Origin of the sequence: Segniliparus rugosus ATCC BAA-974, assembly GCF_000185725.2 — a bacterium.
In the GTDB taxonomy this organism is placed as follows: domain Bacteria; phylum Actinomycetota; class Actinomycetes; order Mycobacteriales; family Mycobacteriaceae; genus Segniliparus; species Segniliparus rugosus.
Genome location: NZ_KI391953.1, coordinates 1416224 through 1867665, shown reverse-complemented (window position 1 = coordinate 1867665; position 451442 = coordinate 1416224). Strand labels below are relative to the sequence as shown.

Sequence of the window (451442 nt, the reverse complement as noted above, 5' to 3'; positions counted from 1 at the left end):
TTCCGGCAAGCTGCGGGAGGACTCTCGGCTCGTTCGCGAAAGAATCGATCAGCGGGATCCGTCGTGAGGGATGCCGTGCCCTCGGGGCTCTGCCCCACCGGACCATGGGGCCGATCGGGGACAGGGCTGGCCAGACATCCCCCCGAAGGGGGATGCTCCTCCGGACCTGATTTTCGGCGGAGCGCGCTCCGCCGAAAATCAGGTCCTCGGCTTGCGGGCACAGATGTCGGCGGGGCCTGGCGAGGCCGCGAATATCGGCGGACCGCTGTAGCGTGTGGGCATGCGAACAGTGAGAGCGGACGATTTCGAGATCAGCGACGACGAGGTGCTGATCGGCGTGTTGTCGTGGGCCGACGACGCCCGCCCGTGGGCCTCCTCCGCCTTCGCCCGCCACGCCGCGAGATTCTTGGCCGATTCCGGCGCGATATCGGACGACTGGCACGCCACACACGTTCTGCGCCGTTTCGCCGACGGCGAGGAGGTCCTCGCGTCGGACCTGCGATGGGCGACGCGCAAGACGGGCGACCAATTCGGGGCCTCGGCGTTCGTCGAATTGGAGGCCGAGCGCGAGGCCATCGGAGAAAGACTCTCGGAGACCGGCGAGCTGGAGGCCACGCTCGACCACAACCGCAAGGGCGCGCTCTTCGCGGTGATCCTCCTCGACTGGGTGGAGAACGAAGTCGGGCCGTGGTCCGACCTCGGCCCCTGGCGGGGGTGACTTCGAATCATTCTTCGTCGGCTTCGCCGGAACGCCGGAACCCCTAAAGGGGGTTTCCGGCGCGTTTTTCCGGCAGATGCGCGGTTGTGTTCCGGCGCTTCCGGCGGGTTTCCGGCATGCCTGGTCAGAGGCCCGGCGAAGTTCCGGCAATTCCGGCGGATCGTGTCGATCCTTGAGAACTCGCCGGAAACAGTTCCGGCGGATTCCGGCGCTCCACGGCTGTGCTCAGCACGTGTGCTCCTTGAGCACGAACCGGGTCTTGCCGAGCCGGACGACCTTGTCCTTTTCGACGAGCGCGGTGAGGGCCGAGCTGATCGACCCGCGGGCTTTCTTGACACGGGGCGACTCCAGCAACCAACCCTGGATCTCCACGACCGTCGCACCGTTCTCGTGGTTCGCGAACTCGCGGAGCACCTCGTAGACCAGCCCTTGATTCTCCGAGAGGTTCGCGATGTGGTCGGGCAGCGCCGGCTTCGGCTGCGCGAACGGGTCGAACGGCTCCAGCGCCAGGGACGTCACTTTGTCCCCGTCCTCGTCGACTCCCAGTTCCACGACACGCATCTTCGCTAGCGATGAGACCTCGGTGGACCCGTCTTTCTGCTTGTCGAGGCTGATCCTCACCGAAAGAGGCCCGTCCGAGCTTTTCTTGTCCCTCTCCACCCGGATCTCCGTGTCCTGCGCGCCGTCAAGCGCGGAGGAGCCACGGGCGTCGCCGCCGTTGCGCCCGACGTGGTGGATGGTGAGCACGCACGCGCTGGTGTGTTGCCGCAACTTGCGCACAGCTTCCACATATATGCCCATGTCCTTCGCGGAGTTCTCATCCAGCCCCACAGTCATTCGGGCCTGGGTGTCGATGACGATCAGGGCCGGGCTGATCTGCTCGCATGCCTTCACCAGCGCCCACCAGTCGCCAAGCTTCGCGGCCTGGACCGGCATGGGCAGAAAACTCAGCGCACCTCGCTCGGGCTTCTCGTCGTAGACCCGCTCCCAAGCCCTGATCCGGTCCATCAGGCCGTCCGAGCCCTCGCCCGCGATGTAGACGACTTTCCCCTGCTTCGTCTTCCGATCCCGCCACTTCCGCCCGCAAGCGACGTGCATCGCCATATCGAGCGCGACGAACGACTTGAAGTCGCCGGACAGCCCGATCATCCAGGCTTCGGAATTAGCTTTCAGAATCCCCTTGATCAGGGGCCTGCGGTCCGGTGCCGCGTCGACATCCTGCGAGTCGACGAACTGGTCCAGCAGCCATTTCACATGGTCGTCCAAGACATGCATGTCGTCCACCTCATCACCGCCTATCTGCTTGTCCTCCCGCTCCTCGGGCGGACGGCGGCCCTTGCCCGTGGTGGTGTTGCGCGCGGAGTCCACGGTCTTGCGGAACTCTTCCTCGGTCTGCCCGCCCCCGGCCCCGCGCCATTTGGCCCGCTCGACCCGTGCGGCCTCCAGCGCGGCGCGCACGTCCTTGCCGGTCACGGCGTTCCACGGCGAGTTCGAGATCTCGAAGCCGTTGCAGGCCGCGGTGAAGAGCGCGTCGTTGCCGCGCCCGAGCGGGGCGTTGCGGTACAAGTCCGCCTCGGAGGCCACCGCCGCCCTGGCGTACGCGTCGTAGCGCCGCTGGACCGACTCGGGCATGCCGTCGCGGTCGGGCAGGTCCTCGACGACGACCGCCTCGGCCTCCTGCTCGTTGGCCTTCGGGCGCAGGAGCTCGAGGAGCCACTCCGGGGCCGGGGCGATCGCCGTCGTCTCCGGGTCGGACTCGAACCTGTAGCCGCCCTCCCCCGAGGCCGACGGCGGGGCGACGACGAACCCGCCCTTGCCGCGCACGTCCAGGCCGTCGCCGATGTACGACTTGTTGTTGCCGACCTCGAAGTCCTCGGGGAGCTGGAAGTAGTAGTGCTGCCCGCCCGAGCCCGTGCGCACGACCACGGTCGCGGGCAGCGCCCCGTGCTCGGCCACCAGCGCGGCGAGGGTCTCGTCGCCCCCGTGGCGGGGGTCCACGTCGAGGGCGAAGAAGCCCGAGACTTTCCCGGTTCTGACCCCCACGTTGTAGCGCGGGTTCTCCTCCATGAAGAGCGAGTACACGTCGGCCTCGGTCGCGGCTGGGCCGTTCTGCCAGCCGCCCCGGATGGGGTGCTTGCCCGTCGAGTGCTTGGGGTCGGCGTTGCCGCAGGAGCACACGCCGGTGGACGGCACGACGTAGTGCACGGGGATCACGGCCCACCCCAGCTTGGCGAGGCGCAGCGCGCCCTCGTACTTCTCGTTCACGCCGCCGCCTCCTTCGCCAGCTCGCGGATAAGGTCATCACGGAAACCGGACCAACTTCTCGCCCCGGCGACGACGACGGGCAGGCTCATGTGTCCGAGCCTCCTCAAGCGATCTGCGGCGGCCTCGTCCTCCGACACGTCGACCAACACGACCGGAACGCCGTATGCGTTGAGAAGCCGCAAGGTCGCGCCGCACTGGACACAGGCCGGCCTCGTGTAGACGGTGACCGCAACGATCCCCTCGGGGCGCGTTTCATCTGCCTTCAGCTGTATCATGGAGATACCTGCCTTTCGTTTCTTAGTCGTTTCGTTTGGGCTGGTGCCCGCCCTCGCGTTCGGTGCCGCGAACACCGTGTCCACGCGGGGGTTGGCTATTTCCTGGGGTCACGCAGCGTCGGATTCTTGATCAAGCTCGAGCGCCTTCAGCAGCCCCGACGTGGGGATAACCCAGCGCTTGCCGATGCGCAGCACCCTCACTGGGAAGCTCCCGTCACGCAACGCGGCGTAGCCGGTCGCCTCACTGATCCCAAGCACGTCGAAAGCGACCTGGGGTTTTGTTACAGGTCCGAGCTCTCGGATCCTCTCAATTGTCCATCTGACTGCCATTTTTCCTCCTGCGATCGGTCGCCTATGCGACGTCTAGCTACAGACTACCATGTACAACAACGATTTGTATTGGATTTTTAATAATGATCTGTTATCATGCTTGTATTGCGATCCCACGAACAGGAGCTTGAGATGACGACCGACGATTTTGACCGAAACTTCGCACTTCAGGTCGCACAGCTGCGAGAGAACATGGACCTCAGCCAGGAGGCACTGGCGCGCCAGCTTCGCGAAGTGGGGTTGCCATTTCACCAAGCCACGGTTCAGCGCATCGAGGCGGGCGCCCGGCCCGTGAAATTGGGCGAGGCTTTCGCCATCGCGCAGGCGTTGGGCAGCACTGTGGAGGCTATGTCCTCGAGCCCCAAAACATCGGCCGAGGCGCACATCCGCGCCGCGCTGGGGAACGTGCGCCGCGTCAGCCAGCTCCTTGTGCTGACATCCCGCGGGGCGTGGGAGGAATGGCAGAAGGCCGCGCAGGCGCTCTCGGAGGCGTGGCACATCGGGAACGTCGTGCTCATCGACGAGTTCATACAGAGTTCCGTCCGCGATGCCGGCTACTCAGACCAGCTCTATGCCGACTTCATGCATATGTTCTCGGCGCAGCAAGCCTTCGGGCAGGGGTTCGCCGCGATGGAGCGCTTCGCCCGCCACCAGGTCGAACAGCAGGAACCAGCTCGACAGGCCGACGACGAGAACAAGCAGTAGCAGGCCGCAGTCACGGCTGAAGTTTGTCGGTGCCTTGGCCGATCATCTCTCGATAAGTGCCGCACGAACAAGAAGGAGGACTGAGCCATGCGCGGAAGCGTCAAGAAGACCAGGGGTGGCACCTGGTATTACGTGGTGGACCTCGGCCCGGACCCGACTTCGGGCAAGCGCCGCCAGGAACGCAAACGAGGCTTCCGAATCAAGGACGACGCCGAGGACGCGCTCACGGAGCGCCTGGCCGAGATCCGCCAGGGCGTCCACGTGGACCGTTCGGTGACAGTAGCGGCGTACTTGCGGGACTGGATCGACGCCAAAGAGGCGGCGGGGCTCCGGGCGAAAACAGTGAAGGGCTACCGCCAGCACATCGACACGCACCTTGTCCCCCACCTCGGGCACATCAAGCTGCGTGACCTCCGGGCAACGCACATCGAGAAGATGCTGCGGGAGATCGCGAAGCCGCCGAAGCAGCCCGCCCCGAACGAGAAAATCGCCACGGGCAAACACAGAAAGCTCAAGCCGCTGTCGGCGAGTTCGATCCGGCGTGTCCATGCGACGCTCAGCTCTGCGCTCGGAGCGGCAAAGCGCAAACGCCTGATCAGTTTCAACGCCGCCGCTGATTCAGATCGTCCTGCGGCGACCAGGCCGAAGGTCCGTCCGTGGGAGCCGCATGACCTCGGGCTCTTCCTCGACCATGCGGCTTCTGAGCGATTCGGTCCGATGTACGAAGTCGCTGCGCTCACCGGGCTGCGTCGTGGGGAGCTATGCGGTATGCGTTGGGATGACCTGGATTTCGAGCGGAGCGTCTTCGTGGTGCGCCAGCAGCTCGTCGTCGTGTCGAGTGCTGGGATCGCCTGCCCATACTGCCAGGGCCAGCATAAGCAGTTCCGGTTCTCGACCCCGAAGACCGCTTCGGGCGAGGCCCGGATCGTGGATTTGGACGCGGCGACTGTCGGTGTGTTGATGGCTCAACGGCTCGCCCAGGACGCGGAGCGCGAGGAGTGGGGCGACCTCTATGTGGATCACGGGTTGGTGTTCGCTCGTGAGGACGGGAATCCGACTCCACCCGACGATGTGACGGAGCGTTTCAACAAGCTGACGGATGATCTCGGGCTCAGGCGAATCAGGCTTCATGACCTCCGTCACGGGCAGGCGAGCCTCATGCTCGCGGCTGGCGTGGAAATGGCAGTCGTGTCAAAACGGCTCGGTCATTCCCGGCATGCCTTCACGAGCGACACCTACAGCCACCTCTTGGGCGGGGTGGGCGCGTCCGCCGCAGAGAAGGCTGCGGCATTGGTGCCCCGTGCGGGTCGCCCGAAGGCGGCTCCCGAAGGGGCTTCTCAAGAGGCTGGTGACCAATCCGTGATCACAGCGCTCGGAAAAGCCTCGGAAACGAAAATACCCCAGCTCAGAAATACAGTCTGAGCTGGGGTTAAAGCGCTCCCCCGGCTGGACTCGAACCAGCAACCGTCCGATTAACAGTCGGATGCTCTGCCAATTGAGCTACAGGGGATTGGCCCGGCCACTGTACCAGAAAGTTTCGCGGATTTCACCACGGGTAAGACCGAGCGTCGAATCCGCTGGCGAGCAACGCCGCGAGCTGCACTCTTGCCTGAGGAGCCCGTAGCTCTTGCGCCAGCACCGCGCCGGCTTCGACCAGACGGGCCCCGCCCGAGTAGGCTCCCGTCACGGGAGCCCCAGGCACCCGCGAGCACGCGACGACCGCCACCCCTGCGCGCGCGTGCTCCGCGACCGCTTCGACGACGAGGTCGGGCACGCCGCCGTTGCCCATCGTCTCGAGCACGAGGCCCCGCGCGCCCGCCGCCACATACGCGTCGAGGGCGGTCCTGTCCGCCCCCGGGTACATGACGACGATGTCGACTCTCGTCCCGGCGATGTCGCGGCCGGGAAGTTTGACCGCCGCAGGGGCCCCTCTGTCGGGGCGGGGCCGACCGCCGAACACGTCGAGGCCTCCGGTGTGGCGCTTGTGCGCGCCGCGCGCCGCGAGCCTCTCCCCCGCGAAGCAGACCACCACCTCGCCGCCTCGCGCCTCGCCGTCCGCGACGAACGCCAGCGCGTCGCGCAAATTGCGCGGCCCGTCCGCCTCAGGGTCCGATGCGGGGAGCGCGGCACCGGTGATGGCGACCGGCTTGTCCCCCGCCGCCATGAGGTCGAGGAGCATGGCCGTCTCCTCCATCGTGTCCGTCCCGTGCGCCACCGCGACTCCGACTGTCGCCGGGTCCGCGGCCTCCTCGGAGACGGTTCGCCGGATCTGGTCCAGATCGGCGAAGTCAAGGAGCGAGCTGTCTTTGCAGACCACTTCGCGCACTCGAACCTCGCCCCGGTGGCCCGCCGACCCCAGCAGATCCCTCGCCCCGAGGACCGGGCGGCGCACGCCCGCCTCGTCCGAGACGCTCGCGATCGTCCCTCCTGTTGTGATGAGGGTTACAATTCTCTTCATGGGTAGCGGAAACTTCCAGTCGACGAAGTCATGGGTGTGTAGATTAACGCCAATGAGCATGCAAAGCAGAAGGGCCGCCGCAGCGCTCGCCGCGTTCGCGATAGCGCCCGTCGCATTGGCCGCGTGTCACGCGGCCGGAGACCCGCCGATACGAGCGGGCGGCCCCCCCGCCGTCTCCTGCTCGCATCCGATCCCCTCGGTCGAGACGCTGCAGGGCATGCTCGACAGGGCCCGCGATCCGAACATCCCGAGCCAGGACAAGATCGACCTGCTCGAAGACGGGGGCAAAGATCCTGAGCTCTTCGACCAGCTCGTGCAGGCGAACCGGGAGAATCCCGACATCAGCTACAAGATTCTGGACGAGAGCAAGATCGACTCCAACTGCCTGCTCCACGTCTTCTTCAGCATCTCCAAAGGAGAGCAGCACCTCGACAAGGTCGAGATCTTCTTCGTGTGGCAGAACGATAAGTGGAAGCTCGCCAAGCGGTCCGTCTGCAGCCTGCTGGTGGACATCCTGCAAAAGACCAGCCCGCTGTGCGGCGGCTACGCCCCGTCCGGGCCGCTCCCGCCCGTGACGATCCCCTCGGACATCCACGTGCCGAAGTGATCGCGCCGCGTTGACCCCCGCGACGGGGATGGGGCCGCGCAGGCTTTAATCGTCATGCGGGAAGCAGATGGCGACGTGCGCCGCGTCTTGCGACCGAGCCTCCATCACCTGGCCGTTCACCCAGATCTTGCACGCATAGATGCCCATAGGGTCGACCGAGGAGCCCGAGGGCCGGTCCACATACACGCCGAGCTGGCCGGCGGGGACGTTGTAGCCGTCGGAAAGCCCGTTGACGCGGAAGCTGTAGCTCCAGGGCAAGCTGACCGACTCCGCCACAGCTTGCCCGTTTGAGGTTTGGTAGCGGATTCTCGCGATATTCGCGCCCTGCGAGCCGTCGACCTGGTACGTCACCTCGAAGCTCTGCGGATCGCCGATAGTCTTCGCGGCCGCCGGGCTGAAGCCGAGGAGCGCTGCGGCCCCGAGCGCCAACGCCGCGACCGCCGTTTTCTTCGACACACTTATCATAGAATCATTGGATGTATTCATATTCTGTTCAACGCGAATGCATCTTAAAGTATTCTCAGTTTTCCTATGGTTCGGGTCACGCGTCCAGCAGACGAGACGACAGCCTGGTCGTGAGGCTGCCGCCGCCCGCAAGGGGCATACGCGCCTCCCAAACGCCTGAGGCGCCACCCGGCAAGCCCTCGCCCGCAGCTCCCCGGACCTGCGCGCGCGGCGCCACCCGGACCGCCTCACCCACCGACACCCACGCGGGGCGGTCGTCCGGACCGTGCCCGACTGCGCGCTCCGGTCCTCCCCCACCCGACGAACCCTCGCCCACAGCTCCCCGGACCTGCGCGCGCGGCGCCACCCGGACCGCCTCACCCACCGACACCCACGCGGGGCGGTCGTCCGGGTAGCGGAACACACTTTCCAACGCCGCAGGCGCGAAGAATTCGTCCCAAGTCGCGCTGCCTTCGCCGAGGCCGACCGAATGCCGCAACAGCTCCTCGCCGTCCAAATCCACCGACAGCGAGCCGCGCCATGTCCCGTTGCGCTCCCCCGTCCTGCCGATCTGAGCCTGCTCGACCACCACAGCAGAGGCCCCGGCGGCGAGCCGCAGCACAGTCGCCCCATGGTGCGCGGCCCGGCCCGCGACGATGACGGGCTGCGGGTCGAGGAGCAATCGCCCGCCCTGAGCGATGTCGAGATCCCAGGACCATGAGGAACGGTGCGCTTCGGCTCCCGGCAGCGCGACGCTCGCCGCGACGCCGCGAACGGTCAGCGAAGCCCCCTCCCCGACCTGGATCTCGACGGCGACCTCGTCGCCGCCGAGCGGCCCCGCCGCCGAGGACACGATGTGCAGCTGGTCTGGCCCGGTGAGGCGGACGGTGAACGCCCCCTCGGAACGCCATCGCGGGACACGGCCCGCGACGGCTTCAACGCGCAGCCGAGAGCGCATCGAGCTGGGGCTTGAGCCAACCAGCCACCGGAGTCGCGGCAGGGTCTTGGGTCAACGACAAGAAGACGGTCGGACGGCCCGCGCGGACTGAAGCCGCGTCCCGGTCCATCACGGACAAATCGGCTCCGACCAGCGGCGCGAGGTCGGTCTTATTGATCACCAGCAAGTCCGCGAACGTGACTCCCGGCCCCCCTTTGCGCGGCACCTTGTCGCCGCCCGCAACGTCGAGGACGAAGATCTGCGCGTCCACGAGCCCCGTGGAGAACATCGCGGTGAGGTTGTCGCCGCCCGACTCCACGAGCACCAAGTCCAGGCCGGGGTTCGTCGCCACCAAGTCCTCCACCGCGTTGAGGTTCGCCGTGATGTCGTCGCGGATCGCGGTGTGCGGGCAACCGCCGGTCTTCACCGCCGTGATCCGCTCGTCCGGGAGCACAGCGTGGCGGCGCAGGAAATCCGCGTCCTCGGTGGTGTAGATGTCGTTGGTGAGCACCGCCAGCTCGTAGTCCTCGCGCAACACGCGGCACAGCGCGGCCACCAAAGCCGTCTTCCCCGAGCCAACCGGCCCGCCGACCCCGATCCGCAACGGCTCCCCCGGCTGGCGCTCGCGATGATGGTGGTGGTGGTGTCCGTGCGTCTCGTGCGGCATATGTCCAGAGTACAGCGCGCGGGCCCAGCGCTCCTCAGCATCTTCTGGTAGAAGCAATCCAGGACGAAGCCCACAGGAGACCGGAGCGGAAAAGAGGATCCCGTGCGACAGAGCGCGCCGAACCAGACGCCAACCGAAAAGACGGGCGGGCCGCCCGCCGCCAGGCCGAAGACCGCACGGTCCCAGGCCGCCATGGTCTTGCGCGTGGTGAGCGGGAACTTCCTCGAAATGTACGACTTCATGGTGTTCGGCATCTTCGCGCACGACATCGGGAAGGCGTATTTCCCCGCGCACAGCCACTATGTGTCCGAGCTCGCCGCGTTCGCGACGTTCTGGCTCGGGTCGGTGATGCGCCCGGTGGGGGCGCTCGTCCTCGGCCCTTACGTCGACCGGATCGGACGGCGCAAAGGGCTCCTGCTCACCCTCCTGATCATGGCGGTCGGGACCGCCATGATCGCGTTCCTGCCCGGCTACGAAACCATCGGCTTCCTCGCGCCGGTCGGCGTGGTCGCGGGAAGGCTCCTGCAAGGCTTCTCCGCAGGCGTGGAGCTCGGCGGCGTGTCGGTGTACCTGGCCGAGATGGCTCCGCCTGGCCGCAGGGGATTCTTCGTGAGCTGGCAGTCCGGCAGCCAGCAGGTGTCCGTCATCGTCGGCAGCATCGTCGGCATCCTCATCCGCGAGACGCTCCCCGCCCAGGCCATGGCCGCGTGGGGCTGGCGGATCCCGTTCGTCGTCGGCTGCCTCATCGTGCCGCTGATCTACATCGTCCGCCGCTCGTTGGAGGAGACCGAGGGATTCTCGCGCCAGCACCACCATCCGAGCTTCGCCGAGATCCGGCGGAGCGTCGCGGCGAACCTGCCGCTGGTGCTCGCGGGCATGGGCTGGGTCGTGATGACGACCGTGTTCTTCTACTTCATCACGAACTACACCGCGACCTTCGGCAGGGAAGACCTGCACTTGTCCACGCGCAAAAGCCTCCTCGTCGTCCTATGCGTCGGGGTGTCGAACCTCTGCGTCCTGCCCCTGTCCGGGGCATTGTCGGACCGGATCGGCCGCGCCCCGATCCTGCTCGTCACCTCGTCGCTCGGCGTGCTCACCGCCTACCCCGCCCTGTTATGGCTGATCGCCCACCCGTCGTTCGAGCACATGCTCGCTGTGGAGCTGTGGCTCTCCGCGCTCTACGCCGGCTACAACGGCGCCATGGTCGTCGCCCTCGTCGAGGTCATGCCCGCAGAGGTCCGCGCCACCGGGTTCTCGCTCGCGTACAGCCTCGCCACTATGCTCGGCACCTTCACCGACCTCGGCGACAAGTGGCTGGACCGCAATTACGGCAAAAGCGCCCCCGGCCTCTGGCTGCTCTTCGCAGCGGCCTGCGGGCTGTCGGCGACGATCTGGTTCTCCCGCAAGCGGCTAGTTTCCCGGCGGTGAGCACGGCGGCGCGCCGTCCACGCCGAGGTCGCGCTGTGCCCACGCCACGTCGCGCCACGCCCCGTGTTTGAAGCCGACCTCGCGGTGCACCCCGCAGAGCCGGAAGCCCATCGCCCGGTGCAGCGACTCGCTCGCCGGGTTCGGGAGGGTGTAGCCGCCGAACGCGCGCCGGTAGCCCCGCTCGGCGAGCCTGGCCAGCAGCGCGGCGTAGAGCGCCTTGCCGCCGCCCCGGCGGACGCTGCCCTGCTCGAGGTAGACGCTCACCTCGCAGCTCCACCGGTACGCGGCGCGCGAGGCGAACGGCCCCGCGTAGGCGTAGCCGACCACGCGGCCCTCCTGCTCCAGCACCAGCCACGCGTGCCGCTCCTGCGCCTTGCCGATCCTCGCCGCCATCTCCTCCGCTGTCGGCGGCTCTTCCTCGAACGTGATGGCCGTGTCCAGGACGTATGGCGCGTAGATCGCCGCGCAGGCCGCCGCGTCGGCGGCGGTCGCGGCTCGGACGGAGTGGCTGCCCATACGCTCACTCAACCATGGCTCGATCCTTCGAGTCATCAGATCGGACGAAACAGCAATGCTATCGACACATCTAGCAACTTCGCCTTTTTCTCGCAAATATGATTCCGCTCATACAGTCAGGGAGAAATGATGGGCGCTGAGAACTCGAACGGCGAAACAGGCTCTAGCACTTCAAATATTGTGATACCTCGGGTGAGGGCGGCCAATGTCCTCAGGCTCCTCGAAGCGGCGTACCGGCACGGGCAACAGCTCGATCTTCCGCACAAAACACAGCACTGGGCCAGTCCCGAGAGCCCAACGAGACGCGCCATGCGGATTTTGGAAAGGCTGCTGGTGTCTTCAGCGGCGCGGGGCGACCCTGCCGCCCTTCCCAGACGGCTCCCCGTCCCCCGTGGTGGTCATGGCGGCAGTCTAACAGAACGAGACGCGCCCGAGCACTTTCCGTGCTCGGGCGCGTCTCGTTCTGTTTGGATCTTCGAGGGCCGAAGCGGTCAGCCCTTGTGCTTCTTGACCTCGGCCTCGAGGGTCGGGGCGACCTTGAACAGGTCGCCGACGACGCCGTAGTCCGCGATCTCGAAGATGGGGGCCTCTTCGTCCTTGTTCACCGCGACGATGGTCTTCGAGGTCTGCATGCCCGCGCGGTGCTGGATCGCGCCGGAGATGCCGAGCGCGACGTACAGTTGCGGGGAGACGGTCTTGCCGGTCTGGCCGACCTGGAACTGGCCGGGGTAGAAACCGGAGTCCACAGCGGCGCGAGAGGCGCCGACAGCCGCGCCGAACGAGTCGGCGAGGGATTCGACCACCTTGAAGTTCTCGGCGCTGCCGACCCCGCGTCCGCCGGAGACGACGATGGTCGCCTCGGTCAGCTCGGGGCGGTCGCCCTTCACCAGCGGCTCCTTGGCGACGATCTCCACGGCGCCCGAGGCGGGCTCGCCCACCTCGACCTGCTCGACGACGCCGGCGGCCTCCTGCGGAGCCGCGGCGACGGCGCCCGGACGGACCGCGATGACCGGGATCTCGCCGGTGGTCTGCGCGTCGACGGTGAACGCGCCGCCGAAGATCGAGTGAGTGGCGGAGCCGTCCTGCTTCACGTCGACCACGTCGGTGAGCAGGCCGGAGCCGAGCCGCGCGGCGACGCGGCCCGCGACCTCTTTGCCGTCGATGGACGCGGCGACGAGGATAGCGGCGGGGGAAGCCGACTCGGCGAGGGCCGAGAGCACGTCCACCTTCGGGGTGAGGAAGTACTTCGTCGCGGCCTCCGACTCGGCGACGTAGATCTTGTGCGCGCCCGCGGCCTTGAGGGCCGAGACGAGCGAATCCGCCGTGCCGGGGGCTCCGACCACGACGGCGGAAGCCTCGCCGATGGTGTTGGCGGCGGTGATGAGTTCCAGAGCGACCTTGCGCGGAGCGCCGTCCGCGTAGTCGACGAGTGCGAGCACTTCAGCCATGATTCTCTCCTAAATTAAGTCTTCTCGGTGCGTGTGCGGTCAGGTCAGATGATCTTCTGGGCGATGAGGTACTGCGCGACCTGCGGGCCGCCGCTGCCGTCCTCGTCGACGACCTTCTCGCCAGCGGTCTTCGCCGGCTTCGCGGTGACCGACTGGACCTGGGAGCCGGCGTTCGCGACGCCGACCTCGTCGGCCTCGACGCCGAGGTCCGCGAGGGAGAGCACCTCGACCGGCTTCTTCTTGGCGGCCATGATGCCCTTGAAGGACGGGAACCGTGGCTCGTTGATCTTCTCGGTGACCGAGACGATCGCGGGCAGAGCGGCCTTGAGGGTGTAGACGGCCTCGTCGGTCTCGCGCACGGCGGTGACGCTGTCGCCCTCGATGGTGAGCTTGCGCACGCTCGTGAGCTGCGGCAGGCCCAGGTACTCGGCGACGATCGCGGGAACCGCGCCGACGCGGCCGTCGGTCGACTCGTTGCCCGCGATGACCAGGCTCACGCCCTCGATGGTGCCCAGCGCCTTGGCGATCACCCACGCGGTCTGGATCGCGTCCGAGCCTCGGATCGCCTCGTCCTGCACGTGCACGGCGCGGTCCGCGCCCATCGACAGCGCTTTGCGCACCGCCTCGCCCGCGCGCTCGGGGCCGACGGTGAGGACGATGACCTCGCCGCCGTCGCGCTCTTTGATCTGCAGCGCCTCTTCGACGGAGCGCTCGTTGATCTCGTCGAGGACGGCGTCTGCCGCTCCCCGGTCCAGCGTGTAGTCACCATCAGTCAGTTTGCGCTCGGACCACGTGTCCGGAACCTGCTTGATCAGTACAACGATGTTCGGCATGGGTGTGCCTCGTGTCTCCTCGATCGACGTTTTCGTTTGGCCGGCGGCGCGAAAGCGCCGCCGTGGTGGTGTGCACCGGGTGACTCGCGGGACTGGGCGCGTAAAGTTACCCGTGAGTAACGTACCACCACGAGCGCAACGTTACCGCATCGCCTCCGAGAACCCCGAACCTGCCGCTTCTTGATAGTGTTGCTCTCTCATGTCCACACCATCTGAACTCGCTCCCCTGCCGCTCACCGGCGAGCGGACCGTGCCCGACGTGGCTCAGGAGAACTACTGGTTCCGCAGACACGAGGCGGTGTACCAGATGCTTCTGGCTTCGGGGGACGGGCCGCGCGACGGCCTCGTCGTGCTCGAGGCGGGCTCCGGGGAAGGCTACGGGGCGAACCTCCTCGCGCGGCGCGCAGGAACCGTCGTCGCCCTCGACTACGACCAGCAGGCCATCGCGCACACCAACGCCAAGTACCCGGAGGTGGCGGCGGTGCGGGGCAATCTGGCGCAGCTGCCGTTCCGCTCCGGCTCCATCGACATCGTGGTGAACTTGCAGGTCATCGAGCACCTTTGGGACCAGCTCGGCTTCCTGCGGGAATGCTGGCGCGTGCTGCGGGGCGGCGGGACGCTCGTCGTCTCGACTCCGAACCGGATCACGTTCTCCCCCGGCAGGGACACCCCGCTCAACCCGTTCCACACCAAGGAGTTCGCGCCGAAAGAGCTCTGGGACCTCATGGCCGAGGCGGGATTCCGCCAGTCTTCCCTCGTCGGCCTGTACCACGGCGGGCGCTTGGCCCGGCTCGACGCCGAGCGCCCCGGCGGGCTCATCGGCGCGCAGACCGAGCTGGCCCTGTCCGGCGGGCCGTGGCCGGACGAGCTGCTCGACGCGGTGTCGAGCGTCACAACGGACGACTTCGATTTCGAGGCCCGCGACTTCGCCCGGATCGGCGAGTTGGACGACTGCCTCGACCTGATCGCCTCCGGGGTCAAGGCATGAGCGGAGCAACGCCCCGAGGCTCCGCCCCGGCGGCGCCGGGGATGTTCTGCTTCGTCCTGCACACGCATCTGCCCTGGGTCGTCAACCACGGCAGGTGGCCGGTGGGCGAGGAATGGCTCTACCAGGCGTGGGCGCAGTCCTACCTCCCCCTGTTCGCCATGCTGCGCAGGCTCGGCGAAACCGGGCGGACCAACGCGCTGTCCCTGTCGCTCACCCCGGTGCTCGCCGCCCAGCTGGACGATCCGCACGCGCTCACCAGCATGCGCCACTGGCTCGCGAACTGGGCGCTGCGCGCCGACGAGGCCGCCGTGGTGCGTTCGACCGGGGCGCGGCCGGGGACCGCGAGCTCGCCCGAGGCGCTGCGCCGCCTCGGGAACTACGAACGCCGCCAGGCGGACGCCGCGCTCGCCGAATTCGAGTCCGCGTGGCTGCACGGCGGCTCGCCTGTGGTGCGCGGGCTGGTGGACTCCGGCGTCGTCGAGCTGCTCGGCGGCCCGCTCGCCCATTCGTTCAGCCCGCTGCTGCACCCGAGGCTGCGCGAGTTCACCCTGCGCGAGGGCCTCGCCGACGCGCGAGCCCGCGGCTTCGCCCGCCCGCGCGGCATTTGGGCCCCCGAATGCGCCTTCACCCCTGGGATGGGCGAGGAGTACGCGCGGGCCGGCGTGGAGCGGTTCCTCCTCGACGGGCCGGCCATGCACGGGGACACCTCGCTCGCGCGCCCGGTCGAGGGCACCGACGTGCTCGCGTTCGGCAGGGACCTCTCGGTCACCTATCGGGTGTGGTCGCCCAAGTCCGGGTACCCCGGCGACGGAGCCTACCGGGACTTCCACACCTACGACCACCTCGTCGGCCTCAAACCCGCCAGGGTCACCGGCCACCATGTGCCCGAAGAGGAGAAAGCCCCCTACGACCCCGCGCGGGCGCAGATCGCGGTGCGCAGGGACGTGGCGGACTTCGTGCAGACCGTGCGCGACCGGCTCGCCGCCGAATCGGCGCGGACCGGGCGCCCTGCGCTCGTGGTCGCCGCGTTCGACACCGAGCTCTTCGGCCATTGGTGGCACGAGGGGCCGGAATGGCTCGAGCAGGTGTTGACCGCGCTGCCAGAGGCGGGCGTGCGCGTCGGCACGCTCGGCGAGGCGGCGGCGTGCGGCTTCGTCGGCGAGCGCCTCGACCCGGAGGATTGCTCCTGGGGCTCGGGCAAAGACTGGCGGGTCTGGTCCGGCCCGCAGGTCGCCGACCTGGTCGAACTCAACGCCGACGTGGTGGACACCGCGTTGCGGACCGTCGACAAACGGCTCGCCCAGCCCCAGATGTTCCGCGACCGGGTTTCCGACCAGATCATCCGCGAGGCGTTGCTCACCGTTTCGAGCGACTGGGCGTTCCTGGTCAGCAAGGACACCGCCGCCCAGTACGCCAGGGGCCGCGCGCATCTGCACGCGCACGCGACGCGGGAGATCGCGGAAGCCGCCGAATCCGGCCACGAGGCCAGGGCCGCCCAGCTCGCCTCGGGCTGGCGGATCGCCGACAGTCTCTTCGGCCAGCTCGACGCGCGCCGTCTCGGGCCCCGCTGATGCGCGTCCTACTGCTCAGCTGGGAGCACCCGCCGGTGGTGGTCGGCGGGCTCGGCAGACACGTGCAAGAGCTGGCCAAGGCGTTGGCCTCGCTCGGGCACGAGGTGACGGTCCTCTCCCGAGGCCCGATGGGGGCCACCGGAGCGCAGGCCCCGGCCGCCACGACGACGCAGAACGGCGTGCGGGTCGTCTCGGTGCCCGAGGATCCGTTGAGCCTCGAATTCGGCTCCGACCTCGTCGCGTGGACGCTCTCGCTCGGGCACGCGATGCTCCGGGCGGGCCTGGCGCTCGCGGACTCTTTCCAGCCCGACGTGGTGCACGCGCACGACTGGCTGGTCGCCGCCCCCGCCATCGCGCTCGCCGAGCATTTCGCGGTTCCGCTGGTCACCACGGTGCACGCCACCGAGGCTGGCCGCCACGACGGGTGGATCGGCAATTCGACGAGCGCCCAGGTCCACTCGGCGGAGCGGTGGCTCGTGCGCGTCTCCGACGCGTTGATCTGTTGTTCGGAGTCCATGCGGCAGGAGACGACGACCCTGTTCGGCCCGCTGGACGAGCCCATCGTGGTGATCCCGAACGGGATCGACCTTTCGCTGTGGCCGTTCCAGCCGCCGGACCGGTGCGCGACGCCGCCCCGGTTGCTCTTCGTCGGCAGGCTGGAGTACGAGAAAGGCGTTCACGACCTCATCGCGGCGCTGCCCGCGATCCGCCGCGCGCATCAGGGGACGACGTTGTCGGTGGTCGGCACCGGGACCCAGGCGGAATGGCTCCGCGAAGTGGCTCGCGAGCATAAAGTGGCCAGCTCGGTCAGGTTCTTCGGGAAACTCGACCACAACGGCATCCAACGCCATATGCGCACAGCTTCCGCCCTGATCGTCCCGAGCCGCTACGAGCCGTTCGGCCTCGTCGCCCTCGAAGGAGCCGCGGCGGGGGTGCCGCTCGTCGTCGCCGAAACCGGAGGCCTCGGCGAAGCGGTGTCCGAGAACGTCAACGGCCGCACCTTCCCGCCCGGCGACGTCAAAGCGCTCGCTGACGCGGTGGCCCGCGTGCTCGCGAGCCCGACCCGTTCGGCCCGGATGGCGAAAGCCGCCCGCGACCGGATCACCGACGACTTCGACTGGCGCTCGGTGGCCGAGCAGACCGTCGAGGTGTACAGCGGCGCGAAACGCCTGGACGGCAGAGCCCCGGTCCCCCGCCCCGACCTCCGGCTTCCGGTCAAACTCCTGGGCTGAGCCGCGCGCTAGTCCCGCCCGGCATGCGCGCTACCGCGCATAATGCCGCGAACGGGATTATGCTCCGTGTGATGCGGATCATCGCGCTTGAAGAGCATTTCACCACCCTGCCCATCCGCGAGGCGAACGAAGACCACCCGCTCGAGTCCATGTACCGGCTCCTCGCGCAGGCCGGGCTCTGGAAGAGCCCGCCGGGAGCTGTCGTCCCCGTCGGCATCGACGATATCGGGGCGGGCCGGATCGCCGCGATGGACGAGGCCGGGATCGACGTCCAGGTGCTCTCCCAGACCACGCCAGGAGTGGAGATGCTCGAGGCCGGCCCTGCCGTTCGCCTCGCGAAAGAGGCCAACGACGCGATCGCGGGCGCTGTCGAGGCCCACCCCGCCAGGTTCCGGGGCTTCGCCCACCTGCCGGTCCAAGACCCGGCCGAAGCCGCTCGCGAGCTGGAGCGGGCCGTGACGCAGCTCGGTTTCGTCGGGGCGATGCTCAACGGGCATGTGCGCGGCGAGTACTTGGACGACCAAAAGTACTGGCCAATCTTCGCGAAGGCGGAGGAGCTCGGCGTGCCGGTGTACCTGCACCCGACACGCCCGCCGCAAGCCGTGGTGGACGCGCAGTACGCCGGTTTCAGCCCCGCCGTGACCGAGATGCTCGCCGCCCCGGCCTTCGGCTGGCACGTGGACGCGGGCTTGCACGCCCTGCGCCTCATCCTCGCCGGGCTCTTCGACCGCCACCCAGGCTTGCAGATGATCCTCGGCCACCAGGGCGAGACGTTGCCGTTCATGATCGACCGGGCCAGCGAGCGGCTCGCCTCGGTGGTGCGGCTGTCGACCTCCATCAAGGAAGCCTTCGCCAGCCATTTCTCCATCACCTTCGCGGGATTTTTCACCTACCCGCCGTTCGTGGCCGCCTACCACTGCCTCGGGGCGGACCGGATCCTCTTCTCCGTGGACTACCCGTACAGCCGCAACGCCGACGGCGTCGCGTACTTGGACCGCCTGCCGATCAGCGCCGACGACCGGGAGAAGATCGCGCACCGCAACGCCGAACGCCTGCTGGGGATCGCCCCAGCCTAAGGCTACGACGTCGTCGGCAGCCAGGACGGGCGTTTCGCCTCGAACTCGGCCAGCGCGTCCGCGTGCCGCAGGGTGAGCGCCACGTCGTCCAAGCCTTCCAAGAGCCGTCCCCGTACGCCGTCGTCGATGCGGAACGCGATCGTCACCGGGCCCGCCGTGACGGTCCGCTCCACCAGGTCCGCGGTCACTTCGAGGCCGGGCTGCTCTTCGAGCACCTTCCACAGCAGCTCCACGTCCGCCTGCGTCACCTGCGCGGTCAGCAACCCGGATTTCCCGGCGTTGCCCCGGAAGATGTCGCCGAACTCGGCGGCGACCACGACGCGGAAGCCGAAGTCCCACAACGCCCAGACCGCGTGCTCGCGCGACGAGCCGACGCCGAACGGGCTGCCCGCGACGAGCACCGAGCCCCGGTCGTAGGGCGGGCGGTTGAGGATGAAGTCCGGCTCCTTGCGCCATTCCGCGAACAGCCCGTCCTCAAAGCCGGTGCGGGTGATCCGCTTGAGGTAGACGGCGGGGATGATCTGGTCGGTGTCCACCTGGAAGCGCCGCAGGGGCACGCCGACTCCGGTGTGGGTGGTGAACGGTTCCATTATTTCCTCCTCACAGATCCGCAGGGGACGACAGCCTGCCGCGCACGGCGGTGGCAGCGGCGACCAGCGGCGACACCAGGTGGGTGCGTCCGCCCCGGCCCTGGCGGCCCTCGAAGTTGCGGTTGGACGTGGACGCGCAGCGCTCGCCCGGCGCGAGCTGGTCCGGGTTCATGCCCAGGCACATGGAGCAGCCCGGCTGGCGCCATTGCGCCCCGGCCTGCTCGAACACCTCGGCGAGGCCTTCGGCCTCGGCCTGCTCGCGCACCCTGCCCGAGCCGGGGACGATGAGCATCCGCACCCCGTCGGCGACTTTGCGGCCCTTCAGGACCGACGCGACGTCGCGCAGGTCCTCGATCCGCCCGTTCGTGCAGGAGCCGACGAACACCGCATCCACCGACACGTCCCGCAGCGGCGTGCCCGCGGTCAGGCCCATGTACTCCAGCGCCCGCCGGGCCGCGGCCCGTTCCTCGTCCTCGCCGAGGCTGTCGGGGTCGGGCACCGACGCGGAAAGCGGAGCGCCCTGGCCGGGGTTGGTGCCCCAGGTGACGAACGGGGCGAGCGCGGAGCCGTCGACGAACACCTCCCGGTCGAACCGCGCGCCCTCGTCGGTCGGCAACTGCCGCCAGGCGGCGACCGCGGCTTCCCAGTCGGAGCCCTTCGGAGCCCGAGCGCGGCCCTTGAGATAGGCGAAGGTCGTCTCGTCGGGGGCGACCATGCCCGCCCGGGCGCCCGCCTCGATGGACATGTTGCACATCGTCATGCGGGCCTCCATAGAGAGCTCCCGCACGGCTTGGCCCCGGTATTCGAGCACGTGGCCGAGCCCGCCGCCGGTGCCGATCTCCGCGATCACCGCGAGGATGAGATCCTTCGCGGTCACCCCTGGGGCGAGCGACCCCGAGACGTTGATCGCCATCGTCTTGAATGGCTTGAGCCAGAGCGTCTGGGTGGCCATGACGTGTTCGACCTCGGAGGTGCCGATGCCGAGGGCGAAAGCTCCGAACGCGCCGTGCGTGGAGGTGTGGCTGTCGCCGCAGACCACGGTCGTGCCCGGCTGAGTGAGGCCCAGCTGCGGGCCCATGACGTGCACGATGCCTTGCTCGGCCGCCCCCATCGGGTGCAGCGGCACGCCGAATTCGGCGGTGTTCGCGCGCAGCGCCTCGATCTGGGCGCGGGAGATCGGGTCCTTGATCGGGCCAAGGACGGTGTCGGTCGGGACGTTGTGGTCCTCGGTCGCAATGGTGAGGTCGGTCCTGCGCAGCTTGCGGCCGGCCAGGCGCAGCCCGTCGAAGGCTTGCGGGCTCGTCACCTCGTGGACGAGGTGCAAGTCGATGTAGAGCAGGTCTGCCCCGCCCGCCTCGTCGCGGGCGACGACATGGTTGTCCCATACTTTCTGGGGCAAAGTCCGTGGGGCTGTCACGGCGGGTCCTTCCTCTCGCGCTCTCGGCGGTTTCCGACCTCTCCAGTATCAGAAGCCCGAAGACCGTTATCCCATAATATGAGATGATAATATCAATATATGGACAATGATAGCAGAGGGCAGAACATCCCCGAAACCGGATCGAGCGGCATCGGGGTGCTCGACAAATCTGTCCTCGTCCTGCACGCGCTGCGCCAAGGGCCAGCGAGCCTCGCCGAGCTCACCGCCCGCACCGGGCTGCCCCGAGCCACCGCGCACCGCCTCGCCCAAGCGCTGCACACCCATCGCCTCCTCGCCAAAGACGCCGAAGGGCGTTTCGCGCTCGGGCCGGGCTTGCACGAGCTCGCCGCGCACGCCGCCGACCCGCTCGCCGAAGCCGCCGCCCGAGCCCTCCCCGCGTTGCGCGAAACGGTCGGCGAAAGCGTCCAGCTCTACCGGCGAGAAGGCGACCACCGGGTCTGCCTCGCCTCCGCAGAACCCGCCTCCGGCCTTCGGGACTCGGTCCCTGTCGGAGCCCGCCTGCCGCTCACCGCGGGATCGGGAGCCCAAGTGCTGCTCGCCTGGGAGAGCGCCGAGCTGCGCGCCCCGCTGCTGCGCTCGGCGGCGTTCGACGAGGCGACGCTCGCGCTCGTGCGCGAGCGCGGCTGGGCGCACACCACCGGGGAGCGCGAGCCGGGGGTGGCGAGCGTGTCGGTGCCCGTGTGGTCGGACGACCGGGCCAGCGTGCGCGCGGCGCTCTGCGTCTCCGGCCCTGCCGAGCGGATCTCCGCGCGCGAGCCCGAGCAGTGGGCTCGGCTGCTCGCCTCGTCCGCGCTGGCCTAGCGCCGGCTTCCGGCGGGCCGCCGCCCGCCGCCCGTGAATCTGAGGAGCCGCGACGCCGCAGCAGGCCGACAACGCACCGTCACGATGGTTTGCCGAGAGCGATAGCGGCAACGACGCAAAGCACGCCGACGCATTCCTCAAAAGAAAGCTTCTGGCCGAGCACGAAGAATCCAATCAACGCAGCAGCCACGGGGAGCATCGCGAGCAGTAACGCGAAGTACGCCTCACCGACCCTGCGGAAGATAAACTGGTCCGCAGAATACGGAATCACGTTCGACAAGAGCCCCAGGCCAAGCCCGAAAAACAAGATCTCCCCGATATGCCCCCACGCCGCCTCGTGCCCTACGCCAAAGGCGAGAGCCGGCGAGGTGATTAATGCTCCTGCTGCGAATGCCACGGCAAGCGAACTGATATCTCTATCGTTGGAAACAGCTTTGCCGAAAAAAATGTAGCCTGCCCAGAAAAATGCCGCAAGTAAGGCGAACACAACGCCCGCCACCTCCTGCGAAAAACGCGCGCCCGAAACGAGCAGCACCCCTGCCAGCGCCAAAAGCGCGGCAAGCGCCCCCTTGAGCGAGCGCGCGTAAAACGCCGCCACGGCGGTTGGGCCGAGAAATTCGATGGCGACAGCGGAGCCTAAGGGCAAGATAGATATCGCGAGATAGAAAAATATGTTCATCAGAGCGGTGGTAGTGCCGAAAACGCTAGACCGAACAAGCTTCTTCCCCCGCCACGAGGATACGCCAGGTCGAGCGATCGCAGCGAAAATAAGCGCCGAACCGCAAACCCTCAGCCACGCCACTGAGACCGGGTCAACCCATCGGAACAGCATCGTGCCAAAAGCGGCTCCCAAGTACATCGAGCAACTGCTCGCCCCCATAAGAAGCGGAGCCAACCACCCCCACCGCCCGAGCTGCCCTTGCCTCATGTCTGCGCTTCCAGCCACGAACCACGCCGAGATAGGCGCAGCACGTCTCCTCGACCCGGGTTGCACACCACCGCCAGAGCGATTGATCTCTCACTCACCGTTCGAGCCACACATGCGACAGTACCAGACCAGCTTTCCGATCCCTGCCAAAAATCTCGGGCCGCGATTTCGGCCCCATGCGCCTCTGGCCCGTCCTGTTTCCAATCGGCGTCGAGCCAGCGCCTCTGCGGACGAAGCCGTTTCGCAGACGCGAAGGACCCCCGCACTAATAAGTGGCACCTGCGCGCCGCTGAATGGACGCTACCGACAAGGGCGAGACCGTTGTTTAAGGACAGCAGACCGCGCTGGGCTGGTCCAGCATCGCGAAGCACAACCGCCTCCTCGCAATCGTCAAAAATTCAAAGGACTGAAAAATAACCAACACGCCTCTATTTCCCAGGGTTGCCGAAAAAAGCGGCCTGCGTGCAATCGGTCGGGACAGCTGGAGTCGAACCAGCACTCGCCGATTATCAAATCGGGTGGTACACCGCCTACGTGTCCCGTTTGCACATCCACTAAACACTATTCAAAAAGCACTTTCTTCACGCTTTCCCAATCGCCGATAATCGAACTCCAATGGACTCCTATCCACGCTAGCGAGGCCGACAAATCTCGGAGAAGCGAAAACCAGGTTGCCTTGGCGACAACGTCGCCTGAGCCTGCCCTGAGATAATGAAATTCATAAGGGCGGAGCTGCCGAAACTCCGACGAACCAGGAACTGCAGCGAGGATCCCGCCGACCGGCGATAGAACAAATGTGCGGCATGTCCACCGCCCTACCGGTTGAACCGGCGCGTTATGAATCTGGCCGGATTCGTAGCAGCTTCTATTGTCAGTCCGATTTGGTCTCGCCCCCATCGCTTGGCGTATCGAAAGAGAAAGAGTAAGCCTCACGCTACTCCGAATCCGGTCGACAACCGAGGCTCCAACGAAAGCTCTTATAACGTGGCGAGGAATCAGATCCAGGCTCGGAAATCTTTTCTTACGAGACTAGCTCGCCCTTCCGCGCCGCATCGAGCTCGCGCCAAAATCGCTCGAACGATGGAGTCCTCGATATTCCATCCGTCAAGAAATATCGCCGCATTCTTCGCGCCTCTGCCACAAGCTCGTCGTTACCACTGCGGTCAGCAAGATCGTCCAGCCAGTCGTAAAGTTCGGCAGGATGCGCGTCAGATGTCAGATGGATTCTAGCGAGCATCTGCACTAGGGCGGGCCACATCGCCAATGTCACGACTCGACCGCCTCGGATCAGGCTCTCCAGAGCTTCGTGGTCTAACTTGGATCGAGATATTCGCGGATCGCGAGCAATAGGACGTAATCGGTCCGCGTTTTTCAACACAGCAGCCGGGTTTTCGTTATGCTCATGGGTGAAATCTAGCACTAAATGGATCCGAGTTCCCGAATCAAGAACTCCACCCGAATGGACCTCGTTGCTGTCCAGGAACCAAAGCTCGCCTGGCAACATGCGATAGACCTCGTTATTCTCGCTATTACGGGCTCCCGGAGTCGTCACCAAAGGAAGATGGATCCGGCAAAACCCGTTGGAGTGCTCCAAATAGTCGCGATGAGGAATGATGATCGCGCCTTGCCGCGCCCGAAATAGTCGAACAGCGCGCAAAACGTCGACATTGAATTTCGCTCGCACGAATTCATTGAGCCGAGGCGTCGATCGGCCGATAGCGGTAGGCGCCGCCGCCGCGGCGTGCTCTGAGACTTCACCAGACTCGTTGCCGCGCTCATTCCATAGCGTGGCCGTGTCCCAAAGGCCGATTGAGTACTCTTGATAGGCCGAGCTGTACGCGCTGTCGGGCAGGCCGGAGGCCTCTTCGATCAAACTGTCAATACTACGGTCTTCGAACTTCCCCAGACTGTATGACTTCAATTCGCACTCTCCCTTGATCGTAGTTCAAGTTTCGGCAATTACCACGAATCGCTAGGCTGCACACCCCAGTTCCACCGGATGGACCGATCAACACGCTCTTGTCAAAAACCCGGCACCAGCTTATTCCAGCCTGGTAACACAATAGCAATACATGAGTAACCAACTGCCTTCCGCTTCATTAATTCATCCAATGCTCGCTGGTAGGTGGATTTATTTAGACGGATTCGAACTACGCCCTTCGCCAACTGGCGCGCATACACGCTGGCGCGTTTATACCCCTGAACAGCCAGTGGCTCTTAATCTGTCAAGTTTGTCAAGTTTGAGGCCGCGCCGCGAAAGACGAGAGAGCGATTCCGCCGCCCGCGCCTTCGCAAAATTGCGCTGGATCACGACGATCAGCGAGGAAACGCAGCAGACCGCCGCACGGACCCCAGAGCTACGCGCCGAGGGCCACGACGCCGCGCCGCACTCCTTCGATGGCCGCACGGGCCCGTTTCGCGAGCTCCTCGCTCGGGGCGAGGGATTCGATCTGGCCCAAAAGGTCGACCACCTGCCTGCACCAGCGGATGAAGTCGCCCGGAGAGAGGGAGAGCCCTCGGTGGCTGTCCAGCGCGTCGCCGAGGCTCGCGCCGTCTGCCCAGGCCCACATCGCGTGGGCGATGCCGGCGTTGGGCTCCCGCGTCGTCGGCAGGCCCCGCGCCTGTTCCGCCGAACGGACTTCGCTCCACAGCCGGGAGGTCTCGACAAAGGCGGTCTGCGCGGCCCTGGTCGGCATCCGAGACACCCGCTCGTCGTCCCCGCGCGGCTCGTAGAGGACGCAGGAGGCCACCGCCGCGAGCTCCGAGGGGGAAAGCTCCTCCCAGACCCGCCACCGCAAGCACTCGCAGATCAGCAGGTCGGACTCGCTGTAGGTGCGCCGCAGCATCCGGCCCAAGTCGGTGGTCGTCGGCCCCTCCTCCGAGCCCGGAGCCAGGTAGCCGAAATCTTCGAGCAACGCGGTGATCTGGTCGAACATCCTCGCCAGAGAGCCGGAGCGGCCGCCGATCTCCTCGCGGAGCCGCTCCACTTGCGCCGCAAGGGTCTGCTGTCTGCGCGCGATGGCCAGCACTTCTTCCCGTTGCCGCAGCCGGTGCACCGGGTGCTCGCGCAACGAGCGGTGCCCGTCGGACGCGGCTGCGCGCTCCCGCTTCGGCAACGGGGCGGGCAGGCTCTCCGTGTACGCCGTCAACCGGGCAGCGGTGTCGCGCTTGGTCCGCCCGTCGCGGGGTTCGAGGTGCTTGGGCACCGACATCGTCCCCGCCACGTGCGGGGCCTCGTGGGCGAAGTCCACCACGGAGATCTTGCCGCTCCAGCCCGCCTCTGTGAGCACGAGCGGGCGGGGGTGCGCGCCGTCGTGGTCGGGCGAGAGCACCACGGCCCACCCCTGCCGACGTCCGACCGGCACCCGGACCACGTCCCCGCGCCGCAACGCCCGCAGCCCGTCGCCGACCGAAGCCGCCTTGCCTTTGCGGTGCTGGGCGCGCGCCGGGCCGCTGCGCAGCTCGGCTTTGTTGGCCAGGTAGTCGAGCACGTCCGCCGCGCTTTGCGGCGAAGCCGCGATGTCGAGCCGCTTGGTCTCCCGTTCCAGCTCCTGCTCGCGCCTGGCGAGCACCACCGCGGCGGAGGACACCGAGCGGTCGGTCTGGAACTGGGCGAACGACTGCGCCAAAAGGCTCCGGCTCGCCGCGGGGCCGATCCGGTCGATGAGGTTGACCGACATGTTGTACGAAGGGCGGAACGAGCTGCGCAGCGGATAGGTCCGAGAGTCGGTCAGGCGCAGCATCGAAGCCGCGCGCACGCCGGGCTTCCAGCGCAGCACCGCGTGCCCGCGCGTGTCGATGCCCCGTCGGCCCGCCCGCCCGGTGAGCTGGGTGTACTCCCCAGGGGTCAGGTCCACATGCGATTCGCCGTTGAACTTCACCAAGCTCTCAAGGACGACCGAGCGAGCGGGCATGTTCACCCCGAGCGCGAGCGTCTCAGTCGCGAAGACGACCCGCACCATGCCCTTGACGAACAGCTCCTCCACGATGTGCCGCCAGAGCGTGAACATGCCGGCGTGGTGCGCCGCGATGCCGCGCTCGAGAGCCGACTTCCACGTGTCGTAGCCGAGGACCTGGAGATCGGCGGAGTCCAATTGCGCGGTGCGCTCCTCGATCAACGCGCGGACCTCGGCGCTCTGCTCCGGGGAGATCAGCCGCAACGGCGAGCGCAGGCATTGCGCCACCGCGTCGTCGCAGCCCGCGCGGGAGAAGATGAACCAGATCGCGGGCAGCAGCCGCTCCTCTTCGAGCTTGCTGATCACCCGAGTCCTCGGCAAGAGCGTCCGCCCCTGGGCGCGGCGGCGGTCGCGCGGCGGACCGCCCCGACCGCGGCCCCTTCTCGGGTCCTCGAAGCTCGCCAGCGCCTCCTGCTGCTTGATGTGGGCCTCAAGTTCGTGGCGCAGCCTGCGTTCGGCTTTCGAGAGCGCCCCGTCCGAGCCCCGCTCGCCGTGGCGCGGGTCCTCTGGTTCGAGGTCGAACATCCGGTCGCCGACCAGCACATGCTGCGAGAGCGGGATCGGGCGGCGCTCTTCGACCACCACCTCGGTGTCCCCCCGGACCGCCTGGAGCCACTCCCCGAACTCCTCCGCGTTGCCGACCGTCGCGGACAGGCTCACCACGACGACCTCGCGCGGGAGGTTCAAGATCACCTCTTCCCACACCGCGCCCCGGAACTGGTCGGCGAGGTAGTGCACCTCGTCCATCACCACGTGCGAGAGCCCGGCCAAGGTCGGCGAGTGCGCGTAGATCATATTCCGCAGCACCTCGGTCGTCATCACCACGACCGGGGCCTCCGAGTTCACCGAGACGTCCCCGGTCAACAGCCCCACCCGGTCGGCTCCGAGCAGGGCAGAGAAATCGGCGTGCTTCTGGTTCGACAGCGCCTTGATCGGCGTGGTGTAGAAGCATTTGCCCCCCTTGGCGACCGCGAGGGAGGCGGCGAACTCGCCGACGATCGTCTTGCCCGCCCCGGTCGGCGCGCACACCAGGGCTCCCCTGCCTTCCTGCACGGCCCGGCATGCCTGCTCCTGGAACGGGTCGAGCGCGAACCGCAGGCCCGCCTGGAACGTCGCGAGATGGTCCGGCCCGCCCTCGAACGCGGACGGGCGCTCTGTGCGCTCGGCGGTCATGTGATGTCCGCGTACGGTTGCTCGTCGGAGTCCTTGGACTCGGGCGACGGGATCGGCGCGGCTGGATCGATGGGGGCGGCCTCGTCGTCGGGGACTTCCGGCTCCAGCTGCCCCTTGCGGCCTTTGCGCCATTCTCTCAGGTGGGCGATCTGGGCGGCGAGCTCGAAGAGGACCGTGAGCGCCAGCGCCAGGGCGAGCATGGAGAAGGGATCCTGGCCGGGGGTGACGATCGCCGCGAAGACGAAAAGCCCGAAGATGATCCCCCGCCGCCAGGCGGAGATCTTCTCGTACGGGAGGACTCCGATGAAGTTGAGCGCCACCACCAAGAGCGGCAGCTCGAAGCTCAGCCCGAAGATGATCAAGATGTTGACCAGCACGTCGAAGTACGATTCGCCGTCCATCCCCTGGACCTGCAGCTCGCCGCCCGCCTGGAACAAGAATTGCAGCGCCTGCGCGAACATGAAGTACGCGAGGACAGTCCCGGCCACGAACAGGACGGCGGCGGGCGCCACGAAGCCGACGGCGTAGCGGCGCTCGTGCGAGTACAGGCCGGGGGTGATGAACGCCCAGATCTGGTACAGCCACATGGGGCAGGCCAGCACCACGCCCGCGAGCAACGCGATTTTAAACCTGAGCAGGATCTGGTCGAACGGCTTGATCGCCAAAAGGCGGCAGGAGCCGTCCTTTGTGAGATTGGCCCGGTACTGCTCGGGCACCGAGCAGTAGGGCTGGCGCAGCAGCTCGCCGAGGCTCGGCCCGCCGAAGAGACCGTGGCTGTACCAGAAGAATCCGACCACGCTGGTCAGCGCGATCGCGAACAGGGCGATCAACAGTCGGCGGCGCAGCTCGTAGAGATGCTCCACGAGCGACATCACGCCGTCGGGGTTCTCCGGCCGCCGACGCAGCCAGGAGGTCAGCTTGGGCCCGAGCCTGAGCCGACGCAGCACGCTCCCGGCCGACCGGGAGCCCGCACTCGCCACTAGGCGGTTGTGGCGTGCGAGGCCTGCTCGTTCGCCTGCTGCGAAGGCGCGGCGGCCAACGCCTGTTGCGCCGGCGCGGCAGGGGCCGTTCTGCCTTCTCCCCCGCTCGCAGGCCCCTGGGCCGGAGCCTGGCCCTCGGGCTTCGCCTCGTCCCCGTCCTCAGAGTTCATCTGCCGGACCTCGGACTTCAGGATCCGAAGCGAACGTCCGAGGCCACGCGCCGCGTCCGGCAGCCGCTTCGAGCCGAAGAGCAGCACGAGGACGACCAGAACGACCACCCAGTGCCATACGCTCAAACTTCCCATAGTGGGATCACCTTCCTAAGACGTCTGTCCCGTTGATTCTACCCCTCCGGGCTGAGAGTTCGCTGAAGCCGCATACCTGCGCAACGCGAGCCGGGCCGAATCTGCGGTGTCGGCCGCCAGCTCACCAGGGTCGAGCAGCCGGATCTCCGTGCCGTGGCCGAGCAGAAACCGGCGCAGCCAGTCGGGCGAGCCGTATCCGAGCTTGGCCAGCAGCCATCCGTCTTCGGTCTGGGGGCGGCTCCCGCTCGCGGACGAGTCCTCCAACACGGTCATGCCGTGGTGCTCGATCGCCCACGCCGCCTGGGGGGACACCGCCACCAGCGCCTGCGGCGACCCCTCGGTCTCCCCCCAGAACCCGGCGGGGACCGCTGGCGCGGCCTGCGGCCGCGACGGCTCGTCCAGCTCGGTCGCGTCGTCGAGCCGGTCCAGCCGGAACAGCCGGACCGCTTGCGAGGCGCGGCACCACGCCTGGATATAGGAGCCTCGGCCTTGGATCACCACTCGGATCGGGTCGATGACCCGGTCCGTCACCGCGTCGCTGGTGGCCGAGTAATACCGGATCCGCAGAGCCCGGCCCCGCGCCAGCGCGGCACGGGCGGCGCGCACGGCTGGCGACTCCGGCTCGGGCTGGGCGGGAGGGACGGCGCTCTCCCCTTGGCTCGCAGCCTCGATCTTCGCGATGGCCGAGAGCGCGGCGGTGGGGTCGACGCCGCTCGGCAGCTCGGCGAGCGCGCGCAACGCCACCACCAAGAGCGTCGCCTCGGTCCGGGTGAGGCGCAACGGGCGGTCCACCCCCGCGGAGAAGCCGACTTCGACGCCGTCCCCCGCGAACGAGATGTCGATCAGGTCGCCGGGGCTGTAGCCCGGCAGACCGCAGAGCCAGAGCTGGTTCAAATCGCGATGCAGGTCCGCGACGCTCATGCCGAGCGCCTTGGCCGCGTCGCGGACGTTCTGCCCAGGGTGGGCGCGGAAATACGGGATGATGCTGAGCATCCGCGTCAACCGGGTCGCGAGGTTCGTCGGCGGCATCAGCTGCCTCCCAGCTGGCGGTCTGCGGCGTTATTTCGCCCCTCGTGCACGCTCCGCCCGCCCAGCACACGTCGGGGCTCATGGCCTGGCATCTCATCCACCTGGGAAGCAGCTAACCCTCCCCCGGCAGGACCGGCGACCGCTTCCAGCCGAGCGACGACCTCGTCGCGCAGCCGGTCCGGCTCGAGCGCGACCGCGTGCGAGCCGAAGCCCGCGACCGCGCGGGCGAGCGTCTGGACCGAGCTCAACGCGATCTCGACCAGATCGCCGACCGCCCCGTCCAGCTCCCGCTCCCCCACGACGGAGCCGAGCCTGCGCAGCCCTTCCGCCTCGCCTCTGGCCACCCAGACCAAGGCTTTCCCCTCCGGCCTCGGCGGGTCGACAAGCTCGACGACTTTCGCCCGCAGCTGCTCGGGGGTGTAGAGCGAGTCGGTCTCCGCCCGTCCCGCGTCTTTGACCGCGCCGTGCAGCCGGGAAAGCCGGAACGTGCGCGGCGCGTCGCGGTCGATGTCCCAGCCGAGCACGTACCACCGGCCCCGGTGGGTCACCACCCCCCATGGCTCCAACGTCCGGGTCGTCAGGGGCCGGGTCGGGTCGGCCCGATAGTCGAACCGCACTCGGCGGCCGGCCTCCGCCGCGCCGACCAGGGCGGTGAACACCTCTTCCGATCCGCGCGAGCCAGGTTCGACCTGCCAGACCACGTCCACGACGGGCGCGTCGGAGGGAGAGATCGGCGACCCCGCCGCCCGCAGTTTGACCAGCGCGCGGTCCACCGTCCCGGCCAGCTCCTTGGTCTGCCACAGCGCGCCCGCCACCGCGACCGCCGCCGCCTCCTCGGGCGTGAACACGATTTCGGGCAGCTCGTACGCGTCGCGGCGGATGCGGTAGCCGACGCCGCCGTACGTGCGAGAGATCTTGCCCGTCTCGATCGGCACCCCGAGTTCGCGCAGCTCGGCTTTGTCCCGCTCAAACATCCGCTCGAAGGCCTCCTCGCTGGGGGCTTCCGAATAGCCGGAGACCGAGGAGCGGATCTGCTCTGCGGAAACATAGCCCCGAGCCGAGAGCAACGCGATCACGAGATTGATCAGCCGTTCGACCTTCGGGGTTGCCACAGCTGTTTAGGGTACCGCGCCGCGCGGCGCCTCGGGGACAAGCGCAGCGGCGCGGTCAATCGGCCTTCCCGCCTGCGCGCCGCCGCCAGATCTCGAACCCCGGAACGACCGGGACCAGGGCGCACAGCGCGAAAACCACGGTCACGAAGGCTTTCCCGCCCGTGGTCAGCTGCGACAGGGCCGTCATCACGATGCCGAGCCCGACGAGAACGAGCAGCCCGGACATCGCGCAGAGCGCGCCGACCGTCCAGCTCCCGCGAAGCACGCGCGCGAGGCTCCCGCCGACGCGCAGCAGCTCCAATCGCCGCAGCACCGAAGCCAGCGAACTCGCCGCCACCAACACGCACCCCGCGACGCACAGCGCGACGCCTGCCGCGAACGCGACGCCCGGCGGATCCGGATCGTCCCCCACACGCTCGCCGCGACGAACCAGCCGAAAGAACCGACAACGCCCGTCGCGCCGACGAAGACGGCCAGCGCGACCGCCGCCAAGGGCCAATGCGCGCGGCGCGAAAGCGATTGCTCTGCCGCGTCCCGCCCTGTCTCTGTCATCCGAGCACATCCTCCGGTGGCACGTCGCGCACCGGCTCGACTGTCGTCAACATCCCCGAACGCTCCGGCGCGCACAGCATGTCGGGACGGAGCCGACGCCCGCCGACTCCGAAACGCTCTTGCCGTTAGACAGGCTCGATGGCGCTGGCGATCACCCGGATCGCCGCAATGGTCGCGTCGACCAGAGCGCTGTCCCGCGCTTTGCCCTTCGCCTGGGAGAGCACGCTCGTCGCCGCCGCAACACCGAGTTGGAGCACCGGCTCGGTCGCCCGCTCCACCCCGGAGCCCGAGACGACCACGACTTTGCGCTCATTCGGCGAGATCGCGATCAAAACGCCCCGCTGCGCCTCGGGCACGTGCGGGAAAACCTGCTTCGCGCCTGCCAGCGCGTCCGCGCCGAGATCGCCGATCCGCACCGAGAACTGCACACCGGTGTCCCGAGTGGCGCGGACGAGCGCGTCGTCCACCGCGACACGCTGGTCGATGTCGAACGGGAGATGGGTCAACGGCTCCTCGGGGTCGAGCGCCGTCGAGACCACTGGCACGCGCTCGCCGTGCGCGACAAGATCACCACTCACCGCTGACCGCCTTTCCGACCACGTCGCCGTGGCCGTGCTCGCCGCCGTGGCCGACCTCGTCCACCGCGCTCCACAACACCGCGCCAGCCGTCCACGGCTCGCCGACCCGGTACTGCGCGGGCCGCGCGCGGCCCTTCGCAAGGAAATAGGTCAGCACCGCGACGATCGCGATCACCACCAGCGGAAGGCTATGAAGGAGTGGCACAGGCATGCGCACACTCTACCAAGCGCCCCAGGCGCGCTCGGATCACGTCCGGCTTGTCCGGATCACGCCGTCCGCTGCTCAAACGGACCGGCCTCCTCCGCCTCGCCCAAGTAGCGCCGCCATGCGCTGGGGTGCTCTCCGGAGACGAACCTCGGCACCGCCCCTTTGGGGGCCGAGGGCGCGTCGCGCAGCGTCCAGCCGAGCTCGGAGAGCAACCGGTTGCCCTTCTTGTGGTTGCACTTCTGACACGCGGCCACGACGTTGGTCCACACATGCTGCCCGCCTCGAGAGCGAGGCACGACGTGGTCGATGGTCTCCGGCTTGCCGCCGCAGTACACGCAACGGTGCTTGTCCCGCGCGACCACCGCGGTCCGGGTGAGCGGGACGGTCGCCCGGTACGGGATGCGGACATACCGCGACAGCCGGATGACGCTGGGCACTTGCAGCTCCGCGCGCTCCGAGCGCGCCAGCAGGTTCGTCGGCTCCACGAGTTCGGCGCGGTCGGAGTACACCAGCACGACGGCGCGGCGGTGCGGGATGATGTTGAGCGGCTCGAAGCCCACGTTCAGGACCAGCGTGGCGCCGCCAGCGAGTGATCGGCGGTGTGACGGCATCTTCGTGGCGCTCCTGACGCTGTTGGAGCTTGATCGGCGAAAATCCGGTCAGCGAATCGGGAAAGATATTCGCGATCGCGCGGAACCGGACTGACAGACCAATGCTCTTCCTCTCTCTATCGAGTACTCGGGTGAAACTCCCTCTTACTTCCTACCTTCCTACCACGCGCTGGCGTTTCTCGCCCGTTATTTCTTCGTTTGCGACAGCTCCGGCCCGATCCGGCGGAATCCGTCGCGTGAGCAGGAGCCTTCGGAGCCGCCAACGCGGCCGGAGGCCCGCCCGTCGCCCCTCCGCAGCGAGCGAAGCCGGCGTGGCAGAATGGTCCATGATGACTGACGCAGCGCCGCAGAGCTTTTACGAGGCAGTCGGCGGAGCCGGGACGTTCGAGACCATCACCAAAGGCTTCTACGCCGAGGTCGCCAAGGACCCGCTGCTCGCGCCCATGTACCCGGACGACCTCACCGAGTCCGAACTCCATTTCCGCCTGTTCCTCCAGCAATACTGGGGCGGCCCCCGGACGTACTCGGAGCAGCGCGGCCACCCGCGCCTGCGCATGCGCCACGTCCCCTTCGTGATCGGCCCCGCCGAGCGCGACGCGTGGTTGCGCTGCATGCGCGCGGGCGTGGACTCGGTCGGCGAGGACGTCATGGACCAAGCGCACCGCCAGGAGCTCTGGGCCTACCTGGAGATGGCGGCGGACTCGCTCATGAACGCTCCGTAAAAGCCAACGCCGACAGCGTGCGCGATCCGCCGGAGGCGGGCAGAATGGCCATATGACGCAATCCGGCCCTTGGTGGAAAGACGCTGTCCTGTACCAGGTCTACCCCCGCTCGTTCAAGGACGCGAACGGAGACGGGGTCGGCGACCTCGACGGGGTGGTCGAAGGGCTCGACCACCTTGTCAGCCTCGGCGTCGACGGCTTGTGGCTCAGCCCCATCATGCGCTCGCCGATGGCCGACCACGGCTACGACGTGAGCGACCCCCGCGACGTCGACCCGCTCTTCGGCGGCATCGAGGCGTTCGAGCGGCTGCTGGCCGCGGCGCACGGCAGAGGGCTGAAGCTCATCATGGACCTGGTGCCCAACCACTCCAGCGACCAGCACCCGTGGTTCCAGGCCGCGCTCGCGGCGGGCCCGGACAGCCCCGAGCGGGGCCGCTACATCTTCCGCGACGGCAAAGGCGAGAACGGCGACGAGCCGCCGAACAACTGGCCCAGCATCTTCGGCGGCCCGGCGTGGACCCGCGTCCCCGGGCAGGACGGCGCGCCGGGACAGTGGTACCTGCACATCTTCGCGCCGGAGCAGCCGGACCTGAACTGGGAGAACCCTGAAGTCCTCGCCGACCTTGAGACGACGCTGCGGTTCTGGCTCGACCGAGGCGCGGACGGGTTCCGCATCGACGTGGCGCACGGGATGGCCAAACCCCCGGGGCTGCCGGACATGACCACCGTCGGTTCGGGCCTCTTGGACCACAGCCCCGGCGACCTTCGGTTCAACCAGCCCGCCGTCCACGAGATCCACCGCCGCATCCGCGCCGTGTTGGACGAGTACCCCGACAAGATGGCGGTCGGGGAGATCTGGGCTCGCGACGACAAAACGTTCGCCGCCTACCTGCGGCCCGACGAGCTGCACCTCGGGTTCAACTTCAAGCTCGTGGAGGCCGAGTTCGAGGCCAAACAGATCCGCGAGGCGATCACCCGCTCCTTCGAGGCCGTGCGGTCGGTGGCCGGAACGGCGACATGGACCCTGTCCAACCACGACGTCGAGCGAGAGACGACCCGCTACGGAAGCGGGGAGATCGGCCTCGCGCGGGCTCGGGCCATGGCGCTGGTCGCGCTCGCGCTCCCCGGAGTCGTCTTCGTGTACAACGGCGCGGAGCTCGGCCTCGAATCCGTCCCGCTGCCCGACGAGGCGCTCCAAGACCCCATCTGGGAGCGCTCCGGGCACACCCTCCGGGGCAGGGACAGCTGCCGCGTCCCGCTGCCGTGGTCCGGCGACGAGCCCCCGTACGGGTTCAGCAGCGCCGACGACACCTGGCTCCCCATGCCGGAGGGCTGGGGGAACGTGACCGTCGCGCGCGAGGGGGCCGAGGACGGCTCGACGCTGGCGCTGTACCGCCGTGCCATCGAACTGCGCCGCGCCCGCCCCGAGTTCGCCGAGGCCGAGTTCGAGTGGCTGGACGTGCCGGAGGGCCAGCTCGCCTTCCGCCGAGGCGGCCTGCTCTGCGCGCTCAACGCGACAGAAGCCCCCGTCCCCCTGCCCGAAGGCGAGGTGCTGCTCGCCAGCGCCCCCATCGACGGCGGAACGCTGGCTCCGAACACGGCTGTTTGGGTGGCGCCGAACGCAGGAGCGTAGTATCCTCCGTAGGATATTCAGCCCCGGCAACGAGGTCGGGGAGATGGAGGAGGATCCTTTGACCGAGCGAGCACCGGCGCCGCCGCCGGGGTTCCCCGCAGGTTTGCCGCCTTCCCCCGGCCTGGCGAGCGGCTACCCCGCCAGGAGGACCGCCGCCAGCCAATCCGCCTCCGGCACGGCGCCCGGCCCCTCTGGGCCGGGCGGGGTCGCAGTGCTCGACCAGGCCCGTCCAGGCGGGCCGTCCTCGCCGTTCAACCGGGGCCCTGTCCAGTCCCCGTTCGCCCACCCGCAATCGGGCCAAGCCCGACCGGGCACGCCGCCCGGACCGCCGCCGCAGTCCCCGTTCACCCGGCCTTCGGAGCACGCGTCGCCGTTCACGGCCCCGCCGGGGACGACGCTTCCGCCGCCCTCCCCCTCCCCGTTCGCCCCCGCTTCCGCCGTTTCCCCCGCCGCCTTCGCGCCGCCGCCGGGCCAGACGACCGGCGCGGCGGGCCAACAGGCCGCTTTCCCGCCCGGCCCCGCGTTGCCGATCCGGGCAAGGCCCAGAGCCCAAGGCCCGCTCTACGCCGGGCGGCCCGCTGCTTCGTTGCGGCCGATGCCGTTCACCCCCTTGGTGGCCCAGCCGTCCAGCCTCACCGCCCCGCCGCCCCGCCCGCAGTCGGCCAAGGCCGATAACAAGGGCCCGCTCATCGCGGGCGCGCTCGTCGTCGTCGCGGTGGTCTCCGTGGTGGCGATGTTCGCCTTCTCCTCGAACGGGGGCGGCGGCCAAGCGCCGAAACCGCCTTCGCCGTTCGGCAGCCACACGGTGGAAGAGCTGGCCGGATACCTGCCCGTCCAAGCCCCCGACGGCTGGACGATCGTCAGCGAGCAGTCGCCAGGTCCGGGCGGGCTCGTCGACGGTTTGGGCCCGGAGAACGGCTCCAGCCCCGTCGACCCGTCGATGAGCACGAACCCCTCCGACTGCGCGCAGCCGATCAAGCCGGAATCCGTCGCCTGGGCCGCGAAAGCCCTGATCCGCAGCAAAGTCGTCAACACGATCACGAACCTGCCCGACAGCGTGGTGGTGATGATCGGCGTGCAGCGCTCTGGTTCTGACGCCATCGCCGAATACCGAAGCTCCTTGTCTTCCAAATGCTTGAACTACACCTTCACCAACCCGCAGACCTCCGCTTCCGTCGCAGTCCGGCAAGAGCTGATCGGCAATAAGTCGTTCCCCAACGCAGACGCGAGCCTCGGAGTGAAAGTCGCACAGGACGAAGAGCCCCGGCGTGGGCTGCTGAACTGGGTCACCGTCGCGCTCAAGCACGACATCGTGGTCAAGACGATGGCGAGCGAGTACAACAGCACCGACCTTGCCGACACCGACATGAGCGCCATACTGCAAAAAGTCGCGCAACCGGCGCTCTCGGCCCCGAAGTGACGCCCAGGACCGGGCGCAAACCGAATCTGCGCGTCCCCTCGTTCGCGGCGATCACGATCGTGACCGTCGTCCTGGTCATCGCGGCGGCGCTCGCGATCCTCGGGCGGATCACGCATATGGGCGACGCGCCCCCGCCGCCGGTCGTCGCCACCCAAAAGCCGAGCCTCGCCGAGAAAACCCCCGACGAGCTCCGAGCCGCGCTCATGGCCCAGACGGACGTCCCCGCGTATCTGACGATCGACACGAGGCGCAAGAGCCCGGTCACCGCGCAAAGCTCGAAACCTCCGGACTGCTCGACGCGTCTGCTCAGCGAACGGGACAAACCGCTGGTCGAAGCCAACGCGTACGCGCCCGACTTCAACGGCATGTTCTACGACGGCCGATACGCCGTCGAACTGTTCCTCCGGCCGCAAGACGGCGAGGGGAGCCTGGTGGACTTCGCCCGAGGCTGGCTGGCGCGATGCGGGTCTTTCACCGTCTCCCTCAGCGGCAGCCCCGAGGCGTACCCGGCGTACGCCGTCCCGATCCCTTTGGAAGTCCCAGGGAGCGACAGCAGCCTCGGCGTCAAAGTGACTTACGCGTTCGCCAAATCCGACCCGTTCCGCAACGAGGTCTTCTACTACGCGATCGCCCGGATCCGCGACATCGACGTCCTCGTCCTCTCCGGCCTCCCCGGCGTGGCCGAGGAGCTGGCGGGCAAGGCCGCCGCCAAACTCGTCAATTTGTGAGCTCTCAGCCGAGCAGCTGCACGGGCCGCACCGGAGCCGAAGCGCCCGGCACCGGGTGCAAGAAAGAAAGATGCGGCGTGTAATGGTCCACCACGAGGTCCGAAGGGCAGCGCCACAGCTCGCGCAACAGCCAAACCTGTGTCGCGCGGACTTGGTCGGCCGCGTCCAGATAGCACTGGTTGAGCAGTTCCACGACCCGCTCCGGCGAATGGGCCGCCCACGCCTCGGGCGGCGCTGAGACCGCAGTCGGAGCGCAGTCCGCGCCGACAGTCACCGCGAGCAGCGAATCCGGACTGCGCTCGGTGACGAGCACCCCCGCCGCTTTGGCGTACAGGCGGTCGACCCATGCCGGATCTTTCCCCTCCGCGCAACAGCGCTTGGTCGCCACGCGCAGGCCGAAGCGCTCGGCCCGCTCGTCCACCGGCGGAGCGGCCTCCGCGCCCGTCCGCCCCCACCAGGAATGCGTCCACAGCAGCGGCGCGATCACCGGGTCCGGGCGCACTTCGACGATGGGGCCGCCGTTCCAGTTCTCTGCCACCTTCGCGAAGCAGGCCTCGCGGGCGGCGTGCAGACCTGCCTCGTACCAGCGCGTGTCGACCGGCGTTCCCGCAGGCGAAACCCGCCTCGGCAGCCCCGAGGCGTCCACCGCGAGCTCCGCGCCCTCTGGCAAGGCGCACCAGCCCATGACCTCGCGCGCGGACGGCTCGCCGGGACAGAGCGCCTCGGCGACCAAGGTCGTCGAGAACGCCTCGACCGAACCGAGCATCTCGAAGCACGGCCAACTCGTCGGGCGCTCGCGCTGCACCTGCGCGGCTTCCCACAGCGCGCTCTCCGGCCTCGGCCATTGCGTCCAGCTCGCGGTGTAGGAGCGCAACAGGTGCGGAGCCCGCGTCCACGACCGCGCGGTGAGCTCGCGCAGCATCCCCCGCATATAGCCGCACGCCACCATGTGCAGCTTGCGGGTGACCGCCGCCAGCAGCCCCGCCGTGTACCGATCCGAGACGTCCGGGGAAACGAAGACCCCAGCCACCGCGCCGCACGCGTCGACCGCCACTTGGATCCGCCGATCCGGGGAACTTGCCCACGCCAGTTGCCGCAACAGCACCTCACGCAGCTCCGCCGGAGAGGACTGGCAGTCCACCAGCAACGGCCGCTCCCCTTCCGGCGGAGGGACCGGATCGGGGAACCCCCAGTTCCGGTAGGCGTCCGGGAAGATCTCCACCCCGAGGACGAGCGGCACCACGTCCGGAGTGGCCGCCGGTCCGGGGGCCGAGGCGCAACCGAGGATCTCGTGCTCGCCGAGCCCTCGCGCGGCCTCCGCCAACTGGCGGGTGCGCTTGGCGAACATCGCTTCGCGCGCCTCGCTGGCCAGGCGCGCCAACCACACCGCCTCTGCGAAGGTGCGCGCGAACCCCTCCACCCGCACCGCCCGCCCGTAGCGGTCGACGCTCACACGCGTCGCCCCGTCCGGGCTCACCGCACTCGCGCTCGTCCGCTCGGCGTAGACCGCGAGCGCTGCCACCGGGTCGACGCTCGGCGCGGAATCAGCGGCGGGCGCGGACATCGCCCCTCCGCTCCGTGGAAACCGAACACATCACTCGCACATATAGTATGACTGCCGGGGTGCCTGATTGGTTCCATACGACTTTCCAAGGAGAACTTCATGACCGATCCCCAAACCGTCCAGACAGTCGAACTCCCCGGCTCGCGGGTCAGCTGGATCTCGGTCGGCCCGATGGATAACAACGTCTACCTGGTCGAAGACCTCGCGACGAGGACCGCGCTGCTCATCGACGCCGCGAACGAGACCGAGCGGATTCTGCAGCTGGTCGAGGGCTCCGGTTCGAAGGTCGGGCTCATCCTCACCACGCACCAGCATCCCGACCATTGGCAGTCCCTCGCCGACGTCGCCAAAGAGCTCGGCGCGCCGACCGCCATCGGCAGGCTCGACGCCCCTGGCGTGCCGGTGCCCGCAGATCAGCTGCTCGCCGACGGGGACGAGCTGCGGATCGGCGAGCTGCGGCTGCCGGTGGTCGAGCTGCGCGGCCACACGCCCGGCTCGGTCGCGGTGTCCCTCGCCAGCGAAGGAGCCCCGACGCATGTCTTCACCGGCGACTCGCTCTTCCCCGGCGGGGTCGGCAAGACCACCAGCCCGGAGGACTTCGCCTCGCTCATCGGGGACGTGGGCGAGCGGATCTTCGGCCGCCTGCCCGACTCGACCGTGGTGCACCCCGGGCACGGCAACGGCACGACGCTCGGCGTCGAGCGCCCTCACCTCGAAGAATGGCGCGAGCGGGGCTGGTGAGCCCCGGCTCGGGCAAGAACGGCTCAGCGGCCCCGGAACGCCTCTTTCAACCGCGAGAACAGACCGCCGGTGTGGTTCGAGGCCGCTGAGACGACTTCCGGCTCCTCGTCGCGCAAATCGCGGAATTCGCGCAGCTTCTCGGCCTGCTTATGGTCCAGACGGGCGGGGACGACCACGTCCAGGTGCACGTGCAATGTGCCGCGCACGCCGCCGCGCACCTGCGGCATGCCCTGGCCGCGCAGCTCGACCACCGCGCCGGGCTGTGTGCCCGCCGCCACTTCGACCAACGCTTCCTCGCCAAGGATGGTCGTCATAGGGATCGTCGCGCCGAGCGCGGCGTCCACGACCGGGACGCGCACCGTGCAATGCAGGTCGTCGCCGTTGCGGAAGAACACAGGGTGCGGTCGTTCGCGCACTTCGACGTACAGGTCGCCTGCCGCGCCGCCGCCCGGTCCGACTTCGCCCTGGCCCGCGAGCCGGACCCGGACGCCCTCGCCGGCCCCTGCCGGGATGTCCACCGTGATCGAACGGCGCGCCCGCACCCGGCCCGCGCCGGAGCACTTCCCGCACGGGTCCTGCACCACCTCGCCCGCGCCGGAGCAGGTGGGGCAGGGCCGCGCCGTGACCATCTGGCCGAGGAAGGAGCGCTGCACCGACTGCACCTCGCCGGAGCCGCCGCAGGTGGCGCAGCGCGTCGGTTTGCCGCCGCTGGCGCTGCCCGAGCCGACGCAGAGGTCGCACAGGATCGCGGTGTCCACGGTCAGCTCTTTGCGCGAGCCGGTCGCGCATTCCTCAAGGTCCAACGTCACCCGGACCAGCGCGTCCGACCCGGCCTGCACGCGGCCCCTCGGCCCGCGCGACCGGCCGCCGCCCCCCGCGCCGAACCCCTGGCCGAAGAACGCCTCGAACACGTCCGAGAGGCCCCCGAAGCCGCCGAACCCGTCGAAACCCGCGCCGCCCCGAGGGTCGAGCGGGTCGCCGCCCGCGTCCACGATCTGCCGCTTCTGCGGATCGGAGAGCACTTCGTAGGCGGTCGTCACCTCTTTGAACCGCTCCTCCTCGGCGGGGTTGACGTCGGGGTGCAACTCCCGGGCCAACCTCCGGTAGGCCCGCTTGAGCTCCTGATCGTTCGCCGAACGGTCGACGCCCAAAATCGCATAGTAGTCTCGCGCCACGTTGTTCCTCATAGTCGTCATTCCAAAGCCATAGTCTCAGATTTCCAGCTGCCACGTTCCCTCGACATTATGTGAATTCTTGGAAACGTTGGCAAAATCCCAGTTCAGCGGCATCATTATGCCGTACGCATATATCGGAGGGCTGACCGGGCCCGCCGCGCCGGGATCAACGTTCGGCCAGTACCTCGCCCACGTACCTCGCCACGGCCGACACGGCGGCGATCGTGCCCGGATAGTCCATCCGAGTCGGGCCGACGACGCCGACGCCGCCGAACACCGCGCCGTCGGTCCCGTACGCCGTGGACACGACCGACGCGCCGCGCATCTGCTCGGAACGCGTCTCCTCGCCGATCTGCACCATGACCATGCCCGGGTCCTGGGCCGCCGCGAAGAGCTTGAGCACCACGACCTGCTCTTCGAGCGCTTCGAGCACGGACCACAACGAGCCCGAGAAGCCCTCGAAGTCCGCCGCGTTGCGGGTGAGGTTCGCCGCCCCGCCGACCACGAGCCGCTCCTGCGGGCGCTGGACCAGGGATTCCACCAGGCCGGTCGCGATGGTGACGATGTGCCCGCGCAAATTCGGCTCGGCCTGCTCGGCGAGCTCCATGGCCGCAGTGCTGGCCAAGTCGAGGCGCTTGCCCGAGAGCGCCCGGTTGAACAGCGTGCGCAAGGAGGCTGTGGTCTCCTCGTCCACGTCGTCTGCGAGCTCGACGGTCCGCTGGTCCACCCTGCCGGAGTCCGCGATGAGGACGAGCAGCAACCGCCGGGGGGTGAGCGAGACGATCTCAAGGTGCCGCACGCTCGCGGTGACCAGCGTCGGGTATTGGATCACCGCGACCTGCCGCGTGAGCTGGGTGAGCAGCCGAACGCTGCGCATGAGCACGTCGTCGAGGTCAACGCCGTGCTCGAGGAACTGCAGGATCGAGCGTCGCTCCGCAGACGAGAGGGGTTTGATCTCCGCGATGCGGTTGACGAACTCCCGGTAGCCGCGTTCGGTCGGCACGCGGCCCGAGCTGGTGTGGGGCTGCGCGATGTAGCCCTCCGCCTCGAGGACGGCCATATCGTTGCGGACCGTCGCGCTGGAAACCCCGAGCCCGTACCGGTCCACGAGCGCTTTCGAGCCGACCGGCTCCTGCGTCGCCACGTAGTCGGTGACAATGGCTCGCAGGATCTCGAACCGCCGCTCCTGAGGGCTCGTCATGCTCGTCATCACCTCCTAGAGATGATTATTTTACGCCCCCAGCGCCGAAACGCCACAACAACGCGCAGCGCTGGCCCCGGCTAGGCGCTGAGCAGCCGCACCGCCAGCCCGTCCGCGAGCATTCGGGACGAGGGGGCGAGCGCGATCCGGTCCGTCTGCTCCAGCAGCAGTCCTTCCGCGACGAGCTGTGCCGCGCGGTCCAGCTCCGGTCCGCGCAGCACAGCTCGGGCGACGCCCTCGCGCACCCGCAGCCGCAGCATCACGTCCTCGGTGTGCCGCTCCTCGTCGGTGAGCGCCTCGAAACCCGCGACCGGAGCGCGGCCCGAGGCGGCCAGCGCCGCGTGGCGGGCAGGATGCTTGGCGTTCCACCACCGCACCCCGTTCACATGGGAATGCGCCCCTGGCCCCGCGCCCCACCAATCGCCGCCCTGCCAGTACCCGAGGTTGTGCCTGCACCGGGCTTCCGGGCTTTTCGCCCAGTTCGAGACCTCGTACCATTCGAACCCCGCCGCCGCCAGCGCTTCGTCCACCATCGCGTGGCGTTCGGCCAGCACGTCGTCGTCCGGCGCGGCCAGCTCCCCCTTCGCGACCGCCCGCCCCATGGCGGTGCCCTGGTGGACGGTGAGCGCGTAGGCGGAGACGTGGTCCACTGGAGCCTGCACGACCGCCGCGAGGCTGCGCGCGAGGTCCGGCTCCGTCTCGCCGGGCGTCCCGTAGATGAGGTCGAGGTTGACGTGCTCGATCCCAGAGGCGCGCGCCTCCTGCGCCGCTCGCGTCGCCCGCCCCGGCGTGTGCGCCCTGTCGAGGACCGCGAGCACATGGGCCGCCTCGGACTGCATGCCGAGCGACACTCTCGTGTACCCGGCGGCCCGGATCCCTTCGAAGAAGGCCGGCGAGGTGGACTCGGGATTCGCCTCGCAAGTCGCTTCGAGGGATTCGGCCATCGGGAAGCGCGCGCCGATCGCGTCCAGCACTCGGGCGAGCCCTGCCGCGCCGAGCAGGGACGGGGTGCCGCCGCCGACGAAGACCGTGCGCACCGTGGGCGGGCCGCCCGCGCGGCCCAGCGCCGAGGCGGCCAAGTCCAGCTCTTGGCCGAGTGCTGTCAACCACTCTCCCGTCCCGCTGCGCCCGCCAAGCTCCCCCGGCGTGTAGGTGTTGAAATCGCAGTACCCGCAACGGCTCGCGCAGAACGGGACGTGCACATACACTCCGAACGGCGCATCTGGGCTCGGGCTGAGCGAATCGACGGGGAACCCGTCTTCGATCGCGGCAGCAGGCACTGGCGAGGAAGTCACAAGTCCAGTGTGCGGCAAGCGGGCTCCAAACTCAGAATCCTCCCTTACAATAGGTCCGATGTCCGAAGCGCCCAGCCCAGCACGGCCCCGTCCGCAGAAAACCCGCGACGAGGGCCAGTGGAAAGTGAGCGGGCAGACCCCGCTGAACGACAACGAGCGGATCAAGCAAGAGGCCGCCCCGCTGGGCGTTCGCGAGCGGATCGAGCAGATCTACGCGAAAGAGGGCTTCGACAGCATCCCCAAAGAGGACTTGCGCGGACGATTCCGCTGGTGGGGCCTCTACACCCAGCGCGAGCAGGGCTACGACGGCACGTACACCGGGGACGACAACACCGACCTTCTCGAGGCGAAGTTCTTCATGCTGCGCATCCGCAGCGACGGCGGGGCGCTGAGCCTTGACCAGCTGCGGACCATCGCGGCCATCTCCACCGAGTTCGGGCGGGACACGGCCGACCTCTCGGACCGGGAGAACGTGCAGCTGCACTGGATCCGCGTCGAGGACATGCCGGAGATCTGGCGGCGCCTGGCGGCTGTGGGCCTGGACACCACCGAGGCCTGCGGCGACTGCCCCCGCGTCATCCTCGGCTCCCCGCTCGCCGGCGTGGCCGAGGACGAGGTGGTCGACCCGTCCTGGGCGATCCAGGAGATCAAACGCCGCTACATCGGCAAGCCCGAGTACCAGAACCTGCCGCGCAAGTTCAAGACCGGCATCACCGGGCTGATGGACCTGCCGCACGAGGTGCAGGACGTGGCGTTCGTCGGCGTGGTCCACCCCGAGCACGGGCCGGGCTTCGACCTGTGGGTCGGCGGCGGGCTCTCCACGAACCCAATCCTCGGGCAGCGCGTCGGCGCTTGGGTGCCCGCGGCGGAGGTCCCCGACGTCTGGGAGGGCGTGGTGAGCATCTTCCGCGATTACGGCTACCGCCGACTGCGCGCGAAAGCCAGGCTGAAATTCCTGGTCAAAGACTGGGGGGTCGAGAAGTTCCGCCAGGTCCTCGAAGAGGAGTACCTCGGCCGGGCGCTCGTGGACGGGCCCGCCCCCCCGCAGGTCCCCACCCGCGACCACGTCGGGATCACCCGGCAGAAGGACGGGCGCAACGCCGTCGGCTTCGCCCCGATCGCGGGCCGGGTCTCCGGCACGATCCTCGCCAAGGCCGCCGAAGCCGCCGCCCGCGCGGGGTCGGACAGAGTCCGGTTCACCCCGTATCAGAAGTTCATCGTCCTCGACGTGGCGGACGAGCACGTCGAAGCGTTGATCGACGAGCTCGAGCCGCTCGGGCTCAAAGCCCGCCCCTCGATCTGGCGGCGCAACCTCATGGCGTGCAGCGGCATCGAGTACTGCAAGCTCTCTTTCGCCGAGACCCGCAAGCGGTCCCAGGCGCTCGTCCCCGAGCTCGAAGCCCGGCTCGGGCATCTCGACGACCAGATCGACTCCCCGATCACCATCAACATCAACGGCTGCCCGAACTCCTGCGCCCGGTCTCAGATCGCCGACATCGGCTTCAAGGGCCAGATGGTGAACGACGACGGGGAGACCCCGGTGGAGGGCTTCCAGGCCCACCTCGGCGGGAGCCTCGGCTTCGGCCCTGACTTCGGCCGCAAGCTGCGCCAGCACAAAGTCACCACGCACGAGCTGGGCGACTACATCGAGCGCGTGGTGACCAATTACGTGAAAAACCGCGCCGAGGGCGAACGCTTCGCCGACTGGGCGCGGCGGGCCGAGGAACAAGAACTTCGCTGAAAGTGTTGAGGTGGACGTGACGACTGCGACGACCGAACAGAAAGAACACGACCGGGAACTCGCCGAGCGCGGCGCGCGGGAGCTCGCGGACGCCTCTGCGGAAGAGATCGTCCGGTGGGCGTTCGAGCACGTGGACGGCAAGATCGCCGTCGCGTCGAACATGCAGGACGCGGTCCTGGTCGACGTGGTCACGAAGGTCAAGCCGGACGTGGACGTGATCTTCTTGGATACCGGGTACCATTTCGCCGAAACGCTCGGGGTCCGCGACGCGGTCCCGCTGGTCTACCCCGAAGTCCGCATCGTGAACCTCGCCCCCCGGCTTTCCGTCGCCGAGCAGGACGAGGCGCTCGGCAAAGACCTCTTCGCCCGCGACCCCGGCGAATGCTGCAGGCTGCGCAAAGTCGTGCCGCTCACCGACGGCCTCGCGAACTACCGGGCATGGATCACCGGCATTCGCCGTGTGGAGTCCCCCACCAGGGCGAACGCGCCGAAGGTGACCTACGACGACGCCTTCGGGCTGGTGAAGTTCAATCCCATCGTGATGTGGGACGACGAGGAGTTCGCCGCCTACGCGAACCAGCACGGCGTGCTCGTGAACCCGCTCGTGGAGGAGGGGTACCCGTCGATCGGCTGCGCGCCGTGCACCCACAAACCCCTTCCCGGCGCGGACCCGCGCAGCGGGCGTTGGGCGGGGTTCGCCAAGACCGAGTGCGGCCTCCACCAGGGCTGAGTTTTCCTCGGCCCGTTCGACGGCCTTGTCGTTCGCGGCTGGCGCGCGGGCAAATTGACGCAGTCGCCGCCGGTCCTGCATTTTTCGCAAACCGGCTGCTCTGTGGCGGCGTATTCGCCCCTGCGCCGCGAAGCGGCATGGGGTGATGCTGACGGCGTACGAATGGGGCCGGGCGCTCCGGCAGGAGACCATCTCGCGCGAATCTCACCTCCTGACTAGGCATGATGTGTTCTGCGCCATAGATTCAAGGATCGTTGTCAGTGATCGCGTGTAGGGTGAATTCCAGACGGAAACCTGGCGAGAAAGGCCAACGCATGTCCTTCACCGAAAGCCCGAGCGTCCGCGTCCACCCGACAGGCATGGAAGCTCCACCAGTCCAGGCGGGACTCGTCGAGCGGTATCGCACGGTGCGCGACACGACCGAACAGCTCGCCGAACCGCTCTCTCCCGAAGACCAGACCGTGCAGTCCATGCCGGACGCGAGCCCGACTAAATGGCATCGCGCGCACACCACCTGGTTCTTCGAGACCTTCGTGCTCCTGCCCCACTGTCCGGGCTACCAGGTCTATCGCGACGACTTCCAATTCCTCTTCAACTCGTACTACGAGGCGGTCGGCCCCCGGCACGAGCGCAACCACCGCGGCATGATCACCCGGCCGGGGATCGGCGAGGTCGCCGCGTACCGGCAGACGGTCGACGACGCGATGACAGCCTTCCTGGACTCCGAGGCGGGAGCCCGGCAGGAGATCGCAGAGCTCGTCGTCCTCGGGCTCAACCACGAGCAGCAGCATCAAGAGCTCCTGCTCATGGACATCAAACACGCGCTTGCCGCGAATCCGCTCAAGCCCGCCTACCGCAACCTCCCGGACGGTCCCGGCTTCCGGAACGCCTCGGGCCGGACGGGGCCCCAATGGCTGGCGCAGGAGGGCGGCCTGGTGGAGATCGGCCATGCGGGCGAGGGGTTCCACTACGACAACGAGGGCCCCCGGCACCGAGTGTGGCTCGAGCCCTACCGGATCGCCGACTCGCTCGTCGCCAATGCGGATTGGCTCGAGTTCATCGCCGACGGCGGGTACCGCCGCCCGGAGCTGTGGTTGTCGGACGGCTGGCGCGCGGTCCAGACCGACGGGTGGACGGCCCCGCTGTACTGGGAGCAGGACGCGGACGGCCAGTGGCTGCAATTCAGCCTCCACGGGCTCGCGCCGGTCCGCCCGGAGGAACCGGTGAGCCACGTGAGCCATTACGAGGCCGACGCGTTCGCCCGTTGGTCGGGCAAACGGCTGCCAACCGAGTTCGAATGGGAGCACGCGGCGCGCGCGGCGGGATTCGGACCGGATCTCCGCCGCCACGTCGGGCTGCGCCCCTCAGCCGCCTCGGACGGGCAATGGCAAGGGCAGGTGTGGCAGTGGACCGCGAGCCCGTACGTCGGCTATCGCGGCTACGCGCCGCCGGAGGGGGCCATCGGCGAATACAACGGGAAGTTCATGTCGAACCAGATGACGCTGCGCGGCGGGGCGTGCGTCACCCCGGTCGGGCACACCAGGATCACGTACCGCAATTTCTTCGGCCCCGCCTCTCGCTGGCCGTTCACCGGACTGCGGCTGGCGGAGGATATCTGATGCCTCTCTACACCGAATCGGTCATCACCCACACCCAGCTGCTGCTGCAGGACGACTTGCGCGCCGGTTTGCGGGCGGACGTGCTCGCCGGGCTTCGGGCGGAGCCGAAGCAGATACCGCCGAAGTGGTTCTACGACCAGCGCGGCAGCGAACTGTTCGACGCGATCACGGCGCTGCCCGAGTACTACCCGACCGAAGCGGAGCGCGCGGCGTTGCGCCTCGCGGCGGAGGAGATCGCGGAGCTGTCCGGCGCTCGGATGGCCATGGAGCTGGGCTCTGGCTCTTCCGATAAGACCAGGACGCTCCTCGACGCGTTGCGGCCGGGGCGCTACGTCGCGTTCGACGTGAGCGAGTCCGCGCTCGACGGCGCGGCGGGCGGCCTCACCCGACGCTATCCAGGCATGCAGGTCGACTGCGTCGTCGGGGACTTCGACCGGCATCTCGGGTTCCTGCCGGACGGCGAGGACCGCATGCTGGTCTTCCTCGGCGGGACGATCGGCAACTACGCGCCAGGACCACGGGCCGGGCTGCTCGCCGCTATGGCCGCCACACTGCGTCCTGGCGAGACGTTGCTCCTCGGCGCCGACCTCGTGAAAGACTCCGGAAGGCTCGTGCGCGCCTACGACGACAGCGCGGGCGTCACCGCCGCGTTCAACCGCAACTTGCTCTCGATCCTGAACCGAGAGCTGCGGGCGGACTTCGATATCGACGGGTTCGAACATGTCGCGCTGTGGGACGCCCGGAACGAGTGGATCGAAATGCGACTGCGCGCCCTCCGGGCGCAACGCGTGCGAGTCGAGGATCTCGACCTGACCGTGGAATTCGCCGCCGGCGAGGAGCTGCACACCGAGGTGAGCTGCAAGTTCCGGCGCGAAGGAATCGCGGGCGAACTGGACGAGGCTGGTTTCTCGACCATCGGCTGGTGGACCGACCCGGACGGCGATTTCGGCCTCACGCTCGCGCGCAAGCGCTAGGCGAACGCGTTCGGCCCCCGAGCGCCGGGAACCGTCGTTTTGTCGTTCGCGGAGAATATGACCGGGCGCTATCCAGAAACTCGGATCGAAGCTCCCCGCCGGGGAAATCACCGCGAAGGCCGCGCTGTACGCCGGCAAATCGCTGAGCATCGCTCCTGCGGGCTGGCGGGAAAGCCAGACGCGGGGATACCTCCTACGAGCCCCGCGAGTGGGAGAAACGGCTCTGCCACCACCGAGCCAAAACCCGCAGCAGATGACAAGACGCACAAAACCCGAAAGAGCCGTCACACGGACGCCCCTGCCTGCGAGGAGCACGCCACCGTCCCCGGCTGATATCGCCCGCCTGGTGTCGTGGACGGCGCTCGAGGGCCAGCTCGTTCCTTCTGGGCAGATCTCGTTGTGCGAAATCAAGTACTGAACCTCGACCACGCCCATTTCATCGGGCGCCGCCGCGCCCTGCGCAACAGGTACGGAACGCGCAAGACCAGCAGTGCGCCAACGCGCGGAGCACACCACGAGTTTGATTCCGGGATCTGCGGCTCGGCCGTCCTCACGCCTTGCCGAAGCGACGGTTGCGCCGCGCGTACTCCTCGCACGCCGCCCACAGGTCGCGCCGGTCGATGTCGGGGAAGAGCTTGTCCTGGACCACAAGCTCCGCGTAGGCGGACTGCCAAAGCAGGAAGTTCGACACCCGCATCTCGCCGGACGGGCGCAGCATGAGGTCGACGTCCGGCATGTCGGGCACGTAGAGGAACTTGCGCAGCCCTTCCTCGGTGAGCTTGTCCGGGTTGAGCTTGCCCTCCTTCGCGAGCGCCCCAATCCGCGAGGCGGCGTCGGCGAGCTCGGCCCGCGCGCCGTAGTTCACGCACATCACCAGGTTCATCTTCGTGTTGCGCTTGGTGAGCTCCATGGCCGATTCCAGTTCGGCGATGACGCTGCGCCAGAGCCTCGGCCGCCTGCCCGCCCATCGGATGCGCACGCCCAGCTCGTGCATCTCGTCGCGGCGGCGGCGGATCACGTCGCGGTTGAAGCCCATGAGGAATTTGACCTCGCTCGGGCTTCGCGACCAGTTCTCCGTCGAGAACGCGTACGCGGAAAGCCACGTGACTCCGATCTCCAACGAACCGTGGACGAGGTCCATGAGCACCGACTCGCCGCGCTTATGCCCCTCCGTGCGGGGCAGGCCGCGCTGCTGCGCCCACCGGCCGTTGCCGTCCATGATGAGCGCGACGTGCTTGGGCACGGCTCCGGACGGCAGCTGCGGCGGACGAGCGCCGGAGGGATGGGGGTCGGGACCGCGCGAGCCCGTCTGCGATGAAGAGATACGCACCTATGAAGCCTCCGCCAAGCCTTCCACGAGCGAAAGCGTGCGCAACTGGTATTCCAGATGGCACTGCAAGTGCGCGGCGGTCAGACCGCTCGCCTGGGCCCGCGCCGCCGTCGAGGCCGCCGCCGCGTCGTCCCAACGGCCTTCGGCGAGCGCCGCCATGAGATCGAACACCCCCAGTCCCGGCGTGCTCGAACCGGGCGGACGGCACAAGGGGCACACGACGCCGCCCGCGCGGGGGTGGAAAGCGCGGTGCGGGCCTTCCTTCCCGCATCGGGCGCAGTCGGCGAGCGCGGGCATCCATCCCGCGTGGCCCATCGCGCGCAGGAAGAACGCGGCGAGGATCAGATCGCGCGGCTTCTCCCCCTTGCGCAGCGCGGCCAGCGCGCCCCTGGTGAGCGTGTGCAGCTGCCCGGCGGGCGCGCCTTGGGGGCCGGCCAGCAGGGTCGCGGTCTCCAGGATCGCGCAGCCGGTGGTGTATTTCCCGTAGTCGGCGGTGATCTCCTCGCTGTTCGCGTCGAGGGTCGCGGCCTGCGTGATGACGTCGAGGCTGCGCCCCTGGTAGAGCTGCACGTCGACGCAGCTGAACGGCTCGAGACGGGCTCCGAACTTCGACCGGGTGCGCCGCACCCCTTTCGCCACCGCGCGGACCAGGCCGTGCTCGCGCGTGAGCAGGGCGACGATCCGGTCGGCCTCGCCGAGCTGGTGGTTGCGCAGCACCACGCCGACATCCCGATACGACTTCACCCGGCGATTCTCCCATCCGGCCCGCGAAAATCCGAGGAGGCGCGGGGCGGTTCCTCGAACGTTCAGTCGTCGGCCGCCACTACGAGCGCCAAACTCCCCTCGACGCGGTCGATCAGGACGAACTCGTGAAAACCTCCCACGCTGCCGACCACCCAGCCCCAGTCATGCTCCGCGGCCGGCCTCAAATCGGCCAACCGATAGCAACTCGTGGCGCTGCTGATCAGCGGGTACACCTCTCGCTCCAGCTGGCCCTCGCACACCTCGGACAACGACACGTACCGCTCGACCCATGCCCGGAGCGCCGATTCCACCGCCGAGCGGCCCAGCGGCTCGAACACCTCGACGCTCAGGGCGCTCAGCCGATACGGGCCGTGGAGCGTCTCCATGTCCAGGTTGCCGGAGCCCGCGTAGCTGTCCCGGTAGCGCACATGCCGCAGGAGCAGGCCGAGCGCCGCCCTGTCGTCCACGTCGCCGGGCAGCGCGAAGAGCTTCGCGTGGACCCAGCAGCGTCCCCGGCGGAAATTGACGAAAACCTTTTCCCGGTACACGAGCCTTTCCTCTGGCGACACCGCCGCAGCATAGCCCGCCTCGCCAACCTTTTCCGAAGTCTTTTCACAAGCACATATACCCCCATAGGGTATATGTGCTATCGTGGTCCCATGCCCAACCTCTTGCGAAAGCCGATGACCAGGCGGACATTCGCCACCACTGTCTCGGGCGGCCTCGCCGCGCTCGCCGTCGGACAGACAACCGCCTGCGGCCGCCCGCCGACGAAGCCGACGCTCGCGGAAGCGGTCGCCGCCGCCGAAGCCGCGCGTCCGCACACCGGGCGCACCGTCACCGCCTCGCTCACGGCGGGCTCCGCGAGCGTGGATCTCGGCGGCGTCGTGGTGAACACCCTCGCCTACGGCGACAGCCTGCCCGGGCCGCTCATCCGCACGAATGCGGGCGACGAGCTCGCCGTCACGCTGGCCAACCGGCTCGACCGCCCCACCTCGGCCCACTGGCACGGCCTCGCCCTGCGCAACGATATGGACGGGGCCGCCCCCGCGACCGGGAACGTGGCGCCCGGCCAATCGTTCGTCTACCGGTTCTCGACCCCGCATCCGGGCACGTACTGGGCGCATCCGCACACCGGGGTCGACGCGGACTACGGCCTGTACCTCCCGGTGGTCGTGGACGACCCCGCCGAGCCCGGCGCGTACGACGCGGAGTGGATCGTCGTCCTGGACGACTGGACCGACGGGGTCGGCAAGAGCCCGAAGCAGATCTGGGACGGGCTGCGGACGATGTCCATGCATCACATGCCGGGCATGGACATGTCCCACATGCACATGTCGGGCATGGGCGGGATGCGCAGCGACCTGCTCGGCGGCGACGCGGGCGACATCGCCTACCCGTACTACCTCGTCAACGGCAAAATCCCGGCCGCGCCGACCTCGTTCTCCGCCAAGCCTGGCCAACGCGTGCGGATCCGGCTCATCAACGCAGGCTCGGACACCGCGTTCCGGGTCGCGCTCGCGGACCACGCTATGACCGTCACCCACACCGACGGTTTCCCGGTCCGCCCTGCCGAGGTCGACGCGCTGCTCCTCGGCATGGGCGAGCGCTACGACGTGGTCGTCACCGCCAAAGACGGGGTGTTCCCGCTGGTCGCGCTCGCCGAGGGGAAGAACGCCTACGCGCGCGCCGCGCTGGCCACCGGGTCCGGGGCGCTTCCGGCCCCGGACTTCCATCCGGCGGAGCTGGACAAACGCGTGGGCACGGCCACGATGTTCGCCGCGGCGGACTCGGTCGATTTGGGGCCGGGCAAGCCCGACACGTCGCTCGCCGTCACGCTCACCGGTTCGATGACGCAGTACGACTGGGCGCTGGACGGCAAGCGCTACCCCGACGCGGCTGCGCTGCGCATCCGCCAGGGGCAGCGGGCTTCGCTCGTCTTCGACAACAGCCGGACGACGATGTGGCACCCGATGCACCTGCACGGGCACACCTTCCAAGTGATCAAGCCGGACGGCTCGCGGGGCCCGCGCAAGGACACCGTCGTCGTGCTGCCCGGCCAGAAGGTGGCGGCGGACCTCGTCGCCGACAACCCAGGCACGTGGATGCTGCACTGCCACAACACCTACCACCAGGAGGCCGGGATGATGACCACGCTGGACTACGCGCTCTAAGGGCGAAAACGGCGTAGGATTCGCCGCATGGCAAGCGCGTTGGTGGTCGTGGACGTGCAGAACGATTTCTGCGAGGGCGGAGCGCTGGCCGTCGCCGGGGGGACCGCCGTCGCCTCGGCCCTCGCAGAACTGCTGCGCTCCCCCGCCGGGTACGACTTCGTCGTCGCCACCAGGGACTGGCATATCGACCCCGGCGCGCACTTCTCCGAGGAGCCGGATTACGCGGGCTCCTGGCCGCCGCACTGCCGCGCCGAGAGCCCCGGCGCGAGGCTGCGCCCCGAACTCGACCGCGTGCGCTTCGCCGAGGTCTTCGACAAAGGGCACTACAGCGCGGCCTACTCCGGCTTCGAGGGCGTGAGCGCGGCGGGCGCGAAGCTCGGCGACTGGCTGCGGGAGCGGGACGTCGGCCCGGTGGACGTGGCCGGGATCGCCACCGACTTCTGCGTGGCGGCCACCGCCCTCGACGCGGCGCGGGCTGGATTCGAGGCCCGCGTGCTCCTCGCGTACTGCGCCTCGGTCCGACCGGACGGCGCGGCCGAGGCGCGGCGAAGGCTCGAACCTTCCGGCGTCGTCTTCGCTTGACCTGAGCGCGCACGGGTGTACGATGGCGGATGAAGGGCCTGGAGGCCAGTGTTCCAGCACCGACCCCCAGGTTGAGCGGCTAACTCCCGTTCTTCGTGATCACGCGGATTATCACCATGGTGAACACCAAGACCAGCGAAGTCGCCGCCAAGACGAAGAGTCCTTCCAGAACATCGATCATCTTGACTCCCTTCACTCAGCTCAGCCGCCTCAACGAGGCGGCTGAGCTATTTTCGGCCCGCCTTGTGACGAGCGCTTGATGAGCGTAGGCGCGGGGGCTGACAACATTCGGGCCGTATGCCGTACGCTTGTTCGGTGGCCAAGGCGGAACCGGTGAACAAGCTCCTCGACCTCGCGGTGGGGCATCTCGGCGGGGCGAAACGCGAGCCGCAAGTCGTCATGGCGAACGCGGTCGCCGAGACCCTCCTCGGCAAAAAGGTCCTCGCGGTGCAAGCTGGCCCCGGCACCGGGAAATCGCTCGCGTACCTCGTGCCAGCCATAGCGCACGCCGTGCGCGCGGGCGAGCCGGTCGTCGTCTCCACCGCGACCATCGCGCTGCAACGCCAGCTCGTGGACCGGGACCTGCCCGCGCTCAGCGCCGCGTTGGCCAAACACCTCGGCCGAGAGCCGACGTTCTCCCTGCTCAAGGGCAGGGGCAACTACCTGTGCCTGCACAAGCTCACCGCGCCGACGCTCGACGAGCCCGATGCGGAGGCTCCCCCGGCAGGCGGAGGGCTCTTCGACGCTGAGCCGCCCTCGGGCAAAAAGGCCGCGCAGCCCAAAACTTCGGCGCAGTCCAATTTGGGGGCCGAAGTCGCCCGGATCACCGCATGGTCCGATCAGACCACGACCGGCGACCGCGAGGAGCTGCGCCCAGGGGTGAGCGATCGCGCTTGGCGGCAGTTCTCAGTCACCCAGGGCGAATGCCTCGGCATGAGCCGCTGCCCCAAAGGAACGGTGTGCTGGGCGGAGAAATCGAAAGCTGCCTCCGCGAAGGTGGACGTGATCGTCACGAACCACGCGATGCTCGCCATCGACCTTTCCGGCCAGAACTCGCTCCTGCCCGAGCACACGGTCGTGGTCGTGGACGAGGCGCATGAGCTTGTGGACAACGTGACTTCGGTCGCCGCCGGGGCGACCGGCTCCGGACCGGTCGCCATCGCCGCGCGGCGCTGCGGCAAGCTCCTCCCCGACGAGCTCCGCGCCAGGCTGGAGACCGCCGGCGACGCGCTTGGCTCGTTCATCGCCGAAGCCCCCGAGGGGTTCTGGCGCCAGGCTCCGGACGGAGCGGTCGGAGCGGTGACCGTGCTGCGCGACAGCGCGGCCACCGCGCTCACCAGCCTCAGCGCCCTCCCGAAAGCGGACAACGCCGTGGAGACGGCCACCCGCCTCTCGGCCATGACCAGCCTCGAAGACATCGTCGGCGTCTGCGACCGGGTGTTGAAGGTCTTCGCCCAAGAGGATCTCGCAGCCCGGCACGAAGCGGTGTGGACCACCGCGCCGCCGAGCAAAGACTGGCGGGAGAAAGAGCCGCCCAACCTGCTCCATGTGGCCCCGGTGACAGTGGGCGGCCTGTTGCGCGAGCGCCTGTTCGGCGAAAAGACCGTGGTGCTCACCTCGGCGACGCTGACGCCGGGCGGCCAGTTCGACGACCTCGCGGGCGATTGGGGGCTCGCGGGCGCGGCTTCGGTCTCCTGGTCCTCGTTGGACGTCGGGAGCCCGTTCGCGCACAAAGAGTCCGGCATCTGCTACATCGCCAAGCATCTCGCCCCGCCCGGCCGAGACGGCGCGAGCCCGGAGCAGCAGGACGTCCTGCGCGAGCTCATCGAGGCGGCGGGCGGGCGCACCCTGGGCCTGTTCTCCTCCTTGCGGGCGGCGCAGGCCGCCACAGAGGCGATGCGCGAAGCGCTCGACACCCCGGTGCTCTGCCAGGGCGAGGACACCACCGGGGCGCTGATCGAGACCTTCGCAGGCGATCCCGCGACGTCCCTGTTCGGCACGCTCTCGCTCTGGCAGGGGGTGGACGTCCCCGGCCCGTCCCTCTCCCTCGTGGTGATCGACCGGATCCCCTTCCCCCGCCCGGACGACCCGCTCACCATCGCCCGCACCCACGCCGCGCAGGCGAAGGGGCGCAATGGCTTTCTCTCTGTGTCGGCGAGCCACGCCGCCGTGCTGCTCGCGCAGGGTTTCGGCCGGCTTTTGCGCTCGGTGTCCGACCGAGGCGTGGTCGCCGTGCTCGACTCGCGGCTGGCGACGGCGCGGTACGCCGGGTATCTCAAAGCCAGCCTCCCCCCGTTCTGGGAGACCACCGATCTCGCGGTGACCAAAGCCGCGCTCGGCCGGCTGCGCGAGCAGGCCGAGAAGGGCAACCGCTAGCGCCTGCCCCCGACCCCGCCGGAAAACCCTTCGCCAACGTCCGCGGCCGCGCCTACACTTGCGCACCGGTATCCGTGCGGAGAGGAGCGCGTCTTTATGCAATCGAGGACAATCGCGGCGGGAACATCCTCCGGTCCGGGGTTCCGCCGCCCGTTGTCGACGTTGGAGTCCTGGTTCGCCCTGAGCTCGATGACGATCTGGTACACCGTCGAGGTGGAAGGCCCGATCGACCTCGACATGCTGCGCGAGGCGCTTGGCTGTCTGCGCCGCGAGCATCCTGTGCTCGCCGGGCGGCTCGTCCCCGGCTCGGCCCGACGGGCGGACGGCCTGCCGGAACTCGACCTCCTCGTTCCGGGCGGCTCCGAAGCCGCCGTGCGCCAGGACCGTGCCGGGTCCGTCCTCGCGGACCAGGCCAAAGAGCTCGCGTTCCTCGACGTCGTCCGGAACGGAGACCGCTCGTCGGTCTCTTTCGCGGTGCACCACGCAATCGCGGACGGCAGGCTCGGCTCCTTTTGGCACGCGAGGCTCTGGTCGCATTACACCGATCTGGCCGAAGGCCGCGTCCCCGCCGCCGCGCCCCGGCCCGTGCCGCAGGCCCCCGAAGCCCTGCTGGCCGAACGGGGCTTCGACGCGGCTCCTCGGCCGGACCGGTCGCGGCGGGCCGTCCCGTCCGATCTCCCCGAGCAGACGGCATTCGTGTTCGCCCGCGAACGCGTCCGGCTCTCGACGCGTACGACCGAACTGCTCAAGGCCCGCGCGCGGGCTTTGGGCACGACGGTGCACGCCCTCGTCGCGGGAGCCTGCGTGGTCGCCGAGCGACGCAGCATGCCCTTGCCCGACGACGTGGCGGCGGATCTCTTCGTCGACACGCCCGTGGACGTCCGGCCCCGGTTGCGCCCGCCCGCCCAGCCGTGGGACGTCACGAACGCGCTCGGCAACTCGCCGGGGCTGGTCGCCGCCCGCCCGGACGACGACCCCGCCGCCGTCGGCGCGCAGCTGCTCGGACAGCTCCGGGACGACGTGGCCTCCGGGGCGGTGTACCGGGGGATCCTGCGGTTCACGGAGCTGCTGTGCGGAGATCAGCCGGAGATCCCCCGGATCACCACGACGAACATCGGCGAGGTCGAGCCGATCCGCGCTCCGAGCGGGGTCCGCGTCCACGATTTCCGGGGCTGGACGGAGTTCGACGGCTCCGCCATCGCGGCGTACCTCGCCGCCAACCAGAAGGACGGCCCGCGCGGCCGGTTCAGCTCGCTCTACCTCGTCTACACCTACGGCGGCAGGCTCAGCGTGGAGATCGGGCTGCCCAGCGGGGCCGAGGCGGCCCGCGCCCACGCCGCCGTCCTCGAAGCGCTGCTGGCCGAGGTCGCGTCGGACGAGGGCTGACAGCGGGGATTTCCGCGCATAATCGGCGCGAGCCGAGGAAAACCCATGATCGGAGCTTGCGGCGTTTCCACAGCTCTTCCATGTTGTCTTGCCAGGAATCGCCGATAGGCTGCGGCTGGCAGCTCCACCTGGACTGTCGCCCTTTCAGAGAGGAGCCATCCCATTGACTGAGCTCAACCAGCAAAGAATCGCACGCGGCTTCGTCGGCCTGCTCGGGCTCGCCTCGGCGGGAGCGATCTTCGGCTTCGGCGCGGTCGCGCAGGCCGGGCCGAGCCGAGCGTTGCCGGTCCCGCCGTGTTCGCGCCGCCGCCCCCGCCGCCGGGGCCTGGCGGCCCAGGACATCCTGGCGGCGACCACGGCCGGCCCGGCGAGGAGCACGGCCGACCCGGCGAAGAGCATGGCCGCCCCGGTGACGACCGCGACCGACCCGGCGAAGAGCACGGCCGCCCCGGCGAGGACCGCGACCGTCCTGGCGAGGACCGCGACGACCGCGACCAGCCCGGCGAAGAGCATGGCCGCCCCGGCGACGACGGCGACCGGCCCGGCGAGGACCGCGACGACCGCTGATCTTCGTCGCGTCCCGCGTCGTGTTCCGACGCGACGGCGAGTGCGGCGGGCGGAAGGCCAAAATCCTGGCCTTCCGCCCGCCATTGCGCTCTCGGAGCCGAGAGGCTTGAGGCGAACATACCGGCGAGATCCGGTAGCGTGGAGGCATGGCCGCACGATTGGTGATTGACGACATCGCTCCGGCGGTCGGCGAGGAGCCGTACCCCGCGAAGGCTGTCCAAGGAGAACTGTTCCCGATCCGCGCCGTCGTCTGGGGGGACGGGCACGACAAGCTCGGCGCGACGGTCGTCGCGATGACCTCGGGACTGCCCGACACCCTCGTCGTGCACATGGCCTCCGGAGCCGAGGAGGACACGTTCCACGCGCTCCTGCCGTTGGAGAGCCAAGGGCTCTGGCAATTCCGGGTGGACGGCTGGCGCGATCCCTACGCGACCTGGCGCGGCCGCATCGAGGCGTTCCTCTCGACCGAGCACGCGGACCTGGAATCCGCAGAGGGGCTCGCCAACGAGGTCGAGGAGGGCGCGCGCATCCTCGAACAGGCGCTCGACCTCGACCAAATCGGACCGGACGAGCGGGCGGCGCTGCGCGAAGCCGTCGCGCGACTGCGCTCCCCCGGATCGCTCCGCTCCCGCACAGACCTCGCGATCGGCGCGGAAGCCTCGGCGATCCTGCGCCGCCATCCAGTCCGCGAGCTGGTGACCCGTGGCCGAACGCATCGGATCCTCGTGGAGCGGGACCGCGCGGCGCGTGGGGCCTGGTACGAATTCTTCCCGCGCTCCACCGGAGGCTGGGCCGAGGACGGCTCCCCCGCGCACGGCACCTTCGCCACCGCCGAAGCCCAGCTCGAACGCGCCGCCGCGATGGGCTTCGACGTGGTGTACCTGCCGCCGATCCACCCGATCGGCACGACCGCGCGCAAGGGCCGCAACAACACCCTCGCCGCCGACGCGGACGACGTCGGCTCGCCGTGGGCTATCGGCTCCGCCGAAGGCGGCCACGACGCGATCCACCCGCAGCTCGGAGACGAGAAGGATTTCAAGCGGTTCGTCGCGCGGGCCGAAGAGCTCGGCCTCGAGGTCGCGCTCGACTTCGCCCTGCAATGCAGCCCCGACCACCCTTGGGTCAAAGAGCACCCGGAGTGGTTCACCACCCGCCCGGACGGCACCATCGCCTGCGCGGAGAACCCGCCGAAGAAATACCAAGACATCTACCCGCTCAACTTCGACAACGACCCAGGCGGGCTGCGCCAGGGCGTGCTCGAAGTCGTGCTCAAATGGGTCGGCCTCGGGGTGCGCGTTTTCCGGGTCGACAACCCGCACACGAAACCGCCGGACTTCTGGAGCTGGCTCATCACGCGGATCTGGCAGGAACATCCCGACGTGGTGTTCCTCTCCGAGGCGTTCACCCGGCCCGCCCGGCTCTACGGCCTCGCCAAACTGGGCTTTAGCCAGTCCTACACCTATTTCACCTGGCGCACCGCCAAACACGAGCTTGTCGAGTTCATGGCCGACCTCGTCGCCCACGCGGACGTGTGCAGGCCGAACCTGTTCGTGAACACCCCGGACATCCTCACCGACCAACTGGTCCGGGGCGGCGAGGCGACGTTCGCCTCCCGCGCGGCGCTCGCCGCGACGCTCGGCCCGTCCTGGGGCGTGTACAGCGGCTACGAGCTCTTCGAGCACCTCCCGGTCCGCCCCGGCAGCGAAGAGTACTTGGACTCGGAGAAATACGAGCTGCGGCCGAGGGACTTCGCAGGCGCGCTGCGCGCCGAGCGCTCGCTCGAACCGTGGATCGCGAAGCTCAACGCGATCCGAAGGGCGCACCCCGCGCTCGGGCAGCTGCGCACCCTGCGATTCCACTACCCCGAGGACGACGAGATCATCGCCTATTCGAAGCACGACCCGGCGACCGGCGACGCCGTGCTCGTCGTGGTGACCCTCGACCCGCACGTCCCGCGCGAGACGACGGTGTGGCTCGACCTCGAAGGGATCGGCCAGGAGCCGGGCGCGCGCTTCCCGGTCCGCGACGAGGTCACCGGCCAACAATGGGAATGGGGCCACGGCAATTACGTGCGCCTCGACCCCGCGTTCGCCGTCGCGCACATCCTCGCCCTGCCGACTATCCCGGCCCCATTCCGAGAGACGCTGGCGTACCGGCGATGAGCGCGACGATCAAGCACCTATAGGAACGAGCCGACCGATGAACACGCATTTCACCCACGTGGATCCTGCGAGGCAGAAACCCGGATCGGGTTCCGCCGAGATCCCAGCCAAGGACTTCGACCTGCTGCTCTCGGGCGCGCACTACGACCCGCATCGCGTCCTCGGCGCGCACCCGACCGGCTCCGGCTGGATCATCCGCGCCGTGCGCCCGCTCGCGAAAAGCGTGACGGCGGTCTTCGCGGACGGAGCCCAAACCCCCCTCGCTCATCTCGGGCACGGGTTTTTCGGCGCGTACATCTCGCTCTACGATCTGCCGTACTACCAGTTGCTCGCCGAGTACGACGACGGCAACGAAGTCCTCGGCGCGGACGGCTACCGGTTCGCTCCCACGCTCGGCGAGCTCGACCTGCATTTGATCGGCGAAGGCCGCCACGAGCGGCTCTGGGAGGCGCTCGGCGCGCACCCGGTCGCCGTCGACCAGGTCGTCGGCACGGCGTTCCGGGTCTGGGCCCCGAGCGCGCGCGGCGTCTCGGTGGTCGGCGAGTTCAACGGGTGGAACCCGCAGGCCGCGCCCATGCGGTCGCTCGGCTCCAGCGGCGTCTGGGAAGTCTTCCTCCCCGACGTGGCGGCAGGGGCCAAATACAAATACCGCGTCCTCGGCGCGGACGGCACGGCCCGTTTGAAGGCCGACCCGATCGCTTTCCAGACCGAGCATCCGCCGCAAACCGCCTCCGTGGTCGCCGAGAGCGGCTTCGCATGGTCCGACCAGGAATGGATCGCCCGGCGCGAGAGGGGCAAGCCCACCGAGGAGCCGATGGCCGTGTACGAGGTGCACCTCGGCTCCTTCGCCCGGTCCGAGGACGGCCAGCCCCTGGGCTACCGCGAGATCGCCGAACGGATCGCCGACCACGCCGCAGGCCTGGGCTTCACCCACGTCGAGCTCCTGCCGGTCGCCGAGCATCCCTTCGGCGGCTCCTGGGGGTACCAGGTGACCTCGTATTTCGCCCCAACCGCGCGCTACGGCTCCCCCGACGATTTCCGCGCCTTCGTCGACCACCTGCACAGCAGGGGGCTCGGGGTCATCATGGACTGGGTGCCAGCGCACTTCCCGAAAGACGACTGGGCGCTCGCCCGGTTCGACGGCAGCCCGCTCTACGAGCATCCGGACCCGAGGCGGGGCGAGCAGCCGGACTGGGGCACCTACGTCTTCGACTTCGGCCGCCACGAGGTGCGCAACTTCCTCGTCGCCAACGCGCTCTACTGGTTCGAGGAGTTCCACATCGACGGGCTGCGCGTGGACGCGGTCGCCTCCATGCTCTACCTCGACTACTCCCGCCCCGACGGGCAATGGGTCCCGAACGCCTACGGCGGGCGGGAGAACCTAGACGCGGTGCAGTTCCTCCAAGAGCTCAACGCGACGGTGCACAAACACCACCCCGGCGTGGTCACCATAGCCGAGGAGTCCACCGCCTGGCCAGGCGTGACCAGGCTGACCTCGCTCGGCGGCCTCGGCTTCACCATGAAATGGAACATGGGCTGGATGCACGACTCGTTGCGGTACTTCGGCCACGACCCGATCCACCGGATGTACCACCACAACGAGATCACCTTCTCGCTCATGTACGCGTGGAGCGAGAACTACGTCCTGCCGATCAGCCACGACGAGGTGGTCCACGGCAAAGGGACGCTGTGGTCGCGGATGCCGGGGTCGAGCTTCGACAAGGCGGCGGGCGTGCGCTCCTACCTCGCCTACATGTGGGCGCATCCGGGCAAGAAGCTGCTCTTCATGGGCCAGGAGTTCGGCCAGAGCGCCGAGTGGTCCGCCGACAAGGAGCTTGACTGGTGGCAGCTCGACGGCTGGGAGGGCGAGTTGCACCGAGGGATTCTCGCGCTCGTCCGCGACATCGGCTCGGTCTATCGCGAGCGTTCGGCGCTGTGGAGCCTGGACACCTCTCCGGCCGGTTTCGAGTGGATCGACGCGAACGACGCGCAGAACAACGTGCTCTCCTTCCTGCGGACCTCGGCAGAGGGGGAGAAGCTCGCATGCGTGGTGAACCTGTCCGGGTCCGATCTTTCGAGCTACCGGGTGGGCCTGCCCGAAGTGGGCGAATGGGCCGAAGTGCTCAACACCGACGCGGAAATATACGCCGGATCGGGCAAAGGGAACCTTGGTTCGGTGACTGCCGAAGCGAAACCATGGCATGGCAGACCCGCCTCGGCGCAGATCTCCATCGCGAAGCTCTCCGCTATCTGGCTCGCGCCCAAACACAAGCAATAGGCCCAGCGCAGATCTCCATCGCACAGAACCACCACCGCTATCTAGCCCGCGCCCAAACACAAGCAATAGACCGCAGCCCAAACACAAGCAACGACCTCACGCGCAGCTCCCCACCGCACACAACCACCACCGCCACCTGGCTCGTCTCCGAACAGCAAGGCTCTATCATCTCTCTATGCGTCACCGTGGGACTTCGTTCTTCCTTTTGCTCCTCGCGCTCTGCCTTGTGACGGCAGGCTGCGTCGAGGTCGTTCCGGGAAACGCGTCCCGCACGCCGAGGAGCTACCTCGACGTGGTGCCCGGCATGCCGGCCAGCGGAGGGCCCAACGGGCTCAAAGAAGGCGTGCCCATCCCGTCGCGCCAGGTCAAGGGGACCAAGAGCGACGAGAGCCCGGAAGCGAAGAAAACCGACCAGCTCGCCATCGCGGCGCTTGACGACATCGAAGCGTTCTGGCGGGAGAAGCTGCCGAAATACTTCAAGCAAGCGGCCTCGTTCAAGCCCGTCGGGACGCTCTACTCGTACGACGCGCGCGACCCCGAAGCCATCGCCTGCGGCCGCGATGCCTATCGCGAGCCCAACGCCATGTACTGCCCCCGCGAAGACGCCATCGCCTGGGACCGGGGGGTTCTCATGCCGCTTTTGGACAACGAGTTCCCGCCGATCGCGATCGTCGTTGTTTTCGCCCACGAGTACGGCCACCGCATCCAGCATCTCGCCAATCTCATCAAAGACTCGGACCCGAGCATCGTGTTCGAGCAACAGGCCGACTGCTTCGCGGGCTTCTTCATCCGCTACGTCGTCGACGGACGCGCGAAGCACTTCCGGCTCAACTCCTCCAACGGGCTCAACACCATCCTCGCCTCGATGCTCGCGCTGCGCGACGACCCCAAGATGGCGACGGAGTCGGATTACAAGGACCAGGAGCACGGCAGCGGCTTCGACCGGGTCAGCGCCTTCCGGATGGGGTTCGCAGACGGAGCGGACGCCTGCTCGAAGATCGACGAGAAGGAGATCGACAAGCGCCGCAACGGCTTGCCGATCGTCCCGGACCCGCAGATCGGCCAGGACAACATCCCCATCAACCGGAGCATCCTCGAGACCAAGGCCATCCCGTCCATCCAGCAGTTCTTCCAAGAGATGCTGCCCACGATGCCGAAAGTCACCTATGACGGCGTCGACAAGAACTGCCCGAACCAGAAAGTGGCTTCGGACCCGCAGAAGGCTCCCCCGGCGCTGTACTGCGAGGCGACCAACACGGTGAGCCTCGACGTGCCAGCACTCGCCAAGATCGGCGTGCCGACCGAGGAGGGCGGCGTGCCGTTGAAGATCACCGGAGACACCGCCGCGCTCGCCATCATCGCCTCCCGCTTCGGCCTCGCCTACCTCAAGCATCAGGGCCAGCCGACGACCGGCCTCGGCGCGGGGCTCGCCGGGGCCTGCCTCTCCGGGGCGTGGCTGCGCAGCATCGTGGGCCGCTACGGCGTCGACGCCGCGCACAAACCCATCATCCTCACCCCTGGCGACCTCGACAAGCCCACGAGCGAACTCCTCCAGCACGGCTATATCGCGCAGGATTTGAACGGACAGGCCGCGCCGAGCGCGCTCACCCGCTGGAACGCCTTCCGCGTCGGCGTCCTCGGACCGAGCAAGGTGTGCGCGCAGCAGTACCCGCCGCTCCCCTAGGGGAACGGCGGTTCAGTACAACGCGCTCGCGAGCTTGCGACGGGCGGCGATGACCGTCGGGTCCGCCGGGTCGAAAAGCTCGAAAAGCTCTAAAAGCCGTTTGCGAGCGGTGGTCTTCCCCGGCTCCGGGCTCGTCTTCACCACGCCGATCAACCGGTCGAAGGCCTGCCCGGCCCGGCCGGCGGCGACTTCGAGGTCCGCGACTTCCAGCTGCGCGTCGACATCGCCAGAGTTCTCTTGCGCTGCGGCAACCGCATCCGGCGAGATGGCGCTCACCCGCTCCAAGAAGGCCACCTCGCGCAGGCCGGCTTCGGCGGTGGCTTGACGCGCCGCAGCCTTCTTCGAGCCCTCCGTCTCGTCAGTCCCGCGCTCTTTGATGTCCTCGAACAACGCTCTCGCCTTGGCGAAGTCGTTGTCGGCGAGCGCCTCGGAAGCCGCGACCAGCCTCGGGTCCGTCGGCTCCTCGGCGTCTTCCTCCTGCCCGAACAGCGGAGCCACCTGCTCCAGCACGTCCGCCAGCCACTGCTTCACGACCGGCTCGGGCTGCGCGCCCTGGAAGGCGCTCACCGGCCTGCCGCCCGCGATGGCCACCACCATGGGGATCGACCGCGCCCCGAAGACCTGCGCGATCCTCTGGTTCTCGTCCACGTCCACTTTGGCCAGCACCCAGCGCCCGCCCGACTGCGCGGCCAACCCCTCCAGCACCGGCGAAAGCTGCTTGCACGGCTGGCACCAGGTCGCCCACAGGTCGACGACGACGAGCTGGCGCGTCGAGCGTTCGAGGACTTGGCTCTCGAAGTCCGCCTCGGCGACGTCGAAGACATGCTCGGAGTCCACCGGGGTCGCAGGCTCCTGCGACGGCTGCGCGGGACGAGCCGGACGGTCGGCATTGGCTTTGAGCGCGGACAAATCCACGGCTCCGTACATCGACGCGGCGCGCGGCGGTTGCGGTCTGGTCATAGAGACAGTCTTTCACAGTGCGCGAGCCAGTTGCGCAGCAGCTGATTGCCGACCTCGCCAGACTTCTCCGGATGGAACTGGGTCGCCCACAACGCTCCGTTTTCCACCGCCGCGACGAATTTGCCGGTGTGCTCCCCCCAGGTCACCTTGGGGGCTGCGAACGGCCCCTCCGCCACGAGCGCGAACTCCCGCGCCGCGTAGGAGTGCGCGAAGTACACTCGGGCCCCCGGAGCCACGCCGGCGAAAAGCTCGCTGTCGGCGGGGAAGTCCACCGTGTTCCAGCCCATATGCGGCAGCACGGGCGCGTCCAGCCGCTCCACCCGGCCCGGCCATTGGTCCAAGCCAGGCTCGGGAGTCTCGTGGTGGCGCTCCTCGCTCCCCTCGAACAGCACCTGCATCCCGACGCAGATCCCCAAGACCGGCCTGCCGCCCGCGAGGCGCTGGTCCACGAGCTTGTCCCCGCCCGCGTCCCGCAGCCCCTTCGCGCAGGCGTCGAACGCGCCGACGCCGGGCACCAGGAGCCCGTCTGCGGCGAGCGCCGCCTTCTGGTCGGCGGTCACCTGGACTTGGGCTCCGGCCTTGGCCACGGCTTTCGCCACCGAATGCACGTTGCCGTACCCGTAATCGAACACCACGACCTCGGTCACAGCACGCCCTTCGTGCTCGGCACCTTGCCAAGCGCCCTCGGGTCCAACGCCACCGCCTGGCGCAGCGCGCGCGCGACCGCCTTGTACTCCGCCTCGGTGATGTGGTGCGGATCCCTGCCGTGGACGACCCGGACGTGCAGCGCGATCTGCGCGTGGAAGCTCAGCGATTCGAAAACGTGACGGTTGATCACCGTGTGGTACGGGACCGAAGAACCGGCGATCGTGAACGTCGCCATCCCCTCCGGCTCCCCGACCTGCACGAAATACGGGCGCCCGGAGACATCGACCGCCGCGTGCGCGAGGGCCTCGTCCATGGGCACCCACGCGTCGCCGAACCGGGTGATCCCCGCCTTGTCGCCGAGCGCCTGGCGGATCGCCTGGCCGAGGCAGATCGCAACGTCCTCCACGGTGTGGTGGGCTTCGATCTCGACGTCGCCCTCGGCGTGGACGGTCAAATCGAAGCCGCCGTGCGCGCCGAACGCGGTGAGCATGTGGTCGTAGAACGGCACGCCGGTGGCGATGTCCGTGGCCCCCGAGCCGTCGAGGGCGATCTCCACGAGCACTTTGGTCTCTTTGGTGGCCCGTTCGATCCGGGCCCGCCGATCGGTCATCGGGTTGTCTTCCTCTCCAAGTCTGCGCTGATCTGCAGGAACAAATCGTTCTCGGCCTTCAGGCCCACGCTCATCCTGAGCAGGTGCGGCAAGCCCATGTCGCGGACGAGCACCCCCCGGTCCAGGTACAGCTGCCAGGCTTTTCGCTCGTCCGGGAAGAAACCGTAGAGCAAGAAGTTCGCGTCGGTGGGATAGACGTGGTAGCCCATCGCGCGCAGCTCGGCCGTGATGCGGTCGCGCTCGGCCGCCACCTCGGCCACCGACCCGAGCGTGAGGTCCGCGTGCCGCAGCGCGGCCCTTGCGGCGGCCTGGGTGAGCACCGAGAGGTGGTAGGGCAGCCGGACCAGCAGCATCGCGTCGACCATCGCGGGCGAGGCCGCGAAATAGCCGAGGCGCGCGCCCGCGAAGGCGAACGCCTTGCTCATCGTTCTGGTCACCACGAGTTTTGTCGGGAACTGGTCGATCAGCCGGATCGCGCTGGGCTGGTCGGTGAACTCGCCGTACGCCTCGTCGACGACCACCAGGCCCGGAGCCGCCTCGACGATGGCGCGGATCTGCTCGGTCGGGACGACAGCGCCGGTCGGGTTGTTCGGGGTGGTCACGAACACCACATCGGGGCGGTGCTCCGCGATGGCCGCGAGCCCGGCTTCGAGGTCGACGGCGAAATCCTCCCGCCGGGGGCAGGAGATCCACTCGGTGTGCGTGCCTCTGGCGATGATGGGGTGCATCGAGTACGAGGGCGTGAAGCCGAGCGCGGTGCGTCCTGGCCCGCCGAACGCCTGCAAGAGGTGCTGGAGAATCTCGTTGGAGCCGTTCGCCGCCCAGACGTTCGCGGCGGCGAGCGCCGTCCCGGTGCGCTTGGCGAGGTACCGGGCGAGATCCTCGCGCAGCGCCTCGGCGTCCCGGTCCGGGTAGCGGTTCATCTCGGCCGCCGCGTGCGCGACGGACTTCTCCAGATCGTCGATCAGCGCGGCCGCGGGCTGGTGCGGGTTCTCGTTCGTGTTCAGCCGCGCGAAGACCTCCAACTGCGGAGCGCCGTAGGGCTCCTTGCCCCGCAGCTCGTCGCGCAGCGGCAAGTCCCCGAGGCGCACGCGGCTCGGGGCGCCTTGGACCTCATCCCCTCGGTCGCTCTGGGCGGCTCCTGCGTTGCCGCCGCTCATGCGAACCTCGCCTTGATCGCCTCGCCGTGCGCGGGAAGCTGCTCGGCGGCCGCGAGCGCCTGGACGTGGCCCGCGACCTCCTTGAGCGCCTGCTCGGTGTACTCGACCACTTGCATGCCGCGCAAAAACACCCCGACTTCCAGACCCGAGCTGTGCCGCGCGGTGGAGGCCGTCGGCAGGACGTGGTTCGACCCCGCGCAGTAGTCGCCGAGGCTGACCGGAGCCCATGGGCCGACGAAAACCGCGCCCGCCGCTGTCACCTGGTCGGCGACCGCCGCCGCGTCCTTGGTGATCACCTCCAGGTGCTCCGGGGCGTGCGCGTTCGCCACCGCGATCCCCTGCGCCAAATCGTCCACAAGCACCACGGCCGACTGGGGCCCGGCGAGGGCGGCGCGCAGCTGCGTCTGGCGGTCGGCGGCGGGAAGCTGGCGCGCGAGCTCCGCCTCGACCGCCTCCGCCAGCCGCTCGGAGGGGGTGACTAGGACGCTCGCCGCGTTCTCGTCGTGCTCTGCCTGGCTGATCAAATCCGCCGCGACGTGCGCCGGGTTCGCGGCGTCGTCCGCGAGGACGAGGATCTCGCTGGGACCGGCCTCCGCGTCGATGCCGACCCGCGAGCGCACGAGGCGTTTCGCGGCGGCAACGAAGACGTTCCCCGGCCCGGTGATCACGTCCACCGGGGCGAGTTCGGCCCCGTCCGTGTCCGTGCCGCCGTAGGCCATGAGCGCCACCGACTGCGCGCCGCCGACCGCCCACACCTCGTCCACGCCGAGCAGCGCCGCCGCGGCGAGCACCAACGGATGCGGCAGGCCGTCATTGGAGCGCTGCGGCGGGGAGGCGACCACAATCGACCGCACGCCCGCGACCTGGGCCGGGACCACGTTCATCACCACGCTCGACGGGTACACCGCCTTGCCGCCGGGGACGTAGAGGCCGACGCGCTCCACCGGCACCCAGCGTTGCCGGACGGTCGCCCCGTCGGCGAGGACCGTGGTGCTCTCCTGGCGCAGCTGCGCCTGGTGCCCGCGCCGCGCGCGGGCGATGGCTTCGAGCAGCGCCGCCCGGACCGGCGGATCGAGCGCGGCCTCCGCCGCAGCGAGCGCCTCGGCGGGAACTCGCGCCCGAGCCGGGCGCACGCCGTCGAAGCGCTCGCCGAAGTCGAGCGCCGCCTTCGCGCCGCCCTCGGCCACCTCTCGCACAATCGCCGCGACCGTGCCCGCCACCGAGTCCACCGCCACCTCGCCCCGTGGCACGATGTCGCGCAGCTCCTTGGCGGAATACGCGCGGCCTCGCAGGTCGATTCTGCGCAGCAAAGGTGATGGATCAGGCATATACGCAAGTGTAACCTGGGCGCCAACGCCTTTTGAAATTTTCAACAGGACCGTTGCGACATGGGAGGATCGAGGGCGCAGATGTCAGAAACAGTCCGGGGGTGGGCGAGGACTCTCGCTGTCGCGGCGGGGCTCGCAGTGGTCTGCGCCTTCCTCTGGTGGGCGTGGATGGGCAGGCTCGACCGAAAAACCTACACCGAGTTCGAGGTGGTCGGCTGCGGCGTCTGCGTCGCGCTAGCCGTCGTCGCAGCCAGGCTGTTGGTCCCGCCGCGCCGCGGCTGGCTTATGACCATCGCGGCGACAGCGGGCTTCTCGTACAGCTTGGGCAAGACCGCTAGCGCCTATGACACCACCGGCCTCTGGCTAGCTGGCGAGTTTTTCCTAGTCGTCGGCATGCTCTTTGGACTGACCGTGCTTTGGAGAATCGTCGAAAGCGTTCGCGCCGTGGCCCGCTGGCGCGGGCCTACGCCTTGAACGTGTTCCCGTCGATGACGAAGCGGTAGCGGACGTCGCTCTTGAGCACGCGCTCGTACGCCTCGTTGATCTGGCCGGACTCGATCCGCTCCACGTCCGAGCCAATGCCCTTCTCGCCGCAGAAGTCCAACATCTCCTGCGTCTCGGCGATCCCGCCGATGAGCGAACCCGCCCAGCGCCGACGGCCGAAGACCAACGGCGCGGGGCTGAACGGGAACGGGTGCTCCGGCAGGCCGAGCTGCACCAGAGTGCCGTCGCGGTCCAAGAGGTTCAAGAACGCCCCGATCTCGGTGACTTCCGAGACAGTGTTGAGGATAAGGTCGAACGAGCTCTTGAGCTCCTTGAACGTGTTCTTGTCGCTGGTCGCGAAGTAGTGGTCCGCCCCGAGCCTCAGGCCGTCCTCTTTCTTGCGCAGCGACTGGCTGAGCACGGTCACCTCGGCCCCCATCGCATCGGCCAGCTTCACCGCCATATGCCCGAGGCCGCCGAGGCCGACGACGGCCACGCGCGTGCCGGGGCCCGCGTTCCAATGGCGCAGCGGGGAGTAGGTGGTGATGCCCGCGCAGAGCAGCGGCGCGACCTGGTCGAGCGGCAGGTTGTCCGGAACTTTGAGCGCGAAGCTCTCGTCGACGACGATCAGGTCGCTGTAGCCGCCATAGGTCGGCAGCCCGTCCTTGCCCACCGCGTTGTAGGTGCCGATCATCCCCGTGCCGGAGCAGTATTGCTCGTCCCCGGCCTTGCAGTTCGGGCACTCGCCGCAGGAGCCCACCATGCAGCCGACGCCCGCGTGGTCGCCGACTTTGAACTTCTCGACCTCGGAGCCGACCTGGGTGACGATCCCCGCGATCTCGTGCCCCGGCACGACGGGGAAGCTCGCCGGCCCCCAATGGTCGCGCACGGTATGGATGTCGCTGTGACAGATCCCGGCCCACACGATGTCGATGACGACATCCTTCGGGCCCGGCTCGCGGCGCTCCACCACCGTCGGGCGCAATGGCTCGGTCGGCGAGAACGCGGCGTATGCGGGAACAGACAAAGTCATAGTGATCTCCTCGGATCGAAAGTACGGGCAGCGCATTCGTCATCGCGCATACGACCACCCTAAAACCTGGAGCGCTCTCCAGGTCAAGTCTGAGGCGGCCGCCCCCTTCCGGCCCGCCCACCGCAGGGGCCTGTGAACTGCGAGTCCGGCGGACGTCACAATGCTTCGAGTGACGAAGCTGACTTCCCGTGCGCGCGCGTGGTCGGACCGCGTCCTGCTCACCCCCGTCCTGCGGGGGCTGGCAAGGCCCTTCCGGCTGCTGTGGGCGGCGGTCGTCTTCATCGCCGCGCTGATCTGGCGCTGGCTGCTCCGACCCGTCTGGCGCTTCCTGCTCCGACCGGTCTGGCAATGGGCCATCCGCCCTGTCCTCTGGCTCCCCCTGCGCTGGACCGGCCAGCAGATCTGGCGCTTCCTGCTCCGACCGGTCTGGCAATGGGCCATCCGCCCTGTCCTCTGGCTCCCCCTGCGCTGGACCGGCCAGCAGATCTGGCGCTGGCTGCTGCGGCCCATCTGGCGCTTCCTACTCCTGCCGATCTGGTCGTTGTTGCGCTGGGCGGGAGCCGTCGTGCTCGCCTCGCCGTGGATCCTCGCGCGGACGCTGCCCAACCGGGGCTGGCTCACGAGCCTGGTCGTCCTCGCGCTCACCGCCGCCGTGGTGCTCGTCCCTGGCGCGGTCAACAAAAAGACTCGTGGCCGGACATCGCAGGTGGCGGCGAGTTCCGCCGTCCAGCGGCTCGGCACGGACCGCCCGGAGATGTCGGTGAGCCTCGCCCCGTTCGCGGGCTGGAGCCTCGCGCCCTTCGACGAAGGGCATCGCGAGCTGGTCCTCAGGCAGAACGAGGCCGAGCTCCGCGTCTCGCGGACGGATGCGGGCGAGCTGACCGCGGAGGGGTACCTGCGCTGGTACGCGACCGTCAAACTCGGAGTTCGCGATCCGGGCCGCCTCTACCCCCAGCGCGTCACCGTGAAAGACGCCAACGGCAAACCGGTCCCAGTGCTCGAGATCGAGCAGGACTACCACGTGATTGACCAGCGCAATCCCGACCTCAGCCGCTATAGCCGAGTCCTGCTGTACAACTACGGCACCGCCATCCTGCTCATCGTGTTCTCCAAGAGCAGACGAGAGACGAGTCTGCCTTTGGAGCAGCTTCGCCTCCTGAAAGACAGCGTGAGGATCACCCCGTGAACGAACCAGCCCTCCTCCGTCTCCGCGACGCCACGTTCTGGGCCTACGCGACAGGCGTCGCGGCGGCGCTGTTCTGGCGCGGGCCGCACGAACTCGCCAAGGCGAACGTCGGAGCGGTCCTGGTTTGGGCGGCGCTCACCTGCGCGGGGGCGGGTGTTGTCGCGTTCTTCGGTTGGGCGCTCGACCCGCACGCGGTGTTGCCAAGAACGCTGGTCCTCGCCGGATTCGGCTGGGGCGCGTCATGCGCCGTCCTCGTCACCGGAACGGACGGGGAGATCGGCCAGCTGCTGGTCAAACTGCTCGGCGCGGCCAGAGGCGACGCGCTCGCCCGCTGGCTCGGCGTGCCGCTGGCCCACGCCGTCCTCGCGATCCTCGGCACATGGTTGCTCCTCTCGCTCGCAGACGAGCGGGCCCCCCGGCCGACAGATGGCATGAAGTTGGGAATGAGCTGCGGATTCGGCATGTGGTCGGGCATCCTCTTGATCGCGCTGGTGCGCGGGAGCTTCGACAATCCGGCCGGAGGCCTCGCGGGATCGCTCGGCGAAGGGCTGCCGCACTGGTTCGCCCTCGTCGCCGCGCCGTGGGCCGCGCCCGCTCTCGCGGGCTACGGTTTCTCCGTCGCGCGCGGAGCCCTGGGGCTGGGCAGGCTCCGCCGCCTCGGCCGATTCGCCGCCGCAGCGCTCGGCGCAATGGCATTGGCCTGCCTGTTCGACGGGGCCGCCCAGGCCGCTCTCTCCGCCGCCTCGGGCGGCTGGTCGTGGGCTTGGGCCTGCGCGGCGGGGTTCGGCTTCGCGTTCGCCGTGCTGCTGCCGGCGCGAGACCCCGCCTGGTGGGCCGCTCTCGGTCTCGGAGCTTTCGGCTCCGTCGCGTTGGCCCTCGCGTTCGGCCCCTGGCAGATCGCGCTGCTGGTGGTCTGCAGCCCGCTCGCTCTGCTCGGTTTCTGGCGGACCGCGACTCGCCCCGAAGGGGCGTGGCTCGCCGAAGCCCTCGCAACGGAGAGCGACGAGGCGCGCAGCGGCTGCGCCGAGGCCGCTGAAACGGTCGACCTGCGAACACGCCGGTCCAACGCCTCAGCGGCGCGCGCCTCGTTCGGCCCGAAGGCGCGGCCGCTCTCCGTTCGATTGCGCTTGGGGCAAATCCGGCTCGCGAACGGCAAAGCCCTGCTCGCGCACGAGCGGGCGAGCGCAGGGCCGAAGCCGAGCGGGGAGTGGCAGAACTGGCTGGCCTATCTCGCCGAGGAGGTCGAGGCGCAACGCGCCGCCGTCCGCGACACGGTCGCCGAAATGGCGAAGGAAGAAGGGGTGTACCAGTGAAGCCAACCGGCCTCACTGCTTTCGACTAGCCGCTAGGCCTTCTGCGCCGACTCCTGCATCAGTTTCTCCCGGTTGGCTTCCATCCTCTTGACCTCGTTCTTGTCGAGTTCGCCGATGACCTCGGGGGACACCACCGGCAGCGCGTGGCCGACCAGGTCGAAGCCGTGGTCGTTGTTGATGAGGTAATCCGGAGTCTTGTGCTCCCTGCCGTCGCCGCCGCCAGCCCCGTGGGCTCCGCCCATGCCGCCCATGCCGCCCATGGCTCCGCCCATGGCCTGCTGTCCCTTGAGGCCGTCGAGGTTCGGGCCGCTCACGTTGACCACCGGCTTGTTCGAGGCTTCCGCCTTCGCGGGAGCCGCGCCAAGCTTCCTGTCCTTGTCGCCGATGCCGCCACCGCCGCCACCAAGGCCGCCGATCCCGCCGCCAGCGGCGGTCGCGGCGTCCATCGGCGCGAGCTCGGACGACATGGGATCGGTCGAGGCGAAGTCCGAAGCTCCCGCGTCCGGAGCGCCCGCGCCCGCTCCGGCCGGGGAGCCGCTGCCCTCCCCCTGGCCCTTGCCGTCGCCCGAGGGCGAACCGCCTCCGGCTCCAGATCCCTGGCCCTTTTCGTCGCCTTTGCCCTCGGCCTTGCCTTTGCCGTCCTCTTTGGCCTCGCCCTTGCCGGTCCCCTCCCCGTCGCCGTCCCCGCTCTTGGTCCTCGCGTCGTCTCCCCCGCCGAAGATGTCCTCCGGTTTGGAGAACACGAGCGGCGCGACCTTCTCGAACGGCTCGGGGGTGCCGAGCGGGTCTTCGCCCTTGGCCCCGTAGAACCCGTGCAGGGCGTTGGCGAGCTCCCGCGCGACCGCCTGGCGATCCTCCGTTTTCGCGTTCTTCGCCTCGAACACCGCCCGCGCCTGCTCCGCCGCGCTCTTGACCGTCTGCGCCGCCGAGGCCAGGTGTTGCAGCTTGCTGTACATGTTGGAGACGCGCTCGATGTTGGTGTTCATGCCCTGGCAGAGCCGGTCGGCGGCGCTATTGGCCGACTCTGCGGCGGTGCCGGTCCACTCCGAGCCGAACACGCTGCTCAGGCTGTTCCGAAAGCCCTGGTACGCCTCCGGGATGTCCAACGAGAGCTGCTTCCAGGTGTTCGCGACGGCCTCGATCGCGCTGGGGTCGATCGAATCGGCGAACGCGATTAGCTGCTTGCCGCCCGAGTCGACCATGGAGTTGTAATCGATGTCTCCCACTACTCCCTACCTCCTTGGTTCTCGGACGCACGAGGATCGGACGGCTGCCCCTGCGGAGCCTCCGTCTGCGTCTGGAAGTCCTGCCCGAGCAACGAGCCGCTGGACGGGCCCGGTTGCGCGCCGCCGACGGACGAGGCGACGTTCGCCTGCTGCATGCCGGGCGACTCCGTGTCGGTCTGGAAGTCCTGCCCGAGCAACGAGCCGCCGCCGGACGGGCGCGGAGCGGCGTCGGGGCCAAGCGCGGCTCCCGCAGCGGCCTCGTTCGCGGACTGCCACTGCGCGGCGGCCTCCTGCGCCATGTCCCGCTCGTGCATGACGCCTTGCTCGCGCATGGCGGCGTGGAAGGCCTGCGAGGCTTCGCCTGGCGAGTCCTCCGAAACCGCCCCCGCCAACGTCATCGGAGTCGCAGAGGCTCCCAGCCCCGTCAGAGAGGCAGGCGGCGGCGCGGCGGGGGCAGGCGCTGCCGGAGCGGGCGGCGGCGCGTCGGGGGCAGGCGCTGCCGGAGCGGGCGCGTTCTGCGGCGAGGGTCCGTCCGACAACGACCCGCCGTTGGACGGCGCACTGTCGTGCTTCGGGCCGTCGTCGTGCAGTCCTTCCGCGATATCGCCGACCCGGCTCGGATCCGCCGCGCGATCCGAGTCCTCGCCCCGATCCCTGCCCTCGTGGTCGCCTCGGCCGCCGTGCGAATCGTCCTTGCCCCCATGCTCCCCGCCGTGGTCGCCGCCCATCCCCTGCATGCCGGACTGCACGGCCTGCTGCGCGCCTTGCATCCCGGCTTGCACGGCCTGCTGCATGCCCTGCATGCCGGACTGCATAGCCTGCTGCGCCCCCTGCATGCCCTGGCTGGCCATGCCCGACATATCGCCCATGCCGCCGCCAGAGCCGCCGCCGGAGCCAGAGCCGCCGCCGGAGCCAGAACCGGCGCCCGCTTCGCCGCCCCCGCCTGCGCTTTGGCCGCCAGTCCCCGACTGCGTCTTCGCGTCGGCCTTGCTCGCCTGGCCTTTCGCCTCGTTGACAGCGTCCCCGTCGACCGCCTTGTCGATGCCGCGACCCGACTCCTCGTCCTTCGAGGAAAGCTGCTCCGCCCCGGTCTTGAGCAGCTTCTTGTAGCTCTCAAGAGTCTTCTTCTGCTCTTCGGCGCTCTGTTTGAGCCCGTCGGAGTTGCATCCCGTCGTCGTGTACTCGTGAAGCTTCTGGCTCAGTTTCTGGCCGTCCGGGCTGCTCCCCCACCCCTGGGTTTGGCTGGCGCTCGCCAAGTTGTCGACGTCCCCGCTGATTTTGTCCAAGTGGCTGATAAGCGCGTCGCACGCTTGCTCCACCATCTGCACAGCATGGTCCGATACTGATATCTTCCCCATCGGAGCGCTCCTTTCTCCACGTGACACGGCCGCCCTCCGTAGGAATCCCACGTTGAGACTTGCGCTGTGACCGGCCTCTTCGCGAGCGACCCGCGCGGGCGCTCTCTCCTTAGACGCTTCCCACCGAAATTTGGTTCCATCCGCACCGCGATGTGCGAGCGCCGGGTTCAAGCTGTTCAGGAGACCCCAAGGCCGCGTCAGCGCAAGTGTACCGCATGCGCGCTGCTCACGGGTATTCGCGATAACGCAGCCGACCGGAGCCTGAGCGTCAAACGCCCGCCTTTTGGGAGACGACATGCGTCACTCCGTCCCCCTGCATGCTCATGCCGTAGAGGGCGTCGGCGATCTCCATCGTCGGGCGCTGGTGGGTGATGATGATGAGCTGCGCGGAACTCGCCAGCTCGCCCAGGATCACGAGCAACCGGCGCAGGTTCACCTCGTCGAGCGCCGCCTCCACCTCGTCGAGGATGTAGAACGGCGAAGGCCGGGCGCGGAAGATCGAGATCAGCACGGCCAGCGCGGTGAGCGACTGCTCCCCGCCGGAGAGCAGGGACAACCGCTGCACTTTCTTGCCCGCGGGCCTGGCCTTGACCTCGACTCCGGTGGTCAGCAAATCGCCGGGCTCGGTGAGCTCCAAGGACCCTTCGCCGCCGGGGAAGAGCGTCTGAAAGACATGGCGGAACTCGCGGGACACGTCCTCGTAGGCTTCTCGGATCACCCGCACCACCAAGTCGTCCACCTCTTTGACCACGTCGAGGAGGTCCTTGCGCGCTTTGGTGAGGTCGTCGAGCTGGGCGGTCAAGAACGCGTGCCGCTCTTCGAGCGCGGCGAACTCCTCGAGCGCGAGGGGGTTCACCTGGCCGATCGCCGCGATCTCCCGCTCCGCGAGCTTCACCTCCTCCGCCAGCTGCTCCTGGTCGAAGCTCGCCGGGTCTTCCTCGGCGAACTCCGCGATGAGGTCTGCCGGGGTCATGCCGAACCGCTCGATGACTTCGGTCTCCGCCGCCTTCGACCGCTCCGCGGCGGTGGTCGCGGCGAGTTCGGCGGCGTGCGCCGCGCGCTCCGCCTCGGCGAGGCGCTCTCGGGCCGCCTCGACCTGGGCCTGCCCTTCTCGCATGCTCTCGACTTGCTCGGCCACCCTGCGGCGCAACCGGTCGTGGCGGCCCTGCGCGGCTTCGCAGACCGCCTGGGCCCGGTCGCCGAGCCGCATCGCGACGGCGTGCGCGGCGAGCGCCCGCCGTCTGGCGCGCTCTTGGCGCGCCGCCTGCTCTTGCGCCGCTTTCAGCCGGTGCTCCCTCGCTTCGAGTTCCGCGATTCTCGCCTTCGCCGCCGCAACCCGCTCCTTGAGCGCGGCGTGCCCGGACTCCGCCGTCCCTCGCCGGGCCTGCGCCTCCTCCAGCGCGGCTCCCGCTTGCCGCCGCTGCCCCGCCGCCTCCTCCAGCCGGGCGGCGAGCTGCTCCGCCTCGTTGTGCGCCTGCCCGTGCGCCGTCTCCGCCTGCTCGATGGCCTCGGCCAGCTCCTGCGCCTGCTGCGCCAACGTTTCGGCGCGGGTCGCGGTCCGCCGGGACTCCAGCTCCAGCGTCTCCACTTGCGTGGCCGAACGGGCCAGCGACTCGCCGGCGACAGCGCGGTCCGCCGCGGCCCCGGTCAGCTCGGCCCTCGCCTGCGCGCTGGCTTGCCGCGCCGAAGCAAGCTCCGCGCGGGCGTGCTCCACGACCTGCTGGGCCTCGGCCAGTTGGCTCTGCGCAGAGGCGAGCTCTTCGCGCGCCCTGCCGATCTGCGCCCGCACGTCCAGCACTCCGGTGCTGCGGCCCACTCCCGCGACCGCCCAGCCCAGGCCGAGCAGATCGCCGGATTTCGTCACCACTTTGGCCTGCGGCAGCCGTTGCAGCACCGTCCGCGCCTCCTGCGGCGCGTCCACGACGACCACGCCTGCGAGCAGCCCGGCGAGCGCGGGTTCAAGCTCCGCGTCGCAATCAACCATGGCCAGCAGCGGGCGGGCTCCGCTCGGCAGCTCGCCCGGTTCGAAACGGGCCTGCGACTGCCCCGTCGGGAACACGAGGGCCACTTGGCCTTCCCCCGCCTCGCCGACGGCGGCCGCAGCCTCGGCAGCCGCTTGCTCCGAAGCCATGACCACAGCCTCGGCGAACATGCCGAGCGCCGAGGCGAGCGCCCGCTCGTATCCCGCATGCGGCTTGAGGCGTTCGGCCAAAACTCCGGCCGGCTTGGCCGGGGAGTGCTCGAAGAGCCACGCCGCCCCGTCCGCCGGGGCCACCGTCGATTCGAGCGCCTCGATCCTCGCGGCCAGCGCCGCCGTCCGCCCTCGCAATCCCGACTCCGCCGCCGCGCTCTGCTCGACGTGCTCGACGAGCAACGACTCGGCCCTGCTCGTCTCGTCCGCCCTCAGCTGGGCTCCTTGCCACGCGAGGTCTCGTTCGGCCTGTTCCGCCCGCAAGCCCGTCGCGTCGGCTTTCGCGCGCTCGGCGCGGCCATGCGCCTCCGCGCTCGCCTGCCTGGCGTGCTCGGCCTCCGCCAGCAACGCCTGCGCCTTCCCCGCCAGGCTCGCCGCCTGTCCCGAGGCTTTCGCCGCCTGCGCCCGCAACCGGTGCAGCTCTTGCTCTTGCGCGCGCAAACGCTGCTCGACCTGGCTCGCTTCGGCCTTCGCCGAGCGTTCGGCCTCCCGCGCGGCCTCCAGCTCGGCCGACGAAGCCGCGAACTGCGCCTCGAACTCGTCGCGGGCTTCGACCAGTTCGGCCCGCTGCTCGGTCCAATCCTCCTCGAACTGCGGCGCGACGGCTTGTTTGGCGAGCTGCCTGGCGCGCTCGTCCGCCACTCGCGCCGTGGCGCGCACCCGCTCGACCACAAGGCCGAGCTGCTCCGTCTGCTGGCGCGCCCTTCCGGTCGCGGCGCGGACCACCCGCAACACCTCCTCGTCTGCGCTGATCACAGACAGCTTCGCGTCGAGTTCGCGCTGCGCCGCCTCCCGTTTGGCGGTCGTCTCGCGGGCGGACCCTTCGGTGCTGCTCGCGGCTTCCTTGGTCTGCGCGAGCTTCGCGACAACGAGCCTTCGCCGAGCGTCGCGCAGCCGCGCCCCCGCCGCGTGCGCCTTCTTCGCCGCCTCTGCCTGCCTGCCGAGGGGCTTGAGCTGCCTGCGCAGCTCGGCGACAAGGTCGCCGACCCTGGTCATGTCCCCGCTGGTGGTCTCCAGCTTGCGCAGCGCGCGGTCTTTGCGTTTGCGGTGCTTGTGCACTCCCGCAGCCTCTTCGATGAGCTCGCGCCACTGGTGGGGCCTTGCGCTGAGCATCGTCGCGAGGCGGTGCTGCCCGACGATCACGTGCATCTGCGAGCCGATGCCGGAGTCCGACAGCAGCTCTTGCACGTCCATGAGCCGGCACGAGTCGCCGTTGATCAAATACTCCCCGCCGCCGTCCCGGTACATCCGCCGGGTGACCGCCACCTCCGTGTAGTCGATGGGGAGCGCCCCGTCCGCGTTGTCGATCACGAGGGTGACTTCCGCGCGCCCCAGCGCGGGGCGCTTGCTCGTGCCCGCGAAGATGACGTCGTCCATCTTGGCCCCGCGCAGGGACTTCGCGCCTTGCTCCCCCATCACCCAGGACAGCGCGTCCGCGATATTGGACTTCCCCGAACCGTTCGCCCCGACCACGGCGGTGATTCCGGGCTCGAACACCAGCGTCGTCGGCGAGGCGAAGGACTTGAAGCCTTTGAGGGTGAGGCTCCGCAAGTGCATGAGGACGCAGAATACCGCACCTCGCGCCTGTGTTTCGATTACTCTGGGAACGGTGAGCGTCCCGTCACGCCGCTCTGGAGCAGAGTTGCTCGAGCAAGAACTGGACCGGCTCAGGCGGGCCGCGTCTGGTCCCGGGCTGATCGGGAGCCCGATGGCGGAGGACGAGCCGCCAGAGCCGGAGGCCGCGCCCGGCCCCGCCCAGCCCGTGCCGCTCAGCTCGTGGATCGCGATGGCCTCGGCCCTGCTGTTCGGTCTGCTCCTGGTCCGGCTGGTGGGCTGGCTCTTCGACTTCCCCACGGACACGCTCGACGCGCGCGATGACTCCCCGGTGTCCGGGGACGAGTACCAGCTGCTGCTGTTCGCGCTGGCGATCAGCGTGATGCTGGTGGTGTTCGCGGATGTGGCGGCGGTGATCTGGGTCGCGCTCGGGAGCGGCATCGCGAGCGCGCGCCAGGCGCTCGGCTGCTGCGGGATCCTCGCGGCTGCGCTGGCCGCCTATCCCTGGGACGCGGCCGTATGGCTCTCGGACGTCGCGCAGCAGCGGCACACGGTGCGCGACGTCGTCGCCGTGCTCCTCGCGGGGGCCGCCGTGTTCTGGCTCTACCCCCGCGTCTCCCGAGTCCCGCACGTCCTCATCGCGACAGTCGTCGTGTGGGAGCTGGTCGCGCCGTACCGGCTCGGCTGGGTCGAAGAGCCGACGACCGCCTGGTTCGGGCCCGATCCGGCAGCCGGGGTGGCCGTGCTGCGCGTCGCCGCTCTGGTGCCGGTCTATTTCACCGTCGTCGCCGCATGCGCGCTCGTGGCCAGAGGCTCCGGGCCGCGCCGGATCTGGCACCAGGCTTTGGGCATGCTCGCGCTCGTCCTCGGCGCGCTGCTGCTCATGCCCTGGTCCCGTTTCCTGTGGGCGGATTCGCCGCCGCAGGAGCATCAGCTCGTCGGCTGGGCGCTGGCCGGGACGCTGATCGTGGCGCAGGGCGCGTTCCTTTTGACCCCGAGCAACTATGATGGAACAATCGCGAGGAATCGAGGGGGAGAAAGGGAGGGCTGATGGCCGTGCCGGTGATCGGGGCCGAGGATCCGGGGCAACCGACCGAACCGATCGTCTGGGCCCGGCCGCCCGCCCGTCCAAAGCCTATCGACCCGGACTCCCTCGACCCGGACGCGCTCGCCGCGCTGCTCGAGCGCGCCAAGCCCAAGCTGTGGCGAATCTGGCCGATCTACGGCACGGTCCTCCTGCTCATGCAGATCACAGCGATCCTCCTGGGAAGCGACACGCGGCACGGGCATAGGCCCTCCCCGGTCTCGGCGGCCGGTTTCGCGCTGTACGTCCTCGCGAGCGCGCTCTACATCCTGTTCGCCGCGCGGGGGCTCAAGGCCACCGCCCACGCCCGGCCCAAGCTGGACCGCAATCAGGCGCTGGCCATGTGCGGCACGGCGCTCTCGTTGGCGGCGGCGCTGCCCTGGTCGGTATTCCTCTGGGGCAAGGACGGGGCCGGGGACGAGCTTATCTTCGTGTTTTGGCCGATCTGCCTCAGCCTGGCCTTGAGTTTCCCGCCGCAGCGCCTCGGAGCAAACGCGCGCCGCATCCTGCGGGAAGGGGCGCTGCCCAGCCTCCCGAACGATCTGAGCAACCTCGTCGGCTACCTGCGCTTCCGCCGAGGCGATTGGCGTTTCCCCGCGCGCCTCGCCGTCCTCGCTCAGGCGGTCGTCGTGCTCGTGATCGCCTGCTCGCTGCTCGGCCCGTACGCTCTCGGCTGGGCTCGCCCGAAGCCGCACGGCGGCGCGCTGTTCGCCGCCGCCCTCCTGCTCGTCGGCCTCGCCGCGCTCGTCGCGTTGCGGCTGGCCCGACGGTTCGCCGGGGCTCCTCGCCGCTGGTGGGACGTCGCGCTCGGCTCGCTCTGGCTGGCCCTCAGCTTCATCTTGCTGTGCGCCTATATCGTCGTCATCAGCAAGCTTTCGCCTCGGCCGAACCAGTTCTCTTTGATCCGCGCGGCGGATTGGCTCATCTTCGTCCAAGCGATGTCGCTCATCGTGGTCCAAGCGCTGCCCTCGGCCAAAACTGCAGGAGACGATCAGTGACCGCGACCGGGGCCGTGGAACCAGAGGTATCGCCCGACCTGGCTTCGCTGGACGCGGACGGACTCGCCCGCCGCCTGCGGGAGCGTCCGTCGCGGATCTGGATCTGCTGGGCGCTCGCCGCCGCCGTCATGCTGGCCATGCAGCTCCATTCCTTCTTCTCTTGGCCCCCAGAACGGCAGAAGCCGCGCTGCGCCGAAGTCGGCTTGCTGTTCTACGGCGCGGCGGGCGCGGTCTTCGTCCTCCTCTCTGCCCTCGCGCTCCGAGCCGACTCCCGGTGCGAGCCGCGCTACCGGCTCAACCAGTCGCTGCTGATCGGGTGCGTGGCGTTGACCATAGCCGCCGGATTGCCCTGGCCGGTCTTCCTCTGGGGACCAGACGGAGCCGGCCGGAGCCTCTCCCTCATCTACGTTTTCTGGCCCTTTTTCCTCTGCATGCCGCTCGCCTACCCGCCAAGGCTCCCCCGTCAGGCTGTCCTCGACAAGCACGCCAGGGGCGAGCTTCCCTTCTTCCGCCAGGATCTGAGCGAACTCGTCGGCTCCGTGCGGCTCCTGCGCGGGGAGCGCGACTTCCCTGTGCGGCTCGCCGTCCTCGCTCAGGCCTCGTTCCCGCTCGGGATCGGCCTGTCGTTGTTCGGCCCGTACGCGCTTGGCTGGGCTCTGCCAATGCCGCACGCTCCGGCGCTCCTTTTCGGGGCGGCGCTCCTCGCGGCGTTCTCGACGGCGCTCGCCTGGCGTGTCGCCGGTCGGCTCCGGGGCTCGCCGCAGCGGATGTGGGCGACCGCCCTCGCGTATCTCGGCGTCGCTGTCGGCGGATGGCTCTTCTTCACGACCAGCTTTCCCGTCAGCCCCCAGCCCGATCAGCGCTCCCTCCTGCCAGTCGCGGGCTATCTCCTCATGACGCAAGCGGTTTTCCTCGCCACCTTGCGCGAAATTCCGCCGCTGCGGGCGAAGTCGGCTCAGCCTCAGTAGTCGTCAGGGGCAGGCCGCCCGGCGAAGCGGTCCCCGACCCATGCGACGGCTTCGTCCGAGTCGTCGAACTCGCCATGTTTGCCGCCCGCTGTGATCACGGCGTGGACCGCAGTTCCCCGCTGCTGCTCGTGCAGCACCGCCGCGCGCACCGTGCCCACCGGCACCACCTCGTCCTGGAGGCTGGCCGCGACGAAATACGGGACCGACGGCCCCCGCTCGCCCGCGGCGGGCAGAGTCCAGCCCCGCAGCCACGCCCGGAGCTGGTCCGCCTGCTGCCGGGTCGGCTTCGTGTCCGCCGGGGAGAGCCGCGCGGCGACCGCTGCGACCTTGTCCCAGCCCTGCGCGAAACAGCCGAAAACCGCGTCCTGGCTCGCTTGCTCCGCGAGCGGCCCGCGCACATACTCCGCGAACGACAGCTCCGGATGCGCCGCTTGCAAGCCTTTGAGCAGGCGCAGGTACGAGAGCTGGTCCGCCTTGCTCAGCGTGCCCGCAGCGGCCCCGTCCACCAACCAGGCGAAGTCAGTTGGCGGTTTCTCCGCGGCCACGCCGACCAGCGCGAGCCCGTCCCGGTCTGGCCCCGAACCGTATCCGGCGGCGAGATTGCCCGCCGCCCACGCTGCCTCGCCCCCCTGCGACTCGCCGTAAGCGGCCCACTTGCCCGAGAACGCCTTGCCCAGCTTCGCCAAGAGGGCTTTCGCCGCACGTGCCGCGTCCACCAGGTTGTAGCCCGTGGTCCTCGGCTCCCGGAAAGGGTGCGCCCCGTTCTTCTGGCCGGCAGAGCCTGCGCCGAGCCCCTGGTAGTCGGCGACCGCGACCACGTACCCGGCTGCGAGCAGCTTCGCGACACGGGGCGCGTCGCTGGGGCCGAGGCTCTTCGTCGCGGTCGGGCCGCACGATTTGTCGAACCCGACCGCGCCGTGCCCGTAGGAGACGAGCCGGTACCCGTCCGGCGGCTGCGGCCTCCCCTTCGGGACGAGCACCATGCCGCTCACTGCCACGGCCGCGCCGTCGATCCCGGAAGTGGACTCGTACCTGACGTAATGGGCTTCGGCTTTGTCGTCGAACGCCCCGCTGTCTCCGACCAGGCTGAACGGCTCGTCGGCGAGCAGCGTGCCCGGTTTCGGCTCCGACTGCCGGTCCCTCTGCTCCGAGCAGCCGAAAAGCAGCGCGCTCGCCACGGCAAGTGCCGTGGCGAGCGCGCCAGTGCTGTTTCGGGCTCGGTTAGAGCGCTTTGAGCTCGTCGATAAGCTCGCCGACCACTTTCTTCGCATCGCCGAAGAGCATAGTGGTGTTCGGAGCGTAGAACAACGGGTTGTCGATCCCGGCGAAGCCGGAGCTCATGGAACGCTTGACCACGATGACCGACTTCGCCTCGTCCACGTTGAGCACGGGCATGCCGTGGATCGGCGAGTTCGGGTCGTTGCGCGCCGCCGGGTTCGTGACGTCGTTCGCGCCCAGGACGATGGCGACGTCGGTCCGCTTGAACTCGTCGTTGATCTCGTCCATCTCTTTGAGCGCCTCGTACGGCACGTCGGCCTCGGCGAGCAGCACGTTCATGTGGCCGGGCATACGGCCCGCCACCGGGTGGATCGCGTACTTGACCTCGACGCCCTTGCTCTCGAGGATCTTGGCCATGTCCTTGACCGCGTGCTGCGCCTGCGCGACCGCGAGGCCGTAGCCGGGGACCACGATGACCTGGTTCGCGTAGGACAACAGGATCGCCGCGTCCGAGGGGTTGGTGGCTTTGACCTGCTTGTCGCCGCTGTCGCCGCCCCCGGCCGCCGCCGTGGTGCCGCCGCCGAAGCCGCCCGCCACGATGGAGGGGATGGAACGGTTCATGGCCTTGGCCATGAGGTTGGTCAGGATGGTGCCGGACGCGCCGACGATCATGCCGGCCACGACCAGCGCCAGGTTGTCCAGCGCGAGGCCAGCCGCGGCGGCCGAGAGGCCGGTGAGCGCGTTGAGCAGGGAGATCACCACGGGCATGTCCGCGCCGCCGATCGGCAGCACCACGAACACGCCGAGCGCGCCGGCCGCCACGAGCAGCACCACGATCCACCACCAGTCGGCCCCGCCGTTGCCGGACCGGACCCCGATGACCACCGCTGCCGCGATGGACACCGCGAACAGCACGAGGTTCAGCGGCTGCTGGAGCTTGCCGATGGTGATCGGACGGCCCGAAAGCAGCTCCTGGAGCTTCGCGTAGGCGATGATCGAACCCCAGAAGGAGATCGAACCGATGATCGCGCCGAAGAGCGAGCCGCCGATCTGCGCGACCCCGGAAGCCTCGTCCGAGAAGCCGCCGCTGGTGATGAACTCCGACCAGGCGATAAGCGCGACGGTGCCGCCGCCCATGCCGTTGAAGAAGGCGACCAGCTGCGGCATGGCCGTCATCTTGGTCTTCGTCGCCGACGGCACGCCGCCCGCGACGCCGATGAGCGCGCCCACCACGATCACGCCCCAGGCGAACGTCGTGGTGTGCGGAGCGATCTTGACCAGCGTGGCCACCACGGCGAGGACCATGCCCACCGCCGCGATGTAGTTGCCCCGCACCGCCGTCTTCGGGCCGGTCAGGCCCATCAAGCCGTAGATGAACAGGCCGAAGGCCACGATGTACAGGGCGTCGACCACCAGGTCGAGCGTCGTCACGTTCGTCACGGGTCAGGCCTCCTTCGAGGGGGTCTTAGTCTTGGGTTTGAACATGCCCAGCATGCGGTCGGTGACCACGAAGCCGCCGACCACGTTGAGCGTGCCGAAGATCAGGGCGACGAAGGCGATGACCCACACGTACCAGGGGGTCTGGGCGTTCAGCTCGCCCAAGACCACCAGCGCGCCGAGCACCACGATGCCGTGGATGGCGTTGGTGCCGGACATGAGCGGGGTGTGCAGGGTGTTGGGCACCTTCGAGATGACGGAGAAACCGACGAAGCCCGCGAGGACCAGCACCGCGATGCTGTCCAGCAAATGTTGCGTGTTCAACGTTGCCGCCTTATGCAGAGGTGGACGGGGTGGCGGGGGCTCCCGCCACGATGGACTTGGCCAGGACCTCGTCAGAGAAGTCCGGCTCCAGGGCGAGGGCTCCGCTCTCGGTCTTCTTCACGAGCAGTTCGAGAAGGGCCGAGATGTTGCGGGAGTACAGCTCGCTGGCGTGCTCCGGCATGGTCGCCGGGAGGTTCAGCGGCGACGCGATGGTCACCTGGTGCTTGACGACGGTCTCGCCCGGCTCGGTGAGCTCGCAGTTGCCGCCGGTCTCGCCCGCGAGGTCCACGACCACGCTGCCGGGGCGCATGCCCTTGACCGCTTCGGCGGTGACCAGGCGCGGCGCGGGACGGCCGGGCACCAGCGCCGTGGTGATCACCACGTCGAAGCCCTTGATCGCGTCTTCGAGCGCCTTCTGCTGCTGTGCCTTCTCCGCGTCGGTGAGCTCGCGGGCGTAGCCGCCCTCGCCAGCCGCCTCGATGCCGAGGTCGAGCCACTGCGCGCCAACGGAGCGGACCTGGTCGGCCACCTCCGGGCGCACGTCGTAGCCCGTGGTCCTGGCTCCGAGGCGCTTCGCGGTCGCAAGGGCCTGCAGGCCCGCCACGCCCACGCCGAGCACGAGGACCGTCGCCGGCTTGACCGTGCCGGCCGCGGTGGTGAGCATCGGGTAGAACCGGGTGAGCAGCGACGCGCCGAGCAGCACCGCCTTGTAGCCCGAGACGTTCGCCTGGGAGGAGAGCCCGTCCATCACCTGCGCGCGCGAGATACGCGGAATCGCCTCGATCGCGTAGGCCTTGACCCCGGCCGCGTCCAGCTTGGCGATGTTCTCCGTCGCGGTGCGCGGCGCGAGGAAGCCGATGAAGGTGGAGCCGCTGCGGAGCTTGGCGATCTCCTCGGGGGTCGGCGGCGCTACCTTGACGACGATGTCGGCGGACCAGGGATCGCCGATCTCGGCCCCTGCCTCGGTGTATAGCTCGTCCGGTATGAGCGAGCCGAGGCCCGCTCCGGGCTCTACGACGACCTTGAGGCCTTTCGCGGTCCAGATGCTCACGACCTTCGGCACCAAGGCCACCCGGCGCTCGTCTTGTCCGGTCTCCCGGACAACGCCGAGCGTCAGCGCGGACCCGCCTTCAGATAGAGCTTGCGCCATGCGGAAACTCACCTTCCTGTCTCTTTTGTGCCACCAAACGGGCGACGGCGTTAGAGTATGTCAGACGGGGTGATACAGGTTTAGCACCGGGGCGTGCTAGCCTTGACGCGCCCATTCGGGCGGCCCGTACTTAAAAGTGAAGGACTATGACGACAGCCAAATTCTACGACCGAGCAGGAGGCGAACATGCCTGACATCCACTTCGGCGGAGAAGGATTTCCTGTCCATATCGAGCCAGACCCCTGGGAGCAGCCGCTCGCGCCCGAATACGAGGCGCTGGTCGGCAAGCCGCTCCCCGAGCTCAGACTCGCCTCCTCCGAGACCACGGGCGTGTCGTTCCCGCTGCACCAGCTCAGCCGCGCCCGCAACATGATCGTCATCCTGCCCAAGATCGCGACGAAACGGCACCCCTTGCCCGAACACCTCGCGGACCATCCCCTCATACAGGCAGGCGTGCGGCTGCACGAGGGCGTGCACGAGCAGTACGAGAACTTGGCCAGCATCGGCTTCAGCTACATCTTCCTCGTGACCACCCAGAGCGCCGAAGAGCTGCGCGAGATCATCCGGCCCGAGCCGCGCCAGCAGTTCCCCGCCCTCTCCGACCCCGACCTCAAGCTCGCGGACCTCGTCGGCCTGCCCACGTTCGCCGTCGAGGGCGAGCGGTTCTACGAGCCGTTCGGCCTGATCCTCCGCGAATGCGTGGTGGAGAAGGTCGTCTACCCCATCGGCGACCCCGAGGGCTACGCCCGGTGGGCGTTCAACTGGGCGCGGGTCCGCCGCCCTGACCTCGACTTCCTGAACTACAACCTGGATCGGGGATCCTTCACCCGCCGGAACGGCTGACCGCAGCATGCCCGCGGACACATCGACCGAGAACTGCGTGTTCTGCGCGATCGTCGCGGGTGTCGGACCGGCCTACCGGGTCTACGAGGACGACGACGTCGTCGCCTTCCTCGACATCCGCCCGGTGAGCCGGGGCCACACCCTGGTGATACCCAAACCGCACAGCCCCTACCTCGAAGACCTCGACCCCGAGAACGGCGCGAAGATCTTCAAGGTCGGCCAGCGCATCGCCCGCGCCATCCGCCGCAGCGATCTCGGCGTCGCGGGCGCGCATCTCGTCGTCAACGACGGCCGGGCCGCGATGCAGACCGTGTTCCACACCCACCTGCACGTCATCCCCCGCCGCAAAGGCGACAAGGTCAGCCTGCCGTTCCTCTTCGGAGCCGTCTGGCGCAAACTCGTCGACCCCGAGCGCACCGCGGAAGCGATCCGCGAAGGCCTTCGCCGCCTGGGGTAGGCTCGGGTAACCAGATCCTCCCAGGCCATTGGGGCAAAGGAAGAGATTCCCTGCGCTAGAACTCATATATCGACCCGATGATGGGAAGCAGCTGGAAGGTATCAGCGTGGATAGTCGGCGGCGCACAAGCAGCTGTGGAAGCCAGTCCGGAGGAACCCGCGCCCACGATGCTTCACCAGGGCAGCGTGAATGAAAATTCTGCCGACCGGGCTTCCGGCAAAGGACGCGGGCCGGAATCCGGCCGTCTTCAATATCGATCTACGACCAAATACGGCTGACCAGGAACGCGCTCGCGCAGGTGCCGCTATCGGACCTCAGCGATTCGAACAAGCTAACGCGCGCCACGACGAACGAGCTCACGCAACGCATTGACTCCCTACGCTGATACAGCCTGGCCCTCACGCTCAATCAATCTCGACCACAGGCCGTGTTCTGGTTCAGAATATTCTCCTGCCCCATTGGCTCTCATCGAATCGCTCGTTTCATTTCGGCCGCCCGCACCACCAATCTAGGCGATAACCCGAAGGGGACCGCTATGCCCGATAGGATCGATCCTGTGAATTTCGGAATTTTAGGATCGCGCTAGCGAGCAGTCGCGCCCATCTGCGAATTGCATCGGAGCCTTCGAGCTCACCGGGCCGATCATCCGGAAGCCGCTCCCTCGTCCTTGCCGCTCACGGCGCGAGCGCAACGCACTCGCTGCGGCCAGCGCCGCCGGGACCGGCTAGGCTGGAAAGATGAGCACGCACGGCGACTACTTCGGGGAAGTCACCCATGCGCTCACCAATCTCACCGCCGACCAGTCCGCCTCTGTTCGGGACCGGCTTGTGCCGAGGGCCGCGACACCGGAGGATCTGCCGAAGCCCGAGCCTCGGAGCAAGCAGCCCTGCCACGATCAGCCCGTCGTTCCTGTCCTGGACCCAGGCATGCCGCTGTTCGTCACGCTGGAAGGGCCCGGAGTCATCGGCCTGTAGAGGCTAGTGCTCCTCGTCGAGGGCTTCTTCGCGATACGGGTTCTCGTCGCCGGCCGGGCGGGCGCCAGCGGCGACCTTGCGAGCCGCCTCGTCCGCTTCCCGCGCTTTTCTGACCAGCTCTTCCATCTGCGCCACGGTGTCCGGCACCGTGTCCAGCTCGAACTTCAGGCTCGGGGTGAATTTCACCCCGAGCCTTGCCCCGACGAGCCCGCGCAGCTGGCCCGCCACCTCGGCGAAAGCCTCAGCGGCGCCAGCGGTGTCCGGCTCGTCGGTGATGCTCGCGCCCCGGACCGTGTAGTACAAGGTCACTTCCCGCAGGTCGGCGGTCATCTTCGCGTCGGTGAAGGTGACCAGTTCCAGCCTGGGGTCGGGGATCTCAAGCTCGACTGCGCTCGCGACCAAGGTGCGGACCCGCTTCGCGAGCCGTCGAGCACGGGCCGGATCAGCCACGCGGCTTCTCCTGCAGCTCGTAGGTCTCGATCACGTCGCCGACCTTGAAGTCGGAATAGGTCAAGGTCAGACCGCACTCGTAGCCCTCGCGGACCTCGGTCGCGTCATCTTTCTCCCGACGCAACGAGGTGACTGTGAGGTTCTCGGCGATGACGGCAGAATCCCGCAGGAGCCTGGCTTTGGCGTTGCGCCGCACCACGCCCGAGGTGACCATACATCCGGCGATGAGGCCCGCCTTCGAGGACTTGAACAAAGCCCTGATCTCGACCGTGCCGAGCGAGACCTCCTCGTAGACCGGCTTGAGCATGCCGGTGAGCGCCTTGGTGATCTCCTCGATGGCCTGGTAGATGACGGTGTAGTACCGGATCTCCACGCCTTCGCGGTTCGCGAGCTCGGTGGCCTTGCCCTCGGCCCGGACGTTGAACCCGATGATGATCGCGTTCGAGGCCGCAGCGAGGTTCACGTTGGTCTCGGTGACCCCGCCGACGCCTCGGTCGATGACCCGGAGCTCCACCTCTTCGCCAACGTCGATCCCGATGAGCGCCTCTTCCAGGGCTTCCACCGTGCCGGAGTTGTCGCCCTTGAGGATGAGGTTGAGCTGGCTGGTCTCCTTGAGCACCGAATCCAGGTCCTCGAGGCTGATCCGTCGACGGCCCTTCGCCGCGAGCTCGTTGCGCCGCCGCGCCGCGCGCCGGTCGGCGATCTGCCGGGCGATGCGGTCCTCCTCGACCACGAGCAGGCTGTCGCCGGCCCTCGGCACCGAGGTGAAGCCGATGACCTGCACCGGCCTCGACGGCAGCGCCTCGGGCACGTCGTCGCCGTGCTCGTCCACCATCTTGCGGACTCGGCCGTAGGCGTCGCCCGCGACGACGGAGTCGCCGACGCGCAGCGTGCCGCGCTGGATCAAGACCGTCGCCACCGGGCCTCGGCCTCGGTCAAGGTGCGCCTCGATGGACACGCCCTGCGCCTCGCGGTCCGGGTTGGCCCGCAGGTCGAGCGACGCGTCGGCGGTGAGCAGCACCGCTTCGAGGAGCTGGTCGATATTCGTGCCGTTGCGCGCGGAGATGTCGACGAACATCGTGTCGCCGCCGTATTCCTCCGCGACCAGGCCGAACTCGGTGAGCTGGCCCCGGATCTTGGCCGGGTCGGCCCCCTCTTTGTCGATCTTGTTGACCGCCACCACGATGGGCACGTCGGCAGACTTCGCGTGGTTGATCGCCTCGACCGTTTGGGGCATGACGCCGTCGTCCGCCGCAACGACCAGGATCGCGATGTCGGTGACCTTCGCGCCTCGGGCACGCATGGCGGTGAACGCCTCGTGGCCGGGGGTGTCGATGAAGGTGATCAGCCGCTCTTCGCCGTCCAGCGTGGTCGGCACCTGGTAGGCGCCGATGTGCTGCGTGATGCCGCCGTGCTCGCCCTCGCGGACGTTCGCCTGGCGGATCGTGTCCAAAAGGCGGGTCTTACCGTGGTCGACGTGGCCCATGACGGTGACGACCGGGGGCCGGACCACGAGGTCCTCCTCCTCATCGTCGTCGTCGCCGTAGGTGAGGTCGAAGGAGTCGAGCAGCTCTCGGTCCTCGTCCTCAGGGCTGACGACCTGGACCTTGAAGTTCAGCTCGTCGCCGAGCAGCTGCAAGGTGTCGTCGCCGACCGACTGGGTCGCGGTGACCATTTCGCCGAGGTTGAACAGCGCTTGCACCAAGGACGCGGGGTTCGCGTCGATCTTCTCCGCGAAGTCCGAGAGCGACGCGCCTCTGGCGAGGCGGATGACCTCGCCATTGCCCCTCGGCAGCCGCACGCCGCCGACCACCGGGGCTTGCATGCTGTCGTACTCTTGGCGCTTTTGCCGCTTCGACTTGCGACCACGCTTGACCGGGCCGCCCGCGCGTCCGAACGCGCCAGCTGTGCCGCCGCCTCGGCCTCTGCCGCCGGGACCACCAGGGCCGCCGGGACCGCCAGGACGACCGGGGCCGCCGGGACCACCAGGGCCGCTACGGCCGGGGGCTCCCGCTCCAGCAGCGCCGCCGGGACCACCAGGACGACCGGGGCCGCCAGGACGAGGCCCCGGACCGGGACGGGGACCGCGGGGCGGCATCGAGCCCGGACTCGGAACCGGTCCGCGACCGCCAGGCCGGGGTCCGGGGGCAGCAGGCCTCGGCATACCCGGAACCGGCGGACGCGAGCCGGAAGGCCCAGGCCTCGGCCCCATCGGACGGGGAACGCCTGGCACGGACGACGGCGAAGGGGCTCCGCCGGGGCGAGGGCCAGGAGCGGGTCCCCTGCCCGGGTGCGGCGCGGGCGCGCCAGCCGCAGGAGGGGCGGGGGCGGACGAAGAGAACGGGTTGTTGCCGATCCGGGGCGGACGCGGCGCCGGGGCCTGCGGACGCGGCGCGGCGGCTCCGTCCTGCGGCGGCGCTTGCTGGGCCGGCTGCGGAACGGCCGTCTGAGGCTGCGGCTGGACGGGCTGCTGCGGCTGGGCCGGCGCTGGAGCCGCCGGACGCGGGCCGGGTCGAGGCCCTGGCACGACGGACGACTGCGCGGCGGGCGCACGGCCCTCGCTCTGCGGCTTTTGGCCCTGATCGTCGCTCACATGGCGCGTCGGCTTCGCGGACGCGCCCGCAGATGCGGCGAAATGGTCCCGCAATCGCCGCGCCACCGGCGGCTCGATCGTCGACGAAGCCGACTTAACAAATTCCCCCTGGTCTTTGAGCCGAGCAAGAAGGTCCTTGCTGCTGACTCCAAGTTCTTTGGCCAACTCGTGCACTCGAGTCTTGCCTGCCACTCGCGCTCTCCTCACTATCGAGGTCAAGCGCCCCCGTGCCAATGGCTGGCAGGCGTAGCCGACCTCGAACTATGTCCGATCAGTATTCATCGTTGGTGCTTCACAACGTGCTCATTTTTCTTGGGTGCCTTTCATACCCGGCCCAATCAATTCGTCTGCTCCGCGAGCGCAGTGACCTCGTCCAGCACTGTCGAGCAATCGACGGGGCCGGGGTGGCGCAATGCTCTCGCGAAGGCGTTTTTGCGCCCAGCCGCCGACACGCATGTCGGCTTCGGGCACACCCACGCTCCTCGCCCGCCCAAACGTCTGCTCAGGTCCAAGACGAGGACCAGGGCGTTCTCCTGCTGCAGGGCTTCCTGCCGCAGAATGGTGGTCCTCAGCAAAGCCGAGGCGGGCATCCGCTGCCGACATCCGACGCACGTGCGGGTTGGCACATGCGGCGCTGGCGGACCGGGACGGTCGAAGAACCGAGAATTCATCTTACTCCTCTTCGGCCCGATTGGAAAGTTGATTTGCCAGCCGAAGCGGTTACGGAGCGCTGTGATCTGCGGCGGCCCTCCGGGCGACTTCCGGGTCCTGCTCGCTGCGGATGTCGATCCGCCACCCGGTGAGCCGCGCCGCGAGACGGGCGTTCTGCCCCTCTTTGCCGATCGCGAGGGAGAGCTGGGAGTCCGGCACGACCACTCGGACCGCTTTCGCGACAGGATCGAGCACGCGCGTGGCGAGCGCCCGCGCGGGCGAGAGCGCGTTGCCGACGAAGGTCGCCGGATCCTCGTCGAAGTCGATGAGGTCGATTTTCTCGCCCGCCAGCTCGCTCATCACGTTGCGCACCCGCTGCCCGTTCTGCCCGATGCAGGCGCCCTTGGCGTTCAGGCCCGGCACCGTGGACTTCACCGCGATCTTCGACCGGTGGCCCGCCTCTCTGGCCACCGCCACGATCTGCACCGACCCTTCGCCGATCTCCGGGACCTCGAGGGCGAACAGCTTGCGGACCAGATTCGGATGCGTCCGCGAAAGCGTGATCTGCGGCCCGCGCCTGCCCGCCTTGACGCTCACGACGTAGCATTTGACCCGGTCGCCGTGCACGAGCGACTCCCCAGGCACCTGCTCCGCAACCGGCAGAACGCCCTCGTAGCTCTTAAGTTCCGAGCCGAGCTTGACGATTTGCAGGCCGCGCTCGTTCGCCCGCGCGTCGCGCTGCACCACGCCCGCGACGATTTCGCCCTCTTTGACCGGGAGGTCCGCGAAGCCCTGGTCCCCTTCCGCGTCGCGCAGCCGCTGGAGGATGACCTGCCGCGCGGTCATTGTGGCGATCCGCCCGAAGTCGGCGGGAGTGTCGTCGTATTCGCCGAGGATGTTTCCGTCCTCGTCCCGCTCGGCAACGAGCACCTTGACCGCGCCGTGCTTGCGGTCGATGTCGACCCTGGCGTCGGCATGGTGTCCGTCGGTGTGCTTGTAGGCGGTGAGCAGAGCTGACGCTATGGCGTCAATGATCTTCTCGCTCGAAAGGCCCTTCTCTGCCTCGATCGCGCGCAGCGTTTGAACATCAATGTGCATCGGATGTCCCGCTCCTCATGTTGACTTGTTCGCTCAGACCGCTCGCGCGCAGAGCCTTGCTCGTTGTTGGGTAGTGTAGCGCCTTTTGTTGCCGGGCGCAGCTGATGGCGCGGCCCCGCCTGACGCGGCGCATGGCAGGATAGTGGACTGTGACTGCCGTTCGACCTCTCCCCCTGAGCCGACGCGCGGCGTTGCTCGTCGGAGCCTCGGCGCTCCTCGTCTCCGCCGCCGGATGCGCCGAGGACCAGCGGCCCGATCCGAAAGCAGAACAACTGCTCGCCTCGCTGCGCGATCAAGCGGGCCGGGCGCGGCGCGAGGCGGAGCAGGCGGGGCTGCTCGCGGACCGGGACGCCGACCAGGCCAGGGCGTTGCGCGAGGCGGGCGACGTCCGACGCGCGCACGCCGACGCGCTCGACGCGCAGCTGGCCAGGCTCGCCCCGCCGAAGACCACCGCGCCTTCCCCGACCGTCGTCTCCACCGCGAACCCGCCCCCTCCAGGCTCGCTCGACCAGTTCAAAGCCTCGCTCGCCGAATCCCGTCGGCTCGCGGGCGAACTCGCCCGCGACTCCTCTGGGTACCAGGCCGGATTGGCGGCCTCGATTGCCGCCGCGCTCGGGGCGCTCCTCGCCGTCACCCTCGCCGAGGCGGACCAATGACAGGAGCGCAGCGATGACCGGGTTGCCGCAACAAGACGCCGCCGCGCTCGCCGAAGCCGTCGCCGCAGAGCACGCCGCCGTGTTCGCCTATGGCGTGGTGCAGGCGTACGTGCGCCACCCGGCCACCACCCGGCTCGCCGAGGAGATCGTCACCGAACATCGCGCCCACCGGGACGGAGCCGCCGAGCTGCTCGCCCGCTCCGGCGCGAAAACACCGGCGGCGGCTCCCGCTTACACCGTGCCGATCACCGTGACGGACGGGCCGTCCGCCGCGCGCCTCGCGGAACACGTCGAGCAGGAGACCGCCCAGGCCTGGCGCGCGCTCGTCGAGCGCGCCACCCTTCCCGAAGTGCGCGGGCACGGCGTGCGCGCGCTCGGCGACTGCGCCGTGCGCGCCGCGCAATGGCGGGAGAACTTGGACCAGAACCCGCTCGCCGCGCCATTCCCCGGCGAGGGCTAGCTCGAGCCCAGAATGCCGAGCCCGCAAGCGCTGCCCACCCCGAAAATCGTCGGCAGCACGCAAGCAATGACGCAGCTGCCCACGTACAGCCCGAGCGAGATGTACAGGGTCCACTGCCCGATCTTCTTCGTGCTTTCCGAGGCTTGCCGCGCCCCGGCGACATCCCCTCGCCGCCAACGTTCTTCAACCTTGTTCGACTCCAGCAGCGCGAAGATGCCGACCGGCCAAAACAGCAGGAACGCCGCGACGACCCAGCCGATCTGCTTGTCCGGCATCGGAGCGACCTGGCCGTAAACCGGTTGCTGGTACGGCGGCTGCTGCCCGTAGACGGGTTGCTGGCCATAAACGGGCTGTCCGTACGGCGGCTGCTGTCCGTACGGCGACTGTTGGTAAGGATCCGGGTAGGTCATGCGCTCCTCGAAAAAAGAAAAATGCCGCCGCAGGGCGCCGGCCCCTCACAGACCGAACCCGGCGCGAGAGCCTGAGCTCCCGCGCCGGGTTCGATGATAGTCAGTCGCTTGCTGGGCGAGCGCAACTCGTGCGAGTCGCGCTCAGCTCACATATTCGAGCCGCTCGCGCCGAGGATCACAGAGCCGATCCCGCACAGACAGCCGAGCACCGTCAGCCCGATGCCGACGTACACGCCGATGCTGCCCCACTTCTTCGCGTCCGCCGAAGCTTGCTGCGCGCCGGCGAAGTCGCCCTGCCGCCACAGGTTGTCGACCTTGCCGGAGGCGATGAACGCGGGGATCGCGAACGGCCAGCAGAGGAAGATCGCGGCAATGGCCCAGCCGATATTGTTCGACGGCGGGCCGCCCGCCGCGCCGCCCGGGCCGTACGGGGCCCCGCCGGGAGGCGTTCCGTACGGGGCGACAGGCGGCGTCCCGTACGGAGAGCTGCCCGGAGCCGACGGCGGCCCGGCGTACGGGGAGCTGCCCGGCTGGTTCGGGTCCGAGCCAGGGAATGGTTGATTCGGTGGATACGTCATTGCGTCTCTCCGCCTTTCTTTTCGCCCGTACTGTCGCACGGTGTCTTGTTATGGTGCCCACAACCCCATATCGAACGATGATCTTCGAGAAGATTAACGTATCGCGTACGAGACGCCGCAAGGGGCTGTCTCACACGTGCAACATCGTGAACGGCGCAAAGGGGAGGTTGCGGATGACGAACCAGACCGGCACGGCGAACGCGAGCGCCATCCCAGCCCACATCTTGTCGTGCCAGACGGGGAGCTTCGCCCCACGCCACCGGTTCATGAACCACGCGAACCACGCGTAGGCCAATGCCACCACGATCAGCAGAGCGACAGCGTTGTAGTGCAATGCCTGCGGAACATCGCCGTGCATGAGGTACCACATCATCCGAGAGCCGCCGCATCCTGGACAGTCAAGGCCGAAAAGCTGCCGGAGCGGGCACGGCGGGATCGGCCCGCCCGGGGTCTCCGGATGGGCGAACCACATCCCCGCGCACGCGGCGAGGCCGAGCGCCCCGACGCCAATCGGCGCGGCCATGCCTCGGGTGAACAACCCGGTGCAGGCGGCCCCGGCCCTCGCCAACGTCGACCGGCGAGCGGAAGTCTCCGCATACGCGCACATATCGTTTCCTCTTCACTAGCTCGAAGCCGATAAGCCGCCGAACACTGCGTCCGGGCCTCCGGCAACGGCGAAGCCGAAAACAGTCACACCGCGAGCGCCTGGCCGCAGTCCTCCTGCTTCGTCTCCGCCCTGTCCACGATACCGGCGCACATCCCCCGCCAACCGGTCAGTGGATAGAGTTGATAACCGCAACGCCAGCGATAACACTAACCACCGCGCTGCCGACGCACAGGAGGAAGAACAGGCCGCCAAGGACCGTCCCCGTGATCGCAAAGCCCTTGCCTGGCATTTTCTTCCCGAGCGCGATCCCGCCGCAAATAACGGCGGCGAGGGCCAGCAGAGCCTGGACGGCCCAGAGCGCTAACCCGACAATGCTCGATCCGCCGACCATGGCCGCCGCCGCGCTTCCGTCGCCCGTGCTGGCCGTTCTGGCCGCGCTCGCCCCGAGCACCCACTGGAACAGCACACTTCCGCAGCACAACACCCAGACGGCGATGCCGCAGATCATCGAGGCCATCGCGAGGCCAGGGCTTCCGGTCGGCGCGGGAGCCGGGAACCCAACCCCGCCGTACGTCGGCTGCGCGCCGTACGGGCTCAGCTGCGGTTGTCCCCCGTACGGACTCTGCGCCCCGTACGGGGACATGCCGCTGTGTGGATTCTGTCCTCCGTACGGCGATTGGCCGTACGGATTCTGCCCCGGCGGATACGTCATCGCCCATGCTCCTCGTCAGTCCCCCGGCGCGTCACCGGCTTCTTTCACTCTCTCACAGGCGACCCTGCGGTATCCCATCAGTCCTGAGAGGGGCTCAGTGCTGATCGGGCAGCTCGTCGAACCCTCCGGAGAGGCCGAAGGCGATCAGCGCCCCGTAGCCCAGGATGACAAGCACGCTGAGGACGGTCGCCACGACGCCCAGCCAGAACCCGACTTGGGCCAACGTCCGATTCTCCGGCAGATTCTTGTTCAGATACATCCTGCCGCAGATGATCGCGGGAATCCCTGTGAAGCAATAGCAGCTGACGAACGACAAAATCCCCAAGACCAGCGCGGCGACCGCAAGGCCGCTCGACTCTGTCTGCGCGGGCTGGTAGTACGGAGGGTACGGCCCCGGCGGCGGGCCCCCTGCCGGGGGGAACCCCGGCGCTGGCTGACCAGCGCCGGGGAACGAGTGCTGTCCCTCGGGCGTGCTGTCCGGATATGTCATGGCGCCGTCGTGCTCACGCTTCCGCTGAAGTCGAGCACTCCGCTCAGGCTCAAGATCGCGAAGAAGAGGCCCCACGCTACCGCGACGCCGATGGCGATCCAGCCGAATTTCTTCTGCTTCGCGTTGTCTTTGGCGGTCACGACCGCGACGATGCCGAGGATCAGGCCGATCCCGCAGATGTTGAACAACCCCGCGAAAATCACCGCGAGAAGGCCGAGCGTGTTCTTCTGCTCCACCGGCGGCTGCCCCTGGAAACCAGGCTGTCCGGAGAAACCGGGCTGGCCCGCGTTTCCGTAAGGATTCGGTTCCGTCGGGTAGGTCATGTCGCAAACTCCTCTTCAGTCGTCCCCCGGCGCCTCACCGGCTGCGACCACTATTGCACAACCGCGACGGCGACACCATCCCACCCCTTCGAAGAAACGAGCTGCAGGGCCGTGGCGTCGAGCCTTGGGTGCGATCCCAGCAGCTCCAGCACCTCTCGGGTGCCCCGGACGTCCTCGTCGCCGTGCTCGGGGTCCAACGCGTTCGGGTCGATGATCGCCCCGCCGCGCACCACGTTGTCCACGACGATCACCGTCCCTTTCCGGGCGAGGTCGAGGGCCAGGCGCACGTAATTCGCGTTATTGCGCTTGTCGGCGTCGATGAAGATCAAGTCGAACGGCTCCACGCCCTCCGCCTTGAACGCGAGCAGCGAGTCGATGGCCGGGCCGACCACGACCTCCACGAGGCCTGAGACCCCGGCCAAGACGTGGTTCTCCCGCGCCACCTCGGCGTGGTGGGGGTCGATCTCCAACGTGACGACCTTGCCGCCGGGCGGCAGCGCCCTGGCGAACCAGGTGGAGCTGTACCCGCCGAGCGTGCCGACCTCCAGGACGCGGCGCGCTCCGGAGATCTTGGCCAGAAGGTGCAGGAACTTCCCCGCGGTCGGCGCGACGTCGATCGGCGGCAAGCCGCCTGCCTTGTTCCGGTCGAAGATCGAGCTGGTGTCCTCCTCCTCCGAGGAGAACAACGTCTGCGCCAACCAGTCGTCGACGGCGACCCATGCTGGATCTGGGTGAAAAGCGCGTGGCATGGGCCAAGCCTACTCGCCCGCGTCCGCCTTGCCCGCCCGCTGCCCGGAGCCGTTGGCGACGAACTCCTCGGCCCTTGCCAGCGCCGCCACGGCCGAGGGGACGACCACGTCCGCATCGACCGAGCCGGATTCCCCGGCGAAGCGCTCTTTCAGCTCCACTTTGCCCTCGCTGGCCCAGTCGCGTCCGACCACGACGATGACCGGGGCGCCGAGCAGCTCCGCGTCGGCGAACTTCACCCCTGGGGACGCTTTGCGGTCGTCCAGAAGGACGCGCAGCCCGTGCGCTTCCAGCTCGGCCGCGTACTGCTCGGCGGCCTCCGCCTCGGCAGAGCCCTTCCCGGTGGAGAGCACATGGACTTGGAACGGCGCGACCTGGGGTGGCCAGCGCAGCCCCTTCTCATCGTGCCACTGCTCGGCGATGACGCCGACGAGGCGGGAGACCCCGATCCCATAGGAGCCCATGATGAGCCTGGCGGGCTTGCCGTTCTCGCCGAGGACGTCGACCGAGAACGCGTCGGTGTACTTGGTGCCGAGCGCGAAAACGTGCCCGATCTCGATGCCCCGCGCCGCGACGAGCTTGCCCGCCCCGTCCGGCGACGGGTCGCCCTCGCGCACCTCGGCGGCCTCGATGGTCCCGTCTGCGGTGAAGTCCCGCCCGTGGACGAGGCCGACGACGTGCTTGCCCTTCTCGTCCGCGCCGGTGATCCAGCTCGTCCCGATCCCGACCCTTGGGTCGAGCAGATACCGCACCCCGTTGGCCCGGATCGCCCCCGGACCGATGTACCCGCGCACGAGGAACGGGTTCGCGGCGAAGTCCTCGTCGGTCAAAAGCTCCACTTCGGCGGGCTCCAACTGGGCTTCGAGGCGTTTGAAGTCGACCTCGCGGTCGCCTGGCACGCCGACCGCGAGCAGCTCCCACTCCCCCTGTTTCCCGCCCTTTTGCGGCTGGCGGACCTTGAGGAGGACGTTCTTGAGCGTGTCCGCAGCGGTGACCTCGCGGCCGAGCGCCCCGTTCGCCCAGTCCACGAGCGTCGCGATGGTCGGGGTGTCGCCGGTGTCGTACGTCTGCGCCTCGGGGGCTCCGGAGAAGTCGACCGGCTCCGCGACAGGGGTCGTCACGGCCTCGACGTTCGCGGCGTAGCCGGACTCGAGGCAGCGCACGTAGGTGTCCTCGCCGATGGCGCTCTCCGCGAGGAACTCCTCGCTGGCCGAGCCGCCCATCGCGCCCGAGGTCGCGGCGACGATCACGTAGGAGATTCCGAGCCGGTCGAAGATCCGCTGGTAGGCCTCGCGGTGCGCGTGGTAGGCCGCCTTGTTGCCCGCCTCGTCCACGTCGAAGGAGTACGAGTCCTTCATGACGAACTCCCGCCCGCGCAGGATGCCCGCGCGCGGGCGCTCCTCGTCCCGGTACTTCGTCTGGATCTGGTAGAGGATGACCGGCAGATCCTTGTACGAGGTGTACTCCCCCTTCACGAGGAGCGCGAACAGCTCCTCGTGGGTGGGGGCGAGCAAGTAGTCGCCTCCTTTGCGGTCCTTGAGCCGGAAGAGGTTGTCCCCGTACTCCGTCCACCGGTTCGAGGTCTCGTACGGCTGGCGCGGCGCGAGCGCAGGCAGCAGGATCTCTTGGCCCCCGATGCCGTCCATCTCCTCGCGGACCACGTTCTCGATTTGCCGCAGCGCCTTCAGGCCGAGCGGCAGCCAGGCGAACACGCCGGGCGAGACCCGCCGGAAGTAGCCGCCCCGCACGAGAAGCTTGTGGTTGGGGACCTCCGCGTCGGCGGGGTCTTCCCGCAATGTGCGCAGAAACAGTTCAGAAAGTCTGGTGACCATTCCGGGAATCTTACGGGGCGGCCTTGGTAAGCACGAATTCGTCTTCGGCGAGCTTCGCGAGCATCCGCTCATGCGCCCACGGGGACCAGGGCCACAACTCGGGCACGCCGTCCTTCCCCAGGTACCAGCTGTTGCAGCCGCTGACCCAGATCGTCCCCTTCACCGCTTCTTTGATCTCGGCGTTGTACGCCTCGGTGACGTCCTTCCTCGGCTGGGCCGAGTCGAACTGGCCCGTGCGCCAACGGTCGATCCACCGCATGATGTAGTTGGCCTGCGCCTCTGCGATCCCGACCAGGGAGAAGTTCCCGACCGGGCTGTGCGGGCCCATGATGAAGAAGAAATTCGGGAACCCCGGCACCGCCACCGTCCGATACGCCCTCGGTCCGGTATCGGCCCAGGCTTCGTCGAGGCTCTGCCCGCCCTCGCCGACGATCTCGGCGGGGCGCACGAAGGCGTGGAAGTCGAAGCCGGTGGCCATGACGATCACGTCGAGCTCGTGCAGTTGGCCGTCTTTGGTGAGGATCCCGCCTTCGACGATGCGGTCGATGCTGTCGGTCACCACGTGCACGTTCGGGCGCTGCACCGCCTGGTAGAAGGTCGGATGCACGATTGTCCGCTTGCACATCGGCTTGTCCGGCGGGGTGAGTTTCGCGCGCAGCGCTTTGTCCCGCACGGTGCGCAGGTGCAACTTGCAAAACGCGTCGACCAGCTTGTACCGCAGGCCTTCCGGATGCAGCGTCGCTTGGAACAGGCCGCCGAAGCCCACCCGGATCGCCCGGTAGAAGACCTCGTTGAGGACGGGGAAGGTCCGCAGCGCCCACCGAAGGGCCGGGCCGGTCGGCGGGTTCGGGAGCGGGGCGACCCACTGGGCGGTGCGCTGGAAGAGCGTCACATCGACATTCCGCTTCGACAGCGCCGAGACGATTTGGACCCCGGTGGACCCGGTGCCGACCACGCCGACCCGTTTGCCTTCCAACGGCACGGAATGATCCCACTGCGCCGAATGGAAGAGGGCGCCCCCGAAGGAGTCGAGCCCTGGGATCGGGGCGATCTTCGGATGGTGCAGCACGCCGGAGGCGGAGACCAGGAAGTCTGCGGAGTAGACGCCTTTGGCCGTGGTGACCTCCCACCTGCCGTCCGCGAAGACCGCGCCGGTGACCGCCTCGCCGAACCGGATGCGCGGGGTCACGCCGAACCGGTCCGCGGTCTCGTCCAAATACCGCTCGATCTCCGGCTGGGTCGGGAACAGGTGCGACCATTCAGGGTTCTTCGCGAAGGTGTATTGGTACCAGTGCGAGGGCACGTCGCACGTCAAGCCCGGATAGGTGTTCTCCCGCCAGGTCCCGCCGATGCTCTGGCCCTTCTCCAGGATGACGAAATCGTCAATCCCGGCCTCTTTGAGCTTGACTCCCATGGCGACTCCGGACATGCCCGCCCCGATGACCACCACCGAAGGCTTGCGCAGACCGCCACGCCCTCGCGCCGTTCCGTTGACCGCCAACGTCATTTCCGCTCCTCAAGAATCTGGTGTGCTCTCTCTCACTTGAGGATAGCGCATCGCTATAACAACGTTGTGCGCAGATCGCGTCGGAGTCTGGCCCCAGCGCCGTCCGTCAGACGGGTTCGGGCTCGGATCCCGCGCCAGAGTCTGCGGCTGCTTTCGCCTCTTGAGCTTCGGCGATCTGCGCCGAGGTGTACCCGATGAAGAGCCCGGACGCTCCGGCCACCAACGCCGCCCCGGCGAGGATCAACAGGCCGAAGGTGTAGCCGGACGAGAGCTGCGCGAGCTGTTCGGCGGTCATCCCGTCCGAGTTGCTCCGACCGACTTCCAGCTTCGTGGAGAAGAGCATCGCGCCCATGAGCGAGAGGCCGACCGGCCCGCCGAGCTCCTGGGCGACCAGCGCGATAGCCGCGACCGGACCAAGCTCCGAATCGGGGACTCCGACCAAGACGCAGAGCGGCAGCGGCACGAGCACGACGCCGATGCCGAAGCCGATCAGCAGGATCGGCGCGAGCAGATTGTGCAGGTACTGGGCCGAAGGCGTGAGCGTGGAGCCGTAGAGGAAACCTGCCAGCACGAACGCCAGGCCCACCCCTGCGGTCCAGCGCGGCGCGATCTTCTTGAGCAGCAGCACCGCGACCTGGCTGCCGATCCCGAGCGCGATGGCGAAGGGGATGAACGAGAGGCCGGTCTTCAGCGGCGAGTAATGCAGCACGTCCTGGAAGAAGAGCACCACGTAGATGGTCAGGCACATCAGGATCGCGCCCGACAGGATGATCGTCGTGAACGTCGCGATCTTGTCCTTGGTCGCGAACAGGCGCAGCGGCACCAGGGGGTTGGACGAGCGCAGCTCGATCGCGACGAACGCGGCGAGGAGCGCCACGCCGAGGATCAGCGGGCCGACCACGAACGGGCTCGTCCAGCCCCAGATCGGCCCCTGGGTGAAGCCGAAGACGAATGAGAGCACCGCGCCCACCGAGGAGAGCGCGCCCGGCACGTCGAGTTTCGTGCTGTGCGGCGGGATGTTGGGGATGGTCAGCGCCGTCAGGACGAGGATGCCGACCCCGATCGGGACGTTCACCGCGAAGATCAGCTGCCAGTCCAGGCCGGAGATCCCGATGTGCTCGCCGATGAACCGGCCAAGCTCGGTGAGCGCCCCGCCGAAGATGAGCCCGGCGATCGAGCCGATGCCGAGCATGCCGCCGTAGATGGCCACGGCCACGTTCCGGGCGCTGCCCGGGGTGTAAAGGCTCGCGACGATCGCGAGCCCGGTCGGGGCTGCGATGGCCGCCCCCGAGCCTTGGAACGCCCGGAACGCCAAAAGCGAGATCTCGTTCCAAGACAACGAGCAGAGCAACGAGCCGAGGGTGAACACGCCGACGCCGATCAGGAACGCCCGCTTGCGCCCGATCAGATCGCCGATCCGCCCGCCGAGCAGCATGAGGCCGCCGAAGGCGAGCACGTAGGACGTGATCACCCAGGAGCGGCCCGGCCCGGAGAGGTGCAGCGCGTCGCTGATCCGGTACAGGGCGATGTTCGCGACGGTGCCGTCGAGCGTCGCCATGAACTGCATCCCGCCGAGCGCCAGGATCGCGAGGCCGAACGCGCTGGAACGCTGCGCGTGGTCGTGGCGTCCGTGCAGGAACTCGTTCCACCGGTCTTTCACGAAGGCGACCCCGAGCTGCACGAGGCTCTGCGAGGGCTTTGCCCCGGCGCTTTCGAGCCGCGCGGGCGCGGGCGCTTGTTCCTGTGGTTCGAGCAGGCTGGAAAGCTCGTCAGCAGGCTTCGGCGCCTGCTCGGCTTCTTCTGTGATGCGGGCCATGGGCATCGAGACTACCCGTTCGAAGCCCCTGCTTCGTCCAAGAGCGCCACCACAGGGCCGATCACCACGACCGCAGGCGGCCCGACCCGCTCTTTTGCCACAAGGTCGGCCACCTGGTCGAGACGGGCCTTCAGCACCCGCTGGCCCTGCCTGCTCGCGTCCTCGATCACCGCCGTCGCGGTCGCGGGGCCGCGCCCGCCCGCGATCAGCGCCGCGCTGATCGCGGGCAAGTTGGTGACCGCCATCATCAGGACGAGCGTGCCGCCCAGCCTGGCGAGCCCCTGCCAGTCGACCAGCGACGCGGGGGCTTCGGGCGCGAGATGGCCGCTCACGATCACCACCTCGTGCGTCACCCCGCGATGGGTGACCGGGATTTGCGCGAGCGCCGGGGCCGCGATGGCGCTCGACACGCCCGGCACCACCGTCACCGGGACGCCTGCCTCGACGCAGGCCAGATACTCCTCGAAGCCCCTGCCGAACACATACGGGTCGCCGCCTTTCAGGCGCACCACGAACTTTCCGGCCCGAGCGTGCTCGATCAACGTGCGGTTGATGTCCTCTTGGTCCATCGCGCGTCCGCCCGGCACCTTCGCCGCGTCCACCACAACGGCCTTCGGCCCCAGCTCCGCGAGCAGCTCCGGCGGGGCGAGCCGGTCCGCGACGACCACGTCCGCCCTGGCCAAAAGCCGCTTGCCCCGGACCGTGATGAGCTCGGGGTCCCCCGGTCCTGCTCCGACCAGCGCCACACCCGGAGTCTCGGACTCGGGCAGCGCCTCGGCTTCCACGTCGAGACTGCCGTCCTCGATGGCGGCGGTGATCGCGGTGCGCGCGGCTGCGGACCGCCGATGGTCACCGCCCGCGAGGACGCCGACGGTGAGCGAGCCGGAACGTCCGATCGCCGGGGTGACCGCAGACCCGCTGCGCGCTTGGTCCGCCCGGACGCAGAAGACCCTCAGCCGGTCCGCCTCCGCCACGACGCGCGCGTTCACCTCGGGGTCGTCGGTGCAGGCCAGCGCGTACCAGAATCCGTCGAGGTCGCCCTCGCGATACTCCCTCGCCACGACTGTGACCCCTTTGGTCGCCTCGATGGCGGTGGTCACCTCGGGCGCGACGACGGTCACCCGAGCCCCGGCCCGCACAAGGCCCGCGACCCGGCGGCGGGCCACCGCGCCGCCGCCGACGACCACGACCGGCTTATCCGCGAGGTTCAGGCCCGCGAGATACGGTTCGGCCGCGTTCTGGCTCAAGAGGCCGAAGTCAGTTCGAGCGTCTTAGCGGACTCGGCGAACAAACGCTCGTGCAACTGCGGGTTCTCGGCGAGCTTCGTGCCGTACGAGGGAACGAGCTCCTTGATCTTCCCCGTCCAGCGCTCGTGGTCCTTCGGGAAGCACCGTTCGAGCGTGGAGAGCATCGCCGACACGCAGGTGGACGCGCCGGGAGAGGCTCCGAGCAGTCCGGCGACCGTGCCGTCCGGGGTCGTCTCGACCGCCGTGCCGAGTTCGAGGGTGCCTTTCGCGCCCTTGCCTCGGATGATCTGCACCCGCTGCCCCGCGAAGTACAGCTCCCAGTCTTCGGGGTTCACTGAGGGGACGAAGTCCGCCAACGCCGCGATCCGGTCGGACGGCGACTGGAGCAACTGTCCGACCAAGTATTTGACCAGGTTGAACTCGGTGGCGGCCACCGAGAGATACGGCAGGATATTGCCGGGGCGCAACGAGGCGAAGAGGTCGGTGAGCCTGCCCTCTTTCAGGTACTTCGGGGACCAGCCCGCGTACGGGCCGAAGAGGATGCCCTTCTTGCCGTCGATCACCCTGGTGTCCAAGTGCGGGACGGACATCGGCGGGGCGGACCCGGTGGCCTTGGCGTACACCTTGGCCTGGTGCTGCGCGACGACGTCCGGGTTCGTGCAGCGCAAGAACGCGCCGGAGATCGGGAACCCGCCCATGCCCTTGACAGCGGGAACGCCCGCCGACTGCAGCAGCGGCAAGGCGTACCCGCCCGCGCCGACGAAGACGAACTTCGCCCGAGCCGTGGTCTTCTCCCCCGTCCGCAGGTTCTTCACCGAGAGCTTCCAGCGCTCCCCGTCCCGTTTGAGGCTCGTCACCTCGTGCTCGAACAAGAGCGGACCCGCGCTTGCGACGTGCGCGAGGAGCTGGCGGGACAGCTCGCCGAAGTTCACATCGGTGCCGTCCTCCTCCCAAGTGATCGCGAACGGGTCGGAGAAGTCGCGGCCCTTGGCCATCAGCGGCAGGCGCTTGGCGAACTCCTCCGGGCTCGTCGAGAAGCCCATGTTCGAGAACAGCGGGTGCTTCGAGAGCGCCTCGTAGCGCGCCTTGAGGTAGTCGGCGTCCTCCCGGCCGGTCACCCAGCTCATATGCGGGACCGGGTTGATGAACCGCTTCGGCTCGACCAAGTGCCCCGCTTGGACGAGGCTCGACCAGAACTGCCGCGTGACCTGGAACTGCTCGTTGATCGCCACGGCTTTGGTGATGTCCACGCCGCCGCCCGGCTTGGCCGGGGTGTAGTTGAGCTCGCAGAGCGCCGAATGCCCGGTGCCCGCGTTATTCCACGGGGAGCTCGACTCCTCCGCCGCGCCGGGGCGGCGCTCGAACACGGCGATGGACCAATCGGGCTGCACCTGGCGCAGGAGGGAGCCGAGCGTGGCGCTCACGACTCCCGCGCCGATCAGAGCCACATCTGTCTCCAGCACGGTGGAACCGGCTTTCTTGGTCGATGCCGCAGGGTTGGTTCGATCAGACATGTTCAGAATATTACGGCTGACCTGCTCCCGCTTGTCACTCAGGATGTCTATGATGCCCGCGTGAGCATTGCCGCAGACGCACCGCCCCTTTGGTCATCTGACGAGTTAGGGGACGATTTTCGCCAGTTGACCATACCGCTCGGAGCCGATCCTGACGGCGAAGGGGAGATTTTCGCCACCCTCGTCAAACATGTTCCTGCCGGTCTCTCCGGGGCGCCGCGCGGCGCAGTGCTGCATCTGCACGGCTACAACGATTACTTCTTCCAGCGCGGGCTCGCCGAGCATTGCTCCGCCCGAGGCTACCGGTTCTACGCCTTGGACTTGCGCAAATGCGGACGCTCCCGACGACGCGGGCTCACCCCGCATTACAGCTCGGACTTCGCGCAGTACGACGCGGACCTGCGCGCGGCGCTCGAAGTGGTCCGGGACGAGATCGGCGAGCTGCCGATCGTCCTGCACGGGCATTCCACCGGCGGGCTCATCGCGCCGCTCGCCCTCGCGCGTCTGCGGCGCGGCTCCGGCTCGACAGCCTCGCGGCTGGTCCGAGGGCTTGTGCTCAACAGCCCGTTCGTCGAGCTTCCCGCCCCCACGCCGCTGCGGCTCGTCGCGATCGGCCTCGCGACGACGCTCGGGCCGATCGCGCCCGCGCTGACGCTCCCTCAAAACAGCCTCGGCGCGTACGGCGAGAGCCTGCACAAGGACTACAGGGGCGAGTGGGACTACAACCTAGAGCGCAAACCGCTGCTCGGACCGCCATTGCGGCTCGGCTGGCTGCGCGCGGTCACCCGCGCGCAACGCGAGCTGCACAAAGGCGTGGACGTCGGGGTCCCTGCGCTTGTGCTGCACTCCGACCGGTCGTACCTCTCCGGTTCGGAGCCTGAGCGGATGGACACGTCCGACGCCGTACTGGACGTGGCGCATATCAAGCGGTGGGCGGGCTTCATCACGCCGCAGACCGATGTGGTGCAGATCCCCGAGGCGCGTCACGATGTCTTCCTCTCTCGTTTGAATGCTCGGACCCGCGCGTACGCCGCGTTGGACGAGTGGCTGGACAGGCACGAACGAACTTTCGCCTCGGCCTAGCTTTTCCAGCATTTCCCCCAAATTCCCCCTTGTGATGTAACACACTTTCCGATAGAATCGAACGTATGAGCAGCACGACGGGGATCGTGTCGGAGGAGAGAATTAGGAGCCTCCGGGAGGGGTTGCGCGCGGGGTCGAAGGCGAGGTTCGCAGCGCTCGCGGAGATCGAGCGCGCCGAAGCGATGCTGCTGTCGTTGAAGGCGGAGACCGTCGTTGCCGTCGCGGAGAATATCGCCGAGCGGAAGTTGGCGGAGGAGCGTCAGGGCGGGAAGGGGATTTTCTCCTTTTCGACTCGCGAAGCGGCGATCCTCGAACTCGCCCCGGCGCTCGGGGTCTCTTCTCGCGAGGCGAAGGGCATGTTGTCGTTCGCGGAGAACATCACCGAGCGCTATCCCAAGCTCGGCGCGAGACTCGCCACCGGGGAGGTCACCACGAAGGTCGCGAGCTACATCGGCAAGTCGCTGAATGCTGCTCCTGCGGGATGGCGGGAGAAGCTGGACACCTGGTTGGCGGAGCGGGCTCCGCGTTGGCGGTTGCACTCCCAATCGAAGATCCAGGGCTTGATCGAGGCGCAGTACGTCCGGTGGGACTCCGAATGGACCCGCGTTCGGCGCGAGCGGGCGCACGCCGAACGCGGACTCTTCTTCCAACCGGTCGGGGACGAGATGGCGAAAATCTGGGGCACCATGCCGCTGCTCGAAGCAGCGGCAGTGAAAGACAAGCTCGACGCCGCCGCCAGGACCGTCTGCCCTGGGGATCCCAGAGCGATGTGGACCCGCCGGGCCGACGCGTTATCCGCCCTCGTCGGGAACGGGGAAGACCGCCTCCGCTGCGAATGCGGCCGCGACACCTGCAAAGCCGCCCAACGCCCCGCGCCCCAAGCCAAACCCGTCGAGCTCGTCGTGGACCTCGCCGTCCTCGCCAACCTCTCCGACCTCCCCGCTGGGGGCACCGCCCACGAGCTCTGCGAGTGGGGGAGGCTCAACGGAGCCCCCATCGACCCCGAACTCGCCCAGAAACTCGCGAAAGCCGCCACCCGGATCAAATTCACCACCACACCCGAGCGCTACAAACCCGCGCCAGCGGTCGAAACCCACGTCAACGCCAGAGACCAGCACTGCACCAGCCCGCCGGCGCTTGAGGCACAACACCGCCCAGGGTGCCACCGCCGAGCGAGAACCGAACTCGACCATACGAACCCGTTCAACCACCACAACCCAGCATCAGGCGGACAAACCGTCCCTCAAAATCTCAAACGACTCTGCAAACACCACCCTCCCCCACTCGCAGAGCTCGTGGGAGGTGCCCCCAGCGCAAAAACCCACGGACGATGGCGAGACACACAAAACCCCGACGGCGCCGTCACATGGACATCCCCCACCGGCCAGCACTACACCACCGCACCTGGTTAGAACACCCAGCTACCGTCCGGCAACAGCACGAAGCCATACGCAGTGTCTTTCTGCATAGACGCTGGATCAGTCCAACCGGCCAGCACCCCATCACTGCGCCGAACTGAGGCGCGGTATCGCAGAGTCAGAACCGGCAGTGGCGCACGTCTGAAGCCAGAATAGCCTTCGCCCCAAGCTCTTCGAGCTTGTCCATCACCGCGTTGACCTCCGCCCGAGGGGTGAGCGCGCGCACGGCAACCCAATCCGGGTTCGCGAGGTCGGCGATGGTGGGCGACTCCAACCCCGGCGTGACAGAAACCGCCTCGTCGAGAACCGACTTCGGGCAGTCATAGTCGAGCATGAGGTACTTCTGGGCGAACACCACGCCTTGCAGCCTGGCCGTCAGCTGCGCTTTCGCCTTCTCCTTCGCGGAATCGCCCTCGCCGTCCCGCTCGAAGAGCACCGCCTCCGAAACGCAGATCGGCTCGCCGAACGGGGCAAGACCGTGCTGGCTGAGCGTCTGGCCCGAGTCCACCACGTCCGCCACGACGTCGGCCACGCCGAGCTGCACCGAAATCTCCACCGCGCCGTCGAGCGAGACGACCTGCGCGTCCACTCCGTGCTTGCGCAGATGCGAGCGCATCAGGTTCGGCAGCGAGGTGGCGATCCGCTTCCCGGTCAACGAGGCCAGGGTCCAGTCCTGCCCCACCGGGGCGGCCAGCCGGAACTTCGAGGTCGCGAAGCCGAGGCCAAGGCGTTCGCGCACGCTCGCGCCCGCGTCCAGCGCCAAGTCCCGGCCCGTGATGCCGAGGTCGAGATCCCCGGAGCCGACGTACACCGCGATGTCGCGCGGGCGGAGGAAGAAGAATTCGACCTCGTTCGCCGCGTCGAGCACGGAGAGATCCTTGCTGTCGCGCCGACGGCGGTATCCCGCCTCGGACAGCAGATCCGCCGCAGGACCGGAGATCATGCCCTTGTTGGGCACAGCAACCCTCAGCATCAGAGCCTCCCGTAGATGTCGTTCAAGCTGATCCCGCGCGCGAGGGCGACCACTTGCGCCCAATACAGCAGCTGGGAGAGCTCCAAAGCCAACGCGTCGTCGTCCTCGTGCTCGGCAGCCATCCACACCTCTGCGGCTTCTTCGATGAGCTTCTTGCCGATGAAATGCACGCCCTTGCCGAGCGCGGCCACGGTCGAGCTGTCGGTGTCGCCGCTTTCCGCGCGCGCCTTCAGCTCTGCGAACAGCGTGTCAAAGGTTTTCGGGGTCTCGGAAGGTGTCTGAGTGGCCATAGCCCACACAGTTTCTCATGAGCCAGGTTGCCGCCCGACCAGAGGAGGGAGCACACTAGAGCCCATGCGACCCAAAGCACGTCCAGAGGAGATCGACGAGGCGGAGCTCGCCGTCACCCATCCGGAGGACCACGCGGCGGGGGTCAAGGCCGTGCTCGTCTCGATGGGACGCGCCCTGCCGCAGATGGGAGCGGTCCGCACCGCTCAGACCTTCGCCCGGCTGAACCAAAACCACGGTTTCGACTGCCCGAGCTGCGCCTGGCCGGATCCGCATGGCCATCGGCGCGTCGCCGAGTTCTGCGAGAACGGCGCGAAGGCCGTCACCGACGAGGCGACCACAGCGCGGGCCGATCTGGATTTCTTCGCCCGGCACTCTCTCGCCGACCTTGAAGCCCACACCAATTACTGGCTCGGCCAGCAGGGCAGGCTCACCCACCCCATGGTGGCCCGGCCCGGCGCGACGCATTACGAGCCGATCTCCTGGGGCGAGGCCTATCGGCTGATCGCCGACGAGCTTGGCGCGCTCGCCAGCCCGGACGAGGCGGTGTTCTACACCTCAGGACGCACCAGCAACGAGGCGGCGTTCTGTTACCAGCTGCTCGTGCGCTCCTTCGGCACCAACAACCTCCCCGACTGCTCGAACATGTGCCACGAGTCTTCGGGCACGGCGCTGTCCGCCTCCATCGGCATCGGGAAGGGATCGGTCTCGCTCGACGACGTCCACCACGCGGACCTGATCATCATCGCGGGCCAGAACCCAGGCACCAACCACCCTCGGATGCTCACCGCGTTGGACAAGGCCAAGGCCAACGGCGCGCGGATCGTCGCGATGAACCCCCTGCCCGAGGCGGGTTTGATCCGGTTCAAAGACCCGCAGACCGTGCACGGCGTGGTCGGCAAGGGCACCAAGCTCGCCGATCATTTCCTGCGGGTGCGCCTCGGCGGCGACCAGGCCGTGTTCCAGGGGCTGGCTAAGCTGCTGCTGGAGAGCGGGCAGATCGACCGCGAGTTCATCGAGCGGCACACCCACGGCTTCGCCGAGTACGAGCAGCACATCCGGGCCGTGGACCTCGCTATCGTCGAAGAGGCCAGCGGGATCGGCCAGGCGCAGTTGCGCGAGATCGCGGAACTGGTCGCGAGTTCGCAGCGCACGATCATCTGCTGGGCCATGGGCCTCACGCAGCACGTGCATGGCGTCGCCACTATCCAGGACGCGACCAGCGTGCTGCTGCTGCGCGGCATGATCGGCAAACCGGGCGCGGGGGTCTGCCCGGTGCGCGGGCACTCGAACGTGCAGGGCGACCGGACCATGGGCGTGTGGGAGCAGATGCCGGAAAGCTTCCTCGCCGCGCTGGACCGGGAGTTCGGCATCGCCTCCCCCCGCGCGCACGGCGCGGACGTCGTGGAGTCGATCCGCCTCATGCGGGACGGGAAGGCGAAGGTCTTCGTCGGCATGGGCGGCAACTTCGTCCAGGCCGCCCCGGACACCGATCTCTTAGAGGCCGCGCTGCGCGGCTGCTCGCTGACCGTGCAGATCTCCACCAAGCTCAACCGGTCCCATGTGGTGCGCGGCAGGACCGCATTGATCCTGCCGACTCTCGGACGCACAGACCGGGACTTGCAGGCCAGCGGCAAGCAGGTGGTCTCCGTGGAAGACTCGATGTCGATGGTGCACCTCTCGCGGGGCAACCTCAAACCCGCGAGCGCGGAGCTGCGCAGCGAGGTCGCCATCGTCTGCGAGCTCGCGCAGGAGCTCCTCGGCCCCGAGCATCCCGTGCCGTGGCAGGCGTTCCGGGAGGATTACGACCGTATTCGCGATTCGATCAGCCGCGTCGTGCCGGGCTTCGCCGACTTCAACGCGCGGGTTCGCGAGAAGGACGGGTTCCCCCTCCCTCATCCGCCGAGGGATTCGCGGGAGTTCCGCACGGCGACCGGCAAGGCGAATTTCTTCGCGAACCCGCTCGAATGGGTCCCCGTCCCGTCCGGCAGGCTCGTCTTGCAGACCCTGCGCAGCCACGACCAGTTCAACACCACGATCTACGGGCTCTCCGACCGCTACCGGGGCGTGGCGGGCGGGCGGCACGTGGTGTTCGTGAACCCCGAGGACGTCGCAGAGCTCGGCCTCGCGGACGGCATGCACGTGGACATCGTCTCGGAATGGGACCAGGACGGGGTGAAAGAAGAGCGCGTCGCCGCGAATTTCCGCGTCGTCGCCTACGACACCCCGAAGGGCAACGCCGCAGCCTACTACCCCGAGACGAACCCGCTCATGCCCCTGGACCACGTGGCGAAAGGCTCGAACACTCCCGTCGCGAAAGCCATCACGGTGCGGCTGCAGCCGGTGGCGGGCTGACATGGGCCGCGTCACCGTCCGCAAGCCGGTCCTGCGGGTCAACGGCGCGACGCAGACCGACCGGCTCGACTCGCTGGCCGTTGAGGAGCCGCTGGAGATCCGGCTCGGCGGCGAGGCGCTGACCCTCACGATGCGCACCCCCGGCGAGGACGTGGATCTCGTCCACGGGTTCCTGCACGCCGAGGGGATCGTCCGCCACCGGGACGACGTGCTCTCGGCCCGCTATTGCGCGGGGACGGACCCGGAGACAGGCCTGCAGACCTACAACGTCATGGACGTGGCGCTGAGCGAGGCGGCGTACGGTCGCGCGAAAGGCTTGGGGCGCTCCTTCGCCGTCTCCTCCGCCTGCGGAGTGTGCGGGAAGACCTCGCTCGACCAAGTGGTGACCGCAAGCCCGTACCGCCTCGCCGACGACAAGACCCGGTTCTCCTCGGCCATGCTCGCCGAGGCCCCGGACGCGTTGCGCGCGGCGCAGCGCGTGTTCCAGGCCACCGGCGGGCTGCACGCAGCGGCCGTCATGGACCCGGACGGCAAAGTGCTCGCGGTGCGCGAGGACGTCGGACGGCACAACGCGGTGGACAAAGCCATCGGGCACTTCCTGCGCCAAGGGGGCCTGCCGCTGGCCGGGCACGCGCTAGTCGTCTCGGGCCGCGCCTCTTTCGAGCTGGTCCAGAAAGCGGTGCTCGCGGGGATCCCCCTGCTCGCCGCCGTGTCGGCCCCGTCCTCGTTGGCGGTGGACCTTGCGGCCTCGGCGGGGCTCACTCTGGTCGGGTTCCTGCGCGGCGCGACGATGAACGTCTACACCTGCCCCGACCGGGTCAGCGCGCCCGAGCAGGTCAGCTGACGGCGTTCGCGCGCCGCCGCTTCGAGCGCGCCGCCGCGCCGAGGGCGGCCGCCAAAGGCAGGACGAGGAAAAGCCCGCAACACAACGCGCCGCTCCACGGCCATGGCTCTCGGTCCACGACGTGCACGACGGCCCGGAACGGCGCGTCGTCCGGCGCGGCGGCGACACGGATGTCCGCAGCGTTCGCGGCCGGATGGAACTCCTGGTCGTACCGGGTCAAAAAGCGCTGGCCGGAGAACTCCGTCTGAAGAGGCGGCACATCCTCCGAGCGCACCCATCCCGCGAACGTCTCCTCCGGGGCCGCGCTGTCCGGAGTCGGGTTGGTGATGCTCGCGCGGTGGTCGGCGAGCACGTACACCCGCAGCTGCTGCTGGCTCTTCGCGTGCGCGGACAGCCGCATCGGGTAGACGACCCCGTCCGACTCGTACGTGATCCGCATCGGCGGCAGCACGCCTTGCAGACCGTCCGCCGAAGTCAGTTTCACCGCGACGATCTGCCAGCCTTTCGCCAGGTACTCGGTCAGGCCCTCGCCGAGCTCCGCCGACAGCTCGAAGCCGTGCACGTGCAGCCAGTCCCGCACCGCCGAGGCCTCCGAGCCGGTCAGGGCCACCACGTCGTAGGGGCCGAGCGTCACCCGGTTCTCGACGACCACGCCCGGAGCCGAGCCGGCGCGTGGGACCCCGCCCATCAAGAAGGGCAACGTGAGGGCGAAGTGATGCTCCACGTCGTACTGGACCTTCGGTTTCGACATCTCGTCGAGCGCCGTGAACAGCGTCGGGCCGGCCAGGCTGAACTGCGCGGGTCCGGGGACGGGCATCACGAACGCCGCGTCGGTGACGCTGGCCTCCGAGCGCAGGCCGAGATTGAGGACGACCGTCTGCGACGTGCGCCCTGGAGCCAGCGAATCGACTTCGATCAGCGCGGTCTCCTCGACGGCGGTCAGCCGGGAGTCTGCCGCGACGAACGCGCCGCACGCGCACGCCTCCGCCTGTCCCGGCGCGACAAAACCCGTCGCGAGCAGTAGCGTCGCAATCTCGAGGATCCTCCAGCCCTTCCCCATGCTTCGGACTCTACACGGCTACACTATGTGAGGAAAGAGCAACTATTTTCCAAGGAGCGACCATGCCCAGCTTCGATCTTGTCATCCGGAACGGTTTGGTGTTCGACGGGGCAGGCTCGCCCGGGGTGCGCTGCGATGTCGGGGTGAAGGACGGCAAGGTCGCGGCGTTCTCCGTCGAGCCGCTCGCCGCCGAGGGCGCGCAGATCGTCGACGCGACGGGCAAATGGGTGCTCCCCGGCTTCGTGGACGTGCACACGCACTACGACGCGGAGGTGCTCGCGGGCACCGGACTCGGCGAGTCCGTCCGCCACGGCGTGACCACCGTGCTCTACGGCAACTGCTCTATGTCCGCCGTGTACGTCGAGCCGGACGACGCAGCGGACTTGTTCGCCCGCGTGGAGGCGCTGCCGTGGGACGCGGTGCACGGGCTGCTCAAGGAGCATAAGGACTGGACGGGGCCGAAAGCCTACCGTGAGGCGATCGAACGGCTGCCGCTCGGCTGCAACGTGTCCACCTTCATCGGGCACTCCGACATCCGTGTGGCCGTGCTGGGCCTCGGCCGCGCCACCGACACGGAGTACCGGCCGACCAAAGCCGAGCTGGACCGGATGCGGACGATGGTCGCCGACGCGCTCGACGCGGGCTTCGTCGGCCTGTCCACCGACCGGCTGCGCTTCTCCAAGCTCGCGGGCACCCGGTTCGCCGGGGCGCAGTTGCCCTCCACGTATGCGACCTGGCGCGAGTACGCGCTCCTCTACGACGTGGTGCGAGAAAAGGGCGGGGTCGTGCAGTCCAACCTCGACGTGTCCAAGCGCACCGAGACGATCAAGCATTTCCTGCAGAGCGCAGGAGGCCTGCTGGGCCGTCTGCGCCGCCGCAAGCCGCTCAAGACCAGCCTTCTGGCCGCGTTCGACCTCAAATCCGACCGCAACGTCATCCGCCTGCTCAAACTCGTCACCGGCTTCGTGAACCCGGCCATCGGCTCGGACGTTTCGTTCCAACTGCTCACCGCCCCGTTCCACCTGTACTCGGACGGGGTGGATTTGGTGATCTTCGAGGAATTCGCCTCCGGCACCGCCGCGCTGGACATCCGCGACCGGGTCGAACGGGGCGAGTTCATGAAGAGCGAGGACTACCGGCGCGAGTTCCGCAAGGACATGGCCAAGAAGTTCGGCGTGAACGCGTGGAACCGGGACTTCTACGACACCGAGATCGTGAGCTGCCCGGACGAGTCCGTGGTCGGCAAGTCCTTCGGCCAGGTCGCGGACGAGCGCGCCGCGAGAGAAGGCGGCCCGGTGCAACCGGTGGACGCCTTCCTCGACCTGGTCTCGGCCTATCCCGGCGACGTGCGGTGGCACACCACCGTCGCCAACGACCGCGCGGACGAGCTCGGCAGGTCCATGGCCTACAAGTGGTTCCAGCTCGGCAACAACGACTCCGGGGCGCATCTGCGCAACTTCGGCTTCTACAACGCGCCGTTGCGCGCGCTCAAACTCGTCAAAGACGCGCAGGAGGCGGGCAAGCCGTTCATGAGCCTCCAGGCCGCCGTGCGGCGGCTGACCGGCGAGCTCGGCGAATGGTACGGGCTCGACGCGGGCCTCTTGCGCCTTGGCGGGCGCGCCGACATCGCCGTGGTGGACCCCGCAGGGCTCGACAGCTCTCTGGAGGCGTACCACGAGGAATACGCCCCGGTGTTCGGAGTGTCGCGGATCGTCAACCGCAACGACGCCGCCGTGGCGGCCACCGTCGTCGGCGGGAAAGTCGTCTATCGCTACGGCGAATTCGCCGAGGGCTTCGGGACCACGCTCAAGGCGGGGACGTTCCTCGCCGGGCAAGGCCCCCGGAAGGACGAGCGCCGCTTGCCCGGAGCTGCCTGACCGCAGAGCCTGTCCGGCACGGCCTCGCTCGTGCGCGCGAAACGCTTGAGACATTCTTACATTTATGTATCATTGAATGAGGTAACGCGCATCACAAGGAGACCTCATGACTTGTCCGGTGAGACCGGAGGCGACCCCGCCCGCACAGCCTTCGCCCAAGCGTGGATCCGGCAGGCCGGACCCGATGACGGCGGCGGCGAACAAGGCGGCGCTGGCCATCAGCGACGTCCTGCTGCGCATCGGGGCGCGCCGGGGGCTGCTGGAGTTCTACGACTCTGCCCCGAACTTCTCCCCCATCATCGAGGCGGCGCGGGCCGACCCGAAGCGCCTTTTCAAACCGCTGGACCTGCTCTTCGAGCTCTTCCGCCCGGACTACTTCAAAAAAACCCGTTTCGACGCCCCCGAGGGCGACCCCGGCTGGTTCGGCCCGGACAGCGCCATCTGGTACGTGCTCACCCACACCCCGACCATCGCGCTGGGCCTGGTGAACACCGCCATCGTCGACATCATGCACCAGGACATCCAGTACGCGGTGTTCGACCACTCCAAGCTCGTCGGGCGCGACCAAACGGGCAAAGCCATCCCCGGCACGATCTCAGGAACCGGCTGGGTCGTGCGGGCCGGCCGCACCCTCTCCTTCTTCGCCGGAGCGGCCTACGGCTCGACCGAAGCGGCCGAATCGCTCTGCCAGACCGTCAAAGCCATGCACAGCCAGGTCAAGGGGGTCCGCCCGGACGGCAAGCCCTACGACGCGGACGACCCCGAGTTCTTCCGCTGGACCTACGCCACCGTCGTGCAAGGCCTCGCCGCCGCGCACGAGCGCTACCACCCTCGGCCGCTCAGCGGCGCCGCGCTCGACCAGTTCTACCGCGAGTACGCGGTGATCGGCGAGGCCCTCGGCGGCGTCGGCCTGCCGAAGACGAAAGCGGAATGCGCCGACGTCCTCAACAACTCCCCTGCGGTCGTCGGGGTGGCCGTCAACGCGGACAACATCGACTATATCCGCATGATCCCTCGGGGATTGCGCGGCGGCTTCGTTGGCTGGCTGATCCAAGACATCCTGCCCGAGCCCATTCAGAAAGTGCTGAACTTCCGCCAGCCGAACCAACCGCTGCTGCGCGTGTACCAGGTCTTGGCACGGGGCGCAGCGATGGCGGTCAACAGCATGGGCGACATCCGCGAGGTGGACCAGGCCTTCCGCCGGGTCGGCCGGACGAAGAAGAGCGTCTACCAAGGGACTCCCCGCATCGCCGCAAGCTAGAAGACCTTGCCATGGCCCGGCCGAGCCGTCCTCTTCCGAAGGACGCGCGCGAGCAGCTGATCTCGCTGTCCGCGTCGGGCCTCGAGGTCTGGCGGCGCTCGCCGGAGCCTACCCCGTCTCGAACACCGGGACGATTTTTGTCGGGCGAATAGTGACCAACGCAAGGTCGACGCTTCCGTATTGCTCCACGAACGTGGCTGCTTCCTGCTCGCTGAGGTAGCGCCTCGCGATTTCGAGGAAAGTTTCCTTGCTCTGCGGCGGGTTCGTCTCGACCTCTGCGACGCCCTGCACCTGCACATAGGCGTACGGGATCGTGTCGACGTCCGCCGTGAGCACCACGCGGGGGTCGCGCCGCAGCGCCTTCGCCTTCGCGGAGTCCGCCGCGGTGGAGACGACCAACGCGTCGCCCCGGACGATGAACCAGATCGGCACCACGAGCGGTCTGCCGTCTTTGCCCAAATACCCGAGCTGGCCGATCTTCGGCCCGGACGAGAGGAAATCGCGAATCTGAGGATCGTGCAGCGAAGCCATGATCCGACTCTACCTGTGATCCGTCGCGCTAGGCGCTGACCTGCGAGCGCTCGAAGAGCCTGCCGAGGTGCTCGACCGCGAGGACGTAGCCCCCCGTGCCCAGCCCCGCGATCACCCCGGTCACCACGGGGGCCAGGTAGGAGTGGTGGCGGAATTCCTCGCGCTTGTGGACGTTGCTGATATGCACCTCGACCGAAGGGACCGACAGCGCCGCAATCGCGTCGCGCAAAACGACCGACGTGTGCGCGAGCCCGCCCGGATTGATCACCACGCCGACTCGGTCCGGGTCCGGCTCGTGAATCCAGTCGATGAGCTGGCCCTCGTGGTTGGACTGCTTGGCGAGGACCTCGAGCCGGTACCGGGCGGCGGTCGCGGCGCACGCGCGCTCCACGTCGGCAAGAGTCTCCCTGCCGTAAATCGACGGCTCGCGCCTGCCAAGCTCTCCGAGGTTCGGCCCGTTGAGCAGCAAAATCCGTTGTGGCATTAGTGCTGGCCAGACGCTGCGCTACGCGCTCTTCTCGCGCCGCTCGTTGCGCGGAGCCTTGCGCGGCACAATCGTCGGCAACACGTTCTCGCGGACGGTCTCCTCGGTGATGACCACCTTCGCCACGTCGTCCCGGCTCGGGATGTCGTACATGACGGGCAGCAGCACCTCTTCCATGATGGCGCGCAGCCCGCGAGCCCCGGTGCCGCGCAGCAGCGCCTGGTCGGCGACGGCCTCCACGGCCTCCTTGTTGAACTCCAATTCGACGTTGTCCATCTCGAAGAGCCGTTGGTACTGCTTGACCAGCGCGTTCTTCGGCTCCGTCAAAATCGTGACCAGCGCTTCCTTGTCCAAATTCGCGACTGAGGCGATCACCGGGAGCCGCCCGATGAACTCGGGGATGAGGCCGAATTTGATCAGATCCTCCGGCATGACCTCGGCGAAGTAGTCGCGGGTCTCCACGTCCTCGCGCGTGCGGATCTGAGCCCCGAAGCCCAAGCCGCGCCGTCCGACCCGCTCGCCGATGATCTTCTCCAGGCCCGCGAACGCCCCCGCCACGATGAACAGGACGTTCGTCGTGTCGATCTGGATGAACTCCTGGTGCGGGTGCTTGCGCCCGCCCTGCGGCGGCACAGAGGCCTGAGTGCCTTCGAGGATCTTCAAAAGCGCCTGTTGGACGCCCTCGCCCGAGACGTCCCTGGTGATCGAGGGGTTCTCCGACTTGCGGGCGATCTTGTCGACCTCGTCGATATAGATGATGCCGGTCTCGGCCCGCTTCACGTCGTAATCGGCCGCCTGGATCAGCTTCAAGAGGATGTTCTCCACGTCCTCGCCGACGTACCCAGCCTCGGTCAGCGCCGTGGCGTCCGCGATGGCGAAGGGCACGTTGAGCATCTTCGCCAGGGTCTGCGCGAGGTACGTCTTCCCGCAGCCGGTCGGCCCGAGCATGAGGATGTTCGACTTCGCGAGCTCCACGCCGCCCTTGCCGTCCCTGCCGAGCTTGTCGCCCGCCTGGATGCGCTTGTAGTGGTTGTACACGGCCACCGCGAGCGTCCGCTTCGCCGGATCCTGGCCGACCACGTAGCCCTCGAGGAACTCGCGGATCTCAGCGGGCTTGGGCAGCTCGTCGAGCTTCACCTCGCCGGCTTCGGCCAGCTCCTCTTCGATGATCTCGTTGCACAGGTCGATGCACTCGTCGCAGATGTACACGCCGGGACCAGCGATCAGCTTCTTGACCTGCTTCTGGCTCTTTCCGCAGAAAGAGCATTTCAACAGGTCCGTCCCATCTCCAATGCGTGCCATCTCGTGCCGTGCCTTCTCTCGTCGTCTAGGTGGCCCTCACGCCACATACCCGACATTACCTGCCTCGGGCAGTTTTTGGGGGCAGAACCGGATTAGTTTTTCGCCGATTTCTTCCGGTACGGGTACACGGTGTCGATGATGCCGTATTCCTTGGCCTCTTCCGCGGTCAGAATCTTGTCCCTGTCGGTGTCTTTGCGAACCTCGTCCGCAGACTTGCCGGTGTGCGTGGCGAGCGTGGTCTCCATCAGACGGCGCATGCGCTCGATCTCGGCGGCCTGGATCTCAAGGTCCGTGGCCTGGCCCCGGATCGCGCCGCCGTCGATGCGCGGCTGGTGGATGAGCACCCGCGCGTTGGGCAGAGCCGCCCGCTTGCCCGGCGTTCCGGCCGCGAGCAGCACCGCGGCGGCGGAGGCCGCCTGGCCCAAGCAGACCGTGGCGATGTCGCAGTGCACGAACTGCATCGTGTCGTAGATGGCCATGAGCGAGGTGAACGACCCGCCCGGCGAGTTGATGTACATCGTGATGTCGCGGTCCGGGTCGAGCGACTCGAGCACCAGGAGCTGCGCCATGATGTCGTTCGCGGAGGTGTCGTCCACCTGGGTGCCCAGGAAGATGATCCGCTCCTCGAAGAGCTTGGTGTACGGGTTGGTCTCCTTGACGCCGGTCGAGGTGTGCTCGATGAACGACGGGACGATGTACCGCGAAGTCGGCTGGATGTGGTTCATAATGTCAATCCGTTCTGCTCGTCGCGAAGCCTAGTTGCTGCCGATTTTGGCTGCCCGGCTGATGACGTGGTCCACGAAGCCGTAGTCCTTCGCCTCGGCAGCGGTGAACCAACGGTCGCGCTCGGAGTCCTCGTGGATCTTCTCCACCGTCTGCCCGGTGAACTCCGCGTTCAGGCGCGTCATCTCTTTCTTGGTCGCGGCGAGCTGCTCGGCCTGGATCGCGATGTCCGCAGCAGCGCCGTAGATGCCCGCAGAAGGCTGGTGCATCATGATCCGCGCGTGCGGCAGGGCGAACCGCTTGCCCTTGGCTCCAGCGGCGAGGAGGAACTGGCCCATCGACGCGGCCATGCCCATGGCGTAGGTCGCGACCTCGCACTCCGACAGCTGCATCGTGTCGTAGATGGCCATCCCCGCGCTGATCGACCCGCCAGGCGAGTTGATGTACAGCGAGATGTCCTTGGTCGGATCCTCCGCCGTGAGCAGCAGGATCTGCGCGCACAGCCGGTTGGCGATGTCGTCGTCGACCTCAGAGCCGAGGAAGATGATCCGCTCCCGCAAGAGCCGCTCGAACACGGAGTCCGTCAGGTTCAGACCCGCGAGGTCGGAACGCATGCTCGGGAAGTTCTTGCCCATCGATAAGCCTGCCTAACTTAGGTGTCGATTATTGATCGGTTGGTCGCCGTCTGAGAATGACCTTAGCGGGCCGCGCCGCCGCTGTGTGGCAGCGGCGGCGCTTCTTCGCGCAGAGCGGAACTACGCGTCCTCGTGATCGTGGTCTGCGTCGTCCTCGGACTTGGGCGCGGCCTGGGCGAACAGCTCCGCGACGTCGACGACCGTGCCGTCCGTCTCGGTGACCTTCGCGGCGTCGATCACCTGGCGCAACGCCTGGTTGCGACGGACCTCTTCCAGCATCGCCGCGTACTGCTCGATCTGGTTGCGCTGCTCGTCGGCCTTCTTGCCCGAGTAACGCGCGGCGCGCAGCCGCAGGTCGTCGACCTGCTCCAGCTCGGCGGTCGCCAAGCCCTCTTTGTCCGCGATCGCGTCGAGGATCAGCTGCAGCCCGAGGTCGCGTTTGGCGGCTTCGGCGAACTGCTCCTCAAGGTCGGACAGCGTCTTGCCCTGGATCTGGAGGAACTGCGCGAACTGCTCGGGGCTCAAGCCGGTGCGCTGGGTCAGCTGGGCGATCTGGCCCCGGACCCTTGCCGCGAGCACAGCCTCGGGGATCGGCGGCTCGATCTTGGCGATCAAGGCGTCGACCACGCGCTCGCGGAGCTGGTTCAGGCGGCCGCGCAGGCGCTCCTCCTCCAGCTCCTTGCGGGTCGCCTCCTGCAGCTCGGCCACAGTGTCGTGGCTGGAGGCGGTCTGGACGAACTCCTCGTCCAGCTCCGGCAGCTTGACTTCCTTCACCGAGGTGACGGTGAGCTCCAGGCTGCGCTGCGCGTCCTCCACTGTCGTCTCGAAGTCGACCTTGCCCTTCTCCCCCTCTTTCAGGCCAAGCACGGCGTCTTTGAGGTTCTGCGGGGTATTCGCGTCGCCGAGGTCGATGGGCTGGTCGGTCTCCTTGGTCTCCTCGACCGCCTCGCCGTCCACCAGCTCGACCACGTCGACGGTCACCACGTCGCCGTCTTTGGCCTTGCGCTTGACCGGGGAAAGCTCGCGGAAGCGCTGGCGCAGCCGGTCGATCCGCTCGGCGACATCCTCGTCGCTGACCGCGAGCGGGTCGACGGTCGCCTCGATCGTGTCGAAGTCGGGGATCTCAAGCTCCGGGCGCACGTCGACCTCCGCGCTGAAGCTGATCGGCTCGCCGAATACCGGCTTCTGCTCGCCGAGGTCGAACTTCGGCTGGCCGAGCGGTTGGAGCTTCGCCTCGGCGACCGCCTCGTTGTACCGGGCGGGCACGGCCTCCTCGAGAAGCTGGGAAAGGATCGCCTCCTCGCCGAGCCGGGCGCGGATCAGCTGCGCGGGGGCCTTGCCGGGGCGGAAACCGGGAATGCGGACGTGGTGCGCGAGGACGCGCACCGCCTCGTCAAGCTCGCCCTTGAGCTCCTCGAACGGGATTTCGACATCCAGCCGCACCCGCGTCGGGCCCAACCGCTCCACCGTGCTCCGCACTACCTGTCTCCTTTAAATCGGTTATTTCACCAGGTCAAACGACCAAACGTCTTGTCGGTCGACTCCGTCGGGGCGACAGGATTTGAACCTGCGACCCTCCGCTCCCAAAGCGGATGCGCTACCAAGCTGCGCCACGCCCCGATACAGACGAAAACGCCAGCGGAGAATCTTACACCACCAGCCGCCCGCCCCAGAACCTCACGACCCTCCGCCCCCACAGAGCCAGACCGCGCGACCAAGCTGCGCCACGCCCCGGACATCGCCATAGCAAGGCTGGAAAAGCCTACTACAAACTGTTGCCAGCACGACCCTCCGCTCCCACAGAGCCAGACCGCGCCACCGGCCAAAATCCGTTGCCCCGCCTCGGATAATCAACTGCATGAGCTGGGTGACGAACATGATGGTGTCCGTGACGGGACGAGACGGGCCGAATGTGGCGGCGTTGAGCGACTGGCTGCAGCAAGCAGGAGGCAAGAACAGCGGGGGCGGCTGCGGGTCTCTTTGCGAGACGACAGGCGGCAACACGCTCTGGGGCGGCGGCAAGTATCCCGAATGCAATGTCTGGGCTGGCGCGCTTAACCATGCCGATATCCCGGCAATCCTCACGAAGATCACGCAGACAAATTGGCACTGCCCGAACGTCCTGCAAGTCTTCATGATGGACCAGGAGGAGGGATTCTTCCGAGTGTGGATGCTCCGGGACGGCGAGCTGCGCCAATACGCCCCGTTGAGCCCGAACGAGGAAGACGACGACTTCTGGGGGGTCTGATGCTAGCGCCGCCAAAATCTCGTCAAGATCGCCCATCGCCGTGTGATCGCAGCGCATACTGTGGCTGGTGAGGACACAAGCTGACCGAGGTTCCTTGACCGTCGCGACCGGGCTGGCGGGGCTCTCGCTGGACGCGCTCGCGTCCGTGGCCTACGGCCCCGAGTCGATCGTGCTCGTCCTCGCGCTGGCCGGAGCCGCCGGGCTCGGCTTCACATTGCCGGTCACCTGCGCCGTCGTCGCGCTGCTCGTGATGCTCACGATTTCCTACCGGCAGGTCATCGGCGCGTTCCCGGACGGCGGCGGCGCGTACGCGGTCGCCAACCGCCGTCTTGGCAGACGGTGGGCGCTCGTGGCGGCTAGCTCGCTGGTGGTGGACTACGTCCTTAACGTCGCGGTCTCCATCGCCGCGGGGGTCGCCGCGCTGACCTCTGCCGTCCCCGCGCTCCTCCCCTACACGCTCTGGATCTCGCTCGGCGCGCTGGCCGTGCTGTGTTCGCTCAACCTGCGCGGCCTTGCCACCTCGGCCAAAGCGATGATGGCTCCGACGGTCCTGTTCGTCCTTTCCGTCGCCGCCGTGATCCTCGCCGGGCTCGCGCGCTCAGCACCGTCGGTCGCCGAGCAGCCGCAGCAGGCCGGGGCCCAAGCCCATGCCGTGGGCGTCCTCCTCTTGCTCAAGGCGTTCTCCAGCGGCTGCTCCGCGCTTACCGGCGTGGAGGCCATCGCCAACGCCACCCCGGCGTTCCGCCGCCCCGCGATCAAACGCGCCCAGCGCACCGAAATCGCGTTGGGGGCCGCCCTCGGCGTGATGCTGCTCGGCGTCGCCGCCCTCGTGCAGAAATTCCACATCCGCCCGGTCGACGGGATCACGGTGCTCTCCCAAGTCACCGAGGCCTCCCTCGGCAGGGGCTCGGGCTACTTCCTCGTGCAGGCCTCGACCGTCGTGCTCCTCGCCCTCGCCGCGAACACCTCCTACGGCGGACTGCCGAACCTGCTCAAACTGCTGGCGAACGACGACTACCTCCCCCATCGGTTCTCCGTGCGCAACACGAACGGCGTGTACTCGTTCGGCGTGCTGTGCCTGACCGGGGCCGCCGCAGCGATCCTCGTCCTCACCGGAGCCGAGATGAACGCGCTGGTCCCGCTCTTCGCCATCGGGGTGTTCATCGGCTTCACCATCGCGCAGACCGGCATGGCCCGGCATTGGCTCGTCGTCCGGCCCCTCGGCTGGCGGCGCAAACTCGCCGTCGCCGTCCTCGGCGCGACCCTCACCGCGCTCGCCGTGGTCATCACCACCGCCGTGAAGTTCGGCGAAGGAGCCTGGCTGGTCGCGGTCACCGTGCCTGCCTGCGTTTGGCTCATGGGCCGCACCCGCCGCGAGCACCAGCGCTCGGACACCCGCCGCAAGGTCGGCGAAACCCCGGAGCAGCCCCGTCCGAAGGGCACCCTCGTCGTGGTGCCGGTGTCCGAGATCTCCAGCCTCGCCAAGGAAGCCCTCGCCACCGCGCTCTCGCTCGGACGAGGCGACGTGGTCGCCGTGCACGTGCAGGAGGAGAACGAGCAGCCGGGCAAGTTCAGCGCCGCATGGGCCCGATGGCAGCCAGAGGTCGAGCTCGTGCAGCTGGACGGCAGAAGCCAAGAGATCGGGCTCGCCCTCGCCGAGCACGTGAACACGCTCACCGCCCGCAAACAGGTGCTCGTGCTGCTCGCCGAGCCGGACCGCAAGGGAGCTTGGGAACGCGTGCTGCCCACCGGCCACGTGGACGACATGGAGCGCTGCTTGCGCAAAGAGACGAGCGCCCTGATCTGCCGGATGCGCATCCCTGTGGGCGCCTCGGCGGAGCGGCGCGAGCCGTCAGCCGCCGCGAGCCTGGTCTGAGGCCGAACGTCTTACGGCTTGATCCAGGTGGGCTTGCCCGCCTCGCCGGGGACGAGTTTGATGCCGCCCTCCTGCGCCACGGCGGCGACCAATCTTCCCGACTGGTCGAAGAGCTTGCCCTGCACCAATGCCCGTCCGCCTTGCGCCGAGGGCGAGATCTGGTCGTACAGCAGCCATTCGTCCACCCGGAACGGACGCATGATCCACACCGCGTGGTCGAGCGAGGCGACCTTCGCCTGCGTCTTCAGACCGCCGTGCGGCCCGCGCGCGGCCATCAGGAGAGTCATGTCGCTCAAGTAGGCGAGCCCGCCGATGTGCAGCGCCCGCGAGTCCGGCAGCGGCTCGCGGTGGCGGATCCACACCCGCTGTCGCGCCAGCGCGCGGTCCGCGTCCACCAAGGCTTCTCTCGGCACTCGGCGCACGTCCCAATCCGGCCACTCCTCGGCGAAGTACTGCCACGTCGGCGGCGCGGCGCACTCCTCGGGCGCGGGCACTCCAGGCATCTCGTCCTGATGCTCCACGCCGTCGGTGTGGACCTGGAAGGAGGCGGTCATCGCGAAGATGGTCTCGCCGTCCTGGATCGCGTGCACCTCGCGCGTCGTGAAGGAGCCGCCGTCGCGGACCCGCCCGACGGTGAACACCGTTGGCTCGTGCGGCCGTCCGGGGCGCAGGAAGTAGCCGTGCAGCGAATGCGGGATCCGGTCCTCGGGCACCGTGTTCACCGCGGCCATGAGCGCTTGCGCGGCCACTTGGCCGCCGAAAGTGCGCGGCAGCCTGCTCGGCACCGCGTCGCCCCGGAAGATGTCGCGGTCGATCCGCTCCAGCGAGAGGATCTGCGCGAGCTTCTGGTCCAACGCGCTGGCCTCGATGGCTTCGGTCATCCCACTGCCTCCAGTTCTTGGGTCTTGAGCACGTCGCGCAAGAATCTGCCAGTGTGGCTCCGCTCGGACCGGGCCACCTCTTCCGGGGTGCCTTCGGCGACGATCGTCCCGCCGCCGGAGCCGCCCTCGGGACCGAGGTCCACGATCCAGTCCGCGGCCTTGATCACGTCCAGGTTGTGCTCGATGACGATCACCGTGTTCCCCTTGTCCACCAGTCCGCTCACAATGGCCAAGAGCTTGCGGATGTCCTCGAAATGCAGACCGGTCGTCGGCTCGTCGAGGATGTACACCGTCTTGCCGGTCGAGCGCTTCTGCAGCTCGGAGGCCAGCTTCACCCGCTGCGCCTCGCCGCCGGAGAGCGTCGTCGCGGGCTGGCCGAGCCGCACATAGCCGAGGCCCACGTCCACCAAGGTGTCGAGGTAGCGGCTGATCGAGGAGATCGGCTTGAAGAACTCCGCAGCCTCCTCAATGGGCAGGTTCAGGATCTCGGAGATGTTCTTGCCCTTGTAGTGCACCTCCAAGGTCTCCCGGTTGTACCGGGCTCCTTTGCAGACCTCGCACGGCACGTACACGTCCGGCAGGAAGTTCATCTCGATCTTCACCGTGCCGTCGCCCTGGCACGCCTCGCAGCGCCCGCCCTTGACGTTGAACGAGAACCGGCCCGGCGCGTAGCCCCGGACTTTCGCCTCTTGCGTGGCCGCGAAGAGGCTGCGGATCTTGTCGAAGACGCCGGTGTACGTGGCCGGGTTCGACCTCGGGGTGCGTCCGATGGGGGTCTGGTCCACCTGCACCAGCTTGTCGAGCTGGTCGAGCCCGGTGACGCAGGTGTGCCGTCCCACCGGCAGGCGCGCGCCGTTGAGCTTGTTCGCGAGCACCCGCGCCAAAATATCGTTGACCAGGGTGGATTTGCCCGAGCCGGACACGCCGGTCACCGCGACCAGCACGCCGACCGGGAAGGAGGCGCTGAGGTCTTTGAGGTTGTGCTCGCGCGCCCCGACGACCGTGAGCTTGTGCTGCCACGGGCGGCGGCTGTCGGGGACGGCGATCTCCGCGCGGCCGGACAAGTAGGCCCCGGTCAAGGACTCCTTGTTCTTCAAAAGCTCCGGGTAGGTCCCGCTGTGCACGACTTTCCCGCCGTGCTCCCCCGCACCGGGGCCGATGTCCACGACCCAGTCGGACTGGCGGATCGTGTCCTCGTCGTGCTCGACCACGATGAGCGTGTTGCCGATGTCGCGCAGCCTCGTCAGCGTCTCGATCAGGCGGTGGTTGTCGCGCTGGTGCAGGCCGATGGACGGCTCGTCCAGGACGTAGAGCACGCCGGTCAAGCCCGAGCCGATCTGCGTGGCGAGCCGGATCCGCTGCGCCTCGCCGCCGGAGAGCGAGCCCGCCGCCCGGTCGAGGGACAGGTACTCCAGGCCAACGTCGAGGAGGAATTTCAGCCGGGCCTGCACCTCTTTGAGCACCCGGCCGGCGATCATCACGCCCTTCTCGTCCAAGACGAGATCGTCCAGATACTGCGAGCACTCCCGGACCGAGAGCGCGCAGACCTGCGCGATGGACTTCCCGTCCGCGCCGAGGGTGACCGACAGGATCTCCGGGCGCAGCCGGGACCCCTCGCAGTCGTGGCAGGGCACTTCGCGCATGAAGCCCTCGTACTTCTCGCGCATGAAGTCCGACTCGGTGGTGCCCAGCTTGCGGTGCAGCCACGGGACGACGCCCTCGAAGTCCACCGAGTACGAGCGCTTGCGGCCGTGGCGGTTCTTATAGCTCACCTCGACCTTCGCGTCCGAGCCCTCCAAGACCACCTTGCGCGCGGCGGGCGGCAAGTCCTGCCACGGGGAGCCGAAGTCGAACTCCATAGCGGCGGCGACCCCGGCGAGCAGCTGCAGGAAGTAGTCCGCGTTCATCCCCGTGGCCCACGGCGCGACCGCGCCCTCGGCGAGCGAGAGCTCGGGGTCCGGGATCACCAGTTCGGGATCGACCTCCTTGCGCACGCCGAGGCCGTCGCAGGTCGGGCAGGCTCCGTACGGGGAGTTGAACGAGAACGAGCGGGGCTCGAGGTCGTCCACCGCGATGGGGTGTCCGTTCGGGCAGGCCATCTTCTCCGAGAAGCGCCGCTCCCGGTTCGGGTCGTCCTCGGGCAGGTCAACGAAGTCGAGCACCACCACGCCGTCCGCGAGCCGCAGCGCCGTCTCGACCGAGTCGGTGAGCCGGACCCGTGCGGAGTCCTTCACGACGAGCCGGTCCACGACCACCTCGACGTCGTGCTTCTCCTGCTTCTTCAGCGTCGGCGGGTCGGCCAGCGAATGGACCACCCCGTCCACCCTCGCGCGCGCGTAGCCCTGGCCGTGCAGCTGCGCGAAGAGGTCGACGAACTCGCCTTTACGGGTGCGCACCACCGGCGCGAGCACCTGGAACTTCGTGCCCTCGGCCATCGCGAGCACCTGGTCCACGATCTGCTGCGGGGTCTGCCGCGCGATGACCGCGCCGCATTCGGGGCAGTGCGGGGTGCCCGCCCGCGCGTAGAGCAGACGCAGGTAGTCGTACACCTCGGTGATGGTGCCGACCGTGGAGCGGGGGTTGCGGTTGGTCGCCTTCTGGTCAATGGAGACCGCAGGCGAGAGGCCCTCGATGAAATCCACGTCGGGCTTGTCCATCTGGCCGAGGAACTGCCGCGCGTACGCCGAGAGGGACTCGACGTAGCGGCGCTGTCCCTCGGCGAAAATAGTGTCGAAGGCAAGGGAGGACTTGCCGGACCCGGAGAGCCCCGTGAAAACGATGAGGCTGTCCCGAGGCAAGTCCAAGTCCACGCCGCGCAGGTTGTGTTCTCGCGCGCCTCGGATGATGAGCCGATCTGTCACCGCACTATCGTAGACGCAGGCACCGACAAACGTCAGAGCGCGAGCTGCAAGCGCTGTCCCGCGTGGCGCCAGTAGACCGATCCGAACCGCGTGTCCAGCCGCAGCCAAGCCGAGTGCGCTCGGATCCGCACCACTTCGTCGCCCTGAATGGCGAGCCGGTCGGTTTTCGCGCGGATCGGCCGCCCGGTGCGCGTCGTGACGAAACCCATGGCCGTCAACGCGAACACGCAGCGCAGCGGCACTTGCGCTGTCAGCCCCTCCCCGTCCGGCCCTTCCCCGTCCGACGTCGCGGTCACCACGACCGAGTCGAGCAGCGAGGGCGGCGGTCCTTGCGGCCCGGCGTGCTCCTCGATCAGCGCCATGCCGCGTTGCGCGAGGTCCACGAGTTCTCGGACCGGCACGTCGTCCACCTGCGCGAACCCGTCTTCCGGGGGCAGCGACCCCTTCCACGACGAGTCGAACCCCCAGCCGAGCGGAGCCTCGCGGGATCCTTCTGCCGCGAGGGAGTCTCGCAGCTCGGCCGCGTCCACCACGATGTCCGCCGGGCGCACCTCGCCGACGGCGGAGCGCGTGGCGAGCACGTCGAAACCGGTCTGCGCCCACGCTCCGACCCGCCCGCCCGCCCGGGCTTTCAGCCGCACCACCGCCGAAGGGTCCAGGCGCACGGCGGCCGCGGCGAACCTCGAAAGATCCGCCGCGGCTGCCGCGTCCGCCAGCTGCAGAGCGCGTTCCTCGTTCACTGCTGCGATTTCCTTTCCTTGCCGCGCCGCCGCAGCACGGCAGGGGCCGTTGCGATGACGACGATAGCCGCGATGGTCCAGGCGAACGGCCAGAAGCCGAGTTCGTCGACTCGGCTTTCGAGCCAGCCCTGCGCCGAGCCCGCCGCTTCGACGATCGGGTTCCTGGGATCGCCGTCGTAGAAGAACAGCCGGATCTCGTAGTACCCGTAGTAGGCGACGTAGAGCCCGGTCAACAGGACGACCGCCCCGGCGGCCCGGTTGATGTGCGGCAGCAGGCCCCGGATCTTCGCCGAGACGGACGAGCCGAACAAAGCGACCGCGAGCGCCACCGCCCCGACCGTGACGGCCATGCCGCCCGCGTACGCGACGAAGGCTAGCACCCCGGTCAGCAGCGACCCGCGCTGGAACGTCGCGCCGACCACGGCGAGGAACGGGGCCACGGTGCAGGACAGCGAGGCGACGGCGTAGCCCAGGCCGTAGCCGTACATCGAGCCGAGCCGGGCGGTCGGCTTGCCGCTCGCCGTTTTGGGCAGCATCACCACGACGTCCCTGCCGGAAAGGAGCCAGACCCCCATCGCGATCAGCAGCGCGCCGACGACGACCGTGCCGAACGGCAGGTACTTCTGCGCCGACGCGAGCACGGGCGAGATCACCAGGCCGAAGAGGCCGAACACGGTGAGGAACCCCGCCGCCATCGCCACAGTCGCGGCTCCGGCCCGGAGCACGGCCCGCCAGCGCGAGTCGTCCTGCCCGCTCCCCGCGATGACGAGGCCGAGGTAGCCCGGCAGGAACGCGAAGCCGCATGGGTTCAGCGCGGCCACGAGCCCTGCCCCGAGGGCCAAGCTGAGCGCGGTTTCGCCGTTCATCGCCGGTCGATCGCGGCGATCCGGCGGTTCAGCTCCTCTTCGGACAGGGAGTCCTTGACGACCTCGACAGACCCGTTCGGCCCGACGAACGCGTACGCGGGCTGGCGGGTGATCCCGAACTGGGCCCACACCTTGCTGTCCGCGTCGTTGAGCTGGGTGAACGTCAGACTGTGCTTCGAGACGAAGTCCTGCAGCGCGGGCAACGAGTCCCGCGCGCCGACCCCGACGAACGCCACGCCCGGATGCGCAGCGGCGACCTTGGCGACCATCGCTGCCTCTCGCTGGCACGTCGGGCACCACGGGGCCCAGAACCACAGCACGGCGGGCTTGCCCGCGAGGGTCTCGCCGGAGAAGTCCGCCCCGTCGAGAGTCTTCGCGCTGAAGCGGAGCTGCGCGGGAGCCGCGTGCCCCGCCGCCGAGGCCGCTGCGGGGTTCGAGCCCCCGGCGGGGTCCGCGTGGGAGCACCCGGCTGAGGCGAACGCCGCGAGGACTGGCACGAGAGCGACGAATCGGTTGATCGACATAACCTGCCTTTCCGCAGAGCCAGTCTAGTCAGACGGCGCTCCCGGCGAGACCGGGGCGAGGCTTCGCGGCTACTTCCCGCTCGATCCTGGGCTCGACCCGCTGCCACTGGTGCTGTAGGAACGGGCTCCGGTGCCCGCGAGCTTGCCGCCGTCCACGATGAGGTACTCGTCGCGGATCGGCGCGCCCGCGAGCCAGGACTCGAGGATCTCCCGAGTCCCTGCGGCGTACCGGGCCTGCGCCGAGAGCGTCGTGCCCGAGACGTGCGGGGTCATCCCGCTCCACGGCATCGTGCGCCACGGGTGGTCGGGTGCGGGCGGCTGCGGGTACCAGACGTCGCCCGCGTACCCGGCGAGCTGGCCGGACTCGAGCGCGCGGACCACCGCGCCGGTGTCCATGATCGCGCCTCTGGCGGTGTTCACGATGTACGAGCCGCGCTTCATCGTGCCGATGAGCGCGTCGTCGAAGAGGTGGTGGGTCTCGGGCACGAGCGGCGCGTGGACGTCCACGATGTCCACCGCGCGCACCAGCGAGGGGATGTCCGGGTAGAACGTGAGGCCCAGCTCCTCCTCGACTTCGGCGGACAGGCGGTGCTTGTCGGTGTACGCCAGCTTCACGTCGAAGGGCTTGAGCCTGCGCAAGACGGCGAGGCCGATCCGGCCCGCCGCGATCACGCCGACGGTCATGCCTTCGAGGTCGTAGGCGCGCTCCACCGAGTCGGCGATGTTCCAGCCCCGCTTCTCGGCGACCCACGCGTGCGACGGCAGGTAGTTGCGCACCAAAGCAAGGATCTGCATGACCGCGTGTTCGGCGACGCTGATCGAGTTGCTGAAGGTGACCTCGGCGACGGTGATGCCGCGCGCGATGGCGGCGTTGAGGTCCACGTGGTCCGAGCCGATGCCCGCCGTGATCGCGAGCTTGAGGTTCGGAGCCGCCGCGATCCGCTCGGCGGTGAGGTAGGCGGGCCAGAACGGCTGCGAGATCACCACGTCCGCGTCGGCCAGCTCGCGGTCGAGCGCGGAATCCGGCCCCTCCTTGTCCGAGGTGACCACGAGCGTGTGGCCCTGGGCTTCGAGGAACTTCCGCAAGCCCAGCTCGCCGGTCACGCTGCCCAGCAGCTGGCCGGGGACGAAGTCGATCGCGGACGGGGTCGGCGCGCTCTGCCCTCCGGGGTAGCTCGCGATGACCGGGATGTCGTCGCGGGCGTACGTCGTGGGATACCCGTCCACCGGGTCCGGGTAAAGGACGGCAACGATTTTCGCCATGGTCTCCAGCTCCTCACTGTTGGTTTCTTGCTCGGAATCCAGCGTCGTCCCGCTCCGCCGCCGCGTCCAATACGATCTGTCAAGGCTCTGATAGGCAATTCCGATGAAAGGAGGCAGCAGTGCAGTTGCGCCAACTCGAATACTTCGTGACGCTGGCCGCCGAGCGGCATTTCACCAAAGCCGCCGAACTCTGCCACGTCTCACAGCCGGCGTTCTCCGAGGCGCTGGCCAAACTGGAGCGCGAGCTCGGCGTCCCGCTGGTCCGGCGCGGGCACGCCTTTGAGGGGCTCACCCCCGAGGGCGAGCGGCTGCTCGTCTGGGCGCGCAGGCTCCTGGCCGACCACGACGCGATGCGCGCGGAGGCTGTCGCATTGCGCGCGGGCGTGTCCGGGCAGGCGCGGATCGGAACCGTGCCGGGAGCCTCCGTCGCCGCGACCCGGCTCATCGCGCCGTTCTGCGCCCGCCATCCGCTCGCCACCGTGCGCCTCGAAACACATTTGGCCTCAGCCGAGCTGCTGCGACGAGTGCGCGAGTTCGAGCTGGACGCGGGGGTCACCTTCCTCGACGAGAGCACGGCGGGCCTGCCCTCGCTGCCGCTCTACGAGGAGCGCTACGTGCTGCTCGCCCCTCGTCGGCTCCTCGCGGCGGAGACCGGCTCGATCACGTGGGCCCAGGCCAGCGCGCTGCCGATGGCCGCGCTGGTCGCCGGTATGCGCGGGCGGGCGCTGGTGGACGAAGCCTGCGCGAAGGCCGGAGTCTCGATAAGCGTCCATGTCGAGACCGATTCGCTCGATTCGCTCTGCGCGCTGGCGGGCACCGGGCGCTGGTCCACAGTGGCCCCTGCTTCGTGGGCCCAGGCGTGGGAACTCGGCGGCGACACGGCCGTCATCCCGCTGGTCGAGCCTGCCGTGGTCACCCGGATGGGGCTGGTGTTCGCGGCAGGCTCGCCGACTCCCCCGCTCACCAAGGCGCTCGTGGAGGCGGCGCGGGGGCTGCGGCTCAGCTGATCCGGGCCGCCAGCGCCTCTGCGCGCCAGCGGTCCTTGTCCTCGCGGGAGGCGAAGCTTGCTTCGAACGAGTTGAGCGCCAACTGCCGCACGTCCTCGTCCGTGAGCGCCAGCGCCGCGCGCACGGCCGCGAAATTGTCGTCCACATGGCCGCCGAAGTACGCCGGATCGTCGCTGTTCACCGTGACCAGAAGCCCCGCGTCCAGCATGGCCTTGAGCGGATGCTCCGCGAGCGAGCCGACCCCTTTGAGGCAGAGATTGGAGAGCGGGCAGACCGTCAGCGGCACCCGGTCCGCGCGCAGCCGGGCCACCAGCTCCGGATCGGCGAGCGAGCGCACGCCGTGGTCGATCCGTTCCACCCCGAGGACGTCGAGCGCCTCCCACACGTAATCAGGCCCGGCCTCCTCCCCCGCGTGCGCGACTTTGCGCAGGCCTTCGCCCGAGGCGATCTCGTAGACGCGTTTGAACATGCGCGGCGGGTGGCCGACTTCCGCGGAGTCCAGACCGACCCCGATGAAGTGCTCGCGGAATTTCAACGCCGCGCGCAACGTTTCTTCGGCCGCTTCGGGGCCGAGGTCGCGCAGGAAGCACAGGATGAGGTCGGCGGAGATCGGCGCGTCGGCGACCGCGGCGGCGAAGCCCTCGATGACCGCCTCGAATCCGATCCCGTTGTTCAGATGCGTCTGCGGGTCGAAGAACACTTCGGCCCGGCGCACTCCTGCGGCTTCGGCACGACGCAGGTAGGCGGCCATGAGGTCGTAGAAATCCGTCGGCTCGCGCAGCACGGCGAGGTTCGCGTAGTACACGTCGAGGAACGACTGCAGATTCGTGAAATGGCGGTAGCGCTCGGTCAGCGCGGCGGCGTCGTACGTCGGCAGCGCCACATCGTTGCGCCGCGCGAGCGCGACGAGGAGATCGGCTTCCAATGTCCCCTCGACGTGGACGTGCAGTTCGGCGACGGGCAGCGGGGTCATCGCCCAACTGTAGCCGCCCGACCGGCGGGCCGTGCGGCGAACTCCCCTGCGCGCATATACCCCAAGGGGGTATAGTGTTGGGGTCGCGGCGCGCCGCCGCGCGGAACAGATCGAGGAGGCAGTCAGCATGGAACTATGGGGCGCGATCACGCGCGCACTGGCATTGGCGGGGTCGATGGCCTGGGAAATCCTCTGGGCGCTCATCCTTGGGTTCACGCTCTCGGCCATCGTGCAGGCAGCGGTCAGCAAAGCGACGATCGTGCGGCTCATGGGCGACGACCGCCCTCGGACCCTGGCGGTGGCCTCCGTCCTCGGAGCCGCGTCGTCGTCCTGCTCGTACGCGGCGGTCGCCCTCGCCCGCTCGCTGTTCCGCAAAGGCGCGAACTTCACCGCCGCCATGGCCTTCGAGATCGCCTCGACCAACCTGGTGGTCGAGCTTGGCGTCGTCCTCGCGCTGCTGATGGGCTGGCAGTTCGCCGCGGCCGAGTTCGTCGGCGGGCCGATCATGATCGTGCTGCTCGCCGTGCTCTTCCGGCTCTTCCTGCGCAAACGGCTGGTCGAGAAGGCCCGCGAGCAGGCGGAGCTCGGCGTCGCCGGGTCGATGGAGGGGCACGCCGCGATGGACATGTCGGTCGGCGGCGAGGTCGGGTTTTGGCGGCGGCTCGCCTCCGCCAAAGGCTTCACCGCCGTCTCGCACGTCTTCGTCATGGAGTGGGCGGCGATCCTGCGGGATCTGATCGTGGGCCTGTTGATCGCGGGCGCGGTCGCCGCGTGGGTGCCGGAATCGTTCTGGCGGGCGTTCTTCTTCACCGACCACCCCGTCGGCTCCGCGCTGTGGGGCCCCCTGGTCGGGCCGGTCGTCGCGGTGCTCGCCTTCGTCTGCTCCATCGGCAACGTGCCCTTGGCCGCGGTGCTCTGGACCGGCGGCATCAGCTTCGGCGGAATCGTGGCGTTCATCTTCGCCGACCTTTTGATCCTGCCGATCTTGAACATCTACCGCAAGTACTACGGGATGCGCATGGCGTTGGCGCTCACCGCCATGTTCTACGCCGCCGCCGTCGGGGCCGGATACCTCGTCGAGCTCATCTTCGGCTCGGCGGGCCTCATCCCCGCCGAGCGGTCGGCCATGGTGATGGAGGAAGGCGTCTCATGGAACTACACCACCTGGCTGAACATCGCCCTGCTCCTCGTCGCGGCCGCGTTGACGGCGCGGTTCTTCGCCACCGGCGGCCTGCCCATGCTGCGCATGATGGGCGGCAGCCCCGACGCGGAGCACGACCACGCCTGCCACGGCGAGCACCACTGAGCCGCTGGGCTCAGTAGGAGCCTCGGCCCATGGACCGCACCCAGCGGACCGCGACCGAGACGGCCGCGAGATCGCTCGCGCCCCCGCGGTCGTCGGAGGCCGAGGCTCCGGCGCTGTCGAAAACCGAGGCGAGCGCGTTCTGGGCGCGGCTGACCCTTGTCGAGTTCCGGGCCCGCCAATCGGCGATCTGCTCGCTGACGGGCTCGTCGGGGTCCGAGTCCGTCAGCACGTCCAGGCTGAGCGTGCGCATCGCGCTGTACAGCTCCTCTCGCAACGCCGATCGCGCCTTGACCTGCCATTGGTTCTTCACCGGCAGCAGGGCCGCGAGATTGAGCACCCGGTCCACGCCGAGTTCGGAGCCGAGCCGGAAGTACAGTTCGGCGACCTCCTCGCCCGAGCGGTCCGTCAGCTCCGCGACGTCCACAATGTCGAGCAGGCGGAACTCATAGGCCAGCCGGGCCACCCGCGCGGCGAGATCCTCGGACGCGCCGAGACGGAGCAACCCGGCCTCGTCCGCCCGATAGCCCGCCGCGTCGTCGCCGTGCAGCCAACCCGGCACGCGCTCTTTGAGCCGCGCCACCTCCGGCGCGTAACGGGCGATCTCCGAGCGCACCGCGAGCGGCTGCGGACGGTTCGCCACCAACCACCTGCCCGCCCGGTCGAGGAGCCGGCGCGCCTCGACGAGGACTTGGTCGGCCGCCGAGGCGGGCACGCCGTGCTGGCGCACCGACCCGAGCACCTCTGGCAGGGCGAAAATCTCCACCGCCGCCGAGAAAGCGCGCGCCACGTCCGGCGCGGACACCCCGGACTCCTCCGCCATGCGGAACGCGAACGTCGTCCCGCCGATGTCCACGATGTCGTTCGCGAGCTGGGTGGCGACGATCTGCCTGCGCAGCGCGTGCGAGCCCACGGCCGCCTCCGCCTGCGGGCCGATTCCGGAAGGGAAGTAGGACCGTAGCTTGGAGTCGTAGATCTCGTTGTCGGGCAGATCGCTGTCCAGCAGGTCGTGTTTCAGGCTCAGCTTCGCGTACGCCAGCAGCACCGCCAGCTCGGGAGAGGTGAGCCCCTCCCCCGCCGCCGCGCGCTCGCGCAGCTCCTCGCCGCTCGGCAAGAACTCGACCGCACGGTCCAGCCTGCCCAGGTCGACCAGCTCTTGGATCTGCCTGGCGTGCACGTCCACGTATTCCGCCGAGGTGCGCCTGCCGACGCCGAGCTCGTTGTTCTGCGCGACGTTGTCCGCGAGCACCAGCTCGCCGACCTCTTCGGTGAGGGATTCGAGCAGCAGCCGGCGCTGGTCCTCTGGCAGTTGCCCGGCGGCTGGGGTGAGCTGGCTCAGGAGGATCTTGATGTTCACCTCGTGGTCCGAGCAGTCCACGCCGGCGGAATTGTCGATGGCGTCGGTGTTGATCCGCCCGCCCGCGCGGGCGTACTCGATCCTGCCGAGCTGGGTCACCCCGAGGTTCCCGCCCTCGCCGACCACCTTGGCCCGCACGTCGCGCCCGTCCACCCGCACGTCGTCGTTGCTCTTGTCGCCGACCTCCGCCTCGGACTGGCCGCTCGACTTGATGTAGGTGCCGATCCCGCCGTTCCACAAGAGGTCGACCGGAGCCTTGAGGATCGCCTGGATGACCTCGGGGGGAGAAAGCTCGGCGACGCCGTCCGGGAGGCCGAGCGCCGCGCGGGCCTGCGGGCTCAGCGGCACCGCCTTCACGCTGCGCGGCCACACCCCGCCGCCCTCGCTGATCAGCGAGGCGTCGTAATCGGCCCACGAAGAGCGGGGCAGCCCGAAGAGGCGTTTGCGCTCCGAGAACGATCTGCGGGGGTCCGGGTCCGGGTCGAGGAACACATGGCGGTGGTCGAACGCAGCGAGCAGCTTGATGTGCGGGCTGCGCAGCATCCCGTTGCCGAACACGTCGCCCGACATGTCGCCGATCCCGACCACGGTGAAGTCGGTCTCCTGCGGGTCGATCCCCAGCTCCCAGAAGTGCCGCTTCACGCTCTCCCAGGCTCCGCGCGCCGTGATGCCCATGGCCTTGTGGTCGTAGCCGACCGAGCCGCCCGAGGCGAACGCGTCGCCCAGCCAGAACCCGTAGCCCTTGGCGATCTCGTTCGCCGTGTCGGAGAAGGTCGCGGTGCCCTTGTCCGCGGCGACGACCAGGTACGGGTCGTCGCCGTCGCGGCGCACCACGCCCGGCGGGCCGGCGACCTCCCGAGTCGTCGGGTCGATGTTGTCGGTCAGGTCCAGGAGCCCGCCGATGAACAGCTTGTAGCAGGCGACGCCCTCCTCGCGCAACGCCTCCGGGGCCACGTGCCGTTTGACCACGAACCCGCCTTTCGCCCCGACCGGGACGATGACGGCGTTCTTCGCGGTCTGCGCCTTCGCCAGGCCGAGGATCTCGGTGCGGAAATCCGAGAGCCGGTCCGACCACCGGATGCCGCCGCGCGCCACCGCGCCGAAGCGCAGATGCACCCCTTCCACCCTCGGGGAGGAGACGAACACCTCGTACTGCGGCACCGGCTTTGGCAGGTCTTTGAACGAGAGGTCGGCGAGCGTCCGGGGCGCGAGCTTCAGCGCGATCACATCCGCGGCTCGGAAGAAGTTCGTCCGCAAAGTCGCCTCGATCAAGTCGAGGTACGCCTGCAGGATCCGGTCCTCGTCCAAGGAGATCACCGAGGCCAGCGCCTCGCGCAACGCCGAGAGCGCCTGCTCCCTCGCCTCGCTGGAGGCTTCCTGGGGGCTGAACGTCGCGAGGAACAGGCGCACCAGGAGCGCGGCGGTGTCGGCGTAGCGGACGAGCACCCGGCTGATGTGGTTCGCCGGGTAGGGGAAGTCGATCTGGCGCAGGTACTGCGCGTAGGCGCGCAGCAGGGCGACCTCCCGCCAGTTGAGCCCCGCCCGCAACGTGAGCACGCCCAGCTCGTCGGCCTCGGCCTCGCCCCGCCAGAGCGCCTCGAAAGCCTCGACGAGTTTCGCGCGGACCTCGGGGTCCGCCAGGCGCACGCCCGTCTCGACGTCGTCCGGCCGCAGGCCGAACTGGTAGATCCAGCACTCCGCGCCGTCCGACCGGCGCACCTCGTACGGCTTCTCGTACAGCGTGGTGAGCCCGAGGCTCGTCGTCAACGGCAGGATCATGCTCACCGTCACCGGCCCGCCCCGGACGTACAGCGTCAGCGCCGCTTCGGCCCCGTTCCGATGGGCCACGTCGACCGGGTCAAGGCGCGCCCGGACCTCGCCCTCGGACAGCGCCTCGAGCGCCGCGACGTCCTCCGCCGCCTCCGTCGGCGTGAAGTCCTCCCGGTACGCGGCGGGCAGCGCCTTCGCGTACCACTGCGCCGCTTTCGGCGACAGCCCGGCCTCGTCCGCGAGCCGGTCCGTCCACGTCCTGGTCTCGGCGGCGAGGAGCCCTTGGATCCGCGCCTCGTTGGCCGCCGAGCAGTCCGGCCGGACGGAGAAGGGCCCCCGGACGGTGAAGAACACCCAGGCGAGCGCGGATTCGGTCACCCGCGCGGTGTAGTCGATGCTCGCTCCCCCCAGCTCGCGCACCAGGATGTCCTGCATCGCCAGGCGCACGGCGGTGGTGTAGCGGTCCTGCGGCAGCCGCGTCCACGCCAGCACGCGCTCGCCGAGCGGATCCTCGCGCAAAAAGAGCCGCAAGCTGCGCCGCGCGTCGATGGACAGCGTCGAGGACGCGATCTTGTGCAGCGTGTCGAGGTCCGCCGAGAAGAGCTCCGGGCGCGGCAGCCCGGAGATGACTTCGAGGATCTGCTGGCCGGAGTGCGAGCCGAGCGCCACCCCCGAGCGCGCCAAGATCTCCAGCGCCCGCTCCGCGACCACCGGGATGTCCAGGATGTTCTCGTAGACGGCGGACACGGGGAACATCCCGAGGAAGCGGTGCTCCCTGCGCGGCGCGCCTTGGGGGTCGATCTCCCGCACCATGACGATGTACGGGTGGCGCAGCGCGCCGACGGTGGAGGGCCGGGGGCTTTGCGCCACCGCGAGGACCTGCCCGCCAGTCGGCGCGAAGGCGGGGGCTGCGCCAGGGGCGGGCGGGGCGATCGGCTCGAGCGCGCCGCCGCGCAGCACGCCGAGGCCGCTGTCCGCGTCCGGCCACCACTGCCCGCCCATGTCCGGGTCGTAGGACCGGTAGCCGAGGAGGACGAAATGCTCCTCGGCCAGCCACCGCAACAGACGGGAGGTGCTCGAAAGCTCGGCTCCCACCCCTTGGCGCGGCAGCGCGTCCGCGAGCTGGGCCAAGTGGTCGAGCATCATCGAATGGTCGGCGCTGACCTGCCGCACGTCGCGAAGCACGCCGGGCAGTTCGGCCCCGATGGCGGCGACGGCCTCGTCCGATGTGTCCTCCCCGAGCGTGACCTGGATCCACGACTCCTTGAACGCGTACGTCGCGGCTGCCTCGTCGAGGACCACGTCCACGAGGTTCCCCGAACCGTCCCTGCGCACGGCGAGGATCGGGTGGTCCAGCCCTGTGATCCTCGCCCCGGACGACTCCACGAGGGAGGAGACCGACTGCACGAGCAGGGGCATGTCGTCGGTGACGACGAAGATCTTCGGGACCGCGCCGAACCGCGCCGCCCACGCCCGGTCGGCTCCAGTGTGACGCGCCATGCCGAGGCTGATGTGGTCGAGGACGGACTGCAGGTCGGGCTCGGCCGACTCCGTGTACGCCTTCGCGAGATCGTTGAGCCAGTACCGCTGCTCCGGGGAGAGGTCGCCGAGCGACCGGCCCAGCTGCGCGAGATCAATCCGCATCGACACCGCTCTCCCCTTCCCCCTGCCCGTGCTCATGGGCCTGGTAGAGCATGATCAAATTTCCGCCTTGATCGTCGAAAACAGCTGCGAAACCGTCGCCGACGTCCGAGGGCTCCGAGGCGAACCGGACTCCCGCTCCGCTGAGCCGAGCGTGCTCCGCTTTGAGATCGTCGACAAAGAACATCGTATATGGAATCCCCGCTTCGTACAGGGCTCGTTTGTACGTCTTCGCGGCCTCGAGCCCGGCGGGCTCGAGGAGCAGCTGCACGACGGGGCTCCCGTCCGGGAGACGAGGGGCGTCCGGGGCGGCCAGGGTCAGCCAGCGCGCGCCTCCCGCCGGGACGTCCGCATGCTTGACGAAACCGAGCACCTCGGTGTAGAAGCGCTCCGCTTGCTCCTGGTCGTCCACGATGATGTTGGTGATCCCCACGCGGATGCTCACGTGCGCGCCTCCTCAGGTTCCGCCGTTTCTTCAGTGCCTAGGCAAGTTCCGCCTGCAAGTTCTCGTCCAGCACGGAGAGGAACTCCTCCGTGGTGAGCCAGCCCTGGTCGCCGCCGACCAAAAGGGCGAGGTCCTTGGTCATCTTCCCGTCCTCGATGGTCCGCACCACCACGTCTTCGAGCTTGTGCGCGAAGCCTTCGACCTCGCGGGTGCCGTCGAGCCTGCCCCGGTGCGCCAGGCCACGGGTCCAGGCGAAGATCGAGGCCACCGGGTTGGTGGAGGTGGGCTTGCCCTGCTGGTACTGGCGGTAGTGCCGGGTCACGGTGCCGTGCGCGGCCTCGGACTCGCAGATCTTGCCGTCCGGGGTGAGCAGCACCGAGGTCATCAGGCCCAACGAGCCGAAGCCCTGCGCCACGGTGTCGGACTGCACGTCGCCGTCGTAGTTCTTGCAGGCCCAGACGTAGCCGCCCTCCCATTTGAGGGCCGAGGCCACCATGTCGTCGATGAGCCGGTGCTCGTAGGTGAGCCCCGCCGCGTCGAACTCCGCCTTGAACTCCTTCTCGTAGACCTCCTGGAAGACGTCCTTGAACAAGCCGTCGTACGCCTTGAGGATGGTGTTCTTCGTGGAGAGGTACACCGGGTAGTTCTGCTGCAGGCCGTAGTTGAGCGAGGCCCTCGCGAAGTCGACGATCGACTGGGTGAAGTTGTACATGCCCATCACCACGCCGCCTTGCTCGGGCATCTTGACGACTTCGTGCTGGATCGGCTCCCCGCCGTCGGATGGCGTGTAGGTGATGGTGACCGTGCCGGGGCCGGGGACCTTGAAGTCCGTCGCGCGGTACTGGTCGCCGAAGGCGTGGCGGCCGATGATGATCGGCTTGGTCCAGCCCGGCACCAGCCTCGGCACCGACTTGATGATGATGGGGGCGCGGAAGATCGTGCCGCCAAGGATGTTGCGGATGGTCCCGTTCGGGGACTTCCACATCTTCTTCAGGCCGAATTCCACCACGCGCGCCTCGTCCGGGGTGATGGTCGCGCATTTGACCCCGACGCCGTGGCGCTTGATCGCCTCGGCCGCTTCGACGGTCACCTGGTCGTCGGTGGCGTCCCGGTGCTCGATCCCCAAGTCGTAATATTCCAGGTCGATGTCCAAGTAGGGATAGATGAGCTTGTCTTTGATGAACTTCCAGATAATGCGTGTCATCTCGTCGCCGTCAAGTTCCACGACGACGCCCTCTACCTTGATCTTGGACATTCGGTGCCCGGCCCTCCTGGGATCGGTGTGCGTCAAATCTGCGCCGGGGTGTGGCGCCTGACGTTTTCAACTTACCCCGTCCTCACGCCACGCCCGGACAGACCCCGCGCCGCCATGGCCCCCGTCACGATGGGCTATGATGTTCCCAGGTCAAGAGTGCTAGCGAGAAGCCCCGGCTGGCTAGTCGGCAACCCCCGTACCGCGGTGGGGTGCTCCGGGTGAGGACCTGGCCCACCTGCGCAAACGCAGGCGGCAAGCGCGGGTCCCCGGACGAGGGGACTCAGGGAGGCTGGTCGCGCGAGATCGGCGGACGCAGCAAGGAGGCCGTGACATGTGGTATCCCTCTCAACGCAACACCCTCGATATTTTGGAGCGCCCGTGACCGACACCTTCACCGCAGCCGACACCTCGAACTGGAGCTTCGAGACCAAGCAGATCCACGCAGGTCAGACCCCAGATTCGCAGACTTACGCCAGGGCGTTGCCGATCTACCAGACCACCTCGTACGTCTTCCGCGACACCGACCACGCGGCGGCCCTGTTCGCGCTCTCCCCGGAAGGGCACGCCTACACCCGGCTCTCCAACCCGACGACCACGGTGGTCGAGGAGCGGATCGCGGCCCTCGAAGGCGGCGTCGCCGCGCTGCTGCTGAGCTCGGGCCAGGCCGCCGAGTCCATCGCGCTCCTCAACCTCGCCGAGGCGGGCGGCCACATCGTGTCGAGCCCCCGGCTCTACGGCGGCACGCAGAACCTCCTGCAGCACACCCTGCCCAAGCTCGGGATCGAGGTCGACTTCGTCGAGGACCCGGACAACCTTGACCACTGGCGCGCCGCGATCCGCCCGAACACCAAGGCGTTCTTCGGCGAGAGCATCTCCAACCCCCGCAACGACGTCTTCGACATCCCCGGAGTCTCCTCGGTCGCGCACGAGCACGGCATCGCGCTGGTGGTGGACAACACCGTCGCCACCCCGTACCTGCTCAACCCGCTCGCGCACGGAGCCGATGTCGTGGTGCACTCGGCGACGAAATACCTCGGCGGGCACGGCTCCGCGATTGCGGGCGTTCTGATCGACGGCGGCACGTTCGACTGGACTTCGGGCCGCTATCCCCAGTTCACCGAGCCGGACCCGAGCTACCACGGCCTCGTGTGGGCCGAGCAGGGCCCGCCCGCGTACGCGCTCAAGGCCCGCACCCAGTTCCTGCGCGACCTGGGGCCTGCGCTCTCCCCCTTCAACGCGTTCCTCATCGCCCAGGGGCTGGAGACGCTCAGCCTCCGCGTGGAGCGGCACGTCGCCAACGCGCAGCGGGTGGCCCAGTTCCTCGCGGACCACTCGCAGGTGCTGTCGGTCAACTACGCCGGGCTGCCCTCCTCGCCGTGGCACGAGCGGGCGAAGCAGCTCCTGCCGAAGGGCCAGGGCGCGGTCCTCGCCTTCGAGATCGACGGCGGCCTCGAAGCCGGGAAACGATTCGTCAACGCCCTGCAGCTGCACAGCCACGTCGCGAATATCGGCGACGTGCGCTCCTTGGTCATCCACCCGGCTTCAACCACGCACTCCCAGCTGCCTCCCCAGGCCCAGCTGCAGGCGGGGGTCACCCCTGGCCTCGTGCGGCTCGCAGTCGGCCTCGAAGGCATCGACGACATCCTCGCCGACCTGCAGCTCGGGTTCAAGGCGGCCGCCGGTTGACCATCACCGCCTCCTTCCCGCGCGACCTCCTGGACCGGACCCCCTCCTCGTGGACACACCGTCCGGACGGGGAGCCGCAGCGCGCCTTGGTCGGCTCGGTCGCGCTCGATCGTGGCGGAGCGCTGTCCGAGGTCGTGATCGCGTTCCGCCGTTGGGGCAAGCCCACGCCGAACTTGGACAACGTCGTGCTCGTGCTGCACGCGCTCACCGGCGACGACAACGTCGCCGGCGCGGACGAGCCGGACGGGCACCGCCCAGGCTGGTGGGACGGCACAGTCGGACGCGGAGCCGTCTTGGACACGAACCGTTGGTGCGTCGTCGCCGCCAACGTCCTCGGCGGGTGCAACGGGTCGACCGGGCCGTCTTCCCCTGCGGCGGACGGGCGGGCGTGGGGCTCGCGCTTCCCCCGGATCACCGTCCGCGACCAGGTCCGCGCCGAAGTCGCGCTGGCCGACGTCCTCGGGATCCAGCGGTTCGCGAGCGTCATCGGCGGCTCCATGGGCGGAGCCCGCGCGCTGGAATGGCTCGTCGGCCATCCCGAGAGGGTCGCGAGCGGGCTCGTCCTCGCGGTCGGCGCCCGGGCCTCGGCGGACCAGATCGGCACGCAAACCGCGCAGATCCAAGCCATCGAGGCCGATCCGGACTGGCACGGCGGCGACTATTACGACACCGGACGCGTCCCGCTCGTCGGCATGGGGATCGCCCGCCGCTTCGCGCATCTCACCTACCGGTCCGAGGCCGAGCTCGACGAGCGGTTCCAGAACACCCCGCAAGGCGACGAGGAGCCGCTGTGGCGGGGCCGCTACGCCATCTCCAGCTATCTGGACCATCAGGCGCGCAAGCTCGCCGTCCGGTTCGACCCAGGCAGCTACGTCGCGCTTTCCGGGTCGCTCAACCACCACGACGTTGGCCGGGGCCGGGGCGGGGTCGAGGCTGCGCTCGCGGGATGCGCCGTCCCGACCGTGGTCGCCGGAATCGACAGCGACCGGCTCTACCCGCTCCACCAGCAGGCGCAGATCGCGAAGCATTTGGCCGCCGCGTCCCCCCTGCGCGTCATCCACTCCCAATTCGGCCACGACGGGTTCCTGGTCGAAGCCGAAGCGGTGGGCAAGCTGATCGCGGAGACGCTGACGCTCGCCGAGCGGGGCTAGACGCTCATCCGGCCCTCGTGCCGAGCGGATTGATCGTCCACGACACCCAAAGGATCGCCGCCCCGACCAGCGCGAGCGCGAGCACGTCGAAGAGCCTGCCGCGCACCGCCAAAAGGCCCACCCGGTTCGTCGGCAGCGCGGCCCGGAAGACGGCCCCGGCGAGCACCGCCGCCCCGATCACCGCGCCGCCGCGCCGCCACCGGTCGAGCTCGATGAGCACCGCCGCCACCAGCAGCAAGAAGACGACCACGAGAAACGGCGCCTGGTTCAACAACAGCCGCAACCGCAGCGCCCTGCGCCGTCCGCTATCCCCTGCGCCGGGGACGGCCGGTTCCGACTTCAGCTCGGTCACGGCTGCCGCGTCCCCCGTTCGGCGAGCTCCACCACATTGGCGAGCAGCATGGCCCTGGTCAAAAGGCCCACCCCGCCCGGGTTCGGCGACACCGCTTTGGCCACCTCGCGCACATCCGGGCTCACGTCCCCGACCAGGCCGGCTTCGGTCCGGGTGAGGCCGACGTCGATGACCACCGCGCCAGGACGGACCATGTCCTTGGTGATGAACCCAGGAATACCCACTCCGGCGACCACCACGTCGGCGCGGCGCACATGCGCGGCGAGGTCGTTGGTCCTGCTGTGGCACACGGTCACCGTCGCGTTGTACGGCGGGCGGGAGAGCAGGATCGACAGCGGGCGCCCCACGGTCACCCCCCTGCCGACGATCACAACGTCGGCCCCGGCGAGCGGCACGCCCGACACGGCGAGCAGATGCACGATCCCCTTCGGCGTGCAGGCCTGCGGGGCGGGGATGCCCAGCGCCATCCTGCCGAGGCTTGTCGGGTGCAGCCCGTCCGCGTCCTTGTCGGGGTCGATGCGCTCCAACGCGGCGTTCTCGTCCAAGTGCCCGGGCAACGGCAGCTGCACGATGTAGCCGGTGCACGTCGGATCCTCGTTGAGCTCGTCGATCACCGAGGCGACTTGCTCGAACGTCGCGTCCGACGGAAGCTCGCGGGCGAGCGAGTTGATGCCGACCTGGGCGCAGTCTGCGTGCTTGCCCCGCACGTAGGAGTGGCTGCCGGGATCGTCGCCGACCAGGATGGTGCCAAGGCCGGGGACCACGCCCCGCTCGGCGAGGCCCGCGACACGTTTGGCCAGATCGTCCATGATCTGATCGCGGACAGATCGGACATCGAGCACAATCGCAGTCATGTCTCTAGTCTCTCAAACCTCCCCCGCCCGATGGACGGACAGGGGGGCCGCGTGTTCCGAGTGATGCTGTTCGAGCCTCGGATCGCAGGCAATACCGGCAGCATGATCCGTGTTTCCGCGGCCACCGGCTGCGAGCTGCATCTCGTGGAGCCGCTCGGTTTCGACCTCTCCGAGCCGAAGCTGCGGCGGGCTGGTCTGGACTACCACGACCTCGCGCACGTGGTCGTCCACCCGGACCTCGCCACGGCGCTGCGGGCGGTCCCCGGCGCTCGGGTCTTCGCCTTCACCACGTCCGGCTCGGCGCGCCACAGCGACATCGCCTACCAGGAGGGGGATGTGCTGCTGTTCGGCCCCGAGCCGACCGGCCTCCCCGAGGAGGTCGCGCGCCATCCCAGGGTCGCCGAGCGCCTGCGGATCCCCATGCTGGCGGGCAGGCGCTCGCTCAATCTCGCCAACGCCGCGACGCTCGCGGTCTACGAGGCGTGGCGCCAGCACGGCTTCGCGGGCAGCTCCTGACCGCTTCGGGCCTCCGCTAGCGGATCATCGCCCGCACCAGCGTGCGCTTGGCCTTGGTGAACGGCGGGTAGAGCAGCGGCAGGTCGGGCCAGGCCTTCACCTCGAACACCGCGCGCAAATGGCTGAACGTGCGGAACGCGAACTCGCCCTTGGCCGTCCCGTACCCGCTCGCGCCGACCCCGCCGAACGGCAGCATCGGCATGCCGAAATGGAACGCGGCGTAGTTGATCACCGCCGCCCCCGTGGTGGTCTGCGCGAGGATCTGCTGCTCCACCGCCTTGGAGGAGGTGAAGATGTTCACCGCGAGCGGATGGGGGCGTTCGCGCACGAACGCCGTCGCTTCGGCGAGGGAGCCGACTGGGACCACCGGGAGGATCGGGCCGAAGATCTCCTCTTGCATGAGCGGCGAGCCCGGATCTGGATCAACGACGACCGAGGGCTCGACCTGGAACGTCTCCAGGTCCACCTTGCCAGGAAGGACGCGGTCGCCGCCGCAGGAGTCCAAAAGGCGCGCGATGTGCTCCGCGTGCTTGCGGTTGATGACCCGCACGTCGCGCCCCGCGTCCGCCCGCTGCTTCTTGAACTCGGCGACCAGCTTGCGCACGAACTCGTCCGCCACCGGCTTCTCCACCAGCACGTAGTCCGGGGCGATGCACGTCTGGCCGACGTTGATGAGCTTGGTGGACACGATCCGTCGCACCGCCACGTCCAGGTTCGCGTCCCGCGCGACGATCGTCGGGCACTTCCCGCCGAGTTCGAGGGTCACCGGCGTGAGGTGCTCCGCCGCTGCCGCTGCGACGACTTTGCCGACCCGCCCGCTGCCGGTGAACATGATGTGGTCGAGCTTCTGCGCGATGAGCGCCTGCGTCTCGTCCGGCCCGCCTTCCACCACTCGGACCGCGTCTTTGTCGAGGTAGCGCGGGATGAGCTCCGCGAGCAGGCGCGCGGACGCGGGCGTCAGCTCGGACGGCTTGACGACCACCGCGTTGCCCGCCGCGAGCGCGCCGATGAGCGGGCCGAGCGACAGGTTGATCGGGTAGTTCCACGGGCCGACCACCATCACCACGCCAAGCGGCGAGGCCGCGTAGCGCCCCCTGCCCAGCGCCTTGAACGAAAGCGGGAGGCCGACCCTGACGGGTTTCACCCATTTGCGCAGATTCTTGCGCGCGAATTTACTCTCCATCGTGACCGCCTGGATCTCGACGAACCAGGTGTAGAACGCGTCCCTGCCCAAGTCTTTCTCGACGGCCTCCGCGATGGCCGTCTCGTTCTCCGCGAGCATCCGCTCGAGCGCTTCCAGCTGGCGCAGCCGCCAGCCGACGTCCTTGGTGCGCCCGGAGTCGAACGTGGCCCGGAGCCCGGCGACAACGCTGCGCGCCTCGGACTCGAAGATATTCGCTTGAGCCGCGTCCTCTTGGGCTTTGCCGTTCCTATGGACAGCCGCAGTAGTCATATCGTCCCTTTCACGCCGACGCACAATAAGTGATATTGCTCAATGGTTCATAACACAAATACAGCGTACGCCTCGTCCGAGGATGTGTCACGAGACGTGGGCGGGGGAAACGAAAGCGCCCGCCGAACCAAGGTTCGACGGGCGCTTTCGGCCAGAGCATGCCGGTCAGCGGTGGTGCTTGCCGCCTGCGGTGTCCAAAGTGTCGTTCAGCGTGCCGGTGCCTTTGTTCGGCCCCTGCCCCGTCACCGGGTGATCGCTGTTGTCGTGCTCCATGCCGTTGCGGCTGAAGTGCGTCTTTCCGCCCGGACGGGACGGGACCTGGTCCCCGGTCTTCGCGACCGGGGCGTCGTCATCGTCCTGATCGCTGTCCGAATTGTCGTGCGTGATGCCGTTGCGGGGCAAATGGGTGTTGCCGCCCGGACGGCCCGGAGTCTCCCCATCGTCCTCGTCCTCATCGTCCTCGTCGTCGGCGTCGTCCGCCGCGCGCTTCACGTCGGCCGTCGTCGCTTTCTGCCCGCCCTGGCCGGGGCCCACCAGCTGCTCGGCTCCGAGGTTGGAGCCCTGGCCGAGCACCTGGTCGTCGTTGCCGTAGTGGGCGGCAACCGGGGCTTCGTGCGCGGGCTCAGCCGCCGCCACGGCGGAGGAGAATCCGAGCGAGGTGGCGAAAGCGGAGGCGAACAGCGCGCTCGTGGCGATGGTCTTCATGGTTCTTGTCCTGTCGGCTCGTGTCGTCGGGTCGGTGCTTTCTCGACCTCGCGATCATTTTGTCATGCCGAAGCCCGAGAAGGGAAGGTCGCCATTAAACACCGAGGAAAACTGAGGCGCCGCCTCAAGAACCGGATCCGAGCACCCGACTTGACGCGTTCTGTACTATCGACATGTTCCGCCCTTCGGGCGGGCCGCGCGGGCGTAGCTCAATGGTAGAGCCTCAGTCTTCCAAACTGATTACGCGGGTTCGATTCCCGTCGCCCGCTCCGCAGGGCCCTCAGACGCTCGACAATCTCGCCGCTTTCCACCCGGAACGCGTCCGCCACCACCGTGGACCGCTCCTCCTCCTGTCCCAGCGAGTGGACCAGGGCCAAATCCGCGTCGGCGATCGCCCGCTTGACCACAACGTCCTCTGCGCCCCAGGTAGATCGCTATGGTGCGCGCAGGCCGCCGATCGGAGATCCTTGGAATAAAACATCGGATGATTGGGTTACATCCAGGGAAGCGAAAACCGCCGAAAGGCCGAGACTTGATCGACCGGACGACGAACCAAGAAAGGAAGACCGCCATGAAAACCCTCGCAGCCAGTGCCCTGATCGCGCTCTCCGGACTGTTCGGAGCTGCCTCCTACGCGGCGGCCGTCCCGGACAACGTGGTCCTCACCAACAACGACTCGGTCACCAACCAGGGCGCGAACCACGCGACCGGCACGATCCAGAACGTCGAAGGGACCGCGCTCGGAGGACGCTGAGCGTTCGGGCGCTAGGCCTTCTCGAACTCGCCCGTGCGCTCGTAATGCGCGAGCTGGTCGATCCGCCGCTGATGGCGCGGCTCGCCGGACCACTGGGCTCCGAGGAAGGCTTCGATGATCGCCAAAGCCTCTTCCTCGGTGTGCATGCGCCCGCCGATGCCGATGAGCTGCGCGTTGTTGTGCTCGCGGGCGAGCTGCGCGGTTTGCGTGCTCCAGGCGAGCGCGCAGCGCGCGCCTGGCACTTTGTTCGCCGCGATCTGCTCGCCGTTCCCGCTGCCGCCGAACACGATGCCGAGGCTGCCGGGGTCCGCGACCACTTGCCGGGCGGTGTCGACGCAGAAGACCGGGTAGTCGTCCTGCGGGTCGTACTCGTAGGCGCCGCAGTCGAAGACTTCGTAGCCTTTGTCGAGCAGGTGGCGTTTCACAACGCTTTTCAACTCAAAACCGGCGTGGTCGCCGCCGAGGTAAATACGCACAAGCCCAGTCTTGCAGACCGAAGAGCGCCGCCCGTGAGCGCCCCCGAAGACACACGTGAGCGCCCGCGAAGACACATCCGCCGCGAGTGGCTCGTCACAGGGAAAAATAAGCCTTCACTGCTAGGCTCCATGACGCTATGACGGACATCCCATACAGCGGCGGGGCGGGCCACCTTCCCTACCGCGCACAGCCACAGGCGTACCAGCACCCGCATGGACAGCACCAGAGCCCTCCGCAGCACGCCAAGTTCCAGATCCCCCGCCATCCCGGGGAAATCCCGTTGCTTGTCATCACCATACTGTTCGTGCTCGGCGTGGTGCTCTTGGTGCTCGCGCTCGCCGTGGCCACGTACGTGAACGTGCCCGACAAAGCGGTCGTGGTCCACGATCCGGCCCTCGGCAAAGACGTGCTCCAAATCGCCCACCCCAAGCTGATAGAACGGCTGACCGCAGTGCTGCCGTTCCTCCTCGTGATGCTCGCGCCCTTGCTCCTCCTCTTCGGCCGAGGCGTGCTCTGGGGCGTCCGCAGGGCGCAGGCCGTCGAGATCACCCCGACGCAGTTCCCCCAGGCCTATCAAATGGTGGTGGACGCGGCGCGGCACTACGGGCTCAAGAAAATCCCCGAAGCCTACGTGATGTCCGGCAGCGGCACGATCAACGCGAACGCCTCCGGCCACGGCTACCGGCGCTTTGTCACCGTCTACAGCGATCTGTTCGAGGTCGGCGGCGAGGCCCGCGACCCCGACGCGCTCGCTTTCGTGATCAGCCACGAGGTCGGGCACATCTCGGCGGGGCACACAAGCTACTGGCGGATGCTGGTCCTACAGCTCTCGCAATATTTCCCGCCGCTGCAAATGGCGCTCTCCCGGTCGCAGGAGTACACCGCCGACAACCACGGCTACTGCGTCCGCCCACAAGGCGCGATGGGGACGATGCGCCTGCTCGCCGGCGGCAAATATTTGAACCACCAGATCGACGTGGACGCGTACGCCGACCGGGCCGCGCGGGAGCGGGGGTTCTTCACGTGGTTCGTGAACTTCCTCGCCAGCCACCCGATCGGCACCTGGCGCGCCTGGGCGCTGCGGGACCGCTCCCGAGCAGGCAAGCTCTTCTTCGCGCCGAAATTCACGCCGGGGATCATCCCGCCGCGCTCGCCGCAGCCCGTGCCGCCGCCCGCCGGGGTCATCCCGTCCGTGCCGCTCGGCGGCCTGCCGTCCGCCACTGCCGCCGCGCCTTCGGAATCTGCGCCCGCGCAGCCGTCCCACGCGTTCGCCGCCCAGCCGGAGGCCGTCCAGCTCCACCGCCAATGGGCTCCCCAATCGTTCCCGACGATCGGCGGCGGCGCGACCCCGCCCGCCTAAAGGGCGAGCTGGGGGCCTTCGGTCCTGGTCCTCTTCAACTCGTAGAAATACGGGAAGCTCGCGAGCGCGACGGCTCCGTCCCACACCTTCCCCGCTTCCTCCCCTTTCGGGACGCGGGAGATGACCGGGCCGAAGAAAGCCGAGCCGTTGATGTGGATGGTCGGCGTCCCGACGTCGGGGCCGACCTTGTCCATGCCGGCGTGATGGCTGGCCCGGATGGCCTCGTCGTACGGCCCAGAGCCGAACGCCTCCGCCGTCGCCGCGTCGATCAGCTCGGCGGGCAGACCGACCTCCGCGAGCGCGGCAGGGATGAGCTCGCGCTGATCCGGGCGTTCCGCGTCCTCCGGCCGGGGCTGGTGGATGCGCGAGCCGATCGCGGTGTACAACGGGCTGACGATCTGCTCGCCGAACTTCTGCCGCGCGGCCTCGATCACTCGGACCGAAGCCAAAGTCTTCGGCATCAGCTCGCGGTAGAAGTCGGACAGCCCCTCGCGGCCCTCGTTGAGGACGTAGAGGCTCATGATGTGGAATTTCACCTCGACGTCGCGGACCTTCTCGACTTCGAGGATCCAGCGGGACGTGAGCCAACACCACGGACAGGCCGGGTCGAACCAAAACTCGATCAAATCTCTGTCGTTCTCCGCCACGGAGTCTCCTTAGTCGTTTTCTTCGGTTGCGCGGTAGCACACGGGCCGCTTTCATCCAACACCACCGCTGCCGTGCGCATTCCCGCCCGATCAGTAGTCTGTCAACCAAGGACCCGACGAACAGGAGACGACCGAACGTGGCGAAGGCGAACCTCACCCAAGCGCAGGCGCAGGAGCGCGCCGCATTGCTGGAAGTCGAGCACTACCGCATCGAGCTGGACCTGTCCGAGGGGAGCGAGACCACCTTCCTGTCGAAGACGACGGTGGTCTTCGCCGCCCGGACCCCTGGGGCCGGGACGTTCATCGAGCTGATCGCCGACGAGGTCCGGTCGGCGACGCTGAACGGGACCGCGTTGGACGTGGCCGCGTACTCGCAGGACAAAGGGCTCGCGCTGGCGAACCTCGCCGAGCGCAACGAGCTCGTCGTCGAAGCCGTGTGCCGGTACTCGCGCAGCGGGCAGGGCCTGCACCGCTTCGTCGACCCCGCCGACGACAGCGTGTACCTGTACACGCAGTTCGAGACCGCCGACGCGAAGCGCATGTTCGCCTGCTTCGACCAACCCGACCTCAAGGCCGTCTTCGAACTCGCGGTCAAAGCTCCGGCAGCCTGGGAAGTGGTCTCCAACGCCGAGATCGCGAGCGTCGCGCAAGACGGCGAGCTGCGGACCTTCGCGCCCACCAAGCGCATCTCCACCTACCTCGTCGCCCTCGTCGCCGGGCCGTACGCGAAATGGACGGACAGCTACGCGGACGAGCACGGGACGATCCCGCTGGGCCTGTACTGCCGCGCCTCGCTCGCCGAGTTCATGGACGTCGAGCGGGTCTTCGAGCAGACCAAGCAGGGCTTCGGCTTCTACCACCGCCACTTCGGCTTCCCGTATCCGTTCGGGAAATACGACCAGCTGTTCGTGCCGGAGTTCAACGCGGGCGCGATGGAGAACGCGGGCTGCGTCACCTTCACCGAGGAGTACGTGTTCCGGTCCAAGGTGACCCAGGCGACCTACGAGCGCCGCTGCGAGACGATCCTGCACGAGATGGCGCATATGTGGTTCGGCGACCTCGTCACGATGCGCTGGTGGGACGACCTGTGGCTCAACGAGTCCTTCGCCACGTTCGCCTCGGTGCTCTGCCAGGCGGAGGCCACCGAGTACACCGACGCGTGGACCACCTTCGCGTCCGCGGAGAAATCATGGGCGTACCGGCAGGACCAGCTCCCCTCGACGCACCCGATCGCCGCCGACATCCCCGACGTCGAGGCGGTGGAGGTGAACTTCGACGGGATCACCTACGCGAAGGGGGCGAGCGTGCTCAAGCAGCTCTTCGCCTACGTCGGACGCGAAGAGTTCCTCGCCGGCCTTCGCGAGTACTTCCAGACCCACGCCTACGGCAACGCCGAGTTCAAAGACCTCGTCGCCTCGTTGGAGCGCTCCAGCGGGCGCGATCTCTCCGACTGGGGCGGCCAATGGCTCAAGACCACGGGGATCAACCCGCTCGGCCCCTCGTTCGAGCTGGACGGCGAAGGCCGCTACGCCTCGTTCGCGGTCGAACAGGACGGAGCCGCCCCCGGAGCCGGCGAGACCCGCACCCACCGGCTCGCGGTCGGCGTCTACAGCGACGAGGACGGCAAGCTCGTGCGCTCCCGACGAGTCGAGCTCGACGTGGCGGGCCCGCGCACCGAGGTGGCCGAACTCGTCGGGGCCCCGGCGGGGAAGCTGGTGCTGGTGAACGACGACGACCTCACCTACTGCTCGTTGCGCCTGGACGCAGGCTCCCTCACGACGCTTCAGACGCGGATCGCGGACATCTCCGACTCGTTGCCCCGAGCGTTGGCCTGGTCGGCGGCGTGGGAGATGACGCGCGACGCCCGCATCAAGGCCCGCGACTTCCTGACCCTGGTCGAGCAGGGCGTCGCCTCGGAGACCGACGTCGGCGTGCAGTCCCGGCTGCTGATGCAGGCGCTGGTGGCGGTGAACTCCTACGCGGACCCCGCATGGGCCAAGGCCGAGGGCTACGCGCGGCTCGCGCAGTTGGCCTTGCGCTCCGCGCAAGGCGCCCCCGCCGGGTCGGACAGCCAGCTCGCTTTCGTGAACGCGCTCGCGTCCACCGTGCTGGGCGAGGAGGAGATCCGCACGGCACGCGTCCTTGTCGACCAGACCGACCCCGCCGCAGTGGGGCTGCCGGGCCTGGTCGTGGACACGGATTTGCGCTGGCGGCTGCTGATCGCGCTCGCCGCCGCGGGCGAAGTGGACGCGGACGGGACCGATTCGCCCCTGATCGACGCCGCGCAGGCGCAGGACAAGACCGCGAAGGGCGCGCAGCAGGCCGCGCAGGCGCGGGCCGCCCGGCCGCTCGCGGAGGTGAAAGCCCAGGTCTGGGATCGGATCCTGCACGAGGGCGAACTCGCCAACACCACCTTGCGCGCGTTGATCGCCGGATTCGCCTTCCCCGGCCAGCGGGAACTGCTCGAGCCGTACGCCGCGCGGTTCTTCGCCGAGATCCCCTCGGTGTGGGAGGAGCGCACCGGCGAGGTCGGGCGGACCATCGCCACGGGCCTGTACCCGTCGTGGTCGATCAGCGACGCGTCGGTCGGCCTCGCCGACGATTTCCTCGCCGCCCCGGACCTCTCCCCCGGACTGCGCCGGTTGGTCCGCGAGGGCCAGGACGGCGTGCGCCGGTCGCTTCGGGCGCGAAAATTCGACGCGCAAGCGTGAACAGGCACAGCGCCTTCCTCACGATGCGATGAGCCGGGGGCCGCTGAGGACGAGTTGGTCCTCAGCGGCCCCCGGCTTCAGTCGGCTCATTCCGATGACGAGTTCGGGGCATCCGACTATTAAATGTTACTTGGATCACTTTTTTTATTTTATTATGCTATAAATCATATACTCTCCTCACAAATCAGATTGTGCCGCACCTCACAAATATGTAGGCTCGAGACATCGGCGCTGAATATGATTCAAGCACTGAAAAGCAGATCACATTCTGGCCAATGGCTCACGGCCGCGCCGCGCGCCAGCACGTATGGAACCACCGCCCGCGGCAGCGGCCCGAGCACTTACATCGGAGCAGAGAATGACCACCCAGACAGCCCCCGGCCTCTACCCCAAAGTCCGCAGGATCAGATTTCCGTTCGGCGAGCCGCAGCCGATAAAGCGGCACTTCGCCGATGGCGGCGATATCGCGCACAGCCACCTGCTGGCGTTCTTCTCGTTCATCTTCCCGCCCGGTGAGGAATTCTTCATCCGCTCCGTGCGCCGCTACAGCGACCAGATCGCCGACCCCGTGCTGAAGAAACGCGTCGCGGGATTCATCGGCCAAGAGGCCGTCCACGGGCAGCAGCACCGGGAGCTCAACGACAAGCTGGTCGAGCTGGGCTACCGTTACCGCGAGACTATCGAGAAAGTCGGCTCCGCCGCAAAAGCCGGGGAGCAGCTCCTGGAGGCGAAATACCCGTTCAAACGCCTGCGGCTGCTGTGGCTCACGGCCCTCGCCGCGACGGCTGCGGGCGAGCACTACACGGCGGTTTTGGCCACCCGGCTTTTCACCCGGCCCGAGATCCAGGCCATGGCGACGGACACCGAAGTCTTCAACCTTCTGCACTGGCACGCGTACGAGGAGCTGGAGCACAAATCCGTCGCCTTCGACGTCTACCGCGCCGTCGGCGGCCCGGAATGGCTCCGCATCGCAGTCATGCAAGTAGTGTCGGCCGCCGCAGTCCCGATGTGCGCCTTGGCGATTTGGTTCGGCGTCCTCACCAGCGACCCTTACGGGCGGCGCCACCTGCTGCGCGTCTTCAAGGAGGGGATCGCGCTGCTTCGCGGGCCGATCGCCGGAGGTCTGCGCAAAGAGGCCAAACCCTACCTGCGCCGAGGCTTCCACCCCGACCATATCGACACCGCCCCGCTGCTCGAAGAGTGGAGCGCCAAACTCTTCGGCGACAAGGGCAAGCTCGCCGGCCATCTCTACTGATTTCCCCACAATTCCGCGAGCCGCATTAGGCTGGACGGCATGACCGAGATCAACCGTCGCAATCTGCTGCTCGGCGGCGCTGCCGCCGCAGGCGTGGCAGCCGCCGGGCTCGGCGGCTTCGAGCTGCTGCGCAAATCGTCCCCCGGCGACTCCGCCGCGCGAGGCGGGAACAAGCCCAACATCCTGGTCGTGATACTCGACCAGCTGCGCGCCCCGCAATGGTTCCCCGAGCAGGCCCAGCTTGACGTCCTCCTGCCCCATATCGCGAAGCTGCGCAAGGCCAGCGTCTCGTTCGACCGGCATTACACCGCGTCCAACATGTGCACGCCGTCCCGAGGCGTCATGACCACGGGGCTGTACTCCCACCAGACGGGCTGCTTCTATACCTTCGGCGGACCGAACCAGGGCGCCCTCGTCGGGGACTCGAACCATCCGATCACCGACGAGTCCACGCTTTCGCCGAAATTCCCGACCTGGGGCTCCCTGCTCCGCGATCAGGGCTACCGGACGTGGTGGTGGGGCAAATGGCACCTGGGGGCCGACTCCGACGCCAGACCAGGGGCGTTGGAGGAGTACGGCTTCTCCGGCGGCACGTATCCGTCGCCGAACGGAGCCCCGCACCAAGGGCTCGACCGGGACGGCTCCATCGTCGACCAATTCGCCGAATGGTTCGAAGCCGAAGCGGGCAAAGGCCCGTGGTGCACCACAGTCTCCTTGGTCAACCCGCACGACATCTGCTACTGGCCGAAATGGCAGGAGCCGAAAGGCGTGCCGCAGCGGTTCACGGCCCCGGCTCCGAACTTTGAGACTCCCGACGACCTCGAAGCCAACGGCAAACCCACGCTGCAACGCGACTACCAGCAATTCATGCAGATGATGCAAGGCCCGATGCCTGCGCGAGGAGATGAGGCGCGGCAAGCGTGGGCACGGCAGCTCGACGTCTACCTATGGCTGCAACAGCAGGTGGACGAACAAGTCGGCAGGGTCCTCGCGAAACTCGAGAGCCGCCCCGACATCGACCGGGGCACCGTCGTCGTGTTCACCGCCGACCACGGGGAGTACGGCGGATCGCACGGCCTCGGCGGCAAAGGGGCCGCCGCCTATGACGAAGCGATCCACGTCCCCCTCTACATCCGCGACCCCAGCGGGCGCCTCACGCCGAAACCCGGCGACACCCGCGACCATTTCACTAGCAGCGTCGACCTCGCTCCCCTGCTCGTGACGATCGGCGCGGGCGGGGACCAATGGCGCGGCGACCCGCGCTACGCCCACCTGAAAGACCGGGCGAATATCGCAGCCATCGCCCGCGACCCCAAGGCCAAAGGCCGCCCGTGGGTCGCCCACGCCACCGACGACCTCAATATCGAAGAACTCGGGGTCGCACTGCCGACCGCCGCGCCGGGGCACATCCTGGCCGTAAGGACCAGAGCCGCCAAACTCGCCGTGTACTCGGAATGGCGCGCGGGCACGATGGAAGCCGATCCGGACGCTCCGCACGAGCGCGAGTACTACGACTATTCGACCGACCAAGGCCGCCACGAGCTCGTCAACCACGCGGGCAAGAACATCCCGGGCGAGCACGAGCTCTACGCCCTGCTCGAACACGAAGTCACCCCGGAAGTCAACGCCCCGCTGCCCGACCCCCTCGCCGCCGCCCGCGAAGAAGGCCTGGCGAATATGCGCGCCATCCGAGCCGCCCGGAAGAAGACCGTTCAGAAGATGGCGGGCCAGGGCGGCAACTAAGCCGCCCCGGCCGAGGCCCCTTCGTCGTTAGTTGATCGTGGAGAGATGATGCCGCCGTTGACGTAGACGGTCTGCGCCGTGATCCAACGAGGTTCCGGCAGGACGAGGAAACGCGCCAAGGGCACGACGTCGTCGCCCTTGCCGATCTGGCCGTTGATGCTCATCGACTGCAGCCAGGCGATGTTGCCGTCGGTCTCTGCCGGGTAGAAGAAACTGGTCTGCAGTGGACCAGGAGCAACGAAACAGCTCACAATAGGAATTGAGGATTCCGCAAATTATATTTGTGAAACCATGGCTCGCAATCGGACGGAAACGTCCTCAACGGTCGTCGTGGGCGACGACCAGCACTTCGGCGGGCGTTTCGCCGACCGAGCGCAGCCGGTGCGGGACGGCGGCGTCGAAGTACACGCAATCGCCGACGTCTAGCGACTCGACCTTGCCGGGCAGCTCCAGCTCGACTCGTCCTTTGTGGACGAAGAGGAACTCTTGGCCGGAATGCTCCCGCATCGAGCCGTCGCCGAATTCCGCCGATGGGACCACGACGAACGGCGACATGCGCTTGCCGAGCATCGACGTGGCCAGCGCGTAGTACGTGCCCCCGTGGTCCGGCCTCGCCGTCGTCCGATCCGCCGCCCGGACGACGCAGACCAGCTCGTCGCCGCTCTCCGGGTCGAAGAGGCGGGCGACGTCGACGCCGAGCGCGCCCGCGATCTTCAGCGCCACCGCGATCGACGGCGTGCTCAGTCCGCGTTCGACTTTCGACAAGTAGCTCTTGGTGAGCCCCGTCCGCTCGGCCAGCTCCTCGAGCGTCATTCGCTGCTGATGGCGCGCGGCGCGCAACAAGACCGGCATCGCGGGTTCGGCCCCTTTCTGTCGCCCCTCATCGTAGCTGGGACACCCCCGGAGAAAAAATGACACTTTGTGTCCTATACTGTTCTCAAGTGTCATATCAATCGAAGGAGCAGCGCCATGGCCGACACGATGAACGACTCGAAAACGGACCTGATGGCGAGGGCGGAGGCCCGAATGGCCGAGACGTTCGGCGAGTCCGAACTCAGCGTCCGACAGAAAGTCGCCCTCACCTGCCGCGTGCTCTTCGACCATGGGCACGACTCCGGGCTCGCCGGTCAGATCACCGCCCGCGCCGAAGCGCCGGGGACCTACTACACCCAACGCCTCGGGCTCGGCTTCGACGAGATCACCGAGGAGAACCTGCTCCTGGTCGACGAGGACCTCAACGTCCTCGAGGGCAGCGGCATGGCCAACCCGGCCAACCGGTTCCACAGCTGGATCTACCGGGCGCGCCCCGACGCGCAGTGCATCGTGCACACCCACCCGTTCCACGTGGCGGCGCTGTCGATGCTGGAGATCCCGCTGGTCGTCTCGCAGATGGACCTCGCGCCCTTCTACGACGACTGCGCGTTCCTCCCCGACTGGCCCGGAGTGCCCGTCGGCAACGAGGAGGGTGCGATCATCTCGGCCGCGCTCGGGGACAAGAAAGCCATCCTGCTCGCCCATCACGGCCACGTGATCGCCGGGGCGAGCGTCGAGGAGGCCTGCTCGCTCGCGGTCTTGATCGAGCGCGCCGCCCGGCTCCAACTGGCCGCCATGGCCGCGGGGCCGATCGCCCCGCTCCCCGACCGGCTCGCCCGCGAGGCGCACGACTGGACGCTGACCCCCAAACGCAGCGCGGCCAACTTCGCCTATTACGCGAGGCAGGCCGCGCGCAAACACCCCGACGTCTTCCGGCGCTGAGCGCCCGAGGCCCCGCACGAGCAACACCCACCAGAACGGAGTGCAACACCATGGACAACGCCATCGAGGGAATCATCGCTTATCCCGTCACCCCTTTCCGCCCGGCAGGGGGGAGTCGATCGGGATCGGCTCGCCTCGCTCGTCGACCAGCTCGTCGGCGACGGCGCGCACGCCATCGCGCCGCTCGGCAGCACCGGCGAGGCCGCTTACCTCTCGCAGGACGAGTGGGAAGCCGTCGTGGACGTCACCGTCGCGGCGGTCGCGGGGCGGACACCGGTTGTCGTCGGAGCCTCGGACCTCACCACGGCGGGGGCAGTGCGGCGCGCCCGGCGCGCGCGCGAGGCCGGAGCCCAGGCCGTCATGGTCGTGCCAGTCTCCTATTGGAAACTGAGCGACCGCGAGGTTTTCGCCCATTTCCAAGCGATCAGCGACTCTGCGGACATCCCGATCATGGCCTACAACAACCCAGCCACCAGCGGGATCGACATGTCCCCCGAGCTGCTGGTCGCGATGGCGGAGCGGATCGAGAACGTCCGCATGGTCAAAGAGTCCACCGGCGACATCCATCGGATGCTCCGCATCAAGGAGCTCTCCGGCGGCTCGCTCCCCTTCTTCAACGGCAGTAACCCGCTGGTCCTCGACGCGCTGACCGCCGGGGCGGCCGGATGGTGCACCGCAACGCCCTGTCTGCGTCCCCGCCTCTGCCTGCAGATCTACGAGGCGGTGCGCGCGGGCGAGACCGAGCGGGCGCAGACGGCCTACCGGCTCCTCAAACCGCTCCTGGATTTCGTCGTGAGCCAAGGGCTGCCCACCACGATCAAGGCGGGGCTCGACCTGCTCGGGCAGAGCGCGGGCGTGCCGCGCCGACCGCTGCTCCCCCTCGACAAGGAGCGGACCGAGGTCTTGCGCGGCCTGCTCGAAACGGTCGTCTAGACCCCGGCGCGCCGACGGTGCCGCCGGGCGGCGGCGACCATGTTGCGCAGCGAGGGCTGCAACTGCCAATAGTGGCGGGTCTTCAAGCCGCCGTCCGGGTTCACCCACAACCGGTCGAAGTCCACGAGCTTGAGCGCCTCGGTGATCCGCTCGTCCAACTCGTCGATATCGGGGATGCGCGCCGAACGGCTCTCGTACACCCCTGGGCCAACGTCGCGGGTCAACCCCCCGTTGCGCAGCTGCTGGAGCACCCACGAGATCGAACGGGTCGCGACCAGCGCCGTGACGTCGCAGTCCATCTGCTCGAACGCCTCGACCACCAAGCCGAGGCTGGAGTACTCCAAGTGGGTGTGGATCTGCGTCGTCGGCTTCGCGCCGCCGGTGGCGAGGCGGAACGCGCACACCGCCCAGTCCAAGTACTTGCGCCGCCCTTGCGCGCGCAGCGGCAAGAGTTCGCGGATCGCGGGCTCGTCCACCTGGATGATGCCGATGCCGGCGTCCTCCAAATCGGCGATCTCGTCGCGCACCGCGAGGGCGATCTGGTCGGCGATCTGCTGGTGGGGCAGGTCCTCGCGGACGAACGAGCGGGCCAGCATCGTCACCGGACCGGTGAGGATGCCTTTGACCGGCTTCGCCGTGAACGACTGCGCGTAGGCGATCCACTCCACCGTCATCGGCTTGGGGCGGGACACGTCGCCGTGGATGATCGGCGGACGCGTCGAGCGCGTGCCGTACACCTGGACCCAGCCGTGGCGGGTGGTCGCGAAGCCCTCCATCAGCTCGGCGAAGTACTGGATCATGTCGTTGCGCTCGACTTCGCCGTGCACCAGCACGTCCAGGCCGATGTCCTCTTGCAGCCGGATGATCCGCTCGATCTCGTCGCGCACCTGCTTGAGGTAGTCCTCCCAGGACAGGCGGCCCTCGCCGAGCTCGTAGCGGGCCCGGCGGATCTCCGGGGTCTGCGGGAAGGAGCCGAGCGTGGTGGTCGGCACCTTCGGCAGGTTGAACCGCTCCTCCTGCAGCTTCCTGCGCTCCTCGTACGGCAGCCGACGGCGGTCCGCGTCGGTCACCGAGGCGACCCGGTCGCGGACCTGCTGGTTCACCTGCGGCTTCGCGGGCGTGGTCTTGCTCCAGCTCGCCGGGGCCCCTTCGCGCAGCGCCTTCGTGAGCGCGACGACCTCGCCGACCTTCTGCTTCGCGAAGGAGAGCCGCCCGTCGAGCACTTCCGGCAAATCGTACTCGGCGAGCACGTCGTAGGGCACATGCAGCAGAGTCGTCGAGGTCGAGACCACGATATCGGGGACGACGTTCTTCAGCTCGGTCAGATACCCAAGGGTGGCGAGCCGGTCGTTGCGCCAGACGTTGCGCCCCGACACCACGCCCGCGTAGAGGCGCTTTCGGCGCAATCCGGGCAGCGCGGCAAGCTCCTCCGGCGGGATCGGCGCGGCCACCAGGTCCAGGCTGATCGCCTCGATGTTCGAGGCTGCGAGGACCGGCAGCGCGTCGCCGAGGTGGCCGTACTGGCCGGTGACGAGGATCCTCGGCCGGGCCGCGAGGCTGGGGGCCGCAAGCTTGCCGTACGCCTCGCCGAGCAGTTCGAGCTCGAAATCGGCGCGCTCGGAGGTGAACGCCGGCTCGTCGAACTGCACGCACTTCGCGCCTTGTTTCGCGAGGCGCTCCAAGAGGTCGAGATAGGCGGGGACGAGGTCGGGCAGGCGGTCGACGGGACGGAAGTCGGCCGGAGCCTCCGGAGCGCGTTTGGACAAGAGCAGCAGCGACACCGGCCCGAGGACGACCGGGCGCAGCTCGACGCCTTGCGCCTTCGCCCGCGCGTGCTCCGCCAGCAGCTCGTCGGCGTAGGACGAGACCGCGAAGACGGTGTCCTCGCCGATCTCGGGCTGGCGGTAGTGGTAGTTGGTGCCGAAGAGCTTGACCAGCTCCAACGGCGGGAAGTCGGGGCGGCCCCGACACATCGCGAAATAGAAATCGAGGTCGTCGAGGTCGTCGCGCAGCGGCACGTACCTCGGGCTGACCGCCCCGAAGATCAGCGCCGAGTCCAGGATGTGGTCGTAGAAAGAGAACGTGTTGCCGGGCACCTGCTCCAGGCCCATGGCAGCGAGTTCCTGCCAGGTGCTGTCGCGCAGTTTCAGGCCGACGGCTCTGAGCTCCTCCTGCGAGACCGGCCCGTGGAAGTATCCCTCCAGTGCCCGCTTGAGCTCGCGGCGCGGCCCGATCCTCGGATATCCGAGGATGCTCGACCCGTACTCCGTCTCAACCTGCGCAGACATCATGGCGCTTCAGCGGTCGCCCGATGTGTACTGGTAGAAGCCGTGGCCGACCTTCTTGCCGAGCCTGCCCGCCTCGACCATGCGCAGCAGCAGCGGCGGCGGCGAGTACAGCGACTGCTTGAACTCCGCGTACATGGAATCCGCGATCGCCTTCGTGGTGTCGAGCCCGATCAGATCGGTCAGCTTCAGCGGTCCCATCGGGTGCGCGCAGCCGAGCACCATCGTCTTGTCGATGTCCTCCACGGTCGCGAAGCCCGACTCCACCATGCGGATCGCGGAGAGCAGGTACGGCACCAGGAGGGCGTTGGCGATGAAGCCCGCGCGGTCGGCGGAGCGGACCACCTGCTTGCCGAGCACGTCGCGGGCGAACACCTCGGCCCGCTCCGAGACCTCGGGGGAAGTCATCAGAGTGGTCACGAGCTCGACCAGAGGGAGCACCGGGACCGGGTTGAAGAAGTGCATGCCGAGCACTCGGTTGGACTGCTTGGCGGCCATGCCCAACTTCATGATCGGGATCGAGGAGGTGTTCGAGGCGATGACGGCGTTCGGATCGGTGACCACGGCGTCGAGCTCCGCGAAGATCTCCGTCTTGACCTTCTCGTCCTCGAGGACCGCTTCGACCACGAGCTGGCGGTCGGCGAAGTCGCCAAGGTCGGAGGTGAAGCGCAACCGCCATGCGGCCTGCTCCCGCTCGCGCTCGGTCACCTTGCCGCTCGACACCCCCCGGTCGAGTGAGCGCAGAATACGGGCCCGGCCAGCGGCGAGCAGCTCCCGCGTCGGCTCGTAGACCAACACGTCCGTGTGCGCCCTCGCGCACACTTCCGCGATCCCGGCTCCCATCTGCCCGGCGCCGATGATCCCAACTCGAGAGATGCTCTCGCTCGTCAAAATATGCTCCTCAAGGTCGAGGTTTTTCTGCGCTTACGAGCCTACCCCGATGCCCCTGGCAGAACGCCAGGGGCATCGGGGTAGCGGCTTAGCGCCGGTTTAGTGGAACTGGCCCTCTTCGGTGGAGCCCTTCAGGGCAGTGGTCGAAGAGGTCGGGTCGACCGTGGTCGCGACCAGGTCGAAGTAGCCCGCGCCAACCTCGCGCTGGTGCTTGGTGGAGGTGTAGCCCTGGCCTTCCGAGGCGAACTCCTGCTCCTGCAGCTCGACGTAGGCCGTCATATCGCCCTCGGTGTAGCCCTTCGCCAAGTGGAAGGCGCTGTAGTTGAGGGCGTGGAAGCCCGCGAGGGTGATGAACTGGAACTTGAAGCCCATCGCGCCGAGTTCGCGCTGGAACTTGGCGATGGTGGAGTCGTCCAGGTGCTGCTTCCAGTTGAAGGACGGGGAGCAGTTGTACGCCAGGAGCTGGTCCGGGTACTCCTTCTTGACGCCCTCGGCGAAGGTGCGGGCGAGCTCGAGGTCGGGCTTGCCGGTCTCCATCCAGATCAGGTCGGAGTACGGCGCGTAGGCGATCGCACGGGCGATGCAGGGCTCGACGCCGTTCTTCAGGTAGTAGTAGCCCTCGGCGGACCGCTCGCCGGTGACGAACGGCTGGTCGCGCTCGTCGACGTCGCTCGTGATGAGGGTCGCGGCCTCGGCGTCGGTGCGGGCGATGACGACGGTCGGGACGTTCGAGACGTCGGCGGCCAGACGCGCGGAGGTCAGGGTGCGGATGTGCTGCTGGGTCGGCAGGAGCACCTTGCCGCCGAGGTGGCCGCACTTCTTCTCCGAGGCGAGCTGGTCCTCCCAGTGGGTGCCGGCGGCTCCGGCGGCGATGAAGGCCTTCTGCAGCTCGAACACGTTGAGGGCGCCGCCGAAGCCGGCCTCGCCGTCCGCGACGATCGGCGCGAGCCAGTTCTCGACGGACTTCTTGCCCTCTTGGCGGTCGATCTGGTCGGCGCGGATCAGGGCGTTGTTGATGCGGCGCACGAGGTTCGGAGCCGAGTTGGCCGGGTAGAGGCTCTGGTCCGGGTAGGTGTGCCCGGAGAGGTTCGCGTCACCGGCGACCTGCCAGCCGGAGAGGTAGATGGCCTTCAGGCCGCCCTTGATGTACTGCACGGCCTGGTTGCCGGAGAGCGCTCCGAGCGAGTGGACGTAGTCCTCGTTGTGGATGAGGTTCCACAGGGTCTCCGCGCCTCGGCGGGCGAGGGTGTACTCCTCGATGACGCTGCCCTGCAGCGCGCTCACCTGCTCCGCAGTGTAGGTGCGAGTGATGCCCTTCCAACGAGGGTTGGTGTCCCAGTCCTTCTGAATCGCTTCAGCGGTGGGCGGCGTGCCGGTCGTGCTGATGTTGGCGCCCATGATGCCTCCTTGGCTAACGGTTGAGGGGTGGAGCCTGCCATGGCTTTGACGGAGATTTTACACCGCTTCCGCTCTGGCGGGATTCAGCATGCCACGACCATTGATGCAGGTCAAGTCACCAACTACTGCAAAGCCCAGCTACGTTTTCCGGTCAATTTTGCTAATCTTGCCAATCTGCCTATGCGAAATTTACCGGAGAATCCGTAAAAAGTACGCTTGTACTGTGATTTGTCCGCGGGAGCCGATTCCAGCCGCTCGCGGCCGCCTCCGGCCCGACGTCCGCGCGAGCGCGCGCGGGCCGAGGGCAGAGCCGAGGAAGAGTGCGTGATATCACAAACCCGTTGGCTATTTGTGCGGACGCGCCTTGTCGATTTTGGCGATCTGGCGCGTGTAGAAATCGCTGACGACCGACGTCGTCGTCTCCACGGACACCGCCGAGGGGTCCAGATCGCGGGAACCGCCCATCACCAACGCCGCCGTGGTCCCGACCGAACCGTAAAAGCCGACCACCGCGCGGGTCTGCTGGAACCCGCCGAGGGTGAACGTCACGGTCTCCTTGAACCCTCGGGCCGCTGTCGCCGTCGTCTTCGGCGGCTCCTGCTTCTCCAAAGCGGCGTCCACGATCACCGCGCCGGAGGTCACCCGGATCTTCTTGCACGTGTCGATGTGCGAGTCGAAATCCTTCAGGGGATGCCCGCCTTTGCCCACCGCGTCCGCGAGCAGCATCTGCGGGCCCCAGATCGTGATGGCCGCCGAGTCCTCCGGGATCAGGTTCGACACGAACCACGTCAGCTCCGCCGTGCACGTCGGCGGGTCGATCTGCGCACCCCCGCCGAACATCCAGTCGCGGATCGTGGTGAGCGTGCCCAACGCGTCGTCGAGGGATTGCGGCTGGGGGTTGTAGCCTTCGGGCGAGTCCTCGGCGGTGAGGAGGAGGTCCTGCGCGCCCGGATCCGCCGAAGCCGACGGAATCGAGCAGGCCCCGGCGCCAACTGCCAGCGCAAACACCGCGAGCAGTAACCTTATAGTGACCATACTGTTATTGATCATAGCAAAGTCTGCATGCGCGTCCGACGTGATTTTCCGCGCTCGTCCTATTCTGATCTCGTGGCGAAAACATACGTCGGCCCCCGCTTGCGGCAGTTGCGCGTGGAGCGCGGGCTCTCGCAGGTCGCGTTGGCCGCCGATCTCGCCATCTCGCCGAGCTACCTCAACCAGATCGAGCACGACGTGCGCCCGATCACCATGCCCCTCCTCCTGCGTCTGTCCGAGAAACTCGGCGTGGACACGGAGTTCTTCACCGCGCAGGAGGAGGCACGGCTCGTCGCGGAGATCCGCGAGGTCGCGATGGACACCGGGGTCGACATCGACACGAGCCCCGAGTCCGTCGCCGAAGTGGTCTCGGCCCACCCCAAATTCGCGCGGGCCATGCTCCAGCTGTACCACCGCTACCGGGAACTCGCCGACCAAGTCGCAGCCCTCGGGGAGCATCGGGCCGGGGAGCCGCTGCCCGCGATAGCGAGCATGCCGCACGAAGAGGTGCAGCAATATTTCTACGAGCGGCAGAACTACCTGGACTCGCTCGACCGGGCCGCCGAGGATGTGACTCGTCGCATGCGCATGAACGGCGGCGAGCTGCACTCGGAGATCCCGACGCTGCTCCGGTCCTCGCACGGGGTGCGCATCGTGGAGCGGGTGGACCTGCCCGAGGGGGTCTCCCACCAGTACGACCCCGCCGCCCGCTCGCTGTCCATCGCCGCCCGGCTCGCGCCGGGACAGCGGGTCTTCAAACTCGCCACCGAGCTCGCCTTCCTCGAACACGGGGCCTTGATCGAAGAGCTGGTCGAGGAGGGCGACTTCTCCAGCGAGGATTCGGCCAGCCTGGCCCGCATGGCCCTCGCCAAGTACTACGCGGCGGCCATCGTGCTGCCCTACCGCCAGTTCTACGAGGTCGCCGAGGAGTTCCGCTACGACATCGAACGGCTCTCCGCCTATTTCGCCGTCTCCTACGAGACGATCTGCCACCGGCTCTCCACCCTGCAGCGGGCGAACTTGCGCGGCGTGCCGTTCTCCTTCGTCCGGGTGGACCGGGCGGGCAACATGTCCAAACGCCAGTCCGCGACCGGGTTCCATTTCTCCTCGTCCGGCGGCACGTGCCCGCTGTGGAACGTGTACGAGACCTTCGGCTCCCCCGGCAAGATCCTGGTCCAGCTGGCCCAGATGCCGGAGGGGCGCAGCTACCTCTGGGTGGCCCGGACGGTCGAACGCCGGGCGGCGCACTACGGACAGCCCGGCAAGACCTTCGGCATCGGCCTTGGCTGCGAGACCCGGCACGCGCACCGGCTCGTCTACGGCGACGGGCTCGACTTGTCGAACCGGGCGAACGCCACGCCAATCGGCACCGGCTGCCGGGTCTGCGAGCGGGAGAACTGCCCGCAACGCGCCTTCCCGCCGCTCGGCCGCAAGCTCGACCTCGACGAGCACCGCTCGACGGTGTCGCCCTACCTGGTCACACCGCGCTAGCGCCCGCTACGGCAACGACTCGGCCAGTGCTTCGAACGTCGTCTTGGGGCCGGTGAAGAACGGGGTCTCCTCCCGGACGTGCATCCGTGCCTCGGTCGCGCGCAGGTCGCGCATGAGGTCGAGGATGCGGTGCAGCTCGTCGGCCTCGAACGCGAGCACCCACTCGTAGTCGCCGAGGGCGAAGCTCGACACCGTGTTGGCGCGCACGTCCTGATACACCCTGGCCGCCTGGCCGTGCTCGGCGAGCATGGCGCGGCGCTCCTCGTCCGGCAGCAAATACCACTCGTAGGAGCGCACGAACGGGTAGACGCAGACGTAGCCCCGCGCGGGCTCGCCCTTCATGAACGCGGGCACGTGCGATTTGTTGAACTCCGCGGGCCGGTGGAGCGCAGCGGCGCTCCACACCGCCTCGCTCGCCCGCCCAAGGGCGGTCTTGCGCCGGAAGCCCTGGTACGCGGCCTGCAGCGATTCGATCCGCTCCGCGTGCGTCCACAGCAGGACATCCGCGTCCGCGCGCAGCCCGGACACGTCGTACACCCCGCGCAGCTCCACGCCCGCCTGCGCCTGCTCCTCGAAGAACTCGCGCGCCTCGGCCCCCACTTTCTCGCGGTTCTCGTCGAGCTCGCCGGGACGGATCCGGAAAGCGGAGAACATGAGGTAGCGGATCGTGGCGTTGAGCGCCGCGTAATCGAGTCGTTCGGCCATAGGGCTCATCCTACGCCGGGGCCGTTGTCATCCTTCGAGGACGTTTGCGATCTGCTCGGCGGCTGCGGCGGCGGTCGCGGCGCACGCGCCGAGCCCGACGCCGCGCAGGAAGTTCCCGGCGACCGCGAGGCCGCCCGCGCTGGCCGAGGCGATGGCCGCGACTTTTCTGCTGTGCCACGGCCCGTACTGCGGCAGTGCCTCCGGGTAGCGCTGCACCGTCCAGTCCGTCACTGCCAGACGTTTCCCGAAGATCCTGGTGAAATCGGAGGCCGCCCACGCCAGCAGCTGTTCGTCCGCCGTGAAGGACAGGTCGTCGCCGTACCTGCCGAACGAGACCCGCAACACAGGGGCCGAAAGGTGCGGCCACTTGTTCGCGGTGAGCGTGAGGGCTTTCGCCGCGAGGCCCTCGCCCGAGGCGACCAAGACGCCGGACGTGCCGTCCGGAACCTCTAAACGCTCGCAGCGCAGGGCGAGCACCACGGGCGAAGCGGTCGGGATCGACGCGGCGGCCCGCCCGGCCTCTTCGTCCACGCAGGCCAGCAGCGCGCCTGCCACGTGCGAGCCGACCGCGAGCACCACGGCGTCCGCCTCGCCGACCGGATCGACCGCGTAGCCGTTCGAGGTCCGTTCGAGCCGGGTGACTTCTTCGCCGAGGCGCAGATCGAGCGGCCCCGCGGCCTGCAACAACGCGTCGAGCAACAGGCCCAGTCCGCCGTCGAAGCTGCGGAACATCCCTCCGCTCGCGGCGCGCCGGGGAGCCGTCCCCGCCCCGCCGCTCGCCGTGCCCGCGCCGGAGCGCGCGGCGGCCACCGCCCGAGTCAGGCTCACATGCTTCGCGCCAGGACCGGCCTCCTCGTCCAGCTTGGCCGCGAGCGCCGGCAGGCCCGCGCGCACCCCGATGGTGAACGAGTCCCCCGCGTACACCCCGGATAAGAGCGGGTCGACGAGCCGGGCCCGCACGGCGGGGCCGTACACCGGCTCCACCAGCTCCGCGATGCTCATGTCCGTGCTCGTGTCCCAGTCCGCGGGCCGGTCCTCCCGTATCGCCGCCAGATCCTCCGGACCGAGCAGCGCGGTCTCGGTTTCCGGCGAAGGCAGGCCGAAGTACGTCCCGGTCGGGAGCGGGTGCGTTTCTCTGGCCGCGAAGACGCTCGGGCGGGCGGGGCCCGAAGACACGATGCGCCCCGCCAGGCCCAGCTCGTCCGCGAGCCGCAGGATGTCGGGGGAATTCGCCAGGAACGACTCCGCCCCGGCTTCGAACCGCGCGCCGCCCAGCTGCACGGGGCGCACGCTGCCGCCGATCCGGTCGGACGCGTCCGCCACGACGATCTGAGCCGTCTCGCCGAGACGTTTGCGCAGTTCGTACGCGGCGACCAGGCCAGTGAAGCCCGCGCCGACCACGACGACCCTCGTCACGGGGCGACCGGCTCGCTATGGACCAAGTCGACCACGGCGGTGAGCGCGCCGGGGTCCGTTTCCGGCAGCACCCCGTGGCCGAGGTTGAACACATGCCCCGGCGTTCCCTCGGCGAGCGCCGCGTCCGCGTCGGCCAGCACCCGCCGGGTCTCTGCCTCTAGCGCGGCGCGCGGGGCCAACAGCAGCGCGGGGTCCAGATTGCCTTGCAGCGCGAGGCCGGGGCCGACTGCCTTGGCCGCTTCGGGGAGCGGGGTGCGCCAGTCCGCCCCGATCGCCTGAGCCCCCGTGCCCGCCATGGCTCCGAGGAGGTGCCCGGTGTTCACGCCGAAGTGGACCCCAGGCACGCCGAACTGCGCGATCTCGGCGAACACCCGCCTCGTGTGCGGCAGGACATGGCGCTCGTAGTCGGCCAGGGTCAGCGCGCCCACCCAGGAGTCGAAAACTTGCACCGCGTCCGCACCTGCGGCGAGCTGCGCCGTGAGGAAGGAGATCGTGTGGTCGGCGAGCTTGTCGAGCAGGGCGGCGAACACGTCGGGGGCGCCGGTCATCAACGCCTTGGTCTTCTCGTGGTGCTTGCTCGGCCCGCCCTCCACGAGATAGGAGGCCAACGTGAACGGGGCTCCGGCGAAACCGATGAGCGGGGTCTGCCCCAGTTCGGCGATGAGCGAGCCGACCGCGCTCGCGACCGGTTCGAGCCCTTCCGGCGAAGGCGGCGGCAACGCGTCCACGTCGGCCCGCGCGCGCACCGGAGCGTCCAGCACCGGCCCCACGCCAGGCTTGATGGTCACCCCCACCCCCGCCGTCTTCAACGGGACGACGATGTCGGAGAACAAGATCGCGGCGTCCACGCCGTGCCTGCGCACCGGCTGCAGCGTGATCTCGCAGACCAGCTCCGGGTCCAGGCACGTCGCCAGCATGTCCCTTCCGGCGCGCAAAGCGCGGTACTCGGGGAGCGAGCGCCCCGCTTGGCGCATGAACCAAACCGGGCGCCTGCTCGGACGGTCCCCCGCGAGCGCCACCAAGAACGGCGAGCCGGGGAGCGCGCGCCTGGGCGCGGCGGAGCTTTGAGCGGAGGCAGCAGACATCACTGACTACCTTAGCGGTGCGCCTTCCCAGACTCCAGACCCAGGTCAACTACTGTGGGGCATCGTGAATGGACCGGCCAACGGCACCGAAGATCCACTGGTTTTCCGTGCTGCCTCGGAAGCGATGCGCGAAGCCAGGCATCGGCCTGAAATCTCGCTCGGGCCGATCCGCCCGCCCGGCAGGCTCGCCCCGTACAGCTACGCCCTCGGCGCGGAGATCAGCGGCGACCCGGACTCCCCGTCTTCCGTCGGCGAAGCGTTCGGCAGGCTCATCCTGTTGTACGACCCCGAAGGCGCGGAGGTCTGGCAGTCGGTCTTCCGCCTCGTCGCGTACGTCCAGGCCGAGCTCGACGACGAGATCGCGGGCGATCCCCTGCTCCCCGAGGTGGCGTGGAGCTGGCTCACCGAAGCCCTCGCCTCGGAGGACACCGAGCACGTCGCCCTCGGCGGCACGGTGACCTCGGTGGCTTCGATCCGGTACGGGGACATCGCGGGCCCGACTCGTTCTCATCAGCTCGAGCTGCGCGCCTCGTGGACCCCGGTGGGCGAGAACTTCGCGGCGAACGTCGAGGCGTTCTGCTCCGTGCTCGAAGCGGCCTCAGGACTGCCGCCGGTCGGCGTGGCGGAACTGCGTCCCGGGCAGCGTTGAATCGGCGCGGTCTACACTCAAAGCCCTGATGACGTCCCCCACCGAGCCGACCCGCGACACGGCCCGCCGCCGAGTGCGCGAGCGGCGGCGCCCAGAAGCCGCACGACAACCGCTCTCCGACGAGGCCGAGGAGAACGGCGCAGCGGGCGTTCCGATGCTCCTCTCCCCGCCCGAAGGAGTGCCAGCTGTGACCCGCTCCCCCGCCGACATCGCATCGGCGGCCCGTCGGCTCGCGGGCGGGCGCGGGCCGTTGGCGGTGGACGCCGAGCGCGCCTCCGGTTTCCGCTATTGGCCGAAGGCGTACCTGGTGCAGCTACGACGGCAAGGCTCGGGCACGGTGCTGCTCGACCCGATCGACCACCCGGAGGCGCTGGAGCCGCTGGCAGAGGCGATCAACGGCCTGGAATGGGTGCTGCACGCGGCGGACCAAGACCTGCCCTGTCTCGCCGAGCTGGGGCTGCGCCCGGCGAAGCTCTTCGACACCGAGCTGGGCGGGCGGATCGCGGGCTTCGAGCGAGTCGGGCTCGCGGCGCTGGTGGAAACCCTGCTCGGCGTGGGCCTCGCCAAAGGGCACGGCGCGGCGGACTGGTCCCAACGGCCGCTGCCGCCGGAGTGGCTGAACTACGCCGCCCTCGACGTCGAGCTGCTGCTCCCGATGCGAGAGGCCCTGCTCGAAGCGCTCGCCGAACAAGGCAAAACCGAATGGGCGCTGGAAGAGTTCGAATACGTCCGTATGCGCCCGCCGAACGCCCAGTCCCCCGACCGCTGGCGGCGGACCGGACGGATCCACGAGGCGAAGGGCCGCCGCGCCCTCGCGGTGGTCCGGGAGCTGTGGCTCGCCCGTGAAGACCTCGCCCGAGGACGCGACATCGCCCCCGGCCGGGTGCTGCCGGATTCCGCGATCATCGCCGCGGCGAACAACGCGGCGCTGATCGAGAGCCTCCGAGAGGACGCGAGGCTCGGAGCGGCTCCGTCGGCGCGCTCGGCCGCCCTGCTCACCGCGCTGCCGATCTTCTCCGGCCCGAACCAAGGCAAACTCGCCAACCAGTGGCTCGCGGCCGTCTCCCGCGCCGCGAACCTGCCCGAGGGCGAGCTGCCCCCCGTGCACCCGAAACCCGCCCCCGGCGAGGTCTCGGCGCGCAAAGGGCGCAACCCCCTCGAAGTCGCCTCGGCGAAAGCCGCGTTGGCCGTCCTCGCCGAGCAGCACAAAACCCCGCAGGAGAACCTGCTCTCCCCGGAGACCGTCCGTAGGCTCTGCGCTTGGTACGTGGAGGACGAAGGGCGCCTCGCCGCCCTCGCCCCCGCCGAGCTCGCGGGCGAGGTGGACGCGTTCTTGGCCGAGCACAACGCGCGGCGTTGGCAGCGCAACGCGACCGCCGAGGCGCTGGCGGCCGCGTTGCTCGCCGCGAAAGACGAGGCTCCTGACGAAACCGCCGAGTGAGCCGCTCCCTCAGGCGAGCGCCCGCGCTCGCCGCGCCGCCTCGTCGCGGCCGGCGATGAAACGCCGGACCCTGCGGACCGCGTAGACGGCGAAGAGCGCTGTCACGCCAGTCCCCGCGACATTGCTGACCAGCTGCGCGACATCCACGGAGCAAGTGAAAATGACGATCAGCACGACCACCGTCTGCGCGAGGCCGAACAACCCGCAGCCCAGGCTCACCCTGCGGTGCAGAGCCGCGTAATCCCGAACGTCCTCGGCGGGCCAGCCCCGTTCCGGCAGCGATCGGACGGCGAGGCCGGGACTGTACTTCGCCGTGAGCCCTTGGGTCAACGGCTTGCCGACGAGCGCGCTGACCAGTGCGAACAAACTGATCACCGCGCCCGACAAGATATTCGCCACCTGGGAGTAATGGGGATTGTGCGTGAAGAATGTGATGGTCGCGCCAGCGGCGTAGAACAGAATGATCGCAAGGACCAAGAAATCCTTCGTGCGGCCTCGGATCAGATCGAACACCCGGTGCGCCACCGCGAAGAGGACCGCCGCGCAAAGCGCCAAATAGGCCTCCACGCCGAGAGCTCGGAAGCCGAAGTACACCGCCAGCACCGGGAGCACTTGCAGGAGCATTTGAACGAGGAACGCTCGGAAGCTCTTCGGATGCGCTGAGCTCATGCATCGATATAGTAACGAACTCATAATGGATTGGCTTGCCAACGCTGCGGAACTCTGCCGACCCGCCGCTTTGCGCTCACCGAGAATACGGCGATATCCTGGGCGTTCGCTTCGCCCCGGCAACGGCAACGCGGCTGCCCCCTACTGTTGGCGCGTGCGGCCGACAGCCGCGAGGGAGGAGCATGCGATGGCCACGACCTTTCAAGAAAACCGGGACTGGGACACGGCTGCGGGGCACTCCCTCGTCCAGGCCGTCGCCCGGCGCGCGAGCGACCTCGCGAGCCATGCCGAGGCCATGCGGGGGAACCAAACCGTTCTGACCTGTTGGGCCGGACAAGGACGCGCGGCGGCCGAAGCCGTGTTCGGCCAGAACCAGGCGTACGCCGCCGCGGCCCAAAGCTCGGCGACCGCGCTCGCCTCGGCGCTCGGGCGAGTCGTGGACGGCAGATCCCAACTGAAAGCCGAGATCTCCAACATCATCGAGGACGGGGCGCAGCTGCGCTTCACCATCGCCGACGACGGGACGCTCAACGATTTCTACGGGCAAACCGGCCTGTGGACCGAGCTTCCCGAGGCGCAGAAGGCGCTGCACGCGAAGCTCAAGTCCGAGCTTCCCGCCCGTATCGCCCAAGCGGTCGCGACCGGCGACGCGTTGGACGCCGCCGCCTCCGCAGCGCTCGCCCGCGCGGCGGAGCTAGGGGCGCTGGCCCCGCTGGGCTCCGCACAGACCCGAGCCGAGGATCTGGGCGACGGCGTCGTCATCACCTCCGACCAGGGCCAAGGCATGATCCACATCGACACCGGCGACGGGGACTCCACGATCGACGTCGCCCAGGACGAGCGCGGCTGGGTCACCATCACAGTCAACGGCGAGTCCCACCGGCTCGCCGGGCGCCAGGCGAAGAACATCGAGATCGACTCCGGCAAGGGGAACGACAAGATCACCGTCTCGCCCGGCGTCACCGTGCGGCTGCGGCTCGTCGACGCGGGCGGGAACAACACGATCCGCGAAGAAGCCGCCTCGGGCGCGTACATCCAGACCGGAGACGGCGACAACACCGTCGTGCTCGGCGGCGGCCACAACTACGTCTACCTCGGCGCGGGGAGGAACCACGTGACCGGGACGAAAGGGGCCGACTACATCAACGGCGGGACGGGCACGAGCACCATCGACACGGGCTCGGGGCCGAATACCCTCTACGGCGGAACCGGGACCAACGTCATCAACACCGGGGCCGGGGCGAACACCGTTTACACCGGCAGCGGCGACGTCACCGTGAACACCCACGGCGGGCAGGACACGATCTACGCCCAGTCGGGCAGCCACGTCAACGCCGCCGGGGCGGGAGCCTCCCCCACCGTGGTCACCGTGGCGACGACGAACATCCCCGATTCGATCACCGTCTCAGGGACGCCCGAGTTCCGCGAGCGCGTGTTGGCGGATCTGTGGCTCTTGGCCTCTTCGCCAGCGGGCCAGCACATGCTGGAGGGCATCGGCAACAGCGGGCACACCCTGGACATCAGCAACGGGGAGAGCTGGAACAGCGCGGATCACGGCAAGCCGGTGCGCAATAACTCCTTCACTTGGATGTCCGACGAGAACGGCGACCCGCTGGCGAGAGACCCGAAAACCGAGTTCGCCGACCCCAAGACCGGCGCGCACGGCCAGGGCCACAACGCGATCATCGCGTTCGACCCGACGCTCACCACGCTCAGCGACCCCGCGCAAGGGACGACTCGGGACTACCACGAGACACCGCCGACGGTCGTGCTCTTCCACGAGCTGGCGCACGCCTACGACTTCGCCAACGGCACGATGGCCCCCGGCTATTACGGCCCGAACGGGACGGACCGGATGGACGGCCAGCTGCTCAGCCCGACGTCGTATCTGCGCAACGCGGAGCGCGAGGCGGTGGGCCTTCCGTTCAACTGGGACGGCGAGAGCAGCACTCCGGAGACGCGAGTTCCGGACAGTGTGCATCCGTACGAGCTCACCGAGAACGGGCTGCGGGAGGAGATGGGGCTGCCCGACCGCGAGCATTATCTCGGCTAATCGCATTCGCGCCTTTTTCGGCTTGGCGTTCGATCAAGTCAGTGAAAAAGCATATGATTTTTCCTTGTGATGTGGGGCACTTTCTGGTAGAATCGAATGTATGAGCGGGACTGTGGGAGTCGCTGCGGTGGAATTGTTTCTCGACCTCCGGCCGGACGCGTGCGCGGATATGCGGGATGTGCATGCGGCGTTGCGGGAGTGCGAGCGTCTGGACGCGGTGCTGCTGGCCCGGAAGGCGGCGTTGGGGCGTCGTCCGGGGAGGCGAGGTCGATGCTGGTGTTCGCGGAGAATATGACGGAGCATTACCCGGAGCCTGAGGCCAAGTTCGCGAGGGGCGAGGTCACCGCGAAGACCGCTCGTTTTGTGGGGAGCCTGTTGGAGTCCGCTCCTGCGGGGTGGCGGGAGAAGCTGGACGCTGGGGGCACCTCCCGCGGCCCCCAGGGCCGTGGGGGAGGCTCGCCGAGCGCGCTCCACGTTGGCGTTTGTATTCCCGGTCCAAGATCCAGGGGTTGATCGAAGCCCAGTGCGTCCGCTGGGACTCGGAATGGACGAAAGAGCGGCGCGAGAAGGCGCACACGGAGCGGGGGTTGTTCTTCCAGCCGGTCGGGAACGGGATGGCGAAAATCTGGGGCGCCATGCCCCTGATGGAGGCCGCGTTGGTGAAAGACCGGCTCGACGCCGTCGCCAGAACCGTCTGCCCGCAGGATCCGAGAGCCATGTGGACCCGCAGGAGCAGACGCATTATCCGCGCTCGTCGGGAACGTTATCCGCGCTCGTCGGGAACAGGGAAGACAAGCTTCACTGCGAATGCGGACGCGACACTTGCAAAGCGGCGCAAAGGCCCGTGCCCCAGACCAGCCCATCACCCTGGTCGTGGTGGACCTCGCCGTCCTCGCGAACCTCTCCGACCTCCCCGCTTGGCTCGCCGGAGCACCCATCGACCCCGAACTCGCCCAGAAACTGGCGAAAGCGTCGAAAACCATCCGCTTCACCACCACACCGGACCAGTACAAGCCGACCACGGCCATCGAAGTCCACGTCAACACCAGAGACAAACACTGCCGATTCCCAGGGTGTTATCGAAAATCACGCACCGAACTCGACCACTCGCATCCGTTCGACCACGAGCATCCCAAATCGGGCGGACAGACAATCCCCGACGACACCATCACCTGGACATCCCCCACCGGCAAGGAACACGCCACCGACCCCGGCTAAGGCACCCCGCCGCGAGCACCGCGCACTGTGCTTACCCGGCGCTCCGGGCCTGCGCGCCTGCCCCACGACAAACAGCGAGACAACTCCCCCACTCGCCAGCGCCTGCGGGAAGTCCACCATCAAACCATCCGGCTGAACGACGATTCAGCGCAAAATAGGACGAACCACGTCCTCACCGGTATAGTCTCGGCGTGCCAGGGATCAAAATCTTCGCCACTAGCCTGCTCGTCCTGGCGCTCTCCTCAGCCCCAGCGTCCGCAGACCCATTGCCGGGCTGCGCGAACACTTTCAACGGGACCGACGCGGCGAGCTGCCAGCTGCGCTCCACCGACCCCGTCGGGCTTCGCTTCGAGAAACGAGTGACCGGCACAAGCGCCCAGATCCGAATCCTCGCCAAAGACGGCAGCACCGCGCAAACCATCACCGAACCGATTGACGGATACGCGGGCTCGGGCGTCGTGCTCCTGCAAGACCTCGACGGCGACGGACGCGACGACCTGCTCCTCTCGCTCACCACTGGCGGCGCGCACGGCAATCCCGACTGGGCGGTCTGGCGCGCGGCCGGGAACTCCACGCAATTCCAACGCGTCGAAGGCAAGCTTTTCGGGAGCGAATTCTGGTCGGCGGGAGACGGCTACACAGCGGCCTACGGAAGCGGCGGGGGCTGGGGCGTCAGCTTCTCGAAGATCGAGAACGGCGCGTTCGTCCAGGTCGCGAGCGTCGGAAGGCAGGCGACCGCCGGTGTGCCAGACCCCGGCTCCAAACCTTGCTCCTTGCAGAACTCCTCGAATCTGGACCGCTACGGCCTCACGAAACAAACGGCGGAGCAGAAGTTCTGCGCCCTCGCCCTGCCGCAACTGCGCGCCAGAGGCCTGAGCGACTACAGCGGCTAACTACGCTAGGCTTCTCCCGTGTTCGGGGTCAGACTCTTTCTCGCCAACTGTTGTTTCTTCGCGCTCGCAGTCGCGCCGGCCCAGGCCGATCCCCTGCCGGAATGCCCGAATGTGTTCAGTGACGCCGGGACGGCAGATTGCCAATTCACCTCGAAAGACCGCGCGGGGCTGCGCTTCGAGAAACGAATCGCGGACAAGACCGCCGAAATCCGCGTCATCGCCCCAGACGGCAGCACCGCGCAAACGCTCAGCGAACACACCAAAGGCCCCTTCGCATCTGGTGTCCTGCTCGTGCGAGACCTCGACGGGGACGGACGCGACGACCTGCTCCTCTCGCTCACCACGCCCAGTTCCCACTCCAATGTCTCTTGGGCGCTCTGGCGCGCGAGCGGCGGCACAACCCAGTTCACCAGGATCAAGCCGCCCGCAGTCAAGGTGTCCCCCTTCGTCGAGCCCTTCGGCGCTGCGTTCTGGCACGCGGGGGACGATCTCTTCGCCGCCTGGGGCGACGGGCCAACGCGCAGTTGGCTCACCCGGATCTTCCGGATCGAGAACGACCAGCTGGTGCCGATCTTGGCAGTCCAAAACGACGGCTTCTCCCCGAACGGCAGCACTGGCCCCTGCTTTCTTGAAGAGCAGTACGACCTCGCCCGCTACCATCTCACCCCGGACACCGCGCGCGACCGGTTCTGCGCCAGCACGCACGAGCACATGCCCGGCTCCCTCTAAACAGACCGGGTAGGATGCTCCCGTGTTCCGGGGTCAGGCTTTTTCTCGCCAGCTGCTGTTTCTTCGCGCTCTCCGTCGCACCGGCGCAGGCCGACCCCCTACCGCAGTGCGACTCAGACCATAAGCACACTGACGACTGCCAGATCCAGTCCGCCGACCCGGTCGGGCTCCGCTTCGAGAAACGCCGCAGCGGTGGCATCGCGGAAGTGCGCGTCCTCACGAAGGACGGCGCGCTGGCGCAAAACATCGAACAACCAGTGAACGCGCAGGAGCGCCTAACCGGTGTCCCTTCCGTGCAGGATCTCGACGGCGATGGGCGCGATGAACTGCTCATCTCAATCGAAAGCGGCGGCACACACGGCAATTCCGATTGGGCGATCTGGCGCGCCACTGGCGATTCGACGCGGTTCCAACGTGTCGACGGGGTGCTCTTCGGGGGCGAATTCTGGTCGGCGGGCGACGACCTCTTCGCGGTCTGGGGCAGCGGCCCGATGCGGAGCTGGCGCACCACGGTCTACCGGTTCGAAGGGAACCGGATCGCCGAGGTCGCGGCGGTCCAGGACGACGGCTTCACATCATTGGACAACCAGCACCACCCCTGCTACCTCCTCGAACAAGACGACCTCGCCCGCTACGGGCTCACCCCGGAGACTGCGCGCGACCGGTTCTGCGCCAGCACGCACAAGCATGTGCCCCACGCGATCTGAGCGAGTCAGCGGTACGATCACCGTGTGTTCGGGGTCAGGCTTTTTCTCGCCAACTGTTGTTTCTTCGCGCTCGCAGTCGCACCGGCGCAGGCCGATCCCCTGCCAGAATGCCCGAACACGTTCGACTCGCCGCCGAGGAGCAATGCCGAATGCCAGATCCAGTCCGGCGATCTACTCGGGCTCCGCTTCGAGAAACGAACCGTCGACGCGCGGCACGTCGAGGTCTTCGTGTTCGACCACAGCAGCACCGCCGCTGTGGTCCTCGATGAAAAGATCGACGGCTCTCCCGACTCGGGGGTCCTACTGCTGCGCGATCTCGACGGCGATGGGCTCGAAGACGTGCTCGTCTCCCTCCACGACACCGGCGCGCACGGGCTGAATTCCGACTGGGCGCTCTGGCGAGCCACCGGGGACCAACGCCTTTTTCAGCGCAGCGGCACGATCTACGGGAACACGTTCTGGTACGCCGGAGACGGATGGACCGCCGCATACGCGAGCGGCGGGGGCTGGGGCGTGTCCTTTTACCAGCTCGAAGACGGCCAGCTCTCCCCCGTCGCGGAGGTCGGCCGCTCCAACGGGGATTCCAACACGCCTCCGACGAGCTGCCACCTGCTCACCTTCCACGACCTCGCCCGTCACGGGCTCACTGCGGCAACCGCCGAGCAGAAATTCTGCGCGCTCGCCGAGCAGCAACCCCGCTAGCCCGCGATGGCGCTGTAGGCCGCGGCGAGGAGCGCGGGGTCCGGGGACTCCAGCCTGCCCGGCTTCGCGAGACCGTCGAGCACGACGAACCGGCGCACCCCGCCCCGGTTCTTCTTGTCGGTGCCCATGATCGCGTACAGCTCCTCGAACGCGTCCGCGTCGTAGGTGGTCGGCAGGCCCAACAGGTCCAGCACCCGCTTGTGCCGGTCGGCGGTCTCGTCGTCCAACCGGCCCGCGAGCCGTCCGAGCTCCGCCGCGTACACGAGGCCGACCGAGATCGCCGCGCCGTGGCGCCACTGGTAGTTCTCCCGGCGCTCGATGGCGTGGCCGAGGGTGTGCCCGTAGTTGAGGATTTCGCGCTCCCAGCTCTCCTTGAAGTCGGCCGCCACCACGTTCGCCTTCATCTGGATCGCGCGGACGACGAGCTCTTCGAACTCCGAGGTGGCGGGGTCGAGCGCCTTGTCCGGATCGGCCTCGAAGATGTCGAGGATCTTCGGGTCCGCGATGAACCCGGCCTTGACGACCTCCGCCATCCCGCAGATCAGCTCGTTGCGGCTCAGCGTCGCGAGCGTGTCGAGGTCGACCACCACGGCGCTCGGGTTGTGGAACACGCCGACCAGGTTCTTGCCCGCGTCGGTGTTGATGCCCGTCTTCCCGCCCACAGCGGCGTCCACCATGGCCTGCACGCTGGTCGGGACCTGGATCACTTTGACGCCGCGCATCCATGTGCCTGCGACGAACCCGGCGAGGTCTCCCGCCGCCCCGCCGCCGTAGCCGATCACCACGTCCGAGCGGGTGAGCCCGATTTGGCCGAACACGTCCCAGCAATACCCGGCGACCGCAAGCGATTTGCCCGACTCGGCGTCCGGCAGCTCCAACCGGTGCGCTTCTTGCCCTTGGGCTTCCAACGCTTTGCGCAGCTCCTCGGCGGTCCCGGCGAGCGAGGGCTGATGGATCAGCGCGACTGTCCCGGCGGATTTCGCCGCCGCGAGGATCTCCGGGGTCAAACCCCGCCCGACGTGGGCCGCGTATGGCTCCGCGCCGCCGACTTCGATCACTGTGTGGCTTGCGTCCGTGTGGCTCATGCTTGCTCCTGCGTTGGGTTCTGTTCTGCCTCTGTCTCCGCGACGGCCGCCGTCCCCTTCGCGGTCAGCCTGCGCTCGAGCTCTCGGACGATGCTGGACGTTGGACGGCCCTCGGCGCGCACCCGCAAAGTCGCCAGGCTCCGGTAGATCGGCGTGCGTTCGGACAGAAGCTGGCGGTAGCGCTCGTCCGGGTTCTCGCCCGCGAGGATGGGCCGGTGCGTCCGCCTGCTCGTGCGGCGCACCCCCTCCGCCGCGCTGATCTGCAGCCAGACCACAGTGTGCCCGCGCAGCGCCTCTTGCGTTCTTTCCGAGAGCACCGCGCCGCCGCCGAGCGAGAGAATGCCCTCATGCTCGGCCAGCGCGGCGGCGACGACTTCCTCCTCCAAGGCGCGGAAAGCCGGTTCGCCCTCGGTCGCGAAGATCTCGGTGATCGTCTTGCCCGCTTGCCGCTCGATCTCCGCGTCGGTGTCCAGGACTTTGACGCCGAGCGCGCGCGAGAGCCTGCGCCCGATGACCGACTTGCCGCAGCCGGGGGCTCCGATCAGCACTGCGCGAGGTGGCATGGGGTCTTCCGTCTTCATGAAGCGGAGGCTTCGTGGCGAAGCCTCTCGTTGATTTCTCGAAGATACCCCTCGGTGTTGCGTTTCGTCTCTTGCAGGCTGTCGCCGCCGAATTTCGCCAGCGTGACGCGGGCGAGCACGAGCGCCACCATCGCCTCGGCGACCACACCGGCGGCGGGGACGGCGCACACGTCGGAACGTTGGTGGATCGCGGTCGCGGCCTCGCCCGTCGCCATGTCCACCGTGCGCAACGCCTTGGGCACTGTCGAAATCGGCTTCATCGCCGCGCGGACCCGGACCGGCTCGCCGTTGGTCATCCCGCCTTCGAGGCCGCCCGCGCGGTTGCTCGCCCGGACGACCGTGCCGTCCTGGCCGAAGATCTCGTCATGCGCCTGGCTGCCGCGCCTGCGCGCGGTTTCGAAGCCATCGCCGACCTCGACGCCCTTGATCGCCTGGATGCCCATGAGGGCGGCGGCGAGCTGCGAGTCCAGCCGGTCTTCACCGCTGACGAACGACCCAACGCCGATCGGCAGTCCGTGCGCGACCACTTCGACCACGCCGCCGAGCGTGTCGCCGTCCTTCTTCGCGGCCTCGATCTCCGCGATCATCGAAGCCTCCGCCGCCGCGTCGTGCGTGCGGACCGGGCTCGCGTCGATCTTCTCCAGCAGCGCCGCCGTCGGCGGCTCGCCCGCGTAGGGCTCGCTCGCGCCGATGGAGACGACGTGCGAGAGGACTTCGACCCCGAACGCCTGGCGCAGGAACGCTTTCGCCACAGCCCCCGCCGCGACGCGGGCTGCGGTCTCGCGAGCGCTCGCGCGTTCGAGCACCGGCCGGACGTCGTCGAAGCCGTATTTCAGCATCCCGGCGAAATCCGCGTGTCCGGGTCGCGGGCGGGTGAGCGCCCCGCCCCTGGCGCTCTGGCGCACTGCTTCGAGGTCCACCGGATCCGGAGCCATGACCTGCTCCCATTTCGGCCATTCGGTGTTGCCGATCTCCACCGCGATCGGCCCGCCGAGCGTGACGCCGTGGCGGACTCCGGCGAGCAGGGTCACCTCGTCTTTCTCGAAGCTCATCCGCGCGCCCCGCCCGTAGCCGAGGCGGCGCCGGGCGAGCTGCTCGCCCACGTCCTGCGAGGTGACGGCGACGCCCGCGACCATCCCTTCGAGCAGGGCGATCAAAGCCCGACCGTGTGACTCGCCTGCAGTCGTCCATCGCAACACGCCGCCCATTCTCTCATCCGGCGCAAACGCGGAAGGAGGATGCTCCACAAATCCATCAGACGAACCGGCGCTCTGTCACACCGAGCACAGGGCGAGCACCGCGTACGCCGCCAGGCACATCGAAGCCCCGTGCGCCACGCCGACGGGCGGCGCCCTCCTGCGCCAGAGCAGCACGGCTATCGCGGCGACACCGCTGATCAGCGATGACAGCAAGGCGACGAGCAGCACGGCGGCCGGCTGCACCGCCGCGCACAACGCGCCGAGCCCGAACGCGAGTTTCACATCGCCCGCCCCCATCGACTTCGGCGAGACGAAGTGGATCACAGCGTACAACCCCGCGAAACACAGCGCGCCGAGAAAGGCGGGCCCGCCCCTGCCGACGAAAGCCGAGGCGGCCAACACGACCGCCGCCCCCGGGAGGGTGAGCACGTTCGGCAAGAGCCGGACAGAGCAGTCGGCGAGAGCGAGACAGACCAGCCACCAGACCACGACCGCGCCCGCCGCGCAGCCCTGCCCCAACGCTGGGAGCGGCGCGAAGCCCAGCGCGCACCCCGCCGCGCACCATCGGCGCGGAACTGCGGGGCCAAGCCAGCCCGATCCGGTCCAACCGGCGAAAAATCCGCAGCAGACCGCCATGACGACCTCCATCGCGAGCAAAGCCATAGCACTGATTTTCTGCTCCCCGCGCCCTCGCCCTCGTCGGTTTTCGGCATTTGTGGAATTCGTCCGAGCGCCTGTGGATAGTGTTACTTTTTGACATAAATGACCCACCGTCTACCCATGGCATAACAGCGTCTTGCTACTATGGGGCGCAACACAGACCGGAAGGCGGAGCGCGATATGACACAGGACCTCGCCCAGCAGAGCAAGAACATCGGCGCGGGCCGCCATCCGTACGACTACTACTGGCGGGCGGGGGACGAGCTTCGCCCCGCCCCGCCCCGGCTGCGATTCCTCGACCACTGGACGTACGCCCGGCGCAACCAGCTCGTGCCGTGGATCGACTTCCAGGAAAGGCCGAGGGAGACGCCCCTGGTCACGCTGCTCCTCGACCATCACTGGCAGGGGGACGAGCGCATGGACGCGGTGGTCGCCCGGTTCCGCGAGACCGGCATGGCCCAAGGCCGCAAACTCCTCGAGCAGGCGTTGGAGCGCGGGATCGGATCGCTGGACGACCCGCCCCAGGAGCTCGTGGCCCTCTTCGAGGAGCTGGACAACCCGCCGCCCTGGCACGACCCGGCCGAGGTGGAGCGCGGCAGGCAGCTGTGGCTGGACACCTCCCTGGTCGGGAAGCTCGGCATGGCGATAGGCGACGTCTTCGGCACGTTCGTCGGCGACGAGGTCGCCTACGCGACCGGCGCGACCGGGCGGTTCATGACCGATTTCGGCCGACGCGGGCTGGAGACGAACACGTGGTTCCTCCATATCACCGCCAAAGGCGGGCTCGCCCGCTCCGGGATCGGGTTCAAAGACACCGTGCGCCTGCGGCTCATGCACGCCCAGGTCCGCGCCGGGCTGCGCCGGTCCTGGGGCGACGAGCTGGAGGCCCCCGCCTCGGAGAACACGGCTGAGCGCCCCCACGCGGGGTTCGCCCGGCACGGCAACCCCATCTCCGCCGCCATGGTCATGATCGCCGCGACCACCTTCGGCCTCCAGTCGCTGCTGATCGACCGGCAGCACGGGCGCAAGCGCACCTGGGCGGACCTGGACGCCACCATGGCCTACTGGTCGTACATCGCCCATCTGCTCGGCGTCCCCGACGAGATCATCCCTCGCAACGCCGCGCAGGGCATCGAGATCATGGATTACGGCGTTGCCCACGCGGGCGGCCCCTCGGAATGGACCGACGTCCAGATCGGAGCCGCCGTGAACGGCTCGGGCTGGCGGGGGCGCGTCAAACGAGCGCTCGTCACCCCGTTCCTCGGCGTCATGGCCTACTACGGCGGCCCGGACATCGTCCGCGCCATGGTGCGCGGCACGGATATGCGCGCCGCCCGTTTCGAGCCCTGGATCCTCCCGTACCGGGTCTTCGCCCACGCGGACGTCGGGCTGCGCCGGGCTCTGGACCGGCTCCCTGGGGCCGCGCGGCGGGCGGCCGCCCGCGAAGACGACCCGTTCTGGCGGCTCGCCGTCCTGGTCGGCAAGGCCTTCGCCCGGCTCGAAGGGGTCCGAGTCGCCTCGTACGACCACCACAACGCCACGGCGGGCATCGCGCTGGGGGAGGCTGTCCCCGGCGTCGGGCGATGCCCGATGGGCCGCTGATGCCGCGCTTCCGGCTCCGTCGGCCCGAGCCAGCGCCTGCCGCCAGTTCCGAGGGGCGCTTCGAGGTGGAGCTGCGCCGGTCCGGCCGCACGGTCGCCGTGCCGCCCGGAGTCACCGTGCTCGACGCGATCCGCGCCCGAGGCGTCGAGATCGAGTCGATGTGCCGCAGCGGGATCTGCGGCTCCTGCCAAACCAGGGTGCTCGCGGGCCGGGTCGAGCACCGCGACGGCTTCCTCACCGAGGAGGAGCGCGAGCGCTTCATGACGCCGTGCGTCTCGCGGGCGCCAGCGGGCGAGCGGATCGTCCTCGACCTTTAAGGTGGACACCATGACCGACACCGCCGCCGCTCCCTTGGTGCTCACCACGATCGACGAGCAGAACATCGCCTATGTGACCATCAACCGGCCGGAGAAGCGCAACGCCTTGCTGCTCGACTCCTACTCCGCGCTCGCCAAAGCCTTCCGCGAGTTGCGCAAGAACCGCTCGGTCCGCGCCGTCGTGCTCGCCGGGGCCGGGGAGAGCTTCTGCTCCGGCATGGACACGTCGGTCTTCACCGGGTCGAGCCCGGCCACCACGCTGCGCAGGCTCCTGGCGACGGTCACCACGGCCAACTTCTTCCAGGCTCCGATGTGGGAGATGCGCAAGCTCCCCGTGCCGGTCATCGCCGTCGTGAAAGGCCACTGCTACGGCGGCGGGCTGCAGATCGCCCTCGCGGCGGACTTCCGGATCGCCGACTCCACAGCGGAGTTCTCCGTCCTGGAGACCCGCTTCGGCATCATCCCGGACCTCACCGCGTCCCTCACCCTGCCCGAGCTGGTCCGCGCCGACGTCGCCAAACGCCTCGTGATGACCGGGGAGTTCGTGAAAGCGGACCAGGCGCTGCAGCTGGGCTTGATCACCGAGCTGGTCGACGACCCGCACGCGAGCGCGCTGGAGCTGGCGCAGGTGATCGCCAGCCGCTCCCCCGACGCCGTCGCCATGGCGAAACGGCTCTACCAGGGCGTCTGGAACCACGGCGCGCGGATCTCCCTGCTCGCCGAGCGTCTGCTGCAGGTGCCGCTGCTGGCGGGCAAGAGCTTCCGGATCGCCACCAAGGCGTACGCGGAGAAGACCACCCCGAAGTTCCCGCCCCGTTCCTGGTGAACACGCGTCGGGGGCAGCTGGCCGACGCGGCTCCAGCGTCTCAATCGCCGACAGGCTGGCTGTTCGTGGCTCCGAGCCTGGTCGGCCTGGTGTCGTTCATGCTCCTGCCCGTCCTCGCGGTGCTCTGGCTGTCCACCCAGGACTGGGATCTGATCGGGCCGAGCCGGTTCGTCGGCTTGCAGAACTGGCAGGCGGTGCTGAACGATCCGCAGTTCGGCCATTCCTTGCTCGTCACGCTCGGTTTCACCGCCGTCGTGGTGCCCGCGCAGACCGCGCTCGGCCTCTGGGTGGCGACCTTGCTCACCAAGGGGCTGCGCGGCTCCTCGGCGTTCCGGACGATCCTCGCCGTCCCCTGGGTCTGCGCGCCGCTCGCCATCGCGTTGATCTGGAAATGGCTGCTCTCCCCCACGGACGGCGCGGTGAACGCGCTCGTCGGCACGCGCGTGGAATGGCTCACCGACCCGAGCCTCGCCTTCCCCGCCGTCGCGGCGGTGAGCGTGTGGTCGCAGGTGGGCTATGTGGCGCTGTTCTTCGTCGCGGGGCTCTACGCCATCCCAGAAGACCTCGGGCAGGCCGCCTACCTCGACGGAGCCACTTCGCGGCAGCGGTTCTGGCTGATCACCTTTCCCCTCTTGCGCCCCACGCTCGTCTTCGTGTCGCTGACCGGAGTGATCAACGCGGTGCAGATCTTCGACCTGGTCTACGGGCTGACCGGGGGCGGGCCGAGCGGGAGCACCGACCTCGTCGCGCACCGGCTGTACGCCGAGGCGTTCGAGGTCGCAAGGCCGGGCCGGGCCGCGGTCATGGCGATCGTGCTGGCGCTCGGGCTCGTCCTCATCACGGTGGTCACCCGCCGCGCCTCGGAGCGGAAGGAAGCCTATGCCCTCCGGTAAGCGGGACTCCGTCTCGGCGTACCTCGTCTTGTCGATTGCGGCGCTGCTCATTCTCGCCCCGTACGCGTTGTCCGTGCTGACCTCGCTCAAGACGCCGCAGCAGTACTTCACCCGGCCTCCGCTCGACTTCCCCGACCCGGCGACCACGGCGAACTACACGGCGCTCGGCCACGCCGGATTCGGGCGCGCCGCGCTGGTCACCGCGCTCGTCGTCGCATTCCTCGTGCTCGGCCAGATCGTCTTCTCTGCGATGGCGGCCTTCGCGTTCGCGCATCTGCGGTTCCGGGGCCGCGACGCCTTGTTCTGGATGTACCTCGCCACGCTCATGGTCCCCCCGGTCACCACCGTCATGCCGTGGTATCTGATCATGGGGGAACTCGGACTGCGCGGCACGTTCTGGGCGCTCGTCCTGCCCTATGTCCTCGGCTCCCCGTACGCCGTGTACTTGCTGCGGGAGAACTTCCGCCAGATCCCAGAAGAGCTCATCACCGCCGCCAGGCTGGACGGCGCGAGCGCCTTCGACGTGTTCTACCACGTGATCCTCCCCGTCTCCCGGCCGATCCTCGCCACGCTGGCGCTCATCACGGTGGTCGCGAACTGGAACGGCTTCCTCTGGCCGCTCATCGCCACCTCTGGGCCGAAATGGCAGGTCCTCTCGGTGGCCACGGCGAATCTGCAATCCCGCGAAGTGGGGAACTGGACGCTGGTGACCGCAGCGACCACCGTCGCGATCCTCCCCCTCCTCGTCTGTTTCATCCTGGCCGGACGGCACATCGTGCGGTCCATCGCGCTCACGGGGTTGAAGTAAATGCCGCTGAAATCCTCGACCAAAGGGCTCCTCGCCTTCCTCGCCGTGTTCGCGCTGCTCATCGGAGCCGTCCTCTGGCTGGGCCGGGAGCCGTCCGACGGACGCGTCACGGTCACGGTGCGCCTGTGGGATCCAGAGGTCGCCGCCGCGTACCGCGCGTCCCTCGACGAGTTCGAGCGCGAACATCCGCAGATCCACGTGGAGCTGCGACTGGTCGCCTACGCGAATTACGCGATCAAGCTGCGCACCGACGTCGCCGGGGACGGGGCGGACGACTTGTTCTGGGTGGACGGGACGTATTTCGCGAACTACGCGGATGCGGGCAAGCTCCGCCCGGTCGACGACGCGCTCGGCCCGGAGGCGAAAGCCGCATGGGCTCCCGCCGTGGTCGAGCAGTTCAGCCGGGGCGGCACGCTGTGGGCGGTGCCGCAGCTCTGGGATCCGGGGATCGTCCTGTACTACAACAAAACGCTGCTCGCCGAGGCAGGGGTCGAGCCGGAAGAGCTCGCTGCGGCCCGATGGGACCCCGCGCCCGAGCACGACACGTTCCTGCCGCTCCTTCGCAGGCTCACCACCGCCAGCACGTGGGGCTTCGGAGCCTTCGAGGACTTGCAGGGCACGATCATGCCGTTCGTCGGGTCCGCTGGCGGCCAGCTCCAAAAGGGCGACCGTTTCGCCCTGGAGGACCCTAAAACCCAAAGCGCGCTGCAGTACATCGTCGATCTGATCAATCGCTGGCACGTCGCGCCATCGGCGGGCGACACCAACATCAACCCCGGCTTCACCCTCGACCAGTTCCTGCACGGCAATCTCGCGGTCTTCGAGTCGGGGCCGTACACCCTCGCGACGATCCAACAAAACGCGAAATTCCCCTGGGGCGTCGCGGTCGCCCCGGCCGGTCCTGCCGGGCGGGTGACCGTCACCAATGGGATCTCGGTGGCGCTGAACGCGAAATCCGCCCATCCGGAGGCCGCGCGCGCCGTCCTGGCCTGGCTCGGCTCCTCGGAAGGCAACGCTGCGCTCGGCGCGAACGGCTCGGCCGTCCCCGCGGTCATCGCCGCCACCAGCAGCTGGACTGAGCACTGGCGGGCGCTCGGGGTGGACACCGCTCCGTTCTTCGCCGTCCCGGACCGGATCCCCTCCCCCCGAGGAGCCCGTTACTCGGCGGCGGCGCAGGCGGGCAAGCCCATCTTGGACGAGATGTTCCTCGGACGGCTCCCCGTGCCGGAGGCCGCCCGCCGGTACGACGAGACGGCCAATGCGGTTATGAGCCCGTAGGCCCCGGCCGGTCCTTGAGCGGCAGCCGGTCCGAATCGACCGGCAGGTTCGCCACCACGGGGAATTTCCCGGTGTAGCCCACCCGCTCCTGCGCGATCGCGTTCACCCGATCCCGCAGCAGGAACCAGCCGAGGATCAAGAGCGGCAGCAGGAAGAAGAAGAACGCGCCGACCGTGACCGTGCCCTCGTACCGCTTGATCCACACCGTCTCAGTGTCTTTCGGCAGCGCCATGAGCGCCAGCACGAGGACGAGGAAGACGAGCGTGGCGTAGCCGGTGTACGGAGCCCCGAACATCTTGAACGCGGGCCGCCTGGCCAAGCCTTGTTTGCTCAGCTTGTAGAACTTCAGCTGGCACAGGATGATCGAGCCCCAACTGGCGAGGATGCCGATCGAAGCCATCTCGGTCGCGATGCTGAACACCTCGGCCGCGTCCTCGAGCAGGTAGTTCAAAATCACCCCGACCAGCGCGACGCTGCTGGTCAAAAGGATCCCCGGATACGGAACTCCCCGGCTGGAGATCCCGGTCATGAACGACGGCGCGCTGCCGTTCATCGCCATCGAGCGGATGATCCGGCCCGTGGAGTACAGCCCCGCGTTCAAGCTGGACATCGCCGAGGTGATCACCACCGCGTTCATCACGTCCTCCGCGTGGGGCACGTGGATCAGGGCGAAGAAGGTGACGAACGGGCTCTCGCCCCCGTACCGCGCGTACGGGACCAAGAGCGCGAGCAGGACCAGCGAGCCGACGTAGAAGACCGCGACACGGGCGATGACCGAGTTGATCGCCTTCGGCATGACCTTCTGCGGGTTCTTGGCCTCCCCCGCCGCCGTGCCGACCATCTCCGAGCCCGCGTACGCGAAGACGACCGTGGAGAGCGCGAGGAGCATGGGCGTGAAGCCCTTCGGCAGCCACCCGCCGGAGTTCTCCACCATCGTGACGCCAGGCCGCCAGCCTTCCTCGCCCGCCACGCCGAGGTGGTAGCCGAAGACGAGCACGATCAGAGCGACCGTGAGGAACGTGGTCAGCGCGACGACCTTCACGAGCGCGGCCCAGAACTCCATCTCGCCGAACCACTTCACCGAGATCATGTTCACCGTGAGCACGATGGACAGCGCGGCCAGCGCCCACACCCACGACGGCACCACATCGGTTTTCACCCAGAGGGTGATGTACTTCGCGACGGCGCTGGTGTCGCCGATGCCGGTCATCGCCCAGTTCAAGAAGAACATCCAGCCGACCCCGTACGCGGCCTTCTCGCCCAAGAACTCCCGCGAGTACGAGACGAACGAGCCAGAGGACGGACGGTGCAACACCAGCTCGCCGAGCGCCCGCAGGATGAAGAAGAGGAACACGCCGCAGAGCCCGTACGCGAGGAACAGGCCGGGGCCAACGCTGTGCAGTTTCAGCCCCGCGCCCATGAAAAGCCCGGTGCCGATCGCGCCGCCGATGGCGATCATCTGGATCTGCCGATTGCCGAGCCCCTTGTGGTAGCCCTCGTCCTCCTGGGACAGATACGACGTTTCCGGCGCGCCCTGATCGGTGGATGCGGTCAAACTGTGTTCCCTACTTCCTCGCGTCTGTCTTCCCGGCCCCGTCAGGCCGGCTCGCGCTCCCTCCGAAGCCTAGTCCGCAGACTCCGCCGCGTCACCCGAGCGCCCCTTCTCGTGCTTGCCGTGGTGCGCGCCGGCGCCGAGGTGGCGGGGGTCGTCGGGATCTTTGAGCGGGAGGTTCGCCGGGTCGACCGGCAGATTCGCGATCACGGGGAATTTGCCGGTGTAGCCGATCCGCTCCTGGGCGATCGCGTTCACCCGGTCGCGCAGCAGGAACCAGCCGCCGACGAGGACCGGCACGAAGACGAAGAAGAACGCGCCGACCGTGATCGTGCCCTCGTATTTCTTGACGAAGTCGGTCTCCCCCGATTTCGGCAGGCCCATGATGACCACGACGGCGACGAGGAAGACGAGCGTTGCGTAGTTGCTGTACGGGGCCCAGGGCATCCGGAACGACGGGCGGACCGCCAAGCCCTGCTTCGCCAGCTTGTAGAACTGCAGCTGGCAGACGACGATGGAGGCCCAGCCGCCCATGACGCCGATCGAGGCCATCTCGATCGCGATGCTGAACACCTCTTTCGCGTCCTCCAGCAAATAGTTGAGGAACACGCCGACCACCGTGAAGCAGCACGTGAGGATGATGCCGGGGTACGGCACGCCGCTGCGGTTCATCTTGCCGAGCGGCGCGGGGGCGCTGCCGTTCATCGCCATCGAGCGGATGATCCGGCCCGTGGAGTACAGCCCCGCGTTCAAGCTGGACATCGCCGAGGTGATCACCACCGCGTTCATCGCGTCCCCGGCCCACGGGGCTCCGAGGCTGGAGAAGAAGGTGACGAACGGGCTGTCTCTGCCGTAGTTGAGGTACGGCACCAAAAGCGCCAGGAGGGCGACGGACCCCATGTAGAAGAAAACGATCCGGAACAACACCGCGTTGATGGCCTTCGGCATGACCTTCTCGGGTTTTCGTCCTCGCCCGCCGCCGTGCCGACCAGCTCCACCGCGGAGTACGCGAAGACCACGCTGGAGAGCACGACGAAGAGCGGGAAGAACCCGTGCGGGAACCAGCCGCCCTCGGTGTGCGAGACCATGGCGGCTCCGGTGTCCCATTCCGGCACCGCGGGCGCGGGAGCCCCTGGCGGCGCGTACGCGGTCAGGTGCATCCCCCAGACGAGCACGACGACCCCGATGACCAGGAAGGTGACCAGCGCGACGACCTTGATGAGCGCGGCCCAGAATTCCATCTCGCCGAACCACTTCACCGAGATCATGTTCACCGAGAGCACGATCACCAGCGCCAAGAGCGCCCACGCCCAGCCGGGGACGACGTCGGTCTTCACCCACCGCCCGATGTAGGTCGCGATGGCGCTGGTGTCCGCGATCGAGGTCATGGCCCAGTTCAAGAAGACCATCCAGCCGACCGCGTAAGCGGCCTTCTCGCCCAAGAACTCCCGCGAGTACGAGACGAACGAGCCAGAGGACGGACGGTGCAGCACCAGCTCGCCGAGCGCCCGCAGGATGAAGAAGACGAACAGGCCGCAGAGCCCGTACGCGAGGAACAGGCCGGGGCCCGCGCTGTGCAGTTTCAGCCCCGCGCCCATGAACAGCCCGGTGCCGATCGCTCCCCCGATGCCGATCATCTGGATCTGCCGGTTCCCGAGCCCCTTGTGGTAGCCCTCGTCCTCTTTGGTCAGAAACGAGTTTGGGGGAGCTGCGAGATGTGCCTTATCCGTCGATACGGTCAAGCTCTCTATCCTAACGATCGAAATGAAATTAGTGCTTTGACGATAGCCCGGCGTGTGACGCACACCGAACTGTGCGTGTTACCGCTGTGTGACATCTTCACGTGCGGCACGTCACAGAGTATCGCGGTACGCGAGGACTCGCACAAGTACCTCGGCGAACGCTCCGCAGCTCGGGTAGCGCGCGCCCGGCGCTTTCGCCAGCGCCTTGTACAGCACCGAGTCGACGGCGGGCGGCAGCCAGCGCGCCCGGGACCTCGCGCTGGGCGGCGGAGATTTCAACTGGGCCCCCGCAACCGCCCATGTGGTCCCTTTCGGGAACGGCGGCTTCCCGGTCAGCAGCTCCATGGCGCTCGCGGCGAGCGCGTACTGGTCCGTCGCGGGCCCCACCTGCCCGTAATCGCCCCGGCGCGCGGCGAGCAGCTCCGGAGCCGCGTACGGGAGCGAGGCGAGGCGGTTCGCGTGCTCCGCCCCGTCGCGGATCTCTTCGGCGGAGCCGAAATCGCTGAGGTAGGCCCTGCGCTCTGGGCCAGCGGCGATGAGCACGTTCGCCGGTTTCACGTCCAAATGCACGACCTGGTGCGCGTGCGCGTAGTCCAACGCCGAGGCGGCCTCCCGCAACACCGTCTCCACCTTGCCGAGTTCGGGGACCGCGCCCCGCCTGGGGACCAAGGCCGAAGCGCTGTGCTGCGCGACGACCGGGAAGCTCAGCCACAACGTCCCGCCCGCCTCGCCGAGCTCGGTCGGAGCCAGGATGTTCGGGTGCTCCAAATCGCGCGTCACCACGTACTCGTGCGCGAACTGGTCCCGCTCCGCGGGATCGTCGGCGTACGCCGGGAACAGGATCTTGAGCGCCTCGAACCGCTTGGTCAGCGGCTCGCGGACCGCGTAGACCTCGGCGCGCCCGCCTCGTCCGAGGAACGAGACGACCTGCCGGTCCGCGAACCAATCGCCCTCGGCGAGCAGCCGCCCGCCGTGCGGCGGCTCAGACAGAGGACTTCGCGGGGTCTCCCGCCGCCACGGGGCTCAGAATCTGGACGTTCGAGTCGACAACCGCGTCCGCGAACACCGCGCCGAGCTTCTTGAGCACCGGCCCGGCGAGATGCGCGTCCAACGCCTCCCGGCTCGCCCACCGCTCCACGAACACGAACGCCCCGTCGTTCTCGTTGAGGCTGTACAGCTCGCAGCCGGGCTCGTGGTGCGTGGCCTCGACGGCCTCGACCAGCGCCGCGCGGACCTCGCCGCGACGATCCGGCTTCGGAGTGAGGACGGCGACCACGACAACGCTCATGCCCCTACAGTAGCCGCCTGCCGCCGGACGCGCTCCATGCCCTGCCACGAGACGGAGATATAGCGCTGCTTGCGAGGCAGCAGGAGCCAGCCGACCCGGACCGCCCTGCGGAAGACCGCGAAGCCGGCCGCGTCCAGCCGGGTCCACCGCCAGCCGAGGATCTCGCGCGCCTCCGGCGGCATACTGCCTGAGGTGACCCATCCGCCGAGCGCCATGACCGGGTAGCGCAGCAGGGGCCAGATCCACTTGGGCAGGAAGGGCGGGGCGGGGATCTTCTTGCGGTGGATGTCCCTGGAGAAGTCCGTCGTGAAGTTGCGGCCGAGCACGTCGCGCAACATGTGCGCCCAGTACCGCTGGAAGTCCTCGTACGTCCCGAACGCGGGGCGCTCGCTCATCCCGTACAGCCGCCACCAGGACATCCCTTCGGCCACGATCTGCCGCTTCTGCTCCTCGGTGAACGGTTTGCCGAAGATCTCCTGCGTGGCGATGATCGACTCGTAGAAGGTCACGTGGGTCCACCAATAGACGTCCGGGTCCAGCGCGTGGTATCGGGCCCCGTCGTCCGCCGTGCCCTTGATCGGCTTGTGGAAGTCGCGCACGACCTCGGCCCGGCGCTCGGGGTCGGCGGCGTAGATCATCGAGAGGATCGGCTCGACGGAACGGCGGAACCGGTCCATGGGGTCGGCGAAGAAATTGGAGTGCTGGCGCAGCGCCGTGTCGAGGACCGGGTGCATGTTCTGCAGGGTTCCGGCCCTGCCGAGCAACAGGAACGAGCGAAGGTCGCCGAAATGCTCCCAGGTGAGCGACCCCGGTCCGAGCGGGGCGGACACGTCCCATTGCGCGCTCTTCTCGAATGTCGCGGCGGCGGCGCGCGCGACCGAGTTCCCTCGCGCCAAGCTCTCTTGTTCCGATATCGGGGCCATGTCTTCCTATCTCTCTTCCGGAGTCCGCCGCGCGGCGGACAAGGTCTGGCTCACACCTGGCCAGAGCAGCCCCATGGTCGTGTCGACCACATCCGCCCTCGGCACGTCCGGCCGCTTCGCCCACCAATCGGCCACCGCGATCACCGACGCGACGAGCGATGCGGCGGCGACCTCCCGCGCGACCCCGCCAATGTGCCCGAGCAGCGCGGCGGTGCCGCTTCGGGCGAGCTCGCGCATGCGCTGCGCGGCCTCGGCGACGTCCGGCTCGGTCGACGAGCCCCCCTGGAAGATCCGCGCCGCCAACGGCCGCTCGGACAAGAACGCGAAGTACGCGTCGAGCGCGCCGCGCATGCGCTCCTCCGGGGTCCCGTCGCCGCGCACCTGCTTGCCGATCCGCGCCAGCAGCAGTTCGGTCTCCTCCGTGAGCAGCGACAGCATCAGCGCTTTTTTCGAGGGGAAATGGTCGTAGAGCACCGGTCGGGCGACCCCCGCCCGCTGCGCGATGTCGTTCATCGAGACACCGTCGTAGCCCTGTTCGACGAACGCGGCACGGGCGGCCTCGACCACCAGCAGCCGACGCTGCGGACCCTTCAGTCGGGTCTGCCGCGCCGCCGGGCGGCCCTGCGTCGGGGCCGATCCGCTCGTGTTAACCGACATATGTGTAGGTTAATGCATGGCGAGAAAAGTTGCCAGCCCCGGCGCCGCTTGCGAGACTCATGGCATGAACTCCCCGCTCTTGTCCGGCCTGCGCCGCATGACAGCTCGAGACCCCGAAGAAGAACACCGCGCGGCCACCCCGCTGGAGCTGCTCTTCGACTTGTGCTTTGTGGTCGCCGTGTCCGGCGCGGCGCACTACTTGGAGCATCACATCGCCCAAGGCGATTGGCGCCACGGCCTGATCGGGTTCTTCCAGGTCTTCTTCGCCGTCTGGTGGGGCTGGCTCAACTTCAGCTGGTTCGCCTCCGCGTTCGACGCGGACGACGCGCTGTACCGGATCACGACCATGGTGCAGATCGCAGGAGCCCTCATCGTCGCGGCGGGAGCCTTCGACGCGGACCGCCTTGGCGGCCCGGTGATCGTCGCGGGTTACGGGGTGATGCGTCTGGCGCTCGTCGCGCAATGGCTCCGCGTCGCCGTCTCCGAGCCGGCGTACCGGGTCACCGCGATCCGTTACGCGGTGGGGATCGTCGCGGCCCAAGCGCTCTGGTTCATCATGCTCGAAGCACTCGGCAGCCCCATCTTCTCCTGGTACTTCTGGATCGGGGCGGCCTTCGAGATCCTTGTCCCCACCTGGGCCGAACAGACCAAACCCACCCCATGGCATCCGCACCACATCTCAGAGCGCTACGGCCTCTTCACCATCATCGTGCTCGGCGAAGCCGTCTCGGGTTCGGCCACAGCCATCCGCGAGGGCATGGCGGAGGAGCATGTGCTGAGCAACGCGCTCATCCTGTCGGCTTCCGCCATCGTGATCCTGTTCGCCATGTGGTGGCTCTACTTCGAGCGTCCGGCGCACAACCAGCTCAACAACCTCCGCACCTCCATGACATGGGGCTTCGGGCACTATTGGATCTATGCGAGCGGCGCGGCAGTCGGCGCGGCGATCGGTGTGCTGAGCGAGCATTTGGCCGCCCGCGAGCACATCCTGTTGAACAGTCTCGCGCTCACCGTCCCCGTCGCCGTCTACGTGCTCGGCGTCTGGCTGTTGCAGTTCGACCGGTCCACGACGACCGCGCTCACGTCGGCCTGCTTCCCGGTCACAGCGGCGCTGGTCCTCGCGAGCTCGTTCACCCCGTGGCCGGAGGTTCTCACCGCCGTGCTCTTGACCTCCCTCGTGTCCCTGTTGAACATCCTCTGCGAACCGCAGACCGCCACGGCGGACGAGGGCGGCAGCGAAGACGCCGCCCTCCCCTGCTGAGCAGCCCCGTCGTTTCCCCTGGGCTCTTCTTCCGGGCGAGGCCCGAGCCCGTCGGGCCCTCCCGCGCACAGGCGCGACGCGCCTGCCGTCATGCCGCGTCTTCGAGATGCGCGGAGTCTAGACGGACACCCGGCCCAGCGCGCGGTCGAGGGCGCCGAGCGCGAGCGCCAGCTCCTCCTCTGTGACCGTGAGCGTCGGGCGGAAGCGGATGCCCCGCTCCCCCGTCCCGAGGATGATGACCTGCTCCCGCTCGAAGAGGTCGGCCACCACGGCATTGCGGATCTCGGCGCTCGGCAGGTCGATCGCGCACATCAGGCCCCGCCCGCGAGGATGGGCGACGAGGTTCGGGCGCCGCTCGGCGAGGTCTTCGAGGCCTTCGAGCAGGATTTCGCCAAGCCTCGCCGCGCGGTCGACCAGATTCTCGGCCTCGATGACCTCGTAGATCCGCCGGGCGCGCACCATGTCCGCGAGGTTGCCGCCCCAGGTGGAGTTGATCCGGGAGCTCACGCGCATCGCGTTGGTCGCGAGATCTTCCACCCTTCGGCCCGCCATAATGCCGCAAACCTGGGTCTTCTTGCCGAAGGCGACGATGTCCGGCTCAAGGCCGAGGCCGAGGTGCGCCCACATCGTCCCGGTCATCCCGACCCCGGTCTGCACCTCGTCCAGGACGAAAAGCGCGTCGTGCTCGCGGCAGAGCCCCTGCACGGCGAGCAGGAACTCGGGACGCAAATGCCGGTCGCCGCCCTCGCCCTGGATCGGCTCCGCGATGAAACAGGCGATGTCGTGCAGGTGCGCGGCGAACGCCGCCCGAATCTGGTCGAGGGCGCGCTCCTCCGCCGCCTCGACGTCGGCGAGCCCGGTGTGCGGGGCCTCGATCCTTGGCCAGTCGAACTTCGGGAACCGGTCCGTTTTAGCCGGGTCAGTGTTCGTCAGCGACATCGTGTAGCCGCTGCGCCCGTGGAACGCGCCGGTCAAGTGCAGCACTTTCGTGCCGAGCGGCTTGCCGTCCGGGCCGAGGCGGCCCTCGGCCTCGTTGCGCTGGCTCTTCCAGTCGAACGCGACCTTCAGCGCGTTTTCCACCGCCAGCGCGCCGCCGTCGATGAAGAAGAGGCGCGGCAGCTCGGGAACACCGAGGATCCGGCGGAACGCTTCGACAAACCTGGCCATCGGCGTGGTGTACACGTCCGAGTTCGACGGCTTGCTGAGCGCGGCCCGGCCCAGCTCGGCGACGAAGTCCTCGTCCTCGGCGAGCGCAGGATGGTTCATCCCCAGGGCGTTCGAGGCGAAAAACCCGAACATGTCCAGGTAATTGGCCCCGTCCCGCTCGTCCACGAGCCAGCTCCCGTGGGAGCGCGCCAGATCGAGGACGAGGGGGAACCCGTCGACCAGCTGCGACTTCGCCAACGATTCGAGAACCCGGCCGGGCTCGACTTCGGAGGAAGCCGCCGCGCAGGAGACGGCGCTAGCGGAAAAGAGAGCGGTCATGCCACTATGATAACAGAATTTTTACGATATTTCTATGAAAGAGTCGGAAAAATTATCACACACTTGCCGCGATGCGCTACAGTTTCACGCTAGACGCCCTGCACGTGGTCGTAGAATGTCTGGAGGATGATGGTGCTCCTGGTGCTCACCGCGGCCGTGGAGCGGATCTGCTGCAGCAGCCGCTCCAGCTCCCTTGGCGAGCTGGTTCGGACGAAGAGGATGTAGCTCTCCTCGCCGGCCACGGAGTAGCAGGCCTGCACACCAGGGATGTCCTTGAGCAGCTCAGGGGCGGTGTCCGGAGCGGAAGGATCGAAAGGCGTGATGGCGACGAAAGCGGAGAGCGGACGGCCCAGCGCCTCGTGGTCCACCGTGGCGGTGTACCGGGCGATCACGCCCTTCGCCTCCAGCCTGCGCACCCGGGACTGGACCGCGGAGACGGACAGCCCCGTCGCCTTGGCCAGCTCGGCGAGCGTCGCCCGCCCGTCCGCGACCAGCTCGCGCACCAGGAGCCGGTCGAGCTCGTCGATGCGGACGGGTTCGGGCTGCGGGGCGGACGAGGCGCCCTCGGCGGGCGGCGGCGAAGAATCAGAAGGCATGCAGGAAGGGTAGGAGATGATCGAGCCGCACGCGCTACGAGCCCGTTTCGCCGAGCGCCTTTCCGCGCATTACGGCCGCGAAGTGCCCGCCTACACGACGCTGGTTGACGTCGCCGAGGAAGTGAACCGGAGCTGGTGGTCCGCGCGGGGAGCGTCCCCCGGAGCCGAGGCGCTGGGCGGCGCGGGAAGGATCGGGGCCGAGCGGCACGGGGCGATCCGGGTCGGCACTCCGGCCGAGCTCGCCCAGGTCTCGCGCGTCTTCGCCGGGTTCGGCATGTTCCCGGTCGGGTTCTACGACCTGCGCGACGCGAAACCCGTCCCCGTGCCGGTGGTCTCCACCGCGTTCCGTCCGGTCGACCCGGCCGAGCTCGAGCGCAACCCGTTCCGGGTGTTCACCTCCATGCTCGCCACCCGTGACCCGGCTTTCTTCGACGACGGCCTGCGACCGCGCCTGGAGGCCTTCCTCGCCCGCCGTCGGCTCTTCCCCCCGCGCCTTTTGGAGCTCGCCGACCGCGCGGCGGGCGAGGGCGGTTTGCCCGAGGAGCAGGCGCAGGAGTTCGTCGGGCTCGCCTCGGGCGCGTTCGTCCTCTCCCCCGAGCCGATCGACGGCCCGTGGTACCGCGAGCTCGAAGCGATCTCGGCGGTGGCCGCGGACATCGGCGGCGTGGCCTCCACCCACATCAACCACCTCACGCCGAGGGTCCTCGACATCGACGAGCTCTACCGCCGCCTCGCGGCGAAGGGCCTGAAGATGATCGACGAGATCCAGGGCCCGCCGCGCTGGGACGGTCCGGACGTGCTCTTGCGCCAGACCTCCTTCCGCGCCCTTGACGAGCCGAGGATGTTCCGCGAGTCCGACGGGACGGTCCGGCCCGGCAGCCTCCGGGTCCGCTTCGGCGAGGTCGAGGCGCGCGGGATCGCGCTCACCGAGGCAGGCCGTGACCGCTACGACCAAGCCGTGCTCGCGGCGGACAAGCTCCGCGCCGCCGAGTCTCTGACCGGCCAGGAGGCGGCGGCGCGGGTGTGGCCGGACTTCTTCCCGGCCACCGAGGCGGAGCTGGCCGGGGACGGGCTCGGCTTCTTCACGTACCGCGTCGAAGCCCATGGCGTCGTGCACGCGTCCCCGATCGTCTACGAGGACTTCCTGCCGCGCAGCGCGGCGGGGATCTTCCAGTCCAATCTGGACGAAGGCCAGGACGCGCCGTCGCTGCCCCCGGAAGCCGACTACGACCAGGACTGGCTCTCCGGGGCCATCGGGCGCGACATCCTCGACCCGTACCAGCTCTACCGCGAGCAAGAGCGGGCCTCCCGAGCCGCTGTGGCCGCCGCGCTCGGCCCCTTGAGCCCTTTCGACGCAGATCACAACCAGATAGGAGTCCCCCGATGACCGCCACCGCGACGCCCTCGCACAGCGCCCTGAGCGAGCTGGCCGAAGCCTCGTTCGCCGCGCTCGACGTGCGCGAGCACATTCAGCCCTGGCACTTCGGCCCCGTCGGCGCGGGCCTCGGCTCGATCCCCGTGCGCACGCCGATCACCGGGGAGCTGATCGGGTCGCTCGGAGCCGACCACTTCGGAGCCCTCGTCGACTACGGGGCCGCCATCGAGGCCGCGCACCGCGTCTTCCCGCAGTGGCGCGACGTGCCCGCCCCGGCCCGAGGCCATGTCGTGCGCAGGCTCGGCGAGCTGCTCAAGGAGCATAAAGACGCGCTCGGCAGGCTCGTCACGCTTGAAGCGGGCAAGATCGCCGCCGAAGCGCTCGGCGAAGTGCAGGAGATGATCGACGTCTGCGAGTTCGCGGTGGGGCTCTCCCGCCAGCTCTACGGCAAGACCATCGCCTCTGAACGGCCCGGCCACGCGCTGCGCGAAAGCTGGCATCCGCTCGGGGTGGTCGGAGTCATCTCGGCGTTCAACTTCCCGGTGGCGGTGTGGGCCTGGAACACCGCTCTCGCCTTGGTCTGCGGGGACACCGTGGTGTGGAAGCCTTCGGAGCTGACCCCGCTCACCGCTGTGGCCTGCCACGGCTTGCTGCGCAAGGCGTTGGCCGACACCGGCCACGACCCCGAGGCGCACCAGCTGATCCTCGGCAAGCGCGAGGCGGGCGAGGCGCTGGTGGACGACCCGCGCGTCGCGCTCGTCTCCGCCACCGGATCGACCCGGATGGGCCGGGAGGTCGGGCCGAGGGTGGCCGCCCGGTTCGGCCGCAGCCTCCTCGAACTCGGCGGGAACAACGCGGTCATCGTCGCGCCGAGCGCGGATCTGGACCTGGCGCTGCGCGGGATCGTCTTCGCTGCGGCAGGGACCGCCGGGCAGCGCTGCACCACGCTGCGCAGGCTGATCGTCCACGAGAGCGTCGTGGACGAGCTCCTGCCCCGGCTGGTCGCCGCGTACCAGGGGCTGCGCGTCGGCAACCCGCTGGAGGAGGGCGTGCTCGTCGGTCCGCTCATCCATCAGGGCGCGTACGAGGGCATGGCGGCTGCGCTCGAACAGGCGCAGGCCGAGGGCGGCAAGGTGCTCGTCGGCGGAGAGCGCGTCGGAGAGGGGGACTCCTATTACGTCTCCCCCGCCGTCGTGCGGATGCCCGCCCAGACCGGCGTGGTCGCGAACGAGACCTTCGCGCCGATCCTGTACGTGCTCGCCTACGCGGACCTGGACGAGGCCATCGCGCTCAACAACGCCGTGCCGCAAGGGCTCTCGTCCGCGATCTTCACCAACGACGTCCGCGAGGCGGAGCGTTTCGTGTCGGCGGCGGGCTCGGACTGCGGCATCGCGAACGTCAACATCGGCACTTCGGGGGCCGAGATCGGCGGCGCGTTCGGCGGCGAGAAGGAGACCGGGGGCGGGCGCGAGTCCGGCTCGGACTCCTGGAAGGCGTACATGCGCCGGTCCACCGCCACGGTGAACTACTCGACCGAGCTGCCTTTGGCGCAAGGCGTGAGCTTCGGCTAGCCGATCCCGCTACAGGGCGACGGTCGCGATGACGCCCGCGTGGTCGGAGCCGACGAGGCGGAAAGACTCGAAATCCGTCGCCACCGCGTTGCGGGCGAGCACATGGTCCGAGGCCAAGAGCTGCCAGGGTTCGCCCTGCTCCCAGGTCGGCACGAAGCCAGCCCCGGACTGGATCCCCGCGTCCGCGAAGCCGGCGGCGAGGATCGCCCGATAGTCCGCCACGTCGTAGGTGGCGTTGAAGTCTCCGGCCACCACGACGCGCTCATCGCGCGGCAGCGCGGCGAGGGCTTCGCGGAACGGCCGGATCTCGAATCCCCACGTGGGGTTGCGCACGTATCCGGGGTTGGTCATGTACGCGGGCCATGGCACCATGACGTGCGCCGCGACCACGGCCACCGGGCCCCACGGGGTCCGCGCGACGGACCGAAGCGGATGGTGCAGGAAGTTCCACCCGCCCGGCCCCACAAGCTCTGCGGAGTCCACGAGCGGGTACCGGCTGAAGATCACGGTGTCGCAGGGCGTGGCGAGCTGCGAGTCTCCGACCCGGATGAGCCCCGGCAGGGTGAACGAGTACGGCAACGCGTCGGACATCCCCGCCGAGCGCAACGCGGCCAGCTCCTCGGGGGTCACCTCTTCGACCGCGAGCACGTCAACGTGGCGCGACCGCACCACGTTGAGGAGCGCTTTCGGATCGGCTTTGCCCCAGAACAGGTTGCCCTGGGCCACCACCAGACGACCCGGACCGGCGGGCTCGGACCCCTCGCCCCAGAAGAGCGGCAGGTCGAACGAGGCCGCCGCGACGAGCAGGACCAGCGCCGACGCGGCGGTCCGCCACCACCGGGCGAAGGCGACGAGCGCCGCGCCGAACAGCCCCGCCAACAGCCACACCGGCCAGAGCATGGCGGCCATGACGCTCGGGGCCCAGTCCCACGTGGTCTCGCGGAAGAAGAAACCGAGCCCGGCGGCGGCCGCAAGGGCGAGGCCCGCAGCGCCCGACAGCCTCCGTAGCGCGCTCATGAGAACGCGACCGTCGCGACCACCCCGAGGTGGTCCGAGCCTTGGATCGGGAAGGAGCGGAAACCCGTCCCCGTGCCGTTGCGGGTGAGGACGTGGTCGATCTCGAAAAGCTGCTTCGCCGTGCCCTGCTCCCACGTCGGCACGATCCCGGCCCCGGCTTGCGCGCCCGCGTCCGCGTAGCCGTCTGCGAGCAGGGCACGGAAGGCGGCGTGGTCGTAGGTCGCGTTGAGGTCCCCGGCCACCACGACGCGCTCATCGCGCGGCAGCAGCGGCAACAGCGCCGCCAAAAGTTTCAGCTCGTACGCCCAACCCGTATTGCGCAGCACCGTGGTCCAGACCGCCAACGTGTGCACCGCGACCACTCTGACCTGCCCCCATGGGGTCTGCGCGAGCGCCGTCAGCGCGTGGTTGACAAAACCGCCCCCGCCCGGCTGCTTGAACTCGCCCTGCCCGCTGAGCGGGTGGCGGCTGAAAATCGCGGTCTCGCAGGCGGTGTACAGCTCGGTCGTCCCGACCCGGACCAGCCCCGGCAGCGTGTACGAGTAGGGCAGGATCTCGTCCAGCCCGGCTGCGCGCAGCGCCGCGAGCTCGTCCGGGTTCAGCTCGTTGAGCGTGAGGACGTCAGGGCGCAGATCGCGGACTTGCCGCACGAACGCGGCGGGGTCGGCCTTCCCCATATAGAGGTTGGCCTGCGCGACGGCGAGCCGATGCCCGCCCGGGTCCGCCGAGCCGAACCATATCGGGGCCTCGGCGCAGGACGCGGCCAGCACGAGCGCCGCTGCCGCCGCCGTTGTGCGCCACCATCGGGCGGCGGCGGCAAGGGCGAGGCCGAGCGCGCCGACGAGGACTACGACCGGCCAGAGCGCCGCGAGCACGACCAACGGCGTCCAATCGGTGTCGAACCAGCGGCAGGCGAATCCGACGAGCAGGACCGACAACAGGGCAAAAGCAGCCTGCCCCACGAACCGACGCTCCCTCATGGCGAGGATCTTAGCTGGCCGCGCTCGATGCGGGAGGGAAGCCGGGCTCCGTCACCAGTCGTCTGCGGGCACGAGCTGGTCGAGGTAGTCGTCGAAGGAGGCGGCGACGAAGGATTCGCATGACTCGTGCGGACCGCATTCGGAGTCGACCACGACGGTGGCGGGGCACGTTCGCAGACCGGTCGGATCAGTCGGCGAACGCCGATAGTCAAGGCAGAGATCCCAGTGCCCGCCCCCGTCGAACGGAATCAGCCACTCTGCTTGCATCGGCCGAGGGGAAAAATCCGGGTTTTCATGCCACCAGGCCTGCTTCTCGATCCGAGGATCATTCGGGCCGACGCCCCGGATGACGTAATGCGTGACGTTGTGGCCTCGCTCTTTCGAGAACTCGACCTGGAGCAGGCCGCCATTCTGGAAACGAAGCAGCTCGACCAGTGATTCCGGCAACCGCACGCCGAGCTGTCGCCCCACCGCCTCCAGCGACTCATCGGTCAGCGGCGGCTGCGCGTACGCCGGAGCGGGCGGCGCGCGCCACACTTGCGTCGGATGTAGCCTCGTAGACCGGATTCTAGCTGGTTACACTCGACCGATGAGGCGAAGCGCGACAACCCGGTCTGTCCTCGCCCTCCTCAGCCTCCTCGCGGCGGGTTGCGGGAAAGAGGAAAACCAGACCCCCGTCGGCGCGGACCCCCTGAACTGGCGGCTGGCGGATGTGTGCGCGGGCGTCCGCGCGCAGGACTTGTCCGAGCTCGCCTCGGGCCCGCTGAGCCAGGAACGTCTCGACGACCCGGACCGCACCGGCTGCGTCTTCACGGACAGCTCGGGCGCGGACCGGTTCTCCGCCGCGCTCGTCTACGTGGGCTACGACCCGCGCGATCTCGCGCTGCTCTCCCCGCAACAGGGGCGTCCGGCTCCCGCCAAGGCGTGGCAGCGCCAGATCGACCTGGACGGGCGACCGGCGCTCGTGGTCGGCGAATCCGCCGACGATTGCCAAGTCCTCCTGCCGCTTTCCGGCGAACAAGACGGTTGGAGCGTGCGCTTCGAGTTCCAACCGACCAAGCCCGCCCCCGAGGCGAGCGCCTGCGGGGCGCATCTGCCCTTGCTCCAGAAAGCCGCCGAGAAACTGCCCGATCTGCTGCGCGATCCTGCCGGTCCGGCCAGCGCGCCGCCCAGCGCCGATCCCGCCTCGCAGACCCTCGCCGACTCGTGCGCGCAATTCCGCGCGGCGAAAACCCGCGCGAGCGCGATGACGCTGCCGCTCCTCGACGCGGCGGGCCAACCGCTCAGCTCCGAATCCGCCAAAGCGATGGAGATCAGCAAACCCGCAGCCGTCGAAGGGCTTCTCGACTCGTCCGCGACCGCGCGCCGTCTCGCCGCGCGACCGCTTCCCGCCCAGCTGCGCGCCGAGCTGAAGCTGTACGCGCGCAACGTCGACCTGTTCCGGGCGAAGCTCAAAGGCCCGCTCCAAACCGGCGAAGTCTACCTCCGGCTCGCCCTCGCGATCCAGGTGAACGAGGCGAAAGCGCTCACGTTCTGCCCGGCGGAATAGCCCCGTCGGGGCGAGCCTGAGAACCCCTCGGCGCTTTTCGACAGGCTGGTCGCGAAGACCTCGGCGACGATGACGGCGAGCAGGCGCAGGGAGGACAGGATTGTTTCTCCGCTGCCGTGAGCGAGCGCGCCGATGCCGATGTGCGCTACCCGGCCGTCTGTGGATGGCGGAAGAACTTATCCACAATCTCCGCCCGTCCGCGAAATCCCCCGCGATTCCGTCGGGCGGCCCCGGTTCCCTGATGGCACGAGATCCCTCTCGCGCAGAAAGGAAACCGACATGACGCAACCGCTCGACCCCACCAGGCGGATCACCCGCCGCAGGGCCTGCCCAGTCCCGCCGAGACCCCCGCTCGCCGATCCGGCGTTGGCGTTGTCCTGCGCGTTGCTGCGCGCGAACGGGGCCGCCGTCCTCGAGGAGGACTGGCGCTTCCATGGCCATCGGCTCGGCGTCGTCGCGCGGGACGGCGGAGCCCTCTGCTTCGTCGCGGTCGTCACGCACGACGCGCACGAATGGCCCATGTCCGGACCCGGCCGGGTCCGGCTCCGGGCGGCGGCGGGCCAGTGGCTGCGCCTCGCGGGAGCCTGCGAGGCGGCCTGCGCGTTGCGCTTCGACGTGATCTCGGCGGTCCTCGGCCCATGCGGCTCGTTCGACCTGCGCCACCACAAGGGGGTGGCATGATGCCGATGGGCAGATCGCATTCGGTCGGCGTGATCGGCGTCGACGGCCTTGTCATCGAGGTCGAGGCCTATCTCGGTTCCGGAGCCTCGGGCGTGTGCCTGGTGGGGCTCCCCGACGCCGCGCTGCAGGAGTCCCGCGACCGGATCCGCGCGGCGGTGCACAACAGCGGAGCCGCCTGGCCCCAGGGCAGGGTCACGCTCGCCCTCTCCCCCGCCACGATCCGCAAGGTGGGGTCGATGCACGACGCCGCGCTGGCCGTGGCCGTGCTGGTGGCTTCCGGATCGCTGCCCGCCGCCTCTGCGAAACGCGCCGTCATCCTCGGCGAGCTGGCGCTGGACGGCAGACTGCGCCCGGTGCGCGGGGTCTTGCCCGCCATGCTCGCGGCGCGGAAAGCAGGCTGGACCGACGTGGTGGTCCCCGAGGCGAATTTGCCCGAAGCCGGTCTTGTGACCGGCCTGCGCGCGCATGGCGCGGCTTCGCTGCGCTCCCTCTGCGCGTGGCTGCGCGGCGAGCGCGAGCTGCCCGGCCCCGAGGAGCGGCCGCCCGTCCCTTCGGACCCTTGCCCCGACCTCGCCGACGTCGTCGGGCACGAGGAAGCCCGCTTCGCGCTGGAGGTCGCCGCGGCAGGAGCCCACCACCTCATGCTCACCGGCCCTCCCGGAGTCGGCAAGACCCTGCTCGCAGCCCGGCTGGTCGGCCTCCTGCCGGAGCTCACAGAGGAGGAATCGTTAGAAGTGACCGCCATTCACTCCTTGGCGGGCTCGCTCTCCGAAACCCAGCCCGTCGTGCTCCGTCCGCCGTTCATCGCGCCGCATCACACCACGTCGGTCTCCGCGCTAGTCGGCGGCGGGGTCGGCATGGCGACCCCTGGGGCGGTGTCGAAAGCCCATTGCGGAGTGCTGTTCCTCGACGAATGCGCGGAGATGGGCGCGAAAGCGCTGGAATCCCTCCGGACGCCGCTCGAAGAAGGGGAGGTCCGAATCGCGCGGCGCGACGGCGTTGCCAGCTATCCGGCCCGGTTCCAGCTCGTGCTGGCCTGCAATCCTTGCCCGTGCGCGCCGTCCCGCGAACGTGACTGCGTGTGCCCCCTCAATTGCGGCGGCGCTATCTCGGCAGGCTTTCCGGCCCGCTCATGGACCGGGTGGACCTGCGGGTCCGGCTGCACCAGGTGTCCAAGGGGATGTTCGAGGGAGAGCGGGCCGAGTCGTCCGAGACGGTCCGATCCCGAGTCGTCGCGGCCCGTGCCGCCGCGCGGGAACGCTGGCGGCAGCACGGCTGGCGCACCAACGCCGAAGTGCCCGGCCCCGCGCTGCGGCAAGAGTTCCCGCTGGCGAAAGCCTCGCTGCAGCCGTTGGAGTTCGCGCTGCGCAGAGGCATGGTCAGCGCGCGAGGGGCGGACCGGTGCTTGCGGGTCGCCTGGACGCTGAGCGACCTCGCGGGCAAGGAAAGCCCCACGGTCGCCGAAGTCGCGCAGGCGCTCTCGTTCCGCGACCGGAGCGCGGCATGAGCCCCGACGAACGCGAACTGGCCTGGGCGTACCTGTCCCGAGTCGTCGAGCCGCCCTGCCCTCCGTTAGTCGACTTCCTCGCGGAGCGAGACGTGGTCGAGGCGGCTCGGCTGATCGCGAAGGACCAGCTCCCCGCCGATCAGGCCGAGCTCAGAAGCCTGACGTGCGCTCGGCGCGACTGCGATTTCGCCCGCCGCGATCTCGCGGCCGTCGCCGAACTCGGCGGCAGGCTCATCACCGAAGACTCGCCGGACTGGCCGGGTTGGCGCTTGCTGGCCTTCGCGCGGGCGCGAGCCGATTCCTCGGGGCAAAGCGCCGCGCTCGCTCCCCCGTTCGCGCTCTGGACGCTCGGCGAGGTCGATCTCTCGGCGGCGGTCGGGTTCAGCTGCGCGGTCGTGGGAGCGAGGGCCGCGTCCGGATACGGCGAGCGAGTGGCTTCGGAATGGTCGTCCGACATCGCCGAGGCGGGGGGCACGGTGATCTCCGGAGGCGCGCACGGCGTCGACGCGGCGAGCCACCGAGGGGCGCTCGCTTCCGGCGGCACGACGCTCGCCGTGCTCGCGTGCGGGGTGGACGTGGCCTACCCCGCAGGCCACGTCCAGCTCTTCCGGCGGATCGCGGCGAACGGAGCCGTGCTCAGCGAGTATCCCCCCGGCACCAGGCCCGCGCGGCACCGGTTCCTCGCGCGCAATCGGCTCGTCGCCGGCCTGTCGGGCGGGGTCCTTGTCGTGGAGGCGGGCAGTCGCAGCGGCGCTTTGAACACAGCGAGCTGGGCGCGACGGCTGGGGCTCCCGCTGTTCGCGGTGCCCGGTTCGGTGTTCGCCTTCTCGTCGGTCGGCTGCCATGCGCTGATCGAGTCCGGCGAAGCCGAACTCGCGCGCGAAGCCGGGACGCTCATCGAGCGCGTGGGCCCGATCGGACTGCTCGCCCCGGAGAGGCCGGACAACAGCAGAGCGCTCGACAGCCTCTCGCCCGAACAGAACCGGCTCCACGGCGCGCTGGACCCTCGCAAAGCCAAATCGGTCGCGGAGATCTCCCGATCCAGCGCCCTCGCCATCGGGACAGTTCGCGCCGAGCTTTCCTTGCTCGAACTGCGCGGCTTCGCGAAAGAAGCGGCCGAGGGCGGCTGGATCAGGACTTCTTGACGCGCTCAGTTCGGGCAGCGGCATCCGCCCTTCTCGCCCGCAGCCGGAAGTTCGGCGGCGGTCTTCGCGCCGGGGCTCCAGTCGAACGGGAAGTGCTTGCTCGAGCCGCCTCGGCGCTCATGCGACCAGTCGAACCCGACCGCGTGGTCTTTCTTGACCACGCCCCAGGTGGCGACCTGCCCGGGGCCGACCTCCGCCCCCGGCGCGTTCGTCGTGGTGACTCGGCGATTCGGGTCGGCGGTCGGACCGGTCAGCGCCTCGACGCGCAGATCCACCTTGCCGGGAATCGCCGCGCTCCAGTGCGCGAGGTCGCCCGCCTTGTCGAAAACGATCGGGGCGTACTCGAAGCCGCGCAGCTCTTCGATGAGGCTGGCGAACTCGGCGGGCCAGCCGCCCTCCTTGCCGGTGAAGATCCGTTCGAGCGCGACGCGCTGGCGGGCGTCGGCGGCCTGGTCGATGTAGAACATCAGCTTCATCGTCGCGTCCGGGTCGCCGACCCACATATTGCCTTGGAACTCTCCGAGCGCGATCACGCTGAGCCCGCTCAAATCCACATCGCCCCAATGGCCTTCGCCGACATGCCACACCAGGACGAACAAGCAGTCGCCATGCGTGGGCTCCTGCGCGAAACTGCACGGGCAGGGCAGCTTGCAGCTGCACACATCGAACCAATCGCCGCGCAAACGCCAGTCCGAAACTTCGACATCCGCCATTATCATCCTCATCTTTCCTATACCCCCTACGGGTATATCGAGAGCCAAGGTACCCGTTTCCCGATGTCTTCGCAAATACCCCACTGGGGTATTTGCGAAGACATCGGGAAACGACGCTCAGGAAGATTTCGGGCCAGGACTTCTCGATGCGATAAATCTTGCGCATGTCGTCTTGCCTCGCCGACCAGGACGGCACAAGCTGGGCGCATGACCACGAAGCCGGAGCCCTCCATCTCGGAGGTGTTCGCCCAGTACGAACGGCACCTTCGTTTTGAGCGGGGCAGGTCGCCGAACACGGTGCGGGCGTATTTGGGCGATCTGCGCGCCTATTTCGGCCCCGCGCGGGACGAGACCGCGCCCGCGCGCGACGTCTTGGGCGCGGTCACCATCGCCGACCTGCGGGGCTGGCTGTCCGAGATGACGGCGGAAGGCGCCAGCAGGGCGACTTTGGCCCGGAGAGCTTCGGGCATGAAGACCTTTTTCGAGTGGGCGGTGCGGGGCGGCCTCGCCGCGCACGACCCGACCGTGCGGCTCACCACGCCGAAGCTGCGCAAAGCGCTGCCGCACGTGCTGCGCAAGGACCAGGCCGAGCAAGCCCTGACATCGGCCCCGGCGCCGTCAGACGGCGCGCTGCTGCTGCGCGACCAGCTCGTCCTCGAACTGCTCTACGGGACCGGGATGCGCGTCGGGGAGCTCTGCGGCCTCGACGTCGACGATGTGGACCAGGGCCGACGGCTGGCGACGGTGCTGGGCAAAGGCGACAAGCAGCGCGTGGTCCCGTTCGGGGCGAAGGCCTCGGACGCGATCTCGGCGTGGCTGCGCGACGGCAGGCCAAAGCTCGCCGGGCCGAGGTCCGGTGCGGCGCTGCTGCTCGGGGCGCGCGGAGGGCGGCTGGACCAGCGGACCGCCCGGCGCGTGGTGCACGAGAGAGTCGCGCGGGAGCCTGGACTGCCGGACCTTGGTCCGCACGGACTGCGCCACAGCGCGGCGACGCACCTGCTCGAAGGCGGAGCGGACCTGCGGGTGGTGCAGGAAATCCTGGGCCATTCGAGCCTCGCCACCACGCAGATCTACACCCATGTCAGCGTGGAGCGGATCCGGGCCGTCCACTCCCAAGCCCATCCGAGGGGCTAACCCGCCATAGGTTTCAGCCGGATCGGCAACGCGGCCACCAGCACGAGCGGATTGTAGTAGCGGTCGCTGTGGCCATGGCCGAGCTTGAGCCCCCAGTGCAAACAGGCCCGAACCGGACAGCCCGGATGCCCCGCGACGAGCCTGCCGATCGGATCGCCAGCCGCGACCAGCTCGCCGGGCCGTACCGACGGCTCCACCGGCTCATACGTCGTCCTCAGACCGCTCGGATGCTCGACCGAGACGGAGCCGACTCCGTTGATCGAGTTCGCGAACACCACCCTCCCCCGCCCCGCCGAGCGCACCACAGCCCCTTCCGACGCGACGAGGTCGACTCCCCGATGGCCGGAGCCCCATCGCTCGCGCGGCGGATCGAATTTCTGCGCCACACGCGGTTTCGGCGCGAGCGGCCAGACGAACCCGGTGGTCGGGGCGTGCCCTGAGTGCGCTCGGGCGGGGCACAGGCTGCCGGAGAGGCACGCGCACAGCGCGAGCAACACACGCAAGACCTTCATCCCTCTAGCGTGCCGCGCGACAGGGGCGGCACGCTCGGTTCCGGGCGATTTGTGGATGAAAAGCCGGCCCGTCCACAGGACGGGACAGCGTCAGCCGACCAGCGCGCTACGCCGGGTTGTCGGGCAGCCGCAGGTCCGGCTGCTCAAGCTCCTCGATGTTCACGTCCTTGAACGTGATCACCCTGACCTGTTTCAAGAAACGGAACGGCCGGTAGCGGTCCCACACCCACGCGTCGGTCATCCGCACGTCGAAATAGACTTCGCCGTCCGCGTTCCTCGGCACCACCTCGACGGAGTTCGCGAGATAGAACCGACGCTCGGTCTCCACCACGTAGCTGAACTGTCCGACGATGTCTTTGTACTCGCGGTACAGGGACAGCTCGAGCTCGGTCTCGTAGTTCTCCAGGTCTTCTGTGCTCATCGAAGTGTTCCGGCTCCTTCAGTTCGTTCAATTCTATGCTCACGGACGGCTGCTGCGACGGGGGCGTAGGAGTATCGGTGTTGGTCGCAGGGGCCGAGCTCCGCCAGCGCCGCCATGTGCGCCGCCGTGCAATACCCCTTGTGCGTCGCGAAACCGTACCCCGGATGCGCCTCGTCCAGCTCTGCCATGATGCGGTCTCGGGCGACCTTGGCGAGCACGCTCGCCGCCGCGATGCACGCGACGAGCCGGTCCCCGCCGACCACCCGCCGCGCGGGCGCGCCAAGGCGCGGCACTTCGAACCCGTCGAGCAGCACATAGTCGGGAACCTCGGCCAGGCCTGCCACCGCGCGGCGCATCCCTTCGAGATTGGCCTGATGCACGCCCATCGCGTCCACTTCGCCCGGCGGCATCACCACCACATGCCAGCTCGCGGCCTGCTGGAAGATGCGCGGCTCAAGCCATTCCCGTTTCTGCGCGGTGAGTCGTTTCGAGTCGTCCAGCCCTGGCAGCGCACGCGCGGAACGGGGCTTCAAGACGCAGCTGGCCACCACGAGGGGGCCCGCGCAAGCGCCCCGCCCCGCTTCGTCCACGCCCGCCACAGCTGCGAGCCCGGCCCGCCGCAACACCGACTCGAAGGCGTGCAAGCCTTTGCTTGGAGCCGGTAAAGAAGCAGGTAGAGCTAATTCTACCGAACTCGGAGACATCTTCTCACAGTAACAGAAAGCCTGCGAACGGGCCGCTCAGCGCAGAATCTCCGGCGCGTGCACCACGCCCCATCGAGAAGCCGGATAGATGATGACGCGGACTTTGCCGACGACGTTGCCGACCGGCACGGTCCCCATCTCGATGTTCGGAGAGCCGCCCGAGCCGGGGAAGTGATAGGTGTGGGAGCGGGAGTCCGTCGAGTTGATCCGGTTGTCCCCCATCACCCACAACCGGCCAGGGGGCACTTTGAACGGGCCGAACGAGCGGAACTCGTCCTCTGCCGGGTTGTACTCCGGGCCGGGGAAATAGTCCGGGCTCAAGCACGGGTTCTTCGCCCGGTCGCCCTTCGGGTTCTGGCCGAGGACGTCGTTGTCGAGGTACGGCTCGTCCAAAGGCCTGCCGTCGACGGTGAGACCGTGCTCCGGGTCGCACGCGACCGTCTGCCCTCCGGTCGCGATCACCCGTTTGACGATATAGTTCTCGTCCGGGGGCAGCAGTCGCACCAGCCTGCCCAGCCATTTGAGCCCGTCCACCACGCTGCCGAGCGTCGACTCGTCCCGTTTGGGGCGGCGAAGGTCGCGCGAATTGTGCACCCAGCTCTGCGGGGAGACGAACACCACGACGTCCCCCGGCCTTGGGTCCTCGAACCGGTACACCATCCGGTCCACGAGCACCCGGTCGCCGGTGCAGCCGAAGCAGCCGTGCAGCGTGGGCTCCATCGATTCCGACGGGATCACGAACGGACGGGCGACGAACGTCTGCACGACAAAGTTGATCGCAAGAACCAGAACGACGAGAATGATCGTCTCTTGCCAGAAGGGCCGTTCAGCCTTCTTCCCGCCTTTTTTCCGCCGAACGTCCTTTTTAGAGGAGGACCGCTCCCCTTTCAGGGGTCCTTTTTCCTCCGCGCCAGACCCGTTTTCCGGGTCTGGCGCGAGACGGCGATCCTCTTCGGACGCGCCAGAGGAAGCTTCTGTCATCGGGCGGCGACGCGCTTCTCCTTGATCTTCGCGGCTTTCCCACGCAGATCTCGCAAGTAGTAGAGCTTGGCCCGGCGGACATCGCCGCGAGTCACCACGTTGATCTTGGCGATGTTGCCGCTGTGCACCGGGAAGGTGCGCTCGACGCCGACGCCGAAGGAGACCTTGCGCACGGTGAAGGTCTCACGGATCCCGCCGCCCTGGCGGCGGATGATGGCCCCCTTGAAGACCTGGATACGCTCTTTCGAGCCTTCGATGACCTTCACGTGCACCTCGACCGTGTCGCCCGGGCCAAAGTCCGGGATGTCGTCGCGCAGCAGCGGTTTCTCGACGAAATCAAGCCTGTTCATGGTGTTCTCGCAGTCCTTAACATACTTTTCCGGTCGCGCGCTCCGTCGCCTGAATCTGATTGCGCAGATTGACTCCAGACGCGCGCCAGCCCGGTTGGGCAACTGCTCTATTGTGCCAGACTCGGGCGGGAATGCGAAATCGACGTCCGGACCGGTCCAGCGTGATCGCTGCGCTACACTCCCAATTATGTTTCTGGGTCGAAGCGCCCGCCGCGTCGGGCGCGTTTTCGGGGCGGGGTCCCTCGTGTGCGCGACGGTCGCGGGCTGCACCATTCAGCTGCCCGTGAGCTCTTCCGCCGACCACAACCTCGCTTCGCCGTACTCCGAGCTCGTCCCCAAACCGGACCCGTTCCTCTCGCCGAAATCCGTCAACGATTCGGTGAACGGCAAGACCAAGCTCGAAGACCGGCTGGCCGTCGCGACCTTCGCCGCCGCGTCGCGCGGGGCCTCCCTCGCCGTCGCCTACCGCGACCGCTCGAAGAGCCCGGCGGTCACCGTCTCCAACGGCGAGGCGGCGCTGCAGATCCAAGCTCCGATCGCCTCGCTGACCAAGCTCTGGATCGCGGACCACCTTCTCTACGAGGACTCGCTGTGGGCGAACAAGCCGAAAGCCGATCCGCCGGACCCGAACAGGGTGGAGCTCAGCGCCGACGACCGCAACGACATCGAGGCGATCCTCAAGAACTCCGACGACGCCGCCGCGTGGCGGCTGTGGGCCAAACACGGCAGAGCGGGCATCGTCGACGAGATCAAAGACCGGTACAAGCTCGGCGACAGCACCGTCCCCCCGCCGGACGGCACCTGGTGGAACGTGCTGAGCACCCCGGGCGACATCGTCGCCTACTACGACCAGCTCCTCGCGCAGCAGAACGCCTCCGCCCCGGACGACGCGTCCCAGGACGACAAGAACGCGCTGGCGGCGTGGAAGAACGCCGCGAGCCAGGTGGTCCAGAACCTGGAGCATTACGACGCGACGCAGACCGGCTCCTGCTACGAGACGGAGAAGAAGGAGAAGCGGCAATGCGGAGCCGCCCAGTCCTTCGGATTCCCGCAGGCGCTGCCCTCGGAGCACCCGGAGGGCACGAACCTCTTCGGGGTCAAGCAGTCCCGTATGTGCTGCGTCGAGGACCACTGGGTCTACTGGAGCACCGCGATCGACCTGAGCAACAACCGCAACGCGGTCCTCGTCGCCCTCTCCGTCGAGCGGGTCGACCCGACGGGGTCCTCGGTGAACGAGCAGCGCTACGCCAGCACCCAAGTGACGGACGACGACTCCGCCAAGCACGCCGCCGTCACGTTGACCGGCGCGTTGATGCGGGCCTTCCCCGAGGGCAAACTCCCCTAATCGCCCGTCCGCGCATCGCCGAGCAGGTCGGGACGGCGCTCCATGGTGCGCGACAAGGCTTGCTCGTGCCGCCACGCCGCGACTTTGGCGTGGTCCCCGGACAGCAGCACCTTGGGGACGTCGAGCCCCCGCCATGACTCCGGACGGGTATAACAAGGCGCTTCGAGCAATCCCTCCGAGAACGAGTCCTCTTGATGGGATTGCGGGTTGCCGAGCACGCCCGGCATGAGCCGGACCACGGCCTCGACCATCGCGAGCACCGCCACCTCTCCCCCGACGAGCACGTAGTCGCCGATGCTGACCTCGGCGACCCGGCATCGGCGCGCCGCGTCCTCGACCACACGCTGGTCGATGCCCTCGTAACGGCCGCACGCGAAGACGAGGTGCCGCTCTTGCGCCCACTGCTCCGCCGTCGCCTGGGTGAACCGCCTGCCCGCCGGGGTGGGCACCACCAGAAGCGCATCGTCCGGGCAGACCGCGTCGAGCGCGGGGCCCCAGATGTCCGCGCGCATCACCATGCCCGGCCCGCCGCCGTACGGCGCGTCGTCCACGCTCCGATGGTTGTCCGTCGTCCATTGGCGCAGATCGTGCAGGCCCAGCCCGACGATCCCCCGGTCGATCGCCTTGCCGATCAGGCCTTCCCGCAACGGGCTGAAGCATTCGGGAAAGATCGTGACGACGTCGAGCCTCATGATTCGGCGTTCAATTCCAACAAGCCCTCGGGCAGCGCGACCCGCGCGACCCTGTCGGACCGCGAGATCTCCACCACGATGGCGGCGACGAACGGGATGAGCACTTCGCGCCCGTCCTTGACGCGGGCGACCAACCAGTCCCCGCCGGCGGAATGGGCCACATCGGCGATCTCGCCGAGTTCCGCCCCAGTGCCGTGGTCTTCGATCCGCAAACCGACCAGTTCATGGTCGTAGAATTCGTCGGGGTCCTCGTTCGGCGGCAAATCCTCGCTGCGCACGACTAGCAAAGCGCCCCGGAGGGAGTCCGCGGCCGTTCGGTCCACGACCCCCTCGAACGAGACGAGCAGACGGTTCGCGTGCTCCCGCACAGACACCACGCGGAGCGTCTTCCCCGCAGCTTTTGCTTTCGGCATCCGCACCGCCAGCGCCGAGCCCGGCGCGAAACGCAGCTCGGGCTCGTCCGTGCGGATCTCGACCGCTACTTCGCCGACGAGCCCGTGCGACTTGGCTATCCTGCCGACGACCAGCTCTGCCAACCCAGAGCCCCTCCGTCAGCGGTCCAGGTCGACGAAGTCCACGCGAACGCCTCGGCCGCCGATCGAATTGACCACGGTGCGCAGCGCGCTGGCCGTGCGACCGCCCCGACCGATCGCTTTGCCGAGGTCCTCGGGATGCACGTGCACTTCGAGGACCCGGCCGCGACGACCGCCCACCAGGCGGACCTGGACGTCGTCCGGGTTCGCGACGATGCCCCGGATGAGGTGCTCGGTGGCCTCCACCAACGTGTCGGTCACTGCTCCTGCGCGTCCTCAGCCTCAGCCTCGGCTTCGGCGACCGGCGCGGCCTCTTCGACGGACTCTTCCTTCGCCTCGTCGGCCTTGGCCTCGTCAGCCTTCTTGCGCGACTTCTTCGGCGTGGTGGCGGCTCCAGACCCGGACTCGCCCACCTTGGCGAGTTCCGCGTTGAACACCTCGAGCTTGGACGGCTTGGGCGCGGCCACCTTGAGCGTGCCCTCGGCGCCCGGAAGGCCCTTGAACTTCTGCCAGTCGCCGGTGATCTTCAGCAGCACTTCGACCGGCTCGGTCGGCTGCGCGCCGACGCCCAGCCAGTACTGAGCCCGCTCGGACTCGATCTGGATGAAGCTCGGCTCCTCTTTCGGGTGGTACTTGCCGATGGTCTCGATCACCCGGCCGTCCCGACGGGAACGGGAGTCGGCGACGACGACGCGGTAGTGCGGGGTGCGGATCTTGCCGAGCCGCTGAAGCTTGATCTTAACTGCCACCAGGTTCCTCTACAGAGTGTTTCGTTCGTTGCTGTCGGCGCGCAATGGACACGACTGACCCGCGCGCTCATCCGGCTTGCTATCTTGCCAGAAATCTTTTGTTCAGACAAATGCCCCGCTCTGGTGGCCCGTCACCGCCCCGGAAACCCCGGGAAATTCGGCATCGGCGGAAGCTTGAGCGACGAGAGGTCGATGTCTTCCAGCCCCGGAGGGAGGTCGTAGAGGCCGTCCGGAGCGCTCGGCAGACCGCCAGAGGGCTGGCGCTGCTGCCCCTTGCCGCCGCCCTTCTTGCCTTTGCCCTTTTTCGCGGCCTTCGCCTTCGCCTTGCTCGGCCGGGAGCCGAAGCCGCCGCCGAACATCCCGCCCGCGAGCTGGCCCATGACTTTCTTCATCTGGAAGAACTGGTCCACGAGCTGGTTGACCTGGTTCACCGTCACGCCGGACCCGTTCGCGATCCGAAGCCGCCGCGAGGCGTTGATCAGCTTCGGGTCGGCGCGCTCCTGCGGGGTCATGCCGCAGATGATGGCTTCGAGCCGGTCCAGCTCTCGCTCGTCCACCTGCGCGAGCGCGTCTTTCATCTGCCCAGCGCCCGGCAGCATCCCGATGATGTTCGCGAGCGGCCCGAGCTGGCGCATCTGCTTGAGCTGCTGCAGGAAGTCTTCCAGCGTCAGCTCCCCAGAGGCGATCTTCTGCGCGGCCTCTTCGGCCTGGCGCTCGTCGAAGACGCGCTGCGCCTGCTCGATCAGGGACAACAGGTCGCCCATGTCGAGGATGCGGCTCGACATCCGGTCGGGGTGGAAGACGTCGAAGTCTTCGAGCTTCTCCCCGACAGAGGCGAAGAGGATCGGTTTGCCGGTCACCTGTCGGACCGACAAGGCGGCTCCGCCTCGGGCGTCGCCGTCGAGCTTGGTGAGCACGACTCCGGTGAACCCGACTCCCTGGTCGAACGCCGTCGCCGCGTGCAGCGCGTCTTGGCCGATCATCGCGTCGACGGTGAACAGCACCTCGTCCGGCGACACCGCGTCGCGGATCGCGGCAGCCTGCGCCATAAGCTCCTGGTCCACGCCGAGCCGGCCGGCGGTGTCCACCACGACCACGTCGTGGTGCTGCCCTCGGGCGAACTCCACGCCGGCGCGGGCGACCGCGACCGGGTCGCCGACCGTGATCCCGTCGTTGTCCAGGCTCGCGCCCGGCTCCGGCGCGAACACACCCACCCCGGCCCGCTCGCCGACCACTTGCAGCTGCTTGACCGCCCCTGGGCGCTGCAAGTCGCAGGCGACAAGGAGCGGGGCGTGCCCCTGGTGCTTCAGCCATTTGGCGAGCTTGCCCGCGAGCGTGGTCTTGCCCGCGCCCTGCAAGCCGACAAGCATGATGACCGTTGGCGGGGTCTTGGCGAACTGCAGCCTGCGGGACTCGCCGCCGAGGATCTCGGTGAGCTCCTCGTCGACGATCTTCACCACCTGCTGGGCAGGGTTCAGCGCCCCGGAGAGCGCCACCCCCTTGGCCCGCTCTTTGACCCGCCCGATGAACTCGCGGACCACCGGCAGCGCGACGTCCGCTTCCAAGAGCGCGATGCGGATGTGCTTGCAGGTGACGTCGATGTCCTCCTCGGACAGCTTGCCCTTGCCCCGCAGTTGGGACAGCGCTCCGACCAGCCGGTCTGACAGCGAACTGAACACGAATGAAACTCCTTGATGAGTAAAGCCCTAAAGCATCAGTGTATCGGGCCGCGCGGGGCTCCGAGAACGCAGCAGACCCTCGGCCAGGCTCCGTCAGACCCCGAAACGCCGGTGCCGGGCGGCGTAGTCCCGCATCGCCCGCAGGAAGTCCACCCGGCGGAATTCCGGCCAGAACGCCTCGGTGAACCAGATCTCGGAGTGCACGCTCTGCCAGAGCAGGAAGCCGGAGAGGCGCTGCTCTCCCGACGTGCGGATCACCAAATCCGGATCGGGCTGGCCGGAGGTGTACAGATGCTCCCCGATGGCCGCCACGTCGATCGAGTCCACCAGCTCCTGCCCCGCCAGACCCGAGGCGAGCCGGTCCGCGACGAGCGAGCGCACCGCGTCGGAGATCTCCTGCCTGCCGCCGTAGCCCACCGCGACGTTGACGTGGCCGCCGGTGCGGCCAACGGTCTTCTTCGCGGAGCTCACCAGATTGGCGGCGAACTCCTCGGGGAGGAACTCCAACGCCCCGACGATCCGCACCTGCCAGTTTTTGTCCGGCGCGCACAGCTCCGCGACGACTTCGTGGATGATGTCGAGCAGGGCCGAGAGCTCCTCCGGATCGCGCCGCAGGTTCTCCGTGGACAACAGCCACACCGTGACGTGGCCGATGCCCTCCGCGTCGCACCACGAAAGGAACTCCGCGATCTTCAGGGCTCCGACCCGGTGCCCGTGGCTCACGTCCGAAAAACCGTTGGCCCGCGCCCATCTGCGATTGCCGTCGCACAGGACCGCGATGTGCTCCGGCAGCCTCGCGCCCCGCAACTGCCGCTCCACCTGCCGCTCGTAGAGGCCGTACACCACTCGGGCCGCCGCCCGCCGCACGGGGTTGCTGCGCTTTAGCATGCGCTCGCCAGCCTCGACATGGCCACGAACCCCCGCGCGCGCAAAGAAGCGGAGCCGTGCCGCCCCGACAGCCGGTCGAAGATGACCGTGAGGCTCACGCCCAACCGCGCCGGGTCGTGCCATCGGCGGAAGCCCCGTTCCTCGAACTCGGCTCCGCGCACGATCGCCGTCGCGGCGGCGAGCGCGCTCTGCCCCGCCCGATGCCGCTCGGAGCCCTCCCGCAAGACGAACTCCCAGTACGCCCGCAGCGCCGTCACATCGGCTGCCGAGCCCACCGGGCCGTGCCCCGGCACCACGACCTCCGGCTCGAACGCGAGGACTCGGTCCAGCGCCGCGATCCAGTTCTCCGCGGGCCCCGCCCACATGATCGGCGTGACCTTGGAGAACAGGATGTCGCCCGCGAAGACCACGTCCACGTCGGGCACATGGACGAGCAGGTCGCCCCTAGTGTGCGCCGGGCCGACCTTGACCAGTTCCACCCGGCGGCCGCCCACCTGGAGCGAGAGCGACCCGGCGAACGACTCGGTCGGCGGCGTGGGCCGCACGCCCCGGAAGTCGTACTGCCCCATGGACCGCAAGAAGCTCGTGAAGAAGATCGCGGGCCGCAGGCCGGGGATCTTCTCCCGCAACGGCAGCCGTTCAAGCACCGGGACCGCGAGCGAGCCGAACCGGCCCGCCGCGGCGAGCACGCGCGGGTCGAATTCGGCCATGTCCTCTCGCGCCCCCTCGGCCGCGATGATCCGCCTGCCCGACACCAGCTGGTTCCCCCAGCAGTGGTCGCCGTCGCCGTGGGTGTTCACCACGACGGTGATCGTTTCGGCGGGCACTGGCGCGGTGTCGAGCATCCGGGCGGCGAGAGTCGGATCCCACAGCGTGTCGACGAGCAACGCTTCACCGTCGCCGCAGATCAGGCCCGCATTGGATTCGCCGAGCTTGCCGTTCGGCTGTAGCCAGGCCCACGTGCCCTCGGCCACTTCGTGCCAGCCGCCCTGGTACTCGGCGGGCTCGCCGAGCACTGTCGGCATGGTGAAAGGTGTCACCACGACAGCTTATCCCGTGGCCGAGGGCGGGGCCGTGCGCGAGCCGCATGCCCCCCCTCATGGACGAGGACGGGGCATGCGGCTCGCGCGCCGATCACGCCGTTGTGGGCGGCTCCGGCGAGGGCGAAGTCGTCGGCGGCGGCGGAGGAGGCGGCGCGGTCGGGGCCGTCGGAGCAGGGGCTTGCTGCGGCGGCGGGGCCGACGGCCTCGGCGGCTGCTGGACCGCCGGAGCCCCAGGGGCCTGGACCGTCGGCATATGGACGACGCCGGTGGCCTCCGAGTTGTGCGCCGCTCCCGTCGTCACGATCGACTCGGACGGGTCGATCGTGGTGTTGGGGTCGTTGTTCGCCGCCTCTTGTTTGTCGGCGCTCTGCCGGATGGCTCCGGTCAGCGTGCCGAGCCAGTCGAACACGCTCTGCGCCTCAGGCAGAGTCTCCCGCACGATCTTGGGGTCGCGCAGTCCGTTGTCCGCGAACGGCTCCGACGGGTCGTGCGGCGGAACGCTGATAGGCTCCGCCGGTTGCGTCGCGAGGTAGCCAGATATGCCGTTCTCCGCAGCTGCGGTGGCTTCGGAACTGCTCCGAGAAAAATCGAAGATATTGTGGAAAACCATAATTGCTCACCATCCTGAGTCGTTGTCGTGATCGGTTGTTTCGAGATAATGCTTTCGTGGGTAGCTGAACGTCTGGCCGCTGTCCGGAATTTCCTCCTCGTCGAAGACAATGTGCTCCACGCCCAGTGTGGACACCAGCTCCGCGACGCCTTTCGGCCGATACGCAATGCCCGAAGGCGTGGAAACGTCCGCCAATCCGAGCGCCGAGATGTCCCGCGCGATCACTGTGGCGGTATTCGTCGCGGGGTCCTGCGGAGAGCCTCTCTCCACGCTCACCGGCTGAGGGTAATGCAGAGCGACGAATCCGCCGAAAGTGATCGGCAGCTCGTACGTGTATTGCTTGACTTGTCTTCGTTGCGTGGCCATCGTCTGAACGGCGCTGGCCGCCGGAATATCGCCCGAAACCTCGGATGTCGAAGTCCAGGAAGTCGTCACCGACCCGCCGACCGAACCGGTGAGGCCGAGGAGCAGCGAAGCAAGCGCCGTCGCGCTCCCTGTCGCGGTGCCGGTCCCGGTCTCCGTCTCGGTGTTCGTGATGGTCTCCGAGAAAGTCGTCGACTCGGTCTCCTCGACTGTCACGGAGTCGGTCGCCGAGGCCAGAGTTTCGTTCTGAAAGCCGGTGTTGTCTGGATGGGCGTGGATGATAGCGGTGTTCGACGCCGTGGCCGAAGACGTGCCCGAGGCCATGTCCGAGATCGTGTACGAGATCATCTCCGCATTTCTTTGCGCCATGCTCACCTGCAGCTGAGCGGCTAATTCGCCGGTGGCGCTGCCTTCGAGCGTGAGCTGGGCCGTGCCTTCGAGTGACCAAGAGAGCGTGTTCGAGATGGTGAACTGAACAGAGTCCGTGAAGCTCCGGGACCTCCTGCTCGACCGATTCTCGTACAAACGGGAGGACAAGACGTCCGGCGGGGGCTGGATGATGTCGGCGCGCTCCTCGACAAGCGGCGCGCCGATATGGAAATAAGAAATCCAGCCCTGTTCCGCCGCTGTCGGACCAGGGTAATTGCCGAAGTTCCTCTCGTTGATCGAGAGTCCGTCCGGCGAGATGTACACCCGGTTCCCATTGTTTCGGACTTCCTTTTTCAGACCGTCTGAAGCCAAGATCGCTTGCACTGCGTCCTCGGTGATGTTGAGTTCGATCAGATTCACCGACGTCAGCATGCGCCGCTTCACCGGATCAATATCCAAGTTCGGAATTTCTGGCATGACTCATGCCCCTTTCGCTCAAGAAGGGTGATCGCTTACTGCGAGTGTTTTCCGCATGATCGCCATCTTTCGGCGAGCCCGAGAAGTCGGGGAGCCAAGAAAGCTCATGCTAGGTTGCGATATGCCGGCGTCGTCGCGCTTCTGATACGAGATGATACAAATGTCAACGCCGCGAAAACCGGAAGGAAGAGTGGTGCTGTGCGAATATTTCGAAGATCGTCGCCGGGCCGTCATGCCATCGTGCGCTCGCGAAAATCTCGCTACATCTCAAGGCTAACACCCGTTCTTCGTACCGTCAAGAGATGTTCCTGGAGTCGTTCACGCGTCGGGCTCGACGAGCTTGAACCTCAGCAAGACGGAATTCCTGACCGTGTTCGACGACACGCCGAATTCCGCGTACGCCATATCGAGCGGGGCAAGGTCCGCTTCGACTTCGGCCTCGAGCCACTCGCCGCCCGCCCCCATCAAGCGCAGCACGGCCCTGTTCCGCCCCGAGCCGGGGTCGGCCCGGCCTCGTAGGCCTGCGAGCAGGGACAAGAGGACGGGCCGGTCCTCTGGGTGCAGCTGGGGCTGGTAGGCGTCCCCCAGCCACAGCGGCGGGTCGTTCCACCAGCGCCACAACGTGAACGCCTCTGGGTCGAGCATCAGGGCGCAGTGCTCGCCTTTCCTGCGGGTGGCGAGGCTGACCACTCGCGCGATCATCGTGGGGCGGGGATGCTGCCACGAGCGCGGGTCGATGTCGACGTTCGTGTCCACTCCGCGCACGTGCCGGCCGCCGTCGGCGTCGACGCTGATGTGCGCGGAGAACCGAATGCGGACGTACTCCGCGTCCGCGCTCTGGTGGGTCCAGATGGAGTCGTACGCCTCGCCCGGCTTGCCCGAGAGGACGAAGCCGAGCCCGGTGGACTCGTCCAGCGGGTCGACCAACATCCGCAGATCCGCCGCGATGGCCTTGTGGCGGCGGTAGCCGCCGGGGAAAGCGCGGGTCCTGAACGACTCCTCGTCCTCGACGCTCTCGGCCTTCGCGACATCCCACCACCATGCGCCCGCAAGCGGACGAGGCGGCGGCTGTTCGCCCTGCTTGCCGATCCAAACCTGCGCCCCGTGGACCTGGCCGTCGGGCAGGGCGACCGGGCGGATGTGGAGCTGTTGCCCCTTCCTGCCCCGGACAAGCCGCACCTCCCCGACGTGGTCGCCGATCCCCCCCAACGCGGCGAGAAGATCGCGCAGGCTCGCGTTCCTGCTGAGCACAGTGGTCAGTTCCGGGAGGCCCGCCATCTGCCTTCTCCCGACGCAGACGACGGAGGGCGCGCTGCCTAATGTGTCTACGAGGAGCCATTCCCGCTCACCCGCCATTCGGGCCTCCTGCGTTCAGGCCATGTGCGCCGATCGACGCCGCGAGCGGCGCGGTCAGCGTCAAAGCTCGCGGCGGACGATCATGTGCGCATACGTCCTGGGTTCCACCATTCACGCTGGGCATCGGCTTCAGCTGCCAAGGCCAACGGGCAGACGGAGCCCGCATTCCGAATATAGCCGAACGCTCTTGCAGGCAAAGGAAATACATGTTAGATTCGAAATGGTTGCACCCGGAATGGGTTAAAGCGCGTGAGTTAACTTGTTCTCCCGCGCCCGCGCGGTACAGAGTGAACACAGGATCACCGAGCGCGTGGACGCTCAGTCATTCCGTATGGAGCACAGATGCACCTCCCGGTTTCGACGTCGCCTCAAGACCAGTTCGCCCCGCAGACGCGGCGGCCCGCACTCCTTCCCGGCCCGAGCGGGGAGCAATCAGAGCGGATCGCCGCGCGCAAGCGCGTGCGCGCGTTCAACCCGAACCGGACGCTCTGGAACAGAAGGCTCCCCGTCTCGGCCCAGAAAGCCGCCCTTCGGCTCGCGAACAGGCGGCGTTGCCTCGTGGTCGACATCCTGCGCCAGGGCATCACGCTCGGCCTCACCTCGCGGGAGATGCGAGACTTCGCCGCCCTCATCACCGGCGAGCGCGACACTCGCATGGGCCCGCTCTACGGCTAGTCGAACCCCCCGCCCGACTCTTCCACGTAGTTGTCGAACACACGCTGGACCAGGCGCGGCAGGTCGAGCCCCAACGCGCGGGACAGCCGTGTCATCTGTTCGACGTTGGGGTCCGACTTCCCGTTCTCTATCCGCCAGATCGTGGAACGTGACACGCCGGAGGCGAGTTCGAGCTCGTCCAAGGTGAAGCCTCGGCGCGAGCGCAGAGCCTTCAGCTCTTCGGCGATGAGGCGCGCGAGCCCGTCCGGGGGCGGCACCCGATTTCTGCTCATCTGGCCAAACGTATCCGAGAGGGCAGAACAAGGCGAACCCGCCTGCGCGCCCGCCGAGAGAGCTATCTCGATTCTGACACTTTTGTAGTCATATTCGAAACAACGCAACTGTGAGAGTCGTCACTGCATATTCAAAATATACTCGGAGCTTAATTGGCGTTATGCCGTGATTTTTGACCAATCCCTGGTCAAAAATCAGCTCGGCAATGCGTGAGAGATTGAGAAAATACTGCCGTTTCGTGGAAGCCTTGAGTTCGTCGCCCACGCGACGCGACGGCGCGGAAACGAAAGGACGACGATGTGCGACCCCTGGATGACAAGCGAAGAGCTCGCGGAGGAACTGAAGATCACCGTCCGGGAGGTGCGGCAGATGCGGGCCAGGGGCACCGGCCCTCCTGGCCGGCGGCTCGGCAAAGAGGTCCGATACCACCGAGCGGTCGTCGAGGCTTGGAGAAAATGCGCGGCCCGATGACCTTTGTTCCTCTGCGAGACGGCTGAAGGAGAAACGAAAGGCAGGACACGATGAGCACAAACGACGACTGGCAGAGCGCGGAGGTGGACTACCAGGAGAGCGCGCCCCCCGCCGCGAAATTCCCTCAAGTGGGCAGCTCGTTCGAAGGCACCATTCTCGCCGGGTGGCGCCAGCAGGCCACCGTCTACGGGACCGGGGAGCCTCGATTTCACCGGGACGGACAGCCGATCATGCAGCTCGTCCTGCTCACCGCCCCTGACGAGCCCGACTGCGCCGACGACTGGCAGGGCGTGCGCAGGCTCTATATCGACAAGCTCGGGTTGCGCGAAGGCTTGAAGTCCGCGCTGCGCCAGACGGGCGCGGTCAAGCCGCAGCCCGGCGGGAGGATCGCCGTCGAACGGGGCCCCGCCGACTCGAAGACCAACGCGCACACGTTCGCCATCGTCTACCTGCCGCGCGAGGAGAACCCCCGCATCCCGACGAACGCGAGGGAGGTCCTTGACCGATGGCAGCATCTGATCCCCGCCAAGAGCGACGAGCGGACAGCGCTGTCGGCGCGCGCGCCGCGACCCGTCAATCAGCCCGAGACCGCGGCGGCTTCGCCCGGTCTTCTCTACCTGCGCAGAATGCGAGAAGCGCTATGATCCGCGGACTCGACTACGCCAGGGGCCGGCCTGGCGGCAAAGCCATCAAAGAAGCCGGTTACCAATTCGCCGTCCGCTACCTCACCGACGGCGGGCCCTCGCTCCCCGGCAAGCAGCTCACTGCCGACGAGGCCGCCGACCTGCGCGCGCACGGGATCGAAATCGTCACCTGCTGGGAGACGACCGCCGATCGCATGCTCGGGGGCTACCAGGCCGGAGTGCTCGACGCGCAGGCCGCGAAACAGCACATCGCCAGGCTCAACGGCCCTCAGGACCGGCCCGTCTACTTCTGCTGCGACTTCGACGCCACACCCGAGCAGCAAGAAGCCATCAACGACTACCTCCGGGGCGCGGCGAGCGTGGTCGGCTTCGACCGAGTCGGCATCTACGGCGGGTACTGGCCGCTCTCGCGGGCGAAGCAGGCGGGGCTCGCCAACTGGTTCTGGCAGACCGAAGCGTGGTCGGGGACGAACCGGCTCGTCGGACGGCAGCTCCACCAACGGATCGGGTTCGTCGACGTCGGCGGCGTGCAATGCGGCGTCGACGAAGCCCTCGCCGACGACTACGGGCAGTGGGGGGCTCCCGCCGAGGTCGCGCCCCTCCCGCCGGAGCAGCCGCCGGACTACCCGAGGCTCGCGTGGGAACAGCTCGTGGGGCCGGACGGCGGCGGCTGGCCCCAGCTCGGCCACAAATCCGTCGTGGCCTTCCTTGCCGAGCTGAGGGCAGACCACGACCGGGCCGTCGAAGCGATCAGCGCCGCGCTGACCCAGCTCCTTCAGGAGGACGAGCCATGAACATCCACGTCGTGAACATCAAGCTGCATCCGCTCAGTTACAACGTCCGCGTCACGATCTACCACCTCTGGCAGGCGGGCAGCGCCCTGATCATCGCCTACGGCATCGCCATCCCGCACGCCAAACTATGGGAGCAGCTGATCATCGTCCTGCTCGGCCTCGGTTACGGCAGCGCGGCCCACGTCGCCCTCCGGCACACCAACCCCGCGCCCGGCGCGGATCCCGGGCTGCCAGCGCCGGGCCCGGTCGTCGACGAAGCCCCGGCCGAGCTGGAGGCCGGCCGGCCCGCCGACCTGCCCCCTTCCGCGCTCCAAGCGTTGGAGCGCGCGGTCCGGGAGGCCCAACAGTGACGCATTCCCCGCATCCGGGCTCGCGGCGTTACCATGATGTTCTGATACCGACGCTGCCATGGCGTATGGCGGAAGGAACGACATGACGACGAGCACGCTGACCGAGTGGGACTTCTGCGCACCGTCGGAACCGCCTGCCCCGCTCAAACCCCGGATGCGCGGCTGGATCCACGCGTGGGCCTGCCTGATCTCGGTGGTCTGCGGCATCACCCTGGTGAGTTTCGCGGGCGGCTACGCAGGGCCGAGGGCCGTTGGGGCCACCGCCGTGTACTCGCTCACCGTGTGCGCGATGTTCGGCGTGAGCGCCTTCTACCACCGGACGCAGTGGCAGAACGCCCAGTCCCGAGGCTTGATGAAACGGCTCGACCACTCGATGATCTTCCTGTTCATCGCGGGCACCTACACGCCGTTCTGTTATCTGCTCCTCAAACCCGAGACCTACCGCTGGATCTTGTCCGTGGTGTGGATCGGGGCGCTCGCCGGAGTGGTGCTCAAGGTCTGCTTCCCGCACTCCACGCGATGGCTCGGCGTCGTCCTGTACCTCGTCCTGGGCTGGATCTCGCTGTTCATGCTGCCGGAGATCCTCGCCGGGGGCGGGGTGACCCCGGTCGTGCTCCTCGCGGTCGGCGGGGCGCTCTACAGCGTCGGCGCGGTCCTCTACGCGACGAAATGGCCGAACCCGTGGCCGAGGACGTTCGGCCATCACGAGTTCTTCCACGCCGCGACAGTGGTCGCGGCGGTCTGCCACCACATCGCCATCTGGTTCGCCGTCGTCGCGAGCGCTTGACGCTCAACGGCCAGGTTTTTGGCCCTCTTCGGCCTCGTCTTGCTCCCCCGCCTCCGGATCGTCGAAGCTCTTCGGGAGTTTCTTCAGATGCTTCTGCATCGACCAGCCGAGGAGGAACACGGCGATCACCAGGAACAGCGTGATCACCACGCCCCACGGGGAGCCCTTGCCCTGCTCCGGGCCCGGCGGGCCCACTGCCAGCAGCTGGAACACCAAATCTGTCGTCATACTTGCCTCAATCCTGCGAAAAGGTCGTTCTCGGGCTGGTTCGTCGGCACACGGGAGCGCGCCAGCTCGAACTCTTCCGTCGGCCAGTGCTGCTGCTGCAGCGCGACCGGCACGGCGAAAAAGTACCCGTTCGGGTCGACCTGCGAGCGGTGCGCCAAAAGAGCTGCCTCGCGCTGGGGGAAGTACGCCGCGCACTCCACGCTCGTGGTGACCCGGTGCGACTTGTCCTCACCCGCCGGGAAGTTCTCCAAGAGCTTCGTGTACGGGCTCTCCCCGTCCCGCTCGAGGAGCAACTCGTGGAACTGCACCAGCCGTTTGCGGATAAACGCGTGGTCGTAATAGATCTTGCTGACCGTCCAAGCCGCCCCGGCTTCGGGGAAGCGCTCCGGGTCGGCGGCGGCCTCGAACGCCGCCATGGCCACCTCGTGGCAGCGGATATGGTCCGGGTGCGGGTAGCCGCCCTTCTCGTCGTACGTGGTCATGACGTGCGGGCGGAACTCGCGGACCACCGAGACCAGGTCGCGCAGCGGCTCTTCGACCGGCACCGCCGCGAACGACCCTTCGGGCAACGGGGGCGGGGGATCGCCCTCCGGGAAGCCCGAGTCCACATAGCCGAGCCATCGGTGGGACACGCCGAGAATGCGCGCCGCCTCGGCCATCTCCTCGCGGCGGATCGCGGGCAGGTTCGCCTTCACGGCGGGAGTGTCCAGCGCGGGATTGAGCACGTCCCCGCGCTCCCCGCCGGTCAGCGTCACCACCAGCACTTCGTTGCCCTCCGCCGCGTACCGCGCCGTGGTGGCCGCCCCTTTGCTCGATTCGTCGTCGGGATGCGCGTGAACCGCCATCAACCGGAATCCGCTCATGCGGTCCAACCCGATCTGATCTGGCTCACAGTCGTCGTCTTTGTGTTAGCGAACGGCACAACGTGGTATTCTAGACCGACGCGCGCCGTGGAGTCCACGGCGCGTAATGCTTGGTGAAGGCAAGACACCCGTTACGCCGAGCAGCTGGCGACTGGACGAACATCCGAACCCGCCGGCGAACGCGGCACTGACGCGGTGAGCGGACGGCAGCCCTCTCCCACAGCAGCGAACGCTGAGGGAAGCGTCCCGCCAGTGGCAGCCAGCCCTGGTCCGGCTTGCGGCCCGTTGCGGCCGTGCAGCGCTCCGAGCAGCGGCTCTTCCGCCCGGTGCGAGCGGACAAGAAGCCCCAATCGAAGAAGTAGAGGACGAAAGACGATGACTGAGAACGTGACCTGGCTGACCCAGGAGGCGCACGACCGGTTGAAGGTCGAGCTCGACACGCTGATCGCGAACCGGCCCGCTTTGGCCGCCGAGATCAACGAGCGGCGCGAAGAGGGCGACCTGAAGGAGAACGGCGGCTACCACGCCGCTCGCGAGGAGCAGGGCCAGCAGGAAGCTCGCATCCGGCAGCTGCAGGACCTCTTGGCGACCGCCAAGGTCGGAGCCGCGCCGACGCAGTCCGGCGTCGCCCTTCCCGGCTCCGTGGTGACGGTGTACTACGACGGGGACAAGAACGACACCGAGACCTTCCTCATCGCCACCCGCGAAGAAGGGGCCCAGAGCGGCAAGCTCGAGGTCTACTCCCCCAATTCCCCGCTCGGCGGCGCGCTGCTCGACGCGAAGGTCGGCGAGACCAGGGAATACACCGTGCCCAACGGCGCGGTGGTGAAGGTGACCCTCGTGTCCGCCGAGCCCTACCACGGCTAAGCCACGCCGCAGCCCGAGCGCCGGGACGCGCTTTCCCCCTCGGCCGCTCTAAACTGCTCGCATGCCTGAGGAACAGCCGCTGCGCCTCCTGCGCGTCTACGACGACCACAGCCTGCGGCGGGGCACGTCCGTCCTCGCCGACCGGCTCTGGCCGCGCGGGGTGAAAAAAGACCAAGCGGGCTTCGACCGGTGGGCGAAAGAAATCACCCCGACCCAAGAACTCCGCCAGTGGTACCACAGCAACCCCGGATCGTTCGCCGAATTCGCCGCGCGGTACCGCGCCGAGCTTGCGCTGCCGGACCGCACCGCCGCGCTGGACGAAATCCGAGGGCTGCTCCAGCACGGCCCTGTCACCCTGCTCACTGCGGCGAAGCAGATCGAGACCAGCCACCTCGCGGTGCTTCGGGACGTGCTCGAAGCGGATTAGCCGAGCGCTTGGCCCCAATCCTCGACATCCCCAAGACCGACCGAAAGCCGCACCAGATCAGACGGCACCTCAAGATCAGACCCAACCACCGAAGCGTGCGTCATACGGCCAGAAACACCGCCTCGATGAGCGACTCCACCCATCAACCGAGCGCTTGGCCCAAATCCGCGACCAGATCCTCGACATCCTCAAGACCGACCGAAAGCCGCACCAAATCAGACGGCACCTCAAGATCAGACCCGACCACCGAAGCGTGCGTCATACGGCCTGGATGCTCGATGAGCGACTCCACCCATCAACCGAGCGCTTGGCCCAAATCCGCGATCAAATCCTCGACATCCTCAAGACCGACCGAAAGCCGCACCAAATCAGACGGCACCTCGAGATCGGACCCGACCACCGAAGCGTGCGTCATACGGCCTGGATGCTCGATGAGCGACTCCACGCCGCCGAGCGATTCGCCGAGCGTGAACACCTTGGTGCGGGCGCATAGGTCCAGCGCGGCCTGCTCTCCCCCGCGCAGCCGCACCGACAGCATCCCGCCGAACCCGCCCCGCATCTGCTTGCTCGCAACGGCGTGGCCAGGATCGTCCGGAAGGCCCGGATAGAGCACCTTGGCGACTTTGGGATGGTCCGCGAGGAACTGGGCTATCGTCAGGGCGCTCTCGCTTTGACGGCGCACACGGACGCCGAGGGTGAGCATGCCGCGCCGGATCAAGAACGCGTCGAACGGGCTCGGCACCGCGCCGGAACCGTTCTGCAGGAAACCCACCGCCGCGTCGAGCTCCGAGTCGTTCGTGACCACGGCTCCGCCGATGACGTCGGAATGCCCGCCGAGGTACTTCGTCGCCGAGTGCACCACGGCGCGCGCTCCGAGCTCCAACGGGCGCTGCAGGTACGGCGACGCGAATGTGTTGTCCACGAGGAGCGCGACCTGCGCGGCGCGCGCGGCCTCGGCGAGCGCGCCGATGTCGGTGACCGACAGCAGCGGATTGCTCGGAGTCTCCACCCACACCGCTTTGGTCCGAGGGGTGATCTGGTCGACGAAGGCTTGCGGCTCGTGCGACTTGGCGATGGAGTACGCGACTCCCCAGGGCCGCAAGATCTTGTCCACCAGGCGGAAGGTGCCGCCGTACGCGTCGTGCGGGATGACCAGGTGGTCGCCCGGCTTCACCAACGCGCGCAGCACGGCGTCGGTGGCCGCCAGCCCCGAGCTGAACGCCCTGGCGTATTGCGCCGTCTCGCTCGCCGCGATGGTCTTCTCCAGCGCCGTGCGGGTCGGGTTGGCGCTGCGCGAGTACTCGTAGCCGCCCTTCAGCCCGCCCACGCCGTCCTGCGCGAATGTGGAGGTCGCGTAGATCGGCGCGTTCACCGCGCCGAACGCGGGGTCCAGCTCGTGGTCGGGGTGGATCACTCGGGTGGAAAAGCCTTGCTTGGAGAAATCCTGTGCGCTCACCCCGAAGAGTCTAGCCGGGCCGGCTTCCCGCCAAATTCGTAATAGAATTAGTTACATGAAACCGAACGGGCAACTGCCTCGGGCATTGCACACCCTGCTGCACCTTGCCAGCAAGGAAGAGCCGATGACCTCGGAGCGGATCGCCGCCCACCTCGGCACCAACGCCGTGGTGGTGCGGCGCACGATGGCGGGCTTGCGCGAGCACGGGCTCGTCGCGTCGGCCAAGGGCCACGGCGGCGGCTGGACGCTCGCCCGGAGCCTTGAGAAGCTGACCCTCTTCGACGTCTACCGGGCAGTCGGCTCGCCAAATATGTTCACGATGATCCGCGACGAGCCCGACCACCCCTGCATGGCGGCCAGGGCCGTCCAAACCAAGCTCGCGGAGTCCTTCGACAGCGCGGAAGCGCTCCTCCTCGCGGCGTTCGGCAACATCACGCTGGCAGCCCTGCGCGCCGACCTCGCCCACGACCCTCAGTCCGACGAAGGAGTCGGGCCATGACCACCGCGAAGACCGCCGAAAGCGCCGACGAGGACATCTCATCGGCGGCAGCTACGCCGGGATCGCGGCGGCCCTCCAGCTCGTCCCCGCGACCGGCGTGGCCGACGAACTCCCCGCCATTCCCGGGCTTGCAGAGCCCTGGGGCTCGAGCGGGAGCCGGGGCGCGCCGCTCGCTCATCTTCGGCTGAGCCGCCGACCACGCGGCGAGCGGACCCAGGGGAAATTATTTCGCGGTGCGGAGGAAGTTCAGGAGGTCTTGGCGGGTGATGACCCCGACTGGCTTGCCGTCTTCGACGACCATGAGGGCGTTGGACTCCCCCAATGCCTTGATCGCCTGCGAGAACGGCTCGCCGATGCCGATGAAGGGGAACGGCGCGCTCATATGCTTGCTCACAGGGTCCGCAAGCGACGCTCTGCCGCTGAACACCGCCGAGAGCAGTTCGCGCTCGTCCACCGAGCCCGCGACCTCGCCGAGCATGATCGGCGGCTCGGCCCCGACCACCGGCATCTGCGACACCTCGTATTCCGCAAGGATGTCGATGGCGTCGCGGATCGTCTCCTGCGGATGGGTGTGCACGAAACTCGGCAGCTCGCCGGACTTGCCGCGCAAGATCTCCCCGACGGCGTGCTCGTCCGCCGAGCCGTCGAGACGGGTGCGCAAAAATCCGTACGAGCGCATCCAGGAATCGTTGAAGATCTTCGACAAATATCCACGCCCGCCGTCCGGCAAAAGCGCGACCACCAGCCCGCCCGGCCCGACCCGCTGCGCCACCCGGATCGCCGCCACCACCGCGAGCCCGCTCCGAACCCCCGAGCAAAAGACCTTCCTCCCGCGCCAGCCGACGGGTCATATTGAACGAGTCCGCGTCCGAGACCGCGATAATCTCATCGGTCACCGTCCGGTCGTACGCGTCGGGCCAGAAGTCCTCGCCCACGCCCTCGACCAGGTACGGCCGTCCGGTCCCGCCGGAGTACACCGAGCCCTCGGGGTCCGCGCCGATGATTTTCACCGCGCCGTCCGAGACCTCCTTGAGGTAGCGCCCGGTCCCGCTGATCGTGCCGCCGGTGCCGACGCCCGCGACGAAATGGGTGATCGTCCCGTCGGTGTCCCGCCAGATCTCCGGGCCCGTGGTCTCGTAGTGGCTCGCCGGGCCAGCAGGGTTGACGTACTGGTTCGGCTTCCAGGCTCCCTCGATCTCCTTGGCCAGCCGGTCCGAGACGCTGTAATAGCTGTTCGGATGCTCCGGCGGCACGGCGGTCGGGCACACCACGACCTGCGCGCCATACGCCTTGAGCACGTTCTGCTTGTCCTCGCTGACCTTGTCCGGGCAGATGAAGACGCACTTGTAGCCCTTCTTCTGCGCGACGAGGGCCAGCCCCACCCCCGTGTTGCCCGACGTGGGCTCGACAATCGTGCCGCCCGGTTTGAGCAGCCCGGCCCGCTCCGCCTCCTCGACCATTTTGGCGGCGATGCGGTCCTTCGAGCTCGCGCCGGGGTTCAAGTACTCCAGCTTCACCGCGACCGCCGCCGCGCCGTCCGGCACGACCGAGTTCAATCGGACGAGCGGGGTGTTCCCGATGAGCTCTGTGACGTGGGCTGCGATGCGCATCGTCCCTATCATTTCACAGACTCCCCCGCCCCCGGCCAGCTAGGCGGATCGCCGCCTACGCGGCAGGCGAGGTGACCGAACGGATGAACGCGCTCAGCTCCTGCACCGAAGCCCTCGCCTCTGGCGTGAATTCGACGATGGCCTGGAAGACGTGCAGCTGGCCCGCCCAGACCTTCAGCGTGGTCGGCACCCCTGCCGCGCCGAGGGCCGAAGCCAGCTTCTCCGCGTCCGGATACAGCATCTCGATGTCGGACACGTGGATCAGCGACGGCGGCAGCCCCTCGAGCGAACGCGTGAAGAGGTCAGGGATCGGACGCACCTGATGGCCCCGGCTCTTCGCCCGTTCCTGCGCCCGGTTCACCACGATCTCGAGGCTCTTCACCGTGCCCTTGGCGAAAAGGCTGTCGCGCCCGATGTTCGGGTGGCCGATCTTGGTGGCGATGTCCCAGTCCGTGAAGGGGGCGATGGCGGCAAGGCCGGCGGGGAGCGGCAGGCCCTCCTCGCGCGCCCGCAACGCGGTGGCGAAGATCAAAAACCCGCCCGCGGAGTCGCCCGCGAAAGCGATCTGCTCCGGGGCCCATCCTTGCGCCAAGAGCCACCGGTAGCCGTCCAGGCAATGGCGCACCGACTCGTCGACCGGGTAGAAGGGCAACTGTCCGTACTCCACGAAGAGCACCCCGGCCCCGGACCGCGAACCGAGGCTGTTCGCGAGGCGCTTGTGGGTGTGCGCGCTGCAGGCGATGAAGCCACCGCCGTGCAAGTACAGGATCGCCCGTTCCGGCTGCTGCGGCACGCGCGGCGGCAGGTACCAGCGCGCGGCGCAACCGGGCAGCTGGACCTCTTCGAAGCGGGAGCCCGCCGGGCTGGGCATCAGCCTCGCCGCCACGTCGATCAGCCGGACGCAGCGCGCGACCAACACGTCGGGCCAGGGCAGCCTGCCCAGCAAAGCGACCAAGAAAATCATGGGGCGAGCGGTGAGCCAGAGCAGGGCCACGGCGACACGGGCGACGAAACTGGCCGTCGTGTGGTGGAGGACTCGAAGGCTTTGTCCGCCCGCCGAGCCGGTCGCCGCCCGCCCGTCGATATTCGATGTGGTAGTCATCACCACAGAATACTGAGCGCTCCGGTTCGCGCGACAGCGGGTATCGGTTACTCGTCTTCCTCTGCCCCGCGCTCAGTTTCGCACGGAGCCTCCGTCGTCTGATAGATGAATCTGCCGATCTGGGCTATGGAGGCCCTCGCTTCGGGGATCAGGAAATCAACGGCCTGGAAGACATGCGGCTGGCCCCGCCAGAGTTTGGCTTTCACCGGCACGCCCGCCCGCGTCAACGACTCGGCGAGCCGCTCCGCGTCCGGAAGCAGGACCTCGTGCGCGGAGGCGTGGAGCAGCACCGGGGGGAAGCCCTCCAGCGATCGCTCGAAAAGGTCGATCTTCGGCGGCTCGACGCCGCGCACGGTCGCGCGGGCCTGCGACTCTTCCACCTTGCGCTCTAAATAGTAGAAAACAGGGCGCGGCAAGAGGCTGTCGATCCGCTCGTTCGGATGGGTGACTTTCGTGCGGACGGTCCAGTCGGCGAACGGGCTGATCCCCACCAGCGCGGCGGGCAAGGGCAGGCCTTCCTCCTGGAGCCGGACGACGGTCGCGAACACGAGATAGCCGCCCGCGGAGTCGCCGGCGAAAGCGATCTGCTCCGGCCGATAGCCTCGGTCGAGCAGCCAGCGGTAGCCGAGGACGCAGTCTTTGACCGATTCGTCCACGCAGTACTCGGGCAGCTTGCGGTAGTCAACGGCGAGCACCGAGGCCTGCGCCGAGGCCGCGATCTGCGTGGCCAGCCTGCGGTGGGTGTTGATGCCGCAAGCGATGAAGCCGCCGCCGTGCAGGTACAGGATGGCGCGCGGCGCGTCTTCCCTGTTTTTGGTGAACCACCGGCCGTCGCAGTGCGGCAGCCTGACCAGCTCTCCCTGGAAGTCACGCGCGGGGAAGATGACCAACGGGGCGAGCATGTCCACGAGCGCCCACGGGTACAGAACGCGCGGCATGTAGGAGAAGAGGGCGAGCACCTTGCGGACTGTCAACCACAAGAAGACCCCGACGACCCTGGCGATCAGGCTCGTCTTGCCATACTTCTCCCAGGCGAACGCGTCTTTCTCCCCGACCGCCGGGTCGTCGCCGACCGCGCCGGAGACATCCGGGTCTGGGGAGTCTTCTCGCTCCGTCGAGCCCATAGCCGCCTTTCCGGGTCAAACCCGCGTCAATCTACGGGTATAGATGTGGTCCGTAACACTACAGGAAGTCCCGCCTGTGGCACAGGCGGGACTTCCGTGGCGTCCAGTCGGACGGAGTCTAGTCGCTCGAGTTCAAGTAGCCCAAGAGGCGCAGGATCTCGATGTAGAGCCACACCACCGTGATCGTCAGGCCGAGCGCGATGCCCCAAGCCGCCTTCTGCGGGGCTCCGGCGCGGATCAGCTGGTCCGCGCTGTCGAAGTCCATGAGGAAGTTGTACGCGGCCAGGCCGATGCACACCAGCGAGAAGATGATCGCGAGAGGCCCGCCGCTGCGCAGGCCGAGCCCGCCGGGGATGAAGAACGAGGCGATGAGGTTCACGACGATCAGGCCCAGCACGCCGAACATCAGGCCGACGACGATCCTCGTGGAGCGGGGCGTCACCCGCACCGCTCCCATCTTGTAGACCGCGAGCATTCCGGCGAACACGCCGAAGGTGCCGATGAGCGCCTCTGTGATGAGCAAGCCTGCGTTCACGCCGAACGGCGCGGTGAACACATGCGTCAGCGCGCCGACGAACAGGCCCTCGGCCACGCTGTAGCTGAGCACGACGGCGGGATTGTCCTGCTGGCGGCCGAACGTCGCGAACAGGACCAGGCCCAGCCCGACCAGGCCGCTGATCATGGCGATGGCTCCGCCGAGCGCCGGGGACGAGATCGTCAGGAAGTAGGACAGCACCGCGGTGATGGTGAGGACCCCGAAGCTGGTCGCGGTCTTGGCCACCACGTCGTCGACGGAGAGCGTCCGCGTCGCCGAGGGAGCCTGGTACTGGTAGTTGTACGGAGCCTGCTGCTGGCCGTACTGGTACGCGCCAGCCTGCGCACCGCCTTGCGCCCCGAGCCTTGTGAGGCTTCGGAAAACTGGATTGCTGCTCTGACGCACCGTTGGTCCTTTCGTCTTCTCCTGCTGCCAGGTTCTCTGCGCTTCCAGACTACCCGGAAATCGCCTGGCGCGGGCGCTTCTCCGCGCCCTTACCCAAGTGAACGTATCACGCGGAGTTTTCGTTCCCCGGATTCGATCCCCGCTTCCCTCGAAAGCCGAGCGCTCTCGCCGAAGCCCTTGTCGCAGAACTATTCGGGAATGCGGCGGCGGGGAAAGCGGAGACCAGACGCACCGGAACCGGCATCTGCGGGAGGCGGCATCTATTGCTTGCAAAGCCCCGGATTGCTACTTTCATCCAATGACAAATCCGAGCGAGGGCTCTGCGTCCGATCGGAAAGCGCCCCGGATTGTCGGTCCAGAACATCTTGGCGAAACGCATGCCGCCGGAGGCTCCTCCCGATGGTCGCGCTGGCCCATCCTGCTCATCGGCGGAGCGACTCAGTTCGTGCTCGCGCTCGACGGCACAATCATGAGCGTCGCCCTGCCCCAAGTGCAATCCGATCTGGGGCTGAACGACAACGAGCGGTCGGCGGTGGTCACGCTCTACGTCTTCTTCCACGGCCTCCTGCTGCTCCTGGGCGGGCGCGCCGTCGACTCATGGGGCCATCGGCGCGCCTTCCTCCTCGGCATGGCGGGCTTCGGAGCCGCTTCCCTGCTGGGCGGGACCGCGTACCACGGCCCCCAGTTGCTCCTCGCCAGAGCTGCCCAAGGCGGTTTCGCCGCGCTGCTCGCCCCTGCCGTGCTCGCCCTGGTCAGCACCTCCTTCGCCGGCGCGCGCGAGCGGGCGAACGCGTTTGTGATCATCGGCACAGTCGCGGTCGGCGGCACCGCCTCCGGCCTCGCGCTCGGCGGCGTGCTCACGCAATACGCGAACTGGCGTTGGTGCCTCCTGCTCAACGTGCCGTTGGCGGTGCTGGTCTTTTGCCTGGTCCTGATGCTGTTCCGCGCGCAAGACGAGCGCCGCCGCGCGGGCTACGACCTGCCGGGCGCGGCGCTCTCGACAGCCGCGTTCATCAGCCTCGGCCTTGCGGTCTACCAGGTGGAGGCCACTCATTCCATCGTGCTGTTCGTCGGGTGCAGCGCGCTCTTCGCGGCGTTCGCGGCGGGGTTCGTCCTCGTCGAGCGACGCGCGTCGGCTCCGCTCGCGCCGCCGAGCGTCCTGCTCGACCGCACCTGCGGCCTTGCCTCGTTCGGCAACGCCATCACCCTTTCCGGAGTGCTCGGCGGCACGCTGTTCCTTGCGACGTACATGGAGAAACTGCGCGGGTACGACCCCTCGGAGACCGGTTTGCGGCTGCTCCCCGTCCTGGTCGGCATCCTCGTCGGCGGCCTCTCCATCACCAGGCTCTCCGAACGGGTCGGAGTCCGCGCCCTCAGCATGGTCGGCGCGCTCATCGCCGCTTCCGGGATGCTCCTGTTCTCCCGGCTCAGCCTCGACGACGACTACACGACCCGAATGCTGCCGACCATCGTCCTGCTCGGCGTGGGGCTCGGCATGCTCTCGGTCTGCCTGCCCGACCTCGCGCTGGTCGGCGTGCGCAAAGGGGAGGCCGGGTCGGCGAGCGCGATCTTCACCGCGTACGGGCAGATCGGCGGAGCGCTCGGCACCGCCTTCTTCAGCCAGGTCTACGCCGAGGCGAAACACCTCGTCGCCGGGGGCGGCAAGGCCGCCGAGCTGGCGGGCTGCACCGCCGCGTTCTCCGTCGCGGGCGTCACCCTGGCTTTTGTCGCCCCCGTCATCCTGTTCGCGCGGCCGAAAGCCGCGCAAGCAGGCTGACTGAACTCTGGAAGGACGATCGCCTCAGGAAACAGCGAGGAACGCCCGGTGCGCGAGGAGCGGAGCAACGCGGCGAGGCGCCCGCTTAGGCCCCGGGAAATCAGAAGTTGATCATATGCCCGGCCAGCCCGTGCAGTGCCTCCTGCAACGCCTCCGACAGGGTCGGGTGGGTGTGCACGTTGCGGATCAGCTCCTGGACGGTCAGATCCCATTTCTGCGCGAGCGTCAGCTCGGGCAGAAGCTCGGAGGCATCCGGGCCGATCAGGTGCCCGCCGAGGAGTTCGCCGTATTCCGTGTCCGCGATGAGCTTCACGAAACCGACGGAGTCGCCGAGGCCCGCGGCCTTGCCGTTCGCGGAGAACGGGAAACTCGCCACCTTGATGTCGTGCCCTTCCGCCTTGGCCTGTTCCTCGGTGAGGCCGAAGGAGGCGACCTGCGGATTGCAGAACGTCGCGCGCGGCATGTAGCGGTAGTCGCCCAGCTCCAAAGTCGGGACTCCGGCGATGGTCTCGGCCGCGACCACGCCCTGCGCCTCCGCGACGTGCGCGAGCTGGAGCTTCGCGGTGACGTCGCCGATGGAGTAGACGCCGGGGACGTTGGTGCGCATCCGCTCGTCGATGGCGATGGCTCCCCGGTCGGTGAGCGCCACCCCGGTCTTCTCCAGGCCGTAGCCCTGCACCCGGGGGGCGAAGCCGATCGCGAGGAGCACCCGGTCCACGTCGATGGAGCCAACCTTGCCGTCGCGGCTCTCGTACTCGACGTGCACCGAGGAGCCGTTGTCCACGACGGATTTCACCGCGGTGGAGGTGAGCAGTTTGATCCCGAGCTTGCGGTACTGCTTGTGGAGCTCGGCAGAGACGGCCGCGTCCTCGTTCGGGAGCACCCGGTCGAGGAATTCGATGATGGTCACCTCGACGCCGAAGCTGCGCAGCACGTAAGCGAACTCGATGCCGATGGCTCCCGCGCCGACGATGACGATGCTCCCCGGCAGCTCGCGGGAGAGGATCTGCTCCTCGAAGCTCACCACGTTCTTCGAGAGCGACGTCCCCGGCGGGAGCTTGACCGTCGAGCCGGTCGCGATGATGATGTTCTTGCCGCGCACCTGCCTCGTGGAGCCGTCCTCGGCCTTCACCTCGATGGTGTGCGCGTCGAGGAAGGTCCCCCAGCCGTTGATCTCGGTGATCTTGTTCTTCTTCATCAGGAAGTGGACGCCGCGCACCCGGCCGTCGGCGACCTTGCGGCTGCGGTCGAACGCCGCCCCGAAGTCCATGCTCGCCTCGCCGGAGATGCCGAACTCCCTGGTCTCTTTGGTGAGGATATGGTTCAGCTCGGCGTTGCGCAGCAGAGCTTTCGAGGGGATGCAGCCCACGTTCAGGCAGACGCCGCCCCACCATTTCTCTTCGATCACCGCCACCGAAAGCCCGAGCTGAGCCGCCCGGATCGCCGCGACATAACCTCCCGGTCCCGCGCCGAGCAGGACAACATCGTATTCATCAGCCACGAGAGAAACCCTACTTGACACGTCCCCCGCTCCGCTAGGGTGGCGGGATGACTCGTGACCAACAGTCCCCCGCAAACGAGAGGCTCGCCCACCCCGAAGACCCCTTCTTGTGGCTGGAGGAAGTGTCCGGCGACCAGGCGCTGGCCTGGGTCGCCGAGCGCAACGCGACAGCGGTCGCCGAGCTTGGCGGGGCGCAGTTCGACGTGCTGAGGGGGAAGATCCTCGCGGCGCTCGACAGCGACGAGCGCATCCCCTACCCCGCAAGGCGGGGCGAATGGCTGTACAACTTCTGGCGTGACGAAAGTCATCCGAAAGGGCTGTGGCGACGGACCGCCCCGGAGTCGTATCTGACCGAGGAGCCGGAGTGGGACGTGGTCCTCGACCTCGACGCCCTCGCCGAAGCCGAGGGCGAGAACTGGGTGTGGGGCGGGGCGAAAGTGCTCTACCCCGACCGCGACCTCGCCCTCATCACCCTTTCTCGGGGCGGCAGCGACGCCGCAGTGGTGCGCGAGTTCGACATCACGCGCAGAACCTTCGTCCAGGGCGGCTTCGAGCTGCCCGAGGGCAAGAACTTCGTCTCCTGGGCGTATCGGGACGCCCTGCTCGTCGGCGCGGACTTCGGACCGGACGGGGACGGGGCCTCGACGCTCACCGCCTCCGGGTACCCGCGCACCGTGCGGCGGTGGGAGCGCGGCCAGGCGCTCGCCGAGGCTCCGACCGTCTTCGCCGGGGAGCCCCAGGACGTGCTCGTGCACGCGTGGGCGGACCGCACGCAGGGCTTCGAGCGGGAGTTCGTGGCCCAGATGCTGGACTTCCACCACAAGGTCCAGTACGAGATCTTGCGCGACGAGCTGGTCGAAATACCCGTCCCGCGCGACGCCGACTCCGTCGTGCACGAGGACTGGCTCTTCGTCCGTCCCCGCTCGCCATGGACGCTCGGCGGCGCGACCCACCCAGAGGGCTCGCTCCTCGTGTTCGACTACGAGCAACTGAAAAAGGGCGAGGCCGAGCCGCGCGTGCTGTTCACGCCGGACGGCTCCACCAGCCTCACTAGCTTCGGCTTCACCTTGAGCTACCTCGTCCTGGAGACGCTGAAAGACGTGCGCTCCGAGCTGCGCCTCTACTCCCTCGGCGACTGGGAGCCCGCCGAGCTGCCCGGTGCGCCCCAGTTCGCGGAGATCTCCGTCCTCACCACCGATCCGGACGAGGACGACGACCTGTATCTGACGGCGACGTCGTTCACCACGCCCACGAGCCTCTTGGTCGGCTCGCCGGAGAGCGGCTTGGCCGTCGCGAAGCAGTCCCCTGCTTTCTGGAACGCGGACGGGGTCGAGGTGCGCCAGCGCTTCGCCGTGTCCTCGGACGGGACGAAAATCCCGTACTTCCTGGTCGGGAAGCACCTAGACGAGCCGCGCCCGACGATCCAATACGGCTACGGCGGATTCGAGCACTCCATGACCCCGGTCTACAACTCCGCCCTCGGCCTCGGCTGGCTCGAACGGGGCGGGACGTACGCACTCGCGAACATCCGGGGCGGCGGAGAGTACGGGCCCGCGTGGCACACCTCCGTCCTGCGGGAGAACCGCCATCTCGCCTTCGCCGATTTCGCGTCCGTGGCGAGCGACCTCGTCGCGAACGGGGTCTGCGCGAGGGACCAGCTCGGCGCGGTGGGCGGCAGCAACGGCGGACTGCTCATGGGCGTGATGGCGACCCGCTACCCGGACCGGTTCGGAGCGATCGTCTGCCAAGTGCCGCTCGCCGACATGCTGCGCTACCACCTGCTGCTCGCCGGAGCCTCGTGGGTCGCCGAGTACGGCGACCCAGAAGTGCCCGCCGACCGGGCGTTCCTCGCGGCCTACTCCCCGTACCAGAACGTCCCCGGCCCAGAGGTCCGCACTCCGCCGATCCTCATCACCACCTCGACCAAGGACGACCGCGTGCACCCCGGCCACGCGCGCAAGCTCGCCGCGAGGTTCGAGGAACTCGGCCACCCAGTCCTCTACTACGAGAACGTCGAAGGCGGCCACGGCATGGCAGCGGACAACAAACAAACCGCCTTCATGTCCGCCCTCTCCTACCAATTCCTCGCCACCCGACTAGGACTACACAACTAACCAACCCCGGCCACACGCGACAACACCACCAAACCCGTCGCCGCCAGGCCCGAGGAACTCGAACCCCCACCCCCTACCACGAGAACGTCGAAGGCGGCCACGGCATGGCAGCGGACAACCAACAAACCGCCTTCATGTCCGCCCTCACCTACCAATTCCTCGCCACCCGACTAGAACTACACAACTCACCAACCCCGGCCACACGCGACAACACCACCAAACCCGTCGCCCGGATCAGGCTGGCTCGCTGAAGCCGCGCCGTGAATTGGCGGCTGCTACTGGCCGCTCAGGCCCCAGCCTTGCGCGATGAGCTCGAAACTGCGGGCGCGCTCGGCGTAGCCGTGGGTGATCGTGGTGATCATCAGCTCGTCCGCGCCGGTCGCGGCGGCCAGCTCCTTGAGCTCGCCGATCACCCGGTCCCGCGCGCCGATGATCCGGCCCTTGCGCACTTCATCGACCCAATGCCGGTCCGGATCCGCCAGCGCGCTCGCCACGCTCGGCGTCGGGCGCAACCGGTTCGTCCGGATGCCGAGCGTGGCGAGCAGGCCCGGCAGCGACAGCCGCTCGGCCTCGTCCTCGGCGGCGAACGCGGAGGCCCCGATAATCAAGTACGGCTCGGGATGCCGCTCTGTGGGCCGGAAGCTCTCTTGGTACGTCGCCACGCCGAGCTTGGTGTGTTCCGGGGCGAAGTGGTGCGCGAACGCGAACGGCAACCCCAACGTGCCAGCCAAATGCGCCGAGTAACCGCTCGAACCGAGCAGCACCACTTCGGGGGCCGAGCTGGCTGAAGGAGTCGCCGTCAGACCCTCGGCGACTTCTGGCCGCACCCTGCCGTCGCCTAAGAGCGCCATGGTCTGTACCACGTCGTGGGGGAAGTTCGCGACCGCCTCGTCCGAGCGGCCCCCGCGCAGCGCCGCCGAAGTGCGACGGTCCGTGCCCGGCGCGCGGCCGATCCCGAGGTCGATCCGGCCCGGATGCAACGCTTCGAGGAGCGCGAACTGCTCGGCAACGACCAGCGGGGCGTGGTTGGGGAGCATGACCCCGCCCGAACCGAGCCGGATCCGCTCGGTCGCCGAGCCGAGATGGGCGATGAGCACAGGCGGGCTCGTCGCCGCGACCATGGGCATGTTGTGGTGCTCCGCCACCCAGAACCGGTGATAGCCGAGACGGTCGGCCAACTGGGCAAGGCGCGTCGTCGCCGCCACGGCTTCGGCGGTGCTCTGCCCTTCGCCAACGGTCGACAGGTCGAGCACAGAAAGCTTTGTCATGGCTGATCCAACCCGGCAGGCTCGCGTTCTATTCCGGGAAAGCCCTGGCAGGGGCATACAGTTGCCAGACAGCAACAAGTTGTATCGTCATCATTGCAACGACAAGCCAGGAGAGCGCGCATGCCCCTTGACCCGATCCTCGAACTCGCCTTCGCGGCAGATGCCTTCCCGCCGCTCGACGGCAGCCTCGCAACGCTGGTCGCGGCGCGCAAAGCTGCTCGGGAATTCGCGCTCGCGCACCCGTCCCGCGTCAAGGTGGGCGGCGTCGACGACCGCCGCGTCCCCGGTCGAGACGGCGCGGTCGACGTCCGGGTCTATTGGCCCGCCGACGAAGGGACCGGCCGATTGCCGCTCGTCGTCTTCTACCACGGCGGCGGCTTCGCCCGAGGCGATCTGGAGACCCACGACCCCTTGGCGCGGACAATCTGCGCCTCAGTCGGAGCCGTTGTCGTCTCCGTCGACTACCGGCTCGCGCCCGAGCATCCGCACCCCGCCGCCGTGCGCGACGCGTTCGACGCGCTCCTCTGGGCGCATCAGCGCGCGGTCGACCTCGGAGCCGACCCCGAGCGCATCGCCGTGGCGGGCGACTCCGCTGGCGGCAATCTCGCCGCCGTCGTCGCGCAGCTCGCCCGCGACGCGGGGGAGCCGAGGCTGAAGTTCCAGCTCCTCTGGTATCCCGCAACGACATTCGACCTCTCCCTCCCCTCCGTCGCCGAGAACGCCGACGGGCCGCTGCTCACCCGCGCGAGCATGAAGCTCTACGCCACCTACTACCTCGGCAGCGCCGACGGCTCCCCCGAGAGCATCCCGGCGACGGCGGCCCCGGCCAACGGCGACCTCGAAGGGGTCGCCCCTGCCTATATCGCGACGGCGCAGTACGACCCGATCCGCGACGACGGGACTGTGTACGCCAAGCTCCTCGCGGACGCGGGCGTCCCGGTCGAACTGCACAACGCCGAGACGCTGGCGCACGGATACGCCAGCTTCGCCTCGGCCGTCCCCGCCGCCAGAGAAGCCCTCGACCTGTCCCTCGCCGCCCTCAAAGCCGCGCTTTAGACTAGGCCGCATGATCACCACGTCGCGTCCGTCGCGGATCTGAAGAGACGGCTTTGCGCGCTCTCGTCCGTTTTGTGTGCCTGGCCAACGCCTGCGTCTGGGCGTATCTGATCGTCCGAGGCTCCGCGCTTCCGCCGGACGAGTTCCGTTGGGGCGGGCTGGCCCTGTTCGCCGCCTCGCTGATCGCGGCGGTCGCGTCGGACGGCTCCAAACGCGGGGCCGAGCAAAGCTCCGAGCCCTACCGCATCGCCCCGCCGCTCCCCGCGAGCCCGCCCCCGACCGTCCGAGCCGTGCCGCCCGCCCACGACATGTCGAAGTACCGGGCGGTCCTCGCCGACGGCAAAAAGATCCTCGCCATCAAGCTGCTGCGCGACGACTTCCCCCACCTCAGCCTGAAGGACGCGAAGGACATCATCGAATCGCTCTGAGTAGGCTGGCCCTGTGTTCGACGCGCAGCGGGACCGGAGCCGGGAAGAAGTCCGTGATTTCCTCCTCGCCCAAGCCGAGGCCGACCCGCTGATCCGGGGCGCGGCCGTCACCGGCTCGGCAGCGGAAGGACGCGAGGACCGCTGGTCGGACATCGACCTCTTCTTCGGCGCGACCGACGTCGAAGCCGCGCTGTCCGGCTTCAGCGCCCTCGTCTACGCGGAGCTGGGCGCGCTGCACCATTTCGACCTCGCCGCAGGCTCCGCGCGCTACCGCGCGTTCTTACTGCCGGGCCTTCTGGAGGTCGATCTCGGCTTCGCGCCCGCCGAGGAGTGGGGGCCGCTCGGGGACGGCGGGTTCCGCGTCGTCTTCGGCGAGCCCGCGCCGCGCTGTCCGGCTTCGGCGGACCCCGACCACCTCGTCGGCCTCGCGTGGCATCACGCCGTCCACACCAGGACCGCGCTGGCGCGCGAGAAGCTCTTCGAGGCGCTGCATTGGGTCAACGCGCTCAGGGACCACGTGCTCAGGGACCACGTGCTCGCCTGCTTGCGCCACGGCCTGCCCTCCGCGTACGGGAAGGGCGGGCACCTGCTGCCGGAAGCGGTCGCCGCGCGGCTCCGAGCCGCGATACCAGCGCAGTTGACGGGCGAGGAGATCGCCCGAGCGCTCTTCGCCTCGGTGGACGCTTTCGCCCAGGCGCTGCGCGCGAGGGACCCCGAACTCGCCGACCGCCTCGCCCCGGCTCTGACCCAGAGCCTTCACTGATGGGAGTGGATATGTCCGAACTGCGCAAACGCAACGTGTACGGCGAATGGAGCCGCGATCTGTTCGCCGACGCCTCGGTGGTGGAGGGCGACGGGCGGACTGTGTACATCGCGGGCATGGCGGCGGAAGACCCCGCAGACGGGCACATCCACCATCCAGGCGACTGCGCCGCCCAAACCCGCATGGCCTACGACAAGATCAAGAAGATCCTCGCAGCCGAGGGCGGGGACTTCCGCCACCTGGTCCGCGTGGTGGCGTATCTGACCGATATGCGGGACAAGGACGCGTACGAGACCGAGCAGCGCCGCGCGCTGGGCGGGCTCAAGCCGCCGCCGCACACCCTCCTCGGCGTGAGCAGCCTGGCCTGGCCTGGCATGGTCGTCGAAGTCGAGGCCACCGCCGTCGTGCCGCGCTGAGCGCTACTCCGAGCTGGCGAGGCCCGTTTCCACAGCCGTCACGGTCGGGACGATCATGGGCCTGCGCCGGTAAGTCTCCGAGACCCAGCGCCCGACCGTCCGACGGACCGCTTGGGCGATCTGATGGGTGTCCACCGTTGTGGACTTCGCATTGGGTCCTCGGTCCCCCGCGAGCCGCACGAGCTCGGCCACCACCAGCTCCTCGGCCTCCGCGAGCGCCTTCGGGTCGTCGGAGAAGCCCTTGCCCAACAGGGCGGGCGGGCTCACCGCCACGCCGGTGGCCGAGTCGACCACGACATTGATCGCGATGAAGCCGCCTTCGCCCAGGATCAGCCGCTCCGAGAGCGTCGACTCCCCCACGTCGCCGACGGACAAGCCGTCCACGTACACATGGCCGACCGGCACCCGGCCGACCACTTTGGCGACGGAGTCCTTCAAGTCCACCGCGACACCGTTTTCCACCAGCACCACCCGCTCCTGCGGCACCCCGGTCGATTGCGCCAGCGCGCCGTTCGCCCGCAAGTGGCGCCATTCCCCGTGCACCGGCATCGCGTTCTTCGGCCGCACCGCGTTGTACAGGAACAGCAGCTCGCCCGCCGAGGCGTGCCCCGAGACGTGGACTTTCGCGGTCTGCTGGGTCACCACTTTCGCGCCGAGCCGGGTCAGGCCGTTCACCACCGCGAACACCGAGTTCTCGTTGCCGGGGATGAGCGAGGAGGCCAGGACGACGAGATCCCCGGACCGGATGCTGATGCTCTGGTGGTCGCCGCGCGCCATGCGGGACAGCGCAGAGAGCGGCTCGCCCTGCGAGCCGGTGGAGATGAAGACGACTTTCGAGTCCGGCAGCTCCGCCGCCGTGTCCAGGTTCACGACCACGCCCTGCGGCACGGTGAGATATCCAAGGTCTTGGGCTATTTTCATGTTCCGGACCATGGAGCGGCCCACGTACGCCACCTTGCGCCCGTTCGCGACGGCAACGTCGATCACTTGCTGGATCCGGTGCACGTGGCTCGCGAAGGAGGCGACGATGACCCGCTGGCCCGCCTTGCCGATCACCCGGTCGAGCACTTCGCCGATCTCCCGCTCCGGGGTGACGAAGCCGGGAACCTCGGCGTTGGTGGAGTCCACGAGGAACAGGTCCACTCCCTCGTCCCCGAGCCGGGACAGGCCCGCGAGGTCGGTGAGCTTGCCGTCGAGCGGAAGCTGGTCGAGCTTGATGTCTCCGGTGTGCACCACGACCCCGGCCGGGGTGCGGATCGCGACCGCGAGCGCGTCGGGGATGGAGTGGTTGACCGTCAAGAACTCCAGGCCGAACTCGCCGACTCCGCGCGTCTCGCCGCCGGTCACCTGGACGAACGTCGGCTTCTGCCGGTGTTCGCGGCATTTCGCGGCGACCAGCGCGAGAGTGAACTTCGAGCCGATGACCGGCACGTCCGGGCAGATGCGCAGGAGGAACGGCACCGCGCCGATATGGTCCTCGTGGCCGTGGGTGAGGACGAGCCCGACGATGTCCTCGGCCCGGTCCTCGATGGAGGAGAAGTCCGGCAGGATGAGGTCAACGCCCGGCTGGCGGTCCTCCGGGAAAAGCACGCCGCAGTCCACGATGAGTAGCTTCCCGCCGTACTCGAAGACGGTCATGTTCCGGCCGATCTCGCTGAGGCCGCCGAGCGCGACCACGCGCAAAGCTCCTTGGGCCAGCGGCGGCGGGGCGGGCAAAGCGTCCAAGACGCTCGCGTCCGTCACAGTCCGACACCGGCGAGTTCAAGGTCCCGGGCCAGGGCCTTGGTCTGTTCGCCGTCCAGGCCGAGGATCGGGAGCCTCGGCTCCCCGACCGGGAAGCCTTGCAGCGCGAGGCCGGCTTTCGCCAGCGCGACCCCGCCGTAGCGGGCTTGGGCCCGCACCAGCGGGAGCGTCGACGCGTGCAGCTCGCGGGCCCGGACGAGATCGCCTTTGGCGAACGCGGCGTGCAGCTCCCTCAGGCGCTCGGGGATCAGGTGCCCGATGACGCTCACGAAACCGACCGCCCCCACGGACAGCCACGGCAGATTGACCACATCGTCGCCGGAGTACCAAGCCAGGTCGGTCGTGGCGATGAGGTCGGCCCCCGAGCCGAAGTCGCCTTTCGCGTCTTTCAGCGCGACGATGTTCGGGTGCTCGGCGAGCGTCCGGATCGTGGCGGGCTCGATCGGGATCCCCGAGCGCGGGGGGATGTCGTAGAGCATCACCGGCTTCGCGGCCGCGTCGGCGACCGCGCGGAAGTGCGCCAACAGACCGGCCTGGGACGGCTTGGAGTAGTACGGCGTGACCACGAGCAGCCCGTGCGCGCCAGCCGCCGCCGCGTCGCGAGCGGCCTGGACCGATTTCGCCGTGTCGTAGCTGCCGACCCCCTGGGTGACCGCCGCCCGGTCGCCGACCGCGTCGAGCACCGCCGTGAGCAGCTCCAGTTTCTCCTTGGGCGAGGTGGTCGGCGATTCGCCGGTCGTGCCCGCGAGGACCAGGCCGTCGACGCCCCGGGAGACGAGGTGCTCGGCGAGCGCGACACCGGCCCGGACGTCGAGGGAGCCGTCCGCCGCGAAAGGCGTCGCCATCGCCACGGCGACCGTGCCGAACAGGGGCTCTGCTGCGCTCTGTGTCATGGGGTGAGAGATTACCCGCGCGATCTGAAGATCTGTTGAAGGGCTGGCGCGAGATCCCCTTTCCCACCGATCCGCACCGCTTCGAGCCCGAGCCAACCCGCTAATTCGCCGAGGCTCGCCGCAAGCGGCTCAGCGGTTTCCAGCGCGGTGGCGTGATCCTCCAAAAATGCGCCATGCGCGAGCAAAACGCCAGCTTTGCGGTCTGCTTTCAGGTCGACGCGGGCGACCAGCCGGTCGCCCAGGAGGAACGGGAAGACGTAGTAGCCGTGCTCTCGTTTGTGCTGCGGGGTGTAGATCTCGATGCGGTAGCGGAACTCGAAAAGCCGCTCCAGCCTGGGCCGGAAGAAAACAAGCGGATCGAAGGGGCACAGCAGCGCCCGCGCGTCGGCGGCCCTGGGGACGCTCGCGCCCGCCACGAGGTACGCGGGCTGGCTCCAGCCCCGCACCTGCGCCTCTTCCAGCTCGCCGCTGGCGAGGAGGCTGACGACGGCGGCCTTCGTGTCTTTCGCGTCGAGGCGGTAGTAGTCGCGCAGGTCCTGCTCGGTGGCGATCCCGAGCGCGTCGGCTGCGTTCGCCACCAAACGCAGCACCGATTCCTCCCGAGTGAGCTGGACCTCACGGAACTCGCGCGGCACCACGTTCTCGACAAGATCGTAATGCCGGTTGAAGTTGACCCGCTTGCCCGCGGTGAGGACTCCCGCCGCGAACAGCGCCTCGCAGACGATCTTCGTCTCGCCCCGGTCCCACCACGGCCCCTTCGCCCCTTGCGGGTCAAGGCCGAGACGGCGTTCCAACTCGCCCGCAGTCGCGGGCCCCGACTCGTCGAGCAGCGCGCAGATCTTCTGCCCCAGCGCGGCGCGCTCGGCGATCAGCTCCTCTTGGATGTGCCAGCGTCCGTGCTGGTACTCCTCCATGCGCCAGCGGAACGCGGGCCAGTCCTCGAAGGGGATCAACGCGGCCTCATGCGCCCAGTACTCGACCAGCCCCCGGCGGCCCGGACCTTTCTTCGAGCGCGGCGACCAGGCGATCTCGTCCAATGCCGCTTTGTCGTACGCGCCGATCCGGCTGAAGATCGGGAAGTAGTGCGCCCGCTCCACGACGTTCACCGAGTCGAGCTGGAGCAACTTCGTGCGAGCAAGCGCTTTCCGGATCGTGGCCGCCCCGCCGGTGAGGCCTTGCGCCCGCAACGCGAGCCTTCGGGCCTGGCCGAGCGTCAGCGCTTTGCCGCCAGCGGGCGAGGTCTTCACGTCAGGCCCGCTGGAAGGTGGTGAACCGGTAGCGCAGCCCGGACTCGGAATACTGCCACGGGCCCTCCTTGACGACCCGCCATCCGACGGCGAGCTGCGGCGCGTACGCGTCGCCCTCGACTTCGAAGTCCACCTCGGTGATCTCGGCGACCGAGGCGAGGTGCACCGCCTTGGCGTAGACCTCGCCCCCGCCGATCACCCAGACCGTCTCCCCCGCCCGCCCCGGCGCGGTCGCGGAGACGATGTCGTGTTCGACCTGCGCGCCTTCCGCCGAGAACGCCCGGTCGCGGGAGAGCACCACGTTCGTCCGCTTCGGCAGCGGGCGGAACTGCTCGGGCAGCGAGTCCCAGGTGCGCCTGCCCATGACCACGGTGTGCCCGACGGTGAGCTGGCGGAATCGCCTCATGTCCTCGGGGATCGACCACGGCAGCTCGCCGTCGATCCCGATCACCCCGTTGCGCCCCTGCGCCCAGACAACCCCCACCGTCATAGTGTCTCTCCTTCCGAATCCCCGCAAATCAACACGGCCGCCGTCATACGGCCACCGGAGCCTTGATGGCGGGGTGCGATTGATAGCCGAGGATCCGCACGTCCTCGTACTCGTGCTCGAAGACCGAAGGGCGCTCTGCGAGTTCGAGCCTCGGATACGGGAACGGGTCGCGGGCCAGCTGCTCTCGCGCCTGGTCGACGTGGTTGAGGTACAGATGGCAGTCGCCGCCGGTCCAGACGAAATCCCCCGCCTCAAGCCCCGCCTGTTGCGCCATCATGTGGGTGAGCAGGGCGTAGCTCGCGATGTTGAACGGCACGCCGAGGAACAGGTCCGCGCTGCGCTGGTACAGCTGGCAGGAGAGCTTGCCGTCCGCGACGTAGAACTGGAAGAGGATGTGGCACGGCGCGAGCGCCATCTTCGGCAGCTCCCCGACGTTCCACGCCGAGACGAGGATCCGGCGGGAATGCGGGTCCGTGCGCAGCAGGTGCAGCGCTTGGGCGATCTGGTCGACGACCGCGCCGTCCGGGGCGGGCCAGCTGCGCCACTGCGCGCCGTAGACCGGGCCGAGGCCGCCGTCCTCGCGCGCCCACTCGTCCCAGATCGTCACGCCGCGCTCCTGCAGCCAGCGGACGTTCGTGTCGCCGCGCAGGAACCACAAAAGCTCGTAGACGATGGACTTCAGATGCACTTTCTTCGTCGTGATGAGCGGGAAGCCCTTGGCCAGGTCGTAGCGCAACTGGTGCCCGAACACGCTGAGCGTGCCCGTCCCCGTGCGGTCGGAGCGCTCCACGCCCTGCTCCAGCACGAGCCGCAGCAAGTCCTCGTACGGCGTGGGGACCCCGGATGTCTCTGTCATAGCTCCAATGTAAACGAGGGCACCGACAACAACGGCCAGCCCACGAGGCTACGCGCGGGCGGCCTCGCTCATGCCTTCGTCGGCGAAGGAGCGCGAATAGGTGCGCTGGAGGCTCGCCAAAGGGCCGCCGCCCAACGCGGCGATGTCGGAGCCCGGCTCTCCCGCTGGCCTTCGAGCAGGAGGCGGTAGGACATAGCCTCGCGCAGCGTGTCGATGGTCTTCGCCCGCGCCGATACGTCGAACGCGCCGCGATAGCCGTGCCACTGCCCGCGCATTCCGATCTGCGTGGCAATCTCCCCGCGCAGATCGGAGTGCCACTCCATCACCTCGGAATACGATGGGCAGCCGCTCGGAGAATCCTCGTCCGCACGATCGCTCCCCCCAGCTTCGCGACTTCTTGCCCGATCATCGGGGCTGCTGCTCGATGTCCATCCGCTCACCCTGCCGACGCGCGCGGCGCATTTCCTGTGGAACGGGTTGTTGCTCACCCCATCAGGCTCGCGGCGACGGTGGCCCCGAGTTCGTAGCATGCCTCGCGGGCCTTCGCGTCGGGCGCTCCGGCCAGCTCCAACGGGGCCGCCGCCTGGGCCAGGCCCATGCCGCCCGCGAGTTTGAGCACGGAGGCCGCGGCCCCCGCCGTGTCATTGTTGCCGTGCGCCCAGAGCCCGAACGGCCGTCCCGCCACCGCGTCGAGGCAAGGGTAGTACACGGTGTCGAAGAAATGTTTGAGCGCTCCGGACATGTAGCCGAAGTTGGCCGTGGTGCCGAAGAGGTAGCCGTCCGAGGCCAACGCGTCCGAGACGCTGGCCGAGAGCGCCGGGACGGCCCGGACCTCGACGCCTTCGATCTCGGGGTCGTTCGCCCCGGCCAGCACCCGCTCGAAGATCTCCCGCGTGGCGGGCGAAGGGGTGTGGTGGACGATCAACAGCGTCCGGGCTCGGTCAGGCACGGGCCCGCTCCGCGCGTTCGAGGTCGACTGCGCGGCGCATCGAGGCGCGCGCGGCGCTGCGGTTCCCCGCCGCGTCCTGCCCACGGGCGAGCCGGTACCACGCCTGCCATTCTCCGGGCCGCTGGTCGACGCCGTTCTGCAGCTGCGCGACGAGCTCCTCCCCCGCCTCGGCGGCCAGTTTGCCGGAGGGCAGCCGGGGCAGGCCGCCCAAGTCAAGCTCCTGGCCAGCCTCGCGCATGATCGAGACCAGGCGCTGGTGGGTCAGCGCCTCGCGCAGGGTCGCGATGATGACCCACAGCCCCACCAGCGGCAGCAGCAGCACGCCGAAGGCGAGCAGGCCCGCGAGGGCGCCGCCGTTGCGCAAGAGCAAGACCGACCGCCATGCCATGACACCGAGATAGCCGAAGAGGAAGACGGTGACGACAGCGGTCGCCCAGAAGGTCTTCGTCTGGCGGGCGCCGCTCATCTCACAGCCCGAGCAGCGGCGCGAGGCCGAGAGTGAGCCCTGGCCTCGCGACGATGGCTTTGGCCGCCGCGAGCACGCCGGGGCCGTACGCCGCACGGTCCACGCAGTCGGCCCGGATGACCAGCGTCTCCCCCGGGTTGCCCAACAGGATCTCCTCATGCGCGAGGTATCCGGACATCCGCACCGAATGCACCGGCACGCCGTCCACGTCGGCCCCGCGCGAACCCGGCAGAGCGTGCGTCGTGGCGTCCGGCGCGGGCGGGACGCCCGCTTCGGCCCGGCGCTGCGCGATCACTTGCGCGGTGTGCATGGCGGTGCCGGACGGGGCGTCCACCTTCTTCGGGTGGTGCATCTCGATCACTTCGACCGACTCGAAGAACTTGGCGGCCTGCTCCGCGAGATGGACGGCGAGCACCGTGCCCAGCGCGAAGTTCGGCACGACCGCGACGCCGATGCCGGGCTGGCGCGCCAGCGCGTCCCGGATCTCGTCGTGGTGGTCGGTGGTGAGACCGGAGGTGCCCACCACCGAGTGCAGCCCGTGCGTCACGCCGAACAAGGTGTTGCCGAGCGCCGCGTCGGGATGGGTGAAATCGACGACCACCTGCGCCCGCGCTTCGAGCAGGCTCTCCAGCGAGTCGTCTTTGTCCAATGCCGCGACGAGCTCGACGCCGGGGGCGGAGCCCAGGAACGGGACCAATGTGCTGCCGACCCTGCCGAGGGCTCCGAGCAGCCCCACTCGCAGCGTCTCCGATTGCGTGCTATGTGTCATCGGCACCAACCTTAGTCCTCCGCCCGCGCTGCCTTGCGCTAGGCTCAGGCGTCGGTGTTAGTTGGATAACAGCGCCCAGGAAGGGAGACTCATGCGTCGCAGATTGGCCGGTGCCTTCATCGCTTTGCTGGCCTTGTGGCCGACGCTCGCGCCGGGCGCGCGGGCGGACACCCCTGAGTTCCCCGACCTCGACGGCTACGCGTGGACCTCGCCGGACTGGTTCTTCCGCCACGGCACGCGCCCGATGACCGCAGAGTTCTCCACGCCAGACGGCCTGTACTGCTGGGTGACCTGGTACCTCGAGATGCGCTACGGCTGCGACGGCCAGCTGCCCGGAGCGCCAGCCGGGGTGAACAGCGTGCGGGTGCAGCACGGCAAGCCGGGGCAGTTCCTCAACGCCTCCTCGCACGACATCCCTGGAGCCCCTGCCATGGCGCTGGAGCCGAACCACTACTTCAACGACGCGGGCGTGGTGTGCCTGGTGGACGACGACGGCATGACCGCCTGCGGCTACGGCGACCACGGGTTCATCCTCAAGCCCTCGGGCTCCGTCGCCTGGTGAGCGAAGCGGCCTAGCCTCGGAGCATGGCGACTGCGGCCCCAGCGACGTTGTCCGAGCTGCTCCGGACCCCTGGCTTAGTCGAGAGCAGCTGTTTGCGCTCGCGGTTCGGCTTCATGGCGATCCACGGCGGCGGCTTGGAGCGGATGACGGACGTCATCGCCGATCGGGCGGCGGCGGCCTGCGGAGCCTCCTTGTACGTCGTGCGGCATCCGCCGGGCTATCGGCACCATCTCACTTCGAGGCTGTTCCGCGCGGAGGAGTCCGCCCTCCTCGCAGCTTTCCTCCAACATGTCGAGGTGGTCGTCTCGTTGCACGGCTACGGCCGGCCCGCCCGACGCAGGCAGCTGCTGGTCGGCGGGCGCAACAGATCGCTCGCCGAGCATGTCGCGTCGTGCGTCGGTCTGCCCGGCTACCGGGCGGTCACCGATCTCGCGTCCATCCCCCGCGAACTGCGCGGCCTGCACCCCGACAACCCGGTGAATCTGCCCCGGCTCGCAGGCGCGCAGTTGGAGCTCCCGCCCAGGGTCCGAGGCCTCGGCTTGTTCCGCCCGGAGCCTGGCCCCGACCGCATCCCGCCGACCGTCCGCGCGCTCATCGACGGGTTAGCCGACGCGGCCCGTCGTTGGCCCGCGCGACGCGAGGGGCTGCGGGAAGGCCGACAGCAGGGCGCGTGACCGCTCGCGGCGCGTCAGAACCCCGGCCGGGTGGTCACCACAGCCGCCCACGCGGCCACATGGCTGTCCGGCACGAGTCGGCGCCATTCGGTGAGCTGGATGAAGTCCTTGTCCTTGTTCAGGGCGACGACGGCGGGCACAAGGCCGAAGCCTTCGACCTTGATCGCGTATTTCGCCCTGCTCGCGACGCGGACGGCCCCGGAGCTTGTGAGGGTCGGCAAATAGAGGACCGGGAGGAACAGCACCCACGCCCCGAAGTCGTCGAAAAGCTCGTCCTCGAACACGACCGCGTACAGAAGTTCTTCGCCGAGAGGGGGTATGCCGTCCTGAATCACCGAACGATGGTACCTGTGCCTCGAGGCTGCGCACGGCCAGAAACCGGGCCGAAACGGCCGCCCTTCGACAACGTCCGTGCGCCCGCGCGTGAGCGCGCATCCTTCGCGCGGCAACAGCGCGATATCCCCAGGACGGACCCGTCGACGATTTTCGGGCACGTTGATCTGTTTCCCCGCCGGGATCCGCGCTCTCGTCGCAGCAGGCAGGGACAGTGCCCGGCCGCTGGCGGCCTGCGGGCAGGAGACGTGGGGCAACAGCAGGTAACGTACTGTGAGTCGAGCAGGCAGTGGCGCCACCGGGCCGCGGGAAGGGTCAGCGATGAGCAACATTTACGAGAACGTCAGCGATTTGGTCGGGCGAACGCCGCTCGTCCGGCTCAACCGGCTGACTGCGGGGCTGGACGCGCAGGTCGTGGTGAAACTTGAGTTCTACAATCCCGCCAACAGCGTCAAAGACCGCATCGGCGTGGCGATCGTCGACGCCGCCGAACGCTCGGGCGAGCTTCGTCCGGGCGGCACCATCGTCGAGGCTACCAGCGGCAACACCGGGATCGCGCTGGCGATGGTCGGAGCCGCCCGAGGGTACAAGGTGATCCTCACGATGCCGGACACGATGTCCGTGGAGCGCCGGGTGATCCTGCGCGCGTTCGGGGCCGAGATCGTGCTGACCCCTGGCGCTGAGGGCATGGCCGGAGCCGTCGCGAAAGCCAAGCAGATCATCGCGGACACCCATAACGCCGTGGCCGCCGACCAATTCGCCAACCCCGCCAATCCGGCGATCCACCGCGCTACCACCGCCGAGGAGGTCTGGGCCGACACCGACGGGGCCGTCGACGTCTTCGTGGCGGGCATCGGGACCGGCGGGACGCTGACCGGCGTCGGGCAGGCGCTCAAGGCGCGCAAGCCCGACGTGCGGATCGTCGGGGTCGAGCCCAAAGACTCCCCTATCCTCAACGGCGGCGAGGCCGGGCCCCACAAGATCCAAGGGATCGGCGCGAACTTCATCCCCGAAGTGCTCGACCGCGACGTCTACGACGAGATCGTCGACGTCGAATTCGACGACGCGATCCGCGTCGCCCGCGCGCTCGGCACCGAAGAGGGCATTCTCGGCGGCATCTCGGCGGGCGCGAACGTCTGGGCCGGGATCGAGCTGGCGAAACGCCCGGAGAACGCAGGCAAGCTCATTGTCGTCGTCGTCCCCGACTTCGGCGAGCGGTACATCTCCACCCCGCTCTTCGAACACCTCCGGGACTGACCGGCCATGTCCATCTTGTCCGCGTTCCGCGAAGACATGCAGAACGCGCGGAGCCACGACCCGGCCGCGCGCGGCGACTGGGAGAACGCCCTCGTCTACTCGGGACTGCACGCGATCTGGTGCTACCGGCTCGCCCACCGGTTGTGGGCCAGACCGGCCTTGCGCGGGCCCGCAAGGGTGCTGTCCCAGCTCGCCCGGTTCTTCACCGGTGTCGAGATCCATCCGGGGGCGACCATCGGACGCAGGTTCTTCATCGACCACGGCATGGGCGTGGTCATCGGGGAGACCACTGAGATCGGCGACGACGTCATGGTGTACCACGGCGTCACGCTCGGCGGGCGGTCCCTGCACACCGGCAAACGCCACCCGACGATCGGCAACCGGGTCACCGTCGGAGCCGGGGCGAAAGTCCTCGGCCCGCTGCAGATCGGCGACGACAGCGCCATCGGGGCCAACGCCGTGGTCACTCGCGACGTGCCGCCGGAGTCCATCGCGACGGGCATCCCCGCCGTCGTGCGCCGCCGCACTGAGAAACAGCGCGAACCGGGAGTCGACCCGACGACCTACATCGACCCCGCGATGTACATCTGACTCCGCTGACACGCGGACGGGCTGGCTTGCCCCTCACGCGACGTGAGGCGGCCGAGTGGGCGCTGTGGACGAAGTACACAATTGGCGAGAAACGGCTCGGCTGGCGCGCGTCTGCATCCAGAGCCTGGCCCGCCTCTATGTCCCAGATCCGCGCTCTGGGACCGAAGGCGGCTGAAACCTGCTGCGCGGATCCGGCGCGCTTGGCAACGATTGCCGACGTCGGGCCGCAGGCCCAAGAGGCGCTGCGGCTTAGCTACGAAGGCCATTCTGTCCTCCGGGCCGAACCGGACTACAGCTGCTCCTACTCGGCCATCACCGCGTTGTAGCCCGCCCAGGTGGCGCGGGTGGCCAGCACCTCGGCGGCGACAGGCGCGGCCGCCCAGAGCGAGGGGATCCAGAACTGCGGCAGTTCTACCGCGAGGCGGCAGGCCGAGGGCTCGCCTCGGTCATGTGGTGGAACGAGCCCCTTCGCCATTGGTCGAGAACGTGGCAGGCCCCGGTCGAAATCGACCGGGGCCTGCCACGTTCGTGCGGGCGCTTACACCTGCGCCGGAACCTCCTCCTGCGCCACGATCAGGCTGATCTTGCCCCGGTCGTCGATGTCGGCGATCTCGACGCGCAGCTTCGAGCCGATCTGCACCACGTCCTCGACGCTCGCGATCCGCTTGCCGTTGCCGAGCTTCGAAATGTGCACGAGGCCGTCCTTGCCCGGTGTGAGCGAGACGAACGCGCCGAACGCGGTGGTCTTCACGACCGTGCCGAGGTAGCGCTCGCCGACCTTCGGGAGCTGCGGGTTCGCGATGGCGTTGATCTTGTCGATCGCAGCCTGCGCGGAGTCCCCGCTGGTGGCGGCGACGTACACGGTGCCGTCGTCCTCGATGGAGATGTTCGCGCCGGTCTCCTCGGTGATCGAGTTGATCATCTTGCCCTTGGGGCCGATGACCTCGCCGATCTTGTCCACCGGGATCTTGATGGTGGTGATCCGAGGCGCGTGCGGCGAAAGCTCGCCCGGCTCGTCGATGGCGTCGGCGATCACGTCGAGGATGGTGTCGCGAGCCTCCTTGGCCTGCGCGAGCGCGCCCGCGAGGACCTGCGAGGGGATGCCGTCGAGCTTGGTGTCCAGCTGCAGCGCGGTCACGAAGTCGCGGGTGCCCGCCACCTTGAAGTCCATGTCGCCGAACGCGTCCTCGGCTCCGAGGATGTCGGTCAAGGTGACGTACTTGGTCTCGCCGTTCACCTCGCCGGACACCAGGCCCATCGCGATGCCCGCGACCGGGGCCTTGATCGGCACGCCCGCCGCGAGCAGGGACATCGTGGAGGCGCAGACCGAGCCCATGGAGGTGGAGCCGTTCGAGCCCAGCGCCTCGGAGACCTGCCGGATGGCGTACGGGAAGTCCGCCTGGTCGGGCAGCACCGGCACCAGCGCGCGCTCGGCGAGCGCGCCGTGGCCGATCTCGCGGCGCTTCGGGGAGCCGACGCGGCCGGTCTCGCCGGTGGAGTACGGCGGGAAGTTGTAGTGGTGCATGTAGTGCCGCTTGGTGACCGGGCCGAGCGCGTCGACCTCCTGGGCCATCTTCAAAAGGTCCAGGGTGGTGACGCCGAGGATCTGGGTCTCGCCGCGCTGGAACAGCGCGCTGCCGTGCACCCTGGGGATCGGGCTGATCTCGACGGAGAGCGGGCGGATCTCCCGCAGGCCCCGGCCGTCGATGCGGAAGCCGTCGGAGAGGATCCGCTCGCGCACGAGCTTCTTGTTCAGCGAACGGAAGGCGGCGGAAATCTCGCCCTCGCGGCCCTCGAACTGCGGCTCCAACTGCTCCTTCGCGGCGGACTTGATCTCTTCGATCCGAGCCTCGCGCTCCAGCTTGCCCGGCAGGCTCAGCGCCTCGGACAGGACCGCGCGGGCGTTGAAGTCAACTGCCTCGTAGACGTCCTGCTGGTACGCGTGGAACTGCTGGAGCTCGAAGGCCTCCTTGCCCGCGACGGCGGCGAGGGCCTCCTGCGCGATGGCGAGCTGCTTGAGGAAGGGCTTGGCCGCCTCGAGGCCCTCGGCGACGACCTCTTCGGTCGGCTTGGTCGCGCCGCCCTCGATGAGCTTGATCGCGTGGTCGGTGGCCTCGGCCTCGACCATCATGACCGCCACGTCGCCGTCGTCGAGCACGCGGCCCGCGACGACCATGTCGAAGACCGCCCCTTCAAGCTGCTCGACAGTCGGGAAAGCGACCCACTGGCTGCCGATGAGGGCGACCCGGACGCCGGCGATGGGGCCGGAGAAGGGCAGGCCCGAGAGCCGGGTGGACGCGGAGGCCGCGTTGATCGCGAGCACGTCGTACAGGGCGTTCGGGTTCAGCGAGAGCACGGTGACGACGATCTGCACCTCGTTGCGCAGGCCGTCGACGAAGGACGGGCGCAGCGGGCGGTCGATGAGCCGGCAGGCGAGGATTGCCTCGGTGGAGGGACGGCCCTCGCGGCGGAAGAAGGAGCCGGGGATGCGGCCTGCGGCGTACATCCGCTCTTCCACGTCCACGGTGAGCGGGAAGAAGTCGAACTGGCTCTTCGGCTGCGAGGAGTACGTGGTGGCGGACAGGACGGTGGTGTCCTCGTCGAGGGAGGCGAAGACCGAGCCGGCCGCCTGCTGGGCGAGCTTGCCGGTCTGGAATTTCACGGTGCGGACGCCGTACGCGCCGTTGTCGAGCTCACAAGTGACCTCGTGCACCTCAGGTTTATTGGTCGACATGGGGAAGGTTCCTCTCATTGCACAGGATGTCTTGGCATGGCAGAACGCAGCAGCCAGCCCATCCGTCTCCCACACGCACGGCCGTCGATCGAAGCCACCGCAAGCTGCCGCTTGCGGAAGCCACCACCGAAGACCGTCAGAAGAACGAGGGCACGCCGAAGCTTCTGCCGAGAGAAAGGGTAGCACTGGCCCCGGATAAAGCGGAAAAGGCAGACCAATTTGGTCTGCCTTTTCCGCGGTGGAGCCGAAGCTCAGCGGCGAATGCCCAGCTTCGCGATGATCGTGCGGTAGCGGTTGATGTCCACGCGGGTCAGGTATTTGAGCAGGCGGCGACGCTGGCCGACCAGGAGCAGAAGGCCCCGGCGGGAGTGGTGGTCGTGCTTGTGCTCCTTGAGGTGCTCGGTGAGGTCCGAGATACGACGGCTCAACAGGGCGATCTGCGCCTCAGGGGAACCGGTGTCGGTGTCGTGCAGGCCGTACTCGGCCAGGATTGCTTTCTTCGCCTCAGCGGTCAACGCCATGAGGGTGCTCCTTTGTTTCAGCTCCGCATGTCAGAGAGAGCGGCGCACCGCTGCGGGCCGCAGAAACGCCGAGGAGGGATTTTAGCAGCTCCAAGGCCGAACGCGAAATCCCTACCGCAAGACCTCGCGAGTCTCCGCCACATCTTGCGCGATAGCCTCCACCAGCTCCTCACGGGACTTGAACGCCCGCATGTCCCGCAACCGCCGCACGAAAACGACCACGACGCACTGGCCGCACAAGCTCCGTGACGTTCTTGTCGAGGACGAACCTTGTCCGAAACGAACCGCTACCGCAAGACCTCGCGAGTCTCCGCCACATCTTGCGCGATAGCCTCCACCAGCTCCTCACGGGACTTGAACGCCCGCATGTCCCGCAACCGCCGCACGAAATCGACCGCGACGTACTGGCCGTAGAGGTCGACGTTCTTGTCGAGGACATACGCCTCCACCGTCCGCTCCCTGCCCGAGAAGGTGGGATTGGTCCCCACCGACACCGCGGCGGGGACACGCCCCAGCGCCGACCGTCCGCCGGGGCTCAGGATCGAGAACCACGCCGCGTACACGCCGTCGGCGGGAATCGCCGAGTACATCGGCGGGGCCACGTTCGCGGTCGGAAAACCGAGTTCGCGGCCCCTGCCGTCCCCGTGCACGACCACGCCCTCGACCCGGTGCGGGCGGCCGAGCGCCTCGGTGGCGGCGGAAACGTCGCCCGCCGCGACGACGGAGCGGATGTACGTCGAGGAGACGGTGACCGCGTGCTCGGTGAACAGCCGGACCGCCTCCGCCTCGAAACCGAAGCGGCGGCCGAGGTCGACAAGCATGTCGATCTTGCCCGTCGCCTTGTAGCCGAACGTGAAGTTCTCCCCCACCAGCACTTTCGCCACATGCAGCTTGCTCACGAGGAACTCGTGGACGAACTCCTCCGCCGACTGCTTGGCAAGTTCCCTGGTGAACGGGATGACGCAGAAGACGTCGATGCCCAGCTGCCCCACAAGCTCCGCCCTCCTGGTGAGCGTGGTCAGCTGCGCCGGATGGTCCCCGGCGCGGATCACCTGCGCCGGGTGCGGGTCGAACGTGACCAGCGCCGAGGGCAGGCGGCGCTTGCGCGCCTCGTTCACCGTGCGTCGGACGAGTTCGGCGTGGCCTCGGTGCACGCCGTCGAAAGTTCCAATAGTCGCCACGCATCGCCCCCAGTCCGGGGAGATGTCTTCGGTCCCGCGCCAATGCCGCACCGCGTCAGCTTACCGCGCGCGCTCGGAGCAGCATCGTGTCGTGGGGCGCAACGAGCACGCGCAGCATGACGCTCTGCGCCCTGCTCGTCCCCGCGAAAACGTCGGCCACCTCGTAGCGGCGCGAGAGCGGCAGTCCGAGGCCCGTGAGCCCCGTAGAGAAGAGGCGAGGCGCGTCGTCCCGGTTGACCAGGGCTATCGCCGTGGACCCGTCGGACAGCGGACGGGTCCACAGCGACCCGTCGCCGCCGCGAACGGGGGCTGCGGGGCGCACGAGCGGGTCTTGGTCGATGGCGAGCAGCGCCCGGTTGGTCAACAGGCCCAGCGTCCGGGCCGACACGCCGTCCGGCTCGTTGCCGAGCATCAGCGGCGCAGCCCACATGGCCCACATGGCCAGCTGGGTGCGCTCCTCCTCCGAGGTGAGCGCAGGGATTTCAGCCCCGTCCACGACCATCGGAGCCGCGCCGATGGCGAGCATGTCGTAGTCGCAGAAGTACCCGGGTCTCGTCGCGCAGGAGAACTTCCCCTCAGCGGCGCGGTCCACGGCGTCGCGCACGCCGATCATGCCCGCTTCTCCGCCGAGGGCGTGCCAGACCGGAACGACGTCACTGCTGATCCGGGTCATCGTCGCCACCCCGGCGAAGCGGTTCAGATCGCCAGGGGCCACCCCGCTGCCGCTGTTGGGGTTGATGCTGTAGAGGATCGGCCTGCCGGTGGCGCGCAACGCGTCGCGCATCTCGGCGAACACGTCGACCGTCTCGGCCGCGTCGGCAGAGGAGCCGCACCAGTCGTATTTCAGGAAGTCCACGCCCCAATCGGCGAACGTCCTGGCGTCTTGCCGCTCGTGTCCCCTGCTGCCTGTCGACCCCGGATAGGAGCCCGCCATCTGGGCGCAGGTTTGGGGGCTGGCGCTGGAGTAGATCCCGAATCCGAGCCCCCTGGCATGCGCGTAGTCCGCGAGCGCGCGCATGCCGCCGGGGAATCTGGCGGGGTCGGCGCGCAACTGCCCCGTGGGGTCCCGCTCCGGGGAGAACCAGCAGTCGTCGACGACGACGTAGCGGTACCCCGCGTCGCGCATCCCCGACGACACGAGAGCGTCCGCCGCGTGGCGGATTTTGGCCTCGTCGATGTCGCAGCCGTACGCGTTCCACGAGTTCCACCCGAGCGGCGCAGTCGCGGGCAGTCCTGGGATCGCCGGCCCGGCGGCGCTGCGCGCCGTGCTCCTGGAGAGCCGTATCACGTTCCAAGCAAGGACCGCCGCGACGACGAGGACGAGCGTTGCCGCTGCCACCGCGCCAGTTCGGCGACCGTGCCACTTCACCTCTCTATTCTGCCCTGCCGCTCATCTGCGCGCAGGATCTGCGCCCAAGCAGGAGGGAGGGCTTTTGGCGCGCATCCTTGCCAGCGTTGGCCCCGGCCCGGCGGTTCGACTGGTTCGCGACGACCTGCAGCCTGCGGCCGTATCCGACGGGAAGCGTGTCGGGCCTGCTGGCCTCGGGCACGGGTTCTTCACCCGCCGTGCAGCTCCGCCGCCGAGAACGGGACGCCGTCGCCCATCGGGGGGGAGTTCACGAAGATCCTGCCGCTCTTCGAGACGGTCACGCCGGTCGGAGCCGACCCGTGGAACTCGGACGCGCGCGGACCTCGCGGCAATCACCCGACCGCCACGCCCAGGGCGTGCGCCCGGCGCTCGCGCAGCGCGTCCCGACGGGCCGCCTCCTCGGCGTACCGTTGCCATTCGCGCCGGTGGCGCTCGGCGAGCACCGCGATGATCAACGTTCCTCTCGGCATGTCCGCCGGGGGCGGCGGCGAGATCGAGGCCGCGATCTCGTCCGCGATCCGGTGTTCGAGCGCCTGGGCGACCTCTGGGCGCAGCTCGCGGACCCGCCGCACGTACTGCCCCGCGAGCAACGCCAGCTCAGGGGTGAGCCGCGCAAGGGAGAGCGTGCTCGCCCAGGGCGCGAGCCCCCACGGCATGGGCAGCGGCGGCCGGACGCCCTCCGCCCGCTCGTTGATCACGACCGTCCCCGCGAAGACGTCGCCGATCCGTTTGCCCTTCGCCGAGACCAAGGAGCTGATCACGGCGGGGGCAGCGCCGAGCGTGTAGATCTCGAACACGGCCATGAGCCCTCGGATCAGCGCTTGGCGGAAACGGATCGGGCCGCCGTCCTCGGCCACCACCCGCAGCCCCATCGCCATCTTGCCAAGGGTCCGGCCCCGGCTCAACGTCTCGTAGAGCACCGGGTAGCCCACGACGATCATGAAGACCAAGAAAAGGTTCATCGCGAAGACCCACGCGGTGTCCAGGCTTTTGGACGCGATGACGGCGAACGCGGCGAGGCAGAGCACGAACAACAGCAGCACGACAAAAACGATCTGCACGACCGCGTCGATGAGTTTGGCGACCGCGCGCATCGGCAACTGCGCGAGCTGCACGTCAAGCACAACGGCGTCCCCAGTCACCAGTTCCGGCATAAGGTCGCACTCTACCCGAGCGGGCGGGCTATGCTCAGCGTGTGGACTCTAATGCGTTCGCCAGCGTGCACGGGGGGAGCTGGCGCAGGCTCGAAACTTTGCTGAGCCGTCGACGGCAGCTCGAAGGGGAGGAGGTGGACGAGCTCGTCCACCTCTACCAACGCACCGCCACCCACCTGTCGATGCTCCGCTCCGCCGCAGAAGACCCCGCCCTGATCAGCAAGCTCTCCGTGCTGACCGCCCGCGCCCGCGCCGCCGTCACCGGCGCGCACGCGCCCGCGTGGCGCGAGTTCGGCCGGTTCTGGACGGTCACCTTCCCCGTCGCCGCGTACCGCGCCCGGTGGTGGTGGCTGGGAGCCGCCGTGTTCACCGCCGTGGTCGCCTTCGCGATGGGCTGGTGGGTGGACCACAGCGCGCTGGCCCGGGCGGCGGTCGCCCCGCCCGAGCACATCCGCCAGCTCGTGGAGCACGACTTCGAGGACTACTACAGCGAGCACCAGGCGAGCGCGTTCGCCGCCAAGGTGTGGCTGAACAACAGCTGGGTGGCCGCGCAATGCCTCGGCATGGCCGCGCTGCTCGGCCTTCCGATCCCCTACGTGCTCTTCATGAACGCGGTCAACGTCGGGGTCAGCGGCGGCCTGATGGTCCACGCCGGCAAAGGCGGCCTCTTCTTCGGCTTGATCCTCCCCCACGGGCTCTTGGAGCTGACCGCCATCTTCCTCGCGGCGGCCGGCGGCATGCGGCTCGGCTGGCAAGTCGTCGCGCCGGGGCAACGACAACGGGTGCAGGCGCTCGCCGAGGAAGGCCGGTCCATGATCGCCATCGCGATGGGCACAGCCCTCGTCCTCCTGGTCTCCGGGGGGATCGAAGCGTTCGTCACGCCCTCTCCGTTGCCGGTCTGGGCGAAAGTCGGCATCGGCTTCGTCGCCGAGGCGGTGTTCCTCGGGTACGTGATCAGCCTCGGCAGGCCAGCTGCGGCGGCGGGCGAGACCGGAGACCTCGAAGCAGCCCCCGACTACGCCCCCGCCGCCTGATCCCACCGCGCTGGCGACGGTCTCCAACGCCGTGCGAGGCCCCAGCAGGAGGTCTCGGGAGGCCACATGGACGCATCGCGAGGAACCGCCGGAGGCACAGAGCGCTCGCCCTTGCGGAGCGGGCGAGGCGACAATCGCGGCGACGTCGCGCGGGCAAACGCGGGGAACGAGCGAATGGTGCTCGAGGAGCCGACAGCGCAGAGACCGCGATCTGGGCGGTGGCTACAGCTTGCCGGTGGCTTTCATGGCGATGTATTTGTCCGCGAGCGCGGGGGCGAACCGTTCGGGCAGCTCGTCGATCACTTCCACGCCCATAGCCCGCAGCTCCTGCGCCACGAAGCCCCGGTCGGCCCGCATCCGCTCGGCGGCTCCCGCCCGGTAGACGCGCTCGGCGTCCCCGCGCCCCTCGGCAAGCTCCGCGAGCCGGGGGTCCGCGACGGCCGCCAGAAGCACATGGTGGTGCAGTGTGAGATGCCCAAGCACGGGCAGCCAGCTCTCCTCGAACGCGGAGCGGGACAAATCGGTGAGCAGCACCACCAGGCTGCGCCGACGGGATCTGGCGAGAACGGTCTCCACGAGCCCCTCGGCGTCGACCTCGACCAACGAGGGCTCGAGCGGAGCCATGGCCTGGACCATCGCGGGCAGCAGCCCCGCGGCGGTCGAGGAGCCGATCCAGCCTCGGGTTTCCCGGTCGTACGCGAGAAAGCCCACCTTGTCCCCCGCCTTGCTGGCCAGCGCGGCGAGCAGGAGCGCGGCGTCCATCGACCAGTCCAGCCGGGGCCAGCCCGAGGGGTCCGCGGACAACGGGTCGACCCCGATCCGGCCCGCGCTCGTGCGCCCGCAGTCCAAGACGATGAGGATCTGTTGGTCCCGCTCTGGCCGCCACGTCCGCACTAGGACGTCGCCGCGCCGCGCCGAAGCCCGCCAGTCGATGGAGCGGACGTCGTCCCCGTCCACGTACTCCCGCAACGAGTCGAACTCGGTGCCTTGGCCTCGCAGCAGCGAGAGCGTCTGGCCTTCGAGCTCTCGCAGCCGGGAGAGCCGGGACGGCAGGTGCTTGCGGGCGAGGAACGGCGGCAGCGCCCGCAACCGCCACGGGACTTCGACAGAACGCTGTCGGCCCGCGAAACCGAGCGGGCCGAACGAGCGGACGGTCACCTTCGCCGCGTGCTGCTCGCCGCGCCGGATCGGGCGCAGCAGCGTCTCGACAGACAGGCGCTCGCCCGCGCGCAGGTGGGCGCGGTGCCGCCACGGGCTCGCCGCCGCGCTCGGGGCCCACGCGTCGCGCACGAAGCCCCGCACCGCGCGGCCGCCGAGGTTCTCCACCTCCAGCCGCACCCGCGCCGTTTCGCCGAGCCGGGCCACCTCGTCCCCCGAACGCGCGAAGGCGAGCTTCTTCGGACTGCCCGCGAGCGCCACGTCCACGAGCGCGAGGAGCGCGACAAGGCCGACGACCGCGTAGGACACGAGTTCTGGGCGCGGGAGCAACAACACCGCCAAGGCCCCGCACGCCACCGCGAGCCCGGCCCGCCAGGTCAGCACCATGGCGGCCTCGCCGCGTTGTCGGCCGCCGAGATCATCTGGGCACCGGCACAGCGGCGAGGAGCCCGTCGAGCAGCACGTCGGCGTTCATCCCTTCCAGCTCGGCCTCGGGGCGCAGCCCGATCCGGTGCCGGAGCGCGGGGCGGGCCATGACCTTCACGTCGTCCGGCGTGACGAACGTCCGGTCCGACAGCCATGCCCAGGCCCTGGCCGACGCGAGCAGGGCCGTCGCGCCGCGCGGCGAAACGCCCAGCCGCAGCGCCGGGGACTGCCGCGTAGCCCGCACGATGTCCACGATGTACCCCAAGACCTCCGGGGCGACGTGCACCTGCTGGACCGCGGCCTGTCCTGCCGCGAGGTCGGCGGCCGAGGCCACCGGTTTGATCGCCGAGATGTCCCTCGCGTCGGCTGCGGCCGCGAAGCGCGCGAGGATTCCGATTTCATCCTCGCGCTGCGGCAACGGCACGATGAGTTTGAGCAGGAAGCGGTCGAGCTGCGCCTCGGGCAGCTGATAGGTGCCCTCGTGCTCGACCGGGTTCTGGGTGGCGGCCACGATGAAGGGGTCCGGCAGCGGCCGGGGATGGCCGTCGACGCTCACCTGCCGCTCCTCCATCGCCTCCAAAAGCGCGGCTTGCGTCTTCGGCGGTGTCCGGTTCACCTCGTCCGCGAGCAGCAGGTTCGTGAACACAGGCCCTTCGCGGAAGACGAACTCGGCGCTGCGGGCGTCGAAGATCTGCGACCCTGTGACGTCCCCCGGCATGAGGTCGGGGGTGAACTGCAACCGCTTGAACTCGAGGTCGAGCGCCCGCGCGAGGCTGCGGACCAGCAGGGTCTTGGCGACGCCCGGCACCCCCTCTAAGAGCACATGCCCCTTCACCAGCAGCCCGATCAGCAGCCCTGTGACCACCGATTCCTGTCCGACCACAACTTTCGCGACCTCTTGCCGCAAAACGGCGAACGCCGCCCTCGGATTTGCCACTGTGGGATCTGCGGCTGTGCTCATACCCCGCGCACCTTCCCTTCAAATACACTGCGTTCCAATATGTCGAGTTGTTCCGCCAACGCCACCAATTCCGAATCGTCGGCGGGATCTCGCCCGTACAATACCGACTTGATCTCCTCCGGGCTCCGGCCCGCCCGAGCCGCGAGCGCCGCTGCCATCACGTCCTGCGCGCGGGCCGGGATCGCGAGCCGTTTCGAAAGGCGCGCCAACGCCGCGCCGCGCAGCGCCGAGGCCGCCCTGTCCTTCGCGCGCCTGGCCTGGTACAGCTTGCCCAAGCCTTCCGAGGTCTCCGAGGCGCGGACGACGACCGGCAGCCGCTCGACAACGATCGGGCCCAGCCTGCGCGCCTGCCACAGCGCGGTCAAGACCACGGCGACAGCCAGCGTGCGAGTCGCCCACCAGATCCGATCGGGCACCAGGGACATGAGGTCCGGGCCGACTTTCGCCCCGGTGGTCTGCGGGAATTGCGGGGCGAGCCAGATCACGGTGTGCCGTGTGCCCAAGAGGTTGAGCGCGAGCGCGGCGGCTCCGGGCTCCGCGATCCCCGCGTTGGCCATGAAGCCGCCGGAGCCGACGACCGTGATGAGCCTGCCGTCCTGCCGGTAGCGCAGCACGACTCCGTCGTAGCAAGAGTCCACGACGTCCTGGACCTGGTACACCTGGCCGCCGATCGCCACAGCGCCCGCGCGGTTGGCCCCGCTCCAGGCGCAGCCCGGTTCGCGAGGCTGCTGCATGGCGGTTTTGGAGCCGTACTCGATGCCAGGGGCGAGCACGCGCAGTTGCGAGTAGTAGGAGGAGTCCAGCACCACCCGGTCGCCGGGGAGCGCCGCGACCTGGCGCAAGGACTCTTCGCCCACGAGGTATCGGGAGTTGCTGACGAAAAGCAGCGTGTCGTTCGTCGTCTCGGCCTGCGCCTCTTGCGCGGTGCGGACCACGCGCAGGTCCACCCCTTGCTGCCGGAGCAGCTCCGCGAGCGCGTGCCCCCCGTCTTTGCGCCAGCTCTTCGGGTCGAGCGGCTCGTCGGAGCTGGACTCCTGGTCGCTGAAAAACGCGGTGAGCCCGACGAGCACAGCCACGACGAGCACGAGGAACACCGCGCCCTTCGCGCCTCGCTTGCCTCGGACCGCAGTCCCTGCGCTCACCACGCCTGTCCTTCCCGGCCCGCTTGCGCCAACTCCTCCTGATCGGCCTTGCGCAGCTTGCGAACGGCTCCGGGGATCGCCTCGTCGAGCCTTGCCACGTCGAGGTATGTTCGCTCCGAGCCCGCCCTGCCGCCGTAGACCACCTCGTCGAACGCGCCCGACGCGTTGGCGAGGTCGCCTTCGAGTTCGGGGAGGAGGCCGCCCGCGAGGAACGCGAACTCGTCCGCGGTGCGGCCGGGGGTGAGGGCGAGCACGGTCCGCTCGTCGAGCTCTTTGACCGCCGCCCGCATCCGCTCGGCGATCGCGGTCGCCCAATCGCCCGCCAAGGCCGAAGCCTTGGCGCGCTGCCGGTGTTCCTCGGAGGAGGACAGCTCCTCCGCTTCGTCCTCGAAAAGCGCCCCCTTCTTCGGCGCGCCCCGCGTCGCCCGGCGGGCGTAGTAGCCGATGAGCGCCCCGAGGACCAAAATGACCAACAGGACCAAGAGCGGCATGAGGTTCCCGTCCCAGAAGCCGCTGTGGCGGTGTCCGTTCAAAACCCGGTCGGACGTCCGCCTGCCCAGCCAGTCGATGAAATCGTCCCACCAAGTCCGGTGCTCGTAGCGGGGGTCGGTGAGCTCGCGCTGCGCGGCTTCCTTTGCCGGGTCTCGGTCGACTTCCACCGTCACGCCTCCCGTCCGATTTCGCCGCCTTCGCGGCCGACCGTGCTGAGCAGCACCAAGTCGTAGGCTTCTTGCCGCATCCGTTGGTCCACGTACAGCAACGCGGTCACGCTCGCGGTGAACGGCATGAGGATGCTCTGCGCGAGGAGCTGGCCCAACGTCAACAGCACCATGCTCCACAGCGCAGCGTGCCCCGCCTGCGTTTTGTCTGAGGCGAGCATCTCGCCGACGACCGTGAACGGCAACGACAGCGACAGGCCGACCACCGAGGTGACGAGCCTGGTGAGCAGACCGAAGCCGAGAAGCTTCCAAAAGCCCCGGCGCGCCAGGCGGACCGACCTTCGGCACGCGGCGAACACCCCGAGCCGCTCGCTCATCATCGCCGGGGCGGACAACGAGAGCAGAACGCCCAGAACATATGCGACCAGCAGGAAGACCGGCTCCGCGAAGATGAGGAGCACCACGGCTCCTGGCGTGGGGAAACCGGCGGCGACGACGAGGAAGAGCGCGATCAGAATCGGGAGCAGAACGATCAGCGCCTGCACGAACAGCACAAGGAACGCGAGCCCCGCCAAAGGGAGCGCCCGAGCGCGCGTCTCCCGCCAAACCGCCCGCGCGGACGAGCGCCGCCCCGGAACTGGATCCCCGGCCAATGCCCTGGCCAGCACCGGCATCACGCATCCGGCGATCAAGGTCGCCGTGATCGCCGTGACGGGCGCGTTGGCCAACGCGCCGACGAACGAAATCGTCGACCGGCTGTCCGGCGAGTCCGGCGTCACGGCGGAGCCGAAGGCCCCCGCGATCCGCAACGCCCACCGCAACGCCGGAGCCAGCGCAGCCACCTGGAGCAACGCGCCGAAGCCGAGCACGACGACCGAGAACCCGAGCACCGCCTTTGGGTTGGACCGCAGGACCGCGACGGCTCCGTTGTAGATCTCGGACAGGCTGAGCGGACGCAACGGGATCGCTCCGGGCTGGAACATCGACCTCCCGCTGCCAGAAGGCTTTCGCGCCAGCGCGGCGCGGACGAGCGCGTCGGCGGCACTCACCGCCTCGTCGCTCGGCGCGGGCCGGGACGGGGCGGGAGCGAACACGAGCGGCTGCGGCGACTGCGGCTGCGCCTCCCCGAAGCCCGCGTCGCCCAGCGCGGGATAGGTGTACTGCGCCGTTGGCGCCGCCCCCGAAGGCTGGTTCACGCGGGCCAACCCGGCGCATCCGACGCGAGGAGGCGGCAGATCGCGAAGAAACCTCCCGGAGCTGTCATGCGTCCATTTTTGCAGAAATGCTCAGCGCGGGCCGAGGCAGTCCTCGTTAGTACACATCCCGGACGTAACGCTTCTCCCCGGCGAGCCGTTTTTTGTACGCTTTCGCCTCGTCCTGGGACATCCTGCCGTGCGTCTGGACGATCCGCAGCAGCGTCTCGTCCACGTCTTTCGCCATCCGGCTCGCGTCGCCGCAGACGTAGATCCGGGCCCCGTCCTGGATCCATTGCCACAACCGCGCCCCGTGCTCGACCATCCGGTCTTGCACATAGACCCGCTGGCGCTGGTCGCGGGAGAACGCGAGGTCGAGACGGGTCAAGAACCCGTCGGAGAACATCTCCTCAAGCTCCGCCTGGTAGTAGAAGTTCTCCGCCGCGTGCTGGTCGCCGAAGAAAAGCCAGTTCTGGCCGGTGTGGCCGAGTTCGCGCCGCTCGTGCAAGAAGCCCCGGAACGGGGCCACCCCGGTGCCCGGGCCGATCATGATCGCCGGGGCTTCCGGGTCGGCGGGGACGCGGAAATGCGGGGAGCTCTGGAGGAACACCGGGATGAGCCGGTCCTCGGCCCGGTCGGCGAGGAAGCTGGAGCACACTCCGCCCCTTGTCCGCCCGTCCACGCCGGGGAAGCGCACCACCGACACGGTCAGCTGCACCTCGTCGGGGTTCGCGCGGGGGCTGGACGAGATGGAGTACTGCCTGGGGGCGAGCCTGGGGAGCACTTGCTGCCATTCCGCGAAATCGGCCTGCACCGGGAATTCGCGCATCAGGTCCGCGCCTTGTCTGCCGAAGAGCCAATTGTCCAGCTCGACTTTGTTGTCTCGGCGAAGGAGCTTCGCGAGAGCTTGATCATTGTTGCGCGCGGCGACGAAACGCAGCAGCTGCGGGGTGATCTTGCAGATGTCGTACTGCGTGGCCAGGGCGTCGGCCAACAGCTGCGACGCGTCGTCCACAGCAATGGTCCGCGTGCCGTCGAGCCCGGTCGCCCGCAGCCAGGCCGCCACGTCCTCCGGCGCGTTCGCCGGATAGATCCCCAGCGCGTCCCCGGCCTCGTAGGCCAGATCGTGGCCGGAGATGTCGAACCCGAACTGGCGCACCTCTTTGGTCGAGTTCGCGCCGGAGATGACCCGGTTCAGGCACATCGGCACCGCGATCCGGCGTTTGCCCGCCGGGGCCTCCGCCCGCTCCTCGGCGGTCTCCACCTGGACGGGCGCGGGCTCGGAGACGACGACCGAGGCAGGCCGTGGCCCCGAGGCTTCCTTCGTGCCACGGAGCGCGGCGACCACGTCGCGCAGCCACCCCTCCGCGAGCTGGTCCTCGTCCGACTCGGAGACGACCAGCGGCAAGACCCTCGCGGCCCCCAGCTCCGCCAGCCGGGCGTCGAGCGCTTTCGCGTGCCCGCAGAAGTCGTCGTACGCGCGGTCCCCGACTCCGAACACGGCGTACTTGAGGTCGGCGAGCCGCAATTCCGCGTCCGAGTCGAGCCTTGCCCAGAAGTCGGAGCCGTTGTCCGGCGGGCCGCCGACCCCGAACGTGCTCGTGACCACAAGGACTTGCGGCGTCTGCGCGAGCTCGGCCAAGTCCAGTTCGTCCATGTTCGCGCCTCGGGCGGGCAGCCCCGCCTCGACCAGCGCGCTCACGCACCGCTCGGCGAACTCTTCCGCGTTGCCCGTCTGGCTCGCCCACACGACCAGGACCGGAGCCGTCGTCTGCGGTTCTTCCGCCGAGGGAGCCCGCTCCGACGCGGCCCTGGAGTGCATCCCCGCGAGCATGCCGTCCAGCCACAGCCGCACCGGCTCGCGCACCGGGGCCGAGATCGGGAGCGCGGGGACGCCCGGCTGGCCGAGGCCGATCCCCGCCAAGAACCCCGAGACGTAGAGGCTTTCCGCCTCAGTGAGCTGCGGAGCCGGGACCAGCTGGAAAGGCAGCCCGGACACCGGGCCCGAAGGCCCTGCGGGCGCGGGAGCAAGGGGCAGCGAAGACATCGGGGCGCTCGGCAGAGCGGGAACCTCCTCAGATTTCGGAATCGGTTCGAGCGAGACCGCGCACACCTTCAGCTCCGGCTGCAGCGACTCCGGGTCCACCGCATCGCTCGTCACCGCGTTGACCGTGAGGTTCTCGCCGTGCGCGTCGTTCCAGTGGAAAGGCGCGAAACAGGAGCCCTCCCTGGTCCGGTCGGTGATCACCGCAGGGAGCACCACCGACCCTCTGCGCGAGCGCACCCGGACCTCTTGCCCCTCCTCGACGCCGAACTGCTTCGCGTCGGCCGGATGGACTTCGAGGAACGGGCCGGGGTTGAGCTTGTTCAGCTTCGCGACCTTCCCCGTCTTGGTCATCGTGTGCCATTGGTGCTGCAAGCGCCCGGTGTTCAGGACGAGCGGGAACTCGTCGTCCGGCAGCTCGTTCGCCTCCAGGTGCGGACGGGGCAGGAAGGCCGCCCGCCGAGACGGGGTCGGGAAGGCGAGCCGGGGGACGCTCCCGTCCTCGCGGACGTGCGGACGCTGGCTCACCCCGTCGTTGAGGTAGCGGATGGGGTGGCGGTCCGCCTGGTCCTGCTCCTCCGGGGGGCACGGCCATTGCAGCGGCGTCCGGCGGAGCCGCTCGTAGCTCGCGCCGCGCAGATCCCAGCCGGTCAGCGGGTTCCAGAACGCGCGCAGCTCGTCGAAGACATCCTCGCTGGACTGGTGCGCGAACGCCTCGCCGAAGCCCAGCTCGGCCGCGACCAGGCAGATCAGCTTCCAATCCGGCAGCGCGTCGCCAGCCGGGGGGACCGACTGCTGCAGCAGGGTGAGGTTGCGCTCTGAGTTGATCATCACCCCGTCGCTCTCGGCCCAGAGCGCGGCGGGGAGCAGCACGTCGGCGTACTTGTTCGTGGCGGTGTCGAAGAAGGCGTCCTGCGCGATGACCAGCTCCGCGGCCTCCAGCCCGTCGATCACGCTCTGGCGGTTCGCGACGGTCGCGACCGGGTTGGTGCAGATGATCCAGCACGCCTTGATCTGCCCGGTCTGCAGCTGTCGGAAGAGCTCGACGGTCCCCGGCCCCACTGCCGCCCGGATCGTTCCGGGCTCAAGGCCCCACGCGCGCTCGACGTACTCGCGGTCTTGAGGGTTCACGACGGACCGTTGCCCCGGCAGCCCCGGACCCATGTAGCCCATCTCGCGCCCGCCCATGGCGTTGGGCTGGCCGGTGAGGGAGAACGGCCCCGAGCCGGGGCGGCAGATCGCGCCGGTCGCGAGATGCAGGTTGCAGATCGCGTTCGTGCTCCAGACCCCGTGGGTGGACTGGTTCAGGCCCATCGTCCAACACGTCATCCATTCCCCCGCCGCCGCGATCATCGCCGCCGCGCGGCGGATGTCCGCCTCCGCGAGCCCGGTGATCTCGGCGACCTTGTCCGGCGGGTAGTCGAGGAGGAAATCCTCCATCCCCTCCCAGCCCTGCGTGTGCTCCGCGATGAACTCCCGGTCGACATGCCCGCCCGCCACGAGCACGTGCAAGAGCCCGTTGAGCAGCGCCACGTCGGTTCCCGGACGGATCTGCAGGTACAGGTCCGCCCGCTCCGCCGTCGCGGTGCGCCGGGGGTCAACGACGATGAGCTTCGCCCCCGCCTTGAGCCGGTCCGCCATCCGCAGGAACAGGATGGGGTGGCAGTCGGCCATGTTCGAGCCGATGACGAAGAACAGATCCGTCTGGTCGAAGTCCTGGTACGAACCGGGCGGCCCATCCGCGCCGAGCGACTGTTTGTACCCGGTCCCCGCGCTGGCCATGCAGAGCCGGGAGTTGGACTCGATATGGCTGGTCCGCAGATAGCCTTTGGCGAGCTTGTTCGCGAGGTACTGCGCCTCGATGGACATCTGGCCGGAGACATAGAGCGAGATCGCGTCAGGGCCGTGCTCGTCGAGAATCTTCTTAAGGCGCGCGCCCGCCTCTTTCACCGCCGCCTCGACGGCGACCGGCAACGCTTCCCCGCCCCGCTCCGGGCGCAGATAGGCCGAGGCCATCCGGCCGTCCCCGCGCATCATGTCGGCGTGGGTCTGGCCTTTGGTGCACAGCCTGCCGAAGTTCGTCGGATGCTCTTTGTCCCCGGAGACCTTCGCGATGACCGGGAGGCCGTCCACCTCGTTCGTCTCGACCACGATCCCGCAGCCCACACCGCAATACGAGCACGCGGTTCTCGTGAGGGTCACCTGCCCATTGTGAGAACTTCCCCGAACCCGCCGGTTCCAGCCGCGTTAGCTTTTCGTCAAACCCATCTCACAACCCGCCGGATCGCTGCTGTGCGGGCAATGCCCGGACCCGGCTCCGGCTCCTCAACGGCTTCCGGCCTCCCGAGCGGCACCGCCTAAGATGGCCGTATGACGCGAGCTGGCACCAAACTGTGGGCGTTGCTGTGGACGGCGCAGCTCCAATTCTTCATCGTGTACGAGGTCGTGGCCTCGGCGTGGCAGGTTCCCTTCGACTGGAAGCGCAACGCGATCAGCGACCTGGCCGCCGCCGAGTGCTACACGAGCCAAGGCGACGGGCATCCGGTCTGCTCCCCCTGGCATTTGGCCATGGGGGGCTCCTTCCTCCTGACCGGGGCGCTCATGGCGGCCGGGGCGCTCCTCGCGCCGGGAGCGCTGTTCGGCAAGGCCGCGAAGAGCCTGCTGGCCGTCGGCGGGATCGGCTTCTTGATCGTCGGGCTCACCCCGCGCCTGAGCGACTCCGGCCTGCATATGACCGGAGCCCTGCTCACCATGGTGTTCGGCAACATCGGGCTCCTGCTCGCAGGCTGGTCGGCCCGCCGGAGCTTTCGCGCCGCCGGGCTCGCCGCCGCCCTGTGCGGGCTGGTCGCGCTGATCGCCACGGCCACCATGGTCGTCACCCAGCTCATCTGGGTGATCCCGCCTGGTCCGGACACCGCGTGGGCGCTGTCTTGGTTCGGCCTGATCGAGCGGATCGTCGTGTACCCGACCATTGTCGGCATGATCGTCCTCGGGGCTGGCGCGCTGGTCCCGGAGCGGCGAACGGGGCGCTAACCGCGCGAGCGCACGACGACCAGCGTGTTCACGATCAACCGCCAGCCGAGCAGGAACAGCGCCGTGACGGCGCTCGCGACGAGCAGGAAGCTCCACGCGACGGCTTGTCCGGTGAGCGCGCGCAGGAGCATGCCGATCCAGACCGCGCCCAACCACACGGACACTCCGGTCGGCGTGATGGCGCGCGGCGCGCGCCATCCCCGCACGACCGCCCAGCCCGCGGCCGCGCCGATCAGGAAGGGCAAAGCCGTCGCCAGGACGCCGAAGACGCTGTCGTGCTCGTGATGGCTGCGCCTGCCGACCGCCGCGAAGACCAAAAGGAAGATCGCGTCCACCGCCATCGCGGTCCGGGGCCGCATCGTCGCCAAAGCTGTCACCATCTTGCCCACTGTAGACTCGTCCCGTTATGAGGGATCAGACGACCGGAGTCGTGCGGACTCCCCCGCCTCGCGGCGACGAGCGCGCGACTGCTCCGGCGGCCCGGCGAGCGGCGCTGCACGAGAAACGCCAGCGCCTCGCCCGATCCCGCCCCGGCAAAGACCGCAGGACGCTGCTCGACCGGGTCACCAGCTGGCGGACGCTCGGCATCCTCGCCGCGATCTGCGCCGTCGCGGCCGCCGGATCGTGGTTCTGGCCGAAGCCGCGCGAGCACAGCGTGAATCCCGCCGCAATGCGGATCACGACGGAGGAGTTCCCCGCCGGATACATCACCAAAGAGGGCTTGAGCCTGAGCTCGGTCGCGTTCCCGCAGCAGAACCTGCCGAACACGAAGTACGAGCCGCCCCGATGCGCGGAGTTCACGGCGCAAAACCCCCTCGCCGAGGTCGGGGACGGCAAAGCGTCGTACGGGGTGCAACGCGGGTCCAACGAGCTGCGGACGATGGCGCTCGGAGTCGTCGGCCGCGTGGTCTCCTGGGACCAGTTCGTCCAGTTCGCGCAGTCCTGCCCGACGTTCTCGATGACCAACAGCTTCGGCGGCGGGGATCTGAGCATCCAGAAGCAGCAGCCTCCGGGCTCTTCGGCGGACGAGGCGGTGAGCTACTTCCTGACCACCCATAGCGCGAAAGACCGGGCCGCCAAGGACAGCTCCATGCTCGTCATCCTCGCCCATGTCTCCGACCGCACCGTCTTCGCCGGGCTCACGCTGCAGTCGCTCAAAGCGACCACGCCCGACCAATTGCCGGACCGCGACGCGTTCACGAAGCTCTACGCGACGCTGGTCCAACGGGTCAAAGACAATAGCTAGCGGGCCGCTGCCCCCGTCGCGGTCAGAAATTGAACTGCCCGCCGCCATCGGAGCCGTGCGCGGAGCCCTCGCCGACTTCGGGGGTCCCGCCCGGCTCGACCGGCCGCGCGGCCGCGCCGCTCTCTTCCCTCAGCCGCGCCCGCCAGTACGTCAACGCCCGCTCCGCGTGCGAGGTCATCGAGTCGCCAGGAACGAGCACTCGCCGCAAGTCCGCGACGAACCGCTCGAAATCCGCGACCGCCTCCCTCGCCTCGCCGCCCATGGCGGGCGACCACTTCCAGTGCAGGAAGCTGTGCCGGGCGGCCAAGACCACAATGTTGTCCGGGCCGAAGACCCGCTCCAGCTCGGGCAGCAGATCGCGAAGGCTGGCCACGGCTCCCGCCACATCGCCGCCCTCTCCGCGATATTGCGCGATGTCCACGCGGCACTGCAGCATCAGCGTGTAGTCGGACCCAGCGAGGTCTCTGATGAGCCGTTCCGCCGCCGCTGCGGCTCCCGCGAAATCGCCGGCCCCCGCGAGCTGGATCGCGGCTTCCCTGCGGCGGACCATGACGTCCCCCGGAGCGCGCGCGGCAGAGCCGCCGGATTCCGCCTCCTGCCGCTGCGCGAGGCGGGCTCGCCAGTGCGCAAGCATTTCTTCGGAATGCTTGGTCTGCGCGTCCCCCGGAACGTACACCCTTCGCTCGTCCGCGAGGAGCCGCTCCCACTCGTCGACCGCGGCCGCCAGATCGGCTTCGTCCTCCAGCGACCTTCGCCGCCACACCGCGGAGCTGTGGCGGGCGCGCAGCACGAAGGGGCTGTCCGCCCCGAACTCCCGCTCCAGCTCGGGCAGCAAGGCCTCGGTTTCGGCGAGCGCGCCCTCCTGGTCCCCGCTCTGCCCGCGCAATTCGACGATGTCGCTGCGCACATGCAGGCCCAACGGATAGTCCGGGCTCCCTTCGAAGTCCGCGAGGAGACGCTCCATCGCCGCGATGGCCCCCGTGAAATCGCCCGAGTCCGCGAGCTCATAGGCAGCCGCGCGACGAGTCGCCAGGACGTCGGCGTCCACCCGCCGAGCGGGGCCGCCGCTTTCCGCCCGTTGCTCCTGCGCGAGACGCGTCCGCCAGTACGCCGCCATCTGGGCCGCATGCTGTGTCAGCTGGTCGTCCGGGCCGAGCGCCGCGCGCTCGTCCCCGAGCAGCCGTTCCCACTCGTCGACCGCCTCGCGCGCGCCGGTCTCCTCCTCCGGGGACCAACGCTGTTGCGCCAGATCGTGGCGGGCGCGCAACGTGAGCGCGTGGCCGGGGCCGAAGACCCGCGCCAACTCGGGAGCCAGCCCGACCAGCTCCTCGACCGCCCCGGCGCGGTCGCCGCCCGCCCCAAGCCATTGGGCGAGGTCCTGGCGGCACTGCAGCCGCAGCGGGTGGTCGGCGGCTTCCCAGTCGCCCGCGACGAGCCGCCGCAACGTCTCGACGGCTCCCGCCGTGTCCCCCGAGGCTCCGAGCCGGTAGGCGGCGGCGCGCTGGTCTTGTTTCTCCTCGATTCCCACGAGCGGAGCATACACCCGGATCCGAGGCGCGGAGAAAAAGTCCAGGGGCTTGCCGCCCGGCGGATCCGCCGGGCGGCAAGCCCCTGGACTTCGGGAAACTCTCTCGACTAGACCGTGTCGTTGAGCGGCTGGTCCACCCAGCTCATGAGCCCGCGCAGACGCTTGCCGACCTCTTCGATCGGGTGCTCGGCGTTCTCCTTGCGCAGCCCTTCCAGCTCCTTGTTGCCGCCCTCGACGTTGGCGACCAGGCGCTTGACGAAGGTGCCGTCCTGGATGTCGGTCAAGATCTCGCGCATACGCTGCTTCGCGCTCTCGTCGACCACACGCGGACCGGAGAGGTAGCCGCCGAACTCCGCCGTGTCGGACACGGAGTAGTTCATCCTCGAGATCCCGCCCTCGTACATGAGGTCCACGATCAGCTTAAGCTCGTGCAGCACCTCGAAGTAGGCCATCTCCGGGGCGTAGCCCGCCTCGACCATGACCTCGAAGCCGGTCTGCACCAGCTTCTCCGCGCCGCCGCAGAGCACGGCCTGCTCGCCGAACAGGTCGGTCTCGACCTCTTCCTTGAAGGTCGTCGCGATGACGCCCGCGCGGTGCGCGCCGAGCCCGGCCGCGTAGGAGAGCGCCAGGTCCAGGGCTTCGCCCTTGGGGTCCTGGGCGACCGCCACGAGCGCGGGGACGCCCTTGCCGTCGACGTACTGGCGGCGCACCAGGTGGCCGGGGCCCTTCGGCGCGACCATCGCGACCGTCACGTTCGCGGGCGGCTTGATCAGCTCGAAGTGGACCGCGAGGCCGTGCGCGAAGAACAGCGCGTCGCCGTCCTTCAGATGCGGGGCGATCTCCTCGCTGAAGATCTTCGCCTGCGAGGTGTCCGGGGCGAGGACCATGATCACGTCGGCCCACTCCGCGACCTCGGCGGGCGTGCCCGCGATCAGGCCTTGCTCCTGGACCTTCGCCCGGGACGGCGAGCCCTCGCGCAGGCCGACGCGCACGTCGACCCCGGAGTCGCGCAGGTTGAGGCTGTGGGCGTGGCCCTGGCTGCCGTAGCCGATGACCGCGACCTTGCGGGTGGCGATGAGCGCCGGGTTGACGTCTTCCTCGTTGTAGACGGTGACCGACCCTTGTTTGCTGGGCATTCCAACTCCTTTGTGTGTTGTCGTGTTGGTTGTTCGTGTGCTATCGCTTGGTCACCAGCGCTGGTTCTGCGCGGTGATCGGCTTCGAGCCCCGCCCAAGCGCGATGACCCCGGACTGGACGATCTCTTTGACCCCGAGCGGGTCGAGCACGCGCAAGAGCGCCTCGATCTTCTGTTGGTTGCCGGTGGCCTCCACCACCACGGTGTCCGAGGAGATGTCCACGACTTTCGCCCGGAAGAGGTTCGCGATCTCGATCACCTGGCTGCGCACCGTGGCGTCCGCGCGGACCTTGAGCAAGATGAGCTCTCGGGCCACCGAGGAGTCCACCCGGTGCTCGACGATCTTGATGACGTTCACCAGCTTGTTGAGCTGTTTGACGATCTGCTCCAAGACCGGCTCCTCGACCGTCACGGTGACCGTCATCCGCGATATGTTGGGCTGCTCGGTCGGGCCGACCGCGAGCGAGTCGATGTTGAACCCGCGCCGGGAGAAGAGGGAGGACACCCTGGCGAGCACGCCCGGCTTGTCCTCGACGAGGATCGACAGGATCCTCGTCTCGCTCGGCGTCGCAGTCGCGGTCATTTCAGTCCTCCATGGCCCGGAAGGGGCAGGTCTTCGGTGTCGTCGAACAACGGCCGGATGCCCCGCGCCGCCATGATCTCGGAGTTGCCGGTGCCCGCGGCCACCATCGGCCACACCTGCGCGTCCTCGCCGACGATGAAGTCGATGACGACGGGCCGGTCAGTGATGGCCCGCGCCTGGGCGATCGCGTCCGCGACGTCCTCCTTGCGCTCGCATCGGATCCCGACGCAGCCCAGCGCCTCGGCGAGCTTCACGAAATCGGGGATGCGCAACGTGTGGGTGGAAAGGTCGGTGTTCGAGTAGCGCTCCTCGTAGAAGAGGGTCTGCCACTGGCGGACCATGCCGAGATTGCCGTTGTTGATGAGCGCGACCTTGATCGGGATGCCCTCCACCGCGCAGGTGGCGAGCTCCTGATTGGTCATCTGGAAGCAACCGTCGCCGTCGATGGCCCAGACCTCCCGGTCGGGCTCGCCGAGCTTCGCGCCCATCGCGGCGGGCACCGCGTAGCCCATGGTGCCAAGGCCCCCGGAGTTGAGCCAGCTGCGGGGCCGGTCGTAGCCGATGAACTGCGCCGCCCACATCTGGTGCTGGCCGACGCCCGCGCAGAAGACCCCTTCGGGGCCGACCGCCTTGCCGAGCTCCTCGATGACGTACTCGGGCGAGAGCTTGCCGTCCGAGGGCCAGTCGTAGCTGAGCGGGTAGGTGTCGCGGATCTGGTTCAGGTAGGCCCACCACTCGGCGAGGTCGGCCTCGTCCCCGGTCGCCTTGAGCGAGCGGATCGCCTCGACGAGCTCGCCGATCGTCTCTTTGCAGTCGCCGACGATCGGCACGTCCGCCGCGCGGTTCTTGCCGATCTCCGCCGGGTCGATGTCGGCGTGGACGACCTTCGCGAAGGGCGCGAAAGAGTCCAGCTGTCCGGTGACCCGGTCGTCGAACCGCGCGCCGAGCGTGATCAGCAAGTCAGCCCGCTGCAACGAGGCCACCGCGGCGACCGTGCCGTGCATGCCGGGCATGCCGAGATGCTGGCGGTGGCTGTCGGGGAACGCGCCGCGCGCCATGAGCGTGGTGACCACCGGGATGCCCGTGAGCTCGGCGAGGGTCCTCAGCTCCGCGCTCGCGTTCGCCTTGATCACGCCGCCGCCGACATACAGCACCGGGCGGCTGGAGGAGAGGATGAGCCGGGAAGCCTCGCGGATCTGCTTGGAGTGCGGCCGGGTCGTCGGCTTGTACCCCGGCAGGCGGCGCTGCGGCGGCCAGTGGAAGGGAGCCTTGGCGTTCTGCACGTCCTTCGGGATGTCCACGAGCACCGGGCCGGGGCGGCCGGTTGCCGCGAGGTGGAACGCCTCCGCGAGGATCCTCGGGATGTCCGCGATGTCGGTGACCAAGAAGTTGTGTTTCGTGACCGGCATCGTGATGCCGCAGATGTCCGCCTCTTGGAAGGCGTCGGAGCCGATCAAGCCCCTGGGCACCTGTCCGGTGATGGCGACGATCGGCACGGAGTCGAGGTACGCGTCCGCGATCGGGGTGACCAGGTTCGTCGCGCCGGGCCCGGAGGTCGCCATGCACACGCCGACCTTGCCCGTGGCCTGGGCGTACCCGGTGGCGGCGTGCCCGGCTCCCTGCTCGTGCCGGACGAGGATGTGGCGGACCCTCTTGGAGTCGAGGAGAGGGTCGTAGGTCGGCAGGATCGTCCCGCCGGGCAGGCCGAAGACGGCTTCGACGCCCAGCTCCTCGAGGCTGCGGATGATCGTTTGCGCGCCGGTCAGGATCTCGGGCGCGGATTGCTGCCTCGGAGAGTCGGCTCGCTCTTCGCCGCGCCCGGTTTCGGAAGCGGTCTTTATGGTTGAGGCGGTCACTGTTGTGCTCCTTTTTCTCTATTCCTCTTGTCGTCGGCCTCAGGATCACTGATGGCACGCGTTGTGCTGGCCACACAAAAACACCCCCGCCAGGATCGCTGGTCAGGGGTCAGGCGCGTCGTCGCTGCAAGCGGGAATCAGGCGACGACGCGCCTAGATAATTACCTCAAGTAGCTGCTCACGCATGGCGCAAGTGTAGCGCCGCCACGAGCTGTCGGGCAAATCGGCTTCTCAACTGCCCTTTCCCACCCGCATGGGTCACGGCGGCAAACTCCCCTCCAACGCGTCCGCCACGCCTTTCGCCTCCCGCGCATCCTCGCCCGCGACACAGACCATGACCTCGAGGAACGCGTTGCGGCGGGCCCGCGCGTCGTACGCGCAGCGCCGCCCGCCCGCGTCCTCCCGCTCAGATCGCCAGCGGAGCGCGTCCGCCGCCGTCGGGTCGGCGTGGAACGTCAGCGCGAACTCCGCGCCTTGCGCGGTGGTCTCCGTCGTGGACTTGCCGTCGCAGACGCGCAAAGCGGAGACCACCGCCGCGAACGCCCCGCGCGCCTTCGCTTCCGACGGATACAGCCCGACAGCGAGCACGACCTGCGTCGAATCGTCGTCCTCGGCAGGCTGGACCGTCGTCTTGCTGAAGGCCGCCCAGTCCTGCCCATAAGCGGCGCGCATGCCGACCGGATCAGCGAGCCGGCATTCCTCGACCGTTGTTTTCGAATCGGCTCCAGGGGCCGTCACTGCCCGCGACCAGCCCAGATCCACGCCGAGCAACGCGCCCGCCTGGTCGGGGGCCACAGTGACCGAGGGCAGGGCGCGGCCGGGGACCAGGCTCGCCACGTCCGGCGAGGCCAGCGGCAGCAGCCTCGGGTCCGGCGCGGCGCGGCCTGGGACGACCGTGACTCCGAGCCAGGAGCCGAACCCCATGCCGGTGAACACAGCAGCCGAAGCGAAAAAGCCGAACGCGACCGGGCTCAGCCGCCCCTGCCCGGGCCGTGCCCGCCCCAGCTGTAACCGCATCAGGCGATTATCTCACTCAACCCTGCTCGCGATTGCCCTCATCAGGCTCGCGGCCATGCCGCCCGCGTCGCCCCGCTGGCAGAACATCACCGAGAAAAACATGTTGGCGAGCGCCTGCGCCTGATAATCGCAATGCCAGTCGCGCGAATCCTGCTGCGCCGTGGTCCACACGATTCGCTTGAGCTGCACCGGAGCCGAGACGACCCGCCACACCTGCTCCTTCGCCGCGTGCTGCACAGCCTGCGAGCCGGAGCATTTCCCGAGGTCTTCGCCCAACGCGTCGAGCGCCGCCGCCGCCGCTTTACGCGTTGGGTAGATCGCGGCGGCCTCAGCGACCACCTCGACCGCCCCCTCCTCCTTCGGCGTGCGCGCGTAGTAGTAGGCGAAGCTGGACCATCGGTCCCCGAGCTGCCGCTTGAACCCGATGTCGACGGCCGTCATGCAGACGTCCGGGGTCACCCGCTGATCCGGGAACGGCGTGCTCGCCTCTTGCTCGCCGACGAGTTTCCGGCCGAGCGCCTTGGCGAGGTCTGCCTTTCCGAGCAGGACTTTCCCGATCTCCTCCGGGGCGAGCGGGTCCGGTTCCGGAGCCGAGGGCGGCGGCGCGGCCCCCCTCGGCGCGGATTGCGCGATGGCCGTCGCGACCGAGGCCGTGCCAGTGGTCCCGGCTTTGCCGCATGCGGCGAGAAGAACGCCGCACAGCAGCGCTCCCAAGGCTGTTCTCACCTCGCTGCGCATCGAAAAAATTTTATCCCCAGACGTGCTCGCGCCGCTCGCCGAACGGTGCGGTATCGTGAGCAGCATCACTGATCCGTCTGCGGCCTAGATGACCTCGGATAACGCTGGGCGCAACGCTATTGAAGAACGACAAGGGAGTGACGTGCGTATGGTCTCGTGGAGGACTGCGGCGAAAGCGGTCTTGGTCTTTGTGACCGCAATCGCCTACACGCCAATCGCGACCCCGGCCGAGGCGCTTGCGGCCCCCGCCGCCACGAGCGCCCCTGCCGCGGGGCTCGCGAGCGCGACGGCGGACGACTCCGACGGCCCCGAGGACGGCGCCGGTTCGGACGAGGACGACGGACCCCCGCCCTGCCTGCCCGGCAACGCGCCGAGCGCGGTCACAGGACGATGCGTCCCCGATTTCCCCGAGCACGAGTGCCCGGACGGCGGGATGAGCGTCTGGAACCGATGCCCGCGCAGCGCGCCCTGCGCGGGCGGCGGCGCGAGCGTGAACGGCGAGTGCCCCGGGCCGGTCCAGCGGTTCTGCGAGGGCGGCGTGAGCTTCGAGGGCTCGTGCCGAGAGGATTCGGAGGATCGGACGGACTCCGAAGACCCGCGCCTGACCGCCCACACGGCCCGATCGTCCTCGGTGTCGCCGCTATCACCAGTTTTCGGCTAGACGAACTTTTTACTTCGGCTGTACGATGACAGCCGTGAACATCCGGACCTCCTCGCCGCGTCCGCTCGTGTCGCTCCTTGGCCCGGCTTTCGTGGCGGCCATCGCGTACGTGGACCCCGGCAACGTCGCCGCCAATGTCGCCGCCGGGGCGGACTACGGCTTCCTCTTGGTCTGGGTGATCGTCGTAGCCAACCTCATGGCCTGTCTGGTGCAGTACCTTTCGGCCAAACTCGGCGTCGTCTCGGGCATGACGCTGCCCGAGGCGGTGGGGGCCCGCCTGTCCAAACCCTCCCGAATCGCCTACTGGGCGCAAGCCGAAGTCGTCGCCATGGCCACCGACCTCGCGGAAGTCGTCGGCGGCGCAATCGCGCTGCACCTGCTCTTCGGGCTGCCGCCGCTGGTCGGCGGCGTCCTCACCGGTGTGGTGAGCATGGTTCTGCTCCTCATGAAGGACCGCGAAGGCCAACGCGCCTTCGAACGGATGATCATCGGATTGCTCTCGATCATCGCCGTCGGCTTTCTCGCGGGCTTGGTCATCGCCCCGCCCGAAGCGGGCGACGTCGTCGGCGGGCTGCTCCCCCGCTTCCACGGCACGGGCAGCGTCCTGATCGCCGCCGCCATGCTCGGCGCGACCGTGATGCCGCACGCCGTCTACCTGCACTCCGGGCTCGCGAAAGACCGGCACGGGCCAGTCGACGCCCGACAGCGCGGCCAGCTGCTCCGAGCCACCCGCTGGGACGTCGGCTTCGCGATGGTGCTCGCCGGAACAGTGAACCTCGCGATGCTGCTCGTCGCGGCGCAGAACCTCCAAGGCGTCACCGGCGTGGATTCCATCGAAAGCGCGCACGCCGCCATCAGCGAGCGGGTGGGCCCGCTCGCCGGGCTCTGCCTCGCAGTCGGCCTCCTGGCCTCCGGGCTCGCTTCGAGCTCCGTCGGAGCGTACGCGGGCGCGATGATCATGCACGGGCTTCTGCGCTCGAAAATTCCGCTGCTCGCGCGCAGGCTCGTCACCCTCGCCCCCGCGCTCGTGGTCATCGCGCTCGGCGCGAACCTCTCCGAGGCACTGGTCCTCTCCCAGGTCGTGCTCTCCTTCGGGATCCCCTTCGCGCTCATCCCGCTCGTCCGGCTCACCAGCGACCCTTTGATCATGGGCGAATCCGTCAACACGAAGACCACGCTCGGCCTCGGCTGGCTGATCGCGATACTGATCAGCGGGCTGAATATTCTCTTGATCTGGCTGACTGTGAAAAGTTAGGCTCCGCTCATGGCTTTGAGCGTCCTCATCTCCGGCGGCGGGGTCGCCGGACCGGCCCTCGCCTTCTGGTTGAACCGGCACGGACACGCCACCACCATCGTCGAGCAGGCCCCGGCCCTGCGTGTCGGCGGACAAGCAGTCGATTTCCGGGGCCCCTCCATCGCAGTCCTAGAGAAGATGGGCGTCCTCGCCCATGTCCGCGCCCAAGCCACGGGCATGGGCCCGGCGACCATCGTCGACGAACAGGGCCGCCCCATCGCCGAAGAGCCCGCGGAAGTGTCCAGCGGCGAGCTCGAAATCGTCTGGGGCAGTCTGGCCCGCATCCTGCACGACGCGGTGCGGGACCAGACCGAATACCGTTTCGGAACCCGGATCACAGGTCTCGACGACCAGGGCGAGAAGGTCGCGGCGACCTTCAGCGACGGCAGCGCGGAAACCTACGACCTCGTGATCGGCGCGGACGGACTGCATTCCGGCCTGCGCGCGCTCGTCTTCGGGCCGGAGGAGCAGTTCGTCACCCAGCTCGGCCAATGCTTCTGCTATTTCGACATCGAAAACCATCTGAACATCGACCATCGCGGGATCTTCCTCGAAAGCCCCGGCAGAATGGCGGGGCTGCAAGGCGTCGAGCCGGACCAGCCCGCGCGGGCGATGCTGTACATGGCAGCGCACGACCTCGCTTTCGACTATCGGGACACCGAGGGCAACCGGCGGCTGTTCGCCGAACGGTACGCCGGGCTGGGCTGGGAGGTCCCGAACATCCTGCGCGCGCTCGCCACCGCCGACCCGGTGTATTTCGACACTATCGCCCAAGTGCACCTGGCCGAATACAGCCGGGGCAGAATCGCCCTCATCGGCGACGCCGCCTGGTGCGCCTCCCCGCGCTCGGGCATGGGCACCTCGCTCGCGGTCGTCGGCGCGTACGTGCTGGCCCATGAGCTGCGCGCGGCGCGAGGCGACCATCGCGCCGCCTTCGCCCGTTATCAGCAGCTGCTCATGCCTTACGCCGCGCGCTGCAAGAAACTCGCCATCGACAGCCTGAAGGCGGAAGCCCCGACGGGGCCCTTCGGCAGGGCGGTCCGCCGCCTCTCGCTCCACGCGCTGCGCTTGCCGTTCGTCAGCAAGATCGTCGCGGAACGAGCGCTCGCCGTCGGCCGGTCCTTCCGGCTCCCCGAGTACGAGCAGGGCTGAACGCCGAGTTCGCTCGGACGCGCATCAGGCTCGCCAGTCCCCCATGCTCGCGACATGGTTGAGGCTGGCGACGTCGAACCCGGACCAGCACGCCCGCCGGTCGGGCCAAGGATCGGACTCCAGCCTCGGCGCGGCGTCCAGGATCAGCGTCCGGCGCTCCTCCGGGCAGTACTGCGGCCAATTCTCGTCGGGGGCCGCGCCTTCGGCGAACCGGAGCCATCGGCGCTGCAGATGCTCGGTGGTCTGCCGCAGCGTCGCCCGCCCGCCGAGCGCGAGCAGCGCGGCTGCGAACGGGCCGCCCGCGTCCGGAAAGCAAGCGCCGAGTTCGATCCCGTGCGTCGCCCCGAGGCCCAAAAGCCTTGTGAGGCGGCTCGACCAGTCGAAGCGGTACATATACGTCGGCGCAAAGCCGCTGTGGGCTTGCGCCACCGCGAGCGAGGGGATCCAATAACGCACGTCCCCGATGAACGAGATCGCAGATCGCCGCTTGGCCGGCCGAGGATACACGGCCCTGATTCGTTCCGCCGCGCCCGGATCCATCGCGGCGACCACCGCCGTGAGGTCTTCGCGCTCGGCGACGAGCTTGCGACCGCCCAGCGTAGCCGCCACATCGTCTCGGTTCGTGCCGATGACGAGCGGCTTGCGATGCGCGTGGCCGAGCGAGAACGCGTCGACGATCCGGCGCGGCAGCAACACGCCGTCCACCAGCGGCGCGAGGCACCTTGCCCCTCGCCGCCGCCTGGCGACCAGCTCGCCGAGCCGCAGCGAGGCGGCGAGAAGTTCGTCCGAGGTCGCGCGGGCAAGCGCGGCCCCTGCTTCTCCCGGCTCGGCTCCGAGGGCTTCGCAGAACCATCGCGCGTAGAGCCGCGCGTCCTCCCGTTCGAGCACCGTGCCCGCCGGGGGGCTCTGCGCGATGGCCCTGGCGAACAATCCACCGGCCTCCGGAGCCGCCATCAGCGCGAGCACCGTGCCAGCCCCGGACGACTGCCCCCAGATGGTGATGTTGTCCGGATCGCCGCCGAACGCCGCGATGTTTTCTTGCGTCCAGCGCAACGCGGCGAGCGCGTCCCGCAGACCGAGGTTGTCGTCGAACGGCCTCCCCGAGCCGCCGAGTTCGCCGAAGTGCACGAACCCGAACGCGCCGAGGCGAAAGTTCACGCCGACCAGCACGACGTCGCTCCTGCGCAGAAGCGACTCGCCGCCGAAGGTCGCCCAGGAGGATTCGCCCATGAGGTTGGACCCTCCGTGGAAGAACACCATGACCGGGCGTTTCTCGCCCGGTTCGGCGCGAGTGACGATGTGCAGGCGCAGACAGTCTTCGGACGGAGGGACGTTCTTGGCCGCCGGAGCGGACAGCGTTCCTTTCGGCTGGGGACAGCGCGGGCTGTAGCCGACCGCTTCGCGCTCGCCCGCCCAGGGCTCCAGCGGCTGCGGGGCCCGGAATCGCAAGCCGCCGACGGGCGGCTGCGCGTACGGCACGCCGTTGAAACGCGCGAAGCCTCCTTCTCGGACCCCGCGCAGCACCCCTTGCGCGACTTCGACGCGGGGCCGCCCCGCGTCGTCCGCCCCGGAGCCGCTGACGGCCGCGGGGCGGACGACGCCCTTACGCGACAGGGCTGCCCGCAGCCGCGCCGACCGCAGCTCCGACCGTCGTCGGGTTCGAGACGCCGATGCTCGTGTGGAGCGTGCCGTTCGCCAAAGCGACCCCGAACTCGGCCAGGCCCACCCCTGCTCCGACAAGGCCGCCGAGCCCTATGCCGATCACTGTGCCGATCGTGCCGCCGACCACCGGGCCGATATTCGCCGCGTCCGGGCCGAGGAAGCCCAGCACTCCGCCGAGCTGCCGGCCCACCTCCTGCCCCGCCAATGCTCCCAAGCCCACACCGATGGTCGTTGCGGCCACCCCGCCCGCGATGCCGTCGATGCCGCCGTTGATGAAGCCGTGGAGGCTGATCGGAGCCCAGTTGCCGTCGTTGATGTGCGACGTGATGGTCGCGACTTGGCCGAAGCCGAACGGGTCGCTCGACTGCGTGCCGCTGCCGAAGGAAGAGCCGATCGTCGGCGTGCCGGCAGTGCCGAACAGGTTCGTGTCGATAGCTCCGTTCGCGCCGCCGATGACGGCCCCAGCCGCAGCCGCTCCAAGCCCCACAGGAACGCCCGCCACACCGCCGAGGACAGCACCAATCACTTTTCCGATGGGCGCTGTGACGGATTGGACCGCGCTGATCACCTGCTGATTCTGAACTAGCCCGCCGAGCGAGCCGATGATCCCGCCGACGTTCCAGCCAACATTGGTTCCGACCTGGGCGCCGTACGTGGCTCCAGTTGTGATCGCGTTTTGCGTCGCGGTGAAGCCTGCGGCGAGACCGCCGACAACTCCGCCTGCGATACCTCCGAGGATCCCGCTGACGTGGATCTCCACGCCGGGAATAGTCGCGCCGAGAGATTCGCCGACCGTGCGCCCGACCGCTGCGCCCGAGATACCACCGTTGATCGCGGTATTCCATGCTGCACCTATCCCCAAAGGATCGCTGCTCGTGCTCGGCGGACCCGGCGTGATTGCGGTGGTGGTGGCTGCGGTGGTGCTGGTGGGCGTGGTGGCGCTGAGGGTGGTGGCGGCTGCTGTGCCGAGTTGGTTCAGCGCGGCTGTCGTGGTTGTCGTGGTGTTCGTGGTTCCTGTTGTGGGCGTGGTGGCGGTGGTGGTCCCGGCGGTCGTGGTGGTGCTGGGTTTGGCGGCGACGGCGGCGCTGGTGTCGGCGCTTGTGTCGGCGCTTGTGTTGGTGCTGGGTTTGGCGGCGACGGTGGTCGTGCCTGTGGCGGTGGCGCCTGTGGCGGGGCTTGTCGCGGTCGTGCCTGCGGTCGAGGTGCCCGTGGCGGGGCTGGTCGCTGTCGTGCCCGCGGTGGTGGCGGTCCCAGAGGTGGCGCCGGGTTTGGCCGAGGCCGAGGCGCTGGTGGCGCCCGCGGTGGTGGCGCCGGCGTTGCTTGTGCCCGTGCCGCCCGCCGCGCGTTCGGCAGCGCTCACGCCGCCGCCCAGAGCGCCGCCCAACGCCGAACCGCCGCTAGAGCCGCCAGAAGAAGACCCAGCCGCAGAACCCGACGAAGCAGGACTGGACGAAGCAGCACTGGAAGAAGCGGGACTCGAGGAAGCAGCGCCCGCCGAAGCAGGACTGGAAGAAGCAGCACTGGAAGAAGCGGGACTGGAAGAAGCAGCGCCTGCCGAAGCAGGACTCGAGGAGGAAGAGCCCGCCGAAGTCGTCCCCGACGAAGCGGCGCCCGACGAAGCGGCGCCCGACGAGGCAGAGCCCGAGGAGGAGGAGCCGGAGGAACTAGCAGAACCGCCAGAGCTCACACCGCCCGAAGACCCGCCCGCTCCCGAGGAACCCGAACCGCCCGACGAAGACCCCCCAGCAGAACCCGAGCCCGAAGACCCGCCCGAACTCGAACCGCCCGACCCACCGCCCGAACCGCCATGCTGATCCGCGAACGCCGGAGCCACATCCGAAAACGACCCCGCCAACACCACCAACACAGCAGCAACAGCAGACTTCCGATACTGAGCCGGAGACAAACCCCGCCGCACAGGCAAACCAGACGAATCAAAAGAACGAACAAACATGATGGGGAACTCCTATTTCTATGACGGGTATGGCATTAGACGAGGTACGGGGATGAAGGCTGTGCTCGTGAGAGGGAACCCTCGGTCGGACGGTGCTCCGCTGCGCCCCTCTCCGTGAGCCCGAGCCCGCAGCCTCGCTGACATCGAGGAAAAGCCTCGGCGCGCATGGCGGCAACGGCCTTCATGAGGCGATGACCCGCGCGATCGCTCCGCGCAACGCCACAACCCACGGGATTTCCTCGTCCGGGACTGAGCTGTCGACTCCGCGCGCCTTGAAATAGAAGCTCATCCTCCCGTTGTACGAGGAGACCATGTAGCCATGGTTGTGCTGTTTGGGGTCGGGACGCGACTCCCCGTCGCCTGGCAAAGAGCTCAGGCTCCCGTTCTCGCCGAGAACGCCTTCGATGGCCAAGCCCGGAAGATTCGGGAACGTGGGGATGACCCCGACGTTGCTGAGCGAGATCATGTGCGCGGGGACCGGAGCCACTCCTTTCTCCTGCGCTTGGGCGATGCCCGTGAGCAATGTGGGAATATGCAAATGCGACTGCTGCACCAGGCCTGATTCCAGATCCTCGGTCAATTGCTCGACGATGCTCGCGCCGAGTTCGAACGGGTCGGACTCCGCCGTCACCCGCACCACGCCGATAGCGGTGCCCAGCATCACGCTCCCGTCGAGCGGCGGCAGAGGGGGAACGATCCTGTCCCGGACGTCCACCAAGGTGAGGACAGGGACGACAATCTCCTCCGGACGGCCCGCGAGCTCGTACTCGACGAGCAGCAAAGTTCCGACGATCGCGCCGTGCATGCTCAGCCCCCGCGCTTTGGCCGCAGCCCGCAGCCGCGTTGTCTCCTCGACGCTGAGCAGCACTTGGACCGGCCTCGGGGCGCCCCGCGAAGCGGGCGCGGCAGTCTGGAACGCCTCCGGCCCCAACGTCAGCAGCTTCTCCAACCCGGACAGCGGCCCCTGTTCGATCCCGCGCTCCTCGAAGACCTCCTCCAGCGGAGCAGGCGGCTGCTGGGGCGAAGCCGGCAAAGGCATCCCTGAGGAAAGCACGGCTTCGTACTGCGTCAACAGCCGCCAAACCAGGAAAACAACCCCGCACGCGTCGTACACCCCGTGGTGGATGAGCAGGCTCATCCGAAATCGTCCGCGACCATGCACGACTCGCAGCGCCACAAGCCCGGCAGTCGGGTCCAATGTGGCTTCCGGCCCGACGACCAGCGCGTCGGGGTCTCCTTCCAGCACGCGCACAATCGCGGGCGGCGGCTCTTCTGGTTGCACGAACCACGGCCCCTCCGGGCTGTCTTCGATCCTGCCCACGAGCACCGGGTATTCCTTCCGCAAGGCTTCGAAGGCCGCCGTGAGCGCAGGGATGTCGAAAGCCCCGGTGCCGACGGCCGTGGCGATCGTCGTGATCGCATTGTGCCGGTAGATAGCCTCCGTCGGCGCAAGCTTCCGACGAGCGAGGGTCTGGGTCATAAGAGCTCCTTTACGTGGTCACCGATGGAAATCTCGTCTGGGAGCTCCACTGCGGTCGAGCAGCCCGCGTTCACTTTGAAAACCTTGGTGAGCAGGAAATTTCGCACTGGCCTGTAACTCAAAAGCTTGATCATTTTGGCGTCGAGGAGGATCTTGAACCTGCTCTTGGGGAAATGCGCGCCCAGATTGACCTTCTCCTGGTTGGCGCGCACGAACGGCAACATCCTCCGGTCGTACTCGGCGAACGCGGCCTTGTGGTCCCAGTTGTGCGCTTGGAGCGCCCACGCGAGGATGTACGCCCCCACCAGCGCGAGCGAGGTCCCCTGGCCCGTGGCCGGCGAAGGGCAGTAGCCCGCGTCGCCGAGCAGGACCACCCGGCCTTTGTGGTAGCTGTCCATCACGACTTGCGCGACCTCGTCGCAGTAGAAGTCCGCAGTGGAGTCCATCTCCAGCAACAGTCGTGGATAGATCCAGCCCAGGCCGCCGAACCTGGCCTTGATCTCGTCCTTCATGAGCTGTTCGTTCCTGATGTCCAGGTCTGGCAGCTCCGATTGGAAAGCAAGGACAACCCGCGCCTCCGAGTTCTCCAACGCGCTATACACGGAGGACGCGAGCCCTTTGGTGGTGTGCCCCCAGAGCTGGTGGTGGTCGAGGTCGAGAAAGTTCGGCGTGGAGAAGATCGTCGAGTACGCGCCGAGGAAGCGAGTGCGCCACTCGTCCGGGTCGAAGGCGAGCGAGCGGGTCGCGGAGTGAATGCCGTCAGCCCCTACCACCAGGTCGAACTCTCGCTCCAGTCCGGACGCGAAGACGACCGACACCCGCTCTTCGTCTTGGCGGAGCGTCACGACATGATCGCCGAAAATCAGTTCGGCTTTCCCCTCGAGTTCTCGGTGCAGCAGGTCGACCAACGTTTTTCGCAGCACTTCGATATTGGAGTGCTCAGAGTCCTCCACGATGGGGCCGATCGCGGTGGTGCTGACGAGTTTCTTGCCCCGGTCGTCGAAGAGGCTCATCTCCTTGATGCCGGTGTTCGCGGCCCGGACGGCGGGTTCGATGCCCATCCGCTCGATCACGGTGACCGCGCTCCCCCGGATATCGATGGCCTGGCCGCCGCTGCGCACAGCCTCCGCGCGTTCGACAATAGTGGGCCGCACACCGTTTTTCGCAAGTTGGAGCGCGAAAGCAGGACCCGCTATTCCGGCTCCGCAAATCAATACTTGAGGCTGAAGCATGGCAGAAGGCTATAGCTCCATCGCGAAACCCGCAACCGCTAGGCACACATTTCTCTATTTCGCAGATGAATGCGCCGCTTCTTGCCGATCACAAGAAGCGAACCTCGTCGAAAAGCATTCGCGGCGAACCGGAGCACAGCGTCGGCCAGATCGGCCCCTCATGCCAGGAACGCATAGTATTGATGTTATTCCGCGATGCCTTCAGAGACCCTCCCCCTTCGATAGAGTGACAGATATCAAATCTCGCGTATCCAATCTCGCGAAGACGGCAGAACGACAGGCGGCGCAGCAAGCGAGAGACTCCGGATCCACAAAATTTTGCGCATCCTTGACGCAGGTGAGCCACATGTACACAAAACATGTTTCAGTCTTGTTTCCCCCTCTCGTCGGCCAAAGCGTGTTCAGTGTTTACTAGCATAGCCATTCTACGAATGTAAGCAGTTCAGACGCTATATTTGACCAATCATGAGGAGCGGTGTCGCTAGTGGCCCATCTCACATGAAACTCGAGGTATAGCCAAGTTGCACAGTCGCACGAGGCGTTGTATGATGAGCGCAGCATTGATATGTGCATGGATAGTTTGACTCTCCGAGCATAAAATTTCGGTGTAGCAATTTCCTCTATAGTCCTTCACTATGAAGGGCCGAAATCGACTTCAGGCGCAATGGAGCGGAGCGAGAAGGGTTTCGGCAAGGCACCAGTAGTATTTCATCCGAGCAGGGCGCTCTTGCTCGGGGAGCTGAAGGCTACTGTTTATCGAGATTGCCGACCGACGGCCTTGGCTGTCAAGCGTCGTATCGGCAGCACTGTTTTCGTCATGCCTAGGCCCAAAGCTGCGGCACGGTCAATTGAGAGTTTAGTTTAAGAGTGAGGAAGTTCCTGCTTATGTCTCGCACGGTTGTTCGTTCTTTTGATTCGTCTGGTTTGCCTGTGCGGCGGGGTTTGTCTCCGGCTCAGTATCGGAAGTCTGCTGTTGCTGCTGTGTTGGTGGTGTTGGCGGGGTCGTTTTCGGATGTGGCTCCGGCGTTCGCGGATCAGCATGGCGGTTCGGGCGGTGGGTCGGGCGGTTCGAGTTCGGGCGGGTCTTCGGGCTCGGGTTCTGCTGGGGGGTCTTCGTCTTCTTCTGGGGGGTCTTCGTCGGGCGGTTCGGGTTCCTCGGGAGCGGGCGGGTCTTCGGGCGGTGTGAGCTCTGGCGGTTCTGCTAGTTCCTCCGGCTCCTCCTCCTCGGGCTCTGCCTCCTCGGGCGCCGCTTCGTCGGGCGCCGCTTCCTCCAGTCCTGCATCTTCGGGCGCCGCTTCCTCCGGCTCTGCCTCCTCGGGCGCCGCTTCCTCCGGCTCTGCCTCCTCGGGCGCCGCTTCCTCCAGTCCTGCATCTTCGGGCGCCGCTTCCTCCGGCTCTGCCTCCTCGGGCTCCGCCTCCTCCAGTCCTGCGTCTTCGGGCGCTGTTTCCTCGAGTCCTGCGTCTTCGGGCGCTGCTTCCTCGAGTCCTGCTTCCTCGGGCTCGTCGGGTTCCGCGGCTGGGTCTTCTTCTGGCGGCTCTAGCGGCGGTTCGGCGTTGGGCGGCGGTCTGGGCGGCGGCGTGAGCGCTGCCGAACGCGCGGCGGGCGGCACGGGCACAAGCAACGCCGGCGCCACCACCACGGGCGCTGCCGGCACCGCGGCCTCGGCCTCGGCCAAACCCGGCGCCACCACGACCACCGGGACCACCACCACTGGGACCACGACCACCGGGACCACCACCTCCGGCACGACAGCGACCAGCCCCGCCACGGCAAGCGCCAGCCCCGCCGCGGGCACCTCGACCACAGGCACGACCACCGTCGCCGCCAAACCCAGCACCACCACGACGACCAACACAAGCGCCGACACCAGCGCCGCCAAACCCAGCACCACCACAACCGCCGGGACCACCACCGCCACCACGCCCACAACAGGAACCACGAACACCACGACAGCCGCCCTGAACCAACTCGGCACAGCAGCCGCCACCACCCTCAGCGCCACCACGCCCACCAGCACCACCGCAGCCACCACCACCGCAGCCACCACCACGGCGGCCACCACCACGGCGGCCCCCCTCCCCAACCAGCCGGGGCTGTCGATAACGCCAAGCGGATTGGGGGGATTCGTTCAATCGGGGACAGTGATCAACTATGACCCGCTGCGCGTCCCGGTCGGTCCGATGGAAGCGGCGAAGGTCGGGCAGCAGATCGGCGCCGCCACCAATGGCGGCCTTGTCGGAGCCGTCCTCGGCGGCGTCGCAGGCACCGCGATCGGGTTGCTCGGGGCCGCGAACGTCCTCATCCACGGCGAGGCAGCGGTCAGTCTCGGGGCTGCCCAGTACGGCGCAGAGGCCGGAGCCGCTATCGGCAGCGTGGCCGGAGTCGTCGGTTCCACCGTGCTCGGCGCGATCGGCGCAGGCATCGGCGCGGTCGCAGGCGCCGTCTTGGCTGTCGCTCCGGTGGCCACCGCGGCGGTGAGCAGCGTTCCTTGGTCCATCGCCGCCGGCGCGATCAACGGCGCGTACGGCACCTCGATCTCAACGAATATCGACACTACGCCTTTGAGCGATCCGACCACAGGCTATGTCCAGAACATGGCCTGGGGGCTGGACAACGCCGTCAAGCAGGGCGAAAGCGTGGGAGCCGTCGGCCGACAGCTCGGCGGCCCGATCCTCGGCGCGGTCGCAGGCGGCGTCATCGGCGCGATCGACGGAACATTCACCGGAGCGGTGAGCGGCATCAACACCGGAGTCAACTTCGCGCAGATCTTCGGCGGCGTCACCAACCAGCTCGCCACCCAGGTCGCCGGGCCGGGCCTCGGCCAGGTCGCAGGCGTGCTCGGCAGCACCTACTGGGGAGTCGTCGGAGCGACCGTGGCGAGCATCGCGCTCGTGCCGGTGGGCTTCATCGCCGGGACGATCTCCGGTGTGCTCAACGGCTCCGGGGTGTTCAACAAGCCGGATGGCACGCCGGTCGGCGCCGACCTCGGCTCGTCGATCATCGGGAATCTGACGGACCTCGGCGACGGCCTCAACTAAAAAGCAACGCCATCGCCAACAATCGCTCACAGACCGTCGGGCGCTCATCGTTCTCAACGATGAGCGCCCGACGCGCTCTGCCCACACAACGAAAAAGGAGAGTCGCATGACCGCCCTGCGCCGTGCCGCAGTCATTCTGTCCGCCATCGGAACGTTCTTGTCGGGATGCTCGGACGAGCAACACGTGGCCCCGTCCGTTCCGTCTGCGGCCAGCACGAGCCGCATGCCCGCCTCGGACATGACCATGGACCAATACCTGCAGAACCACGGTGTGACCGTCCAAGCGCAGACCGCGACGGACGACAGTCCCCTGCGCATCGGGTTGCAGCAGCCGCCCGGCTGGTTCGCCTATGACAGGCTCCAGGTCCCCAACACCTACACCGTGCTCACCGATCGACGGGCGATCGACCAGAATTTCGTCCCGAACGCCGTCGTCGTCGTCCATAAGCTCAACGGGAGCTTCGATCCGAGGTCGGCCATCCTGCGCGGCTTCGTGGACACCGAGCGGTACAAGGACTTCAAGAAGACGAGATCCTCCCTTGACGACTTCGACGGCTTCCCCTCCGCCGTCATCGAAGGCTCCTACTCCGACGACAAGGACCGGGCGCTGCACGTGCTCAACCGCTACGTCCTCGCGGGCTCCGGCGACCGCGCGTTCGCCGTCCTGCTCACCGTCACCACCACCGAGGACCAGGCGGGCAAGCTCGCGGACGATCTGAAAACGCTCGACCAAGGGTTGAAGATCACCCTGAAATGACCTCGGCCCGCCGCAAGCCGTCTCGGGTCAGCGCAGCCGGAAGATCGTGCGGTGCCATTCCTTTTTCGGCTCGCCGGTGATCTCGCTCATGACATGCTTCACCGCCAAATACTCTTCGAGCGAGTACGCCGAGAGGTCCTTGCCGAAACCCGAAGCGCCGAATCCCCCGTGCGGCATCTCGCTGACGATCGGAATATGGTCGTTGATCCAGACGCAACCCGCCCGGATCTCGCGCGAGGCCCGTTGCGCCCGGTAGACGTCCCGCGTCCACACTGAGGCCGCGAGGCCGTACTCGGTGTCGTTGGCCTGCCGGATCGCGTCGTCCTCGCCGGTGTGCGCGCGAGCGACGAGCACCGGGCCGAAGATCTCGGCGCGGTACGCCTCGGAGTCTTCCGCCACGTCGGCGAGGAGCGTGGGCCGGTAGAACGCGCCAGGCAGATCGGGCGCGCAGCCGCCCGCCGCGACCCTGGCCCCCGCAGCCTTCGCGCGCGCCACGATCCCGGCCACCCGGTCGCGGTGCGCGAAGGAGATCTGCGGCCCGATGTCGACGCCCTCGTCGAGCGGGTCGCCCTGGACGACCTTCTCCATCAGTTCCGCCACTCCGGCGATGAAATCCTCGTAGACGGATTCGGCCACGATGGCGCGCGCCGCAGCGGTGCAGTCCTGCCCGGAGTTGATGAGCGCCCCGGCCACCGCCCCGTGGATCGCCGCCTCAAGATCCGCGTCCTCGAAGACGACGAACGGGGCTTTGCCGCCCAATTCAAGCTGCACGCGCGCCCCGCGCGCCGCCGCCCGCGCCATCACGGTCCGCCCCACCGCCGTTGAGCCGGTGAAGGTCACCGCGTCCACGCCTTGGTGTCCGGAAAGCGCGTCGCCCGCCTCGGCCCCCGCGCCGACGACAACATTGAGCACGCCGCGCGGAAGGCCCGCTTCGACCGCGAGCGCGGCCAAGCGCAACGTGGTGAGCGGGGTGAGCTCGCTCGGCTTGATGACCACGGCGCATCCGGCCGCGAGCGCGGGGGCAGTTTTCCACACAGCCATCTGCAACGGGTAGTTCCACGGGGTGATCGCGCCGACCACCCCGACCGGCTCCCGCCGGATCGAGGAGGTGTGCCCGCCCGAGTACTCCCCCGACGCTTTGCCCTCCAACAGCCGCGCCGCGCCCGCGAAGAACGCGATGTTGTCGGCGCTGCCCGGAATGTCGAACTCGGCGGCCAACCGCTTTGGCTTGCCGGTCTGCGCCACCTCGTCCGCGACCAGCTCGTCGGCGCGCTCCTCGACGAGGGCCGCGAGCTTGAAGAGCACCCCGGCGCGCTCGGCGGGGGTCGCTTTCGCCCACTCGGGCTGCGCCGCGCGGGCAGAAGCGACAGCGGTTTCCACTTCCGTCGCGGTCGCCAACGCGACTTCCGCGACAGGCTCGCCGGTCGCCGGATTGACCACCATGTGCCGCGCGCCCGTTCCGGCGGAGTCCGCGCCGCCGATGAAGCAACCTGGGATATCGCGTGTCGTCATAGCAGCCAGCCTAACAATGCCTCAACCGGATCGCAAGATAAATATGAAATTCGCAACTAATTCCGTTCTTAATATTGATTTGTTCAACTGATTTCGTTACATTCTTCATATGACCACAAGCGTTCGGCAGCCTCTGGACGAGATCTCCAAAGCCATCGTGGAAGAGCTCCAGGAGGACGGCAGGCAGTCGTACGCCGCCATCGGGAAGCTCGTCGGCCTCTCCGAGGCAGCCGTGCGCCAGCGGGTGCAGAAGCTCGTGGACAGCGGCGTGCTGCAGATCGTCGGCGTGGTCGACCCGAAACAGGTCGGCTTCGCCCGCCAGGCGATGATCGGAATCCGTTGCGCGGGCGACGCCCGGGAGCTGGGCGAGCAGCTCGGGGAGATTCCGCAGGTCAAATACGTGGTGCAGACGGCGGGCTCGTTCGATGTGCTTGTCGAGGTCGTCTGCGTGGACGACGCGGAGCTTCTCGACGTTTTGGGCGGGCGCATCCGAGCATTGCCAGGCGTGGTCAGCACCGAGACCTTCGTCTACCTCAAGATCGCTAAGGAGCAGTACACATGGGGCAAGCAGTGAGCGCGCCGGCAAACCGGAACGTCCCGGCCAATCCGTCCGCTGTCGCCGCAGCCGCGAAGAAGCACGTCTGGGGCCACTTCGCCCGCCACGGCGAAGGGATCGCGCCGCCGGTCGTCGTCCGGGGCGAGGGCGCGCGGATCTGGGACGACGCGGGCAGGAGTTATCTCGACGGCCTCGCGGGCCTCTTCGCGGTCCAGGTCGGCCACGGGCGAGCCGAACTCGCCGAGGCCGCAGCCGCGCAAACCAAGGAGCTCGGCTACTTCCCGGTCTGGGGCTATGTCACCCCGCCGGTCGCCGAACTCGCCGAACGGCTCGCGGGGTACGCGCCAGGCGACCTGAACCGGGTGTTCTTCACCGTCAGCGGCTCCGAAGCCGTCGAGAGCGCGTGGAAGCTCGTCAAGCAGTACTTCAAGCTCGTCGGCAAACCCACCAAGCACAAAGTGCTCTCCCGCTCGCTCGCCTACCACGGCACCTCGCAGGGCGCGCTGTCCATCACCGGCCTGCCCGGGCTCAAAGTCCCCTTCGAACCCCTCGTCCCTGGCGGGTTCCGGATCCCGAACACGAACTTCTACCGAGCCCCCGAGGCGTACGCGTCGGACTACGCCGCCTTCGGGCTGTGGGCCGCGGACCGGATCGAGGAGGCGATCCTCTTCGAGGGCCCGGACTCCGTCGCCGCAGTCTTCCTCGAACCGGTGCAGAACACTGGCGGCTGCTTCCCTCCCCCGCCCGGTTACTTCCAGCGGGTGCGCGAGATCTGCGACCGCCACGACGTGCTGCTCGTCTCGGACGAGACGATCTGCGCCTTCGGGCGGATCGGCCCGATGTTCGCCTGCGGGCAATACGGCTACACCCCCGACATCATCACCTGCGCCAAAGGGCTCACCTCCGGCTACGCGCCGATCGGCGCGATGATCGCCAGCGAGAGGATCTTCGAGCCCTTCGCGGACGGGACCACGGTCTTCATGCACGGCTCCACCTACGGCGGGCATCCGGTGTCCGCAGCCGTGGCGCTCGCCAACCTCGACATCTTCGAGCGCGAAAGGCTGAACGAGCACGTGGCCGCGAACGCCGCCGCCTTCAAGGCGACGCTCGACCGGCTCTTGGACCTGCCAATCGTCGGCGACGTGCGCGGCGCGGGCTTCTTCTACGGGATCGAGCTCGTCAAGGACAAGGCGACCAAGGAGAGCTTCTCCCCCGAGGAGTCCGAGCGAGTGCTGCGCGGCTTCCTGTCCACAGCCCTCTTCGAGGGCGGGCTCTACTGCCGCGCTGACGACCGCGCCGAACCGGTGGTCCAGCTCGCGCCGCCGCTCATCTGCGGACAGCGAGAGTTCGACGAGATGGAGTCGATCCTGCGCTCCGCGCTGACGCAGGCCTGGTCCAAGCTCTAGCCCGACCGGCCCTCGTCCGTTCGCGCGGCGCCCGGTTCCCGTGCCGTTGGGCGATGGCGCGGACAGACAACGGCACGAAAGAGACCGCCCCGGACGGCCAGGCCCGGAAAGCGGTGTGGGGAGCGCTCGTCGGCACGGCGTTGGAGTGGTACAACTTCTTTCTTTCCGGCACCGCCGCCGCGCTCGCGGTCGGTTTCGTCGCGAGGCCGCTTGGCGGGGTCGTCTTCGGGCGCATGGGCGCGATCACCTGGCTCGGGGCGGACAAGCTGGCGAAGCCCGCCGCCCGGCGCTCGCCGAGGCCTGATCGGAGCCCTCGCACTAGGCTGGTCGGATGCTCCGCACCGCCCTTCGGACCCTGATCGCAATCAGCTCTGCCATGGCCGCGACGGCTTCGTTCGCCACCGCAGACCCCGACGACCCCACCTTGGCCCCGCAAAGCGGCGTGGTCCAGCCGTCCGGCTCGGAGCCGGTCCCCGACGGCGCGGCTCCCGCGTGGCTGGTCGCCGATCTCGACACCGGCGAGGTGCTCGCGGCCCGCAACCCCCACAGCCACTACCACCCGGCCAGCACCATCAAGACCCTTCTGGCGATTGTCGTGCTGAGCGAGCTCGACGTCGGCCAAAGCCTCACCGAAAACGCCGACGACGAGGCGGCGGACCGCGAGAGCATCGTCAGGTTCATCCGGCCCGGCGAAACGCACACCGTGCGCGAACTGCTCGAAGCCCTGCTCATGATCTCGTCGAACGGCGCGGCGAACACGCTCGCCCGCGCGCTCGGCGGGGTCGGCCCCGCCGTCGCGAAAATGAACGCCGAGGCCGCGCGCCTCGGAGCCAACGACACCAGGGCCGCCACGCCCTCCGGCCTCGAAGCGCCTGGGGTGTCCAGCTCGCCGCACGATCTCGCGCTCTTCTTCCGGGCCGCGTTGCGCAATCCCACCTTCGCCGAAATCGTGCGGCAGGAGCGCGCGACGGTCTCCGGCTCCCCAGCGATCCAGCTCGTCAACCGCGATCCGCTTTTGGGCTCCTACCCCGGCATGCTGGGCGGCAAGACGGGCTTCACGGACGAGGCGCAGTACAACTTCGTCGGAGCCGCGGCGCGGCATGGCAGACGGCTCGTGGTCGCAGTGATGCACAACCCCGGCTCCTATCCGGCCCAGCAGGCTCGCGCCCTTTTCGACTGGGGCTTCGCCTTGGAGCCCGGCCTCGAAGTCGGCACGCTCGGCTGAGCTGGGAGCCTGCCGGCTCAGCCGTGGCGGCGGACGATCGTCATCGACTTGTCCACCTTCTTCAGCTGGGCGAAGTGCTCTGCCGGCACGCCGAACACCGTCGCGAGCACGTCCGGCGGGATCGCGCTGATCGCCGAAGCCAAGCCGATGTCGTCTTTGCCCTCTTGCGTGCTCGCGTTGAAGACGATGAGCACCTTCAACGGCTCGTCATAAGGGTTCTCGAAATAATGCAAGTCGCCCTGCGGGGCGAAGATCACGTCGCCCGGACCCGCGTCGAACTGCTCGTGATGCCCTTCTGGCTCCAGAATGCTCCACTTGGCTTTGCCGGAGACCACCACATTGATCTCCCAAGCGCTCGGGTGCCAGTGCGGCTCGCGGATCCCGCCCTTTTCCAACGTCACCATGACCACGCTGGCCTTCTGGCCGGTGAGGATCGGGAAGTTCGCCTCGCTGGCCTGGCGCAGCTCCCCGCCGTCGAAGCGCGTGGGCTCCAACGCGGAGAGGTGGAACAAGTGCGGCTGCTTCGTGTCGAGCTCCGCCGGAATGCGAGGGTCGCCGAACCTCGCCGCGTCCTCGTCGGGCACGCCGCGCTCGGGCGGCGGCGGTGGCGGCGGCTCTTGACGCGGGCTCAGCACGCGGTCCGCCGTCGCTCCGCCGAACGCGGACGCTCCGACGAGCCCCGCTCCGCCGAGCACTTGTCGTCGATTCATCGTCATGCGGGCACTGTATTGGCAGCAGCTGAGAAAAGTCCATAGCCAGCAGAAGAATTCGATAAGAGCGCGGAACCGCCGACGGCCGCGCGGACCCCAAAATTACGTCACATCGGCGTTCGGGGCGCTAAAGGTATTGCAATCGGCGATTTTGTTATTCGTGCCGCGCTCCCACCAACTGAAGACGTGGGCGCTGGTCCCGTGGTCGGGAAGCTCGCCGGGCCGGTTGCCGTCGCCCCGCCCGTCTTGGCCGAGCCTGCCCTCGGCGAGCGTCGCCCTGGTGATGCTGCCGCGCCCCGCTTCGGCCCCAAGGAACATCCCGGAGAAGCACTGCGCTTGCAGCTCGACCCTCCGAGACAGCTCCAGTCCCTCGGGCGTGTTCCAGTTGCCGGAGGGCAGGAGGGCGAGCACTTGGCTCGTGATCCCCGTCAGCATCTGGACGTGGTGCCCATACTCGTGGGCCAAGAGAGCCAGGTAAACACCAGGATGGTCGCCGAACACTTCCGTCTGCAAACCGCTCGCAGGTATGTAGAGCGAGTCGTCTCCCGCGCAGTAGATAGCCGCGATGATGTCCTGGGTCACCTCGCCGCAGGAGCTGGCGAACGGCGTTTTCTCGGGAAAGATCAGCGCGGGCGAGACATTCGGCACGCCGTGCCGGGCGAGCAACGGAGTCCACGCCGCGTCCATGCAGTCGCGCGCAGTCGTGAAGAAGGCCTGCAAGCTCCCCGGATCCGTCGACCATCGCGGCAGCTCGCAATCGATTTGGTCGAGCCCCTCGTCGTCGTGCAGGAATTCCGCCGCCGCCACCTCGGGGACCGGGTCGGCCTGCGCCTGTCCGGCGCGCGTCCCTGCCCCTGCAGCGCTCAACACCAAGAGGGCGGCAAACCCCCAGCGCGCCGCCCGCCCCGCAATCCGCATCGCGATCTCCATTCTCATCAGTGCTTGATAGGGTAACCATCGCTCCCAGTCGGGCGACATCACATCCAGTTGTTGAGCTTTAGCACTCGACCATGTAGAGTGCTAGTGGCCGCGCTGAACACCCTGGACCCGCGACTCGGGGAGCGCAAGCGGGCCACGAACCACAAAGATCAACGTGAAATTGGAGGCTCATCGTGGCGAGCGTGAACATCAAGCCGCTTGAGGACAAGATCCTCGTCGAGGCGAACGAGGCCGAGACGACCACCGCTTCTGGCTTGGTCATCCCGGACACCGCAAAAGAGAAGCCCCAGGAGGGCACTGTTATCGCGGTCGGCGAAGGCCGGGTCACCGAGAAGGGCAACCGCATCCCCCTCGATGTCAAGGCGGGCGACACCGTCATCTACAGCAAGTACGGCGGCACCGAGATCAAGTACAACGGCAAGGAGTACCTGATCCTCTCGGCCCGCGACATCCTCGCTGTCATCGAGAAGTAATCCCCGAAGCTAGCCCGCCCAGCGCCGCTGGGCGGGCTAGCTTTGATTTCGCCCCTTTTTCGACTTTCTCCCCTAGGACTTCACCCATGGCAAAACTCATCGAATACGACGAGACCGCCCGCCGCGCCCTCGAGCGCGGCGTGGACCGGCTCGCCGACACCGTGAAAGTGACCCTCGGCCCCCGAGGCAGGCATGTCGTGCTCGCCAAGGCGTACGGCGGCCCCGCCGTGACCAACGACGGCGTCACCATCGCCCGCGAGATCGACCTCGAAGACCCCTTCGAGAACCTCGGGGCGCAGCTGGTGAAATCGGTCGCCACCAAGACCAACGACGTCGCGGGCGACGGCACCACCACCGCGACCGTGCTCGCGCAGGCGCTGATCCGCGAAGGCCTGCGCAATGTCGCGGCGGGCGCGAACCCGATCGCCCTCGGCTCCGGCGTCGCCAAGGCCGCCGACACCGTGAGCGAAGCGCTCCTCAAACTCGCCACCCCGGTGGACGGCGAGGAGCACATCGCCCAGATCGCCACTGTCTCCTCCCGCGACGAGCGGATCGGCCAGCTGGTCGGCGAAGCGCTGACCAAAGTCGGCAAAGACGGCGTGGTGACCATCGAGGAGTCCGGAACGCTTGAGACCGAACTCGTGGTGACCGAAGGCGTCCGTTTCGACAAGGGCTTCCTCTCCCCCTACTTCATCACCGACCAGGACGAGCAGGAAGCGGTGCTGGAGAACGCCTCTGTGCTGCTGCACCGGGACAAGATCAGCTCCCTGCCGGACCTCCTGCCGCTTTTGGAGAAGATCGCCGAGGCGGGCAAACCCGTGCTCATCATCGCCGAGGACGTGGAAGGCGAGGCGCTGTCCACCCTCGTGGTGAACTCCATCCGCAAGACACTGCACGCGGTGGCCGTGAAGGCCCCGTACTTCGGCGACCGCCGCAAAGCGTTCCTTGAGGATCTCGCAGTGGTCACCGGGGCCCAAGTGGTCAATCCCGAGGTGGGGCTGCGGCTGCGCGAGGTCGGCCTCGAGGTGCTCGGCTCCGCCCGGCGCATCGTCGTGACCAAGGACGAGACCACGATCGTCGACGGCGCGGGAGCAGGCGACAACGTGCAGGCCCGCGTCGCCCAGATCCGCCAGGAGATCGAGAACACCGACTCCGACTGGGACCGCGAGAAACTGCAGGAGCGTCTGGCCAAGCTCGCGGGCGGCGTCGCGGTCATCCGGGTCGGCGCGGCCACCGAGACCGAGGTCAAGGAGCGCAAGCATCGCGTCGAGGACGCCGTCTCCGCCGCGAAAGCCGCTGTGGAGGAGGGCGTCGTCCCCGGCGGCGGCACCGCCTTGGTGCACGCGGGCGCGGGACTCGCCCAGCTCGCGGCGAGCCTTCCCGGCGACGAGGCCATCGGCGTGACCGTTGTCGCGAACGCGATCAAGGCTCCGCTGCATTGGATCGCGTCCAACGCGGGCCAGGACGGGGCCGTGGTGGTCAGCAAGGTCGCCGAGAACCCGAACCTCGGATTCAACGCCGCGAAACTGACCTACGAGGACCTGCTCGAGGCCGGCGTCATCGACCCGGTGAAAGTGACCCGCTCGGCGGTGGTCAACGCGGCCTCGGTCGCGCGCATGGTGTTCACCACCGAGACCGCTGTCATCGACAAGCCGGTCAAGGCGGACGGCGGGCACGGCCACCACGGCCACGCCCACTGATTGCCCGCAGGTTCTCAGGCGGCGATCCGCTTCGTCGGAGCGCGTCGGGCGATCATCCGCCCGCGAACCCGCGAAATTAGGAAAGCGGCCGGTCCGAGAGGACCGGCCGCTTTCCTATTGTCTCCGCTAGCTCGCCAGCCTGCGGCGGCGCTTCTCCATCGCGGCGATGCGCTCGGACTCGGACAGCCCTCCCCAAATCCCATAGGGCTCGCCGACCCGGATCGCGTGCTCGCGGCACTGCATGATGACCGGGCACTGCCTGCAGTATTCCTTCGCCTTATTCTCCCGTTGCCTACGGGCCCGACCGCGCTCCCCTTCCGGGTGAAAGAAAATCGAGGAGTCCATCCCGCGACAGACTCCTTTCATCTGCCAATCCCATACGTCCGCATTTGGACCCGGGAGAAGTGGAATCGACATAGTGACGGTGCTCCTCATTCGTAAAGCCTCAATTATTCGCCCAAACATCCGCCTGGCGAGCATCTGCTCTCCACCGCCGACTCGGGTTGACCACCTCGTTGTGTTGGAGCTACCGTACGAGGCGACAGCAGCGCCGTCAAGACCCCAAAAAAGTGGCATTTCACATATCCCATCCCCGCTATGTGAGAAAAACTCCTCTAGGATGCTGAAATCTCCGAAAAATTTACATCTGATCAATTCGCGTTAAACTCCGTGTTAACTTCCGCCGCGTTTGGCGACCGCCCCGGGGCGCACCCCCTGCCTCCTGCGAAAACGCCCTTTGAGCAATGGTTGCGCGCGGTGGCGCTGGCGGGGCGGGGCAAATACGCCGACGCGACCGGGGAGGTCGCGCCGCTCCGCGAGTCGCGCTATTCTGCCGCGCTGCGGTCCACGGCGCTCAGCCTCGAAGCCTCGATACTCCGTCAACAAGGCTGCCACGAGCGGGCTTTGCAATTCGACACGCGCGCGCTCGCCTTTCTCTCTGAGCGGGCCCCGCGGCAAAAGGAAGACCCCGAATTCGTGCTCGCCCGATGCGACGCCTTGACCGGCGTCGCCGCCGACAATATCGGCCTGGGAAGCCTCGCCGACACTCGCCGGGCATTGGACCAAGCCGAGACGCTGCTCGACGAAGCAGAGTCCGCGCCCTTCGGCTGGCGAGCGAGGCTCCGCTGGCGGTGGGTGAGCGCCGAAGCGGCGATGGCCGAGGGGAGCCCGGACGACGCGCTGCGCGCGGCAGCCGCCGGCCAGAAGCTCGCGGACAGCTGTCCCAGCAGGCGGCACGCGTGCAAGTCGCGGCTGATCCTCGCCGCGGCGCACGCCTGCGCTGCTTCGACCGCCACAGCACGAACGCTCGCCGAAGACGTCTTCGCGAAAACCGAGGACGCGGGTCTGCTGCCGCTGGCCTGGGCCGCCGCCATGCTGCTGCACGCCACCTCGCCGGACGAGGGCTGGGACGGGAAGGCTACGGCTTTGCGCGGCCAGTGGGCCTGACTCGGGTCAGGTCGACCGGGCCCATCTGCGCAGCAGGTCGATCCGCTCCTTGAGCTGCTGCGCAGAAGCAGCCGCGACTGCGGGCCCGCCCAATTTCGCGCGCAACTCCGTGTGCACGACCCCATGCGGCTTCCCCGTGCGATGGTGGTAGGACGCGACCAGGGCGTTCAGCTCGCGGCGCAAGTCGGAAAGGCTCTTGCCGGGCTGCTCCGCCGTCGTCGGAACCACGGCGGCAGGGGCCTGCGAGCGCCGCGCCAACTGCTCCTCCTGCCGCTTGCTCAAAAGCGCGCGCATCTGCTCCGCGTCCAAGAGCCCGGGCAACCCCAAGTAGTCCGCCTCTTCGTCCGACCCGGCGAAGGTGGCGGTCCCGAACGAGTTCCCGTCGTAGATCACCTGATCCAGCTCGGCCTGCGCGCCGAGCGCCTCGAATGACTCCTGCGACAGATCCGCCGTGGACTCTTTGCGGTTCGCCTTCTCGAGAAGCCCGTCCTCCCAGCCCTCTTCTTCCTCTTGCCGCTTAGGCGCGCCCAGCACGTGGTCGCGTTGCGTCTCCAGCTCGCTCGCCAGTCCCAACAGCACCGGCACAGAAGGCAGGAAGACGCTCGCGGTCTCGCCTGGGCGGCGGGCGCGGACGAAACGGCCGACCGCCTGCGCGAAGTAGAGCGGCGTCGCGGAGTTCGTCGCGTACACCCCGACCGCGAGCCTCGGCACGTCCACGCCTTCCGACACCATGCGGACCGCCACCATCCACTTCGAGGTGCCCCGGGAGAACTCTGCGATCTTCCCCGACGCGCTCGGATCGTCGGAGACGACGACCGTCGGGGCTTCCCCCGTGATCTCGCGCAGCTTCAACGCGTACGCCCGCGCCTTGTCCTGGTCCGTGGCGATCACCAATCCGCCGGCGTCCGGCATGCCGGTCGCGCGCTTGTGCTCCAAACGCCGATGCGCGGCGGCGAACACGGCAGGGATCCAGTCGCCTTGCGGGTCCAAGGCGGTGCGCCAGGCGCGGGCGGTGTGCTCGCGGGTGAGCGGCTCGCCGAGCCGCGCGGCGTACTCGTCGCCCGCGTTGGACCGCCAGCGCGCCTCGCCGGAATACGCGAGGAACACCACGGGACGGACCACTCCGTCCGCCAACGCCTCCGCGTAGCCGTATTGGTGGTCGAAGCGGCTCATGAGCGAACCGTCCCCCACCGGCTCGTACCGGACGAACGGAATAGGGTTGTCGTCGCTGCGGAACGGCGTGCCGGTCAGCGCCACCCGCCGCTCCGCGCCTTCGAACGCCTCGCGCACGCCGTCGCCCCACGACTTCGCGTCTCCCGCGTGGTGGACCTCGTCGAGGAGCACAAGCGTGCGCTTGCGCTCGGTGCGCACCCTGTGCCGCGCCGGATGGGCCGCGATCTGGGCGTACGTCACCACCACTCCGTGGTGGTCGCTCGAAGTCATGCCCACGGCGTTCGAGAACCGCGCGTCGAGGAGCAGGCCCGACTGCGCCGCCGAGTCCGCCCACTGATGCTTGAGATGTTCGGTGGGCGTCACCACGGTGATCTGGTCGACGGTCCGGTCGGCGAGAAGCTCAGCGGCGATCCGGAGCCCGAACGTCGTTTTCCCCGAACCGGGAGTGGCCACTGCGAGAAAATCCGACGGAGAAGAGCTCAAGTACTTCGCCAACGCGCGCCGCTGCCACGTGCGCAACGGCCTCGCCTGGGCGCTCGCCTGCGTCAACCTGCTCGTCTCCTGTGCCTTGGGCCTCCCACACGCGGGGAGCGTCCCCGATTTGCCTTGCCCATGATACGGCGAACAGCCCCAGAGCCAGAAATCCAAACTTTTGCCCTGGATCACAAATCCCTTACTTTGAGAAACGCCACATAGTGGCATATGTCGTAGCAGAGGTTGGAAGAGGTGCGCAGCATAGTGTCGGGATTGCCGCAAAGATCGCGGGCCGCCCTATTCGTAGCGATGATCGGACTCGCCCTGCTCGTCCCGAGGTCTGCCGCCGATGCGGACGACCAGCGGCCCAGCGGGCCGACTCAGCGGGGCACAGATTCGTACGGCAAGCCCTCTCCGGTGAACGGCTGGAAGAACTGCGCCGAAGCCCCGGCGCACGGGGTCGCGGCCATCGTCCGGGGCGGACCCGGCTACAACCCGGCGCTCGACCCCACCAACGGCGGCGCGAGGCGCCTAGGCGCCTCGCGCCGCCGTTCCCTTGAGCGGCACGCCACGCCTCATCTATTTGATTTAGATCACATTTTTCGGTAAAGTGATTTGTACAACACATACCGAGACCGTTCGTCTGAAGCAGATTGAGGTGTACGCAATGAGGAGACCGGCACGAGGAGTTTGCCTGCTCGGGTTTGTGGGAGCGCTCTTTGCCCCTGCGGCCCCGCTCGCGGCCGCCGACGACAGCCAGCCTTCGCCGGATCCCTCGGCCGCCGCAGGCCATGCGCAGAACGCGGCTCCCCCTGGACCGCTCTGGGTGAAAGGACCGTACGGGAAGCTCTTCCCGGTCGGCGGCTGGAAAAACTGCGCCGAAGCCCGAGCCCGAGGGGAAATTCCCATCAAACGGGGCGATCTCGGCTACAACCCTGCGCTCGACCCCACCAACAGCGGCATCGAGTGCACGTAGCCGTCGCTCACCCCAACGAGTGACGGAGATCCGCGAGCAAGTCTCGTTCGTCCTCGATGCCGATCGAGAGCCGCAAGAAGCCTTCCGGCACCGCGTCGCCCCACCTCGCCCGCCGATCAGCGGTGCTGTGCACGCCGCCGAAGCTCGTCGCTTCTGCGAAAAGCGCGCTCCGGGCGAGGAACTGCTGCGCCGCCGCGATGCTTGCGAGTTCGATCGAAACCAGGCTGCCGAAGCGGGCCATCTGCCGCGCCGCGAGCCCGTGGGAGGGGTCTGCGGCTAAACCCGGGTAACGCACCGAGCGCACCTGCGGCTTTCCGCTGAGGAATTCGGCGACCGCCTGCGCGTTCGCGCACTGGCGGTCGAAGCGCAGCGCGGCGGTGGCCAAGCTGCGGTGCGCGAGCCATGCCTCGAACGGGCCGGTCGTCGCCCCGGAGACGGTCCGCTCGCGCTCGACTGCTTGGGCGAGGTCGGCGCGATTGGCCGCCACGTAGCCCAGAGTGATGTCGCTATGGCCGCACAAGCCTTTCGTCGCGGCGGCAACGACGAGATCCGCGCCGAAATCGAGCGGAACCTGCCCGAACGGAGTCGCCGCCGTGTTATCCACGACCAAGATCGCCCCGGCCTCGCGCGCGGCGGCGGCCGCCGCGCGCAGATCGAGCACGTCGAGCGTCGGATTCACCGGGGTCTCGGCGAAAACCACTCGGGGCTGCGGGGCTCCGGCCAACGCGCGGATCGCGTCCACAAAAGCCCCGCAGCGCTCCGCGCGCACCTCGACCCCGGAAGCTGCGAGCCGCTCCCCCGCGTACACCCGAGTCTGGTAGTAGCCGTCCGACGGGACTAGGAGCGTGCCGCCGACGCACAGCGCGCGCAGCGTGGCGGTGATCGCCCCCATGCCGGTCGGGAAGACCAGCGCGCGCTCTGCCCGCTCCAGTCCGGCCAGCGCCGCCTCCAATGCCCGCCATGTGGGATTCGAGTTCCGGCCGTAGAAATCCCCTGCTTCCCCGACCGGCAGCGCGTGGTACGTCGACGTGAACACCGGGCTGGGCGACAGCGGCTCGCCCGGAGCGTGGGGACTGCTCGTCGCGCGGACGCAGCGGGTGTTCGGACCAGGCTCATCGGGACGGCTCATGCCTCCTAGCGTAGAGGGGCCAGTAGGCTCGACGTGTGAGCACAAGCGAAGCGGAGCTCGGACTCCCCGAAGGGATGGAAGAGGCGGACCTTGACGAGATCCGCTCGATCGCCGTGGAGGCGCTCGCCGAAATGGGCAAGCGGACGGTGCGGATCGAGCCTTCCGCGCTCGTCCTCGACGACGGCGGGCTGTTCTTCCTCGCCGACGTCGCCCACGCCTGCGCCAGGGTCGAGCGCTCGGAATGGCCGAGCGTCGTCGCGCACTACGCCAGGGTCATGGCCGCGCCGAGCGCTTTGGAATCGGCCCAGCTCCCCGACGCGGAGTTTTTGCGGCTCACCCGCGCCCGGCTCGTCGGCCCCGACGCTCTGAACGCCCTCAACGCCCAGGACGGCTCCGCCCAGTCGTACCGATACGCCCGCGCGCTCGTCCCCGACCGCGCCGGGACCTCCCCGCTGATCGTGCTCTGCCACGACCTCCCAGAAACCGTGATCACCCTCGCGGACCTGCACCTGAAGGGTAGAGACCTCGAAGCTGTGTGGGCCTCGGCGCTGGCGAACACCGCCGCAGAGCCGACGCAGAGCCACGACGTGCTCGAACAGGACGGCGCGCAGATCGAACTCTTCCGGAGCGATTCCTTCTTCACCGCGGCGAAGGCGCTCGACTTCCCCGCGCTGCTCGACGGCAGGGCCGCCGAGCACGGCGTCGTCTTCGCCGTCCCCCTCCAGCAGATCGTGCTGCTGCACCTGCCCCGCGACGCGGGCGAGACAGCCACCTCGCTGAACATCCTGGCCCATCTCTCGCGGGAATGGCACGAGCAAGCCGCGAAACCGGTCAGCCCTGAGGTCTTTTATTGGAAAGACGGTGTCTACCAACAACTCACCACCCAAAACGAGGACGGCGACATCGCCGTCCATGTCGAGGGGGCCTTCTTCGACACCCTCAACGCGCTCGCCGACGGTCCCCGCGACCCGGACGAGCGGCCCGGGCGCGGCTGAGACCGCGAACACAGCGCTTCCGTCCGCTCCAGTAGACTCTCCGCATGCTCGAACGCCGCGCCGCCCTTCGGACGCTCGCTCTCAGCCCGCTGGCCCTGCTCGCGCTCCCCGCCGGGCGCGCCTTCGCGGATCCCGACGATGACGACGACACCGGCCAAACGGACGGCGGTTCGGAGAGCCAAAGCGACGAAGAGGACTCGGGGGAGGACAACGGGCACCGCCCATTGGGCTACGGGGTCACGTTCACCACGCAGGGGGTGAAGGTCGAAGTCGCCGCCCTCGCGTGCGCGCCGGTCCCCGGGTTCATCACCACGCCCACCGGCGGCAAGCTCTGGGAGGCGCAGATCGCCGTGCATGTGATCTCCGGCCAGAGCCCCGAGGTCTTCCTCCCCGGCACATTCAATTTCCGCGCTTTCTACGGCGACCTGCCCTTCCAGTACTACTACCCTCAGTACTCCGGCTCCGCCGACTCGCTCCCCGCCATGCTCCATTACGTCAAAGTCGGCGACCGGATCACCGGGAAAGTCCGTTTCATGGCCGACCGAGGGACGATCCTCGCCCTCGGCTTCTACGCCGGTTCCGTGGAGCGGTTCGCCCCGGTCCTCTTCTGGGACGTCCCGCAACCAGCGCCCGCCCCTTCCGCCGAGCCGGAGAACTAATCCGGGCCTGCCGCGCGCGGGACGCCGTGGCTGACGATCGGCGCGAAGCCGTAGACTGTTGCGGTGGTCGGGCACATCATCCATATGATCGTCGAAACGCTCCAGGGCCTTCCCCCGTGGGCGCTGCTTGTGATGGCCTTCCTCCTGCCTGCGCTCGAGGCGTCGGTCTTCCTCGGCGTGGTGATTCCGGGGGAGATCGTCCTGCTGCTCGCCGCCATCGGCGCGAGCAAAGGCCAGCTGCCCCTGTGGGCGGTGATCGTCGCCGGGATCCTCGGGGCGATCATCGGAGACTTCATCGGTTTCGAGGTGGGCAAACGCTGGGGCCAATCGCTCCTGGACAAACTGCCGAAACGGATCGTGAAACCCGATCACATCGAGAGGGCCCGGGCCGCGTTGCGCAAACGGGGCGCGCTCACCGTGTTCTTCGGCCGCTGGGCCGCCGCGCTGCGCGCGTTCGTCCCCGGCCTCGCGGGCATGTCGGGCATGCGTCTTCGCGTCTACGCTCCGGCCAACGCGGCGGGCGGCATCGTCTGGGCCGTGGTCGTCGCGGCGCTCGGCTATCTCATCGGCCAAAACGTCGAGAAGTACTTGAGCCGGGTGTCCAACGTGATCACCGTGGTCGTGGTCGCGCTGTTGCTGTACTTCCTGGTCCGTGAGATCGTCCGAGTCCGCGCGAAGCGCAAAGCACTCGTATCGGCGGACACGTCCTCGGAGGTCTAGCCGTGGGCGCGGTCATCGAGACGGAGGTCCGGTTCGCCTCGGGCCGAGGCTCCTGCGCGGGATCGCTCTTCCGTCCGGACGGTCCCGACTCGTTTCTCCCCTTGCGTCCGATCGTCGTGCTCGGCCATGGCCTCGGGGCGGTCCGTCAAATGCGACTGCCCGCCTATGCCCGGCGCTTCGCCCGAGCCGGGTATCTGGCGATGACCTTCGACTACCGGCATTTCGGGGAGTCCAGCGGCGAGCCGAGGCAGCTGCTCTCGGTCCGCAGGCAGCAAGAGGACTGGCAGGCCGCCGTGCGCTACGCGCGCTCGGCTCCGGGGGCCGATCCGCGCAAGATCGCCGTCTTCGGCACGTCTTTCGGCGGCGGGCACGTCATCGCGCTCGCCGCGAAAGACCCCTCGCTCGCCGCCGTGATCGCCCAATGCCCGTTCACCAGCGGACTGGCCTCGCTCTTGACGGTGCGCCCGCCCGGCGTGGTCCGGGTGGCCGCAAGCGCCGCCTTCGACCTGCTCGCCGCCGCGCGGCGCAACGCCCCGGTCCTCCGTCCCGCTCGCAGGCGAGACCGGCTCTGCCGCGCTCATGAACCGCCCCGACGCGAAGGACGGTTACCTCGGGCTCGTGCCCGAGGATTTCGCCTTCGCCAACGCTGTCTCCGCCCGGTCCGCAGCGGCCATCGCGCTCTGGTCGCCTGGCCGCGCAGCCTCGAAAGTCGCCCCGCCTGTCCTGTTCGCAGTCTGCGAGCGGGACTCGGTCGCCCCGCCCGTGCCGACTCTCCGTTTCGCCGCGCAAGCTCCTCGCGCGACCGTCAAACGGTACCCGTTCGGCCATTTCGAGATCTACAACGGAGCTGCGTTTGAACAAGCCGTCGAGGACTATGTCGCGTTCCTCCACGAGCACCTGCCCGTTCCCGAGCTCTAGCGACGTCCGCTCGACGACGGCCGACGCGCAGCGCCGCCCGGACCCGGAGTCAGCGGCTCGAGTCGCAGTGATGGACGAACGCGCCGTTCGGCACATCGGCACGGGCGTCTCGCAACGCCCTGCTGCGAGACTTGCCCGTCCCTCGGGCCGTGCCCCATCGACGGTTGTCCGCCCTGCGGTCGTCGATCCACCAGCACTGCGCCTTCCAACGGTGGGCTTCCAGCGCGGCGACATGCGAGGCGGGAGGCGATGCGATCGTCGGCGCAGCGGACGCGACCGGCGCAGCGCCCAGGCCGAGGGAGAGCGAGCCGAATCCGACAAGGCCCAACACGGCCTTGCGCACACCCCTGTTCATAGGCCCTTCCCATCTACTTAGCTAGTGAATCCTAACTACTTCGAGCCCTCGAACGCCCCGGTTTCAGAATTCTTTGGCTTCTCTGAAGAGAACGATCTTGCCCGCAGGAAACTTCCCGATGAGAAGGACCGTGATCAAATCGCGATCAAAAACGTCTGCTGCTCGCTCATCCCCAGTGCGGAGGGCGTTCCCGCCTCAGGTCGCCGTCCCGCGACGCCCCCTGCTCCGCCCGCCAGTCCTCCGGGTCCACGGCGGACCGCTCCCCCGCCCGCGCCGCCGGTTGGCCCGCCGGGCGGAGCTGAGGACGCAGATAGTCGAGCAAAGCCTGGCCGTCGGGCACGCCGAGCCCTGTGCACGCGTCCCAGCCGGGTCCTGCCGAATACGCTCCGTTGTTGCCCTCTGTGATATCCCGGAAGCCAGGGAACTGCTCCGTTCCCGCCGCCTGCGGATAGACGAGCGGCTGCAAGAGGCCGAGCGGACGCCCGAGCGCTTGCGCGAGACGGCAGGCCAACGCCGCCCACAGCGGAGCGACCGCGCTGGTCCCGCCCACCACCATGGGCCGCCCGTCCACCACGACCTCGTACCCTGTCGCCGGGTCCGCCACCGCCGCGACGTCAGGGACGCCCCGGCCTTCGCCCGGCACCTGCACATGTGTCTGCCACTGCGGCTCCGCGAAAACGCGGCTCACTCCGCCGCCTGTCGCCCCGCCTGCCGGGCCCGCGTTCCACACAGTCTCGGAAATGACCGAACCCGTGTCGGCTTCGGCCACCAGCCGCGTGCCGCCGCAGGCCAGCACATACGGGCTCGACGCAGGAAAGTCGGTCTCCGGCCGATTGCGCGGGCCGCCGTCCGAACTCCCCGCGTCCCCCGCGGCCGCGGTCACCGTCACCCCGAGCGCGGCGGCGTCGGCGAACGCCTGGTTCATCGCCTCGCGGGCTTGGGGAGTCCATGCGCTCTCGGGCGAGCCCCAGCTGATGCTCATCGCGGTCGGAGCCGGATTCGCATGCGCCGCCTCGCTCACCGCGTCGAGGAAGCCCCGGTCGGAGTTCGGCGCGAAATAGACAAGGATCTCGGCTCCGTTCGCCATGGCCCCAGCGATTTCCACGTCGAGGACCACCTCCCCGTCCGCGCCGTTCGGGTCGCCCTCAGGAGCGTTCCTCGCTCCGTCCACCGACACCGCCGTGACGTGCGGCGCGCTGACGCCGAGCCCGGCGAAATACCGGCGCAGCTCCTCGTCGGAGTAGCCCCCGCCGAGTTCGACGATCGCCAGCCGTTGGCCAGCGCCGGTCGCCTGAGCTGGAAAGTTATAAGTCTTGACGAGCTGCAACGGCGTGTAGGAAGTCGAGCGCGCCTGGGCAGGGACGAACCGCAGCCGAGCCTCTGCCTGCGGGCGGTTGTCCAGGCCCAGCACAGCGGTCACGATCCCGTCGAGCTCCGCAGGCACCTGGAGCTGCCCCGTCCGGTACCGATGCCTCGGCCCGGCCGCAGCGCCTTGGGCCGATTGCGCGGAGACGAACAACGCGCAGCCGAACGCCTCGCGCATCGCACGGGCATTCCCCTCAACCCGGATTCTGCGCGAACGAGCGTCGACGCTGGAAACGTCGACTCCGAAACGGCCGAGCACGTCGGCGACTCGAGCGACATCGGCGGGATCTGCGCCATAGCGCTCGGCCAGCTCAGCGCCGGTCAAGGTCTGCGTGCCCCGGACGAAACTCTCGGGCAGCTCCGCCCGACGACGAAGCACGACGGTCGCGTCGACCCGCTCGTCGTCGGGAACCGGCGCGGCCGCGATCAGACTGTGTAGCTCGGGACGCTCGCTACCGCGAAGCGGGACGTGGCTCTTTGCGGACATGTCTCCAGGCTAGCGAAATCCTCTGACACATGCCGTCGACCCCGAGCGGTCTCACATCTTGTAGGCGTCCGGGATGCCGCTGCCGAGCGCCACATTGCCAGGGTTCGGCGTGTGCCCGTAGCGCTGGCGGGCCACTTCGCCCGGCAAGCCGAGCAGGCCGCCGATCTGCCCCCAGGTGATGCCGCTGCCGACAGCCTTCTCCGCCGCGCTGCGCACCATCTTCTCCCCGGCCTTCATCATCCTGATGCCCTCTTTGAGGTCGGCGACGAAGTTGCCGGTCTCCTTGAACTCCTGCTCCTGCGGCTCGTCGTCCTCCGCGATCTCCGCGTTGCGCGCGTCGATGTCCTCGAGGTATTTCTCAAATCTCGTTGCCATGTTCTGAGGGTACCCGAGAAGAGCAGCGCCCGTCGGATGAGATCTGCGACACTATCGGGATCGGGCGTTCTCCGCTTCCCGCGCCTCGCCCTAAGCTTTGCCCATGGTTCTCTCCGACCTCTTCCAGCAGCTCGTCGAGCTCAAACACTGGCTCGACAGCTCCGCGTTCCGGGTGTTCGGCGACCAGCCCACCTCCTGGGCCGAGGTGATCGGCTTCGTCCTTGGCGTCGCGAGCACCGGGTACGCGGCGGTCGAGTCGCCGTGGTGCTGGCCGTACTCCATCGCCAACAACGTGGTCTGGATCCCCCTCTTCTTCACCGCCCACCTGTACGCCGACATGTCGTTGCAGATCGGCTACGCCGTGCTCGGCGCGATCGGCCTGTGGCATTGGATCAAAGGCGACAGCGCCAGGAAGACCGACCACCCGGTGACCCGCACGCCGCAGTGGGAATGGCATCTGCAAGCGCTCGCGCTGGCCTTCGGCACCTGGTGGCTCTGGGCCGTCCTGGTCCGTCTGCACGACTCCGCGCCATTCCTCGACGCGTTCACCTCGGTCTTCTCGATCATCGCCATGTGGGCGCAGGTGCGCAAGTACATCGAGACCTGGCCTTTGTGGGTGGCCGTCGACTTCGTCTACATCCCTTTGTATATCTACAAGGGCCTGCACCTCACCGCCATGCTCACGGTCGTCTTCCTCGTCTTCGCGATCTGGGGGTGGCTGGTCTGGCAGCGTTCGCTGCGCCGGAGCAGGCTCGCCCTCGCGGCTCCCGCGTTCGCCTGACGGGAAGTGGCGAGGAACGAGCCCTGCCGCACGAGAGGCCGATAACGCCGAGATCGCTCAGCCCTGGAAGCCCGGCGCCTTAAGGGCCGAATGCGATCAGCGAGAGCGCATGGATCACCACGCCCGCGAGCGAGCCCACCACAGTGCCGTTGATCCTGATGAACTGGAGGTCTTTGCCCACGTTGAGCTCGATCTTGCGGCTCGCGTCGTCCACGTCCCAGCGTTTGACCGTCTCCCCGATGATGGCCACCGCTTCGACCGAGAACCGCTCGGCGAGGTAGCGGGCGGAGCCGACCAGCCAGTCGTCCAGGCGACGGCGCAGCTCGGGAGACTCCTGCAGCCGGACTCCGATGCGCAACGTCGCCTCGACGAGCCGTTCCTGCATCGCGCCGCTCGGGTCTTGAAGGGTCTGTTTCGTCTTCGTCCAGAGCAGCATCGCCACATGCTCGACCGACTCCGGGGAGATGAGCTGCGCTTTGATCTTCTCCACCCGCTCGATCATGGCGGGGTCGTTCGAGAGGTCCTCGGCCAGCTCGACCAGCCATCGGTCCATCGCCCGGCGCAGGCCGTGGTCCTGCTCGTAGCGGACCCTGGCGGTGAACTCCACCAGCTCGCGGTGGATCTTGTCGCCGACGAGCCCGCGCACGAACCGAGGGGTCCAGCCCGGCGAGTCGTCGCTCACCACTTTCTGGATGATCGGCTCGCTGGTGAGCGCCCATTCGTGCGCCCGCTCGAAGACAAGATCCATGAGCGGGCGGTGCCTACCCTCCTCCAGCACGTCGGAAAGGAGCTTGCCCGCGATAGGAGCCCAGTCCGGCTCGCTGATCCGGTCGACGACCCAGGTCTGCATAACGCGCGCCACGTCTTCGTCTTTCGGCAAGTTCGCCAATTTGCCCAAGGCCGCGCCCGCTTCGGTCGCGACGCGCTCCGCGTGCGAAGGAACCGCGAGCCAGTCCCCCAGCCTACGCGGCACGCCGACCTCCCGGATCTGGCGCTCCACCAGGTCCGGGGTCAAGAAGTTCTCCCTGATGAAGTCGCCGAGCTGAGCGCCCACCTGGTCCTTCTTCTTCTTGATGAGCGAGGTGTGCGGGATCGGCAAACCCAACGGATGCCGGAAGAGCGCGGTCACCGCGAACCAGTCCGCGAGCGCGCCCACCATGCCCGCCTCCGAGCCCGCTCGCACGAACCCTCGGAACGCCGGAAAAGAACCGGGCCACGCCGCTTGGTGCCAGAGCGTCGCGATATACACCAGGGTCACCACGAGGAAGAAGCCGGTCGCCACTGCCTTCATCCGGCGTAGCTCAACTCGTTTCGCCTCGTCTGAGGACCACAGCTCGCCGGGCGGGATGACGCTCACCGCATCAGTCTAAAGCGTCTCGGACGAACCGCGCTGGCTACGGAAGCCTCGCATCGTTCACTTGGCCGAACACCTCGTTCAAAAAGCTGATGATCGCCGGGGTGACCCGCTTCGGCCGCAGCCGGAGCGTCAAGATCGTTCCGACGTGCAGCAGCTGCCCCGCGCCGAGTTCGGAGCAGAGCCGCCTGGCGTCGGAGGCGGGGTGGAAGGGGTCGGCCTTGAGGACCAGGATGAGCGCGGGAGCCGTCACCGACGTCCGGGCTTGTTTCGACGGAGCCATCCGGCCGAAGGCGAGCCCGTGCACCACTGCGCGGCTTCGCTCGGCCGGCGCGGCGAGCAGGTCCAAGAGCAGATCCGTTGCCGCCCAGCGGCCCTGCGGGATGAACTGCGTGGCTTTCTTGGCGCACCACAGCAAGGGGCGGCCCGCCGAAAGGAGCAGCAGCAAGGCCGAGGAAACGTACCCGTAGGCCGCGACCCCGTCTTCGAGGATGGGGCCCTCAAGCAACAGGCCCGCCACCCGCTCGGGCGCGACGGCCGCCACTTCCAGCGCCACATTCGCCCCGAGCGAGGTGCCGCCGAGCACGGCGCGCTCGACGCCGAGCCGGTCGAGCACGGCGAGCAACTGTTTGCTGAGCGCTTCGGTGTCGTAGTGCTCGATGGAGAGGGGGAAACCGTTCACGCTGTCGGCGACCAGGTCCACGGCGATGACCCGGAAACCTCTCTCGGCGAGCGCTCGGGCCCAGAGCTCCTGCGTCCGGTGGGACGCGAGCAGGAACGGGGCCAGCACGACGACCCGGCTTCCCGAGCCGAACTCCGCGTACCTCAGACGCTGCCCACCAGCGTGGATTTCCCCGGCGCTCACGATGTTCGCAGACTCGCGTAGTGATAGTCGTCAAGCGAGAACGTCTTGCTCGCGTGAGTGGCCTGGTACGAGGTCGTCGGGCGGAGGTAGGAGAAGTAGCCGAACCGGTCGATGTAGTAGGTGTTCGAGTTGGCGCAGCTCGACCGGTGCATCAAAGAGTTCGAGGCCCTCGGCCGGATGAACGCGTCGAACCGCTCCAGCGCCGCGGGCGTGACCTCGACTGCCGTCGCCCCCCTTCGGTACGCCTCCTGGATCACCCGGATCGCGTGCCGCGCGGTGTTCTCCACGAGCACATGCCACGAACTCCCCGTCCAGCCGAACGGCCCGAACACGGTGAACGTGTTCGGCATGCCGGGCATGCTCACGCCCTCATACGATTTGGCCGGGTTGTGCTCGTAGTAGTCGCCCAAGTTGAACCCGTCTTTGCCGACGACCGGCCGCTCCCGGTAGGACTCCGGATCCTGCGCCATGTCGAAACCGGTGGCCAGGACGAGGACGTCGATCTCCCGCAGCGTCCCGTCTTTGGTCTCGATCCCGGTGGGGGTGATCCGCTTGATCGGGGTGGTGATCAGGTCGACGTTGGGCTGGGTGAACGACTTGTAGTACACGTTGGAGACGCTCGGGCGTTTGCAGCCGTAGCCGTAGTCCGGGGTGAGCTTCTTGCGCAGCTCCTTGTCCCGCACCTGCGCGAACAGCTGCGCTCGGCACGGCCATTCGGCGAGTTTGGTGACCGGGCCGAGGTTCTTGCCGAAAGCCACGAAGGCCACCAGCCCCACTTCCACGACGCCGACCCCAACCGCGCGCAGCACGCGCTGGGTGATGGGGAAGCGCCGGAACGCCCACCGCACGGCTGCGGGGATCTTGAAGTCGGGCTTCGGCGCGACCCAGATTGCCCTGCGCTGGTACACGTCGAGCTGGCCCGCCACCTTGGCCACTTGCGGAACGGCCTGCACGGCGGTGGCTCCGGTGCCGATGAACCCGACCCGCTTGCCGGTGAAGTCGTAGTCCTCGTCCCACTCTTGGGTCTGGATCACTTTGCCCTGGAACGAGTCCAGCCCCTCGATGTTCGGCACTCTCGGCTCGACGAAGGCCCCGATGGCCGAGACGACATAGCGGGCCGTGATGACGTCGCCGCTCTTGAGCGTGATCCGCCAAAGGTGGTTCGCCTCGTCCCAAACCCGAGAGATCACCTCATGCCCGAGCCGAATATGCGGCATGAGCTGGTATTTTTCCACCAGTCGCTTGATATACGCCTTGACCTCTTCGCCTTTGGGGAAGATCCGAGACCAGTCGGGGTTGAGCTCGAAGGAGAACTGGTACGCGATACCCGGAACGTCGACAGCCACATCCGGGTAGTGGTTGATGTTCCACGTCCCGCCGATGTCGCCCCGGCGCTCAAGAATGACGAAGTCGGAAATACCAGCTTTGTCCAGTTGAATGCCGACTCCGATGCCGCCGATGCCGCCACCGATGATGACGACCTCGTGGTCCGGTTTCTGGGTCATACACGCTCCTTGATGCTTCACACTACGATGCCGATACCCATGGTCTCATACATCGCGAGAGCTCCTTCAGCATAGCTCGGTTAGACGCGGTGGCGCAGGCCGCTCAAAGCGATTTTGAGGAACGGGCGGATGAACGGCGAGAGCCATCGGACCGGCAGCCACCACACCAGAACCGGGCTAAAGCCCGTCGTCCACTTGAGCAACGTGCCGCCCCCCTTGGTCGGCTCGAGCACGAACCGCTCCGTCGCATCCCGCAGGCCGGGCAGCGAAGCGCCGATGACGCTGTAGACGAGCGTCTTCTCCTGCTCGACGACGATGAACTGCTCCTCTAAGGCGCAAAAGACCGACAAGAGCGTGCGTCGCGCGCCGACGGCGCGCACATCGGTCCGATACTGATGGCCTCGCACGGTCGGGAGCCAGGAAAGAAACTCTTCGTCGCAGAGCGCTTTCCAGACCTTCTCCGGGCCGAGCGGCAGCTCCAAGCGCACCGTGGTCGAGAACGTCGCTCTTTTCGCGAAGTACTGGTCCAGGTCCAATCCGTCCACCCGCTGCACCAGAAAACGTCCGGAGGAGGCAGGCCCGCTGCGCGCCGCCAACGCGGCAATCGCTGCCAGAATCACGACCACCAGCACCGAGACTCCGATGAAAAACAGCACCGCAGCCAAAATGACCTGGGGGTCTATGTTCTGGAAGAACGTGAAGCTCCGGAAATCGGGGATATCTTTCATCGTGCGAAAGCCCTCAGCGCGGACGCGCTACTGGCCCTGTTGCGGGGCTTGCCCCGCTTTCGGAGCCTGCCCCTGCTGCCCGGCCTTGGGCTGCGGAGCTTGCGGCCCAGCTTGACCGGATTTCGGAGCCGACCCGTCTTTCGGGAGCGGGAACAGGGGCGGCCCCTGGTCCTCTGGGTTCTTCCTGCCGTCGTCCAAAGACTCAAGCGCCGAGATCGACTGGTCCTTCTTCTGCACCGTCACTTTGATGATCGTGCTCATCGACCTCGGAGTCTTGTCTCCTTTCAGGCTCAACGTCTGATGGCCCGCAACCGCGATCACGGAGAAGTCCGGCTTGTCCTCGATCAGGTCGCTCGCCACGATCTGGAACGAGGAAGCAGCCTCGAGCGTGGTGAAGAGCTGCTTGATCGCGTTCAACTGGTCCGGTCCGGTGGTTTTCTTCAGGTCTCCCGAGATACCGGTGCTCATGGCGGCGTTGAACGAGTCCAGATGATGGAAGTCGAAGTTCATCATGTTCGACACGTAGTCGCGCGCGGTCTGCTCCTCCTTCGTCCGGACTTTCGACCTCGTGTCGGCGAGCTTGAACCCGACGATCGAACCGTCTTTGCCCGGCAGGGATTTCGCGTACACGAACCATCCGATCACGCTCAGCGCGATGACGTTCCCGAGCAGGGAGAGCGCGATCAACGCCGTCTTGGCCCCCGAGGAGCCGCCCGGACGTTTCTGTTTGCGGTCGCCTGCCCCGAGCATCAATTTGCTGCGCAGCGTCGTGGCGCGAGACGCGGGCTTGTCCTTCGCCGGTTTCCCGGCCTTGGCCCCTTTCGCGGAACTCCCCGCCTTGCTGCTCTTCGCAGGCCGGGACGGCGGCACGTTGGGCCACGCAGAGCCGCTGGCCGTGTCGTCGCCCTTCGAGCCTCGTTCTGTCTCAGTCGCCATAGCTCACTTGTCCTTGCACTGTGCTCGTCCTCACGCTGTGTCAGTCGTCCATTATCCAGCCATGTTGAGCACGATGCGAGGCACCCCGTCTTGCGGCAGCATCTTCAGCAACGCGTTCATGGTCGAACCCGGGTCGAAATACGTGGTGCGGAAATACGCGGAGATCGGTTTGAGCGCCATGAGCAACGGATGCGAGTCCGCGATGGCTTCGCTGAGGTACCGGTCGATGATCGTCACAAGCCGCTCAAGCGCCTGCCACTTGTCCGGGGTCATTTCCTCGCCGTACGCTTTGAAGGCGTCCAGCTGCGCTTTCGTCGGATTGATCAAGGCTTCGAATTTCCGCGCGAGCACCGGCAGCTGCGGGCCGAAGCCCTTCATCAATTCAATGGTCGCCTGGATATTCGAGAAAACACGTCCGATCTCGTCCCCGTGTTGGTCGTTGAGCCGCACGTTCTGGTTCATAAGCTCGCGCAGCTCCTCGAACTCGGGATCGAGCCCCTGGAAGATCTGATCCGCCGTGGTCGCCACGTCGTTGAGCACCTCGGGGTCGAGCTGACTGCTCACAGAGCTGGCTTTGGACAGCGCGTCGCCGACCGTCGGAAAGACGTGGATCTGCCGAGGGTCGCTGATGACCACGCCGTCGGTCAGATACGGAGCTTCGTTGCCCGGGGGCTGCACGAAGTTGAGGTACTGCTCGCCCGCCATGGACAGGTTCGCGATCACCACTTTGCTCTTCGCGGAGACCGAGTACTTCGCGTCGTAGTTGCCCTCCACCCTCAAGCCCTCGGGTATCACGGTGATGGCGTGGATTTTGCCTGCCAGTCTGCCGTTGATCAGCACCGGCGAATCGTCCAGCAGCCCGCCAGAGGCCGGAATGATCACCTGGAACCTGACGAACTTCTGCGTCGGGTCCACGCCGAGCACCACCCGGCCCAGGTACAGCACGCCGACCAACGAGAGCACGACGAGCAGGATGAGCGAGAATCTACTGCCGAACTTCATCTGCCAAGCTCCTTCACCGCAGAACTCCCAACAGCCGCAACGAGTTGATGATGTTGTCCGCAATAGGCCCCGTCGCGCCCTCCTGGTCGCCGTCGGGGACATAGCGTTCGATCTCGACGTTCTCCTCGCCGCCCATCCAGTACGGCAGCAGGTAGTAGGCGAAGAAGCCTTTGAGCCGATCGAGGTTGTACGGGAAGGTCAGGTCGAAACGGGCGAGCTCGCGCACGAAGATCTTGCCCGCGCCGAGCATATCGTGCAGATCTCTGGCGTACGGCAGGAACAGGTCGCCGAAACCTTCCGCCGGGAGCCCCAGGGCGATGAAGAATTTCGCGACCTCGTTGATCACGACTCCGACGCCGGCGAATCGTTGGGGGCCGTTGATCGCAAGCTTGTCCACGTCCTCGCGATTGTCCGCCAGCTGAGTGAGAATGTCCAACAGCCTGTGCAAAAGGTTGTCGAGCACGGGAGTGTTATGCGCAAGATCGCCAATCGTGTTCAACAGCACGTCGCGCAGCCGAACGAGTTCTTGCGGGTCCTGCGGGAACTGCTGGACAGCATTCACCTGGAGCCGGTTGATGTCTTGGATGGAGCCGCCGGTCACCAGATCGGAGAGGCCCTGCAAGACATCCTCAACCTGATCGCTGGACAGCGTGTGCTCGATGTCGATGACGCTGCCGTCGTGCAGGAAATCGCTCGCGTCGCCCGGAGGAGAGATGACCGAAAGGAACGTGTCGCCGAACAAGGTGGACTGACGCAGCTGGATCGAAGCGTTCTGCGGGATCTGCGCGCCCTCGCTCAGATGCATCGTGACCGTCACATGGCCGGTCTCTGGATCGAGGGAGACCCCTTCCAGGATGCCGACCCGCACGCCGTTGGACACCACTTTGGCCCGATCCGGCAAGTTCAGCACGCTTTTGAACACGGCCTTGACGTAATAGCCGCCCTCAATATGGTTCCCCCTGACGGGAATCTTCGCCGGATCGAGCGCCTCGAGCGCCGAGCACGCCCCGAGGGACAGCGCGAGAACCACGACCAGGATTGATCGCACAACACGCGTCATCAACGCCACCCTCCTTCGCCGAGCACCAGCCGGACCAGGCCCCAGTCGATCGTGGTGCCCATGCCCATGTCGAACGGGCAGACCGGCGCGATCCGGGGCGAGAAGGTGTTGACCCACTCGCAGGTGCCTTTCGCCGCGGTGACCGCGAGGTCCAGCGTGACGGGGCCGAAGCTCTGCGCGCCAGGGTCGATACGCGGGTCGAGCACCGCCTGCCAGTTGTTGAGCAAGGTCGGAATCTGCTCCAGGATGTCGATGCTGTCGTTGAGCGCCGAGAGCGTTCGGTGCAACGCGGGCATCAAAAGCTGGAGCAACCTTCCGAGCATCGGCTCAAGCCGAATCACCGAGTAGCTCAAGCTGGTGATGAGCTGGGCGTCCGCGTAAATGGCCTTCGAGAACGTGATCTGGAAATCGGTCAGAAAGTCGACGAGCCCTTGGATATTGTCCTGGACGGTGAGCAAATCCATCTTGCTCGTGGTGTTGAGCTCGCGCAAGAGCAAGTCTGTGTTCTCGATCAGATCCACAAGCAGCGGCTCGGGGAACACATCCGTGTTGAACAGCCGCATCGATTTGCGGAACACCTCGTTGATCTCCGGGCCCTTCCCGGAGATGGACTCCTGCACTCGGCGCAGCAGCGTCGCGATCTGGCCGACAGGCTGGTTCGGGTCGGCGTTGCCGGTCAGCCCGTCGGCGAAGTTCGTGAGCGTCTCGAGTGTCTCGCTCGGCGGCACCGGCGTCTTCGTGTCGCCGTTCTTCGCCTCGAGGCAGTGCTCGCCCGTGAACTTCGGACCGTCCTTGTACCCCTTTGTCAGCTCCACCCGCATATCGGTGACCACCGAGGCTCCATTCGTGATCGCCTTGACATCCGCGGGCAGATCGAGGTCCTTGGGCACCTCGAAGAGCACTTTCACGACATCGTCCTGCGGCTCGACCGAAACGACCTTCCCGACGTCCACGCCAAGGAGCGAGACGTTGTTGCCAGGGTAGAGGCCGAAGCCGTCGCGGAAGGTCGCGCAGATCGTCCGGGTGGGGAAGAGCTTCTTGTGGTAGAGCCAGTTGCCGCCGAAGCCGAGGCTCAGGACGACAGCGACCGCCAGCACCATGATGAAAGCATTGCGAAAAGATCTCATCAGCAATCCTCCCGACCGGCCCGAATGCAGGCGTTCCGGTTCTCCGGGCCGACCCGGCGCGGCTCGTGGTCGTAGAGCACGCCGACACCTCGGAAAATCGAGTCGATGATCTGGTTGATCGTGTCGATTGGGTTGTCCGGATGGCGGAACAAGTTCTCCAGCAGATCCTCGATATCGCCGATCGGGGTGGCCAAGCGGTTCTCCACCGCGAACGTCGGCCGCTGGAGGAATTTGATCAGCCAGCTGAACTGGTCGAGGAGCTCTGGGAAATCAGCCTTCCATTTGTTGAACGCCACAGACAGACGTGCGAGCCGGTTCAAAGTCTCGCGCAGCATGTCCTTTTCCATCCCGAACTCTTTGAGGTACTCGTGGACCACGCCGACGGCCTGCCTGAGCTGGTCTTCGCGCGAGACAAGCGTGTCGATGACCTTCGCGAACGCGTCGAGCGTGACACGGATAACATCCGGCTGGCTGTCCAGAGCTTTCGTCAAGATGTCGAGGATCTTGCGCAGATTGCCCACGTTGACCTGTTTGAACTGTTCAGTTGCCGCGCCGACCGTGTCGAGGATCTCCCACGGCTTGCGCTCCGCGAACGGGTCCTGCGGCTTGTGGTCGCCGAACTCGTCGAACGGGCTGTGGCTGCGCTCGACCGGGATCGGCTTGTCGCCGAGCGGCTCTTTGCCTTTGAGCTTGAGCTCGAGGAAGTGCCCGCCCACTGGGGTGAGGAGTTTGACCTCCGTGCCGGACTGGTCGCCCACCCGGATGTCGTCGCGGATGTTGAACTTCACCAGCACATGGTCGCCTTCAAGGCCCACGCTTTTCACTTGGCCGATGTCGATGCCCGCCAAGCGCACCGAGTCGCCCGGTTTGAGCCCGCCGGTGACGTATTGCCGCACGCTGTACGGCTTCTCGCCGAATGGGAAGAAGTAGATGATCGCAGTGCCCGCCAGAATGACGGAGACGATGAACGCGGAGAAGACGCCGAAAAGAAGCTGCAGCCTGCGTTCGGCCTCTTCGCTGCGGACCCTGCCAATAATGCTCACGCGCAATCCTCCACATTGCCCGAGAAGACCATCGTGCCCAACGGGCTCACGATCGTCTTTGGCTTGCAAATCGCCGTCTTGTTCTCAGCGGGATTGTCCTGGTACTTGCCGACGAGCAAGCTCACGAGCCTCGCCTGGTGGTCGGTGCCGACTTGCGAGGACTCGTACGGCGCAGGGATCAGCTCCGGCGCGATCGCGAACATGTTCGCGATCGGTCCGAGCTGCGGCAGCACTCGGAATAGGAAGGCGTCCACCGGGCCGTAAAGCTCGTCGTAGGAGGCCTCAAGCTCAGAGAGCAGCGGCAGCAGCGTATGCTCCGCGCGCAGTGTCATGTCGATCGTTTTGTCGAGCACGTCGCTCTGTTCGGCGAACCCGAGGAACAAGCCGCTGAACTGCTTCAAAAGGTCGAGGATCATATGCGCCTTGCCGGGCAGCACTTCGGAGATTTTTCCGACCTGGTCGAAGATGGCCTTGAACAGCTCGTCCCGGCTCTCCGCGAAGAGCGAGAGCGTCTTGATCTCGCCGAGGACTTCGCCGAGATTCGTGGTGTCGCCCTGCATGAGGACCAGGATGTCTTCGGTGAATTTGTTGAGGTTCGCCGGGTCGACCTCGTCGAAAATAGGCTTCAACCCGTTGAACAGCGTCGAGACGTCGAACGAGGAAACTGTCTGGTCCAACCGGATGACCGATCCGGGCGACAGCCTCTGCGATCCCGGCTGCTCGGGCGGGATGATCTCCAAATAGCGGACGCCGAGGAGGTTCTCATAACGGACCGCGAGCCTCGTGTTGCGGTAGATCGAGTACTTCTTCTCCAACGTGAACACGACATGCGCGTGCGCCGCGTCGCGGTTGTCCGGGTCCGCCCCGTCCACCACCGGCTCCACTTGCTGCACCTTGCCGACGAGCACTCCGGACATTCGGACGTCGCTGTTCTCCCGCAGGCTCGACACATCATTGAAAACGGCTGTGTATCGGTCCGTCTCCCCTTTGATCGGGCTGGTGAGGACGCGGAAAATGATCGAACCGCAGACGAAGACGACCAGTCCGAAGGCTATGAATTTCAGGAGATCCAGCCCTACTTTCATCGCGGGCCTCCTTCTTGTCGCTGAGTCGGGATCGTGGCGAAGTCGCTTCCTGCTTGTTGTTGCGGAGCCTGCTGCTCCTGCTGCTGCTGCGGAGCCTGCGCCGCCTGCTGCTGCGGCGCTCTGCCCAGGATCTGCGCCTGCAATGCCTGGACCTGCTGCTGCTGCTCCGGCGTGAGCTGTTTCTGGCTCTGACCCCGCGCCTCCGGCTCCTCGTCCTGTGGCAGCGCGCGAGAAGCGGGAAGGAGGACTTCCAGACGGAGCTTGACTTTCCCGTCGATCGTCGGCATGGTGTCTTCGACCCGGTTGAGGAACGTCTCCAAGTTCCCCCACGCCGAGGCTGCCGAACCCGCCGACATCAGCAGCGGATGCCCGATGTCGAGCAAGAAACCAATGCTGTCCACGCCTTGGCTCTTCGTCCGGTCGAGCACCTCTCCGAGTTCGTCGAAGACCATCACCCTGTGGTTGAGCAGCGCCTCGACGGTGGCGTCCCGGCTCTCCGGATGGGCCAAGAATTCCGAGTGGTCGTACAGCGTCTCAAGCTCCCGGATGGCCGGGCCGAGCACCGCGCCGAACCCGTTGGCGATCGGCGTGATGTCTTGGATCTGGTTGATGATGCGCTTGCGCAGGTTGTCCGCGTAGAGCTTGCCAAGGCTGAAGCTCGCTTTCAGCGTGCTGGCGAGGATATCGCCGTTCTGCGTCACCAGGCGCAGCAGACGCTGCACTTTCTCGGTGCCCAGCAATGTGGTCAGCGACGCGATTTGCCGCAACGAGCTGGTGATCGAGGCGACCCTGCCCTCGGAGGCGATCTTGACCGTGTCGCCCTCTTTCAGGGGCGTGTTGTCGTTGCCCGACAACAGCTCGATGGCGGGAGCGCCGAAGACGTTGCTCGCCTGGTATTTCGCGCTCGTGATCCCTCGCAATCCGCGCGCCTGGTTCGCGTCGAGCGAAAGCCGGATGATCTGGTGGTTCACATCTTTCGTGTCGATGCCTTCCACCTTGCCGATCTGCAGGCCTCGGTACTTCACGTCCGCGCCGACGGACAAGCCCTCGCCGACGCTGGCCGACTCGACCTGGAGTTTGAAGGACGGGGTGAACGCGCCGTTGCCGTACAAGTACAAGACGATGCCCACGAGCGAGAGGACCAGCGTGATCGCGACGCCGCGCAACTGGAGCGCGGACCGTCCCGCCGCTCGTCCGGAGAGATCTTGAAAGACTGCCATAGCGCTATCCCGATATCCTCACACCAGTGTTCCGACCCCAGAACAACAGGGTCAGCAGCATATTCAAAATGACGACGATGACAATGCTGGACCGGATCGCCCGGCCCGACGCGAGGCCGACGCCCTCCGGCCCGCCCGAGGCGTAGTAGCCCTGGTAGCCGTGGACGATGACCACGACGACGATGAAGATCGCGGTCTTGATCAGGGAGAGCACCACGTCTTGGGGGACGAGGAAGCGCATGAAGTAGTAGTTGTAGGTGCCAGCGGACTGGTTGTTCAGCAGGTTCACGACCAGGGAGCACGCCTCGTAGCCGAGGATCAGGGTCAAGAGGTACACCGGGAGGATGACGGCGATGCCGGCGATCACCCGCGTGGTGACGACGAAGGGGATGGACCGGATGCCCGTGGCCTCCAAGGCGTCGATCTCCTCCGCGATCCGCATGGCTCCGACCTCGGCGGTGATGCGGCAGCCGGCCTGGGCGGCGAAGCCAAGCGCCGCGGCCAGCGGGCCGAACTCCCTGGTCATTCCGTACGCGGAGATGAACCCGGTGAGCGGGCCGAGGTTGACGATGGACAAGGCGTTGTACGCTTCGAGGCCGATGACTCCGCCGATCGACAGGCCGAGCACGGCGAGCACCGACAACGTCCCGCCGCCGACGATGATGCGCCCGTTGCCCCACGTGAGGTCGATGAGGGTCTCTCGGATCTGGCGCCCGTACGCGCGGAACGTGTGCGGGACGGCTCCGAGCACCAGCCCGAAGAAGGTGAGCACGTGGCCCATCCGCTCGAAAAACCCGAGCGGGATGCCGACGACGGCTTTGACTCCGCGCACCAACGGGGCGACGATCGGCGGATAGTACCTCGCGGGGGCTGTCATCTTAGAACACCTGTTCCGGGATAAAGAGTCCGACAATCTGCGTGACCACGACGTTGAGCACGAAGGTGGCGAGCACCCCCAACACCACGGACGCGTTCACCGACTCGGCCACCCCACGAGGGCCGAACTTGGTCTCAAGTCCTCGTTGGCAGGCCACGATGACCACGACGATGCCGAAAAAGACCGACTTGCCGATCGCGACGTAGATGTCGGAGAGCTTCGCGAAGGCCCCGAATGAGGCGAGATAGCTTCCCGGCGTCACGTCCTGGAACATCACCGCGAGGAGGTACCCCGCCGTCATTGTGATGAACACGATGAAGACGCACAGCATCGGCGAGACGAAAAGCATGGCGGCGAGCCTCGGCGCGACCAGGCGTTGCGTCGGGTTGATGCCGATCACCCGCATTGCGTCGATCTCCTCGCGGATCGTCCGGGCCCCGAGGTCCGCCGCGATGGCCGAACCGGCCGCGCCGCCGAGTAAGAGGGCCGCGACGATGGGGGCCCCTTGCCGGATGACGCCCAGCCCGCCCGCCGCGCCGGTGAGCGAAGCCGCGCCGATCTGCTGGGTGAGGTTCCCGACCTGGACCATGACGATGATGCCGAAGGGCACCGAGACCAGCAGCGCCGGCACCGCCGTGACGCTGGTGATGAACCAGCACTGGTGGATCGTCTCTTTCCAGGGATGCCGCAGCCGAATCGTGTCCACGACCAAGAAGCGGAAGGCCCCGAAAGCGAGCATGAACCATCTGCCAAGCGTGCGCAAACTGGTGAGCACGGTGTCGAAGAGGTAAGCGACCAGGCGCTCCACCACCGAGGTCCGGTCGGCTTTCTGCGTCGTCGTCATCGTCGCGCGCCCCTACTTCCGAATCGGGTCCGAAGGCTTGTGGGCGCTGTCACGGCCAAAACGTTACCAGTGCGTTGTCCCACAGTCATCCTGGGCGCGCCTGGCCTTTTCGAGGTCACAGTTCGCATGGCAAGTCCACTGTTTCAGACTCGCCGTACGTGCGCTGGCGCTCGTCGTCCGCGAAGGCCCACACGAGCATGTGATAGGTGCGCACCGCCTCGCTCTTGCACCGTCTGGTCTGGTCGAACACGGATGTCTTGCTGAACCGTTGCTCGAGCGCGCTGTTCTCGACGTCGACGTTGTAGAAGGCTCCGGAGAGGTACAGCTCGCGATGCAGCTCCACTCGCAAGTACTGCGAGAAGACAGAGGCGCCCCGGCACGTTTGCTTGGCCCCCCACTCCAAGAAGCCGTTGACGACCCGGATCGGGGCGTAGAAGGTCTCGCAGTGGTTGTCCGGAGCCCAATCGAGCGTGAGGTCTGGTTCCGGGGCGGCGGCGGCCTGAGGGCACGGGACCGTCAAGCTGGCTGACAACGCCGTTATAACGGCGGCAGCGCTTCGCAAATGGGCTTGCATCCTCTCCCTCGAATCGCTCGTGTGTTTCTCGTGGACCCGCAAAGCATACTATGTGCTCCGTGTCACGTTCAAGGGACGCGGTCGCGGGAAAGACATTGTTATACGCCGAGGCGTTCCGGATCTCACTCCCCCGCAGGCTGCGGCCCGTCCGCTTTGCGCGCCAGCAGTGTGGTCCGGACCTTCCAAAGCTTGAGCGCCAGCTGCACGTCCAGCAGCCGGCCCGTGTCCTGCCAGCCATCGCCGAGCAGCTCGTTTACCCGCTCCAACCTGCGCACGACCGTATTGGTGTGCGTGTGCAGTTGCTTGGCCGCACGAGTCGGGCTCATCCCGACGCTGAAATAGACGTCGAGCGTGTGCAGCAGCTCGGTGGAGCGCTCTTGGTCGTATTCGATGATCGGGCCGAGCATCCGCCGGGTGAACCCCTCGACGTCTTGGCGCTCCGACAGGAGCATCCCGAGGAAACCGAGCTCGTCGGCCCCTGAGGCCGTGCCGGTCGCGCCGAGCGCGCTCATCGCCTCAAGGCAGCGCTGCGCCTCCTTGTACCGCTGCGACACCGCCTCCACCGATTCGGCCGGCCCCGCGCTCGACACAGTGACCGGGGCCTTCAAATGCTTGCTCAGCTCCTCCCACACCACACGCGCGGCCGCCCCCGGGTCTTCCCCCGGCGCGAGGAGCACCACGTACTCCTCGCGAGTCGTGCGCAGCCCGCCCATGCGCCGGATGTACGAGGAGGACCACAGCGCGACTCGTTCCAGCCCGCCGCGCTCCGGCCGCGCCAGAACCAGCACATGCGGCTTGCCCAAGTTGAGGCCGAGCCGCCTGGCCTGCAAACCGAGCAGACGCTCGTCCTGGCGGCGGTCGATCACGTCGTCGAGCAGATCGTCCTGCAACCGCGCCACGGAGAACGCTGGGCCGTGGGACTGCAAGTGCATGACGACCGTCGCGGTCCGCACCACCGACTCCAGCCGCACCCGGGGGACGTCGAGCGACTCTCTGCCGAGCGGGGAGAGCGTCATCGTCCCCAGATAGTCGTCGCCGATGGTCAGCGGCGACACCAATGTGCCGCTCTCCAACGTGGTCGCGTCGTGGACCACGCCCGTCTCCTCCTCCTCGGAGTCCAACCAGCGGTACGAGCCCATCGTCGTCCCGTCGGGAGTCGCCAAACGCACCGCGACCCCGAAGTCCTCGCCCACCCGCCGCGCGAGCGCGTCGAGGTCGTGCAGGAGCAACCCCTCCTCGAGGAGCTGCGAAGCCCACCGCATGCTCGCCACGTACGCGTCTCGCTCGGCGACCACCTCGGCGAGCCGCTGCCGCACGTCCACCGAGGCCACTGCGCTTTTCTCCAGCTCGACGAGCTTGCCAAGACATGGGCCGGCGAACACGCAGAGGCTGTTGAACAGCGCGCGGTCCTCGCCCCGGAATTGGCGCGGCGAACGGGAGCCGACGAAAAGATTGCCGTGGTTGGTCGCTCCCCTGGTCATCGGCATGACCATCAGGCTGCGGACCTCTTCCGCGGCGAACGCCGACGTCGCGGCGGAGGCCCGGAGGAACCGGGGATCCCGGTTGTAGTCCGTGCTGTACACCGGCCCGTAGCCGGGCCGGTACAGGCTGATCAATCCGTGCTTGCCGTCCCACGGCATCACCAGCCCAGCCGTCAGCGCCGTGACCGTTCCGTCGATCACTTCGATGATGTGGACGCTGTTCGCCTCGTCGACGACGCTGACAAAGGCGAAATCCGCGTTCAGGAGCAACCGGGCCTGCTTGACCAGCGCGCGCAGCGCGGTCGCGGCGGACTCGCATTGTTGCAGCTCGACCATAATGGCCGAAAGGGCGGACGAACGGGCCTTCTCTTGGCTCATGCCGTCGATCAGCTTGAAGATCCGCAGACCTTGCTGCTGCACGCGCTCCCATTGGTCCGTCTTGACGGTTTCCCTGAGCTCGACGAGCCGGTTCTCGAACTCCTCGACCGCGCCATACTCCGCGAGCAGATCGAGCACACCGGCCACGCCTTCGGCGACCGGCGGTCTGCCGGGGCCGACGATCGAGCCACCGACAGCGAGTCCGGTGACACCCGCGTCCTGCGCATCGGCGAGAGCCATGTCGCGAATGTATCCGGCTCGCACCGGTCCGTCAAGAGATGGCGCGCACCACTAAATCCGAAGCAGCCCCTAAATACGTCGTAGGATCGAGCAGCGCCGCGACCTCGGTGTATTCTAAATCACAGCGCTCGGCGGCGAGAAGGACGAGGGGGGTTCCGGTCGCCGCCGCCTCGCCGGAAAGCTTCGTCACGAATGTTTTCGCCCGAGCTTTGCCAAGGCTCGGAGCGAGCCTTGCGGCGAGACGTTCCGTGGCGAGCTGCGCCCCGCCCAGCTCGAGGTTGCGCCGCATCCTTGACTCGTCCACCACCAACCCCCGCGCCAGCTCTGCGGCGGTGGCCGCCGCACCGCCCGCGAGCCGCAAGCAATCGCGCAGCGCCGACCACTCGGACTGCCATACGCCGCCCGCCCGCTCGTCCTCGGAGAGCAGCGCTTGTTGCAGCACGCTCGCGAGCGCGGGCAATTGCAATGCCGCTGAGCGAATCATCGTCGCGAGCACCGGATTGCGTTTGTGCGGCATCGCGGAGGAAGCGCCCCTGCCCTCTTTCGATGGCTCGGCGACCTCGCCGATCTCCGACCGGACGAGCACGAGCACGTCCACAGCGATCTTGCCGAGAGCCCCTGCGGTGAACGCGAGCGTCTGGCCGATCCTCGCGATCGGCCCCCGAAGGCTGTGCCACGGCAACCGGGCCGGCGCGAGCCCCGTGCGTCGCGCGAAGGCGGCCACCAGCTCCTCCTGGCCGATCTCGTGGCCGCCGTCGATCCTCGCGTATTCCAAATATCCGGCCATCGTCCCCGCCGCTCCCCCCAGCGACACCGGCAGACCGTCTTCTAGGAGCTCGTCTATTTGGCTCGCGGCCTGGAGCAGGATCTCGCGCCATCCCGCCGCCTTCAGGCCGAACGTCGTCGGCGTCGCCTGCAAGGCGAGGGTCCGCCCGGCCATCGGCGTGTCCCGATGCCGTTCGGCCAATTCCTCTAAATGCCGCAGCGTGTCCTCAATGTCCTCCCTGATGAGCTCCAATGCCCGCTTCGCCACCAGCATGGCTCCAGTGTCGAAGACGTCTTGGCTGGTCGAACCCCGGTGCACGTAGTCCGCGGCCATGGGGTCGAACTCGGCCACCACGGCGGTGAACGCGGCGACGAGCGCGACCACCGGGTTCGCGTTCTCCCTCGCGGCGAGCGCCACTGTCCGCGCGTCGATTCCGCCCGCGCGCGCCGCTTTCGCGATCGTCTCGGCCACGTGCTGCGGCACCGTTCCGAGATCCGCCTGCGCGGCCACGAGCGCCGCCTCCGCCGCGAGCATCGCCGCCAACCACGCCTGATCGCCGGTCGCCTCCTCGACCGCGGTCCCCGCCCGCACCGGGGAGAGCAGGCCGACGTCGAGCTGCTCGGCCATCACACCTCCACTTCCCGGTTGCACTGCGCGGCCGGAGCCAACCCCAGCGCGGCCCGCGCAATGGCGTCCGCGTCCTCCAAGGTCACCGATCCGACTCCGGGCCGGGCCCCGGCGGCGGTGACCCAGTGCACGGATTCGGTCGGAACCCCGTACGCGAACCGCCTCGGATGCGCCGTGCCGTCGGCCCGGACGATCAAATACGGGCGTTCGGTGACCGCAAGCCCGCCGGTCTGGTAACTCCGGCCGTCCTCGGAGGCGATCTCATACGGCCTGCACTGCCCGGTGTCGAGCAGGAAGCGGAGCAACGGGTCGTCGGCGCGCCGCAGGTCGGGCTCTTGCAGACGCGCCTCGACCAGCGTTTTCGCCCGCACCACCGATCCGGGGACGAACGGCGATTCGGCGACCACGGCGGGCTCCGCCGTGTCGAAGGCGACGCGCATGCCGGGGCCGAGCAGCTCCACCACTCCCGCCTCGACCAGGGCGATCAGCTCCTCGATCCTGCTCACCGGCGGGCCGATGGAGAGGAAAGCGTTCAACGGCGTGTACCAGCCTTCGAGGTCTTTGCGGTACGACTCGCCGTCCAACCCGCCGTGGTCGACGACCAGCCGGATCTCGTTGCGCAGATCGCGGAGCACGTCGAGCGCCGCCTTGAGCGGGCCGTCGACATTGCCCGCTTTCGCGTGCCGCACGTCCGCGCGCAAATGCTCGAGCACCCAGGCGGTGAAGTCCGATTTGTCCGCGAACTCCCGCGACCCCCAAGGCCGTTGCAGCCGCTCCCAGCTGAACCGCTGGTCGGAGTCGAAGTCGAACCGTTCCAAAAGCGCGGGGATCTCCTCCTGCGGGGCATGCAGATACCGCTCGACGAATCCGGCGGATTCCTCGCCGCGACGGACCAGGACGCGCTCGTAGTAGACGCTCTCCGCCTCGCGCGAGATGAGCGGCCACAAGTCCGCCTTGAACTGGACCTTCTTCCCTGCTCTTGCCTGATCCTGCAGCTGAGCGATCCGCTCGGGGGTCAGCAGCCTCGGGGTATGCCGCCCGTACGCGCCTTTTTGATTCACCCCTCGGGCGTGATAGGGCACGCCTCGGCGGGAGGAGGCGCACAGGATCGGCTCCTGGCCGGAGGGCTCGTATTTCACGGTCTCCTCGTCGCGCCAGAACTTCCCGCCCCGGCCCGTCGTCAAGAGGGCCATGTAGTCGAAGAAGTTCAAGCCGAGGCCGCGCAGCACGACCCGGTCCCCCGGCTTCGCGAAGCTCAGGTCCACGTCGGCCGGATTCGACGGCGCGATGTGGCGCAGGCCGTGGATCCGGGCGAGCGACGCGGCCTTCGCCTCCTGCGGCGAGAGCCGCGTTGAGACATGGCCGATGGCGAGGACCACCGCGTCGAGCGAGTTCAGCCGCGTGCCGTCTTCGAGCCGCACCCCTTGCGGGCCTTGGTCGAAGCCGTGCGCGTCCGCCATCGCCACCGCTTTGGACCGATGCGTGACGATGGTGACGTGCTCCGGAGCCGCGCGCGCGACGCGCGCGAAGGCGTCCCGCAAGTACTGGCCGTACAGGGCGCGCGAGGGGTAGGAGTTCTCCGTGAGCGCGATGGCCTCCGCGTTGGGGTTGGGCAAAGCCTTGGCCCACGCGTAGAGCGTCGGCCCGTGTTCGATCGGCCCCTCGATGCGCAACGACTCGTCGGTGAACACCGTGATCTGCGCCGCGACGGTGTTCATGAGCAGGTGCCCAGACTGGTCGGTCCGCCACACCGAGCCCGCGCCGGGAGCCCACGGGTCCACCACGTGGACCACGACCCTGCAATGGCCTCGGGCGGCTCGCTCGTTCGCGCAGATCCGCTCGACGACCGCGAGTCCTCGCGGACCCGCGCCGATCACGCATATCTCATACGCCCTCGGCTCCGGGCCCGCGTGCATCCACGCGACCTGGTCGAAGAGCTCGGTCACGGACATCTCGCTCATGACCTCGTCGCGCCGTTCCGCGGCGGCCTCCTCCGCATGCCAGAGCCGTGTGCTCTCCCGCGCCGCGAGCACCACTTTCGCCGTGCGCGGCTTGCGAAGCTCGCTGTAGGCGACGAGGCTGACCCCGACGTCCGCCGGATTGAACTCGTCGGCCAGCGCCACGGCGTCTTCCAACGCCATACACGCCCCTTGCGCCGCGTAGTGCAGCATCGGATGCGCCGCGTCGCCGAGCAGCACCACACGGCCATCGGTCCAGCGGGCGGCGGGCTCCCGGTCCATCAGCGTCCACATCCGCCAGTCTTTGCCGTGCTCTAAGAGGGCGCGCGCGTCCCCGGTGAGCACGCCGAGCCGGTCGAGGACATGCTCTCGCGCCACAGGCTCGCCGGAGAAGACCTCGGTCGTCCCGTTCGCGTCGCTCGCGGCGAGGTTCATCACCGTGCCGCCCGCGATCGGGTAGTTCACCAAGTGGCAGCCTGGGCCGGTCCACCACGTCACCGCGTTCGACCGGAGCCCGGACGGCACGTCCGCCATCGGCACCGTCGCCCGGTAGACCACGATGCCTCGGACCGTGAGCGGCCCGTCGTCGAGCAGCTGCGCCCGGATCGTGGAGTGCACCCCGTCCGCGCCGATCAACGCTTCGCCCACGACCTGCGTCCCGTCCGCCAAGAGCGCCGACGCTCCGCGCGCGTCCTGCGCGTAGCCGACGACGGGGCTCGCCGCGCGCAGCTCGACATTCGGAGTTCTTTCCGCGGCGCGGACGAGAAGCTGGTGCAGCTCGCCTCGGTGCACCACCGAATAAGGATTGCCGAAGAGCTCGCAGTACTCCTCTCCGAGCGGCATCTCGGCGACCAAGGTCCCTTTGGCCGCGTTGAAGAACCGCAACGCCTCCACGCCGACCGCGAGCCCGGCGACCTCCTCGCCAAGTCCGAGCCGCTGCAGGGCGGCCATCCCGTTCGGCGCGATCTGGATGCCCGCGCCGAGCTCGCGGAACTCCCGCGCTCGTTCGAGGACGACGACGTCGTGTCCTTTCCCCGCGAGCGCGAGGGCGGCGGCGAGGCCGCCGATGCCGCCTCCGACGACCACCACTTTGCTCATGCCGGTCACACCCCCTGTCCGCCAATGCGCGAGCGAGCTCTAAGCGCTTGATCTTGGTGGTCGCGGTCTGCGGCAGCTCTTCGAGCTTGCAGTGCAAAGGCGGGTCCATCGGCGGCAGGGACCGCACGGCCAGCTCCCAGCGGCGAGCGTCCAGCGGTCGGTCGTCCTTGGTGCAGACCACCGGCAGCGCCTTGCCGGACGGGCCCGGCACGATGATCACCTCGGTGAGCTCGTCGAAGAGCGCGAAAAGCTTGTCCTCGGCCTCCAGCGTTGAGCCGAATCCTTCGATCAGGTCCACTTCGCGGTCGAGCAAGTACAGCGCGCCCCGTTGGTCCTTGTAGCCGACGTCGCCCATCCGCCACCAGCCGTCCGGCGACACTTGCTTGTCGTAGCGCTCGTCTTCGCCGAGATACGTCTTGACCCTGCCGTCGCTGCGGATCTCGATGAAACCGGGGTTCTCTTTCGTCGGTTTGCGCCCGCCCCTTGCCACCACGCGAGAGTCGGTCATGCCAGGGAAGGGGAAGCCGACGAACCGCCCGCCGTCCTCCGAAACGCTCTTCTTGGTGAACCAGGAGAAGACGCTCGGCCCGATCTCGCTCTGCCCGTAGAGCTGCACGAACAACGGACGCTTATGCGCGGAGGCTCCGAGCAGGCGGCGGACCGTTCGGGGATGGATCGCGTCGAAGGTGGAGCTGTAGTACTTCACGCTCGACAAAGGCTTGCGCGGGTCGTCTGCCAGCTCCTCCCACAGCATGAAGGTGTTCGGATGCGCTTCGAGCCCGACCGGCCTGTGCGCGAGGAAGAGCTCGGCGGCGGCCTTCGGGTCGTCGTCGGCGAGGACGACGAGCGGGAAGCCGCGCAAGAGCGAGATGGGGACGAAGGTGAACAGCCGCGAGTGCACGAAGGAGACATGCATGACCAACGGCTGGCGGGCGGGCACGAGCCGAGTCGCCCAGAACTGGGGCCGGAAACGGGCTTGCAGCGTGAAGTTGGTGTGCACCGCGAGCTTCGGCAGTCCCGTCGTGCCGGAGGTGTGGGTGACCAGCGTGGGCTGGTGCAATCCGAACGCCTCCGCCGCGCCGCGCTCCGCCGGGACGGCCTGGTCGAGGAGCGCGATGGCCCTCGGGTGGGGGCCGCTGGGGACGAGCACGGCTTTTGCGAGCGCGAAAACTTCATCGCCTTCGAGCTCGCCCGTCAGCTTCGCGGCGTCGGTGAGCAGCACCGGCAGATCCGGGCTCAACCCAGGGAAGCGCGCGGTCGAGATCCTGCGCAAGAGCGCCTTGACCGTCTCGCCGTCCAGCTTCGGAGAGAGCAGGATCGGGGTCGCCCCTGCCCGCACGATCGCGCACGCCGCGAGCGTGACGTCGAAGGCGTTCGATTTGTGCACGACCGCCTTGTCCCCCGGGCCGACGCCCACGGCCCGGAGCTGGTCGGCGATCCGCGCGACCGCGTCGGCGGCCTGGACGACCGTCGCCTGGCGGCCGAGCTGCGGCGCGAGCGGCAGATCATGGTCGAACGCGATAGTGTTCGACGGGTGCGCGGCCGCCGCCCGGTCGAAGAAAGTCCCGAGGTTGATCCCCCGGTTGCCGATGCGCTGCAAAATCATTGCGGTCTCCTGGTGGTGCTGTGGCGGATTGCTACTGCTGCTCGGACGCGTCGGGAACCTGCGCCTCCGCGATCCGTTTGACGGTCTCGACGGTTGCGTTCAGATCCCCCTGCAGCTTCAGCCCCCAGTCCAGGAAGAACTGCTCTTGCTCAGCCTCGGTCATCCCGGAGACGATGCCCTTGATCCCCTCGGTGGGCTCCCCCATCCGGAAATGATGGGTGAGCTTCGCGCCCTCGGGATGCGCCTCGAGGAACCAGCTCCAGACGCTGTCCTGCTTGCGGCCCGCTTTGTCCCGCATCGACCACGAGAACGCGGCTCCTGGCTCGGCCGCGATGATCTCGGCCTCGGTCTGCCATCCGCCGCGCACGACCGGAGCCCAGGCGACGACCCCGCACCGCGTTCGTTCGCGCCTCGGAAGACGGAGCCGACCTGCGCGGGCTCGCCGATCCACTCGCCGCCCCGGCATTCCGGGCTCCACCGCCCGCTCGCGGGCAAATCGCTCACGAGCGCGTAGAGCGCCTGCGGCTCCGCGGCGACGACCGCGGAAGCTTGGACCTCGAAGAGCGGCCGACGAGACGGCGCGCCGACGTGGGCGGGGGCGGCCTCGTTATGTGCGATGTCGTTGCGTGAAGGGCTCATACGCCCAGCCTGACGAAACCGACCGGCGAATCCGAGGCTCCGCGAATCGATTCGTCAGGTGGTCAGGAGATTCGTCAAGTCCTTGGAAGCAGCGGCTCGCCGGAATGTGGCCGCGCACCACATCGGAAGGCCGCCAGAGGTGGTCCGAGCTTCGCCCGGACGAGGAGGCCCCGACGGACAGGTCAGCCCAGCAGGCCTAGGATCCGGTCTCCGGTCGCCACCGTGCCGAGGCCCGCAGGCCGGCCGGCAAGGTGCTGGGCCACGGCGCGGCGCACTCGCTCAGCAGCCGAGGACTCGCCGACGTGGTCGAGCAGCAGCGCGACGGAAAGCACAGCGGCGGTCGGATCGGCTTTGTCCGTGCCCGCGATGTCCGGCGCGCTGCCGTGCACCGGCTCGAACATGCTGGGGAACGCGCCCGAGGCGTTGATGTTCCCGCTCGCGGCGATGCCGATGCCTCCGGTGACCGCCGCGGCGAGGTCGGTGATGATGTCTCCGAACAAGTTGTCCGTGACGATCACGTCGAATTGGCCGGGGTTCGCCACGAGATGGATCGTGGTCGCGTCCACGTGCTGGTAGCCGACCTCGACCTCGGGGTATTCCGCCCCGACCTCGGCGACGAGCCGGGACCACAGCGAGCCCGCGTTGCTGAGCACGTTCGTCTTGTGCACGAGGGTGAGTTTCTTGCGCCGCGACTGCGCCTGGCGGAAGCCCTCGCGGACCACGCGCTCCACGCCGTAGGCGGTGTTGACGCTCACCTCGGTGGCAACCTCGTGCGCGGTGCCTTCGCGGATCGTGCCGCCGACGCCGGCGTACGGCCCCTCGGTCCCCTCGCGGACCACGACGAAGTCGATCTCCGGGTCGCCCGCGAGCGGCGACGGCACGCCGGGGAAGCTGCGCGCCGGGCGCAGGTTCACGTAGTGGTCGAACGCGAAGCGCAGTTTGAGCAGGAGGCCGCGCTCTAAGAGCCCGCTGGGGATCTGCTTGTCGCGAGGATCGGCCCCCACCGCGCCGAGCAGCAGGACGTCCTGCGCTTTGAGCGCTTCGAGCACCGAGTCGGGCAGCACCTCGCCAGTGGCGAGGTACCGGCCAGCGCCGAGGTCGTACGTCGTCGTCTCGACGCCGGGGAGCACCGCCTCGAGCACGCGGAGGGCTTGGCCGATCACCTCGGGGCCGATCCCGTCGCCGGGGATCACGCCGAGTTTCAACCCGCTCATCGCAGGTCCACCTCGACAAGGCTCCTCGCGCCCACCGCGTCGCGCACCGTCTGGCGCAACTGCGAGTCGATCTCCTTGTCCACGCGCAGCACGATGGTCGCGCCGTCCCCGCTCGCGTCGTGGCTCACGGCGGCGGCTTCGATGTTCACCCCCGCGTCGCCGAGGAGCGTGCCGATCTTGCCGAGCGCGCCCGGACGGTCCGCGTAGCTGACGACGAGGTTGACCCCCTCGGCGCGCAGGTCGAACCCGCGATGGCCGACGCTGGTGATCTTCGCGACCTGTCCGCGTCCGGCGAGCGTCCCTGCCACCTGGGCGACGCTCCCGTCTGCGGCCACGGCGAGCACCTCGACCAGGCTGCGGTAGTTGGGGCTCTCCTCCTCGGTCTCCACCACGTGCGTCAGACCCCGTTCCGAGGCGAGCTGCGCGGCGTTCACGAAGGTCACCGGGGTCTCCACGACGCCGGAGAGGAATCCGCGCAGCGTGGAGAGGCCGAGCACGCCGACCGACTCCGCCGCCAGCTCGCCGTAGACCTTGACCTCCAGGGTCACCGCCGCCTGCTCGGTCAACGCCGAGAGGAGCACGCCGAGCTTGCGCGTCAGGTCCAGCCACGGAAGCACCTCTTCACCGACCGGACCCGCCGAGACGTTCACCGCCTCGGGCACGAATTCGCCCGCGAGCGCGAGCTTCACGCTCTTCGCGACGTCGGTCCCCGCCCGATCCTGCGCCTCGACGGTGGAAGCGCCCAGATGCGGCGTGAGCACCACCTGCTCCAGCCCGAAGAGCGGGCTCTCGCCGGGGGGCTCCTGCACGAACACGTCCAGGCCCGCCGCGCGGACGTGCCCCGAGGACACGGCTTCGGCGAGCGCCTGCTCGTCGATCAGCCCGCCCCGAGCCGCGTTGACGATGATCACGCCTGGCTTGGTCTTGCGCAGCGCGGCGGCGTCGATCAGCCCTGCCGTCTCCGGGGTCTTCGGCAGGTGCATCGTGATCAGGTCGGCCTGGGCCAGCAACTCGTCCAAGGTCACCAGTTTCGCGCCGAGCTGCGCCGCCTTGGCGGCGGAGACGTACGGGTCGTAGGCGAGGATCTCGGTCTCGAAGGCCTTCAGCCGCGAGGCCACCAGCTGGCCGATCCGGCCGAAGCCCACCACGCCGATGGTCTTCTCGTAAAGCTCGACCCCGAGGTAAGAGGAGCGCTTCCACTCCCCCGCCTGGGTCGTCGCGTTGGCCGGAGGGATCTGCCTGGCCGCGGCGAGCAGCAACGCGATGGCGTGCTCCGCGGCGGAGTGGATGTTCGAGGTCGGCGCGTTCACCACGAGGACGCCGTTGGCGGTGGCGGCTTGCACGTCGACGTTGTCGAGGCCGACGCCTGCCCTGGCGACGATCTTGAGGTTGGACCCTGCGGCCAGCGCCTCGGCGTCCACCTGTGTCGCAGAGCGCACCAGCAACGCGTCCGCCTCCGGCAGGGCGGCGAGCAGCGCCCCGCGATCAGTCCCGGTCACCCAGCGCACTTCGACCTGGTCGCCGAGGGCGGCCACGGTCGACTCGGCGAGCTTGTCGGCGATCAGCACGATCGGCTTCGGATCAGTCACAGTTACTCCTCACACGGTATATCCGGCGTGTTCTCAGGCTTCGCACAGCCCGATCTGCCACACTCACTCGGTCTGTCACACTAGATGGCGGCCTATGTCCTGCTAGCGCCTACCCCGCCTGTCCGGCCTTCCGGCGGCGTGATCACGGCGCCGGCCTTGCATGTGTGAGGATCATGTGATGTTGAAGCGAAGCATCGGCGTTCTCGCCGCAGCGCTCGCGAGCGCGCTGTGCGCCGTGTCCACTGCTGCCGTTGCGACAGCCGACGACCGCGTCCCGCTAGGAGCCGGATCGCCGATCATCGTGGTCGGGCAAGAAAAGCTGGCATGCACGCTGACCGCCATCGGCCATGACGTGAACGACGACATCGTCGGGCTCACCGCAGGCCATTGCGGAGATGTGGGCGATTCGGTGGTTTCCGAGGTAGACCAGGACGCGGGCAGCCTCGGGAGGTTGGAGAAGAAGCGCTCCAACCCCGACATCGGCGTGATCAAATTCAATCCCAGCCGGGTCATCCCGACGGCGCGGACCGGCAAGCTCGTCATCACCGGACTGTCCCGAGACTTGCCCCGGCCCGGCACGATGGCCTGCAAACTAGGCCGGACGACCGGCTGGACGTGCGGGCAGATGACCCCGACGAACCGGATGAGCCACACGGCCAAGATCTGCATCGCGAAGGGCGACTCCGGAGCCCCAGTAGTGATCGGGAGCACGTTGGTCGGCATGGTCAACGTCTACTACTTCGACACCCCGTGCGCGGGGCCCGAGGGCGGGACGAACATCGGCGCGGTCCTCGACGCGATCGGCCCCGGCGTCGGCGAGGGCTTCGAGCTCCAGCCCGCGTGATCGCTCCGCCCCTCCCCGCTCCGGCTTGAGGCTGCCCCTGCCGCAGGCTATTTCCTTGGCCGGTAGATGACCATGCCCTCTTGCGCGCTGCTCGCAATCCGGTCGCCGTTCCTCGCGTAGAAGGCCCCTGTCGAGAAACCGCGCGACTCGGCGGCGGCCGGAGACTCGGTGGCGTACAGGTGCCACTGGTCGAACCGCACGGGGCGGTGGAACCACAGCGAGTGGTTGAGGGTGGCCGCGATGATCCGGTCCAGCCCCCACGAGAGCCCATGCTGGGTGATGATCGAGTCCAGGATCGTCGTGTCGGAGGCGTACGCGAGAGCCGCCTCGTGCCACCGAGGTTCGTCCGGCAGCTCGCCCCGCGTCCGCATCCACACCCGGTTGTACGGGAAGGCTTCGCCCGCTTCTTTCGCGAGCCAGGACGGCTTGTTCGTGTAGCGCCAGTCGATCGGCCGAGGCGCTTCGACGAACATGGTCAAATCCTTCTCCATGCCGACGAACGTCTCCTCGATCTCCGGCAGGCCCTCCGGGTCCGGCACCGAGGGCATCGGGGAGGAATGCTCCAGCCCCGGCCGGCCCAGCTGGTAGGCGAGCAGCGAGACCGACATCACCTCGCCGTTCTGGCTCGCCGTCACCTGCCGGTTCGCGATGGACCGTTCGTCGCGCAGCGCCGTCACCTGGTACTCGATCGGCTGCTTCACGTCGCCGCCTCGGATGAAATGCGTCTGCGCCACGTGCAGGTCGAGCTTGTCCGACTCGACCGTCCGGCCCGCCGCGATGATCGTCTGCGCCACGATCTGGCCGCCGTAAGTCCGCGCCCACGCCTTGCTCGGATGCTGGCCGATGAATTTTCCGTTCCCGCCGTCTTCGAGGTCGAGGATCTCGAGCAGCTCCTGGAAATCGCCCTTCGCTTCTTCGATCAGAGATTGCGCTGAAGTCATCGGGCTAACTTAGCAGAACGCCCTGAACAGGGCTTTCACCGGTGAAGGGGCGAAAACCCCCGGAGCCGCCCGTGGCTAGTGGTCGTGCTCGCCGATACGGTGCGCGTTGATCGTGTTCGTCGAACCGACCGTCCCCGGCGGGGCTCCGGCCACGACGATCACCAGGTCGCCGTGCTCGTAGCGCTTGATCTCGAGCAACGAATGGTCCACGAGGTGGATCATCGCGTCGGTGGAGTCCACCTTCGGCACGATGAACGTCTCAACGCCCCAGGACAACGCCAGCCTGCTGCGCACCGCCGGCTCCGGGGTGAAGGCGAGCAACGGCAACGCGCTGTGCAACCGGGCCAGGCGGCGGACAGTGTCGCCGGACTGGGTGAGCGCGACGAGCGCCTTGGCCTCCAGCCGCTCGCCGATGTCCTTGGCCGAGTAGGAGATCACGCCGCTCTTGGTCCGAGGGATGCGGATCAGCGGGGCGATCAGGTTCGGCTCCCGCTCCGCGGCGGCGAGGATGCGCGAGAGCGTGCGCACCGCGACGAAGACGTGCTTGCCCACCGAAGTCTCGCCCGACAGCATCACAGCGTCCGCGCCGTCGAACACCGCGTTGGCGGCGTCGGAGGTCTCCGCGCGCGTGGGCGTGGCGTTCTCGATCATGGACTCGAGCACCTGGGTCGCCACGATGACCGGCTTCGCGTTGGCCCTGGCGAGCTGGATCGCGCGCTTCTGCACGGCGGGCACGTCCTCGAGCGGCAGCTCGACTCCGAGGTCGCCCCGTGCCACCATGACCGCGTCAAACGCGAGGATCACCTCTTCGAGCCGGTCCCCCACCGCCTCGGGCTTCTCCAGCTTCGCGATGACCGGCACGCGGCGCCCCACCCGGTCCATTACCTCGTGGACCAGCCGGACGTCGTCGGGCGACCGGACGAAGGACAGCGCGACCCAGTCCACGCCGAGGCGCAGCGCGAATTCGAGGTCCTCGGTGTCCTTCTCGGACAGCGCCGGGGCCGAGACGTTCACGCCGGGCAGCGAGATGCCTTTGTTGTTGCTGACCGGGCCGCCCTCGTAAACCTGGCACACCACGTCGTCGCCCTCGACGCGCAGCGCGCGCAGCCCCACCTTGCCGTCGTCGATGAGCAGCGTGTCGCCGGAGACGACGTCCGCCGCGAGATGCTTGTAGGTGGTGGAGACCCGGTCGTGGTCGCCCTCGATGTCTTCGACGGTGATGCGGACGGTCTCCCCGGTGGCCCAGACCGTCCGGCCCTCCTTGAACCTGCCGAGCCGGATCTTCGGCCCCTGCAAGTCGGCCATGATGCCCACCGCGCGCCCGGTCTCGTCGGAAGCCTCGCGCACCCAGTGGTACATCTGCTCGTGGTCGGGATGGTCGCCGTGGCTGAAGTTCAGCCGCGCCACATCCATGCCTGCTTCGACAAGAGCTCTGACTTTTTCGGCAGAAGCAGTGGCGGGCCCGAGCGTGCACACGATCTTCGTACGTCGAGTCATAGCGGAAAGCCTAGTCTGATTTGTCTGTCGATCCGACTTCAGGTGAGTGAATGTCAGATGTCGACCTTGGCTCCTCGGCCTCCTCGGCGGGCTCTTCCTGCTCGGAGGCCGCTTCCGGCTCGGCAGTCGGCTCTTGTTCCTCGGCGGCCTCCTCCGGCTCCTCGGCAGGGCCGTCTGCGCGGCCCGCTTCGATCTCGTCCGGATCCTCCCTGCCCTTCTTCGCGAGCAGGAAGTACACGAGCCCCGCGATGATGAGCAGGCCCGAGGTGAAGACGTTGACGCGGTAGCCGAAGATCCTGGTCGCCGGGTCGATCCGCACGAACTCCAGCGCGAGCCTGCCGATGCTGTAACCGACGACGTAGAGGGCGAAGAGCCTGCCATGGCCGATCTTGAACCTCCGGTCGAGCACCACGAGCGCCAGCACCACGGCGAGGTTCCAGCAGGCCTCGTACAGGAACGTGGGGTGGACGAGCTTGCCGCTGAGGGTCGTCTCCCCGATGACGCCGATCCACGGCCTGCCGTCCGAGACGCCGTAGACGTTGTCCACCGCGCCGTCTCGGATCCGCTCGTAGAGCTGCAGGCCCCACCAGTGGTTCGTCTCCCGGCCGAAGAGCTCCTGGTTGAAGTAGTTGCCGAACCGGCCGATCGCCGAGGCCGCGAGGATCGGCGGGGCGAGCGCGTCGCCGAACGCCGGCAGCGGAATGCCCTTGCGGCGGCAGCCGATCCACGCGCCGACGGCCCCGAGCGCGACCGCGCCCCAAATGCCAAGGCCGCCTTCCCAGATGAAGAGGGCGTGGACCGGCGAGCGCCCCTGTCCGCCGAAGTAGGTGCGCCAGTCGGTCGCCACGTGGTAGAGCCTGCCGCCGACGAGGCCGAACGGCACCGCGAAGAGCGCGACGTCGACCACGTCTTCGCGCCGCCCGCCGCGCGCCATCCACCGATGCGTGCCCCACCAGCAGGCGAGCAGGATGCCCGCCAAGATGCAGAGGGCGTACGCGCGGATCGGGATCGGCCCGAGAAACCAGACTCCCTGAGGAGGCGAGGGGATGTACGCCAGAGTTGTCACGCGAAGACACCTTACCCGGAGGTTCGTTCACGAGGTCAAACGCAACGCCTCCGGCCCAAGGAGACGGCACGCCGCGCGGAAGCCTCACGGCGGGCCTCGTCCTCGGCTCTGCGCCGCCGACCCCGGCAAAAGGTGTAATTTGGAACACAAAGCACGCGCGCTTATCGCCGGGGACACCAGGCGGGGCGGCGGCAGAGAACCTCCGGAACAGGAAAGAGGAACCATGAGACACGCGGCGCCCGGAGCCGAGGGAAGCTCCTTTGCCTTTCAGCCCAGTTACGACAACTTCATCGGCGGCGAATGGGTCGCCCCGGCGGAGGGCAGATACTTCGACAACGCCTCGCCGGTCGACGGGCGCGAGTTCACCAAAGTCGCCCGCAGCACGGCGGCGGACGTCGACCTCGCCCTCGACGCGGCGCACCGCGCGGCGGACAAATGGGGGGCCACCTCGGTGGCCGAGCGGGCGAACGTGATGCTCAAGATCGCGGACCGGTTCGAGGAGCACCTCCCCGAACTCGCGGTCGCGGAGACGTGGGACAACGGCAAGCCGATCCGCGAATGCCTCGCCGCCGACCTGCCGCTGGCCGTGGACCAGTTCCGGTATTTCGCCGCCGCGATCCGGGGCGAGGAGGGCGGGATCTCCGAGATCGACGCCGACACCGTCGCCTACCACTTCCACGAGCCGCTCGGCGTCGTCGGCCAGATCATCCCGTGGAACTTCCCCTTGCTCATGGCGGCGTGGAAACTCGCCCCGGCGCTTGCGGCGGGCAACTGCGTCGTCCTCAAGCCCGCAGAGCAGACCCCGGCTTCGGTCATGGCGCTGATGGAGCTCATCGGCGACTTGCTGCCGCCCGGTGTGGTGAACGTGGTCAACGGCTTCGGGCTGGAGGCGGGCAAACCGCTCGCCTCCAGCCCGAAGATCGCGAAAGTCGCCTTCACCGGCGAGACCACCACGGGCAAGCTCATCATGCAGTACGCGACCGAGAACCTCATCCCGGTGACGTTGGAGCTTGGCGGCAAGAGCCCGAACATCTTCCTGTCCGACGTGATGGCCAAGGACGACGAGTTCCTGGACAAAGCGGTCGAGGGCTTCGTGATGTTCGCGCTCAACCAGGGCGAGGTGTGCACCTGCCCGTCCCGAGCCCTGGTGGCCGCCGACATCTACGACGAGTTCATCGCGCGCTGCGTCGAACGGACCAAAGCCATCGTGGGCGGCGACCCGCTGGACGAGGCGACCATGATCGGGGCGCAGGCCAGCGCCGAGCAGCAGGAGAAGATCCTCCGCTACATCGACATCGGCAAGGCCGAGGGAGCGCAGCTGCTCGTCGGCGGCAACGCCCGCAAGGTGGCCGAGTACCCCGGCGGGCACTACGTCGAGCCGACCATTTTCAAAGGCACGAACACCATGAGGATCTTCCAGGAGGAGATCTTCGGACCGGTGCTCTCGGTGGCCACGTTCGACTCCGTTGACGAGGCGTTGAAGATCGCCAACGACACCCAGTACGGGCTCGGGGCCGGAGTGTGGACCCGTGACATCAACACCGCGTACCGGCTGGGCCGGGGCCTGAAAGCGGGCCGGGTGTGGACGAACTGCTACCACGCCTACCCGGCGCACGCGGCGTTCGGCGGCTACAAGAAGTCCGGCATCGGGCGCGAGAACCACAAGATGATGCTGGAGCACTACCAGCAGACGAAGAACCTGCTCGTCAGCTATTCGGCGAACAAGCTCGGCTTCTTCTGACCGGCCGGACCTCGCGCGGGGCTATATGCCGCCCCGCGCGAGGCGCTCGTTGGGGCACTGCGCGCTCGTCGTGGTCAGCGCGCGGAAGGAACATCATCCCCATGCGCCGCGCGCCCACTCCGCAAGCACCGTCGGCGTCGCCGAATCGAACCCGCTGACGTCCAGCTGGCCGGGGTCTGCGGGGTCCGCGATGGACGTGCCCGTCGCGGTCAACGCGACCACCGCCAGCCGCGCGTCGATTCCCGAGCGCTCCCGGTAGCGGGCGAGCGCCTGGTGCGGGTGGATCTGGCCGAACCAGGTCTCGTTGTCGGTGTACACCTGGAACACGTCGAACGCCAAGCCCTGCTCCTGCGCCCAGACCATCGGCAACGCGCAGTCGGTCGGGCCGAACGGCAAGCCGCTGACGGCCCTGAGCGCGTCGTCCAGCCGTTGGCGCGGCGAGACCGCGAGCCGGGTCAACGTCGCCGTGCCGGACCGCCAGTCCCCGCCGGTGAAGCCCACGACCTCGCACTCCGCCTCGGTCTTCGCCGTGACCAGCGCCAGGGCGGCGCTCACCTCTCGGCAGGAGATCGGCAGGCCCGACGCGGGGGCCGTCATCGAGCCGGACACGTCGAGCGCGAGCAAGGTCCGCTTGCCGGTCGGGACTACCGACTCGAACGCGGCGTAGAACGCCGCGTCGAGCGCGTCCACGATCTGCGCGACCGGCTCCCACGCGGCGCTCGACCGAGCTCCTCGGCCTTGGGCGTAGGTCCGCGCCGCCACAAGGACGTTCACCGGATGCACCCGGGCCTTGCGCAGCCGCTGCGGGTCGGCGAGCTGCGCCGCGACCGCGCCAAGCACCCCGGAGGAGCCGAGCACGCCGAGCCGGGTGAGCCGGGGCAACTGCCGCATCAGCGCCGTCTGGGGCACGCCCTGCGCGATGAGCGCCTCCCACACGCTTGCCTCGTTCAATGCCGCGTCCGGGAGCATTTCCCAGCTCAAGGACGGGTACTGCCCGATGAGCGAGACCCATTCCCCCGCCGTCGTCGCAGCTTGCGCCTTGCGGAAGCCGTCGAGGATGGCGAGCGAGTCCGGCAGCCTGTCGACCGCCCGCCCGCAGGCGAAGTCGAACAGGACCTTGCGGTCCGCCTCCTCCGTCGCGGGGTGCGCGAGCCGCAGCAGGTCGCGATGCGACCAGCCTTCTCGCTGGCGGTATTTCGCGATCTGGTAGGCGAGATCGGCGACCGGCGCGTCGAGGTACCAACGGCCCACCGCGCGCCGCAGCCCCCGGCCCCAGCCCCGGAACTGCTCGACGTAACCCGCGAACAGGAACAGGTGCGTTCCGGTGCGCGCCACGTCCCCCAGAGCCGCGAGCGCGGCGGCCCTGCCGGTTTCGTCGCCGAGCGCGCTGGCCGCTGCCAGCGCGAAGAGCGCCGGGTTCTGTCGAGGGGCGCGGCCCGAGGCAGAGACTTCGACCACGGTCCGCACGAGCTCCGCGCAGCGCTCGCGGGCGAGCTTCAGCACGATCTCGGCGTTGTCCTTGGTGAGCTCGCGCTCGGCCGCGTAGTACGTGCCGCCGTCCGACCCTATCGTCAAAAAGCGCCGCAGCCTGGCCAGGTCGTCCACGGCAAAGCCGTAGCCGCCTGCCGCGTTGCGGACTTGCCGCGCGTCGGCTTGCTGCGTCTGCGCGGCTTGGCGCATTGAAATTGCGCGCAACGGATTGAGCTTCATGATTCCCCCCTTGGTATTTCTTTCTTTCGTCTTCATTCCCACTGCGGCAACGGGCGTGGGACGCCGTCGGACCCGCCGGAGCGGGGAAAGAATCGAACTTTCAAACGCCAGATAACCGACCAGCCTCGGCCCGTTGCCGCTTTCGAGTCTAAGCGTCCGCAGCGACAGCCGTCAAAAGGTTTTTCGGCGAAACAGACACTTGCCGGAAAAGAAGAAAAACGGGCATGCGATTGCCGCGCCGGATCTTTCGAGGATAACCGATGGGCTCCGGCCCGCTTTGAAGAAAGTTTAGCGCGAGCGGGCGTATTCGCCAACCGGGTGAGGACGGCGAAGCAGCGAAAGCCGCTTCGCCGTTGCGGGATCCGCCTGCTTATCCAGGGAACCCTTATCCATCAGGACGGCCCTTACCCCGCGTCTCGTGAAGTGGAAGGTAACCGACCGGCTCCGGCCCGCTCGCGGGGACAGCATAGCTCGTCCGCCGCGAACGGCGCAAACGTTTTTCTGGGACCGGGCGGCGGAACGGGCATGGGGCGCGCACCGGAGAAGCCCCTCGCGGGCTCCATAGCTCTACCGAATTGAGCTACCGCGCCGAGACGCGGGCGGGACTCGAACCCGCGACCGATGGATCAGAAGTGAACGACTCGCTTCGGCCCGTTCCACCTGCAAAATATAAACGGCCAAAAATATAGACAGCCAAAGCCGACCCCGCAATCCGTTTCCCGGACAGATGCGGCGTCCGGCCGCTCGCCCTCGGATACTGGGCGTGGTCGCTCCTAGCCGCGCCGAAGCCGGAAGCCTATCGCTCGCACCCCGACACGTCGTAAAGCGCCTGCGGGATCTGGTTCACCCGGACGACTTTGTCCCCGATCCAATGGTATTTGATATTTGCCAGGCCGGTCATGGTCGTCACGGTCTCCTGCCCGCGCGGCCAGCGGTACTGCACGACCACGGTGTCTCCTCTGGCCGATTTGACCTCGGTGGGCCCGAAGGCGCACGGGTCCGCCGTGCCGACGAAACCCCCGTCGTGGAAGAACAGCACCTGCCTCGGGCCGAGCGGATCCTTTTCCCCTTCGAGCGAGACCACAACGGCCGTGAGCGCGCCGCAGCGGTCGTACCGACCGGTGTACGACTGCGACCACCTTTCGGCAGGGGCTCGCTCTGGCGGCGGCAGCGAGCCAACGGCCGCGCGCACCTCCGGCGCGTCGGGCACTTGCGGGCAGGGGTTCGCGCTGCTCGAAGCCAAACCGCCGCGCAACGAGGCCATGGTCGCGAACCCCTGCCCCTTCTCGGACGACGGGGCTCCCGAAGGCGCGCAAGCAGTCGTGAGAAGCATCGTCGTCATGCCCAAGAGCCACGTGGTCCGCATGTGGCACGAGATTACCGGCAGAATGGACTGTCATGACGAACGCTGTGCCGACGACCAGACGCGCCGCCTGGTGGAACCATCCCCGATTCGCCAAGGCGCGTCCGATGCTCATCGACACCGCGGTGCCCGCAGCCTGCTATTACATCCTGCACAGCTGGCTTGGGCACTCCGCCATCCTCGCCTTCTCGGTCGCCGCCGTGCTCCTCTCCGCGCGAGTCGTCGCCACAGCCGTCCGGGAGCGCCGGATCGACTCCTTCCAAATCCTGGTCCTCGCGTCGATCCTGGTCTCCCTCGTGCTCGCGATCCTCGCGCACGACTCGCGGATCGCCTTGCTGCGCGGCTCGATCTACTCCTCGGTGCTCGGCCTCGGCTGCGTCATCACCACATTCGCGGGCAAGCCGTTGCTGGAACGGATCATGCGCCCCGGCCTCGCCCTCACCGCGCCGGAGCTCGAGGCGGCCTGGGAGCAGTGCTGGGACAGGGACCAGCCGTTCCGCCGCAGAGTCCGTCAGCTCAACTTGCTCTACGGAACCAGCTTCCTCGCGAGCGCCGCGACGCGCGCGTGGGTGGTCTACCACACGAGCGAAGGGGTCGCCGTCGCGGCGAGCGGCGTGCCTGGACTGGTCATCTCCGGGGTGGTGGCCATCGCCACAGGGGTGCTCGCCATGCCACTGGTCACCGCGATGGAGCAGGTCCGCAAGGAGAAAGCGGCGAAGGAGGAAGCCGTCGAAGCCGGGACATAGCCCGGACGCCTGAGGTTCTTTGGAAAAATTTAGGAATCGCGGGCACTCTGGAATTGTGCTGACCCGTTGGTGGAACCATCCTCGTTTTGTCAGAGCGCGCCCAGGGATCATCGACGGGCTCGTCCCAGTCCTGCTCTTCTACGCGCTCCACACCGGGCTCGGCTGCTCGGAGATCCTCGCGATCACCGCCGGAGCCGTTTTCCTCGCCGCCAGGGTCCTGGTCACCATGGTCCGACAGCGCAAAGCCGACAGCTTCCAGCTGTTCCTCCTCGGGCTGACCGCCGTGTCGCTCGCCCTCGCGGCGCTCTCCGACGATCCTCGGATCGTGCTCGCCCGTCAATCCGTCGTCTCGCTCCTGATCGCCGCAGGCTGCGTGGCGACCACGTTCTTCGGCAAACCGCTCCTCGGCGTGCTGCTGCGGCCCAGCTTCGACCTTTTCTCGCCGCACCACACCCCGGCGTGGGACCGATGCTGGGAAGACGACTCCGCGTTCCGCCAGAAGGTCCGGGTGCTCAATTTTCTGGTCGGGGCCACCACGACCGTCTCCGCGGTCTCCCGCGTGTACGTCGTGTACCACACGAGCACGGAGGTGGCCATCGTCGCCGGAGGGCTGCCGTCGCTCGCGATTTGGGCCATCGCCAGCCCGATCATGCTGCGCGTCGGCCGTCCGGTCTTCAAGACGATGCGCGCGACCCGGCTCCGCCTGCAGGCCGAAGCCGAGCAAACCCCGGCGCACGAGGTCGCCGCTTAAGCAACCCCAATAAATCTCACTATGTGAGATAGTAATATCAAAATATGGACAAAACTCCCGGCGGTGCGTACGCCTGGGCGATGCTCGCCCTCGCCACCGGCTCTTCCGCCGCGGCCACCATGGTGATCGGCGCGGGCGGCTTCCTCATCCCGGCCTTGCTGGCCCAGCGCGGGCTCTCTCTGTCGCAGGCGGGCCTGGTCGCCGCGATGACCTCGCTCGGCATCACGCTGACCTTGATCGGATGGGGCTTTCTCATCGACCGATACGGGGAGCGGTGGACGCTCGCCGCCGGGCTCGCCCTCGCAGGGCTGAGCACCTGGGCCGCCACCGCGCAGGAAGACCCACGATGGATCGGCGGCTGGTTCTTCCTCGCCGGTATGGCGTGCGGGAGCACGAACGCGGCAAGCGGGCGCATCGTCGTCGGCTGGTTCCCGAAGGAGCGGCGGGGCCTCGCCATGGGGATCCGGCAGATGGCCCAGCCCCTCGGCATGGGCGTCGACGCGCTCGCGCTCCCGGTCCTCGCGAAACAGCACGGCCTCGGCACAGCACTGGCCGTCCCCGCCGTCGCAGTCCTCGCCTTCGCCGTGCTCGCGGCGGCGTTCGCGGGGCTGCCGGAGACCGAGGGCACTATGAGCGCCGCCGCCGAAAGCGGGGCCAACCCCTATCGGGAGGGAAGCTTCCTGTGGCTGATCCACGGGGTTTCCGTGCTGCTGGTGATCCCGCAGAACCTCGTGTGGACGTACATGTTCACCTGGCTCAACCACGCCCTCGGTTGGCGCGAGACGACGGCGGGCGCGCTCGTCGCGGTCGCGAACGGGCTGGGGGCCGTTGGCCGAGTGGGCGCAGGAGTGTGGTCGGACCGAGTCGGCAGCCGCACATGGACCATCCGCGCCATCGCGGCCATCGCCGCCGCCACGCTCGGCGGGCTCACGCTCGCGAGCTGGGGGCACGCGACTGTTCCAGCGGTCGCGCTCATGGTCGTCGCCTGCGTCATCACCTGCGCGGACAACGGCCTCGCCTTCACCTCGGTCGCCGAATTCGCCGGGCCCCGATGGTCCGGGCGGGCGCTCGGCGCGCAGAACACCTGCCAATACATCGCGAGCTTTCTCGTGCCGCCCTGTTTCGGCTGGCTCATCGATGCCTCCAGCTACACGTGGGCTTTCGGAGCCTCCGCCGCAGTCGCGGCTTCCGCGATCCCCTTCGTGCCCAGGGACCAAGGGGATCGCGCCCGGCGCGAGGTCAGCGCCCCGAGCGGCGGGCGGTGATGGCGTCCCGAGAGATGAAAACGTCGTACTCCCCCGGATTCGCGATGACCGCGTTGCCGTAGGCGGAGCGCACGAACGGCTTGGTCCACCAGACGCCGTCCTCCATCTCCTTGAAGAAGTCCTGGTCGTCGCCCAGCAGGATCTGATGCTCCGTCGTGGGCCTGCCGTCCGCGTACTGGCCGTACAGCCGAGTCACCTTGTAGCCGCCGCGCAAGCCGAGCGTGTTCGCCAGCGGTTCGAGTTCGACGATGTTCGCTTGGAGCACCCACCGGTCGCCCTGGAGCTGGTACGCCTTCCGGGACGCGACCGTGGCGTGGTCCTCCCCGTACAGGGTCAGATCGACGCTCAGCACGCCGGGCATGTTCTCGACCTTCGACGCGACGACGTGCGCGGCCTTGACCTCCCCGGTCAAGCCGAGATAGCCCTGGACCAACGTCATGATCCAGGTGAGGAAGGCCACGAGGGCCGCGAGCACGCCGCCGCCGAAACCGCGCCGCAGCTTCAGCCTCAGGCGCAGCTTGCCCTTCTTGCCCGTGGCCGGGTCCGCCGGGCCGCGCCCGACGAACGTCGTCACCACGAGCAGGACTGCGACCACCGCCACCACGATCAAAGCGATCTGTGCCGGACCGAACTGGAATGTGTAACCCATGCTCGGGTTGTATCACCTGAATCTGTCGCGGCGGCGACGGCGCGGCGAAAACTGGAAGGGAGCTACGTCCGAGCGCGCGCCCGTTGCGATCCCGCTCACACAAGCCGCGCTCTCACAAACCAATAGGTGGACGAAAAGACCCCCTGGTCGAAACCAGGGGGTCTTTCTGCCGTAGCCCCGACGGGACTCGAACCCGCGCTACTGCCGTGAGAGGGCAGCGTCCTAGACCGCTAAACGACAGGGCCATGAGGAACCGGCCTTCCGACCGTCTCCATATTCGATTGTGATCCACATACGCGTCTCCGCGTACACGTTGTAGCCCCGACGGGACTCGAACCCGCGCTACTGCCGTGAGAGGGCAGCGTCCTAACCGCTAAACGACAGGGCCAGAGGAACCGGCCTTCCGACCGTTTCCGAATATGCAATACTACACGCTTGCGCGTGGCTGGGATACCAGGACTCGAACCTAGAATGAGTGAACCAGAATCACTAGTGTTGCCAATTACACCATATCCCATGGTCGAGGCCCGTCGAGCAATCTCTCCGGCCCTCGTTTCAGCGTCAGCGAGTGTAGCAGACGCTACGCCTGTTGTCCAAGAATATCCTTGTGCGCCGCGCGCAGCCTGCGGATCGTCCGGTCCCGCCCGAGCAATTCCATCGACTCGAAAAGCGGCGGGCTGATCCGAGCCCCGGTGACCGCGACCCGGATCGGGCCGAATGCGGCACGGGGCTTGAGCCCAAGCCCGTCGATCAGCGCGCTGTGCAACGCGGCCTCAAGCGCCTCGTGCGACCACTGCGGCGGCTCGCTGACCGCCGGGTCCAAAACGCCCAGCACCGCCTCAAGGGCGGGTAGGGAGCCCGAACCGAGCTCTTTCGCGGCGGCCTGCGGGTCCACCTGGAACTCCGCCTCCGGCGTGTACAGGAATTTCAGCAAATCCCACGCCTCGCCGAGCACCTGCACGCGGGTCTGCACGAGCGCGGCGGCCGCGTCGAACAGGCCCCGGTCCTCCGACCCCGCGAGGTGGCCCTGGCCGACGAGGTACGCCCAGAGCCGCTCCGCGAAGTCCTCCGGGGCGAGCAGGCGCAAATGCGCGGCGTTGATCGCGTCCGCCTTCTTCTGGTCGAAACGCGCGGGGCTGGACTTCACGTCGTGGATGTCGAACGCCGCCACCATCTCCTGCAGGGAGAACACGTCCCGGTCCTCGCCGAGCCCCCAGCCCAAAAGGGCCAGGTAGTTGAGCAGGCCTTCGGGCACGAACCCCCGGTCCCGGTGGTGGAAGAGGCTGGACTCGGGGTCGCGCTTGGAGAGCTTCGCGTTCTTCTCGCCCATGACGTACGGCATGTGCCCGAACTCGGGGGGCTTCCCGCTGCTGACCCCGATCCGGCCGAGCGCCTCGTGCAGCGCCAGCTGCCTCGGCGTCGAGGAGAGGAGGTCTTCCCCGCGCAGCACGTGCGTGATCCCCATGACCGCGTCGTCGACCGGGTTGACCAGCGTGTACAACGGGTCTCCGCTCGCGCGGCTGAGCACATAGTCCGGCTGCGACAGCGCCGGGTACGAGATCCGGCCTCGGACGAGGTCTTCCCACTCGTGGTCGCGGTCGGGCATCTTCAGCCGGATCACCGGCGCGCGGCCCTCCGACCGCAAACGCTTGCGGTCGGCCTCGTCCAACGTCCGGTCGAAGTTGTCGTAGCCGAGCTTGGGATCCCGGCCCGCCGCCACATGCCGGGCGGCGACTTCTTCCGCCGTGGAGAAGCTCTCGTACGCCTCGCCCGCCTCAAGGAGCGCGGCGAGCGTGTCGCGGTACAGCTCGCGGCGCTGCGACTGCCGGTACGGCTCGTGCGGGCCGCCCACCTCGGGGCCTTCGTCCCAGGTCAGCCCCAGCCAGGTCAGCGAGTCCAAGATCGCCCGGTACGACTCCTCGGAGTCGCGCGCGGCGTCGGTGTCCTCGATGCGGAAGACGAACGTGCCGCCGTGGTGCCGGGCGAACGCCCAGTTGAACAGCGCGGTGCGCACCATGCCCACATGCGGGGTCCCCGTCGGGGACGGGCAAAACCGGACACGGACCGGCAAACGGTCAGCCATGCGACGCTCCTTCTTCCGCTTGGACCGGGTTGGCCAAAGTCCCAATGCCTTCGATCGTGACCGAGACCTCGTCGCCGTCGACGATCGGCCCGACCCCCTCCGGGGTGCCGGTAAGGATGATGTCGCCGGGGAGCAGCGTCATCGCCCGCGAGCACCACGCGATGAGTTTCGGGATGGAGTGGATCAGCAGGCTCGTGCGGGAGTGCTGGCGCAATTGCCCGTTCACCTCGGTCCGGATCTCAAGATCCTCCGGGTTCAGCTCGGTCTCGATCCACGGGCCGATGGGGCAGAAGCTGTCGTGCCCTTTCGCCCTGGTCCATTGCCCGTCCTGGCGTTGCTGGTCGCGCGCGGAGACGTCGTTGCCGATGGTGTAGCCGAGCACGACGGAGAACGCCTCGTCGCGCGGCACGTTGCGGCAAGGCCTGCCGATGACGACCGCGAGTTCGCCCTCGTGGTGCACGGTCTCCGCGTCGCGAGGCAGCACGATGGGCGCGCCCGGACCGATGATCGAGGTCGACGGCTTCAGGAAGATCACTGGCTCTTCGGGCGGCTCGCCGCCCATCTCACGAGCGTGCGCGAGGTAGTTCTTGCCGATGCAGACCACTTTGGACGCGAGGATCGGAGCGAGCACGCGCAGCTCCGCGAGCGGCCAACGTTTCCCCGTGTACGCGGGATCGCCAAACGGATGGTCGGCGATCTCATGGGCGACAGCATCCGGGCCGTCCCCCTCGATCCGCACGAACGCGACGCCGTTCGGACTCGCTACCCTGCCTAATCTCATGGGGTCCGAGCCTACTATGGACGCCATGGGACCGATCCGCGCCGCCCTCATGGCCTCGGCCGTCAGCCTCTCGGCAGCTTCTGCCTCGGACGCGACCCCGGCGGAGGACTTCGACCTGCAGGCCCATCGGGGCGGCCTCGGCCTCACCGTGGAGTCCACCATCGCCTCATTCGCCAAGGGCATGTCCGTCGGGGTCACCACGCTGGAGATGGACGTGCAGATCACAAAAGACCGCGTGGCGGTGATCACGCACGACCGGAAAGTCGACCCGTCGAAATGCTCCGGGCAGTACGTCGGGCGCTTCGTGAAAGACCTCACCCTCGCGCAGATCGAGACCCTCGACTGCGGCTCGAAGACCTTGCCGCAGTATCCCCGGCAGCAGGCCGTTCCCGGCGCGAAAATGCCGACGCTGCGCTCGGTGCTAGCATTGGTCCGCGAACGGGGCGGGGGCGTCACCCGGATGAACATCGAGACGAAATTCGAGGCCGGAGCACCTGCCGAGACCGCGCCCCGCGAGGAGTTCGTGCGGATCGTGGCGGACGAGGTCCGCCGGGCCGGGCTCGCCGAGCAGGTCACCATCGAGAGCTTCGACTGGGGGGCCCTCAAGCTCATGCGGGAGGTCGCCCCCGAGCTTCCGCTCGTGGCGCTCTCCTCCCCCGCGTTCTCCGCCGACCCGACCTCGGACAACCCGTGGCTCGGCGGGATCGCCCTCGACGACTTCGGCGGCGACGTCGCCGCCGCCGCGCGGTCCATCGGCGCGAGCGCGATCTCCCCGCAGTACGGCGATCCTCAGGACGGCAAGCTCGGCGATCCCGGCTTCGAGCTGCTCGTCACCCCCGAATACGTGGCGCACGCCCACGACCTCGGCCTGAAGGTCATCCCGTGGACCGTGGACGACAAGGCCACCATGGCCGCGCTCGTTCAGTCCGGCGTGGACGGGATTATCACCGACTATCCGGACGTCCTGCGCGAAGTCCTCGCCGAGCACGGCATGCCGCTGCCCCAGCCGAGGTGACGAGTTCGGCTTCGGTCAAAGCTCCCGAATAGACCGCGCCACGGCGTCGGCGAGCTCCGGATCGTCATCAAATTTCTGGATTTCCCACGAGCCCGTGTCGTGGTTGAACCAAGGATGGGCGCTGTCCGAAGCGCTCACGCTCCAACGCTTGCCTTGGCAGCCAAGGAACGCCATATACCTGGCTTGCGCGACTATCGGAGCAGGATCGTCGCTGACGTGGCTCTTCGTGGCGACAGTCGTCCCCCAAAAGGAGGCCCCAGGAAGATTCGGCCCTTCCCATGCCGTGAAAACGCCTTGGGCCTCGCCTTGGTCTTCCGCCCAGGTCCGGACCGCCTGCTCATTCGTGGCCCCTGCCAAGTATCTCTCGTTCCCGTCGGTTTTGTCATGCCGCAGAATCAAGATCCATTCGTGCGCGTCGTTCTCGATCCCAAAAAACTCCGTGTCGCGGAACAAGTACCGCTGCGGGTGATACCCGTCCGGAAGCAGAAAACTAATCCCCAACCCCTCGTTCGCGATCCGCTTCCCGCCCACGTCTTGGCCGGAGCCTGCCGATGTCGAGCAATGCTCGACTGGGTCAGCGGCCACCACCGCCTGCGGCGAGGAAGCCCAACAAGCAAACATCATTCCCATTGCGAGCGCGCCCGCCCCGTACCGTCGTCCCACGATGGCAGTATAACGCGGTCGAGACGACCGTCCCTCACCCCCTTACCGCAGCTCCCCGCCGCGCTTGCGCGCGAAGGGGATCGTGACGGATCCCCGGCGCGATGGCCTCGGTCGCCTTGTCCACGCCGGTGATCGCCGCCCACTTTCCGGCGAGATCTTTTGGCGGGCAGTCGATGGCAACGTCACCGCGACGCGGAGCGCGGCGGCGGGGATCCCGTTGCGCGTTCCCATCCCTGGTACGCCCTCGGATACCAGCGCCACGCCACCGGACGGACCCGCCATTCCAAAGCGAGACGGCGCGCTTGGCGCCAGTACTGGCGTTCTTCGGACTCGGTCCACTCGATCCCGAAGCGCTCACGGACGATTTTCGGCAGACCGCCGAGGTACGACAGCCGCAACGGCGGGCCGATGGCCTTCCGCACCAGGCTCCGCCGCAGCATCGCGTTCCCGAACCGGTGGTAGCTCTCGGGGAACGGCAGATAGGCGGGCCTGCCGATCTTGGGGAAAACGCGCCCGTTGATCAGCTTGAGCAACCAATCGGAAGCCTGGTTGGGCTGGAGCACCTCTGCGCAGTGCCGCTCCCACTCGACCTGGAACGCGGCTCGGTCTTTCGGCACGGGCGCGTCGCTCACCCCGTAACGGCGGTACCACGCCACTCCCTCTTGATACAGCCGCTCGCGCTCCTCGCCGGTGAGCGGGCGCAGCGAGTACACGTCCGCGACGTGCTCGGCCATCACTTGGAACGTGGCGTGCGCCCACCAGTACGTGGCGGGGTCGAGCGAATGGTAGCGCCGTCCGTCTGGGAACGTCCCTTTGATCTCCTTGTGGAAATCGCGCACCATATGGCCGGTCTGCGCCCCAGGGTCGTCGTAGACGACGCCGACGATCCCCGGCAAGGAGCGGAAAACCCGGTCCATCGGGTCGTCGAAGAAGTCCGAATGGTCGACGAGCGCTTGGCCGATCACCGGGTGCATCGTCTGCAGGACGCCTGCCATGCCGCCCGCATAGGCGATGCGAGAGTCGCCGACGAGCTGCCAGAGGAGGGACCCAGGGCCGATCCCGTCGGCATGCTCGACGACCTCCGAGGAAGTTCGAGCGCTGAGAGACACATCACCATGTTATAGAGATATGGCGCGCACCGCAATCAAGCTTCGTCGCCGTCGGCGAGCAGATGCGTGAACGCCGCGAGGTTCTTCGTCGACTCCCCTCTGGACGTGCGCCAATGCCATTCCCGCCTGATCGCCTCCGCGAAGCCGAGCGCGAGCAGCTGGTTGAAGTCCGCGTCCACTGCGAGGATGACCTGGCCGAGCACCCGGTCGAGCTCCTCTGCTCCGAGCGCGGCTCTCGGGATGTACCCGATCAGGTACACGTCCCCCGCCTTGTCGATGGTGTAGTGCACGCCGTAGAGCCCCTGGTTGCGCTGCAACAGGAACCGGAACACGTCCTCGTGGTTCTCCTCCGGGGCGCGGCACATGAACGCCTCGACGCGGACGCCGCCGTCGCGCGGGGCCAGTGCGACGCCGACCTGATGCCTGCGCTCGGCGGGGAGCACCACCCAGAAAACCCCGTGGTCCGCGATCTCCTCCGCTTCGAGCTCCAACTCGCGCAGACCGGCCCGGAGCGCCTCGCGCACCTCGTCCGCCCCGCTCACACGCTCACCGCCCGCATCGGGCGGTGAGCGCCCTGCAGCGCGGCCCGATAGGAGGCGAGGAGCCCGTCGACCGTCGCTTCCCAGGAGAACCTGGCAGCGTGGACCACGCCTGCGTCCCCCATCCTGCTCAGCAGCGTCGGGGCCGCGAGCAGGCTGGCGATCTCCTCGCGCCAGCGCTCTGGCTCCCAGCCGTCCACAAGCACGCCGCTCACCTGGTCCGCGACCGCCACCGGCAAGCCGCCGACGCGGGCCGCGACCACGGGCGTGCCGCAGGCCTGCGCCTCGACCGCGACCAGGCCGAAGGATTCCGAATGGCTCGGCACCGCCACCAGATCCGCCGCGCGGTACACCTGCGCGAGCCGCGCGGGCGGCTGCGCGGGCCACATCGTCACTTGGCCTGCCACGCCGAGGTCTTCCGCCGCCGCGGCGAGCCGCGCCGGGCTCAGGCCCGAGCCGGAAGCCTCGCCCACGACGAGCAGCCGCGTTCCCGGCTTCGAGCGCAAGATCTCTGCCATGGCGGCGAGCAGGACGTCCGGCCCTTTGAGCGGCTGGATCCTGCCGACGAACGCCACGATCTGCTCCGATGGATCCAAGCCGAGCGCGGCCCGAGCCCCGGCCTTGTCGCCGGGATTGAACACGGCCAGATCCACGCCAGGGGCCACGACGTCGATCTTTTGCGGCTCCGCCGCGTAGTACTGCGCCAGGTGCTCGGCTTCCGCCTGAGTGTTGACGATCATGCGGTCCGACTCCGCGACAAGCTGCCCCTCCCCGACCAGCCGCTGCAAAGGCTCTGGGACGTCGCCCTCGGCCAACGTCGCGTTCTTCACGGCTGCCAGCGTGTGCGCGGTGTGCACGAGCGGCACGCCGAGCCGGTCTTTCAGAAGCCAGCCGACCTGGCCGGAGAGCCAGTAGTGGGAGTGGACAAGGCTGTAGTGCCCTGCCGCGTGCCCGACGCACTCGCGCAGCACCCCCGCCGCGAACGCGCAGAGCTGACTGGGCAGCTCCTCCTTGCGCAGCCCCTCGAAGGGGCCCGCGACCACGTTATGCAGGGTGACCCCGGGAATGGGCTCCCAGCTCGGCGGATCGTCCGAAGAGGTCGCCCTCGTGAAAATCTCGACCGCCACGCCGCGACGCGCCAGCACGGTCGAAGTGTTGCGGATGTACACATTCATCCCGCCCGCGTCGCCGCTGCCCGGCTGCGCCCACGGGGAAGTGTGCACGGACAACACCGCCACACGGCGCGGCTGCGTCGGCGGTCGTCCGACCAACGCCGAAACCATAGGCGGGCGGGACCAGGGGGAAGCGGCCATCCCTCAAGGGTAGCCAATCCCTTATATTGAGCCGAACGTTCAGGTCCGCAACTGCGGGGGAAGGGAGAAACGTGGGCGACTACCTGCGTTCGTTCACCGATCTGACCACCACTGCCGAGGAGGCTCCCGCGCTGGTGGAGCGAGTGGTCGGCTGGCTGTTGGCGGAACAGATCATCGAAGAGCCGCAGCAACGTTCCGCGCACAGCGGACTCCGCTACGGCGCTGGGCCGAGCTGGCGCGCCTCGGTCGAGCCGACTTCCGATCAGTCGTTCGGCGGATGGCTGGAGGTGCGTGTCGAGCGCGACGTGGTGTGCGCCTTCCAATGCTTCGGCGACCCGATGCCCGGTTGCCCGCGATGCCGAACGCCCTATGCGCAGTACATGGAACACTTCGAAGGCTGGTACGCGGGGAGCGAGCCGACCATAGCCTGCCCCTCGTGCGGTCATGTCGGGCCGCTCGGGGACTGGCACGCCGACGAGCACTTCAACACGTACCCCGGCAACTACATCTTCCAGTTCGTCAACTGGCACAAGATGCGCGAGCCATTCGCCCAAGCGCTCATGGACCGGCTCGGGCCGAGGCCGAGGCGGGCGTACGGCAAACTCTGACCGCACGCCCGCCCCGGCAGGCTTCGGGGCTACGCCGCGAGACCGGCCTGCCGCCAGGCTCCGATCGGATCGGCCCAGACCGCGGAGAGCGCGACCGCGAGCGCGGCGAACTCCTGCACTTTCGATCCGAGGCGGGTGGCGCGCACGGAGACCCCCGGCATCGCCGAGGCCTCGTGGAACGCCTTCGCGACCTGCTCGGCGGCCTCGGGGTACGCGGTGAGCGCCTGACCGCCCAGCACCACTTCGTCCGGGTTCACGAAGCTCGCCGCGATGGCCGCGGACTCGCCGAACAGGCGCGAGCGCTCGCCCAAGAGCTCTTGGGCGACCGAGTCGCCCGCGGCGGCCTGGCGGATCACGTCCTGCACGGTCTGCGCCGACCTGCTGTGCGGCTTGGCTCCGGTGAGCCGGTTCCACGCGAGCGCGAACGCGCTGTCGCTCACCGCCTCGGCGAGCGTGCCGACGCCGTCGTGCCCGAGCAGCAGCTTCGAGCGCACCGGCAGATGCGCGACCGTTCCCGGCCCGCTCTTCGGGCTGTGCACCCGTCCGCCGATGGTCAACGCGGTGCCGAGCGACTCGCGGCCGTAGAAGTGCAGCGTGGTGCGCTCGCGCACCGGGCTGGTCACGACATGGTTGCTCGGCGGCAGCAGCAGCTCAGCCGCAGCGACCGCTTCGACCTGCACCGCGAGCGAGGTGGGCAGGCCCAGTTTCGCGGAGATGGCCCCGGCGAGCGGCGCGTCTTTCCAGCCCAGCTCCGCGCGGCTCGTCGTGCCAGAAACCGGGTCGACCGAGCCAACGCTGGCCACCCCGGCCCACAACGGCCTTCTGCGCGGCCAACGGACCAGGTACTGCCTTGCGCTCGAAGCGATCTGCTCCAAAGCGTCTTTGACGTTGCCGCGCGGAGTCGCGAACTCCGCCGAGTCGAGCACCTTGCCCCGGATGTCTCCCGCGACGATGGAAACAGCGTTGAGGCCGACGTACACGCCGAGCACCAGGTAGGGCTCGTGGTCGATCTCGACGGGCACGCGCGGGCGGCCGACCAGGCCGCTCGGCGCGAGGTCGGCCCGCTCGCGCAGCAGGCCCGCGTCGAGCAGCGCGACCACCTGGCGGTTCACCGTCGCGACCGAGAGGTCGGTGGATTTCGCGAGCACGTCCCGGCTCACCGCGCCTTTGCCGCGCGCGGCGTGCAGGACTGCGGAGGCGGGGATGTCGGAGAAGCCCAGCCGGGGCTGGACCACTCGGCCGAGATCCCGGCGGACAGGCAGCCCCACCGGCCGCAACCGGACAGGGGCATCACCACGCGCGGCGGTCTCTGGCCGCGCAAGCAAGCGGGTGGGAGCCGGAACACGGGTCGGGGAAAGCAAGGGAGAAGCCATAATCTGGGAAATTCCTCTTCGGAAGCGCCAGCTCTTCGTTCGCTGGCGGAATGTCGACTGTTGGTAGGGCGAACAGAAAGTTCAAATCCGGCGTTCGGCCACGAGTCTTCGAAAAAGAATCAGCGTGATGAGCTCTCGTGGGCGCGACGCGCGCGGCGGGTCAACAACAGAAGGGACACAACTCCCGAATGGGCGGCAGGCGATTGCCCAGAGCCGTGAGCTCATGGGCTGGCAACTTGTTTGTGGCCTGCATGCGCACAGATTAACACAGGCCCGATGGGATCGTCGCGCGCCCCGCTACGATGGCCCTATGAGACGTATTGCTGTGGTGACCGGCGCAAGTTCTGGGATCGGCGAGGCGACCGCCGTGACGCTGGCCGAAGCCGGATTCGACGTCGTCCTCGGGGCGCGGCGGCTGGACCGGCTCGCCGACCTCGCCGAGCGCATCGGCGCAAGGGCGCTGCCTTTGGACGTCACCGACCAAGCTTCGGTCGACGCGTTCGCCGCCCAGCTGCCCTCGGCGGACGTTCTAGTGAACAACGCGGGCGGAGCCTTCGGACTCAGCCCGCTCGCCGAAGCCTCCGTCGACGAATGGCGTGCCAACATCGAAGTCAACGTGTTCGGCACATTGCGGGTCACCAAAGCGCTCCTCCCCTTGCTCCGAGCCTCCGACGACGCGCTCATCGTCACTGTGACCTCCATCGCAGCGGACACCGTGTACACCGGCGGCTCCGCGTACACGGCGGCCAAGCACGCCCAGTCCGCCCTGCACCGCACGTTGCGGCTGGAGCTCAAGGGGGAGCCGATCCGGATCTCGGAGGTCAAGCCCGGCGCGGTGAACACGGAGTTCTCCCTCGTCCGATTCGGCGGCGACCAGGCCAGAGCGGACGCGGTGTACGAAGGGATCACGCCGTTGGTCGCGCAAGACGTCGCGGACGTCATCGGCTTCATCGCGACTCGCCCGGCGCACGTCAACATCGACTCGATCACCATCAAGCCCCGCTCCCAGTACGAGGGCGCACAGCAGTTCCGCGCTCCGAAACCGTAGGGCTTAGGCTATGGCCATGCGAGAGACCCAGAACACCACCCCCTTGATCGTTGCCGACTCCGCCACAGTACTCGACGTCGTGACAGACCGGGCGGCGAAAAGCCCCGGCCATGTCTTCTTCAACCGAACGGTCAACGGCGCGGAACGGCAGGTGAGCGCCAAGGAGTTCTACGAGCAAGTGCGGGAAGTCGCGAAGGGTCTTGTCGCCTCCGGCATCGAGCAGGGCGACCGGATCGCGATCTGCGCGCCGACCCGCTACGAGTGGACGCTCCTTGACTTCGCCGTGTGGGCCGCCGGGGCTGTCACCACCTCCGTCTACGAGACCTCTTCGAGCGAGCAGGTCCGCTGGATCCTCAGCGACTCCGAGGCGAAGCTTTTCGTCGTGGACGACGAGAAGCTGCTCAAAGCGCATCAAGCCACGCTCGAAAGCATCCCGACCCTGCGCGAGACTCTGACCTTCAACGGAGCCTCCGGCGCGATCGAGGAGCTTGCGCGAAGGGGCGCCGACGTCCCGGACAGCGAACTCGAGGCGCGCCGCGCGCAGCTGAAGGCGGACGACCTGGCCACGCTCATCTACACCTCCGGCACGACCGGCAGGCCGAAGGGCGTGTGCCTCACGCACCGGAACTTCCTCTCCGAGGTGATCGCGACCCAGGAGCCGATCAAGGCGATGGCCCCGAAGGCGGGCCCGGCCAGCACGGCCATGTTCCTGCCCTTGGCCCATATCTTCGCCCGCGCGCTCACCATCACCTCGATGAGCTCCGACGTGCTCATCACGTTCCTCTCCTCGACCGCGAACCTCTCGGAGGATCTGCAGCGCATCCAGCCCACGGTCCTCTTCTCCGTGCCAAGGGTGTACGAGAAGGTCTACGACTCGGCGAAGAAGAAAGCCGCGGCGGGCGGGAAGGAGAAGATCTTCGAGCGGGCCGCAGAGGTGGCCGTCGCGTACAGCGAGGCTTCGCAGAAGGGCAAGGTCGGCCTCGGACTCAAGCTGCAGCGCGCCGTCTTCGACCGGCTTCTGTACGGCAAGCTCCGCCAGGCGGTCGGCGGCAAACTCGTCGCCGCAGTGTCGGGCGGCGCGGCGATCTCCCCGAAGCTCCTGCACTTCTTCAGCGGAGTCGGGATCAACATCTACCAAGGCTACGGCCTCACCGAGAGCACGGCGGGCATCACGTTCAACTCGCCCGAGGCGAACAAGATCGGCTCGGTCGGCAAGCTGGTGGCGGGCTGTCGCGCCCGGATCGCCGACGACGGCGAGATCCTGCTCGCCGGGCCGGTTGTGTTCGGCGAGTACTGGCGCAATGCCGAGGCGACCAAGGGCGCGATCGAGGACGGGTGGTTCCACTGCGGCGACCTCGGCCAGATCGACGGGGACGGCTTCCTGTACATCACCGGGCGCAAGAAGGACATCATCGTCACCGCCGGCGGCAAGAACGTCGCGCCCCAGGTGCTTGAAGACGGGCTGAAGGAGCACGAGCTGGTGAGCCAGAGCGTTGTCGTCGGGGACGGCCGCCCGTTCATCGCGGCGCTGCTCACCATCGACCCGGAGGCCGCCGCCGCGTGGGCCTCGGCGCACGGGCTTTCCTCGGACGTCTCCACCTCCGAGCTGGCGCAGAACCCGGAGTTCAAGGCCGAGCTGCAGAAGGCTGTGGACAACTCGAACAAGCAGGTTTCGCAGGCCGAGGCGATCAAGAAGTTCGCGGTGCTCCCCGAGGATTTCTCTATCGAGGGCGGCACGTTGACCCCCACGCTCAAGATCAAGCGCGATGTTGTGGCGAAGACCTACACGAGCGAAATCGAGGCTCTGTACTCCTAAAGCGCGACAGCGGGAGGCTCGGCGCGAGCAGTGCCGGGCCTCTCGCTTTTTGGACCGGACGCGTCCCCCGCGCGGACAAAGGCCAGGCCGCATTACGTCCCCAGCCCGGCTGACGCGGACCCCGTTTCTACTACTTTCTGTAGTAGAAACTACGATGAGTCCGTGAACACAGTCCTCAAGGACCGCCTCAAAGACTGGCAGCCGACGCTTCAACAACAGCGGCTCGCCGCGCTGATCTGCCTCGTGGCCCAAGGTCTCATCACGGTCACCGGAGCCGTCGTGCGAGTCACCTCGTCCGGTCTCGGCTGCCCCACGTGGCCCGGTTGTTTCCGCGACAGCCCAATACCTCGCCCTGACCTGCTCGTGCCCTGGCAGCATCAAGCGATCGAATTCGGCAACCGTCTGTTGACCGGCCTGGTGAGCATCGCGGCGATCGCCGTGGCGGTGCTGGTCACGCGGGCGCGCCGCAGGCGCGAGGTGCTGATCCTGGGCTGGGCGATGATCGGCGGAACGCTCGCCCAAGCGGTGATCGGCGGCGTCACCGTGCTCGCGGGCCTGAAATGGTGGACGGTGGCAATCCACCTGGTCGCCTCCATGGTGATGGTCTGGCTCGCGACGCTCCTGGTTGTGAAAGTCCGCCAGCCCGACGATGCGCCGACCTCGGGCGAAGCCAACCGATTGCTGCGAGCCTGCGCGGCCGTGTCCGGGGTGCTCCTCGCGCTGGCGCTCGTCGCGGGCACGTTCGTGACCGGAGCCGGACCGCATGCGGGCGATAAGAGCCCGGCCAAACCGGTGGAGCGCTTGGATTTGAAGATCCCAGAACTCGCGCACTGGCACAGCATGCTCGTGTTCTGCTATCTCGCGTCTTTGATCGCCCTGGTCTGGTTCGCGCGGTCCGCGAACCCTCAGGCGCGGCGGGCGGCGCTCGTCGCCGTGGGCTTCGCGCTGGCCCAAGGGACCGTTGGCGAAGTGCAGTACTGGCAGGGCGTGCCCGCGCTGCTCGTGGTGCTGCATGTGGCAGGCGCGGTCGTGGTGACCTCGGCGACGGCGCTCGTGTGGGCCCGTGCCTCAGAGCCGGTCGGAGCTTGTTAATCCCGCCCGTCGCGCAAGAGCCACACGCCGGTGGCCATATACAGCCAAAGCGCGTCCAGCCACGGGCCGTTCAGCTCGGCGAGCTGACACGCCAACTCGTGCAACAGCTCTCCGACGTGGTCATGCCAGGACACGATCAGCTCGAACAGGTCCGCTATCGGCTCCCCGGCGTATTCGAGCGAGAACCGCAGGGCCGCCTCTTTCGCCGGGCGTAAATCCAGCAGCATCGCATACGGCGTCTCGCACGCTTGCCGCAGCACGTCCGGAGGGAACGCGTGCCGGAGCGCCACCGACAACCGCCAGTGCCGCACAGGATCGACGAACCCGTCCGGAAGGGCGAACCAGCCTTCGGCCCCCGCCGCGATCTCCGCGCGCGAGGTCCGCCAGAGCGGATCCGCGCCGCCCTCCCGAGCGAGGGCGCTGTACCCGTCGCGCCGCCAACCGACGCCCGTCCACTGCTCCGAGCCTTCCGCCCACGCGCGAGCCGCCGACAGCAACGCCCTCGTCTCCTCGCCTGCCTGTCCGGCGTGCTCCCAGAGCGCCAATGCCGTCCGGTCGAACATCGCCTCCAACAAGCGGCGGGTGAATCCGACCGGCGGCAGCTCGCCTGGGCCGAGCGCCGCACGGAATTTCGCGAAAACACGGCACTGCTGCGGATCCGAGGGAGAGCATTGCATCGTGTTCATCGCCCGCAGCCGCTCATAGCCGCACGCGGCGCGGCATATGAGCATTTCCGCCCAGGCCGCCGCTTCCAGGAAGCCTTCTGCGGCGGCCTCCATCAAACCCACATGTTCGAGCCGGGTTTCCCGCACATCAGCGGCCCATGCCGCAGCGTCGGGAGCTGTTGACCAATCCATTGCGAACTCCTCTTGCTGGTCACCAGTTCAGGTTGTCGCCGCCGCGTTCTTCTTTGCGGTATTGGTCGAGTTCTTGTTTCCAGCGGGCGTTGGTGAGCTGCGCCCTGCCGGAGCGTTCCGCGGACTTGCGGTACCACTCGGCCTCCTTCGGGGGCAGGCCCGCCGGGTCGTACAGGCCGTCCGGGTCCCGCTTCGCCGCGTCCTGCGCGTGCCGCAACGGGTCGTCCTGCTTCGCCCGCAGCTCCTCGGAACTCAACGTCTTCGCGTCTTCGACAGCCTTTTGCCCCGCCTCGCCCAGGTCGTAGCCGGGACGGCCCGGCCAATACGACTCCACCGGGCTCGGCATCGTCGCCAACGAATGCACATACGCGCTCTCCGGCTCCTCGAGGAAGCACACCGCCGTCAACCGCCACGAGTTGTCCCCGCCCAAACCCTCCTCGAGCAGCCACCTCGCCAAACCCACCGCCAACAAGCCCGGATCGGTGATGTGGTCCGTGCCCGCCGGGGCCCTCGAGCGGTCCAAAACCCGCGTGCCCTCCGGCAAGCGCATCGCCGGATCGACCTCGCCCAACCAGCCCGTCGTCGTCACCCGCGCCGCCACCGGACGGAACACCCCCGCCGCCTCGTTCGGAGCCACACGTGTGTCCTCGAACAAGAACACCAGACCACTGAGCCCGACGTGCTCGAACGGGGACTGCTCCACCCGCCCCCACGTGATCCCGTCCGCGAGGAACCCCGCACGCCCCGCGCCCACGACCGTCCCGCCACGAACGACCCAGCCCGCCAACTCCCCCGCCCCCGAAGCCGGATGCGACGTAGCCAACAAGCCCTCCAAACCGCCCAACGCCGACCCCAGCGCCGCCGTCTGACCATGCGCGGCCTGCAACGCCGTCACCGACAACTGCGTCACCCGACCCGTCCCCAACACCTCCGCATGCCCCGCCACACGATCCGCCGCCCGACCAGCCCCCGCCGCCGTGTCGCCCGTCCGCACCGCGTCCCGCAACGCCCCCTGCTGCGCCGACTGCGCCCGCGTCTCCCCACCAGCAGCCCCAGCACCAGCCGAACCGCCACGACTGAGACCAGAACCCCGCGGCTCGTTCGAGCCCGACGAGGACTGCGAAGCCGCAGACCTCTCCGCCACACCCGCGCCCTGCGCCCCCGTCCGAGAAACCTCCCCACCAGAACCACCCCCAACACCGCCGACCCCGCCGACCCGGACAGGCTGCCCAGCCCCACCACCAACACCACCGATCCCGCCGATCGACGGCGGAGCACCAACACCCCCACCAGAAGCCGGAGCCGCCTGCGACGCAGCAGCAGGAGCCGCGCGGTCCGCCACTGCGGCGCCAGACTGCACACCAGTCGAGGCACCACCAGCCGGAACACCAGAACCACCCGACCCCTGACCGCCCCCAGCGCCTTGGGAGCCACTCGCCAAAGCGGGCTGTTGACCGGAACCGCCTCCGCTAGAAGCACTTGCCTGTGTGTCGGTTTGCCCAGTTTGGCTCGTCACAGGACGAGCAGACGCGTCCCTTCCAAAATCAGATTGCCCAGTTTGGCTCGTCACAGGACGAACAGACGCGTCCCTTCCAAAATCAGATTGCCCAGTTTGGCTCGTCACAGGACGAACAGAGGCATCGCTTCCGAAATCAGATTGCCCGGTCTCGCTCTTGACTCCCCCGCCGCCCCAGCTCGTCGGTTGCCCGTCGAAGCCGTAGTCACCGTCCTCGGGGGCTTTGTACTTGCCGGTCAACGCGTTGACTCGCGCGGCCTGGCTCTTCGACATATCGTCTTCGAGTTCTCGCCTGGCCTGTTCCATATGGGTCTCTTTGTGAGCTTGATGGAGTGCCCAGTCAGGCCAAAATTGGGTGCTCTGGATCGTCTCCAACGCCTTGTTCGCCGCCACCTGGTCACTGGACTTTGAGTCTCTCACCGGTCCTGCCGCCGCGTCCATGAACTGCTGCCCCGCCAGCGCTTTCGCGGCTAACGCCCCGCCTTTCCTGCGAAACTCCAACTGGCGCGCCCGCACTGCGGCATAGGAGTCCGACTGCTTGCCGTCCACCTCAAACGCGCCTAACAGCTCGGTGTAGGCTTCGTCGGCTTCCTGCAGCGCCGACTGCAAGGCAGTCAAACTCTCCCTGTGCCCTTGCGCCGACGAGTCCAACACCGACTCGTCGGCGTCCGAGTAGTGCTTATCAGCTATATCCTTGAATGCGCTGAATTTATCCGGCCACGGCATTCCTGACATCAAATTCCCCTTTTTTAATATGAAAAATAGATACCTACTGGGGGCATACTTTGTTCAGAGCGTCTATAGCATCGGCAAATTGACTCGCAAGCGGATTTATTTCGCCCGCCAACGAGTGCGCTCCCGCCGCTTCCGAGAATTTATCCGCAGAATTGACGTATGCATTCATAGCGCCAACAACGCCCTTTGGCGCATCAGGGCCAATCAGTCCCCGCAAAAGCGGAAGAGATTTGACCGTGGCCTCCCGGAACTCGTCGCCAGCATCATTGACTTCCGAATCGCCGAAACCAGATTGATGAGCAAGATTCCAGTAAGGCTGCGAAGGGACGTAGCTTTCGCGCGCGTCCGCTAGCCCGACTGCACAATTTCGCCTTGTCATTGATCGGGCTCACTCTCGGCGTGGTCGAGGTCGGCGCGGCACTGGCGCTGGTCGGCGCGACAGCCTGGGCAATGGTGGCCGACCCGACGCTCCCGCCCCGCTCGCAAGCGGAAAAGCCTGCCATCACGACAGCGGCGAGAACCGCCGACACGCTCCCTTTCATAGCATTACCACCTTGATCCATCCTGTTCGCCTAATTGCCGCATGCCTTGTTCGCGGCATCAAGCGCATCCATATACTTATGATTCAAAGGGTTCATTTCATCCGCACCGGATCGCGAGGCGACCGCATCCGAAAAATTTTTCACAGCTTCCACGAACCGGCGGATGGCATCTCCAACATCTTGAGGGGCACCGGGCCCAATGGCAGAGGCAAGCAAGGGAGCCAACTTCCCGACCACTTCGGTGGCATGGTCAGCAGCAGCGCTCACTTCAGGATCAGTCCAGGACCAACCATTCTTCAGAGTTAGCTTGCGATACGCATCTGTCGCATTCACAATCTCCTGCCCCCGAGAGTCGAAGTAATGACACAGCTTCGCCTTGTCGTTGATCGGGCTCACGCTCGGCGTGGTCGAGGTCGGCGCGGCGCTGGCGCTGGTCGGCGCGACAGTCTGGACAATCGTGGTCGATCCGCCGCTCCCGCCCCGCTCGCAAGCGGAAAAGCCTGCTGCCGCGACAGCGGCGAGAACCGCCGAAACACAACCACGCCCATACCGTCGTGCCATTTTCCGCTGCTCCTTTTCGCTTCTCGCTCTTGCGGTCAAAACTTGTCCGTCTACTCGAATCCGACAATGCGCCCGAGACCGTTGTCCAGGTGGAGCGAGACCGAGTTGCCAATCTCCGCTTCGGAGTACTGGGCGACCGCCGCCCGAGCGGCTTCCTGATCCTTTTCCGCCACGCTGTTCGTATCGGCGTACTGTTTGCTCTTGTTGTCCTGGTCGGCCTGGGACTGCTGCTTTAGGTTCCCGTTCTTGTCGTCGCTCCCCGCGGCGGCGTGGAATTCTCTCGCGCGGGCGTTGAGCTGGTCGACCGCCATCCGGACCGATTGCAGGGCTCCTGCGATTTTCGCCTCGGCCAAATTGATCTTCTCGGTGTCGGCCGCCGTGCGCACTGCCATGTCAAACCGCCTTTCCCTGTCGTGCCGCTTCCTCGCCCGGCCCTTCGACCAGCTCCGTGAATTTCGCCCTCGCCTTCGCCGCGCATGCCGGGATCACCCGGTCCAAGCGGGAGCCCACGCGGGCGAAGACCTCCGGATGCAGCCAGAGCGCGAAGGGGGCCGAGTAATCCGAGGTCACGATGACCGAAGGCGAGCGCTCGTCGTCCTTGCCCTGGAATCGCACCGTCGCCGTGTCGATCCGCTGCAGCCGCTCCAGCGTCCGGGCCGTCCGCTCCTCCGCCTCGATCACTTCGGGGGTGAGCACCACCCCCGGCTCGGAGCGAAGGATCTCCTTCGGGTCGGACGGCAACGCCGCGAGCGCCTTCGCGATGCGCTCCCTCGCCGCCCGCTCGTCCGACTCGCGCTGCTGCTCCGCCGTCGCGCGCGGCCCCTCGGCGGCCTTGCGCTCGCGAATGTACTCGTCAACGGTGTCCGGGCGCAGGTGCTCGGGCAGGCCCCAGTACTCGTCGTAGTACCGGTTCTCCAAGTCCGCCTTGCTCGGGGCGGGTTTGTGGAAGGCGTCGTTCACCGCGACGAGGAGTTTGCGGATCGCGGCGACCACGGCCGACTCGATGATCCGCGCCAGGTGCTCGGCGCCGATCAGCTCGTTGCGCGGCCCTCGGCGCTGCTCCAAGTCTTCCCGAAGCCTGTCCCAGTCCAACCACAGCTCGTCCAGAGAGCAGCCGTAGCCCACCGTGGCGCGCGCCCTGCCGCATGCCGACTGCTCGGTCGCGGTCAGCTTCGGCAGCACTTCTTCCATGAGCCGGACTCGTTCCTCGAAGGACAAGAGATCCCGAGGCGGCGGCAGCACGTCACCCGATCCCGCCACCATTTCCCGTCTTCCGCCGCAACGACTGCACGCACCGCTCCTCACGTGGGCTTCCGCCATGGAAGGCCCGAATCGATCGGGCCCGCTGTTGCGTTCAGTGTGGACCCGGAAACACGCAGAGAAAACCAGGTGAAAGGTACGGATTGCCGATCAGGGAAGAAAAATGCCGCACATGTCCCCCTGCTTCACAAGGGGGCGCGGACCTTCCCCTTCAAGCAGAAAATTGATGTATGACTTACATCACAAAAAACTAGGGGCGGGCGTGTTCTGAGAAGTCGCCGTGCCTGCCTCTGCCCTCGGCGAACTTCGTCGCCCCGGCTACGGATTCGGCGCTGAGCGAGACCAGGCCGTGCCGCCACTCGTTCTTGAGCGCTTCGTCCAAGGGCAGGTGCTCCTGCTCGTACGTCGAGAGCCGGTCGTGGCGCATGCACTGCTGCGGGAATCCGGCGAGCTCTTCGGCGAGCGCGACGGCCTCGGCCAAAGCTTTGCCCGGCTCGCTCACCCGGTTCGCGAGGCCCATCCCCAGCGCCTCCGCCGCGCCCACCGGTCGGCCGGTGAGGATCATGTCCAGAGCGCGCGACTGGCCGATCAGCCGAGGCAGCCGGATCGTCCCGCCGTCGATCAACGGCACGCCCCAACGGCGGCAGAACACCCCGAACACCGCGCCGGGGTCCGCAACCCGCAGATCGGCCCAGAGCGCGAGCTCGAGCCCGCCCGCGACCGCGTAGCCCTCGACCGAGGCGATCACCGGCTTCGAGAGCAGCAGCCGAGTCGGCCCGAGCCCCGAGAGGCCCGGCTCTCCCGCGGGCACAATGTGCTCGACTCTGCCTTCCGCGACGGCTTTGAGGTCGAAGCCCGCGCAAAAATTCCCACCAGCCCCGTGGAGCACCGCGACGCTCGCCGCGTCGTCGGTTTCGAACGCCGAGAACGCGTCCGTCAGCGCCTCGGCGTGCTCGCCGTCGATCGCGTTGCGCGCCTGTGGACGGTCGAGCGTGACGATCGTGACTGGGCCTCGGCGTTCGACGGAAACAGGCATGCCGCGACTCTACGCCTCGACTCTGCCGCCATACGTCGGCTCAAGGCGCTTGACGAGCTTGATCACCTGGTACGTCACCGGCATGACCAAGAACTCCACCGCCGACTTCCACAGGAAGCCGAACACGGTGTAATTCACGAAATCCCGCCACGTGGCAATGCCGATGGCGCCCGCCGCGATGGAGCAGAACACGAGGGTGTCCACGAACTCCCCCGCCAAAGTCGAGCTCGACAGCCGCAGCCACAGCCGCCGCTCCCCCGAGCGGCGTTTGAGGGCGACCATGACGTAGCTGTTCACAAGCTCCCCGGAGACGAACCCTGCGAGCCCCGCCGCGAGCAGCCACGGCGTCGCGCCGAGCACCTGGCCGAACGCCCCGCCCCGGTCGTAAAACGGAGCCGAGGGCAGTCCGATCGCCGCGCGGAAGCAAACCGCCGCGAGGATGAGCCCCGCGAATCCCGCCCACACGACGCGGCGGGTGGCTGTGAACCCGTACACCTCGCTGAGCACGTCGCCGATCACATAGCTGAGCGGGAAGAGGAAGAACGCGCCGTCCGTCACCACGGGGAGGATCTGCACCGGCCCGATGGCGAACGACACCCCGGAGAACAGCTCGACGCCTTTGCTGGCGGTGATGTTCGAGATGATCTCGACGGCCATGAAGAGCTGCGCGAGCACCGCGTACGGCGCGCTCGGCAACGCGGCCCAGCGGACCTGCGCACGACGTTCCGGCTCTGGCATCCGGCAATTGAAACATGAAACGCAGGAACCACGCACGACGGTGGCGGCACGCCCCGAGAAGAAGTAGGCTGGGTCAACTGCACGGCGCGATGTACACGAGGAGCGGGAGTTTTCAATGAGCCTTGGCGAGGACCAGCCGCACGACGTCGCGGGGTCTGACGAGGCGATCTCGCCCGTTCCCGAGCCGCCCGTCCAAGCGCCGTCGCCGAGCGCTCCCCCTGCCGCCCCGCGCAGGACGGCGCAGCTGCCGCAGACCGCCGACCGGTTCTCCTTCCACTCCACCGCGCTGACCACCTCCTCCGACGGGCTCTCCGTCGTCCAAGTGAACCGTTTCGGCGAGATCCTCGACGTGCGCCACATCGGCCCCGACCCGCGCACCGACTCCTGGGTGCTGCGCTTCGCCGAGATAGGCAAGATTATGGCGCAGGCCAGATGGACGTGGTCCGTTGCGCTGGCCGCGATGGGCGACATGACCGTGGCCGAGCACTTCGGGGTCGCGCGGCTGCCGGAGCCGTCGGGCCAGGGCCGCCAGCCCAGAGCCGTCGCGCTCCACCACGACTTCCCCGGCGGGGTGGAGCTGTCCTTCGGCGCGCCGCGCCCGCCCCGGACCGCCCCGGCCCCCATCGCCCAGGCGAACGATGACGAGGACGAAGAGCCGTTCCCCGCCTTGCTCCTCGAAGTCGACTGTCCCGACCCCAGCTACCCCGCCCTGCTCGCGAAGGCGCAATCGTGGTTCTTCAGCGGCTCTCAGGACGAGCGCGTGAAGGCGGTCGTGGACGCGGCGGGCAGGCAAGTCGCGTGGTACACCCGTGGCGATCTCACCAACATCTACACCAAGGCGCAGCTCGAAGACGTGCTCCAGCACTGCCTCCATCTCGCGAGGCGCGAAGCCCAGGCCTGGCTCGCCAAACATTTCGCGCCGCTCTGGCAGAGCTATCCGACTTGGCTGGCCACCAACGCCCCGCTCGAGCGGGACTGGGGCTCGGACGCGGACCAGATCCCCGATTCGCTCATCGGCCCCGGCTGGGCGCTCGGATCCCGGCACACCTTCGACGCGCTCCCCGAGTTCCTCGCACAGCCCGCTGGCCGCTGGCAGCCGCACGGCGCGAAGCTGTTCGGCTGGCCGAGGGATTCATTCGGCGATTTCGCCTCGAAACAGACCGAGACGCGCACCGCGCTCGACGACCGGCTGTCGCTGACCGTCGACGCCAAAGGCAGGGTCGTGTCATGGTCGGCGGATCCGGATTTGCTCCGCTGGCACACTCTTGGCGAAATCGAATGGATGCTGACCAGCATGTATTTGAGCATCTGCAAGGACCTGCAGCTGCGCCTGTCCGCCTTGGCCCGGCAGACGAACCCGGATGTCGGCATCCGCACGCTCGCGATGGGGCTGGTCGACTTCTCCGTGCACGCGCCGGAATTCGAGAAGCTGCGCTGGTGCAGCGCCGCCCCCATGCGTCAGGAATACGAGCCGCTGCCGAAGCGGTCCGACGCGCTCGCCGACAAATTCGGCCTCCGCGTCCGCGTGCCCGGCTCCGAGAGCGACCGGCTCGACCTGTACAGCGAGGCCTCGCAAATCGCGGTCACCTGTGTCGACAGGCCCGAAGCCCTGCTCTCGGTGAGTGTCGGCGGCGACTGCGCGCCGCTCGACGTGCGCGTGGACCCGGCCTGGTCGCAGCGCTACGCCGAAGAGGACGTGCCGTGGCTGCTCGACCAGCTCTACCAACGCGCGGTCGATCTGGTCCTCGAAGCGCAGATCCGCGTCCTCCTGCCGGTGTGGCGCACCCCCGAGCACTTGGTCGTGGACCGCGACGTGGCCCGGCTGTGGTTCCTCGTCGGCCTGCCCGCGCCGTTCCATCGCGCCCCCACTGCCGTCCTCGACGACTAAATGCATGTGACCGAGGCCACTCTTTCCTCCCCGTTATGCCAATTCGCATAGCCGCCGCCACACTCTCCCATGCTTATGGCATATAGCCTAATGCTCACCTGATCCTGGTTCTCCAGCAGAGGAGCTACGTGTGAAGAACGCATGGGTGTACGCCGTCGCCGCCGCGACCCTCGCCGCGACCGGCGTGTTCGTGGCGCATCTGCGTTTGAGCCCGATCCCCGATTTGGCGATCGGCCACTCGCCCAAGCCTCCCCAATTCGGCCAGCTCCGCGAGAAGGTCGTCGACTACGAGGTCGCCGGGCCGGTCGGCTCCGCCGTGGCGCTGTCGTACCTCGACGAGCACAACGCCGTCCAGCACGTGTCCGCCACACTGCCCTGGCGCGTCACGCTGCGCACCAAGCAGCTGACCATGCCGACCGGGGTGACCGCGCAGTCCAGCGCGGGCCAGGTCTCGTGCCGCATCCTCGTCAACGGCCAGCAGCGCGACGAACAGTCCGCGAGCGGAGCCTCGGCCGCGGTGACCTGCAACGTGGTGGCCGCATGAGCCGGCCGCCGCTCGGGCGGCTGCTGCACAAGTTCGCCGCGCCGGTCGTCGTGCTCTGGCTGCTGCTCGCAGGAGCGCTCAATCTCGTCGTCCCGCAGCTGGAGACGGTCATCCAGCAGCGCGCCCAATCCTTCCTGCCAGACGAGGCCGCCTCCGTGCAGGCCTTCATGAAGCTCGGCAAATACTTCGGCGGCACCGGCACGAACAACTTCGGCTACCTCCTCGTCGAAGGGGACCAGCCGCTCGACGAGGAGGCGCATCAGTACTACTCGACGCTCCTTGCGAAACTGCTCGCGGACAAAAGACACGTCAACTCTGCGCTCGACCTCTGGTCTGACCCGAACTTCGCCCCCGCGAACGAAAGCCACGACGGCAAAGCCGCGTACGTCCTGGTCAACCTGGCCGGGAACATGGGCACGGCGCTGGCCATGGAGTCCACCCAGGCGGCTAGGGACATCATTGCGGCCACTCCGCCGCCGACGGGGGTCCGCGTCTATCTCACCGGAGCCTCCGTCGTGGTGAACGACGAGCTCGTGTCGATCAACGACTCGATCCTCATCCTCCTCGCCGCCTGCACCCTGCTCGTCGGAGGAGTCCTGATCTGGGTGTACCGCTCCCCGACCACCATCATGGTGCCCTTGCTCACCGTCGGGCTCAGCCTGGCGACCGCGCGGGCGGTGGTCGCGTTCTGCGGCGACCACGGTCTCATCAGGATCTCGATCTTCGCCTCCTCCCTGCTCTCGGTGATCGTGCTGGGCGCGGGGACGGACTACGGCATCTTCCTCCTCGGCAGGTACCAAGAGGCGCGTCGGGCTGGCGAGGACCCCGAGCGCGCCTACTACACCGCGCTCGCCGGGACCGAGCACATCATCGTCGCGTCGGCGCTGACCGTCGCGGGCGCGACCGCCTGTATGACGTTCACCCGGCTCGCCATCTTCTCCACGTCTGGGCTGCCCTGCACCATCGCCGTGATCGTCACCCTCGCGGCGGCGCTCACGCTCGGACCTGCCCTCTTGGCGCTCGGCAGCAAACTCGGCTACCTCGAACCGCGCGAGCGACAGGCGATCCGGCGATGGCGGCGGATCGGCACCACCGTGGTCCGCTGGCCTGCGCCGGTCCTCGCCGCGAGCCTCGGGGCGCTCGCCGTGCTGATCCTCATCCTGCCCACGTTCACCGTGAGCTACGATGAGCGCAAAGCGCAGCCGAGCGACTCCCCGGCGAACACGGGAATCGCCGCCGCCGACCGCCATCTGCCGCCGAACATCCTGATCCCCAACCTCTTCGTCGTGGAGGCCGACCACGACATGCGCAACCCCTCGGACCTGATCGCCCTCGCGAAAGTGACCAACGCGATCGTCGCGCTCCCCGGGGTCAACGCCGTCCAGGGCATCACAAGGCCGCTGTCCGCCCCGCTGGAGCAAAGCACGCTCACCAGCCAGGCGGGCTACGTCGGCAACCGGCTCACGCAGATGACCGATTTGCTCCAGCGCCGAGTCGACGATTTGAACACGCTCTCAAGCCGCGTGGGCCAGCTGTCGGCCACGATCAACGGGCTCGAAGGCGCGCTCAGCTCCGGCAAGCAAGGCATCGGCCAGGCTCTCGGCAGCGCCGAGCAGCTGCAGGCGGCGCTCTCGGGCGTCGTGGAGAAACTGGACTCGCTGCGCGACACCGCCGAACCCGCCCGCCAGTTCGTGAGCTCGCTCCCGAACTGCGAGAACAACGACTATTGCCAAGCCGCGCTCACCGGCTTCTCGCTCTTCGACGACCTCGACCAGTTCGACGGCCTGGTCGGGGGTCTCGTGCGCGGCTCGAACTCGGCGGCGCAGTCGCTCCCCCGGCTCTCCGCGCAGTTGGGCGGGCTCAAGAGCTTCGTGGCCCAGGCCAAGGCGTTGCTCGCGCCGCTGCAAAGCGCGCTCGGGGCGCTGCTGCCGCAGGTCTCGCAGATCACCCAGTTCACCGAGGAGGTCAGCAAGAGCTTCGCGGCTGGCGACCCCAACAATTCCTTCTTCTTGCCCAGCCAAGCCTTGGAGAATCCGCTCTTCAAGAATGCGATGCCGTACTTCTTCTCGCCGGACGGCAAAGCCACTCGCATGATCGTCACCGCAGAGATGCCGGGCTTCAGCCAGGAGAGCATGGACTTGAGCGCGGAGATCATCCCGACCGCGCTCACCGCGATCAAAGGCACCTCGCTCGCGGGCAGCACGGTGAGCGTCGGCGGCGCGGGCGGCACGCTGCTCAACATCCAGGCGTTCGCCCGCGAGGACTTCATCACCAGCATCGTCGCCGCCTTCGCCTTCGTCTTCTGCGTCGTCCTCATCCTGCTGCGCAGCCTGGTCGCGGCGGTCGTGGTGATCGGCACCGTCGCCCTGTCGTACCTCTCCGCGCTGGGGCTGACCGTTTTCATCTGGCAAGACATCGTCGGCAACCAGTTGCACTGGTCGGTGGCCCCGATTTCGTTCGTCTTTCTCGTCGCGGTGGGAGCGGACTACAACCTGCTGCTCGTCGCGCGATTCAAGGAGGAGCTGAAAGCCGGGATCAACACCGGGATCATCCGTTCCATGGCGAGCACCGGCGATGTGGTCACCACCGCAGGGCTCGTGTTCGGCTTCACGATGTTCGCGATGATCGCGGGATACGCCCACAACATCGCGCAGATCGGGACCACAGTCGGCATCGGGCTCTTCCTCGACACCTTGATCGTCCGCTCGTTCGTCATCCCCTCGGTCGCCGCGCTCCTCGGCAGATGGTTCTGGTGGCCGATCACGGTGCGCAACCGGCCGGAGCGAGCCCGGGCTGCCCCGCAAAGCTGATGACTGCTGGTTATCCGGTCAAACCGCTGCATTAAGAGCCGCCCCCGACTGCCGGCCACAGCGCCGTCGAGGAGCGCGCACCAACGTCGTCCGCCCCATGCCGAACCTCGCCCGACCCCAGCAATACGCTTATAACGCGCCTGACGGCGCAATGCAAGACAGAAAATGTTTTATATCACCGAAATTGACCCTATTTCAGGGGCTGCGCGGCTTGCGAGATTCCCCGCACGGCATAATCCGTGATTCCACAGACGTTTCTCAGCTCACTTGTTATAGAAGCTTCTCGGCTCAAAAGCGCGCTTAAGAAGCGACAGCAGCGGTTCTCGTTTTCTTACGCCTCTTATCGGTTTTCGTTTCTCGTGCTCTCAAAGCGGGCAGTTCGGACACGGCGGGCTTGAACGGCACGCTCGATCTCAGCAACGGCTCTAACAACGCTTCGAGCAGTGCCGCGAAAGGGGCCGACGCGGGCGCCGCAGCCGCAAACACGACCGGAGCCGCCACAACGGCCCCGGCGCGACCGCCGCGCAAGCGGGCAGCCTCCCGAGCTCTACGACCTCCACGCCACGACCTCCACGCCCCTGAGCGCGGCGGCAGGCTCGGTGTCGACGACCCTGAGCACAGCACAGGCCTCGGGCACCGCGCAAACACCGCTCACATCGAACAACCCGGATCCTTATTAAGATCGTGCGAGGGGTCGAGTTCGCGGGCGGTGTCGTGGGCCTTGCAGTCGATAAAATCTTCCAACACCACGAGACCGTTCATGCGGCCGAGCGCTGCTCCGAATCCACCCACTCGCCGTCAACCCAGTGAAGTGCGTCGATCATTACAAGCCTCCTGTTTCCTTCTGCCGCGAGCTGGCTCGATTGCGCCTTCTTCCTGCCTCCAGCTGGCCAACGCGTATCCCCCAGGGCGGTACATGAGGTCCATGCCGCGGTTCAGTGTCAGACGTCCTCTGGCAGGCCGAAAAGCCTGACCGCGTTGGTCCGGCCGATCTTGAGCCGGTCATTTTCCGCGAGCAGCGCGTTGTCGAACCAGGCGACGCCTTCTTCGATGTCTTCGTACGGGTAGTCGATGGAGAACAGGGTGCGGTCGACTCCCAGCTCGTCCAGCGTGTTGTACAGGCTCTTCGTGTGGAAGTGGCCTGACGTCGTGGCATAGAAATTGTTGTGGAAGTAGTGTTCGACGGGGAGCTGGTTGGCCCCGAGACCCGAGCCGTGCCGCTGCTTGCGCAGACGCGATGCCACGCGGGGGATCATCTGGGGCAGCCCCTCCCCCTGGTGGCCGAGGATGATCTGAATATTGGGGAAGCGGTCGAAGAGGCCGGACAGGATCAAGCGCAGCGCGTGCGTCGCGGTCTCGTGGGCAAACCCCCATGCGGAGCCGACCAGCGAGCCGTAAGGCTCGTACAGCGCTTGGCCGGACGGGCGCGCCTCGCGCGGGTGCAAGTACACAGGGACATCCAGCTCGGACGCTTTCGCCCAGAACGGCTCCGCGTCCTCATGGTCGAGATACACCCCCGCGTCCTGGCCCGAGACGTTGTAGTAGCCGTTGATCATGGCGCCGTGCGCGCCGAGTTCTGCAACGGCCCGTTCGAGTTCGGCTGCGGCCTTGTGGGGCTCCTGTACCGCGACGGCCGCGAAGAAGCCCAACGTCTGAGGGTACTTGTCCACATAGTTCTTCTTCACGTAATCGTTCGTCTCGATTGCCACTTCGGTCGCCAGCGAAGGGTCCGCAATGCCCTGGATGCCGGGCGACGTCAGCGACAGGATCGAGTAGCCGATCCCGTGCGCCTTAAGCTTCGCGACCCTGCGGTCGACCTCGAGCAAGTCCTTGTCGACCTGCTCCATGTAGTCCTTGCCGTTGCGGGCAGCCTCGCCCGTGCTGTCCCAGAGCTCGTTGTTCCTCGGGGTGGACACGTGCTCTTCGAGGACGACTTTATGAAACATATCCTTCAATCTCCGTATTCTCGCGCTCGCCTGGACGGCCAGCGCTCGGGTGTTCTGCGGGGCAGGTTTCGCGGGCAATGGTCTCGGCGATCCCGATCACGGTCGGATTGCTGGCGGCCGATGAGGTGCCTGGGAGGATCGAGGCGTCCACCACGCGCAGCTTGTCGAGCCCGTGCGCCGAACCATACGCGTCGACCACACCCTAGCAAGACCCCGGAGCGCCGATAGCGGCGGTCGCCACGGGCGGTGGTATATGCCGGTGGTACGTGCCAAGGATGCGCTTAGCCGCTTCAATGAGCTCCTCGTCCGTCGCGTCCGGTCCCGATGGTGCCGCTGATGATATCCGCCAACGGCGGATCCCTTCGAGCAGGCTCGCGACGTCCTGCTCGGCCCCGAGGAAGCCAAGGTCGATCCCAGGCGGTTGCTCCGAGCCCGAGGAGAGGAGCGTCATCGAGCCGAGGGAGACCGGCCGTGTCAAGCCGAGGATCTCCCCCCGGAACGGGGCTCGATGGTGGTCGAGCTTGCCTTTGGCCGCCGTGTGCCCCCGGCACGGGCCGAGCTTCGCGGCCTCCTTCGCCTCGGCGGGGAAGCCCGCGTTCGTGTACGCCGGCCCCGCCTCCAGCAAGGTCGCCCAACGGCCCTTGTTCCCGGACAGCCGAGCGGCCATGACCATGCCACCCGAACCTCTGCCCACCACGACAACGCTCCGTGCCATCAGGTCTCGCCTTCCCAGTCATCGTGAGACCGGCATGAAAGTTCATAACAGCCAAGCTGTGCTGCCGTGAAGAAAACCTCTGCCTTTGCCACTTCATCCCCGGTCGCTAAATAATGTGACGCTCGCCATGCCGCTCGTCCGCCCGCCCAACATTCGTGGGCTGTAGAACTGCACGTCATCCTTGCCGACGACCCCGGCGGACCACCTGGGACGCAAGCCCAGCCCGCAGGACTCGAATCGCAACGACCAGCCCGCTCCTCGGCATTGCCCGCAACGCCCTCGCCTGGCGCCTCTGACAACGCTCCCCCGATCCACCAGTCAAGACAGCCTCAAACCAGTGGCAACTGCTGCCGCGCCGAACCCGCCTGCCCAAACCAGAAACCTCTGGCAGAAAACCCCGAAACCGTCTGCTAAACTAGCTTCCCAAGCACGAGACAGACCCTCACAGGCCCGCCTCCGTGCCCCTGACCTTGGGAAACACTAGTTTCTGCAATGCCCGCAGGATTTCCCGCAGGTCCACTGCCGATGTAGTTCAATGGTAGAATGTCAGCTTCCCAAGCTGAACACGCGGGTTCGATTCCCGTCATCGGCTCCACGAGCACAACCCCAAACAGCAGCTCCCCAAGCTGGCCCCGCCCGACACCACAGCGGGTTCGACTCCCGACATCGGCTCCACGAGCACAACCCCAAACACCAGCTTCGCGTGGTGTCTCCGCGACTAGCCCTTCACCGCTCCTGATGTCAGCCCGGCGACGATCCTGCGCTGGAACAACACCACGAAAATCACGATGGGGATCGTGATGATGACCGCGGCCGCTGCGATGGTGCCGGTCGGCTCCTCGAATTCGGAGCTGCCGGTGAAGTTCGCCATCGCCACCGGCGCGGTGACGGAACGGGACGTCGCGGTCAACGTCGACGCGAAGAGCAGGTCGTTCCAGGCGAAAATGAAGACGAGGATGGCTGTCGCGACCGCGCCGGGGGCGGCGAGCGGCAGGATCACCCGCCGGAATGTGGTCATCGGGCTCGCTCCGTCCATCGCCGCCGCGTCCTCCAGATCCCGTGGGATCTCGCGGAAGAACGCCGCCAGCGTGTAGACGGCCAGCGGCATCGCGAACGTGGCGTACGGCAAGATCAGGCCGATCCAGGTGTCGAACAGCCCGAGCTGGCGCTCCACGTCGAAGAGCGGGGTGGCGAGGGAGATCTGCGGGAACATCATGACGGCGAGCATCACGCCGACGAACACTCGCTTGCCCCGGAACTCGACGCGCGCCGTGGCGTACGCGGCGAGCGCCCCTGCCGCCACGGCGAGCGCTGTCGCGATGAGCGCCACGCCGATGGAATTCACGAGCGCGGCCGTGAAATCGCCCGTCTTGAACACCTGGCGATAATTTTCCAGCGTCACATCGCTCGGGATGAACCTGCCGTCGCCGATGGTGGAACTCGGTTTGAGCGAGAGGCTGACGATCCATCCGACCGGCACCAGCGCGTACACCACCGCGAGCAGGTCCAACGCCGCCCATTTCGCGGCCGAAGCGCGCCCTTCTGCCCCGCTCATGCGTCGCGCTCCATTCCGGGGGCGGCGGCTCCGAACACTTTCATGAACACGGCAACGATGAGGGCGACGCAGACGAAGACGAGCACGCTGATCGCCGAGCCGACGCCGAGGTTGAAGGCGAGGAACAGGTTGTCGTAGCCGAGGAGCGACACCGAACCGGTGCCCGACGCGCCTTTGGTCATGACATAGATGCTGTCGAACACCCGGAACGCGTCCACCGTCCGGAAGAGCAACGCCACCATGATCGCGGGCCGCATCGCGGGCAGGATCACCCGGAACAGGCGCGTGGCCGCCCCCGCGCCGTCCATCTGGGCGGCGTCCATCATGTCTTGCGGCACCTGGGCGAGCCCTGTGAGGAGCAGCAACGACATGAACGGACTCGTCTTCCACACCTCGGCGAGGATCACCACCGCGATGGCGGAGGCCTGCTGGGTGAGCGGGGCGCTGCCCTGCGGCAGAAGGTTCGCGAGATACCCCGTCCCCGGCGTCCACGCGTACAGCCACGAGTACGCCGACACCACCGTGACCAGACCGTACGGGATGAGCACGAGCGTGCGCACCAACGACTTCCCGACCAGCGTGCGGTGCATGAGGAGGGCAAGGGCGAGGCCGAGCACGAATTCGAGGGCGACCGAGACGACGGTGATGAGCGCGGTCACCCACAGCGCGTGCCACCAGTATTGGTCCGCCAGCACCGCTTGGTAGTTCGCGAGCCCGACGAAAGCCCGGTCCCCCGGCTGGCTGAACCGGTAGCGCTGGGTCGAGAGCCACAGCGCGTGCGCCACCGGGTACGCCCCGACCAACAGCATCAGGGCGAGCGCGGGCGCGACCAGGAACCAGCCGCGACGAGTGCTCGTCATGGGACCAGCCCCTCTCCCGCGACTGCCTTGCGCACCTGCTCGTCCAGCACGTCCACCGTGCGCTCGGGGTCGATGTCCGCAGGCGGGTTGAGCTTCGCCGTCATGAGTTTGGAAAGCGTCTGGTACACCGGGGTGGCGGGACGGATCGCGGCGGAATTCTCCTGCAACTGCCCGAGGACCTGGCGCCATAGCGGGTAGGCGGCTTGGAACCTCGGGTCGTCGAACACCGCCCGGATCGTCGGTGGGACCCCGTTGCCCACTGCGACTTGCCGCTGCGCGCGCTCCCCGGTGATGCAATCGGCCGCTTGGAACGCGAGGTCTCGATGCCGCGATGTGCTCGCCACCGCCAAGTTGTAGCCGCCGAGCGTCACTCGCGCCGGCTTGTCCGGGTCCACTCTCGGATAAGGGCTGTCGCCGAGCGCTTCCGGCGAGAACGCCACCCCGCCCGTTTTCGCGTTCTCGACCACGCTGTTGCGCACGTACGGCCAGTTCACTTCGAACGCCGCTCTCCCCTGCTCCAAGGCGAGGCGCGCCGTTGTCTCGTCGCTCTGCGAGATGGACGGGTCCGCGCCCCGCGCTCGGGCCACGTCCCGGATGATGGTGAGCGCTTTGACGGTCGCAGCCCGGTGCTCGGGGGTGTCTTTGAGCGTGGGAGTCTTGCCGTCCGCCGCGAGGATCGCTCCGCCCGCGCTCGCCAAGAGCGTGTTGAACCAGACCATGAGCCCCTCGTAGGGCGCGGCCTGGACGGCGATCTGGCCGGGGCCGCCGGTCGCGGCCAGCTGCTGCGCCCGGTCGAGCACCCCGGCCCACGTCGTCGGGGCGGCCCCGACGAGGTCCTTGCGGTACCAGAGCAGCTGCGTGTTGGTGTTCGCGGGGAAGGCGTAGAGCGCCCCTTTCCACACCGCCGTCGCGTAGGGCCCTGGCAGGCTCTTGTCCCGGACCTCCGGCACGAGCCGGTCTGGCAGGGGCACGGCCCAGCCCGCCTCCGCGAATTCCGCGGTCCAGACCACGTCCAGGAGCATGAGGTCCAAGCTCGCGTCGTCCCCGGCGAGACGGCGCGCGAGCTGCAGCCGCTGCGAGTCAGCGTCTCTCGGCAGCAGTCGCGTCCGGATTTGGTACTGCGCCGTCGAGCAGTCCTGCGCCGCCTGCGTGTACTGCTCGCCCTCGTTCCCGGAGGCGTAGAACCACAGGACGAGCTGTCCGGGGCTCCGAGCGCAGGAGGCGGCGAGCCCGACGACGAGCACTGCCGCGAAGAGGGCTCGGACGGCTCGGGTCATGGCTTCAGACTATCCGGAGATCACCGGCCAAGCGCCGCCAACACTGCTTTCGCCATGCCGTCTTCCCCGGCGGCCAGCGGGTGCAGCGCGATGTCGCTGCCAAGCAGCGAGCCGCCGCCCTTGACCCATGGGTCGTCCGCGCACACCCCGTGGCCTGCGGAAGCCGCCGCCGCGTCCACGAACTTCGACCCGGTCGCGGCTGCGGCGCTCTTCAGCGCGTTGTTCAGCCCCGCCTGGATCTTGTCGATGTACACGGAGTCCTGGGCGTTGTACGAACCCCAGGCAGGGCACCACGCCGTGCCGACCCTGATGTAGCTCACGACGGCCACCGTCGCCTTCGGGGCGATCTCGTGGACCTGGCGCAACACGTCGGAGACGGAGCCTTCGAGCCGTCCGTAGAAGTCGCTCATGTCGCCGAGCTGGGGCTTAGCCTCCACCTTCTGCTCGCATCCGCCGCCGCCGAGGCTGCATTCGAAGAACACGGCCTGCGCGAGGCCGTCGTTGTTCGCGCCGACGGTGATCGTCACGAGGTCGGTGTCCGGCGTGACCGCGTCCAGCTGCGCCGAGCGGGAGTCCCCGAGCGGGCCGGACTCGCCGTCCGCGATCCCGTACGAGCTCGTTCCGCTGCAGCTCACGTCGATGAAGGAGTCCCCGCGCTCGAGGCCGAACGCCTCGGCGACCTGGGACGGGTAGTTGCGCAAGGAACGCGCGCAACCTCCCGAGGCCTCGTCCACCGGGGCGACCCCCGGGCCCGCCGCGTACGAATCCCCGAGCGCGACGTACTTGTGGTACTGCGCGCCAGGAGCCGCGCTCGCCGGGGCCGCGAGCGCGGTCAGCGCGGGAAGACAAGCAAGGGACAGGGCAGCGAGGAGCGCGACGTTGCGCGATGAGCGAGGCATAGGCAAGCAGGCTACCGCACGCGGCTGCGCGCAAGGCGCATCCAAAGGAAAATATGGAGAATTCCGCTAAGAGCGCCGGGTACCATGGACAGGTGAGTTCGACAACCGAAGTGCGGCAGGAACAGCTTCTCGGAGCGCTCGGGCGCGTGGTCGACCCGGAGATCCGCAAGCCGATCACCGAGCTGGGCATGGTGAAGTCCGCCGAGGTCGGCGCGGACGGCGTCGCGAAGATCGCGGTCTACCTCACCACCAAGGCGTGCCCGCTCCGGGACGAGATCGCCAAGCGGGTGCGCACGGCGGTCTTGGACCTGCCCGGCGTGCGCGATGTGCAGGTGGAGCTCGACGTGATGAACGACGAGCAGCGCACCGAGCTGCGCAAATCCCTCCGAGGCGACGCGAAAGACCCGGTCATCCCCTTCGCCCAGCCGAAATCGCTCACCAAGGTGTACGCGGTCGCCAGCGGCAAGGGCGGCGTCGGGAAGTCCACCGTGACGGTGAACCTCGCCGTCGCGCTCGCCGCGCGCGGACTGTCCGTCGGCGTGCTCGACGCGGACATCTACGGGCACTCCGTGCCGGGACTTTTGGGCTCCGCCGACCGCCCCACCCAGGTGGAGAGCATGATCATGCCGCCGTCCGCGCACAACGTGCGGTTCGTCTCGGTCGCGCAGTTCACCAAGGACAACACGCCGGTCGTGTGGCGCGGGCCGATGCTGCACCGTGCCTTGCAGCAGTTCCTCGCCGACGTGTACTGGGGCGACTTGGACGTGCTGCTGCTCGACCTGCCGCCCGGCACGGGCGACGTCGCGATCTCCCTCGCCCAGTTGATCCCGAACGCGGAGCTGCTCGTCGTCACCACCCCGCAACACACCGCCGCCGTGGTCGCCGAGCGCGCGGGCGCGATCGCGGTGCAGACCCGCCAGTCCATCGCTGGGGTCATCGAGAACATGTCCGGCGGCATTTTCGGCGAGGGCGGCGGAGAGCAGGTCGCGACCAGGCTGTCCTCGGTCACGGGCGGCAAGGTGCCGCTCCTCGGCAGTGTCCCGCTCGACGCGGGGCTGCGCGTCTCGGCGGACGAAGGGGCGCCTCTGGTCGTCAGCGACCCGGAGAACCCCGCCGCTGTCGCGTTGCGCGACGTCGCGGCGCGGCTCGCCGTCAAACCGCGCGGCTTGGTGGGCATGTCGCTGACCGTGGAACCTGCCCGGCGCTGATGTCATGACAACGCAGGTCCAGCCTCGGGCTGGGGCTCGGGAGTGGGTCGGCCTCGCCGTCCTCATGCTGCCCGCGCTCCTCATCGCCGTCGACGGGACGGTGCTCGGTTTCGCGCTGCCGAGCCTCGACGCGCAGCTGCGCCCGTCGGCGACGCAGACGCTGTGGATCGTGGACGTGTACGGGTTCGTGCTGGCGAGCCTCCTGGTGACCATGGGCAACGTGGGCGACCACATCGGCCGGCGCAAACTCCTCATGGTCGGCATGGCCTGCTTCGGAGCCGCTTCTATGCTGTGCGCCTACGCGCCGGACGCCCACGTGCTCATCGTCGGCCGCGCGCTGCTGGGCCTGGCCGGAGCGACCCTGATGCCGTCCACGCTGTCGCTGCTGCGCACCATGTTCCAGGACGAGCGCCAGCGAGTGTTCGCCATCGCGGTCTGGAGCACCGCGTTCAGCGCGGGCTCCGGCCTCGGGCCGGTGGTCGGCGGCTGGCTGCTTGGCCACTTCTGGTGGGGCTCGGTGTTCCTGATCAACGTGCCGGTGGTGCTCGTGGCGCTGGTGTGCGTGCCGCCCCTGGTGGACGAGTCGCGCAACCCCGAGCCCGGACGGATCGACCTCGTCAGCGTCCTTTTGTCCCTCCTCGCCATCCTGCCGGTGGTGTACGGCGTGAAAGAGATCGCCAAGCACGGGCCCGGCCTCGTCGCAGCGGCGGCCATCGTCTCGGGCGGACTCGTCGGGTGGGTGTTCGCGCGGCGGCAGCGCCAGCTCGCCGAGCCGCTCCTCGACCTACAGTTGTTCCGCAATCCCCGTTTCTCGTCGGCGGTCGCCGCAAGCATGGTCGTGGTCACCGTCCTGGTCGGGACGCAGTTCCTCATCCCCCAATACCTTCAGCTCGTGCTCAGCATCCCGGTGGACCGCGCGAGTCTCTACCTGCTGCCGGGCGCGGTGGCCTCGGTGGCTTCCGGGTTCATCGCAGCGGCCGCGATGAAGCGCATGTCGGAGCGCTCTCTGATCCTCGCGGGCCTGATGGTCATCGCCGTGGGCGTCGCGGCGATCTTCGGGCTCACCGCCGAGCACGGCGCTTTCGTGGTCTCGGCCAGCGGCGTGGCGGTCGGCTTCGGATTCGGGGCCGCGATGACCGTCATCAGCGCCATCGTGCTGGACGCTGCTCCCCCGCAGCGGGCGGGGGCCGCCGCCGCGATCTCGGAGACCGCGATCGAGCTCGGCGTGGCCGTGGGGGTGGCCGTGTTCGGCAGTATCGTCAACGCCGTCTACCAGCGCAAATTCGAGATGCCCGGCGGCGCGGACCCCGCTGTGGCGGACGAGGCCAAAGAGACGCTCGCCAATGCCCTGGCGCTCGGCCTTGCCGACCCGGCCCGCGTCGCGTTCGTCGACGGTCTCTGGGCCGCGGGAGCGGTCGGCTTGGCGCTGCTCGGGCTCGCGATGGCCGGGATGCTCAAGGGCAAAGCGAAATGACGGCGAGGGCGGGCGAGTAGAGGGAACCGCACCACAGCTCCCCCTCGTGCTCGCGCATCCCGGTCAGCGTCTGGAACCCTCGCTCTTTGACCCGGACCTCACGGACCACCTTGCCATCGGCGGCCAACTTGACCGCCGCTGTCTCGCCTCTGGCGAGCAGCTCGCCCGCCTTCGGCGGAACTGCGCGGATGATCGCCTGCACCGGCTTGGGCGCGGAGCGCAGCGCTTCGAGCAACGGATCCCGCTTGCTCGGCACCGCGACCCAGACTCCCCCGTCCGGGGCGCTGGCCAAGTTGTCCGGATAACCTGGCAGCCCGTCCGCGAACACTTCGTCCTTGCCTTGGTCCGGGCCTTCGAGCCACACGCGGCGCACCCGCCCGGTCGCGGTCTCCGCGACGAACACGCTGCGCTCGTCCGGGGCGAGGGCCACGCCGTTCGCGAAGTCGATGCCCTCGCACAAGAGCTCGACAGCGCCGCCTGGGGGCTTGCGGAAAAGCCGCCCGGTCCGGGTCGACTGCACAAGGTCCACCAGATATCGGGCGATGGTGTGCACCTGCGAGGACTCGCTGAAGTACACCGTGCCGTCCGAAGCGACCGCAGAATTGTTGCAGGTGAGAAACGGCCGACCCGCGAACGAGGAAGCGAGCGGGGCGACGCTCCCGGTTCGGATGTCGACCACCAACGCTCCCGCCGATGCCGCGCACACGACGAGTTCGCCGTCGCCGTGCATTTCCACCCCGTACGGGCGGTCGCCCTCGATCCTGGCCACTACTCGGGGCGGGGCGGACGGCTGGTCGGGCGGCAGCGCGACGATCCGTCCGTCGGCGAGGCCGGTGTAGACCGTGCCGTCCGGGCCGATCGCCACGTCTTCCGGGCCTTTGCCCGGCAAGGGCGCAAGTCGTAACGAGTCGCCGACCATGACGGTTATCCTATGTGGCGTCCGGGTCGAAGGCCGGAGGGCCTTGGCGCTCTTCGTTTTGCGAGGAGGGCTGCGCTGCTTGCGAGGAGGGCTGCGCTGCGGGTTTCGGAGCCGAGGGCCGGGTCGGCGAGAGCGGGTTGAGCAGGCTGTCTGGCGACTCTCCGTCGAGCAGATGCTTGGAGATGAGCGCGGTCGGCGAAGTCCCGCGCAGTTTGCTCAGCTGCTGGATCGGCTCCTGAAGCTCGGAGAGCTCCGGGCCGAGCTGTTCGCGGAGCTGCCCGGAGGCGTCCTGGGCGAACGAGCGGACCTGGCGCAGGGATTTGGTCACCCAGCTGATCGCCCCCGGCAACCGCTCGGGGCCGAGGATCACCAGCCCCGCGATCAGCAGGATGAAAATCTCACCCCAGCCTATGGAGAACACCGCTCGCTCACTTCTGCTTGTCCGAGTCCGGGGTGATCTGCACTTCCACCGGCTTGTTCTGCCCCTCGCCGCGCAGCACCTTGACCGTGGTCTCCTTGTGGAGCGGCATCTTGCGCACGCCAACGAGGAACTCCTCCAGGCTGGTCACCGGACGGTCGCCGATCTGCACGATGACGTCGTTCGGCTTAATCCCGGCGCGGTCCGCCGGGCCGCCCGGCTTCACCTCGGACACCGAGACGCCGCTGCCCTGCTGGTTCACCACGGGCCGGGCCGAGACTCCGATCACCGGGTGTTCCACAAAACCCTCGTGGATCAGCTGGTTCACCTCGCTCTGCGCGTCGTTGGACGGGATCGCGAAGCCGAGGCCGATGCTGCCGCTGTCGTTCGGCGAGTAGATCATCGTGTTGATGCCGACGATCCGGCCCCTCAAGTCCACCAGCGGGCCGCCGGAGTTGCCGTGGTTGATCGCCGCGTCGGTCTGCACCGCGTCGATCACCGAAGAGGCGGCCACGTCGTCGGGGTTGTCCTTCGACGGCAGCACGATCGCCCGGTGCAGCGCGCTGACGATGCCCTGGGTCACGGTCTTCGAGAGCCCGAAGGGGGCGCCGAACGCCACCACCGTCTCCCCGATGTGCACGTCCTTCTGATCGACGAACTCCAACGTCTTGCCGATCTTCGCCTCGACCTTCACCACGGCGAGGTCGCTCTTGGGGTCCCGGCCGACGATCTTCGCGGGGATGCGCCTGCCATCGGCGAAGATGACTTCGAGCGTCGCGTTGTTCTCCGGCACGGCGGCGCTCTCCACCACGTGGTTGTTCGTGACGATGTAGCCGTCCCCGGTGATGATCGCCCCGGAACCGGTCTCCTTCACCTTGTCGCTCCCCTGGGTGTACACCGACTCGATGGTCACCACCGCCGGGGCCACCTCGGCCGCCACCTTCCGCACCGCCTCGTCGTTCGGCGAAGCCGGGGAGCCCGCGAGATTGATCTCCGGGTGGCTCTCGTCGGTCAGCAGGTCATGCCCTCGGGGGATGAAACCGCCGATCAAACCGCCGAAAGCGCCGATAAGCAGCGCGGCGAGGCCGAGCGCGCCCAACCCGACCGGGCTGACCTTGCCGCCGAAGAGCACTTCGCGAGCGCCGAGCCGCCGTCCCTGAGTCGGGCCTTCCGGCTGCGGGGCGGGAAACGCGGCTTCGCCGAGCCTCACGACCGCGGCGGGATCGCGCCACGGATCGTCCAGCCGCCCGTCTTCCTGACGCTGCTCCCCCGCCGCCGCGTGCGGGTCGCGCTGCAACGCCTCCGCCGCGCCTTCCGGCCGGGAGAACGCCTCCCGCAGCACCGGGTCGGGCGGAGCGAGCCGGTATCCCGACTGCTCCGGGGAGTCGTTCCCCGCTTGCGGCAGGAACGATCCGTCGACCCCGACCGGCCTGCCGAAGAACTGGGCCGAAACCGGATCGACGACGGGGCGCTCCGGCAGCCGAGACGTGTACTGCGGGCGCCCGTCGCCCTGGGATTGGTCCGTGTGCGTGGGTGTCGCGCCTCCACCGCTGACGGGCGGGGTCACCGAGCCGACCCCGGGCGGCGCTTGGCTTCGTGCGCGGGGAACGTGTGCGTGGGGATGGCCGACTGCGTCGGAATGGCGCAGAGCGCGCCGAGCAGGTCTGCGGGCACCTGAACACAGCCCGCCTGCCGCAGCGCGGCGCGCGCCTGCAGCTGCGCCTGCAACTCGTCGGAGCATTCCGGGCAGGCCTGGAAGTGCTCGCGGGCGCGGACAGAGGCCTTCTCCCCCAGTTTCCCGTCGGCGTACGCGGCGACGGCCTCGAACGAGACGTGGTCCACCGACCAGAACGCCTTCGGCGCGGGCTTGGTTCCCAGCAGCAATTCCGCTCCTCGGGACCACTGCGCCGATTCACCCTCGAGGCGCCGGGGGATCATCATATGACCAGGCCCTTCTCTCTACGTTTCGCACCGCAGCCCGTTCGTCCTGCGGATATCTACCGATATTCGCAGTATAGCGGCATTTGGCCTCACAGGCCGGCGAGGGCGAGCGAGCGAGCCTCGCCGCGATGAGGCGCTCGGGCCCGCGCCGCGATGATGTTGTCGCGGATGGACTGCCGGGCCCGGTGCAGCCGGGAGCGCACCGTCCCGAGTTTGACCCCGAGCGAAGCTCCGACCTCTTCGTAGGAAAGCCCCTCGATGTCGCACAGCACCACCACCGCCCGGAACTCCGGGGGGAGGCTGTCGAGCGCCGTCTGCAGCACCGGGTCGAGGTCCGCGTCGGCGACGACGTCTTCCGGGCTCGGAGCCCCGGACGGCACCCGCTCGTAGTCCTCGGGCAATGCCTCCATGCGGATCTTCGTCTTGCGCCGTGCCTGGTCGAGGAACAAATTCGTGGCGATCCGGTGCAACCAGCCCTCGAAGACGCCGGGGCGGTACGTGTGCAATGAGCGGAACACGCGGATGAATGTTTCCTGCGTGAGGTCCTCAGCGTCTTGCTGGTTGCCGGTGAGCCGGTAGGCGATCCGGTAGACTCGGGCCCCGTGCTCGCGCACGAGCTCGTCCCAGCTCGGCATGTCGGAGGCTTGTCCGGTCGCGTCGAACCGCGCAGTCCCTTCGAGACTGCTGTCTTCGAGCTCGCCCTCAAGGAGGAGCTCGTCGCCGACTTCGTTGTCAACGGCTTGGGCGGTGTGCTTACTGCGTGCCATGCGATCACCTTGTCAGGTCCGGATATGACAATCGTGTGGGAAACCTGAGGCAGGCCTGAGAATACCAGCCGCCGCCCGATCAAGCCACCCTTGATCGCCCGGACTTGCTAGGCTGCACAACCATGCGTTCTCACTCGAGCCTGAAGCCCGCGCTCCTCGCCACGGTCGGCTCCCTCTCCCTCGCGTTGGCCGCCTGCCACCCCACCGTCCCCGAGCAGACGAACGTCACGCCCGCCTGGCACGACGCCTTCGCCGATATCGGCCAGCTCGACAACTCGGTCGCGGCCTGCGACGACTTCAACGCGCACGTCAACAAAATCGCCGACGAGAAACTGCAGATCCCGCCGAGCGAGGTCTCGGTCGGGGCGTTCAAAACCCTCAGCAACAAAGTCCGCGACAACCTGCACGAGATCCTCGAAGCCGCGGGGAAGGAAGGGAAGCCCTCCAGCGCGCAGGGGCTGTCCGACCGCGACAAACTCGGGGTGCTCTACCGCTCCGCCACCGACGAGGCGGCCATCGAAAAGCGCGGCTTCGACCCGATCAAGCCGGATCTCGCCAAGATCGCGGCGATCACCGACACCGCCTCGCTCCTGCGGTACGTGGTCGAGACGGCCGGCAAAGGCCGCTCGCCCCTGCTCGGCTTCGACGTCGAAGCCGACCCGAAGCACACCAACGTCCAGATCGTCAGCGCCAACGCGGGCGGCACAGGCCTGCCGACCAAAGACTTCTACACCGATCCGCAATTCGCAGAGCAGCGCGGGGCCTACCACGCGCTCATCGAGCGGACCCTGAAGCTCGTCGGGGTCGCCGACGACCAGGCGAAGGCGCAAGCCGACCAAGTGCTCGACATCGAGACGAAGATCGCCGCAGCCGAGCTGTCCCCGGTCGAGGAGCGCGACCCGAACGCCACGTACAAGATCGTCGCGCTCGCGGACGCGGACAAAACCACTCCGCACATCAAATGGGAGGACGTCTTCGCCGCCGCGAAGATCAGCTCGCCGCAGACCCTGAACATGGCCCCCGAACGGGTCTTCACCACCGTCGACACGCTGCTCGCGGCCGTCCCGGCAGATCAGTGGAAGGCGTACCTGACCTTCCACCTCGCCTATGAGGCGTCGCCGGCCCTGTCCAAGCCCTTCGTGGACAACGTCTTCGAGTACATGAAGGCCACCAGCGGGCAGAAGGAGCAAAAGCCGCGCTGGCAGCGGGCGGTCAGCAACGTGGACATGTCCATGGGCAACGCGCTCGGCAAACTCTACGTGGAGAAATACGTCTCCCCCGAGACGAAGAGCAAGGCGACCGAGCTGATCAAGAACATCCTGGCCGCGGTGAAGGCCAGAATCCAGAAGGTCGACTGGATGACTGCGGAGACCAAGGCGAAAGCTCTCGAGAAGTGGAGCAAAATCGGCTTGCGGGTCGCCTATCCCGACACGTGGCGCAACTGGGACGCCTTGGTGGTCCAGGACGGCAAGTACTACGAGAACCTGCAGGCCGCGAGGGATTTCAACCGCGCTTACCAGCTCTCCCACCTCGGCAAGCCGACCGACAAGCAGGAATGGATCACCAACCCGCAGGTGGTGAACGCCTTCTACAACCCCGAGTACAACACGATCAACTTCCCCGCCGCGATCCTGCAGGCCCCGTTCTACGACCCGGACCGCGACCTCGCCGCCAACTACGGAGCCATCGGCGCGGTGATCGGGCATGAGACCACGCACGCCTTCGACGATCAGGGCAGGCAGTACGACGGCGACGGCAACCTGACCGATTGGTGGACGCCGCAGGACGTGGAGCAGTTCAAGGCGCGCACGCAGAAGCTCGTGGACCAGTTCAACGGGTACCACCCCTTCCCCGACCGCCCCGACCTGCACGTCAACGGCGAGCTCACCCTCGGCGAGAACATCGCCGACCTCGGCGGCCTGCTCTCCTCTTCGGACGCGCTGCAGAAGCTGGTCGACCAGAAGGTCGAGGTCATGCGCCCGCACGACGGGGTCACCCCGCAGCAGCTCTTCTTCCTGAGCTTCGCCGTGATTTGGCGCGAGAAGATCGAGGAGAAGACGCAAATCCGGCTCTTGGCCCAGGATCCGCACTCGCCGAACCAGTACCGGGTGAACGGCACTGTCGCCAATGTCCCCGCCTTCGCCGCCGCGTTCTCCTGCAAGCCTGGCGCGGCCGAAGCGCACGCCGGTGATCAACTAGTCTCCATTTGGTGAGCGCAGACCGGCCGAAGTCCGACGGAGCCCGGACTGCGACGAGAAGAACCGGTTTCGCCGCCCGCCTGCAGGAAGCGCTCCCCTCTCGCGAGGACGAGCGTTCCCCATCGGTGGAAGACAGCGCCGAGGACAACCACAAGGGCGCGACAGAACAGCCTGCTAGGGTGAATCCGATGTCCCCTGTAGAGCCTCCGGCCGCCGAAAAGCTCCTCGCCTACGCGGCTGCCACCGCAGCCGAAGACGAGCCGACTCGTCAAGCGCGCATCGTCGCGGCCGAGCTTGGCGTGCCGAGCGTCGAGCCTTCGGTCGGCGCGGTGCTCGCCCTGTTCGCCGCTTCGGCCTCGGCGAAAGCCGTCGTGGAGATCGGCACCGGAGCCGGGGTCAGCGGGCTCTGGCTCTTGCGCGGCATGCGCCCGGACGGCGTGCTCACCACTATTGACGCAGACCCGGCGTGCCACAAGGCCGCCAAAGCCGCGCTTGTGTCGGCGCACGTCCCCGCCGGACGCACCAGACTGATCACGGGCAAAGCGCAAGAGGTGCTGCCCCGACTCGCAGACGGAGCCTATGACCTCGTGCATATCGACGCGGAGCCGACCGAGCAGCCGCATCTGATCGCCGAATCAGTGCGTCTGCTCCGCCCCGGCGGCGTGCTCGCCGTGCATGCTGCGCTGCACGCGGGCGCGGTCCTCGACCCGGATCGCCACGACCGCGCGGCGGTCGCGGGCAGGGAAGCCGCGCGGGCCATCGCGGAGGACGAACGCCTCCTGCATATCCTTGTCCCCTTCGGAGAGGGTCTGCTGGTGGCCGCAGTGCGGCATGAGCCGGTCGAGCGCTAGGCACGGCTCCACGCTCGCGCCGGGTTTCGATCCCGAGTTCGGTCAAGTCAGTGAAAAGCATGCGGTTTTCCCTTGTGATACAGCACACTTTCTGATAGCATCGAACGTACGAGCAGTACGATGGGGATCGTCTCGGAGGAAGTGTTTCAGAGCCTCCGTACGGGTCCGTACGGGGTCGCGCGCTGACGCGAGGGACGCCGCTCGCGGCGTTGCGGGCGCACGCCGAGCGAGGGCTTCTCGTCAAACCTGTCGGCGACGGGATGGCGAAAATCTAGGGCACGATGCCGCTCATGGAGGCGGCACGAGTGAAAGACCGGAGTGAAAGACCGGCTCGACGCCGCCGCGCGGACCATCTGCCTCAAGACCCCAGAGCCATGTGGACCCGCAGGAGCGACGCCCTCGCCGCGCTCGCCGGGAGCGGGGAAGACCACCTCGGCCGCGAATGCGGCAAGGAGCCTTGTCAGGCAGCGCAGCGACCGCGCCCCAAGCTGAACCGGCCCCCTCGCCGTGGACCTCGCGGTCCTGGCGGACCTCTCGGATTTACCGCTGGGAGCACCGCCCACGAGCCCCGCGAGTCAGGGAAAACGACTCTGCGAACACCACCACCAGCCCATGGCAGATGGCGAGACGAACAAAACCCGACGGCGCCGTCACACGGACATCGCCCACCGGCGGAACCCACACAACAGACCCCGACGAAAACACGCCCCGGGCGCCATCACCGAACACAGCGCTTGTCTGGATGCCTCGCCCCTCGGCCCGACGCGTCAGCGCACGGACACCGGCCAAGCCGCTCCCCCACTCGCCAGCGGGAAATACCTCCAGCATCGCCCGCTAGAGAACGCCCACCGGCCAGGGCTACGCGACCAGTCCAAGCTGATTAGCGCACGTGGGACTCCACGAAGGGCGGGGTCACGACCTCGCAGCGCAATGCCCTGCCCCGGACGTCGATGCTGACCTCGTCGCCGACCTCGACGCCGGAAGCCGAATCGACAAGGGCGAGGGCGACCCCGGTCTTGAGCGTCGGGGAGAACGTGCCCGACGTGACTTCGCCGACCGAAGCCTCGCCCTTGCGGACGGTGTAGCCCCGGCGAGGAACGCCGGACTCCAGAGCCTTCAGCCCCAACAACGTCCGCGCAGGCCCCCGCTCTTTTTCAGCGACGACGGCTTCGCGCCCGAAGAACTCCGGCTTCTTCCAGCCAATGGCCCAGGCGACCCCGGCCTGCACCGGCGAGATGTCCAGAGCGAGCTCGTGCCCGTGCAAGGCGTAGCCCATCTCCGTGCGCAGCGTGTCCCGCGCCCCGAGCCCGGCGGGCTCCCCGCCGAGCTTCTGGACCTCGTTCAACAGCGCCGTGAAGACCTCTGACGCGACCGACCACGGCGGAATCACCTCGTAGCCCTGCTCGCCGGTGTACCCGGTGCGGCAGACTTTGACGGGAGCCTGCTTGCCCGCCGAGCCGTCCCAAGTCTCCTCCGTGTACGCCATGTACTCCTCCGGCACGGCGAAGCCCGCTCGTTCCACCGCCTCCTTGGCGAGCGGTCCCTGCACGGCGAACACGGCGTAGTCGCGATGCTCGTCCGTCACCTGGATCTCCGGCGGGGCGACCGCCTGGAGCGCGGCGACCACGCTTGCGGTGTTCGCCGCGTTCGGCACGAGGAAGATCTCCTCGTCGCTCACGTAGTAGGCGATGAGATCGTCGATCACTCCCCCGTCAGGGGCGAGGCACAGGGTGTACTGGGCCTTCCCCGGACGGATGCGCGCGAGGTCGTTGCTGAGCGTCCGGTTCACGAACTCCGCCGCGCCGGGGCCCGCGACCAGGGCTTTGCCGAGATGGCTCACGTCGAAGATGCCGACCTTCTCCCGGACCGCGGTGTGCTCGGAGACCACGCCGGAATACGACAGGGGCATGCGCCACCCGCCGAACGGAGCGAATTTCGCGCCGAGCGCCTCGTGGATCTGCGGGATCGGGCCTTCTAGCACCAGTTCGGGTTGATCATCGGTTCCCATGCTCGCTACAGTAGCGGATTGCAATGAAGCAGCGGGGCGCGAGCCGAGCAGAGAAAGTCGAGACGCTCATCATGAACCAGCCGAAACATAGCGATCCTGCAGCTCCGCTGCCGAAGCTGCTGCTTGACTCGGCGTTGCGCCAGGCCGACGAAGTGCTGCTGGTGGGGGTGACCTCGTCCGAGAACGGCGAGCTCAAAGCGGTCGGCTCCGCGTTCTCCCCGCGACAGACGGAAGAGCTCGCCCGGTCGCTGCGCAGCGTCGGCGCGAAAGGCAAAGCCCTTGAGCTCTTCCGACTGCCCGCGCCGAGCGATCTGAACGTGACGAGCGTGCTCGCCGTGGGCCTGGGCACCGAAGAGGAGAGCGAAGACCCCGAGCGGATCCGCAGGGCTGCGGGCATCGCCGCCCGCGCGCTCGGCGACGTCAGCAACATCGCGACCACGCTTTCCGAACTCGACCTCGGCGCGACCGTTGAGGGGTTCGTCCTTGGCGGCTATAAGTTCGACGCGTACAAATCCGCCGCGCAGACCGAGGGCGCGAAACAGCTGCGGCTCTTGGTGGACCACCCCCGCTCCGCACAAGCCAAAGCCGACCTCGCGCACGCGCAGTCGGTCGTCGAGTCCGTGTGCGCCGCCCGCGACTTCGTCAACACACCGCCGAACCACCTCTACCCCGACAGCTTCGCCATCCGCGTCGTCACGTTCGCCAAAGCGCTCGGCGTCGCGGCGGAGGTCCTGGACGAGAAGCAACTCGCGAAGGGCGGCTACGGCGGAGTCGTCGGAGTCGGCCAGGGCTCGTCCCGCCCGCCCCGGCTGGTGAAGCTCGAATACCGGGGCCGCAAAGACAAGAACGCGGGCGTCGACGTCGCGCTGGTCGGCAAGGGCGTGACGTTCGACACCGGCGGCATCTCGATCAAACCTGCCGCAGGCATGGAGCACATGACGTCCGACATGGGCGGGGCCGCCGCCGTGGCCGGAGCCATCTTCGCGGCCGCGAAGCTCGCGCTCCCCCTGAACATCACCGCCACGCTGCCGATGGTGGAGAACATGCCGTCCTCGACCGCGCAACGCCCCGGCGACGTCATCACGCACTACGGGGGGAAGACCACGCTCGTCATCAACACCGACGCCGAGGGCAGGCTCATCCTCGCCGACGCCATCGTCTCGGCGTGCGAGCGCGACCCGGTCTACCTCATCGATGTGGCAACTCTCACTGGCGCGCAAATGGTCGCGCTCGGCGCGCGGACCCCCGGCGTGATGGGCACCGAGGAATTCCGCGACCGTGTGTCGGAAATCTCCCGCTCCGTCGGGGAGGGCGGCTGGTCCATGCCGTTGCCAGAGGAACTCGCCGACGACTTGAAATCCCCGATCGCCGACCTCGCGAACGTCACGAACCACCGCAATGGCGGCATGCTCTCCGCCGCGCTCTTCCTCAAGGAATTCGTGAGCCCCGATGTCTCGTGGGCGCACCTCGACGTCGCGGGCCCCGCCTACAACACCGGCTCCGCGCACGGCTACACGCCGAAAGGCGGGACCGGGGTCCCCGTGCGCACATTGGTCGCCGTACTCGAGGACATCGTCCAGCGGGGCTAGCACGCGTGCCCGCCATGGTCACTAGAGTAGGCTCTGAAGCGAGGACAACGACACTCCACCAGACCACGTGAGGAGACACCAGGACATGCCTATCTCGGTTCGGATGCCTGCGCTCGGCGAAAGCGTCACCGAAGGGACCGTCACCCGCTGGCTCAAGAACGAGGGCGACACCGTTGCCACCGACGAGCCGCTGCTTGAAGTCTCCACCGACAAGGTCGACACCGAGATCCCTTCGCCCGGCGCTGGCGTCCTGTCGAAGATCGTCGCCGGGGAGGACGCCGTCGTCGAGGTCGGCGGCGAGCTGGCGGTGATCTCCGAGGCAGGCGAGTCCGCTCCGGCGCAAGAGGCTCCTGCCCCCGCCGCCGAGGCTCCCGCTCCCCCGCAGGCTCCTGCCGCCGAGGCCCCCGCCCCCCCGCAGGCCTCGAGCGCGCCCGCAGAGCCCGCCTCCGGCTTCACTGTGACCATGCCGACCCTCGGGGAGTCCGTCACCGAGGGGACGATCACCCGCTGGCTGAAGAAAGAGGGCGACGCTGTCGCGGTCGACGAGCCGCTCTTGGAGATCTCCACCGACAAGGTCGACACCGAGATCCCCTCGCCCGCCGCTGGCGTGCTGCAAAAAATCCTCGCCGGGGAGGACGCCGTCGTCGAGGTCGGCGGCGACCTCGCGATCATCGGCTCCGGCGCGGCCCCGTCCGCTCCGGCGGCGCCCGCGCCCTCGGCGAGCGCTCCCGAACCCACTCCTGCCCCACCCGCGCCCCCGGCGAGCGCTCCCGAACCCGCTCCTGCCCCGCTCGCGCAGGCTCCCGCCGCTCCTGCGCCCGCCGCTCCTGCTCCCGCCGCTCCTGCGCCCGCCGCTCCGGCTCCGGCCGCACCGCCCGTTGCGCCCGCCGCTGCCGAGCAGGACGAGACCGACGACGCGAGCCCGTACGTCACCCCGCTGGTGCGCAAGCTCGCCCGTGAGCACAATGTGGACCTCGCGGCAGTCGTCGGCTCCGGCATCGGCGGCCGCATCCGCAAGCAAGACGTGCTCGACGCGGCCGAGAACAAGAACGCCTCCGCCCCTGCCGCTCCGCAGGCCCCGGCCGGGGCCGTTCCCCAAACCCCGGCCGCTCCCTCCTCTGCTCCCGTCCCCGCGCCGGCCCTCGCCCACCTGCGCGGCACCACGCAGAAAGTGAACCGGATCCGGCAGATCACGGCGAAGAAGACCCGTGAGTCGCTGCTCTCCACCGCGCAGCTCACCCAGACCTTCGAGGTCGACGTGACCAAGATCGCCGCGCTGCGGGCCAAAGCGAAGGCGGGCTTCCAAGAGCGCGAGAAGGTCAACCTCACCTTCCTGCCGTTCTTCGCGAAAGCCGTGGTCGAAGCGCTCAAGGCGCACCCGAATGTGAACGCCTCCTTCGACGAGGAAGCCAAGGAGATCACCTACCACGACGCCGAGCACCTCGGGATCGCGGTGGACACCGAGCAGGGCCTGCTCTCCCCGGTGATCCACAACGCGGGCGACCTCTCGCTCGCCGGGCTCGCCCGGGGCATCGCCGATATCGCGGCACGGGCCCGCTCCGGGAACCTCAAGCCGGACGAGCTGGCGGGCGGCACCTTCACGATCACGAACATCGGCAGCCAAGGCGCGCTCTTCGACACCCCGATCCTGGTGCCGCCGCAGGCCGCGATGCTCGGCACCGGCGCGATCGTCCGCCGCCCCGTCGTCGTCAAGGAGGACTCGGGCGACGAGGTCATCGCGATCCGCTCGATGGTGTTCCTGCCGCTCACCTACGACCACCGCCTCATCGACGGCGCTGACGCGGGCCGCTTCCTCACCACGATCAAGCACCGCCTTGAGGACGGGGCCTTCGAGGCGGACCTCGGCCTGTAAGTGCCGGATTCCTGTGAGGATCCTGTAGGTTTGTCCTGCCGAATTGCATGTCAGAGGCCCATGGTCCAGGATATGGAGCTATGAAGATCATTCGTTCCGCCATGCCCGTGTTCGCCGCCGCGTGCCTCGGTTCGTCGTGGCTCCTCGCCCCCGTGGCGAGCGCCGACACCAGCGCCAAGGACGCGTGCAACCAGTACCGCGAAGCCAACACGAAGGCCAACTCCCGCTGGATCGAGTTCAAGGACAACCACGAGGACGACGACTCGAAGCAGTACTGGCACGATGTCGCGGCGGACCTGAACGACGCGGCCCTCACCGTCAACGACCTCGCGAAAGACAAGGGCTACCCGAACAACATTCAGAACGCCTTCGTCACCTACGCCCACTCGATGCGCGACCTCGCCGAGTCCGTGAACCGCCAAGAGAAGTACGACCGCTTGGACCGCCCGCTCAAGTCTGTCATCAAAGCGCAGCAAGAGGTCCAGAACGCCTGCAAGTCGTACTGGGGCTGATCTTGCCCTTCGGGGCCGCGATGAGACGCTAGGATGGCGTGGTGTTCGCGGTTCCCAGTGCTCAGCAGGTCGCTTCGGCGACTCCTGCGGACCGGGACCGAGCCGTCGATGTGATCCGCATCCTCGCGCTGATCGCCGTCGTCGCAGGGCACGCGCTCATGCTGCTGACCCGCGTGCGGAACGATCAGCTCGAGTTCGGCAACGCGCTCGCCAGGTCGGTCGTCTTCCAGTGGCTCACATGGGCCTTCCAAGTCATGCCGCTGTTTTTCTTCGCGGGAGCCGCCGCGAGCGTCCGCTCGTGGCGCGCGGACCAGCGCTGGGGCGCATGGCTGTTCAAGCGCTGCCAACGGCTGTACCGACCCGTCTGGTGGTGCCTGGCGATCTGGCCGGTCGGGCTCTGCGCCCTGCGCCTGGTCGCGCCGGCGGGGGTTTCCCGTCCGATCACAGCCCTGTCCACCCAGCTCCTCTGGTTCCTCGGCGTCTACGTTCTGGTGCTCGCCGCGATCCCGCTCTTCGCGCGGATCACGACGAGCGCCCGCCTCGGCCTCGTCCTCGGCGGGTTCTACGCGTTCACCGCTCTTTTGGACCTCGTCCGCTGGTCGGATCCGTCGGCCCCGCTGAGCTACCTGAACTATCTGTCCTGGTTCATCCCCGCCGCGTTCGGGGTCGCCTATTGGCGCTCGCTGCTCACGCCGCGTCAGGGTTTCGCCGTTGCGGCGGCCGCCCTCGGACTCGACGTGTGCCTCGTGTTCCCCGGCCCGTATGAGCCGAGCATGGTCACCTATCCTGGGCAGCATTTTTCGAACATGACCCCGCCGTCGCTCTTGGCGGCAGGGCACGCGACCGTGCTCTGCGGCCTCGCGATCGGGCTGGCCCCGGCGCTGCGGCGCTGGGCGGCGCGCCCGAAGGCGTGGCGCTGGGTCGCCGTGGGCAACGGCGGGGCGATGACGCTGTACCTCTGGCACCTGCCCACGTTGCTGCTCGTGCACTTCGGGTTCCGCGCGGCTGGTTTCGAGCTGTGGACCGACACGCCGGCCGCCGTCTTCTACCCCCTCCATCTGGCTCGCCTCGCCCTCTTCCTCCTCGCGCTCGTCCCAGTGTTCTTCCTCCTGCAACCGCTGGAGAACAAACCACTGCCGCTGTGGGACTGGCCGATCCGTCCGCTCGGCCCGGCCACGAGCGCGCTCTCCGGGGCGTTGCTCGTGCTCGTCGGCCTTGCGACGTTGCTCTCCGCGCGCTGGGGCCTGGCGGGGCTCGGCGTCTCGCTCACATCGGGCTGGCTCGCGTGCCTTGTCCTCGTCCGGGCGCTCATCCTGCCCCGCAACCGAAAGCAGACCGCATGAAACTCTTCCCATCCGCAGCGTCGGTCGAAGCGGGCACCTCTCCGAGCCGGGACCGCTCGATCGACCTGCTGCGCATCCTCTCGTTGACGGTCGTCGTGGTCGGGCATCTCCTCCTTGTGGTGCTCTATTTCGACGCCTCGTGCCCCGAACCCCGGCAATGCGTCCGCGCCGCCGGAGCGCTCGACGACTCCGTGGCGCTGCAGTGGCTGACGTGGGCGCTTCAAATCATGCCCCTCTTCTTCTTCGCGGGCGGGGCGGCGAGCGTCGGCTCGTGGCACGAGGGGGCGAGCTGGGGCGGCTGGCTCCTCGCCCGCTGCCAGCGCCTCTACCGGCCCACGTTGTGGTTTATCGCGGTGATCCTCCTGCTCGTCCTCGTCTGCCAGCAGTTCGTCCCGCCGGAGGCCATGGCGATCGGGGTGCCGCAAATCTTCGTGCTGCTCTGGTTCCTCGGGGTGTACACCGTCTGCCTCGCGTTCATCCCGCTCCTCGCGAAGATCTCCACCGGATGGCAGCTCGCGCTGGTCGTCGCGGGCCTGTACGCGCTCACCGCCCTCGTCGACCTTGCGCGTTGGACATGGGGGTCGGACTGGCAGATCGGCGCCCCGAATTTCGTGCTCGTCTGGCTCATCCCGACCGCGCTCGGCGTCGGCTATCGCAAAGCGCTCATCCCGAGGCGGATCGGGGCCGCGATGTTCGCGGTCGCCCTCGCCGTCGATCTGGCCCTGTGCCTTCAGGGCCCGTACGCCGTGGCCATGCTCGGCACCGCCGACCAAACCCACATCTCGAATTTCACGCCCCCGTCGCTGCTCTTGGCCGGGCATTCGGTGTGTCTCTGCGGGCTCGCCGTCCTCCTCGCCCCGCGCCTGCGCGCGTTCGCGGGCAACCCGCAGGTGTGGCGGTTCGTCGCCATCGGCAACACCGGGGCGATGACGCTCTATTTGTGGCACTGGGTGGTGCTCTTCGCCATGGACGGCGCGCTGATCGCCTCAGGCCTGTTGCCGGTGTCCGACTCCGCGCCGGGGCTCTGGCCCAGCAAGGCGGAACAGGCCCCGCTCTTCTTATTCCTCGTCTTCGTCGCGTTCCTGCTGCTGCGCCCGCTGGAGACCAAACCCCTGCCGTGGTGGGACGACCGTGTGACCGCCCTAGGCTGGCGCAGCTGGGCAGTCGGGGCCTTTCTGATCTGCGCGGGGGTCAGCACGCTCGCGTTGGCGCGGCTCGGACCTCAGGTCGTCGGGCTGTGGGGCGTGGGGGCCTTGGTCGGCTCGTTGGCGTTGGCCAGGGCGACGGCTACTGCGCCTGCGAATGCTTCTTCTCCAGCTCGGCGAGCATCTCCAGACCCAGCAGCTGAGACTTCCTGATCTGGTCGGGGCTGTCCCCCCAGCCGAGGAGGACGGAGGCCCCGAGCGGCAGCAGCACCGATTCGAGCCCGTCGTTGTCGTGGCCGAGATATCCCGCGAGCTCCAAAAGCACATATCCGTGCATCGCGCTCCAGAATTGGAAGAGCATCGACAGCGGGTCTTCCCCGTGGATGCGCCCGGCGTCGATGGCGCGCTGCACAGCGCTGGCGATCACCAGGATCACCCCGAGCTCGGCCCGCACCTCCCCCTTGCTGACCGAGGGCACGGTGAAGGTGACCGGCGCGGAGACTCCGTTCACCGAGGCTTCGCCGAGCATGAGGCGGTACAGGTGCGGGTTCTCCAACGCGAAACGCCGATAGAGGAAGGTGTACACCGCGAGGTCTGCGACCGGGTCGTCGCTCGGGTCCACAAGCTGCAACGTCATGGCGAGCCGATGCAATCCCTCGTCGGCGACGGCGGCGAGCAGCTGCTTCATGCCGCCGAAGTAGGTGTAGACCGACATCGTCGACGTGTCGCACGCGGCGGCGACCCGACGGGCCTGCAACGCGTCCGGACCGTGGTCGGCGAGCAGCGCCAGCGAAGCCTCGATCAGTTCCCTGCGAAGATCACGAGCTGAAGACATCGGCTAAATTTCCCATATTCCTAGGTAGAACTCCACATCAGAGATCTAGTTGTGACGATAGCGGACCGGCCGTACCGGATAACCTGGACAGTATGCCACGAGATTTCGTCCGCCGCGTCGTCGTTCTCAGCGGCGCGGGGATGTCCGCCGAAAGCGGCATGCCGACCTTCCGAGAAGCCCAAACCGGCTTGTGGGAACAATTCGATCCTACCGAACTCGCGTCACCCCAGGCATGGCGGGCCGATCCAGAATTCGTCTGGGCGTGGTACCTGTGGCGCCACGAGCTGGCGCGGCGCGCCCTGCCGAACGCCGGGCACCTCGCCATCGCCGAGTGGGAATCGCGCGCCGAGGTCGTCGTCATCACCCAGAATGTCGACGACTTGCACGAGCGGGCGGGGAGCAGCGATGTCGTCCACGTCCACGGCAGCCTGTTCGCGTTCCGCTGCGCCGACTGCGCGTCGCCGTACGACGGGCAGGTCCCCTCCGTCGAGCGGCCGGTCGCGCGTGCCGCTCCTCCCCGATGCCCGCGTTGCGGCTCCGCCGTGCGCCCAGGCGTGGTGTGGTTCGGGGAGGCGCTGCCCGAAGCGCCGTGGGAGCGGGCCGTGCGCGCGGTGGGCGAAGCGGCGCTGCTTGTGGTCGTCGGCACCTCGGGCGTCGTCTACCCGGCCGCGGGGCTGCCCGCCCTCGCGAAAGCCTCCGGGGCGCGGGTCGTCGAAGTGAACCCGGAGCCTTCGGCGCTCACCGGAGAGGTGGACGAGTTCGTCCGGGCGAAAGCTGGCGCGGCGCTGCCGGGGCTCCTGGACCGGCTGCTGCCCTGAACGCCGTCGTCACAGGAGCCGCCGCAGAGTATTTGGAGAAAATCCGCGAAACGTGTAAGGTGAACCAGGCTTAAATTGCATATGGGGCTATGGCGCAGCTGGTAGCGCATCACACTGGCAGTGTGAGGGTCAGGGGTTCGAGTCCCCTTAGCTCCACATGATCCGGCGCAGGTCAGAATTACTTTCTGGCCTGCGCCGAATTCTTTTCCCGCCGTCTGGGCCGTTCGGAACGACGGGAAGTAGATGTGGCTCACACCATATATGGTGTGCGATAGAAGGCGGGCTCGATGCCTGCTAGACTCCACTCGCATTAGTTATGTTGATCTAACTAACATCTATTTGCCCTGGTGCGCCGGGGCCGGGTGGTGAAAGGCGGCGTGGATGAGCCAAGACGATGGCCAGGGCGAATCACGGAAACGAGGCGGCTTCTTCAGCCGGTATTGGCTGTATTTCGTGACTGCTCTTCTCGCTGGGCTCGTCGTCTTGGCCATCGACCGGATCGGCACGATGTACTACCAGACGACGAACGACAAGGCGACCCCGAACAACGCTGGCGACGTCACGAAGTTCATCCCGAAGCACGTCACCTTCGAACTCAGCGGCAACTTCGGCGGCAGCGGGCAGCTCACGTATCTGGACGTGGACGCGCAGCCGCACAATGTCGTGTTGAACTCACTGCCCTGGTCGTACACCGAGACGACGATGCTCACCACCGCCTCGGCCTCCATCGTCGCGCGGGTGCAGGGCGACCAGCTCACCTGCCGCATCCTCGTCGACGGCGTGCTCAAGACTGAGTCCTCCCTCGCGAACCCCGGCGCGGCGGTCACCTGCGTGGTGCTGTCCGCATGAGCGCGCCAGCGCAGGCTCCTGTGAAAAAACCCTTCCTCGCGAAGGCGATCCGCTCCTTCTCCCTGCCGATCATCATCCTGTGGCTGCTCTTCACCGCCGTGGTGGAGATCTTCCCGCCGCAGATCGACACCGTGTCCATCGAGCTCGCAGGCCCGATGGTCCCGCTCGACTCGCCCTCGCAGAGGGCGATGCTGCACATCGGCGAGGTGTTCCACGAGTCCTCCTCCACCAGCATCGTCATGATCGTCCTCGAGGCGCAGGACCGCAAGCTCGAGGCCAAGGACCACGAGTATTACGACGATCTGCTGCGCAGGCTGCAAGCGGACAAGAGCCATGTGCAGTACGTCATGGACCTGTGGGGCAAGAAAGTCACCTCCGCAGGCGCGCAGAGCAACGACGGCAAGGCCGCGTACGTGCTGGTGCGGATGACCGGCAACATCGGCGAGGCGCAGGCCACCCAATCGGTGAACGCAGTGCGCGACCGGGTCTGGGCCGACACGCACCCGCAGCAATATCCGAACACGCCGGGGCTCAAGCCGGTCCCGGCGGGGCTCAAGGTCTACGTCACCGGGCCCGCCGCTTTGGCTTCGGACACGATCAAAGTCGCCACCGACAGCATGCGCTGGATCCTGTATTTGACGCTCGGCATGATCGGCGTGCGGATGTACCTCCTGTACCGCTCGCCGATGGCCGCGGTGCTGCAGTACGTCGTCGTCGTGACCGAGCTGCTCGCCGCCCGAGGCCTCGTCGCCGCGCTGGCGAACTTCCACGTGATTCCGATCTCCACCTTCGGCGCGAACTTCGTCGTGACACTGGTCCTCGGCGCGGGGACGGACTACGGGTTCTTCTTGGTGGGCCGCTACCGGGAGGCCCGGTCCTCGGGCATGGACCGCGAAGAGGCCTACTACGACGCCGTCAAGGGTGTCACGCACGTGATCCTCGGCTCCGGTTTCGCGGTCACCGGCGCGATGTTCTGCCTCGGGTTCACCCGGCTCAACTACTTCAGCACCATGGCCGGAGCCTGCTGCATCGGCATGATGTTGACCACGGTGATCGCGCTCACGATGGGCTTCGCGATGCTCGCCTTCGGCAACCGCTTCGGCTGGTACGACCCGAAGGACAAGCCGGTGGGCAGAGGATGGCGCAAGATCGGGACCATCGTCGTGCGCTGGCCCGTCCCCGTGCTCGCCGCCAGCTCGACGGTGATCCTCATCGGGGCGGTCACCGTGCTGACCTACCACGTCGACTACGACGACCAACACTCCCAGCCGAGCTGGACCGCGTCCAATCTTGGCTTCCAAGCCGCGGACCGGCACTTCCCGCCCGGCAAGATGAACACCGAGATGCTGATGATCGAGGCCGACCACGACCTGCGCAACCCGCAGAGCATGGTCGCCATCGAGCGGGTCGCCAAGACGATCTTCCGCGTCCCCGGCATCGCGGAAGTCCAAGGCATCACCCGGCCCGAGGGCCATCCCATGGAACACGCCACCCTCGCCTACGCGCTCGGCGGCGTCTCCAGCAACTCCGCCGCGACGCTCCAGATCACAAAAGACAACATCGCCAAGATGGAGCAGCTGGCCGACGTCACCACGCGCACAGAGCTCATCTCGGAGAAACAGCTCGCCATTCTGAAAGACCAGCTCGCCCTGCAGCAAGAGCAGGCGGACATCGCGCACGAATCGCGGGGGTCGGCCGAGCGCTCGGAAGCCATCATGGACCAGATGCGCGAGGATATGGGCTACGTCGACGACTACATGCGCCCGTTCCGCAACTTCTTCTACTGGGAGACCTACTGCTACGAGATCCCCTGGTGCTGGATGGGCCGGTCCCTGTTCGACATGATGGACCAGTTGGACAAGACTGCGGACGAGCTGCAGATCACCACGCGCGACTCGCAGCGCACGGACGCGCTGCAGCCCCAGCTGATCGCGCTCACCCAGCGCAATATCGCCTTGACCGAGCAGACCATCGCGCAGACCAAAGAACAGCTCGACCTCACGCGCCAGCAGATCAGCATCCAGAAGGCGCAGGTGGCGCTGACCGAGTCCGCGCTCCCGGACGCGCTCCCGATGGGCAAGGCCTACGACGACGCCCGCAACGACGAGGTGTTCTATATGCCCCCGTCGGCCTTCGCCAACCCGGACTTCAAGATCGGCCTCGAATTCTTCGTTTCCCCCGACGGGAAGGCGACGCGGTTCATCATCACGCATGAGGGCGACGCGCTGAGCGAGGCGGGCATCGAGCACGCACGGGCGGTCCTCGAAGCCACCCGCGAGGGCATCAAGGGGACGTCGCTCGCCGGCTCGAAGGTGTTCCTCGGCGGCGCGGGCACCAACTTCATGGACGTGCAGGACACGGCCGACCTCGACTTCGCCATCGCGGCGATCTGCGCCTTCGCGCTGATCTTCTTGATCATGCTGTTCATCACCAAGAGCCTCGGAGCCGCGCTCACCATCGTCGCCACCGTGGCCTTCTCCTACACCGGGGCGTTCGGCATGGGCATCCTGCTCTGGCAGCACATCCTGCACAAGCCGCTCAACTGGCTCGTGCTCCCCATCTCCTTCATCATCATCGTGGCGGTGGGGTCGGACTACAACCTGATGCTCATCTCCAGGTACAAGGAGGAGATCGGCGGCGGGCTGAAGACTGGCCTCATCCGGGCGATGGGGTCGACCGGCTCCATCGTCACCACTGCGGGCGTGGTGTTCGCGGTCACCATGTTCGGCATGCTGATCAGCAGCCTGAACTCTATCCGCCAAGTCGGCACCACCGTCGGCATCGGCCTGATGCTGGACACCCTGCTCGTCCGCACGTTCATCACGCCGTCCATCGCCACGCTGCTGGGCCGCTGGTTCTGGTGGCCGATGCGAGTGCGGCCCCGCCCGGTGAGCGCGCTGCGCCAGCGACGGGACTCTTAGCTTCGCTACGCCTCGCCCGGTTTGCCGAGCCAGGCGAGGCCTGTCCCCATTGTTGTGTTGCGTCATCGAGCGCAACCGGCCTCGCATGTGATGTCTCATGCAAAGACTGCCCTTAATGTTTTGTGCTGGACGCAGCTCAGGGAAACAGGCGGCAGGTCGGGCGCGGGCTCATGCCGATGGCTGCGGGGCCATCTCTCGGCGGTGTTCCGGCGCCTCACCGAGAGCGACCGCCGTTGCCCCAGTCAGGAGGCCAAATTCTCCAGCCAGGCAGGATCGTCCACGTCCACGATCTTCCCGTTTTTGGCCACAGACGGCACTCCCCGGCCGCCCTCGGCCGCAAGCTTGGCCAACTGCGCGGCGGCTTCGCTCTTCGCCGTCGCGACCTGTGCGCCCTGCCGCACGCATGCGGCGGCGGCCCCGGCTCCCGCCTCGGTCGAGATTCGCGCCAGATCGCCGTTCGAAAGGTCGGAGTCGCCCTCCTCCTCAGGCTGCACATCCGGCGCGAACAGCCGGGAGCGGAACGCGGCGAGCCGGGAGGGGGCCAGATTCGCGACGCAGCGCGCGGCGCCCGCGGCCCGAGACGAGTAGTCCCCCGAGGCGGAGAGCCGGTCGAGCTTGTTCACGAAATGGTAGTGCAGCTTGATCCGCCCGGAGCGGGCGGCGTTCTCCAGTTCGGAGCCGTATTGCTGGTCGAACGCTGCGCAGTACGGGCAGAGGAAGTCCTCGTACACGTCCACCGACGGCGCGGGCGCTGCGGCTGCCGAAGAGCCGAACGCGGGGGCGAGCGCCATGACCATGGCCATCGGAAGGACGGCGCGCAGTCTGAACATGTCGTCCACTGTATCGCTTGCGGGCTTTTCGGGCGAGGGCTAGCCGACCAGCTTGCCCAACCATCGCGCGTCGTCCAGGTCTATTTTCTTGCCGTGCTCCACGACGGTCGGGACGGAAATTTCTCCGACCGTCTCGCGCAGCTCCTCAGCGGACCGCTCCGCCAGATCCTCGGCGGCCTCGGTCTCCTCGCCCGCGCGAATCACCGCCGCGGCGGCCTCGTCCACGCCGAGATCCTCGGCGATCTTCGCCAGCTGGTCGTCCGACGGATCGCTCGCGCCGTGCTCTTTCGGCTGCGTCCCCTCGGCGAAGAGGCGCTTGTGGAACGCCGCGAACGCCGCCGGGTCGCGCCGGGAGAGCGCCAACGCCGCGCCAGCGGCCCGAGACGAGTAGTCGCCCGAGGCGGAGAGCCGGTCGAGGAAATGCAACAAGTGGTACCGGACCTGGAGCTTGCCGCTCGCGGCGGCAGCGGTGATCCGGTCCCCGAACTGTCGCTCGAACGCCGCCGAGTACGGGCACAGGTAGTCCTCGTACACGTCGATGACCGCTGTCGCGCCGTCTTCGCCGAGCGTCGCGACAGCGGTGTCGGCGGGATCGGCCCCGGATCCGGGGGCCGCCGCGACGGACATGGCGATCAGGAACGGCGTGAGCAGGACGGGGCGGAATCTCGGCATAGCTTCCACTCTACGGAGCGCCGACGAGCTTCTGGAGCCACTGCGCGTCGTGCTGCCAGTCCACCGGCTGGTCGTCCTTGAGGACCGAGGGCGTTGACGCCCTTTTCAGGATGCTTTGCAACTGACGGGTCGAAGCCGCCGCCGCGTCCTCGGCCGCTTTCACGTTCGCGCCCGAGCGGATGTCCGCCGCCGCCGCGCCAGCTCCGACCTCCTCGGCGATCTTCGCCAGCTGGTCGTCCGAGAGGTCGCTGGAGCCGCCCTCTTGCGGCTGCGTGTCCTGCGCGAGCAGTTTGGCGTGGAACACGAGGAATTTGTCCGGAGCCTTCTGGAACACCGAGAGCGCGGCGCCCGCCGCCCGAGACGAGTAGTCCCCCGAAGCCGAATGCCGGTTCAAGAAGTTCAGCATGTGGAAGCGCACCCGCAGCTGGCCCGCCTCGACCGCCTTCGCGATGCGCTCCCCCTCCCGCTCCTCGAATAGCGCGCACGCCGGGCAGAGGTAGTCCTCGTACAGGTCCAGCGTCACCTTGGCCTCCGGCTTGCCCACCGTCGCAATCGCCAGACCCTGGGCCTGGACCGGTTGCGCCGATATCGTGCTGTCCTGCGTCTGCCGCGCGGCCGGCCTGGTCCCCCTCAGCCACACGGCAGTCGCCGCGCCCGCCGCGCAGAGCAGCGCCACCGCCCCGGCGATGACGACCAGGACGAGCGGCAGCCTCGATTTCGGCGGCTGTTGGTACGGGAAAGCCGGATATGCCATCGTGTCATCCTCCTAGGAGCGTTGTCAGCCATGCTTTGTCGGCGAAGTCGACGACTCGCCTGTCTTTGACCACGGTCGGGGTGACGAGCTGCCCCTTGACGATCGTCGAGAGCTCTCGCACCCCTGCCCGCGCGGCCTCTTTCGCTTGCTCGGCCCGAGCGCCCCGCCGCACGCAGTCCACCGCCTGCGTCGAGGCTCCCGCCTCGGCTGCGAGTTTCGCCAATTGGTCGTCGGCGAGGTCCGTCGCGCCACCTTCTTCCGGTCGGACCTCGGGTTGGAAAAGCGTCGTGTGCAGGCGCAGGAACGCGCCCTCGTCCTCCTCCAGCACACACATCGCCGCCCCTGCCGCCCGCGACGAGTAGCTGCCCGAGGCGGACCTGCCGTCGAAGACCGTGAGGAAGTGATAGCGGACCCGGAGCGCGCCCTGCTGCACGGCGGCGACGATCTGGGCCGCGTACCGGTGCTCGAACCCGGCGCAGGCCGGGCAGAGGAAATCCTCGTACACGTCGATGGTGAGCGGAGCCTGAGCGTTGCCCACCTCCGCAGGAGGTGGCGGCGGAGCGCTTGTCCGCCCGGACGAGGCTCCCGATTGCGCGGACTTCGTCGGAATTGGCCTATCTGAGCTGCTCTTTTGGCTGATGAACGCGCCGGTCAAAAGGATGGCGACCGCGACGGCGGCTCCGCCTGCGACCCAAATCCAGAATTTGCCCGCGCCAGAGATCATCCGGCGGGCTTCGGAGCCTGCGCCGGGGCCGGAGCCTGCGCCGGGGCCGGAGCCTGCGCCGGGGCCGGAGCCTGCGCCGGGGCTCCGATGAGTTTCTGGAGCCATTGCGGGTCTTTCCACTCCACTGGTTTGTCATCCTTGAGGACCGTCGGCGTGGCGGCCTTCTTCGTGATGCTCTGCAGTTGGCGGATCGAAGCGGACGCGGAGCCCGCCGCCGTCTTCACCTGGGAGCCCGAGCGGATGTCCGCCGCCGCCGCGCCGGCCCCGACCTCCTCGGCGATCTTCGCCAGCTGGTCGTTCGAGAGGTCGCTGTCACTGCCCTCCTGCGGCTGGACCCCTTGCGAGAACAGTTTCGAGTGGAACGCCAGGAATTTGTCCGGAGCCTTCTGGAACACCGCGAGCGCGGCGCCCGCGGCCCGAGACGAGTAGTCCCCCGAAGCCGACCCCCGGTTCAAGAAGTTCAGCATGTGGAAGCGCACCCGCAGCTGGCCCGCCTCGACCGCCTTCGCGACCTCGGCCCCGTACGCCTCCTCGAACCCCGCGCACGCCGGGCACAGGAAGTCCTCGTACACGTCCAACGTCACCTTGGCCTCCGGCTTGCCCACCGTCGCGAGCACCGGGTCGTACTTCGTGTTGTCGTCCTTGTACTGCTGCTTGATCCCCCACCAGACCCCGACGGCGAGCGCCACGATCACCACGGCTCCGGCTACCCACGGCAGCCATTCGCCGACCCTTGGGCCTGGTCCTTTGCGCGCCGAAGCCTTCGCGGCGCCCTTCTTGGGCTGGGTCTTGGTCTTGATCGTCATCTAAGCCTCGGTCTTCGTCGCGTTGTTTTCGGCAGGGGCAGGCGACGATTCTAGCGGAACTGGACCAACTGCAGGCTCGTCCTCGGCGGCTTCGGCGTCATCGGCCGGCCGCAGCGGCAGCCGGGAGCCTGGGCCGAGCGCGGCCCAGGACCTGGGTTTGGCCACCAGCCACAGCGCGAGCGCGAGGAAGCCCGCGTCCCTCGCGATGTCTTTGGCGTATCCCCAACCGGTGGCGGAAGGGTCCTCCCCGCCCTGCGAGAAGCAGCCGCAGTCGATCTGGTAGCCGTGCGCCCACACCCACACGATGCCTGCGATGTAGCCCGCCAACAGCAGGGCGCTCAACGCCGCCGCAGCGCGCGCGCCGAAGCCGATCAAGAGCGCCACGCCGAGCGCGACCTCGAAACCGGGCTGGACCGCCGCCACGGGCCGCACGGCCCAATCCGGCAGCAACCGGAACGCCGAGACGGCGATCTCGTTCAGCTCCGGCTCGCTGAGGAGCAGCTTGGGCACGCCCGCGAACAGCCAGACCGCTGCGAGCCCGAGCCGAGCCGCAAGGCTCACGACGGGCACCAGCACCGAGGGCCGCGCATTACGCTCATCTGTCACAGCCGCATGATACCCGCTGGAGCAGGGCTTCCGCCGGGAAGCGACCGGCCTTTCTGGCCGTACTCTCAGAAAGACCGGGTAATTTCAACATGTGCGCCTCAGCCCAGCCCGCCCCTTCCCCAGGCTCCTCGCCCTCGCGTTGGCCGGAACGGCACCGGCCCTCGTCGCCACCGCCTGCTCCAGCTCGGCCCCCACGCCGGCCGACGAGCGCTCCGGAGTGTTCACGCTCCGGCACGAACATATCGCGACGCTCACCGGCCCGGCGCGGGACCAGCCCTGCGATATCGACGCCGACCTCTACCTGCCCTCCGACGCCAGCCCCGACCACCGCTCCCCCGCGCTCATCTACTCCCACGGCTTCGGCGCGACCAAAACGCAGGAGAGCGCGATGAACGCGGAACTCGCCAGGCGCGGATACGTGGTCCTCGCCTACACCCAGCTCGGGCATGAGGGATCAGGGTGCCAGATCCACCTCGACGACCCGGACTACGAAGGCGCGGTGGTCCGCCAATTGGTCGACTACCTCGGCGGGGCTCCGGGGCTCTCCTTCGCCGACGCCGGCCACACCAAACCGCTCCCCCCGCTCGCCGTCGTGCAGACCGACGAACACGACCACGCGGGCGGGCGCGCCCGTACGACCCGAAGGTCGGCATGATCGGCGGCTCCTACGGCGGGCAGATCCAGTTCATCGCGGCAGCGCAGGATCCTCGGATCGACGTGATCGTCCCCAGCCTCACCTGGAACGACTTGAACCAGGAACTCGCGCCGAATTTCGCGACGCAGGCCGGGGCCGCGCCGCCGCCGGGGTCGGCGAAGACGGGCGTCGCCGAAAGCCTTTTGCGCGGCGGCGAGCACAACCCGGGGTTCAGCCTCAGCCAGGCCAAACAAGACAACGGATGCCGCAAGATCGCCCCGGCCTCCTGCCAGGCGCTCCTGCATCTCGGCGAGCAGGGGCGACTCACCGAGGCGCAGCGGCAACTGCTGCTGTCCCGGTCGGTGAAGAGCTTCGTCGACAAGATCGACATCCCCGTCCTGCTCGCGCAGGGGCAGGACGACCGGCTCGCCCCGTTCAACGAGGCGTTGAAAACCTACCAAGCGCTCCGGGCCCGCCACGTCCCAGTGCAGCTCCTGTGGCACAAGTACGGCCACGACACCCCATGGGACCGCGACGGGCCGGTCGGAGACCCCGGCTGGAACTTCGACCCGGACAAGGTCGAGGGGGCCTTCGCCAGCTTGCAGGTGATCCATTGGCTCGACCGCTACCTCAAAAACGACCAAGCCGTGGACCTCGGCGCGAACTTCAACTACTACCGACCGTGGTCGAACACGCCAGGAGCGGACTCGCGGCAGGTGTACGGGCAAGCCGCGGACTATCCGGCGGGGCCCGACCGGTCCTGGTACTTGACGGCGGACGGCCAACTCGCCGCCACGCCCGCCGGCCCCGAGGCGGGTCAGCAGCTGGTCACTCGTGAAACCGCTGGCGGGGGCGGACCGGCGAAGACGTTCACCAGCGAGCAGCTGGACAAGCCGGTCGACGTCGTCGGCGTCGGCAAGCTCGCCCTGTCGATGTCGTCGCCGGGGACGGGCACCGTGTTCGTCACCCTGCTCGACGTCGGCCCCGACGGCGCGCCGGAAGTGGTCACCAAGCTCCCTTCGCTCGCGCGGTTCGACGGCGAAGGCCCCGTGGTGGTCGACCTCGTCGGCTTCGCGCACCGGTTCGCCCCAGGGCACCGGATCCAGCTCGCCGTCGCTGGGAGCGACCCAGGGTATGCGTCGGGCCCGAACCCGGCCCCGGTGACGCTCGTCCTCGGCGGTTACAGCGCGCGGTTGACGCTGCCAACCGTCTCGAGCAACTGACCGTCCCATGGCAGGCCGGTTAGGCTGCTCTGGTGACTTCCGCACCTCAATTGCGCCTCATCGCCCGGCTGAACCCGTCCGCGTCCGACTCCCGTCGCGGCATTGTGCGTTTGCACGCCGAAGTGCTCGCGGCGCTGGGTTTGCGGGAATGGGACGCGGTCGAGCTGCTCGGAACCCGCACCACCGTCGCCGTCGCGGGGTTGTCGCCGTCCGGGTTCCCCGCCGGTGTGGCGCTTTTGGACGACATCACGCTCTCCAACACCGGGCTTCGGGAGGACGGGCAGGTCGTGGTGCGCGCGACGAGCGTTGTGGGTGCGCGGTCGGCGCGGCTCTCCGGATCGGTCCTCGCCAAGGCTTCAGTCGCCCCCGGCACGTTGCGGCTTGCGCTGCTCGGCAAGGTGCTCTCGGTCGGCGACGTGGTTTCGCTGTTGCCACGGGACCTCGGCCCCGGCACGAGCACCGCCCCTGCCGTCGAGTCGCTGGCCCGATCCGTCGGGATCACCTGGACCAGCGAACTGCTCACCGTCGTCGCGACCGACCCCGAGGGCCCGGTGAGCGTGCAGCCGAACTCCGCCGTGAGCTTCGACGGCGCCCGGACGGGGGAGCCTGCCCCGGACTCCCCCGCGCAGGCTCCCGCCTCCGCCCCGTCGGCGCAGCCGCCCGCGTCCGGGCGCGGGGCCGGGCGGCGGGCGCGCGACTCCGCCGAACTCGTCGGAGTCGGCCAGCAGGTCGCCACGCTCCGGGAATGGCTCACCCTCGCGCTGGACCAGCCAGACCTCCTGCGCGCGCTCGGAGTCGAACCCCGACTCGGAGCGCTCGTCACCGGCCCCGGCGGGGTCGGCAAGGCGACGTTCGTGCGCTCAGTCGCCCAAGACCGGTCGTTGGTCGAGCTGGACGGGCCGAGCGCCGGCGCGCTGGAGCCGAACGCGCGGCTGCAAACGGTGCGCCAAACGGCGGCCGAAGCCGCTCGCCAGCGCGCCGTGCTCTTGGTCACCGATGTCGACGCATTGCTCCCGGCGGCGAGCGATCCGGTCGCCGCCGCCATCCTCGACGAGTTCGGCCACGTGGTCGAGAGCCCCGGCTGCGCGCTCATCGCCACCACCGCCCATCCCGAAGGGGTGGACCGCCGGCTGCGCGATCCCGGTCTGTGCGACCGTGTCCTCGCGCTGCCCTCTCCCAACGGCCAAATCCGAGAGGACCTGCTGCGCGTGCTACTGCGCGCCACGCCGACCGGGGAGCTGGACCTGCGCGAGATCGCGCTCGGAGCCCCTGGCTTCGTCGCGGCGGATTTGGCTGCGCTGGTCCGCGAGGCCGCGCTGCGCGCGGCGGCGAGGGCGAGCCAATCGGACGAGCCGCCGCTCATCGCGCAGGAGGACCTGTGGGGCGCTTTGTCGGTGATCCGCCCCTTGTCGCGCTCCGGCGGCGAGGAGTTGTCCATCGGACGGCTCACCCTCGACGACGTCGGCGACATGGTCGCGACGAAGCAGGCGCTCACCGAAACCGTGCTGTGGCCGCTGCGCCACCCGGACACGTTCGCCCGCCTCGGTGTGTCCCCGCCGCGCGGCGTGCTCCTGTACGGCCCGCCGGGCTGTGGCAAGACGTTCTTAGTCCGAGCGCTCGCGGGCTCCGGCCAGCTGTCCGTGCACGCGGTCAAGGGAGCCGAGCTAATGGACAAGTGGGTCGGCTCCTCGGAGAAAGCTGTGCGCGAGCTCTTCGCCAGAGCCCGAGACAGCGCGCCCTCCCTCGTCTTCCTGGACGAGATCGACGCCCTCGCCCCTCGGCGGGGGCAATCCGCCGACTCAGGCGTGGCAGACCGCGTGGTGGCGGCGCTGCTCACCGAGCTGGACGGCGTCGAGCCGTTGCGCGACGTCTCCGTGCTCGGAGCCACCAATCGTCCGGACCTCGTGGACCCGGCGCTGCTGCGGCCGGGGAGATTGGAACGCCTCATCTACGTGCCGCCGCCGGACGCCGAGGCTCGCGAGGCGATCCTGCGCGCGGCGGCGAAAGGAGTCCCCCTGGCAGACGATGTGGTGTTCGGCGAACTCGCCGAACGACTCGAGGACTACTCCGCCGCCGACTGCGCGGCGGTGCTCCGCGAAGCAGCGCTCACCGCGATGCGCCGAGACATCGAGGCCGCGGACATCACGCGCGCCGACGTCGAGGAGGCGCTACGCGTGACGCCGGGGTCGCTCGACCCCGTCCAGGTTGCGCACCTTGCGGCGTACGCTCAGTCCCGGCAGGGCTAGGAGCCCCGACGATGGCGCGACAGATCGACTGGACCGACGAGCTTGTCGAACAGCTCGAATGGCATTGGCGCGAACAGCTGCGGCCTCGGCTCGACGGCCTCACCGACGCGGAGTATTTCTGGGAGCCGACGACCGGCTGCTGGAGCCTGCGCCGCCGGGGGACGAGCGCCGCGCCCAGCCAAGCGGGCGCCGGCGCGTTCACCCTCGACTACGCGTTCCCGGCTCCCGAGCCAGCCCCGGTGACCACCATCGCCTGGCGGCTGTGCCACCTCGTCGTCGGGGTGTTCGGAGCCCGGACCGCGGCGCACTTCGGCGGCCCGCCGGTCGACTACGCGGATTTCGAGTATCCCGGCACGGCGCGAGAAGCGCTCGCACTGCTCGACGATCACCACCGCGCGTGGGTCCAGGGGGCACGCGCGCTCGGCGAGGCGGGCCTCGCCCGAGCATGCGGACCGGCCGAAGGGCCGTACGCGGACTTGCCGATGGCGACCTTGGTGCTGCCACATCCATCGCGAGGTCATCCACCACGGCGCGGAGATCGCCCTGCTCCGCGATCTTTACCTGCGTCTGGGCGGGGCGCGCTAGCGCAGAAGCAGCCCGAGCACGATCAGCCATTTGCGCACCGGGCTGCGGGAAGGTCAGCGCAGCCAGTTCGGGCGCTGCCGGGCGAACGGGTCGGACCGGACCTGCGGCTCCTCGGCCCAGATCATGGTCTCGCGCCGGTCGAGGCCGTACCGAGGCCAGTTCCCGCCTGGGTCGTTGTCGGCGACGAACGAGACCCATGCCCCATGGATGGCTCCGGCCAGCCCTTGCGGAGGATTGTCGCCCGCGACTGCGGCCACTCCTTGGGCTCCGAGCAGATCGAAGGCGAAAGGCACGTCCAGGCAGTGGAACGACTTCCCCCGGTATTGCGGAGCTTGCGACGGCCAATCGAACTCGTACAGCCATGTGGGCTGCCCCTGGCTCGCGCGCGCCTCCGCGACCCGATACGTCGGCGCGCGCAGCATCGCGTCGCTCTGCGCCTCGTCGCCGAACTCCTGGCTGGTGAAACCCAGCAGCAACGGGACGGCATCGGCGGCTCCGGGCCGGAGCATCTCGTGGCTCGCGCGCGGAATCAGGCTGCCGTCGGCCCACGGAGCCAGGCCGAGCGCGAGCCACGGCGGATTGTCTGGTCGCTGCGCGCGGAGCGCGTCCTCCAGCGCCTGCATCTGATCGCGATTGAGATCCCGCATGGCCGCAGCCTTCGCGGGCGTCCCGGTGCGCTGGGCGAACAGCGCGGACATATCCATGGCGACAGCCCTGTCGTTGGGCTGCGCGAGGGCGCCGGACTCCGAAATGGCCGCGCGGAAGAGCCCTCTCGCCGATGGCGCACCCATCAGCGCCCACACGGCGCCCCCGCCCGCGGACTGGCCCGCGATGGTCACTTTCGCCGGATCCCCGCCGAACGCGGCGATATTGCCCTGCACCCAGCGCAACGCGGCGAGCCAGTCCAGCACGGCCCGGTTCTCCGGCGCGTCGCTCAGATGCAAAAACCCCTCGACGCCCAGCCGGTACCCGATCGACACCAGCACCACGCCGTCACGGTTGAAGGAAGCCCCGTCGTACCACGGGCTCGCCGAGCAACCGGCGACGAATCCGCCGCCATGGATCCACACCAGCACCGGAAGTTTCGCCGAAGGCGAAGGATCGGGCGTGAACACGTTCAGGTTCAAGATCCCGTCGCCCGGGATGACCGGCTCCGGGATCGTGGTCACCTCGCTGAGCTGCTTGCGCTGCGCCGTCGGGCCGTAGCGCGTGCACAGCAACGCCTCCTTCCACGGCTTCGGCGGCTCCGGGGCCGCGAACCGCAGCTCGCCGACCGGCGGCTGGGCGTACGGGACGCCGAGGAAGGCGAAACCCGTCGCTCTCCGCTCGCCCACAACCGGCCCGTATACCGTGCGCACGGATTCGGGAGCCAGCGCGCCCACGGGTGGCCCAGAACACGCGGCGGCCAAGCCCAGCGCCGCCGCCCCGATCAGAACCGAACGGCGTCCGAGCTGCTCAGCGCGCATAAAAGCGTTTTCACCCTCGCTCATCGAGTCTTGGCCTTCATGCTTCGAGCATGCCATAACAACCCCCCTCGCATCAGTTGCGAAGGGTTGGAATAAATCATTGGATGATTGGGTTATAGTATGTGAAGCGAACAAACGCCGACGACCGAGAACCCTCGACCGGACGACGAGACAAGAAAGGACCACCGCCATGAAAACCCTCGCAGCCAGCGCCCTGATCGCCCTCTCCGGCCTGTTCGGAGCCGCCGCGTACGCCTCGGCCGCCCCCGCGCACGAGACCGTGGTGGTCGCCCACCTCAGCGGCGACGCCCATGGGCACAACTACGAGCAGCCCGAGAACAACGACGTGGTCACCAACCAAGGCCCCAACAAGGCCACCGGAGCCCTGCACGACACCATCGGCACCGCCCTCGGCACCCGCTGAGCCGCAGCAGCCTCGAATAAAACCGCCCCGCGCGATCGCGCGGGGCGGTTTTTCGTCTGGACGGCCGGAGCCCTCGGCGAAGCCAATCCCGAGGTCGGGAAGCTCAGGGGCAGGATCATCCGCGACGGGCGATGACACGCCCGAACGATCGTCAAAATAAGGAGTAAGTAAGGGGCAAACCCCAAACGAAACCAGGCCAGAGGATTTCCATCCTCTGGCCTGGCCTTTCGTAGCGGGGACAGGATTTGAACCTGCGACCTCTGGGTTATGAGGGCATTCCCACATACCACCATAAGGCATCATATGTCAAACTTCAGCTTGAAATGCTCATTTACCCAACGAGCTAGATTTTTTATGTCGGCTTATGATCGTTTGTGATCATTAAAGTGGAGAGTAAGTGGAGGCCATCTAGCCTCGCCTTCACCTCCATGTCTTACCGGCCTCGTGGGCCACGATGTACTCCTCCACGTCCGACTCACGCCAACGCAGAGGGGCTTGGGCGGTACGCCCCAGCTTGATCGCTTTGTCGTTGAACAGCGGATGGCCTCCTCTCACACGTAGGTGCAGGATGTGGTCACGAGTACAGCCCAGGCGCTGAGCTACCTCCTTGCTCGCTAGGAGTCGATCTTCACCCACCATTGCTAGCTCCCTCCAGTTCAGCTACGCGGGCTTCGAGGGTCTTGATCCGGGCTAGCGCGTAGTTGTGCTCCTGCGCTAGCTCGATGTGCTCGTGCGCGATCTCGTCACGCTGCCGGTCTTTCAGGTCGGCCTCGTCCAGGGCTTGCTCGAGCCGTCTCACCAGATCGGGGAAGCAGCCCATGACAGCGCAGATGAACTCAGCGTCAGCTTGGTTCCGCACAGTGCCGATCCATCCCTTTTCCTCTTTTTTGTTCATAGTGAGGATGTCATATCCTTCAGATATCTCGAAGGTGTCTTCGACCTCTTTGGGGAACCAGTATGTGTCAGCGGCTCCGGTGGTCGCCTCGAACTGGGTCAGCAGCAGTTTAAAGAAATCTCTATCGTCCATCAGAAATCCCCTCTAGCGATCTGGTCTTTATACGAATAAGTCGATTTCAGATCAGGCACGTCCTTCTTCGGCAACGAAGTCGTTTTGTTGATGATCTCGTTGCCGAAGAATTCCTCGAACAGCGCGTCCCACTCGTCTTGCTCTTCTGGTGTCAGCATTGCTTTTTCTTATCTTCCACATAATCCCTCAAACTTTCAGTAATCGGCCCCGTACAAGGAGCCCCACGACCGGCCACCGACCTCAGCGTCGGTGTCGATCAATACCGGACCCATTTGTTCCCGCATGATCTCAGCGATACGGTTCGCCCCCCAACGGGCTTTCGCCGCTGGCACCGATGCCAGCACCTCGTCATGGATCGGAAGCCGTAGGTTCGGCCCGAAACCGGCCCTGTGGAGGCGTATGAGCGCTTTTCCGGTCACATCCCTAGATGTGGACTGGATCAGGTAGTTGAGCGCCGCATAAGCCCTGTCCTGGTCGACCGGGAGCACACGCCCGGTCGGTGTGACTATCTGCCCTGATTTCACGGCCTCCTCTTGGAGTTTGTGCGAGAGCACACGAACGCCCGGATACGCTTTGTCGAACCCGTCCACGACCTGTTTCGCGGCCATGAAACCAAGCCCGGTCTGCTCCGACACGGTTTTCGCCCCCCCGCCGTAGACCCGGCCGAAGTTCACGACCTTCGCGTATTTGCGCTCTGGGTCGTCTTTGGTGATGTGGTCCCCGAACGCGGCACGAGCCGTGAGCAGGTGGAGGTCTTGGCCCTCCGCGAATGCCCGGATCATCGTCGGGTCTCCCGACAACGCCGCAAGTACGCGAAGCTCCTGGGCCTGGTAGTCCACCGACGCGATCAGCTCCCCCTCGTCAGCGAGGAAGCAGCGGCGGATCATCCAGTCCCCCGCTGGCAGTGTTTGGGCGGGAATCTCGGTGATCGACATACGCGCCGTTCTGGCCTGTAGCGGGTTGATCGAGGCGTGGCACCTGCCGTCCGGGTCGACGGTCTGCAAGAACCGGTCGACCCACGTCTTACGCCACTTCCCCGCCTTCTTCGCGTCGATCACAGACCGGGCGAACTCGTTGCCGTCTTTCGCGAGCTGCGCCAGCAACGTGTCGTTGACTTGCTTTTTCCCGGTCGGCGTGCGACCGGGAATCCATGCCCCCATCTGCTCTAGCACGTCCGCGACCTGGTCCGTGGAGTTGACGTTCTCGCACCCGTAGCTCAACGCGATCTCGGATGCCACGCTCTCGTCCAGGCGCAGGCGGGTGGACAGCTTTCTCGTGTAGTCGACATCGAGCAGGAACCCGGTTCGTTCCATCACCGAGCAGACCTCCGCTAGGTCGCGCTCGTACCCGACCAGCCCCCGCGCCGAGACAGGCACGAGCGGCGAGAGCTTCTGACGCAACCGGCACGCCAGGATCGGGTCCATGCCCGCGTACAGCTGGTATCGGGGGTTGTCGAGCGAGACCTTTTTCCAAACGTTCGCCTTGGTGGTCTTCTCCTCTTTCGCCAGATCGGTCATCAACGTTTTGACGGTGTCCGCGACATCCGCGTCCAGGTAGTGGCGGGTCAGCTCCTCTAGCGAATGCCCGGTCCCGCCCTCTTTCCGTCCACGGGGATCCACCAGGTGGGCGAGGATCTTGGTGTCGACGACCTTCGGCCACAACTCCTCCATCGGAACACCCAGGCATTTGTCGAACACCTGGAGGTCGTACGAGGCGTTGTGGAGGACGAACCTGTCGGCGGCTCGTAGCGCGGCAATCGCCGCTTCACGAAACACCGCGCCACGCTCGACTGGGATAACCCAACCTTCTTCCGGTGACCCAAACTGAACTGTCCTGCATCGAAACCCTTTGGAGTAGATGTCCAGCCCTGTGGTTTCCGAGTCTAAGCCGAGGATTTGGTGGTTGCGGTCGACAAAGTCGAAAAACGATGTCAGACCATCGACGGTCTCGACTACCTTGATCGAGACCGGCTCCTCCGAGATTCCGTACCGATGCTCAATCACGAGCCCTCCTTACTGGGGTAACGACACAGTCATTTTTAACTTCGCAAGGATGCGGAAGGCGGATGTAAAGCTTCCCCTTGCGGTCGTAAGAGACCACCGGAACCCACTCAAATCCGTTCCACAGATGAGAAAAGGACTCGTGCCCAATGCGGTTGTCGATGAGAAGGTGCCATTTTCGGGGTACCTTCACCCACGTCCCCTCCCATCCGACACTTTGGATGTAAGCCTCTTCCGCCTCTTGGTGAAGCCTCCATCCCGCGATGTCTTCTTTGCGCGCGAAGTCAAACCAATTCAAACCCATAATTCCCCTTACTCAAACAAAGCAATAGCTTTTTCGGCTCGATCCTCAACCTCGATCACAAACTCCCGTAACGTGTCGGGCAGGTCGTCAAGGTTGGGGTACGTTTCCCGCCAACATGCCACAGTCTCGGCGTAGGCGATTGCGTGCGCTGCTATAGCATTGAACGTCATCTCAAGCACTTCTTTCGCCGTCTCAGATAATTGTTCGCTCATTAATGTTCCTTACTTGTGGTAGATGTTTCGCGCGATGCGTGAGGCCGTGGCGGGGTTGATGTCGAACATTCCCGCGATCTCTGCCAGAGAATTCCCGGCCCGCCGCAGCCTGCGGATCTGCGTGGCCTCCGCCCTCGACAGCTTCTTACGGTTCGCGGTTTTCTTCGCCGCTTTCAACTCGGCGTTCTCGCGCTCTAGGAACTCGTTCCGCTCCGTCAACTGCTGGATCTCGCTGAACAATCCGGCGAGCACTGGGTGTTTACTCATCGTCGTCTCCTCTCGCGGTGAAATAGAACGAGACATTAGGCCAGTAGAATGAGTAGGTGTCTCCGTCTGAGTCGGTGATCGACAGCAGGTTCTCGCAGATGTCGATCAGTGGTTTATCGCCCGTGACCTCCAACACCTGCCCATTTCGTAGGCTCACGACTGTGTGATACATGAACTATTCCTTCAAAGAGAAAAGAGAGCCGGGGCAACACGCCCCGGCTCTCCTGTTTCGCGTTAATCCTCAGCTAAAGCCAGATCGGGTCCGCCTCAACGCCCTTCGGGGGAAGTACGCCTGCCAAGGCTTGCCGGTCTTGCTGTTCACGCCCGATTTGAACGTCCACCCTGGAGGGCAGTCGGGGGAGCCGGGAGGCGCTTGCTGAGCCCCTGGAGGAGGTCCGTAGCTTCGCCGCTGCTGGATCTGAGCGGGCGCGACCGCTTGCGCCGCCTCACCCTGGTTCGGGCTCTGATACTTCGCGAACAGCTTGCCCGCGTTCGTCACGATCTCCAGCACCGCCCCAAGCTTCTTTTTGGTGTCGTCGCTGGTGAGCGCGTCGTACGCGTCATCGATGGACTCGAAATCGACAGTCAGCCACGGAGCGTCGTACCCTGCGCCGGATTTCAACGTCGCCCGGACCCGCTGCCCGCTCGGATCGTCGTCTTTCGGCCTCGCCTTCGCCGCACGCGGCTTCTGGCCCGGCTCCACTGGCGCGTCTTCCTGCCTTGGCTCCTCGATAAAATCAGCGTCGACCGGAGCGGAAGCCCAAGGATCGTTCTCGGTAATAGCCATAGATTCCCTACCTTTGTTGTTAAGCGCTCTCAGCGCGTTTCCCATGGTTTTTGATGTATTCGCCGCCGCAGTAGACCTCGCGGTCGTCGTCGGTCCAGTTCTCCAACCGCATCGGTCGCACATCCGGGTACAGCTCCGGGAGGATCAACGCCCGGTACTGCGACGGGAAGTTGTCGAACATCAGGTCCGCGACGTTGTCGTTCACCATTGCCGCTCCTGAATGCCCAACGCTTCGCCATGACGGACGGCCCTTCTCGACCCCGGCCCGCCGTGATCGGACCTCTCAACGCCCAACGACCGGCGGAAACGGTTCATCAGATTCGCCAAAGCCTCATGCGCCCTGCTCAGCAAGTTGCGGAACTCCACATCTCCGGTCCCGGTCCTACCGTCCAGGTACCGTTCGAGAATCGCGTCCGCGTACTTCGCGTTTTTGCGCCCCAGCTCTGATAGCGCTTGGCGAAGGTCCACCACGTCTGGCGAGAATTCCGTCTGCCCGGTCGACAACGCCCCGGACCTCAGCAGCTCCCGCGCCTCGTCCACCGAGTAGTGATAGTTTCCCGTGAAATGGTCGTGGTCGTCGCGCTCTTTCGCGGCGATCTGGTGGCCCATCCGCGTGACCATCCGGTAGCGGCCTTCCCGGCTGCTGCTCGCGATTTTCCGCGTCGATCCGGGAGACTCCAGCAATCGCACCAGGATCTCTTGCTCAACATCATCCTCGTCAGCGACACCAGGCCAGTTCCTCGCCACCGAACGCGCAGCCTTTCGAGCGGTGTCCCGCAGCTCCAAGACATCGTCATAATGCCGATTCGCCGTCATTTGACCTCCCACACGTGCCCGTCGACCGAGAACTTCCCGTCGCGGATCGGCACTGTCTCCGCTTTCACATGCTTCCCGTCCACGGTCAGCAGGCCGAAGCCCTGTTGCCAGTTCCCGGTGCCTCCTTTGAGGTATTGCGCCTGTTTCATATCCATCAGATTCCCAACCTCCATACCGGTCAGCACCTTTTTCACTTCCCCGCCGAAACCGGGCGTGTGACTCCCGATGCCCTGCCGGTGCGTGTGCCCCATCACCACCGACGAATCGAACCGCCTCGCCGCGTTCAACGCGGTGTTCCCCGCGATCCGAGACAAGCTGATCTGGCCGCGATGCCCGTGAGTGGTGATCCACCCCGGAGCCACGTGGTTGAACTCCGGTAGCAGCTTGACCCCGAAACCTCCGAAGTCCAGCAAGGTCTCGATGTTGAACGCCCCGGACTCCGCGAGCGCCGGGGCGTACTTCGCCAGATACGTCCTGGGCCGCTCGTCGTGGTTGCCCTCGTGGACCCCCACCGGGCCGTCATACACGTCCCTGAGCGGCCCGAGGAACCGGCGTATGGCCTGCTCGCAGTCCGCGAACACCGACCCCTCGAACTCGCCTCTGGTGTCTTTGTTCCACCGTGACGGCTGGGGGAAGTCCATCAGGTCACCGATGTGGATCACCTCGTCTGGCTGGGTGTCCCCGATGAACCGGATAACGGACTTGAGCGCTTTCCGGTCGTCGTAAGGCATTTGACAGTCGCTGATAATTACAATTCTCTTACCCACTCTGCCATTCCTTCATGTATTTAATTGCGTTCTCCATCACTTGAACCGAATCTTGAAGTTGACCTATCGCGGTATTGCACCACCTACACAGCAGCCCACGAATACGCCCTGTCTTGTGGCAGTGGTCGACTGAGAGCCTTCGGCTGTCCCCAACCTCAATCGGCGTACGGCCACAAATGTCACATTTATTCCCACGGACAGCGACCATCTCTTCGTACTGCTCAATAGTGAGCCCATACTTCTTCTTCAGATGTTTATTGTGATCTGCCCTGAGGCTGCGCTCCGCGTTCGTCCGCCGCCATGCGTTAGCAGACCTTCTAGCAATTGGTCCGTACATTTCATATCGACATTCCGAGTCGCAGAAGCGACGATTAAAGTGCGAGCCAGTGAGGTCGGCTCCGCAATTCCTACACTCCCTCAAAATGAGTATCTGGAATAATACAAATGCGTTTAGCCACTACCCCTCCTCACATTCAAGCAGATTCGCAAGCCTGTTAAAAAGCTCTTCCCTGGCTTGCATAAACAAATTCTGTAGCTCCGCGATAGCATTCATAATCCCTATGTCGGAGACCGGGTAATGAACCAATACGTTGACAAACGTTTCCACAGGCTCTGGACAACCGTGGATGGGATATGCCCTGGATCTGACAACATAATCGTAATCAGTCACTCGGCCCCAATCTGATATGCGCCTCCGTAATCGGCCCCATCTCATCCCAGTAGCGGAATTTATAAGCGTGTCGGTGCACATTCACAGATTCCCGGTACCAGCCGTCCTTCGCCAGTTGGACCTCTTTCGGGCTGTGGTACTCCCCCGCCCAGTCGACCACGCCCACGCCCTCTGGCACATCCGCCAGCGACTGCCATTCCCTAATACCGCTCATTCTTCCTCGACTCGCACAGGCGCATCTGTGTAGGGAAAGTGCAATCCACGATAAGACCCTTCGCCCTTCAGGTCGCTTACCAGACCCGGCTCGTAGAAAACCCCTTCACTGTTCCAAACTCCGATACCGTCAGGAACATCTTGCAACGAATCCCACTGACGCGGCTTCGACCGAGCATCCTCGTTGATCTTCTCGGCCAGGGCGGCATACCCGATAATGTCGACTATCGAGTCCCGGCTGAACTTCTTCCGCCCCCGAGACACCTTCAGCAGGATCATCAGCTGGGCGACATCGACCGACGACACCTCAACCCCGAGGTACGCCGACCACAGTTCAGCGATGCGGCTGAAGCTCTCGCGAGGATCGCCCCATTCTTCCAGCCGGTCACCGTTGACAAGGCTTTCCGCCTCTTCCAGAGCATTCACTTTTCACCCCCGATAATCTCGGTAAACGGCCCATATTTATTCAGCCATCTTCCGCCGTCATCGCGAATTTCCCACCGGATCCGGCTAGCAGAATAATGATCGCCGCCCCTATCGACCACATCGACGTTGGGCGGGATATCGTTGACGTTCTGCCAAACCCTTGTGACCGACACGCCTATCTTCTCCTCTAGACGTTCGACCCTCGCGCGGAGGCTTTCCAGCTCTTCAATAATGCTCATTCCGCATCCCCTTTCTTTAATTGTTCGATCAATGTTTTCAACTGGTCGGGTTGGAATCCTCGAATGACCGTCTTACCTGAGACGATCACGGGGAGGGTCCGACACTCCAAAACCTCGGTCACATAAAACAATGCTTTCGGGTCTTCGCTCAGATCGATCATGTTGTATTCAAGACCGGCATCGTCTAGCTTCTGCATCGACCGCTCGCACAATTTACAGCCCGGTTGTGTGTACACAGTAATCACTCAAGCGCCTCCCTGATTGTCTTCATAAGGAGCAGTGTTAGGCCGAACACCGCCGACCGGTCTTCCTTGCTGGCTGCTTCGACCTCGGGAAATCCGGCGAACGCGTAATCATCATCCCGGAATCTGAGCCGCTTTTTCACTACTTGCTTAGCCCAGTGCTGGACTTCATAACTATTCATTCAACCCTCTCTTTCAATGCTTCTGTCCCGTTTTTCAATACGAACGAGTTCACATCCTCACCGGCGGGGAACGGGACTATCCGCGCGTTCGGCAAAGAATCCGCCACCGTCTTCGCGAACTTCTCCCCCGCGTCGTCTCCGTCCGCGAGGATGAGAACCTCTCGATACCCCAGGAACAATTCACGGAAATACGGCTTCCACGAGGTGGAACCCGGCACCCCGACAGCGGGGATGCCGCACGCCTCGGCGGTCAACGCGTCCAGCTCGCCCTCAGTGATCGCGACCACGTCGTCATCCCGTGACAACACCTCGGTGTTGTACAAGCGTGGACGGTCCCCCGACTGGGTCTGATACTTCCCGTGCCCAGCCGCTTTGCAGTCGTGATCCTCGACGCACCGGAACCTGATCGACACCACCGACCACTCGCCTTGATGAGACCACTTGACATACGGGATCGCCAGGTGTCCGCGATACTTCTCGTGCGCCGGGTCCGGGTCTTCGACGTACCCGATGCGGTGGATCGCTGGCCCGTCATAGAGAATGCTTCGATAGTCCAGCCCACGGCTTCTCAGATACGCCTCTCCGGGGCTCCCCGGCAGGCTTTGATGGTATTTGTCCGCCGATCTCCTCAACGATTCGTCTTGCTCGGCTATAAGAAACCTCCTTGTGTTTCATCACGATCCCGATAGCGTCGCCTTTCATGCCGCACGCGAGGCAATTAAAAGCTTCAAGCCGGTACGAGACAGCGGCGGACGGGTTGTCCTCACCGTGGAAAGGGCATAAACACCTAGCCCACTCATGCCCCCGATCAGCCGGGGGCTCCCACTCGGGAAAGTAATGCGTGATCACTTCCGCTATCAGGCTCATCTGGCGCTTCCTCCGATGTCAGATAATCGTCTCCAGACTCAAGGACAATCCCCGCCTCGGCCAACGCGGCCTTACGCCCGGAGATCGTTCGCAACAAATGACCGCCCCACACCCCATGGCGCTCTCGCCGCTCCAGCGCGTCGTCCCGGCAATCCTCACGCACAACGCACATGCCGCACACTGTTTTTGCGGGCTTCGCATGCTGTCCGACCTCGGGGAACCATAGTGCCGTGTCGATCTGTGGGCATAAAGCCCCGTCGCGCCACGCCCCACTCAACGCCATAATCCTCCTATTCACTTTTCTCAGCACCTGCTATTCGGCGCTGGCGAACCCCGGCACGACCCTCTCGCCAACCACCCGCTGAGCGGGCGGCGACTCCAAATACTCGACAGCCCGCCGCAACGCCTCAGGATCGTCCCTCAAATGGCCCAGAACGTCCCGGTTATCCTTCTGGCAGAGAAGGCCCCTGACCCGCCCTGTCTTGTGGCAGTGGTCGACTGAGAGCCGTTTACGGGCTCCTGTGGCCCTACGGCAGATGTAGCAGACCCCGCCCTGGCTCTCATAGATCCGCCAATACTCCTCAGCAGTGATCCCGTACGTGGCGAGAATCCGCGCCTCCCAGGAGGTATCACGCCTCCCGGCCCTTCTCGCCCTCGCATGTGTCGCACAACGCGGGCCGGGAGGCTTGGTCTTCCTCCTCGTCACGATGCCCTCCGAGACGCAGTCCACACAGCGCCGCATCGGCTTAGTCATCCTCTATTCCTTTAACCAAGATCCAACACGTCACGACGAACCACAGCACCAGGAACAACGCTTGCCCGGTATCGGTGGTCATAGCGCCCCGTAGTCTTTGATCCGCGCGAATCTGCCGTCGTAGTCCAGCTCGGCGAACGTCCGCCCGGTCGGATCGGCCTTCCCGTTACGGTTCTTCACCGGAGAAACCCTGAGCGACACCACACCAGGGATCGGCTCGTGCTTATGCATCGTCAACACCAGCTCAGGAACCCTCGTCACCTGCGACTTGACCCCGTTCAACGGCACCGGCTTGTCCGAGTTGTTGAACTCGCCAGTCACATGGTGCAGCCCGACCACGCACGCTTTCGTCTCACGCGCCAGCACATGCAGCTGATCGGCCAAGTACTCCAGCCCCGCGTACGGGTCGCCGCCCTCCTCGGCGGTGTCGGTCCTGATGTTGGTGACGTTGTCGACCACGATCAACGACGGATAATGCCCGTAGCACTCCTCGTACGCCAGCAACACCTGCTCGATACGGCCCAACGACGGCGCAGCGTCGTACATGAACCGGATCGGCACACGCATCAGCCTCTCGGCGGGGTCGCCCCGCCGCATCGACCTGACCGTGCTCGCGGACTGCTCCAAGTCCCGGCCCGACACTATCGACAACAGCCGAGACGCTTGCGTGAACGGGTCCGAGTCCGCCGACACGTACAACGTCGGCACCCCGGATGTGATCGCGTACGTCAACGCGAACACCGACTTGCCGCACCCAGGACCGGCGCACACCAGCGCGAACTGCCCACGGAGCAATCGAACGCCCTGCCCCTCCAACGACTCGAACACCGTGGGCAGCGGGTCCCCCGCCACGCCTTTGATCCTGACTGATTGAATCGGAGAATACATCCCTCACCTCCGCCAAAACGCTTGAACAGCGGCAGCCGCGAAAAACGCGATCCACACCGCGGCCTCAGGCCAGCTCATAACTCCTCCTCCTGGTTGCTCAACGCGAACAGATCCAAAACCACCTCAGCGGCCAACACATCGGTTTGCACGCCGATCATCCCGCACCCGATATCCACCCCGACAGCGGCGGGAATGACCGCCCCCAACGTCGGGATCACCGTCCCCACAGACGATCCCTTCCCCGCATGAGCATCAGGCATCAACGCCACATGCCCATGAATGAACGGCATCGACGCGACCTGACGCGCCTGCTCGACCGTCTCGTCCTCGATCAAGCTGGCGAAGCTCACCAGCTTCTCGCCCAAAACCTTCATTTCGCATTCCTCCAATCGCAGGAGAGACCGATCCCGTAGCCGGAATCAATCACAGAAACACAGATGACCGACCTATTGTCTGGTAGATGGACGTTGAAGGCATTTGTATCGTTGGGGGTCGCATTGCCCCTCCCGTCGTCGCCCGACATCGAACAACCAGTGGCCACAACCAACGCTAGAACAGTCAACCCTGCGATTTTCAACTTGATACCACTCATCACAACTCCACTCTTCGTCAACATACGACTTCCGTTTTTCCCCACTTCTCCTGGACCGCTTCCAGCAGGTGAGGCTGCGCCGCCGCCCAGGCTTCAGCCATGTCCGCCAACGCCGCCAGCATCGGGCGGCGCACGGCGATCTGGTCGCCCTCCGCTTCCGGCCAGCCGTGGTCTTTCGCGATCAACGCCCGCAACTGCTCGACAGTCCCCGACCAGCAGCCAACCGTGAGCTGCCATCCGTCTGGAAGAGGCACGAGGACGGCGGGACCGGACGGCAGGCCAGTCACGGAAAGACATGTCGTCCCAGACAAGTCCGCCCCATACAGGTCCGCCCCACGCAGGTTCGCCCCACGCAGGTCCGCCTCATACAGGTCCGCCCCACGCAGGTTCGCCCCACGCAGGTCCGCCTCATGCAGGTCCGCCTCATGCAGGTCCGCCCAGCTCAGGCTCGCCCCACGCAGGTCCGCCCCATACAGGTCCGCGCAGCTCAGGCTCGCCCCACGCAGGTCCACCCCATGCAGGTCCGCCTCATGCAGGTCCGCCCAGCTCAGGCTCGCCCCACGCAGGTCCGCCCCATACAGGTCCGCGCAGCTCAGGCTCGCCCCACGCAGGTCCGCCCCATACAGGTCCGCCTCATGCAGGTCCGCCCAGCGCAGGTCCGCCCGGCGCAGGTCCGCGCGAGTTCCCGCCCTGGTCGCTTCAGCGACCAACGCAAGCACACCATCCCGCGTCAAAACCCGCCCGCTCATCGCGCCGCCTCCCCGGTCTGGCCGTGGATCAGAGCAAGATGCAGCGCGCCCATACTCTCGCCTCGGATTACCAGGCAGGTAATAAGAGCCAGAACCGTGGCCACCACAGCCACGGTACAAACAGAAAACATCATTCAATCACTCCTTCTCATTCCGTAATCTGCTTTGCGGATCTTCGCCATACGCCCGTCCGGGTGGTGGAAGACAACGCCTTCGATAGGCTCTCCCCTGAACCACTCCCCTAGCCCGTCGAAGTCACGAGGGATCTCGCTGTAGCTCCAATCCCCGTGCTGCACCAGTAGGTGTGTGTCCGCCCCTTCATGGTTTCCGTTCACCTTCGGGCCGATCAGCTCATACGTGGTGTCCGGGAACCGGCGGCCCACCAGCGCCTCCAACCTCCCAAACGCGTCCCAGCCTTCTCTGTGCCATCGATCCTCTTTTGCCGTCTCGCTCACCGGAACCCACCCCGGCCAGTGCCCAGTCACCGGATCCGGCGCAGGCTGAGCAGGCTCGAAGTCCGGTGGCGGGGTCCTGCCGTTCTTCGCGTCATAGCGCTTGTACAACTTCCCGTCGCGGATCAGACAAGCTGTGCCGTCCCACTTCCTCGTGGCCTTGCCCTCCCCCGCGAGCACCCACTCGCAACCAGGCGTGACCTTGTCCAGCAGGACCGGCCTACGCCGGTCGGTGAAATCCCGCTCGAACAGGCACGGGATCTTTTTCATTGATTTCTCCTTCTCCCAATCGGGGGCTTGATTGGAATTACGCCCAGCTGTTGCGGGGGTAATCATGTGTCCAGTACGATGCCCAAAACGAGGTGTTTCGTTTCGGCGCGCAGGAGGAGTTTTCCGCATGGTTTACGGAGCGGGGCGGTACGGCTACCGGGACGTGGGGCCGCGCGTGAAACGGTACGGGCATGTCGAGGACCCCGAGGACGAGCAGATCGACCCGATGGTGTTGGAGGCCGAACGCGAGAAGGCGGAGCAGTTCCGCAAGGCCATGGACTCCGCTGGGGCGCAGTCCAGGATGTCGAGGCGCTGGACCCCGGAGGGGATCGTGTACGAGACGGCCTCCTCGAAGACGGGCGAGAAGCCCGCGACGCTGCCTGACGGCGGGCTCGACATGTCCGAGGACTTCCCCGACCCGCCGCCGCCACCGCCGCCATGGAACCCCGCCACAGCGGATCTGACGGGCCACTGGCCCGCGCCGTCGTCGGCCTGGCCGACCGACCCGAACCCCCGCAGCGTCCCGTCCCCCCACGGCCCGCCGCCGAGTTTTCCGGGGATGCCTCCACCGCCGCCTCGTGGGCCGTTCGGAGGCGCGAGGTGACGGGCTTGAACGGGAAGGTCGGTGTGAACACCGACGACCTGCTTGCTTTCGGGCAGAAGATCGTCGGCAAGGCGGAGGAGGCCAAAGCGTTGGGCCTGGCCCAGCTCGGAGGCTCGGTGGACATGCCCGAGAGCGCGACGGCGGCCGCCGTCCGGGAGTCCGGGGAGGCGCGCGGGTCCGTGTCGGACCACGCGCACGCGCGGGGCTCGCACGCGGGGGCGGAGAGCGCGCTCGCGGCGCAGAAGTACGTTCGCGTCGAGGAGCACAACGCCCAACAGCTGCGGGGCGCGGTGGAGCCAGATACGGAGTACAGGTGGTGAGATGCCCGAGTTCAGTTTGAACGTCCTGAAAACTTGGAAGCCTGAGACCTTGATCGCGGAGGCGGCTCGGCTCGGGGAGAAGACCGACGCGTTCGCGGAGATCAACAACGAGATCGCGGATTTGAACAACCGCGCCGCCGCGCAATCGGTGGGCACAGCAGCCGACGCTCGCTATGAGTATCTGAAGGCGACCACCTCGTTCACCGACGACAAAATCCAGCTGATGCGCGAGGAGAAGCAGATCTGGGAGGAGGCGGGGCACGACCTCGCCGCGAAACACAATCGCCTGTTCACAGCCGTGCAAGCGGCGATGCGAGCCGGGTTCGTCGTGAACTCCAAAGGCGGGATCGAGGGCGACTATCCCCGCCAGAGCCAGGAGCTTTTCGACAAGCACGCCGAAGCGGTGGGCAGGGCCAAGCACGAGCTCGAACAGGCCGACGAGCACCACGCGCAGAAAATCCGCGAGATCAGCGGCAGAATCAAAGAAGGCACAGGCGGCGAGCCCCACAAGAAAAAGGACTGGCTCACCTTCGGCGGCGAACACAAAGACGACCCCGGAGTCATGCCGACCTCTCCCAAGCATCCTGGTGTCAACACCGCGCAGTTCGAGAAGCTCTACGGTCGAGCGCCGCAGAGCGATTCGGATTGGAAGATGGCCCAAATCTTGGACACGAACACTCTCGTCGGCAGGAACAACGGCGTTCCCGCGAAGGTCACGGTCGGCCACATCAAACCAGTGCCAGGGCAAGGGATCGTCAGGGTCGGCCTCTACATCCCGGCGAACAACGTATTCAACCTCCCGTTCAACGACCTCGGAGACGACCGAGGCCCCAACGACCAGTTCGACCCCCGACAGACCAGAGTCTCCATCTACATCGACTACGAGAACGGCGTCGTCGTGGCCAGACAGAACCCGTCTATCGGCACGAACGAGGAGACCGAGGTCCAAGACCCTACCGTCAACGTGCAACAAACTTCGGATGGGCGAGTTCGTGTCCACTACGACGCGACGAACCCGTTAGCGCCGCCCGGTTCGCACATGGGTGGCCTCTCCGTCAACGGCGATATCACCTTGACCCCGACTGAGAACGGCGTACAGATCGACGGCAGGGTTGGCGATTATCCCTCCATGGAGGTCTACCAGGACCGGCAAGGCACGACCACGACCGCCTATGACTATCAAGCAACAGGAAGCGAATTCGGCCCGATGGCGAATCTAAGGCCGCACCACGACGTGGGGGCAGGAGATCCTGGCCCGTTGCAGGAGACACAACCCGGATACCAGCAGTGGGATGGGCCAGGTATTCCGAGCCACACAACACAGGTCAATGTGCCGGGGCAGGAGATGACTCTTGGACCAGAGAACGCGGACAATCCGCCGCACGTAGATCCAGTAGCGCCGTCGTCCCAGACTCCTCAGATGGAAGGGGCCATTTGATGCCGAGGCTCAAACTTCCGCCGATATCGTGGGCTGCTGCGACATGGAGCGCCCCCGCATCCGTCGCGGCAAGCCTTTCGGTGAGCACGTTGATCTACAACGTTCAAGATTTCTACTACAGGCGGCACTACGGCCCTTCGGGAGATGAAAAGGCAACGGCGCACATCTCGCTCTGCGTCATTTTTTTTGTCGCCTCCCTTGTGCTTTGGTTCGGTGTGCGGACTCCGGTCTCGCGTGGGATCGCCCTTGGCATTATCGGGTTTCCGCTCGTGCTGGCCTGGTTCGGCTTCTGGCTGGTCGGATGAACGGACAGAAGGAATCCGCTGAGCGGAGGAGCGACCCCAAACACGGCCCGGAGAGCTTCCTAGCCGTTGTCGTGACCGCGCTTTCGCTTATGGCTGTGGCCGCGTTCGGGAAAGATGGCTGGTACCCGTACGCCCTGCTCGGTATCCTTATCTTGGGGGTAGGTCTCGCTGTGCAGACCAAGACGGCGCGGAGAGTTGGCATGGGCATCCTCGCGGCGGTTGTCGGAGCGGTCGTCTTCCGGTACATGTACTGGTTGTTCCTGTACACGATCCCTGGCATGTTCATCTCCCTCTTCTCGAACGATCCGTCCCATATGCGGTTTTGACCGGAAGGCTTCGCTGTGGCCGCATTGTCGAAACTTCCGCCGATATCGTGGAATACCGCAACATGGAGTGCCCCAATCATCACCGCAGCCTGCGAGACGCTGTTCTCGCTAATACGCTACTTCCTTCCACATGAAGCCGCCAGCCAGCGGCCCGCGCTCATCATGGTCTGTGCGATCAGCGCTTGTGTCGCGGTGCTCTTGCTTCTGCTCGGGAAAACCCCCCGTTCGCGCGGCGTTGCCATCGGATGCATCATAGTGCCGGTCGTGCTCGCCGCTGCCATGCTTCTTGCGGGCTGCGCCCCAACCGCGCCACCGCCGCCCCTGGCCGACTCGGAGTCCCGCCCAAAACACTCAGTGACCACACTCGACATGAAAGCCGATCCTATGACCGTCTCCCCGAGCATCACCAGCCAACGCCAAGCGCAAGAGGCATTGTACGGGTACATGCGGAAGACCCTCCAAGGGCTTCCCGAGGGGGTCATGCTCGACAACAAGCGGTACGGCGGCTACGGGGGCGGCAGTACAGCGGCCTGCGACTCGGAGCGCGTCGACATAGAAAACTCCCCGGTGGACTTCGCCGACTTCCGTGACATGCACACCCCGCCAGGAACTGACTACAACGCTTTGATTGCCAGAGTCGGAGACATCTGGAAAAGCTGGGGCTGGCAAGTCGAAGAACGCGAGAGCGACGACAAGCCCAGCCGTTATGGTCATTCCTCTGATGGCTATAGCCTCAGAATTCAATCCGCAGGCTCGTATGAGCCGACCCTGGTCGGCAGCACCCCCTGTTTCCCCGCGCACTTGCGTGACGACAGCGTGCCTCAGCCAAGAGTGATCACCAAAGACAGGCTGCTCTACGACGAGCCGAGCGGAACGCCGCCGACGAACTAGAACATAACTGCTAGCCGTTCACTGGCACTAGGCAGCCTCTCCATGCGCTATAAAGCCTTGATAGGCACGGACCACAGCCTTGTAGTCAAGCCACCTCAACACCTTTCCTTTTTCATCCCGATACCCCGCCCAAATTCTCCCGTCCCTGCCACGCCAGGTACTGAGCTTGACCCCGTCCTCCACCAGCGGCTCTCCAAGCTCTTTAGCCAGGTACTCCGGGCCGAAGACCCTGACCGTCTTCACTCCCCCAACATGATTGCCCAGCAAGAGCTTGATCAACGTGTTGTTCTGCTCTAACACAGCCTGCACCGTCTTGTTCGACGTGCTGACCGTGTACATCAGCTTGTCCAAAAGGTTCGTGTACTCGTCAGGGCGGACCTCCACCACCGCCCCCTTCGGGGCCGTCGCGATCTCATGAGCCTTCTCCTCAGCCGCCAGCAGGTACCGGCGAACCGTCTTCGCCACCTCCGAGTCACGCAGCAGCATCCCCAGCAGCAGGACCGCTCTACGGTCCCACAACGCTTGAGCGGATTTACCCTTCAATACACCCGAAAGCTTCAGGTCTTTCTTCAATTCCCGCAGTTCAGAAGCGTGGATAACTCTGTAGCCTGTAGATTCGAACTCGCTCCGGTGAAGCCTCACTAGATCACGCGGCACTTCGGCTCCCACCTCGTAGAACGCCGCGACTTGCTCGGTCGTGGCGAACTCGTGATTCGGCACAGTCGCCAACCGCTTCACCCGGTCTAACACGTCCGTCCGGGACGCGAGCTGCGCCCGCTGCTGCTTGTTGTCGATGATCTCGACTTCCATATTTCCTCCTTATTCAATATCTCAGCTCTGCCCGCCGCGCCTGATCGGATGAGCTGATCAGCTCGTATACAATCGTTCGGGTTGACGGAAAGGAGCCGTGCCAATGGCTAAAAAAGTGATCGTGACAATGGTGGACGACACCGACAACACCCTGACAGCGGATGAGACTGTCAGCTTCGGGCTTGACGGGGCCAGCTACACTATCGACCTCTCGGCGCTGAACGCCGCAAAGTTCCGCGACCAGCTGGAGCCGTGGGTCGCCAGCGCTACGAAAGTGAGCGGGGCACGCGGCAGAAAAGCCGTTTCCGCGACCCAGAAGAACTCGTCCGAGAAGTTAGCGGCTATCCGCAATTGGGCATCGAAGAACGGCTACGAGGTCTCCCCCAGGGGGCGTGTGCCTGCTAACGTCATCTCCGCTTACGAAGCGGCCAGCGCTTAGTCAGCCACTGAGCGCTCTCTTAGTCCTTGACAATCGAGTACCCGGACTCGCTGAGCTTCCCCAAAGCAACCCTGACCGCTAGCCCGATATCAACTATCCCGTCGATAATGCTCATCTCACGGTCGGCGTACGCCGCGTCAAAGCTCTCATCAGCGTAAACGCCCTCCCACATTCCATCGACAAGTATCCTCACAATCTCATCGAGGTCAGCATTCCACCTGGAAGGGCTCATGCCTTCACCACTCGGTAACCAGCTTCCTCAAGCCTTTTCAAGAAATGAAACGGGCTGAAACTACCCCACTCATCCCATTCGTTTGCATGAGCGTTGCTCATAGCTTTGTTAACAGCCGCACGGACATCAAAAGTTGGATAATCATCAGTATCTCCCATATCTCAAGCCCTTCCTTGCGTCATCCGACCGCGTAGTCACAGGAGTACGCCACGTCACAGAACATGCACTTTGACGGCTCGGGGTCCGGGTCGAACCGCTCGGCCTCGATGTTGTCAGCCAACCGATGGAACTCCTCCGTCACCCGCTCAACTGTCCACTTGGAGATGTCGTACGCCTTGGTCGGCTTGCCGGTTCGGCCCATCCAATAGTCTCCGACCGGGGCAAACACTCCGAACTGCTCGGACAAAGCCACGCCATAGGTTCCGAGTTGGAAGTCATCACCAGGGCTATTGCCAGTCTTGTTGTCCCTCACTAGAACTTCGTCACCGCATCCGTTGGGTATCACCGCATCAATGAACCCACGAACAGCAACCCCGTCAAGGTCGATATTGAACTCAAGCTCGATCCCCGGCGTGCCGTCCGGTGCGATCCAGATAACCTCCGCAGGATGTGTCTCGTAGTAGTCGAGGTACCGCCCAACCTGCTCAAGTCCGAGCTTGAACCGGCGCTCCAGGTCCTCCTTGCCGCCGTACGACCCAGACCGGAACCACCAGTTGAAGTTCGGCGTGATCTCGCAATACTCGCCCACGTGCCTCGCATATGACTCGCGGTACACGTCTTGCGCCTGGTCGAGCGTGAGCGTCCTGCCGGAGCGCTCGTACGCCTCCGCTGCCTCGTGTACCGCGCTCCCTTGTGGGAGCCACGCGGCGGGCCGTTGCCACGCCTTCTCGACACGGGACAAGTACCACGAGTACGGGCAACGCTCGTAGGTTTTGTACTGCGAGACGCTGAGCGTCCGCTTAGCGGCATGAGTCATCCTGCAAGCCCCAGATTACTTAGTAAGTGTTCCCCGTTTTTAAAAATGCTAACTCGCCTACGGTAAATAGAAAACTCCGATCTGCCGCCGTCCATGCTAAAGTCATCCACGATCTCTTTATGGAGTAAGGAGAATCCGTGCTGGCCGATGAAATTGACTAACACTAAGTTAGACACGTCTGTCTCAAGCATTGAGACAGACTTACTCGCCATAATGGTCACATGGTTCTCGGTTTTGACCGTCCTCACCAGAAGCCGCCCAGGGCAATACATGTCTAGCTCGATTTCTTTCCAGCGGGGACTGGCACCCATAAGGCACTCCTCTACAGATCAGGGCTCCTGATCCGGGAGCCTCCAAATGTTAAAGCCTTCTTCTGTTAGTTTCGTATAGTCGTTGATCCGTATTAACAAATTGGAATCTGAAGTCTCACGGCTCCGGTAGGCCCAGCCCCCGTTAGTGCTCACCCCAGGAATCGGGAGGATATTTGGATCATACTCGACAACTAGGCTATTGAGCCTACGATAGAAGCCGCGCAAGCGTGACAACTTGTCTTCGCGCATGCCGACACCCTTTGTGAAATAATATTCCCCATGGTCACGCAGCCTCTTGTACACAGATGCGGACTGGTGGATCGATAAAACATTGAAAGGGAACTCTTTTGCCGCTTTCTCCCTTGGGGACTCATCCCTGATGTTATGCTCTCTGACAATCGCTGAAATCCGCTGCCTAGTGCGCTCGGACAATCGCCCAATTTCAGACTGACTGTATCCGTCATTCAGCAAAGCCTTTACCATACCGGGAGTTAACGGAGGCAGCTTAGCTCTATCAGATGACATAATAATTACCACCTTGCCGCTTACCGAAAATTATAAGTTCGCCAATTTAGTATGTTATATGTCAACCAAGAACGTGTCAATTCATGACGGAACCATAGTAATCTCCCTCGCTACCAGCGCGACTCCTTCATCCTCCGCGTTATCGCTCTATTGTTCTATCACACCCGTCATGGCGTACGCAAGGGTGGATCCACTGAACCGCATGTTCACAGCAAACTAGCAGTTCAGCCAGGCTTTTTGCTTCGGCTTTCGTTGTCATGCCGTCAAGATACAGACCCCCACCGACAGTTTTGTGGGGGTAGTGCCCGGTGCGCGAGTCGAACGCGCACTCGCCGCCAGCTCGCGCTAGCGGCTCCGGGCGGACACCTCCCAGCATCCGCCTTGCGACCTTCCGGGCTGGCGAGGTCACTACGTGACATCGCCCTGGCACCCCTCCGGGGGTTGTTCACACGGTCTCTAGGAACTCGGGCAGGTTGATACTCACGGTCGCCGTTCTCCTAGATCCGTCGTGATCGGTATAGTTGATCTCAAGTGCTTCCTCCCACAGGCCACAGGTGGTGCAGCCAACAACTCGACTCGTGCTATACCAGTCAATCAACCTTCTACAGTCATGGACTAGCTCGTGCGTTTTAATATAGGCTTCCAAATCCTTACGGATCGCCTCGCGAGTCTCGGCATTCATCATTTCCTCTTTCAGAATTCGGTGTGCCGCTGCTTGTACCACCCAGGGCATGTTTCGCTGTAGCTCATTACTCTCCCCCGAAGCCGCCTATCAGGGCGTTAAGCTTCACCATCCCAGCCGGGACTTGTTGGACAGTTCCCGTGACCCCCCAAGCCATCCATGGCGTGTACGGGTCTTTCAGGTTCTCGTTAGCCCATCTACTCACCCGCTCCACATCGTCTTTCGCCGCCTCGGCAGTCGGGTACGGCCCGGTGGCGAACCCGCCGCGACGGCCGTCTTTCGCCGTGACATAGAAGTATTTGCAGTCTTCCTTCAAGGTCATCGCTTTAACTCCTGAACTTTCCACCGTGATCAATGATCATTGCCGCCGCCTCCCAAGCGAACTCGACAGAGCCGCCCACGCCATCCCTACGCCTCACCTGGGCGAACGGGAAGCTATAGCCCGTGATCCTCGCGGGATGTCCGTCCAAGGTCACGTTTTCTGCCTCGCAGATCAAGAAGCGATCAACCGTATTAGTCATTTTGAACTCACCCAAAAGATAGAATCGTCAACGATGATGGTTTCTGCGACTTCGATAGCGGTCTTGCGACCGCCCGAAGGCGCGTAAGGCTTGACACCGTCAAAAGACAACCACATGCCATCTGAGCGGCGAACGCCGTATGTGCTCTTCGGGCTGGGATACTCGAAGCGCATTCCGTTTTCCATCCATGACACCCCAACAAGGTTGTGTGCTTCCAACTTCCGATTCACGCTCATCACTCTTCCTCCGATCCGCAGATGCCGTTACCCATCGTGCTGCAATCCCAGCCAGACTCGTCCTCATCGATCACGCCATCGCCGTTGTCATCACCCGGAAGAGCCGTTTCCGTCTCAGGGGCAGGAGCGAGCAGAGAACCGGTGTCGGGCATAGTCTGGAACGACGACACAACGACCACATCGGCCATTTCATCCTGGGTTGCCGCCCAGTTCTCAACTCCGATAGCGGCCGCGAAAACAGCCAAAGCCGCGAAAACAAACTTCATGACGAACTCCTTTAATCGAATCTGCGATGTTCAGTTGTGAAGTGGACGGCCAAGAATCGAACTCGGCTCAGCTACGCCAGTAGCCGCCCTCCGTGGCGACACCTTCCTTGGTTCGTTCCCTACCGCCGACATGCGTCTTACTGCTGCTCGTCACGGCGTACTAAGCGCTTCAGGGTGTCTTCGCGGGCGGTTTTCGACCGCCGCTCAGCCCAGAAGAAATATCTTCGTCCAACGGGCAGACGGGCAAAGCCCGTCCACCGCGCCCGAGCCGTCGTTTCGGCTCGAAGGTGTGTCGCTTTATCTGACGGGCAGACGAGCGAAGCTCGTCTGCCACGGCCAGACCGCTTTTGCGGTCGTGGCTCTGGCTACCGTGTTTCAGGATTTGCACCAAGGTCGTAGGGGTTCGCCGTTTGCCTTGGATCTTGCTGATCAGTTGTGATATGTCAACTTTTTAGATACAGGTATGGCACGGTTCGTAGTGTTGCTTTAGCGTTGTGCGCTCTCAAACCCGCTAGCGTGGGGCTCCCGAAGCGAAACCTGAATCTAATGCTTGTTGTTTATTTTCTCGGGCGCTTCCGTCCGATGAGACAAGTATGCACGATCTGCTGTGAAATGTCAACCTAGAATTCCCAACTCTCTTTGACCTGCGCTTTCACGGCGTGGCACACAGCCCGAGCCGCACATACAATCCCCGCCACGGCGGACCCCGGCTATACGTAGCTATAGCCAAGACGGCCCAGTTATAGCTTTGGACCGAAAGCTATAAACCGCACGCATCACGCACATGGGCCGAAGGCAGCATGCACACACGCCCCTGCGCGCCATGCATGGGCCAACTCATGGGCATCCCGCGCACTTGCGCCTACGCCAACACTCAAGGCGGGCTTCGGCCCGCCCTCGTTGTCATTCGGATTGACATCCACCCCCACGGGGGCCACCCCTCCCCCCTACTTCCAGATCGGGACGTGATGCTGACAGGGGGTTTTGTACGGGTTTCAAGCTCACAGAGGGGTTTCGGTCGCCGTGAACTGTGTCGAAGAGCACTATGTTTATAACAATTTGATATACGAGTGAGAATTATTTGCGAATGCTCGCCCTATTTAAGTTATGTAATTAAAAAATAAATTAAAGCAACGCTTGAAGGCGTTGCGTTTGGAAAAAACCCAGTTAGAAGGGTTTTTTCAAGAGAATTAGAAGTTCTTCACAACTTCTCTCCTTCGGAGAGCCTTCGGTAAGGCTCTCCTTAGTCGAGAAGTCTCTTAGAGAGCGCCTGAAGGCGCTCTTAATAGATAGCTTTCCTTTGAAAGCGGCCAAAAAGGCCGCATGTCAACTGTTCTCCGGTTGGTCCTACTTCGTAGTCCTCAACCGTCGATTGCAAGAACCGGCTGGAGCCGGTTCGGACCAACGCCCGAAGGCGTTGGTCCCTTTAAAGGGGTGGAAGGGTTGTCTGTCGGCGGTTGGGGATCGTCGCGGCGGAAGGACCGGCTTCCGCCCGATTGGCCGAGGATCAGGGCCGGGGTCCTCCGGGATGCTGGCTGGCTCTGCCAGATCCGGCACCGGGGCTGTCTTGGCTCGGCCGACGAGGTCGACCACATCCGGCGCGGCGACGACCATTCGCGCGGCAACCTCAGGGCCGCGTGCTCGCACTGCCACGGTAAGAAATCCTCGTCTGAGGGGAACAACCGCAAACGCGAGCTTCGGGCGCTGAGGAAGCGCCCTGTCGAACGCCATCCCGGCTCGAGCCGGTAGCAACCATCGGCGGTCCTGGTGCCCGCCTGTCCACCCTGGAGGTGTTTATGGGGACCAGAGGCCCCGTGCCCAAGCGATCCGACCAGCGCGTCCGCCGAAACAAAGAGGACGTGCCCGTTGAGAAAGTCGCGGCCATCGGAGCCGTGACGGTCCCCGACTTGGGGATCAACGACCCGCATCCCATCGTCAAAGACTTGTACTCGTCGCTCGCGGAGTCGGCGCAGTCGAGGTACTACGAGCCCTCGGACTGGCATTTCGCCCGCCTCGCCATGGGATTTGTCGACGGCCTGGTGAAGTCGTCTCGACCGTCCGCGCAGATGCTCACGGTGGTCAACCAGATGTTGACGGATCTGCTGATCACCGAGGGCGCTCGGCGGCGGGTTCGGCTGGAGGTGGAGCGAGACCAGTCCGAAGGAGTCGTCCTCGACGTGGCCTCGCTCTTCCGGCAACGGCTCTCCGAGAGCCCCTAAGACCGCCACGGGCGGGTTGAGCGCGTCTCACTCCTTTCCGCGCTCCCCGCCCGTGGCATCACCCCGTCACCTCAATCCGAAAGGCGCATTCGTATGTCTGTCGTCGGCGTCGAGCTTGAGCCAGATCCGCTGGTGCTCACCAGGTTCCGCGATTTCCGCTTCATGTTCGAGAACCTGGACGAGAACCGGCTTCCGACCCCCTTCCCGCCTGGGAAGCTGTACTTCGAGCTGGACACCGGCGGCGCGCACAACGCGATGCAGGAGGTCAGCGTGATCGCCGCGAGCGGCGGCACCTACAAGCTCGGCGTTTTCGGGGAGTACTCCCCCGACATCGACTACTACGACGCGACGACCAACCCGTACGGGATGCAAGGCGACATCACCGACGCTTTGGAGGCCATCCCCTCGGTCGGCGCGGGGAACGTGAAGGTGGGCGCGGGGAGGCTGATCCCGGTGTGGGAGATCACGTTGACGCTCAACGCGGCCCACAACGAGATCCAAGAGGTGAAGCTGTACGGCAACCCGACGGGCGGCACGTTCCGGCTCAACTACAGCGGCCAGACGACGGCGGACATCCCGTTCGGCGCGGACGCAGCGACCGTGCAGAGCAAGCTTTCCGCGTTGTCCACCATCGGCGCGGGCAACGCGGCCGTGACCAAGATCGACAACTACACCTACCGAGTCGAGTTCGTCGGAGCGCTGGCGGGCACAGACGTTCAGCAGATCCTCGGATTCGGCTGGGGGCTCGGCTGGGGGCTGACAGGCGGTCTTTTCCCAGGCGTTCGCACCTCCACAATCACGAACGGGCTGGCGCAGCTCAACGAGCAACTGATGAACCTGATCAACACGACCGTGAACGGGCTGTTCAACTCGTTCGACTCGCTGCTGGGCGTGGACATCGAGTTCTCGGTGTCGCAGGCGAAGAACGCGAAGCTGACCGTCACCTCGCTCAAGTCCTACGACGAGCAGGGGCTGATCACGTTCGGCGTGAACGTCACCTCGAACATGATCGAATCGGTCATCAACTCGGTGGCCCAGCTCGTCGGACTGTTCTCCACAGTCCACGTTGACTTCTACTGGAACCACGTCTACCAGGTCGAGTTCGTCGGAGCGCTCAGCGACACCTACGTCCCGCCTATCGCCCCGGACACCACGGCGCTCACCGGGGTCAACAACGAGCAGCGCGTGGAGGTCTCGGTCATCAGACCGGGCAAGGCGCGGATGACGATTTGGCCGTTCACCATCGACGGGGCCAAAGCGACGATCAAGGTCGAGAGCGAGCAGGTGGACCTGATCGAGCCCCGCACACGGTGGCAATTGGTGTTCCTGCCCGAGGGAGAGCCCGCTGGCGGCGACCCGGTCGCGCGGGGAAGGGTGATGGTGCAGGAATGATGTTGAAAGGGTCGCCTCCAGATGGCGTTCCAGCCGTGTCGTACGTCGGCTCCCCCTCCGGGACGATTGTCGGGTCGGCCACCTTGCCGGTCGGGCATATCATCCAAATCCCCGGACATCCCGGCCCTCAAGGTACCCAAGGCCCCGCCGGTCCTCAAGGCCCGCAAGGCGCTCCTGGACCGGTCGGGCCGACCGGTCCAGCGGGGCCACAGGGCGAGACCGGGCCGAAAGGCGACGGGCTGAAGATTCACGGACAGGTGGACGCGTACGCGGACCTGCCGCCCTCCGGGGTCTCTGAAGGCGACGTGTGGCTCGCGGCCGGGAAGCTGTACCGCCGCACGGCCACGGGATGGCCTCCCGAGGCGGCAGGAACCCCGGTGCAAGGGGCGAAGGGCGATCAGGGCGAGCGAGGAGAGCCCGGACCACAAGGACCCGTAGGGCCTAAGGGCGACACCGGGGCCACAGGCCCTCAAGGACCGACTGGCCCAGCGGGTGCCACCGGCCCGAAAGGCGACACCGGAGACCAAGGCCCCCAAGGTCCGCAAGGCGCGGCCGGGACCACGACCTGGGCGGGGATCACAGACAAGCCGCCCACGTTCCCTCCGACTATCGGAACAACGAGCACGACGGCGAAGGCAGGCAACTACCAGCCTTCCGCCGCGAACATCAGCGACAGCACCGCGATAGGCCGCTCGGTCCTCACAGCGGCGGACGCAGCCGCCGCCAGATCCGCCCTCGGGGCCGGGACTTCCAGTCTGGTTATCGGTACGACCGGGTCGACAGCCTGTGCCGGGAACGATCCCAGGCTCTCAGACACACGCACCCCCACAGACGGGTCCGTGACCGGCCCGAAGCTTGCCGCCAACGCTGTGACCAGCGACAAGATAGCGGACGGCACCATTGTCAACGCGGACATCAACGCCAACGCCGAGATCGAAATGGGCAAGCTGGGCTACGGACGCGCGTGGTGCAAGGTCATGGAGGGGGGCAACCTGCTCGACGCGAAGATGGTCTTCTGGTTCGGAACCCAGGCCGAGTACAACGCCATCGCGACCAAAGACACCTACACGATCTACATGGTGAGCTGATGGCCGTCTACAAAGGATCGACCGGCCCGACCGCCTTTTACAAAGGATCGACGCTGGTCAAGCGCGTCTACAAAGGCGCTGTCAAAGTTTGGCAGGCGTGGATTCCCGCTCGCGGAAATGTCACTGCCAACTTGACGGGAACCGGAACGAACTGGATCGACGTGCCGAACTTCGGAGCTGGCGACCCCGACACCGTCGTGTCGGGGTCGCCCCCCGCCGTCGTTGTGCAAGGAAGCAAGACGGGCGCGACGGTCACTGTTCGGGCGAACGTCTCGGGTGGAAGCGTCCCCGACTCCAGGGTCCGAATCTTGGTGAACGGCTCCGTGGTAGCCACCAGCGGCTCGAACAGCTCCAGCTTCTCTTACTCGTGGACAGGCAACCTCTCGGATGAGAGCACCGTCCGATTCCAGTACTACGGCGAAGGCGCGTTCTTCGTCCGACCGACCTTGCAGAACACCTCGTACATGACCGTGGCCTGAGCGCAGCTCAGAGCATTCGGGGAGTAGTCCAACTGGAAGAGCAGCGGTCTCCAAAGCCGTATGTCGCAGGCTCGTGCCCCGCTCGTCACCCCAACTCGAAAGGCTCCCAGTGCCCGCCACAAAAGACCAGGTCGCCCAGCTCATCGTCAGCGAGGCCCAGCGCCGGAACCATACGCGGGACGAGTGCCTGGCCGAGATGTCGGCGTTGTATCAGGAGTCCGAGTGGGATGAGACCGTTTGGGACCCGACGAATACGACCTACGGGGTAGCCCAGCAGGACGCGAGCTACCCGAACCGCTTCGACGGCGCGTCGGCCCAGGTCAAAGCGTTCTTCGACAAGCTCGACATCAAACGGTCAGCTCCAGGGCGCGGGGACATTTGGCTGAACATCTGTTGGTTGCAGCAGGCACCAAACTGGCCGTCCGCCCAGTACTGGCTCGCCAACGGCAGAAAAGCCTACCTGGCGGAGATCAAGTCCCGAATCTCCGTGGTGACCCCGTATCTCGACAAACTCTGGCCGATAGGAGGCCCTGCTATGCCGGAAAAGCCCACCTTCACGGAAGTAGAACGCTGGTGCGGCAACTACCAGGGCCGAGCCGGTCGTAAACCGGACCTGTTCTTGATCCACTCCTGGGAAGGCGTGGTGGACAGGGACCCGAACGTACCGGACGCGGTAGAAGGCGCTGACTGGCTGCAACGCACCAAGGGAACCAACAACCCGGTCAGCTACCACTACGTGGTCTCCCAGGACAACGGCAAAGTCACTGTGGCGGATGTCGTGGACACCGACTACGCGAGCTGGTCGGTTGGCAACTCCAACAACCGGGCGATCAACCTGTGCTTCGCCGGGTCGTTCGTCTCCTGGTCCCGCGAGCGCTGGCTGCAATGGAGCGCCGCCATCGACGTGGCGGCGTACCTGGCGGTGCAGGACTGCAAGAAGTACGGCATCCCCGCCAAGGTCCTGACCCCGCCGAGCTACGGCCCCCCAGGCGGGATCTCGGATCACAAGTACTGCGGCCAATATCTCAAAGACGGCAACAACCATACCGACGTGGGCGACAACTTCCCGTGGGACTTCTTCTCCGAGCGCGTTGCCCGCTGGGCTGGCGACCGCGAGGAATGGCAGGAGCCTGAGCCACAACAGCCGACCCCGATCCGTGTTGGCCCCGCCGACGACCAGCTGACGCTTCGCTGGAACTGCCTCGGGGGCAGGACGCTCGTGGAGGCCGTCGCCCAGATCAGAGACAAAGTGTGCGGCACATCAGACCGCGACAAGACCGGAGTGGTGACCGAGAGTGCATGATGCTAACGGCAAGTGGATCGGCTGGGGCATGGGCGATTTGAGCCCGAAAGTGGCCGACATCAAAGCGTACCTGCGGCGGGAGTTCCCGCACGCCTCGGGGCTGAACTACTCCGAACTCTACGACGAGAGGCTGAAGGCCGTCGTGGCGAACATCCAAATCCTGCTCGGCCTTCCCGCGACCGGGGTCATGGACTACGCGACACAACGCGCCTGCGGCTACTCGAAACCGGCACCTCCCCGGAAGCCGACCCTGTTCACCGTCCACGGCACCGGGCAGCCCGATCCCCTCGGGCCGGGCATCCCCGCCGACACCGCCCGCGCGGTCCTGGACCTGTATGACTGGCAGCCCATCGGCAACTACCCCGCCGCCCCGTTCCCGATGTGGCCCTCGATCCTCGACGGGGTCGAAGAGCTGTCCCGCCAGATCGACCAGCGCCCCGGCCCGTTCGCGATGGCCGGGTACTCCCAAGGCGCTGTCGTGGTGGGCCAGGTCCTCAAGCACCGGATCATGGACCCGGCAGGAAGCCTGCACCACCGGCTGAAGGACCTGCGGAAGGTCGTGTTCTGGGGCAACCCGATGCGCCAGAAAGGCGTGCAGCACTCGGACGAGTGGACCTACCCGACCGCCTCGCCCGACTCGCACGGCATCCTTGACGACCGCCTCGAAGGCTTAGAGTCCGCCGCCTTCGAGGTGCGCGACTACGCCCACGAGGGCGACATGTACGCCTGCAA

At 67.7% G+C, this 451442-nt stretch carries 428 protein-coding genes, 9 tRNA genes, 14 pseudogenes and 1 riboswitch (1 of these 452 cut by a window edge); of the genes and pseudogenes, 172 read left to right on the top strand and 279 right to left on the bottom strand.

Annotated features, from left to right (window positions below):
• Window positions 1-280: 280 nt before the first annotated feature.
• The gene (locus tag HMPREF9336_RS09155) at window positions 281-718 is read left to right on the top strand and encodes a hypothetical protein (RefSeq protein WP_007471157.1); all 438 of its coding nucleotides are present in this window, start codon (window positions 281-283) and stop codon (window positions 716-718) included.
• 225 nt (window positions 719-943) lie between these two features.
• Here the strand turns inward: HMPREF9336_RS09155 and HMPREF9336_RS09150 are convergent, their stop codons facing one another.
• Genes HMPREF9336_RS09150 through HMPREF9336_RS09140 form a run of 3 tightly spaced genes read right to left on the bottom strand, consistent with a single transcriptional unit; the run spans window position 944 to window position 3588 of the window.
• Window positions 944-2983 carry a bifunctional DNA primase/polymerase gene (locus HMPREF9336_RS09150; protein WP_007471155.1) on the bottom strand — a complete coding sequence of 680 codons (2040 nt, stop codon included), beginning with the start codon at window positions 2981-2983 and terminating at the stop codon, window positions 944-946.
• The gene (locus HMPREF9336_RS09145) at window positions 2980-3342 is read right to left on the bottom strand and encodes a glutaredoxin domain-containing protein (protein WP_007471154.1); all 363 of its coding nucleotides are present in this window, start codon (window positions 3340-3342) and stop codon (window positions 2980-2982) included. Before HMPREF9336_RS09145 ends, HMPREF9336_RS09150 begins: the two co-directional genes overlap by 4 nt.
• Before the next feature lie 24 nt (window positions 3343-3366).
• Complete coding sequence (locus HMPREF9336_RS09140; protein WP_007471153.1) at window positions 3367-3588, bottom strand: hypothetical protein; 222 nt, start codon at window positions 3586-3588, stop codon at window positions 3367-3369.
• A 132-nt stretch (window positions 3589-3720) separates the two neighbouring features.
• Between HMPREF9336_RS09140 and HMPREF9336_RS09135 the strand changes: the two genes are divergently transcribed.
• Together HMPREF9336_RS09135 and HMPREF9336_RS09130 are read left to right on the top strand one after the other, a co-directional pair.
• The gene (locus tag HMPREF9336_RS09135; RefSeq protein WP_007471152.1) at window positions 3721-4293 is read left to right on the top strand and encodes a helix-turn-helix transcriptional regulator; all 573 of its coding nucleotides are present in this window, start codon (window positions 3721-3723) and stop codon (window positions 4291-4293) included.
• 87 nt (window positions 4294-4380) lie between these two features.
• Window positions 4381-5715 carry a site-specific integrase gene (locus HMPREF9336_RS09130; protein ID WP_007471151.1) on the top strand — a complete coding sequence of 445 codons (1335 nt, stop codon included), beginning with the start codon at window positions 4381-4383 and terminating at the stop codon, window positions 5713-5715.
• Between the two features lie 15 nt (window positions 5716-5730).
• Here the strand turns inward: HMPREF9336_RS09130 and HMPREF9336_RS09125 are convergent.
• Together HMPREF9336_RS09125 and HMPREF9336_RS09120 are read right to left on the bottom strand one after the other, a co-directional pair.
• Window positions 5731-5803: transfer RNA gene (locus HMPREF9336_RS09125), tRNA-Asn, on the bottom strand.
• 36 nt (window positions 5804-5839) lie between these two features.
• On the bottom strand, window positions 5840-6751 hold the full coding sequence (locus tag HMPREF9336_RS09120) for an asparaginase (RefSeq protein WP_021030403.1): 912 nt from the start codon (window positions 6749-6751) through the stop codon (window positions 5840-5842).
• Window positions 6752-6803: 52 nt separating this feature from the next.
• Here HMPREF9336_RS09120 and HMPREF9336_RS09115 point away from each other — a divergent pair, with 52 nt between their 5' ends.
• Window positions 6804-7358, top strand: coding sequence for an MTB12 C-terminal domain-containing protein (locus HMPREF9336_RS09115; protein WP_007471147.1), 555 nt, complete (start codon window positions 6804-6806; stop codon window positions 7356-7358).
• Between the two features lie 45 nt (window positions 7359-7403).
• Here HMPREF9336_RS09115 and HMPREF9336_RS09110 read toward each other — a convergent pair whose 3' ends face one another.
• The 3 genes from HMPREF9336_RS09110 to ureG form a co-directional block, all read right to left on the bottom strand.
• Entirely contained in the window at window positions 7404-7823 is a 420-nt protein-coding gene (locus HMPREF9336_RS09110; RefSeq protein WP_021030402.1) for a hypothetical protein, read from the bottom strand.
• A 76-nt stretch (window positions 7824-7899) separates the two neighbouring features.
• Complete coding sequence (locus HMPREF9336_RS17505) at window positions 7900-8760, bottom strand: urease accessory protein UreD (protein ID WP_021030401.1); 861 nt, start codon at window positions 8758-8760, stop codon at window positions 7900-7902.
• The gene (gene ureG, locus HMPREF9336_RS09100; RefSeq protein WP_007471139.1) at window positions 8738-9406 is read right to left on the bottom strand and encodes an urease accessory protein UreG; all 669 of its coding nucleotides are present in this window, start codon (window positions 9404-9406) and stop codon (window positions 8738-8740) included. Before ureG ends, HMPREF9336_RS17505 begins: the two co-directional genes overlap by 23 nt.
• Window positions 9407-9508: 102 nt before the next feature.
• Here ureG and tcuC point away from each other — a divergent pair, with 102 nt between their 5' ends.
• Window positions 9509-10834 (top strand): MFS transporter, encoded by a 1326-nt coding sequence (gene tcuC, locus HMPREF9336_RS09095; protein WP_007471137.1) that lies wholly within the window; start codon window positions 9509-9511, stop codon window positions 10832-10834.
• Here the strand turns inward: tcuC and HMPREF9336_RS09090 are convergent.
• From HMPREF9336_RS09090 to HMPREF9336_RS09080, 3 genes are all read right to left on the bottom strand, one after another.
• On the bottom strand, window positions 10817-11350 hold the full coding sequence (locus tag HMPREF9336_RS09090) for a GNAT family N-acetyltransferase (RefSeq protein ID WP_007471136.1): 534 nt from the start codon (window positions 11348-11350) through the stop codon (window positions 10817-10819). The genes tcuC and HMPREF9336_RS09090 overlap by 18 nt on opposite strands.
• 491 nt (window positions 11351-11841) lie before the next feature.
• A complete protein-coding gene (locus tag HMPREF9336_RS09085; RefSeq protein WP_007471135.1) occupies window positions 11842-12798 on the bottom strand; it encodes an electron transfer flavoprotein subunit alpha/FixB family protein in 957 nt (318 codons plus the stop codon).
• A gap of 44 nt (window positions 12799-12842) precedes the next feature.
• Window positions 12843-13631: an electron transfer flavoprotein subunit beta/FixA family protein gene (locus HMPREF9336_RS09080; protein WP_007471132.1), complete on the bottom strand. Its 789-nt coding sequence runs from the start codon at window positions 13629-13631 to the stop codon at window positions 12843-12845.
• A gap of 199 nt (window positions 13632-13830) precedes the next feature.
• On the opposite strand from HMPREF9336_RS09080, the gene HMPREF9336_RS09075 reads away from it, so the two are divergent.
• The 4 genes from HMPREF9336_RS09075 to HMPREF9336_RS09060 all read left to right on the top strand — a co-directional run bounded on the left by HMPREF9336_RS09075 (window position 13831) and on the right by HMPREF9336_RS09060 (window position 18498).
• On the top strand, window positions 13831-14619 hold the full coding sequence (locus HMPREF9336_RS09075; protein WP_007471130.1) for a class I SAM-dependent methyltransferase: 789 nt from the start codon (window positions 13831-13833) through the stop codon (window positions 14617-14619).
• Window positions 14616-16190: a 1,4-alpha-glucan branching protein domain-containing protein gene (locus HMPREF9336_RS09070; RefSeq protein ID WP_021030400.1), complete on the top strand. Its 1575-nt coding sequence runs from the start codon at window positions 14616-14618 to the stop codon at window positions 16188-16190. The genes HMPREF9336_RS09075 and HMPREF9336_RS09070 overlap by 4 nt, the downstream gene beginning before the upstream one ends.
• Window positions 16190-17422: a glycosyltransferase family 4 protein gene (locus HMPREF9336_RS09065; RefSeq protein ID WP_007471126.1), complete on the top strand. Its 1233-nt coding sequence runs from the start codon at window positions 16190-16192 to the stop codon at window positions 17420-17422. The genes HMPREF9336_RS09070 and HMPREF9336_RS09065 overlap by 1 nt, the downstream gene beginning before the upstream one ends.
• A 71-nt stretch (window positions 17423-17493) precedes the next feature.
• Window positions 17494-18498: an amidohydrolase family protein gene (locus HMPREF9336_RS09060; protein ID WP_040584733.1), complete on the top strand. Its 1005-nt coding sequence runs from the start codon at window positions 17494-17496 to the stop codon at window positions 18496-18498.
• Between the two features lie 2 nt (window positions 18499-18500).
• Here HMPREF9336_RS09060 and leuD read toward each other — a convergent pair whose 3' ends face one another.
• A complete protein-coding gene (gene leuD, locus HMPREF9336_RS09055; RefSeq protein WP_007471122.1) occupies window positions 18501-19088 on the bottom strand; it encodes a 3-isopropylmalate dehydratase small subunit in 588 nt (195 codons plus the stop codon).
• Window positions 19089-19098: 10 nt separating this feature from the next.
• Entirely contained in the window at window positions 19099-20505 is a 1407-nt protein-coding gene (gene leuC / locus HMPREF9336_RS09050) for a 3-isopropylmalate dehydratase large subunit (protein WP_007471120.1), read from the bottom strand.
• A 99-nt stretch (window positions 20506-20604) separates the two neighbouring features.
• On the opposite strand from leuC, the gene HMPREF9336_RS09045 reads away from it, so the two are divergent.
• Window positions 20605-21327: an IclR family transcriptional regulator gene (locus HMPREF9336_RS09045; RefSeq protein ID WP_021030399.1), complete on the top strand. Its 723-nt coding sequence runs from the start codon at window positions 20605-20607 to the stop codon at window positions 21325-21327.
• A gap of 79 nt (window positions 21328-21406) precedes the next feature.
• Here HMPREF9336_RS09045 and HMPREF9336_RS09040 read toward each other — a convergent pair whose 3' ends face one another.
• From HMPREF9336_RS09040 to HMPREF9336_RS08995, 12 genes are all read right to left on the bottom strand, one after another.
• Window positions 21407-22006, bottom strand: coding sequence for an EamA family transporter (locus HMPREF9336_RS09040; RefSeq protein ID WP_007471115.1), 600 nt, complete (start codon window positions 22004-22006; stop codon window positions 21407-21409).
• A gap of 721 nt (window positions 22007-22727) precedes the next feature.
• Window positions 22728-22797: transfer RNA gene (locus HMPREF9336_RS18430), tRNA-Ser, on the bottom strand.
• Between the two features lie 479 nt (window positions 22798-23276).
• Window positions 23277-24128, bottom strand: a complete 852-nt coding sequence (locus tag HMPREF9336_RS17920; protein ID WP_007471113.1) for an aspartyl/asparaginyl beta-hydroxylase domain-containing protein — start codon at window positions 24126-24128, stop codon at window positions 23277-23279.
• A 484-nt stretch (window positions 24129-24612) separates the two neighbouring features.
• Window positions 24613-27384, bottom strand: coding sequence for a DEAD/DEAH box helicase (locus HMPREF9336_RS09035; protein WP_021030396.1), 2772 nt, complete (start codon window positions 27382-27384; stop codon window positions 24613-24615).
• Window positions 27381-28256, bottom strand: coding sequence for a twin-arginine translocase subunit TatC (tatC, locus tag HMPREF9336_RS09030; RefSeq protein WP_084206664.1), 876 nt, complete (start codon window positions 28254-28256; stop codon window positions 27381-27383). Before tatC ends, HMPREF9336_RS09035 begins: the two co-directional genes overlap by 4 nt.
• 107 nt (window positions 28257-28363) lie before the next feature.
• On the bottom strand, window positions 28364-28669 hold the full coding sequence (gene tatA / locus HMPREF9336_RS09025; RefSeq protein ID WP_007471106.1) for a Sec-independent protein translocase subunit TatA: 306 nt from the start codon (window positions 28667-28669) through the stop codon (window positions 28364-28366).
• A gap of 15 nt (window positions 28670-28684) precedes the next feature.
• Entirely contained in the window at window positions 28685-29698 is a 1014-nt protein-coding gene (locus HMPREF9336_RS09020) for a helix-turn-helix transcriptional regulator (protein WP_007471103.1), read from the bottom strand.
• Complete coding sequence (locus HMPREF9336_RS09015; RefSeq protein WP_021030394.1) at window positions 29698-30810, bottom strand: helix-turn-helix transcriptional regulator; 1113 nt, start codon at window positions 30808-30810, stop codon at window positions 29698-29700. The genes HMPREF9336_RS09020 and HMPREF9336_RS09015 overlap by 1 nt, the downstream gene beginning before the upstream one ends.
• Before the next feature lie 55 nt (window positions 30811-30865).
• Window positions 30866-31222, bottom strand: coding sequence for a hypothetical protein (locus HMPREF9336_RS09010; RefSeq protein ID WP_021030393.1), 357 nt, complete (start codon window positions 31220-31222; stop codon window positions 30866-30868).
• 265 nt (window positions 31223-31487) lie between these two features.
• On the bottom strand, window positions 31488-31940 hold the full coding sequence (locus tag HMPREF9336_RS09005; RefSeq protein ID WP_007471097.1) for a DUF5130 family protein: 453 nt from the start codon (window positions 31938-31940) through the stop codon (window positions 31488-31490).
• Complete coding sequence (ctaJ, locus tag HMPREF9336_RS09000; RefSeq protein ID WP_021030392.1) at window positions 31930-32151, bottom strand: aa3-type cytochrome oxidase subunit CtaJ; 222 nt, start codon at window positions 32149-32151, stop codon at window positions 31930-31932. The genes HMPREF9336_RS09005 and ctaJ overlap by 11 nt, the downstream gene beginning before the upstream one ends.
• A gap of 56 nt (window positions 32152-32207) precedes the next feature.
• Window positions 32208-32759, bottom strand: coding sequence for an HNH endonuclease (locus tag HMPREF9336_RS08995; RefSeq protein ID WP_021030391.1), 552 nt, complete (start codon window positions 32757-32759; stop codon window positions 32208-32210).
• Between the two features lie 326 nt (window positions 32760-33085).
• On the opposite strand from HMPREF9336_RS08995, the gene HMPREF9336_RS08990 reads away from it, so the two are divergent.
• The 4 genes from HMPREF9336_RS08990 to HMPREF9336_RS08975 are packed head-to-tail and all read left to right on the top strand — an operon-like array spanning window position 33086 to window position 37262.
• Complete coding sequence (locus HMPREF9336_RS08990; protein WP_007471090.1) at window positions 33086-33481, top strand: globin; 396 nt, start codon at window positions 33086-33088, stop codon at window positions 33479-33481.
• Window positions 33482-33533: 52 nt separating this feature from the next.
• Complete coding sequence (locus HMPREF9336_RS08985) at window positions 33534-35114, top strand: glycoside hydrolase family 13 protein (protein ID WP_007471088.1); 1581 nt, start codon at window positions 33534-33536, stop codon at window positions 35112-35114.
• Between the two features lie 58 nt (window positions 35115-35172).
• Window positions 35173-36534, top strand: a complete 1362-nt coding sequence (locus HMPREF9336_RS08980) for a hypothetical protein (protein ID WP_040585345.1) — start codon at window positions 35173-35175, stop codon at window positions 36532-36534.
• On the top strand, window positions 36531-37262 hold the full coding sequence (locus HMPREF9336_RS08975; protein ID WP_007471085.1) for a hypothetical protein: 732 nt from the start codon (window positions 36531-36533) through the stop codon (window positions 37260-37262). The genes HMPREF9336_RS08980 and HMPREF9336_RS08975 overlap by 4 nt, the downstream gene beginning before the upstream one ends.
• 4 nt (window positions 37263-37266) lie before the next feature.
• Here the strand turns inward: HMPREF9336_RS08975 and HMPREF9336_RS08970 are convergent, their stop codons facing one another.
• Complete coding sequence (locus tag HMPREF9336_RS08970) at window positions 37267-38826, bottom strand: hypothetical protein (protein WP_007471080.1); 1560 nt, start codon at window positions 38824-38826, stop codon at window positions 37267-37269.
• Between the two features lie 99 nt (window positions 38827-38925).
• Here HMPREF9336_RS08970 and HMPREF9336_RS08965 point away from each other — a divergent pair, with 99 nt between their 5' ends.
• Window positions 38926-39567, top strand: a complete 642-nt coding sequence (locus HMPREF9336_RS08965; protein WP_007471077.1) for an MBL fold metallo-hydrolase — start codon at window positions 38926-38928, stop codon at window positions 39565-39567.
• Window positions 39568-39590: 23 nt separating this feature from the next.
• On the opposite strand, the gene dnaJ is transcribed toward HMPREF9336_RS08965, so the two are convergent.
• The 3 genes from dnaJ to hemW form a co-directional block, all read right to left on the bottom strand.
• Window positions 39591-40742: a molecular chaperone DnaJ gene (gene dnaJ, locus HMPREF9336_RS08960; protein WP_040585343.1), complete on the bottom strand. Its 1152-nt coding sequence runs from the start codon at window positions 40740-40742 to the stop codon at window positions 39591-39593.
• A 166-nt stretch (window positions 40743-40908) separates the two neighbouring features.
• Complete coding sequence (gene hrcA, locus HMPREF9336_RS08955) at window positions 40909-41943, bottom strand: heat-inducible transcriptional repressor HrcA (protein ID WP_007471073.1); 1035 nt, start codon at window positions 41941-41943, stop codon at window positions 40909-40911.
• A gap of 80 nt (window positions 41944-42023) precedes the next feature.
• The gene (gene hemW / locus HMPREF9336_RS08950) at window positions 42024-43223 is read right to left on the bottom strand and encodes a radical SAM family heme chaperone HemW (RefSeq protein WP_007471071.1); all 1200 of its coding nucleotides are present in this window, start codon (window positions 43221-43223) and stop codon (window positions 42024-42026) included.
• A gap of 73 nt (window positions 43224-43296) precedes the next feature.
• Here hemW and HMPREF9336_RS08945 point away from each other — a divergent pair, with 73 nt between their 5' ends.
• The 4 genes from HMPREF9336_RS08945 to egtD all read left to right on the top strand — a co-directional run bounded on the left by HMPREF9336_RS08945 (window position 43297) and on the right by egtD (window position 48302).
• Window positions 43297-44979 carry a nitrite/sulfite reductase gene (locus HMPREF9336_RS08945; RefSeq protein ID WP_007471070.1) on the top strand — a complete coding sequence of 561 codons (1683 nt, stop codon included), beginning with the start codon at window positions 43297-43299 and terminating at the stop codon, window positions 44977-44979.
• A 16-nt stretch (window positions 44980-44995) separates the two neighbouring features.
• Window positions 44996-45709, top strand: a complete 714-nt coding sequence (locus HMPREF9336_RS08940) for a phosphoadenylyl-sulfate reductase (RefSeq protein WP_007471067.1) — start codon at window positions 44996-44998, stop codon at window positions 45707-45709.
• A 314-nt stretch (window positions 45710-46023) separates the two neighbouring features.
• Window positions 46024-47328, top strand: a complete 1305-nt coding sequence (gene egtB / locus HMPREF9336_RS08935; RefSeq protein WP_007471064.1) for an ergothioneine biosynthesis protein EgtB — start codon at window positions 46024-46026, stop codon at window positions 47326-47328.
• Window positions 47328-48302, top strand: coding sequence for an L-histidine N(alpha)-methyltransferase (gene egtD / locus HMPREF9336_RS08930; RefSeq protein ID WP_007471062.1), 975 nt, complete (start codon window positions 47328-47330; stop codon window positions 48300-48302). The genes egtB and egtD overlap by 1 nt, the downstream gene beginning before the upstream one ends.
• A 550-nt stretch (window positions 48303-48852) precedes the next feature.
• Here egtD and HMPREF9336_RS08925 read toward each other — a convergent pair.
• The 3 genes from HMPREF9336_RS08925 to HMPREF9336_RS08915 all read right to left on the bottom strand — a co-directional run bounded on the left by HMPREF9336_RS08925 (window position 48853) and on the right by HMPREF9336_RS08915 (window position 50945).
• Window positions 48853-49632: an isoprenyl transferase gene (locus tag HMPREF9336_RS08925; protein ID WP_007471060.1), complete on the bottom strand. Its 780-nt coding sequence runs from the start codon at window positions 49630-49632 to the stop codon at window positions 48853-48855.
• Window positions 49633-50376 (bottom strand): DNA repair protein RecO, encoded by a 744-nt coding sequence (recO, locus tag HMPREF9336_RS08920; protein ID WP_007471059.1) that lies wholly within the window; start codon window positions 50374-50376, stop codon window positions 49633-49635.
• 62 nt (window positions 50377-50438) lie between these two features.
• The gene (locus HMPREF9336_RS08915) at window positions 50439-50945 is read right to left on the bottom strand and encodes a hypothetical protein (protein ID WP_007471057.1); all 507 of its coding nucleotides are present in this window, start codon (window positions 50943-50945) and stop codon (window positions 50439-50441) included.
• A gap of 90 nt (window positions 50946-51035) precedes the next feature.
• On the opposite strand from HMPREF9336_RS08915, the gene HMPREF9336_RS08910 reads away from it, so the two are divergent.
• The 4 genes from HMPREF9336_RS08910 to HMPREF9336_RS08895 all read left to right on the top strand — a co-directional run bounded on the left by HMPREF9336_RS08910 (window position 51036) and on the right by HMPREF9336_RS08895 (window position 56894).
• Complete coding sequence (locus HMPREF9336_RS08910) at window positions 51036-52550, top strand: multicopper oxidase family protein (RefSeq protein ID WP_021030388.1); 1515 nt, start codon at window positions 51036-51038, stop codon at window positions 52548-52550.
• Window positions 52551-52577: 27 nt separating this feature from the next.
• Entirely contained in the window at window positions 52578-53132 is a 555-nt protein-coding gene (locus HMPREF9336_RS08905; protein ID WP_007471053.1) for an isochorismatase family protein, read from the top strand.
• 297 nt (window positions 53133-53429) lie between these two features.
• On the top strand, window positions 53430-55508 hold the full coding sequence (locus HMPREF9336_RS08900) for an ATP-dependent DNA helicase (RefSeq protein WP_021030386.1): 2079 nt from the start codon (window positions 53430-53432) through the stop codon (window positions 55506-55508).
• Window positions 55509-55604: 96 nt separating this feature from the next.
• The gene (locus HMPREF9336_RS08895) at window positions 55605-56894 is read left to right on the top strand and encodes a phthiocerol/phthiodiolone dimycocerosyl transferase family protein (protein WP_021030385.1); all 1290 of its coding nucleotides are present in this window, start codon (window positions 55605-55607) and stop codon (window positions 56892-56894) included.
• 144 nt (window positions 56895-57038) lie between these two features.
• Here the strand turns inward: HMPREF9336_RS08895 and HMPREF9336_RS17500 are convergent, their stop codons facing one another.
• Window positions 57039-57545, bottom strand: coding sequence for a hypothetical protein (locus HMPREF9336_RS17500; RefSeq protein ID WP_156920329.1), 507 nt, complete (start codon window positions 57543-57545; stop codon window positions 57039-57041).
• A 62-nt stretch (window positions 57546-57607) separates the two neighbouring features.
• Here HMPREF9336_RS17500 and HMPREF9336_RS08885 point away from each other — a divergent pair, with 62 nt between their 5' ends.
• The 3 genes from HMPREF9336_RS08885 to HMPREF9336_RS08875 all read left to right on the top strand — a co-directional run bounded on the left by HMPREF9336_RS08885 (window position 57608) and on the right by HMPREF9336_RS08875 (window position 63585).
• Window positions 57608-59623 (top strand): alpha-1,4-glucan--maltose-1-phosphate maltosyltransferase, encoded by a 2016-nt coding sequence (locus HMPREF9336_RS08885; protein WP_007471047.1) that lies wholly within the window; start codon window positions 57608-57610, stop codon window positions 59621-59623.
• A gap of 37 nt (window positions 59624-59660) precedes the next feature.
• Entirely contained in the window at window positions 59661-61901 is a 2241-nt protein-coding gene (gene glgB / locus HMPREF9336_RS08880) for a 1,4-alpha-glucan branching protein GlgB (RefSeq protein ID WP_007471045.1), read from the top strand.
• Window positions 61902-62076: 175 nt separating this feature from the next.
• On the top strand, window positions 62077-63585 hold the full coding sequence (locus HMPREF9336_RS08875; RefSeq protein ID WP_007471043.1) for a neutral zinc metallopeptidase: 1509 nt from the start codon (window positions 62077-62079) through the stop codon (window positions 63583-63585).
• 12 nt (window positions 63586-63597) lie between these two features.
• Here the strand turns inward: HMPREF9336_RS08875 and HMPREF9336_RS08870 are convergent, their stop codons facing one another.
• Genes HMPREF9336_RS08870 through hisD form a run of 5 tightly spaced genes read right to left on the bottom strand, consistent with a single transcriptional unit; the run spans window position 63598 to window position 68291 of the window.
• Window positions 63598-64512: a tetratricopeptide repeat protein gene (locus HMPREF9336_RS08870; protein WP_007471041.1), complete on the bottom strand. Its 915-nt coding sequence runs from the start codon at window positions 64510-64512 to the stop codon at window positions 63598-63600.
• A gap of 29 nt (window positions 64513-64541) precedes the next feature.
• Window positions 64542-65192, bottom strand: a complete 651-nt coding sequence (gene hisH, locus HMPREF9336_RS08865) for an imidazole glycerol phosphate synthase subunit HisH (RefSeq protein WP_040584723.1) — start codon at window positions 65190-65192, stop codon at window positions 64542-64544.
• On the bottom strand, window positions 65189-65803 hold the full coding sequence (hisB, locus tag HMPREF9336_RS08860) for an imidazoleglycerol-phosphate dehydratase HisB (RefSeq protein WP_007471038.1): 615 nt from the start codon (window positions 65801-65803) through the stop codon (window positions 65189-65191). The genes hisH and hisB overlap by 4 nt, the downstream gene beginning before the upstream one ends.
• The gene (locus HMPREF9336_RS08855; RefSeq protein ID WP_007471037.1) at window positions 65800-66963 is read right to left on the bottom strand and encodes a histidinol-phosphate transaminase; all 1164 of its coding nucleotides are present in this window, start codon (window positions 66961-66963) and stop codon (window positions 65800-65802) included. Before HMPREF9336_RS08855 ends, hisB begins: the two co-directional genes overlap by 4 nt.
• On the bottom strand, window positions 66960-68291 hold the full coding sequence (hisD, locus tag HMPREF9336_RS08850; protein ID WP_021030381.1) for a histidinol dehydrogenase: 1332 nt from the start codon (window positions 68289-68291) through the stop codon (window positions 66960-66962). The genes HMPREF9336_RS08855 and hisD overlap by 4 nt, the downstream gene beginning before the upstream one ends.
• Before the next feature lie 81 nt (window positions 68292-68372).
• On the opposite strand from hisD, the gene HMPREF9336_RS08845 reads away from it, so the two are divergent.
• Window positions 68373-68765, top strand: a complete 393-nt coding sequence (locus HMPREF9336_RS08845; protein ID WP_007471033.1) for a hypothetical protein — start codon at window positions 68373-68375, stop codon at window positions 68763-68765.
• On the opposite strand, the gene HMPREF9336_RS08840 is transcribed toward HMPREF9336_RS08845, so the two are convergent.
• Window positions 68755-69807, bottom strand: coding sequence for an NAD(P)-dependent alcohol dehydrogenase (locus tag HMPREF9336_RS08840; RefSeq protein WP_007471031.1), 1053 nt, complete (start codon window positions 69805-69807; stop codon window positions 68755-68757). The two genes, HMPREF9336_RS08845 and HMPREF9336_RS08840, sit on opposite strands and share 11 nt — an antisense overlap.
• Window positions 69808-69967: 160 nt before the next feature.
• On the opposite strand from HMPREF9336_RS08840, the gene HMPREF9336_RS08835 reads away from it, so the two are divergent.
• Window positions 69968-70993 carry a hypothetical protein gene (locus tag HMPREF9336_RS08835; protein WP_007471029.1) on the top strand — a complete coding sequence of 342 codons (1026 nt, stop codon included), beginning with the start codon at window positions 69968-69970 and terminating at the stop codon, window positions 70991-70993.
• Window positions 70990-72306: a hypothetical protein gene (locus HMPREF9336_RS08830; protein WP_007471028.1), complete on the top strand. Its 1317-nt coding sequence runs from the start codon at window positions 70990-70992 to the stop codon at window positions 72304-72306. The genes HMPREF9336_RS08835 and HMPREF9336_RS08830 overlap by 4 nt, the downstream gene beginning before the upstream one ends.
• Window positions 72307-72338: 32 nt before the next feature.
• Here the strand turns inward: HMPREF9336_RS08830 and HMPREF9336_RS19180 are convergent, their stop codons facing one another.
• The 3 genes from HMPREF9336_RS19180 to smc form a co-directional block, all read right to left on the bottom strand.
• Window positions 72339-73532: a WXG100 family type VII secretion target gene (locus HMPREF9336_RS19180; protein WP_007471026.1), complete on the bottom strand. Its 1194-nt coding sequence runs from the start codon at window positions 73530-73532 to the stop codon at window positions 72339-72341.
• Complete coding sequence (locus tag HMPREF9336_RS08820) at window positions 73532-74854, bottom strand: hypothetical protein (protein WP_040584721.1); 1323 nt, start codon at window positions 74852-74854, stop codon at window positions 73532-73534. The genes HMPREF9336_RS19180 and HMPREF9336_RS08820 overlap by 1 nt, the downstream gene beginning before the upstream one ends.
• Before the next feature lie 304 nt (window positions 74855-75158).
• The gene (smc, locus tag HMPREF9336_RS08815) at window positions 75159-78638 is read right to left on the bottom strand and encodes a chromosome segregation protein SMC (protein ID WP_021030378.1); all 3480 of its coding nucleotides are present in this window, start codon (window positions 78636-78638) and stop codon (window positions 75159-75161) included.
• A gap of 52 nt (window positions 78639-78690) precedes the next feature.
• Here smc and HMPREF9336_RS17915 point away from each other — a divergent pair, with 52 nt between their 5' ends.
• The 3 genes from HMPREF9336_RS17915 to HMPREF9336_RS08800 are packed head-to-tail and all read left to right on the top strand — an operon-like array spanning window position 78691 to window position 81685.
• Window positions 78691-79686: a hypothetical protein gene (locus HMPREF9336_RS17915; protein WP_169727301.1), complete on the top strand. Its 996-nt coding sequence runs from the start codon at window positions 78691-78693 to the stop codon at window positions 79684-79686.
• On the top strand, window positions 79686-80717 hold the full coding sequence (locus tag HMPREF9336_RS08805; RefSeq protein WP_007471014.1) for a hypothetical protein: 1032 nt from the start codon (window positions 79686-79688) through the stop codon (window positions 80715-80717). The genes HMPREF9336_RS17915 and HMPREF9336_RS08805 overlap by 1 nt, the downstream gene beginning before the upstream one ends.
• Entirely contained in the window at window positions 80714-81685 is a 972-nt protein-coding gene (locus HMPREF9336_RS08800; RefSeq protein ID WP_007471011.1) for a hypothetical protein, read from the top strand. Before HMPREF9336_RS08805 ends, HMPREF9336_RS08800 begins: the two co-directional genes overlap by 4 nt.
• Here HMPREF9336_RS08800 and HMPREF9336_RS08795 read toward each other — a convergent pair.
• The 4 genes from HMPREF9336_RS08795 to HMPREF9336_RS08780 are packed head-to-tail and all read right to left on the bottom strand — an operon-like array spanning window position 81679 to window position 85814.
• On the bottom strand, window positions 81679-82863 hold the full coding sequence (locus tag HMPREF9336_RS08795) for a lipase family protein (protein WP_007471009.1): 1185 nt from the start codon (window positions 82861-82863) through the stop codon (window positions 81679-81681). The genes HMPREF9336_RS08800 and HMPREF9336_RS08795 overlap by 7 nt on opposite strands.
• Window positions 82864-82906: 43 nt before the next feature.
• Window positions 82907-84343 (bottom strand): NAD(P)(+) transhydrogenase (Re/Si-specific) subunit beta, encoded by a 1437-nt coding sequence (locus tag HMPREF9336_RS08790; RefSeq protein WP_007471007.1) that lies wholly within the window; start codon window positions 84341-84343, stop codon window positions 82907-82909.
• Window positions 84344-84346: 3 nt separating this feature from the next.
• Window positions 84347-84664 carry an NAD(P) transhydrogenase subunit alpha part 2 gene (locus tag HMPREF9336_RS08785; RefSeq protein ID WP_007471005.1) on the bottom strand — a complete coding sequence of 106 codons (318 nt, stop codon included), beginning with the start codon at window positions 84662-84664 and terminating at the stop codon, window positions 84347-84349.
• Window positions 84665-84674: 10 nt separating this feature from the next.
• Window positions 84675-85814 carry an NAD(P) transhydrogenase subunit alpha gene (locus HMPREF9336_RS08780; RefSeq protein ID WP_007471004.1) on the bottom strand — a complete coding sequence of 380 codons (1140 nt, stop codon included), beginning with the start codon at window positions 85812-85814 and terminating at the stop codon, window positions 84675-84677.
• Window positions 85815-86000: 186 nt separating this feature from the next.
• Between HMPREF9336_RS08780 and HMPREF9336_RS08775 the strand changes: the two genes are divergently transcribed.
• From HMPREF9336_RS08775 to HMPREF9336_RS08765, 3 genes are all read left to right on the top strand, one after another.
• Window positions 86001-86657, top strand: coding sequence for a hypothetical protein (locus HMPREF9336_RS08775; RefSeq protein WP_007471003.1), 657 nt, complete (start codon window positions 86001-86003; stop codon window positions 86655-86657).
• A gap of 7 nt (window positions 86658-86664) precedes the next feature.
• A complete protein-coding gene (locus HMPREF9336_RS08770) occupies window positions 86665-87114 on the top strand; it encodes an HIT family protein (protein WP_007471002.1) in 450 nt (149 codons plus the stop codon).
• Window positions 87115-87851: 737 nt separating this feature from the next.
• A complete protein-coding gene (locus HMPREF9336_RS08765; protein ID WP_007471001.1) occupies window positions 87852-88088 on the top strand; it encodes a hypothetical protein in 237 nt (78 codons plus the stop codon).
• Between the two features lie 3 nt (window positions 88089-88091).
• Here the strand turns inward: HMPREF9336_RS08765 and HMPREF9336_RS08760 are convergent, their stop codons facing one another.
• From HMPREF9336_RS08760 to nusA, 4 genes are all read right to left on the bottom strand, one after another.
• Complete coding sequence (locus HMPREF9336_RS08760) at window positions 88092-88538, bottom strand: ribosome-binding factor A (protein ID WP_007471000.1); 447 nt, start codon at window positions 88536-88538, stop codon at window positions 88092-88094.
• Window positions 88531-91323 (bottom strand): translation initiation factor IF-2, encoded by a 2793-nt coding sequence (infB, locus tag HMPREF9336_RS08755; RefSeq protein WP_040584719.1) that lies wholly within the window; start codon window positions 91321-91323, stop codon window positions 88531-88533. The genes HMPREF9336_RS08760 and infB overlap by 8 nt, the downstream gene beginning before the upstream one ends.
• Before the next feature lie 146 nt (window positions 91324-91469).
• Complete coding sequence (locus tag HMPREF9336_RS17495; protein ID WP_021030375.1) at window positions 91470-91802, bottom strand: YlxR family protein; 333 nt, start codon at window positions 91800-91802, stop codon at window positions 91470-91472.
• 49 nt (window positions 91803-91851) lie between these two features.
• Window positions 91852-92880: a transcription termination factor NusA gene (gene nusA, locus HMPREF9336_RS08745; RefSeq protein ID WP_007470994.1), complete on the bottom strand. Its 1029-nt coding sequence runs from the start codon at window positions 92878-92880 to the stop codon at window positions 91852-91854.
• A gap of 149 nt (window positions 92881-93029) precedes the next feature.
• On the opposite strand from nusA, the gene HMPREF9336_RS08740 reads away from it, so the two are divergent.
• On the top strand, window positions 93030-93536 hold the full coding sequence (locus tag HMPREF9336_RS08740) for a hypothetical protein (RefSeq protein WP_021030374.1): 507 nt from the start codon (window positions 93030-93032) through the stop codon (window positions 93534-93536).
• A 13-nt stretch (window positions 93537-93549) separates the two neighbouring features.
• Complete coding sequence (locus HMPREF9336_RS08735) at window positions 93550-93996, top strand: ferritin-like domain-containing protein (RefSeq protein ID WP_007470991.1); 447 nt, start codon at window positions 93550-93552, stop codon at window positions 93994-93996.
• Here HMPREF9336_RS08735 and HMPREF9336_RS08730 read toward each other — a convergent pair.
• The 12 genes from HMPREF9336_RS08730 to mqo all read right to left on the bottom strand — a co-directional run bounded on the left by HMPREF9336_RS08730 (window position 93993) and on the right by mqo (window position 105779).
• Complete coding sequence (locus HMPREF9336_RS08730) at window positions 93993-94406, bottom strand: CD225/dispanin family protein (RefSeq protein WP_007470988.1); 414 nt, start codon at window positions 94404-94406, stop codon at window positions 93993-93995. The two genes, HMPREF9336_RS08735 and HMPREF9336_RS08730, sit on opposite strands and share 4 nt — an antisense overlap.
• Window positions 94407-94552: 146 nt before the next feature.
• Entirely contained in the window at window positions 94553-94984 is a 432-nt protein-coding gene (locus tag HMPREF9336_RS08725; RefSeq protein ID WP_007470986.1) for a CD225/dispanin family protein, read from the bottom strand.
• A 130-nt stretch (window positions 94985-95114) separates the two neighbouring features.
• Window positions 95115-95591: a DUF2752 domain-containing protein gene (locus HMPREF9336_RS08720; RefSeq protein ID WP_021030373.1), complete on the bottom strand. Its 477-nt coding sequence runs from the start codon at window positions 95589-95591 to the stop codon at window positions 95115-95117.
• 166 nt (window positions 95592-95757) lie between these two features.
• Complete coding sequence (locus HMPREF9336_RS17490) at window positions 95758-96303, bottom strand: hypothetical protein (RefSeq protein WP_007470982.1); 546 nt, start codon at window positions 96301-96303, stop codon at window positions 95758-95760.
• 94 nt (window positions 96304-96397) lie between these two features.
• Window positions 96398-96793 carry a DUF4190 domain-containing protein gene (locus tag HMPREF9336_RS17485; protein WP_007470980.1) on the bottom strand — a complete coding sequence of 132 codons (396 nt, stop codon included), beginning with the start codon at window positions 96791-96793 and terminating at the stop codon, window positions 96398-96400.
• Window positions 96790-97116 carry a hypothetical protein gene (locus HMPREF9336_RS08705; RefSeq protein WP_007470978.1) on the bottom strand — a complete coding sequence of 109 codons (327 nt, stop codon included), beginning with the start codon at window positions 97114-97116 and terminating at the stop codon, window positions 96790-96792. Before HMPREF9336_RS08705 ends, HMPREF9336_RS17485 begins: the two co-directional genes overlap by 4 nt.
• Before the next feature lie 50 nt (window positions 97117-97166).
• Window positions 97167-97865, bottom strand: coding sequence for an O-methyltransferase (locus HMPREF9336_RS08700; protein ID WP_007470977.1), 699 nt, complete (start codon window positions 97863-97865; stop codon window positions 97167-97169).
• Window positions 97866-97874: 9 nt separating this feature from the next.
• Window positions 97875-99695 (bottom strand): proline--tRNA ligase, encoded by a 1821-nt coding sequence (locus tag HMPREF9336_RS08695; protein ID WP_007470975.1) that lies wholly within the window; start codon window positions 99693-99695, stop codon window positions 97875-97877.
• A gap of 10 nt (window positions 99696-99705) precedes the next feature.
• Complete coding sequence (locus HMPREF9336_RS08690) at window positions 99706-101202, bottom strand: flavin-containing monooxygenase (RefSeq protein WP_007470972.1); 1497 nt, start codon at window positions 101200-101202, stop codon at window positions 99706-99708.
• 106 nt (window positions 101203-101308) lie between these two features.
• Window positions 101309-103024, bottom strand: a complete 1716-nt coding sequence (locus HMPREF9336_RS08685; RefSeq protein WP_007470970.1) for an MFS transporter — start codon at window positions 103022-103024, stop codon at window positions 101309-101311.
• 5 nt (window positions 103025-103029) lie between these two features.
• Window positions 103030-104265: a uroporphyrinogen-III C-methyltransferase gene (gene cobA / locus HMPREF9336_RS08680; RefSeq protein WP_007470968.1), complete on the bottom strand. Its 1236-nt coding sequence runs from the start codon at window positions 104263-104265 to the stop codon at window positions 103030-103032.
• A complete protein-coding gene (mqo, locus tag HMPREF9336_RS08675; RefSeq protein WP_007470966.1) occupies window positions 104262-105779 on the bottom strand; it encodes a malate dehydrogenase (quinone) in 1518 nt (505 codons plus the stop codon). Before mqo ends, cobA begins: the two co-directional genes overlap by 4 nt.
• 126 nt (window positions 105780-105905) lie before the next feature.
• On the opposite strand from mqo, the gene HMPREF9336_RS08670 reads away from it, so the two are divergent.
• Together HMPREF9336_RS08670 and HMPREF9336_RS08665 are read left to right on the top strand one after the other, a co-directional pair.
• Complete coding sequence (locus tag HMPREF9336_RS08670) at window positions 105906-106862, top strand: alpha/beta hydrolase (protein WP_007470964.1); 957 nt, start codon at window positions 105906-105908, stop codon at window positions 106860-106862.
• A gap of 65 nt (window positions 106863-106927) precedes the next feature.
• Window positions 106928-108274 (top strand): DUF222 domain-containing protein, encoded by a 1347-nt coding sequence (locus HMPREF9336_RS08665; protein WP_007470962.1) that lies wholly within the window; start codon window positions 106928-106930, stop codon window positions 108272-108274.
• 124 nt (window positions 108275-108398) lie between these two features.
• Here HMPREF9336_RS08665 and hisG read toward each other — a convergent pair whose 3' ends face one another.
• Window positions 108399-109253 carry an ATP phosphoribosyltransferase gene (gene hisG, locus HMPREF9336_RS08660; protein WP_007470960.1) on the bottom strand — a complete coding sequence of 285 codons (855 nt, stop codon included), beginning with the start codon at window positions 109251-109253 and terminating at the stop codon, window positions 108399-108401.
• Complete coding sequence (locus HMPREF9336_RS08655) at window positions 109253-109543, bottom strand: phosphoribosyl-ATP diphosphatase (RefSeq protein ID WP_007470959.1); 291 nt, start codon at window positions 109541-109543, stop codon at window positions 109253-109255. The genes hisG and HMPREF9336_RS08655 overlap by 1 nt, the downstream gene beginning before the upstream one ends.
• A gap of 64 nt (window positions 109544-109607) precedes the next feature.
• On the opposite strand from HMPREF9336_RS08655, the gene HMPREF9336_RS08650 reads away from it, so the two are divergent.
• A complete protein-coding gene (locus tag HMPREF9336_RS08650; RefSeq protein ID WP_007470957.1) occupies window positions 109608-111896 on the top strand; it encodes an FdhF/YdeP family oxidoreductase in 2289 nt (762 codons plus the stop codon).
• A gap of 1 nt (window position 111897) precedes the next feature.
• Window positions 111898-112740, top strand: coding sequence for a formate dehydrogenase accessory sulfurtransferase FdhD (gene fdhD, locus HMPREF9336_RS08645; protein ID WP_007470955.1), 843 nt, complete (start codon window positions 111898-111900; stop codon window positions 112738-112740).
• Here fdhD and HMPREF9336_RS08640 read toward each other — a convergent pair.
• The gene (locus HMPREF9336_RS08640; protein ID WP_007470954.1) at window positions 112733-113800 is read right to left on the bottom strand and encodes a DUF2330 domain-containing protein; all 1068 of its coding nucleotides are present in this window, start codon (window positions 113798-113800) and stop codon (window positions 112733-112735) included. The two genes, fdhD and HMPREF9336_RS08640, sit on opposite strands and share 8 nt — an antisense overlap.
• Before the next feature lie 62 nt (window positions 113801-113862).
• Between HMPREF9336_RS08640 and HMPREF9336_RS08635 the strand changes: the two genes are divergently transcribed.
• Both HMPREF9336_RS08635 and HMPREF9336_RS08630 read left to right on the top strand, forming a co-directional pair.
• On the top strand, window positions 113863-115677 hold the full coding sequence (locus HMPREF9336_RS08635) for an N-acyl-D-amino-acid deacylase family protein (protein WP_007470952.1): 1815 nt from the start codon (window positions 113863-113865) through the stop codon (window positions 115675-115677).
• A gap of 106 nt (window positions 115678-115783) precedes the next feature.
• Complete coding sequence (locus HMPREF9336_RS08630; protein ID WP_021030370.1) at window positions 115784-116938, top strand: oxygenase MpaB family protein; 1155 nt, start codon at window positions 115784-115786, stop codon at window positions 116936-116938.
• 108 nt (window positions 116939-117046) lie between these two features.
• Here the strand turns inward: HMPREF9336_RS08630 and HMPREF9336_RS08625 are convergent, their stop codons facing one another.
• The 7 genes from HMPREF9336_RS08625 to HMPREF9336_RS08595 all read right to left on the bottom strand — a co-directional run bounded on the left by HMPREF9336_RS08625 (window position 117047) and on the right by HMPREF9336_RS08595 (window position 122233).
• A complete protein-coding gene (locus HMPREF9336_RS08625; protein ID WP_007470949.1) occupies window positions 117047-117469 on the bottom strand; it encodes a PPOX class F420-dependent oxidoreductase in 423 nt (140 codons plus the stop codon).
• A gap of 28 nt (window positions 117470-117497) precedes the next feature.
• Window positions 117498-117953: a type II 3-dehydroquinate dehydratase gene (aroQ, locus tag HMPREF9336_RS08620; RefSeq protein WP_007470947.1), complete on the bottom strand. Its 456-nt coding sequence runs from the start codon at window positions 117951-117953 to the stop codon at window positions 117498-117500.
• Window positions 117954-117974: 21 nt separating this feature from the next.
• Window positions 117975-119255: an ATP-dependent Clp protease ATP-binding subunit ClpX gene (gene clpX, locus HMPREF9336_RS08615; protein ID WP_007470946.1), complete on the bottom strand. Its 1281-nt coding sequence runs from the start codon at window positions 119253-119255 to the stop codon at window positions 117975-117977.
• A 92-nt stretch (window positions 119256-119347) separates the two neighbouring features.
• On the bottom strand, window positions 119348-119980 hold the full coding sequence (locus tag HMPREF9336_RS08610) for an ATP-dependent Clp protease proteolytic subunit (RefSeq protein ID WP_007470945.1): 633 nt from the start codon (window positions 119978-119980) through the stop codon (window positions 119348-119350).
• 30 nt (window positions 119981-120010) lie between these two features.
• Window positions 120011-120613, bottom strand: coding sequence for an ATP-dependent Clp protease proteolytic subunit (locus HMPREF9336_RS08605; protein WP_007470944.1), 603 nt, complete (start codon window positions 120611-120613; stop codon window positions 120011-120013).
• A gap of 120 nt (window positions 120614-120733) precedes the next feature.
• Window positions 120734-122092 carry a trigger factor gene (gene tig / locus HMPREF9336_RS08600; RefSeq protein ID WP_007470943.1) on the bottom strand — a complete coding sequence of 453 codons (1359 nt, stop codon included), beginning with the start codon at window positions 122090-122092 and terminating at the stop codon, window positions 120734-120736.
• A 67-nt stretch (window positions 122093-122159) separates the two neighbouring features.
• Window positions 122160-122233 (bottom strand) — tRNA-Pro (locus HMPREF9336_RS08595).
• Between the two features lie 238 nt (window positions 122234-122471).
• On the opposite strand from HMPREF9336_RS08595, the gene HMPREF9336_RS08590 reads away from it, so the two are divergent.
• Complete coding sequence (locus tag HMPREF9336_RS08590) at window positions 122472-122861, top strand: hypothetical protein (RefSeq protein WP_007470942.1); 390 nt, start codon at window positions 122472-122474, stop codon at window positions 122859-122861.
• 67 nt (window positions 122862-122928) lie between these two features.
• Window positions 122929-124737, top strand: coding sequence for an APC family permease (locus tag HMPREF9336_RS08585; RefSeq protein WP_007470941.1), 1809 nt, complete (start codon window positions 122929-122931; stop codon window positions 124735-124737).
• A gap of 11 nt (window positions 124738-124748) precedes the next feature.
• Here the strand turns inward: HMPREF9336_RS08585 and HMPREF9336_RS08580 are convergent, their stop codons facing one another.
• The 6 genes from HMPREF9336_RS08580 to HMPREF9336_RS08555 form a co-directional block, all read right to left on the bottom strand.
• Complete coding sequence (locus tag HMPREF9336_RS08580) at window positions 124749-125618, bottom strand: acyl-CoA thioesterase (RefSeq protein ID WP_007470940.1); 870 nt, start codon at window positions 125616-125618, stop codon at window positions 124749-124751.
• Window positions 125615-128479 (bottom strand): excinuclease ABC subunit UvrA, encoded by a 2865-nt coding sequence (gene uvrA, locus HMPREF9336_RS08575; RefSeq protein ID WP_007470939.1) that lies wholly within the window; start codon window positions 128477-128479, stop codon window positions 125615-125617. Before uvrA ends, HMPREF9336_RS08580 begins: the two co-directional genes overlap by 4 nt.
• A gap of 32 nt (window positions 128480-128511) precedes the next feature.
• Window positions 128512-129219 carry a DUF8185 domain-containing protein gene (locus tag HMPREF9336_RS08570; protein ID WP_007470937.1) on the bottom strand — a complete coding sequence of 236 codons (708 nt, stop codon included), beginning with the start codon at window positions 129217-129219 and terminating at the stop codon, window positions 128512-128514.
• The gene (locus HMPREF9336_RS08565; RefSeq protein ID WP_007470936.1) at window positions 129216-130085 is read right to left on the bottom strand and encodes a cytochrome c biogenesis CcdA family protein; all 870 of its coding nucleotides are present in this window, start codon (window positions 130083-130085) and stop codon (window positions 129216-129218) included. The genes HMPREF9336_RS08570 and HMPREF9336_RS08565 overlap by 4 nt, the downstream gene beginning before the upstream one ends.
• Entirely contained in the window at window positions 130082-130609 is a 528-nt protein-coding gene (locus HMPREF9336_RS08560; RefSeq protein ID WP_007470934.1) for a thiol:disulfide interchange protein, read from the bottom strand. Before HMPREF9336_RS08560 ends, HMPREF9336_RS08565 begins: the two co-directional genes overlap by 4 nt.
• Window positions 130610-130678: 69 nt before the next feature.
• The gene (locus HMPREF9336_RS08555) at window positions 130679-131872 is read right to left on the bottom strand and encodes an NAD-dependent formate dehydrogenase (RefSeq protein WP_007470932.1); all 1194 of its coding nucleotides are present in this window, start codon (window positions 131870-131872) and stop codon (window positions 130679-130681) included.
• Between the two features lie 119 nt (window positions 131873-131991).
• On the opposite strand from HMPREF9336_RS08555, the gene HMPREF9336_RS08550 reads away from it, so the two are divergent.
• Complete coding sequence (locus HMPREF9336_RS08550; RefSeq protein ID WP_007470930.1) at window positions 131992-132879, top strand: LysR family transcriptional regulator; 888 nt, start codon at window positions 131992-131994, stop codon at window positions 132877-132879.
• Here the strand turns inward: HMPREF9336_RS08550 and HMPREF9336_RS08545 are convergent.
• Entirely contained in the window at window positions 132872-133852 is a 981-nt protein-coding gene (locus HMPREF9336_RS08545; RefSeq protein WP_007470927.1) for an adenosine deaminase, read from the bottom strand. The two genes, HMPREF9336_RS08550 and HMPREF9336_RS08545, sit on opposite strands and share 8 nt — an antisense overlap.
• A 127-nt stretch (window positions 133853-133979) precedes the next feature.
• Here HMPREF9336_RS08545 and HMPREF9336_RS08540 point away from each other — a divergent pair, with 127 nt between their 5' ends.
• Window positions 133980-135158, top strand: coding sequence for a permease (locus tag HMPREF9336_RS08540; RefSeq protein ID WP_007470925.1), 1179 nt, complete (start codon window positions 133980-133982; stop codon window positions 135156-135158).
• A 10-nt stretch (window positions 135159-135168) separates the two neighbouring features.
• On the opposite strand, the gene HMPREF9336_RS08535 is transcribed toward HMPREF9336_RS08540, so the two are convergent.
• The 3 genes from HMPREF9336_RS08535 to HMPREF9336_RS08525 are packed head-to-tail and all read right to left on the bottom strand — an operon-like array spanning window position 135169 to window position 141623.
• On the bottom strand, window positions 135169-139926 hold the full coding sequence (locus tag HMPREF9336_RS08535) for an NAD-glutamate dehydrogenase (RefSeq protein ID WP_021030368.1): 4758 nt from the start codon (window positions 139924-139926) through the stop codon (window positions 135169-135171).
• Window positions 139916-140362 (bottom strand): glyoxalase/bleomycin resistance/extradiol dioxygenase family protein, encoded by a 447-nt coding sequence (locus HMPREF9336_RS08530; protein WP_051357315.1) that lies wholly within the window; start codon window positions 140360-140362, stop codon window positions 139916-139918. The genes HMPREF9336_RS08535 and HMPREF9336_RS08530 overlap by 11 nt, the downstream gene beginning before the upstream one ends.
• A gap of 43 nt (window positions 140363-140405) precedes the next feature.
• Window positions 140406-141623, bottom strand: coding sequence for an NADP-dependent isocitrate dehydrogenase (locus tag HMPREF9336_RS08525; RefSeq protein ID WP_007470915.1), 1218 nt, complete (start codon window positions 141621-141623; stop codon window positions 140406-140408).
• 148 nt (window positions 141624-141771) lie between these two features.
• Window positions 141772-141888: riboswitch (SAM riboswitch) on the top strand.
• A gap of 113 nt (window positions 141889-142001) precedes the next feature.
• On the opposite strand from HMPREF9336_RS08525, the gene HMPREF9336_RS08520 reads away from it, so the two are divergent.
• Together HMPREF9336_RS08520 and metX are read left to right on the top strand one after the other, a co-directional pair.
• Window positions 142002-143309, top strand: a complete 1308-nt coding sequence (locus HMPREF9336_RS08520) for a bifunctional o-acetylhomoserine/o-acetylserine sulfhydrylase (protein WP_007470912.1) — start codon at window positions 142002-142004, stop codon at window positions 143307-143309.
• Window positions 143306-144460, top strand: coding sequence for a homoserine O-acetyltransferase MetX (gene metX / locus HMPREF9336_RS08515; RefSeq protein WP_007470909.1), 1155 nt, complete (start codon window positions 143306-143308; stop codon window positions 144458-144460). Before HMPREF9336_RS08520 ends, metX begins: the two co-directional genes overlap by 4 nt.
• A gap of 4 nt (window positions 144461-144464) precedes the next feature.
• Here the strand turns inward: metX and HMPREF9336_RS08510 are convergent, their stop codons facing one another.
• Together HMPREF9336_RS08510 and HMPREF9336_RS08505 are read right to left on the bottom strand one after the other, a co-directional pair.
• Complete coding sequence (locus HMPREF9336_RS08510) at window positions 144465-144812, bottom strand: DUF3017 domain-containing protein (protein ID WP_007470908.1); 348 nt, start codon at window positions 144810-144812, stop codon at window positions 144465-144467.
• Window positions 144809-145666, bottom strand: a complete 858-nt coding sequence (locus HMPREF9336_RS08505) for a bifunctional methylenetetrahydrofolate dehydrogenase/methenyltetrahydrofolate cyclohydrolase (RefSeq protein ID WP_007470906.1) — start codon at window positions 145664-145666, stop codon at window positions 144809-144811. Before HMPREF9336_RS08505 ends, HMPREF9336_RS08510 begins: the two co-directional genes overlap by 4 nt.
• A gap of 51 nt (window positions 145667-145717) precedes the next feature.
• Between HMPREF9336_RS08505 and HMPREF9336_RS08500 the strand changes: the two genes are divergently transcribed.
• Complete coding sequence (locus tag HMPREF9336_RS08500; protein ID WP_007470905.1) at window positions 145718-146182, top strand: tRNA (cytidine(34)-2'-O)-methyltransferase; 465 nt, start codon at window positions 145718-145720, stop codon at window positions 146180-146182.
• Between the two features lie 16 nt (window positions 146183-146198).
• Here the strand turns inward: HMPREF9336_RS08500 and HMPREF9336_RS08495 are convergent, their stop codons facing one another.
• Both HMPREF9336_RS08495 and HMPREF9336_RS08490 read right to left on the bottom strand, forming a co-directional pair.
• The gene (locus tag HMPREF9336_RS08495; RefSeq protein ID WP_007470903.1) at window positions 146199-147635 is read right to left on the bottom strand and encodes an aldehyde dehydrogenase family protein; all 1437 of its coding nucleotides are present in this window, start codon (window positions 147633-147635) and stop codon (window positions 146199-146201) included.
• Window positions 147636-147800: 165 nt separating this feature from the next.
• On the bottom strand, window positions 147801-148340 hold the full coding sequence (locus HMPREF9336_RS08490; RefSeq protein ID WP_007470901.1) for a hypothetical protein: 540 nt from the start codon (window positions 148338-148340) through the stop codon (window positions 147801-147803).
• A 198-nt stretch (window positions 148341-148538) separates the two neighbouring features.
• Between HMPREF9336_RS08490 and HMPREF9336_RS08485 the strand changes: the two genes are divergently transcribed.
• Window positions 148539-148609, top strand: a tRNA-Gly gene (locus HMPREF9336_RS08485).
• A gap of 302 nt (window positions 148610-148911) precedes the next feature.
• Entirely contained in the window at window positions 148912-149094 is a 183-nt protein-coding gene (locus tag HMPREF9336_RS08480; protein WP_007470898.1) for a hypothetical protein, read from the top strand.
• A gap of 11 nt (window positions 149095-149105) precedes the next feature.
• Here HMPREF9336_RS08480 and HMPREF9336_RS08475 read toward each other — a convergent pair whose 3' ends face one another.
• Window positions 149106-149570, bottom strand: coding sequence for a ribose-5-phosphate isomerase (locus HMPREF9336_RS08475; protein WP_007470896.1), 465 nt, complete (start codon window positions 149568-149570; stop codon window positions 149106-149108).
• Between the two features lie 137 nt (window positions 149571-149707).
• Here HMPREF9336_RS08475 and HMPREF9336_RS08470 point away from each other — a divergent pair, with 137 nt between their 5' ends.
• Entirely contained in the window at window positions 149708-150931 is a 1224-nt protein-coding gene (locus tag HMPREF9336_RS08470; protein ID WP_021030366.1) for a M48 family metallopeptidase, read from the top strand.
• On the opposite strand, the gene HMPREF9336_RS08465 is transcribed toward HMPREF9336_RS08470, so the two are convergent.
• Window positions 150928-151578: a mycothiol-dependent nitroreductase Rv2466c family protein gene (locus tag HMPREF9336_RS08465; protein WP_007470892.1), complete on the bottom strand. Its 651-nt coding sequence runs from the start codon at window positions 151576-151578 to the stop codon at window positions 150928-150930. The genes HMPREF9336_RS08470 and HMPREF9336_RS08465 overlap by 4 nt on opposite strands.
• 137 nt (window positions 151579-151715) lie before the next feature.
• Between HMPREF9336_RS08465 and pepN the strand changes: the two genes are divergently transcribed.
• The 3 genes from pepN to HMPREF9336_RS08450 all read left to right on the top strand — a co-directional run bounded on the left by pepN (window position 151716) and on the right by HMPREF9336_RS08450 (window position 157287).
• Entirely contained in the window at window positions 151716-154289 is a 2574-nt protein-coding gene (gene pepN / locus HMPREF9336_RS08460) for an aminopeptidase N (RefSeq protein ID WP_007470890.1), read from the top strand.
• 358 nt (window positions 154290-154647) lie between these two features.
• Window positions 154648-155544 (top strand): metal-dependent hydrolase, encoded by an 897-nt coding sequence (locus tag HMPREF9336_RS08455; RefSeq protein ID WP_007470888.1) that lies wholly within the window; start codon window positions 154648-154650, stop codon window positions 155542-155544.
• Window positions 155545-155583: 39 nt separating this feature from the next.
• Window positions 155584-157287: a sulfatase-like hydrolase/transferase gene (locus HMPREF9336_RS08450; protein WP_007470886.1), complete on the top strand. Its 1704-nt coding sequence runs from the start codon at window positions 155584-155586 to the stop codon at window positions 157285-157287.
• Here the strand turns inward: HMPREF9336_RS08450 and HMPREF9336_RS08445 are convergent.
• Window positions 157284-157526 (bottom strand): annotated as a pseudogene (locus HMPREF9336_RS08445) (hypothetical protein); the annotation flags it as partial. The gene HMPREF9336_RS08450 and the pseudogene HMPREF9336_RS08445 sit on opposite strands and share 4 nt — an antisense overlap.
• 79 nt (window positions 157527-157605) lie before the next feature.
• Entirely contained in the window at window positions 157606-158139 is a 534-nt protein-coding gene (locus HMPREF9336_RS08440; protein ID WP_007470883.1) for a helix-turn-helix domain-containing protein, read from the bottom strand.
• Between the two features lie 117 nt (window positions 158140-158256).
• Between HMPREF9336_RS08440 and HMPREF9336_RS08435 the strand changes: the two genes are divergently transcribed.
• A complete protein-coding gene (locus tag HMPREF9336_RS08435; protein ID WP_007470881.1) occupies window positions 158257-159042 on the top strand; it encodes an aldolase in 786 nt (261 codons plus the stop codon).
• A gap of 50 nt (window positions 159043-159092) precedes the next feature.
• Window positions 159093-159975 (top strand): annotated as a pseudogene (locus HMPREF9336_RS08430) (dihydrodipicolinate synthase family protein).
• On the opposite strand, the gene metE reads toward HMPREF9336_RS08430, so the two are convergent.
• From metE to aceA, 3 genes are all read right to left on the bottom strand, one after another.
• Window positions 159972-162266 (bottom strand): 5-methyltetrahydropteroyltriglutamate--homocysteine S-methyltransferase, encoded by a 2295-nt coding sequence (metE, locus tag HMPREF9336_RS08425; protein ID WP_007470876.1) that lies wholly within the window; start codon window positions 162264-162266, stop codon window positions 159972-159974. The pseudogene HMPREF9336_RS08430 and the gene metE overlap by 4 nt on opposite strands.
• A gap of 6 nt (window positions 162267-162272) precedes the next feature.
• On the bottom strand, window positions 162273-163151 hold the full coding sequence (locus HMPREF9336_RS08420) for a 3-hydroxybutyryl-CoA dehydrogenase (protein ID WP_007470875.1): 879 nt from the start codon (window positions 163149-163151) through the stop codon (window positions 162273-162275).
• A 99-nt stretch (window positions 163152-163250) separates the two neighbouring features.
• Window positions 163251-164537, bottom strand: a complete 1287-nt coding sequence (gene aceA, locus HMPREF9336_RS08415; RefSeq protein ID WP_040585298.1) for an isocitrate lyase — start codon at window positions 164535-164537, stop codon at window positions 163251-163253.
• Window positions 164538-164588: 51 nt separating this feature from the next.
• On the opposite strand from aceA, the gene HMPREF9336_RS18425 reads away from it, so the two are divergent.
• A complete protein-coding gene (locus HMPREF9336_RS18425; protein WP_156920326.1) occupies window positions 164589-164756 on the top strand; it encodes a hypothetical protein in 168 nt (55 codons plus the stop codon).
• 138 nt (window positions 164757-164894) lie between these two features.
• Here the strand turns inward: HMPREF9336_RS18425 and HMPREF9336_RS08410 are convergent, their stop codons facing one another.
• Entirely contained in the window at window positions 164895-165557 is a 663-nt protein-coding gene (locus HMPREF9336_RS08410; protein ID WP_244431614.1) for a hypothetical protein, read from the bottom strand.
• A 99-nt stretch (window positions 165558-165656) separates the two neighbouring features.
• Here HMPREF9336_RS08410 and ramB point away from each other — a divergent pair, with 99 nt between their 5' ends.
• On the top strand, window positions 165657-167072 hold the full coding sequence (gene ramB, locus HMPREF9336_RS08405; RefSeq protein WP_040584716.1) for an acetate metabolism transcriptional regulator RamB: 1416 nt from the start codon (window positions 165657-165659) through the stop codon (window positions 167070-167072).
• A gap of 6 nt (window positions 167073-167078) precedes the next feature.
• Here ramB and hemQ read toward each other — a convergent pair whose 3' ends face one another.
• Genes hemQ through hemE form a run of 3 tightly spaced genes read right to left on the bottom strand, consistent with a single transcriptional unit; the run spans window position 167079 to window position 170278 of the window.
• Window positions 167079-167777: a hydrogen peroxide-dependent heme synthase gene (gene hemQ, locus HMPREF9336_RS08400; RefSeq protein WP_007470867.1), complete on the bottom strand. Its 699-nt coding sequence runs from the start codon at window positions 167775-167777 to the stop codon at window positions 167079-167081.
• 27 nt (window positions 167778-167804) lie between these two features.
• Entirely contained in the window at window positions 167805-169193 is a 1389-nt protein-coding gene (hemG, locus tag HMPREF9336_RS08395) for a protoporphyrinogen oxidase (protein ID WP_040584714.1), read from the bottom strand.
• Window positions 169190-170278 (bottom strand): uroporphyrinogen decarboxylase, encoded by a 1089-nt coding sequence (hemE, locus tag HMPREF9336_RS08390; protein ID WP_021030362.1) that lies wholly within the window; start codon window positions 170276-170278, stop codon window positions 169190-169192. Before hemE ends, hemG begins: the two co-directional genes overlap by 4 nt.
• A gap of 64 nt (window positions 170279-170342) precedes the next feature.
• Here hemE and HMPREF9336_RS08385 point away from each other — a divergent pair, with 64 nt between their 5' ends.
• Together HMPREF9336_RS08385 and HMPREF9336_RS08380 are read left to right on the top strand one after the other, a co-directional pair.
• Complete coding sequence (locus tag HMPREF9336_RS08385; RefSeq protein WP_007470861.1) at window positions 170343-170927, top strand: DUF3000 domain-containing protein; 585 nt, start codon at window positions 170343-170345, stop codon at window positions 170925-170927.
• A gap of 28 nt (window positions 170928-170955) precedes the next feature.
• A complete protein-coding gene (locus HMPREF9336_RS08380; RefSeq protein ID WP_007470859.1) occupies window positions 170956-172368 on the top strand; it encodes an HRDC domain-containing protein in 1413 nt (470 codons plus the stop codon).
• Window positions 172369-172377: 9 nt separating this feature from the next.
• On the opposite strand, the gene HMPREF9336_RS08375 is transcribed toward HMPREF9336_RS08380, so the two are convergent.
• On the bottom strand, window positions 172378-173037 hold the full coding sequence (locus HMPREF9336_RS08375) for a VC0807 family protein (protein WP_007470857.1): 660 nt from the start codon (window positions 173035-173037) through the stop codon (window positions 172378-172380).
• 187 nt (window positions 173038-173224) lie between these two features.
• Here HMPREF9336_RS08375 and HMPREF9336_RS08370 point away from each other — a divergent pair, with 187 nt between their 5' ends.
• The 7 genes and pseudogenes from HMPREF9336_RS08370 to HMPREF9336_RS08340 all read left to right on the top strand — a co-directional run bounded on the left by HMPREF9336_RS08370 (window position 173225) and on the right by HMPREF9336_RS08340 (window position 179339).
• Window positions 173225-175090 (top strand): M91 family zinc metallopeptidase, encoded by a 1866-nt coding sequence (locus tag HMPREF9336_RS08370; protein ID WP_007470856.1) that lies wholly within the window; start codon window positions 173225-173227, stop codon window positions 175088-175090.
• Window positions 175091-175485: 395 nt separating this feature from the next.
• Window positions 175486-175761 (top strand): annotated as a pseudogene (locus HMPREF9336_RS19320) (hypothetical protein); the annotation flags it as partial.
• Between the two features lie 136 nt (window positions 175762-175897).
• The gene (locus tag HMPREF9336_RS19315; protein WP_007470855.1) at window positions 175898-176308 is read left to right on the top strand and encodes a hypothetical protein; all 411 of its coding nucleotides are present in this window, start codon (window positions 175898-175900) and stop codon (window positions 176306-176308) included.
• A gap of 191 nt (window positions 176309-176499) precedes the next feature.
• Entirely contained in the window at window positions 176500-177201 is a 702-nt protein-coding gene (locus HMPREF9336_RS17480) for a hypothetical protein (protein ID WP_007470854.1), read from the top strand.
• 18 nt (window positions 177202-177219) lie between these two features.
• A complete protein-coding gene (locus tag HMPREF9336_RS08350) occupies window positions 177220-177930 on the top strand; it encodes a hypothetical protein (protein ID WP_007470853.1) in 711 nt (236 codons plus the stop codon).
• Window positions 177931-177944: 14 nt separating this feature from the next.
• Window positions 177945-178637 (top strand): hypothetical protein, encoded by a 693-nt coding sequence (locus tag HMPREF9336_RS08345; RefSeq protein WP_007470852.1) that lies wholly within the window; start codon window positions 177945-177947, stop codon window positions 178635-178637.
• Window positions 178638-178661: 24 nt separating this feature from the next.
• Complete coding sequence (locus HMPREF9336_RS08340; protein WP_021030357.1) at window positions 178662-179339, top strand: hypothetical protein; 678 nt, start codon at window positions 178662-178664, stop codon at window positions 179337-179339.
• On the opposite strand, the gene aroB is transcribed toward HMPREF9336_RS08340, so the two are convergent.
• The 4 genes from aroB to HMPREF9336_RS08320 all read right to left on the bottom strand — a co-directional run bounded on the left by aroB (window position 179336) and on the right by HMPREF9336_RS08320 (window position 182867).
• The gene (gene aroB, locus HMPREF9336_RS08335; RefSeq protein WP_007470850.1) at window positions 179336-180424 is read right to left on the bottom strand and encodes a 3-dehydroquinate synthase; all 1089 of its coding nucleotides are present in this window, start codon (window positions 180422-180424) and stop codon (window positions 179336-179338) included. The two genes, HMPREF9336_RS08340 and aroB, sit on opposite strands and share 4 nt — an antisense overlap.
• The gene (locus HMPREF9336_RS08330; protein ID WP_007470848.1) at window positions 180421-180987 is read right to left on the bottom strand and encodes a shikimate kinase; all 567 of its coding nucleotides are present in this window, start codon (window positions 180985-180987) and stop codon (window positions 180421-180423) included. The genes aroB and HMPREF9336_RS08330 overlap by 4 nt, the downstream gene beginning before the upstream one ends.
• Before the next feature lie 14 nt (window positions 180988-181001).
• A complete protein-coding gene (gene aroC / locus HMPREF9336_RS08325) occupies window positions 181002-182213 on the bottom strand; it encodes a chorismate synthase (protein ID WP_007470846.1) in 1212 nt (403 codons plus the stop codon).
• 66 nt (window positions 182214-182279) lie between these two features.
• Complete coding sequence (locus HMPREF9336_RS08320) at window positions 182280-182867, bottom strand: prepilin peptidase (RefSeq protein ID WP_007470844.1); 588 nt, start codon at window positions 182865-182867, stop codon at window positions 182280-182282.
• Between the two features lie 177 nt (window positions 182868-183044).
• Here HMPREF9336_RS08320 and HMPREF9336_RS08315 point away from each other — a divergent pair, with 177 nt between their 5' ends.
• Genes HMPREF9336_RS08315 through HMPREF9336_RS08290 form a run of 6 tightly spaced genes read left to right on the top strand, consistent with a single transcriptional unit; the run spans window position 183045 to window position 188588 of the window.
• Window positions 183045-184466: an oxygenase MpaB family protein gene (locus HMPREF9336_RS08315; RefSeq protein WP_007470842.1), complete on the top strand. Its 1422-nt coding sequence runs from the start codon at window positions 183045-183047 to the stop codon at window positions 184464-184466.
• A complete protein-coding gene (locus tag HMPREF9336_RS08310) occupies window positions 184466-184783 on the top strand; it encodes a 2Fe-2S iron-sulfur cluster-binding protein (protein WP_021030354.1) in 318 nt (105 codons plus the stop codon). The genes HMPREF9336_RS08315 and HMPREF9336_RS08310 overlap by 1 nt, the downstream gene beginning before the upstream one ends.
• Before the next feature lie 10 nt (window positions 184784-184793).
• The gene (locus HMPREF9336_RS08305; RefSeq protein ID WP_007470838.1) at window positions 184794-185609 is read left to right on the top strand and encodes a crotonase/enoyl-CoA hydratase family protein; all 816 of its coding nucleotides are present in this window, start codon (window positions 184794-184796) and stop codon (window positions 185607-185609) included.
• Window positions 185606-186502: a carbohydrate ABC transporter permease gene (locus tag HMPREF9336_RS08300; RefSeq protein WP_007470836.1), complete on the top strand. Its 897-nt coding sequence runs from the start codon at window positions 185606-185608 to the stop codon at window positions 186500-186502. The genes HMPREF9336_RS08305 and HMPREF9336_RS08300 overlap by 4 nt, the downstream gene beginning before the upstream one ends.
• Window positions 186489-187310: a carbohydrate ABC transporter permease gene (locus HMPREF9336_RS08295; protein WP_007470834.1), complete on the top strand. Its 822-nt coding sequence runs from the start codon at window positions 186489-186491 to the stop codon at window positions 187308-187310. The genes HMPREF9336_RS08300 and HMPREF9336_RS08295 overlap by 14 nt, the downstream gene beginning before the upstream one ends.
• A gap of 6 nt (window positions 187311-187316) precedes the next feature.
• A complete protein-coding gene (locus HMPREF9336_RS08290) occupies window positions 187317-188588 on the top strand; it encodes an ABC transporter substrate-binding protein (protein WP_051357309.1) in 1272 nt (423 codons plus the stop codon).
• Here HMPREF9336_RS08290 and HMPREF9336_RS08285 read toward each other — a convergent pair.
• The 6 genes and pseudogenes from HMPREF9336_RS08285 to HMPREF9336_RS08260 all read right to left on the bottom strand — a co-directional run bounded on the left by HMPREF9336_RS08285 (window position 188575) and on the right by HMPREF9336_RS08260 (window position 194750).
• On the bottom strand, window positions 188575-190047 hold the full coding sequence (locus tag HMPREF9336_RS08285) for an amino acid permease (RefSeq protein WP_007470830.1): 1473 nt from the start codon (window positions 190045-190047) through the stop codon (window positions 188575-188577). The two genes, HMPREF9336_RS08290 and HMPREF9336_RS08285, sit on opposite strands and share 14 nt — an antisense overlap.
• Window positions 190048-190212: 165 nt before the next feature.
• Window positions 190213-191777: pseudogene (locus tag HMPREF9336_RS08280) on the bottom strand (amino acid permease).
• A 216-nt stretch (window positions 191778-191993) separates the two neighbouring features.
• On the bottom strand, window positions 191994-192845 hold the full coding sequence (locus tag HMPREF9336_RS08275; protein WP_040584712.1) for a serine/threonine-protein kinase: 852 nt from the start codon (window positions 192843-192845) through the stop codon (window positions 191994-191996).
• Window positions 192846-192864: 19 nt separating this feature from the next.
• Window positions 192865-193170 (bottom strand): putative quinol monooxygenase, encoded by a 306-nt coding sequence (locus HMPREF9336_RS08270; protein ID WP_007470826.1) that lies wholly within the window; start codon window positions 193168-193170, stop codon window positions 192865-192867.
• Complete coding sequence (locus HMPREF9336_RS08265) at window positions 193167-194093, bottom strand: oxygenase MpaB family protein (RefSeq protein WP_007470824.1); 927 nt, start codon at window positions 194091-194093, stop codon at window positions 193167-193169. The genes HMPREF9336_RS08270 and HMPREF9336_RS08265 overlap by 4 nt, the downstream gene beginning before the upstream one ends.
• A 6-nt stretch (window positions 194094-194099) precedes the next feature.
• A complete protein-coding gene (locus HMPREF9336_RS08260) occupies window positions 194100-194750 on the bottom strand; it encodes a TetR/AcrR family transcriptional regulator (protein ID WP_007470821.1) in 651 nt (216 codons plus the stop codon).
• Between the two features lie 64 nt (window positions 194751-194814).
• On the opposite strand from HMPREF9336_RS08260, the gene HMPREF9336_RS08255 reads away from it, so the two are divergent.
• Window positions 194815-196011: a low temperature requirement protein A gene (locus tag HMPREF9336_RS08255; protein ID WP_007470819.1), complete on the top strand. Its 1197-nt coding sequence runs from the start codon at window positions 194815-194817 to the stop codon at window positions 196009-196011.
• A gap of 117 nt (window positions 196012-196128) precedes the next feature.
• Here the strand turns inward: HMPREF9336_RS08255 and lat are convergent, their stop codons facing one another.
• Entirely contained in the window at window positions 196129-197496 is a 1368-nt protein-coding gene (gene lat / locus HMPREF9336_RS08250) for an L-lysine 6-transaminase (protein ID WP_007470816.1), read from the bottom strand.
• Window positions 197497-197585: 89 nt separating this feature from the next.
• A complete protein-coding gene (locus HMPREF9336_RS08245; RefSeq protein ID WP_007470814.1) occupies window positions 197586-198092 on the bottom strand; it encodes an Lrp/AsnC family transcriptional regulator in 507 nt (168 codons plus the stop codon).
• A 16-nt stretch (window positions 198093-198108) separates the two neighbouring features.
• Between HMPREF9336_RS08245 and hglS the strand changes: the two genes are divergently transcribed.
• Window positions 198109-199479 carry a 2-oxoadipate dioxygenase/decarboxylase gene (gene hglS / locus HMPREF9336_RS08240; RefSeq protein WP_007470812.1) on the top strand — a complete coding sequence of 457 codons (1371 nt, stop codon included), beginning with the start codon at window positions 198109-198111 and terminating at the stop codon, window positions 199477-199479.
• On the top strand, window positions 199476-201038 hold the full coding sequence (gene amaB / locus HMPREF9336_RS08235) for an L-piperidine-6-carboxylate dehydrogenase (protein WP_007470811.1): 1563 nt from the start codon (window positions 199476-199478) through the stop codon (window positions 201036-201038). The genes hglS and amaB overlap by 4 nt, the downstream gene beginning before the upstream one ends.
• Window positions 201039-201047: 9 nt before the next feature.
• On the opposite strand, the gene HMPREF9336_RS08230 is transcribed toward amaB, so the two are convergent.
• From HMPREF9336_RS08230 to HMPREF9336_RS08220, 3 genes are read right to left on the bottom strand one after another with little or no spacing between them, the layout of a single operon-like run.
• On the bottom strand, window positions 201048-202055 hold the full coding sequence (locus HMPREF9336_RS08230) for an endonuclease/exonuclease/phosphatase family protein (RefSeq protein WP_007470810.1): 1008 nt from the start codon (window positions 202053-202055) through the stop codon (window positions 201048-201050).
• Window positions 202052-203035 carry an endonuclease/exonuclease/phosphatase family protein gene (locus HMPREF9336_RS08225; RefSeq protein WP_007470809.1) on the bottom strand — a complete coding sequence of 328 codons (984 nt, stop codon included), beginning with the start codon at window positions 203033-203035 and terminating at the stop codon, window positions 202052-202054. Before HMPREF9336_RS08225 ends, HMPREF9336_RS08230 begins: the two co-directional genes overlap by 4 nt.
• A 51-nt stretch (window positions 203036-203086) precedes the next feature.
• Entirely contained in the window at window positions 203087-203572 is a 486-nt protein-coding gene (locus HMPREF9336_RS08220) for an SMI1/KNR4 family protein (protein ID WP_021030348.1), read from the bottom strand.
• 52 nt (window positions 203573-203624) lie between these two features.
• Between HMPREF9336_RS08220 and HMPREF9336_RS08215 the strand changes: the two genes are divergently transcribed.
• The 4 genes and pseudogenes from HMPREF9336_RS08215 to dprA all read left to right on the top strand — a co-directional run bounded on the left by HMPREF9336_RS08215 (window position 203625) and on the right by dprA (window position 207917).
• The gene (locus HMPREF9336_RS08215) at window positions 203625-204584 is read left to right on the top strand and encodes a hypothetical protein (protein WP_021030347.1); all 960 of its coding nucleotides are present in this window, start codon (window positions 203625-203627) and stop codon (window positions 204582-204584) included.
• Between the two features lie 279 nt (window positions 204585-204863).
• Window positions 204864-205265, top strand: a complete 402-nt coding sequence (locus HMPREF9336_RS08210) for a YraN family protein (protein WP_021030346.1) — start codon at window positions 204864-204866, stop codon at window positions 205263-205265.
• Window positions 205265-206772: pseudogene (locus HMPREF9336_RS08205) on the top strand (YifB family Mg chelatase-like AAA ATPase). Before HMPREF9336_RS08210 ends, HMPREF9336_RS08205 begins: the two are co-directional and overlap by 1 nt.
• On the top strand, window positions 206769-207917 hold the full coding sequence (dprA, locus tag HMPREF9336_RS08200) for a DNA-processing protein DprA (RefSeq protein ID WP_007470803.1): 1149 nt from the start codon (window positions 206769-206771) through the stop codon (window positions 207915-207917). The pseudogene HMPREF9336_RS08205 and the gene dprA overlap by 4 nt, the downstream one beginning before the upstream one ends.
• Window positions 207918-207922: 5 nt before the next feature.
• Here the strand turns inward: dprA and HMPREF9336_RS08195 are convergent, their stop codons facing one another.
• On the bottom strand, window positions 207923-208630 hold the full coding sequence (locus tag HMPREF9336_RS08195; RefSeq protein ID WP_007470801.1) for a DUF1326 domain-containing protein: 708 nt from the start codon (window positions 208628-208630) through the stop codon (window positions 207923-207925).
• A gap of 231 nt (window positions 208631-208861) precedes the next feature.
• Here HMPREF9336_RS08195 and HMPREF9336_RS08190 point away from each other — a divergent pair, with 231 nt between their 5' ends.
• Window positions 208862-209764 (top strand): tyrosine recombinase XerC, encoded by a 903-nt coding sequence (locus HMPREF9336_RS08190; RefSeq protein WP_040585272.1) that lies wholly within the window; start codon window positions 208862-208864, stop codon window positions 209762-209764.
• On the opposite strand, the gene HMPREF9336_RS08185 is transcribed toward HMPREF9336_RS08190, so the two are convergent.
• The 5 genes from HMPREF9336_RS08185 to rplS form a co-directional block, all read right to left on the bottom strand.
• Window positions 209761-210276 carry a M23 family metallopeptidase gene (locus HMPREF9336_RS08185; protein WP_021030343.1) on the bottom strand — a complete coding sequence of 172 codons (516 nt, stop codon included), beginning with the start codon at window positions 210274-210276 and terminating at the stop codon, window positions 209761-209763. The genes HMPREF9336_RS08190 and HMPREF9336_RS08185 overlap by 4 nt on opposite strands.
• Window positions 210277-210382: 106 nt before the next feature.
• Window positions 210383-210697, bottom strand: a complete 315-nt coding sequence (locus tag HMPREF9336_RS08180; RefSeq protein WP_007470795.1) for a DUF2469 domain-containing protein — start codon at window positions 210695-210697, stop codon at window positions 210383-210385.
• Entirely contained in the window at window positions 210694-211401 is a 708-nt protein-coding gene (locus tag HMPREF9336_RS08175; RefSeq protein ID WP_051357187.1) for a ribonuclease HII, read from the bottom strand. The genes HMPREF9336_RS08180 and HMPREF9336_RS08175 overlap by 4 nt, the downstream gene beginning before the upstream one ends.
• Window positions 211402-211437: 36 nt before the next feature.
• Window positions 211438-212382 (bottom strand): signal peptidase I, encoded by a 945-nt coding sequence (lepB, locus tag HMPREF9336_RS08170; protein ID WP_007470783.1) that lies wholly within the window; start codon window positions 212380-212382, stop codon window positions 211438-211440.
• A complete protein-coding gene (gene rplS, locus HMPREF9336_RS08165) occupies window positions 212379-212732 on the bottom strand; it encodes a 50S ribosomal protein L19 (RefSeq protein WP_007470781.1) in 354 nt (117 codons plus the stop codon). The genes lepB and rplS overlap by 4 nt, the downstream gene beginning before the upstream one ends.
• Window positions 212733-212919: 187 nt before the next feature.
• On the opposite strand from rplS, the gene HMPREF9336_RS08160 reads away from it, so the two are divergent.
• Window positions 212920-214077 carry a hypothetical protein gene (locus HMPREF9336_RS08160; RefSeq protein WP_021030342.1) on the top strand — a complete coding sequence of 386 codons (1158 nt, stop codon included), beginning with the start codon at window positions 212920-212922 and terminating at the stop codon, window positions 214075-214077.
• Here the strand turns inward: HMPREF9336_RS08160 and trmD are convergent.
• The 10 genes from trmD to HMPREF9336_RS08110 form a co-directional block, all read right to left on the bottom strand.
• Window positions 214074-214769, bottom strand: a complete 696-nt coding sequence (trmD, locus tag HMPREF9336_RS08155) for a tRNA (guanosine(37)-N1)-methyltransferase TrmD (RefSeq protein WP_007470778.1) — start codon at window positions 214767-214769, stop codon at window positions 214074-214076. The two genes, HMPREF9336_RS08160 and trmD, sit on opposite strands and share 4 nt — an antisense overlap.
• Window positions 214766-215305: a ribosome maturation factor RimM gene (rimM, locus tag HMPREF9336_RS08150; protein ID WP_007470776.1), complete on the bottom strand. Its 540-nt coding sequence runs from the start codon at window positions 215303-215305 to the stop codon at window positions 214766-214768. The genes trmD and rimM overlap by 4 nt, the downstream gene beginning before the upstream one ends.
• A 15-nt stretch (window positions 215306-215320) precedes the next feature.
• On the bottom strand, window positions 215321-215563 hold the full coding sequence (locus HMPREF9336_RS08145; RefSeq protein WP_007470775.1) for an RNA-binding protein: 243 nt from the start codon (window positions 215561-215563) through the stop codon (window positions 215321-215323).
• The gene (gene rpsP / locus HMPREF9336_RS08140; RefSeq protein ID WP_007470773.1) at window positions 215560-216051 is read right to left on the bottom strand and encodes a 30S ribosomal protein S16; all 492 of its coding nucleotides are present in this window, start codon (window positions 216049-216051) and stop codon (window positions 215560-215562) included. The genes HMPREF9336_RS08145 and rpsP overlap by 4 nt, the downstream gene beginning before the upstream one ends.
• 131 nt (window positions 216052-216182) lie before the next feature.
• Window positions 216183-217730 (bottom strand): signal recognition particle protein, encoded by a 1548-nt coding sequence (gene ffh / locus HMPREF9336_RS08135; RefSeq protein ID WP_007470772.1) that lies wholly within the window; start codon window positions 217728-217730, stop codon window positions 216183-216185.
• Between the two features lie 93 nt (window positions 217731-217823).
• The gene (locus HMPREF9336_RS08130) at window positions 217824-218618 is read right to left on the bottom strand and encodes an isoprenyl transferase (RefSeq protein WP_007470771.1); all 795 of its coding nucleotides are present in this window, start codon (window positions 218616-218618) and stop codon (window positions 217824-217826) included.
• The gene (locus HMPREF9336_RS08125; RefSeq protein ID WP_051357308.1) at window positions 218612-219658 is read right to left on the bottom strand and encodes an MBL fold metallo-hydrolase; all 1047 of its coding nucleotides are present in this window, start codon (window positions 219656-219658) and stop codon (window positions 218612-218614) included. Before HMPREF9336_RS08125 ends, HMPREF9336_RS08130 begins: the two co-directional genes overlap by 7 nt.
• A gap of 94 nt (window positions 219659-219752) precedes the next feature.
• Window positions 219753-220271, bottom strand: a complete 519-nt coding sequence (locus HMPREF9336_RS18420) for a hypothetical protein (RefSeq protein WP_021030340.1) — start codon at window positions 220269-220271, stop codon at window positions 219753-219755.
• 6 nt (window positions 220272-220277) lie between these two features.
• On the bottom strand, window positions 220278-221480 hold the full coding sequence (locus HMPREF9336_RS08115) for a hypothetical protein (RefSeq protein ID WP_007470768.1): 1203 nt from the start codon (window positions 221478-221480) through the stop codon (window positions 220278-220280).
• 318 nt (window positions 221481-221798) lie between these two features.
• Window positions 221799-222836 carry a GAF domain-containing protein gene (locus tag HMPREF9336_RS08110; RefSeq protein WP_007470767.1) on the bottom strand — a complete coding sequence of 346 codons (1038 nt, stop codon included), beginning with the start codon at window positions 222834-222836 and terminating at the stop codon, window positions 221799-221801.
• 342 nt (window positions 222837-223178) lie between these two features.
• Here HMPREF9336_RS08110 and HMPREF9336_RS08105 point away from each other — a divergent pair, with 342 nt between their 5' ends.
• Window positions 223179-223511, top strand: a complete 333-nt coding sequence (locus HMPREF9336_RS08105; protein ID WP_007470761.1) for a hypothetical protein — start codon at window positions 223179-223181, stop codon at window positions 223509-223511.
• Here the strand turns inward: HMPREF9336_RS08105 and HMPREF9336_RS08100 are convergent.
• On the bottom strand, window positions 223508-223783 hold the full coding sequence (locus tag HMPREF9336_RS08100; protein WP_021030339.1) for a helix-turn-helix domain-containing protein: 276 nt from the start codon (window positions 223781-223783) through the stop codon (window positions 223508-223510). The genes HMPREF9336_RS08105 and HMPREF9336_RS08100 overlap by 4 nt on opposite strands.
• Before the next feature lie 313 nt (window positions 223784-224096).
• Here HMPREF9336_RS08100 and HMPREF9336_RS17900 point away from each other — a divergent pair, with 313 nt between their 5' ends.
• The 5 genes from HMPREF9336_RS17900 to trhA all read left to right on the top strand — a co-directional run bounded on the left by HMPREF9336_RS17900 (window position 224097) and on the right by trhA (window position 226830).
• Window positions 224097-224255, top strand: coding sequence for a helix-turn-helix domain-containing protein (locus tag HMPREF9336_RS17900; RefSeq protein WP_211235445.1), 159 nt, complete (start codon window positions 224097-224099; stop codon window positions 224253-224255).
• A gap of 50 nt (window positions 224256-224305) precedes the next feature.
• Complete coding sequence (locus HMPREF9336_RS18680) at window positions 224306-224899, top strand: hypothetical protein (RefSeq protein ID WP_021030338.1); 594 nt, start codon at window positions 224306-224308, stop codon at window positions 224897-224899.
• Window positions 224896-225693, top strand: coding sequence for a DUF1906 domain-containing protein (locus tag HMPREF9336_RS08090; protein ID WP_021030337.1), 798 nt, complete (start codon window positions 224896-224898; stop codon window positions 225691-225693). Before HMPREF9336_RS18680 ends, HMPREF9336_RS08090 begins: the two co-directional genes overlap by 4 nt.
• The gene (locus tag HMPREF9336_RS08085; protein WP_007470751.1) at window positions 225690-226043 is read left to right on the top strand and encodes a hypothetical protein; all 354 of its coding nucleotides are present in this window, start codon (window positions 225690-225692) and stop codon (window positions 226041-226043) included. Before HMPREF9336_RS08090 ends, HMPREF9336_RS08085 begins: the two co-directional genes overlap by 4 nt.
• An 82-nt stretch (window positions 226044-226125) precedes the next feature.
• Complete coding sequence (trhA, locus tag HMPREF9336_RS08080) at window positions 226126-226830, top strand: PAQR family membrane homeostasis protein TrhA (RefSeq protein ID WP_007470750.1); 705 nt, start codon at window positions 226126-226128, stop codon at window positions 226828-226830.
• Between the two features lie 3 nt (window positions 226831-226833).
• Here trhA and HMPREF9336_RS08075 read toward each other — a convergent pair whose 3' ends face one another.
• Together HMPREF9336_RS08075 and mca are read right to left on the bottom strand one after the other, a co-directional pair.
• Entirely contained in the window at window positions 226834-227058 is a 225-nt protein-coding gene (locus HMPREF9336_RS08075) for a hypothetical protein (protein WP_007470749.1), read from the bottom strand.
• Window positions 227055-227921, bottom strand: coding sequence for a mycothiol conjugate amidase Mca (gene mca / locus HMPREF9336_RS08070; RefSeq protein WP_007470748.1), 867 nt, complete (start codon window positions 227919-227921; stop codon window positions 227055-227057). Before mca ends, HMPREF9336_RS08075 begins: the two co-directional genes overlap by 4 nt.
• 375 nt (window positions 227922-228296) lie before the next feature.
• Here mca and greA point away from each other — a divergent pair, with 375 nt between their 5' ends.
• Window positions 228297-228788 (top strand): transcription elongation factor GreA, encoded by a 492-nt coding sequence (gene greA / locus HMPREF9336_RS08065; RefSeq protein ID WP_007470747.1) that lies wholly within the window; start codon window positions 228297-228299, stop codon window positions 228786-228788.
• Between the two features lie 61 nt (window positions 228789-228849).
• Window positions 228850-229215, top strand: a complete 366-nt coding sequence (locus HMPREF9336_RS08060; RefSeq protein WP_007470746.1) for a DUF488 domain-containing protein — start codon at window positions 228850-228852, stop codon at window positions 229213-229215.
• Between the two features lie 142 nt (window positions 229216-229357).
• Here the strand turns inward: HMPREF9336_RS08060 and HMPREF9336_RS19310 are convergent.
• Both HMPREF9336_RS19310 and HMPREF9336_RS08055 read right to left on the bottom strand, forming a co-directional pair.
• A pseudogene (locus HMPREF9336_RS19310) lies at window positions 229358-229507 on the bottom strand (PLP-dependent transferase); the annotation flags it as partial.
• Between the two features lie 3 nt (window positions 229508-229510).
• Window positions 229511-230671 carry a cystathionine gamma-synthase gene (locus tag HMPREF9336_RS08055; protein ID WP_040584704.1) on the bottom strand — a complete coding sequence of 387 codons (1161 nt, stop codon included), beginning with the start codon at window positions 230669-230671 and terminating at the stop codon, window positions 229511-229513.
• Between the two features lie 55 nt (window positions 230672-230726).
• On the opposite strand from HMPREF9336_RS08055, the gene HMPREF9336_RS08050 reads away from it, so the two are divergent.
• Both HMPREF9336_RS08050 and HMPREF9336_RS18410 read left to right on the top strand, forming a co-directional pair.
• Window positions 230727-231170 carry an RrF2 family transcriptional regulator gene (locus HMPREF9336_RS08050; RefSeq protein ID WP_007470744.1) on the top strand — a complete coding sequence of 148 codons (444 nt, stop codon included), beginning with the start codon at window positions 230727-230729 and terminating at the stop codon, window positions 231168-231170.
• Complete coding sequence (locus tag HMPREF9336_RS18410; RefSeq protein ID WP_156920323.1) at window positions 231167-231358, top strand: hypothetical protein; 192 nt, start codon at window positions 231167-231169, stop codon at window positions 231356-231358. Before HMPREF9336_RS08050 ends, HMPREF9336_RS18410 begins: the two co-directional genes overlap by 4 nt.
• A 35-nt stretch (window positions 231359-231393) precedes the next feature.
• Here the strand turns inward: HMPREF9336_RS18410 and HMPREF9336_RS08045 are convergent.
• From HMPREF9336_RS08045 to HMPREF9336_RS08030, 4 genes and pseudogenes are all read right to left on the bottom strand, one after another.
• A pseudogene (locus tag HMPREF9336_RS08045) lies at window positions 231394-232780 on the bottom strand (cystathionine beta-synthase).
• Between the two features lie 55 nt (window positions 232781-232835).
• The gene (locus HMPREF9336_RS08040; protein WP_021030333.1) at window positions 232836-233882 is read right to left on the bottom strand and encodes an alpha/beta hydrolase; all 1047 of its coding nucleotides are present in this window, start codon (window positions 233880-233882) and stop codon (window positions 232836-232838) included.
• 47 nt (window positions 233883-233929) lie between these two features.
• The gene (locus tag HMPREF9336_RS08035; protein ID WP_007470737.1) at window positions 233930-235006 is read right to left on the bottom strand and encodes an alpha/beta hydrolase; all 1077 of its coding nucleotides are present in this window, start codon (window positions 235004-235006) and stop codon (window positions 233930-233932) included.
• Window positions 235007-235124: 118 nt separating this feature from the next.
• Window positions 235125-235946, bottom strand: a complete 822-nt coding sequence (locus HMPREF9336_RS08030; RefSeq protein ID WP_007470731.1) for a Bax inhibitor-1/YccA family protein — start codon at window positions 235944-235946, stop codon at window positions 235125-235127.
• 298 nt (window positions 235947-236244) lie between these two features.
• Here HMPREF9336_RS08030 and HMPREF9336_RS08025 point away from each other — a divergent pair, with 298 nt between their 5' ends.
• Window positions 236245-237723, top strand: coding sequence for an MFS transporter (locus HMPREF9336_RS08025; protein WP_007470730.1), 1479 nt, complete (start codon window positions 236245-236247; stop codon window positions 237721-237723).
• 100 nt (window positions 237724-237823) lie between these two features.
• On the opposite strand, the gene lpdA is transcribed toward HMPREF9336_RS08025, so the two are convergent.
• Window positions 237824-239224 carry a dihydrolipoyl dehydrogenase gene (lpdA, locus tag HMPREF9336_RS08020; protein WP_007470728.1) on the bottom strand — a complete coding sequence of 467 codons (1401 nt, stop codon included), beginning with the start codon at window positions 239222-239224 and terminating at the stop codon, window positions 237824-237826.
• Between the two features lie 47 nt (window positions 239225-239271).
• Between lpdA and HMPREF9336_RS08015 the strand changes: the two genes are divergently transcribed.
• Window positions 239272-241338 carry a prolyl oligopeptidase family serine peptidase gene (locus HMPREF9336_RS08015; RefSeq protein ID WP_007470726.1) on the top strand — a complete coding sequence of 689 codons (2067 nt, stop codon included), beginning with the start codon at window positions 239272-239274 and terminating at the stop codon, window positions 241336-241338.
• Between the two features lie 275 nt (window positions 241339-241613).
• Here HMPREF9336_RS08015 and HMPREF9336_RS08010 read toward each other — a convergent pair whose 3' ends face one another.
• Entirely contained in the window at window positions 241614-242606 is a 993-nt protein-coding gene (locus HMPREF9336_RS08010; RefSeq protein ID WP_007470724.1) for an LLM class flavin-dependent oxidoreductase, read from the bottom strand.
• A gap of 120 nt (window positions 242607-242726) precedes the next feature.
• On the opposite strand from HMPREF9336_RS08010, the gene HMPREF9336_RS08005 reads away from it, so the two are divergent.
• The 4 genes from HMPREF9336_RS08005 to HMPREF9336_RS07990 are packed head-to-tail and all read left to right on the top strand — an operon-like array spanning window position 242727 to window position 245269.
• Window positions 242727-243662, top strand: a complete 936-nt coding sequence (locus HMPREF9336_RS08005; protein ID WP_007470722.1) for an alpha/beta hydrolase — start codon at window positions 242727-242729, stop codon at window positions 243660-243662.
• Between the two features lie 53 nt (window positions 243663-243715).
• Window positions 243716-244090 (top strand): hypothetical protein, encoded by a 375-nt coding sequence (locus HMPREF9336_RS08000; protein WP_007470719.1) that lies wholly within the window; start codon window positions 243716-243718, stop codon window positions 244088-244090.
• 13 nt (window positions 244091-244103) lie between these two features.
• Window positions 244104-244853: a hypothetical protein gene (locus HMPREF9336_RS07995; RefSeq protein WP_007470717.1), complete on the top strand. Its 750-nt coding sequence runs from the start codon at window positions 244104-244106 to the stop codon at window positions 244851-244853.
• Window positions 244853-245269 carry a RidA family protein gene (locus HMPREF9336_RS07990; RefSeq protein WP_007470716.1) on the top strand — a complete coding sequence of 139 codons (417 nt, stop codon included), beginning with the start codon at window positions 244853-244855 and terminating at the stop codon, window positions 245267-245269. Before HMPREF9336_RS07995 ends, HMPREF9336_RS07990 begins: the two co-directional genes overlap by 1 nt.
• Before the next feature lie 3 nt (window positions 245270-245272).
• On the opposite strand, the gene HMPREF9336_RS07985 is transcribed toward HMPREF9336_RS07990, so the two are convergent.
• The 9 genes from HMPREF9336_RS07985 to dapB form a co-directional block, all read right to left on the bottom strand.
• On the bottom strand, window positions 245273-247012 hold the full coding sequence (locus tag HMPREF9336_RS07985) for a ribonuclease J (protein ID WP_007470715.1): 1740 nt from the start codon (window positions 247010-247012) through the stop codon (window positions 245273-245275).
• A complete protein-coding gene (dapA, locus tag HMPREF9336_RS07980) occupies window positions 247009-247905 on the bottom strand; it encodes a 4-hydroxy-tetrahydrodipicolinate synthase (protein WP_007470714.1) in 897 nt (298 codons plus the stop codon). Before dapA ends, HMPREF9336_RS07985 begins: the two co-directional genes overlap by 4 nt.
• A gap of 11 nt (window positions 247906-247916) precedes the next feature.
• Window positions 247917-249122, bottom strand: coding sequence for a winged helix-turn-helix domain-containing protein (locus HMPREF9336_RS07975; RefSeq protein ID WP_040585258.1), 1206 nt, complete (start codon window positions 249120-249122; stop codon window positions 247917-247919).
• Window positions 249123-249153: 31 nt separating this feature from the next.
• Window positions 249154-249642 (bottom strand): dihydrofolate reductase, encoded by a 489-nt coding sequence (locus HMPREF9336_RS07970; protein WP_007470712.1) that lies wholly within the window; start codon window positions 249640-249642, stop codon window positions 249154-249156.
• Window positions 249643-249685: 43 nt separating this feature from the next.
• The gene (locus HMPREF9336_RS07965) at window positions 249686-250498 is read right to left on the bottom strand and encodes a thymidylate synthase (RefSeq protein ID WP_007470711.1); all 813 of its coding nucleotides are present in this window, start codon (window positions 250496-250498) and stop codon (window positions 249686-249688) included.
• A gap of 68 nt (window positions 250499-250566) precedes the next feature.
• Window positions 250567-250821 carry a hypothetical protein gene (locus tag HMPREF9336_RS07960; protein WP_007470710.1) on the bottom strand — a complete coding sequence of 85 codons (255 nt, stop codon included), beginning with the start codon at window positions 250819-250821 and terminating at the stop codon, window positions 250567-250569.
• 161 nt (window positions 250822-250982) lie between these two features.
• The gene (locus tag HMPREF9336_RS07955) at window positions 250983-251447 is read right to left on the bottom strand and encodes a flavodoxin family protein (RefSeq protein WP_007470709.1); all 465 of its coding nucleotides are present in this window, start codon (window positions 251445-251447) and stop codon (window positions 250983-250985) included.
• Entirely contained in the window at window positions 251440-251913 is a 474-nt protein-coding gene (locus HMPREF9336_RS07950; protein WP_007470707.1) for a hypothetical protein, read from the bottom strand. The genes HMPREF9336_RS07955 and HMPREF9336_RS07950 overlap by 8 nt, the downstream gene beginning before the upstream one ends.
• 1 nt (window position 251914) lies before the next feature.
• Window positions 251915-252682 (bottom strand): 4-hydroxy-tetrahydrodipicolinate reductase, encoded by a 768-nt coding sequence (gene dapB / locus HMPREF9336_RS07945; RefSeq protein WP_021030329.1) that lies wholly within the window; start codon window positions 252680-252682, stop codon window positions 251915-251917.
• A 91-nt stretch (window positions 252683-252773) separates the two neighbouring features.
• On the opposite strand from dapB, the gene HMPREF9336_RS07940 reads away from it, so the two are divergent.
• Window positions 252774-253244, top strand: a complete 471-nt coding sequence (locus HMPREF9336_RS07940) for a hypothetical protein (RefSeq protein WP_007470701.1) — start codon at window positions 252774-252776, stop codon at window positions 253242-253244.
• Window positions 253245-253282: 38 nt separating this feature from the next.
• A pseudogene (locus HMPREF9336_RS07935) lies at window positions 253283-253918 on the top strand (poly-gamma-glutamate hydrolase family protein); the annotation flags it as partial.
• A 14-nt stretch (window positions 253919-253932) separates the two neighbouring features.
• Here HMPREF9336_RS07935 and HMPREF9336_RS07930 read toward each other — a convergent pair.
• The gene (locus HMPREF9336_RS07930) at window positions 253933-254253 is read right to left on the bottom strand and encodes a hypothetical protein (protein WP_021030328.1); all 321 of its coding nucleotides are present in this window, start codon (window positions 254251-254253) and stop codon (window positions 253933-253935) included.
• Between the two features lie 319 nt (window positions 254254-254572).
• Between HMPREF9336_RS07930 and cysK the strand changes: the two genes are divergently transcribed.
• Complete coding sequence (gene cysK, locus HMPREF9336_RS07925) at window positions 254573-255508, top strand: cysteine synthase A (protein WP_007470696.1); 936 nt, start codon at window positions 254573-254575, stop codon at window positions 255506-255508.
• A 6-nt stretch (window positions 255509-255514) separates the two neighbouring features.
• Window positions 255515-256099 carry a serine O-acetyltransferase EpsC gene (gene epsC, locus HMPREF9336_RS07920; RefSeq protein WP_007470694.1) on the top strand — a complete coding sequence of 195 codons (585 nt, stop codon included), beginning with the start codon at window positions 255515-255517 and terminating at the stop codon, window positions 256097-256099.
• Between the two features lie 301 nt (window positions 256100-256400).
• On the opposite strand, the gene HMPREF9336_RS18405 is transcribed toward epsC, so the two are convergent.
• From HMPREF9336_RS18405 to HMPREF9336_RS07895, 7 genes are all read right to left on the bottom strand, one after another.
• The gene (locus HMPREF9336_RS18405; protein ID WP_007470690.1) at window positions 256401-256574 is read right to left on the bottom strand and encodes a hypothetical protein; all 174 of its coding nucleotides are present in this window, start codon (window positions 256572-256574) and stop codon (window positions 256401-256403) included.
• Between the two features lie 63 nt (window positions 256575-256637).
• Window positions 256638-258833 carry a polyribonucleotide nucleotidyltransferase gene (locus tag HMPREF9336_RS07915; protein ID WP_007470689.1) on the bottom strand — a complete coding sequence of 732 codons (2196 nt, stop codon included), beginning with the start codon at window positions 258831-258833 and terminating at the stop codon, window positions 256638-256640.
• 251 nt (window positions 258834-259084) lie between these two features.
• Complete coding sequence (rpsO, locus tag HMPREF9336_RS07910; RefSeq protein ID WP_007470688.1) at window positions 259085-259354, bottom strand: 30S ribosomal protein S15; 270 nt, start codon at window positions 259352-259354, stop codon at window positions 259085-259087.
• Between the two features lie 111 nt (window positions 259355-259465).
• Window positions 259466-259594, bottom strand: coding sequence for a riboflavin kinase (locus HMPREF9336_RS17890; RefSeq protein WP_084206630.1), 129 nt, complete (start codon window positions 259592-259594; stop codon window positions 259466-259468).
• 47 nt (window positions 259595-259641) lie between these two features.
• Window positions 259642-260586 carry a bifunctional riboflavin kinase/FAD synthetase gene (locus HMPREF9336_RS07905; RefSeq protein ID WP_007470687.1) on the bottom strand — a complete coding sequence of 315 codons (945 nt, stop codon included), beginning with the start codon at window positions 260584-260586 and terminating at the stop codon, window positions 259642-259644.
• A gap of 4 nt (window positions 260587-260590) precedes the next feature.
• The gene (locus HMPREF9336_RS07900; protein ID WP_244431612.1) at window positions 260591-261904 is read right to left on the bottom strand and encodes a glycoside hydrolase family 27 protein; all 1314 of its coding nucleotides are present in this window, start codon (window positions 261902-261904) and stop codon (window positions 260591-260593) included.
• Between the two features lie 332 nt (window positions 261905-262236).
• Window positions 262237-263058 carry an RDD family protein gene (locus HMPREF9336_RS07895; protein ID WP_007470683.1) on the bottom strand — a complete coding sequence of 274 codons (822 nt, stop codon included), beginning with the start codon at window positions 263056-263058 and terminating at the stop codon, window positions 262237-262239.
• Between the two features lie 41 nt (window positions 263059-263099).
• Between HMPREF9336_RS07895 and HMPREF9336_RS07890 the strand changes: the two genes are divergently transcribed.
• On the top strand, window positions 263100-264092 hold the full coding sequence (locus HMPREF9336_RS07890) for a stage II sporulation protein M (protein ID WP_007470682.1): 993 nt from the start codon (window positions 263100-263102) through the stop codon (window positions 264090-264092).
• Between the two features lie 222 nt (window positions 264093-264314).
• On the opposite strand, the gene HMPREF9336_RS07885 is transcribed toward HMPREF9336_RS07890, so the two are convergent.
• The 6 genes from HMPREF9336_RS07885 to HMPREF9336_RS07860 all read right to left on the bottom strand — a co-directional run bounded on the left by HMPREF9336_RS07885 (window position 264315) and on the right by HMPREF9336_RS07860 (window position 273877).
• Complete coding sequence (locus HMPREF9336_RS07885; protein ID WP_021030327.1) at window positions 264315-265637, bottom strand: DUF58 domain-containing protein; 1323 nt, start codon at window positions 265635-265637, stop codon at window positions 264315-264317.
• Between the two features lie 31 nt (window positions 265638-265668).
• A complete protein-coding gene (locus HMPREF9336_RS07880; RefSeq protein WP_007470680.1) occupies window positions 265669-266637 on the bottom strand; it encodes an AAA family ATPase in 969 nt (322 codons plus the stop codon).
• Window positions 266634-267779 (bottom strand): DUF4350 domain-containing protein, encoded by a 1146-nt coding sequence (locus tag HMPREF9336_RS07875; protein WP_244431611.1) that lies wholly within the window; start codon window positions 267777-267779, stop codon window positions 266634-266636. Before HMPREF9336_RS07875 ends, HMPREF9336_RS07880 begins: the two co-directional genes overlap by 4 nt.
• Window positions 267776-268438 carry a DUF4129 domain-containing protein gene (locus tag HMPREF9336_RS07870; RefSeq protein WP_007470678.1) on the bottom strand — a complete coding sequence of 221 codons (663 nt, stop codon included), beginning with the start codon at window positions 268436-268438 and terminating at the stop codon, window positions 267776-267778. Before HMPREF9336_RS07870 ends, HMPREF9336_RS07875 begins: the two co-directional genes overlap by 4 nt.
• A gap of 2 nt (window positions 268439-268440) precedes the next feature.
• Window positions 268441-269634 (bottom strand): hypothetical protein, encoded by a 1194-nt coding sequence (locus HMPREF9336_RS07865; RefSeq protein WP_007470677.1) that lies wholly within the window; start codon window positions 269632-269634, stop codon window positions 268441-268443.
• 115 nt (window positions 269635-269749) lie between these two features.
• The gene (locus tag HMPREF9336_RS07860) at window positions 269750-273877 is read right to left on the bottom strand and encodes a bifunctional nitrate reductase/sulfite reductase flavoprotein subunit alpha (protein WP_007470676.1); all 4128 of its coding nucleotides are present in this window, start codon (window positions 273875-273877) and stop codon (window positions 269750-269752) included.
• Between the two features lie 168 nt (window positions 273878-274045).
• Between HMPREF9336_RS07860 and HMPREF9336_RS07855 the strand changes: the two genes are divergently transcribed.
• Complete coding sequence (locus HMPREF9336_RS07855; protein ID WP_007470670.1) at window positions 274046-274708, top strand: DUF998 domain-containing protein; 663 nt, start codon at window positions 274046-274048, stop codon at window positions 274706-274708.
• Here the strand turns inward: HMPREF9336_RS07855 and HMPREF9336_RS07850 are convergent.
• Window positions 274705-275067, bottom strand: coding sequence for a DUF3054 domain-containing protein (locus HMPREF9336_RS07850; RefSeq protein ID WP_040585256.1), 363 nt, complete (start codon window positions 275065-275067; stop codon window positions 274705-274707). The genes HMPREF9336_RS07855 and HMPREF9336_RS07850 overlap by 4 nt on opposite strands.
• 47 nt (window positions 275068-275114) lie before the next feature.
• Between HMPREF9336_RS07850 and HMPREF9336_RS07845 the strand changes: the two genes are divergently transcribed.
• Window positions 275115-275954 (top strand): hypothetical protein, encoded by an 840-nt coding sequence (locus HMPREF9336_RS07845; protein WP_007470667.1) that lies wholly within the window; start codon window positions 275115-275117, stop codon window positions 275952-275954.
• Between the two features lie 22 nt (window positions 275955-275976).
• On the opposite strand, the gene HMPREF9336_RS07840 is transcribed toward HMPREF9336_RS07845, so the two are convergent.
• The 6 genes from HMPREF9336_RS07840 to HMPREF9336_RS07815 all read right to left on the bottom strand — a co-directional run bounded on the left by HMPREF9336_RS07840 (window position 275977) and on the right by HMPREF9336_RS07815 (window position 282811).
• Window positions 275977-277482, bottom strand: a complete 1506-nt coding sequence (locus HMPREF9336_RS07840) for a hypothetical protein (protein WP_156920319.1) — start codon at window positions 277480-277482, stop codon at window positions 275977-275979.
• A 107-nt stretch (window positions 277483-277589) separates the two neighbouring features.
• Entirely contained in the window at window positions 277590-278618 is a 1029-nt protein-coding gene (gene ilvC / locus HMPREF9336_RS07835) for a ketol-acid reductoisomerase (protein WP_007470662.1), read from the bottom strand.
• A gap of 51 nt (window positions 278619-278669) precedes the next feature.
• Entirely contained in the window at window positions 278670-279200 is a 531-nt protein-coding gene (gene ilvN, locus HMPREF9336_RS07830) for an acetolactate synthase small subunit (RefSeq protein WP_007470659.1), read from the bottom strand.
• Entirely contained in the window at window positions 279197-281041 is a 1845-nt protein-coding gene (locus HMPREF9336_RS07825) for an acetolactate synthase large subunit (protein WP_051357304.1), read from the bottom strand. Before HMPREF9336_RS07825 ends, ilvN begins: the two co-directional genes overlap by 4 nt.
• A 273-nt stretch (window positions 281042-281314) precedes the next feature.
• Window positions 281315-282073 carry a sensor domain-containing protein gene (locus HMPREF9336_RS07820; protein WP_007470655.1) on the bottom strand — a complete coding sequence of 253 codons (759 nt, stop codon included), beginning with the start codon at window positions 282071-282073 and terminating at the stop codon, window positions 281315-281317.
• A 12-nt stretch (window positions 282074-282085) separates the two neighbouring features.
• Window positions 282086-282811: a sensor domain-containing protein gene (locus HMPREF9336_RS07815; RefSeq protein WP_007470654.1), complete on the bottom strand. Its 726-nt coding sequence runs from the start codon at window positions 282809-282811 to the stop codon at window positions 282086-282088.
• Between the two features lie 190 nt (window positions 282812-283001).
• Between HMPREF9336_RS07815 and HMPREF9336_RS07810 the strand changes: the two genes are divergently transcribed.
• From HMPREF9336_RS07810 to HMPREF9336_RS07800, 3 genes are read left to right on the top strand one after another with little or no spacing between them, the layout of a single operon-like run.
• Window positions 283002-283472, top strand: a complete 471-nt coding sequence (locus HMPREF9336_RS07810; protein ID WP_156920318.1) for a hypothetical protein — start codon at window positions 283002-283004, stop codon at window positions 283470-283472.
• Between the two features lie 25 nt (window positions 283473-283497).
• The gene (locus tag HMPREF9336_RS07805) at window positions 283498-284727 is read left to right on the top strand and encodes an Nramp family divalent metal transporter (protein ID WP_021030321.1); all 1230 of its coding nucleotides are present in this window, start codon (window positions 283498-283500) and stop codon (window positions 284725-284727) included.
• A 9-nt stretch (window positions 284728-284736) separates the two neighbouring features.
• Window positions 284737-285918: an FAD-dependent monooxygenase gene (locus HMPREF9336_RS07800; protein ID WP_007470644.1), complete on the top strand. Its 1182-nt coding sequence runs from the start codon at window positions 284737-284739 to the stop codon at window positions 285916-285918.
• Between the two features lie 24 nt (window positions 285919-285942).
• On the opposite strand, the gene HMPREF9336_RS07795 is transcribed toward HMPREF9336_RS07800, so the two are convergent.
• Together HMPREF9336_RS07795 and HMPREF9336_RS07790 are read right to left on the bottom strand one after the other, a co-directional pair.
• Window positions 285943-287532: a carboxylesterase/lipase family protein gene (locus tag HMPREF9336_RS07795; RefSeq protein ID WP_084206661.1), complete on the bottom strand. Its 1590-nt coding sequence runs from the start codon at window positions 287530-287532 to the stop codon at window positions 285943-285945.
• Window positions 287522-288442 carry a hypothetical protein gene (locus HMPREF9336_RS07790; RefSeq protein ID WP_007470642.1) on the bottom strand — a complete coding sequence of 307 codons (921 nt, stop codon included), beginning with the start codon at window positions 288440-288442 and terminating at the stop codon, window positions 287522-287524. The genes HMPREF9336_RS07795 and HMPREF9336_RS07790 overlap by 11 nt, the downstream gene beginning before the upstream one ends.
• Before the next feature lie 13 nt (window positions 288443-288455).
• Between HMPREF9336_RS07790 and HMPREF9336_RS17475 the strand changes: the two genes are divergently transcribed.
• Window positions 288456-289394 carry a hypothetical protein gene (locus HMPREF9336_RS17475; protein WP_021030319.1) on the top strand — a complete coding sequence of 313 codons (939 nt, stop codon included), beginning with the start codon at window positions 288456-288458 and terminating at the stop codon, window positions 289392-289394.
• Window positions 289395-289715: 321 nt separating this feature from the next.
• Here the strand turns inward: HMPREF9336_RS17475 and HMPREF9336_RS07780 are convergent, their stop codons facing one another.
• From HMPREF9336_RS07780 to HMPREF9336_RS18395, 3 genes are all read right to left on the bottom strand, one after another.
• Window positions 289716-291014: a phthiocerol/phthiodiolone dimycocerosyl transferase family protein gene (locus HMPREF9336_RS07780; protein ID WP_007470640.1), complete on the bottom strand. Its 1299-nt coding sequence runs from the start codon at window positions 291012-291014 to the stop codon at window positions 289716-289718.
• Entirely contained in the window at window positions 291011-292246 is a 1236-nt protein-coding gene (locus HMPREF9336_RS07775) for an FAD-dependent monooxygenase (RefSeq protein ID WP_007470639.1), read from the bottom strand. Before HMPREF9336_RS07775 ends, HMPREF9336_RS07780 begins: the two co-directional genes overlap by 4 nt.
• A 1034-nt stretch (window positions 292247-293280) precedes the next feature.
• Window positions 293281-294312, bottom strand: coding sequence for a hypothetical protein (locus HMPREF9336_RS18395; protein ID WP_021030318.1), 1032 nt, complete (start codon window positions 294310-294312; stop codon window positions 293281-293283).
• A gap of 76 nt (window positions 294313-294388) precedes the next feature.
• Here HMPREF9336_RS18395 and HMPREF9336_RS07760 point away from each other — a divergent pair, with 76 nt between their 5' ends.
• Both HMPREF9336_RS07760 and HMPREF9336_RS07755 read left to right on the top strand, forming a co-directional pair.
• Complete coding sequence (locus tag HMPREF9336_RS07760; protein ID WP_007470636.1) at window positions 294389-295285, top strand: hypothetical protein; 897 nt, start codon at window positions 294389-294391, stop codon at window positions 295283-295285.
• A gap of 106 nt (window positions 295286-295391) precedes the next feature.
• Complete coding sequence (locus HMPREF9336_RS07755) at window positions 295392-296042, top strand: LpqN/LpqT family lipoprotein (RefSeq protein WP_007470635.1); 651 nt, start codon at window positions 295392-295394, stop codon at window positions 296040-296042.
• Window positions 296043-296069: 27 nt separating this feature from the next.
• Here the strand turns inward: HMPREF9336_RS07755 and HMPREF9336_RS07750 are convergent, their stop codons facing one another.
• The gene (locus HMPREF9336_RS07750; protein WP_021030317.1) at window positions 296070-297554 is read right to left on the bottom strand and encodes a gamma-aminobutyraldehyde dehydrogenase; all 1485 of its coding nucleotides are present in this window, start codon (window positions 297552-297554) and stop codon (window positions 296070-296072) included.
• A gap of 109 nt (window positions 297555-297663) precedes the next feature.
• Here HMPREF9336_RS07750 and HMPREF9336_RS07745 point away from each other — a divergent pair, with 109 nt between their 5' ends.
• The 4 genes and pseudogenes from HMPREF9336_RS07745 (at window position 297664) to HMPREF9336_RS07730 (ending at window position 300741) form a co-directional block, all read left to right on the top strand.
• Window positions 297664-298128, top strand: coding sequence for an Lrp/AsnC family transcriptional regulator (locus HMPREF9336_RS07745; protein ID WP_007470632.1), 465 nt, complete (start codon window positions 297664-297666; stop codon window positions 298126-298128).
• The gene (locus HMPREF9336_RS07740; RefSeq protein WP_007470631.1) at window positions 298113-299516 is read left to right on the top strand and encodes an aspartate aminotransferase family protein; all 1404 of its coding nucleotides are present in this window, start codon (window positions 298113-298115) and stop codon (window positions 299514-299516) included. The genes HMPREF9336_RS07745 and HMPREF9336_RS07740 overlap by 16 nt, the downstream gene beginning before the upstream one ends.
• 53 nt (window positions 299517-299569) lie before the next feature.
• Window positions 299570-299755, top strand: a pseudogene (locus HMPREF9336_RS18390) (MFS transporter); the annotation flags it as partial.
• 92 nt (window positions 299756-299847) lie between these two features.
• Window positions 299848-300741, top strand: a complete 894-nt coding sequence (locus HMPREF9336_RS07730) for a D-alanyl-D-alanine carboxypeptidase family protein (protein WP_007470623.1) — start codon at window positions 299848-299850, stop codon at window positions 300739-300741.
• Between the two features lie 17 nt (window positions 300742-300758).
• On the opposite strand, the gene HMPREF9336_RS07725 is transcribed toward HMPREF9336_RS07730, so the two are convergent.
• Window positions 300759-301457 (bottom strand): cupin domain-containing protein, encoded by a 699-nt coding sequence (locus HMPREF9336_RS07725; protein WP_007470621.1) that lies wholly within the window; start codon window positions 301455-301457, stop codon window positions 300759-300761.
• Window positions 301458-301553: 96 nt separating this feature from the next.
• Window positions 301554-302387: a neutral zinc metallopeptidase gene (locus HMPREF9336_RS07720; protein ID WP_169727300.1), complete on the bottom strand. Its 834-nt coding sequence runs from the start codon at window positions 302385-302387 to the stop codon at window positions 301554-301556.
• A gap of 176 nt (window positions 302388-302563) precedes the next feature.
• On the opposite strand from HMPREF9336_RS07720, the gene groES reads away from it, so the two are divergent.
• Both groES and groL read left to right on the top strand, forming a co-directional pair.
• Entirely contained in the window at window positions 302564-302863 is a 300-nt protein-coding gene (groES, locus tag HMPREF9336_RS07715; protein ID WP_007470617.1) for a co-chaperone GroES, read from the top strand.
• Window positions 302864-302949: 86 nt separating this feature from the next.
• Complete coding sequence (gene groL, locus HMPREF9336_RS07710; RefSeq protein ID WP_007470616.1) at window positions 302950-304563, top strand: chaperonin GroEL; 1614 nt, start codon at window positions 302950-302952, stop codon at window positions 304561-304563.
• Between the two features lie 126 nt (window positions 304564-304689).
• Here the strand turns inward: groL and HMPREF9336_RS07705 are convergent, their stop codons facing one another.
• Window positions 304690-304980, bottom strand: coding sequence for a WhiB family transcriptional regulator (locus HMPREF9336_RS07705; RefSeq protein ID WP_021030314.1), 291 nt, complete (start codon window positions 304978-304980; stop codon window positions 304690-304692).
• 339 nt (window positions 304981-305319) lie between these two features.
• Between HMPREF9336_RS07705 and HMPREF9336_RS07700 the strand changes: the two genes are divergently transcribed.
• The gene (locus HMPREF9336_RS07700) at window positions 305320-306009 is read left to right on the top strand and encodes a hypothetical protein (protein WP_156920317.1); all 690 of its coding nucleotides are present in this window, start codon (window positions 305320-305322) and stop codon (window positions 306007-306009) included.
• Between the two features lie 6 nt (window positions 306010-306015).
• On the opposite strand, the gene HMPREF9336_RS07695 is transcribed toward HMPREF9336_RS07700, so the two are convergent.
• Window positions 306016-307884, bottom strand: coding sequence for a DEAD/DEAH box helicase (locus HMPREF9336_RS07695; protein WP_084206628.1), 1869 nt, complete (start codon window positions 307882-307884; stop codon window positions 306016-306018).
• Window positions 307885-308362: 478 nt separating this feature from the next.
• On the opposite strand from HMPREF9336_RS07695, the gene HMPREF9336_RS07690 reads away from it, so the two are divergent.
• Window positions 308363-308632 carry an excalibur calcium-binding domain-containing protein gene (locus tag HMPREF9336_RS07690; protein WP_007470610.1) on the top strand — a complete coding sequence of 90 codons (270 nt, stop codon included), beginning with the start codon at window positions 308363-308365 and terminating at the stop codon, window positions 308630-308632.
• Window positions 308633-308639: 7 nt separating this feature from the next.
• Here HMPREF9336_RS07690 and HMPREF9336_RS07685 read toward each other — a convergent pair whose 3' ends face one another.
• Window positions 308640-309761: a cystathionine gamma-lyase gene (locus HMPREF9336_RS07685; protein WP_007470608.1), complete on the bottom strand. Its 1122-nt coding sequence runs from the start codon at window positions 309759-309761 to the stop codon at window positions 308640-308642.
• 35 nt (window positions 309762-309796) lie between these two features.
• Here HMPREF9336_RS07685 and HMPREF9336_RS07680 point away from each other — a divergent pair, with 35 nt between their 5' ends.
• The 4 genes and pseudogenes from HMPREF9336_RS07680 (at window position 309797) to HMPREF9336_RS07665 (ending at window position 313053) form a co-directional block, all read left to right on the top strand.
• Window positions 309797-310756: a hypothetical protein gene (locus HMPREF9336_RS07680; RefSeq protein WP_021030312.1), complete on the top strand. Its 960-nt coding sequence runs from the start codon at window positions 309797-309799 to the stop codon at window positions 310754-310756.
• 44 nt (window positions 310757-310800) lie between these two features.
• Complete coding sequence (locus tag HMPREF9336_RS07675) at window positions 310801-311415, top strand: hypothetical protein (protein ID WP_007470605.1); 615 nt, start codon at window positions 310801-310803, stop codon at window positions 311413-311415.
• Between the two features lie 63 nt (window positions 311416-311478).
• Window positions 311479-312135 (top strand): DedA family protein, encoded by a 657-nt coding sequence (locus HMPREF9336_RS07670; RefSeq protein ID WP_007470603.1) that lies wholly within the window; start codon window positions 311479-311481, stop codon window positions 312133-312135.
• 2 nt (window positions 312136-312137) lie between these two features.
• Window positions 312138-313053: pseudogene (locus HMPREF9336_RS07665) on the top strand (alpha/beta hydrolase).
• 49 nt (window positions 313054-313102) lie between these two features.
• Here the strand turns inward: HMPREF9336_RS07665 and HMPREF9336_RS07660 are convergent.
• The 3 genes from HMPREF9336_RS07660 to HMPREF9336_RS07650 all read right to left on the bottom strand — a co-directional run bounded on the left by HMPREF9336_RS07660 (window position 313103) and on the right by HMPREF9336_RS07650 (window position 315635).
• A complete protein-coding gene (locus HMPREF9336_RS07660; RefSeq protein WP_021030309.1) occupies window positions 313103-313408 on the bottom strand; it encodes a hypothetical protein in 306 nt (101 codons plus the stop codon).
• A gap of 166 nt (window positions 313409-313574) precedes the next feature.
• Window positions 313575-315260 (bottom strand): S53 family peptidase, encoded by a 1686-nt coding sequence (locus HMPREF9336_RS07655; RefSeq protein WP_007470600.1) that lies wholly within the window; start codon window positions 315258-315260, stop codon window positions 313575-313577.
• Window positions 315261-315311: 51 nt separating this feature from the next.
• Window positions 315312-315635, bottom strand: a complete 324-nt coding sequence (locus HMPREF9336_RS07650; RefSeq protein ID WP_007470599.1) for a hypothetical protein — start codon at window positions 315633-315635, stop codon at window positions 315312-315314.
• A gap of 103 nt (window positions 315636-315738) precedes the next feature.
• On the opposite strand from HMPREF9336_RS07650, the gene pnuC reads away from it, so the two are divergent.
• Window positions 315739-316416, top strand: coding sequence for a nicotinamide riboside transporter PnuC (gene pnuC / locus HMPREF9336_RS07645; RefSeq protein WP_007470598.1), 678 nt, complete (start codon window positions 315739-315741; stop codon window positions 316414-316416).
• 79 nt (window positions 316417-316495) lie between these two features.
• Here pnuC and HMPREF9336_RS07640 read toward each other — a convergent pair whose 3' ends face one another.
• The 22 genes and pseudogenes from HMPREF9336_RS07640 to serA form a co-directional block, all read right to left on the bottom strand.
• Window positions 316496-317773, bottom strand: a complete 1278-nt coding sequence (locus HMPREF9336_RS07640) for a DUF445 domain-containing protein (RefSeq protein ID WP_007470594.1) — start codon at window positions 317771-317773, stop codon at window positions 316496-316498.
• Window positions 317774-317810: 37 nt separating this feature from the next.
• Window positions 317811-318635: an alpha/beta fold hydrolase gene (locus HMPREF9336_RS07635; protein ID WP_007470592.1), complete on the bottom strand. Its 825-nt coding sequence runs from the start codon at window positions 318633-318635 to the stop codon at window positions 317811-317813.
• Entirely contained in the window at window positions 318632-320140 is a 1509-nt protein-coding gene (locus HMPREF9336_RS07630) for a flavin-containing monooxygenase (protein ID WP_007470590.1), read from the bottom strand. The genes HMPREF9336_RS07635 and HMPREF9336_RS07630 overlap by 4 nt, the downstream gene beginning before the upstream one ends.
• An 80-nt stretch (window positions 320141-320220) precedes the next feature.
• Window positions 320221-320868, bottom strand: a complete 648-nt coding sequence (locus HMPREF9336_RS07625; protein ID WP_007470588.1) for an SRPBCC family protein — start codon at window positions 320866-320868, stop codon at window positions 320221-320223.
• Between the two features lie 27 nt (window positions 320869-320895).
• On the bottom strand, window positions 320896-321804 hold the full coding sequence (locus HMPREF9336_RS07620) for a hypothetical protein (protein ID WP_007470587.1): 909 nt from the start codon (window positions 321802-321804) through the stop codon (window positions 320896-320898).
• 51 nt (window positions 321805-321855) lie between these two features.
• A complete protein-coding gene (locus HMPREF9336_RS07615) occupies window positions 321856-322806 on the bottom strand; it encodes an Mce/MlaD family protein (RefSeq protein ID WP_021030307.1) in 951 nt (316 codons plus the stop codon).
• A gap of 13 nt (window positions 322807-322819) precedes the next feature.
• A complete protein-coding gene (locus tag HMPREF9336_RS07610) occupies window positions 322820-323866 on the bottom strand; it encodes an MlaD family protein (RefSeq protein ID WP_007470583.1) in 1047 nt (348 codons plus the stop codon).
• On the bottom strand, window positions 323866-324993 hold the full coding sequence (locus tag HMPREF9336_RS07605; RefSeq protein WP_007470581.1) for an MlaD family protein: 1128 nt from the start codon (window positions 324991-324993) through the stop codon (window positions 323866-323868). The genes HMPREF9336_RS07610 and HMPREF9336_RS07605 overlap by 1 nt, the downstream gene beginning before the upstream one ends.
• Window positions 324993-326036 carry an MlaD family protein gene (locus HMPREF9336_RS07600; protein ID WP_007470579.1) on the bottom strand — a complete coding sequence of 348 codons (1044 nt, stop codon included), beginning with the start codon at window positions 326034-326036 and terminating at the stop codon, window positions 324993-324995. Before HMPREF9336_RS07600 ends, HMPREF9336_RS07605 begins: the two co-directional genes overlap by 1 nt.
• Window positions 326033-327121 carry an MCE family protein gene (locus HMPREF9336_RS07595; RefSeq protein ID WP_021030306.1) on the bottom strand — a complete coding sequence of 363 codons (1089 nt, stop codon included), beginning with the start codon at window positions 327119-327121 and terminating at the stop codon, window positions 326033-326035. The genes HMPREF9336_RS07600 and HMPREF9336_RS07595 overlap by 4 nt, the downstream gene beginning before the upstream one ends.
• On the bottom strand, window positions 327118-328341 hold the full coding sequence (locus tag HMPREF9336_RS07590; RefSeq protein ID WP_007470573.1) for an MlaD family protein: 1224 nt from the start codon (window positions 328339-328341) through the stop codon (window positions 327118-327120). Before HMPREF9336_RS07590 ends, HMPREF9336_RS07595 begins: the two co-directional genes overlap by 4 nt.
• 4 nt (window positions 328342-328345) lie before the next feature.
• Complete coding sequence (locus tag HMPREF9336_RS07585) at window positions 328346-329218, bottom strand: MlaE family ABC transporter permease (protein ID WP_007470571.1); 873 nt, start codon at window positions 329216-329218, stop codon at window positions 328346-328348.
• 1 nt (window position 329219) lies between these two features.
• Window positions 329220-330062 carry an MlaE family ABC transporter permease gene (locus tag HMPREF9336_RS07580; protein ID WP_007470570.1) on the bottom strand — a complete coding sequence of 281 codons (843 nt, stop codon included), beginning with the start codon at window positions 330060-330062 and terminating at the stop codon, window positions 329220-329222.
• A 115-nt stretch (window positions 330063-330177) separates the two neighbouring features.
• Window positions 330178-330582 carry a hypothetical protein gene (locus HMPREF9336_RS07575; RefSeq protein WP_007470569.1) on the bottom strand — a complete coding sequence of 135 codons (405 nt, stop codon included), beginning with the start codon at window positions 330580-330582 and terminating at the stop codon, window positions 330178-330180.
• A 176-nt stretch (window positions 330583-330758) separates the two neighbouring features.
• Window positions 330759-332735, bottom strand: coding sequence for a helix-turn-helix domain-containing protein (locus HMPREF9336_RS07570; RefSeq protein ID WP_021030304.1), 1977 nt, complete (start codon window positions 332733-332735; stop codon window positions 330759-330761).
• A gap of 31 nt (window positions 332736-332766) precedes the next feature.
• The gene (locus HMPREF9336_RS07565; RefSeq protein WP_021030303.1) at window positions 332767-334128 is read right to left on the bottom strand and encodes a nitrosuccinate lyase; all 1362 of its coding nucleotides are present in this window, start codon (window positions 334126-334128) and stop codon (window positions 332767-332769) included.
• On the bottom strand, window positions 334128-336044 hold the full coding sequence (locus HMPREF9336_RS18675; RefSeq protein WP_040585238.1) for an FAD/NAD(P)-binding protein: 1917 nt from the start codon (window positions 336042-336044) through the stop codon (window positions 334128-334130). Before HMPREF9336_RS18675 ends, HMPREF9336_RS07565 begins: the two co-directional genes overlap by 1 nt.
• 198 nt (window positions 336045-336242) lie before the next feature.
• Window positions 336243-337184, bottom strand: a pseudogene (locus tag HMPREF9336_RS18790) (FAD-dependent oxidoreductase); the annotation flags it as partial.
• A 31-nt stretch (window positions 337185-337215) separates the two neighbouring features.
• Window positions 337216-338790: pseudogene (locus HMPREF9336_RS17870) on the bottom strand (AMP-binding protein); the annotation flags it as partial.
• A 31-nt stretch (window positions 338791-338821) separates the two neighbouring features.
• Window positions 338822-339157, bottom strand: a complete 336-nt coding sequence (locus tag HMPREF9336_RS18960; RefSeq protein ID WP_021030300.1) for a hypothetical protein — start codon at window positions 339155-339157, stop codon at window positions 338822-338824.
• A 454-nt stretch (window positions 339158-339611) separates the two neighbouring features.
• Window positions 339612-340634 (bottom strand): 3-isopropylmalate dehydrogenase, encoded by a 1023-nt coding sequence (locus tag HMPREF9336_RS07535; RefSeq protein ID WP_040585237.1) that lies wholly within the window; start codon window positions 340632-340634, stop codon window positions 339612-339614.
• A gap of 5 nt (window positions 340635-340639) precedes the next feature.
• A complete protein-coding gene (gene serA, locus HMPREF9336_RS07530; protein ID WP_021030299.1) occupies window positions 340640-342232 on the bottom strand; it encodes a phosphoglycerate dehydrogenase in 1593 nt (530 codons plus the stop codon).
• 178 nt (window positions 342233-342410) lie between these two features.
• Here serA and HMPREF9336_RS07525 point away from each other — a divergent pair, with 178 nt between their 5' ends.
• Complete coding sequence (locus tag HMPREF9336_RS07525; protein WP_007470559.1) at window positions 342411-343076, top strand: chymotrypsin family serine protease; 666 nt, start codon at window positions 342411-342413, stop codon at window positions 343074-343076.
• 47 nt (window positions 343077-343123) lie between these two features.
• On the opposite strand, the gene HMPREF9336_RS07520 is transcribed toward HMPREF9336_RS07525, so the two are convergent.
• The 3 genes from HMPREF9336_RS07520 to lgt form a co-directional block, all read right to left on the bottom strand.
• Complete coding sequence (locus HMPREF9336_RS07520) at window positions 343124-344017, bottom strand: acyl-CoA thioesterase (protein WP_007470558.1); 894 nt, start codon at window positions 344015-344017, stop codon at window positions 343124-343126.
• Window positions 344018-344092: 75 nt separating this feature from the next.
• Window positions 344093-345514 (bottom strand): pyruvate kinase, encoded by a 1422-nt coding sequence (gene pyk / locus HMPREF9336_RS07515; protein ID WP_021030298.1) that lies wholly within the window; start codon window positions 345512-345514, stop codon window positions 344093-344095.
• 10 nt (window positions 345515-345524) lie between these two features.
• Window positions 345525-346580: a prolipoprotein diacylglyceryl transferase gene (gene lgt / locus HMPREF9336_RS07510; RefSeq protein WP_007470556.1), complete on the bottom strand. Its 1056-nt coding sequence runs from the start codon at window positions 346578-346580 to the stop codon at window positions 345525-345527.
• 223 nt (window positions 346581-346803) lie between these two features.
• Here lgt and exaC point away from each other — a divergent pair, with 223 nt between their 5' ends.
• On the top strand, window positions 346804-348321 hold the full coding sequence (gene exaC / locus HMPREF9336_RS07505) for an acetaldehyde dehydrogenase ExaC (protein WP_007470555.1): 1518 nt from the start codon (window positions 346804-346806) through the stop codon (window positions 348319-348321).
• 93 nt (window positions 348322-348414) lie between these two features.
• On the opposite strand, the gene HMPREF9336_RS07500 is transcribed toward exaC, so the two are convergent.
• Both HMPREF9336_RS07500 and HMPREF9336_RS07495 read right to left on the bottom strand, forming a co-directional pair.
• Complete coding sequence (locus HMPREF9336_RS07500) at window positions 348415-350031, bottom strand: TROVE domain-containing protein (RefSeq protein ID WP_021030297.1); 1617 nt, start codon at window positions 350029-350031, stop codon at window positions 348415-348417.
• A 796-nt stretch (window positions 350032-350827) separates the two neighbouring features.
• Entirely contained in the window at window positions 350828-351397 is a 570-nt protein-coding gene (locus HMPREF9336_RS07495) for an LppP/LprE family lipoprotein (protein WP_007470553.1), read from the bottom strand.
• Between the two features lie 32 nt (window positions 351398-351429).
• On the opposite strand from HMPREF9336_RS07495, the gene HMPREF9336_RS07490 reads away from it, so the two are divergent.
• From HMPREF9336_RS07490 to HMPREF9336_RS07480, 3 genes are read left to right on the top strand one after another with little or no spacing between them, the layout of a single operon-like run.
• Window positions 351430-352140, top strand: a complete 711-nt coding sequence (locus HMPREF9336_RS07490; RefSeq protein ID WP_007470552.1) for a VC0807 family protein — start codon at window positions 351430-351432, stop codon at window positions 352138-352140.
• Window positions 352141-352195: 55 nt separating this feature from the next.
• Entirely contained in the window at window positions 352196-352891 is a 696-nt protein-coding gene (locus tag HMPREF9336_RS07485) for a VC0807 family protein (protein WP_007470551.1), read from the top strand.
• A 44-nt stretch (window positions 352892-352935) separates the two neighbouring features.
• Window positions 352936-354156: an MFS transporter gene (locus HMPREF9336_RS07480; protein ID WP_007470550.1), complete on the top strand. Its 1221-nt coding sequence runs from the start codon at window positions 352936-352938 to the stop codon at window positions 354154-354156.
• On the opposite strand, the gene HMPREF9336_RS07475 is transcribed toward HMPREF9336_RS07480, so the two are convergent.
• From HMPREF9336_RS07475 to HMPREF9336_RS07450, 6 genes are all read right to left on the bottom strand, one after another.
• Window positions 354131-354805, bottom strand: a complete 675-nt coding sequence (locus HMPREF9336_RS07475; protein ID WP_007470549.1) for a hypothetical protein — start codon at window positions 354803-354805, stop codon at window positions 354131-354133. The genes HMPREF9336_RS07480 and HMPREF9336_RS07475 overlap by 26 nt on opposite strands.
• A 172-nt stretch (window positions 354806-354977) precedes the next feature.
• Window positions 354978-355050 (bottom strand) — tRNA-Glu (locus HMPREF9336_RS07470).
• A gap of 71 nt (window positions 355051-355121) precedes the next feature.
• Window positions 355122-355193 (bottom strand) — tRNA-Glu (locus tag HMPREF9336_RS07465).
• 54 nt (window positions 355194-355247) lie between these two features.
• Window positions 355248-355322: transfer RNA gene (locus tag HMPREF9336_RS07460), tRNA-Gln, on the bottom strand.
• A 63-nt stretch (window positions 355323-355385) separates the two neighbouring features.
• Window positions 355386-356888: a glutamate--tRNA ligase gene (gene gltX / locus HMPREF9336_RS07455; protein WP_007470547.1), complete on the bottom strand. Its 1503-nt coding sequence runs from the start codon at window positions 356886-356888 to the stop codon at window positions 355386-355388.
• Window positions 356881-357669, bottom strand: a complete 789-nt coding sequence (locus tag HMPREF9336_RS07450; RefSeq protein ID WP_007470544.1) for a fumarylacetoacetate hydrolase family protein — start codon at window positions 357667-357669, stop codon at window positions 356881-356883. Before HMPREF9336_RS07450 ends, gltX begins: the two co-directional genes overlap by 8 nt.
• A gap of 16 nt (window positions 357670-357685) precedes the next feature.
• Here HMPREF9336_RS07450 and HMPREF9336_RS07445 point away from each other — a divergent pair, with 16 nt between their 5' ends.
• Entirely contained in the window at window positions 357686-358684 is a 999-nt protein-coding gene (locus HMPREF9336_RS07445; protein ID WP_007470542.1) for a glycerophosphodiester phosphodiesterase family protein, read from the top strand.
• 15 nt (window positions 358685-358699) lie between these two features.
• Here the strand turns inward: HMPREF9336_RS07445 and HMPREF9336_RS07440 are convergent, their stop codons facing one another.
• The 4 genes from HMPREF9336_RS07440 to mshA all read right to left on the bottom strand — a co-directional run bounded on the left by HMPREF9336_RS07440 (window position 358700) and on the right by mshA (window position 362308).
• Entirely contained in the window at window positions 358700-359347 is a 648-nt protein-coding gene (locus tag HMPREF9336_RS07440; protein WP_156920315.1) for a hypothetical protein, read from the bottom strand.
• 182 nt (window positions 359348-359529) lie between these two features.
• Window positions 359530-360456, bottom strand: coding sequence for an oxygenase MpaB family protein (locus HMPREF9336_RS07435; RefSeq protein ID WP_007470532.1), 927 nt, complete (start codon window positions 360454-360456; stop codon window positions 359530-359532).
• A gap of 35 nt (window positions 360457-360491) precedes the next feature.
• Window positions 360492-360998: a type III secretion system chaperone family protein gene (locus HMPREF9336_RS07430; RefSeq protein ID WP_007470530.1), complete on the bottom strand. Its 507-nt coding sequence runs from the start codon at window positions 360996-360998 to the stop codon at window positions 360492-360494.
• On the bottom strand, window positions 360995-362308 hold the full coding sequence (gene mshA / locus HMPREF9336_RS07425; protein WP_007470528.1) for a D-inositol-3-phosphate glycosyltransferase: 1314 nt from the start codon (window positions 362306-362308) through the stop codon (window positions 360995-360997). The genes HMPREF9336_RS07430 and mshA overlap by 4 nt, the downstream gene beginning before the upstream one ends.
• 71 nt (window positions 362309-362379) lie before the next feature.
• On the opposite strand from mshA, the gene HMPREF9336_RS07420 reads away from it, so the two are divergent.
• Window positions 362380-362916 carry a hypothetical protein gene (locus HMPREF9336_RS07420; RefSeq protein WP_007470526.1) on the top strand — a complete coding sequence of 179 codons (537 nt, stop codon included), beginning with the start codon at window positions 362380-362382 and terminating at the stop codon, window positions 362914-362916.
• 29 nt (window positions 362917-362945) lie between these two features.
• Here HMPREF9336_RS07420 and HMPREF9336_RS07415 read toward each other — a convergent pair whose 3' ends face one another.
• Window positions 362946-364184: an ROK family transcriptional regulator gene (locus HMPREF9336_RS07415; protein ID WP_007470524.1), complete on the bottom strand. Its 1239-nt coding sequence runs from the start codon at window positions 364182-364184 to the stop codon at window positions 362946-362948.
• 415 nt (window positions 364185-364599) lie between these two features.
• Here HMPREF9336_RS07415 and HMPREF9336_RS07410 point away from each other — a divergent pair, with 415 nt between their 5' ends.
• From HMPREF9336_RS07410 to HMPREF9336_RS07400, 3 genes are all read left to right on the top strand, one after another.
• Window positions 364600-365337 (top strand): SDR family oxidoreductase, encoded by a 738-nt coding sequence (locus HMPREF9336_RS07410; RefSeq protein ID WP_007470522.1) that lies wholly within the window; start codon window positions 364600-364602, stop codon window positions 365335-365337.
• A 16-nt stretch (window positions 365338-365353) separates the two neighbouring features.
• A complete protein-coding gene (locus HMPREF9336_RS07405) occupies window positions 365354-367153 on the top strand; it encodes an AMP-dependent synthetase/ligase (protein ID WP_007470520.1) in 1800 nt (599 codons plus the stop codon).
• A 162-nt stretch (window positions 367154-367315) separates the two neighbouring features.
• Window positions 367316-368245 (top strand): COX15/CtaA family protein, encoded by a 930-nt coding sequence (locus tag HMPREF9336_RS07400; RefSeq protein WP_007470518.1) that lies wholly within the window; start codon window positions 367316-367318, stop codon window positions 368243-368245.
• Here HMPREF9336_RS07400 and HMPREF9336_RS07395 read toward each other — a convergent pair.
• The 7 genes from HMPREF9336_RS07395 to HMPREF9336_RS07370 form a co-directional block, all read right to left on the bottom strand.
• A complete protein-coding gene (locus HMPREF9336_RS07395; protein ID WP_007470511.1) occupies window positions 368242-369102 on the bottom strand; it encodes a hypothetical protein in 861 nt (286 codons plus the stop codon). The two genes, HMPREF9336_RS07400 and HMPREF9336_RS07395, sit on opposite strands and share 4 nt — an antisense overlap.
• Before the next feature lie 19 nt (window positions 369103-369121).
• Window positions 369122-370108 carry a hypothetical protein gene (locus HMPREF9336_RS18955; protein ID WP_021030292.1) on the bottom strand — a complete coding sequence of 329 codons (987 nt, stop codon included), beginning with the start codon at window positions 370106-370108 and terminating at the stop codon, window positions 369122-369124.
• A gap of 1817 nt (window positions 370109-371925) precedes the next feature.
• The gene (locus HMPREF9336_RS18385) at window positions 371926-372456 is read right to left on the bottom strand and encodes a hypothetical protein (RefSeq protein WP_007470509.1); all 531 of its coding nucleotides are present in this window, start codon (window positions 372454-372456) and stop codon (window positions 371926-371928) included.
• A 50-nt stretch (window positions 372457-372506) separates the two neighbouring features.
• Window positions 372507-372848, bottom strand: a complete 342-nt coding sequence (locus HMPREF9336_RS07385) for a hypothetical protein (RefSeq protein ID WP_007470508.1) — start codon at window positions 372846-372848, stop codon at window positions 372507-372509.
• 1 nt (window position 372849) lies between these two features.
• Window positions 372850-373719 carry a hypothetical protein gene (locus tag HMPREF9336_RS07380; protein WP_021030291.1) on the bottom strand — a complete coding sequence of 290 codons (870 nt, stop codon included), beginning with the start codon at window positions 373717-373719 and terminating at the stop codon, window positions 372850-372852.
• A 247-nt stretch (window positions 373720-373966) separates the two neighbouring features.
• On the bottom strand, window positions 373967-374752 hold the full coding sequence (locus tag HMPREF9336_RS07375) for a crotonase/enoyl-CoA hydratase family protein (protein WP_007470506.1): 786 nt from the start codon (window positions 374750-374752) through the stop codon (window positions 373967-373969).
• A 9-nt stretch (window positions 374753-374761) separates the two neighbouring features.
• Window positions 374762-375490: a queuosine precursor transporter gene (locus tag HMPREF9336_RS07370; protein WP_007470505.1), complete on the bottom strand. Its 729-nt coding sequence runs from the start codon at window positions 375488-375490 to the stop codon at window positions 374762-374764.
• Between the two features lie 115 nt (window positions 375491-375605).
• Between HMPREF9336_RS07370 and HMPREF9336_RS07365 the strand changes: the two genes are divergently transcribed.
• The 3 genes from HMPREF9336_RS07365 to HMPREF9336_RS07355 all read left to right on the top strand — a co-directional run bounded on the left by HMPREF9336_RS07365 (window position 375606) and on the right by HMPREF9336_RS07355 (window position 380732).
• A complete protein-coding gene (locus HMPREF9336_RS07365; RefSeq protein ID WP_007470504.1) occupies window positions 375606-377378 on the top strand; it encodes a hypothetical protein in 1773 nt (590 codons plus the stop codon).
• 130 nt (window positions 377379-377508) lie between these two features.
• Window positions 377509-377922, top strand: a complete 414-nt coding sequence (locus tag HMPREF9336_RS07360; protein ID WP_007470502.1) for an MmpS family transport accessory protein — start codon at window positions 377509-377511, stop codon at window positions 377920-377922.
• A complete protein-coding gene (locus HMPREF9336_RS07355; protein ID WP_007470500.1) occupies window positions 377919-380732 on the top strand; it encodes an MMPL/RND family transporter in 2814 nt (937 codons plus the stop codon). The genes HMPREF9336_RS07360 and HMPREF9336_RS07355 overlap by 4 nt, the downstream gene beginning before the upstream one ends.
• Window positions 380733-381673: 941 nt before the next feature.
• Here the strand turns inward: HMPREF9336_RS07355 and HMPREF9336_RS07350 are convergent.
• From HMPREF9336_RS07350 to HMPREF9336_RS07345, 3 genes are read right to left on the bottom strand one after another with little or no spacing between them, the layout of a single operon-like run.
• The gene (locus tag HMPREF9336_RS07350; RefSeq protein ID WP_007470499.1) at window positions 381674-382678 is read right to left on the bottom strand and encodes an amidohydrolase family protein; all 1005 of its coding nucleotides are present in this window, start codon (window positions 382676-382678) and stop codon (window positions 381674-381676) included.
• The gene (locus HMPREF9336_RS17860; RefSeq protein WP_007470497.1) at window positions 382668-382877 is read right to left on the bottom strand and encodes a GMC oxidoreductase; all 210 of its coding nucleotides are present in this window, start codon (window positions 382875-382877) and stop codon (window positions 382668-382670) included. Before HMPREF9336_RS17860 ends, HMPREF9336_RS07350 begins: the two co-directional genes overlap by 11 nt.
• A 3-nt stretch (window positions 382878-382880) precedes the next feature.
• Window positions 382881-383393, bottom strand: a complete 513-nt coding sequence (locus HMPREF9336_RS07345; RefSeq protein ID WP_007470495.1) for a hypothetical protein — start codon at window positions 383391-383393, stop codon at window positions 382881-382883.
• Between the two features lie 521 nt (window positions 383394-383914).
• Here HMPREF9336_RS07345 and HMPREF9336_RS07340 point away from each other — a divergent pair.
• Window positions 383915-383988: transfer RNA gene (locus HMPREF9336_RS07340), tRNA-Gly, on the top strand.
• 123 nt (window positions 383989-384111) lie between these two features.
• Here HMPREF9336_RS07340 and HMPREF9336_RS07335 read toward each other — a convergent pair.
• From HMPREF9336_RS07335 to HMPREF9336_RS07320, 4 genes are read right to left on the bottom strand one after another with little or no spacing between them, the layout of a single operon-like run.
• Entirely contained in the window at window positions 384112-384948 is an 837-nt protein-coding gene (locus HMPREF9336_RS07335; RefSeq protein ID WP_021030289.1) for a carbohydrate ABC transporter permease, read from the bottom strand.
• Window positions 384945-385808, bottom strand: coding sequence for a carbohydrate ABC transporter permease (locus HMPREF9336_RS07330; RefSeq protein WP_007470489.1), 864 nt, complete (start codon window positions 385806-385808; stop codon window positions 384945-384947). Before HMPREF9336_RS07330 ends, HMPREF9336_RS07335 begins: the two co-directional genes overlap by 4 nt.
• Window positions 385805-387085 carry an extracellular solute-binding protein gene (locus HMPREF9336_RS07325; RefSeq protein ID WP_007470487.1) on the bottom strand — a complete coding sequence of 427 codons (1281 nt, stop codon included), beginning with the start codon at window positions 387083-387085 and terminating at the stop codon, window positions 385805-385807. Before HMPREF9336_RS07325 ends, HMPREF9336_RS07330 begins: the two co-directional genes overlap by 4 nt.
• 20 nt (window positions 387086-387105) lie before the next feature.
• Window positions 387106-387984 (bottom strand): SGNH/GDSL hydrolase family protein, encoded by an 879-nt coding sequence (locus HMPREF9336_RS07320; protein ID WP_007470485.1) that lies wholly within the window; start codon window positions 387982-387984, stop codon window positions 387106-387108.
• A 53-nt stretch (window positions 387985-388037) separates the two neighbouring features.
• Between HMPREF9336_RS07320 and HMPREF9336_RS07315 the strand changes: the two genes are divergently transcribed.
• Complete coding sequence (locus HMPREF9336_RS07315; protein WP_007470483.1) at window positions 388038-389192, top strand: P-loop NTPase; 1155 nt, start codon at window positions 388038-388040, stop codon at window positions 389190-389192.
• 4 nt (window positions 389193-389196) lie between these two features.
• Complete coding sequence (locus HMPREF9336_RS07310; protein WP_007470481.1) at window positions 389197-390666, top strand: MFS transporter; 1470 nt, start codon at window positions 389197-389199, stop codon at window positions 390664-390666.
• On the opposite strand, the gene HMPREF9336_RS07305 is transcribed toward HMPREF9336_RS07310, so the two are convergent.
• From HMPREF9336_RS07305 to sigE, 5 genes are all read right to left on the bottom strand, one after another.
• Complete coding sequence (locus HMPREF9336_RS07305; protein WP_007470480.1) at window positions 390647-391585, bottom strand: SMP-30/gluconolactonase/LRE family protein; 939 nt, start codon at window positions 391583-391585, stop codon at window positions 390647-390649. The two genes, HMPREF9336_RS07310 and HMPREF9336_RS07305, sit on opposite strands and share 20 nt — an antisense overlap.
• Before the next feature lie 10 nt (window positions 391586-391595).
• A complete protein-coding gene (gene tatB / locus HMPREF9336_RS07300; RefSeq protein WP_007470478.1) occupies window positions 391596-392006 on the bottom strand; it encodes a Sec-independent protein translocase protein TatB in 411 nt (136 codons plus the stop codon).
• 7 nt (window positions 392007-392013) lie between these two features.
• Complete coding sequence (locus HMPREF9336_RS07295) at window positions 392014-393570, bottom strand: S1C family serine protease (RefSeq protein ID WP_007470476.1); 1557 nt, start codon at window positions 393568-393570, stop codon at window positions 392014-392016.
• Complete coding sequence (locus tag HMPREF9336_RS17465; protein WP_007470474.1) at window positions 393567-393887, bottom strand: anti-sigma factor family protein; 321 nt, start codon at window positions 393885-393887, stop codon at window positions 393567-393569. The genes HMPREF9336_RS07295 and HMPREF9336_RS17465 overlap by 4 nt, the downstream gene beginning before the upstream one ends.
• 146 nt (window positions 393888-394033) lie before the next feature.
• A complete protein-coding gene (gene sigE, locus HMPREF9336_RS07285) occupies window positions 394034-394711 on the bottom strand; it encodes an RNA polymerase sigma factor SigE (RefSeq protein ID WP_007470471.1) in 678 nt (225 codons plus the stop codon).
• A 122-nt stretch (window positions 394712-394833) separates the two neighbouring features.
• On the opposite strand from sigE, the gene HMPREF9336_RS07280 reads away from it, so the two are divergent.
• Both HMPREF9336_RS07280 and HMPREF9336_RS07275 read left to right on the top strand, forming a co-directional pair.
• Window positions 394834-396924 carry a M13 family metallopeptidase gene (locus HMPREF9336_RS07280; protein WP_007470469.1) on the top strand — a complete coding sequence of 697 codons (2091 nt, stop codon included), beginning with the start codon at window positions 394834-394836 and terminating at the stop codon, window positions 396922-396924.
• A gap of 173 nt (window positions 396925-397097) precedes the next feature.
• On the top strand, window positions 397098-397760 hold the full coding sequence (locus HMPREF9336_RS07275) for an O-methyltransferase (protein WP_040585224.1): 663 nt from the start codon (window positions 397098-397100) through the stop codon (window positions 397758-397760).
• A gap of 880 nt (window positions 397761-398640) precedes the next feature.
• Here HMPREF9336_RS07275 and gcvT read toward each other — a convergent pair.
• Window positions 398641-399768, bottom strand: a complete 1128-nt coding sequence (gcvT, locus tag HMPREF9336_RS07270) for a glycine cleavage system aminomethyltransferase GcvT (RefSeq protein WP_007470465.1) — start codon at window positions 399766-399768, stop codon at window positions 398641-398643.
• A 71-nt stretch (window positions 399769-399839) separates the two neighbouring features.
• On the opposite strand from gcvT, the gene HMPREF9336_RS07265 reads away from it, so the two are divergent.
• The 5 genes from HMPREF9336_RS07265 (at window position 399840) to HMPREF9336_RS07245 (ending at window position 406443) form a co-directional block, all read left to right on the top strand.
• Entirely contained in the window at window positions 399840-401357 is a 1518-nt protein-coding gene (locus HMPREF9336_RS07265; protein ID WP_051357297.1) for a leucyl aminopeptidase, read from the top strand.
• A gap of 85 nt (window positions 401358-401442) precedes the next feature.
• Window positions 401443-403230: a 2-oxoglutarate dehydrogenase, E2 component, dihydrolipoamide succinyltransferase gene (gene sucB, locus HMPREF9336_RS07260; RefSeq protein ID WP_021030287.1), complete on the top strand. Its 1788-nt coding sequence runs from the start codon at window positions 401443-401445 to the stop codon at window positions 403228-403230.
• An 80-nt stretch (window positions 403231-403310) separates the two neighbouring features.
• Window positions 403311-403742 carry a hypothetical protein gene (locus HMPREF9336_RS07255; protein ID WP_007470458.1) on the top strand — a complete coding sequence of 144 codons (432 nt, stop codon included), beginning with the start codon at window positions 403311-403313 and terminating at the stop codon, window positions 403740-403742.
• A gap of 41 nt (window positions 403743-403783) precedes the next feature.
• Window positions 403784-405085, top strand: coding sequence for an acyltransferase family protein (locus HMPREF9336_RS07250; protein WP_021030286.1), 1302 nt, complete (start codon window positions 403784-403786; stop codon window positions 405083-405085).
• On the top strand, window positions 405082-406443 hold the full coding sequence (locus tag HMPREF9336_RS07245; RefSeq protein ID WP_021030285.1) for an acyltransferase family protein: 1362 nt from the start codon (window positions 405082-405084) through the stop codon (window positions 406441-406443). Before HMPREF9336_RS07250 ends, HMPREF9336_RS07245 begins: the two co-directional genes overlap by 4 nt.
• On the opposite strand, the gene HMPREF9336_RS07240 is transcribed toward HMPREF9336_RS07245, so the two are convergent.
• Entirely contained in the window at window positions 406373-407065 is a 693-nt protein-coding gene (locus HMPREF9336_RS07240) for a TetR/AcrR family transcriptional regulator (RefSeq protein ID WP_007470453.1), read from the bottom strand. The two genes, HMPREF9336_RS07245 and HMPREF9336_RS07240, sit on opposite strands and share 71 nt — an antisense overlap.
• A 92-nt stretch (window positions 407066-407157) precedes the next feature.
• Here HMPREF9336_RS07240 and HMPREF9336_RS07235 point away from each other — a divergent pair, with 92 nt between their 5' ends.
• From HMPREF9336_RS07235 to HMPREF9336_RS07220, 4 genes are all read left to right on the top strand, one after another.
• Window positions 407158-407883 (top strand): SIR2 family NAD-dependent protein deacylase, encoded by a 726-nt coding sequence (locus HMPREF9336_RS07235; protein ID WP_007470451.1) that lies wholly within the window; start codon window positions 407158-407160, stop codon window positions 407881-407883.
• Window positions 407884-407966: 83 nt separating this feature from the next.
• Window positions 407967-408039 (top strand) — tRNA-Ala (locus HMPREF9336_RS07230).
• 225 nt (window positions 408040-408264) lie between these two features.
• A complete protein-coding gene (locus HMPREF9336_RS07225; protein WP_007470449.1) occupies window positions 408265-408732 on the top strand; it encodes an MmpS family transport accessory protein in 468 nt (155 codons plus the stop codon).
• Window positions 408729-411653 (top strand): MMPL/RND family transporter, encoded by a 2925-nt coding sequence (locus HMPREF9336_RS07220; RefSeq protein ID WP_021030284.1) that lies wholly within the window; start codon window positions 408729-408731, stop codon window positions 411651-411653. Before HMPREF9336_RS07225 ends, HMPREF9336_RS07220 begins: the two co-directional genes overlap by 4 nt.
• 242 nt (window positions 411654-411895) lie before the next feature.
• Here HMPREF9336_RS07220 and HMPREF9336_RS07215 read toward each other — a convergent pair whose 3' ends face one another.
• From HMPREF9336_RS07215 to HMPREF9336_RS07190, 6 genes are read right to left on the bottom strand one after another with little or no spacing between them, the layout of a single operon-like run.
• Window positions 411896-412483, bottom strand: coding sequence for a DsbA family protein (locus HMPREF9336_RS07215; protein WP_021030283.1), 588 nt, complete (start codon window positions 412481-412483; stop codon window positions 411896-411898).
• Between the two features lie 39 nt (window positions 412484-412522).
• Window positions 412523-413155 carry a DsbA family protein gene (locus tag HMPREF9336_RS07210; protein ID WP_021030282.1) on the bottom strand — a complete coding sequence of 211 codons (633 nt, stop codon included), beginning with the start codon at window positions 413153-413155 and terminating at the stop codon, window positions 412523-412525.
• Between the two features lie 10 nt (window positions 413156-413165).
• On the bottom strand, window positions 413166-413909 hold the full coding sequence (locus tag HMPREF9336_RS07205; protein WP_007470441.1) for a thioredoxin domain-containing protein: 744 nt from the start codon (window positions 413907-413909) through the stop codon (window positions 413166-413168).
• Between the two features lie 4 nt (window positions 413910-413913).
• Window positions 413914-414738: a DsbA family protein gene (locus HMPREF9336_RS07200; RefSeq protein ID WP_156920314.1), complete on the bottom strand. Its 825-nt coding sequence runs from the start codon at window positions 414736-414738 to the stop codon at window positions 413914-413916.
• A complete protein-coding gene (locus HMPREF9336_RS07195) occupies window positions 414630-415439 on the bottom strand; it encodes a thioredoxin domain-containing protein (protein ID WP_007470437.1) in 810 nt (269 codons plus the stop codon). The genes HMPREF9336_RS07200 and HMPREF9336_RS07195 overlap by 109 nt, the downstream gene beginning before the upstream one ends.
• Entirely contained in the window at window positions 415440-416000 is a 561-nt protein-coding gene (locus HMPREF9336_RS07190; RefSeq protein ID WP_425277262.1) for a MauE/DoxX family redox-associated membrane protein, read from the bottom strand.
• A 136-nt stretch (window positions 416001-416136) separates the two neighbouring features.
• Between HMPREF9336_RS07190 and HMPREF9336_RS07185 the strand changes: the two genes are divergently transcribed.
• From HMPREF9336_RS07185 to HMPREF9336_RS17855, 4 genes and pseudogenes are all read left to right on the top strand, one after another.
• Complete coding sequence (locus HMPREF9336_RS07185; RefSeq protein ID WP_021030281.1) at window positions 416137-416700, top strand: alpha/beta hydrolase; 564 nt, start codon at window positions 416137-416139, stop codon at window positions 416698-416700.
• Complete coding sequence (locus HMPREF9336_RS07180) at window positions 416697-417902, top strand: CocE/NonD family hydrolase C-terminal non-catalytic domain-containing protein (RefSeq protein ID WP_021030280.1); 1206 nt, start codon at window positions 416697-416699, stop codon at window positions 417900-417902. Before HMPREF9336_RS07185 ends, HMPREF9336_RS07180 begins: the two co-directional genes overlap by 4 nt.
• Before the next feature lie 32 nt (window positions 417903-417934).
• A complete protein-coding gene (locus HMPREF9336_RS07175; protein WP_021030279.1) occupies window positions 417935-420148 on the top strand; it encodes an AAA family ATPase in 2214 nt (737 codons plus the stop codon).
• A 23-nt stretch (window positions 420149-420171) separates the two neighbouring features.
• Window positions 420172-420733: pseudogene (locus HMPREF9336_RS17855) on the top strand (DinB family protein).
• 53 nt (window positions 420734-420786) lie between these two features.
• Here the strand turns inward: HMPREF9336_RS17855 and HMPREF9336_RS07170 are convergent.
• Window positions 420787-422223 (bottom strand): carboxylesterase/lipase family protein, encoded by a 1437-nt coding sequence (locus tag HMPREF9336_RS07170; RefSeq protein WP_244431608.1) that lies wholly within the window; start codon window positions 422221-422223, stop codon window positions 420787-420789.
• 166 nt (window positions 422224-422389) lie between these two features.
• On the opposite strand from HMPREF9336_RS07170, the gene HMPREF9336_RS07165 reads away from it, so the two are divergent.
• Window positions 422390-422623, top strand: coding sequence for a hypothetical protein (locus HMPREF9336_RS07165; RefSeq protein WP_007470426.1), 234 nt, complete (start codon window positions 422390-422392; stop codon window positions 422621-422623).
• A gap of 628 nt (window positions 422624-423251) precedes the next feature.
• Here the strand turns inward: HMPREF9336_RS07165 and HMPREF9336_RS07160 are convergent.
• The 22 genes and pseudogenes from HMPREF9336_RS07160 to HMPREF9336_RS07060 form a co-directional block, all read right to left on the bottom strand.
• Complete coding sequence (locus tag HMPREF9336_RS07160) at window positions 423252-423650, bottom strand: hypothetical protein (RefSeq protein ID WP_007470422.1); 399 nt, start codon at window positions 423648-423650, stop codon at window positions 423252-423254.
• Window positions 423650-423808 (bottom strand): hypothetical protein, encoded by a 159-nt coding sequence (locus tag HMPREF9336_RS18380; RefSeq protein ID WP_021030278.1) that lies wholly within the window; start codon window positions 423806-423808, stop codon window positions 423650-423652. Before HMPREF9336_RS18380 ends, HMPREF9336_RS07160 begins: the two co-directional genes overlap by 1 nt.
• A 36-nt stretch (window positions 423809-423844) precedes the next feature.
• Entirely contained in the window at window positions 423845-425653 is a 1809-nt protein-coding gene (locus HMPREF9336_RS07155; RefSeq protein ID WP_007470420.1) for a DNA polymerase, read from the bottom strand.
• A gap of 309 nt (window positions 425654-425962) precedes the next feature.
• Window positions 425963-426166, bottom strand: a complete 204-nt coding sequence (locus tag HMPREF9336_RS07150) for a hypothetical protein (RefSeq protein ID WP_021030276.1) — start codon at window positions 426164-426166, stop codon at window positions 425963-425965.
• Between the two features lie 9 nt (window positions 426167-426175).
• Window positions 426176-426433 (bottom strand): helix-turn-helix domain-containing protein, encoded by a 258-nt coding sequence (locus HMPREF9336_RS07145; RefSeq protein WP_007470418.1) that lies wholly within the window; start codon window positions 426431-426433, stop codon window positions 426176-426178.
• A 241-nt stretch (window positions 426434-426674) separates the two neighbouring features.
• A complete protein-coding gene (locus tag HMPREF9336_RS07140) occupies window positions 426675-427220 on the bottom strand; it encodes a hypothetical protein (RefSeq protein ID WP_021030274.1) in 546 nt (181 codons plus the stop codon).
• Between the two features lie 19 nt (window positions 427221-427239).
• Entirely contained in the window at window positions 427240-427428 is a 189-nt protein-coding gene (locus HMPREF9336_RS07135; RefSeq protein WP_007470415.1) for a hypothetical protein, read from the bottom strand.
• Entirely contained in the window at window positions 427422-428036 is a 615-nt protein-coding gene (locus HMPREF9336_RS07130) for a hypothetical protein (RefSeq protein WP_021030273.1), read from the bottom strand. Before HMPREF9336_RS07130 ends, HMPREF9336_RS07135 begins: the two co-directional genes overlap by 7 nt.
• The gene (locus HMPREF9336_RS07125) at window positions 428033-428803 is read right to left on the bottom strand and encodes a metallophosphoesterase (RefSeq protein WP_007470411.1); all 771 of its coding nucleotides are present in this window, start codon (window positions 428801-428803) and stop codon (window positions 428033-428035) included. The genes HMPREF9336_RS07130 and HMPREF9336_RS07125 overlap by 4 nt, the downstream gene beginning before the upstream one ends.
• Window positions 428796-429140, bottom strand: a complete 345-nt coding sequence (locus HMPREF9336_RS19305) for an endonuclease VII domain-containing protein (RefSeq protein ID WP_084206625.1) — start codon at window positions 429138-429140, stop codon at window positions 428796-428798. The genes HMPREF9336_RS07125 and HMPREF9336_RS19305 overlap by 8 nt, the downstream gene beginning before the upstream one ends.
• A gap of 325 nt (window positions 429141-429465) precedes the next feature.
• Window positions 429466-429687 (bottom strand): hypothetical protein, encoded by a 222-nt coding sequence (locus HMPREF9336_RS07115; RefSeq protein WP_007470407.1) that lies wholly within the window; start codon window positions 429685-429687, stop codon window positions 429466-429468.
• Window positions 429684-430112, bottom strand: a complete 429-nt coding sequence (locus HMPREF9336_RS07110) for a DUF6378 domain-containing protein (RefSeq protein WP_007470404.1) — start codon at window positions 430110-430112, stop codon at window positions 429684-429686. The genes HMPREF9336_RS07115 and HMPREF9336_RS07110 overlap by 4 nt, the downstream gene beginning before the upstream one ends.
• Window positions 430109-430351, bottom strand: coding sequence for a hypothetical protein (locus HMPREF9336_RS07105; protein ID WP_021030272.1), 243 nt, complete (start codon window positions 430349-430351; stop codon window positions 430109-430111). Before HMPREF9336_RS07105 ends, HMPREF9336_RS07110 begins: the two co-directional genes overlap by 4 nt.
• The gene (locus HMPREF9336_RS07100) at window positions 430348-430587 is read right to left on the bottom strand and encodes a glutaredoxin family protein (RefSeq protein ID WP_280110257.1); all 240 of its coding nucleotides are present in this window, start codon (window positions 430585-430587) and stop codon (window positions 430348-430350) included. Before HMPREF9336_RS07100 ends, HMPREF9336_RS07105 begins: the two co-directional genes overlap by 4 nt.
• Window positions 430588-430771: 184 nt before the next feature.
• On the bottom strand, window positions 430772-431407 hold the full coding sequence (locus HMPREF9336_RS07095) for a toprim domain-containing protein (protein WP_007470399.1): 636 nt from the start codon (window positions 431405-431407) through the stop codon (window positions 430772-430774).
• The gene (locus HMPREF9336_RS19300; protein WP_084206624.1) at window positions 431307-431642 is read right to left on the bottom strand and encodes a CHC2 zinc finger domain-containing protein; all 336 of its coding nucleotides are present in this window, start codon (window positions 431640-431642) and stop codon (window positions 431307-431309) included. The genes HMPREF9336_RS07095 and HMPREF9336_RS19300 overlap by 101 nt, the downstream gene beginning before the upstream one ends.
• Window positions 431584-431925, bottom strand: a complete 342-nt coding sequence (locus HMPREF9336_RS17840) for a WhiB family transcriptional regulator (RefSeq protein ID WP_007470397.1) — start codon at window positions 431923-431925, stop codon at window positions 431584-431586. The genes HMPREF9336_RS19300 and HMPREF9336_RS17840 overlap by 59 nt, the downstream gene beginning before the upstream one ends.
• A 30-nt stretch (window positions 431926-431955) precedes the next feature.
• Window positions 431956-432384, bottom strand: coding sequence for an endonuclease VII domain-containing protein (locus HMPREF9336_RS07085; RefSeq protein WP_244431641.1), 429 nt, complete (start codon window positions 432382-432384; stop codon window positions 431956-431958).
• A 90-nt stretch (window positions 432385-432474) separates the two neighbouring features.
• A complete protein-coding gene (locus HMPREF9336_RS07080) occupies window positions 432475-433248 on the bottom strand; it encodes an AAA family ATPase (protein ID WP_244431605.1) in 774 nt (257 codons plus the stop codon).
• 155 nt (window positions 433249-433403) lie between these two features.
• A pseudogene (locus tag HMPREF9336_RS07075) lies at window positions 433404-433658 on the bottom strand (RtcB family protein); the annotation flags it as partial.
• Window positions 433659-433893: 235 nt separating this feature from the next.
• Window positions 433894-434625, bottom strand: coding sequence for a pentapeptide repeat-containing protein (locus HMPREF9336_RS17460; RefSeq protein ID WP_021030269.1), 732 nt, complete (start codon window positions 434623-434625; stop codon window positions 433894-433896).
• A 134-nt stretch (window positions 434626-434759) separates the two neighbouring features.
• Window positions 434760-435347 carry an RNA ligase 1 family protein gene (locus tag HMPREF9336_RS07060; protein ID WP_007470384.1) on the bottom strand — a complete coding sequence of 196 codons (588 nt, stop codon included), beginning with the start codon at window positions 435345-435347 and terminating at the stop codon, window positions 434760-434762.
• Between the two features lie 127 nt (window positions 435348-435474).
• Here HMPREF9336_RS07060 and HMPREF9336_RS07055 point away from each other — a divergent pair, with 127 nt between their 5' ends.
• From HMPREF9336_RS07055 to HMPREF9336_RS18945, 6 genes are all read left to right on the top strand, one after another.
• Window positions 435475-435951 carry a hypothetical protein gene (locus HMPREF9336_RS07055; protein WP_021030267.1) on the top strand — a complete coding sequence of 159 codons (477 nt, stop codon included), beginning with the start codon at window positions 435475-435477 and terminating at the stop codon, window positions 435949-435951.
• Window positions 435948-436271, top strand: coding sequence for a hypothetical protein (locus HMPREF9336_RS07050; protein ID WP_021030266.1), 324 nt, complete (start codon window positions 435948-435950; stop codon window positions 436269-436271). Before HMPREF9336_RS07055 ends, HMPREF9336_RS07050 begins: the two co-directional genes overlap by 4 nt.
• Before the next feature lies 1 nt (window position 436272).
• Window positions 436273-437709, top strand: a complete 1437-nt coding sequence (locus HMPREF9336_RS18785; protein WP_007470380.1) for a hypothetical protein — start codon at window positions 436273-436275, stop codon at window positions 437707-437709.
• Window positions 437710-437789: 80 nt separating this feature from the next.
• Window positions 437790-438014, top strand: a complete 225-nt coding sequence (locus tag HMPREF9336_RS07040; protein WP_040584682.1) for a hypothetical protein — start codon at window positions 437790-437792, stop codon at window positions 438012-438014.
• On the top strand, window positions 438011-438340 hold the full coding sequence (locus HMPREF9336_RS07035; protein ID WP_007470375.1) for a hypothetical protein: 330 nt from the start codon (window positions 438011-438013) through the stop codon (window positions 438338-438340). The genes HMPREF9336_RS07040 and HMPREF9336_RS07035 overlap by 4 nt, the downstream gene beginning before the upstream one ends.
• Window positions 438341-438355: 15 nt before the next feature.
• On the top strand, window positions 438356-439231 hold the full coding sequence (locus HMPREF9336_RS18945; protein WP_244431604.1) for a hypothetical protein: 876 nt from the start codon (window positions 438356-438358) through the stop codon (window positions 439229-439231).
• A 27-nt stretch (window positions 439232-439258) separates the two neighbouring features.
• Here HMPREF9336_RS18945 and HMPREF9336_RS17450 read toward each other — a convergent pair whose 3' ends face one another.
• Window positions 439259-440041, bottom strand: coding sequence for a hypothetical protein (locus HMPREF9336_RS17450; RefSeq protein ID WP_007470371.1), 783 nt, complete (start codon window positions 440039-440041; stop codon window positions 439259-439261).
• 103 nt (window positions 440042-440144) lie between these two features.
• Between HMPREF9336_RS17450 and HMPREF9336_RS07020 the strand changes: the two genes are divergently transcribed.
• On the top strand, window positions 440145-440480 hold the full coding sequence (locus HMPREF9336_RS07020) for a histone-like nucleoid-structuring protein Lsr2 (protein ID WP_007470369.1): 336 nt from the start codon (window positions 440145-440147) through the stop codon (window positions 440478-440480).
• A gap of 19 nt (window positions 440481-440499) precedes the next feature.
• Here HMPREF9336_RS07020 and HMPREF9336_RS07015 read toward each other — a convergent pair whose 3' ends face one another.
• From HMPREF9336_RS07015 to HMPREF9336_RS06980, 6 genes are all read right to left on the bottom strand, one after another.
• Window positions 440500-440712, bottom strand: coding sequence for a hypothetical protein (locus HMPREF9336_RS07015; protein WP_007470367.1), 213 nt, complete (start codon window positions 440710-440712; stop codon window positions 440500-440502).
• Entirely contained in the window at window positions 440709-440870 is a 162-nt protein-coding gene (locus HMPREF9336_RS18360) for a hypothetical protein (protein ID WP_156920312.1), read from the bottom strand. Before HMPREF9336_RS18360 ends, HMPREF9336_RS07015 begins: the two co-directional genes overlap by 4 nt.
• A gap of 20 nt (window positions 440871-440890) precedes the next feature.
• Window positions 440891-441688 (bottom strand): RecB family exonuclease, encoded by a 798-nt coding sequence (locus HMPREF9336_RS07010; protein ID WP_007470366.1) that lies wholly within the window; start codon window positions 441686-441688, stop codon window positions 440891-440893.
• 1585 nt (window positions 441689-443273) lie between these two features.
• Window positions 443274-443528, bottom strand: coding sequence for a hypothetical protein (locus HMPREF9336_RS06990; RefSeq protein WP_007470361.1), 255 nt, complete (start codon window positions 443526-443528; stop codon window positions 443274-443276).
• A gap of 195 nt (window positions 443529-443723) precedes the next feature.
• Complete coding sequence (locus HMPREF9336_RS18355) at window positions 443724-443963, bottom strand: hypothetical protein (RefSeq protein ID WP_021030261.1); 240 nt, start codon at window positions 443961-443963, stop codon at window positions 443724-443726.
• Complete coding sequence (locus HMPREF9336_RS06980; RefSeq protein ID WP_007470359.1) at window positions 443963-444229, bottom strand: hypothetical protein; 267 nt, start codon at window positions 444227-444229, stop codon at window positions 443963-443965. The genes HMPREF9336_RS18355 and HMPREF9336_RS06980 overlap by 1 nt, the downstream gene beginning before the upstream one ends.
• Window positions 444230-445552: 1323 nt before the next feature.
• Here HMPREF9336_RS06980 and HMPREF9336_RS19295 point away from each other — a divergent pair.
• The 7 genes from HMPREF9336_RS19295 to HMPREF9336_RS06935 all read left to right on the top strand — a co-directional run.
• Window positions 445553-445978, top strand: coding sequence for an HNH endonuclease (locus tag HMPREF9336_RS19295; protein WP_156920311.1), 426 nt, complete (start codon window positions 445553-445555; stop codon window positions 445976-445978).
• Between the two features lie 65 nt (window positions 445979-446043).
• The gene (locus HMPREF9336_RS06970) at window positions 446044-446448 is read left to right on the top strand and encodes a phage terminase small subunit (RefSeq protein WP_244431603.1); all 405 of its coding nucleotides are present in this window, start codon (window positions 446044-446046) and stop codon (window positions 446446-446448) included.
• A 93-nt stretch (window positions 446449-446541) separates the two neighbouring features.
• Window positions 446542-447840 (top strand): LtfC-like domain-containing protein, encoded by a 1299-nt coding sequence (locus HMPREF9336_RS06965; RefSeq protein ID WP_007470353.1) that lies wholly within the window; start codon window positions 446542-446544, stop codon window positions 447838-447840.
• A gap of 839 nt (window positions 447841-448679) precedes the next feature.
• On the top strand, window positions 448680-448928 hold the full coding sequence (locus tag HMPREF9336_RS18940; protein WP_051357179.1) for a phage upper tail fiber protein: 249 nt from the start codon (window positions 448680-448682) through the stop codon (window positions 448926-448928).
• Window positions 448929-449059: 131 nt separating this feature from the next.
• Complete coding sequence (locus HMPREF9336_RS06945) at window positions 449060-449407, top strand: Ig-like domain-containing protein (RefSeq protein ID WP_156920310.1); 348 nt, start codon at window positions 449060-449062, stop codon at window positions 449405-449407.
• Between the two features lie 109 nt (window positions 449408-449516).
• Complete coding sequence (locus HMPREF9336_RS06940; protein ID WP_007470348.1) at window positions 449517-450710, top strand: N-acetylmuramoyl-L-alanine amidase; 1194 nt, start codon at window positions 449517-449519, stop codon at window positions 450708-450710.
• Window positions 450703-451442, top strand: partial view of a hypothetical protein gene (locus tag HMPREF9336_RS06935; protein ID WP_021030259.1) — the 5' portion only. It continues 238 nt past the right edge of the window; 740 of the gene's 978 nt are visible here — the first part of the coding sequence; its start codon is at window positions 450703-450705; its stop codon lies beyond the right edge, outside the window. The genes HMPREF9336_RS06940 and HMPREF9336_RS06935 overlap by 8 nt, the downstream gene beginning before the upstream one ends.

Excerpts from the sequence above, each read along its gene's own strand:
- HMPREF9336_RS09155 (WP_007471157.1), top strand. The coding sequence starts at position 281 with ATGCGAACAGTGAGAGCGGACGATTTCGAGATCAGCGACGACGAGGTG.
- HMPREF9336_RS09140 (WP_007471153.1), bottom strand. The coding sequence starts at position 3,588 with ATGGCAGTCAGATGGACAATTGAGAGGATCCGAGAGCTCGGACCTGTA.
- HMPREF9336_RS09135 (WP_007471152.1), top strand. The coding sequence starts at position 3,721 with ATGACGACCGACGATTTTGACCGAAACTTCGCACTTCAGGTCGCACAG.
- HMPREF9336_RS09130 (WP_007471151.1), top strand. The coding sequence starts at position 4,381 with ATGCGCGGAAGCGTCAAGAAGACCAGGGGTGGCACCTGGTATTACGTG.
- HMPREF9336_RS09120 (WP_021030403.1), bottom strand. The coding sequence starts at position 6,751 with ATGAAGAGAATTGTAACCCTCATCACAACAGGAGGGACGATCGCGAGC.
- HMPREF9336_RS09115 (WP_007471147.1), top strand. The coding sequence starts at position 6,804 with ATGAGCATGCAAAGCAGAAGGGCCGCCGCAGCGCTCGCCGCGTTCGCG.
- HMPREF9336_RS09110 (WP_021030402.1), bottom strand. The coding sequence starts at position 7,823 with ATGATAAGTGTGTCGAAGAAAACGGCGGTCGCGGCGTTGGCGCTCGGG.
- HMPREF9336_RS17505 (WP_021030401.1), bottom strand. The coding sequence starts at position 8,760 with ATGCGCTCTCGGCTGCGCGTTGAAGCCGTCGCGGGCCGTGTCCCGCGA.
- ureG (WP_007471139.1), bottom strand. The coding sequence starts at position 9,406 with ATGCCGCACGAGACGCACGGACACCACCACCACCATCATCGCGAGCGC.
- HMPREF9336_RS09090 (WP_007471136.1), bottom strand. The coding sequence starts at position 11,350 with ATGGGCAGCCACTCCGTCCGAGCCGCGACCGCCGCCGACGCGGCGGCC.
- HMPREF9336_RS09085 (WP_007471135.1), bottom strand. The coding sequence starts at position 12,798 with ATGGCTGAAGTGCTCGCACTCGTCGACTACGCGGACGGCGCTCCGCGC.
- HMPREF9336_RS09080 (WP_007471132.1), bottom strand. The coding sequence starts at position 13,631 with ATGCCGAACATCGTTGTACTGATCAAGCAGGTTCCGGACACGTGGTCC.
- HMPREF9336_RS09075 (WP_007471130.1), top strand. The coding sequence starts at position 13,831 with ATGTCCACACCATCTGAACTCGCTCCCCTGCCGCTCACCGGCGAGCGG.
- HMPREF9336_RS09070 (WP_021030400.1), top strand. The coding sequence starts at position 14,616 with ATGAGCGGAGCAACGCCCCGAGGCTCCGCCCCGGCGGCGCCGGGGATG.
- HMPREF9336_RS09065 (WP_007471126.1), top strand. The coding sequence starts at position 16,190 with ATGCGCGTCCTACTGCTCAGCTGGGAGCACCCGCCGGTGGTGGTCGGC.
- HMPREF9336_RS09060 (WP_040584733.1), top strand. The coding sequence starts at position 17,494 with ATGCGGATCATCGCGCTTGAAGAGCATTTCACCACCCTGCCCATCCGC.
- leuD (WP_007471122.1), bottom strand. The coding sequence starts at position 19,088 with ATGGAACCGTTCACCACCCACACCGGAGTCGGCGTGCCCCTGCGGCGC.
- HMPREF9336_RS09045 (WP_021030399.1), top strand. The coding sequence starts at position 20,605 with ATGGACAATGATAGCAGAGGGCAGAACATCCCCGAAACCGGATCGAGC.
- HMPREF9336_RS09040 (WP_007471115.1), bottom strand. The coding sequence starts at position 22,006 with ATGAACATATTTTTCTATCTCGCGATATCTATCTTGCCCTTAGGCTCC.
- HMPREF9336_RS09035 (WP_021030396.1), bottom strand. The coding sequence starts at position 27,384 with ATGACCGCCGAGCGCACAGAGCGCCCGTCCGCGTTCGAGGGCGGGCCG.
- tatC (WP_084206664.1), bottom strand. The coding sequence starts at position 28,256 with ATGTCGCTCGTGGAGCATCTCTACGAGCTGCGCCGCCGACTGTTGATC.
- tatA (WP_007471106.1), bottom strand. The coding sequence starts at position 28,669 with ATGGGAAGTTTGAGCGTATGGCACTGGGTGGTCGTTCTGGTCGTCCTC.
- HMPREF9336_RS09020 (WP_007471103.1), bottom strand. The coding sequence starts at position 29,698 with ATGCCGCCGACGAACCTCGCGACCCGGTTGACGCGGATGCTCAGCATC.
- ctaJ (WP_021030392.1), bottom strand. The coding sequence starts at position 32,151 with ATGCCTGTGCCACTCCTTCATAGCCTTCCGCTGGTGGTGATCGCGATC.
- HMPREF9336_RS08995 (WP_021030391.1), bottom strand. The coding sequence starts at position 32,759 with ATGCCGTCACACCGCCGATCACTCGCTGGCGGCGCCACGCTGGTCCTG.
- HMPREF9336_RS08990 (WP_007471090.1), top strand. The coding sequence starts at position 33,086 with ATGATGACTGACGCAGCGCCGCAGAGCTTTTACGAGGCAGTCGGCGGA.
- HMPREF9336_RS08985 (WP_007471088.1), top strand. The coding sequence starts at position 33,534 with ATGACGCAATCCGGCCCTTGGTGGAAAGACGCTGTCCTGTACCAGGTC.
- HMPREF9336_RS08970 (WP_007471080.1), bottom strand. The coding sequence starts at position 38,826 with ATGTCCGCGCCCGCCGCTGATTCCGCGCCGAGCGTCGACCCGGTGGCA.
- HMPREF9336_RS08965 (WP_007471077.1), top strand. The coding sequence starts at position 38,926 with ATGACCGATCCCCAAACCGTCCAGACAGTCGAACTCCCCGGCTCGCGG.
- hrcA (WP_007471073.1), bottom strand. The coding sequence starts at position 41,943 with ATGACGAGCCCTCAGGAGCGGCGGTTCGAGATCCTGCGAGCCATTGTC.
- HMPREF9336_RS08945 (WP_007471070.1), top strand. The coding sequence starts at position 43,297 with ATGTCCGAAGCGCCCAGCCCAGCACGGCCCCGTCCGCAGAAAACCCGC.
- egtB (WP_007471064.1), top strand. The coding sequence starts at position 46,024 with ATGTCCTTCACCGAAAGCCCGAGCGTCCGCGTCCACCCGACAGGCATG.
- egtD (WP_007471062.1), top strand. The coding sequence starts at position 47,328 with ATGCCTCTCTACACCGAATCGGTCATCACCCACACCCAGCTGCTGCTG.
- HMPREF9336_RS08910 (WP_021030388.1), top strand. The coding sequence starts at position 51,036 with ATGCCCAACCTCTTGCGAAAGCCGATGACCAGGCGGACATTCGCCACC.
- HMPREF9336_RS08905 (WP_007471053.1), top strand. The coding sequence starts at position 52,578 with ATGGCAAGCGCGTTGGTGGTCGTGGACGTGCAGAACGATTTCTGCGAG.
- HMPREF9336_RS08900 (WP_021030386.1), top strand. The coding sequence starts at position 53,430 with ATGCCGTACGCTTGTTCGGTGGCCAAGGCGGAACCGGTGAACAAGCTC.
- HMPREF9336_RS08895 (WP_021030385.1), top strand. The coding sequence starts at position 55,605 with ATGCAATCGAGGACAATCGCGGCGGGAACATCCTCCGGTCCGGGGTTC.
- HMPREF9336_RS17500 (WP_156920329.1), bottom strand. The coding sequence starts at position 57,545 with ATGGCGGGCGGAAGGCCAGGATTTTGGCCTTCCGCCCGCCGCACTCGC.
- HMPREF9336_RS08885 (WP_007471047.1), top strand. The coding sequence starts at position 57,608 with ATGGCCGCACGATTGGTGATTGACGACATCGCTCCGGCGGTCGGCGAG.
- glgB (WP_007471045.1), top strand. The coding sequence starts at position 59,661 with ATGAACACGCATTTCACCCACGTGGATCCTGCGAGGCAGAAACCCGGA.
- HMPREF9336_RS08875 (WP_007471043.1), top strand. The coding sequence starts at position 62,077 with ATGCGTCACCGTGGGACTTCGTTCTTCCTTTTGCTCCTCGCGCTCTGC.
- HMPREF9336_RS08870 (WP_007471041.1), bottom strand. The coding sequence starts at position 64,512 with ATGTACGGAGCCGTGGATTTGTCCGCGCTCAAAGCCAATGCCGACCGT.
- hisB (WP_007471038.1), bottom strand. The coding sequence starts at position 65,803 with ATGACCGATCGGCGGGCCCGGATCGAACGGGCCACCAAAGAGACCAAA.
- HMPREF9336_RS08855 (WP_007471037.1), bottom strand. The coding sequence starts at position 66,963 with ATGAGCGGCGGCAACGCAGGAGCCGCCCAGAGCGACCGAGGGGATGAG.
- hisD (WP_021030381.1), bottom strand. The coding sequence starts at position 68,291 with ATGCCTGATCCATCACCTTTGCTGCGCAGAATCGACCTGCGAGGCCGC.
- HMPREF9336_RS08845 (WP_007471033.1), top strand. The coding sequence starts at position 68,373 with ATGTCAGAAACAGTCCGGGGGTGGGCGAGGACTCTCGCTGTCGCGGCG.
- HMPREF9336_RS08840 (WP_007471031.1), bottom strand. The coding sequence starts at position 69,807 with ATGACTTTGTCTGTTCCCGCATACGCCGCGTTCTCGCCGACCGAGCCA.
- HMPREF9336_RS08835 (WP_007471029.1), top strand. The coding sequence starts at position 69,968 with ATGCTTCGAGTGACGAAGCTGACTTCCCGTGCGCGCGCGTGGTCGGAC.
- HMPREF9336_RS08820 (WP_040584721.1), bottom strand. The coding sequence starts at position 74,854 with ATGGTGGAGCAAGCGTGCGACGCGCTTATCAGCCACTTGGACAAAATC.
- smc (WP_021030378.1), bottom strand. The coding sequence starts at position 78,638 with ATGCACTTGCGGAGCCTCACCCTCAAAGGCTTCAAGTCCTTCGCCTCG.
- HMPREF9336_RS08805 (WP_007471014.1), top strand. The coding sequence starts at position 79,686 with ATGGCCGTGCCGGTGATCGGGGCCGAGGATCCGGGGCAACCGACCGAA.
- HMPREF9336_RS08780 (WP_007471004.1), bottom strand. The coding sequence starts at position 85,814 with ATGGCGCAAGCTCTATCTGAAGGCGGGTCCGCGCTGACGCTCGGCGTT.
- HMPREF9336_RS08775 (WP_007471003.1), top strand. The coding sequence starts at position 86,001 with ATGCCTGACATCCACTTCGGCGGAGAAGGATTTCCTGTCCATATCGAG.
- HMPREF9336_RS08770 (WP_007471002.1), top strand. The coding sequence starts at position 86,665 with ATGCCCGCGGACACATCGACCGAGAACTGCGTGTTCTGCGCGATCGTC.
- HMPREF9336_RS08765 (WP_007471001.1), top strand. The coding sequence starts at position 87,852 with ATGAGCACGCACGGCGACTACTTCGGGGAAGTCACCCATGCGCTCACC.
- HMPREF9336_RS17495 (WP_021030375.1), bottom strand. The coding sequence starts at position 91,802 with ATGAATTCTCGGTTCTTCGACCGTCCCGGTCCGCCAGCGCCGCATGTG.
- nusA (WP_007470994.1), bottom strand. The coding sequence starts at position 92,880 with ATGCACATTGATGTTCAAACGCTGCGCGCGATCGAGGCAGAGAAGGGC.
- HMPREF9336_RS08735 (WP_007470991.1), top strand. The coding sequence starts at position 93,550 with ATGACCGGGTTGCCGCAACAAGACGCCGCCGCGCTCGCCGAAGCCGTC.
- HMPREF9336_RS08730 (WP_007470988.1), bottom strand. The coding sequence starts at position 94,406 with ATGACCTACCCGGATCCTTACCAACAGTCGCCGTACGGACAGCAGCCG.
- HMPREF9336_RS08725 (WP_007470986.1), bottom strand. The coding sequence starts at position 94,984 with ATGACGTATCCACCGAATCAACCATTCCCTGGCTCGGACCCGAACCAG.
- HMPREF9336_RS08720 (WP_021030373.1), bottom strand. The coding sequence starts at position 95,591 with ATGTGCGCGTATGCGGAGACTTCCGCTCGCCGGTCGACGTTGGCGAGG.
- HMPREF9336_RS17490 (WP_007470982.1), bottom strand. The coding sequence starts at position 96,303 with ATGACGTATCCGCCGGGGCAGAATCCGTACGGCCAATCGCCGTACGGA.
- HMPREF9336_RS17485 (WP_007470980.1), bottom strand. The coding sequence starts at position 96,793 with ATGACATATCCGGACAGCACGCCCGAGGGACAGCACTCGTTCCCCGGC.
- HMPREF9336_RS08705 (WP_007470978.1), bottom strand. The coding sequence starts at position 97,116 with ATGACCTACCCGACGGAACCGAATCCTTACGGAAACGCGGGCCAGCCC.
- HMPREF9336_RS08700 (WP_007470977.1), bottom strand. The coding sequence starts at position 97,865 with ATGCCACGCGCTTTTCACCCAGATCCAGCATGGGTCGCCGTCGACGAC.
- HMPREF9336_RS08695 (WP_007470975.1), bottom strand. The coding sequence starts at position 99,695 with ATGGTCACCAGACTTTCTGAACTGTTTCTGCGCACATTGCGGGAAGAC.
- HMPREF9336_RS08690 (WP_007470972.1), bottom strand. The coding sequence starts at position 101,202 with ATGACGTTGGCGGTCAACGGAACGGCGCGAGGGCGTGGCGGTCTGCGC.
- HMPREF9336_RS08685 (WP_007470970.1), bottom strand. The coding sequence starts at position 103,024 with ATGCCCATGGCCCGCATCACAGAAGAAGCCGAGCAGGCGCCGAAGCCT.
- mqo (WP_007470966.1), bottom strand. The coding sequence starts at position 105,779 with ATGTCTGATCGAACCAACCCTGCGGCATCGACCAAGAAAGCCGGTTCC.
- HMPREF9336_RS08665 (WP_007470962.1), top strand. The coding sequence starts at position 106,928 with ATGAGCAGCACGACGGGGATCGTGTCGGAGGAGAGAATTAGGAGCCTC.
- hisG (WP_007470960.1), bottom strand. The coding sequence starts at position 109,253 with ATGCTGAGGGTTGCTGTGCCCAACAAGGGCATGATCTCCGGTCCTGCG.
- HMPREF9336_RS08655 (WP_007470959.1), bottom strand. The coding sequence starts at position 109,543 with ATGGCCACTCAGACACCTTCCGAGACCCCGAAAACCTTTGACACGCTG.
- HMPREF9336_RS08650 (WP_007470957.1), top strand. The coding sequence starts at position 109,608 with ATGCGACCCAAAGCACGTCCAGAGGAGATCGACGAGGCGGAGCTCGCC.
- fdhD (WP_007470955.1), top strand. The coding sequence starts at position 111,898 with ATGGGCCGCGTCACCGTCCGCAAGCCGGTCCTGCGGGTCAACGGCGCG.
- HMPREF9336_RS08640 (WP_007470954.1), bottom strand. The coding sequence starts at position 113,800 with ATGGGGAAGGGCTGGAGGATCCTCGAGATTGCGACGCTACTGCTCGCG.
- HMPREF9336_RS08635 (WP_007470952.1), top strand. The coding sequence starts at position 113,863 with ATGCCCAGCTTCGATCTTGTCATCCGGAACGGTTTGGTGTTCGACGGG.
- HMPREF9336_RS08630 (WP_021030370.1), top strand. The coding sequence starts at position 115,784 with ATGACTTGTCCGGTGAGACCGGAGGCGACCCCGCCCGCACAGCCTTCG.
- HMPREF9336_RS08625 (WP_007470949.1), bottom strand. The coding sequence starts at position 117,469 with ATGGCTTCGCTGCACGATCCTCAGATTCGCGATTTCCTCTCGTCCGGG.
- aroQ (WP_007470947.1), bottom strand. The coding sequence starts at position 117,953 with ATGCCACAACGGATTTTGCTGCTCAACGGGCCGAACCTCGGAGAGCTT.
- clpX (WP_007470946.1), bottom strand. The coding sequence starts at position 119,255 with ATGGCACGCATTGGAGATGGGACGGACCTGTTGAAATGCTCTTTCTGC.
- HMPREF9336_RS08610 (WP_007470945.1), bottom strand. The coding sequence starts at position 119,980 with ATGAACCACATCCAGCCGACTTCGCGGTACATCGTCCCGTCGTTCATC.
- HMPREF9336_RS08605 (WP_007470944.1), bottom strand. The coding sequence starts at position 120,613 with ATGGGCAAGAACTTCCCGAGCATGCGTTCCGACCTCGCGGGTCTGAAC.
- HMPREF9336_RS08590 (WP_007470942.1), top strand. The coding sequence starts at position 122,472 with ATGAGCTGGGTGACGAACATGATGGTGTCCGTGACGGGACGAGACGGG.
- HMPREF9336_RS08580 (WP_007470940.1), bottom strand. The coding sequence starts at position 125,618 with ATGACCGAAGCCATCGAGGCCAGCGCGTTGGACCAGAAGCTCGCGCAG.
- HMPREF9336_RS08565 (WP_007470936.1), bottom strand. The coding sequence starts at position 130,085 with ATGAACGGCGAAACCGCGCTCAGCTTGGCCCTCGGGGCAGGGCTCGTG.
- HMPREF9336_RS08560 (WP_007470934.1), bottom strand. The coding sequence starts at position 130,609 with ATGTCGATCAACCGATTCGTCGCTCTCGTGCCAGTCCTCGCGGCGTTC.
- HMPREF9336_RS08555 (WP_007470932.1), bottom strand. The coding sequence starts at position 131,872 with ATGGCGAAAATCGTTGCCGTCCTTTACCCGGACCCGGTGGACGGGTAT.
- HMPREF9336_RS08545 (WP_007470927.1), bottom strand. The coding sequence starts at position 133,852 with ATGACCCCGCTGCCCGTCGCCGAACTGCACGTCCACGTCGAGGGGACA.
- HMPREF9336_RS08540 (WP_007470925.1), top strand. The coding sequence starts at position 133,980 with ATGGAACTATGGGGCGCGATCACGCGCGCACTGGCATTGGCGGGGTCG.
- HMPREF9336_RS08535 (WP_021030368.1), bottom strand. The coding sequence starts at position 139,926 with ATGCGGATTGATCTCGCGCAGCTGGGCCGGTCGCTCGGCGACCTCTCC.
- HMPREF9336_RS08525 (WP_007470915.1), bottom strand. The coding sequence starts at position 141,623 with ATGTCCAAGATCAAGGTAGAGGGCGTCGTCGTGGAACTTGACGGCGAC.
- HMPREF9336_RS08505 (WP_007470906.1), bottom strand. The coding sequence starts at position 145,666 with ATGACTGCGATTGTGCTCGATGTCCGATCTGTCCGCGATCAGATCATG.
- HMPREF9336_RS08495 (WP_007470903.1), bottom strand. The coding sequence starts at position 147,635 with ATGACTACTGCGGCTGTCCATAGGAACGGCAAAGCCCAAGAGGACGCG.
- HMPREF9336_RS08490 (WP_007470901.1), bottom strand. The coding sequence starts at position 148,340 with ATGAAGACCATCGCCACGAGCGCGCTGTTCGCCTCCGCTTTCGCCACC.
- HMPREF9336_RS08480 (WP_007470898.1), top strand. The coding sequence starts at position 148,912 with ATGAAAACCCTCGCAGCCAGTGCCCTGATCGCGCTCTCCGGACTGTTC.
- HMPREF9336_RS08470 (WP_021030366.1), top strand. The coding sequence starts at position 149,708 with ATGACGGACATCCCATACAGCGGCGGGGCGGGCCACCTTCCCTACCGC.
- HMPREF9336_RS08455 (WP_007470888.1), top strand. The coding sequence starts at position 154,648 with ATGACCACCCAGACAGCCCCCGGCCTCTACCCCAAAGTCCGCAGGATC.
- HMPREF9336_RS08450 (WP_007470886.1), top strand. The coding sequence starts at position 155,584 with ATGACCGAGATCAACCGTCGCAATCTGCTGCTCGGCGGCGCTGCCGCC.
- HMPREF9336_RS08440 (WP_007470883.1), bottom strand. The coding sequence starts at position 158,139 with ATGCCGGTCTTGTTGCGCGCCGCGCGCCATCAGCAGCGAATGACGCTC.
- HMPREF9336_RS08435 (WP_007470881.1), top strand. The coding sequence starts at position 158,257 with ATGGCCGACACGATGAACGACTCGAAAACGGACCTGATGGCGAGGGCG.
- metE (WP_007470876.1), bottom strand. The coding sequence starts at position 162,266 with ATGATGTCTGCGCAGGTTGAGACGGAGTACGGGTCGAGCATCCTCGGA.
- HMPREF9336_RS18425 (WP_156920326.1), top strand. The coding sequence starts at position 164,589 with ATGGCTTTGACGGAGATTTTACACCGCTTCCGCTCTGGCGGGATTCAG.
- hemQ (WP_007470867.1), bottom strand. The coding sequence starts at position 167,777 with ATGGCCGAACGACTCGATTACGCGGCGCTCAACGCCACGATCCGCTAC.
- hemE (WP_021030362.1), bottom strand. The coding sequence starts at position 170,278 with ATGTCTGCTGCCTCCGCTCAAAGCTCCGCCGCGCCCAGGCGCGCGCTC.
- HMPREF9336_RS08380 (WP_007470859.1), top strand. The coding sequence starts at position 170,956 with ATGACGTCCCCCACCGAGCCGACCCGCGACACGGCCCGCCGCCGAGTG.
- HMPREF9336_RS08375 (WP_007470857.1), bottom strand. The coding sequence starts at position 173,037 with ATGAGCTCAGCGCATCCGAAGAGCTTCCGAGCGTTCCTCGTTCAAATG.
- HMPREF9336_RS08370 (WP_007470856.1), top strand. The coding sequence starts at position 173,225 with ATGGCCACGACCTTTCAAGAAAACCGGGACTGGGACACGGCTGCGGGG.
- HMPREF9336_RS19315 (WP_007470855.1), top strand. The coding sequence starts at position 175,898 with ATGCGGACGCGACACTTGCAAAGCGGCGCAAAGGCCCGTGCCCCAGAC.
- HMPREF9336_RS08345 (WP_007470852.1), top strand. The coding sequence starts at position 177,945 with ATGCTCCCGTGTTCCGGGGTCAGGCTTTTTCTCGCCAGCTGCTGTTTC.
- aroB (WP_007470850.1), bottom strand. The coding sequence starts at position 180,424 with ATGAGCCACACGGACGCAAGCCACACAGTGATCGAAGTCGGCGGCGCG.
- HMPREF9336_RS08330 (WP_007470848.1), bottom strand. The coding sequence starts at position 180,987 with ATGCCACCTCGCGCAGTGCTGATCGGAGCCCCCGGCTGCGGCAAGTCG.
- aroC (WP_007470846.1), bottom strand. The coding sequence starts at position 182,213 with ATGGGCGGCGTGTTGCGATGGACGACTGCAGGCGAGTCACACGGTCGG.
- HMPREF9336_RS08320 (WP_007470844.1), bottom strand. The coding sequence starts at position 182,867 with ATGGCTTTGCTCGCGATGGAGGTCGTCATGGCGGTCTGCTGCGGATTT.
- HMPREF9336_RS08315 (WP_007470842.1), top strand. The coding sequence starts at position 183,045 with ATGACACAGGACCTCGCCCAGCAGAGCAAGAACATCGGCGCGGGCCGC.
- HMPREF9336_RS08310 (WP_021030354.1), top strand. The coding sequence starts at position 184,466 with ATGCCGCGCTTCCGGCTCCGTCGGCCCGAGCCAGCGCCTGCCGCCAGT.
- HMPREF9336_RS08305 (WP_007470838.1), top strand. The coding sequence starts at position 184,794 with ATGACCGACACCGCCGCCGCTCCCTTGGTGCTCACCACGATCGACGAG.
- HMPREF9336_RS08295 (WP_007470834.1), top strand. The coding sequence starts at position 186,489 with ATGCCCTCCGGTAAGCGGGACTCCGTCTCGGCGTACCTCGTCTTGTCG.
- HMPREF9336_RS08285 (WP_007470830.1), bottom strand. The coding sequence starts at position 190,047 with ATGATCGCCATCGGCGGCGCGATCGGCACCGGGCTTTTCATGGGCGCG.
- HMPREF9336_RS08270 (WP_007470826.1), bottom strand. The coding sequence starts at position 193,170 with ATGAGCGTTGTCGTGGTCGCCGTCCTCACTCCGAAGCCGGATCGTCGC.
- HMPREF9336_RS08265 (WP_007470824.1), bottom strand. The coding sequence starts at position 194,093 with ATGGCCCCGATATCGGAACAAGAGAGCTTGGCGCGAGGGAACTCGGTC.
- HMPREF9336_RS08260 (WP_007470821.1), bottom strand. The coding sequence starts at position 194,750 with ATGTCGGTTAACACGAGCGGATCGGCCCCGACGCAGGGCCGCCCGGCG.
- HMPREF9336_RS08255 (WP_007470819.1), top strand. The coding sequence starts at position 194,815 with ATGAACTCCCCGCTCTTGTCCGGCCTGCGCCGCATGACAGCTCGAGAC.
- lat (WP_007470816.1), bottom strand. The coding sequence starts at position 197,496 with ATGACCGCTCTCTTTTCCGCTAGCGCCGTCTCCTGCGCGGCGGCTTCC.
- HMPREF9336_RS08245 (WP_007470814.1), bottom strand. The coding sequence starts at position 198,092 with ATGCCTTCTGATTCTTCGCCGCCGCCCGCCGAGGGCGCCTCGTCCGCC.
- hglS (WP_007470812.1), top strand. The coding sequence starts at position 198,109 with ATGATCGAGCCGCACGCGCTACGAGCCCGTTTCGCCGAGCGCCTTTCC.
- amaB (WP_007470811.1), top strand. The coding sequence starts at position 199,476 with ATGACCGCCACCGCGACGCCCTCGCACAGCGCCCTGAGCGAGCTGGCC.
- HMPREF9336_RS08230 (WP_007470810.1), bottom strand. The coding sequence starts at position 202,055 with ATGAGCGCGCTACGGAGGCTGTCGGGCGCTGCGGGCCTCGCCCTTGCG.
- HMPREF9336_RS08225 (WP_007470809.1), bottom strand. The coding sequence starts at position 203,035 with ATGAGGGAGCGTCGGTTCGTGGGGCAGGCTGCTTTTGCCCTGTTGTCG.
- HMPREF9336_RS08215 (WP_021030347.1), top strand. The coding sequence starts at position 203,625 with ATGAGGCGAAGCGCGACAACCCGGTCTGTCCTCGCCCTCCTCAGCCTC.
- HMPREF9336_RS08210 (WP_021030346.1), top strand. The coding sequence starts at position 204,864 with ATGACGCAACCGCTCGACCCCACCAGGCGGATCACCCGCCGCAGGGCC.
- dprA (WP_007470803.1), top strand. The coding sequence starts at position 206,769 with ATGAGCCCCGACGAACGCGAACTGGCCTGGGCGTACCTGTCCCGAGTC.
- HMPREF9336_RS08195 (WP_007470801.1), bottom strand. The coding sequence starts at position 208,630 with ATGGCGGATGTCGAAGTTTCGGACTGGCGTTTGCGCGGCGATTGGTTC.
- HMPREF9336_RS08185 (WP_021030343.1), bottom strand. The coding sequence starts at position 210,276 with ATGAAGGTCTTGCGTGTGTTGCTCGCGCTGTGCGCGTGCCTCTCCGGC.
- HMPREF9336_RS08180 (WP_007470795.1), bottom strand. The coding sequence starts at position 210,697 with ATGAGCACAGAAGACCTGGAGAACTACGAGACCGAGCTCGAGCTGTCC.
- HMPREF9336_RS08175 (WP_051357187.1), bottom strand. The coding sequence starts at position 211,401 with ATGTCTCCGAGTTCGGTAGAATTAGCTCTACCTGCTTCTTTACCGGCT.
- lepB (WP_007470783.1), bottom strand. The coding sequence starts at position 212,382 with ATGACAGAAGCTTCCTCTGGCGCGTCCGAAGAGGATCGCCGTCTCGCG.
- rplS (WP_007470781.1), bottom strand. The coding sequence starts at position 212,732 with ATGAACAGGCTTGATTTCGTCGAGAAACCGCTGCTGCGCGACGACATC.
- HMPREF9336_RS08160 (WP_021030342.1), top strand. The coding sequence starts at position 212,920 with ATGTTTCTGGGTCGAAGCGCCCGCCGCGTCGGGCGCGTTTTCGGGGCG.
- trmD (WP_007470778.1), bottom strand. The coding sequence starts at position 214,769 with ATGAGGCTCGACGTCGTCACGATCTTTCCCGAATGCTTCAGCCCGTTG.
- HMPREF9336_RS08130 (WP_007470771.1), bottom strand. The coding sequence starts at position 218,618 with ATGCTAAAGCGCAGCAACCCCGTGCGGCGGGCGGCGGCCCGAGTGGTG.
- HMPREF9336_RS18420 (WP_021030340.1), bottom strand. The coding sequence starts at position 220,271 with ATGGTTTTCCACAATATCTTCGATTTTTCTCGGAGCAGTTCCGAAGCC.
- HMPREF9336_RS08115 (WP_007470768.1), bottom strand. The coding sequence starts at position 221,480 with ATGCCAGAAATTCCGAACTTGGATATTGATCCGGTGAAGCGGCGCATG.
- HMPREF9336_RS08110 (WP_007470767.1), bottom strand. The coding sequence starts at position 222,836 with ATGGCGGGTGAGCGGGAATGGCTCCTCGTAGACACATTAGGCAGCGCG.
- HMPREF9336_RS08105 (WP_007470761.1), top strand. The coding sequence starts at position 223,179 with ATGCACCTCCCGGTTTCGACGTCGCCTCAAGACCAGTTCGCCCCGCAG.
- HMPREF9336_RS08100 (WP_021030339.1), bottom strand. The coding sequence starts at position 223,783 with ATGAGCAGAAATCGGGTGCCGCCCCCGGACGGGCTCGCGCGCCTCATC.
- HMPREF9336_RS17900 (WP_211235445.1), top strand. The coding sequence starts at position 224,097 with ATGACAAGCGAAGAGCTCGCGGAGGAACTGAAGATCACCGTCCGGGAG.
- HMPREF9336_RS18680 (WP_021030338.1), top strand. The coding sequence starts at position 224,306 with ATGAGCACAAACGACGACTGGCAGAGCGCGGAGGTGGACTACCAGGAG.
- HMPREF9336_RS08090 (WP_021030337.1), top strand. The coding sequence starts at position 224,896 with ATGATCCGCGGACTCGACTACGCCAGGGGCCGGCCTGGCGGCAAAGCC.
- HMPREF9336_RS08085 (WP_007470751.1), top strand. The coding sequence starts at position 225,690 with ATGAACATCCACGTCGTGAACATCAAGCTGCATCCGCTCAGTTACAAC.
- trhA (WP_007470750.1), top strand. The coding sequence starts at position 226,126 with ATGACGACGAGCACGCTGACCGAGTGGGACTTCTGCGCACCGTCGGAA.
- HMPREF9336_RS08075 (WP_007470749.1), bottom strand. The coding sequence starts at position 227,058 with ATGACGACAGATTTGGTGTTCCAGCTGCTGGCAGTGGGCCCGCCGGGC.
- mca (WP_007470748.1), bottom strand. The coding sequence starts at position 227,921 with ATGAGCGGATTCCGGTTGATGGCGGTTCACGCGCATCCCGACGACGAA.
- greA (WP_007470747.1), top strand. The coding sequence starts at position 228,297 with ATGACTGAGAACGTGACCTGGCTGACCCAGGAGGCGCACGACCGGTTG.
- HMPREF9336_RS08060 (WP_007470746.1), top strand. The coding sequence starts at position 228,850 with ATGCCTGAGGAACAGCCGCTGCGCCTCCTGCGCGTCTACGACGACCAC.
- HMPREF9336_RS08050 (WP_007470744.1), top strand. The coding sequence starts at position 230,727 with ATGAAACCGAACGGGCAACTGCCTCGGGCATTGCACACCCTGCTGCAC.
- HMPREF9336_RS18410 (WP_156920323.1), top strand. The coding sequence starts at position 231,167 with ATGACCACCGCGAAGACCGCCGAAAGCGCCGACGAGGACATCTCATCG.
- HMPREF9336_RS08040 (WP_021030333.1), bottom strand. The coding sequence starts at position 233,882 with ATGACTACCACATCGAATATCGACGGGCGGGCGGCGACCGGCTCGGCG.
- HMPREF9336_RS08035 (WP_007470737.1), bottom strand. The coding sequence starts at position 235,006 with ATGGGCTCGACGGAGCGAGAAGACTCCCCAGACCCGGATGTCTCCGGC.
- HMPREF9336_RS08025 (WP_007470730.1), top strand. The coding sequence starts at position 236,245 with ATGACAAATCCGAGCGAGGGCTCTGCGTCCGATCGGAAAGCGCCCCGG.
- HMPREF9336_RS08015 (WP_007470726.1), top strand. The coding sequence starts at position 239,272 with ATGACTCGTGACCAACAGTCCCCCGCAAACGAGAGGCTCGCCCACCCC.
- HMPREF9336_RS08010 (WP_007470724.1), bottom strand. The coding sequence starts at position 242,606 with ATGACAAAGCTTTCTGTGCTCGACCTGTCGACCGTTGGCGAAGGGCAG.
- HMPREF9336_RS08005 (WP_007470722.1), top strand. The coding sequence starts at position 242,727 with ATGCCCCTTGACCCGATCCTCGAACTCGCCTTCGCGGCAGATGCCTTC.
- HMPREF9336_RS07990 (WP_007470716.1), top strand. The coding sequence starts at position 244,853 with ATGGGAGTGGATATGTCCGAACTGCGCAAACGCAACGTGTACGGCGAA.
- dapA (WP_007470714.1), bottom strand. The coding sequence starts at position 247,905 with ATGACACAGAGCGCAGCAGAGCCCCTGTTCGGCACGGTCGCCGTGGCG.
- HMPREF9336_RS07970 (WP_007470712.1), bottom strand. The coding sequence starts at position 249,642 with ATGACGGTGGGGGTTGTCTGGGCGCAGGGGCGCAACGGGGTGATCGGG.
- HMPREF9336_RS07965 (WP_007470711.1), bottom strand. The coding sequence starts at position 250,498 with ATGACAGAGACATCCGGGGTCCCCACGCCGTACGAGGACTTGCTGCGG.
- HMPREF9336_RS07960 (WP_007470710.1), bottom strand. The coding sequence starts at position 250,821 with ATGGAGTGGCACTCCGATCTGCGCGGGGAGATTGCCACGCAGATCGGA.
- HMPREF9336_RS07950 (WP_007470707.1), bottom strand. The coding sequence starts at position 251,913 with ATGAGCGGCGCCCGCCAGACGAAGACCTTCTGGGCGACCGCTGTCGTC.
- dapB (WP_021030329.1), bottom strand. The coding sequence starts at position 252,682 with ATGACACATAGCACGCAATCGGAGACGCTGCGAGTGGGGCTGCTCGGA.
- HMPREF9336_RS07940 (WP_007470701.1), top strand. The coding sequence starts at position 252,774 with ATGCGTCGCAGATTGGCCGGTGCCTTCATCGCTTTGCTGGCCTTGTGG.
- cysK (WP_007470696.1), top strand. The coding sequence starts at position 254,573 with ATGAGCAACATTTACGAGAACGTCAGCGATTTGGTCGGGCGAACGCCG.
- epsC (WP_007470694.1), top strand. The coding sequence starts at position 255,515 with ATGTCCATCTTGTCCGCGTTCCGCGAAGACATGCAGAACGCGCGGAGC.
- HMPREF9336_RS18405 (WP_007470690.1), bottom strand. The coding sequence starts at position 256,574 with ATGGCGAAGGGGCTCGTTCCACCACATGACCGAGGCGAGCCCTCGGCC.
- HMPREF9336_RS07915 (WP_007470689.1), bottom strand. The coding sequence starts at position 258,833 with ATGTCGACCAATAAACCTGAGGTGCACGAGGTCACTTGTGAGCTCGAC.
- rpsO (WP_007470688.1), bottom strand. The coding sequence starts at position 259,354 with ATGGCGTTGACCGCTGAGGCGAAGAAAGCAATCCTGGCCGAGTACGGC.
- HMPREF9336_RS07895 (WP_007470683.1), bottom strand. The coding sequence starts at position 263,058 with ATGCCGGAACTGGTGACTGGGGACGCCGTTGTGCTTGACGTGCAGCTC.
- HMPREF9336_RS07885 (WP_021030327.1), bottom strand. The coding sequence starts at position 265,637 with ATGGTGCTGACCTGGCGGGCCGGGCTCGCGGTGGCGTGCGGGGCCTTG.
- HMPREF9336_RS07880 (WP_007470680.1), bottom strand. The coding sequence starts at position 266,637 with ATGAGCACAGCCGCAGATCCCACAGTGGCAAATCCGAGGGCGGCGTTC.
- HMPREF9336_RS07855 (WP_007470670.1), top strand. The coding sequence starts at position 274,046 with ATGACGCGAGCTGGCACCAAACTGTGGGCGTTGCTGTGGACGGCGCAG.
- HMPREF9336_RS07850 (WP_040585256.1), bottom strand. The coding sequence starts at position 275,067 with ATGCGGCCCCGGACCGCGATGGCGGTGGACGCGATCTTCCTTTTGGTC.
- HMPREF9336_RS07845 (WP_007470667.1), top strand. The coding sequence starts at position 275,115 with ATGAGGGATCAGACGACCGGAGTCGTGCGGACTCCCCCGCCTCGCGGC.
- ilvC (WP_007470662.1), bottom strand. The coding sequence starts at position 278,618 with ATGCCCAGCAAACAAGGGTCGGTCACCGTCTACAACGAGGAAGACGTC.
- ilvN (WP_007470659.1), bottom strand. The coding sequence starts at position 279,200 with ATGACCGCGACTGCGACGCCGAGCGAGACGAGGATCCTGTCGATCCTC.
- HMPREF9336_RS07820 (WP_007470655.1), bottom strand. The coding sequence starts at position 282,073 with ATGCGGTTACAGCTGGGGCGGGCACGGCCCGGGCAGGGGCGGCTGAGC.
- HMPREF9336_RS07815 (WP_007470654.1), bottom strand. The coding sequence starts at position 282,811 with ATGCGCAGCGAGGTGAGAACAGCCTTGGGAGCGCTGCTGTGCGGCGTT.
- HMPREF9336_RS07805 (WP_021030321.1), top strand. The coding sequence starts at position 283,498 with ATGACAGCCGTGAACATCCGGACCTCCTCGCCGCGTCCGCTCGTGTCG.
- HMPREF9336_RS07800 (WP_007470644.1), top strand. The coding sequence starts at position 284,737 with ATGGCTTTGAGCGTCCTCATCTCCGGCGGCGGGGTCGCCGGACCGGCC.
- HMPREF9336_RS07780 (WP_007470640.1), bottom strand. The coding sequence starts at position 291,014 with ATGACCCAGACCCTCGCTCGTCGGAAGCTTGCGCCGACGGAGGCTATC.
- HMPREF9336_RS07775 (WP_007470639.1), bottom strand. The coding sequence starts at position 292,246 with ATGCTTCAGCCTCAAGTATTGATTTGCGGAGCCGGAATAGCGGGTCCT.
- HMPREF9336_RS07755 (WP_007470635.1), top strand. The coding sequence starts at position 295,392 with ATGACCGCCCTGCGCCGTGCCGCAGTCATTCTGTCCGCCATCGGAACG.
- HMPREF9336_RS07750 (WP_021030317.1), bottom strand. The coding sequence starts at position 297,554 with ATGACGACACGCGATATCCCAGGTTGCTTCATCGGCGGCGCGGACTCC.
- HMPREF9336_RS07745 (WP_007470632.1), top strand. The coding sequence starts at position 297,664 with ATGACCACAAGCGTTCGGCAGCCTCTGGACGAGATCTCCAAAGCCATC.
- HMPREF9336_RS07740 (WP_007470631.1), top strand. The coding sequence starts at position 298,113 with ATGGGGCAAGCAGTGAGCGCGCCGGCAAACCGGAACGTCCCGGCCAAT.
- HMPREF9336_RS07730 (WP_007470623.1), top strand. The coding sequence starts at position 299,848 with ATGCTCCGCACCGCCCTTCGGACCCTGATCGCAATCAGCTCTGCCATG.
- HMPREF9336_RS07725 (WP_007470621.1), bottom strand. The coding sequence starts at position 301,457 with ATGACGATGAATCGACGACAAGTGCTCGGCGGAGCGGGGCTCGTCGGA.
- HMPREF9336_RS07720 (WP_169727300.1), bottom strand. The coding sequence starts at position 302,387 with ATGAGAATGGAGATCGCGATGCGGATTGCGGGGCGGGCGGCGCGCTGG.
- groL (WP_007470616.1), top strand. The coding sequence starts at position 302,950 with ATGGCAAAACTCATCGAATACGACGAGACCGCCCGCCGCGCCCTCGAG.
- HMPREF9336_RS07705 (WP_021030314.1), bottom strand. The coding sequence starts at position 304,980 with ATGTCGATTCCACTTCTCCCGGGTCCAAATGCGGACGTATGGGATTGG.
- HMPREF9336_RS07695 (WP_084206628.1), bottom strand. The coding sequence starts at position 307,884 with ATGCCACTATGTGGCGTTTCTCAAAGTAAGGGATTTGTGATCCAGGGC.
- HMPREF9336_RS07685 (WP_007470608.1), bottom strand. The coding sequence starts at position 309,761 with ATGAGCCGTCCCGATGAGCCTGGTCCGAACACCCGCTGCGTCCGCGCG.
- HMPREF9336_RS07675 (WP_007470605.1), top strand. The coding sequence starts at position 310,801 with ATGCTCGAACGCCGCGCCGCCCTTCGGACGCTCGCTCTCAGCCCGCTG.
- HMPREF9336_RS07660 (WP_021030309.1), bottom strand. The coding sequence starts at position 313,408 with ATGAACAGGGGTGTGCGCAAGGCCGTGTTGGGCCTTGTCGGATTCGGC.
- HMPREF9336_RS07655 (WP_007470600.1), bottom strand. The coding sequence starts at position 315,260 with ATGTCCGCAAAGAGCCACGTCCCGCTTCGCGGTAGCGAGCGTCCCGAG.
- HMPREF9336_RS07650 (WP_007470599.1), bottom strand. The coding sequence starts at position 315,635 with ATGGCAACGAGATTTGAGAAATACCTCGAGGACATCGACGCGCGCAAC.
- pnuC (WP_007470598.1), top strand. The coding sequence starts at position 315,739 with ATGGTTCTCTCCGACCTCTTCCAGCAGCTCGTCGAGCTCAAACACTGG.
- HMPREF9336_RS07630 (WP_007470590.1), bottom strand. The coding sequence starts at position 320,140 with ATGACCCAGAAACCGGACCACGAGGTCGTCATCATCGGTGGCGGCATC.
- HMPREF9336_RS07625 (WP_007470588.1), bottom strand. The coding sequence starts at position 320,868 with ATGAAAGATATCCCCGATTTCCGGAGCTTCACGTTCTTCCAGAACATA.
- HMPREF9336_RS07620 (WP_007470587.1), bottom strand. The coding sequence starts at position 321,804 with ATGGCGACTGAGACAGAACGAGGCTCGAAGGGCGACGACACGGCCAGC.
- HMPREF9336_RS07615 (WP_021030307.1), bottom strand. The coding sequence starts at position 322,806 with ATGAAGTTCGGCAGTAGATTCTCGCTCATCCTGCTCGTCGTGCTCTCG.
- HMPREF9336_RS07610 (WP_007470583.1), bottom strand. The coding sequence starts at position 323,866 with ATGACGCGTGTTGTGCGATCAATCCTGGTCGTGGTTCTCGCGCTGTCC.
- HMPREF9336_RS07605 (WP_007470581.1), bottom strand. The coding sequence starts at position 324,993 with ATGAGATCTTTTCGCAATGCTTTCATCATGGTGCTGGCGGTCGCTGTC.
- HMPREF9336_RS07595 (WP_021030306.1), bottom strand. The coding sequence starts at position 327,121 with ATGAAAGTAGGGCTGGATCTCCTGAAATTCATAGCCTTCGGACTGGTC.
- HMPREF9336_RS07590 (WP_007470573.1), bottom strand. The coding sequence starts at position 328,341 with ATGGCAGTCTTTCAAGATCTCTCCGGACGAGCGGCGGGACGGTCCGCG.
- HMPREF9336_RS07585 (WP_007470571.1), bottom strand. The coding sequence starts at position 329,218 with ATGACAGCCCCCGCGAGGTACTATCCGCCGATCGTCGCCCCGTTGGTG.
- HMPREF9336_RS07580 (WP_007470570.1), bottom strand. The coding sequence starts at position 330,062 with ATGACGACGACGCAGAAAGCCGACCGGACCTCGGTGGTGGAGCGCCTG.
- HMPREF9336_RS07570 (WP_021030304.1), bottom strand. The coding sequence starts at position 332,735 with ATGGCTCTCGCCGATGCGCAGGACGCGGGTGTCACCGGACTCGCTGTC.
- HMPREF9336_RS07565 (WP_021030303.1), bottom strand. The coding sequence starts at position 334,128 with ATGGCCGAGCAGCTCGACGTCGGCCTGCTCTCCCCGGTGCGGGCGGGG.
- HMPREF9336_RS18675 (WP_040585238.1), bottom strand. The coding sequence starts at position 336,044 with ATGCACGCGGGCCCGGAGCCGAGGGCGTATGAGATATGCGTGATCGGC.
- HMPREF9336_RS07525 (WP_007470559.1), top strand. The coding sequence starts at position 342,411 with ATGTTGAAGCGAAGCATCGGCGTTCTCGCCGCAGCGCTCGCGAGCGCG.
- HMPREF9336_RS07520 (WP_007470558.1), bottom strand. The coding sequence starts at position 344,017 with ATGACTTCAGCGCAATCTCTGATCGAAGAAGCGAAGGGCGATTTCCAG.
- pyk (WP_021030298.1), bottom strand. The coding sequence starts at position 345,514 with ATGACTCGACGTACGAAGATCGTGTGCACGCTCGGGCCCGCCACTGCT.
- exaC (WP_007470555.1), top strand. The coding sequence starts at position 346,804 with ATGAGACACGCGGCGCCCGGAGCCGAGGGAAGCTCCTTTGCCTTTCAG.
- HMPREF9336_RS07500 (WP_021030297.1), bottom strand. The coding sequence starts at position 350,031 with ATGAAGCTCAATCCGTTGCGCGCAATTTCAATGCGCCAAGCCGCGCAG.
- HMPREF9336_RS07495 (WP_007470553.1), bottom strand. The coding sequence starts at position 351,397 with ATGCGGACCACGTGGCTCTTGGGCATGACGACGATGCTTCTCACGACT.
- HMPREF9336_RS07490 (WP_007470552.1), top strand. The coding sequence starts at position 351,430 with ATGACGAACGCTGTGCCGACGACCAGACGCGCCGCCTGGTGGAACCAT.
- HMPREF9336_RS07480 (WP_007470550.1), top strand. The coding sequence starts at position 352,936 with ATGGACAAAACTCCCGGCGGTGCGTACGCCTGGGCGATGCTCGCCCTC.
- HMPREF9336_RS07475 (WP_007470549.1), bottom strand. The coding sequence starts at position 354,805 with ATGGGTTACACATTCCAGTTCGGTCCGGCACAGATCGCTTTGATCGTG.
- gltX (WP_007470547.1), bottom strand. The coding sequence starts at position 356,888 with ATGGCTGACCGTTTGCCGGTCCGTGTCCGGTTTTGCCCGTCCCCGACG.
- HMPREF9336_RS07450 (WP_007470544.1), bottom strand. The coding sequence starts at position 357,669 with ATGAGATTAGGCAGGGTAGCGAGTCCGAACGGCGTCGCGTTCGTGCGG.
- HMPREF9336_RS07445 (WP_007470542.1), top strand. The coding sequence starts at position 357,686 with ATGGACGCCATGGGACCGATCCGCGCCGCCCTCATGGCCTCGGCCGTC.
- mshA (WP_007470528.1), bottom strand. The coding sequence starts at position 362,308 with ATGGCCGCTTCCCCCTGGTCCCGCCCGCCTATGGTTTCGGCGTTGGTC.
- HMPREF9336_RS07410 (WP_007470522.1), top strand. The coding sequence starts at position 364,600 with ATGAGACGTATTGCTGTGGTGACCGGCGCAAGTTCTGGGATCGGCGAG.
- HMPREF9336_RS07405 (WP_007470520.1), top strand. The coding sequence starts at position 365,354 with ATGCGAGAGACCCAGAACACCACCCCCTTGATCGTTGCCGACTCCGCC.
- HMPREF9336_RS07395 (WP_007470511.1), bottom strand. The coding sequence starts at position 369,102 with ATGGATTGGTCAACAGCTCCCGACGCTGCGGCATGGGCCGCTGATGTG.
- HMPREF9336_RS18385 (WP_007470509.1), bottom strand. The coding sequence starts at position 372,456 with ATGGCACGACGGTATGGGCGTGGTTGTGTTTCGGCGGTTCTCGCCGCT.
- HMPREF9336_RS07385 (WP_007470508.1), bottom strand. The coding sequence starts at position 372,848 with ATGGCAGTGCGCACGGCGGCCGACACCGAGAAGATCAATTTGGCCGAG.
- HMPREF9336_RS07380 (WP_021030291.1), bottom strand. The coding sequence starts at position 373,719 with ATGGTGGCGGGATCGGGTGACGTGCTGCCGCCGCCTCGGGATCTCTTG.
- HMPREF9336_RS07375 (WP_007470506.1), bottom strand. The coding sequence starts at position 374,752 with ATGCCTGTTTCCGTCGAACGCCGAGGCCCAGTCACGATCGTCACGCTC.
- HMPREF9336_RS07370 (WP_007470505.1), bottom strand. The coding sequence starts at position 375,490 with ATGCCAGAGCCGGAACGTCGTGCGCAGGTCCGCTGGGCCGCGTTGCCG.
- HMPREF9336_RS07365 (WP_007470504.1), top strand. The coding sequence starts at position 375,606 with ATGAGCCTTGGCGAGGACCAGCCGCACGACGTCGCGGGGTCTGACGAG.
- HMPREF9336_RS07355 (WP_007470500.1), top strand. The coding sequence starts at position 377,919 with ATGAGCCGGCCGCCGCTCGGGCGGCTGCTGCACAAGTTCGCCGCGCCG.
- HMPREF9336_RS07350 (WP_007470499.1), bottom strand. The coding sequence starts at position 382,678 with ATGTTTCATAAAGTCGTCCTCGAAGAGCACGTGTCCACCCCGAGGAAC.
- HMPREF9336_RS07345 (WP_007470495.1), bottom strand. The coding sequence starts at position 383,393 with ATGGCACGGAGCGTTGTCGTGGTGGGCAGAGGTTCGGGTGGCATGGTC.
- HMPREF9336_RS07335 (WP_021030289.1), bottom strand. The coding sequence starts at position 384,948 with ATGAGCGGGGCAGAAGGGCGCGCTTCGGCCGCGAAATGGGCGGCGTTG.
- HMPREF9336_RS07330 (WP_007470489.1), bottom strand. The coding sequence starts at position 385,808 with ATGACGAGCACTCGTCGCGGCTGGTTCCTGGTCGCGCCCGCGCTCGCC.
- HMPREF9336_RS07325 (WP_007470487.1), bottom strand. The coding sequence starts at position 387,085 with ATGACCCGAGCCGTCCGAGCCCTCTTCGCGGCAGTGCTCGTCGTCGGG.
- HMPREF9336_RS07320 (WP_007470485.1), bottom strand. The coding sequence starts at position 387,984 with ATGCCTCGCTCATCGCGCAACGTCGCGCTCCTCGCTGCCCTGTCCCTT.
- HMPREF9336_RS07315 (WP_007470483.1), top strand. The coding sequence starts at position 388,038 with ATGGAGAATTCCGCTAAGAGCGCCGGGTACCATGGACAGGTGAGTTCG.
- HMPREF9336_RS07310 (WP_007470481.1), top strand. The coding sequence starts at position 389,197 with ATGACAACGCAGGTCCAGCCTCGGGCTGGGGCTCGGGAGTGGGTCGGC.
- HMPREF9336_RS07305 (WP_007470480.1), bottom strand. The coding sequence starts at position 391,585 with ATGGTCGGCGACTCGTTACGACTTGCGCCCTTGCCGGGCAAAGGCCCG.
- sigE (WP_007470471.1), bottom strand. The coding sequence starts at position 394,711 with ATGGCACGCAGTAAGCACACCGCCCAAGCCGTTGACAACGAAGTCGGC.
- HMPREF9336_RS07280 (WP_007470469.1), top strand. The coding sequence starts at position 394,834 with ATGCGTTCTCACTCGAGCCTGAAGCCCGCGCTCCTCGCCACGGTCGGC.
- HMPREF9336_RS07275 (WP_040585224.1), top strand. The coding sequence starts at position 397,098 with ATGTCCCCTGTAGAGCCTCCGGCCGCCGAAAAGCTCCTCGCCTACGCG.
- gcvT (WP_007470465.1), bottom strand. The coding sequence starts at position 399,768 with ATGGGAACCGATGATCAACCCGAACTGGTGCTAGAAGGCCCGATCCCG.
- HMPREF9336_RS07265 (WP_051357297.1), top strand. The coding sequence starts at position 399,840 with ATGAACCAGCCGAAACATAGCGATCCTGCAGCTCCGCTGCCGAAGCTG.
- sucB (WP_021030287.1), top strand. The coding sequence starts at position 401,443 with ATGCCTATCTCGGTTCGGATGCCTGCGCTCGGCGAAAGCGTCACCGAA.
- HMPREF9336_RS07255 (WP_007470458.1), top strand. The coding sequence starts at position 403,311 with ATGAAGATCATTCGTTCCGCCATGCCCGTGTTCGCCGCCGCGTGCCTC.
- HMPREF9336_RS07245 (WP_021030285.1), top strand. The coding sequence starts at position 405,082 with ATGAAACTCTTCCCATCCGCAGCGTCGGTCGAAGCGGGCACCTCTCCG.
- HMPREF9336_RS07240 (WP_007470453.1), bottom strand. The coding sequence starts at position 407,065 with ATGTCTTCAGCTCGTGATCTTCGCAGGGAACTGATCGAGGCTTCGCTG.
- HMPREF9336_RS07235 (WP_007470451.1), top strand. The coding sequence starts at position 407,158 with ATGCCACGAGATTTCGTCCGCCGCGTCGTCGTTCTCAGCGGCGCGGGG.
- HMPREF9336_RS07225 (WP_007470449.1), top strand. The coding sequence starts at position 408,265 with ATGAGCCAAGACGATGGCCAGGGCGAATCACGGAAACGAGGCGGCTTC.
- HMPREF9336_RS07220 (WP_021030284.1), top strand. The coding sequence starts at position 408,729 with ATGAGCGCGCCAGCGCAGGCTCCTGTGAAAAAACCCTTCCTCGCGAAG.
- HMPREF9336_RS07215 (WP_021030283.1), bottom strand. The coding sequence starts at position 412,483 with ATGTTCAGACTGCGCGCCGTCCTTCCGATGGCCATGGTCATGGCGCTC.
- HMPREF9336_RS07210 (WP_021030282.1), bottom strand. The coding sequence starts at position 413,155 with ATGCCGAGATTCCGCCCCGTCCTGCTCACGCCGTTCCTGATCGCCATG.
- HMPREF9336_RS07205 (WP_007470441.1), bottom strand. The coding sequence starts at position 413,909 with ATGGCATATCCGGCTTTCCCGTACCAACAGCCGCCGAAATCGAGGCTG.
- HMPREF9336_RS07200 (WP_156920314.1), bottom strand. The coding sequence starts at position 414,738 with ATGGCTCCAGAAACTCATCGGAGCCCCGGCGCAGGCTCCGGCCCCGGC.
- HMPREF9336_RS07195 (WP_007470437.1), bottom strand. The coding sequence starts at position 415,439 with ATGACGATCAAGACCAAGACCCAGCCCAAGAAGGGCGCCGCGAAGGCT.
- HMPREF9336_RS07180 (WP_021030280.1), top strand. The coding sequence starts at position 416,697 with ATGATCGGCGGCTCCTACGGCGGGCAGATCCAGTTCATCGCGGCAGCG.
- HMPREF9336_RS07170 (WP_244431608.1), bottom strand. The coding sequence starts at position 422,223 with ATGAGCGAGGGTGAAAACGCTTTTATGCGCGCTGAGCAGCTCGGACGC.
- HMPREF9336_RS07165 (WP_007470426.1), top strand. The coding sequence starts at position 422,390 with ATGAAAACCCTCGCAGCCAGCGCCCTGATCGCCCTCTCCGGCCTGTTC.
- HMPREF9336_RS07160 (WP_007470422.1), bottom strand. The coding sequence starts at position 423,650 with ATGGACGATAGAGATTTCTTTAAACTGCTGCTGACCCAGTTCGAGGCG.
- HMPREF9336_RS18380 (WP_021030278.1), bottom strand. The coding sequence starts at position 423,808 with ATGCTGACACCAGAAGAGCAAGACGAGTGGGACGCGCTGTTCGAGGAA.
- HMPREF9336_RS07150 (WP_021030276.1), bottom strand. The coding sequence starts at position 426,166 with ATGAGCGAACAATTATCTGAGACGGCGAAAGAAGTGCTTGAGATGACG.
- HMPREF9336_RS07145 (WP_007470418.1), bottom strand. The coding sequence starts at position 426,433 with ATGAGTAAACACCCAGTGCTCGCCGGATTGTTCAGCGAGATCCAGCAG.
- HMPREF9336_RS07140 (WP_021030274.1), bottom strand. The coding sequence starts at position 427,220 with ATGGCTATTACCGAGAACGATCCTTGGGCTTCCGCTCCGGTCGACGCT.
- HMPREF9336_RS07135 (WP_007470415.1), bottom strand. The coding sequence starts at position 427,428 with ATGGTGAACGACAACGTCGCGGACCTGATGTTCGACAACTTCCCGTCG.
- HMPREF9336_RS07130 (WP_021030273.1), bottom strand. The coding sequence starts at position 428,036 with ATGACGGCGAATCGGCATTATGACGATGTCTTGGAGCTGCGGGACACC.
- HMPREF9336_RS19305 (WP_084206625.1), bottom strand. The coding sequence starts at position 429,140 with ATGTACGGACCAATTGCTAGAAGGTCTGCTAACGCATGGCGGCGGACG.
- HMPREF9336_RS07115 (WP_007470407.1), bottom strand. The coding sequence starts at position 429,687 with ATGAGCGGTATTAGGGAATGGCAGTCGCTGGCGGATGTGCCAGAGGGC.
- HMPREF9336_RS07105 (WP_021030272.1), bottom strand. The coding sequence starts at position 430,351 with ATGAGCATTATTGAAGAGCTGGAAAGCCTCCGCGCGAGGGTCGAACGT.
- HMPREF9336_RS19300 (WP_084206624.1), bottom strand. The coding sequence starts at position 431,642 with ATGAGCCTGATAGCGGAAGTGATCACGCATTACTTTCCCGAGTGGGAG.
- HMPREF9336_RS17840 (WP_007470397.1), bottom strand. The coding sequence starts at position 431,925 with ATGGCGTTGAGTGGGGCGTGGCGCGACGGGGCTTTATGCCCACAGATC.
- HMPREF9336_RS07085 (WP_244431641.1), bottom strand. The coding sequence starts at position 432,384 with ATGCGGCGCTGTGTGGACTGCGTCTCGGAGGGCATCGTGACGAGGAGG.
- HMPREF9336_RS17460 (WP_021030269.1), bottom strand. The coding sequence starts at position 434,625 with ATGAGCGGGCGGGTTTTGACGCGGGATGGTGTGCTTGCGTTGGTCGCT.
- HMPREF9336_RS07060 (WP_007470384.1), bottom strand. The coding sequence starts at position 435,347 with ATGAAAAAGATCCCGTGCCTGTTCGAGCGGGATTTCACCGACCGGCGT.
- HMPREF9336_RS07055 (WP_021030267.1), top strand. The coding sequence starts at position 435,475 with ATGGTTTACGGAGCGGGGCGGTACGGCTACCGGGACGTGGGGCCGCGC.
- HMPREF9336_RS18785 (WP_007470380.1), top strand. The coding sequence starts at position 436,273 with ATGCCCGAGTTCAGTTTGAACGTCCTGAAAACTTGGAAGCCTGAGACC.
- HMPREF9336_RS07035 (WP_007470375.1), top strand. The coding sequence starts at position 438,011 with ATGAACGGACAGAAGGAATCCGCTGAGCGGAGGAGCGACCCCAAACAC.
- HMPREF9336_RS17450 (WP_007470371.1), bottom strand. The coding sequence starts at position 440,041 with ATGGAAGTCGAGATCATCGACAACAAGCAGCAGCGGGCGCAGCTCGCG.
- HMPREF9336_RS07020 (WP_007470369.1), top strand. The coding sequence starts at position 440,145 with ATGGCTAAAAAAGTGATCGTGACAATGGTGGACGACACCGACAACACC.
- HMPREF9336_RS07015 (WP_007470367.1), bottom strand. The coding sequence starts at position 440,712 with ATGAGCCCTTCCAGGTGGAATGCTGACCTCGATGAGATTGTGAGGATA.
- HMPREF9336_RS18360 (WP_156920312.1), bottom strand. The coding sequence starts at position 440,870 with ATGGGAGATACTGATGATTATCCAACTTTTGATGTCCGTGCGGCTGTT.
- HMPREF9336_RS07010 (WP_007470366.1), bottom strand. The coding sequence starts at position 441,688 with ATGACTCATGCCGCTAAGCGGACGCTCAGCGTCTCGCAGTACAAAACC.
- HMPREF9336_RS06990 (WP_007470361.1), bottom strand. The coding sequence starts at position 443,528 with ATGACCTTGAAGGAAGACTGCAAATACTTCTATGTCACGGCGAAAGAC.
- HMPREF9336_RS18355 (WP_021030261.1), bottom strand. The coding sequence starts at position 443,963 with ATGAGCGTGAATCGGAAGTTGGAAGCACACAACCTTGTTGGGGTGTCA.
- HMPREF9336_RS06980 (WP_007470359.1), bottom strand. The coding sequence starts at position 444,229 with ATGAAGTTTGTTTTCGCGGCTTTGGCTGTTTTCGCGGCCGCTATCGGA.
- HMPREF9336_RS19295 (WP_156920311.1), top strand. The coding sequence starts at position 445,553 with ATGTCAACTGTTCTCCGGTTGGTCCTACTTCGTAGTCCTCAACCGTCG.
- HMPREF9336_RS06965 (WP_007470353.1), top strand. The coding sequence starts at position 446,542 with ATGTCTGTCGTCGGCGTCGAGCTTGAGCCAGATCCGCTGGTGCTCACC.